Here is a 426,798-nt window from a genome sequence, read left to right on the forward strand (position 1 = left end):
TCGACCCGTTCTATTCGGCAGTGGTCGCAGCGCTGACCAGTTTTACCGTGCGCGGCGGGGCGCTTTATTTCGGCTGGAACCTGCCGGTTTATAAAAGCCGTCCCGGCCGCACAGAAGAAGAACTCCAGCGCGACCGGATCATTCGGTCCGAATAGAGACCAGCACTACAGTTGCAAATTCGTCAGGCCGTGGCGAAACGAGTGATTTTCGAGCACCGGAGCGGAGCGTACTTTTGGGTACGTGAGCACCGGCGCGCAGGAAATTGCTCGTTGCAGCCCGGCATGGCGAAGAATGAAACTGTAGTGCTAGATCAGGCCAGCCTGACTTGCAGCAGCCTCAAGGCTGAGCAGCGGACGCGGGCCCATCTGCTGGATGATGAGACCGGCGGCAAGCGAGCCGAGCCGTGCGCAATCTTCCAGCGAGCGGTCTTTGGTATAGCCATAGAGGAAACCCGCCGCATAAAGATCGCCCGCGCCGGTCGTATCAACCAGTTCTTCGATCTCGATGGCAGGAACGGTCAGCGTCTGGTCGGGCGTCACGATGACTGCGCCCTTTTCCGAGCGCGTGATGATCGACAATTTGCAATCCATACGCATCAGGGCAATCGCAGTTTCGAGCGATTTGGTCTGGTAGAGCGACAGGGCCTCGTCTTCATTGGCGAAAACGATATCGACCGTGCGCTGGCGCATCAGATCGAGAAACTCGTCGCGATACCGGTCCACACAGAAGGGATCGGAAAGCGTCATGGCCATTTCACGGCCCGCTTCGTGCGCGATCTTCGAAGCCATGACGATTGCTTCCTTGGCGCGCGGTGGATCCCACAGATAGCCTTCGAAATAGGTGACCTTGGCGTCGGCGACCTTGGAGGTCTCGACATCTTCCGGTCCAAGCTCGACGCAGGCGCCAAGATAGGTATTCATCGAGCGTTCGCCATCCGGCGTCACGAAAATCATCGAACGTGCCGTCGGCGAGCCCTTTTCGAGCGGGCGTGTATCGAAGGCCACGCCCTGCGCGCGGATGTCATGGGCGAAAACACGTCCGAGATGGTCGGTCGCCACCTTGCCGAAAAAGGCGGACCGTCCGCCGAGGCTGGCGACACCTGCCGCCGTATTGCCCGCGCTGCCGCCCGACATTTCGGTCGCCGGACCTGCAATGCGGCTATAAAGCAATTCTGCACGATCGGCATCGATCAGGTTCATTGCGCCTTTGACGATACCGTTGGTTTCGAGAAATGCGTCGTCCGTACGCGAGAGAATATCGACAATGGCATTGCCGATGCAAAGAACGTCGAATGTGGCCATGAGCGCGAGAAGCTCCCCTTATTTCAGTTCTCCAGCCTGCCCTCGATTGGGCAGGAGGAGGCTTTGGCGCCAGCTACGTATCCTGTAATTGATACGTTGTTCCAGATATTCGGGTGCGGGTTTAGCCTTTTGCTCTCTCTTTGGCTACCCCGCCGCGTTGCCGGGATGTGGGTAGTCCGGCTTGCGCGGCCCCATGGCCGTACCTATTTTCAATTCGTCCACAGCCCAAACAGGCGCAAAACGGAAAAAGAATGATCATAGACGCTGCCCTGAAAGCCCTCTCTCGCCTGCTGACGCCGGAGTTTCGCTCGGTTTTCTGGAAAACGCTGGGGCTGACGCTTTTGCTGCTCGCCGGTCTCTGGGTCGGCATTCGTCAAATCTTTTTTATCTATGCCTGGCCGTGGATGGAGCAATTGCTGCCCGGCATGCCTGCTTGGGCAGGCTGGCTCGGAATTGTTGCGGCCATTGCCGCAGGACTGGGACTTGCGCTCGTTCTGGCGCTGATGATCGCGCCAGTGACGGCGCTTGTGGCCGGTCTTTTCCTCGATGACGTTGCCGAAGTGGTCGAGCGCACGGATTATCCGAACGACCCGGCTGGCAACGCCCTGCCGCTTGGACGCTCCATCGTGACCTCGCTGAAATTCCTCGGCGTGGTGATCCTCGGCAATCTTCTGGCTCTCGCCCTACTCTTCGTGCCCGGCATCAACCTGATCGCCTTCTTCGTCATCAACGCCTATCTGCTCGGACGCGAATTTTTCGAATTCGCGGCCATGCGCTATCGCAGCGAAGCGGAAGCCAGGGCGCTCCGCTCGCATTATGGCGTGACGGTCTTTCTGGCGGGCCTGCTGATTGCCGGTTTCATGGCCATTCCGCTGGTCAATCTTCTGACCCCGCTTTTTGCGGCAACCATGATGGTGCATCTGCACAAGGCCATATCGCAGCGCGAGGCTAAAACTTACGCCTGAGGCGGCAGCGGCACCAGCGCGGCTGGCACATCGCAGGTCTTTTCCGGCGACTTGCAGATATCGGCGATGACGCAGTGTTCGCATTCCGGCCTGCGCGCCTTGCAGGTATAGCGCCCGTGCAGGATCAGCCAGTGATGGGCGTGCAGCATATATTCCGCCGGAATCACCCGCACCAATATCGCCTCGACCGCTTCCGGCGTCTTGCCCGGCGCCAGGCCGATCCGGTTGCCGATGCGCAATATATGCGTGTCCACCGCCATCGTCGGCTGGCCGAACGACATATTGAGCACGACATTGGCCGTCTTGCGTCCGACGCCCGGCAGCTTGACCAACGCGTCGCGGTCGCCCGGCACCTCACCGCCATAGTCACGGATCAGCGCTTCCGACAGCAGAATGACATTCTTCGCCTTGTTGCGCCAAAGGCCAATGGTGCGAATGTAGTTGCCGACCTTTTCCTCACCCAGCGCCAACATTTTCTGCGGCGTATCGGCGACGGCAAAAAGACCGCGTGTGGCCTTATTGACGCCCGCATCGGTTGCCTGCGCCGACAGAACCACCGCCACCAGCAGGGTGAAGGCGTTCACATGTTCCAGTTCGCCCTTCGGTTCCGGGCGCTGCACGGAGAAGCGACGAAAGATTTCATGTATCTCGTCAGCCGTATAGAGCGTACCGGCCACGCGGCGCGGACGCCTTGCCGGGGGGCTGCCGGAAACACTCACGGGCAATTTGATTTTGGCCTTTTGCATTCTGTCTCTATACTGAGGTCTGTTCCTGGAAGACAACCCGCAGCTTGACGCAGGCGGGTTCAAAGGCTCAGACACCCATGCACCATCCAGACGGCGCGGAACCGGACAGGTTCGAGACCCCCATTTTCGAAGCCTTGCTGACGCCCTACCGCTCGCTGGGGCGAACGGGCTTCACCGTACTGATGACAGCGCTCATCGCCTGCTGGATGTTTGTCGGCATTCTGTTCTGGTCTATCGGCGCATGGCCCATTTTCGGTTTTTTCGGTCTCGACGTGCTGCTGATTTATCTGGCATTTCGCTGGAATTACCGCTCTGCCCGGGCACGCGAAGAGATTTCCGTTTCGCGAGCAGCCCTGCATATTCGCCAATATGCCCCTTCCGGCAAAATGACGGCCCATCGGTTCAACCCGTTCTGGACACGCTTTCGCGTGGCGCGAAAGCCGGATATCGGCATTACGGATATGCGTGTTGAAAGCCGCGACAAGCACGTCGCCATCGGTAGTTTTCTGAACCCCGACGATCGCGAGAACTTCGCCACCGCCTTTCGCGCAGCTCTGGCCGAGGCACGCCGGTAGAGCACATTTCAGTATATGCTAAGTTTGACACTATCCGCCCCGCAACAGTGGCGGGTATCGCCCGCCCCATCGTCGTTTTACGATATGACGAAGGGGGATTCCGGCATTGGCCCTTGAAGTCGGGCTTTTCACAAGCCATATCAGTTAGCGAAGAGAGCGCCGAACGGGTTCTCTTCATAACGGTCGCTTCTCATCAAGGACTGATGCAATGACAAGAATGACACCGTTTTCGAGCCCTCTCCTGCTCGGATTCGACACGATGGAAAAGACGCTCGAACGGATTGCAAAATCCGGCGATGGCTACCCGCCCTATAATATCGAACGCCTGCGCGGTGAAACAGGCTCTGAGCGCTTGCGCATCACGCTTGCCGTGGCAGGTTTTGCCACCGACGATCTTGAGGTCATGACGGAAGACAACCAGCTTGTCATCCGCGGACGACAGACCGACGACACGGAACGCGAATATCTGCCCCGCGGCATCGCGGCCCGCCAGTTTCAACGTGTGTTCGTGCTGGCCGATGGTATGCGGGTGCTGGGTTGCGAGTTGAAAAACGGGCTTCTCTCCGTCGATCTCGACCGACCGGAACCGGAACGGCTGATCAAGAAAATCAACATAGCTGTGAAAGACTGAAAAACGTTCAGGTTTCGTTCAGTCATTAAGGCTATGATAACTATCGTGAAGCTCTGGTGCGGCATAGCCGTGAATGGTGTGCCGCTCAAATGGAGGCTAAGACCATGAACAGACAGGTTCTCACCGAAAATGAATTCGCTCATCTGGGCGAAGGTGAAATTGCCTACGTGCGCAAGATTCGCTCGGACGATCTTGCACGCAGCTTCCCTGCCCTCCCACCCATCGAGCCGGGCCTTGAGCTCTGGGCTCTCTTCGGCGCAAGCGGCGAGCCTATCGTGCTCTCCGATGTTCGCGCCACGGCGTTGCAAGGCGCGCACGAACACGAATTACGCACAGTACTGCTTAATTAAGATGGCAGCCTGCTGGATACGCAACGATAGCGGCTCACGCTATGCAGAGCCGCTATCATCAACAACGCTCCGTTACTGCTTATTTTGGCTTTATAACGTCAGCTTGGCACAATATCGTTCGCTGACTGACACAATTACGGTTGGCTTCTGATAATCTATTAGAGTGTTTCGCGTCACAATATTTTACTGCCGCGTCGTAACACTTCTTAAATTCTTCAGCATGCGCAGCATTTGAAACAGTGATAAATGCAATCAATGCGAAAATTATTCTCTTCAATTTATTCTTCCTCATTATAGTGATAATTAAAATTATTCGCCAAATCCCGGGCAAAGCTTCATATTTTCTTCCAGACAATCGTAATAGGCAGCATTGAACCCTTTGGAATCATTCCCGTGCTGGGCGGTACACGTGTTTCTGACCCGATCAATACACTGCTGTCTGGCTTCCTCAACCAAAGCTGAACCGGAAAAATCTTCATAATAATCAATACTGAAACATATTTCTTCAATCTACTTTCTATCTGTATGAATCTTACAAAACTCTTCTACATGAATGCCATCGTTTGCATAATCCATATATTATGTGAGCCTAATGATACGAGGCGGCAGGGCTGAAACAGAAAAAGCCGCCCCTCCGATAGAGAGACGGCTTCACCAAAATAAAATTCAAAGCGCCGGTACAACAATCCGGCGCTTTTAACTCAGGCGGCGTTGGACGCCGGCTGGGCTGTCAAAAATGAATAGAGCGCCTGTGCATCATGGGTGCCTCGCAGCTTGGCGACCATATCCGGGTCGCGAAGCATACGCGCAATGCGCGACAAGGCTTTCAGATGATCGGCCCCGGCATTTTCCGGAGCCAACAGCAGGAAAACGAGATCGACAGGCTGATCGTCCAGCGCCTCGAAATCAACCGGCGTTTCAAGGCGCGCGAAGATGCCGGCAATCTTGCCGATATTCGCCAGCTTGCCGTGCGGGATAGCCACACCGCTGCCCACCCCGGTCGAACCGAGGCGCTCACGCTGGAGAATTGTTTCGAAAACTTCACGCTCAGGGAGACCGGTCAGTTCCGCAGCCTTTTCAGACAAAATCTGCAAAAGCTGCTTTTTGGAGCTGGCTTTCAGCGCGGGGATAATCGCCCCCGGCTGAATCAGATCACTAAGATCCATTCTCTCCGTTCCTTCTTCAATCAGGCCGTTTTCGGCCCGGTTTTGGGAAGCGCACGCATTACCCACGAATGGGCCCGCCCTTCACCAGCGGTTACGCATAACGTGCGCTTCGGGTTTGCCGTCAGACGCGAGGCGCGGCCTGGCGGGTAACCGCCGATGGGTCAACCCAGCCGATATTGCCGTCCGCTCGACGGTAGACGATGTTTACTTCATCATTACCCGCATTCCGGAACACCAGAACCGGATTTTCAATCAGTTCAAGCTCGACCACCGCCGAAGCCACCGACATGGTGCGCAGGGCGACGGACGTTTCCGCCACAATGGTTGGCGCATAATCGGCCGGAAGCTCCTCCTCTTCCTCCGGCAGCGGTGCCATAACACGATATGCTACGTCGTCATAGATCGCATTTGGCTGGGTCGCCGTACGCGATTTCAGACGGCGCTTGTAGCGCCTAAGGCGGGTTTCGATCTTGTCCGCTGCCGCATCAAAAGCCAGCTGCGGATCCTGCGCATCGCCAGTGCTTTGTAGCGTCGCACCACTATCGAGGTGCAATGTACAATCCGCACTGAACCGTGAACCGGACTTCGTGACCGTTACCTGCCCGGAAAAGCCATGATCGAAATATTTGCCGACCGTTTCATTCACCCGATCTACGATCCGGGTCGTGAAAGCTTCACCGACGTCCATATGCTTTCCAGATACACGCAGAGTCATTGGCACACCTCATTTGCGTTACACCACAGGGCTCAGTCTAATCACAAGGCAAGCGAAGCGCAAAGCGAACCGTCATCAAAGATGGCTTTCATCCTACGGGTTTTTCGGCCTTGATCCGGCTTGCCGGTTAGAGCCTTGAAACACCTTCAAAATCCACGCCTTTCCGATCAAAAACCGGTCAAACGACACCTCGAACATCTCTTGTCTTATGCAACGCCCCAAACGCGTGATCGTTGCCCTTTCTGCTAAACTGCCTTTCCTTTAAGCAATCGGACATCCGCTAACTCTTTCAGAAAAAGCCGATGCATATTTTGTGCCACATACGCGTAGACCCGCAAAACCGGACTATTCCGGCATTTTCGGGCCAGCGTCGCAACGCGAGCGGGGCTTCTATTGATTGAAACGGTGCTTGTCAATTGGTCCTCCTGCCAGTAGGCAAACCCGCAGCGCTGCCGGTTCTCACGATCATCATCGATTTTTTCTGATCGTGCGGTGCTTCAAGTTCAAAATTTCAGAGCATTCTCTTGGGGCTTGAACTGGTCGAAAACGCTCTGGAGGTACAATCGTCTATTCCAGACCACCCGGAACCGGTGGTTTAAGCAGTTGTTTTGACACGCATCTCGTCCGAAAACCGTTTCGCGTTCCGGGATGCGTTCTAAGAAACAGAAAGCTTGGCTTTCTTCTCACGCCTGCGCTGAACCGATGAAGCAATATTCATCGATTCCCGATATTTTGCGACCGTTCTGCGCGCAATATCCACACCGTCTTTCTTCAACGCATCAACAATTGCATCGTCGGACAGCACATCATCGGGCTTTTCGGCGTCGATCATCTGGCGGATACGGTGCCGAACGCTTTCAGAAGAATGGGCGTCACCGCCTTCTGAAGAGGCGATCGAGGCCGTGAAGAAATAGCGCAGTTCGAACACGCCGCGCGGGGTTTCCATGAACTTGTTGGCGGTCACGCGGCTGATGGTGGATTCATGCATGCCCACCGCATCGGCAACCATGCGCAGGTTCAAGGGCTTCAAGTGGGTGACGCCGTGGCGCAGAAACCCGTCCTGCTGGCGAACGATTTCCTGCGTCACCTTCAAAATGGTCCGCGCACGCTGATCAAGGCTGCGCACCAGCCAGCTTGCCGTCTGCATACAATCGGCCAGAAAGGTCTTTTCCTCGGCCTTCACGGAAGCGCTGACTTCCGCATAATATTCATTGTTGACGATAAGCCGCGGCATAGCCGCCGGGTTAAGCTCAATCGCCCAGCCGCCGTCACGCGAAGGCGTCACCACCGCATCGGGCACAATGGCATCCGCCACCGCAACTTCGAATAAAGCGCCGGGTTTCGGATCCAGCGTGCGGATCTCGGACAGCATGTCGAGAATATCGGCCTGATCGACTCCGCAGAGTTTCTTCAGCGTGGCGAAATCGCGCCGCGCCAGCAGGTCGAGATTGTCCACCAGCGCCGCCATGGCCGGATCGAAACGGTCTTTCAAGCGCAGCTGAATCGCAAGGCACTCACGCAGATCGCGCGCAAAAATGCCAGGCGGATCAAAGCTTTGCAGGATCGCCAGCACCCGCTCCACCTCTGCGGTCTCGACGCCCAGGTTTTGCGCCAGCCCGATAATATCACCACGCAGATAGCCGCTTTCGTCCAGCGCATCCGCGAGAGCCATGGCGATGAAACGGTCGGCGGTTTTCGGGAAAGTCAGGGCAATCTGCTCGCCCACAAAGTCAGCCAGCGACACCCGGCTTGCGGTCACCTGATCAAGATCATATCCGCCGCCACTGCCACTATAGGCGTCGAGCGACGACGATTTCCACTGAGCGGCAAGGTCGGGATTGATCTCGTCATAGCGCCCCGGATCATCGGGAAAAATGTTTTCCAGTGAGCTGTCGAAGGTCGATGAGAGATTTTCAGCTGCGTCCGGCGCATCGGTCTTGAACCAGTCCGCCTGCGCCTCATCGAAGGCCCCATCATTCGCGGAGCGATCCTCCGCCCCATCATCACTTGCGGCAGAACGGTCATCATCCCGCGCCGCGTCAGCGCCGGAAAAATCATCATTTGCTGCCTCTATTCTGTCCAGCAGCGGATTTTTTTCGATTTCCAGATCGAGAAAATGTTCAAGCTCAAGATGCGTCATCTGCAGCAGTTTGATCGACTGCATCAGCTGAGGCGTCATCACCAGCGATTGTGACTGACGAAAATCAAGCTTGGGCGACAGAGCCATGCGACGCGTTAATTCCCCCTGCGAACCATTGGTCGACCGAACCCTGAGCCGCTATTTTCAACCAATCTTTCTGACCGGTGCTTCCTCCTGATCAAAACTGGTATGAACCTTGCTTGTCAATTCAGAATGTGCAGTTTTGGGACAAAAGAGGAAAATAGTCGCAAGTTTGCGGTGTATTTTAGAGAAATCGTATAGTAGCCAGCGCAAATAAACCCGAAAGACGAGGCTTTCGGGCCTTGTTATTTTAGCATGTAGAAAATTCAGAGCGTGAACTGATCGCCGAGATAGAGACGGCGCACATCCGGATTGGCGACGATCTCGGCCGGGCGGCCATGCGTCAGCACCTGACCGGCGTGAATAATATAGGCGCGATCAATCAGACCGAGCGTTTCACGCACATTATGGTCGGTGATCAGAACGCCGATGCCGCGACTGGTAAGATGACGCACGAGCTGCTGAATATCCGAGACCGCAATGGGATCGACGCCCGCGAAAGGCTCATCGAGCAGCATGAAGTTCGGGCGCGAGGCCAGCGCGCGCGCAATTTCCAGACGACGGCGTTCACCGCCCGAAAGCGAGATGGCAGGCGCCTTGCGCAGATGCGCGATGTGAAATTCTTCCAGCAGCGCGTCGAGTTCGGAAGCGCGCTTCTTGCGATCCTTTTCGACCACTTCCAGCACAGCCTTGATATTGTTCTCGACCGAAAGGCCGCGGAAAATGGACGCCTCCTGCGGCAGATAGCCGATACCGAGACGCGAGCGGCGATACATCGGCATGGATGTGACGTCGAAACCGTCAATCTCGATGGAACCGGCATCGGCTGGCACCAGACCTGTCACCATGTAGAAACAGGTCGTCTTGCCAGCACCGTTGGGACCGAGGATGCCAACCGCCTCGCCAGCGCGCACGCCGAATGAAACGCCATTGACGACCTGGCGACCGCGATAGCTCTTGCTAAGACCGCGCGCGACCAGCGTGCCCTTCAGGCGCGCGGTCTTGCCCGGCTGCGCAGGCATGGTCCCATGGGGTTCACCCGAAGCGTCGACACTCTCGGCAACCGTCTGCGGCTCGCCGGCTTTCTTGTTCCAGAACAATCCCACACGTGCTCCGGTCAGTTCTGCTTGGGCGCGGCACCGCCCTGCTGTTGATCCTTCGGCGCCATGATGATCGACACCCGGCCCTTGCTGTTCGGGCCGCTTTTGCAGCTTTCGACATTGGCGCGGCCCGTATCGAGATGCGCCGTCAGCTTGCAGCCGGTGACGACATTGTCGCCATCCGTCAGAACGACCTTCGAACCTTCGAGGGTCATGATCTGATTTTTTGCATCGTAACGTCCGGTATCGCCGGTTGCGACCTGCGTGCCGGACTTCAGGTAAACCTTGCCGGAAATGTCGATGTGATCGATGCTCGACGAATCAAGACCGCCGACACCAGCGCTGGCCGGTTCCTTCGGGGCTTCGCCGTCTTTGGCCGCCTTGTTGTAATAGACAGTCATCAGACCCGCCTTCAACAACGCGTCGCCCTGCGAAACGGAAACATTGCCCGTGAAAACTGCAACGCCTTCCTTGTCGCGCATTTCCAGCTTGTCGGCGTCGATCTTGACCGGCGCCTTGCTGTTGGAAAGCTTGAGCCCGTTGACTGCGCCGCCTGCAGCTTCCTGCGCGGAAGCGGCAAAAGGAGCGGCAACAATGCCAAGCGCCAGAACTGCGAATCCTGCCCGCATCGTGCGAGCCATAGTGCCCTTGATCATCTTGCCCGTCTCACGTTTCATAAATCTTCAGTCCCCCGAATACAGGCGTCCATGTTTGGAACAGCCTGCGTCCAGATGCAACATTAAGCACTTTGCCGCCAAATGGGAACATAAGGCTTTGCAAAATGCGTACAAAAACAAATGCGCGCTATGCCAAACGATATGGCTGAGCGCTTGATATGCCGTTCTTGTGCGGCCGGTCAGGGCGCCTTGTTTCCCGAAATCACGCTGCCGTCAACGGTCATCTGAACGCGGTTCTCAAAAATCAAAACCTTGCCGTTGTCCTTTACCTGCATGCTGTCGGCCAGAATATGCGTATTTCCACTGCGAATATCGACCGGTTTGTCGGTTGTGATCTGTCCGCTCTTCAGATTGACATCTGCCGAGTGCATCACCGCACGCAAACCTTCGTTTGTGGTTACGATAAAGTCCTTATCAAGTTGCAAACGACCATTGGCATTATCGTAAATGCCGGATGCCGCCTCGACCTTGGCCACGCCATGCTCACCGACCGGCAGTTCCGCCTGAATGCCTTCCAGCGTGATGACGCCGCTATTGTTGGCATCCTGCGTCGCCTTGGAAGCGGTCATCGAATAAGGCTTGTTGTCCTTGGTGTAACCATTCAAATGCGGGCTCGACATGACGAGCTTGCCGTTTTCGCCGCCCGTATTCATCTCGACCTTGATCGGGGTCGCTGGCGTTGCCAGAAACGTATACCAGGAAAACACCGCTGCAAGCGCGATTGCTGCAACCGGCAGGGCGGTTTTCAGCACCCGCACGCGAACCGAATGGCGCTGCGCGGCATGAAAAAGCGACTCAGCTTTCTGGGACGCACCGAAACGCACGCCGCCCTTGCCGCGCCCGGAAGGGGCTGCGGTCTGCGCAACAGGGCTGTTGGTGGTGTCGGTAGTCATGACGTCCTTCAGATAATCCACTGTACTCAATACGAGAAACTTTCGGTCAACAGACAGGCGCGCGCCCGATGTAAGGTCCATTCCCTGCGATCAATAGGCGCTTTTCATTTTAATATGGTTTATTTGGGATAATTTGATCCGATGCTCAATAGCAGGAAGACGACACAAAATATCGCACTTGCCCAGAAATGAAAGACAAGCACGTCTATCCAATTGATATTTCAACACAATCAGCACATCTATCTAATAGGTAGAATGCTAATCAACTCTTTGATACCACAAAATGGTCTTGTGTTACAGCGCATCACGAAAGCGCGTAACTTGCAAGGAAGCCCGGTTTTTCGACCAAAGACAGAATCTTTCGTCTCCATGTCATGACAATGCAGGCGTGCAGCACTATCTCTTTGAAATCTGTAGCAAGATCGAAGCTCTTGCCGCCCGACGGAATTGGGGGCACAAAGATCTCCAGAGATTTTCAGGATCGCCGTCGAGGCCGGTCATATTGATAAAGACGAATGGATAAACAGAATGGCCCAGGATGCCGAAGCAATAATCGAAAGACGCAAGCTGCGCCGCAAGCTGACTGTCTGGCGCGTGGCTTTTCTGCTTCTGCTCGCCGTTCTTATTGCCGGTTTCGCCTCATGGTCGATGCGCGGCGCGAATTTGACCCAGCCGCATATCGCCAAGGTGCGCATCGAAGGCACGATCTTCGAAAACGAAGAACTTCTAAAGCGCCTCGACCGGATTTCCAAGAACGACGCGGTGAAGGGCGTGATTCTGGTTCTCGATTCGCCGGGCGGCACCACCGTCGGCGGTGAAGCCATCTATGAAGCCGTGCGCAAGATCGCCGAGAAAAAGCCGGTCGTCACGCAGGTTGGCACACTGGCAGCGTCCGCCGGCTATATGATCGCCAGTGCGTCCGACCATATCGTGGCGCGGCAGACCTCCATCGTGGGCTCCATCGGCGTGCTGTTCCAGTATCCCGACCTTTCCAAGCTTCTCGATACGATCGGCGTGAAGGTCGAAACCATCAAATCCGCGCCGCTGAAGGCGGAACCCAATTATTTCAGCCCGGCCAGCGAAGAAGCGAAGGGCATGATCCGCAACATGATCATGGATTCCTATGCATGGTTCGTGGACATTGTGGAAAAGCGCCGCTCCTTCACGCATGAACAGGCGCTGGCATTGGCCAATGGTGCGGTTTTCACAGGCCGCCAGGCGCTGGAAAAGAAACTCATCGACGGGCTTGGCGGCGAAGATGAAGCTGTCGCCTGGCTTGGCACCAAGGGCGTTTCCACCACTTTGCCGCGCCTTGAATGGAAGCCGGTCAGCTCCGAAACGGGTTTTTCGCTGCGCGATCTCATCATTCATGCCGGTGCGCGGCTGATCGGTCTGCCGCAGGAAGCCGATAGTATGCTCAAGGAAATAGCAAAGGATCGCATCTTTCTTGACGGACTTCTCTCGGTTTGGCACGTTGACGGAACGCCAGATGCAAATTCAGCAAACTAACAATGTCCGGCGTTAAGGCCTGACAGCACATAACAGGAAACAGGGGTAAAGCCGTGATCAAATCGGAACTCGTTCAGATTATCGCCAGCCGCAATCCGCATCTCTTTCAGCGCGATGTCGAAAACATCGTCGGCGCGGTTTTCGACGAGATCACCAATGCCCTCGCGGAAGGCAACCGCGTCGAGCTGCGTGGCTTCGGCGCTTTCTCGGTCAAGAACCGCCCGGCCCGCAGCGGCCGCAACCCGCGCACCGGCGAAACGGTGGACGTGGAAGAAAAGTGGGTTCCCTTCTTCAAGACCGGCAAGGAGCTGCGCGACCGTCTCAATGGCGCCGTCTGATAGAAGATCATGCTGGCAAAACGTATTGTCGCAATCGTCATTCTGGTCCCGCTCGCGGTCATTCTGATCGCGCTGTCGGTTGCCAATCGTGCCACCACGATGTTGACGATCGATCCGTTCAATCCGGGCAATCCGGCATTGTCCTACAGCGCGCCGCTGTTCATCTGGCTGTTTGGCGCGCTGCTGGTCGGCGTGGTGATCGGCTCTGCCGTCACTTGGGCGACCCAGGGCAAGCATCGCCGCAGAGCGCGTGATCGCAAGCTGGAAGCGACCCGTCTTCTCGAACGGGCCGAAGCTGCCGAAAGGCGCAACACGTCGGTCGCGAACTCCTGAAACGCCCCCCTCTTCGCAAGCCCGGAAGCGAAACTTCCGGGTTTTCGGGCCCTGAAAAGGCCTGCGCACGGGAAAGAACGTCGTTTTCCCCTTCCACACCGGCCCTGTTTATCCTACCTAGACCGCAATCAGGGTGATTGGAGTTTCGGGTGAAAGCGCCAAAGGGAAAAGGCAAAAAGCCGTCGGGCGGCAAACAGGATCGCGGTTTTGAACGCGCGAAGCATGATGCGCCGCGTCATGAAAGCAAATTCGATTCCGCCAATCCGGGTAAAGGTCAGGCGTTCAAGAAGCCGCGCCCGCAATTTGCCAAGGCAGCACCGAAGCCGGCAGCCGCCGAAGAACGGGAACGTTCCGCCGCGCCGCTGCGCGACATCAAGCCCTATACCGGCCCTCGCCCGGGCGAAAGATTGCCGGTTATCCTCGAAACAGAACCATCCGCCGATTATGCGCTACTCGACAGCGGCAACGGGCTGAAGCTTGAGCAATATGGTCCCTATCGCATCGTTCGCCCGGAAGGTCAGGCGATCTGGCTGCCCAGCCTGCCGCGAAAGGAATGGGATCAGGCCGACGCGGTCTTCACCGGCAATACGGATGAAGAAGGCATCGGACGCTGGGCCTTCCCGAAAGTGCCGCTCGGCGAAACATGGCCGATGCAGCATGACGGCATTTCCTTTCACGGTCGTTTCACCTCGTTCCGCCATGTCGGCGTGTTTCCCGAACAGGCCGCGCACTGGTCTTTCATGGACGGCCTCATTCGCGACGGCGTGAAATCGGGGCGCAGCGTGAAGGTGCTGAACCTGTTCGGCTATACGGGCGTTGCCTCGCTGGTTGCCGCCCGCGCCGGTGCGGAAGTCACCCATGTCGACGCCTCCAAGAAAGCCATTATCTGGGCGCGCGAAAACCAGGAAATGGCGGGACTGTCGGACAAGCCGATCCGCTGGATCTGCGAAGACGCGATGAAATTCGTGGCGCGCGAGGAACGGCGCGGCAGTTTCTACGACATCATCCTGCTCGACCCGCCCGCTTACGGACGCGGCCCGAGTGGCGAAGTCTGGCAACTGTTCGAGCACCTGCCCGCCATGGTCGATACGTGCCGCTCGATCCTGACGCCGAAGCCGCTCGCCGTGATCCTGACCGCCTATTCGATCCGCGCATCCTTCTTCGCCATTCACGAACTGATGCGCGACCGGTTCACCGGCCTTGGCGGCACGGTGGAATCGGGCGAGCTTATCCTGCGTGAGCGTTCTGCTGGGCGCGCGCTTTCCACATCCATGTTCAGCCGCTGGGTAGCCAAATGAGCCGTAACGACGATTTTTCCAGAAACAGCGGTTCGCGCGGTGATCACTCATCGGGGCATTCCAAAGTCGGGCAGGTGAAGGAAGTCACCAGCCTGACCAATCCGATCGTCAAGGATCTGCGCTCGCTGGCGTTGAAGAAATTCCGCGACCAGCAGGGCGTGTTTCTGGCCGAAGGGCTGAAGCTCGTCATCGACGCGCTGGAGCAGGATTGGCGCATCAAGACGCTGGTTTTCGCCAAGTCCGGCAAGGGCAACAAAATGGTCGAGCAGGTTGCCGCCCGCACCTTCGCCAAGGGCGGACTGGTGCTGGAAGTGACCGAAAAGGTGATTGCCGCGATCACCCGCCGCGATAATCCGCAGGTGGTGGTTGGTGTTATCGAACAGCAATATCAGTCGCTGGCAGGCCTCAAGCCGAAGCATAACGATGTCTATATCGCGCTTGACCGCGTGCGCGATCCGGGCAATCTTGGCACCGTCATCCGCACCGCCGATGCGGTCGGGGCGAAAGGCGTCATCCTGATCGGTGACACCACAGACCCCTATTCGCTCGAAACCGTGCGCGCCACCATGGGCTCGGTCTTTTCCGTACCGCTCTACAAGACGACGGAAGCCGATTTCCTCAACTGGCGCAAGGGATTCTCGGGCCTGATCGTCGGTACGCATCTGAAGGGCGCCGTCGATTACCGCACCATTCCCTATGCCAACAAGCCGGTCGTGCTGATGATGGGCAATGAGCAGCAGGGCTTGCCGGACAGCCTCGCCAGTGCATGCGACAAGCTTGCGCGCATTCCGCAGGCCGGCCGCGCCGACTCGCTCAATTTGGCCATCGCCACCGGCGTCATGCTCTATGAAATTCGCCGCGAGGCGCTCACCCTCGACGAAAGGGGTTAGTTATGAAGCGCCACGCGGTTCTGTCCTCGCTTTTCGTCGTCATTCTCACGGTCCTGATCGATCAGGGCGTCAAGCATCTGGTCGAAACCCGTATGGATTACGCCCAGCAGATCGACCTGCTGCCATTCCTCGCGCTGTTTCGCACGCATAATGAAGGCATCGCCTTCTCCATGCTTGCTGGGCTGCACGACTGGGGGCTGGTGGCGATTACCGCCGTGGTCATCGCCTTCGTGCTTTATCTCTGGTGGACCAATGCGCATGACCGCGTCTTTGCGCGCTTTGGCTTTGCGCTGGTGATCGGCGGCGCGATCGGCAATCTGATCGACCGCGTGATGCATGGCTATGTGGTGGATTATATCCTGTTCCACCTGCCGACATGGTCGTTTGCCGTCTTCAATCTTGCCGACACCTTTATCACCATCGGTGCGGCACTGATCATTCTGGAAGAATTTCTTGGCTGGCGGCGCGAACGCGCTGCCCGTTGATAAGCTAACATGACGCCCAATTTGTTGCGAGCAACCGGGTAACTTGATCGTTATCGGGCTTTCGCATAACGTGAAGACTGTAATTTTAAAGACATTTGAAGGGGATAAGCGGCGCCCAGCCGAAATGACACATTGGTGACACGCTTCTGTCATCCTCACGTAGCACTCGCTCTCTAGTACCTCGGCATGCCGCAGTTCATCTGTGCCGACGTCCTACGAATGAGAAAGCCAATTTCACTGCGTAATTCGTGTGAAAAGGTTCAGGAATACGTGAATAGACAAATCAGGAGCGAATCATCATGACAGTACTGCTTGGAATGGGCCAGCAAATCATTGATGATACGGTCATGTCAGGCTTAGAAGCACAACAGGCGCTATTCGCAACCGGTGATGACCCGATCGTTCTCGGACGTATCGGCTCGCTCGAAGTGCGACTTGCAAACTCCCGTGAGGCTATCGAGGCCGCGCAGGAACTTCGGTTCCGCGTGTTCTTCGAGGAAATGGGCGCGCGCAAGGAATCCATTGAGGCCGTGGAGCTTCGCGATGCCGACCGTTTCGACACGATCTGCGATCACCTTCTCGTCTATGATACTGCCCTGCCAGTCCCTGAGCACAAGCAAATCGTCGGCACGTACCGGCTGATGCGCAGCGATCAGGCCGACAAGGCGCTCGGTTTCTATTCGGCGGATGAATATGACGTGCAGCGCCTGGCGCTGTCCCGCCCCAATCTCAAACTGCTCGAACTTGGGCGTTCCTGCGTGAAGGCGGAGTATCGTTCGAAGCGCACAGTCGAACTGCTGTGGCAGGGCGCATGGGCTTATTGCCGTCGTCATTCGATTGACGTCATGTTCGGCTGCGCCTCTTTTCATGGCGCTGTTCCCGCTGCCCATGCGCTTGGCCTGTCGTTCCTGCACCAGAATTGCCGCGCCACGCCGGACTGGGATGTCCGCGCGCTGCCGCATCGCTATCAGCCCATGGACCTGATGCCGAAGGAAGCGATCAACAACAAGGTTGCGCTGTTTTCCATGCCGCCACTGGTCAAGGGTTATCTGCGCCTCGGCGCGATGATCGGCGACGGCGCGGTGATCGATGAGGCTTTCGGCACAACCGATGTGTTCATCATTCTGCCGATCGAGCGCATCTCCAGCCGCTACATCACCTATTATGGCGCTGAAGCGAACCGCTTCGTTTAGTCTGTAGATATTCCGGTTCTGACGGCCTGCAAATGGCGCTGCTTTGCGCTTCCGGTGCTCATGTACTCAAAAGTACACTCCGCTCCGGTTCGCAAACATCACCATTTTCGGCACCTCATAACCAGAATCTCAAACAGACAACAGCGCCCTTATCCAGCCAGAAACCTCACGCCTTTCCGGCCAGTTCCTTCAGCTTGTAGATCAGGTCGAGCGCTTCACGGGGCGTCAGCTCGTCTGGGCTGATGCCTGCCACAGCTTTTGCCAGTTCGCTGTCCTTTGCCGACACCTGCGGCTTCGGCTTTTCCTGCTGCAGCACAACGGAGAAGAGCGGCAGATCGTCGATCAGCTTGTCGGCCTTCCCGGATGTTTCACCAGCTTCCAGCTGGTGCAGCACGTCGCGCGCGCGGTTGACGACCGCTTCCGGCAGACCGGCCAGCCGCGCCACCTGCACACCATAGGACCGGTCGGCAGCACCTTTTGCCACTTCATGCAGGAAGACGACATCATTGTCCCATTCCTTCACCCGCATCGTGACATTGGAAAGCCGCTCCAGCTTTTCCGACAGCGCCGTCATTTCGTGGAAATGCGTGGCGAACAAAGCGCGGCAGCGGTTCTTTTCATGCAGATATTCCACCGCCGCCCAGGCAATGGACAGTCCGTCGAAAGTCGCCGTTCCACGTCCGATCTCGTCGAGAATGACCAGCGAACGCTCGCCTGCCTGATTGAGGATTGCCGCGGTTTCCACCATTTCGACCATGAAAGTCGAGCGCCCCCGCGCCAGATCGTCAGAAGCGCCGACGCGGCTGAACAGCCGGTCCACAACGCCGATCTGTGCCGCACCCGCAGGCACGAATGAGCCCATCTGGGCGAGGATCGCGATCAGCGCGTTCTGGCGCAGGAAGGTCGATTTACCGCCCATATTCGGGCCGGTTAAGAGCCAGATCGCGCCATTGCCGCCGTCCGTTTGCGGCGAGAGATCGCAATCATTGGCGACGAATGGATTGGCGGCCTGTCGGCGCAGCGCCTGTTCCACCACCGGGTGGCGACCGGCGACGATGTTGAACGACAGGCTGTCATCGACCAACGGGCGGCAATAGCCCTGTTCCTCCGCCAGCACGGCAAGGGCTGCCGAAACATCGAAGACGGAAAGTGCTGCTGCGGCAGCGCGTATGCTGTCGGCGTGGGATACGGCTTCCGCCGTCAGTTCCTCGAAGATGGCGAGTTCAATCGACAGCGCGCGGTCGGCAGCATTGGCGATCTTGCTTTCAAGCGCGGCGAGTTCCGTGGTGGTGAAACGCATGGCATTGGCCATGGTCTGGCGATGGATGAAGCGCCCCTTGGCGGCATCCGTGTCGGTCATCGCGCCGGAATTATTCGCCGTCACTTCGATGAAATAGCCAAGCACATTGTTGTGCTTGATCTTCAGCGACTTGATGCCGGTTTCCTCGATATAGTCGGCCTGCAAGCCAGCGATCACACGACGGGACTGGTCGCGCAAGGCGCGCATTTCGTCGAGTTCGGTGTTGTAGCCCTCGCGCACGAAACCGCCATCACGCTTCAACAGCGGCAGCTCGTCGGCGAGCGCCCGGTCGACATGCACCGCGAAAGCCGCAGGCATGGCGTCGAGCGCGTCCCGCGCCGCGCCCAGCTCCTCCGGCAAAAGCGCGCCCTCCAACAGCGAGACCAGCGTGCCCGCCGCCTCGAAGCCGCGCTGCAAAGCACCCAGATCACGCGGACCGCCGCGACCCACCGCCAGACGCGACAGCGCACGCGGCATATCCGGCACACTTTTCAGCTCGCGTCGCAGCGCATCGCAAAGCATTTGCTCGCTGAGAAAGAACGACACGGAATCAAGCCGCAATGCGATCGCCTTGGGATCGGTCAGCGGTGCGGTGACCCGCTCGGCCAGAAGCCGCGCGCCGCCGCCGGTGACGGTGCGGTCGATGGACTTGAGCAGGCTCCCGTCGCGACTGCCCGACATGGTGCGAACCAGTTCCAAACTGGCGCGGGTCGCCGGGTCGATGAAGATCGTGCCGCCTTCGTGTTCGCGCTCGGGCCGCATCAGCGGCGGGCGTTCAGCAATCTGCGTCTTTTCGATATAGGCGATGGCGCCGGAAATGGCCGACAGTTCGGACCGGCTGAACTGGCCGAAACCGTCCAGCGTCGCCACATCGTAATAGCGCTGGATGCGCGCCTGCGCGGCAGCGCTGTCGAACAGGGTTGCGGGCTGCGGCGACACCGCCTTGCCGACCAGATCGAAAGCCGGGCGCAATTCGGGATCGTGAAACGCCGTATCGGCCACCACCAGTTCCCGCGGATCGACGCGCATGATATCGGCAAAAAGCCGCTCTTCGGTGGTTTCGGCAACGCGGAATGTGCCCGTCGAAATATCGATCCAGGCAAGCGCCAGCGCCCCATCGCCCTTGGTGCGGCCCAATGCCATCAGGAAATTGGCCTCGGAAGGGTCGAGCAGCTTTTCCTCGGTCAGCGTGCCAGGCGTCACCAGACGGATCACGTCGCGGCGCACGACGGATTTTGAGCCGCGCTTCTTGGCTTCCGCCGGGTCTTCCACCTGTTCGCAGACCGCGACGCGATAGCCCTTGGCAATCAGCTTTTGCAGATAATCGTCGGCGGCATGGACCGGCACGCCGCACATGGGAATGTCTTCGCCCAGATGCTTGCCGCGCTTGGTCAGCGTGATGCCAAGCGCGCCCGACGCTTCCACCGCATCGTCAAAGAACAGTTCGTAGAAATCGCCCATGCGATAGAAGAGGAGCGAATCAACATTCGCTGCCTTGATCTCGATATATTGCTCCATCATGGGCGTCAGGCGAACGGCGGTATCCTGTGCGGCATTTTCTTCCGCTCCCGGCTTGTCGTTTTCGCCCCGCACGTCCATGCTATAAAACCTTATTTTGTTGCGTGTTTTGCACGACCAAAGTTATTAAATTACGCATTCGTTCGTTTTTGGATGAATAACTATTCCCAAAAGCGCTGTTTACACATTTCCCGACTGGCGCTATCGAATGCGACCGCACAAGATTCCGGAGGGAACATGCCAGTCTCGACGCCGAAGGGCAACACGCCAGAACGCACACCCACAGCCAGTGAGAAAGAAGCGCTCGACTTTCACGCGCAGGGCCGCCCCGGCAAGCTGGAAATCAACCCCACCAAGCCCATGACCACGCAGCGCGACCTGTCGCTGGCCTATTCGCCAGGCGTTGCCGTTCCAGTGAAAGCCATCGCGGAAGATGCCGCGCGGGCCTATGACTATACGGCCAAGGGCAATCTCGTCGCCGTCATTTCCAACGGCACCGCCATTCTGGGACTCGGCAATCTCGGCGCGCTGGCGTCGAAGCCGGTCATGGAAGGCAAGGCCGTTCTATTCAAGCGCTTTGCCGATGTCGATTCCATCGATCTTGAGGTCGATACGACCGATATCGACGCCTTCATCAACGCCGTGCGTTATCTTGGACCGTCGTTTGGCGGCATCAATCTGGAAGACATCAAGGCGCCAGACTGCTTCATCATCGAACAGCGCCTGCGCGAGCTGATGGACATTCCGGTTTTCCACGACGACCAGCACGGCACCGCGATCATCGCCGCCGCCGGTCTGATCAATTCGCTGCATCTGACCGGGCGCGACATGAAGACGACCAAGCTCGTCTGCAATGGCGCGGGTTCGGCGGGCATCGCCTGTATCGAACTGATCAAGGCGATGGGCTTTGCGCCGGAAAATATCATCCTGTGCGACACCAAGGGCGTCGTCTATCAGGGCCGTGAAGAAGGCATGAACCAGTGGAAATCGGCGCATGCGGTGAAGACCGACCGCCGCTCGCTGGCCGACGCGCTGAAAGATGCCGACGTGTTCTTCGGCCTCTCGGCCAAGGGCGCGCTGACGGAAGAGATGGTGCGCTCCATGGCGCCCAATCCGATCATCTTTGCGATGGCCAATCCCGATCCTGAAATCACCCCGGAAGAAGTCGCCCGCATTCGCGACGACGCCATCGTCGCCACCGGCCGCTCGGACTATCCGAACCAGGTCAACAATGTGCTGGGTTTCCCTTACATTTTCCGCGGCGCTCTCGATGTGCGCGCCACGACGATCAACGATGCGATGAAGATCGCCGCCGTCAATGCGCTGGCCGAACTTGCCCGCGAAGACGTGCCGGACGATGTGGTCGCCGCCTATCAGGGCAGCCGTCCCCGCTTCGGCCCGAACTACATCATTCCCGTGCCATTCGATCCGCGTCTGCTCGCCTCGGTTTCGGCAGCCGTTGCCAAGGCCGCGATTGAAACCGGCGTTGCTGGTCGCGTCATCACCGACCTCGAAGGCTATAAGAGCGAGTTGTCGGCGCGCCGCGATCCGATCGCCTCGACGCTGCGCGGCATTTACGAACGTGTCCGTCGCCAGCCAAAGCGCATCGTCTTTGCCGAAGGCGAAGAAGAACAGGTCATGCGTGCCGCTGTTTCCTATGTGAATCAGGGACTTGGCACCGCCATTCTCGTCGGTCGCGACGAGCGTATCAAGGACACCGCGAAGGCCGCCGGTATGGATATCGAGCGTCCCGGCATCGAGATCATCAATGCGCGTCTGTCCAGCCGCAATTCGGCCTATGCCGACTATCTTTATGAGAAATTGCAGCGCAAGGGCTATCTGACCCGCGATTGCCATCGCCTCATCAACAATGACCGCAATCATTTTGCGGCCTGCATGGTGGCGCTGGGCGATGCCGACGGCATGGTGACGGGCGTGACCCGCAATTATGCAACCGGTCTCGACGATGTGCGCCGCGTGGTCGATTCCAAGCCCGGCCATCGTGTGGTCGGCGTTTCGATTGCGCTCTGCCGCGGACGCACCGTGTTCATCGCGGATACCGCCGTGCATGAAAAGCCGACCGCCGACGAACTTGCCGATATCGCCGTGGAAGCCGCAGGCATGGCGCGCCGTATGGGCTATGTGCCGCGCGTTGCGCTCCCCGCCTTCTCGACCTTCGGCCATATGGGCGGCGAAACCTCCGCCCGCATTCAGGAGGCGGTGCGCATTCTCCATACCCGCCATGTCGATTTCGAATTCGACGGCGAAATGAGTGCTGATGTGGCGCTGAACCCGAAGCTGATGGAACAATATCCGTTCATCCGCCTGTCGGGTCCGGCCAATGTCATCGTGACCCCGGATAATCACTCGGCATCGATTGCCGCCGACATGCTGCAGGAACTGGGCGGCGCGACCATTATCGGCCCGCTGCTCGTCGGTCTCGACAAGCCGGCGCAGATCGTCAGCATCGGAGCCAAGGATTCCGATATCGTCAATATGGCGGCAATCGCCGCCTACAACGCAACGAACTGAGTGTCTGAAATATTAGCGAATAATAACAAAAGTGGCCGGGGAAACCCGGCCTTTCCTTTTGCATATTCATCCATTGTAAAAGCCGCTATAGGATAGTCTTGTCACCGCAATTCCTTTCCCGAAAAGCCGGACCTGCAAGCCGCATGAGCGCACACGACCTGAAGCTGGAAGAGATCGTCAATCCCGATACGCTCCGTCGCAAGCTCAATGAGCTGGCGGATTCGACCGACGAAAGCTATACGAGCCTTCCCGTGCGCAAAGTGGTGCTGCAAGCGCTGAAAGATGCACTGGTGCGCGGTCGCGCCAATGCGGAAGGCCTGTTGATGAAGGACGGCGGCGGCACGCTCTGCGCGCGACGCCTCTCCTACCTCATGGACACGCTGATCGAGGTGCTGTTCGAATTTGCGACCACCAAGGTCTATCCGATGGTCAATCCGTCCAAGGCGGAAAACATGGCCATTGTCGCGGTCGGCGGTTATGGACGCAACGGACTGGCGCCGGGTTCCGACATCGATCTCCTGTTCCTGCTGCCTTACAAGCAGACCCCGTGGGGCGAACAGGTCGTCGAATATATGCTCTATATGCTCTGGGACATGGGGCTGAAAGTCGGCCACTCCACGCGCAATATCGATGAATGCATCCGCCTGTCGCGCGAAGACATGACGATCCGCACCGCCATTCTTGATGCGCGTTTTCTCACCGGCAACAAGGATCTTTTCACGTCGCTCGTCACCCGCTTCGATGAGGAAATCGTCAAGGATACCGGGCCGGAATTCATCCAGGCAAAGCTTGCCGAGCGCGATGCTCGCCACCGCAAGGCGGGCGAAACGCGCTATCTGGTGGAGCCGAATGTCAAGGAAGGCAAAGGCGGCCAGCGCGACCTGCATACGTTGTTCTGGATCGCCAAATATTTCTACCGCGTCAAAACCAAGGAAGAGCTGGTCAAGCTCGGCGTCTTGTCACGCGCCGAATTGCGCATCTTCAACAAGGCGGAAGATTTTCTCTGGGCTGTGCGCTGCCACATGCATTTTGCGACATTGAAAGCGGAGGAACGCCTCTCCTTCGACATTCAGCCGGAAATCGCCCAGCGTCTTGGCTATACCGCGCATCCCGGCCAGAACCATGTCGAACGGTTCATGAAGCATTATTTCCTCGTGGCGAAGGATGTGGGCGACCTGACCCGCATCATCTGCGCAGCCCTTGAGGAACAGCAGGCCAAGCATGTGCCGGGCTTCAACCGCATTTTCCTGACCTTTTCGCGCCGCAAGCGCAAGCTTTCGACGGATGGCTATTTCGTCTCGGAAAATCACCGCATCAACACGGCGCACCCGGATGTTTTTTCGGAAGATCCGGTCAATATCATCCGCATCTTCCAGCTGGCCGACAAGCATGGGCTGGAATTTCACCCCGAAGCGATGCAGCAGCTGACCCGCTCGCTGAAACTCATCAATGCCGATCTGCGTGAGAACCCGGAAGCCAACAAGCTTTTCCTCGACGTTCTGACATCGCCGCGCAATCCGGAACTGATCCTGCGCCGCATGAACGAATCCGGCGTGCTGGGCAAGTTTATCCCGGATTTCGGCAAGATCGTCGCCATGATGCAGTTCAACATGTATCACCACTATACGGTGGACGAGCATCTCTTGCGCTGCATTGCCGTACTGTCGGAAATCGAGCATGGCGAACTGGAAAACGAGCATCCGCTTTCCAACCATTTGATCACCACGATCAAACGCGACCGCAACCTGCTTTATGTAGCGCTTCTCCTGCACGATATCGCCAAGGGACGCCCGGAGGATCATTCGATTGCCGGTGCCCGCATTGCCCGCAGGCTTTGCCCGCGCTTCGGCCTTTCCCATTCCGAGACGGAGACGGTGGAATGGCTGGTGCGCGAACATCTGACCATGAGCATGGTGGCCCAGTCACGCGATCTCAACGACCGCAAGACGATCATCGATTTTGCCGATACGGTGCAGACCATGGAACGGCTGAAGCTGCTCTTGATCCTGACCGTCTGCGATATCAAGGCGGTCGGTCCCGGTGTCTGGAACGGCTGGAAGGGCCAGCTTCTGCGCACGCTTTTCTATGAAACCGAACTGGTGCTGACCGGCGGCTTCTCCGAGCTTTCGCGCGCCGATCGCGACCGGCAGGCCCGTGAAGCACTGGCCGAAAAGCTGGCCGACTGGCCCGCTGCCGAGCGCGACGCCTATCTTAGCCTGCATTATGTCAATTACTTCCTGACCGTCAGCCTCGACGATCAGGTGAGGCACGCGCATTTCATTCGCGAAGCCGACCGGGAGGGCCGCGCGCTTGCCACCATGGCCAAGCCGCAGAGCTTCGAGGCCGTGACGGAAATCACCGTTCTGGCGCCCGACCATCCGCGCCTTCTGTCGATCATCACCGGGGCCTGTGCTGCCGCAGGCGGCAACATTGTCGATGCGCAGATCTTCACCACCGGGGACGGACGCGCGCTCGATACGATCCTGATCAGCCGTGAATTCGATCTGGACGAAGACGAGCGCCGCCGCGCCGAGCGCGTTGGCAAGGTGATCGAGGACGTGCTTTCCGGCAAGGCGCATCTGCCCGATGTGCTTGCCAAGCGCACCAAGCCGAAAAAGAACGCCAAGGCCTTCACCGTGGAACCGCGTGTCGAGATCAACAACACGCTGTCGAACAAGTTCACCGTCATCGAAGTGGAAGGTCTGGACCGCCCCGGCCTGTTGTCGGAACTGACCGGCCTTATTTCCGACCTTTCGCTGGATATTGCTTCGGCGCATATCACGACCTTCGGCGAAAAGGTCATCGACAGTTTTTATGTAACGGACCTCGTGGGTCACAAGATTTCCAACGCCACCCGCCAGGGCAATATTCGGCGCAAGGTTCTTGCGCTGCTCAGCGGCGAAAACGGCGGCAAGGCCAATGGGCGCTCGTCGCAAGCGGCAGCATAAGTTAGGTTTCTCAAAAGCATGAGTCTGGTCAAAAAGTTCGCCACGGTGGCATCCGGCACGCTGATGAGCCGCATATTCGGCTTCCCCCGCGAGATGTTCAGGGCGGCAGCGCTCGGCCCCGGCCCGGTGGCCGATGCTTTCAACGCAGCATTCCGCTTTCCCAACCCGTTCCGGAGGCTTTTCGCCGAAGGCGCATTCAACCCCGCTTTCGTGCCGCTTTTTGCCAAGGAAATCGAAAAGAACGGCATGGACGGCGCCCGCCGCTTCTCCGAAGAAGTGTTCGGCGTGTTGTTCACGGTGCTGCTGTTCATCACCATCGTGATGGAACTTTCGATGCCGTTCATCGTACGCACCGTCATTGCGCCGGGCTTCATGGACGATCCGGTCAAGTTCGACAATACGGTGCGGCTCGCCACTATCATGTTCCCCTATCTCGCCTGCATGTCGCTGGCGGCCATGATGGGCGGTATGCTCAATTCGCTGCACCGCTATTTTGCGGCGGCGATTGCGCCGGTCTTCCTCAATATCATCCTGATCGGCGTGCTGGCGCTGGCCTGGTGGCGCGGTTACGACGCGCTGGCCGTGGGCTATGGTCTCTCCTGGGGCGTCATGGCGGCAGGTCTGGTGCAGCTTGCCATCGTCTGGCTCGCCGTGCGCAATGCGGGCATCAAGATCGGCTTCCGTCGTCCGCGCCTGACGTCCAACGTCAAGCGGTTGCTGGTGCTGGCGCTGCCCGCCGCGATCACCGGCGGCATTACGCAGATCAACCTGCTCATCAACACCAATATCGCTTCCGGGATGGAAGGGGCTGTGTCCTCGCTGGTCTATGCCGACCGCATCTATCAGCTGCCGCTGGGTGTGGTGGGGATTGCGGTTGCCACCGTGCTGTTGCCGGAACTGTCACGCGCCCTGCGCGGCGGCCACATGAAGGAAGCCTCGAACCTGCAAAACCGCTCGGTCGAGTTCACGCTGTTTCTCACATTGCCTGCGGCAGCAGCGCTTCTCGTCATGTCGGAACCCATCGTGCGGCTGTTGTTCGAACGGGGCAAATTCAGCCCGGATTCCACAATCGTCGTTTCCAACATTCTGGCGATTTACGGCCTCGGCCTGCCTGCCTTCGTGCTCATCAAGGCGTTCATTCCGGGCTTCTTTGCCCGCGAGGATACCCGCACACCGATGATCTTCGCGGCCATTTCCGTCGCCGTGAATGTCTCGCTTGCCATCACGCTGTTCCCGCATCTTGGCCCGACCGGCATCGCCACTGCGGAAATCGTGGCAGGCTGGGTCAATGCCGTTCTGCTGTTTGCAACGCTGGTGAAGCGTGGCCATTGGGGACAGGATATTCCGCTTCTTACCCGTATCCCGCGCCTGCTGATCGCGGCAGGTGTGATGGCGTTCGGCATTCATTATGCCATCGGGCACTTCGCCTATGAGCTTTCTTCCGCCGCTCCCTTTGCGGTTCGGGCCGGTACGGTCTGCGCCATGGTGATTGCCGCGATGATCGTCTATTTCGGCCTCGCCTTCGGCCTCGGCGGCGCAAATACCGGCATGATCCGCCGCAATGTCAAACGCGGCGCGGTCAAGAAAGAGCCCGAGAGTGACACATAATTGTCCTTGAATCGCCTTTGCGTCTCTGCGAAAACACGCCACATCATCAAAGCCCCCTGCTCTCCACCGGCAGGGGTTCATTTTTAGGATAGAGCCATGAGCACGTTCAAACCGCTTGTCTTCTCCGGCGTCCAACCGACCGGAAATCTTCACCTCGGCAATTATCTGGGGGCGATCAAGCGGTGGGTAGAGGTCCAGAAGACCGAAGAATGCATCTATTGCGTCGTGGACATGCACGCGCTGACCGTCTCGCCCGACCCGGCTGAATTGCTGCAATCCACCCGCGAAGTGACGGCCGCGTTTCTCGCTTCCGGCATTGATCCGAAGAAGAGCATCGTCTTCAACCAGAGCCGCGTCATGCAGCATGCGGAACTGGCCTGGGTGTTCAACTGCATTGCGCGCATCGGCTGGATGAGCCGCATGACGCAGTTCAAGGACAAGGCCGGCAAGGACCGCGAGAATGCTTCGCTGGGCCTCTTTGCCTATCCGAGCCTGATGGCTGCCGATATTCTGCTCTATCGCGCCACCGCCGTGCCGGTTGGCGAAGACCAGAAGCAGCATCTGGAACTGACGCGCGATATCGCCCAAAAATTCAACAATGATTATTCCGACCGCATCGCATCGCTTGGGATCGGCGTGGATATCCAGGTGGGCGATGAGAAGGTTTCGGGCTTCTTCCCGCTGACCGAACCGATGATTTCGGGTCCGGCCATGCGCATCATGTCGCTGCGCGACGGCACCAAGAAAATGTCGAAATCCGATCCGTCCGACCTGTCGCGCATCAATCTGATCGACGATGAAGACACGATCACCAAGAAGATCCGCAAGGCCAAGACCGATTCCGATGGTCTGCCGTCGGAACTGGACGGTCTGTCCGGTCGTCCGGAAGCGGACAATCTGGTCGGCATCTATGCGGCACTTGCCTCGCAATCGAAGGAAGATATCCTTGGCGAGTTCGGCGGACGTCAGTTCTCGGAATTCAAGGCGGCATTGGCCGAACTGGCCGTCACCAAGCTTTCCCCGATCACCCATGAAATGCGCCGTCTGGTGGCCGATCCAACCCATATCGACAGCGTTTTGCGGGATGGCGGCGAGCGCGCAGGCGTTCTGGCCGAAAAGACCATGCGCGATGTGCGCGACATCATTGGCTGGTTGCAGAACTGATTTTCAACACCAATAATCGGGGCGACTGCATTTTTGCGGTCGCCCTATCCTTTTTGAAATTGCTTACCGTTCATAGCCCATGCAAACAATGCTGGCTTGCGGGCGGCCCATCCTGATGGCAAATTGCGGCCATGGTATCCAAACGACTGAGCCGGGAAACCGGTCACCGACGCAAATTTTTAGCCGTCATCGACGAAACGCCTGAATGCGGGCGCGCTGTCGCCTATGCCGCACGCCGTGCCAAAAACACGAGCGGCTCGCTTATTCTGCTATTCGTTATCGATGACTCCGATTTCCAGCAAATTTTGGGCGTCGGCGAAATCATGCGATCCGAAGCGCAGGATCGAGCACGATCCGCGTTGGAAAAATTCGCCGCTGTTGTGCGCGAAGATCAGGGCATCGAGCCCGAACTCAGCATCCGTGAAGGCCAGACAGCCGAAGAGCTGCTCAGCCTCATTGAAGAAGATCAGGATATTGCTATTCTGGTGCTCGCCGCCGGTTCCGGCAAGGAAGGCCCCGGCCCGCTCGTGCAATCGCTGGCTGGCCGCGCCCAGTTTCCGATCCCCGTCACCGTGGTTCCGGCAGGATTGACCGACGATGACATTGATGCTGTGACCTGACACTCCAGTTGCATTCTTCGTGATGCCGGGCTGCAAAGAGCAATTTCCTGCGCTCCGGTGCTCGCGTACCTTTAAGTACGCTACGCTCCGGTACTCGAAAATCACTCTTTTCGCCACGGCCTGTCGAATTTGCAACTGTCGTGCAATCACCCTATATTGATAGTAACTGAAACGCGCCTGAGAGCGACAGCCCTTGTTTCCGTGCGGTTTCGCGATTATTAGAACAGTTCCAAAATTGAAAGCGGAGAACTGGCATGTTCATCCAGACTGAAACCACGCCTAATCCGGCGACCCTGAAGTTTCTGCCCGGCAAGGTGGTCATGCCGGATGGCACCGCCGATTTCCGCGATGCTTCATCCGCTGGAACCACGTCGCCCCTCGCCGCCAAGCTGTTCGCCGTTCCGGGCGTCACCGGCGTTTTCTTCGGCTATGACTTCATCACCGTCACCAAGGACGATGGCGAATGGCAGCATCTGAAGCCTGCGATCCTCGGCACGATCATGGAACATTTCATGTCGGGCGCCTCGGCAATGGCTGGCAATGCCAATGCAGATGCCGCCGCAGCACATGGCGATGAAGAATTCTTCGATGAGGCCGATACCGAAATCGTCGAAACCATCAAGGAACTGATCGAAACCCGCGTTCGCCCTGCCGTGGCGCAAGATGGCGGCGATATCACTTTCCGCGGCTTCGAAAACGGCACCGTGTTCCTCAACATGAAGGGTGCCTGCTCCGGCTGCCCGTCTTCCACTGCGACGCTGAAACACGGCATCCAGAATCTGCTCCGCCACTTCGTGCCGGAAGTACAGCAGGTCGAACAGATCTGATCGGTCTTACAAAACTGAAATTTGAGAAACGCCGGATCTTCAGACCGGCGTTTTTTTTATGGACACGCCGCGCCCAGCGCCCCCGAGGAGCATATCGTATATTAAGTACAAACGATTTCGCGGCACTTATCATGGACCAAACTATGGCGATTGCGGCATAACTTAAAAAGTATAGATTCACTCATGTTTCAAGAAAGAGGACATGATGTTTCATATACCTGTCTATTGTTCCGATTTAGAAGAACTTCCAGACCTATGTAGATACATCGTGCACTCAATTTCAAATACGATTCTGCTCTACGCAGATACATTGCCCGCATTGCCCTGAAAATAGACTTTAAGTTATTTGAAAATAATTTCGGCGATACACGCTCACCACTTTAATGTCGTGTATCGCCGAGATCTATTGATTATTGCTTCACAATAACCTTTGCGCCCTGTTCGGCACGATCATAGAGATCAATGATATCCTGATTCATCAGGCGGATGCAGCCAGACGACATGGCCTTGCCGATGGTCCACCATTCCGGCGTCCCGTGCAGACGATAACCTGTATCACCGCCCTTGTTGAACAGATAAAGCGCACGCGCGCCGAGCGGGTTTTTAAGGCCCGGGTCCATGCCGTTGCGGAACTTTGCCAGTTCCGGCTGACGCTTGATCATGGCAGACGGCGGCGTCCAGGTCGGCCATTCACGCTTCATAGCGACGCGCGCCGTACCGGACCAGCCAAAACCCTCACGCCCGACGCCGATGCCATAGCGCATCGCCTTGCCTTCCGGCATGATGTAGTAGAGAAACTTCGCTTGGGTATCGACGATGATTGTGCCGGGGGCCTCATCGGTCGGATAGTTCACGATCTGGCGACGATATTGTGCCGGTATCTTCTCGCTCGGAATGGCAGGAAGAACATAGCCAGCATCAGTGACCGACGAGTAAGAGGCTGTGTAGAAGGTTCCGCCGACAGTAGAGCAGCCAGCAAGTGCGCCTGCAAGAAAAAGTGCCGCCGTCAGTTTTAAGACGCGAGAATTCATGCATTCCCCCAAGATAGAATCAATGTGCCGTCAAAAGGAGCGAATCGCCCATTCCTGCTTGAAGATGCGCCAGTATTGTTAACCGTACGTTAACCGTAAATTGAAAAATTCTTTATTAGGCCATTTTTCTGCCTTTTTTCGCCTTGTTTAGCGGCCCAATACTCAAAAACCGACACAAAGAATCATGCGTTTTTGGTTGTTTCGCCCTGAAACCGCACGCAAAATGCGCGCCATGCCCATCGTGATTCCCAACCCGACCCACCCGCTGTCCGACGGACGGCAATCGGAAAACGCCATGCTTGTACGCCGTGGTGTGCAGCGCCTGTTTCTGGATATGGGGCTTGCGACCTTGCCCGAACTGCCGCTCGCGTCGGGTCGCCGCGCCGACCTCATCGCCGTCAGCCGCAAGGGTGAGATCTGGATTGTCGAGATCAAGTCGTCGGTGGAGGACTGGAAGGCGGACCGCAAATGGCCGGACTATCGCGCCTATTGCGACCGGCTGTTTTTCGCCACCCATCCGGCGGTGCCGCGCGAGATTTTCCCGGAGGAATGCGGCTTCATTCTCTCGGACGGCTATGGCGCGGAAATCCTACGCGATGCGCCGGAACACAAGCTAGCCGGCGCCACACGCAAGGCGCTGATGCTGCGCTTTGCCCGCGCAGGCGCAGCGCGCCTGACTTATGCAGAACTTTCCGGGCTGGAAATGCCGGGCGGAGATTTCTGATTAGCCGCAAATGTCTTAACGCGGCGCGCGCTTGGCGAGGATGCGCTGCAAGGTGCGGCGATGCATGTTGAGGCGGCGGGCGGTTTCGGAAACATTGCGCTCGCACATTTCATAAACACGCTGGATATGCTCCCAGCGGACACGATCGGCGGACATCGGGTTTTCCGGCGGCGCGACCTTCTCGCCCGGACGGCGGGTCAGCGCGGCGAAGACTTCGTCCGCATCGGCGGGCTTCGACAGATAGTCGATAGCGCCGAGCTTCACCGCATTCACGGCGGTGGCGATATTGCCATAACCGGTGAGGACGATGGCGCGCGTATCGGAACGGCGCAGGCGAATGGCTTCGATGACGTCGAGACCGTTGCCGTCTCCCAGCCGCATATCCACCACGGCATAGGCGGGCGCTGCGGCCTTGGCTGCGGCGATGCCTTCTTCAACCGATTCCGCTGTGGTCACCTGAAAGCCCCGGCTTTCCATGGCGCGGGCCAGGCGTTGCAAGAAAGGTTTGTCGTCATCAACCAGAAGAAGGGTGGGGTCGTTGCCTATGGCTTCGCTGTCTTCCTGCTTCAAGTCGTCCATCGGGTGCTTCCTGCCTGTATTTTTGATCCCTTATTGATACCCCTGCGTCAAAAAGTCAAATAGCCATTGAATCGTTGAAGCAATTTCTACGGCTATGAATCTTGCGCGAGACTATAAATCATTGGATTTAATTAATAATTCTAAAAGACAACACAAGAAGTTGAGCAAAACAAATTTGAAAAAGCGTTTTGGCTCATACGCGGGTGAAGGTTGAACGCGGCCAAACCACTTTGACTTCCGCCCCCTGCCCCGGATTGCTTCGATTACGGAACGCAATCTGTGCACCGGAACGCTCCAGCAAGGTTTTTGCAATGAACAGGCCAAGGCCAAGCCCGCCGCCATTGCGGTTGTTGTCGCGGCTGGTCATATAAGGCTCGCCAATCCGGTCGAGGATCTCCGGCTTGAAGCCTTCGCCGTCGTCCTGAATGGTCACGCTGACCTGATTGTCTGTCCAGCCCCAGGTGACGCTGACATTGCCGCGCGCGAAATCGACCGCGTTTTCCACCAGATTGCCCAGCCCGTAAAGCAGGCCGGGATTGCGCCGGGTGACCGGCTCGGGCTTTGGCCCTTCCACCTTCTGCACCTCGATGGTGACCCCGAAATTGCGGTGCGGCGCAATCACCTCCTCGATCAGCGAGGACAGCGGCAGACGCGACATGTGCTCCTCGTTTTCCGAGGAAAGGCTGGTCAGCCGTTGCAGAATCTCGCGGCAGCGCTGGGTCTGCGAATGCAACAGCGCAATGTCTTCCCCAAGTCCAGCATCGACCGGATTTTTGGCATAGGACCGCTGCATTTCCTTCACCACAAGCGCGATGGTGGCAAGCGGCGTGCCCAGCTCATGGGCGGCAGCGGCGGCCAACCCGTCCAGAGCGGTCAGGTGCTGCTCGCGCTGGAGAATGAGTTCCGCAGCGCTCAACGCATCGCCGAGCTGGCGCGCTTCTTCCGCGATGCGATAGGCATAGACGCCGGTAAAGCCCAGTGCGGATGTGATGGCGCACCAGATGCCGATCACAAAAAGGAAAGGCAGGTTCAGCTCTTCGCCCGGATACCAGGGCAGCGGTTCATGCCGGATGGAAAGCATGGAGGTGCAGGCCACAACCAGCAAAGCCAGCGTCAGCGTGTGCCGGGCCGAAAGTGAGGTGGCGGAAATGATGACCGGCACGATCATCAGGATGACGAACGGGTTTTGCAACCCGCCGGTGAGATAAAGCAGGCCGGCCAGCTGCAGAATATCGAAGGCCAGCACGAGGCTCGCCGCTTCCGGGTTCAGTCGGTGATTGGTCGGGAAGCGAAAAGCCAGATAGAGATTGAGCCAGGCCGAGCAGGCAATCAGCGCAAAACAGATGCCGACCGCAAAGGGGAATTGCAGATAAAGCGCCACCAGCATGACAGCTGCAGTCTGCCCGGCGATGGCCAGCCAGCGCACGCGAACCAGCGTGGTCAAACGCGGGCGGCGCGAAAGATTGGAAGCGCGATTCTCGAACTCTGCGTGCATGTTCTGTTGTCCCTCTATCCTGCCCCTTATGGGGCAAGCGAAGACAGGAATGCAAGCGGAACTGCGTTATCCGGTCGCAGGTGATACATGCATCTTTGGGAGTGCGTTATGTCCCGCGCGGCTTTGCCCGGCGGGTTGCTTCTGCATTGGCGGGATCTTCCGGCCAGACATGTTTGGGATAGCGCCCACGCATGTCGGACCGCACATCAGCCCATGATCCTTTCCAGAAACCCGGCAGATCGCGGGTGATCTGGATCGGGCGATGGGCGGGCGACAGCAATTCCAGCAACAATGGCACCTTGCCATTGGCGATGGAAGGATGCACACCAAGACCGAACAGTTCCTGCACGCGAACGGCGAGCACCGGCTCTTCGGCATCGTAGCGGATCGGGATATGCGAGCCGGTCGGCACGGTAAAATGCGTCGGCGCAAGTTGATCCACACTGCGCTGAAGGTCGAAGGGCACAAGGCTCATCAGGCCGTTTTTCAACACATGACCGGGAATGCGGTCGAGCTGCGCTTCGCCGGTCAGAAAGGGCAGCAGCCAGTCTTCCAGCGTTTCCAGCAAATGCTCATCGTCCATGGATGGCCATGGATCGCCAAGCCCGCGATAAAGCCAGCCAAGACGGCGGCGCAGAATATCGGTTTCCTTGCCCCAAGGCAGAATGCCAAGCCCATGCTCGCGCACCGCGGCAATCACGCCCTCATCGGCAGCACTGCCCGATGGCGCGGCCAACGGCTTTTCCGACAGGGCGATGGCGCCGATGCGCACGGCTTCTCGCGCCCGAAGCGCGTTCTTTTCGGGATCGTAGACAACCTGCCGCCCGCTCTCGATCCGCTCGCCAAGGGCTGACCGGATTTCCGTTTCCGATACTTCGGCAGCCGAAAGAATGCGCGCGCGTCCTGCCTTGCCCGACATATCCGCCACGACCAGCCAGGGCGCGCGGCTGAGGCTGATCGCACTATCCACCTCCCCGCCGCGACCATTGGCCAGCAGAAACTGCCCGGTCTGGCCACGCGCTCTGGCGATCCGGTCGGGATAGGCGTCGATGAGCATACGACCGATGCCCGATCCGGCGGGCGCGCCCTGAATGGGCACATTGGCGGCAAGGCGCTTTGCGAGACCTTTGGCCCTTTGAGTGCGGTCCGAACGATCATTGCGCAAGCGCGAAAACCGGGTGTCCAGATCGGTTTCGTTGCCGCCAAGGCCACGCTCCGTCAAAAGCACAGCCAGTTCGGCAGCTTTTAAGGCTTCGCCGCGCTTGCCCGCCTCGGCCACCATATGCGCAAGACGCGCGGGCAGAGCGAGCTGACGCATTGCTTCGCCGTCGGGGGTCAGACGCCCGGCCTCGTCGAGCGCGCCAAGCCTGCGCAACAAAGCGCGGGCTTCGTTCAGCGCCGGTTTTGGCGGCGCATCAAGAAAGGCAAGTGTTGCCGGATCGGTCACGCCCCAAGCGGCGCTGTCGAGCACGAGGCCGGACAGGTCGGCTTCCAGAATTTCCGGTGGCGAAAAGGCGGGCAGCGATGCCGTCTGCCCCTGATGCCAGAGGCGAATGGCAATGCCCGGCTCCGTTCGCCCGGCGCGGCCCGCCCGCTGATCGGCGCTGGCGCGGGATGTGCGCACGGTTTCCAACCGCGTCAGGCCGGTGGCCGGTTCATATTTCGGCAGGCGGGCCAGCCCGCTGTCGATCACCACGCGCACGCCGTCAATCGTGATGGAGGTTTCGGCAATCGAGGTGGCCAGAACCACCTTGCGCTTGCCTTCCGGTGCAGGCTTGATCGCCGCATCCTGATCGCGGCCTTCCATCGCGCCATAAAGCGGCGCCAGCATCACATGGGCCGGCACGCGATCTTCCAGAAGCCGCAGCGTGCGTTCGATCTCGCCCTGCCCCGGAAGGAAAGCCAGAATGCTGCCTGTCTCGTCGGCCAGCGCATCGCGAATGCTGCGCGCCATCGCGTCTTCCACGCGCTCGTCGGCTTTCCGTTCGCGGTAACGAATATCGACGGGAAAGGCCCGGCCCTCGCTTTCGATCACCGGCGCATCGCCCAGAAGGGCCGCCACGCGCGCACCGTCGAGCGTTGCCGACATGACCAGAATTTTCAGATCGTCGCGCAAAGCCGCCTGCACATCAAGCGCCAGCGCCAGCCCGAAATCCGCATCGAGGCTACGCTCGTGAAACTCGTCGAACAGCACCGCCGCCACGCCCTTGAGGTCGGGATCATCAAGGATCATCCGGGCAAAGACGCCCTCGGTGACAACGAGGATTTTCGTCCTGCCCGACACCTTGCTTTCCAGACGCATGCGGTAACCGACCGTTTCGCCCGGCTCCTCGCCCAGAAGCTCAGCCATGCGGCGGGCAGCCGCGCGGGCAGCAAGACGCCTCGGCTCAAGCAGTACGATCATGCCATCGCCGCGCCACTTCGCATCCAGCATGTGGATCGGCACCAGCGTCGTCTTGCCTGCGCCCGGCGGCGCGACAAGAACCGCGCTTGCATGGGTGTCCATGGCCGCATCCAGTTGCGGCAGAATGCGTGTAACGGGAAGATCGGGCAGGCGCGTCAAAAGAATATCCGTCAAAGAGGGGCAGCAGCGTTTGTGCTTATCACATAAGCGCACGCCATTATCCATATTCGAAACCCGCCCGAACAGGCCCCCGCGCTCCTGACGCCTCGGGAAACAGTAAAACTCGACCCAATAAAAGTATTTCTGTATATTTTATTTATAGAACTGCGCATATTGTTTTTAAATAGGCTTTTCAGGGAAATAAATCGGGATGAATATTAGCAAAAGAGAATTTTTAAAGGGGTTTATTCTTTCCAGCTTCGCGGCAGGTCTGGCGACATTGGGTCTTCCCGGCCAGACAAATGCAGCGGCAAAGGGCACGGATGCCACTATTCCTCTCATCCCGACGCCGCACAGGATGAACAAATTGGGTGGAAAATTCCGCATCGAGAACAGCGCCACGATCACCTATGACGACCCCGCGATTGAAAACAGTATTGTTGTTTTCAAAGAAGCATTGCGCCCCTTCTCGGATATAAAGCTGGAAAACGCACGGCGTTCCGGCTTGAACGCGTCCAAGGGGGCCATTCATCTCGAAATCGGCCCGACACCGGAAATCGAAGAAATTCCCCGGGCGACGGGCCTGTCGCCAGCCGAACACGACGATCTGGACGAGCGCTATTTTCTGCGAACCGATAAGACCGGCGTCGTCATCAAGGCGCGCAGTGCGCAAGGACTTGCCATGGGTCTGACCACGCTTTTGCAGATAATCATCACCGCGCCACAACAGAATGCAGGCGGCATTGAAATTCCTGCCGTCCGCATCGTGGACGGCCCGCATTTTAAGTGGCGCAGTTTCCATCTCGATGTGGCCCGGCATTATTTCACCAAAGATGAAATCAAGGCGGTGATCGATCTGATTGCGTTCTACAAATTCAACGCGCTCGATCTGCATCTCACCGATGACGAGGCATGGCGCATTGAAGCGGCAAGACCGGAAGGCAAGCAGCCGGATGAGGAGCCCATCTATACGCGCGCCGATTTGAACGAGATCGTCGCCTATGCGCAGGCGCGTCACATCACCGTCATCCCATCCTCCGATGCGCCGGGCCACGCGGCGGCACTGATCAGGCTTCACCCGGAACTTGCGGCGGGCAGCAATGTTCAGCGCTTCGAATTGACGCCGGGCGTGGTCCAGCATCGCGCATGGCTCAACCCCGATCTGCCCGAGAGCTTCAAGGTCTACGACGAGATCATCGCCTATCTGTCGGATGTTTTTCCCGGACGTTGGCTCGATATGGGCGGCGATGAAGCTTTTGGAATGCCGGAGGACCTTTATACGAAATTCGTCCGGCATCAGCATAAGGCGGCGGTGCTGGCGGGGAAGAAGCCAATCGCCTGTCAGGAAACCATGCGGGCCGGTCTCGACCGCGATATCGTCGTTCAGCACTGGATTTCCACCGACCCTAAATATGCCAATATGGAACTCGGCGCTCAGATGGGATCGCAGCAGGCGTTCCTGTTGCAGAAAATGGTCGTCAAGAATGTCCAAAACAGTTTGAACGACCTCAACCGCGCGATGGAGCGCGAGCTTCCGATCCTGCTCACGCCCTTTGCCCATAGCTATCTCGACGTTCCCTATAAGGAGGACTCCATTCAGCCCGAACAGGCGGCCCTCAAGGGACGTCTTGGATTGCGCACCTATCGGCCCCAGACCATTGAGGAATATTATGACTGGCATCCGGGCAAATCCCTGCCGGGCAAAGGTAAGGGCGCGCACATCGCAGGCGTCGGAGCTGCAATCTGGTGCGAAACGATCAAGAGTTTCGACGATCTGACCTTTCTGATCCTACCGCGCCTGCCCGGCATGGCGCAAAAGGGATGGAGTACCGTTTCCAGCAGCCCATGGCAGAGGCACAGCGCGGCCCTTCCCGCCCATGGAACGGTCTGGGAGAAAAGCAAACTCAGCTTCTTCAAGTCAGAACTGATAAGGTGGTAGAAGACTGTTCTTTCGCACCTATTCTGCCAGGAACAGAGATGATCCATATCCGTAAATCTATTCCAACCGATGCCCCGGCTCTCACCGAAATCTGGCGAGCCAGCGTGCGCGCCACGCATGACTTTCTGAGCTCCGACGATTTCCGGGAAATCGAAAAGCTGGTCGGTGAGCAATATCTGCCGAATGTAGAAGTCGATGTGATCGAGGATGACGGTAAGCCGGTTGGCTTCATGGGCATGACCGGCAACAATATCGACAGCCTGTTCATCGCGCCAGACCAGCGGGGCAAGGGCATCGGCAAGCGGCTGATTGCCCACGCGCAATCCCTCAATGGCAACACGCTGACTGTCGATGTGAACGAGCAGAACACGCAAGGCGTGGGCTTTTATCGCCATCTGGGCTTTGTCGAGACAGGCAGATCCGAAACTGACGATCAGGGACGCCCTTATCCGCTGCTGCATCTCAAGCTTGAGGCTTAAAATCCGGGCTGCGCCAATTGCAGAGAAAACCATTCTTGTAAAAGCCAATTCAGGAGCAATTGACATACTCCCCCATAGTATATAGTTTCTCGCGAGATCGGGAGGTTTCATGCCGCATTCACCGGAAGACAAAAAGCGTGCGCTGACGCGCCTGCGCCGCATTCGCGGACAGGCGGAAGCGTTGGAACGCGCCGTGGAAGCGGGCACGGAATGCGCGGCGCTGCTGCAGCAGATCGCCGCTTTGCGCGGCGCGGCCAATGGCCTGATGGCGGAAGTTCTGGAAAGCCACTTCCGCGAGACCTTCGGGCAGGCGCGTGAGACCATTGCGCGCGATGTCGCGACAGACCCGGATGCCGAGATCGACCAGATCATGCAGATTTTGCGCACCTATCTGAAATAGGACGCCAAACCAAACGAACTATTTGTTTTTGAGCCCATCCTGTCCGAAGATAGTTTCAAAAATCTCGGGATGCGCTCTATATCCAGAAGGAACATCGTCATGAAATCACGCGCAGCTGTTGCCTGGGAGGCGAAAAAGCCGCTCACCATCGAAACCGTCGAAATCGGCGGACCCCGGGCTGGCGAAGTGCTGGTCGAGATCATGGCGACTGGCGTCTGCCACACCGACGCCTATACGCTGTCGGGCCTCGATTCCGAAGGCAAGTTCCCGGCCATTCTCGGCCATGAAGGAGCGGGCATCGTGCGCGAAGTCGGCGCGGGTGTGACCTCCGTCAAGCCGGGCGACCATGTCATCCCGCTTTACACACCGGAATGCCGCCAGTGCAAAACCTGCCTGTCGCAGCGCTCGAACCTCTGCACCTCGATCCGCGCCACGCAAGGTCAGGGCCTGATGCCCGACAAGACCACGCGCTTTTCCTGCGATGGCGGCGAAGTGTTCCATTATATGGGCTGCTCGACCTTCTCGAACTTCACCGTCCTGCCGGAAATCGCCGTTGCCAAGGTGCGTGAAGACGCGCCATTCGACAAGATTTGCTATATCGGCTGCGGCGTCACCACCGGCATCGGCGCGGTGATCTATACAGCAAAGGTTCGCCCGGGTTCGAATGTGGTGGTGTTCGGCCTCGGCGGCATCGGCCTCAATGTCATTCAGGGCGCGCGCATGGTTGGCGCGGACAAGATCATCGGCGTGGATATCAACCCGGCCAAGGTCGAAATGGCGAAGAAGTTCGGCATGACCGACTTCATCAACCCGCGTGACGTGGGCAATGACAAGGTGGTTCAGGCGATCCAGGACCTGACCGATGGCGGCGCGGACTATTCCTTCGACGCAACCGGCAATACCGATGTCATGCGTCAGGCGCTGGAATGCTGCCATCGCGGCTGGGGTGAATCCATCATCATCGGCGTTGCGGAAGCTGGCAAGGAAATCGCCACGCGTCCGTTCCAGCTGGTCACGGGCCGCGTCTGGAAAGGCACCGCCTTCGGCGGCGCGCGCGGTCGCACCGATGTGCCGAAAATCGTCGACTGGTACATGGAAGGCAAGATCAACATTGACGATCTGATCACCCACACCATGCCGCTCGATGAAATCAACACGGCCTTCGACCTGATGCATGAAGGCAAGTCGATCCGTTCGGTGATTGTCTACTGATGAGCGAGAAGACCCTGATATCCCGCTGGGATGAGCTGGACGATTTTACGCCGCGCGCGCTTTATGCGCTGCTGAAACTGCGCGTGGATATTTTCGTGGTGGAGCAGAAATGCCCCTATCCGGAAATCGACGGCAAGGATATGGGTGCGTTCCACCTGCGCATTCTTGACGGCGAGGAACTTGCAGCTGCATTGCGCGTTCTTCCGCCGGAAAGCGACGGTAAACCCGCGAAGATCGGGCGTGTGGTCGTGGCCCCGGATTACCGGGGCTACCAGCTTGGCCGAAGGCTGATGCAGGAAGCAATCGCTTTTTCGGAAGAGCGCTTTCCAGGCATTGCCATTGAGCTCGGCGGACAGAGCCATTTGCAAAAATTCTATGGCTCGTTCGGTTTTAAAGTCACTTCGGACGAATATCTGGAAGACGGCATTCCGCATGTGGACATGCGGCTGGAACCGCGAGAAAAGAGCAACTGATGTTTCTGCTGCGCCGCCATATGTCCTTCTATCTCGCGGCCATCGGTGGCGCAGCAGCCTTTATCGTCGCGTGGTTGTTCGACAGTCCGCTTGCGCCGGTGATCGGGGCGGACACGTTTTTCGTGCTTTATCTGGTGCTGGCTCTTTTCGCCATTCCCAAACTCACCGCCGCCTTTCTCAAAAAGCATGCAGCCGCCGCCGATGAACCGGCCTGGATCATCTTTCTGGTGACTTTCGCAACCGTCGTCGTCGCGGTGGCCTCGCTGTTCATCCTGCTCAACCGGCAGCCGAAGGCGGATGCATTGGCGCTGGTGACGACGCTCGCCTCGGTGCCGCTCGGCTGGGCTACCATTCACATGATGGCGGCCATTCACTACGCCCATGCCTTTTGGCAACCGCAGGAACCAGCCGGTGACGACAATGGCCGCGCCAGTCGCCGCCGGGGTGGGTTCGACTTTCCCGACACGCCGGAGCCGTCCGGCTGGGATTTTGCCTATTTCTCCTATGTCATCGGCATGACCGCGCAAACCTCCGATACGGGCGTCACCACCACCGCCATGCGGCGGCTGACACTGATGCACAGCGTGGTATCCTATTTCTTCAACACCATTCTCGTCGCGGCAGCGGTCAATGCCGCCGTCGCGCTCGGCAGCTGACGGCTCCTGCCTCCCTAAACAGAAACTGGAATTCAAATGGAAACGATTTCGACAGCGAAGTGCTTTGGCGGAACACAAGGCGTCTATCGGCACAAAAGCGAAGCCTGCCAGTGCGACATGACCTTCGCCGTGTTCCTGCCACCGCAGGCCAAGGAAGGCCCGGTGCCGGTGCTCTGGTATCTGTCCGGCCTAACCTGTACGCATCAAAACGTGATGGACAAGGGCGAATATCGGCAATTGGCCGCAGAACTTGGAATTGCCGTTATTTGCCCCGATACGAGCCCACGTGGTGATGACGTTCCCGATGAGCCGGACAACTGGCAGTTCGGCAAGGGTGCAGGCTTTTACGTCGACGCGACGCAGGAGCCTTTCGCCAGGAACTACCAGATGTACAGCTATATCACGCAGGAACTGACCGAGCTGGTGGCGGCTGAGTTTCCGCTCGATATGGCGCGACAGGCGATCACCGGCCATTCCATGGGCGGTCATGGCGCGCTGACGATTGCGCTGAAAAACCCGGACCGGTTCAAGTCGGCCTCTGCTTTCGCGCCCATTGTGCAGCCATCGACGGCCGGTTGGTCAAAACCGGCGCTGGAAAAATATCTCGGCCCGGAAGAACGCGCATGGCGTCCCTATGATGCGTCGCTGCTGATCGAGGATGGTTACAAGTTTCCGGCGTTTCTGGTCGATCAGGGCACCGCGGACGGCTTCCTGAACGACGGCTTGCGCCCATGGCTGCTGGAAGAAGCCTGCGAAAAGGCTGGCATTCCGCTCACGCTCAATATGCGCGAGGGCTATGATCATTCCTATTTCTTCATTTCGACATTCATGGATGACCATCTGCGTTGGCATGCCGAGCGCCTTTGACAGTAACGAAAAGTCCGGCTTGGCCGGGCTTTTTTCTATCGCTTCATCACTTTCATCGGCAGACCACCCTGCGGCTGCGTGGTGAGCTTTTGCACCGGCCATGGTCGGGTCGTTTCCAGCACGTCGAAGCGGCGACCATCGAGCAGGGTTGCCAGCGCAATAACCGCTTCCTGCAAAGCAAAGCTTGCGCCGATGCAGACGCGCGGGCCCGCGCCGAAGGGCAGATACTGGAAACGGTCGAGCCGGTCGCGGTTTTCCGGCCAGAAGCGCTGCGGCATGAAAGCATCTGGCTGATCCCAAAAGAGCCGATGACGGTGGATCACCCATGGCATGACCAGCACAGTCGCGCCTTTCGGTATTTGCAGATCGCCATAGCGGTCATTTTCCGCCGCCTCGCGATTGATCGATGGCGCAGGCGGATAAAGGCGCATCGCCTCCTCGAAAGCCGCACGCGTGAAAGGCAGGCTGGCCAGCCACTCATGCGGCGGCAGATCGCGTCCGCCCTTTTCGAAGAAAGCGTCGATTTCCGTCTCAACGCGGGCGCGTTCTTCGGGGGCTTTGGCGAGCAGATAGAGCGTCCAGCCAAGCGCGCGGGCCGTGGTTTCGTGACCAGCGCCAATGAAGGTGATGATATTGTCCTCGATCTCTGAGCGGCTCAGGCCCTCCGGGCCTTCGGCGCGCAAAAGCAGCGTCAGGAAGTCGTTCGGCACCGCTTCACCTCTGTCCATACGCGCCTTGCGCATGGCAATGGTGTCGGAGACAAGCGCGCGGAAAAAGCCCAGCGACTGCTGGCCGCGCAAACGCGTGAGCCGTGGCAGCCAATCAGGCAGGCCCAGCAGATCGAACGGATCGACGCGGCCCATGGTTTCAAACAGCTTGTCGATCTGACGCGCGAAATCATTGGGATCGCCTGCGATCTCGCCGGAAAACAGCGTTTCGGCCAGAATGTCGTAGGTGAGCAACGTCATGTCATGGGCAACATCGGTGATCATGCCGCTGGTCTTGTAGCGCGCCACAAACAGGCGCGAACGGTCGCGCATCGCTTCCGCAAAGCCGCCGATATGGCGCGGCGTGAAGACCGGTGCCATGGCCTTGCGCGAGCGCTTCCACACCTGCCCCTCAGCCGTCAGAAGGCCATCGCGCAGCAGCGGACGCAGCACACGCTGCCGAATGGCGGACATCGGATAATTGGCGACATTGTCTACCAGCACGTGGCGGATCAGCCCGGGATCGTTGGCGATGATGGTCTTGAGGCCAAACCAGCTGACGGAAATCCACCGTTCATTGTAGGAAGGTTCGCCCCACAATTCGAGCGGGTTTTTATAGACGACGCGCATCATCTCGAAGCGCCCGACAGGCTTTTCGCGCGGGCGCGGCGCGGGCGGCACGAAGGGTTCAAGCACTTCCGGCATAGTCATCGCAGTTTCATCCAAGCGTTCCAGATACCGTTGTTTTATGGCATATAAGGGGTAATTGTGGCGCTTCCAGAAGCCCATTCGGGGCAGCATCCGCCATATGGGGTCGATATCCGCTCAAACTACCGGAATCCCCGGCAAATTTGCCTCGAAAATTTGGAAAATAACCCGTTAGCGCCTATATTAAAGCCATGTTTGTCGTATGATTCGACACGTTCTTTAAGGCTGCATTTGCAGCAGGCTATCAGGCTGCATTCGCAGCACGTTTTCGAAAGATTTTCATGAGCGATACGCCCGAGATGAATACCGAAGCCCCCGCCGAATATGGCGCGGATTCCATTCGTGTTCTGAAAGGTCTGGATGCCGTTCGCAAGCGTCCGGGCATGTATATCGGTGACACGGATGACGGCTCCGGCCTGCATCACATGGTTTATGAAGTCGTGGACAACGCCATCGACGAAGCGCTGGCAGGCCATGCCACGCTCGTCACCGTGACGCTCAATGCCGACGGCTCCTGCACCGTAACCGATAATGGTCGCGGAATCCCGACCGAAATCCATAAGGAAGAAGGCGTCTCGGCTGCTGAAGTCATCATGACCCAGCTCCATGCGGGCGGCAAGTTCGACCAGAATTCCTATAAGGTTTCCGGCGGTCTGCACGGCGTCGGCGTTTCGGTTGTGAACGCGCTTTCGGTCTGGCTGAAGCTGAAAATCCGTCGCTATGGCAAGCTTCACGAAATGAGCTTTACCCATGGTGTGGCCGATGCGCCGCTGGCGGTGACGGGCGACGTGGCCGATGGCGAGACTGGAACTTCGGTGACCTTCCTGCCCTCGACCGAAACCTTCAGCATGGTCGAATTCGACTATGACACGCTGGAGCGCCGCCTGCGCGAGCTGGCCTTCCTCAATTCCGGTGTGCGCATCAAGCTGACGGATAACCGTCATGCCGACGCCAAGGAACATGAGCTGCATTATGACGGCGGCCTGATCGAGTTCGTGAAATATATCGATCAAAGCAAGAAGCCGCTGATCGATGAACCGGTCTATATCCGCAGCGAAAAGGACGGCATGACGGTGGAAGTCGCCATGTGGTGGAACGATTCCTACCACGAAAAGGTGCTGTGCTTCACCAACAACATCCCGCAGCGCGACGGCGGCACGCATCTTGCCGGTTTCCGCGGCGCTCTCACCCGTCAGGTCACGGGCTATGCGGATGCGTCCGGCATGACCAAGAAGGAAAAGGTGCAGCTCACCGGCGACGATTGCCGCGAAGGCCTGACTGCTGTTCTTTCCGTCAAGGTGCCGGACCCGAAATTCTCGTCGCAAACCAAGGACAAGCTGGTTTCGTCGGAAGTGCGCCCGGTGGTCGAAAGCCTCGTCAACGAAGCGCTGTCGATCTGGCTCGAAGAACATCCGGCGCAGGGCAAGGCTGTGGTCGAGAAGGTCATTCAGGCCGCTGCCGCCCGTGAAGCTGCACGCAAGGCCCGCGACATCACCCGCAAGAGCACGCTCAGCGTCACCTCGCTGCCGGGCAAGCTTGCCGATTGCCAGGAGCGCGATCCGGCCAAGTCGGAACTCTTCATTGTCGAAGGTGACTCGGCAGGCGGTTCGGCGAAAAGCGGTCGTTCGCGCCAAAATCAGGCGATCCTGCCGCTGCGCGGCAAGATCCTGAACGTGGAACGCGTTCGCTTCGACCGTATGTTGTCTTCCGATCAGGTCGGCACGCTGATCACGGCGCTCGGCACGTCGATCGGCAAGGATGAGACGCACGGCTTCAACGCCGACAAGCTGCGTTATCACAAGATCATTATCATGACCGATGCTGACGTGGACGGCGCGCATATTCGCACGCTGTTGCTCACCTTCTTCTTCCGCCAGATGCCGGAACTGATCGAGCGCGGCCATATCTATATTGCGCAGCCGCCGCTCTATAAGGTGTCGCGCGGCAAGTCCTCGCAATATATTAAGAACGAAGCGGCCTTCGAAGACTTCCTCATCGAGACCGGTCTAGAAGAGGCTGCTCTTGAAATGGCGAGCGGCGAAGTGCGCGCCGGTCCCGATCTGCGCGCTGTCGTGGATGATGCGCGCACATTGCGCCAGCTTCTGCATGGTCTGCATACACGCTACGACCGCCGCGTCGTCGAACAGGCGGCGATCGCCGGTCTGCTCAACCCCGACGCTTCGAAGGACAATGCAACCGCGCAGCGCTCCGCCGATACGGTTGCGACGCGCCTCGACATGATCTCGGAAGAGACCGAACGCGGCTGGACCGGCCATGTCATGGAAGATGGCGGCTACCGCTTCGAGCGCATGGTCCGCGGCGTCAAGGATGTTGCCATTCTCGACATGGCGCTGCTCGGTTCTGCCGATGCCCGCCAGATCGACCGTGTGGCTGGCCGCATGGGCGAAACCTTTGCCGAACCGCCGACCCTTCGCCGCAAGGACAAGTCGGATACGCTGTCCGGTCCGATGGCGCTGCTCGACGCCATTTTCGCGACCGGTCGCAAGGGTCTGACCTTGCAGCGCTACAAAGGTCTTGGCGAAATGAATGCGGAGCAGCTTTGGGAAACCACGCTGGACCCGAATGTGCGCTCGCTCCTGCAAGTCAAGGTGACGGACGCGACCGACGCGGACTCGCTCTTCTCGCGCCTGATGGGCGACGAAGTGGAACCGCGCCGCGAGTTCATTCAGGAAAACGCGCTGAGCGTCGCCAATCTGGACGTCTGATCCAGCCTCGCATCGTCACGAAAAAGGCCTCTGCTCGCAGAGGCCTTTTTATTTGTCGCCGGTATTGTCACCACAAAAAGAAAGGCCCCGCATTGCGGGGCCTTTCTCTGCAATCCTTCTGTGAAGGATCAGAACTTGTAGGCAATACCCAGGCGAACTTCGTTGGTCTTGAAGTCGTTGTTGACGCTCAGGCCAGCAAAGTCGACGTCCTTATCGCCGTAATCGGTGTAGCGATATTCAAGACGCAGGATCAGGTTGTCGGTTGCGGCATAATCCACACCGCCGCCAACGGTCCAGCCCGTGAGGGTCTTGCTTTCGGAGAAGCCGATACCGTAGATATCGCCGCTGTTCTTGACATTGCCGAATGCCACACCGCCAGCGATGTAAGGCAGGAAGCGGTCGAAGGCGTAACCAGCGCGGGCACGAACGGCACCCGACCAGCGCATCTTGCTTTCAAACGAGCCAACTGCGAGGTCGCCATCATAAATGTCGATGCCTTCCGACACGTCATTATAGGTGATGTCGCCGTCGATACCGAGAACAACATTGTTGCCCAGATCGAAGTTGTAACCAGCGTAGAGACCGCCGAGGAAACCATCAGGCTTCACGTCGCCATAGGTGTAAAGGTCGCCGCTGAAATCAGACTTACCCCAGCCGTAGCCAACCTGACCACCGATGTAAGCACCGTTCCAGGTAAACGTCGGAGCGACAACAACCGGTGCTGGTTCCTGTTCGATAACCGCGTCAGCAGCCTTTGCGCCGGTGGCAGCAACAAGAGCGACAGTGGATGCGAGAAGAAGCGCCTTAAGCTTCATGATGAACCTCCTAAGGAAATTTTCTGAACCAAGCTTGACCCTAATATAAGCGACCACTCAAAAAAGTCTGTAGCATGAATGCCACAGCAAGAGAAAAGTGCAAAAAGCCGTACACGAAGCCGTGAAACCGCCCTCTATAGTTAAAAAACTGGAAAGAAATGCCCGAAAGCGCTGCTCTGCGCAGGGCTGTATTAATTCAGATCCAATCAGGTTATAGAAAACCGGGCTTAAATGGGTGGGAAAACTGATATGCGGATAGCGGGCGACAGCGAACGGATCGACTGGGTCGATATTGCCAAGGGCATCTGCATTATCTTTGTCGTGATGATGCATTCGACGCTGGGCGTCGAAAAGGCAGCGGGCGCTGAAGGCTGGATGCACTATGTGGTCGCCTTCGCCAAACCATTCCGTATGCCGGATTTCTTCATGATCTCGGGGCTGTTTCTCAGCCTCGTCATCGACCGCCCCTGGCGGCGCTATCTCGACCGCAAGGTGGTGCATTTCCTGTATTTCTATATTCTGTGGCTGACGATCCAGTTTGCCTTCAAGGCGCCGGGGATTGCCAGCGAAGCCGGTGTTTCCGGCGTCGTGCAGGCCTATCTCATGGCTTTCGTCGAGCCGTTCGGCACGCTGTGGTTCATCTATATCTTGCCCGTCTTCTTTGTTGCGACACGGCTTTTGAAGCGCGTGCCGGTGGGCGTTACCTTTACCGTGCTGGCTGTGCTGGAAATCCTGCCCATCCATACGGGCTGGGTAATGATTGACGAATTCTGCTCGCGTTTCGTCTATTTCTTCGCGGGCTATGCCTTCGCACCCGCCATCTTCAAGATTGCCGACTGGCTGCGCCAACGCCCACTCGTCGGCATTGCGGGGCTGCTCGTCTGGGGCCTTGTCGAATACAAGCTCGTCTTCATGCCGGTGCCGGAAAGCCTCGCATCGCTGATCGCCCCCGCCGGCGATCTCCTGAACGAGCGCGGCGCTGTGAGTGATCTGCCCATTATTTCGCTTCTACTCGGACTGGTTGGCGCGCTGGCGATCATTTCGATCTCTTCACTTTTGAGCCTGCTGCCTGCGCGAAACTGGCTGCATCGTGCACTGAGCTGGCTCGGCGCACATTCGATTGTGATCTATCTGGCCTTCTTCCTGCCGATGGCCATCGCGCGCACAGTGATGCTGAAACTCGGCTTCATCGATATCGGCACGGTATCGCTTCTGACCACCGCAAGCGGCGTGGTCGGACCGGTCATTCTTTATGGGCTTATCCAATGGACCGGCTATGGACAGTTTCTGTTCCGCCGCCCGGCATGGGCCTATATTGATCAGGCGCCACAAAAGAAAACGGCGGCCACTGCCGCCGTTTGATGGGTACAATACTATCGCCCAGCGTCAGCTATGCGCGAAAATATCGTCTTCCGGCCATCCCATCAGATCAAGTTCCGAACGGGTCGGCAGGAATTTGAAGCAGGCTTCAGCCTGCTTCGCGCGGCCATCGCGCTCAAGACGCTGTTCCAGTACAGCCTTCAGACGATGCAGATAAAGCACATCGGAAGCGGCATATTCGAGCTGCGCCTGCGAAAGGATTTCCGCAGCCCAGTCGGATGACTGCTGCTGCTTGGAGATCGAAACATCCAAAAGCTCGTTGCACAGTTCCTTGAGGCCGTGACGGTCCGTATAGGTGCGGGTGAGCTTCGAGGCGATCTTGGTGCAGAAAACCGGCTGCGGCATGGTGCCGAAAGCATGGGCCAGCACGGCCAGATCGAACCGACCGAAATGGAAGATCTTGGTGATCGCGCGATCCTTCAGAAGCTTGACCAGATTGGGCGCCTTCTTCTGCCCGGCCTCGATCTGGATCACGTCCGCCGTGCCGTCGCCGGGCGAAATCTGCACCACGCAAAGCCGGTCGCGATGCGGGTTCAGCCCCAGCGTCTCGGTATCAATGGCGACCGCATCGACCTGATAATGGTCGAGGTTCGGCAGATCGTTTTTATGAAAACGGATGGTCATTCAGTTGTCCTTGTTTCGCGGCAGTTGCCGCCATAATACGCGCCCTACTTGGCGGCGATAGCCGCCATAATGCGGGCCCATGAGCGTTGGCCTTTGTGGAAGGAGTTCAGCTCGTATTTTTCATTGGGCGAATGGATGCGGTCATCTTCAAGTCCGAAGCCGACGAGCAGCGATTCCATACCGAGGAAAGTGTCGAAATCGCCGACAATCGGGATCGATCCGCCCATGGCGATCAGCACGGCTGGCTTCGGCCATTCGTCGGACAGCGCGTCCTTGGCCTTGGAAACCAGCGGTGAATCATAAGGCAACTGGATCGCGGGCGAACCGCCATGCGGATGGAACTCCACCGAGCAATCGGCGGGCAGGCGTTCCTGCACAAAAGCGCGGAAGGCTTCGCGGATCTTCACCGGGTCCTGTTTATGCACGAGACGGAACGAGACCTTTGCCGAGGCCTGCGCCGCGATAACAGTCTTGAAACCTTCGCCGGTATAACCGCCGGTAATGCCGTTTACTTCCGCCGTCGGGCGGGCCCAGGTGAGTTCGAGAACGCTGCGACCCTTTTCGCCGGAGGGGATGGAAAGGCCGATGGGGCCGAGGAAGTTTTCCGCGGTGCGACCGAGGCTTTCCCAGGATTGCAGGATTTGCGACGGGGTTTCCTCGACGCCTTCATAGAAGCCGGGAACGGTGACGCGTCCGGTTTCGTCATGCAGGTCGGCCAGAATCTTGCTCAGAATATGGATCGGATTGGCCGCAGCACCGCCGAAAAAGCCCGAATGCAGATCGCGGTCGGCAGCCTTGATAACGATTTCCTCGCCAACCAGACCGCGCAGCCCGACGCTGATGGCAGGCGTTTCCATGTCCCACATGGAGGTGTCGCAGACCAGCGCCACATCGGCTTTCAGTTCCGCCTTGTTGGCATCGAGGAAGGGTTTGAGCGACGGCGAACCGGATTCTTCCTCGCCTTCGAACAACAGCGTCACCTTGACCGGCAGACTGCCATTGATCGCCTTATAGGCACGGCAGGCTTCCACGAAGGTCATGAGCTGGCCCTTGTCGTCGGACGTGCCGCGACCGGTCAGGACTTTACGACCGTTGCCGACATCCTTGATCGCCGGATCGAACGGGTCGTTTTCCCAAAGATTCAGCGGATCGACCGGCTGCACATCATAGTGACCGTAGAAGAGCACATGCGGCGCATCGGGCGTGGCGCCGTCATGATGCGCAACCACCATCGGATGGCCCGGCGTGTCGCGCACGCTGGCATCAAAGCCAATCGTCTTCAGATCGGCCACCAGCCATTCCGCAGCCTTGCGGCAATCGGCCTTGTAGGCCGGGTCGGTCGAGATCGACTTGATCCGCAGCAGTTCGAACAGGCGTTCGAGGCTGTTATCAAGATTGGCGTCGAGGTGGCTGAGAACTTTGTCGAGCGATGGCACAGACGGTTGCTGGGACATGGAAACTTCCTGACGAGTCGAAACGTGAACTGGCGGCACACTACAACCAGCACTTCCCGCTGGAAACCCAATTCGCAAGGGATTACCGCAAATTGAAGGCCTTTATCAGGGGGATAGACTTTCGCGGCGGCTGACGCTGAGCAGAAAGACCAGCAATGCGAATATTACCGGTTCGCGCCAGACCAGCGGCGCGAAGGCTGTCCAGAAGGTTTCGGCAAAAGCCAGAAGGGTCGCACCGCCTGCCGAAGCAAGCGGCGAGAAATAGCCGCCCACAGCGCCAATCATCAATATTTTGAGTCCAAGCAACAATCCGTCGCCGGAACTCATGGTGCCGTAATAGGCGGTCATCAGAATGCCCGCCAGAGCGGCAATCAGCACCGCGCCCATATAGGCGGCCAGGAAAACGCGCCCCGCGTTGACCCCGCAAAGCTGCGCCGCCAGCACATCATCGCGGACCGCCCGCCAGTTGCGACCAAAACGGCTACGCTGCAAGGCGAAGCTGCCGATCAGCACGATGGATGCCATAACAAGCGTATTGATGATCTGCATCGTGGTCAGCACGACCGCCTTGTCGCCCTCGCCCCAGAAGGTGATCTTGTCCTGCAACAAAGGCGGCAGCCAGAGGTTCCGCGATCCAGCCGCGAGACGAACGCTTTCCATCAGCACCACGGCCACGCCCAATGCCGCCACCATTGCCATATTGGGCGACGCCCGACTGAGCGGCCGCATGACGAGACCCGCAATCACCGCCCCGGCGGCAAGCGTATAAAACAGCGCCCCGGCTATACCGACGCCAATCGCGGCAGGCAGAACCAGCCAAAGCCTGGTCCAGCCAAACGCCGTGAAGATGAGAAGAAGCTGGCCGGAAAAGGCCACCAGCGCACCATAGCTGATATCTGCGCGCTTGAGGACGGCAAAGCTCAGCGCATAGCCGAACGCCAGCATGGCGTAGGTTGCCGCCAGCGGCACCGCATTGGCGAATTGCTGCAAGAGGTAGGCCATGGATACGCCCTCGCTACACTGGGCAGATTATAACTGTCAAAATGGTTTTTACCAGTTATAATGTGCTATGAGCTTTTCCTGGACACCGCATCGTTTTTCCGGCGGCGCATTGGCGCTGGATATAGCCAATAGCGTCATCCTGCGCGGCGACGCAGCGTGCAGCGTGGATCGTTTTGCAGAACCGACAAATCTGAAAAGCTTTGCGCACGCGGCGACAACGTTCTGCGCGGAGAAAGGCCTGCCTTTGCCGCTTACCCCGGTCGAGCCTGAAAATCTGCGCCGGTTTCTTTCCCTGCGTGAAGCCATTGATGGCTATTTTCGCGCTTTCGTTCGTGCGCAAGCTGATGACCGGTTGCTGGCCGGTCTTCTCGAATGCATAGCCGATCTGCTGCGCCACACCACATCGCCTTCAGCACTGGAGATAGCTGCCGCACATTCAGCACTCCGGCTGATGGCGAAGTGCCAGTCGGGAGCCGATGCGGATCGCCTGAAAATCTGCGCCAATTGCGGCTGGCTTTTCCTCGATCAGAGCCGCAATCGCAGTCGGGTCTGGTGTGACATGACCGTCTGTGGCAACCGGGCCAAGGCCAGCCGCCACTATTATCGCAATCGGGAGGTAGGGATGTGAAACCGCTCGTCGCAATCGCGCTCACCCTTCCGCTGCTGGCGGCATGCCAGCGTGAAAAGACTACCGGACCTTACGAAATTTCGGGACGGCTTGTGGTTTTCAATTATCGCATTGCCCGCGCAACCTTTCTGGTCACGCTGCGCAAGATCGGCCCGGTGGAAGAAGGAGCGACGGTTACTGCGGCCTTTGACAATCCCACGCAGGGCGCGCCAGTCATGGTCGACCGGAAAGTCTTTCCCAATCAGAACCAGCTTTCGCTGGAGACCGAGCCTTTGCACTGCATCGTCAAGGACAAGCCCTATGATGTTTCCATTCGCGTGACTGCAAGGAATGGAGACCTGTTGCAGACACTTGCAACCACCGTCGTTTCCAGCGAGGACCAGTCCATATTACCGGCGGAACCGCTCGTCGTCGGCCCCTTCTACGATCCGAACCCGAAAGTGTTCAAACCTGATGGCAGCCGGGATTTCTCGCCTGAGAAAAACTGTCCGAAAGCATGAGGGAAAGGTGGCCCGGATATGATTTGGCCGCTGTGGTGAGGGGATACCACAACGGCCATATCACTACACTCAAAGCGGCAGCCCGGAGAGGGGAATGAGGCTGCCACCAACATCCGGTATCCAACGGGGGACGGGTCAGAAAACCGGCGACCGACGAACTGTCGATGACTGAAATTTGGTTTTTAATCGTGGCTATTCAAGGGCACGGAAGATTACAAATCTGTAACAAACTCGTTATCTTACCGTGATGGATTTCTTTCGCGTGGATCATTGTTTCTCCTGACACGGAGCCGGTTCCCTTTAAGGCCGCTTTGATCTACTTCTAGGCCATGAAAAAAGGCGATCATCTCTTTCTCGTTGACGGCTCGGGTTATATTTTCCGCGCCTATCACGCCCTTCCCCCGCTGACTCGCAAAAGCGACGGCCTGCCGGTGGGCGCCGTATCGGGTTTCTGCAACATGCTGTGGAAGCTGCTGAAAGATGCGCGCAACACCGATGTCGGCGTGGTGCCGACCCATTTCGCGGTGATTTTTGACTATTCGTCGAAGACGTTTCGCAACGCGCTTTATCCGGAATACAAGGCTAATCGAACGGCACCGCCGGAAGACCTCGTTCCGCAATTCGGGCTGATCCGTCAGGCGACGCGCGCCTTCAACCTGCCCTGCATCGAAAAGGAAGGCTTTGAGGCCGACGATCTCATCGCGACCTATGCACGCCTTGCCGAAGAAGCGGGCGGCGATGTCACCATCGTCTCCTCCGACAAGGACCTCATGCAGTTGGTGACGCCAAGCGTGTCCATGTATGACAGCATGAAGGACAAGCAGATTTCGATCCCGGAAGTGATCGAAAAATGGGGCGTACCGCCGGAAAAGATGATCGACCTGCAATCGCTAACCGGCGACAGCACGGATAATGTGCCGGGTATTCCCGGTATCGGCCCAAAGACCGCAGCGCAATTGCTGGAAGAATTCGGCGATCTCGACACGCTTCTCGCCCGCGCCTCGGAAATCAAGCAGAACAAGCGCCGCGAGAACATTCTCGCCTTCGCAGATCAGACCAAGATTTCGCGTGAGCTGGTGACGCTCAAGAATGATGTGCCGCTGGACGTCGATCTGGACGGTCTGGTTCTGGAACCGCAAAACGGCCCCAAGCTGATCGGCTTCCTGAAAGCCATGGAGTTCACCTCGCTGACGCGGCGCGTGGCCGAAGCGACCGATACGGATGCTTCCGCCGTCGAGCCATGCCATGTCGAGACGCAATGGGGTGCGGATGCGCATGGCCCTGATCTCGATGTCGTGGTGACGAGCGTTGAGGAAGTCACGGTCGTCGCCGTGGCGACGGGCGAGCCTGCTGCTGCGGCAACAGGCTACACGCCGCAGGCACTGGCCGATAAGCGCGCCGTACAAGCCACCGCGCAGAAGATCGACACGAGCGCCTATAGCTGCATACGCGATATTGCCACGTTGAAGCTGTGGCTCGCTGAAGCGGTCGAAACCGGCGTGATGGCGTTCGATACGGAAACCAATTCGCTCGATCCGATGCAGGCTGAACTTGTCGGCTTCTCGCTGGCGCTCCCCGGCCAGAACGGCGCGACCAGGGCAGCCTATATTCCGCTTCAGCACAAATCCGGTCAGGGCGATCTGCTCGGCGGCGGCATGGTCGAGGGTCAGATACCGCTCGGTCAGGCGCTTGAGGCGCTGAAGACTGTTCTCGAGGACGCCTCCGTTCTCAAGATCGCGCAGAACATGAAATATGACTGGCTGGTCATGCGCCGCCACGGGGTCAACACCGTGTCCTTCGACGATACGATGCTGATTTCCTATGTGCTCGACGCCGGTACGGGCAGCCACGGCATGGACCCGCTTTCGGAGCGCTGGCTCGGCCATACGCCGATCGCCTATAAGGATGTGGCGGGCAGCGGCAAAAGCGCCGTAACCTTCGACATGGTCGATATCGACCGTGCGACGGCTTACGCAGCCGAAGACGCCGATGTGACGCTGCGCCTGTGGCAGGTCCTGAAACCGCGTCTGGCGGCTGAAGGTCTCATGTCGGTCTATGAGCGGCTGGAGCGTCCCTTGGTCGATGTTCTGGCGCGCATGGAAGAGCGCGGAATATCCGTGGACCGTCAGGTGCTGTCGCGCCTGTCGGGCGATCTGGCACAGGCTGCCGCCGCTTACGAAGATGAAATCTACGAACTGGCGGGAGAGAAATTCACTATCGGCTCACCGAAGCAGCTCGGCGATATTCTGTTCGGCAAGATGGGCCTGCCCGGCGCTTCGAAAACCAAGACTGGCCAATGGTCCACCTCGGCGCAGGTTCTCGAAGATCTGGCCGCGGAAGGCCATCCGCTGCCGCGCAAGATCGTCGACTGGCGTCAGCTCACCAAGCTGAAATCCACCTATACGGATGCGCTGCCGGGCTTCATCCATCCGCAGACCAAACGCGTCCACACATCTTACGCGATGGCGTCCACCTCCACGGGCCGCCTCTCATCCTCCGAACCAAATTTGCAGAACATTCCGGTCCGCACAACCGAGGGGCGCAAGATCAGGACTGCCTTCATCGCCGAACCGGGCAACAAGCTGATCTCTGCGGATTACAGCCAGATCGAGCTGCGCGTGCTGGCCCATGTGGCCGATATTGCGCAATTGAAGCAGGCTTTTGCCGATGGCGTCGATATTCACGCCATGACTGCATCGGAAATGTTCGGCGTACCGGTGGAAGGCATGCCGTCGGAGGTGCGCCGCCGGGCTAAGGCGATCAATTTCGGCATTATCTATGGTATTTCGGCCTTCGGTCTCGCCAATCAGCTGTCGATACCGCGTGAGGAAGCGGGACAATATATCCGCACCTATTTCGAGCGGTTTCCCGGCATCAAGGATTATATGGAAGCGACCAAGGCTTTCGCGCGCGAGCACGGCTATGTCGAAACCATTTTCGGACGTCGCGCCCATTATCCCGATATTCGCGCCTCCAACCCGCAAATCCGCGCTTTCAACGAGCGCGCGGCGATCAATGCGCCCATTCAGGGGTCGGCGGCGGACATTATCCGCCGCGCCATGATTCGCATGGAAGATGCGCTTGAAAAAGAAAAACTCGCTGCCCGCATGTTGTTGCAGGTGCACGATGAGTTGATCTTCGAAGTGCCTGAAAATGAAGTGGAAAAAACCATTCCGCTGGTGCGCCATGTCATGGAGAACGCGGCCCTTCCGGCAGTGTCCCTGGCGGTTCCGCTGCATGTCGATGCCCGTGCGGCGCATAACTGGGACGAGGCCCACTGAGGATGTTTACCGAGCCGGAACTGGGAAACAGTTACGGCTCGGCCTTGCTTAAAGCAGCGCTCTAGAGCATTTCCAGCAAAAGTGCGAAGCGGTTTTGCGTAATGCAAAGACAAATAGATAGAGCGGTTCCACGATTCCGTTTTTACCGGAACCGCTCTAGCGGATCATACAGAACGAGCTGTAGTGATCATCCGTATAGTAATAGGTGCGTTTTGAGCTCCCATCATAACCAGTAATGGCCCGATGCCGTCCACGACGACCGTATCTGTCATTGCCAAGATCGAATTCATAATAGGTCATGCGAGGCACATTCGGGAGAATTCCCTGGTGATTGTTGAAGACTGTCGGCTTCTGTCCCTTCCCCTTCAAATATTTCTCCAGCTGGTCTTTTGCATTTCTGAAATCGTCGTATTCATCAGGATTATTCTTAGGCGAAATACCAGATGCACAGTATGAAACCGGCCTCGCCACGCCACAATTGATAGTAAGCATTAATCCCGTAGCTACAAACGCTGAAAATGCCAATAATTTATTCATTTTTATCTCACTATTACTTTTATAAACACAAATTTATTTCCAGTATTTGTTAATACTGTCGATTATATACTAAATAAAATCCACATTGCGGGAAATCGCTAAATCGCCCCCCACCCAGCGCAGGACAGCCATGTCGCCAGCCGCAGTTGACCTGACGACGTTAACCCTATAGGGAAGCGGCAATTCTGTTGCTTCGGTGGTCGCCAGGGGAGCCGTGAACGTCAGGTTTACGGCCAATGGGTTTGCGGCTTGTGAAGCTTTTGTGAAAGTTGTCCATGTCTCTGCCCGATACCATCGCTCCGGCACTGTCCGGAGCTCTTGCCGCTCGCGGTTATAACACCCTCACCGCCGTTCAGAACGCCGTATTGGCGCCTGAAACCCTTGAGTCCGACCTTCTCGTTTCCGCTCAGACCGGCTCCGGCAAGACCGTTGCCTTCGGTCTCTCCATGGCCAACACCATTCTGGAAGACGAGCTTCGCTTCGGCGAACCGGGTGCGCCACTTGCCATGATCATCGCGCCGACGCGCGAATTGGCGCTTCAGGTGCGCCGCGAGCTGGAATGGCTTTATGCCGATACCGGCGCGCGCATCGCATCCTGCGTTGGCGGCATGGATATCCGCACCGAGCGCCGTGCGCTGGAACGCGGCAGCCATATCGTCGTCGGTACGCCGGGCCGCCTGCGCGACCATATCACCCGGTCCGCGCTGGATATGTCTGCGCTTCGCGTCGTCGTGCTCGACGAAGCCGACGAAATGCTCGATATGGGTTTTCGCGAAGACCTCGAATTTATCCTCGGTGAAGCGCCGGAAGACCGCCGCACGCTGATGTTCTCGGCAACCGTGCCGAAGCCGATCGCGCAGCTCGCCAAGCGTTTCCAGAACAATGCGCTGCGCCTCACGGTGCAGAGCGAAACCAGCCAGCACGCCGACATCGATTATGTCGCCATGCCGGTTCCGCCGCATGAGCGCGATCACGCGATCATCAACACGCTGCTTTATTACGATTCACAGAACTCGATCATCTTCTGCTCGACCCGTGAAGCGGTAAAGCACATGGCAAGCCGCCTTTCTAATCGCGGTTTTGCCGTGGTGGCGCTGTCGGGCGAACTCAGCCAGGCCGAGCGCAACAATGCGCTGCAGGCCATGCGCGACGGTCGCGCCCGCGTTTGCGTGGCGACCGACGTTGCCGCGCGCGGTATCGATCTGCCGAATCTCGATCTGGTTGTCCATGCCGATCTGCCCAACAATCCTGAAACCATGCTGCACCGTTCGGGCCGTACCGGTCGCGCCGGTCGCAAGGGCACCTGCGTGCTGGTCGTGCCGTTCTCGCGTCGCCGTTCCGCCGAGCGCCTCCTGCATATGGCGAAGCTCGACGCACAGACCATTCCCGCGCCGGGCATTGCCGCCGTTCAGGCCAAGAACAACGAACGCATCCTCAATGCCGAGGCCTTTGGCCAGCCGGTCGAGGAAGAACATCAGGACGTGCTGAAAGCGCTTCTGGAGCGTTATACGCCGGAGCAGCTGGCAGCCGCCTATCTCAATCGCGAATTGTCGCTGGCGCCTGCACCGGAAGAAGTGTCGGACGCGCCGGTTCATCCGGTTGGCGGTAAGAAGCCCAGAGACCGCTTTGAAAAAGGCGAGCGTTCTGACCGCGGTGACCGTTTCGAGCGTAACGACCGCTTTGAGCGTGGCGAGCCGGGCGAACGCTTCGACCGCAATGCGCATTTCGATGGCGTCTGGTTCTCGGTTTCGGCTGGTCGCAAGCATCGCGCCGATCCGAAGTGGCTGCTGCCGCTGATCTGCAAGGCAGGCGACGTGTCGAAGCGCGATGTTGGTTCGATCAAGATTCTCGACGGCGAAACCCGCTTCGAAATCGCCGCATCCAAGGCCGATGAATTCCGTCAGTCTGTCGCCGAGCGCGGCACGGGCGAAAAGGGACTGGTGATCCGTCCTGCGGTTGCAGGCGCTGGCGAAGATGCCGGACGCCGCGAAAGCAAGAGCTACAAGCCGCGTGGCGAGAAGTCTTATGGCGACAAGCCGCGCGGCGACAAGCCTTGGGGCGACAAGCCCCGTGGGGAAAAGCCTTATGGTGAAAAAACCTGGGGCGACAAACCACGGGGCGAAAAGTCGTGGGGCGACAAGCCTCGCGGTGACTTCAAAAAAGGCCCGCGGAAATCCGAAGGCGGCTACAGCAAGAAGCCGCGCGGCGAATAATTCGTTCGACAATTTCATAAAGCCCGCCGCATGGCGGGCTTTTTACTGACAGGCGGATTTACGTCCCTTTAAACCGCCGCATTTACCCTGCACCGGGTAGACCCTTGTTCGCATTCGCCGGAAACATCACGGCAATGCAGAAATATTTTTGGAAAATGACCGGTTCGCATGCATGACGAACCGGCGCGCAGGTGGGCAACTTAGGCAGACTATGGCATCGCGAGACGACAGGAACGGACGCATCGACCCTTCTTTCGGCAACGAAGAGAAAAGGACTGACGAGGACGATTTCCATGTCGATGAGGAGGAGCGTATGGCGCGCTCGCAGCAGCGCAGACGGACACCGTCCCGGGATCGCGAACCGCGCGCAGCACGCCGCGGCAAGGCGAAGCCGCGCGGTTTCTTCGGTTTTCTGCGCCGCGCGATCTACTGGTGCTTCGTCCTTGGCCTGTGGGGCGGCATCGGCCTTGCCGGTGTGCTCGTCTATTTCGCAGCCAAGATGCCGCCGACGACGGATTGGGAAATTCCTGACAGGCCGCCCAATGTGCGCATTGTCGATGTGGGCGGAAAGCTGATTGCCAATCGCGGCACCACTGGCGGGGAAGCGATAGGCCTGCATGAAATGTCGGCCTTCATTCCCAAGGCCGTTGTGGCCATTGAAGACCGGCGTTTCTACTCGCATTTCGGTATCGACCCCATCGGCCTTGCCCGTGCCATTGTCACCAATGCGGTTTCGGGCCGCGCCGTTCAGGGCGGTTCCACGCTCACCCAGCAGTTGGCCAAGAACCTGTTCCTCTCGCCCGACCGCACGCTGGAGCGCAAGGTTCAGGAGGTGATGCTCGCTTTGTGGCTTGAGCATAAATACACCAAGGACCAGATTCTGGAGATGTATCTGAACCGCGTCTATCTCGGTTCGGGCGCCTATGGCGTCGATGCGGCGTCGCGGCGCTATTTCAGCAAGTCGGCCAAGGATGTGAACCTGATGGAAGCGGCCACGCTGGCCGGTCTCCTGAAAGCGCCGTCCCGCCTGTCGCCCGCCCGTGATCCGGAAGCCGCCGCCGCCCGCGCCAAGCTGGTGCTGGGTGCAATGCGCGAAGAAGGCATGATCGACGACAAGGAACTGGCCATCGCCGAAAGCGAGCCGCCGACGCGCGCGCCATCCTACTGGCAGGGTTCGGAAAACTATGTCGCCGACAAGGTGGTGGCCGCATTGCCAGCGCTGATCGGCGAGGCAAAGAGCGATATCACGGTCGAGACGACCATTGATCTCACTCTGCAATCAGCCGGTGAAGAGGCGATCAAGGATCAGATTTCCCAGAACGGGAAGAAGATGAATGTGAGCCAGGGCGCGCTCGTTTCCATCGACGGCACCGGGGCGGTGCGCGCCATGGTCGGTGGCGTCGATTATGCCGCCAGCCAGTTTGACCGTGTGACCGATGCGCGCCGCCAGCCCGCATCCTCCTTCAAGCCGTTCGTCTATCTTTCGGCGCTGGAACAGGGCCGCACACCGGATTCGGTGCGCAATGATGCGCCGGTGCGGATCGGCAAGTGGACGCCCAGCAACGACAACGGCAAATATATGGGTGAAGTGACGCTGGCGACCGCCCTGTCGCATTCGCTCAACTCCGTTTCCGCCCAGCTCGTGATGGAAGTCGGCCCGCAGACGGTGGTCGATACGGCGCACCGCCTCGGCGTGCAGTCGAAACTCGACCCGAATGCCTCGCTGGCGCTGGGCACCTCGGAAGTGACCCTGCTCGAACTGGCCGATGCCTATGTGCCCTTTGCCAATGGCGGCTATCGCGCGCCGGTCTATTTCATCACCAAGGTGACTGATGCCGACGGCAAGGTGCTTTATCAAAAGGACGACGCCATCGGCCCCCGCGTCATCGACGAGCGCAATGTCGGCATGATGAATGCCATGTTGCGACGGACCGTCGAGGACGGCACAGCGCGCAAGGCAGCCTTTGGCGGCTGGCCCGCCGCTGGCAAGACCGGCACCAGCCAGAATTTCCGCGATGCCTGGTTTATCGGCTACACGTCCAACCTGACCACCGGCGTCTGGTTCGGCAATGACGACGGCAAGGGCATGAAGCGCGTCTTCGGCTCGACCTTGCCGGTTGCAGCCTGGAAGAGCTTCATGCAGGTAGCGCATAAAGGCGTGCCCATCGCAGAACTGCCCGGTCACTACGACATCCAGAATGTCGTTCCCGGCGGCAGCGACGGCATGGACCCCAATGCGCCTTACGATCCCAACATGATGCCGCAGGGCGGTTATGGTGATCAGCCGATGGCTGGAAACGGCGATGACGGCTACTGGCCGCCAGCGCCTGAAAGCACCATGCGCAATGACATTCAGCAGGCGCCGCCGCAAGAGGCCCCGACCTATCCTGTGAATGCTCCCGGCCCACAGGGCACCCCATCCGGCGACTATGACGACACCTACCGCCCGATGCCGCCCAGCGAGGTCGGCGACCAGCCGGTGCAGCAGCCGCAGCGACGGCAGGGCGGCTCCACCACGCTGCTCGACATCATCATGGGCAATTCGCAGTAAGGATTGGCGAGAGCGAGGGAAGCGGAGGACAATCCGCTCCCCGGTCGCGATCAAGTGAAGCACCTTCCTCACGCAGTTGCTAATTCCCCTCGAAATCTTGAGCGGCATGGTCTATTCAAGATGTGAGAGCGAGGTTTTCCCATGACCCAAATGACCAAAACAGATGCGTCCCCGACCGAAGGCGCGAAGGTTGACGAAGAGCGCAAGACGCTGGTTCTCACCGGCGCCAGCCGCGGCATCGGCCATGCGACCGTCAAGCGTTTTTCACGCGCAGGTTGGCGCGTGATTACCTGCTCACGGCAGGATTTTTCCGATAATTGCCCATGGCCCGCCGGACCGGAAGACCATATCAAGGTGGATCTGGCCGATCAGGAAGACGTCGGCAAGGCGATTGCCGAAATCCGTCGTCGCCTTGAAGCCAATGGCAGCAAGCTGCATGCGCTCGTCAACAATGCAGGCATTTCGCCTAAAGCGCAGGGCGGACGCCGCCTGAACTCGATCGAAACGCCGATGGCCGTCTGGCGCGACGTGTTTCAGGTCAATTTCATGGCTCCGATCATGCTGGCGCGCGGTCTGTTCAAGGAACTTGAAGCCGCACAGGGTTCGGTCGTCAACGTGACCTCGATTGCTGGCAGCCGCGTTCACCCTTTTGCGGGCACCGCCTATGCCACGTCGAAAGCCGCACTTTCCTCACTGACTCGCGAAATGGCTTCGGATTTCGGCCCCTATGGCATCCGCGTCAACGCCATTGCGCCGGGCGAAATCGACACGGCGATCCTGTCGCCGGGCACGGAAAAGCTGGTTGAACAATTGCCCATGCGCCGCCTCGGCAAAACCTCGGAAGTCGCGGAAACCATCTATTTCCTGTGCACCGAGGCCTCGTCCTATGTCACGGGATCGGAAATTCATATTAATGGCGGCCAGCACGTCTGAGAGCCTGTTCCAAAAGTCGCCCTGTGTGGCTGCAAATGGCGCTTTTCTCCATTCCGGTGCTCACGTACCTAGAGTACGCTCCGCTCCGGTACTCGAAAATCACCATTTTCGCACACACATGCCGCTTTTTGAGTCAGGCTCTCACAAATACAAAGCGCGGCTGTTGAAAAACACCGCGCTTTTTGTTTAGTTCGCTTTAATCGATTTAAAATCCAATTCAACAGTAGACCGAGCCATGATCCTTTGTTGCGGTGAAGCCCTGATCGACATGCTGCCACGCGAAGCCGCGACCGGCGAAACAGCCTTCGTGCCTTTTGCGGGCGGTTCGGTTTTCAACTCGGCCATAGCGCTGGGGCGGCTTGGGGTGCCGACCGGCTTCTTCTCCGGCATTTCCTCCGATTTCTTCGGCGAAGTGCTGCGCGACACACTGGCCCGCTCCAATGTCGATTATTCCTTTGCCGCCATTTCGGATCGCCCGACGACGCTTGCCTTCGTTCGCCTCGTGGACGGTCAGGCGCGCTATGCTTTCTATGACGAGAATACGGCTGGCCGCATGTTGTCCGAAAGCGATATGCCTTTCGTGGATGAAAGCATCGACGCCATGCTGTTTGGCTGCATCAGCCTGATTTCCGAGCCATGCGGCAGCGTCTATGAAGCGCTGATGACCCGTGAAGCGTCAAAGCGCGTCATGTTCCTCGATCCCAATATCCGCGCCGGTTTCATCACCGACCGTGAGAAGCATCTGGCCCGCATGAAACGCATGATCGCGCTGGCCGATATTGTGAAACTGTCTGACGAAGATCTCAACTGGTTCGGCGAACATGGCAGCCACGACGAAATTGCCGCCGAATGGCTGAAGCTCGGTCCAAAGCTGATCGTCATCACCAAGGGCGCCCATGGTGCCGATGCCTATACGGCCGGTGCAACGGTGCGTGTGCCGGGCGTCAAGGTTGATGTGGTGGACACAGTTGGCGCGGGCGATACGGTCAATGCGGGCATTCTCGTCAGCCTGCATAATCAGGGCCTGCTCAACAAAGGTTCAATCGAGCACCTGAACGAAGACCAGATTCATTCCGCTGTAGCGCTTGGCGTTCGGGCTGCCGCCGTCACCGTTTCCCGCGCGGGCGCAAACCCGCCTTGGGCTGCAGAAATGCGGGATTGATTCCGTCATCTACAGATAAGACAGCACCTTCTAACCTACGCCATTGACCCGACTCAATTCCCGCCTTCTATAGAGAGTGGGTGGGAGAGAATCGAATATGGCGAAGGACAAATCAGTGGACGTCTTGCGCATCGCAGCCTTCTCGCAAGGCAATCAGGGCGGCAACCCAGCAGGCGTGCTGATTGCGGACCGCCTTCCCTCTCCAGAGGAAATGCAGAAAATTGCCAAGGAGGTTGGCTTTTCTGAAACAGCATTCGCCGCGCCGGATGGCGAAAACTGGCGCGTGCGCTATTTCGCGCCGGAAATGGAAGTGCCGTTCTGCGGCCATGCCACCATTGCGCTCGGTGCAGCGCTGGCCATGCGGATGGGCGACGGACATTTCAATCTGAAGCTCAATAACAGCACGATCAGCGTGGACGGTCGCAAGGAAGGCGAGCTGTTCGCCGCCAGCCTGCAATCGCCGCCGACACGCAACCGTGCAGCCGCAGAGGTTGAGGTGGAGCAGGCGTTGTCGCTGTTCAGCTACGACAAGGAAGACCTTGCGCCGGGCATTCCGCCTGCGCTGATCCATGCAGGCGCAGACCATATCCTGTTGCCGCTGCGCTCACGCGAAAAGCTTGCCTCGATGCATTACGATCTGGCGCGTGGCCGCGTGATGATGAAGCGGCAGGGCTGGACGACCATCCTGCTGATCCATTCGGAAACGCCACAGCGCTTCCACAGCCGCAATCCGTTTGCTGCGGGCGGCGTCTATGAAGACCCGGCGACCGGCGCCTCCACGGCGGCGTTTGCCGCCTATCTGCGTGATATCGGCTGGCCGCATGGCGGCGAGATCGAAGTGTTTCAGGGCGAGGACATGGGAAGCCCATCCCATATCCGCGCCCAGATCGGCACGGAACGCGGTGGATCGATCCGCCTTTCCGGCACAGCGCGACTGATGGAATAGAAACGCAGCTCGTAACGTCAAGAAGCGGCTCGTCATACCCTGACGAGCTGATCCACTCTCTCTTCATTGCCGAAGAATTTGAGATAACGCGCTACTTCCTTCGGGTCGCCTGTCGCTTTCTGCGGATTGTCGGAAAGCTTGACCGCCGGGCGACCATTGGCATCCGTGACCTTGCAGACCAGCGAAATGGCATTCAGCCCTTCGATGTTTTTCGGCGCGCACCCGATGAAGTCATTGGTGAGGTTGGTGCCCCAGCCGAAGCTCATGCGCACGCGGCCTTCGAAGTGACGATAAGTATCCTCGATCGTATCGACATCCAGCGCGTCGGAGAATATCAAGAGCTTTTCACGCGGGTCCTTGCCGCGTGATTTCCACCATTCGATGATGCGTTCACCGCCTTCGACGGGCGGAGCGCTGTCTGGACGGAAACCCGTCCAGTCGGCGACCCAGTCCGGCGCATTGCGCAGGAAGGCCGCCGTGCCGAAAGCATCCGGCAGGACGATGAGAAGATTGCCGCCATAGTAGCGGTTCCAGTCCTGCAACACGCGGTAAGGCGCGGTGCGCAGTTCCTCATCGGTCTTGGCGAGTGCGGCCAGCACCATCGGCAATTCATGCGCATTGGTGCCGAGCGCTTCAAGGTCGGTATCCATGGCCAGAAGCACGTTGCTGGTGCCCGTGAAGGAATCGCCGATGCCTTCCTTCAACGCTTCGACGCACCAGCGCTGCCACAGAAACGAATGGCGGCGGCGGGTGCCGAAATCCGAAATCTTCAGATCCGGCAGCAGGCGCAGCCGCTCCACCTTGCTCCACATCTTGGCCTTGGCGCGGGCATAGAGCACATCGAGCGAGAACGGCCCGAGATTTTTCATCGCCGCGCGCGAACGCAACTCGTTGATGATGGCAAGAGCTGGAATCTCCCACATGGAGGTGTGAGACCATGGCCCATGGAAATGCAGCTCATACTGCCCGTTCTTGCGACGAAGCTCATATTCCGGCAGTTGGAAATCATGCAGCCATGCCAGGAATTCCGGCTGGAAAATCTGCTTGCGGCCATAGAAGGTATTACCCGCCAGCCAGATCATTTCCTTTTTGGAAAAGCGCAGCGTGCGCGCATGATCGAGCTGCGCGCGCAGTTCACCCTCGTCGATCTCGTCGGCGAGGCGTACCGAGGACGTGCGGTTGATGAGCGAGAAGGTCGCGTCCACCTTGGGGTAGAGGCCCCAGATCATCTGGAGCATCAGAAGCTTGTAGAAATCCGTATCCAGCAGGCTGCGGATAATCGGATCGAGCTTCCAGGCGTGGTTATAGACGCGGCGCGCGATATCAGTTCTGGCCATCACGGCCTCCAGCAAACAATAAGTATCCGATGGCACAGGCATCCGGATCTACTTAGAGCATTTCCAGCAAAAGTGCGTAGCGGTTTTGCGTCGGATAATGCTCAAGAATAAGCCCTGAGTCGTGCAAAAGGCGGGTTTTCACCCGCCTTTTTAATCATGTCATACGTGTTTGGGAAGCTCTACCACGATTTCGTGTTCGCCATCCGGCTTGATCGGCACGCCTTCCTCCGGTTTGCCGACCTTGCGACCGTTGAGCTTGATCGACTTTTCCTTGGCGCCAGCGACAACCTTAACCCGGTAGAGTGCCTCGCCGAAGCGAAGTTCGGCCTCATAGCCATCCCATTCCGGCGGCAGCGCCGGATCGAGATGCAGCCGGTCGCCGCGCTTTGTCACACCGAGAATACCTTCAGTGGCCACGCGATAGAACCAGCCTGCCGAACCCGTATACCAGGTCCAGCCGCCCTGTCCGCGCCGCGGCTCGACGGAATAGATGTCGGCTGCGATCACATAAGGTTCGACGCGGTAGGTGTCCGGGTTGCGGCCATGATTGACCGGGCTGATCAGCGAGAACAGACGCCAGGCTTCCGCCGTCCTGCCCATGCGGGCCAGCGCCAGAATGGCCCAGGTTGCGCCATGGGTGTACTGCCCGCCATTCTCGCGAACGCCCGGCGGATAGCCCTTGATATAACCCGGCTCCTGCACGGTCTTGTCGAAAGGCGGCGTGAAGAGGCGGAGCAATTCGCCCTCCTCATCCAGCAGACGCTTTTCGAGAGAAGCCATCGCCTGTTCGGCGCGCTTTGGATCGGCAACACCGGACAATACGCTCCAGGACTGCGCAATGGCGTCGATCTGGCATTCGTCGCTGTCTTTCGAGCCAAGCGGCGCGCCGTTGTCGTAGAACCCACGACGATACCATTCGCCATCCCAGCCATCGCGGTCAAGCGCCGCCGTCAGGCTTTCCAGATGCGCTTTCCAGATATCGGCGCGCGTCTTGTCCTTGCGCGCCTCGGCAATCGGGATGAACTGACGCAGCGTATAGGCCAGGAACCAGCCAAGCCACACGCTTTCGCCTTCCCCCTTCACGCCGACAAGATTCATGCCGTCGTTCCAGTCGCCGCCGAGGATTAGCGGCAGACCGTGCTTGCCGGTGCGCTCGACCGCGAGGTCCAGCGCCAGCGCGCAATGCTCGTAAAGGCTCACCGTGTCCTTGGAGATTTCCGGCTCATAGAAGGCATCATGCTCGCCCTCTTCCAGTTTGCGCCCCACAAGGAAAGGCAGCCTTTCATCGAGGATCGAACGGTCTCCCGTCGTCTCGACATAAAGCGAGGTGCCATAGCCGAGCCAGACCACATCGTCAGATATCAGCGTGCGCACACCGGCGCCGGTGGCAGGCAGCCACCAATGCTGGACATCGCCTTCCGGGAACTGGCGCGATGCCGCATTGAGGATCTGTGCCCGCGCGAGCGACGGATCGATGAGCAGCAGCGACAGCGTGTCCTGCAACTGGTCGCGGAAGCCGAAGGCCCCACTGGCCTGATAGAAGGCGGCACGCGCCCAGATACGGCATGCAATCGCCTGATAAGGCAGCCAGCCATTGACCAGAAGATCGAAGGCCGGGTCTGGCGTCTTCACCTGCACGCGGTTGAAGAGCGTTTCCCACTGGTTTTTCGCCGCCTGAAGCTTGTCTTCGAACGACGCTGTGCGGATGTCGGAGATCAGCTTCTTCGCCTCAGCCTGATCGACAGCATTGCCGAGCAGGAACACCAGTTCGCGGCTTTCGCCCGGTCCGACTTCGATATCGAGCGCGAGCGCCGCGCATGGATCGCGTCCGGCTTCCACGGTGTTGGAGAGCCCCTTGCCTGCAAGCACGACTTCCGGCCTGTCCACCGAACCGGTGGTGCCGATGAACTCGCTGCGATCAGCCGTTACCGATTGCGGCTTTTCGGTCGCGGCAAAAAAGGCGATCTGGCCCGACTTGTCTGGATGATACGGATTGCCCGCAAAGAGCGCGCCCAGTTCGTCATCATGCGAGGGCACGATGAAGGGCACGTTCTTGGCGCGGGCATTGCCCAGCACCCATTCGACATAACCATAGGCGCGCAGCTTGCGCCTGGAGCGGCCCTTGTTGGTCACCGTCAGGCGCGACAGGCGCACCGGCTTGTGGGCATCGACGATATGGGTCAGCTCCAGCGCCAGTTCGCCATGCTGTGCGGCGAAGGTGCTGTAGCCATGGCTGTGGCGGGCTTCATAGGTCACCGCCTCATCACGCAGCACATTCGACGTTGGCGCGAAGGTGCGGCCCGTTTCGCGGTCGAGGATATAGATCGCCTCGCCCGGACGGTTGGTGACCGGATCGTTGGCCCATGGGGTCAACTGATAGTCGCGGCTGTTGCCAGCCCAGGTGAAGGCCGAACCTTCCGCCGAGACATGGAAACCGAAGGACGGATTGGCGATCACATTGATCCACGGATGCGGCGTGTTCGTCAGGCCATTGACCCGCACGACATAGCTGCCGTCTTCCGCAAAACCGCCATAGCCGTTCCAGAACCGGAGATCGTCGCCCGACGGCGCCGGACGATTGGCGACCTTCGGCTTGACCACCGGGCGGCGTTCTTCCGTGCTGATGCCGCCGCGCTCGATAATGGCGGGTGCAAGACCGGCAGCGCCGAGACCTTGAACAGCCGCCTGACCGCTCGTCGCCGACTTGGCATCGCGGGCGGCCAGATCGACCGTGATTTCCTCGCTGCGGCGCAGCTGTTCGGCAAGCGAGCCATTCTGCGCATGCATGACGATGCGCGCCGAAGCCAGAAGCGTGTTGTAGCTTTCGTCGCTCATCTGGTCGCGGCGGACCGCAAAGATATGGGGTTGTCCGCCACCGCGGGCGCGGAAACCTTCCACGATCCAGTCGATGGCGCGCTGTGTGTCCTGCGCATAGGAGAAGGCGCGTTCGTTGACCGCCACCACATCGACGGTGAGGCCCTTCGAGCGCCAATATTCCTGCGCGCGCAACACGCCGCGCAGCACTTCGAGATCGGCTTCATTGTCGATCCGCAGGGCGAAGATCGGATAATCGCCGGAAATCGACATCGGCCACAGATCGGATTGTTTGCCGAGACCGCTGGCGATGGTTTCCGGCGGCTGGCGCAAGGTCCGCTCGGGATAGAGCAGATAGGCCGCCACTTTCTGATAGTCGGCTGCTTCTGCCGGCTTGATGCCGATATGATAGAGCTGCACCTGCGAGCTCGTCCACGACAGCGAGAACTCGCGGGCAAAGCTTTCCGGATGACGGTGCATCGCGACAGCATGTTCCACCGCATCGCGACTGCCACCGGCGAAGGTCCAGAACACAAGGCTCACCTTCTTGTGCGCCGGAACGCGGACGCGTGTGCGCACCGAAGCAATCGGGTCGAGCACGCAGCCCTGGCTGCCGGTAAACTTCGCACCCGGCTCGAAGGCAATCGCATCGCGCAGGCTGCGGCCACGACCGATGAAGGCACGGCGGTCGGTTTCAACCTCGATTTCACGGATGGCGCCGGTCAGATCGGTGACGAAATGCGCCACATGGATATCCGGATCGGACGGCGCACGCTTGCGGCGCTTGGCGTAGATGGTCGAACCGTTATCGGCGATCTCGGTTTCGACGAACATCTTGGCAAAGGCCGGATGGGCGGCGTCGCTGTCCTTGTCGGTCAGCACGAGTTCTTCATAAGAGGTAACTTCGATGATGCGGTCACGCGCCGAGGTGTTGATGATGTCGAGCCTGCGCCCCTCACCGTCATATTCCGACGAGACGATCACTTCCATCACGGTCTTGATGTCACCGGCGGTCTTGTAGAATTCCGCCTTGTCTTCGGTGAAGACCGTCTTGGTTTCCTCGTCCGGATTGCGCACCGGCTCGCCGGTGGCCGACCACCAATAGCCGCTTTCCATATCGCGCAGGAACAGGAACGAGCCCTGAAGGTCTTCCGACGCATCGGCGTGGAAACGGGTGATATCCCAATTGTGCCAGCGGCTGTAGCCGGAACCATTGGCCGTCACCATCAGTGCATATTGGCCGTTCGACATCATATGCGTGGTGCGCGGCGCCTTGAACGGCTTGTCGATGATGCGCATCGGCGCATCGTCGAAACCGCCCGAATCCACGCGCATCGGATTTTCCGTCTTGGCGTAGATCATCGGGATTTCGCGCGGTGCTTTTTCCTGCAGCAGCAGTTCGGCGGCTTCGATCACCGGATCGGAGTGGAAACGCTCCCGCATGCGGCCTTCGAAGATCACATTGTTGACCGCGATGATCGCCATGCCATGGTGGTGCGCATAATAGTTCTTCACGACCGCGCAGGTTTCGCCTTCGCGAACACGCGACGGGGTGAAGTCCACCGAATCGTGGAAGCCATAGCGACCCAGCGCGCCAAGCTTTGCCAGACGCTTGAGGTTGGCGACAGCCGCCGCTGGCTGATATTGCGATGCAAGCAGGCTCGCATAAGGCGCGATGACCGCATTGCGCGACAGGCCGCGCTGCAGACCCAGATTAGGCACGCCGAAATTGGAATATTGGTAGTTCAGATGCGCATCACGCGCATTGAACGCCGCTTCCGAAATACCCCATGGCAGACCGCGCGAGGTCGCATAGTCGATCTGACGCTGCACCACGAGCTTGTTGGTCTGGTCGAGCAGCGAACCGAGCGGCTCGGACATGACCAGCGGCGGCATCAGATATTCGAACATCGAGCCGGACCAGGAGAGCAGAGCGCCCTTCCAGCCCACCGGCACCAGAAGACGACCGAGCTTGAACCAATGCTCGACCGGCACGTCGCCCTTGGCAATGGCGAACAGGCTTGCCAGACGCGCTTCGGAAGCCAGAAGATCGTAGCAGCTTTCGTCGAGTTCGTTTTCCTGCACGCGGAAACCGATCGACAGAAGGCGGCGTTCCTTCCGCTCCAGGGAGCCGAACTGCATGTCAAAGGCCAGCTGACGCGAACGGGTCGCGAGATCGCGCAGGCGTTCGCGCAGCGCGTCGGTATCGCGTTCACCCATGGCGTCATCGGTATGCGCCTGGCAGGTATCGACCAGAAGACGCGCCCATTCCTTGGCCTCGGCGCTGGCAGGCGTCCCGATCTCGCCGTCGAGTTCTTCCATCAATCGCACAATGTCATTGGCGAAAAGCGACAGATTGATCGTGCGGAAGGACGCCGTTTCCGGCTCATCCTTGATGGTGCGCACAGCGCGGCGGAAATTGGCGATACGCTCTTCCAGACGGCGGCGCAATGGACGCAGGATGCGGCGGTCGTCGGGGATATTGGCGATTGTTTCCTCAAGAATGTCGTTGACGTCGAGGATGCCGTCGAGATCGCCCTGCACATAAACGGACGGTGCTTCCGCCCATTCTTCGAGCGCCGAAGACAGCGTCACCAGATGGCCGGCGAGATTGCCGCTATCGACCGCCGAAACATAGAGCGGGCGCATCGGGGCGAGCGTGTTGGTTTCGTACCAGTTGTAGAGATGGCCCTGATACTTCTCCATCTTCTCCAGCGTTTTGACGGTCGCCTCGACACGCTCTACCGTTTCATCAAAGCCGATCCAGCCGAAATCACGCGCAGCGACAATCGACAGAAGATAGACGCCGATATTGGTCGGCGAAGTGCGCTGCGCCAAGATCGGCAGCGGATCTTCCTGGAAGTTGTCCGGCGGCAGATGATGGTTTTCCTCATTGGCGAATTCGGCAAAGTAACGCCAGGTCCGGCGCGCATACCGGCGCAGATCGGACTTGTCCGACGACAGAACCTCAAGCGTGTCCTGCGGTTTGGCCGAACGGCTGACGAGCCATGCGATCAGCGGCGAGACGAACCAGATGACCGCGAAGGGCGCGGCTATCAGCGCCGCTTGGCTTTCTGCGGCGAGCGGGAAGAGGATCGCGAGACCCGCAATGGCCATGGCTGGCCACATCAGCTGGAAATAGAACAGCAACGTGTCGGGCGACGTCTTGGCCTGAGCAGCCGTGCGCCATTCCAGAAGATTGCGGCGCGAAACGAACAGGCGATAGACAGTGCGCGCAATGGCATCGGCCATCAGGAAGGCCGAATGCGCGATGAAGGTGGTGCGCAACGCCACATCCGCCGTGCCGAGCGCGATATCGGTCAGCACCGATTGCGCATGGCCCTTCAGCGAATAATCCATATTCACCGGGATGAGATTGGTGACGATGCCGAATGTCGGCGCGACGAACATGCTGACGATCAGGAAGGCCTGCCAGACGGCAGCCGGACCCAGCGGCAGCACGCTCCAGCCGACCACAGCGGCAAGCAGCCACAGGATCGGGTTCAGCGAACGGCGCAGATTGTCCACCATCTTCCAGCGGGTCGTGGCGCTGACGCCGCGATTGGTGGAAAACAGCCATGGCAAAAGCTGCCAGTCGCCGCGCGCCCAGCGATGATGGCGCGACACGTCGACATTATAGCCGGTCGGATAATCTTCCACGACTTCCACGTCGCTGACCAGTGCCGCACGGGCATAGCCGCCTTCGAGCAGATCGTGGCTCAGAAGCGTGTTTTCCGGAACGCGATCCTTCAGCGCCGCCTCGAAGGCGTCGATGTCGTAAAGACCCTTGCCGGTGAAGGTGCCTTCGCCGAGTAGATCCTGATAGGTGTCGGAAACAGCGAAGACATAAGGGTCGATGCCGCGATTGACCGAGAAGACGCGCTGCAGGAACGACGCCTCGTCGCCGGTGGTCAGCGACGGCGTGACGCGCGGCTGCAGGATGCCATAGCCGCGAACGACCTTGCCGGTCTTTTCGTCGATGACCGGGCGGTTCAGCGGATGGCTGAGCTTGCCGGCCAGATTGGTGACGGATTCCGGCGTCAGACGCGTATCGGCGTCCAGCGTCATCACATATTTGATTTCCTTCGGCAGACGCTCGTCCGGCGGGAAGAAGCTCGTATCCTGATCGCCGCGCAGAAGCAGGTTCAGCTCGTGCAGCTTGCCGCGCTTGCGCTCCCAGCCCATCCAGCAATTCTGCTTGTCGTTGAACAGGCGACGGCGGTGCATGAGGAAGAAGCGCGGCTGGTCGCCGCCCGTATAATGCTCGTTGAGCTTGGCGATTTCCTCACGCGCATAGTCGTAGATTTCCATGTCCGCAGGGGTGATTTCCTGCTTCGCATCCACCCAGTCGCTGACCAGCGCGAAATAAATCTCGCCGCGCGGATTGGTGAGATAATGGACTTCCAGATTGCGGATCTGCTCGTCGATGGAATCGCGCGAGGTGATGAAGGTCGGCACGGCGACAAGCGTGCGCGCTTCTGCAGGCAGGCCTTCCTTATATTCGAAACCGATCAGACGCGTCGGCTGCACGAACCACGGCACCAGCGCATTGAACAGCGAATAGGAGGCGTCCATCGCCGGGAAGATCGCCAAAAGCGTGAACAGCGTGCGCAGATCGGTCGAAAGACCGGCGCGGATCATGCAGTAATTGACCAGCAGCAGAATGAGGATCGTGAAGATCGCCGTCGGGATGAACAGCCCGAGAAGTCCAAGTCCGCGATAGAAGCGCAGCGCCTTGACGCCGAACGGCGCCTTGTAACCGCAGACCTTTTCCAGTTCCCTGCGACCGTCGCCTGAAAGATAGTAGGCGATGGAGCCCTTGCCTTCGGCTTCCGGATGGCCGGCCTGCTCGGCGCGCTGGCCCTCTTCGGCAAGCTTGAGCGCCGCCCAGGTGATATCGATTTCGCTCATATCCGAATAGCGGGCGAGCTTTTCAATCGTGACGCGATAGGCGTTGCGCGAGCGGAAATCCAGGAGTTCGAAATCGCTGTGATCACGCAGGATCGCATCGACCTCGTTGACGGTTTCAAACCAGGTTTCCCAATCCACGTCGTCGATGGATTTCAGGCTGCGGATGATGTTGCCCATCGTCACGCCGCCGGTGGACTGGCGCGCATGTTCCTCGACGATGGCGTCTTCCGGGTTGCTGCCTTCCTGCTCCAGAATCCTCTCCAGCCAGCTTGCCGCCGCCGTCGTGTCGGTGGAGGCGGAACGCAGACGATAGAGAAGATGCGTGGCAAAGGTGCTGTCGCGAGCGGCCTGCGCATATTGCGCAAGAACCGAATCGAGCTCCGCGCCGTCGGCGACCACGATGCGGTCGGCAGCGGTATTGGCGAGATTGCGCATGATGCGCGCGCGGTCGACGCGCAGCGCCAGACGACGCGCATTTTCGATCAGGAAATAGCGAACTGCGGATGGCAGCGCCCACAACTCGCCGATCTTGAGCGGCTCGACTTCCTGAAAGCCCTTTACGATGGCCGTCAGGGTTTTGAGCGAAAAATTGCTATCCGTATGAGCGACATAAAGCCAGGCCAGCGCGAAAATGCGCGGCATGCCTTCCACTGCCTTATAGGGCGGCAACTGGCGAATGAAGCGGCGCGGCAGATCGCGGCGCGCCTGCTGGACATTCTTGTCGATCTGATAGTGGTTATCGAGCAGCCATTGCGCGGCGGGCGTGATGGTCTCACCCGCACGCGACGCAGCGTCGGACGCGCGATAGGCATGCAGAATCAGCTTGCCGTTTTCGGACAGACGCTGATCGAATGGAAACGCCAGATAGCCCGGCAGCGGAATATCTTCCCCCCGCGCAACGGTGCTCGCCAGAACACGCAGCTCATCTTCCGTCTTGTAAAGCGCCCGAATGGGCGCCGGCTGTTCCGGCGGAATCGGATCAGCAGCACCCTGTCCGGTGGATTTCGGCTCCATCGGACTTTCCTGTTTGGGTGTCTTTGACGATATATTCTCGGTTGAGGTTGAATTGGAGTGCGAAGAAGACAATTCCGGCATCTGCCTTAACAGCCTTTCCGAAGGGAGGGGTTATCTGCGGCGGTGGATACTATTTCAGTCCAGTTCAGGGAAACGACAGTATCCTTGATCGGTTCCCTGCTTGTCGCCCGCTTTTGGCCAAAATGCGACGGCGCCTTGTGCTGATATTCAAACCGTTTAAATCGCAACGCACAATTCTTTCCGAACAGTAATGTTGCGTTATAAAATTCAAAGCCTTTTGCAATCCTAACATATTGAAATTTAAAATAATACCACCCTGAGTAGGCCCGCAAGAAATTTGCGGCTACGCTGGCACCCCCAATTCAAGGACAAAAAAAGCGGCTGTCGCGCGAGAATCACCGCGCGACAGCCGCTTTTTGTCGGTTTATTGGATCAAAAATCGCGGTTCAGGCGTCGATTTTTGCCGAGGTTCCAGCCGAAGCCTTTTCGGGGCCACCTGCGGGAAACAGCTTCCAGTAGCGCGGGCGAAACGCGATGCGGCTTTTCTCCGCAGCCGGGTGTTCAGCCGGGATTTCGATCTCGATACGCTCACGCGCGCCGCCCACTTCAAGCTCCACGCGTCGCTTGCCGCCGGAGCGGCGGCTTGCAACCACCGTGCCCGCAATGCAGCCGCCGCAACCGTCGAGCAGTTCCACATCATGCGGGCGGAAAAAGAGCTGCGCCTCGCCGCTTGCCGCGCCCTCGGCGGTAAGGCCGATATTGCGATCCGTCAGCCAGACCTCGCCATTCTCGACCCGGACCGGAAGCGTGCTGGACTCGCCGATAAATCCGTAAACAAAGGGCGAGTTCGGATTGTCATAGACCTCATCCGGTGTGCCGACCTGTTCGATGCGTCCCTGGCTCATGACCACCACGCGGTCGGCCAGTTCCAGCGCTTCGTCCTGATCGTGCGTCACGAAAACCGTGGTATGACCGGTCTTGTCGTGAATCTCACGCAGCCAGCGGCGCAATTCCTTGCGCACGAGAGCGTCAAGCGCGCCGAAAGGCTCGTCGAGCAGCAGGACTTTCGGCTCGATGGCCATGGCGCGCGCAAGCGCGACGCGCTGGCGCTGACCGCCCGAAAGCTGCGCGGGATAGCGCTTTTCAAGACCCTGCAGCTGCACCAGATCGAGCAACTCCAGCGCACGGCGGCGGATTTCGCTGGTGGCCGGACGGGTCGAACCCGGACGCACTTTCAAGCCAAAACCGATATTTTCAGCCACCGTCATATGGCGGAACAGCGCATAATGCTGAAACACAAAACCGACATTGCGCTCCTGCACGCTCTTCTGCGAAGCGTCTTCCTCACCGAAGAAAATCGTACCTTCCGTCGGGGTTTCCAGTCCGGCGATCAAACGCAACAGCGTCGTCTTGCCCGAACCGGACGGGCCGAGCAGCGCGATCAGTTCGCCAGAGCGGATATCCAGCGACACGTTATGCAAAGCCGGAAAACGGGCAAACTCCTTACGCACGTCGGCAACACGAACTTCCATTCCCAATCCTTTCCCCTGCCGCTTCGCGGGCCTTAGAGCGGTTCCGTTTAATACGGAATCGTGGAACCGCTCTATCTATTTGTTTTCACGCATTTCCGGACGCAAAACCGCTTCGCACTTTTGCTGGAAATGCTCTAGTCTTCAATGCCCGTTGCTGCCCGCCAGCTCATCGCTATAGCGCAGCTCGAGGATTGTCTTGATCGCCAGCGTCAGAAGCGCGAGCAGAGCCAGAAGCGAAGCCACCGCGAATGCCGCAACGAAGTTATACTCGTTATAGAGGATTTCGACATGCAAAGGCATCGTATTGGTGAGACCGCGAATGCGGCCCGATACCACCGATACCGCCCCAAACTCACCCATGGCTCGCGCGTTACAGAGCAGAACGCCATAGAGAAGCCCCCATCTGATGTTCGGCAGCGTGACATAGCGAAATGTCTGCCATCCATTGGCGCCAAGCGAAATCGCCGCTTCTTCATCGCCGGTTCCCTGTTCCTGCATCAGCGGGATCAGTTCGCGGGCCACGAAGGGAAACGTCACGAAAACCGTCGCCAGCACAATGCCGGGCACCGCGAAGAGGATCTGGATACCGTGCTGCTCCAGCCATGGCCCAAGCAGGCTGTGGCTGGAGAAAAGCAGCACGAAGACCAGACCGGAAATGACCGGCGACACCGAAAACGGCAGGTCGATCAGCGTGGTTAAGAGCGCCTTGCCCTTGAACTCGAATTTGGCGATGGCCCATGCGGCGGCAACACCGAAAACCAGATTGAGCGGCACGGCGATGGCCGCGACCGTCAAGGTGAGCTTGATCGCCGACCAGGCGTCCGGCTCCAGCAAAGCTTCCACATAGGCCGTGGGGCCTTTGCGGAAGGCTTCCACGAAAACCGCAATCACCGGCAGGATGAGGAACAGCGCCAGAAAGGCCAGCGCAAGCGCAATCAGGATGATGCGCGTGGGCAGGCTTTCGGTCACGGCGCTACGACCAGAGCGACCGGTGCGGCCAGCACTTATTGTGTCATTCGCCATAGCCGTATTTCTTTCTCGAGCGCGCCTGGATGAGATTGATGAACAAGAGCATCGCGAAGGAAAGCACCAGCATGATGGTGGCGAGCGCCGTCGCACCGGCGTAATCATATTCCTCCAGCTTGACCACGATCAAAAGCGGCGCGATTTCCGACACATAAGGCGTGTTGCCCGCAATGAAGATAACCGAGCCATATTCCCCAACACCGCGCGCGAAGGCGAGCGCGAAGCCGGTGAGAATGGCGGGCTGAAGGCTCGGCAGAAGCACCCGCCATATGGTCTGGAAACGCGTGGCGCCCAGCGTCGCCGCGGCCTCTTCAACCTCGCGGCTGATCTCTTCCATGATCGGCTGCACCGTGCGGACCACGAATGGCAGGCCGATGAAGATCAGGGCGATCACAATACCAAGGCGCGTAAAGGCGATGCGGATACCGTAGGGCGCAAAGAGGCTGCCGATCCAGCCATTCGGCGCATAAATCGCGGCCAGCGCAATACCGGCAACCGCGGTCGGCAGAGCGAAGGGAATATCGACGATCGCGTCGATGAAACGGCGGCCCGGAAAGCGATAGCGGGTCAGAACCCAGGCCAGAATCACGCCGAACACCACATTGACCAGAGCGGCGATAAAGGCCGTTCCAAAGCTTGTTTCGAGCGCCTTCAACGTGCGGTCGTCGCTGAAAAGCCGCCAGAAGCCGGCGAAACCGATCTCGCTGGAGCGCAATACCAGAGCCGCCAGCGGAATGAGAATGAGAAGGGTCAGATAGGCAACACTGAAACCGAACGTCAGTCCGAAACCTGGAATGACGCTCGGCTTGCGAAAGTGCGACCCCGCTCTGGCCCGTGCAGGGAGCGAAGACATGCTGTTGTTTTGTTCCCTTTTTCAGTGGCTGCAAATATCAGCTCCGGTTCCTGCGGGGCTGACTGTGCTTTTTATCCGCGCATTATAGGATAAGCCGCGTTGATCGCGGCTTTCCCAAAATGGCTGCCCCTTATTTGCTAGGCTTGTAGATCTGGTCGAACGTGCCTCCGTCACCGAAATGATAAGGCTGCGCCTTGGCCCAACCGCCGAAAATCGGATCATCGATGGTGACGAGCTTCAGGTCGGGAAGCTTGCGCTGCTGGTCAGCCGGGATGAGGTCCGGCTTCGACGGACGGTAGAAATGCTTGGCTGCAATAGCCTGACCTTCCGGCGAATAGAGATATTCAAGATAGGCCTGCGCCAGCTTGGTGGTGCCATTTTCCTCGGCGTTCTTGTCAACGACCGCGACCGGTGGTTCGGCCAGGATGGATTGCGGCGGCACGACGATGTCGAACGCGTCCTGGCCAAATTCGGCCACGGAAAGATAGGCTTCGTTTTCCCAGGCGAGCAGCACATCGCCAAGCTGACGCTGCACGAAGCTGGTGGTCGCGCCGCGCGCACCGGTATCGAGCACCGGCACATGGCGGAACAGGTCAGCGATGTAATCCTTGATCTTCTGTTCGTCGCCGCCATACTGCTTATAGGCCCAGGCCCATGCGGCAAGGTAGTTCCAGCGCGCGCCGCCGGAGGTCTTCGGGTTCGGCGTGATGACTTCCACGCCGTCCTTCACCAGATCGCCCCAGTCCTTGATCGCCTTGGGATTGCCCTTGCGCACCAGGAAAACAATCGTGGACGTATAGGGCGAGGAATTGTTGGGCAGACGCTTGCGCCATTCCTTGTCAATCTTGCCGGTGCGCGCAGCAATCGCGTCGATATCGCTTTCAAGCGCCAGCGTGACGACATCGGCCTTGACGCCGTCGATCACCGAACGAGCCTGTGCACCCGAACCGCCATGCGAGGCGCGGATGGTGACGGTTTCGCCGGTTTCCTTCTTCCAATGCGCCGCAAAGGCTGCATTGTAATCCTTGTAAAGTTCACGCGTCGGATCATAGGACACATTGAGAAGTGTTTGATCCGCGTGGCTCGCCTGAACGGTTCCGGCCAGCGAAGCCGCTGCCACCAATGCCGCCAAAGTGAGCGAAAGTCTCGATAATTTCACGACCGCCTCCATTGTTTCCTTTGGGTCCCCCCACGGGTTATCCCTCGAGTAGCTATTGGTCAGGACAGTATCAGAGGTCTTTGACGACAGGATGCCACAACCTCACCGAAATTTAAAACGGCTTCGAAAAATCTGCTTACTTTTATGGGCATTTCGGGGATAATTTTTCCGCTGCTCTATCGAAACACGCCGGGCGATAGCATAAAACTCACCGGGCGGGCGCGAGATTTGTTGTCGGTACCGCGCTCTCCAGCGCAAGCGGCGGCTGTTTCGGCTCGTTCCAGCCCATGTAGTTGTAGAAGTCGTAGCGCCAAATACCAACCGCTTCATGCAGCGCCAGATCAGTGATCAGAAAATAGAGGCCAGCCGAAGACATATTGGTATGCGCCACCGTCAGAAAACCGGCTGCGACCGGCTCGGGCTTTACACCGAAATGCGCCAGATAGAGCAAGTCACGCTGGATGATCGGCGCAGCTTGCAGGAGCACGACTTTCGCAGGCTTGATCGCGCGCAGAATCGCGGCAGTGTTTTTGGCGTTCTGCCAGGTATTCCGGCTTTTCTCCTCCAACAGAATAGAATCGGGATCTATACCGACCTTCACCAGTTGCTCGGCAATCGATGCCGCCTCGGAAACACCCGTTCCAGCCACATCCGCACCGCTGACAATGAAGGTGCATTTCAAGGCACTCTCGATACAGCGATGGTTCATGCTGGCAGCGGCAAAGAGCGGCCCATAAGAAAAGGCGAGCGGTTCGACCACCTTTTGCCCGCGCTCCATGACGGTCTGCGTGCCCATACCGAAAATGATAAAGGCGGTGTTGTCTTCAAGCGGCGATTGCAGCGTCGATGAATAGGGCGACTGCAAGCGGTTCATCAGATCATCGGGCAGGATGGCTGACGCGATAGCACTGTATAGAACAATACCGAGGGCGATCGAAACAGCGCCAAGCTTGCGACATTTGAAATACCAGAGCAGCAACCCGACAGCAATAAATCCAACGATGATGTTAAGCGTCATATCCCAAAAAAACCGAATATTATTATAAGTTTATCAACAACTTGTGTAGAGAGACCACACATTGCACAAGCAGGCAATCCCAATTATTTCTAAAATATTGAACAAACGCAAATATGCGCACCGCATAACCCAAATATTTGGACGCATCTCAAAAAACTATTTAGAAAGACAGGTGTATTATTGGATTACGGCACCAGATAATGCTTGTCCCATTGGTCTTCGGGGACTTCATCGCCAATATCATATTGGAAAGATGTTATGTTGATGTGCTCGTCATCCGTCTTGCAGGTGAAGGCCAGCTTGTACCAGCGCTCGCGGCTGCGGAAGGCAGCACCTTCTGCGTCGATGGAGTTTTTCCGCGTTACCGGATCGGAAAAAGCGTAGGCAAGCACCTTGTCGACCGAGAATTTATTCTGTTCACGGGTTATCCGCTCCATGGCTTCCACATCGCAACGCTGCTCCAGACGGGTATCTGGATCAAGCTTTTCGAGCTGCGCTTTTTCGGAAGCATTCATTGCGGAAGCAGGCAAAGCCATCGATACCAGAGAAACAAGGCAAGCGACGGCAAAAGCCGCAGACAGAACAGACATAAATTTCATGAGACCTTCGGATACTCCTCGCAAATGCATCGGTGTATGGTGAAAATTGTACTCCGACGCAGAGCGCGGGACTATAACAGCGATTTTGGACGCAAAGCCGATCATCACCTGAAATTGATATATTACCAGAGCAATTGTCACCCATCGCTCATTTTGACCACAGATTTTGGCTATGCGGTCGATCGGGTTTCGAACAGAATTTGCAGCAAGTGGGCGGTGTCTATCGCGCAATGGCACTTGATTTCGCCCGTCCGACCGTGTTTGAAACCTCGAACGCCGCCATCGATGCGAAAGGTAGAGACATGAAGCCCGTTTTCCTGCAACTGCAGTGCTCTCCCGGTAAAACCTATGAGGTTGCCGATACTCTCTTTCAGCGCGAGATCGTGTCCGAGCTTTATTCGACCAGCGGCGAATTCGACCTGCTGGCGAAAATTTATATCGCCGAGGGCGACGACATCGGCAAGTTCATCAATGAGAACGTGCTCAACATTCCCCATATCGTGCGGTCGCTGACAACGCTGACTTTCACGGCCTTTTAAGCATTGGCTGATTATAGGCTAATTGCCTTCTGGAGCACCCTTCCGGCGGTAAAGATTTGATTCACCATAAGTGGATTATCATGGCGTGAAGGGAACCACCCTTAGTGTTCGCGCATTTTCTGCATGGAAGCGTGGGCCTCGCAAAGTGGGCTCCCGCAGAGGTGAAAGACAGTGATGAACGATCTTGAACAGCGACGCATACTGGTTGTGGAGGACGAAATTTTCGTCGCTCTCGACGTTGCCGCGACTGTGGAAGACGCGAACGGAACGGTTGTCGGTCCGGTCGGCACTGTCCGGCAGGCTATGGATCTCATCAGTAGAAACGAAGTCGACGCCGCCATCCTCGACGTGAACCTAGCCGACGGCAATATTGAGCCTATTCTCGACCGGCTGAAAAGCCGCAACACATTCGTCGTCATCCATACCGGCGGCGGGCTGCCCGCTGAACTCGCAGCGCGCTATCCCGAAGTGCCGGTTTTCCAGAAGCCGATCCCGCCCACCATACTAACCCGCACACTGGCCACCGCGCTTTCAGACGTCGCGGTGCGCTGAGACCGATGCGGCGGGCGTTCCCGGATTTTGCGACTGTCCTGAAAGAAGCCGAGGCCAATTGCGGTCACGAAGAGGCCATTCACCGGTCGCAGATCAATCTTGCATCAGCGTTCTTTTCGGCAGGGTTGGGCGACACCGCTGCACCCTCGCGCCCGGAAGTTGATTTAGCGCCGCTTTTCGACGTTGAGGAAAAGACCGCGGAGAACGACCAGCTTGAAGCTGAGCGGCGTGCAATCTCCATGCGCATGCAAAACCAGTCGCCTGACGCAATAAGGCGGGAGCTTGATCTTCGCCCGGGCCTGACGCGCGCTGAGCTTCAGCGCCTGCGCCGCTCGTTTGCTGCCAGCAACCATCCAGACCGCCTGCCGCAAGAGTTTCGCGCCGAGGCGGAGCAGCGTATGAAGACGGCAAATGCCCTCCTCGACACTGCCATGGCAACAGCGGCAAATTAGGTTCAAGTAATTTCGTTACGTTTTGAGCTCAAAATCTTTTGCTTTATAACAATAACGTGCTAGATTGAAGTCGCTTGCGCCTGCGGAGCTGTCGCACGCCAGAACCCTTTTCGTTGTCCGTAAATCTGCAAATGGTCCTGCTGCTGGCAATATGGGGCAATTTGCTCTTTGCCTGCTGCAAGGGTTCTGTCATATCAGCAATGAAGTTAGAATGTTTCCAGCAAAAGCGTGATACGGTTTTGTGACAGGAAATGGGTTACTATCAATGGATGGGGCGGTTTGAAATCGCCTCGATTTAATTCCTAAAAGGTCAGAAAATGCCTCCTTATCGTTCGCGAACAACCACCCACGGCCGCAATATGGCGGGTGCGCGCGGCCTATGGCGCGCCACCGGCATGAAGGATGAGGATTTCGGCAAGCCGATTATTGCTGTGGTGAACTCGTTCACGCAGTTCGTGCCGGGCCACGTGCATCTGAAGGATCTCGGCCAGCTCGTCGCGCGCGAAATCGAAAGCGCTGGCGGCGTCGCCAAGGAATTCAACACCATCGCGGTCGATGACGGCATCGCCATGGGCCATGACGGCATGCTCTACTCGCTGCCCTCGCGTGAACTCATCGCCGACTCGGTCGAATATATGGTCAATGCCCATTGCGCCGATGCGATGGTCTGCATTTCCAATTGCGATAAGATCACCCCCGGCATGCTGATGGCCGCATTGCGCCTCAATATTCCGGTCGTGTTCGTTTCGGGCGGACCGATGGAAGCGGGCAAGGTTGTCTGGGACGACCAGGTCAAGAAGCTCGACCTCGTGGACGCCATGGTCGCCGCCGCTGACGATCATTATACCGACGAGCAGGTCAAGACGATTGAACGCTCCGCCTGCCCGACCTGCGGCTCCTGCTCGGGCATGTTCACCGCGAACTCGATGAACTGCCTCACCGAAGCGCTTGGCCTGTCGCTGCCGGGCAATGGTTCGACGCTCGCAACCCATGCCGACCGCAAGCGCCTCTTCGTGGAAGCCGGTCATCTGGTCGTCGATCTCGCCCGCCGTTATTACGAGCAGGACGATGAAAGCGTGCTGCCGCGCTCGATTGCAAGCTTCCCGGCGTTCGAAAACGCCATGACGCTCGACATCGCCATGGGCGGTTCGACCAATACTGTTCTGCATCTTCTCGCCGCCGCGCAGGAAGCCGAAATCGATTTCACCATGGCCGATATCGACCGGCTGTCGCGTCGCGTGCCGGTGCTTTGCAAGGTCGCGCCTGCCAACAATACGGTTCACATGGAAGATGTGCACCGTGCGGGCGGCATCATGGGCATTCTCGGCCAGCTCGACAAAGCGGGCCTGATCAATACCGATCTGCCGACCGTGCACAGCCAGTCGGTTGCCAAGGCTCTGGATCATTGGGACGTGACCCGCACCAACAGCGAAATGGTGCACAAGTTCTACTCGGCTGCGCCCGGCGGCGTGCCGACGCAGGTGGCTTTCAGCCAGGAACGCCGCTTCGACAGCGTCGATACCGACCGCGAAAAGGGCGTCATCCGCTCCAAGGAACACGCGTTCAGCCAGGATGGCGGTCTGGCCGTGCTTTACGGTAATCTGGCCGAAGACGGCTGCATCGTGAAGACGGCAGGCGTGGATGACTCCATCCTGAAGTTCTCCGGCCCGGCGCGCATCTTCGAAAGTCAGGATACGGCTGTGCTCGGTATTCTGAACGGCAAGATCAAGGCTGGCGACATTGTGCTGATCCGCTATGAAGGCCCGCGCGGTGGTCCCGGCATGCAGGAAATGCTCTACCCGACCAGCTATCTGAAGTCGAAAGGTCTGGGCAAGGCCTGCGCGCTGATCACCGACGGTCGTTTCTCGGGCGGCTCGTCAGGCCTCTCCATCGGCCACGTTTCGCCGGAAGCTGCCGAAGGCGGCACGATCGGTCTGGTGCGCGAAGGCGATATCATCGATATCGACATTCCGAACCGGAAGATCCACCTCGCCGTGGACGATGCAACGCTGGCCGAACGCCGCGCAGAGCAGGACGCAAAAGGCTGGAAGCCCGCCGAAGAGCGCAAGCGCAAGATTTCCACCGCGTTGAAGGCTTACGCCTCCATGGCAACCAGCGCCGCCAAGGGCGCTGTGCGTAAGCTGCCGGATTGATCGGCTTCATCATAACAAAAGCAAAAGCCCCGCAAACGCGGGGCTTTTTCATTTTGGCTCATTGTAAATCTGTTGCTTCGCTCCTCTCCTTAGGATGAGGGAAAAGAGTAGCGCAGCAACCTCCGTAGATTACTGAAGAGCCTTCGCCACCGCGGGCATCAGATCGTTCTTGACCGACTCCGGCGTAAACGGTCCGACATGCTTGTAGATGATCTTGCCGTCCGGGCCGACGAGGAAGGTTTCGGGCACGCCATAGACGCCCCATTCGATGGCTGAACGACCCGCACGGTCGGCGCCGACAGCGGCAAAGGGATTGCCGAGATCGCCCAGAAAACGGCGGGCGTTTTCGGGCTGGTCCTTATAATTGAGGCCCACCAGACGGATGCGGCTGTCCTTGGCGATTTCCATCAAAAGGGGATGCTCCTGACGGCAGGGAACGCACCACGACCCCCAGACATTCACCAGGGTCAGCTTGCCCCCCGGACCCGTTTTGAAATCTTCGCTGTTGAGGCCCGGCACGGATACGCCGTTACGCATCAAGCCATCAACCGCCGGGAGATTGGTTTGCGGCGCTTGCCTGCCGATTAAAGCGGACGGAATGGTCGAGCTATCCTTGCCGGATAGAAGCTGCACGGTAAAGACGGCTGCCAGCCCCACAAAGACCAGTAGTGGAAGCAGCGCTACCCATGTGGCGCGCTTTTTCGGCGCGACGGGCTTTTGCGTCGTTTCGCTCATTGTGCCGACCCGGCTGGCTTCGAGGAACGGCGACGTACGCCCTGCGCCTCAAGCCGCTTCAGCTCGTTCTTCTGGATGCGCTGATCGATGAATATCCAGCCAACAGTCAGGATAAGCGCCGCGATGGTGATGCCATAAGCGGCCATGACGAAACCGAGATGATTGCTCATAGCGCGCCCTCCTCCTGCATTTGTTTGCTGCGTTTGTGATCGGCATTGCGGGCGGCGAGCTTCTTCATCGAAGCCACGCGGCGACGCCAGATTTCGTTGCGCATCGCCATCATATGCAGCGCAAAGAACAAAAGCGTGAAACCAATCGCCATCACGAATAACGGGCGCAGCATGGACGCATCGATGGTCGGGCCGCCCATACGGAAAACGGACGCAGGCTGGTGCAGCGTGTTCCACCAGTCGACCGAGAATTTGATGATCGGGATATTGATGAAGCCCACCAGCGTCAGTACCGCCACCGGCTTTGCACTTTTGGCCGGATCGGCGAAAGCGCGCGATAGCGCGATAATGCCGAGATACATCAGGAACAGCACGAAAACCGAGGTCAGGCGTGCATCCCACACCCACCACGTGCCCCACATGGGCTTGCCCCAGAGCGAACCCGTGGCCAGCGCCAAGGCTGTGAACACCGCGCCAAGCGGCGCTGCGGCCCGGATCGAGACGTCGGCCAGCGGATGCCGCCAGACCAGCGTTCCCAGTGCCGACACGGCCATGATCGAATAGCACATCATGGAAAGCCATGCGAAAGGCACATGGATATACATGATGCGGACCGTGAGGCCCTGCTGGTAATCGTCTGGCGACAGGAAGACCATGGCGAGACCGACGGCGAGAAACAGAACGGCAAGCCCCGCAAGCCACGGCAAAACCTTGCCCGCAAAAGCGAGGAAGCGGGTGGGGTTGGCCATATCGAGCCAGCTTGCGGTTTTCACAGCGTCTTTCGTCATGGCTTATACTTACCCTCCCCCCTCATGCCGTTCAATTGACCGCAATCAACTGCGTCAATCGGTCGAGCATGATCCGATTCCGAAAACCGGTTCCCACTTTTCGGGATCATGCTCAATCGGTCGAACTCTTCAATGCGGCGCTCGCGGCCAGCGGTCCCAGCACCGCAAAAAACAACGTCAGCGCGGCCAGTACCAGAAATGGAGCCAGAAAGGGGGCGTTGTCTACCGTCGCTCCATAAGAAGCAGATACACCAAAAATGAGAACCGGAATGGTAAGCGGCAGCACGATCACCGAAACGAGCAGTCCGCCGCGCGGCAAAGCCACCGCCAGCGCCGCCCCCACCGCGCCCACAAAGGCAATGGCGGGCGTGCCGACCAGAAGCGTGAGGGTGGTCGCGCCAATTGCCGCTGCATCCATATTCATGAAAAGGCCGAGCATCGGCGATGCGATCACCAGCGGCAGCACGCTCGACGCCCAGTGCGCGATGCATTTGACCAGCACCGTGAGCGCCAGCATATGCCGGTCGGAGCCGATCAGCAGCAGATCGAGCGAGCCATCATCGCGGTCAGCCTGAAACAGCCGATCAAGCCCTAGCAGCGTCGCCAGCAAGGCGCCGATCCACAACATGGCCGGGCCGATCCGCGCCAGCAGATTGAGGTCCGGGCCGACGCCGAATGGCATCACCGAAATGACGGCGAGAAAGAACAATATGCCGACCAGTGCGCCGCCGCCCGCACGAAAACTCAGGCGCATGTCGCGAAGGAACAGCGCCAGCATCAAAGGGCCTCATGCGAGAAATTGGCCATATCGAGCGTGTTCACACCCTCCAGCCCCAGCGGAATATGTGTGGCCGCGATGATCATGCCGCCCTGTTGCAGATGGTCGCGCATCAGCCCGGCAAAGCGGGCTTCGGACGCCTTGTCGAGACCTGCCGTCGGCTCATCGACAATCCATAGCGGACGATGGCTGACCAGAAGCTTGGCAATAGACACACGGCGCTTTTGCCCGGTGGAGAGATAGCCGAAAGGCAGATGTTCGACGCCAGGCAGGTTGACGGCTTCCAGCGCGTTATCAATTTCGAGCGCTCCCGCGCCGTTGAACCGTTGCCAGAACAAAAGATTTTCGCGCACGCTCAAGGCCGGTTTCATCGCATTTTGATGGCCGAGATAATGACAGGCCGCCTGCAAGGGCAGCGATACGCCATCCTCGGTCAGTGTGATCCGCCCTTCTTCCGGCGCGAGGAGACCGCAGATGATTCGAAGCAAGGTGGATTTGCCAGACCCGTTCGGGCCGGTCACCACCAGCGCCTCCCCGCTCTCAAGCGTGAAGGAAAGATTGGAGAAGATCGTCTCGCCGCCCCGTTCGCCACCCAGATTTTCGGCTTCCAGCCGCATTTTCTCTCCTCAAAAACCAACCGGCTCCCCAAGTTTCGGGAACAAACGGAAGGATCGCAACATTTCGCCGCAAGGCAGCGAATTCACGAAATTCAGTCTGGAATCGTTTTAGAAAACTCTCTATATGAGGGCTACCACGCCAGCGGTCGGCGTGGAAACCATTTTTGGCCGATCTCAAACACCTGGCGCCCGTAAGGACCCAGGCTTCGGGACGGACAGCGGAAATGACTGCACCCGCACCTTGGCGCGTCCTTGAAACGCTAGCCTAGGCGTTCGTCCTGGTTTTCCGGCCAGTAGCATAAGGACGAACGCAGTGTCACACATTGACAGCTTCAAATGTCGCAAAACCCTCACCGTCGGCGGCAAAGACTATGTCTATTACAGCCTGACCGAAGCCGAAAAGAACGGCCTTGAGGGCGTTTCCAAGCTTCCTTTCTCCATGAAGGTTCTTCTTGAGAACCTGCTCCGCTTCGAGGACGACCGCTCCGTCAAGAAGTCGGACATCGAAGCTGTCGCCAAGTGGCTGAACGACCGCGGTTCCGCAGGCGCCGAAATTGCCTATCGCCCAGCGCGCGTGCTGATGCAGGACTTCACTGGCGTTCCAGCCGTTGTTGACCTTGCAGCCATGCGCGACGGCCTCAAGGCGCTCGGCGGCGACCCGGAAAAGATCAACCCGCTCGTGCCCGTAGATCTGGTCATCGATCACTCGGTCATCGTTGACGAATTCGGCAATCCAAGCGCGTTCAAGGCCAATGTGGACCTGGAATATCAGCGCAACGGCGAACGCTACCGCTTCCTCAAGTGGGGCCAGCAGGCCTTCCAGAATTTCCGCGTCGTTCCTCCTGGCACCGGCATCTGCCATCAGGTGAACCTCGAATATCTGGCCCAGGCGGTCTGGACCAAGGAAGAAGACGGCGAAACCGTTGCCTATCCTGACACCTGCGTCGGCACCGACAGCCACACCACCATGGTCAATGGTCTTGGCGTTCTGGGTTGGGGCGTGGGCGGCATCGAAGCTGAAGCGGCCATGCTTGGCCAGCCGGTTTCCATGCTTCTGCCGGAAGTCGTGGGCTTCCGCCTAACCGGCAAGATCAAGGAAGGCGTCACCGCGACCGACCTCGTTCTCACCGTCACGCAGATGCTGCGCAAGAAGGGCGTTGTCGGCAAGTTCGTCGAATTCTTCGGCGAAGGCCTCGAAAACATGACGCTGGCCGACCGTGCGACCATCGCAAACATGGGCCCGGAATATGGCGCAACCTGCGGCTTCTTCCCGGTTGACCGCGAAACGCTCAACTACATGAACACCACCGGTCGCGACGAACACCGCATCGAGCTGGTTGAAGCTTACTGCCGTGCGCAGGGCATGTGGCGCGACAAGGGTGCAGCCGATCCGGTCTTCACCGATATTCTCGAACTCGACATGGGCGACGTCGTTCCGTCGATGGCTGGTCCGAAGCGTCCGGAAGGCCGCATTCCGCTGGAAAACATCGGCTCTGGCTTCGCTACCTCGCTCGAAAACGAGTACAAGAAAACCACCGGCCAGACCACGCGTTATGCCGTTGAAGGCGAAGACTACGATCTCGGCCATGGCGATGTGGTGATTGCCGCTATCACGTCCTGCACCAACACCTCGAACCCAAGCGTGCTGATTGCTGCTGGTCTGCTGGCCCGCAACGCCGTCGCCAAGGGTCTCAAGACCAAGCCTTGGGTCAAGACGTCGCTTGCTCCCGGCTCTCAGGTCGTTGCCGCCTATCTCGAATCCGCTGGCCTGCAGAAGGATCTCGATGCGCTCGGCTTCAACCTCGTCGGCTTCGGCTGCACCACCTGCATCGGTAATTCCGGTCCGCTGCCTGCGCCGATCTCCAAGACGATCAATGAAAAGGGCCTGATCGCGGCTGCCGTCCTGTCCGGCAACCGTAACTTCGAAGGCCGCGTCTCTCCGGACGTGCAGGCTAACTACCTCGCGTCGCCACCGCTCGTCGTCGCCCACGCTCTTGCCGGTACGGTCACCAAAGACCTGACCAAGGAGCCGATTGGCGAAGACCAGAATGGCAACCCGGTATTCCTGCGCGATATCTGGCCTTCCTCTCAGGAAATCCAGGATTTCATCGCCAAGAACGTCACCCGCAAGATATTCTCGGAGAAATATGCGGATGTGTTCAAGGGCGACGAAAACTGGCAGGCCGTTCAGGTTCCTGCGGGCCAGACCTATGCATGGGACGACAACTCGACCTATGTGCAGAACCCGCCTTATTTCGTCGGCATGGGCAAGTCGGCCGGCACGATCGGCGACGTCAAGGGCGCTCGTATTCTTGGCCTCTTCGGCGACAAGATCACGACCGACCACATTTCGCCTGCCGGTTCCATCAAGGCGCAGTCGCCTGCCGGCAAGTATCTGCTGGACCATGGCGTCGGCGTTGCCGACTTCAACCAGTACGGCACGCGTCGCGGCAATCATGAAGTGATGATGCGCGGCACCTTCGCAAATATCCGCATTCGCAACCACATGCTGGGCGAAAACGGACGTGAAGGCGGCTACACCATCCATTACCCGTCGAAGGAAGAAACCTCGATCTATGATGCTGCCATGCAGTACAAGGCCGAGGGCGTTCCGCTCGTCGTCTTCGCAGGCGTCGAATACGGCAACGGTTCTTCGCGTGACTGGGCTGCCAAGGGCACCAACCTGCTGGGCGTCAAGGCCGTGATCGCACAGTCCTTCGAGCGTATCCACCGCTCCAACCTCGTGGGCATGGGCATTGTGCCTTTCGTCTTCGAGGAAGGCACCAGCTGGCAGACGCTTGGCCTCAAGGGCGACGAAATCGTCACCATCGAAGGTCTGGCCGATGTGCGTCCGCGTCAGAAGGTCGAAGCTTCCATCACCTATGCCGACGGCTCGGTGAAGAAGGTTCCGCTCATCTGCCGCATCGATACGCTGGACGAGCTCGACTACATGAAGAACGGCGGCATTCTGCAGACCGTTCTGCGTGATCTCGCTGCTTAATCAGCGCCCAATTGAAACAAAAAGCCGCCGGAGCAATCCGGCGGCTTTTTTCGTTTCTGACGCAAATAGAGCACACTCGCCCCGGAATCTCACCGCAACGTGAATTCCCATTGATCGGGGTAATTCCTACATAATAGATGTCATCGTCAATTAAATGTAGGATCATATAAAGTGACCATTCAGCCCGCTTTCTATGGAACAGCCACATGGCTGACCGGCGATTCTGTGCCGGGTTGGCGCAATGTCTGCGCCGTTCTGGGGCTGGCATTCACCGGCTGTGTTTCCATGCAAGGCTCTGCATCGGCTGATACTGCGGCCAAGAAAACCGCCGTTATCGAGCTTTTCACCAGTCAGGGCTGCAAATCCTGCCCGAAGGCGGACCAAAACTTTGCCAAATTTGCCGATGATCCGAGCGTACTGGCCCTGTCGTTTCACGTTAATTACTGGGATTATATGGGATGGCGCGACACGCTTGCCACTCAGGATAATACCGACCGGCAGAACGCCTATCGCAACTCCTTCAACGCGCGCATGATCTATACGCCGCAGGCCATCATCAATGGCCGTGCCGAGGTCAATGGTCGCGATGCCGGAGCCATCAATGCACAGGTCGCCGCCGAAAAGCTGACGGTGCCCCTCACGATCGACCGGCTCGATGATGGCCGTCTGTCCATCGACATTGGTTCAGGTGAGAAGCCGAAGTCCCCGGTGCATGTGGTTCTGTTCTATTTCCGCGATGCGGTGACCATACCGATCACCGAGGGCGAAAATGCTGGTCAGGATATCACCTACCGAAACACGGTGAGCGAGATAAACACGATCGGCATGTGGGACGGCAAGGCGCTGAAAATCGAACTCCCCGCCTCCGAATTGAAGCGCAAGGATGTTTCCGGTTGCGCGGTCATTCTGCAGGAAACGCGCGGCGACAACTCGCTCGGACGGATCCATGGCGCGGCCATGTTTAAGGAGGAGACGCCGGTCGGTCTCTGACCCTTGGCGTTATAGGCCAGTCATGGTCGTCCATTGGGCGGCAGACGGTGGCGTTAAGCTAACTAAAGCGGGATGACATGGTGTTGCGGCGCGGTCGGACGGAAGTTGGTTCGGCTCGGGCAGTCCTTTGGGCGGGGGGCTTGGGGTCGGACATACCCGAACCGAACCGTCTCAGGCAACACGTGGATGCTGAAGCCATAATCAGGCTGGAATGCGAAGCAGACAAGGCGAAAATGTGTTCAACGATCACCATTGCCGACAGACTTTCGTTTTTCGTGAATAGCTAATGCATAGCGGCCCGCGCGCAAAATCCAGCGTTTTGTGAGGGAAATCCCGGTCATTTGAACGGTGCTGCGGCTTCTCGCACTTGAATTTGTTTCACAAAAGCATCACCCTCCTGTCATGCGTATCGTTTCAAGCGCACCTGCCGCTTCGCCACCCACAAGGCTGAAAGGAAGGACATGGATATTTCAAGCGCAGCAAGCGAGGATTCGTCGTCCTCGTCCAACTCGGCCGCGTCGCCAAAGGTCGTCTCACTCGACCGCGCCAGACCGGCCCCCTCCACCATCAGTTTCGACCGGCATGAACTTGGCAAGATTCTCAACATCTATGGCCGCATGGTCGCCGGCGGTGCCTGGCGTGACTACGCCATCGACCATCTGAGCGACCGGGCCGTCTTTTCCATTTTTCGGCGGGCCAGCGAGGTTCCGCTGTTCCGGATCGAGAAAAATCCCAAGCTGGCGCAGAAGCAAGGTGCTTATTCGGTCATCGCCGCAAGCGGTCTCATCATGAAGCGCGGCCATGAACTGGAGCGCGTGCTGCGCGTTTTCGACAAGAGCCTGAAACTCGTGGAAGCCTGATCCTTCGCGACGCCGCTTTCAGCGGCTCCTCAGGATGAGGACAGCGGCGGCGCTCCGGGCTCAAGCGTGCGCCCGCCATTGAGCGGCAGCTGCATCAGCACCGTATCCAGCCAGCGCCCATGCTTGAAGCCCGAGCCTTCGATCCGTCCGCAATGTCGGAAGCCCAGGCTTTCATGCAGTCGCACCGAACCGATATTGTTTTCACCATCGCCGATGACAGCCAGAAGCTGCCGGAAACCCAGCGCGGTCACCCGTTCGATCAGCTCGCGCAGCAGAAGCTTGCCGACGCCCTTCTTCTTGGCCTCTGGCGCGATATAGATCGAATCCTCCGCAAGCCAGCGATAGGCCGGTCTGGTGCGAAAATAGCTGGCATAGGCATAGCCCAGAACCACGCCCTCCTCTTCCGCGATCAGAATTGGAAATCCCTGCGCGACAAAGCCGTCGAAGCGCTGCCGCAGGTCGTCGCGCGATGGCGGCTCCACCTCATAGGACCCGGAACCGTTCAATACCGCTTCGGTATAGATTGCAGTGATGGCATCGATATCGGTGGGGTTAAAATCGCGGACGATGGGCATGAGGGAGAACCAGAGAGTTATTTGATCATGTCAGAATGCATCATCGAACGACCGTATAAAAGCAAAAAGGGCAGCGTTTCCGCTGCCCTTTCCATTCCAGCTTCATCTGCTGATTAGTCACGGTTGCCCATGAACTGCAGCAGGAAGGTGAACATGTTGATGAAGTCGAGATAGAGACGCAGCGCGCCCATCACGACCTTGCGGCCCTGCGTATCCGAAGCATCGCCTTCGTAATACATTTCCTTGATCGACTGGGTGTCGTAGGCGGTGAGACCCGCGAAGATCAGAACGCCGATCACCGAGATTGCAAACTGCAATGCCGAGGAGCCGAGGAAGATATTGACGACCGAAGCCAGGATCAGGCCGAACAGGCCCATGATCAGGAACGAGCCCATAGCGGACAGGTCACGCTTGGTGGTGTAGCCGTAGAGCGACAGCGCGCCGAAGGACGCAGCCGTCACGAAGAAGGTGCGAACGATGCTCTGACCCGTGAAGACCAGGAAGATCGACGACAGCGACAGGCCGACGAGAGCTGCATAGCCCCAGAAGACGGCGTTAGCGGTCGAGACCGAAAGACGTTCGATGCGGAAGCTCAGGAAGAACACTGCCGCCAGCGGTGCAAGCATCACCACCCAGCGCAGCGGCGAGGTGTAGAGCGCGACGCCAAGGCCCGTGAGCATCTTGCCATTGGCAAGCTGCGCGACGGCTGCGGACGGGTCCGTCGTCGTTGCGAGTGCCGCAACGGCGAATGCAGCAAGGCCGGTAACGGCCAGGCCGATAGCCATCATGTTGTAGACGCCCAGCATATAGCTGCGCAGACCCTGATCGATGCCTGCATCGGCACGAGCGCCGCCTACCGGCCTCTGCTGCGCCTGAATATTGCGAAAGTCAGCCATGACTTAAATCCTCTTGCCATGTCCCGTCCGGTGTCGGGGCGCTCATTCCGGCGAGCCGCCGCCAGGCGCCGCTGGCGGGACTCCAGCATGCCTGCCTGACATTATGGGGATTACGGCCCTCACGTACAAGTACCACCTGTAAAAAAACGCGAGGGTCACAGCGAAAAACCGAACCGCATTCTCCATATGATCCAAGGGCTTATGCTTTTTGAGCCCTCCACATTACAAATCGCTCATATAGTCCGGAGCACTTGCGCAGGCTTCTGGCCCAGCACGCGCCAGGTACCGGCCAATCCGAAACCGACGGTGAGCACCAACGCAACCGCCACGGTCATCAGCGCCACGTCGGGCAGGAATTGCGCTTTAAGCTTCATGATTTCCACCACGACATACCAGCCAGCCGCACTGCCCGCGGCAAGCGCAAAGAGCGCTGTTGCAAGGCCAAGCAGCATATATTCAAGCACATAGGCCGTAATCAGCGTGCGGCGCGTGGCGCCCAATGTCTTCAGGACAACGGCGTCGTGCACCCCCGGCGCGGTTGCCCGCAGCCAGGGCACCGCCCAGCACCAGAACCGAAGCGGCAAGCGCAATGGAAGCCGCAGCGCGGATGGCGGTCGCCAGCTGGCTGATGAGATCGTTGGCAACATTGAGCGCGTCGGTCACGCTGACCGTCGTGACGGCGGGCCATGTCCTGGTGACTTGTCGCAGCACATCAGGCGCGCGGCTTTTCTGGCTGTCCGGAATGGTGAGCGTTGCAAGCCATGTCGCTGGCGCACCGGCAAAGGTGTTGGGTGAGAACACCATGACGAAATTCATCGCCAGCGTTTCCCACTGTACCTGCCGGAAGCTCGCGATCTTTGCAGTGATGTTGCGGCCCAGCACATTGACCGTCACGTGATCGCCGAGCTTCAGGCCCAGTTCCTTGCCTTCCCGTTCGGAGAAGGAGACGAGCGGCACTCCGCTATAATCGGCAGGCCACCATTCGCCCTCGCTCAGCGTCGAATTCTCCGGCACCTTGTCGGCAAAGGTAATGCCGCGGTCGCCGCGCAGCACCCAGGCCGCTTCGGGCGGGATGGTCATGTCGCGCACATTGGTGCCGTTGAAAGCCACGATACGCCCGCGCAGCATCGGGCCGGAAGTGAGCTGGCCGTCCGGCACGATGCCGCTCACCAGCTTGGTGAAATCGCCAATGTCGCGGTTCTGGATATCGACGAAAAAGAAATCGGGCGCTTGTGCCGGGATATTCTCGGTCACCTGACGGCGCAAATTGCCGTCGATCAGCGCAATCGCCACCATCAGCGTCAGGCCAAGGCCGAGCGAAAGCACCACCGAAGGCGTGAGCGCGCCGGGGCGATGAATATTGCCGACCGCAAGCCGCAGCGCCGTCGAGCGCACACGCGGCGCGCGGCGGGCAAGCCAGCCTATGCCATCGGCCACAAGCCGCAGCACGCCGAAAGCAGCAATAGCCGAGACGATGAAGATCGCCGCGATGCGCCGATCATAGGCGACATAGAGCGCCAGTCCGGCGAGAGTTGCGATCAGCAGAACCGCAAGGCCGAGATAAAGCAGCGGTGGCAGGCCGCGCTGCTCAAAGCCCTGCTCGCGGAACAGCGCCGTCGCCGGAATATCGCGGGCACGACCGAGCGGAATGATCGCAAAGGCAAGCGTGGTGATGAGGCCGAAGATGGCCGCAAGCGCCAGCGCGCCTGGGAAGAAGCCGCCGCCACCGGCAACCGGCAGATAATTGGCCAGCACTATCCCAGCAGCAAACGGAATAATCGCCGCCAGAATGAGTCCGAGCGCAATGCCGATCAGGCCGATCACCATGATCTGCACCAGATAGACCAGAACCGCAAAGCGCGCAGGCGCGCCAAGCGACTTGAAGGTCGCGATCACCCCGCGCTTGCCGTCGAGATAGGCGCGCACAGCATTGGCGACACCAACGCCGCCGACGATCAAAGCTGTCAGGCCCACCAGCGTGAGAAACTGCGAGAAGCGCTCGATATTGGCGCTCAATGCCGGTGCGGCATTGGCGCGGGAGCGGATATTCCATCCGGCATCTGGAAAATCGGCGGTCGCCTGACGCCTGACTTCGTCAATTGCCGAATCCGGCGCGCCATCGGAAAGTGCGACCTTGTAGATATGATCAACAAGGCTGCCGGGCTGGATCAAACCCGAAGCGCGCAGACCATCGAGCGAAACCAGAAAACGCGGTGCGAAATTGAAGCCGGACGACAAGAGGTCCGGTTCGCTTTCGATCATACCGCGCAATTCGAATGTTTGTGCGCCGAGCAGCACCTTTGCGCCAAGCGACAGCCCCATGCGATTGAGAAAATCCTGGCTGACCGCAGCGCCGTAAACATCGCCTTTGATGGCTGTCATATCGGCAAGCGTCTGCTCCGGCGCGACCTTCAACGTGCCATAAAGCGGATAGGCAGCATCGACCGCCTTCACCTCGACCAGCGACTGGTCGGAACCATCCGGCATACGAGCCATGGAGCGCATCGTGGCGCTTTCGGCCATCCTGCCCTGCTTTTCGATGAAGGCGCGCTCATCGGCGGTTGCTTCGCGCTGATTGAGCGCAAAGCTGACATCGCCGCCCAGAATGCTCTGGCCTTCGGAGGCAATACCGGTGCTGACAGACCGCGCCACGGAGTTGACGCCGCCAATGGCCGCTACGCCAAGCGCGATGCAGGCCAGAAAGATATAGAACCCGGCAAGCCCGCCGCGCATTTCGCGCAGCGCAAAGCGGAGTGCCAGCGAAAGCGACGTCGCAGATCTCATGCGCCAGCCGCCAGTTTCTCAAGCACCGCATCGCTTTCCGCAAGTTCTTCGATGCGACCGGATCGGACAGGAATCTCGCGGTCACAGCGCGCGGCCAGCGACGGATCATGCGTAACGAGCACCATGGTCAGCCCGTTTTCGCGCTGCTTGGCGAAGAGAAGATCAGCGATCTGACGACCCGTTGTGGTGTCGAGATTGCCGGTCGGCTCGTCGGCAATCAGGATTTTCGGCGACGGCGCAAGGGCGCGGGCTATGGCCACGCGCTGCTGCTCGCCGCCAGAGAGTTCGGACGGATAATGCGTCAGACGTTCGCCAAGCCCTACAGCCTTCAACTCGCGTTCCGCAACTTCGAATGCATCGCGGCGTCCGGCCAGCTCCAGCGGAACCGCCACATTTTCAAGCGCCGTCATGTTGGGAATCAGATGAAACGACTGGAAGACGATACCGATATTGGCGCCGCGAAAAGCGGCTGCCTGATCCTCGCTCATCTGGCTGATCGTCTCGCCCGCAATCTTCACAGTTCCGTTATCGACATGTTCCAACCCTGCCAGAACCATGAGAAGTGTCGACTTGCCCGAGCCGGACGGACCGACGATACCGACTGACTGGCCTTGCGCAATATGGAGCGAGACACCCTTCAGCACATGCACCGATGAGGCGGCATGGCCAAGCGTCAGATGAACGTTCTCAAGTTCGATAATCGGGCCAACAGCCTGTTCCGTCACGCGGTTTTCTTCCTATATGTATGTGTAGAACTGAAGAGCGCGCCACAAATTTGAACTTATGTTGCGCCAACTATTGAATAAATCACTTGAGCTGTCGCTCATCCCTTTACCGAATATGGGTTGCCAACGATGCGTTTCAAACTCTCAATTCCGGCATGGCTCTCGATTTTTGCAATCCTCGGATCGGTTTTTGCCGGTAGCGTTTCTGCCCAACAGGAGGCGACGCAGGAAGACCCGACGGGCCTTGAAGACGCTCTGCCGACCGAGCAGCTTTCGCAGGTCAAGATTGTCGGCTTCGGTGACAGCCTGATGGCGGGCTATCTCCTGCCCGTCAACGCCGCCTTTCCGCAGCAGCTTGAAAAAGCGCTCAACGACAAGGGCGTCGAGGTTTCGATCGAGAATGCAGGCGTGTCGGGCGACACAACCACCGGCGGCCTGTCGCGCATCGACTGGTCCATCCCCGATGGAACCGATCTCGTCATTCTTGAACTCGGCGCCAATGATGCGCTGCGCGGCATCCAGCCCGACATTACGGAAAAGAATCTCGACGACATGCTGGCGCGCCTCAAGCAGCGCGGCATCGCCGTCATTCTGGCCGGCATGATGGCCCCGCCCAACATGGGCAAGGATTATGCCTCCAGGTTCAACCCCATTTATCCGAAGCTGGCGCAGAAATATGGTGTGCCGCTCTACCCGTTTTTCCTCGACGGCGTAGCAACCAAGAAGGATCTTCTGCTCGAGGATGGGATGCACCCCAATGAAAAGGGCGTGGAAGCCATGGTGGCAAATTTTATGCCGACAATCGAAAAAAGCCTGTCTGACCTACAAAACAAGGGGACATCAGGAGGGTGAAACCCGGGAGGGGCATAAACAGCTTGCCCCGGACACCAAACGATGATTCGCTACGAATGCATCGACTTAGCCGAATCGATTTCTGACAGGTACGATGCTTTGACTCTCTAGGTTAGAGTGTCCTTTATGCGTCCACGACGCATAGCGCTCTGACACAGAACGCTTCGAGGAGGATGCCTTATGCCGCGTCTTTTCACTGCCCTCGAAATCCCGCGCGATGCTGCGCTCTCGCTGTCTTTGTTGCGAGGCGGTCTCCCCGGCGCACGCTGGATTGATGTCGAAAACTACCACATAACGCTGCGTTTTATCGGAGATGTGGAAGGCCACGTGGCCGACGAGATTGCCAATGCGCTCGACCGCGTGCGGCGACCCGAATTCATGCTCAACCTGTCGGGCGTCCATGCTTTCGGCTCCAAAAAGCCGCATAGCATTTATGCGGGTGTATCCCCCTCGCCTGAACTCAACGCTTTGCAGGCGGAAATCGAACGCATCTGCCAGAGACTGCACATTCCAGCCGATCCGCGCAAATTCACACCCCATGTGACCCTGGCGCGGCTTCGTAATGCCCGCATCGACGATGTGGCGCACTATCTCTCTTCGCGCGGCAATTTCGCGACGCTGCCCTTCAAGGTCGGGCGTTTCGTGCTGATGTCGTCGCGCGATTCCGTGGGCGGCGGACCTTACATCGTCGAGGAAGCCTGGCCTTTGGTGGCCCGGTCCAGCCAGAACTGGTCGGCAAGCGCGGTGGAGGCTGCCAGAACCATTCGGTAAACAAGCTCGAAATCCCCGATGCTGCCATAATAGGGATCGGGGATTTCAACTGCCTTTCCCTCCGCAATCTCGGTGAAAAGCCCGACATGCGCGCTTGCATTGGCCGGCTGCCGCTGCGCGATCATCCGCATATTGTAACGGTCCATGCCAAGGATCAGGTCGAAGCGGCTGAAATCGGCTGCGATCAGCTGGCGGCAACGCTGCGCGCTGATATCGAGACCATGGCGCGCCGCAACGCTGATGGATCGTTCGTCCGGTTCTTCGCCGGTGTGATAACCGTTGGTGCCGGCCGAATCGATCAGCACATTCCGAATGCCACGCGCTTCAAGAACCTGTCCCATCACGCCCTCGGCGAGCGGTGAACGGCAGATATTACCCGCGCAGATGAAAAGAATGCTGGTCGGTATTGCTCTGGCCACGGAACCCTCGCCGCTGTAGTAAGTTAAATCCGGCGATAACATAGGCAAAAGACGATGGCACGCAACCGGTTGACTGAAGATGAGCTGAAACAGGCGCTGGCCGAACTGGACGGCTGGAAGAAAATGGAGGATCGCGAGGCGATCACCAAGAGCTTCAAGTTCAAGGATTTCAGCGCCGCCTTCGGTTTCATGACACGGGCAGCACTTTATGCCGAAAAGCTCGACCATCATCCTGAGTGGTTCAATGTCTATAACCGCGTCGATGTCACGCTTGCGACCCATAGCGAGAATGGCGTCACCGAACTGGACATCAAGATGGCGCGCAAGATGAACGCGATAGAGACCCCTTAAACCTTTGAAATATAAACCATAATAATCTTCTTCTGGTAAGTGAAGCTGCCGTCGCGGTTCCGGCACGAATAGGGCAGCGCCTTGGTGAGATCAACGCGATCACCCCAGTTCTGGCCAAGCGCACCGCCATTGATGCTTCTGATAAAGACATCGCCGACCGCAATGGCGGAGTGAAAAATATGCCCGGCCCTGACATCGTAGAACCCGATGGCGCGGCCATAGGTGATGGCAGAATAGCCGTTCCATTGCTCCCCGGCGCGGAAGTTCAGCAGCGGAATCCAGTTCTGCCCGGAGGTTCCGCGCAAGGTATGCTCGGAAATGCCCGCACCCAGAAGAAAGCGCATATAGGCCGTGGCGTCGTAGCAAACATTGTCCTTCACATCGACATTGATGTGGTCGCTTAAATCCTGCGCCGATGCGAGCTGGTTTCCGCGATAGAACTGGCTTGTCCGGTCAGCGCGGACGAAGTTCTCTCCATAGCCGGTAAGATGCATGAACAGTCTCCATTCAATCAGATCAAGAAGCTGACCCAGACCCAAAACTGACGTCGGGCTGGCCGGACCTATATTCCGTTGATTTGGTATGGCCGTTGTAGCTGATGGTTCTCGCAGGATGGCGCCAGCCCTGAACCGACAAAAACTTGAAAACCGGGGCGATTGCCCCCATTTTCGGTCGTGTCATTTTCGGCTCTCTCCACGCCGAGATTTGACTGACAGGAGTTTGTGCGACGATGGATAGCGTCAAAATTGGTGAAATCCTTGAACCCGGCAACGAAAGCGATTTCAAGAAACGCAGCGAACGGGTGAAGCAAGGTTTCTGGAAGGCCGCGCGCCGCGCCGGTCGCATGGTGCCCTTCATGGATGAAGTGGTGGCCGCCTATTATTGCGCCCTCGACCAGAACACCCCGACACGCGTGCGCATGACCCTGATGGCGGCGCTTGCCTATTTCGTGCTGCCTTTCGACATTATTCCCGACATGCTGGTTGGCATCGGCTTTACCGACGACGTTGCCGTGCTGATGGCGGCGCTCACTGCCGTGCGCACGCATATCACGCCTGCGCATCGGCTCGCGGCGCGCCAGGCGTTGGATGAAGATAAGGGAGTAAGGGAGTAAGGGAGTAAGGGAGTAAGGGAGTAAGGGAGTAAGGGAGTAAGGATGCTCGCTTAATTGTGAAGTTAAACAATCCCCTATTCCCTTATTCCCCTACTCCCCCTATTCCCCTCCTGTCATATTCCAGCCGCTTTCTTTGCATTGAAGTTGAGCCAGGGGTGGCGATCGGCCCTTGCTCGTTCAAGTTTTCTTTCAAAACTTCACCGTTTGGTAACCCAGATTAAGGCACTTTAATCGGCAACTGAGCGGGGCGGCGTGTTGAACGGCGGCATCCCGATATTCGAGTTTGAAGCAAACGAAAGAGAATCGGTAAAAGACCATGCTTGGAAAATCGATCGTCGCGGCTTCGGTGTTTACGATTGCAATGGCGGGCTCGGCCCTCGCCCAGACACCGACCCAGATTAAACAGTTCGACGCCTGGGGCGCCTATAGCTACAAGGCGGGCAACGGCAAGGTTTGCTATGTCCTCTCCGTTCCGACTGTGAAGGCGCCCGCCTCGGTCGATCACGGCGACAATTTCTTCCTGATCAGCCAGAAGCCGGGCCAGAACATTTCGTTCGAACCGCAGTTCATGGCCGGTTACGACCTGAACCCCAATGCCAAGGTTACCGTCAGCGTCGGCAGCAACCGCTTCACCATGTTCGTGAACGGTAAGTCGGGCTGGATGGAAAATGCCGCCGAAGAGCCGAAGCTCATCGCCGCCATGAAGTCCGGTCAGGACCTCAAGGTCGAGGCGCAGTCGAAGCGCGGCACCAAGACCAACTACACCTATTCGCTGAAGGGTGTTTCGGCAGCGCTCGCCGCGATCCAGAACTGCAAGTAAGCGACTTTTCGTCGAATACGGACTGTTTTTTCAGAGCCGGAGCTTTTGCTTCGGCTTTTTTCTTTATGGCGGTTCCGGCAATTCTGCATAACAGCCGGGATGATCGAACGGGATGACGGACGCCTTATTCTATGCTAAGAGCGCGCGGAACAAGGCTCGCATATACAGATGACAGAGCCCATATATCCTCGCAATAAGGGCAATCGGGCCCAAATTGATCGGCGCGCGTCATCGCGGTCGCCCCTTAACAGTTGAAAACAGATGTCTATTTCGTTCGATCTTACCATTGATGATACGCGCGACCAGCTTGCCCGCCATGTGCGCGCCAATCTGGACGCAAAGCCGTCGCTCATCGGCATGTCGCGCGAGGAGATGGGCGAAGCGCTGGTCAAGGTCGGTATACCCGAACGGCAAGTGAAGATGCGCATCAGCCAGCTCTGGCATTGGCTCTATGTGCGCGGTGTTTCCGATTTTGCCGATATGCGCAATATCTCCAAGGATCTGCGTGGCCTTCTGGCGCAGCATTTCACCATTGCGCGCCCGGAAGTGGTCGAAGAACAAATTTCCCAGGACGGCACCCGCAAGTGGCTGTTCCGCTTTCCGCCGCGAGGTGCCGGTCGTCCGGTCGAGATCGAAAGCGTCTATATCCCCGAAGAAGGGCGCGGCACGCTCTGCATTTCCTCACAGGTCGGCTGCACGCTCACTTGCTCGTTCTGCCATACCGGCACGCAGAAGCTGGTGCGCAATCTGACGTCGGAAGAAATTCTGGCGCAGCTTCTGACCGCCCGCGACCGGCTCGGCGACTTCCCGGATAAGGACACGCCCGACGGCGCCATGGTGCCCGCCGAAGGCCGCAAGATCACCAATATCGTGATGATGGGCATGGGCGAGCCGCTCTATAATTTCGAGGAAGTGAAGAAGGCCCTGATCATCGCTTCCGATGGCGACGGCCTTTCCCTGTCGAAGAGACGAATCACGCTTTCGACCTCCGGCGTCGTGCCGGAAATCTATCGTACCGGCGATGAGATCGGCGTGATGCTCGCCATTTCGCTGCATGCCGTGCGCGACGAGTTGCGCGACATTCTGGTGCCGATCAACAAGAAATATCCGCTGGAGCAGCTGATCAAGGCCTGCCGCGAATATCCCGGCCTGTCGAATGCCAAGCGCATCACCTTCGAATATGTGATGCTGAAGGACATCAATGACAGTCTGGAAGATGCAAAGCTTCTGGTGAAGCTGTTGCAGGGCATTCCGGCCAAGATCAATCTCATTCCGTTCAACCCGTGGCCCGGCACCAACTACCAGTGCTCGGACTGGGAGCAGATCGAACGTTTTGCCGATTACGTCAATGCAGCCGGTTATGCCTCGCCGATCCGCACCCCGCGCGGTCGCGACATTCTCGCCGCCTGCGGCCAGCTGAAGTCGGAATCCGAACGTATGCGCAAGAGCGAACGCCTTGCGCTGGAAGCCATGATGATCGCCGGACACGGCGAGTAAACTGAACAAGCGAGCGCACGTGAACGATACTTTCGACTACATAATGCGCTTCGTCGTTATTCTTTTTGGCTATTGCTGTGGCTTGCTGGCAACCGGTTGGTTTCTGGCGGCGATCCTGTTTCGCAGCATCGGCGTCGATGCGCTGATGAACGATTTCGTCATGATGGCCGGGGCCAGCAATACGGAAGCCGCCACGCTTTGGGCGACAACCAGCTTCTGGAGCAGCGTCTTCGTCGGTGGTTTCATCGTGGCCATGCTGGCAGGCGGCATCAGCTTCCTGCCTGCGGCGATCGTCATTCTGCTTGCCGAAGCGCGCGGCTATCGCTCGTCGGTGTTTTATTGCGTTGTGGGAGCGGTGATCGGCCTTGGAACCGCTGGAAGCAGCATTCCGTTTCGCGGCTCGGGCGACTGGCCGGACATGCCACTTTGGATCGCAGCCTTTGTCGGCGCGGGCATTGTGGGCGGCTTCATCTACTGGCTTGTTGCAGGCCGCAATGCCGGACGGCTTTCCGACCGCCCGGCAGGGTAAATACTCATTTCGCCTGCGCGGTGATGATTTTCAGGGCGAAAGCGGAAAATACGCCCGCAAACAACCAATCCACGATGCGCGTGACCGTAGGGTTCTTCTTCAGAAGGCCCGCAAACTTGTCGGCTGCGACGACCATCGGGATGGTGAAGGGCAGCGCCAGCGGAATGAAGGAGAGGCCGAGGAAGAACAGCTTGCCCATCGCATGCGGATCATGCGCGGAGACAAACTGCGGCAGGAAGGTCATGTTGAACAGGATGATCTTCGGGTTGAGCAGATTGATGCCAAGCCCGGTCGCCCAGTTCTGAACCAGCGTGTGCTTTTTGCCGCCGTTCTTTTCCGGCGAGAACGCCGAGCCCTTGCGGATTGCCTGCACCGCGAGCCAGACGAGATAGCCAGCACCCACCACCTTCAACACGGTGAAAGCAGCCGGAGAGGCGATAATCAGCGCCGAAAGCCCCAGCGCCACCATGGTAGTGTGGATCACGATGCCGGTGCTTGCGCCCGCCATGCAGGCGAAACCGGCTGCCTTGCCTTCAGACAAGGCGCGCCCGACGAACAGCGTCATATCCGGGCCAGGCGTAATGGAAAGAATGGCGGTTGCAATCGCGAACTGGACGAAAATCGTCCATTCGGGAATGAAGGTCAGGTTTGTCAGGAATGACATGCGCGTAGCTCCGAAAATTCGCGGCAAGCTAACGCGAATTCGGTTTCCCCGCTACTGGATTCTCTCGTCTTTTCGATAAGTCGCAGCCATCCTGCTTGCACGTGGCTTAGCAACTGATAAAAGGACAGCAACATCCAATTCCCAAACCCTGCGGATGCTCTTCCCGAGCGGACAATGGGGCATCCATCGTATCGGAAGTTGACTATGAGCAAGTGGAAAGACGTTAAGAAGGTCGTGCTCGCCTATTCGGGCGGTCTCGACACCTCGATCATCCTGAAATGGCTTCAGACGGAACTCGGCGCGGAAGTTGTGACTTTCACCGCCGATCTGGGTCAGGGCGAAGAACTTGAACCGGCACGCAAGAAAGCGGAAATGCTGGGCATCAAGGAAATCTTCATTGAGGACGTGCGCGAGGAATTCGTGCGCGATTTCGTTTTCCCGATGTTCCGCGCCAATGCCGTCTATGAAGGCGTTTATCTGCTCGGCACGTCGATTGCCCGTCCGCTGATCTCCAAGCACCTCATCGAGATCGCCAAGAAGACCGGCGCCGACGCCATTGCGCATGGCGCAACCGGCAAGGGCAACGATCAGGTTCGCTTCGAGCTTTCCGCTTATGCCCTGAACCCCGACATCAAGATCATCGCTCCATGGCGCGACTGGTCGTTCAAGAGCCGCACGCATCTGCTCGAATTCGCCGAACAGCACCAGATCCCGGTTGCCAAGGACAAAAAGGGTGAAGCGCCGTTCTCCGTTGACGCCAACCTGCTGCATTCCTCGTCCGAGGGCAAGGTTCTGGAAGATCCCGCACAGGAAGCGCCGGAATATGTGCATATGCGCACCATTTCGCCGGAAGCCGCACCCGACAAGACAACGATCATCAAGATCGGCTTTGAAAAGGGCGATGCTGTCTCGATCAATGGCGAGCGTCTTTCGCCTGCGACGCTTCTTGCCAAGCTCAACGAATATGGCCGCGACAACGGCATCGGTCGTCTCGACCTCGTGGAAAACCGCTTCGTCGGCATGAAGTCGCGCGGCGTCTACGAAACGCCGGGCGGCACGATCCTGCTGGCAGCCCACCGCGCAATCGAATCGATCACGCTCGACCGTGGCGCTGCTCACCTCAAGGACGAGCTGATGCCGCGCTATGCGGAGCTGATCTATTACGGCTTCTGGTTCTCGCCGGAGCGCGAAATGCTGCAGGCCGCAATCGATCTCAGCCAGAAGAACGTCGAAGGCGAAGTCACTCTCAAGCTCTACAAGGGCAATGTGATGGTGATTGGCCGCGAGTCGGACAAGTCGCTTTATTCCGACAAGCTGGTGACCTTCGAGGACGATCAGGGCGCTTACGACCAGAAAGATGCAGCGGGCTTCATCAAGCTCAACGCGTTGCGTTTGCGCACGCTGGCTGCCCGTGATCGCAGATAAGCAGACCCACTATTGAGAATATGAAGCGCCCTCCTCATCGGAGGGCGTTTTTCTTTGTCCTGAATTTTTTGTCCATATTTTCTGGGACCGCGAAGAATCCGACGCGCCCACAGGGATCGAACGTTTCCCTGCTTGACTCTTCTCGGAGTCGATTCAATACTAGAACAAATAGAGAACAATAACGGTTTCCGCCTGCGGAACCGCGCCAACAAACACAGACAGATTACAGGATTTTTGACGTGAGCGGCATCGACATCGCGACGTTGCGGCGCATGGTTACCGCCATTGAAGGCAACGACCCGCAAGGAAACTTTGCTGGCGATACAGCTGCCGGTTTCGGGCGTGCAAACAGTTTCGCACTGGGCCATGCGGCGGCGGACGCAGCCTTTCCGCATGGGCTTGCTGGCGATGCCTTGCATGAGGTTTTCGCGGAAAATCCCGGTGCGCATATGGCGGCAACCGGCTTTGCGCTCGCCATGGCATTGCGCGCCACACAAAAGCAGAGACCGATCATCTGGATCGAAGAGGAAACGGCGACAAGCGAATATGGCGGGCTCTATCCCCCGGGACTGCATGCTTTCGGCATCGACCCGCACCGGTTGCTGATCGTGCGCTGTCCGAATGCGCAGGATGTGCTGAAGGCCGCCAATGACGTGCTGGAAGCGGGAACCGGCGGCAAGGCTTCGCATCTCGTCTCCGGCATCGTTGCCTCGATAACCGGCCAGCCGAAATGCCTCGACCTGACAGCCTCGCGCCGTCTGCTGCTGGCAGCGGAGACAGCGCAACTGCCGATCATACTGCTTCGAAGCCATCGCACCGGCGTGCAAAGCGCCGCCGTCAGCCGATGGCGTGTGGCGCCTGCGCCCTCGCGCTCCAGCGGAGCCAATGCGCCCGGAAAACCGGCCTTTCTGGCCGCTCTGGAGCGCAACCGTCATGGCACATGCGGCCAGTGGATCATGGAATGGAACAATGAAACCCTTGAATTTAGCATCAGAGAACGGGAAGGAGGCGTCGGCATCCATGGCGTCCTCCATGGTGTTCATGGCGCTATGGTTTCCGTTTCTACCGACGGACAGGCTGCACCGCGCCGGGCGGTCTGATGCGTCCTTCGGGCAAGCGTCCGACGCGCTGCCGCTTGTCGTGACCGAACGCACGGCCAATGCGCTCCGGCTGACGGCCATCGACGCCAAGGCCGCCAGGCTCGGGCTTTATCCCGGCATGGCGCTGACCGATGCGCGGGCGCGTGTGGAAAGACTTGCTGTGGCCAATGCCGCGCCGGAGCGCGATGCCACCCTGCTCCATGGGCTGGCCCAGTGGTGCGAACGCTATACGCCGCTTGTCGCCTTCGATCCGCCGCACGGGCTGATGCTCGACATTACCGGTTGCGCGCATCTGTTCGGCGGATTGGCCGCCATGCATGCCGATGTGATCCGGCGCATCGAGCGCGCCGGTCTGCACGTGCGGGCAGCCATTGCCGATAACAGCTTTGCGGCGCGACTTCTCGCCCGCGGCACGAGAGGCGGCGTCTTCGACAAGGCGCAGGCCGACGCCGTGTTGCCGCGCCTGCCGCTTTCCGCGCTCGAACTGGCCGATGCGGCTGAGACAGGTCTCAAACGTGCGGGCCTGAAACGGATCGGCGACGTGATGGCGCTGCCGCGTGCCGCACTCACCGCCCGCTTCGGCCCCGATCTCGCCACCCGTCTCGCTCGCCTGACACGGCAGGAGCGCGCGCCGATCTCGCCGCTGCGCATGGTGCCGCTCGCAACGGCTGAACGCCGCCTGTCCGAGCCTGTGACTGCCATGGAACTGGTGGAGCGCATCTTGCAGGAACTGGCGCTGGAGCTGTTCGCCCGGCTTGAGACGGAAGGCAAAGGCGCGCTTTTGATCGAAGCGACCTTCTTCCGGGTCGATGGCGCAATACGCCATATCCGCATTGAAACCGGTCAGCCTCTGCGTGACGACAAGGTTTTTCTGCGCCTTGCGCGCGAAAGGCTCAACGCCCTTACCGATCCGCTGGATGCCGGTTTCGGCTTCGACATGATCAGGCTTGCCGCCTTGCGCAGCGCTGCGGTCACACAACGCCAGACCGGGCTGGACCAGCATGAGGAAGACGATGCCGGTTTCAGCCAGCTGATCGACCGGCTGTCGGCGCGTCTGGGACCTGACCGCGTGCTGGTGCCTTTCGCGCGCGATACGCATATGCCGGAGCGCGCCTTTGGCCTCCGCCCTGCCCTGCATGGCAGCCGCGCAAACCAGACCGGCTATGAAAGCGGCCCGGTTCTGGCTGGCGATCCGCCAGCGCGCCCCATAAAATTGTTTCGCCCGCCGCAGCTGATCGAAAGCGTGGCGGAAGTGCCGGATAGCCCACCCTCATTCTTCCTGTGGCGGCGGGTTCGCCATCATATTCGTCTTGCCGAAGGGCCGGAGCGGATCGAGCCGGAATGGTGGCTTTCCATCGGTCATGACGTACCGGAGTTGCGCGATTATTATCGGGTGGAGGATGTGAACGGCCAGCGTTTCTGGATCTTTCGCGAGGGGCTTTATGACGGCACCAATCATCCGCGCTGGTTTCTGCATGGGTTGTTTGCCTGATGACCCACCCCAAGACCCACATCGAGAAAAACCCCGCTTATTACGAAATGGCTGTCGCCAGCAATTTCTCCTTCCTGTGCGGCGCGTCGCATCCGCAGGAACTGGTGCTGCAAGCCCGCGACCTTGGCCTGTCCGGCATGGGCATTGCCGACCGCAACACGCTGGCCGGTGTGGTGCGGGCGCATGCCGCCTGGAAGGATTTTCGCAAGAAAAGCGACTTCCGGCTTTTCATCGGCTGTCGCCTGTCCTTCATCGACGGCACGCCGGATATGGTCGTCTATCCGCGCGACCGGGCTGCCTATGGGCAATTGTGCCGCCTGCTGACCGAGGGTAAAGGGCGCGCCGCCATCAAGGGCGAATGCCATTTGCTCTGGGCCGATCTGCTGTTTCGCGCCCGACAGTTTCAGATTGCCGTCATGCCCCCGGAGGAGGACGATCCTGACTTTCCGGCCCGCCTGTCGGAAATCGCCACGGCGGCGCAAGGCTGTGTCTGGCTGGCGCTCGCCATGTCGCATCAGGGCCATGACGGACGCCGGGCCGAGCGCATCGCCCGCTTTGCAGCCGACGCCGGTGTGCCGCTTCTCGCCACCAATGATGTGCTCTATCACCACCCCAACCGCCGCGCGCTTCAAGATGTGCTGACGGCGACCCGTCATCACAGCACGGTTTTTGCCGCCGGGCGGCTACTGGAAAAAAATGCCGAGCGCCATCTGAAACCAGCGCAGGAAATGGTCCGGCTTTTCCGCCACTATCCGCAGGCGATTGCCGCGACCGCCGATTTCGTCGCCCCCATCACCTTCCAGCTCGACGAGCTGCAATATGACTATCCCGACGAGCCCGTGCCACCGGGAAAGACGCCGCAACAGCACCTGCATGATCTGGCCTGGGAAGGCGCTGCCCGCCATTACGGCGCCGATAATATACCGCCGAAGGTGCAGGCGCTGATCCACAAGGAACTGGCGCTGATCGAAAAGCTGCAATATGCGGCCTATTTCCTGACCGTCTATGACATTGTGCAATATGCCAAGTCACAAGGCATCTTGTGTCAGGGGCGCGGCTCGGCGGCGAATTCCGTCGTCTGCTTCTGCCTTGGCATAACCGGTGTGGACCCGACTGAAGTGGACCTGCTGTTCGAGCGTTTCATCTCCGCTGAGCGCCAGGAACCGCCGGATATCGACGTCGATTTCGAGCATGAGCGGCGCGAGCAGGTGATGCAATATGTCTATAAGCGCTATACCACCGACCGCGCGGCGATTGTCGCGACCGTCATCAGCTATCGGTCCCGCAGTGCGATCCGCGATGTCGGCAAGGCGCTGGGCCTGACGGAAGATGTGACGGCGGCGCTTGCCAATACGGTCTGGGGCATATCCGGCGGCGGCATCGACAAAGAGCATATTCGTCAAGCGGGCCTCGACCCGGAAAATCCGGTGATCCGGCGCGCCGTGGAACTTGCCATAGAGCTGATCGGCTTTCCCCGCCACCTGTCGCAGCATGTGGGGGGCTTTGTGCTCACACGCGACCGTCTGGACGAGACTGTGCCCATTGGCCCGGCGGCGATGGACAAACGCTATTTCATCGAATGGGACAAGGATGACATTGATGAAGTCGGTCTGATGAAAGTGGATGTGCTGTCGCTCGGCATGCTCACCTGCATCCGCAAGGCTTTCGACCTCATTCACCAGCACAAGCCGCATCTTTATGGCGGTCAAAAGCAGACCCTTGCTACCCTGCCCCGCGAAGACACGGCTGTCTATGACATGCTCTGCAAGGGGGATTCGCTTGGTGTTTTTCAGGTGGAAAGCCGCGCCCAGATGAACATGCTACCGCGTTTGCAACCGAAGGAGTTTTACGATCTCGTCATCCAGGTCGCCATTGTGCGGCCCGGCCCCATTCAGGGCGATATGGTGCACCCCTATCTGAGACGGCGGAACGGACAGGAACCTTGCACCTTGCCGTCGCCAGCCCCGGAACATGGACCGCCGGGCGAGCTGCAACAGATATTGGACAAGACCAAAGGCGTGCCGCTGTTTCAGGAACAGGCGATGCGCATTGCCATTGAGGCGGCGAAATTCACGCCCGACGAAGCCAATCAGCTGCGCCGGGCCATGGCGACTTTCCGCAAGATGGGCACCATCCACACCATGCAGGAAAAGATGATCGACGGCATGGTGAAGCGCGGCTATGACCGGACTTTCGCCGAGAACTGCTTCAACCAGATCAAGGGATTCGGTGAATATGGTTTTCCGGAAAGCCACGCGGCAAGCTTTGCGCATCTGGTCTATATTTCCGCATGGATCAAACACCATCACCCGGAAGTCTTTGCCGCAGCCCTGCTCAATTCACAGCCGATGGGCTTTTATGCGCCAGCGCAGATCGTGCGTGACGCACGTGAGCACGGCGTGACGGTGCTGCCCGTCGATGTGAATTTCAGTGAGTGGGATAATCTTCTGGAAGATATCCCCGGTCCGATGCCCGCTGTGCGGCTGGGCTTCCGCCAGATCGACGGCTTTTCCAAACATGACACAGAGCTGCTGCTTGCCGACCGGCATGAGCCTTATCACACGATTGAGGACATGCATCGCCGCCTGCGCCTCGATCGGCGCGCCTTCACCGCGCTCGCCGATGCCGATGCTTTCGGCTCGCTCGATATCGACCGCCGCGCAGCACTTTGGGCCGTGCGTCGTCTGCCCAATGATGAGACCTTGCCGCTGTTTCGGGCCGCGGCCACCAGCGAACTGGCGGAAGAACCGCGCACGAAGCTGCCCGAAATGGCGGCATCCGAACATGTCATTGCCGATTACGAGACGACCCGGCTTTCGCTGAAAGGGCATCCGCTGCAATATTTGCGCGAGGGGCTTATCGCGGAAGGTGTTTCCACCTGTCGCGCCGTGCAGGAAGGCGCCGATGGTCGCCGTATGAAAGTGGCTGGCGTCGTGACCGTGCGCCAGCGTCCCGGCAGCGCGAAGGGCGTTGTGTTTCTCACCATCGAAGACGAAACCGGCATTGCCAATATCGTCGTCTGGCCGAAGATCATGAAAGCGTTTCGCCGCGAGGTGATGGGCGCGCGGCTGATCCGCATCGAAGGCCGCATCCAGCGCAGTCCGGAGGGCGTGGTGCATCTGGTAGCCGCCAGGATCGAAGACCGCTCCAGCGCGCTGATAGATCTGAGCGGGCGCGAGACGCAACGCCTCGTCGCGCCGTCACAAATGGCGCATCATCCTCGAAATGTGCGGATCATGCCGAAGTCGCGAGACTTCCATTGAACAATTACGCGCTCGGAAGCCCGTTCGCTATTTTGGTTATGACGTGACGAAAATGGTGCAATTCGAGAACCGGAGCGGAGTGTACTTTAGGGTAGATGAGCACCGGAAGCGCAGAACTGCGCCATTTGCAGACCGTCAGAGCCGAAATAGAGCGGGCTTCAGTTCCAGGCGCCGACAAAAAACACCGCACAATAATGCAGCATCGCTCCGACCACGACAAAGCCATGCCAGATGGCGTTCTGAAAACGCAATCGCTGCCAGACGTGAAAGATCACGCCCAGCGAATAAACCATGCCGCCCGCTGCGATCAGCCAGAACACGGTTGGCGGCAGCGATTGCACAATCGTGTCGTAAACCATGATGCCGCTCCATCCGAGCGCCAGATAAAGCAGGATCGACAGCCGGTCGAACCGACCGGGCATGAAAAGCTTCAGCATAATGCCGACAAAAGCCACACCCCACACGAAAAGCAAAAGCGGCACGGCGCGGTCACCCATATGCATGGCGAAGGGCGTGTAGGTTCCGGCAATCAGCAGATAGATGGCCGAATGATCGAACCGGCGCAGGAACCATTTGGTCGGCGAGACCGGCCAGATATTATAGACCGCCGAGATGCCGAGCGCACCGAGAAGACTTGCCAGATAGACGCTGGACGAAATCGACGTCGATGCGGAACTGTTGGGCAAAAAATAGATCAGCATGGCGATTGCACCGGCGAAAGCCAGCGCCACGCCGAGCACATGGATGACGCCATCCGCCCACAGCTCTGCGGTGTCGTAATGCCATTTGATGGTTTCTGGCAGTTTCATAATCTTCGCCCTGTCCGATCTTCAGACAGCAAACTGCCATTGCTTTGCAGCGTCAAGATGACAGATAGTAGATATCGGGAATTTAACCGGCGACGGAACGCCGCCGGTAAAAGCCTATTGGGCAGGCGTGTAGGAGGCCTGGATCGGCGCCACACCCGGCAGCGGCGCCGAAGAACCGCTTGGCAGGGAAACCGGCTCGATGGCCGCTGCGGCATCGCGCGTCGGGCCGGTGCGGAAACCGCCATCCATGCCGGTTTCTTCCAGCAGCCCCTTGCGCTTGGCATCGTAATAATAGCCGCGTGCATAGTAACGCACAGCCTGGCTTTCATTGCCGCCAGCAACCTTATACGCGCCCGACAGATAGCGAACGGCATATTTCAGGTTGGTTTCGGCATCGAGCAAACCTTTCGGCGCGCCCTTATAGCCCATGCCGCGCGCTGTCGGATGGCTGATCTGCATCAGACCCCAATAGGGGCCGTTGCGCGCACCGGGATTGAAGCGGCTTTCGCGATGCACGACCCGGCGCACCAGACGCTCAGGCACATCGTAAGCGACGGAATATTTGGCAATCAGCGCGTCGATATCTTTCGGCGCGTGCTCCGGGGTCTCGAAAGCCATATTGGCCGCGACCGAGGCAGGCGAAGCGGCAGCGCGTGCGCCGGCATAGGCCATCATCGGCTGCGAAACGCCGCGTTCGCCCGGGATGGGAACGACAGCTGGCAGAACAGGTTCGCCCGAAGCAACAGCTTCCGCACCCACTGCTGGCACACCGGGAACGAGCGTGCCGTTCGTCGTGGTGGCAGCGGCAATAGCGGCAGCGCCGCCCGTTGCAGCCGGACCGGCGGCCATAGCCGTTGCAGTCGTGCCAACAGCGGCATCAGCGACCGGTGCGGCGGCAGCAGCCCCCGCAGCTGCAGTGGCGGCGGCAGGCGTACCAGCCACGGCAACAGCCTGCGGCGCGTTTGCGCCGACAGCGGCGCCCGCTGCGCTCGTCTGCGGTGCGGTATCGCTCGAGGAAATCAGAGCCGTTTTGACCGGCTTGCCATCATTGGTGGTGTTGCAAGCGCTCAGCGCCACGGCGCAGCCCAAAAGCAGGACGCCCTTGCGGGCAAGGGAAGCGGATGCAGAAGAAAAAAGCGCGAAACGCATGGCTGGACCCGTTCTCAGGAATCGAAATCTTTTTCGATGCGTTTTTCAAGCTCGACCAGATCATCAGGCAGCGGCAAACCGCTCGCCCGGAGCGCATTCAGCTTTTCGCGAACCGTTTCGCGGATTTCATGGGCGTCCTGCGGCTGATTCACCATTTGCTCAAACAGCAGCGCAATTTCCGCCTTGATGTCCTCGAATGCCATCCAGATCCTCTTGGCTTAACGGCCTCCATGAAGCCCGTTGCAGTCAATATTCTTTCGGTCGATGACAGTTCTGTACCACGCAAAAGACGAAAAACGGAAGCGCTAAACGTCTGCGTCGCGCCAAAATGAATATTTCAAATGGTAACAAAAGGATTAACACGCTCAAAGAATGCGCGGCAGCATCGTATCTATCGCGTTGAAATCCAAGGCGAATATTCCAAGATCGTCGAAATCCAGCCCGCCGTTCGGGTCGAACAGATAAATGCTCATCCAGATGAGCGCGATGATCAGCAAAATGGCCAGAATCGTGAGAATCAAAAGGCGTTTGCCAAGCGCCGCCTTACGGCCCGCCCCCTGCTTTGAATGCTTTGCCATCGTCACTTGCCGCCCCTGCTTTGCTGCTTCGGCGTGGTATCGGATGCGCTAGTCATCATTGGTCGCATTCAGTTCTTCCGGCGGCGTGCCATGTTCCGGCGCCGCCGGCAGATAGCCTTCATGGACCAGCCACTTGCGCAAAATCAGCGTTATGGCTTCTGTTTGGTTCAGACCTGGATGCTTTTCAGCAATGACGCGCTCCAAAGCATCATGCACGTCATCGGGAAGATAGGTGCTCATTCTGTCTCCTCCGCTTAGAGCGCGTTTCGATCTGATTGAATCAGATCGGTGCGCTCTATCTTTGCTTTAACGCGCATCTTGTCCGAAAACCGGTTCCCACTTTTCGGGATGCGCTAAACAAAAAAATCTCAGGCAACGGTTACGGACACGCTGCCGACGCCATCCACCTTGCCCACGAGGTGGTCGCCGCGCTGCACGGGACCGACGCCTGCGGGCGTGCCTGTGAATATAAGATCGCCCGGTTGCAGCTCAAAGAGCGACGAAAGATAGGAAATCGTTTCCGCCACCTTCCAGATCATCTGGTTCAGATCGCCGGACTGGCGCGTCTGGCCATTGATGGAGAGCGAAATCGACGCCGATTGCGGGTGGCCCACGTCCGACACAGGCGCGATGGCCGAGCATGGCGCGGAATGTTCGAATGCCTTGGCGACTTCCCATGGGCGTCCGGCCTTCTTGGCGACCGCCTGCAGATCGCGCCGCGTCATGTCGATACCGACCGCATAGCCGAAAACGTGATCCAGCGCCTGTTCGACCGGAATATCGATGCCGCCAGTCTTCAATGCGACCACAAGCTCGATCTCGTGATGCACATCCTCCGTCTTCGGTGGATAAGGAAAATCGCCCCCATTAATGACCAGACTGTCCGGGTTTTTCTGGAAGAAAAACGGCGGATTGCGGGTCGGATCGCCGCCCATTTCGATGGCGTGATCGGCATAATTCTGACCGACGCAATAGATGCGATGCACGGGAAAAAGCGCGTCTGTTCCCTTCACGGGCAGAAAAGGCTGCGGGCGCGGCGCGAAGACATAATCGGTCATGGGGGATTATTCCGATCGGAAATTGCAGAATATGACGAGTTTGCCCATCATGCAGACGCAGGCGCATCCTCGCAAGCCTTGAAAACAGCAATTCCCCGTTATCGCCCATCCGTCGCGACGACAAAATCTGCCTGACGTGATTGCCCCACGACGAGCTGGGCATTGGGAATATCGTTGGAAAGAGCGCGGCCGCGCGCCGTCTCCTCGTCGAAACCGAAGGAAAGCCAGCGGTCGATCAATCGCTGTTCCAGCACAGGAAACGGTACATTGAGACGGATTGTCATGTCGAAAAACGGCGCCAGTCTCGACCATGGCTGCTGATCGAGCAGCAGATAATTGCCTTCAACCAGAAGCACGCGATGCTCGGGGCCAACCACCGACGCCGCCGCGCGGGAAAGCTCCAGCGAACGGTCGAACACAGGAATGAACACTTCCTCGCGTGCATGTTTCAGCCGTTCGAGCAGAGCCGCGAACCCGGCGCAGTCGAAAGTCGGGGGCGATCCCTTGCGACTGCGCAGACCGCGCTGATCGAGAATCACATCGTCGAGGTGAAACCCGTCCATCGGCACGACGATGGACGGCGCGTCTTCACCCTTGTTGAGCGCGGCGCGCAGTTCTTCCGCGATGGTGGATTTGCCCGCGCCGGGAGGACCGGCAATGGCGACGATCAGCCGCCCATCCATATTGGCGAGCCGCGCAAGAATTTCTGAAGGCAGGGCTTCGCGCTCGATAGGCGTCATGTCGGGTTTCCGTAATCTGTGTTTGCCGACAGATGTCCCGATTCGAGCGGCCCGCTCAAGCCGCTTCGGCCTTCGGTCGCATTGCGCCCGTCATCAGGGCCACGGCATCCGACATGGAATATTCCTTCGGGTCGATCACCGTCAGGCGGCGTCCGAGCCGGTGAATATGAATGCGGTCGGCCACTTCGAACACGTGTGGCATGTTGTGCGAGATGAGCACAATCGGCATGCCGCGTGCCTTCACGTCGAGGATCAGCTCCAGCACACGGCGCGATTCCTTCACACCAAGCGCTGCTGTCGGCTCGTCCATGATAACCACCTTGGACCCGAAAGCAGCAGCGCGCGCAACCGCGACGCCCTGACGCTGGCCGCCGGAAAGCGTCTCCACCGCCTGACCGATATTCTGGATGGTCATCAGGCCCAGTTCCGTCAGCTTGTCGCGGGCGATCTTTTCCATCGCGCCGCGGTCGAGCATGCGAAACAGCGAGCCGAGCGGTCCCTTGCGGCGGATTTCCCGACCGAGAAACAGGTTGTCTGCGATGGAAAGCGCAGGCGACAGAGCAAGGTTCTGATAGACCGTCTCGATGCCCGCATGGCGTGCTTCCATCGGCGAATGGAAGCTGACCGGTTTGCCGTCGAGTTTGATCTCGCCTTCATCCGGCTTGATCGCGCCGGACAGCGCCTTGATGAGCGAGGATTTACCGGCGCCATTGTCGCCGATAACGGCAAGGATTTCGCCCGGATAGAGATCGAAATCGGCATGGTCGAGCGCGGTAACGCGCCCATAACGCTTGACGAGCCCCTTTGCCGAGAGAACAGGAGTAGCCGAGGTTTTCATGCGGCAGCCTTTCTGATCCATTGGTCGATGGCGACAGCGACGATGATGAGAACGCCGATCAGGAGATAGGTCCATTGCGGATCGGTGCCCCACAGGCGCAGGCCGAGCGAGAATACACCGACGATCAGCGCGCCGAACATGGTGCCGAGGATCGAGCCGCGCCCGCCGAAGAGCGAGATGCCGCCGATCACCACCGCCGTGATGGATTCGATATTGGCGAATTGGCCTGCGGTCGGCGACACCGAGCCGAGGCGACCGATCATCGCCCAGCCGGCCAGAGCGCAGATGATTCCGGCCAGAACATAGACGGACATCAGGATCGGTTTGACCGAAACGCCGGACAGCTTTGCTGCCTCCGGATCGTCACCGATGGCATAGACATGGCGGCCCCAGGCGGTGTGGTTCAGCACATACCAGAGCAACAGCACCAAAAGCACCATGGCGATCACGCCATAGGTGAAGACGGCCCCGCCAACGCGGATGCTCTCGCCGAAGAATTGCAGGATCGGCGCTTGCGCGGTGATTTCCTGCGCGCGGATGGTCTCATTGGCCGAATAGAGAAAATTTGTCGCCAGAATCACCTGCCACATGCCAAGCGTGACGATGAAGGGCGGCAGGCGGACATAAGCGACAAGAAAGCCGTTGATGAAGCCGCAAAGCGCGCCCGTTGCAAAGCCAAGCACGATGGAAAGTTCCGCTGGCAGACCGTAGCGGAAGGTGAACTGGCCCATCACCACCGATGACAGAACCATGATCGCGCCGACCGAAAGATCGATACCGGCAGTGAGAATGACCAGCGTCTGCGCTGCGGCCACAATGCCTGTGATGGCGACCTGCTGCAGAATGAGCGTGAGCGCAAAGGCGGAGAAGAACTTGCCGCCCAATGTGACGCCGAACACCACCAGCGACAGGACCAGCACGATCAGCGGCACAGCTGCCGGATTATGGTGCAGGAAATTGCGCATCCGATAAAGCGCCGACTGGTCGCCCGCATCGAAGGAGGCAACATCGGATGCGCTTTGCGAAAGCGTCGTTTCAAATTCCTGCATCGACGGTTTTTGTGCAGCGGAAGCCGCCTGTGGCTCACTCATGATTGTCTCCTGCTTTCACCCTGGTTCGGCAGATCTTGCGATCTGCCGAACCAGAACCCAAAGAGCCTGTCACCCCCAGCACTTGCCGAGCGCCGTCTTGGTATCGATGGACGGCACGCCATCAACCGGCTTGTCGGTCACCAGCGTCACGCCCGTATCGACGAAGGTTTTGCCTTCGGTCGGCTTCGGCTTTTCGCCAGTATCGGCAAATTTCTTGATCGCCTCGATGCCAAGCGACGCCATCTGCAACGGATATTGCTGCGAGGTTGCGCCGATCACGCCAGCCGCAACATTCTTCACGCCGGGGCAGCCGCCATCGATGGAAACGATCAGAACATCCTTCTCACGCCCCACTGCCTTCAGCGCTTCATAGGCGCCAGCAGCGGCAGGCTCGTTGATCGTGTGCACGACATTAATGTTCGGATCTTTCTGGAGAAGGTTTTCCATGGCGCGCCGACCGCCTTCTTCATTACCGTCGGTCAGATCGCGACCGGCAATGCGCGGATCGTCCTCATCGCCAAGCTTGCTCTTGTCCTTCGGGTCGATGCCGAAGCCGACATCGAAGCCCTGATCGCGCAGAACGTCGACGCTTGGCTGCGATGCAGTCAGGTTGAGGAAGGCGACGCGCGCATCCTTGGCCTTGTCGCCTAGCGCTGCCGCAGCCCATTTGCCGACCAGTTCACCGGCCAGGAAATTATCCGTGGCGAAAGTCGCGTCTGCCGCATCCGCCGGTTCCAGCGGCGTATCGAGCGCGATGATCAGAAGACCAGCGTCACGCGCCTTTTGCAGCGTCGGCACGATGCCCTTGGTATCGGAAGCGGTGATGAGAATGCCCTTGGCGCCATCGGCGATGCAAGTTTCGACAGCGGCTACCTGGCTTTCGGAATCGCCGTCGATCTTGCCCGCATAGGTCTTGAGATTAACGCCGATCTCCTTGGCCTTGGCGACCGCGCCTTCCTTCATCTTGACGAAAAAGGGATTGGTGTCGGTCTTGGTAATCAGGCACGCGCCAACATCGGCGGCATGTGCAGGCAGTGCTGCAACACCAAGCGTGAAGGCAGCAAAGGCCGCCGACAGAACAGTCTTCTTCATGAACTCCTCCCAGAGTGAAACCGGTCCTCTTCCCCCGGCATGGTTGAAGCAAAACACGGCTTCGAAACAGAGTCAATTAATAAATCCACTTGATTTATTAATGTGCTGTGTCACTCTCGGTGTCGGAGGAGAGAGCCGAGGGAGACGCGACACCACGCTGAAAAAGCGCGCATCGCACTACTTAAGCTTTTGTTTTTATTTCATATCCCACAGAATGAGGCTTTTTCTCCTGCGATGAATGGGTTAGGAACCTCGCCGTGCCATATGCGGGATCTGGGAGAGAAAATGGTCAGGCATCATCCGGAACAGGACGTTCCCGAGCCGAGGGACGGACCGGCAGGCTCGCCCGGCCCTGCCATGCAGAAATTTGCCGAACCGGGCGCGAACATCAATCGCGGTTCCAATCAGATCGGCGTGCGCGCCTATAATGAGCGGCTGGTTCTGGCGCTCGTACGCAGGCATGGCGCATTGGCCCGGGCCGATATTGCGCGCCTGACCGGGCTTTCGGCGCAGACGGTTTCCGTCATCATTCGCGCTCTGGAAAAGGACGGGCTGATCACGCAAGGCGAGCGCGTGCGCGGGCGCGTCGGCCAGCCTTCCATGCCGATGCGGCTTGCAGCGGACGGCGTTTTCTCCTTCGGCCTCAAGATCGGGCGGCGCAGCGCGGAAATCATCCTGATGGATTTTCTGGGCGCGATCCGCGAACGCAGGCACATCACCTATCGCTGGCCGGTGCCCGACGCTATTCGTCGCTTCGCCTTTGACAGCATCGCCGCATTCACCGCCGCACTCGATCCCGACAAACGCGAGCGCATTGCCGGTCTCGGCATCGCGCTGCCGTTCGAACTCTGGAACTGGGTCGAGGAAGTGGGGGCCCCTGCCGCCGACATGAATGCGTGGCTGGATGCCGATCTCGTCAACGATTTCGGCGCGGTGTTTCCGTTTCCGGTGTTTCTCCAGAATGACGGCACGGCGGCCTGCGGCGCGGAACTGACCTTCGGGCGCGGGCCGGAATTCACCGATTTCGTCTATTTCTTCATCGGCTCGTTCATTGGCGGCGGCGTGGTGCTGAACAACACGCTTTATCCGGGCCGCACGGGCAATGCCGGTGCGCTCGGTTCCATGCCGATGCGCATGCGCAGCGCCGAAGACGGACGCGCGACATTGCAGCTGATCGATACCGCCTCGCTTTTCGTGCTGGAGCGGTTGCTGCAGGAGCAGAATATTTCGTCCGACGATCTCTGGCTGTCGCCCGAAAGCTGGCACAATTTCGGCGAACCGCTGGATGCCTGGATTGCACTCGCGGCACGCGGGCTTGCCCATGCGGCGGTGGCAGCAGCGTCGATCATCGATTTTCCGGCAGCCATCATCGATGGATGGCTGCCGGAGGGCGTTCGCCATCGCATTGTCGAAGCAACGCGGGCCGAACTTTCCCGTCTCGATCTGCAAGGTCTCAGCGCGCCGGAGATCATCGAGGGCAAGGTGGGCGTCCACGCCAAGGCCATGGGTGCGGCAAGCCTGCCGCTTTCCAACCGCTATCTGTTCGACCAGAGCGTGCTGTTCAAGGATGCAGGCTAGCGCCCTTGATGGCCTTGTCGATATCCTTCTTCGGGCCATAAAGCGCCAGTCCGACCAGATCGGGCGCATCTGCCGGTTCTGTCTTGAACACGGCGCGATTGGCCTCGTCATGGCCGGTTTCGAACATCGCCCGGACATAGGGCGCGCGCACCAGATCGCGCTGGATCGACTGCTGCCATGCCCGTTGCAGGATTTCCGGCGTCGCGGCGAAAATCAGCATCGGCTGCCCCAGAAGCGGCGCATGGCGGCGACCCGCCGCATCCTCATAAGGCGTGCCCATCGCATAGGGCACGGCGCCGGATATGCCGGTTGCGATGAAGGCAGTGACGTTCAACTTCTGCCAGACCGGCAGATCGTTCAGGACAAGAATGGCTACTTTGGTATCGAAAATCATGGGGTCTTCCTCTTTTCGAGAAAGGACCTATCTCTTTGCGGCTACGATTTCTGGAACGTTTGTGCGCCCCCGGCGATAAGCTGCCGGTGTCATGCCATAGGCCCGCCTGAACCAGCGGCCCATATGGCTCTGGTCGGCAAAGCCGCTCAATGCCGCGGCTTCTGCCGGTGGCGTCTTTTCCCGCAACAGACTGCGCGCCTCGGCAAGCCGCAACTGTACCAGAAAGGCATGGGGTGATGTGCCGAACTCGCGCCGAAACCCGCGTGAAAGCTGAAACCGGTCCGCAGCGCCTGCCGCTTTTGCCAGCTCATCCAGACCGAATTCCTCATCAAAGTTTGCGCGCAGATAGTCCATCGCACGGGCTGCAACGGGATGCGGCATCGCAGCCGGCTCCGCCTTCTCCTGTCCGAGATGCCGCGAAAGATGTTTTGTAACCTGATCGCGATAATCCTCGACCATCAGCTGCGGCGCTTGCAGAAGGATCGCTTCGCAGGCACGCGCTATGGCTTGAAACAGCTGCTGGTCATCGGCCAGCGTTTCGCGAAAACCAATATGCGCATCATTGTCGCCCATTGCATTGCGGATCAGCGATTGCGGCATATAGAGCATGTTATAGGTGAAGCCATCGGCCTCAATCGCCTGCCCGTCGTGGCGTTCGCCCGGTTCGATGAGAATCACCCGGCCCGGCGTGCTCTGCCGCCGCTTGCCGCGACAGAAAAAATCCTGCACGCCTGCATGGGTCACGCCGACAAGCCATTCGTCGTGAAAATGCATATCATAGGCATGGCTGTGGAAACGTGCAGCAACAGCTTCAAGCCCAGTGGCGTCGTCGCGCTTCAGGCGCATGACGTCGCGGGCGTCATGATTGTGGTGGTTCATATCGGTCATCAGATAAATTTGTAGCACATCGCGGCACAAACACACGCTTTGTTATTTTCAAACAATAAGTTTGATCTATCTTCTCTTGCAAAGGGCACGAAAGCCGACAAGTTAACCGCTTGAAACCATTGGACCGAACAGGAAAAATATGACCGTCAAGACGATCGCGACCACGCCTTTTCAGGATCAGCAACCGGGCACGTCAGGCCTGCGCAAAAAGGTTCCTGTATTCCAGCAGCCCAATTATGCCGAAAACTTCATCCAGTCGGTTTTCGATGTGCTGGAAGGGTTTGAAGGCAAGACGCTTGTGGTGGGCGGCGACGGACGCTTCTATAATCGCGAAGTGATCCAGAAGCTCATCAAGATCGCAGCAGCCAACGGCTTCGGGCGCATCATGGTCGGCCAGGGCGGCATTCTTTCCACGCCAGCCGCATCCAACATGATCCGCAAATACAAGGCATTTGGCGGCATGGTGCTTTCGGCCAGCCACAATCCCGGCGGGCCGAAGGAAGATTTCGGCATCAAGTACAATATCGGCAATGGCGGCCCGGCACCCGAAAAGATCACCGATGCGATCTTCGCCCGGTCCAAGGTGATCGACCAGTATAAAATCGCCGATGTGGCCGATATCGATATCGACAGGCTCGGCAGCACACGGATCGCCGACACCGAGATCGTCATTTTCGATCCTGTCGCGGACTATGCCGAGTTGATGGAAAGCCTGTTCGACTTTGACGCCATCCGCGCCATGATCAAAGGCGGCTTTACGCTCAAATTCGACGCCATGCATGCCGTGACCGGCCCCTATGCCAAGGAAATCTTCGAACGCCGCCTCGGCGCGCCGGATGGCAGCGTCGTTAATTTCGTTCCGCTGCCGGATTTCGGCGGTCATCACCCCGATCCGAACCTTGTCTACGCAAAAGACCTCTATGATCTGCTGATGTCCGACAACGCGCCGGATTTCGGCGCGGCCTCTGACGGCGATGGCGACCGCAATCTCATTATCGGGCGCGGTATTTTCGTCACCCCTTCTGATTCGCTTGCCGTGCTCGCCGCCAATGCGCATCTGGCGCCCGGCTATAAGGGCGGCATCAAGGGCATCGCGCGCTCCATGCCCACCAGCGCCGCCGCCGACCGCGTGGCGGAAAAGCTCGGCATCGGTATCTATGAAACGCCGACCGGCTGGAAGTTCTTCGGCAATCTGCTGGACAATGGCAAGGTCACGATCTGCGGCGAAGAAAGTTCCGGCACCGGTTCCGACCATGTGCGCGAGAAGGACGGTCTTTGGGCCGTGCTGCTCTGGCTGAATATCCTCGCTGTGCGCAAGGAAAGCGTGAAGGCCATTGTCGAGGAACATTGGGCGCGCTTCGGGCGCAATTATTACACCCGCCACGACTATGAGGCGGTCGATTCGGATATCGCGAAGACGCTGGTGGCCGATCTGCGCGCCAAGCTGCCGAGCCTGCCGGGCACCACGGTCAACGGTCTGAAGATCGAGAAAGCCGACGACTTCGCCTATCATGACCCGGTCGACCATTCGGTCAGCGAGCATCAGGGCATCCGCATCTATTTCCCTGAGGGCGGGCGCGTCGTGCTTCGCCTGTCCGGCACGGGCACATCGGGCGCAACCATCCGCATCTATATCGAACGCTATGAAGCGGACACCGCCAAGCACAATCTCGACACGCAGGAAACGCTCGCCGCGCTGATCGACGCTGCTGAACAGATCGCGGAAGTCAAGAAGCGCAGCGGACGCGATGCGCCGACGGTGGTTACTTGATAGGGCAGTAGGGCAGTAGGGCAGTAGGGCAGTAGGGCAGTAGGGCAGTAGGGCAGTAGGGCAGTAGGGCAGTAGGGCAGTAGGAGGTTACGGTCGTATCTATCGTCCGCAACCAAAACATACTGCCTTACTGCCCTACTGCCTTATTCCCTTACTCAAAAACAATCGCCGGAGCTGGCCGACCGGCCCCGTTGCCGCCCTTCATGTTTTCCCAAACCTTGGCCGCGATATCGCGGTAGATTTTCGCGTGTTCGCTATCCGGCTCTACCACTGTGACCGGTGTGCCATTATCCGAATGGGCGCGGATATCCATATGGAGCGGCACTTCGCCGAGGAACGGCACATTGAGGCGTTCGGCCTCCTTGCGCGCGCCGCCGTGACCGAAAATGTCGTAGCGCTTGCCGGTATCCGGCGCGATGAAATAGCTCATATTCTCGACGATGCCCAAGAGCGGCACATCCACCTTGCGGAACATGGACAGACCCTTGCGCGCGTCGATCAGCGCAAGATCCTGTGGCGTCGAGACGACAACCGCACCAGCCAGCGGCACCTGTTGCGCCATCGTCAATTGCGCATCACCGGTGCCCGGAGGCATGTCGACGACCAGAACATCAAGCTCGCCCCACGCCACTTCGCGCAGCATCTGCGTCAGCGCCGACATGACCATCGGCCCGCGCCAGATCATCGGCGTTTCCTCATCGACCATGAAGCCCATGGACATGACCTTGAGGCCGTAATTTTCCATCGGCTTCAGGATGCGGCCTTCGATCGTTTCCGGGCGACCGGAAAGGCCCAGAAGACGCGGCATCGAGGGCCCGTAAATATCGGCATCGAGAATGCCGACCTTCAGGCCATTGGCCTGCAAGCCGAGCGCCAGATTGACCGCCGTGGTAGACTTGCCCACGCCGCCCTTGCCGGATGCGACGGCGATGATCGCGCCGACGCCCGGAATGCCGGGCTTTTGCGCCGGGCGTTGTGGCTGTGGCGGATGACGATGCTGCGCGGGTGCGGCGGCGGGGCGCGGTTGCGGCTTTGGCGGCGGCGGCGCGTCGTCGCTGGTGCGACCGCCTCGCTTTTCCGCCGTCAGCGTGACCAGCGCGCCGGAAACGTCGGGAATTTCCTTCACGGCCTTTTCCGCTGCAACCCGCATGGGTTCCAGCCCGTCTGCGCGTTCCGCCGGAACCGTGATGGAGAAGAAGACCTTGCCGTCGGCAATAAAGATATCCGATACCAGTCCGAGCGACACCACATCGCTTTCGAAGTCCGGTCCCGTCACGGTCTTCAGCCGTTCCAGAACCTGTTCGCGCGTTACGCTTGCCATTTCGATTCCTTTAGTGAAGGCAGTAAGGCAATAGGGGAGTAAGTATGTATAGAACATATTGCCCTACTGCCCTACTGCCCTATTCCCCTACTCCCCTATTCTCATTTCACCAAGAGGCCAATACCTCATTCAGGCCGCTTCCTCGCAGACGGCAGATTCCGGGCGATGTCCCATGAGATAAAGCGCGCAGGTGGTGCGCAGCATGGAGGCGAAATTAGGGATCGCGCCATTGGCTTCCAGCGCTTCATCATAGAGCGTCGAGATGAAGCGCGGTGTGGTCAGATTCTGGCTGGCGGCGATCTCATCCAGCAGGCGCCAGAAGGTCGCCTCCAGCTGAATGCTGGTGGAATGCCCGCCAATGCGCACAGAGCGATTGATCTGCCGGTAGCCTTCCGGGTCCTGCTCGGCGAAAACCTTGCACATGGGTTCCTTCCTCCTTGAGAGCACGAACTGCGCTGTGGTAGCCGATTGCCACCACGCCGTCGTTTTTTCTTTCATAATCGACAACCAGTGAGACAATCGCAAGCCGCTTTTCATGAAGCGCTGCCAAAAATGACATGCAAGAAACAGGAGTCACTTGTGGCTAAAGCCATTCATTCGATGATCCGCGTTCTCGACGAGGAAAAATCCGTTTCCTTCTACAAGCAGGCCTTTGGCCTCGATATTGCCGAGCGCATCGATTTCGAAACCTTCACGCTGATTTATCTGCGCAATGCAGAAGCCGACTTCGAAGTCGAGCTGACCGTCAACAAGGGCCGCACTGCCCCCTACAATCTGGGCGACGGATACGGTCATCTCGCTGTTGTCGTGGACGATGTCGACGCCGAACATGCGCGCTTCGCCGCGCTTGGCTTCAAGGTCGGCAAGCTCGTCGATTTCAAGAACAACGGCGTGCAGCTTGCCCGTTTCTTCTTCGCGGAAGACCCGGATGGCTACAAGATCGAAGTTCTGCAGCGCGGCGGTCGTTACCAGTAAGCCGCGCCGCACCATATCGTCTGTCATGGCCGAGAGGAGCGGCCACGACAGACGTCAGCGTTCCCGGTGACGAAAATTCGCCGGGTGTGCGCAGCCAGTCCATTCATTCCGGATGGGCAAGCAAAGGAGGAGAACCGAATGACAACCGTTTTCGACGGTCTTTCCACCCATGAAAAAAAGAAGCTCTCCCGCCGTGACCTCTTGAAGCGCGGCGCGGGCCTGAGCCTTGGGGCCATGCTGGTCATCAGCGGCAATGCCGTTATCTGCCCGCAATTCGCATGGGCGCTTGAAACGACGACGCTCAAGCCCGAAACCATGGCGACGCTGATCCAGCTCGCACGCGATATCTACCCGCATGACAGGCTGCCAGACCGGTTTTACGCCATTGCCGTCAAACCCTATGACGCGGATTCCGCCAAGGATGAAACGCTGAAAAAGCTGATCGAGGACGGCGTTGCCGATCTGAACAAGCGGGCCGGAGCCGGTGGATATCTGGGTCTTGGCTGGGAGGAAGATCGCGTGGCGATCCTGCGCGATATCGAACAAAGCCCCTTCTTCCAGAAAGTGCGCAGCGGACTTGTGACCGGCCTTTATAACCAGAAGGATATCTGGCCGCTCTTCGGCTACGAAGGCGAAGCCTATTCCAAGGGTGGTTACATTCAGCGCGGCTTCGACGATATCGAATGGCTGTAAGCGCCCCGGCGCCCGAACACACCAATTTCAAAGCGGCATCACCGTCCGGCAAGCGCCCCACGCTTTGCGGAAACGGCGAAGCATTGGGAGGAAACCATGGCTGCTCCATATGATCTCAAGGACGACAAGGTCGTCGTCATCATCGGCTCGGGCGCTGGCGGTGGCACGCTCGGCAACGAGCTGGCGCAGAAAGGCATCGACGTCGTTATTCTGGAAGCCGGAAAGCGCCACGAATTTGAAGACTTCATCAATGATGAATGGGACAGTTTTGCGCAGCTCGCCTGGCTGGACAAGCGCACCACATCAGGCGACTGGCGGGTCGCGAAGGATTTCCCGAATCTGCCCGCATGGATCGTCAAGGCGGTCGGCGGCACCACCACGCACTGGGCTGGCGCATCGTTGCGTTTTCAGGAACACGAATTCCACACGCTGACCAATTACGGCAAGCTGGAAGGCGCAAACCTGCTCGACTGGCCGATCACCCTTGCCGATCTGGAGCCTTATTATACCAAGGCCGAGGACAAGATGGGCGTGACGCGCACCAACGGCATTGAAGGCCTGCCCGGCAACAACAATTTCAAGGTGCTGAAGGCCGGTGCCGACAAGCTCGGCTACAAGGAATGCCATACCGGCCGCATGGCCATCAATTCCGCGCCGCGCGATGATCGCATGGGCTGCCAGCAGACCGGTTTCTGCTTCCAGGGCTGCAAATGGGGCGCGAAATGGTCGACGCTCTATACCGAAATTCCTAAAGGCGAAGAGACCGGCAAGCTGGAAGTTCGTCCCGAATGCACGGCGCTCAAGATCGAGCACAATGCGGCTGGCAAGGTGACGGGCGTGCTCTATGCCGACAAGGACGGCAAGCAGCATCTGCAAAAAGCGCGCGTTGTCTGCGTTGCGGGCAATTCGATCGAAAGCCCGCGCCTGCTGCTGAACTCCGCCTCGTCTAAGTTTCCGGACGGGCTTGCCAATTCATCGGGACAGGTGGGGCGCAATTACATGCGTCACACCACAGGCTCGGTTTATGCCTCGTTCGAAAAGCCGGTTCACATGTATCGCGGCACGACCATGGCCGGCATCATCCGTGACGAAGCGATCCACGATCCGAAGCGCGGCTTTGTCGGCGGTTATGAAATGGAGACCATTTCGCTCGGGCTTCCCTTCATGGCAGCATTCCTCAATCCGGGCGGCTGGGGCCGCAGCTTCACCTCGGCACTGGATGATTATGTCAACATGGCGGGTCTGTGGATCGTCGGCGAGGACATGCCGCAGGCGGACAATCGCATCACGCTCAGCAAGGATGTGAAGGATGAGCATGGCCTGCCGGTGCCGGATGTTCATTATAGCGATCATCCCAACGATGTGGCGATGCGGACCCATGCCTATGCGCAGGGCAAGGCGCTTTATGAAGCGGTGGGGGCGGTTCGCACCTTCCCGACACCGCCCTACCCTTCCACCCATAATCTCGGCACAAATCGCATGAGCGAAAAGCCGCAGGATGGCGTGGTCAACAAGCACGGGCAGACGCATGACATCAAGAACCTGTTCGTTTCTGATGGCAGCCAGTTCACAACCGGCGGCGCGGAAAATCCGACCCTGACCATCGTGGCGCTTGCCATCCGTCAGGCGGATTACATCGCAGAGCAGATGAAAAAGCGGACGATCTAGCAAGACAGAGAGCATTCTCCCCCGACCGCCCACAAGACGAACCGGCGCGACCAATTCGCGCCGGTTCTGTTTGGCGCTTGGCAAACATGTATGGCTTCGACTAGATAGGCTCCGCAGAACAATGAGAGGCCCCGGTTGAAGCTCAACGCGCGCCAGTTTCGGAGCAGTCTTGCAATACGCCTGTTGAGCGTATTGGCTTTGATGCTCGTGGCCTTCGCGCATAAGCCGGTCGACCTCAATCGTCTCGACAGCTACCAGCTCGCGCAATACCAGCTGCCTGATGGAACCTATCCTGTCATCTGCATCAGCGATCAGGGTGAAAATCAGGATCACCACGGGCACGACAAGCATCTGAGCAGCGAGAGCTGCGAGGCCTGCCGTATTGCCTCCGGTTTCCTCTGCCCGACGCCGGACAGTTCGACCGGTCCCGCGCCGCATATCGCCATGGCCGATGGCGTCGTGCCGCCACAGCCGGTTTTGCGCCGCGCGGTCTATCCGCCTTCGGCACCGCCGCAAGCGCCCCCTCTCGCCTGAACACGTCCCGTTTGAACGAATGCGCCTGACAAAAGCCTGGCGCGTTTCCCTTACGACTATTCAGGTAATTCAACATGAAAAATCATCGTCTTTTTGCGTCCGCAATTTCGCTGACAGCCCTTTGCCTTTCCGCCGGCATGGCCAATGCCCATTCGTCGCTCGACCAGAGCGAAGCCAAGGCTGGCAGCTTCTACAAGGCCACGTTCCGCATTCCGCATGGCTGCGACGGCAAGGCCACAACCGAAGTAAAAGTGGAGCTTCCAGAAGGCTTTGTCGCCGCGCAGCCGCAGGCCAAGGCTGGCTGGAAAATAGAAACCGCCAAGGGTGATTATGCCAAGAGCTACAAGGTGCATGGCAAGGAAGTCACTTCCGGTGTGAAGGAAGTGCGCTTCACCGAGGGCAATCTGCCAAGCGAGTTCTATGACGAGTTCACCGTCGTCGGCCAGCTGGCCAAATTCGACAAGGACACCACGCTATCCTTCCCGGTGACACAGGTCTGCGGCGGCGATGCTTCCGTCGCCTGGACAGAGATAGCCAAAGAGGGACAGAACCCGCACGAACTCGAACACCCGGCGCCGCAGCTTCTCGTGCTGGCCGCGACCGGCGCTGACGAGCATGCGGGCCATGATGGGCACGCAGGCCACGGTGGCGCACATGGCGGCCATGCAGCCGAGCCAGTCAAACTCGGCGACCTTACGATCACGTCGCCTTCGGTTCGCGCCATGGTTCCCGGCGCCAAGGTGGCAGGCGGCTTTCTGACAATCGAAAATGGCGGCAAGGACGCCGACAAGCTCATCTCCGTCAGCACAACAGGCGTAAAGCGCGTGGAAGTCCATGAAATGAGCATGGAAAACAATGTGATGAAGATGCGCAAGCTCGATGGCGGTCTCGACCTGCCTGCAGGCGGAACCGTCGAGCTGAAATCCGGCGGTTATCACCTCATGTTCATCCAGCCGGAGAAGCCCTACACGGAAGGCGAAACCGTGCCGGTTACGCTCCAATTCGAAAAGGCTGGCAAGGTTGAGATCAACTTCCCCGTCACGGCCCAGAATGGCCAGACGGGCGACCATTCATCCGATCATTCCGGCCATTAATTCCCGGAGCGCGGTGCCGTTCTCTCCCCTCCTCCATCGGCATTGCGCCCGTTTGCCGCAACCGCTGTCTCCCCGCAGCGGTTGCGTTATCATTCAAATACTGTAAACATGACTATTACAGTCTAGAATAATTCTACACTCTTGAAATCTCTCGGTTTTTTAAAAGTTGACTAATTGACTCCAGATCAATTTGCGGCTTTTATACCCTCCGCGCAATCCTGCGCACCTTTGATGTCTGGGCCTTGAACCCTTTCGATTGGAGGACCCAATGGTTGGTCTCGGCGAATGCCGGTCCGCAAATATTGACGGCCTGCCCTGGCAGCTCAGTCTCTTGCCGACCGGATATTGCACTATACGTAGTGAAACGGAACGTCCCGTTCAGCGCAAACAGGGCAAGTCCCCTGTCTCGCTTGCATCCTTTGATGTTTCATTCGGGAGGCGCACATGAATATGCGTATATCGCAGCTGAACGGCGCCAATAGTGCAGGCTATTTCGACCGCTTGCCGGAAAAGCTGGTGCTGGAAGGCTATCGTCGCTGGACTGCGGGTTTCGAGACTGGCTCGATCATCCCATGGGAAATGACCTGGGGTCTCTATTCGGAAGTGCTCGGACCATCGGAGGCAAAGCGCGCCGTCGGCGAGCTTTCGCACTTCATCCGCGTGCTGCGTCATTGTGCAAGCTGCCCGTTGCGCGCTTTCCCGTTCGACTCGCATCATGTCTGCCGCGAGGAATGCCTGACGCTGGGGCTGATTTCCGGCCTGCACAATCAGGACGCGCTGTTGCTCGACACATGCCTTGAGGCCATTGCCTGCAAGCGGCGCTGCGACGATGTGGCAGCCGCCGCCAGCAATTTTGCCGAAGCTTTGGCCGATTTCGGCCAGACTTTGCTGCCAATACCGATTCACGCCATCGACACCGCTTTGAACATCACGCATCGCGCGACTTTTCACTGATCTGAAAATCCCCGCGTTTTGCGAACAAAGACGATTCTAAATTTTAAGCCGCTGCGATGCAGCGCAAGGAGATAAAATGCAGGCCAGAACCGAACGACGCCTCGGCATTGCCGCTGCCCTCGTACTGACCGCAGCAGCATTTGTCATGCCGGGCGTATCCACCCAGATCGCGCAAAACGACGTTGCGCCAGAAAAGCAGGTTCATGTGGCTTCTGCCGAGAACCTGCGCGCCGAGTTCCGACACTTCGTCAGACTTGGGGAAGCGATGCCGAAATCGGTTCGCTACGAATAAAGCGCCGTGAGGACTGTTGAGATTCCGGCTATGGCGAGCCGAAAATGGTGGGGTGCGAGAACCGGAGCGGAGTGTACTTTTGGGTACATGAGCACCGGAAGCGCAGAACAACGCCATTTGCAGGCCGTCAGAGCCTGAATATCGACAGTCCGATTAGCCGACGACAATCGGCGCCTGCCCCTGCACGCGATTATACAGGTCGATAATGTCCTGATTCATCAGGCGGATACAGCCTGATGACATGGACTGGCCGATGGACCACCATTCCGGCGAGCCATGGATACGATAGCCGGTGTCGCGTCCATTTTGGTAAATGTAGAGCGCGCGGGCACCAAGCGGGTTCTGCGGGCCCGGCTCCTGACCATTGCGGTATTTTTCGAGTTCCGGCTTGCGCTGGATCATTTCCGGTGGCGGCGTCCAGCGTGGCCACTGCTTCTTGTACTGCACATTGGCACGGCCCTGCCATTCAAAGCCCGCCTTGCCGATGCCCACGCCATAGCGCAGCGCTTCGCCACCCGGCAGCACGTAATAGAGGAAATGGTCTTTGAGGCTGACGACGATGGTGCCCGGCGCCTGACCGGTTGGATCCGGGACGATCTGGCGGCGAAACTGCTTCGGCACTTTGTCATAAGGAATGGCAGGCAGCGCATAAGGCCCTTCCTGCACCGATGCATACATGACATCCGGTGTCGTGATGGCGCGATCAACACTGATCTGCGGACGCATCGGCGTGATGCCGCCCGTGGACATCGAGTCCACATTCATCTGAAAGGCGGACATGTCCATCGTCTGCGAGCAGCCTGCGGCACCACTCAGAACGACAGCCCCGGTGCCAAGCAGAAAGCGGCGGCGGCTTAGATCATCACTCGACTTTGACATGCAAAACGCCCAGAACACAGATGGCAGGAGCTGGCGTCATGCCGCTCCTTATTAACCGTAATTTGCAGTCTTATGGTTGAGGAACAGTTAAACCAGGCAGCCCGATGTGCGAAAATTCAACCGGGAGGTGCAGCGCCTTGAAAAGAGAAAGCCGGACGAAACGCCCGGCTTTCTTACACAATCAAAGAAACGATCAGTAGTCTTTTTCATAGAAGATACCGCCGCTGGAATCGCCCTCTGCACCAAGCGAGCCCTTTGCCTTGAGGTTTCGCGTGATGTCGAGATTGACGGTTCCCTTGGTCGAGCCGCCAGACCCCGCTTCCACACCCAGATAGATATTGTCGCGGATATAGCGCCCAGCACGCACGGCGGTCTGTCCGTTACTGTCGGTCACGACATCGAGATCGTCGAGCCCCGTTCCGGCGCGCAGCTTGTTCATGAGGGAATTGTTGGAGCCGCCCGCAAGTTCGGCTGCGGCAGCAGCAAGCTGTGCGATCTGGAAGGCCGACAATTCACCGATGGAGCGCTTGAAGATCAGCTGCGCCAGCACTTCATCCTGCGGTAATTCGGGCGACGAGGAGAAGACGATATTGAGATTATCGACCGTGCCCGTGACCGTCACGATGGCGGTGATTTCATTGCCCTCCGAACGGGCCACAAAATTGAGCTGCGGATTGAGATCGCCGACCAGCGTGACATGGCCTTCATCGAAGGTGATGCGCTGGCCAAGAATGCCGATGCGACCCCGAATCATGTCGAAGGACCCGACTGGTTTGATATCGCTGAGCGGACCAGTGAGACGAACGCGCCCGCCCAGTTCCGTATCGAGTCCGCGACCACGCACGAAGATCTGGTTCGGCGCATTGACGAGGACATCAAGACGCGGTCCGGCGGAATTGGCGCGCACCACCGATTTGGCCTTGCCTTTGCGGGTTTCGACCTTGGCACGCTCCAGCGTTTTCGCGACCTTCTTCGGCGTGTTCTTATGCTCGACCGGCACATAGGTTGCGCCGCCGCCAAGATTTTCAGGCACCGAGATTTCGGCGCGATCCACATCAATGCGGCCGCCGATCAGCATATCGCCCGCCAGCGGTCCGGTGATCGTGATGCCGCCATTGACCGTTGCGACGACCAGCTTGCCATCGGCATAACGCGCGCGGTCCAGCTTGATGCTGATATTGGCCGGAAAATTCGCCGCCGCATTGGTCGAGATCGTGCCGCTCGCCGACACGGAGCCGCCACCGCCAAATGCACCATTGACCTGTCGCAGCGTGATGGTTTCGCCGTCCATGCTGCCCATGATGTTGATGTTATTCACACGGACATTGGTTTCTGGATCGATGAACGTCGCACCGCTGGTGGAGAACATGCCGCGCAATTGCGGACGGTCAAAACCACCGGAAACGCTGGCGGTCAGCGTCAGCGTGCCGCTGGCCTGCGCGCCGCGATCAGCGAGAAAGCGATTGGCCAGCACCAGCGGGACATTGCCGTTGACATTGACGCCAAGCGCCTGACCGGAGAACGGCACCTTGCCGCTTGCCGTGACATTGAGGCCCTGCGGACCGTCCAGCGTCAGCGATGAAATATCGACCGTCTTGGCGGCATAGCTGCCCGCCGCCTGCAGGCTGAGCGGCGCAAGGCCATTGTCGCGCAGCGGCTTGGCGGCAAGGCCGGAGCCCTTGAGATTGAAGGTCGCGGCGGGATTGGTCAGCGGGCCCGTCACGCGCGCCGTGCCGGTGACATTGCCCGCGAGATCCTGTCCCTTCACAGCGCCGTTCAGGATGCCCAGCGGCAGATTGGCGAGCGTCACGTCGACGCCAAGATTGCCCTTGCCGAGCGGCACGTCGCCTTTCGCTGTGACGTCGATGCCATTGCCGCTTGCAGCGCCCCCGGTCACACGGGCGTCAATATTGAGCCGGTCATTGGCTGAAGTGCCCTTGGCATCGGCATTCAGCGCTGCGATGCCCTGCTTCTTGAGTTCCGCCGCCGTCACGCCGCGCGCCGCCACATCGAAGGCGACATTGGGCGCTTCGCGAGAGCCGGTCAGGCGTGCCGTGCCATTGACAGTGCCGCCGAGGCCAAGGTCCGGCTTGAAGGTGTTGGCAAGCGCCAGCGGCAGATTGGACAACGCCACCGACAGATCAAGCTTGCCATCGATGGAGCCGCTGACCTTGACCTGTCCTTCGCCGCCATTGGCGCCGGTATCGATGACGATATCGCCAAAGGAAATCTCGCTGCCCTTCATGACGATCGTCGCCGGTGCGGCGAGATTGGCGCGCAGCGCGCCCTGCTTCACATCGGCGGATGTGAGGCCAAGCTCAAAGCCGCCATCTTTCGGCTCAAGTGAACCGGCGGCATTGGCCACCGTGCCGATCTTGAGTTTGGTATTGGCGCTGAAATCGGTCTTGTTGCCGGTGGCGTTGGCCTTGGCGTCGAACGTGTCGATGCCGAATGTGCCGACCATGATATCGCGCGCGGCAGCATTGCCATCCACGACGGGCACGCCGAACAGGTCCTGTGCGGTCAGCGCGATAGTAGCGGATGCAATATGATTGCCATTGACCTTCACGCCCTTGGCGTCGGCGGAGACGGTGGCATTCTGGCGTTCGCCATCGGCTTGCAGCGCGATATCGGCATTGGCCGCGCCGGTTGCTTCCGCAAGGAACAGCGCTGCGGCAGTGGAGATATCCGGCGCGTCGAGTTTCAGCGCACCGTTGAGCAGGCCCTTCGGGGTCTGCGTGACATTGCCGGAAAGATGCGCCCCGCCCGCGTTGAACAGGAGATTGGTCAAGCGCTTCTCGTCATTGACGATGTCGATCAGCGAACCGAGTTCGATGCGCTCGCCATTGAGGAAGGCATTGCCCGCAAGCTTGCCAGACAAGGTTGTTCCCGTGCTCGCATTGCCGTCGAGCATGGCGTTGAAATCAAGACCGGCATTGGCAAGCTTGCGGCCTGCCAGCGTGCCCTGCGGCGCGTCGGCGCGTAACGCAAGTGCGATCAGCTTGTCGTCGCCGCGCGCGCTGCCTTTGATCGTCATGCGACCGGAGGCCTGCGGAGAGAGCAGTTTCATATCGGACAGCATCACGCCGAAATCGAAATTCGCCTTGTCCGATGCGAAGGAGCCATTGGCCGTGATTTCGCTCTGCGCATTGCCGATGCGGAAATCACTGGCGGAAAAACCTTCGGCGCTGCGACCGAGCGCTCCGGCCAGCCGCACTTCGCCATCCAGAATATTGTCGACCGCCTCGGTGCCAGTGCGCATGTTCTGCGCCGTGCCGTCGAGATCGAGATAGAACGCGCCGCTGATCGGACGAACCGTGCCCTTGGCCTTGACGTCGATACTGCCCGCCAGTTCCTTGTCCGCCAGAGCGCCGAATGGGGCAAGGCTTGCCACCTTGGCGGCGATATCGCCATTGAAGACGAAGTCGTCAATATTGCCCTTGAGATCGAGGCTGAGACCGTTGCCTTCAATATTGGCCCGTGCAAGCTCCACCGGAGAACCGGCGCGCCAGCCGCCATCGATGAGAAGCGCGATCTTGCTGCCCAGTGCCTGCGCCAGCTCTGCGCGCGGCGAGGAAATGCCATCCATGCCGCCAGTCACCTTGAAGGTGATATGGCGGTTTGGGGCATCGTTGAGGTTTTCAGCAACACCGCCCATATCCAGCGCGACGCTGGAGGCGGAAATGGTCGCGTTCTTCAAGCCGTTGACGGCGAGCTTTCCCGTCCAGTCATTGGTCGGTCGGTCACCATAGGAAACCTGGAAGCGCGCATTGTCGATATAGGTTTCGCCACCCTTGACCGGCAGCAGGACGCGGCCCTTGCTCTCATCCGCAATCGACGCGTCGATGCTGAGCTTGTTCAGAAAACGGTCACTGCCGGTTTCGGCAGCAGCCTTCAGCTTCAGCGCGGCGCTTGTCAGCGCCAGATCGTCGAGGCGGAAACCGCCCGCATCTTTCAGGAAACCATCGGCGGAAAGCACGGTTTCAGCACCGAAGAAGTCGCGGAATACCGGCGGCACCAGAACGGCAATCGGCCCATGGAAGCGCGCCGCGAAAACGCGACCGCCATTGGGCGCTTCGCCCTGGCGGTTGAGCGTGAAGGCGCCGGTCAGCGTGCGGCTACCATTGGTGTCGAGCGCGAGGTCCACCTTCAGATCATCAAGCGGGCCCGCACCCGTCAAGGTCAGATCGACAGGAGGGCGACCATCGATATTGAGCAGGTTGGCCACGATGCCATTGGCCGGTTCGGCAACTTTCAGATCAAGATCGACCTTCTGGTCCGCATTGGCATAGGCCGCGCGCAGGACAAAACTGCCGCCGGGACCGTCAAGGCGCTTGATATCGAAGGACGAGTTCAACGAACCATCGGCCAGCGAAAGACTACCCGTTGCGGAGACTTCCGATTCGAGGCCGAAAATCCCTGGTCCAAAATGCATCCGCGCCACATCGAGCCGGTCCAGATTGATCGAAATCGGCAGTTCCGGCAGGCTGAAGCTCGACGCTTCCGGCGATGGCAGGCTGTTGTCGGGCAAAGGCTTGCGGGCGATATCGATCCGCTCCGCGCTCAGCGACTGGATGCTGAGACGACCGAGCAGCAATGCGGTGCGGCTCCAGTTCAGCTTAGCATTTTCGATGCGCAGCCAGACACCTTCGCGGTCGGCAATGGTGATCAAGCCGATGGAGGCTTCCGACGACAGAACGCCACTGATGCCCGAAAGCGAAATACGGCGGTTCGGCGCGGAGAGCTGATTTTCAACGAAAGACAGGAAATAGGATTTTTGCTCTTCGTCGCTTTCCGACGCTTCGGCCTGCGGCGCGCTCTGTTCCTGCGACTTCGCGGGCGCGACAATCGATGCCGTGGTCTGCCTATCCACGCCGACAAGCGTGACCCATGCGCCCGGTATGGCCAGCACGGCGGCCACTGCGGCGAGAATCAGGAAAAGGAAAACGGTGATAAATCTGGTCAAAACGCCTGTCCTATGCCCACGTAGAATGCATAGCTCGGATCGCCTGAGCGACGGTTAAGCGGTATGGCGACGTCGAGGCGGATCGGCCCAAGGCCGGTCAGGTAACGCAGACCGCCGCCCGCACCAACGCGCATTTGTTCCGAGAAATCCGGGAACGATTTTTCGCCGACATAGCCCGCATCGACAAAGGCGACCGCACCGATGGAATCGGTAATGCGGGTGCGCACTTCGCCCGAAGCTTCCAGCAGCGAACGCCCGCCCACGATGTTGCCGCCACCGGCATCGACGCCGATATTGCGATAGGCATAGCCGCGCACCGAGCCACCGCCGCCCGCAAGGAACAGCTGGCTTGGCGGCAAATCTTCGATGGAAGCGCCCACGATGGAGCCGACTTTCACACGCCCAGCCAGAATGACGCGATCCTTTGCGCCAAAACCGTAATAGGTGCGGCCCTCGGCGGTGAAGCGGGTGGCGAAATTGCCGTAATGGAATTCGTAGAAGGGCTGGATGTTGCCTTCCAGATAAAAGCCCGAACTTGGGTCCGGCTTGTTGTTGCGGCTGTCGTAAAGCAGGTTGCCCTCAAGACCGGCGGTCGTAAAATCCCGCGAGCCGAACACGTCGTCGTTGAAGTGTCCCTGACTTGCCTTGGCATAAAGTGCGCCCGACAGCTCGTCGCTGAATATCTGCGTGAAGCCCGTCTTGGCGTTGACCGAAGTTTCGGTGTAGGCGTCCAGCACCTCGCGCTTGGCGTCGAGCGAGAGCACGAAATCCGTGTCCGGCGTGTAGACGCCGGGCTTCTTGAACGTACCGCCGAGAAGATAGGTATAGTTCTGCGGATTGAAGGAATTATCCTGCGAACCGCCGATCCCGCTGACCTTGGCGTCGAAGCGCAGGTTTTCGCCCTTGCCGAACAGGTTGCGGTGCATCCAGTAGCCGGTCACGCCAAAACCGTCGAGGGTCGAATATTCCGCACCAAAGCCGAACCGGCGCGGCTTGCGTTCCTGCACATTGAGCGTCATCGGCAGGCTGCCATCCGGCTCGATGGTTTCCGCTTCCTCGAAGCTCATCGCACGGAACACTTCCATGCGGCCAAGACGCTTCTTGGCCTTTTCGATATCGTCGGGGTCATATTCCTTATCAGGCGTCAGGCCGGTCATCCAGGCGACGAAGTGCGGGTCCATGCGCGCCGTGCCCACCACGCTGACCGGTCCGTAATGCGCCTTGCGACCCGGATCGAGCGCAACATCGGCGGCAACCGTGTTGCCGTCATGGTCGGCGACGACCTCTTCGCCCGTCACCCGCGCCTTGGCATAACCCTGCTGACGCCATGCCTCGACGGCAAGTCGCTCGGCCTTGATGATCGTTCCCGAGCGCGCCACCTGACCGGGTGCGAAACCTGCATCTTCGGGCGATTGCACGACATCGCGCTTGTCTGTCGCAGGCGGGGCGATGTTGGAAATGGCCGTGCGCGAAAACAGGAATTGCGGACCGGGATCGACCGAGATTGCCACTTTCGCATTGTTGGGAATTGTGGCATCAGGCGGAATGTCGTTCGCTTCGCGGCCATCGACCAGAATGGAGATCGTGCCGCCATAACGGCCTTCGCCATAAAGGGCGGCCAGAATACGCCGATAATCGCCGCGCGCCTTGGCCAGTAGACCGGCAGAACCGGATGCGGGCTTGTCCGCGTCGGAAACCAAACCGGATGCGCCTTCAACGACGGATTTCAGATCGGCTTCGCTGCCATCTGCATTTTTGCGATCACCGGTTGTGGTAACTTCAACCTCATAGGTCTTCGGGTCGATGATATCGGGATCGGTTTTCTTGTCTTCGCCCCAAAGACGGACGCCAAAAAGCTCGAACGCCAAGGCAGGCGACACGGTAAACGAGGAAAAATGCGCAGCCAGCAAAAGCATGGCGATGCCTTTTCCCTGTATCGTCCTGTTACTCCGAGTCATACGCGTTACTGTCCGGTTCCTGTCTATGCGGTCGCCTGGCAGCGTCCCGTTTCCATTTCCCACCCAGGACGATTCAGGGATTATCATAGGGAGGCCGGGGGGCCAAGCAACAACCTAAAGATTAGTCTCTAGATATGAACGGATTCAGTCAAAGGAGTGTTAACGTTACCACAGCTTTACGCAACGCCCGGTCGCAAGCGGCAAACAGTTCAAGCGAAAAATGCAAAATATGAAGAAGCTTAAAAAAGGGAGGCGCTCCGGAGGGAACCGGAGCGCCACGCGGCTTTGGGGGGAGAGAGGGAGGATAAAGCCGCGATTGGCAAGCCAGTTAAGGCAAGTTGCGCACGTCGTCGGGCGACATGTACATCGGCATCATATTGGTATCGAGGTGATGCATGACCCAGATGGAGCCTGCAAGCACGATAGCCAGAATGATGACCGTGAAGATGAGCGCCAGAATGTTCCAGCCACCTTCCGACTTCGGATCGAGGTGCAGGAAGTAAACCAGATGCACCAGGATCTGAACGACGGCGATGCCGAGAACAACGGCTGCGGTCGTGGCAGGCGTGAAATAGCCGTTCATCGCCAGAAGGAAGGGAACGACGGTGAGGATAACCGCCAGCACGAAGCCGATCAGATAGGACTTCAGGCTGCCATGCGCGTTATGGGTCGCGGCGTGATCGTGTGTTTCGTGTGCAGAGCTCATCACAGTACACCCAGCAGATAGACAAGGGTAAAGACGCCAATCCAGATGATGTCCAGGAAGTGCCAGAAGAGGCTGAGGCACATCACGCGCGTCTGGTTCTTTTCCGTCAGACCGTCACGCAGAAGCTGGGCGGAAAGCACCAGAATCCAGATCAGGCCGGACGTGATATGAAGACCGTGGGTTCCCACCAGCGCGAAGAAAGCCGAAAGGAACGCGCTGCGGCCCGGACCTGCGCCCTCATGGATCAGGTGATTGAACTCATAGACTTCCATTGCGAGGAAGGCCGCGCCGAGCAGGAAGGTAACGCCCAACCAGAATAGCAGGCCCGCGCGGTTCTTCTTGTACATGGACAGCGTCGCCAGACCGTAAGTCAGCGACGAGACCAGCAGCAGCATGGTTTCGGTCAACACAAACTGCAGGTCGAAGAGTTCACGGCCGGTCGGGCCGCCCGCAAACTGGTGCGCCAGAACGGCGTAGGTTGCAAACAGGCCCGAGAACAGGACGCAGTCGCTCATCAGGTAGATCCAGAAGCCGACCAGCGTGGTCGACCCTGCATCCTGATGGTCCTCGTGAGCGGGATGCTCGTTACCGCCCGTGAACGGAGCAGCAGTGGAAATGCTAGCGCTCATGGATCAAGCCTCCTGAGCCGTCAGTTGCCGGGTGCGGAGGTCTTCGACGCTCTGCACTTCTTCGGCCGAGACGTAATAGTCTCTGTCATTGTTGAACGAGTGAATGATGGCAACCGCCAGCACACCCACGGCAGCGGCGATCGCCAGCCACCAGATGTGCCACACCAGCGCAAAGCCGAGCGGAACATTCATGATGCCGATGATGAAACCGGTGCCGGTGTTCTTCGGCATGTGGATGCGCGCGAACTTTTCCGTGCGGCGCACATAGCCGTTCTGCTTCATGTCCCACCAGCTGTCATGATCGCGGACATGCGGCACTTCAGCGAAGTTGTAGAATGCAGGCGGCGAAGCCAGCGACCATTCCAGCGTACGGCCCGTACCCCAGCTGTCGCCGTTGTTGTCGCGCAGCTTTTCGCGGTCGCGGATCGAAACGGCGATCTGCAGAACCTGGAACACGATACCGCACAGGATGATCGCAACGCCGACGGCGGCGATGATCAGATAGATGTGCCATGCCGGATTTTCGGTGTGGTTCAGACGACGGGTCATACCCATCAGGCCGAGGACGTAGAGCGGCATGAAGGCCATGATGAAGCCGACCAGCCAGCACCAGAATGCGTTGCGACCCAGACGTTCGTTCAGCTTGAAGCCGAAAGCCTTCGGCCACCAGTAGACGAGACCGGCGAAGCAGCCGAACAGCACGCCCGAGATGATCACATTGTGGAAGTGGGCGATCAGGAACACCGAGTTGTGCAGCACGAAATCCGCAGGCGGAACAGCAAGCAGAACGCCCGTCATGCCGCCGACCACGAAGGTGCACATGAAGCCGATGGTCCACAGAACCGGCGTTTCCATGCGGACGCGGCCCTTATACATCGTGAACAGCCAGTTGAAGACCTTCGCACCCGTCGGGATCGAGATGATCATCGTCGCCACGCCGAAGAAGGCGTTGACATTGGCGCCGCCGCCCATGGTGAAGAAGTGGTGCACCCAGACGAGGAACGACAGGACCGTAATGGCAACGGTTGCGTAAACCATCGACTTGTAGCCGAACAGACGCTTGCCGGAGAAGGTCGCGATGATTTCGGAGAAGACACCGAAAGCAGGCAGGATGAGGATGTAGACTTCCGGGTGACCCCAGATCCAGATCAGGTTCACATACATCATCGGATTACCACCAGCATCATTGGTGAAGAAGTGGAAATCCAGATAGCGGTCCAGCGACAGCAGGGCCAGCGTGACCGTGAGGATCGGGAAGGCCGCGACGATCAGCACGTTCGAGCAGAGCGCGGTCCAGGTGAAGACCGGAACCTGCATCATGCCCATGCCGGGCGCGCGCATCTTGATGATGGTCGTGATCAGGTTGACGCCTGAAAGCAGCGTCCCCATACCCGAAATCTGCAAGGCCCAGATATAGTAATCCACGCCGACATCCGGGCTGAATTCCTTGCCGGACAGCGGCGGATAAGCAAGCCAGCCGGTCTTGGCGAATTCGCCGATGCCGAGCGACAGGTTGATCAAAATCGCACCGGCGACCGTGAGCCAGAAGCTCAGCGAGTTGAGGTAGGGGAAAGCAACGTCGCGCGCGCCGATCTGGAGCGGAACGGCAAAGTTCATCAGACCGACGACGAAAGGCATCGCCACGAAGAAGATCATGATCACGCCATGCGCAGTGAAGATCTGGTCGTAGTGATGCGGGGGCAAAAAGCCTTCATTCGCGCCCGAGGCGAGAGCCTGCTGCGCACGCATCATCACGGCGTCCGAGAAGCCGCGGAACAGCATCACGAAAGCCAGAATGATGTACATGATGCCGATACGCTTGTGATCGACCGACGTCAGCCAGTCTTTCCAGAGCGGAGCCCATTTGCCGTAATAGGTGATGGCTGCCAGAATAGCGAGCGCACCGCCAGCCACCGCGGCCAATGTGACCATGATGATTGGCTCGTGGTACGGGATCGCTTCGAGCGTAAGTTTTCCGAACATTTTTATCACGCTTCGATTGGAGCAATTCCGGGAAAGCCGCTAACGGCCTTCATTCCGGAACCGCGTGAAACAAAAGATTGAATGCGAATGGCCGCGACCTCATGCGAGATCACGGCGCAAAGGCAGATCAGTTTTCGAGCTGCGACAGGCGCTGCGGCGCGACTGCACAGATGATGTCGCTCGCCCACTGGCTGAAATCGACAGGCGAAGACTTGCGCAGGTTTGCGCGTGCTTCACGGATCATCTGCTGACGGTGCATTTCGTCATCCATGCAGACGGACTTGCCGTCCCAGCAGCGATTCACGATGTCGTGGAACAGCGCCTTGTCATTATAGGTGAAGAATTGCACCGCATGCTTTTCGCTCGGCTGAACCAGCGACGCATAGCGATCGCGGCCCAGTTCTTCGCCCTTGGCCTTCACGTCGGCAACCCACTTGTCGAAGTCGGCCTGATTATAGGCATGCGCCTTGAAGCGCATCTGGGCAAAGCCCTGACCGCTATAATTGGCGGAAATGCCGTCGAACTCGCCTTCATGGTTGGCGACGAGATGCAGCTTCGTCTGCATGCTCGGCATGGTGTAGACCATGCTGCCCAGTTGCGGAATGAAGAAGGAGTTCATGATGTTGCTGGAGGTCAGCTTGAAGTTGACCGGAACATCGACGGGCATCGCCATTTCATTGACGGTGGCAATGCCTTGATCGGGATAGATGAAAAGCCATTTCCAGTCGAGCGCAACCACTTCGACATTGATCGGCTTCACGCTGGATTCCAGCGGGCGGTACGGATCGAGCTTATGCGTGCTGATCCAGGTGACCGTGCCGAGAACCACGATGATCGCCAGAGGAATGAGCCAGACGCCCAGTTCGATCTTGGTCGAGTGGTGCCAGTCGGGCTGATAATCCGCCTTTTCATTCGTGGCGCGGTACTTCCAGGCGAAGAACAGCGTCATGAAGATGACGGGCAGCACAACGAGCAGCATGAGGCCGGTCGCGAAAAGGATGAGATCGCGTTCCGCCACGCCGACCTCTCCCTTTGGAGAAAGAAGAACCTGGTTCTCGCAGCCGGCAAGAAACGCAGTCAGGGCCAGTACGGCGAACGAAGCGATCGTCCGAGGGATGCCGAGTTTCATTTGTCTTTCCATCCTGCACTGATGCGATCTGAAAATCCGAAACCCGCCGCCGCGAATGATTGCGGTCAGACGTCTCGGTTCTTCAGATCGCACCAGAGCGATTTCGTCTCAGTGTGGTTTTGAACCTGAAATCCCTTCCAGGCAGCCCTGACAATGGGAACCGCAGAGGTTCATCTTGTCGCGAGCGTCAAAACCGGCACGTATGTCGTTTTCCAGTTTTCGGTAAATTCTGAAAATTCCAAACGTACCGTTATATCGAATAATTCAGTTTGTCACCTGTCTGGAGAAATTTGTGCTGGATCGTAATGTCGCGGTCAAAACCCCGCAAAACGGACTCCAATTGGCGGAAACAGATGGCTCCGCAACCGTCTGATGCCAGGGAATAGAACCTCTGCAGCGCCGACGCGGCGGTGACTTCGAGCGCATTTACATCCGATTTAAATCAGATCTGCGCTCAACGTGTTTATTGAGCGCGCATCCCGAAAACCGTTTCACACTTTTCGGGATGCGCTCTAAACGCTCTTCTCCACGCGTGCAAGTAGGACTAACGGATAAATCCAGTTATATGCGCATCATTCACGACACAACAAAGACATTGTGACGTCGCCCGGGACGCGACTAAGAGGCTGACTCAAAAATTGGAACGGGCTCCAAACAATCTAGATCGTGTGGGGCGTAAGGGCCCATATTGCCCGGTGCACACTGCGGGGCTCTGCGTAGGGCTGGTTTCGAAGGCGTACTGGCAACCCGTTTTCAGCCAGGCGACATCGGCCAGGACATAGTCCTGTCCCGCGAGAGTGCCGGCGGTTTTATGTTATAGATTACTCAGATTTCGTAATCGAAGACCAGAATGCCATTCAGACCACCTTCGGCGGCTTCGACAAGGCCCTTTCCGACCGTAACGTGTTCTGGATGCGGGAGATAGGCGTCGCGCGCCGCAGCATCGGCAAAATCCACCACAAAGCCGTGGCGAAAGCCTTTTTCCAGCCTCTCGGGGCTGTTGTTGGTCCCGGTGGTCACGGAAATGATGCCGTCGATCTTGCCCTTGAGAGCAACGACCGAAGCCAGCGCCTGATCGATGGCTGCGCCACCGAGTTCCGGCTTGAACTTGATAAGAACAATGTGGCGTATCATGGAGCCTATCCGTTTATGGGAGCACTGCTTCTTGCGTCCATTCGCGCCTGCCCGAAAAACGGAAAGCCAGACGCAAGCGAACCAAAACGAAAAAGGCCGGGATGGACCCGACCTTCCGCTTTCACCTGAGTTGACGCCGGTTCATCCGCGGTCGCCTTCCCAGGTGAATTCCCGATACGGAGCCAGATATAAAACCGCTCCGTTTCAAGATTGTGACATTCCCGAAAATCCTGCCATGAGGCGGAGAATCACTTGCCGAAACAGGCCTCCGATATCAGGCGGCCATCGCCGTTTCGGCATATTCGGGATGATTATAGTTCCAAACCTCGATCAGACACTGATGCATCAAGTCGAGATCCACCGGACCAATCCGGCTCAAGACCAGATCGAGATCATCGCGTTCAACACCCCGGTTGAGAAGCTCGACAATCGCTTCCGTCAGAATCATTTTATCGTCAAATCTGTAGCGCTGCATAAACCTGCTCCGCTAACTGCCCCAGTTCTTCATGATTTCAGACTAGACACTTATGGTTAACCAAGGCTTAAGCCATGGAAAACCAACGCAACTTCGACTGACGCCACGCAACTGATGCAAATGCTTGCCCCTGACGGCTTATTGCCGTCGCCCGTTATAAAAAAATATGCAACTATTCGAAAAAACGGCCAGAATATTAGGAGGCCGAACAAGAATAAGTCTCATTCTTACTCTATGTTCAGCCAAAGCCAAGCAAAAAATGGCGATGGTATTTATTTCATAAAACTCTTTTAAAGCGTTCACATGAGCTTTTTCAAAAGATACGCCCGGTGGTCGTTTAATCGCGTCAAACTTGGCGCGCTTGCTGCTTTGGTGAGCGCGAGTGTGTTGGGCGGCTATTTGTATACGATCCAGTATAACGGCAACGTTCATGCGATTGTGCCCGGAGAGGCCTATCGCGCAAACCAGCCCGATCCTGCGCGAATTGCTACGCTGCAAAAAGCCTATGGCATCAAGACCATCATCAATCTGCGCGGGCCCGAACCGGGATCGCACTGGTATGATCGAGAAATCGAAACTTCCGAGGCGCTCGGCATCCAGCACGTTGATTTTGAGATGTCGGCCAGTAAGCGGCTGACGCCGCAGCGCGCACGGGAATTGATAGCGCTGATGCAGAGTGCAGAAAAGCCGATCCTTATTCACTGCAAGTCGGGCTCGGATCGCACCGGCCTCGCGGCAGCGCTTTATGTGGCGGCTATTTCCAAAGGCGGCGAACGCAAGGCAGAACAGCAGATGTCCATCGCCTATGGTCATTTCGGGTTTCCATTGAGCCCAACCCGCGCGATGGAAGAGACGTTCGAAGAACTTGAACCAGCCCTCGGATTTCCTGATTCCTGAGGCTTCGTCTCCCACCTGAACGCAAAAACGCCGGGACAAGCCCGGCGTTTCTTGTAGTCTTGACGTGGCGTCTTATTCGAGGCCGACGATCTTGCCGTCATCCCACTTGAAGATGTCGAAGCTCGGCGAGCTGAGGTCGCCGTTCTCGCCGTAAGTCAGCGTGCCGATTGCGGTTTCGATAGGCTTGCCGTCATGCAGTGCCTTAGCAACGGCAGCGGAATCATCAGCCGAACCGGCGCTTTCAATACCAGCCTTGATGACTTCAACAGCAGCATAAGCGTTCATGGTGAAAGCTTCAGCCGGGATACCCTTGGCCTTAAGCGCTTCGATAGCGTCCTTGGAAGCCGGGTTCTTGGTGGCGTCCTTGGCGTTGGTGAAGAGCGTGCCCTGCGCATTGGTGCCGCCGATTGCCCAATATTCGGTATTGGACAGGCCTTCGCCGCCCAGCACCAGAGCCTGTAGGCCAGCGTCATGCAGCTGACGCGACAAGAGACCGCCTTCAGCATGGTAGCCGCCGAAATACACGACATCCGCGCCTGCCGACTTCAGCTTGGTCACCAGTGCGCTGAAATCCTTGTCGCCCGGGGTGACGGAATCGTAATGCACTTCCGTAATACCGCCCTTGTTGATCGCAGCCTTGAAAGCGTCGGCCAGACCCTTGCCATAGGCGCCCTTGTCGTGGATCACAGCGACCTTCTTGTCCTTGAAGTTCTTGAGGACATACTCAGCCATGACTTCAGCCTGCTGGTCGTCGCGGCCGCAGGTGCGGAACACATTTTCCAGCTTGCGTGCGGTCAGATCCGGACCGGTGGCGGTCGGGGTGACCATCAGCACGCCATTTTCCGAGAAAACATCGGAGACCGGAATGGCGACACCGGTCGTGACCGGACCAACAACGAACTTGATGCCGTCGCCGACGATCTGGTTCGCGGCGGAAACGCCCTGCTTCGGTTCACCGGCATCGTCGGCAAACTTCAGAACGATTTTCTCTCCCTTGATGCCGCCAGCCTTGTTGATGACTTCGGCAGCGGTTTCTGCGCCTTTCTTCACCTGATCGCCGAAAGCGGCAACCGGACCCGTCAGCGGCGCAACAACGCCGATGGTGATATCCGCATAAGCGGCGCTGGCAAAACCGAGTGTCGCGGCAAAAGCTACGCTGGACAGAAGTTTCAGGTTCATTCTTTTTCTCCTTTGGTGGGGCGGCGTCCAGGGACGCGCCCTCATCTAACCCATGATGGCAACCCATCCGGTCAATTCTCAGCGCTCATATGCTGCCGAATTGCCGGGCCCTCCCTTTTGTTTCATCTTACGATCGCAAAGGGTCGATCCAAAAGCGTGCCGCTCCGCACCCCAAAAGGGACTGGAGCCATAATATTATCCAAAACAGCTTCAGCGGTTTCGGAAAACTGCTCCAAAACGGGAACCGCTTTCGTGATGTGCTAAGAATGCATTTCCGGCTTTCGATTGCAAGGGGCCAAGTACCCACAACTACAACGAAAATCGGCTCCTCCCTTTTATGCGTTCCCTCCCTTCCATGATGGTGATTGTTTCGCAAAAAAGGCCGCGATCCCTTCCGCGGCCTCCGGTGTTTCCCATGTATCGGCAAGACGGTTGAGCGTCATATCGATGACAGCTTCGTCAATCGGCGCGACCAGCGCGTGGACGAGCCGTTTCGACGCCGCAACCGCCGCTGGTGCGGTAGAAAAATAAGGCTTTATCTCCTCTTCCACCGCCGCATCCAGCTGTTCAGCCTCGACCACGCCGTGCAGCAGGCCGATGCGCATTGCCTCCTGCGCGTCGAACAATCTGGCAGAAGTAAACATGCGTAGCGCATTCGCCTGACCGATGCGCGCCATAACATAGGGGCTGATGGTTGCCGGTATCAGGCCAAGCTTTGTCTCCGTCAGCCCGAAGCGCGCACTGGACACGCCGATGGCTGCATCGCAGACGCTGATAAGGCCAACGCCGCCGCCATAGGCCTGACCGTTGACACGCCCGATCAGCGGTTTTGGCAGATCGCGAAGCGCCTTCAGCATCAAAGCGAGCTTGCGTGCTTCCTCGATCCGCTGCGCACGGCTGGCATTCACCTGCGCCTGCATCCAGCCAAGATCGCCGCCCGCGCAAAAGCTCTTGCCCGCGCCGGTCAGCACCACGATCCTGACTTTGGGATCATCCGCCAGATGTAGCGTCGCCGTGGTCAGCTCATCAATCATCAGACCGGACAGCACGTTGTGTTGCTCCGGCCGGTTCAGCGTCAGCGTTGCAACGCCGCGTGCGTCAACTGAAACATTGATGGTCTCAAAATCGCTCATGCGGCTTTATCCTGACGCAGCGCCTGCGCGAACAATGCAGCCGACCGCAGCTTGTCCAGATTAAGCCCGGTTTCAAAACCCATTTCATGCAGCATTTCGACAACGGAAACCGTATCGACATTGCCCTTGGCGCCCGGCGCAAACGGGCACCCGCCCAGACCACCAACGGATGCATCGAACACCCGCAAGCCCTTTTCCAGACTGATGCGGATATTGTCGAGCGCACGACCGCCCGTATCGTGATAATGGCCAGCGAGGCTATGCGCGGGCGCAATGGCCAACACCGCATCCAGCATGGCCGCGACCTTATCCGGCGTACCGCGCCCAATCGTGTCACCAAGGCTCACCTCGTGGCAACCAAGCGAAAAAAGCTGCTCGGTGACATCGGCTACCGCCTGCGGCGCGGTCGGTCCGTCATAGGGGCATTCGATGGCGCAGCTGACATAGCCGCGTATCGCCAAACCGTCATTGATCGCCGCGCCGATCACCGGCGACAGGCGTTCGATGCTTTCCGCAATCGTGCAGTTGATATTGGCCTTGGAAAAGCCTTCCGAGGCGGAAATGAAAACCGCAACCTCGTCCGCATTGGCAGCGGCGGCGGCTTCATAGCCCTTCATGTTCGGCACGAGCACCGAATAGCGCACGCTATCGGCGCGGCGAATGCCAGCCATCACCTCTGCCGCATCGGCCAGTTGCGGGACCCATTTCGGGCTGACGAAACTCGTCGCCTCGATGCGGGCATAACCACAGCCGGACAGGCGGTCGATCAGCGCGATCTTGTCAGCCGTCGGCACAAAGCGCTTCTCGTTTTGCAGCCCGTCGCGTGCTGCCATTTCAACGATTTCGACATGATCAGCCATGGTCTTCCTCCAATTCGACAAGCAGCGCGCCTTCACTGACCTGATCGCCAGCCACAACGGTGATGGATGTGATCTTGCCGTCGCGCGGCGCGGTCAGTGACAGTTCCATCTTCATTGCTTCCATCGTCACCAGCGGATCGCCTTTGGCAACGCTGGCGCCCTCCACAGCGGACACAAGCCGCACCAGTCCCGGCATCGGCGCCAGAATGCGGCTTTCGGTGGCGGCGTCATCTTCCGCCCCGACAGACAGCACATGATGAAATATGGTATCGCGCCCGTCGAACTGCACCGTCACGTCCTGCCCGATGCGCAGGACGGACGCTTCCGACACGTGGCCATCGACGGAAAACCGAACCAGACCGTTTTTGTGGCTGCGGATTTCGACAGTGCCGAAATCGAAGCCGAAACGCCCCTGATCATTGATCGTGAAGCGGATTGACCGGCGCTCGCCGTGATAATCGAGCAGCGCCGAGCGCGATGCGTCGTCCCATAACCGGAAACCGCGCAGGCCCGACCATGGATCACCATTCACTGGCGCATCCAGCAGGTCGAGCGCGCCGAGCGCCGCCAGCCCAACGGCGATTTGCGAAGGCTGTTCATCGGCGAAAAGCGCTGCCGCCTCGCGAGCAATCAGCCCGGTATCGACATCGCCGTTGCGAAACACCTCCAGTTTGCAGAGCGCCGACAGGAACTGACGATTGGTAACGAGCCCCGCAATACGGGTCTTGCCCAGCGCCGCGTCGAGCCGGTTCAGCGCTTCGTCGCGATCCCGGCCATGAACGATGATCTTCGCGATCATCGGATCGTAGAACGGTGTGATCGTATCGCCGGTCCGTACACCGGAATCGACACGGGCATTTTCAGGAGGCGCGAACAGCGCAAGCTTGCCGGTTGCCGGCAGAAAGTCGCGCGCCGGGTCTTCCGCATAAAGCCGCGCCTCGAAGGCCCAGCCATGAATGGCGAGCTCGTCCTGACGTTTCGGCAGCTTTTCACCGGAAGCGACCCGCAATTGCCATTCGACCAGATCAAGGCCGGTGATGGCTTCCGTCACCGGATGCTCCACCTGCAAGCGCGTGTTCATTTCCATGAAGAAGAAACGGTCAGGCCGCAGCCCTTCCGACACATCGGCGATGAATTCCACCGTTCCCGCGCCGGAATAGCCAATGGCCAAGGCTGCCTTCACCGCCGCCTCGCCCATGGCAGCGCGCATATCCGGCGTCATGCCGGGCGCAGGCGCTTCCTCAATCACCTTCTGGTGGCGGCGTTGCAGCGAGCAATCGCGCTCGAAAAGATGCACCGCATTGCCGTGATTATCGCCAAAGACCTGCACCTCGATATGGCGCGGCTTCGTCATGTATTTTTCAACCAGCACCGCGCCGTCGCCGAACGAGGCTTCCGCCTCGCGGCGCGCACTGTCAAGCGCTGCTGCGAAATCCGCCGCCTTATCGACACGGCGCATGCCCTTGCCGCCGCCGCCTGCGCGCGCCTTGATGAGCACGGGATAGCCGATGCGGTCCGCCTCGCTTTTGAGAAAAGCGCCGTCCTGATTGTCGCCGTGATAGCCCGGCACGACCGGCACACCGGCTTTTTCCATCAGCGCCTTGGCGGCATCCTTCAACCCCATGGCGCGAATGGCCTTCGCCGATGGTCCGATAAAGACCAAGCCCGCCGCCTCAACAGCATCTACAAACCCGGCATTTTCCGAGAGAAAGCCATAGCCCGGATGGATTGCCTGCGCGCCGGTTTCCTTCGCGGCCTTGATGATCGCCTCGACATTCAGATAGCTCTGCGCGGAAATGGCAGGGCCGACGCGCACCGCCTCGTCAGCCATTTCCACATGCAGCGCATGGGCGTCGGCATCGGAATAAATCGCCACCGTGGCGATACCGAATTCCCGCGCCGTGCGGATGACCCGACAGGCAATTTCCCCGCGATTGGCAATCAGTATCTTTTTGAACATCATTCTTGCCCTCGCGGGATGCGGGCGGAAAACCGCTTTACACTTTTCCTCATCCCGCGCTCCCCTCACATTCTGAACAAGCCGAAGCGCGTCGGCTCGACCGGCGCGTTCAAGGTTGCGGAAAGCGACAGACCAAGCACTTCGCGGCTCTTGCGCGGATCGACAATACCGTCATCCCAAAGCCGCGCCGAGGCATAGAGCGGATGGCTCTGGCGTTCGAACATTTCGAGAGTCGGGCGCTTGAACTCCGCTTCCTCTTCCGCCGGCCATGTTCCGCCGCTGCGCTCGATCCCGTCGCGCTTCACGGTCGCCAGCACGCCCGCCGCCTGTTCACCACCCATCACCGCAATGCGGCTGTTCGGCCAGGTCCACAGGAAGCGCGGCGAATAGGCCCGCCCCGCCATGCCATAATTGCCCGCGCCATAGGATGCGCCAATCAGCATGGTGATCTTCGGGACATTGGCCGTCGCCACCGCCGTCACCAGCTTTGCGCCATGCTTGGCGATGCCTTCGGCCTCATATTTGCGCCCGACCATGAAGCCGGTGATATTTTGCAGGAAGATCAGCGGAATATTCCGCTGACAGCAAAGCTCGATGAAATGCGCGCCCTTGGTGGCCGCTTCGGAAAACAGCACGCCATTATTGGCGATGATGCCCACCGGCATCCCGTAAATGCTGGCAAAGCCGCAAACCAGCGTAGCGCCATAGCGCGCCTTGAACTCATCGAAATCCGAGCCATCGACCAGCCGTGCGATCACTTCGCGCACATCATAGGGAATGCGCGTATCGGCGGACACCACGCCGAGCAGTTCCTCCGGATTGCAGAGCGGAGCAGCACCGTCGCCCTTCGGAATGAAGGAGCGTTTCTCGCTGTTGAGATTGGCTGCGATGGCGCGCGCAATCTGCAAGGCATGGGCGTCGTCATTGGCCAGATGATCGGCCACGCCCGAAAGCCTTGTATGCACATCGCCGCCGCCGAGATCTTCCGCCGTGACCACTTCGCCGGTTGCGGCCTTCACCAGTGGCGGACCAGCCAGAAAGATCGTGCCCTGATTACGCACGATCACCGTCTCGTCGCTCATGGCGGGCACATAAGCACCACCTGCGGTGCATGACCCCATGACCACAGCGACCTGCGGAATGCCCGCTGCCGACATCTGCGCCTGATTGTAGAAGATGCGTCCGAAATGGTCACGATCCGGGAACACCTCATCCTGATTGGGCAGGTTGGCCCCGCCGGAATCGACCAGATAGATGCAAGGCAGGCGATTATCCCCCGCGATCTCCTGCGCGCGCAGATGCTTTTTTACAGTCACCGGATAATAGGTGCCGCCCTTCACCGTCGCATCGTTGCAGACGATCATGCATTCGCGGCCCGATACGCGCCCGATGCCGGTGATGATGCCGCCGGATGGGGCCGCCCCGCCATACATGCCGTGACCCGCCGTCAGACCGACTTCCAGAAAAGGCGAGCCCGGATCCAGCAATTGCGCGACGCGGTCACGGGGAAGCAGTTTTCCGCGAGAAACGTGACGTTCACGCGCTTTCTCGCCACCGCCATCGATGGCATGGCGAGACGCCTCGGCTACAATATCGATGGCTTCCAACATGGCTTTGCGGTTGGCCTGATAGGCAGCGCCGCGCGTCGATATCTCGGATTTCAGAACCGGCATCAACGGGTCTCCTGAAACAATTCCCGTCCGATCAGCATACGCCGGATTTCCGACGTGCCTGCACCGATTTCGTAAAGCTTGGCGTCGCGCAGCAGACGCCCGGTCGGATAATCGTTGATATAGCCGTTACCGCCCAGCGACTGGATGGCCTGCAAGGCCATCTGGGTCGCATTTTCCGCCGTATAAAGAATGCAGCCCGCCGCATCCTTGCGTGTCGTCTCGCCCCGGTCGCAGGCCGCCGCCACCGCATAAGTATAAGCACGCGAGGCGTTGAAGGTCACATACATGTCGGCCAGCTTGCCCTGCATCAGCTGGAACTCACCGATCGGCTGATCAAACTGCTTGCGCTGATGCACATAGGGCACGACGACATCGAGGCAGGCCGCCATGATACCAAGCGGCCCGCCCGCCAGCACCACACGCTCATAATCGAGACCGGACATCAGCACATTGACGCCCCTGCCGACCTCGCCCAGCACGTTTTCCGCAGGCACTTCGCAATTTTCGAACACCAGCTCGCAGGTGTTGGAGCCGCGCATGCCAAGCTTGTCGAGCTTTTGCGCGGTCGAAAAACCCTTGAAACTTTTCTCCACGATAAAGGCGCTGATCCCGCGCGAACCCGCCGCCGGATCGGTCTTGGCATAGACCACCAGCACATCCGCATCCGGGCCGTTGGTGATCCACATCTTGTTGCCGTTCAGCACATATCTGTCGCCGCGCTTTTCGGCGCGAAGCTTCATCGAAACCACGTCCGATCCAGCCCCCGGCTCGGACATGGCGAGCGCGCCGACATGCTCGCCGGAAATGAGCTTTGGCAGATATTTCGCGCATTGTTCAGGCGAACCATTGCGCTTGATCTGGTTGACGCAGAGATTGGAATGCGCGCCATAGCTGAGGCCAATCGAGGCCGATGCGCGGCTGATCTCTTCCATGGCCACGCAATGGGCGAGATAGCCGAGACCCGCGCCGCCATATTCTTCCTGCGCGGTAATGCCCAGCACGCCCAGCTCACCCAGTTCACGCCACAGATGCATGGGAAATGCGTTATTGCGGTCGGTTTCAGCGGCAAGCGGCGCAATGCGGCTTTCCGCGAAACGGCGCACCGTATCACGAAGGGCTTCGATCTCCTCGCCAAGACCGAAATTTATGCCCGAAGCAAACATACTCGTCCTCCACAAGTTCTGCCCGGCGACCATCTTCTGCAAGATGGCTTATGTGGAAGGCAGAGTGTCCCGTGGCGGCCAAATAGGCAATGGCTTTGCGCGGCGTTCTGTGGCTATTTATTGCTGGATAACGAAATTTTGTTGCGCATGTTATCCGGCGACCAATCACTCCTCCTGAAGCTCGGCAATGTCGCGATAAAGCTCCAGCGCTTCCGGATTGGCCAGCGCCTCACGGTTTTTCACATCGCGGCCATGCACGATATCGCGGACGGCAAGTTCAACGATCTTGCCGGATTTGGTGCGCGGAATATCCGCAACAGCAATGATTTTTGCCGGCACATGGCGCGGTGTCGCGCCGGTGCGAATCTTGGCCTTGACCCGCGCCTTGAGGTCGTCGTCCAGCGTCACGCCTTCGGCAAGGCGCACAAACAGCACTACCCGCACATCCTTGTCCCAGTCCTGCCCGATGCAGAGCGCCTCGGCAATCTCCGGCATCTGCTCGACCTGGTTGTAGATTTCCGCCGTGCCGATACGCACGCCGCCGGGGTTCAGTGTCGCGTCGGAACGGCCATGAATGACAATCCCGTCATGCTCGGTCCATTCGGCAAAATCGCCATGGCACCAGATATTGTCGAAGCGCTCGAAATAAGCCGCCTGATATTTGGCCCCGTCCGGATCATTCCAGAACTGCAGCGGCATGCAGGGAAACGCCTTCGTGCAGACCAGTTCGCCTTTCTGCATGCGCACCGGCTTGCCGTCATCGTTCCAGACATCGACGGCCATGCCAAGGCCAGCGCCCTGAATTTCACCCTGCCAGACGGGTTCGGTCGGCACACCCAGCACGAAGCAGGATACGATATCCGTTCCGCCCGAAATGGACGCAAGATGCACATCCGGCTTGATGGCGTCATAGACGAAGGCAAAGCCCTCGGGCGACAGCGGCGAGCCAGTGGACGAAACCGTGCGCAGCGCCGAAAGATCATGCGTTTCGCTCGGCTTCAGCCCGGCCTTCAGCACGGCATCGATAAATTTCGCCGAGGTGCCGAAATAGGTCATGCCCTCGGCGGCGGCATAATCGAACAGCACATTGCCATCGGGATAGAAAGGCGAGCCGTCATAGAGCAGCAACGTGGCCCCGGAACCGATGCCCGACGCCAGCCAGTTCCACATCATCCAGCCGCAAGTGGTGAAATAGAAGAACTTGTCGCCGTCGCGGATATCCGCATGGAGACGCTGTTCCTTCAGATGCTGCAACAGCACCCCACCGGCGCGATGGACGATGCATTTTGGAATGCCGGTCGTGCCGGAAGAAAACAGAATATAGATCGGATGATCGAAAGGCAGGCGCGTGAACTCCACCGGCTTGGCGGCAAAGGCGCCGAGCGCTTCATCGAGCGCAACGCCCTTCTCGGCTTTCTCTGCGACCGCTTCCGCTTCGCCCAGATAGCTGACGATGACCGACCGCCGCAGTCCCGGCAGCTTTGCCGTGACCTGCGCCACCTTGTCGGCCACGTCGATGCGTTTGCCATTGTACCAATAGCCATCGCAGGCAAAGAACAGTTTTGGCTCGATCTGGCCGAAACGGTCGAGCACGCCCTGCACGCCGAAATCCGGCGAGCATGACGACCAGACGGCGCCGATGGAGCTTGCGGCCAGCATCAGCGCAACCGCTTCCGGCATATTGGGCATCATGCCCGCAACGCGGTCGCCGGGTTCCACGCCTTCCGACAGCATGAATTGCTGGAGTTTCGAGACCAGCGCGTGAAGATCATTCCAGCTCAAACGACGTTCGACCTTGTCCTCGCCGCGGAAAACAATCGCGTCGTCACGGCCCTCCCGGCGCAGGAGATTTTCTGCGAAATTGAGACGCGCTTGCGGGAAGAATTTCGCCTCGCGCATATGCCCCTTATCGACAAGAGCCGTCGCGCCGCGCTCGCCTATGATGTCGCAGAAATCCCAGATGAGCGTCCAGAAGCCCGGGCGATCCTCCACCGACCAACGATGCAGCGCCGCATAATCCGGCAGATCAAGGCCGGTGCGCTGTTCGGCGCGAATGCGGAATTGTTCCAGCGTGCTGGCTGCGATGCGTTGCGCATCGGGCTGCCACAGCGGATGGTCGTGCGAAAACTGCGTGGAAACTGCCTCGGTGCTCATCATTCCTCCCTGACGCAAGCGCGGCCAATGTTTCGTTACAAGCCGCGCCGTCTGAGGTTTCTAAAAGAGACTTTCCGGCACGTCCATGCTTTTCGGGGTCATGCGTCGCGTTCGCGCATCATCGGTGCACTTTCACCCTGCCTGTCCACCCACATGTCGATACGACGCACCGCCCAGCGGTGGATCGGATTTTCAAACAGGTGCCATGCTGCGATGGCCACAAGCACACTGATCAAAGTGCAGCCGGAAATCAGTAAAAGCGCGCTGAAGCCGCTCAGTTCAGTCTCTGCGGGGAAGAGCGCAAAAGCGATCTTGAAGAAAAACTGGCCGACCAAAGGATGCAGAATGAAAATCCCGAAACTGTAACGCGACAATCTCACCAAACCCTTCCATCGCAGGGGCGTATAGATATTCTGCGTGCTGGCGGCATAGAGAATATAGGTGCAAAAATAGAGGAAGACGAGCCGCCACGGCCCCTCTAATGTTTGCACACCATCCATCGCACTTTGCGGATGATAAAACAGAAACACCACCAGACAGGCAGCCAGAGCGAGCATGATCAGCGCCTTCGGCAGTTCGTTATGCTTTCGCCGCGCCAGCCACATGCCGAACAAAAACGACGGCAGAGCGCGAAACACGCCGATGTCGGCAAATTGTATCCGCGTCAGCGATGGCGTGCCGACCGACCGCGCCAGATATTCGCCGCCCAACAAGGCAATGGCCACCACAACCAGAATCCCGTTGCCCAATCGCGCGCACAGCATGTCGAAAATCGGGAAAAATAGATACATCAGGAACAGCGCACTGAGCGACCAGCTGACGTAATTATAAGACAGGCTTTCACCGAATCCCCAACTCTGCACCAGCAACAATTGCGCCACACCGTCCCACATATTCATGTTCGGCAAGACGGCGGGATGCAAAAGCCCCTTGGCCGTCAGCACCGATATCAGCGCGAAACACACAAAGGTCGCCAGATGCAATGGGTAGATCCGCGCAAGGCGCTTGCCGACGAAAGCCGCATAGTGGCGCAGGTCCCAGATATAATTTGCACGCCGCGCCAGAAAGAGACCGGAGACTATAAAAAAGACATCTGTAAAATAAGCAAATGTTGATATAAGCTCAGACAGTGCATCATTCTTGACGGAAACCCGAAAAGAATAATGAAAAAAAGCGATCCCTATACACAATACAAATCGGAGACCGTCGAAATCTGGAAGCCGTTTCATTTCAAGACATCTTAAAGAATCAGAATAGGGATGTCAGTATACGCTTCCGCGATAAAGTCGAGCGTGAAATGACCTTGCGCGCAAGAAATTCGATAAAGATCAAAAGCCGACTCTCAGAGCCTGAATCAAAAAGCGGCATGTGTGCGAAAATGGTGATTCTCGAGTACCGGAGCGAAACGTATTCAAGGCACGTGAGCACCGGGACGAAGAAAATCTCCATTTTCGCATACATAGGACGTCTTTTGGAACAGTCTCTCAGCAATCACCGTCCTCTGGCTTCTGCGATGAGCCTTGAAATTAAACAGGATCAATCATCTGAGTAGTTAACGATTATTGGAGAAGAGTCATCCATAGCACAGAAGTTGAAATGGCATGTGGCACAACACGGGATAAACACTTAGTGGAACTATCCGCGATAATCGGATTTTGTATTTGATCTTCCACTAAAGAAGCACTCCTCTTCTGTCGTGTGTGTCTCCTTATCTGATAAAGTCTCCCTCCTAAAACACCCACTCTCTCCCACTGATCAGGATCTAAGGGTGTTATGCGATAATTTGTACTGCTTTCCCTGTATAAACGAGTAAGATCAGTAGATATTTCGTCAAGCATACCTTCATTTCTTATTGGATCTTGAATATAATTATACATATTACGATTAAGTCGACTGAGATACTCAAACCTATCAATTCCTATAATGTATTCTGCATAAATTTCAAAACCTTCATTCTCGTTTTGATATCGAGGATCATTTCGCGGCGCGTGCGCGGGATCATCCACTCTATTCATGCCTGATGGCCCCTCAAACAAGTTTCCCGGAGCCCATAAAAAATAGTCACTGAACGCATCTAAGCCATCCGGCTCAAGCGTTCCTCCAGGCACCACTCGACCACTCGCAAAACCATCCGCAAGATCCATGGCCTGCGCAACTTCAGTATAGGTTATAGCAGGACAGGTAGCCGTTCGCCTGCGATCACGAGAATCCGAAGCCATCCGACCAAACGTATTCCGCGCCATAGTCCTGAAATTAATCCAGGCTGTATGCAACCTCCGTAAATGGCCCGGGTGTGCCACTACGGTTGCAAAAAAGGCTCGAAGACGTTCTTGAGGAATAATATGGTGGCGACTTGCCTCAATGGGAAACTCTTGCGGAGAGCCTTGACGAGTCGCTGTATTCCTCGTCAGATCAAGCGTGTACCGGGACAACGAAAGAAAGGGGGCGACCGCCCTTAATTGGCGTGCTAATGAAAATGCACCTTTGAGAGGAGGATCAACTGCATTGGCCTTCATCGGAAAAGTAACGAGAACAATTAAAAGAGAACTAAAGATAGCCTTTTTTATATACATATGATTATCCAATAAATCATCTAAATATAAAATTATATTAGATTAGAAATTTTTTCATCATGTGAGCAATTTAATTGATATAAAAACACGTGATCCGAGAAACAATATTTATTATATTTAATGAATAATCAAATTATATTACTTTGGATCAACATCAATTTTCCATACGTCGCCACTATTTTCGGTACAAAATAAAGTTACAGGATAATAACCAGTTTTAGCTGTTAGCAAAAGAGAATACATAGCGCGCCCGTACTCTTTGTTTAATCCTTGATCCTTCGACAAAGTTAACCATGTATTTCTATCATCCTCTTCTATCGAGAATGTTGGATAATATTTAGACGCTTCATAGGAAATCGCCTTAATATGTACCTTGGTTGTATTGTCCGGACATTTTTTATAATCATTAGCGTAAGCATTCTCATGCATAGCGATAAATGAAACTATGATCGAAGCGACAGTAAATAATTTAGCTGGAATTTTCATAAACTATCCCTTTTAATTACAATCAATACAGTATGTTGCAAAACTACCAAACCGGAGATACTTTCAGCTATTATAAGCCAGATTTTAAGAAAAGTATTCAAAATATTTTAATAGTAAACACGAATAGACGGAACATACTCCAACAAACTATTCTTTGTATACTAGAGCAATTCCTGTAGAAATGGAATCGTGGGACCGCTCTATCCATTTGTTTATACGCATTATTCTACGCGTCGAAGCGGGACCAGAAATCGGTCCAGTGGACTGATTTCCCCGCGTAGGCGCTACGCACTTTTGCTGGAAATGTTCCAATTGCAATAATTAGCAGAAGCTTACGCAACAATATACAGCAGTATATTGCTAAATATTCGTCTTTCGCAGATTTTGCGCTTAGAGCCTGAACCATAATGAATGGAGCAGATCAGACAGATGTAAGGATAAACTTGGTCAGTACCGTGGTAAGCATTTGTGGAACGCGAGCGCATGTGGCGGTATGCCAAGACATCGAAAATAAAGTGGAAATTCAATTCACAAAGTGAATGGTGGAGCCAAGCGGGATCGAACCGCTGACCTCCTGCATGCCATGCAGGCGCTCTCCCAGCTGAGCTATGGCCCCATCAGTCCTCTTTCGAGGTGGGCCAGGCAGAACTTGCTGCCCGGTGTGGCGGCTTATTAAATGGCGTTTGCCAGAAGATCAAGAGCTAAATCGCAACTCTTTTCACATCTGCGAAAATAATTTGTCCAATGCTCGCATACGCCCCCGGAGGCTGTGGAAAGCGCTCAACGATCACGCCAAAAAGAAAGGGCAGCGCGGGCTGCCCTTTCCGTAATTCCAGAAATTCAAAGCGATTCCCGAAGGATCAGCCTTCTTCGTCGTCGCCGCCGACGCCACCGCCGAGAATGCCCGACATATCGTCGTCCTCATCTTCCTCTTCTTCGAGGAAGGTGTCGTCATCGTCGTCACCCAGATCGACATCGTCGTCGTCGATATCCGGCAGATCGTCGCCGCCGCCCTTTGCTTCGTCGTCGGCATCTTCGAGCGAAACGAAATCCGGCTTTTCCAGCGCCGTATCCAGTTCTTCCTCTTCGGCTTCCTCTTCAACGACGCGTGCTTCCGCATTCGCGTCGAAATAGGAACGCGGATAGGAGATGCCGGTGTAAGGCGAAACGATCGGATCGCGGTTCAGATCGTAAAACTTCTTGCCCGTTTCCGGGTCGATGCGCTTGGTACCAAGTTCAGCTTTTGCCACGTTGAGCCTCGTGAGTTTTATTCCCGTTACGCCCGTGGCGCGCGGCCACTTTTATAAAGGGGGCATAAATTCATTTCAAAAACGCGCCTGCTGAGCTTCTCAGGCCACCACTATGGTTCTTATTATACCCCGGAGCCGGTTGCATAGCGAGAAAAGCGGGTGGTGCGCGCCTTAGACTTTGTTGTTCGGTGCATAAACGCAATTTGGCGCATTTGTCAAAGCGAAAGACGCCGAATGACCCAGACTCTTTCTCATAGAGAGGTCCAACGGGGCATCGGCAGCGTATTCACGGATGACCGCATGGTATTACTATGCTAGTGAAGCCCCGCTTATCTCTCAATCCCGGCGCGTGTTCGCGCCAAAAATGCGACAGTGAAAAATCCATGTCCCATTCCGCTTCCCCGAAACCTGCAGTCGCCCGCCGCTCGGAGGCATTGGCTGGCGAAATTCGCATTCCGGGCGACAAGTCCATTTCTCACCGCTCTTTCATGTTCGGCGGCCTGGCATCGGGCGAGACCCGCATCACCGGTCTGCTGGAAGGTGAAGACGTCATCAATACCGGCCGCGCCATGCAGGCCATGGGCGCCAAGATCGAAAAAGATGGCGATACCTGGATCATCAATGGCGTCGGCAATGGCTGCCTGCTTGAACCGGAAGCCCCGCTTGATTTCGGCAATGCCGGCACGGGCGCGCGGCTGACCATGGGCCTCGTCGGCACCTATGACATGACCACCGCTTTTATCGGCGACGCTTCGCTTTCGCGCCGCCCGATGGGCCGCGTGCTCGACCCGCTGCGCCAGATGGGCGTGCAGGTGAAGTCGACGGATGGCGACCGCATGCCGCTGACCCTCGTTGGACCGAGCGTCGCCAATCCGATCACCTATCGTGTGCCGATGGCCTCCGCGCAGGTAAAGTCGGCAGTTCTGCTGGCCGGTCTCAACACGCCGGGCGTCACGACGGTCATCGAGCCGATCATGACCCGCGACCATACCGAAAAGATGCTGCAGGGCTTTGGCGCTGATCTCACCGTCGAGACCGACAAGGATGGCGTGCGCCATATCCGCATCACCGGACAGGGCAAGCTCACCGGCCAGACCATCGATGTTCCGGGCGACCCGTCCTCGACGGCTTTCCCGTTGGTAGCAGCGCTGCTGGTCGAAGGTTCGGATGTCACCATCCGAAATGTTTTGATGAACCCGACCCGCACGGGCCTCATCCTCACCTTGCAGGAAATGGGCGCCAACATCGAAGTCTTCAACGAACGCCTTGCCGGCGGCGAAGATGTCGCCGATTTGCGCGTGAAGTCGTCTCGGCTGAAGGGTGTCACCGTTCCGCCGGAACGTGCGCCTTCGATGATCGACGAATATCCGGTGCTGGCCATCGCCGCGAGTTTCGCTGAAGGCGAAACCGTGATGGACGGGCTCGATGAGCTGCGCGTCAAGGAATCGGACCGCCTGGCAGCTGTTGCCCGCGGCCTTGAAGTCAATGGCGTTGATTGCACGGAAGGCGAGATGTCGCTGACCGTTCGCGGTCGTCCGGACGGCAAGGGGCTCGGCGGCGGTGTCGTCGCGACCCATCTCGATCACCGTATCGCGATGAGCTTTCTTGTCATGGGCCTCGCTTCGGAAAAACCTGTGACCGTTGACGACAGCACGATGATTGCCACCTCCTTCCCGGAATTCATGGATCTCATGACCGGAATGGGCGCAAAGATCGAGCCGAGCGAAGCCGAATGAACCCGTTCATCGTCGCCATCGACGGACCGGCAGCCTCGGGCAAGGGAACCCTTGCCCGGCGCATCGCCACGCATTACGGCATACCGCATCTCGATACCGGCCTGACTTATCGCGCCGTCGCCAAGGCGCTTCTCGATAAGAACCTGCCGCTCGATGACGAGCTGCTGGCGGCCGACGCCGCACGCCATCTCGACTTGCGCGAAATGGACAAGACGGTGCTGTCCGCCCATGATATCGGCGAGGCCGCATCGAGGGTCGCGGTCATGCCAGCCGTGCGGCGTGCGCTTGTCGAAGCCCAGCGCCATTTTGCGGCGGCCCTTCCGGCCAGCGTTCTCGACGGCCGCGATATCGGCACTGTGGTCTGCCCCAAGGCGGAGATAAAGCTGTTCGTTACCGCCTCGCCGGAAGTGCGCGCGGAGCGGCGTTATGACGAGATCGTTTCGAAGGGCGGCACTGCCGATCTTGGCGAGATTCTCGCCGATCTGAAGAAGCGCGACGAGCGCGACACCAACCGCACCGATTCTCCATTGCGCCCTGCTGAAGACGCGCACTTGCTTGATACGAGCGAAATGAGTATAGAAGCGGCATTTCTGGCGGCGAAAAACCTCATTGATGAGGCTCTCGCGCGCCATAAGGCATGATGATCAGGCATTTTGCTGCTCTTTGAGCTCAATCTGCCCCGGAAATGCTGGAAAAATGCCAGATTGGCCCTATATAGGCTGCTCTGATAGAGCATGAAGAATAGTCTGACTTCGCGTTCCACGCGCCGGTTGTCCGCAAGGACGGAGCCGAGGTTGGACAGTGTACAACACGAACCCCCGGCGCCGCATCCGATGAATTTTCCGGATGCATCAGGAGTATATATGTCTCAATCCAACCCCTCCCGCGCAGATTTCGAGTCCCTGCTGGCAGAATCCTTCGCGCAAAATGATCTTGCTGAAGGCTATGTCGTCAAGGGCCGCATCGTTGCCATCGAAAAGGACATGGCGATCATCGACGCCGGTCTGAAGGTCGAAGGCCGCGTACCGCTGAAGGAATTCGGCGCAAAGGGCAAAGACGGCACGCTGAAGCCGGGCGATGAAGTTGAAGTTTACGTCGAGCGTATCGAAAACGCTCTCGGCGAAGCTGTTCTCTCGCGCGAAAAAGCACGCCGTGAAGAAAGCTGGGTCAAGCTCGAGCAGAAGTTCGCCAATGGCGAGCGCGTCGACGGCGTGATCTTCAATCAGGTCAAGGGTGGTTTCACCGTCGACCTCGACGGCGCTGTTGCCTTCCTGCCGCGTTCGCAGGTCGACATCCGTCCGATCCGCGACGTCACCCCGCTCATGCACGTCCCGCAACCGTTCGAAATCCTCAAGATGGACAAGCGTCGCGGCAACATCGTTGTCTCGCGTCGTACCGTTCTTGAAGAAAGCCGTGCGGAACAGCGTTCGGAAATCGTCCAGAACCTTGAAGAAGGTCAGGTCGTTGAAGGCGTCGTCAAGAACATCACCGATTACGGTGCGTTCGTTGACCTCGGCGGCATCGACGGTCTCCTGCACGTGACCGACATGGCATGGCGCCGCGTCAACCATCCGTCGGAAATCCTCACCATCGGCCAGACGGTCAAGGTGCAGATCATTCGCATCAACCAGGAAACCCATCGTATCTCGCTCGGCATGAAGCAGCTCGAGAGCGATCCTTGGGATGGCATCGGCGCGAAGTACCCGATCGGCAAAAAGATCACCGGCACCGTCACTAACATCACCGACTACGGTGCATTCGTGGAAATCGAGCCGGGCATCGAAGGCCTCATCCACGTTTCCGAAATGTCGTGGACCAAGAAGAATGTCCATCCGGGCAAGATTCTCTCCACCACTCAGGAAGTCGAAGTCGTTGTGCTCGAAGTTGATCCGGTCAAGCGCCGCATCTCGCTGGGCCTCAAGCAGACCCTCGACAATCCGTGGACGACGTTCGCTCAGAAGTACCCGACCGGCACCGTTGTTGAAGGCGAAGTCAAGAACAAGACCGAATTCGGCCTGTTCATTGGTCTCGACGGCGACGTTGACGGCATGGTTCACCTCTCCGATCTCGACTGGAACCGTCCAGGCGAACAGGTTATCGAAGAGTACAACAAGGGCGAAGTGGTCAAGGCTGTCGTTCTCGACGTCGATATCGACAAGGAACGCATCTCGCTTGGCATCAAGCAGCTTTCGGGCGACAAGGTCGGCGAAGCAGCAGCTTCGGGCGAACTGCGCAAGAACGCCGTTGTGACCTGCGAAGTGACCGCTGTTACCGATGGTGGCCTCGAAGTTCGCCTGGTCGATCACGACCTGGAAAGCTTCATCCGCCGCTCGGATCTTTCGCGTGATCGCGAAGAACAGCGTCCGGAACGCTTCACGGTCGGTCAGAAGCTTGACGCGCGCGTCATCGCTTTCGACAAGAAGACCCGCAAACTGCAGGTCTCGATCAAGGCGCTCGAAATCGCTGAAGAAAAGGAAGCTGTCGCTCAGTACGGTTCGACCGACTCCGGCGCTTCGCTCGGCGACATCCTCGGTGCCGCTCTGAAGAAGCAGGAAAAGAACTAAGCTTTCCCCCTTCTTGCAAACATGGAAAGCCCGCTTTATAGCGGGCTTTTTCTTTGGAATTATTAATGAGTACTTGAATTATCGTATTTTAATTATTTCTAAAATTGAATTGACTATTTCGATCATCCGAACTATCTCCAATTGTTACTTATATTTGATTTGCATTATTTAGGAGAAGTATATTGGGTACAAGAATTACCATCATCGCGTCTGGTATTCTGGCTTTAATGGCCACTGGCGCCCATGCAGCGGATGCCGTCGTTCCGGAAGTGCCCATCGCACCAGAAGCACCGATTGCCGCGGCCTTCAACTGGGGTGGCGCTTATATCGGCGGGCAGGTCGGATACGGATGGGCAAATACCAAATTCTCGGCGGGACCGACCCACACTTCAAAAGGAAAGCTGGATGGCTTTCTCGGCGGTATTTATGCCGGCTATAATTTTGATACCGGGACAAATGTTATCTTGGGCGTCGATGGCGATTTTACCGGTTCAGCGGTTGGCAAGACTGAATCTGTCGGGGATCTCGCGTCGGGCGAAACGCACTTGCGTTGGTCTGGGGCAGCCCGCGCGCGCGTGGGTTACGCTGTTGACCGTTTCCTGCCTTATATCGCTGGTGGCGTGGCATTCGGCAACATCGAAGACAAGCTGCATATTTTTAACGAGAAAGCTTATTCTGATTCGAAAACACAGACCGGCTGGACCATCGGCGCTGGTGTTGACTACGCTATAACCAACAATATCGTCACCCGCCTTGAATATCGTTACACCGATTTCGGTAAACGCAATTTTGATCTCGGCACACCTAGCGTCAATTTCAAGGAAGATATGTCTTCCAACGATGTTCGTTTGGGCGTTGCTTATAAATTCTGATTGGTCCTCTGACGTCTGTTCAGGAAACAGCCCTGTCTCTCACTGAGGTAGGGCCGTTTCCATTATACGACCCCAAGCAGGTGAATGAGACCGAGACTAATGCATCCCAGCGCCAGAAGCGAAAGTACCGCCGTCAGTGTTACGCGCCCACCCGCCTGTGCGACCGAGCGCACATCGACGCCAAGACCAAGCGCCGCCATTGAAATGATCGTCAGAAGCGTCGACGCGTATTGGATGCCGGGCAACAGCGCTTCCGGAATAAGATGCAGCGAGTGCAGCGCCATCATCGCCAGAAAGCCGAGGATGAACCACGGCACCAGCTGGAAAAAGCCCGGCTTCGCGCCCGCATCCTTGTTGCCCGCAAGGACAGCCAGCGCCAGAATGACGGGACCGAGCATCAGTACGCGCACCAGCTTGACCAGCGTGCCGAGCTGTACGCTGATGGTAGCGACCGGAGCCGTCGCGGCCAGCACCTGCGGCACGGCATAGACCGTCAGCCCTGCGAGCACGCCATATTGCGTATGCGACAGGCCGAGAAGCGGCACCAGCAACGGCAGGCACAGCACCACCACAACGCCGAGGATTGCCGTGAAAGCAATCGAAGCGGCAACATCCTCGCTTTTGGCCCCAATGACCGGTGCCGTTGCCGCAATGGCCGAATTACCACAAATCGAATTGCCGCAGGCCACCAGCACCGCCATGCGATGCGGCAGCTTCAACAGTCGCCCGATGCCGTAACTCAAGGCTATCGCCACCACCACGACGCAGGCAATGCCGAGAATAAGGCCGGAACCGGCGGCGATCACCGCGCTGACGCTGATGGATGCGCCGAGAAGCACCACCGCGATTTCCAGAATCATCTTTGCCGAAAAGCCGATACCTTTGCTGAACTGCTTGCCGGGGCGCAGCAACGTGCGCACCATCGTGCCGAGCAGAATGGCAATCACCAGCGCTTCCAGCCACGCCCTGCCCGCATAATGGGCCTCAATCTTCTCAAGACCGATGGCCACAGCGGCGACGCCGACGCTGAGTGCTAGTCCGGGCAGAATGTTCTGAATTTTTGAGTATGTCATTATCGGCATTTCATATCGAAAGAGAATTCCATTCCGATTTGATGCCTGATTTTATCTGTTCATTCCATTTCATTATATGGCATAAATCATTCTATAAAATCGAACGGTGTATGCCATGACCCTGGAACAATTGCGTATTTTCATTGAAGTGGCAGAGCGCGAGCACCTGACCCGCGCCTCCGAGGTGCTGCATCTGACGCCTTCGGCGGTCAGTTCTGCGATCCGCAATCTCGAAGAGCGTTACGGCGCGACGCTGTTCAACCGCATCGGGCGGCATATCGAGCTGACCGGAGATGGGCGGCTCTTCCTTGACGAAGCGCGTGCAACGCTGGCCCGCGCACGGTCTGCTGAGCGTATGCTGTCCGAATTCGGGGGCGGCAAGCGCGGGATTCTCTCTATCCACGCCAGCCAGACCATCGCGAGTTACTGGCTACCGCCTTTTCTGGCGCAGTTTCACAGCACTCACCCCATGATCGAGGTGCGCCTGACACTGGGCAATACGGAAAGCGTGACCGAGGCAACGCAAGAGGGTGCAGCCGATATCGGTCTGGTGGAAGGTTCCGTGCAGGCGCCAGCACTTTCCATCAGCCGGGTAGCGACGGACCAGCTTATTCTGGTTGCGCGTCCTGGCCATGCGTGGAGCGGCGCGGGACGCCTTTCCTGGGACCGGCTGTTCGAAGGAAAATGGATACTGCGCGAACAGGGATCGGGCACACGCAGCGTGTTCGAAGACGCCATGCGCGCCAGCGGCTATAACCCCACCCGGTTGAATGTGGCCTTGGAACTGCCTTCCAACGAGGCGATTTGTTCAGCCGTTCGCGCTGGCGATTACGTCACCGCCATATCGGAACTGGTGGCCGCGCCGCATCTTGCCGCCGGTACGCTTGTCAGGGCGGAGTTTGTCCTGCCACAACGCCAGTTTCTCATGCTGCTGCACAATGACCGCTACAGAACAAAAGCGCTGCAAGCCTTTGCCGATGTGCTCTTGAGCGCTTCCCCTCAACGGATCTGACGCAGCAATTCAGCTTGGGGGAAGCAGGTCGAAGCCATGCCATTCTTTGCCTGCCATAGACCGATTGAGCGGCGCGTCTTGAAGCCCGGCAATCCGTCCGGCTTGCCCACATCGTAACCCTGCGTCTGCAAGCGCTTCTGCATCGCGCCTATATCGGAACGATACATCGTACCGACATTGCCCCATGGCTGCTGGAAATCGCGTGCACCAAAAGCGATGCGGTCGCCAACATGGCCAATGAAGAGCGCGTAGAGATCGCTCATATTATAGTCCTTGAGCACATAGAAATTCGGGCTCACGATGAAGGCCGGGCCAAAGCGACCGGCAGGCATCAGCAGAAAGCCTTCGCCCTTCATTTCAGCCGCTGGAAAAGCCTTGCCGTTGACACGCGTGATACCCAGCTTTGCCCATTCGGCAATTGGCTTGCCCTGATCGGGCCCTTCCAGCGAGCACGACACGCTCTGCGGGACATTGACCTCGTAACCCCAGTCGCGCCCTTTCTGCCAGCCGTGCAGCTTCAGATAATTGGCGATGGACGCCAGTGTATCCGGCACAGAATTCCAGATATCGCGCTTGCCGTCGCCGTCGAAATCGACCGCGTGCTGGAGATAGGACGTCGGCATGAACTGCGGCTGGCCAAGTGCGCCAGCCCATGAGCTTTTCATGGCGCTTTCGTCGATATAGCCTTTCGAGGCGATTTCGAGCGCCGCGATCAGTTCCTTGCGGAACATGTCCTTGCGCGTCGCCATAAAGGCCTTCGTGCCCAGAACTTCGAACACGTTGTAGGGAATATTCACCGTGCCGAAGCCGGATTCACGGCCCCATATCGCGACGACAATCGGCCCCGGAACACCGTATTTCTGTTCGATGCGTTTCAGCAGACTGGCATATTGGCTGTAGCGCGCCTGACCGCCAGTGGTAACGGTGCTCATAGTCTTGGCGTTGAAATATTTGCCCGGCGCGCCGAACTCTGCCTGTTTCTGCTCTTTCGGCGTCGATGGTTTTTCGCCGGGAATGACCAGATCGGGCAATTTCCAATTGATGCTCACACCGGCAAAAGCCTGATCGAAGATGGCGCGGGAAACACCGGCTGCCTTTGCTTCTGGCCACAGATCCCTCTCGATCCAGTTGCGATACTGGCCTTCGACCTGCGCCTTGGAGGGCGCTGCGACAGCGGGAGAAACAGCAAGAATGACGGCAAGACCCAGAGCAGTTTTCAAAGCATGCTTCCAACGGCTTGCTGCCATCATGTTTCTCCTGAAAAGCTAGAGCGGTTCCGGTTAAAATGGAATCGTGGAACCGCTCTATCTATTTGTTTTTACGCATTATCCTGCGCAAAACCGCTACGCACTTTTGCTGGAAATGCTTTAGAGGGTGGTTCTCGCTCGCAAGGCGGCAGCCAGCGTGCCTTCATCCAGATAATCGAGTTCGCCGCCCACCGGCACGCCATGGGCAAGCCGTGTGACGCGGACCTCGAAATTCGCCAATTGGTCGGTAATGTAATGCGCCGTGGTCTGACCTTCGACAGTCGCATTGACCGCCAGAATCACTTCCTTGATCTCGCCGGTGGCGACACGTTCCACCAGCCCCTTGATATTGAGGTCGTCGGGACCGATGCCATCGAGCGGCGACAGGCGACCGCCCAGAACGTGATAGCGCACATTCATCGTGCCCGCCCGTTCCAGCGCCCAGAGATCGGACACGTCTTCCACCACGATCAGCGTGGAAGGGTCGCGACGCTCGTCCGTGCAGATAGTGCAGGGATCGGACGTATCGACATTGCCGCAGCACGAACAGATGCGCACTTTCTCGGCGGCTTCCTGCATGGCGCCGCCCAGCGGCACCAGAAGCGCTTCTTTCTTCTTGATGAGATGCAGCGCCGCACGGCGCGCCGAACGCGGCCCCAGACCCGGTACGCGGGCCAGAAGCTGGATCAGACGTTCAATTTCAGGACCGGCGATTCGTTTGGACATTTTCTTAAGGGAGTAAGGGAGTAGGGGAATAAGTGAGTAGGGGGAGGAGAATGAGGGAATATGCGACATGGCGGCAATCAGCCAACCAAACATACTCCCCTATTCCCTTATTCCCCTACTCCCTTAAAACGGCAGCTTGAAACCCGGAGGAATCGGAAGCCCCGCCGTCAGCGACTGTGTCTTTTCGGCCATCACGGCTTCAAGCTTTGCCTTGGCATCGTTGTGGGCTGCGATGATCAGGTCTTCGAGGATTTCAACCTCGTCTTCCTTGGCCAGCGACGGATCGATCTTCAGCGCCGACAAGGTGCCCTTGCCGGACAGGGTGATCGTCACCAGACCGCCGCCGGAAGAGGCCGTGGCTTCAAGATTGGCGATTTCGTCCTGCATGGCCTTCATCTTGGCCTGCAATTCCTTCGCCTGCTTCATCATGCCCATCATGTCACGCATGGGTTTACTCCATCGTCTTCGATAATTCAGTCGTCTTCAGACGGCACGTCCGGCACTTCAGCAACGGCGTCGAGGTCAATGTCCTCGTCATCGTTCTGTTCCGCCACGGCAATGCGCACGTCGGTGATTTTCGCGCCCGGAAAGGCTGCGAGAATGGCTGCTACATCCGGATCGGCGCGGGCATCGGTCACGAGATTGTCGCGACGCTCCGTTTCCGCCTCGGCAACGGTCTGGCTCGCGACGTCACGCGCCACGGTCACCACCCAGCGAATACCGGTCCAGTTCAAAAGGTGCTGCGCAATTTCGCTCGGCAGCGATTTCGGTGCATCGTCGGTCAGGCCGATTTCAAGTCGTCCCGGCGCAATTGAGGCCAGACGCACGCAGTTCTTGACCAGAATCTTGAACTGCATATTGCGATGCTTGTCGGCCAGCGCAACAATGTCGTCCAGGCTGTTGATCGGCACGGAAGGCTGCGGCGCATTCTCGGCGACCGACTGCGGAGCGGGCGGCTGAACCGGCTGTGGCGTCGTTTCCACGATGCGCATGGCCGTGGCCGGTCCGCCCGAGGCGGAGCCCATGGCGGCCGAACCGACGGCATCAGCGGCAAAACGTGCTTCCGGCGCGCCGTTGCCGCCAGCGCGGGGATTACCCGAAGGCTGCGGACGCGGAGCAGAAACAGAACCGTTTTCAAGGCCGCGCAGCGCTTCGTCCAGCGTCGGCAGATCGGCGGCATGGGCGAGACGGATCAGCAACATTTCGGCAGCCTGCACCGGACGCGTCGCGGTATCCACTTCCGCAATGCCCTTGAGCAGCATCTGCCATGTGCGAGACAATACCCGAACGGAAAGCTTTTGCGCGAAATCGCGACCGCGCACGCGTTCATCTTCCGACAGCGACACATCTTCCGCCACATCGGGCGTGAAGCGCAGGCGCGTCACCAGATGATTGAAGTCCGCCAGATCCGTCAGCACCACCGAAGGATCGGCCCCCACATCATATTGCGCGCGAAATTCGGTGAGAGCGGCGGCCACATCGCCGCGCATCAGCATTTCGAACAGGTCGATGATGCGGGCGCGGTCGGCAAGCCCCAGCATGGAACGCACGGCTTCCGCACTGACCTGACCGGCGCCATGCGCGATGGCCTGATCGAAGATCGAGAGCGAATCGCGCGCAGAGCCTTCACCGGCGCGGGCAATCATGGCGAGCGACGCATCGTCGACTTCGATCTGCTCGGCTTCGGCAATGCGGCGCAAATGCTGCGCCAGCGTGCCCGATTCGATGCGGCGCAGGTCGAAGCGCTGGCAGCGCGACAGAACCGTGATCGGCACCTTGCGGATTTCGGTGGTGGCGAAGATGAATTTTACATGCGGCGGCGGCTCTTCAAGCGTCTTCAACAGGCCATTGAAGGCCTGATTGGACAGCATGTGAACTTCGTCGATGATGTAGACCTTGTAGCGCGCCGAGACGGGGCGATAGCGCACCTGCTCGATGATCTCGCGAATATCATCGATGCCGGTATGCGAGGCGGCGTCCATCTCGATCACATCGACGTGACGGCCTTCCATGATTGCCTGACAATGCTCGCCGGGGACGGAGAGGTCGATGGTCGGCTGATCGACAGTATCGGTCTTGTAATTGAGCGCCCGCGCTAGAATGCGCGCCGTAGTCGTCTTGCCGACACCGCGAACGCCGGTGAGCATCCAGGCCTGTGCGATGCGGCCTGTCTCAAAAGCATTTTTGAGCGTGCGCACCATCGGCTCCTGGCCGACGAGATCGTTGAAATTCTGCGGACGATATTTGCGGGCGAGAACGCGATAGGCCCCATCGGCAGCAATGCCAGCGGATTTCGTATCCATGGCGACCCTTCCGTTCTTCCTGTTACGCTTTTTTCTCGACCGCCAGTTTGGACCGGACGCATGAGTAACGTCAACAACTGACACTGCCCATCAACAGCCGCCAGATAGCCAAAAAAGTGGCGAATGAGAAAAAGGTGGGAGGCTGGCACGGCGACCCGTGCCTGGCTCGTTAGGGCTGCTTCCTTCCGGACCTGACCCGGTTGGCGAGTGGCTCGTCCACCACCAACCTCCCACGCTGCATATCGTCAATCGCAGCGCAAAAAGCAAGCGCAGAACGAAAAAAACTGGTAGGAATCAATTTATGACACCGTTCGAACTCGATAAGCGGCTTGATGCCGACACTTTTTCCGTCGCCGTGCTCGGCCTTTGCGAGTTGCGACTGATGGATGACCGCCGCTGGCCGTGGCTTATCCTCGTGCCGCGCAGGGCCGATCTTTCCGAAATTCACGATCTGACGCCGCTCGACCAGACAATCCTGACCTTCGAGGCCGGATTGGTCGCGCAGGCGCTGAAAACCGTGACCGAATGCCAGAAGATCAACACCGGCGCACTCGGCAACATCGTGCGCCAGCTTCATCTGCATGTGATTGCCCGCAACGAAGGCGATGCGGGATGGCCCGGCCCCGTCTGGGGCCACGGCACGCGTGAAGCCTATGACGAAAAAGACGCCCGCAAGCTGATCGCCGACATTCGCGCGGCGCTATAATTCTCCCAACAACAGCAATTCGAGAGCATCATGGCTTTCCGCCTCTACGACCTGCCGGAAATCGAACCGAGCCGTTTTGTCGGCTTTGGCGGCAACCGTATCGACCGCCAGTCCGAAAAACGTCACGACGATTCGGCCTTCACCGCGATGGAACTGCCCGAAACCCGCATCATGGTGCTGGGCGGCAACAAGCTGCTGCTTGATTACACCGATGAGAAGGCGCCGCGCGCGCTGTTTCGCTTCAGCGAAGCGAGAGACTTTGCGCCCGATCTGCACGAACCGGTGTTTCTGGGATTGCAAGATGGCACGCCGCTCGTTGCCCTGATGGCCCCGATCGATCCCGACGCCCTGGAAGCGCCGTTCCGGGCGCAGGACTATCGCAGTATCTATATGGAAGGTCTGGTTTCAGCCGATCTTCTGGGCGCGCTGGCGCAGGCGGCAGCGCTGACCGCCTGGCACAACAACCATCGTTTCTGCGGACGCTGCGGCACAAAGACCGAGATGCGGGCCGGTGGGGCGAAGCGCCAGTGCCCGAATTGCGGCGCCGAGCATTTTCCGCGCACCGATCCGGTGGCGATCATGCTGCCGGTGCGCGGTGACAAATGCATTCTGGCGCGCAGCCCGCATTTTGCCGCCGGTTCCTATTCCTCCCTTGCCGGTTTCATCGAACATGGCGAGACCATCGAAGCGGCAGTTCGTCGTGAAAGCCATGAGGAAATGGGACTTTCCATTGGTCGCGTCGGTTATTACGCCAGCCAGCCCTGGCCGTTCCCCTATTCGCTGATGATCGGCTGCCATGCCGAAGTGTTGTCCGACGACTTCACCATCGACCGTTCGGAACTGGAAGACGGACGCTGGTTCAGCAAGGATGAAGTCCGCAGTATGTTGGCGGGCACACATGAAAATGGGCTGCGAGTGCCGCCATCCGGCGCCATCGCAACCCATCTGATCAAGGCCTGGGCGGAAGACTGATTCCGCCCGATATTTTCTGAATTATTCTGCGGCGAGCAGCTGCGTGCCGCGAATGTCGCTGCCTTGGTAGACGCCCAGAATGCGCACTTCCTTGGAGAAGAACTCGAGTTCTTCCAAAGCAAGCTGCACATTGCGGTCTTCCGGATGCCCTTCAATATCGGCATAGAATTGCGTGGCGATGAAACGCCCGCCAATCTGATAGCTTTCCAGCTTGGTCATGTTGACGCCATTGGTGGCGAAACCGCCCAGAGCCTTGTAAAGCGCGGCCGGAACGTTGCGCACACGGAAGACGAACGTCGTCATGATTCGTTCGCCGTTTTCCGGGCGTGGGGCCCATTGCTTTTGCTTCGACAGAACCACGAAGCGGGTCACATTATCTTCCGCGTCCTCGACATTTTCTTCCAAGATATCGAGACCATAGAGATCGGCGGCCAAGCGCGGCGCAAGGGCCGCCATCGAACGGTCCTGCATATCGGCAACGAGACGGGCAGCACCCGCCGTATCCCCCGCAATGACCGGCTTCCAGCCGTTCTGGCGGATAACCTTGCGGCACTGGCCCAGCGCATGGATATGGCTGTGTACGGTCTTGATTTCCTCGCGCTTGACGCCCGGAAGCACCATAAGCTGAAAATGGATCGGCAGGAAATATTCGCCCACAATATGCATATCGGCCAGCGGCAGCAGATAGTGAATATCCGCGACACGGCCCGCCAGCGTATTTTCGATCGGGATCATTGCCAGATCGGCAGCGCCGGTCTCGACCGCGTTGAAGGCGTCTTCAAAAGTCGGGCACGGCAAAGGCTCCATACCGGGAAACATGTTGCGCGACGCCGTATCGGAATTGGCGCCTGCTTCACCCTGAAAAGAAATCCGGTTGGTTTTCATCGTCGTACTTTCTCAAACGCCCGTCACTCGCGGGGCTTTCCTGGTTTTCAACCTTGTCAAAGACCCTTTGCGACAAGAAGTCGGGCCCGGTCAAGGTCGGCTGGCGTATCGACGCCCAGCGGCACCGTCTTCACCACCTCGACATCGATGCGCATGCTGGCTTCCAAAGCGCGCAACTGCTCAAGCTTTTCGCGCTTTTCCAGCGGCGACGGGCCGAGCTTGACGAATTTCTCCAGCGCCGGGCGGCGATAGGCATAGAGACCAATATGGTGATAAAGCGGGCCTTCACCGTAAGGCGCTGTGGCACGGGTGAAATAAAGCGCGCGCAGACGCGAGCTGCCGGCCAGAGGCGAGCCGACGATCTTCACCACGCTCGGATTGGTCTTTTCTGATTCTTCCTCGATCTCGACACCGAGCGTTGCGATATCTGCCGGACCATCTTCGAGCGGCAGGAGCGCGCGACGAATGATATCCGGATCGATGGTCGGCAGATCGCCCTGCACATTCACCACGGCATCATACTCGCCCGCCGGATCGAGCGTCAAAAGCGCTTCATAGATTCGGTCCGAACCTGATTCGTGATCGGTGCGGGTCATGACGGCTTCATGGCCATGGGCGGTAACGGCTGCAAAAATCTCCTCACTATCGGTTGCGACAACGGCGCGCCCGAGCTTCGCGGCGGCGGCTCTGTCGGCCACATGCACGATCATCGGCTTCCCGCAAATATCGGCCAACGGCTTATTCGGCAGGCGCGTGGCGGCCAGTCTTGCCGGAATAAGAGTGAGGGTCTTTAGGGTCTGAAGCATGCTCGCCTCTTGTTGTCTCGCCAGAACGTGGCCGTCCTTCGAGGAGTTTTATCCGCACTGTAAATGCTGCAAAAGTGTCAAAAAGTCACGGGTCCGGTTCCCCTTATAGGTGTTGCATCGCCCTGGTAAAAGACCTAGTTTCCGCCCGATGCCGCGGAGAGAATTGCAGCCTCATAGGAGGTGCGCATGTCGGCTGAGGAGAGCGTTCTCGGGGAGAGCGTTTTGGTAGAGGGAGCGCTGACCGGCGATGAATTCAACCCGGACTAACAAGTTTATCATGGCTTTTCTGGCAACGGTTTTCGTTGTCATGACGACGGGCATCCTGTCCGATGCGCTATTTCATTCGCCTGCACCGGAAAAGCCCGGCTTTACAATCGAGGCAGCGGAAGCTGCGACCGGTGAAGGGGGAGCTGCACCGGCCAAGGAAGAAGTTTCCATCGCAACATTGCTGCAATCCGCCGATCCAGCGCGCGGCGAAACAGTTTTCAAGCGCTGCCAGGCCTGTCATACGGGCGAAAAGGGCGGCGCCAACAAGGTTGGTCCGCACCTCTGGGATGTGCTGAATCGTCCTGCCGCTTCCGTCGAAGGTTTTGGCTATTCGTCCGCCATGAAGGAATTTGGCGCTGGCGGCAACAAGTGGGACTATGAGCATCTCAACAAGTTCCTGACCTCGCCAAAGGGCTTTATCAAAGGCACGGCCATGGGCTTTGCCGGCGACAAGAAGGACAATGAGCGCGCCGATCTGATCGCCTATCTGCGCACGCTGTCCGACAATCCGGCACCGCTGCCGACGGCGGATGCCGCACCGGCTGGCGGCGACGCCAAGCCTGCGGATGCAGCGCCGGCCAAGGAAGGCGAAAAGCCAGCCGCACCGGCGAACTAAATACCGCAACATCTATCGAAATCTATAGAAAAGCCCGGTTTTGACCGGGCTTTTCATTTGGCTGATCAAATTTATTGCTTCGGTGCCTTTCTTCCTCCGCAAAAACCCATAAGACTCATACAGATGATCCGAAGCAGCAACGGAGAGACTGGATGAAAGCGTTTTGGGCGGGTGCATTTGCGGTTGCCATGCTTGCAAGCACAATGTCGTCAAGCCATGCGAGCGACCCGGAGCCCCAATGGCGCAGTTCTTCCAGCCTGCTCGGCGAGCCCAAATATCCAGCCGATTTCAAGCATTATGACTATGTGAACCCGCAAGCACCGAAGGGCGGCACGCTCAATCAGGTGGCGGTCGGCACATTCGACAGTCTCAACCCGTTCGTCGTACAAGGCGTTGCCGCAGCAGGCCTATCAGACTTCGGCGGCGGTATGCTCTACGATACGCTGATGACGGATTCGCTCGATCAAGGATCGACGCAATATCCGCTGATCGCCGAAGCGCTTCAGTATCCGGATGATTATTCCTGGGTGAAATTCAAGCTCAATCCGAATGCCAAATGGCATGACGGCCAGCCCATCACCGTCGAAGACGTGATCTGGTCCTTCAATGTACTGAAGAAGCAGTCGCCCATGTACAACAAATATTATGGCGACGTGGAAAGCGCGGAAAAGACCGGCGATCATGAGGTGAAGTTCAACTTCAGCCAGAAGGGCAACCGCGAACTGCCGCAGATCATGGGCCAGCTTGCGGTTCTACCGCAGCATTGGTGGGAAGGCAAGGACGCGCAGGGCAAACAGCGCGACATCAGCCGCCCGACGCTGGAAATTCCGCTGGGTTCCTCGGCCTACAAGATCGCCAGCGTTGCGCCAGGACGCTCCATCACCTGGGCGCGGGTCGACGACTACTGGGGCAAGGACCTTGCCGTGAATGTCGGTCGTAACAATTTCGACCGTGTCGTCTACGAATATTATTTCAATGAGGACGCGACGTGGGAAGCCTTCAAGAAGGGCGGTCAATACGATTATCGCAACGAAAACCGCGCCCAGCGCTGGGCGGAGCAGTACAATTTCCCCGCAGTTCAACGCGGCGACGTCATCAAGAAATCCTTCCCATATAATGCCGTCGGTCGCATGCAGGGCTATTTCCTGAATATGCGGCGCGACAAGTTCAAGGACCCGAAAGTCCGCGAAGCGCTGACCTATGCGTTCGACTTCGAAGCCATGAATCGCCTTCTGTTCTTCAATCAGTATCGTCGCATCAACAGCTATTTCGCAGGCAATGAATTGCAGCTGAGCGGCCCGCCGACCCCGGCAGAGCAGGCCATTCTTGAAACGGTCAAGGATGCGCTGCCCGCAGACGCCCTGACCAAGGAATTCAAGCTGCCGGTTTACGACACGCCGCAGGCAACCCGGGATAATCTGCGTACTGCCCTGAAGCTGTTTTCGGAAGCAGGATGGACATTGCAGGGCAATAAGCTTGTCGACGCAAAAGGCAATCCGTTCACCATTGAATTCCTCGGCAAGGACCCAACGGACGAACGCATCTACAATCCGTTCGCGGCGAGCCTGCGCAAGATCGGGATCAATGCGACGGTACGCATAGTCGATACCGCGCAATATCAGGCGCGCGTCAATGATTTCGACTATGACGTGATCACCTCGGTGATCGCGCAGAGTGGCTCGCCCGGCAATGAGCAGCGCGACATGTGGGGCTCCAAGGCCGCCGATTTCAAAGGCAGCCGCAACTATGCGGGCATCAAGAATCCGGCCATCGACAAGCTGATCGACCGCGTGATCTATGCCAAGGATCGCGATGAACTCGTGGCCGCAAGCCATGCGCTGGATCGGGCGCTGTTGTGGAACTACTACGTCATTCCGCAATGGTACTCCGACCACATCAATGTGGCCTATTGGAACAAGTTCGGCATGCCGGAAAAGCAGCCGGATTATATGGGCATCGATCCATTCTCGTGGTGGATTGATCCTGCGAAGGAAGCCAAGCTCAAGACCGGCAGCGAATAGAGGCACGCGAAGAATGACGATGCTTCGCATGAACCGCCGCCACTTTCTGGGGATCACAGGCAGCGCCGCAGTCGCGGCCTGCCTGCCGGAGCAGGGTGTCATTGCCGACGCGTTTGCGGAGGTCCCGACCGGCAAGGCTCTGCACGGTCTGTCTGCCTTTGGGGAGCTGAAATATGGCGGCGATTTCACCCATTTCGACTATTCCAATCCGGACGCGCCAAAAGGCGGTACGTTCAGGTTCGCCCCGGCAAGCTGGATCTGGAACCAGAACACGCAGACCTTCAACACGCTCAATACCTTCACCTTCAAAGGCGACGCGCCCCCGCGCATGGAACTGACCTTTGACAGCCTGATGGTCCCGGCGCTCGACGAGCCGGATTCCGTCTATGGGCTTATCGCTGAAAGCATCACACTGTCGAAAGATCGCCAGACCTGCACCTTCAAGCTGCGGAAGGACGCGCGCTTCCATGACGGCTCGCCGATTACGGCAAAAGACGTGCTGTTCACCTATACGGTGCTGAAGGAAAAGGGGCATCCGATCATACGCCAGTCGCTCGCCGGACTGGAAAAGGTGGAACTGACGGGCAAGAACGATATTCGCATGCGCTTTGCGGCGGATCGCGGTCCCAACGCCATTCTGGATGCCGTGGTGCTGCCCATATTGTCGGAAAACTGGTTCAAGGAACGCAATTTCGAAGCGACCACCATGGAACCGGTGCTCGGTTCCGGCGCCTACAAGGTCGGGAATTTCGCCGCCGGTCAATTTATCGACTATGACCGCGTCGAGGATTACTGGGCCAAGGAACTGCCCGTCCGGCACGGCTGTTGCCATTTCGACCGCATCCACATCGAGTTCTTCCGCGACCGCCAGCCGGAATTCGAGGCCTTCAAGAAAGGCGATATCGATTTTCGTTCGGAAACCGTCTCCAAGAACTGGGCGACAGGCTACGACTTCCCCGCCATTCAGGAAAAGAAAGTCATCAAGCGCACTTTTCCGAAAGAGAAAAGCCCTTTGATGCAGGCCTGGGCCTTGAACCAGCGGCGTGAGCGTTTCCGTGACCCGCGCGTGCGCGAGGCAATCGGGCTTTGTTTCGATTTTGAATGGACCAACGAAAATCTGTTCTTCAATGTCTATGCCCGCTCGCAATCGAGCTTCAACGGATCAGATTTTCAGGCCAGGGGCCTCCCTTCCCCGGATGAGCTGAAGGTGCTGGAGCGCTATCGCGGCAAGCTTCCCGAAGCCGTGTTCGGCGAAGCGGTCACCATGCCGGTTTCGGATGGTACAGGCCGCGACCGCGCGCAATTCGGTCGCGCCATCAAGCTGATGGAAGAGGCTGGTTTCGAGCGGCGCAACGGGCAGTTTCACGACAAGGACGGCGCAAAATTCGCGCTTGAAATCCTCAGCGATTCCGAAGCCTTCACCCGCGTCTACAATCCGTTCATCCAGAAACTGCGGGCCATTGGCATTGATGCCAGCTTGCGGCTGGTGGATGCGAGCCAGTATCAGGCACGCATGCAGGATTTCCAGTTCGACATGGTGGGTATAGCCATGCAATTCGGCGCGACCCCGACCAGTGAATCGCTTTCCAGCATGTTCGGTTCGCAGGCGGCCAAAACGCCGGGAAGCTATAATCTGCCCGGCACCGCCGATCCGGTGATCGACGCTTTGGTTGAGGATGCCGGAAAGGTTTCGACCCGCGCCGATCTTGTTGCGACCATCAGAGTGCTGGATCGGTACTTGCGTATCCGGCGCGACTGGATTCCAAATTGGACGTCAGCGAATCATCTCGTCGCCTATTGGGACCGGTTCGGCTTCAAGGAACCCAAGCCCGATTATGGCTTTCCGGTCGAGACGCTGTGGTGGATTGAAGAAGAAAAGGCAAAAGCTGTTGGTAAGCCATAAGAGTATTTCGAAACATCAGAGGACACTGAGCTGATGGGCGCCTATATCCTCCGACGCTTGCTCTTAATGATCCCGACCATCTTCGGCATCATGGCTATTTCCTTCGCCGTTGTTCAGTTCGCTCCCGGCGGTCCGGTCGAGCGTGTGATTGCGCAGCTTTCCGGTCAGGGCGGCGACGCGCTGGACCGCCTTTCCGGCGGTGGCGGCGATTTCGGTCAGAGCGCTGTCGATAGCGGCTCGGTCAACTCGAAATATCGCGGCGCGCAAGGGCTCGACCCGCAATTCATCGCCGATCTGGAAAAGCAGTTCGGCTTCGACAAGCCGCCGCTGGAGCGTTTTGGCCAGATGCTGTGGAACTATCTGCGCTTCGATTTCGGGCGCAGCTATTTCCGCGACATCAGCGTGATCGATCTGATCAAGGAAAAAATGCCGGTTTCGATCTCGCTCGGCCTCTGGCTGACGTTTCTGTCCTACATGATCTCGATTCCGCTTGGCATTCGCAAGGCGATCAAGGAAGGCACGCGCTTCGACACATGGACCAGCGCGGTCATCATCGTCGGCTATGCCATCCCAAGTTTCCTGTTCGCCATCCTGCTGATCGTGCTTTTCGCGGGCGGCTCGTTCTTCGACTGGTTTCCGCTGCGCGGCCTCACCTCGCCCGACTTTGCGCAGATGTCGTTTTGGGGCAAGATCGGCGACTATCTCTGGCACATGGTTCTGCCGGTCACGGCGCTGGTGCTTTCAGCCTTCGCCACCACGACGCTTCTGACGAAAAACTCGTTTCTCGAAGAAATCCGCAAACAATATGTGACGACGGCGCGCGCCAAGGGCCTCACCGAACATCAGGTGCTTTACCGCCATGTCTTCCGCAACGCCATGCTGATCGTCATCGCCGGTTTTCCGGGGGCTTTCATCTCGGCTTTCTTCACCGGCTCGCTTTTGATTGAAACAATCTTCTCGCTGGATGGCCTTGGCCTGCTCGGCTATCAGTCAGTCATCAACCGCGATTATCCGGTTGTGTTCGCCAATCTCTTCATCTTCTCACTGATCGGCCTGCTTGTCGGGCTTCTGTCCGATCTGACCTATACATGGATCGATCCGCGCATCGATTTCGACCGGAGGGACGTGTGATGACGGACGCTGCCCTCACCCCCGCCGTCAAGCCGGTTAAACGCCCATGGCTGTCACCGCTGAATCGTCGCCGCTGGCAGAACTTCAAGGCCAACAAGCGCGGTTACTGGTCGCTATGGGTTTTCTTGTTCCTGCTCATTGCCGCCCTTTGCTCGGAATTCATCGCCAATGATCGTCCCATCCTCGTTTCCTACAAAGGCGAGCTGCTGACACCAGTCTTTGTCGATTATCCGGAAGAGAAATTCGGCGGCTTCTATGCCGTGACCGATTATCGCGATCCGGTGATACAGGAAGAAATCGCCAAGAATGGCTGGGCGATCTGGCCGCCCATTCGCTATTCCTACAACACCGTGAATAACGAAATCCCGGAAGCGGCACCTTCAAAGCCCTTCTGGCTCTATTCAGCCGAGGAACGCTGCCAGCGCTATGCGCAAGGCGTGAGCGACCCCGATTGCCGTTTCGGCAATTTCAACCTGCTTGGCACCGACGATCAGGCGCGAGATGTCTTTGCACGCGCGCTTTACGGCTTCCGCATTTCGGTGCTGTTCGGCCTGATTCTCACCTTCTTCTCGGCCATCATCGGCGTGACTGCCGGTGCGGTTCAGGGCTATTTCGGCGGCTGGGTCGATTTGATCTTCCAGCGCATCATCGAAATCTGGTCGTCCATCCCCGTGCTTTATCTGTTGCTGATCATAGCGGCGATCCTGCCGCCGGGCTTCTGGGTGCTGCTCGGAATCATGCTTCTCTTCTCATGGGTGGCATTCGTGGGCGTTGTGCGCGCTGAATTCCTGCGCGCCCGAAACTTCGAATATGTGAACGCAGCGCGCGCGCTCGGCGTGAAGAACGGCACCATCATGTGGCGGCATCTTCTGCCCAATGCGATGGTGGCGACGCTGACATTCCTGCCGTTCATCCTGAACGGCTCGATCACCACACTGACCTCGCTCGACTTCCTCGGCTTCGGCCTGCCGCCCGGCTCCGCTTCGCTCGGCGAACTTCTGGCGCAGGGCAAGAATAATCTTCAGGCGCCATGGCTCGGCATTACCGGCTTCGTGGTCATCTCGGTCATGCTGTCGCTGCTGATCTTCATCGGCGAGGCGACACGCGACGCATTCGATCCGCGAAAGGCATTTCAATGAGTGGGTCAATGAGCGGATTGATGAACAAAACCCTGCTGTCCGTCCGCGACTTGTCGGTGGCATTCCGCCAGAACGGCGAAGAGCGCATTTCCGTTGATCGCGTGTCGTTCGACATTGCCGAAGGCGAGACCGTAGCTCTGGTCGGCGAATCCGGCTCGGGCAAATCCGTTTCCGCCCTGTCGGTACTGAAGCTATTGCCCTATCCGGCGGCAAGCCACCCTTCCGGTGAAATCCTTTTCAGCGGCAAGGACTTGATGAAGGCCTCCGAGCCGGAATTGCGGCGCGTGCGCGGCAATGACATCGCCATGATCTTTCAGGAGCCGATGACCTCGCTCAACCCGCTGCACAGCGTCGAGCGGCAGATCGGTGAAATCCTGCGTGTGCATCAGGGCATGGGCGACGCCCAGGCGCGGGCGCGCACGCTGGAGCTTCTGAACGAGGTTGGCATTCGCGAGCCGGAAAAGCGTCTGTCAGCCTTCCCGCATCAGCTCTCAGGCGGGCAACGCCAGCGCGTGATGATCGCCATGGCGCTGGCCAACAAGCCGAAACTGCTGATCGCTGACGAACCGACCACGGCGCTCGATGTGACGGTGCAGGCGCAGATTTTGAAGCTGCTTGCCGAGCTGAAGGCCGCCCAAGGCATGTCGATGCTGTTCATCACCCACGATCTCGGGATCGTGCGCAAGATCGCCGACAAGGTCTGCGTGATGAGCAAGGGTAAGATCGTCGAAGCCGGTCCGACGAAGGACATCTTCGACAATCCGCAGCATCCCTATACCAGGCATCTGCTTGCCGCCGAACCGAAGGGCGAGCCGCCCGCTCCCGACCCCGCCGCAAAAACGGTGATGGAAGGCAAGGATATCCGCGTCTGGTTCCCGATCAAAAAAGGCTTCCTGCGCAAGACCGTCGACCATGTGAAGGCGGTGGACGGGATTGATGTCAATCTGCGTGCCGGTCAGACGCTCGGTGTCGTCGGCGAATCGGGATCCGGCAAGACCACGCTTGGCCTGGCCCTTTCGCGGATGATTTCCTCCAAGGGCGATATTCGCTTTGAAGGGCGCGATATCGCGAAGTTCAGCTTCAAGGATATGCGCCCGCTGCGTCGTGAAATGCAGATCGTGTTTCAGGACCCGTTCGGCTCGCTTTCTCCGCGCATGACCATTGCAGATATCATTGCCGAAGGCTTGCTGGTGCATGAGCCGAAGCTCTCCGCCGACGATCGCGATGCGCGTGTCGTGGCAGCGCTTCAGGAAGTGAACCTCGACCCCGAAACCCGCTTCCGCTATCCGCACGAGTTTTCCGGCGGCCAGCGCCAGCGCATCGCCATTGCGCGCGCCATGGTGCTGAACCCGCGATTCGTCATGCTGGACGAGCCGACCTCAGCGCTCGATATGAGCGTGCAGGCGCAAGTGGTCGATCTTTTGCGTGGATTGCAGAAGAAGCATGATCTCGCCTATCTTTTCATTAGCCACGATCTCAAAGTGGTGCGGGCACTGGCCAATGATGTGCTGGTGATGCGCAACGGCAAGGCGGTCGAATATGGACCAGCGAAGGATGTCTTCGCCAATCCCAAGACCGACTATACCAAGGCGTTGATGGCGGCCGCCTTCCATATGGAGGCTACCGAGGGAGGAGTGAGGCAATGACCACGAATAACGACAAAGGCAATATTCTTCTGGCGATCACCGATTGGGACCCGGAAATCTGGCTGAAGACCTTCAAGGACAATGCGCCGGATCGCCCCGTGGTGACCGAGCGCGCCGAGAATGATCCTTCCGTCAAATATGCTCTCGTCTGGAAGCAGAAGCCCGGCTCGCTCGCCAATCTGCCCAACCTGAAAGTCATCTTCTCGCTTGGCGCCGGCGTGGACCATGTGTTCCGCGATGACCGCATTCCCGATGTGCCGCTGGTGCGCATCATCTCCGACGATCTGACCATGCGCATGACCGAATATGTGGTCTGGCAGGTGCTGGACCATCACCGTCTCGGATCGCGCTATCGCAAGCAGCAGCAGAACCATGTCTGGCACGAAGATCGCCGCCAGCCCGCGGCCCATGAGGTGACGGTCGGCATTATGGGGCTTGGCGTGCTGGGCCGTGACGCGGCTGAAAAGCTGACGGCGCTCGGTTTCAACGTGACCGGATGGAGCCGCCGCCCGCAGCAAATCGACGGCGTGAAAACCTATCACGGTCGCGATGGTTTCAGCGCGTTTCTCAAGACCGCCGATATTTTCGTCTGCCTGCTGCCGCTAACACCCGACACCAAGGGCATTCTGTCCATGTCGATGTTCGCGCAGCTGAAAAGCGACGGACCGTTCGGCGCGCCGGTATTGATCAATGCCGGTCGCGGCGGTTTGCAGAACGAGGCGGATATACTGGCGGCGCTCGACCGTGGGCTGCTTTCGGCAGCGTCGCTCGATGTGTTCAATCAGGAACCGCTGCCGACCACCAGCGCGCTCTGGGATCACCCAAGAGTGACGATCACGCCGCATGCAGCGGCAAGCTCGTCAGCAACGGCCCTTGTGCCGCAGATCATCCGGCAGATCGAAGCCTTCGAGCGTAACGGCACGCTGGAGCACATCGTCGACCGCAATACGCAGTATTGACGTTCCAGATTGGGGGATCGGCAGCTACCGGCTGCCGGTCGTCCCTCCGTCTATTCGTGCCCAATCTCCTTACGCATGGTGATGGAAGTTATCCGTGTATATCCGGGATGCGCCGTTTGCGTGATTTTGCGATAACCGAATTTTTCAAACACCGCCCGGTTACGCGTCAGCTCGATACGCACCTGTAATTCGATCGCTGGCTTGCCCTTCGCGATAGTTTCAGCCTCCGCGCACTGCATCAGTGCACGTGCTATCCCTTTCCCCTCGAAAGCGGGCGCAACGGCAAGCTTGCCGAGATAGAAGCTGTCGCTTCTTTCCTTGAGGAAAACGCAGCCCACCAGCTCCTCGCCGATCAGCGCGGCAAAGCCGGTCTCCTCGCCAGCCTTTTGCCGCAGGCCTTCCGCAGTCAGAAGATGCGCGGAAGACGGCGGATCGATCACGCCGTCCATATAGGCAAAGCTGTCGCGGATGAGTTTCAGGAGCTCGTCCCAGCGAGCGAAATTCTGGGTGATGGGCACGATACGGGGCGTGGTCATTTGGGCGTGCGCGCCTTGTATCGAATGGTCTCGAAGCGGACATTCAGCGCGTTATAGAGCAACAGGCGCCCGACCAGCGGTTCGCCGATACCGGTGACGAGCTTGATCACTTCCATCGCCTGTAAGCTGCCGATCACGCCCGGCAGTACGCCCAGTACGCCCGCTTCCGCGCAGGTGGGTACGGTTCCGGGCGGCGGCGCTTCCGGAAAGAGATCGCGATAGGAAGGATTTTGCGTGCCATCCACTCCGGTCAGATAGGGCATCAGCACCGTCACCGTGCCATCGAAGCGGCCCATTGCGCCAGTGACCAGCGGTCGCCCGACCTTGGCCGCCATATCCGCCAGCAGATAGCGTGTTGTAAAATTGTCGGAGCCATCGACGATCACATCATAAGCGGCGATCAGTGCTTCGGCATTGTCCGCGTTAAGGCGCAGGGCGTGGCCTTCGACCGTCACATGCGGATTGATGCGCGCAATGGCATTTCGCGCGCTCTCGACCTTTTCCTGACCAATGCTTTGCGTGTCATGGATGACCTGACGCTGGAGATTGGACAGCGAAACCCTATCGTCATCGACAATGCCGAGCGTCCCGATCCCCGCAGCCGCCAGATATTGCAGCACGGGCGCGCCAAGGCCGCCAGCGCCGACGACCAATATGCGGGCTGCCTTCAGCTTCTGCTGGCCCGGACCGCCCACTTCCGGCAGCACGATATGGCGCGCATAGCGTTCGAGTTCTTCGGACGAAAATGGTCTGGATGGTGCATTCATGATGATCACAACATAGGCCTCCGCGACGATGCTGTCAGCGGGTAATTTAGCTCTTGGTGAGAACGCCGCCTGCAACACTGAAAAACTGCGCATCGCCGCCAAGCGTATCGAACAGCGCCCTGTCGGTGCCGGTCATGAAGGCCTGTCCGCCGAGATCGTCCAGAATGCCGAACAAGGCGGCACGACGGCCTGCATCGAGATGCGCGGCGATTTCGTCCAGAAGAAGAATCGGGGCCATGCCGGACAATTCGCCCGTCAGACGCGCATGGGCCAGGATAAGACCGATCAGCAGCGCCTTCTGCTCGCCGGTCGAGCAAAGGGCGGCTGGCATCGCCTTTGGCCTATGCTGGACGATAAGATCGGTGCGGTGCGGCCCGTCCAGCGTGCGGCCTGCCGCGCGATCACGCATGCGACCGTCGCGCAGGGTGCGGCGGAAATCCTCTTCCAGATCGAGCGCCGCTTCCACGCCGATCCGTTGTTCCAGCGAACCTTCCAGAAAGCAATCCGCCTTCGGAAAAGGACCTTCTGCTGGCAACCGTTCGATCATGGCCGCGATCAGCCGCATGGCTTCCGCGCGCGCGGCGGCAATGGCCGCGCCAAGCTCCGCCATCTGGCTTTCGATGGCATCGAGCCAGCGGTCGTCATTATTGCCTTCGCTGAGCAGTCGGTTACGGCTGCGCATGGCCTTTTCATAATCGAGCACACGCTTGCCGTGCCCGGTATCGATGGCAAGGACCATGCGGTCGAGGAAACGCCGCCGGTCCGATGTGCCACCGCTAAAAAGCCCGTCCATGGAAGGAACGACCCAGAGGATGCGAGCGTAATCGAGCAGCTCGTCGCCAGAGGCCGCAACGCCGTTGATGCGAACCTTGCGCCCGCCTTCTCCGCCGCCCGCAGTTCCTGTGCCGATTTCGGCTTCACCGTAAATCATGCAATCCAGCGATGCGTGGATGGCAAAGCCATCATGCGCGGTCGTTCGCGCCACATCGTCATAGGAAGCCCGGCGAAGACCGCGCCCCGGTGACAGAAAGGAAAGCGCTTCGATGAGATTGGTCTTGCCCGAACCGTTCTCGCCGGTCAGCACCACATGGCCGGGGCCGAGCGGCAGCGAGAGTTCCGCATAATTGCGGAAATCAGTAAGCTTGAGCCGCCGGACCGAAACCCGGTCGGGGCGGCTCACTATATCGTCTTTTCTATCCACAATCGGGTTCTTTGTGAGGCCTCTTCCAGCGAGATGCCGGGGCTGACGAGATTTTGGCTATGCATGCCGAAAATGGTGGGATTTGAGAACCGGAGCGCAGCGTACATACTGTACGTGAGCACCGGAAGCGAAAAATCACGCCATTTGCAGGCCGCCAGAGCCGAAATATCTATAGCCCTAGACGCGCATCGGCATCAGGACATACAGCACATCCTCGTCGCCGGTGTCGCGCACCAGTGTCGGCGAACCGGCATCGGCCAGCATGAAGACAGCATCCGAGCCGGAAAGCTGGCTGGTGATATCGAGCAGATATTTGGAGTTGAAGCCGATATCCAGCGGATCGGAATCATAATCTGCCGCCAACTCATCGGTCGCGCTGCCTGAATCGGGATTGTTGACCGTCAGCGTCAGCTGGCCATCGGCGATGGAAAGCTTGACCGCACGGCCACGCTCGCTCGAAATGGTCGAAACGCGATCAACGGAAGCGGCGAATTCCTGCCGCCCGATGGTGAGCTTCTTGTCATTGCCGGATGGAATGACACGCTGGTAATCCGGAAAGGTGCCGTCGATGAGCTTGGAGGTGAGAACCACCGAGCCGACCGTGAAGCGGATTTTGGCATCCGACAGTTCCACCGTCGCCACCACATCCGGCGTATCGACGAGCTTCTGCAGTTCGGCAACCGTCTTGCGCGGAATGATGATGCCCGGCATGCCTTCCGTGCCCGATGGAGCTTCCAGTTCGGCGCGCGCCAGCCGGTGACCGTCGGTCGCCACAGCGCGCAGCTTCAAAGCGCCGTCGCTTTCAATGGCATGGAAGAAAATGCCGTTCAGATAATAGCGGGTTTCTTCCGTCGAGATCGCAAACTGGGTGCGGTCGATGAGGCGCTTCAGCGCCTGCGCTTCAATGCGGAAGGAATGGGTGAAGGACCCGGCCGTCAGCTCCGGGAAATCCGACTGTGGCAGGCACTGGAGACGGAAGGACGACTTGCCGGAAATGACCGACATGGAGCCGCCATCCGGGTTGGTCGATAGCATGACTTCCGCGCCATCGGGCAGCTTGCGCACGATATCGTAGAGCAAATGCGCCGGAACGGTCGTCGCACCGGCCTGCTCGACCATGGCGGCGGTTGCTTCATTCACTTCGAGATCAAGATCGGTCGCCTTGAGGGCGAGGCTTGCGCCTTCGGCCTGTAAAAGCACGTTCGACAGAATCGGAATCGTGTTGCGACGCTCCACGACGCGGTGGACGTGGTTGAGAGATTTGAGAAGGTTCGATCGCTCTAGGGTAACACGCATGTTCAAACGCACTCGCTCGCTGGGACAAGGGCGCTTGCATCGGACGGGCAGCGGCCCTCGTCGGTACGGCGCCAGAGGCGCCAGAAAGGTCCGTTAAAGTGGCAGATTTTTAAGGGGAAAAGCAAGCCCGCGCCGTGCCGTAATGCGACAGGGCCCGGGCTTTTTGTTGATAACCGCCCTTGATGGCGGGGAAGCTTCTGTAATCAGGCCGCCTGATCGTTGATGAGGCGCTTTAGAAGCTCCAGTTCCTGCGCGAGCTTGGTGTCGGCGCCGACCAGATCCTCGATCTTGCGCACGGCATGCAGCACGGTCGTGTGATCGCGTCCGCCGAAACGACGGCCAATTTCCGGCAGCGAGCGCGGCGTCATCATCTTGGCGAGATACATCGCCACCTGACGCGGCTTCACGATGGTGCGGGTACGACGATTCGAGAGCAGATCCTGCTTCGAAACATTGTAATGGCGCGCCACGATGCGCTGGATTTCCTCGATGCGGATGCGCTTCGGCTCGCCTGCGCGGGTCAGGTGACCAAGCAACTCGTCCACGCGGTCGATCGACAGATTCGGCTCGAAAGACTGGCGGAACAGCAACTGGTTGAAAGCGCCTTCCAGCTCGCGGCCCGATCCGGTGACGGTGCGGGCAACATGCGAGAGAATCTCGTCGCCAATAGTGAGGCTTGGATCTTCAATCTGTGCGGCGTTCAGACGGCGGCGCAGCATTTCAACGCGCATGTCGTAGTCGGGTGCTGCCACTTCAAGCGCAACGCCGCCCTGCAGACGCGAACGGACGCGAACGTCGAGCGATTCCAGTTCCGACGGCGCACGGTCAGCGGCAACCACAACCTGCTTGGCGCTGTCGAGCAGCGTGTTCAGAAGATGGCAGAACTCGTGCTGAATGGACTTGCCCTGCAGGAACTGCATGTCGTCGATGACCAGAAGGTCGATGTCGCGCAGCTGTTCCTTGAAGGAAAGCGCATTGTTGTCACGGATTGCGGTCGCAAAGCGCCACATGAAATATTCGGCGGTCAGGTAAACGACGCGGGCCTTTTCCTGACGCTGCAGCGCGGCGGCGGCTATGGCCTGAAGAAGATGCGTCTTGCCGAGACCGACCGAGGCATGAATGAAGAGCGGGTTGAAGCGCACGGCGCTGGAACCGGCTTCCGCAATGGTGCGGGCGGCAGCGAGCGCCACACGATTCGATGCGCCATCGACAAAGCTGTCGAAGGTGTAGCGCGGGTCGAGCGGCGAACCGAGAATCGAGCCGGAAGCAGCCGCCGATTCTGCGACCACGGCAGAGCCGCGCTTGTCGCCGGCATGCTGACCGGCAAAGGACTGGCCGACCGGGAACATCATCTTTTCACGCGGCGCGACGACCGGCTTGGCTTCCGCCGATTCTGCCGCTTCTGCGGGAGCAGCACTGCGCACCACGCGGTTCATGCCGCGCACCACGACTTCGACCTTCAGGATCTGCGCATTTTCTTCCTGCCAGAGTTCGGTCAGGAGTTCGGAATAATGATTGTTGATCCAGGAGCGCAGAAAAGCGGTCGGAACCGACAGACGCACGATGCTCTTGGAAATATCGTCAAGTTTCAACCGGCCGAACCAGCTCGAATAGATTTCGCTGCCCACACGGGCTTTCAGCTTTGCCGTCAGGCGCTCGAAAGCCTCTTCGCTGACTGCAGCGTCCATGGTCGTCAGGCTCTTGTCATTGCCGGTAGCAGAAGATTCATGGATACGGTTCGCATGTGTATCACCCATCGTTGCCGTCGCCTTGCCGCTCGTCATTGCCATCGCTCGCCTGCCTTCAATCCGTACGCGCCATTTTCCGGCGCTTGTCATTTTTTCCAGCTCGTCGTTCCGGATCTATCGTCCTATAAACGCCGGCGGTACTCATTCTTACACTCAGGCCCGCAAAAATCCGGGCCAAACACAAACTCAATCGAACCCGACAGGTCCCAAACCGAAATACTCCTTTCCGGTTACCCGCACACGACTCATACAACTGTTCACCGAAGGCTGATTGCCCGGAACCCCTTCCACGACAACCACTCAATTGCCCGCCATCTGTCCAAAACGACTTTCCGGTTAATGGCCAGTTAATGGCCGGGTCACTGAATGATAAGCAATCGCCTGAAAGAAAGAGGACCTTGGAGACCAGAAAATAGCGCCCGCGGATTGAACAATCCACGCTGACATTCGACAGCAATAAGCGCTAACTCCGGGCCAGTGGCCCACCCCTCTTGATGAACCGACTTTAGCGAAGGGCTGCCGCAAAGAGCAAGCCTGAGATTGCCAGTTTTTTTTCATAAAACCCCTTGCACAGCGCGGTGCGGCAGACAGGGAATCGGACGCCAGCGAATTAACGCCTTTGGATTCAAGGCATTTTCCACATGGTCAAATTAGATGGTCCTGATCTGTTCCGCCTCAAAAATAAATTTTAAAATTCTGCTTGACTCAAACGGCCTTCCGAGTCCGACCCGACCCCTGTGGATAACTCCGTCAGAAATTGCGCAAATGATTGAAATTGCAATTGAAAATTACCCAATCATTGTTTTTGGAAATCTCGGAAACCGGTCTTTTCACATTGAAAAAACTGCGAAAAAATTGCGACCTCTCGTTGCGCAGCAAACTGTCAGAAACCCAGAAAAAAGAAAACCCGGCTAACAATGAGCCGGGTTTCGAAATTTACATATAAAAATAGACAGCAATTAGGCGTTGAGTGCCTTCACGCGCTTGGCAAGACGAGACACCTTGCGAGCAGCAGTGTTCTTGTGCACGACACCCTTGGAGGCTGCGCGCATCAGTTCAGGCTCAGCAGCCTTGAATGCAACTTCAGCTGCCTGCTTGTCGCCGCTCAGGAGAGCATCTTCCAGCTTGCGGATGAACGTGCGAACGCGCGAGCGGCGCGACTTGTTGATTTCGGTGCGGGCAGCGATCTTGCGCACTGCCTTCTTGGCCGAAGGAGTATTGGCCATAAATGCCTCTCTTTTTCTGTCAGCTAGCCAGGGGCTTAAACCGCCGGGCACAAAACCTCTTGGGCAGCCGAAATCCCTTAGAAATCCCGGGAAGGCCGCCGATCCGTGGGCGGGCTTATAGATCAGCTTTGCCCGCACGTCAACGAGGATTCTGTCTCAACCGCCAATCAAAAAGCCGGATTTGCGCACGCGCGCGGGCTTTTTGGCCCTTTCGGCCAGACTTCAGCCGCATCGGGCAGCGTCAAACGCCACCCGATGCGCTGTCGGTCCTAACGATTCTTGAAGCTCGGCGTGCGCTTGTCGATGAAGGCGGCCATGCCTTCCTTCTGGTCTTCGGTTGCAAAAAGCGAATGGAACAGGCGCCGCTCGTAGCGCAATCCTTCGCTCAATGTCATTTCATAGGTGCGGTTGACCGCTTCCTTGGCCATCAGCACCGAGGGCCGTGAGAAGGAGGCGATGCGTTCAGCCGCCTTCAGCGCTTCTTCCAGCAGGACTTCAGGCTCGACGACGCGCGAGACAAGGCCCGAACGCTCTGCTTCTGCCGCGTCCATCATGCGGCCCGTCAGGCACATGTCCATGGCCTTGGACTTGCCCACGAAACGGGTCAGGCGCTGCGAACCGCCCATGCCCGGAATGACGCCGAGTGTAATTTCCGGCTGGCCGAACTTGGCATTGCTGCCCGCAATGATGAAGTCGCACATCATGGCCAGTTCGCAGCCGCCACCCAGCGCATAGCCGGAAACGGCAGCGATGATCGGCTTGCGCGCCCGGTCCACTTTCTGCCAGTCGGCGAACATATCCTGCAGATAGGCATCGACGAAATCGATCGACTGCATTTCCTTGATATCGGCACCCGCCGCAAAGGCTTTTTCGGAGCCGGTCAGCACCACGGCGCCGATCTTGTCATCAGCATCGAAGGTCGCGAGCGCATCCGTCAGATCATTGAGTACGCCCCGATTGAGCGCATTGAGCGCCTGCGGGCGATTGAGGCGGATAAGCCCGACATTGCCGCGCGTCTCGACGATGATCGTTTCATAAGCCATGGAATTCTGCTCCTCCTTCATCAGGCATCGCTATCCGGTTCAGGCCAATAAAGCCAATACCGTAACAGCTTCAATTTCCGGGCGGCAAGGTGGACCGGCCATCCCCGTTTGGCAAGGTCTTATGTCTGGCACGAGGCACAGAAAAAAGTCGAACGTCCCGCCTGGACCGCGCGCTCAACCACGCCATTGCAGGCGGGATTGCGGCATGGCTCCCCTTCCCGCCCGTAGACCGAGAAGGAATGCTGGAAATAGCCGAGCGCCCCGTCGGCCTGGATGTAATCTCGCAGGCTCGACCCGCCCGCCGCAATCGCCTCGGCAATCACTGTGCGGATATCGCCAGCCAGCCGCTCCATGATCGCTGCATCGCCCGCGACGCTCCCGGCTGCGCGCATGGGCGACAGACCGGAACGCCACAGCGCCTCACAGACATAGATGTTGCCGAGACCGGCGATCAGCCGCTGATCGAGAAGTGCCGCCTTGAGCGGCGCGCGCCGTCCCTGAAACAATTCCGCCAATATCGCTCCCGACAGAAGATTGCCGGTCGGTTCGATACCAAGGCCGCTCAGAAAAGGATGCGTGTCGAGCGCGCCTTTTTCCGCAAACAGCATGAAGCCGAAACGGCGCGGATCATTATAAATGATGCGCGCGCCCGAACCACCCGGACGCGACAGATGAAACACCACATGGTCATGAGCGCTATTCTTGGAGCGCTCATGATGGAATGCGCCGGGCGTCTCAGTATCGTCGTCGGCCTCGATGCGAAACGAACCGGACATGCCAAGATGGCTGATGATGGAAAGACCGTCATCAAGATGAAGCGTCAGATATTTCGCGCGGCGCCCGAGCGCCTCGATACGATGCCCCGTCAGACGTTCCACAAAATGCTCCGGGAAAGGAAAGCGCAGATCGGGTCTGTTCTGATCGACTTTGTCGATGGTTGCCCCTTCCATGAAGGGTTGCAAGCCGCGGCGAACGGTTTCTACCTCTGGCAATTCTGGCATGAAAACAAATCCTGAAGGGGGAGCTGGCCTTTCCTTCTATATGTTGGGTTTTGTCCGTATTGCCAAGAGGGAGCCGCGAAAGACGGCTTCAGCACCCCCCGCAGGGAATGGTGTTGGTATAGCGTGGCGCCAGATAATAGGTTTCGCTCATGGGAATGCTGGTCGATATCCAGGAATTCAGCGGCTTGTAGTCAAGCTCCACATCGACCTTGATGAAATAGGCATCGCTTGCGACCAGCGCCTCGGGAAGATCGGCCTGGCTGCCAGCGGTGGCCGCGAAATTTGCGACATTGGCGCGCGACCAGTCAACGGTCACGGAATAGGTGTTCGACGATTGCGCCTTGGTGACTTTCAGGGCCGTTACCCTGATCTTCGGGCTGGTCCTGCGATAAGGCAAAAGCGAGGTGCTACCGATGGCGAACATATCATCGATGTCTGTGGCTTTGACGGATATCTGACGCGTCACCAGATCGGCAAGGCTGCTTGCGGACCGTGACACCTTCTTATTGACGTCAAGACCGTCGGCAAGGTCTGTCGAGCCCAGATAAATCAGAAGCAAAACCGGGACGATCAGCGCGAATTCAACCGCGCCGACCGCGCGCCTGTCGCGGAGAAACGTCTTCAACAACGGGAAGAGTGCTGTTCGCATGGCGATTAGGTCCAGTCCGGGGCAAACCCGATAGTCGTCGTCAGTTTGGAAACGGCTCGTTTTGCCATGTCAGCGTGGAGAATAAAGGCATGGTGCCGCGTTTCGCATCGGCGCTGTCGATCATATAGAGAATGTTTGTCAGAACCGGCCAGCGATAAAGCACGTTGAGCTGGTTGATGGTCGAAGTGCCGTTGGTGCCACTGATGCCGGTGCGCGCAAGATCGCCCTCATCCGTCAGAATGCCGGTGGTCGGGACCGAGGCAAAGCCGGAATATGTTCCGAGATTAAACGTCAGTCCCTCGCAGCCGGTCTTCACCATGAACTGGATCTGATCGCACAGCATGGTCCGGATTCTGGTATCCGTAAGATCGCTACCCCGCACCTGTCCGGTTTGGATCTGGCGCGCCACATTTTGCGTCGCGTTCCACAACACCTGTCGGGCGGTGAAATTCATGCCCGTTTCGATGGTCGAAAAGACGATAAGCAAAAACGGGATGATCAGAAGCGTGAATTCAATAGCAGTGGCGCCGTCGCGCGCCCGGCCAAACAGCCGCAATCGACGGAGTCCGGCTTGCAACCCCAGCCGCCCTTCTCCACGCCTCTCTCGACGGGATCCCCTGAATGCCATGCCCCACCCAAACCTGCCGGTTTAAACCATGGCGTAGCAATACATCGGGACAAGCTGAAAGAGTATTAACGGCGCGTGCGGGATTTTAGCGACGGCTCTATTTATCGTCGCTGGTCTTGGTGGACGCCTTTTCGCAATAGGGCGTGCAGGAGAGAGTCTGCACCTCTGCCTGGCGATAAACGCGCATGGTGCCGCGCGCATTGCTGGAAACGACGAGTTCCCGGTCGATGATCGGTTCGCCCTGCTTATCCATGACGACGATATTGGTAACGCCAAAATCCTTGCCGGTTAGCACGATGGTCTGCGAATCCTGAACCACAGCGTCCGCAATGGCGGGATTGCCGATCACCACTGTGTCGGCGGGGCGGGCCAGACGAAGGATGCGGGCCTGACTGGTTTCGAGCTTGATATATTCTTCCGCATGGGCGGCGTGAATGCCTGCCGAAAACAGCACCATCGCGGCCAAGACCAATGCCTTCCGCAACTTGTTCGAAGAGAAAAACCGACGCGCCACGCTACGACCCCCGTAATATGCCTAGCAAATAATGAAGAGGATTGGTGAAGGAAGCATTAAGCCGCCTGCACCCCATGCGCCAGCGGCGGAGCAATCGATAAGGAAACGCTTCATTAACCCTGATTGTTAAGAGCCCAACAATGCGTGTCGATTATCTTTCAGCCATCCGAACAGAGCGACGGCCAGAGCGGGCAGCCGTTTTCGGAGAGGCGAAGGAGCGTGCAATGCCGACATTGATGACGCGTTTTTTGAAGAACCGGGCCGGTTCCACAGCGATAGAATATGCGCTGATCGGCACGCTGGTTACCATCGCGATCGTCAGCGGCGTGGCGCTCATGGCTGGCAGTGTCGGCGAAAAATTCGATAACGTTGCCACGAGTTTTGAAAAGGTGACGAACGGCCAATAATCTATACTGATTGGGGATCGGGGGGATTTCGATGGTCATAACGGCGTTGATGACGGCGATATTTGTGGCGGCGATGATCACGGCCATGGTCACCGATCTTCTGTCGATGACCATTCGCAACCGGGTTTCGATTGGGCTCGCCGCCGGTTTCATCATCCTCGCCCCGTTTTCCGGTCTTCCGCTTGCTGATTACGGCTGGCATCTGCTGGCGGGCGCGCTGATGCTGTGCATCACCTTCCTGCTCTTCTGCCTGCGCACCATGGGCGGCGGCGATGCAAAAATGATTGCCGCAACCACGTTGTGGTTCGGCTTCACTGCCGGGCTGGCCGATTATGTGATCAAGTTTTCGCTGATTGGCGGCGTTCTGACGCTTCTCATCATTCTCTATCGCCTGATGCCGCGCCCGGCACATGCGGATCGCTATGCCTTTCTGGAACGGCTATCGCGCAAGGATGTGGGGATTCCCTACGGTATTGCCTTGGGCGCAGCCGGTCTATGGAGCTTCCCGCTCTCCCCCATCGGCCAGACCATGCAGTCGATTTTGTTCGCCCCCGCATGATGTTGCACCACTGAATTGCCCGACGAAACTTACATTTCTTAATACGAATAAGATTATATTAACCATAATTACACGATTGCCGGTGCAATTTTGGAACACGTCGTTCGGACGTGGGGACTTGCACGGGGCGCATCATGAAATCAGCTCGTCTGCTCATTCTTGGGGTAGCCGTCATCGCTGCTGGCGGTGCGGGCTATATCGCCATGAATCTGGCGGCACCGCCGCCGGCACCCGTCGTGATTGCGTCCGAAACCCCGCAAATCCAGCTGGAAGACGTGCTGGTCGCCACGGAAAACCTCGGTGTCGGCGCTGAGTTGACCTCGCAGATGCGCTGGCAATCATGGCCAAAGGAAGCGATATCCGACGGCTATATCACCCGTTCCAGCGAACCGGACGCGATCAACCAATTGAATGGCGCAACCGTCCGGCTGCAACTTTTCCCCGGCGAACCCATTCGCAAGGTCAAGCTGATCGGACCGGGGCAGAGCTTTCTCTCCTCGATCCTGCCGCCCGGGATGCGTGCGGTAGCGACCCAGATTAACGCCGAAAGCTCGGCGGGCGGTTTCATCCTGCCCAATGATTTTGTCGATGTCATCATGACCCGTCGCAAGCCGGACAATGCGACCAGCACCTCGGTTGCGCCTTTCACGACAGAGACCGTGCTGCAAAATGTACGCGTGCTCGCCATCGACCAGACGATTCAGGAAGACGAACAGGGCCGCAAGGTCATGGTCGGTCAGACGGCGACATTGGAACTGACGCCTGATCAGGCAGAAATCATCACTGTCGCCCAGCAAATGGCCGACCGGCTGACCCTGTCGCTACGCTCCATGCACGACGCCGAAGATAAGGACATCAAGCAGGCCGACTATCTGGTTTCCTCGCCAACGCGCAGCGGAACCGTCAAGGTCATCAAGTCCGGCAGCATCACAGAAGTAGGACCGCGCTCATGAGACAGGGAAAACGCGTGCGCCCGTATTTTGCCAAATCCGCCCTCATCGCTGCAAGCCTGACGCTCCTGGCGCAACCTTTCTTCGAAGCGCCGGCCATGGCGGCGGGCGGCGTCGTCAAGGTGGGCGCACAGGGTCGCGCCCAGCGTATCGCGCTTGGCCTCAACAAATCACTGGTGCTGGACCTGCCGCAGGACGCCTATGACGTTCTCGTTTCCAACCCGTCCATCGCCGATGCGGTCACGCGCACATCGCGCCGCATCTATCTGTTCGGCAAGCAGGTCGGGCAGACGAACATTTTTGTCTTCGGCCCGAATGGCGAACAGATCGCCTCCATCGATGTCGAAATCGAGCGCGATGTCAGCAGCCTTTCGACACAATTGAAGCGCCTCATTCCGGGTTCCGATATCCGGGTCGAACTCATCAACGACAATGTCGTTCTGACCGGCGCGGTTCAGACCCCGCAGGATTCGGCGCAGGCCGCAAAACTCGCTGGCCTCTTCGTGACGGGTGGCGAGGCGACGACCGGCCAGTTTACAACAACCGCTTCGGCTCCGACCGATGGCGGCGGTGTAGCGATCAACAATCCCGATTGGCAGCGTCGCAGCAGTAAAGTCGTCAATATGCTGACCATCGTCGGCGAAGATCAGGTCACGCTGAAGGTGACGGTGGCCGAAGTCAGCCGCACCGTCATGAAGCAGCTTGGCGTCAATATGCTGGGCCGCGGCACCAGCGACGGCATCACCTATACCGGCATTTCGGAAAGCATTGCGGGCGCAATCGGCAATAATCTTTCCGATACCGGCTTCGGCCTGGCCACCAGCAATTTCTCCGCCTATCTGCGCGCGATGGAAACGGCTGGCGTCATGAAAACGTTAGCTGAACCGACGCTCACCGCCATTTCGGGCGAAAAGGCCGCCTTCAATGTCGGTGGCGAGTATAATGTCATCAACAGCGTCACCTATGATGACGACGGCAAGCGCACCAATCAGTTGGCCAAGATCGAATATGGCATCGGGCTGGAATTCATGCCGGTTGTGCTCGGTCCGGGCCGGATCAGCCTGAAGATCAGAACCTCCGTGTCGGAACCGACAACCGAAGGCTCTGGTACGACCAACAAGGCCGAAGGCGTGGGCGCGAGCCTGCTCTCGCTGCGCAAGCGCGTGGCGGACACCACGGTCGAGCTGCCATCGGGCGGCTCGATGATGATCGGCGGTCTGATCCGCGATGAAGTGCGCCAGTCGGTTTCCGGCTTTCCGGGCCTCACCAAAATTCCCGTCCTCGGCGCGCTGTTCCGCAGCAAAGACTTCATTCGCAACGAATCGGAACTCGTCGTCATCGTAACGCCCTATCTGGCTCGCCCGGTGGCGCGGCAGGCGCTAGCGCGGCCCGACGATAATCTCAATCCGGCCAGCGATGGCGCAGGTTACATTCTCGGCAAGGTCAACCGCGTTTACGGGACGATGGATACCAAGCTGCCGCCCGGCCGTTATAACGGCGTCGTGGGGTACATCTACAAATGAGCGGGGAAACGGGTATGACAATCCGGGGCAACAAGGTTTCCATCAAATCGGCAATGCTGGTTCTGTCGGTCGCGCTTCTCGCCGGTTGCGCCAACAGGCAGCATGTGACCGTCGGCGCGTTGCCCGACGATTACCGCACCAATCATCCCATCACGATTGCCGAGCGCGAACAGGTGATCGACATTCCGGTCGGCAGCGCCGATAGCCGGCTTAACACCATGCAGCGCGGCATCGTGCAGAAGGCCATCGCCAACTATCGCTATAATGGATCGGGCATGGTCTATGTGCTTGTTCCCGCCGGTGCGCCGAACCAGGCGGCCGCCTATCGGCTGAGCACGGAAATTTCCGCAGCGCTGCGCAAAGGCGGCGTCAAGCAGGCCAATATCGCCATCGAAAACTATCCCGTTCCGTCACCGGAGGCTGCAGCGCCGATCCGCATCAGCTATTATGCGATGACGGCGGGCACCACGCCTTGCGGGCGCTGGCCGGACGATATTGCGACAACACCGGAAAACAGGCATTACGCCAATTTCGGCTGCGCATCGCAAAACAATCTCGCGGCACAAGTCGCCAATCCCGCCGATCTTCTCGGACCGCGCGTTTCCTCTCCAATCGATTCCGACCGCACGACAGAACGCCTCAATGGCTCCCAGGGCTATACGAAAATGTCGACTGCGCAGACGGATAATTGGAATGAAATCCGCAGCCAGCAGGCCAATTATTAAGAGGGCGGCCCATGTCAAATATCGCCTTCGAACCGGATAATGGCAGAGAGATTGCCGAACAGCGCGCGCCGATCTTGCTGGAGAATGTGCGGCCGATTCCGCGCATCTCCATCCAGGCTTTTTGTGAAAACGAAAGCGTCGCCATTCCTATCGAGCGCGCCGGGAACGACCGGCGCATGGCCAAGACGCATCTGAAAGTCTCAGGCGGCGGCATCGAAGCCGCAATCGACTTTTATCAGACGGCCTCGACGCCCAATCTGATCATCGTCGAATCGTCGTCGGAACCGAATATTCTGCTCGACGAACTCCAGCGCCTGTCGGAAGTCTGCGATCCCGGCTCCAAGGTGCTCGTCATCGGCCATTCCAACGAGGTGTGGCTCTATCGCGAATTGCTGCGCCGCGGCGTATCGGAATATATCGTCGCCCCCGTTTCGCTGGCCGATGTTCTGGCCATCGTCTCGTCGATCTTTCTCGATCCGGGTGCCGAACCGCTTGGACGTTCCATCGCGGTTATCGGCGCGAAGGGCGGGGTCGGCGCATCGACCATCGCGCATAATGTCGCGTGGTCGATCTCGAACCTGTTCCGGCATGACGTGGTTCTGGCCGATATGGACCTGCCTTTCGGCACGGCCAACATCAATTTCGATCAGGACCCGACACTCGGTATCGCCGACGCCGTGTTTTCGCCTGAACGGGTGGACGAGGTCTATCTCGACCGCCTGCTGGTGCAATATGGCGAACATCTCTCGATTCTCGCCGCACCCTCCAGTCTGGAGCGCACCTTCGATTTTCAGGAAGATGCCTTCTCGGAAATAATAGATGTCGCCCAGCGCAGCTCGCCGCTGGTGGTTCTCGATCTGGCGCATGGCTGGAACGGTTGGACCCGCACCACATTGATGCGGGCGGATGAGGTGGTGATCGTCGCAGCGCCCGATCTCGCCAATCTGCGCAATACGAAGAACCTGCTCGATACGCTGGCGCAGCTGCGCCCGAACGATCTGAAGCCGCATCTGGTGCTCAATCAGGTCGGTGTTCCAAAGCGTCCCGAAATCGCGCTGTCGGATTTTTCCGAGCCACTTGGCATCGACCCGATTGCAGCCATCGAGTTTGAGCCGCAGCTTTTCGGCAATGCCGCCAATACCGGGCGCATGATCGCGGAGACCAGTCCCGACAGCCCGATTTCTGCAACTATTACGCATATTGCGCATGTGCTGACGGGGCGCGCGGATGTCCAGCCGCGCAAGAAGAATGGCATCTCCGGTCTTTTGGGCAAATTCGCGCGCAAGACGAAGTAACGGCGGAAAATCATGTTCGGCAAAAGAGGCAACGAAACAGGAAGCAAACAGGACGGCGGCATTGCGAAAGCAATCGCGCCTCAGCCTGTGCAGCGCACGGAGCCCGTTCAGCCCTCCCGTATGCAGGCCGCCGTTCCAAGCGCTCCAGCCAGACCTGCGCCACCCGCCAGCAGCGGGCGCGAAAAGAACGAAAGCTATTACGACACCAAAGCGCAAGTTTTCTCGGCGCTGATCGACACGATTGACCTGTCGCAGCTTTCGCGCATGGCACCCGATACGGCGCGTGAGGAAATCCGCGATATCGTCAATGATATCATCGCGATCAAGAATTTCGTCATGTCCATTGCCGAGCAGGAAGAGCTGCTCGACGACATTTGCAACGACGTGCTGGGTTACGGTCCGCTGGAGCCGCTGCTCGCCCGCGACGACATTGCCGATATCATGGTCAATGGGTCGCGCCGCACCTATATCGAAGTGGACGGCATGGTGCAGGAAACGGGTATCCGCTTCCGCGATAACCAGCAGCTTCTCAATATCTGCCAGCGCATCGTCAGCCAGGTCGGCAGACGCGTCGACGAATCGAGTCCGATCTGCGATGCGCGCCTGCCGGACGGCTCTCGCGTCAACGTCATCGCATCGCCGCTGTCGCTCGACGGTCCCGCGCTGACCATCCGCAAATTCCGCAAGGACAAGCTGACGCTGGACCAGCTGGTCCGCTTTGGTGCGATCTCCAGCGCAGGTGCGGAACTGTTGCAGATCATCAGTCGCGTGCGCTGCAATGTCATCATTTCCGGCGGTACGGGTTCGGGCAAGACCACGCTGTTGAACTGCCTTACTCGCTATATCGATACGCATGAGCGCATCATCACCTGCGAAGATTCCGCCGAACTGCAATTGCAGCAGCCGCATGTCGTGCGCCTTGAAACCCGCCCGCCCAATCTGGAAGGCGAAGGCGAAGTGACCATGCGCGATCTGGTCAAGAACTGCCTGCGTATGCGCCCGGAACGGATCATCGTCGGCGAAGTGCGCGGGCCGGAAGTATTCGATCTGCTGCAGGCCATGAATACCGGCCATGACGGCTCGATGGGCACGATCCACGCCAACAGCCCGCGCGAGTGTCTCAGCCGTATGGAAGCCATGATCGCCATGGGCGGCTATGTGCTGCCGCAGAAGACCGTGCGCGAAATTCTGGTCAATTCGATTGATATCATCATTCAGGCGGCGCGCCTGCGTGACGGTTCGCGCCGCATCACCCATGTGACGGAAGTGGTGGGTCTGGAAGGCGACGTCATCATCACCCAGGATCTGATGCTTTACGACATCAAGGGCGAGGATGCGTCCGGCCGTATTCTCGGCACGCACAGCTCGACCGGCATTGGCCGCCCGGCCTTCTGGGAGCGCGCGCGCTACTATAATGAAGACAGCCGCCTCGCTTCTATTCTCGACAGTATGGAGAGCGTTGACTGATGACCGCCTCTCCCGTCAGCATTCTGATATTCATTTTACTGGCGGTGGTCGCCTGTGCCGCGCTTGCCTATGTGCTGTTTTACGACCGGCTGGCCAGCAAAGACCCCGCCTCGCGGCGGCTCGAAACCGTGCGCAATTATGCCGAACGCAGTGTCACCCGCAGCGAGCGGGATAAAAACACCGATATCCAAAAACGCCGCAAGCTGTTGCAGGACAATATCAAGGATCTCGAAGCGCGGCAGAAGCAGCGCGAGAAGAACCAGAAATACCCCCCGCTGCGCATCATGCTGACGCAAGCGGGCCTGAGCATCACGCTGCGCCAGTTCTATATTTATTCCGGCATAACGGCTTTTGTCGGCCTCCTGATCGGCTTTATTTTCGGCCTGCCGCTTCTGCTTCTTCCCGGCATTGCCATTGCCTGCTTTTTCGGCCTGCCGCGCTGGTTCGTGCTGCAAAAGCGCAAGCGCCGGCTGAAGAAGTTTCTGGAAGAATTTCCAAACGCGCTCGACGTGATCGTCCGCGCGACCCGGGCGGGTCTGCCGCTCAATGACGGCTTGCGCCTGATCGCCAGCGAGGCGCTGGAGCCGGTGAAGGGCGAGTTCAAAAAAGTCGTTGAAGCCCAGCAGATGGGTCTCTCGATCCCCGAAGCCGTTGGCAAGATGCCCGACAGCATGCCGTGCCCCGAAACCAACTTCTTCGCCATCGTGATCCAGATTCAGGCTCAGGCGGGCGGCAATCTTTCGGAAGCGCTGAATAATCTCTCCAAGGTACTCCGTGATCGCAAGAAGATGAAAGCGAAGGTCGATGCGCTTTCGATGGAAGCAAAGGCATCGGCAGCCATCATCGGCGCGCTGCCCTTTATCGTCATGGTGCTGGTCTATCTGACCAGCCCGCAATATATGACGCTGCTTTTCACCTCATCGACCGGCCATATGCTGCTGGGGATTGCAGCCGTGCTGATGGCGACCGGCATTTTCATCATGAAAAACATGATCAATTTCGATATGTGAGGCGCAGACCATGTTTTCTCTCCTCATCGAAAAACTAAGCGACCCGCTATTTCTGATCGCCATGCTGATCACGATTGCGGTCTTTGCCGCCATCGTTACGGTTTTGATGCCCGTCTTCAGTACCAATGCCTTGAAATCCCGGATGAAATCGGTCGCCACCGAACGCGAGGCGATCCGGACCCGCGAGCGTGCGCGGCTGGCATCGGAAAACGACCGGCGCAACAGCCTGCGGCATCAGCAGAAGCAGGGCATCCGCGATTTCGTGGAAAGGCTCGACCTGAAAAAGGCGCTGGCCGACGAAAAGACGATCGCCGCGCTTAGAACTGCCGGTTTTCGCGGGCAGAACCCGCTCAACATCTTCCTGTTCCTGCGCTTCGTGCTGCCATTCGGCGCGATGACGCTGGCCGCCTTCTACGTTTTCGTGCTCGGCAATCTGCCGGATCATTCGTTCTTCGTTCGACTGCTCGTGTGCATTATCGCCGGTTATGCCGGGTTTTATGCGCCGAACCTCTATGTTTCCAACAAGGCCGCCAAGCGCAAACAGTCGATCCGCCGTGCATGGCCCGATGCTCTGGACCTCATGCTGATCTGCGTTGAATCCGGCATGTCGGTCGAAGCTGCCTTTCGGAAGGTGGCCGACGAAATCGGCATACAGTCGGTGGAGCTGGCGGAAGAACTGATGCTGACCAATGCGGAATTGTCATTCCTGCCCGAGCGGCGTCAGGCCTATGACAATCTTGCCAGCCGCACCGGTGTCGATCAGGTGAAATCGGTTTCGCAGGCGCTGATTCAGGCAGAGCGTTACGGCACGCCCGTGTCGCAGGCGCTCAGAACGTTATCTCAGGAAAGCCGCGATCTGCGCATGCTGGAGGCGGAAAAGAAAGCGGCGGCCCTGCCGCCGAAACTGACCGTGCCGATGATCGTGTTCTTCCTGCCGGTGCTGTTCATCGTCATTCTTGGACCGGCCTTCATCCAGATCGCCGCACAAGGCGGGCTCTTCGGCAGTCACTGAGCTGCCGAAAGCTGAAAGAAATCAGCCCTTCGGCTTGTCCTTGAGCATGTTCCAGGAATTCTGTTGCGCCAGCATGGAGCGCAGATAATCCGTATTGGCCTTGGCCTGCTGCGGCGAAAGCTCCTGTGCGGCAATGGCTTCAGCTTCCTGAAAGCGACCCTGCAAGCCAACCGAAAGCGCCAGATTCTGACGCACGCGGCTGTCCGCCCCGGGCAGAGCGGATGCCTGCCGGAAATAGTTTTCCGCTGACTTGGAATCACCGGCCAGAAGATAGGACATGCCCATATTGGAAAGGATTGACGGCTCGCCCGGCTTGATCTGCAACGCCTTCTGATACATGGCGCGGGCCTGATCGCGATTGCCCATCTGGTCGAGAATGGCGCCTTCAGCGGATACGAGTTTCCAGTCTGGATAGGCCGGGTTCTGTGCGCGGCGGATGGCATCGAGCGCGGTATCGAACTGGCCTGCACCGGCGAGCGCCTTGCCATAGGCTGCAAGCACCTGCTGATCTTTCGGATAAACAATGACCAGCGCGCGCATGACGGCGAGAGCCTGATCGTTGCGCCCCAGCCGGGTCAGAGCGTTGGCATAATTGAGCGCGGTGCCGCGATCCTTCGGATTGCGCTCATATTGAGCGCCCAGACGGTCCGCCATTGCGGCAAGCTGTGCGTCGTTCATGTGATCGAATGTGGCGGCGGTCTCGACGCGTCGTACCGAACCCGTCGTGGTGCGGTCCACCGTGTTGCAGCCGGTGAGCACAAGCGCTGAAAGGATAGAAGCCACGCCAAGGCGGAAACCAGCGCCGCCCATTACCCCGATGTTGAGCATCCCGCCTCCATATGTGGCCGGACATTGCACACCGAATGCCCCGACCCCTCAAGCCCGATTTCCCCTTCATCAATAATCCGTTAACCCTAATGATTGGTTAACAAGCCCGGCATGCACCTGTTTTCAAACGGGTCGAAGCACTCTATCTGTTTTCAAAACTGCCTTGATCAGAAAGAGTGCCATGTCTGTCGAAATCATTGCCCAAAAGTCGGAACAAAGTCGCCCAATCTGGTTTACGAAAAAGGGAAAGCTGGAAGAAAACACGCTTCCGGCCCATTCCATCGCTTGGGCGAAAGCCCATGATTTCGACGGCGACGCGGGCAAGGTTCTGGTTCTGCCGGGACCAGACGGCGCGATCTCCGGCGCGCTGTTCGGCATTGGCGACGGCGTCAAGGGCGCGCAGTCGCAATTGCTCGCCGGCAAACTCGCACGCAGCCTGCCGGAGGGCGACTGGCATTTTGAAAACGCTGGCGACGATGCCGCGCTCGCGGCGCTCGCCTTCCTGATGGGTGGATACAATTTCTCGCGCTACCGCAAGGCCAATGGCAAGACAATCCGCCTTGCTTTGCCGGAGGGCGTCGATGAGGCTGAAACGAAGCGCATCGCCGCTGCGGTGACGCTCACGCGCGATCTCATCAACACGCCAACCAATGACATGGGGCCCGATGCGCTGGAAAAAGCCGCCCGCGACTTGGCCAGCGAACACAAAGCGGAAATCAGCGTCACGCAGGGAACCACGCTTCTGGAACGAAACTTCCCGATGATCCATGCGGTCGGGCGCGCAGGCGCGATTGCGCCGCGTCTGATCGACCTCACATGGGGCGAGGAAAGCCATCCGAAAGTCACGCTGGTTGGCAAGGGTGTCTGCTTCGACACGGGCGGTCTCGACATCAAGCCCGCAAGCGGGATGCTGCTCATGAAAAAGGATATGGGCGGCGCGGCCAATGTGCTCGGCCTTGCCTCTCTCATCATGGGCGCGAAGCTGCCGGTGCGTCTGCGCGTTTTGATCCCGGCGGTCGAGAACTCGATTGCCGGAAATGCCTTCCGACCGGGCGATGTGCTGCAAAGCCGCAAGGGCCTGACCGTCGAAATCGGCAATACCGATGCGGAAGGCAGGCTGGTACTGGCCGATGCTCTGGCGCTGGCCGACGAGGAAGAGCCGGAATTGCTGATCGACATGGCGACCCTGACCGGCGCGGCCCGTGTGGCGCTCGGTCCGGACTTGCCGCCCTTCTTCACCCATGATGACGCATTGGCCGAAGCCATCGCCGCCAAGGCCGAGGAAACAGCCGATCCGCTCTGGCGCATGCCGCTCTGGCAGCCTTATGCGCAGAAACTGTCGTCACGCATTGCCGATATCAACAACGTCACCACCGATGGCTTTGCCGGAGCGGTGACGGCAGCCTTGTTCCTCAGCCGTTTTGTGGAAAAGGCCAAGGCGCACGTGCATTTCGATATTTTCGGCTGGGTGCCGGTGGAAAAGCCAGCTTCGCCCGTCGGTGGTGAAGCGCAGGCAATCCGTGCGCTCTACCGGTTGCTCAAGGAGCGCTACGGTTGACGGTTATTAGAGCGCGTTTCGATCTGATTGGATCAGATCGGCGCTCTAATTGTTTGTTTTAACGCGCATCTTTTCCGAAAACCGTTTCACACTTTTCGGGATGCGCTCTAATCGAAGACTTCGCCCGGATACACACCCCACAGGTCCGACTGCCGGATCCAGCCGCGCACGCCGCTGACATCCATACGACACCACTGGCCCGTGCACTGGCGCACGGTGCCGACGACGCCCGGCTCGATATCGGCAGCGACAGCCGCCGTATCGTTGGCCTCGCGGCGCATGGTGATCATCTTGCCCTTGTCGTTCTTCAACCAGGGCGCAGTGATTGCCGTGCGCTTGCCGGACAGAAGCGACTGGTAGACCCAGCCTTCCGTGCCATCGGCATCGCGGATGCGCCGCCAGTTATCATATTCCTGAATGATCTCGACCGGCAGTCCTGACTTCATGAACAGCCAGGACACCGGATAATCGCGCCCCGGCCCGATGCGCAGATTGACGCGTGCCGGCTTGAGGCTCACGAAGCGGGGCACAGGCAGGCCGCTGGCGCCGGTCGCCGTGCTGGATGCTTCCGTTTCGGCTGCGTTCACACTGATCGGCGCTACCGCGAACAGCAGCGCCAGACAGGCCGCAAAACCCATGAGAAGGCGCTTTACCGATATGCTGTGAGCCAAAAACCTTTGGGGAAGTACTCTATTCACTGCGCCTCTCGCCGTCCTGTTCATTACCCAAGACGGTCATGCCTTCAGCGGAAGCGTAAACAGCAGGAGCTGCCCGGCATCGTGACCGTCTTGTTCATCGGTCCTGTTTTTCTTTGTCTTTGCCCCGCCGCCTTGATAGAGATGAGCAGCCGAAGCAATATCCCATATTGCGCCTTCTTGGTTAAGGAGGTCTCAACATGAAGCTTCAGCATATAAGTTTGCCCGGAAACAGGCTCACAAAACGGGGTGGAGATGTCGAACAAAAAGAAGCCGCTGGTCGTTCTTACGAGAAAACTCCCGGACCCGGTGGAAACCCGAATGCGGGAACTGTTCGACGCGCGTCTCAATATAGACGACCACCGTATGAGCCAGCCGGAAATTATCGCCGCGCTGAAAGAGGCCGATGTTCTGGTGCCGTGCATCACCGATGTGATCGACGCCGCCGCCATTGAACAGGCCGGCCCCAATCTCAAGCTGATCGCCAATTTCGGCAATGGCGTCGACAATATCGATGTCGCAGCCGCCGCAAAGCGCGGCATTACCGTGACCAATACGCCGAATGTTCTGACAGAAGATACAGCCGACATGACGCTGGCGCTGCTTTTGTCGGCACCGCGCCGCCTTGTGGAAGGCGCAAATGTGCTCAATGAGCGCGACGGCAAATGGCCGGGCTGGTCGCCGACCTGGATGCTGGGACGCCGCATCTGGGGCAAGCGCCTCGGCATTGTCGGTATGGGCCGTATCGGAACCGCCGTGGCGCGCCGCGCCAAGGCTTTCGGCCTGTCGATCCATTATCACAATCGCAAGCGCGTCAGCCCGCAGGTCGAGGAAGAGCTGGAAGCGACCTATTGGGACAGCCTCGACCAGATGCTGGCCCGCATGGATATCATCTCGGTCAATTGCCCTTCGACGCCCGCAACCTTTCACCTGCTGTCGGCCCGTCGCCTCGCGCTGATGCAGCCGACGGCCTATCTGGTCAATACGGCGCGCGGTCAGATCATCGATGAAAACGCCTTGATCGAGCTGATCGAGCAGGGCCGGATCGCCGGTGCCGGGCTGGATGTGTTCGAGAACGAACCGGCGGTCAATCCGCGCCTGCTGGCGCTCGCCGAAAAAGGCAAGGTCGTGCTGCTGCCGCATATGGGCTCAGCCACCATCGAAGGCCGCATCGATATGGGCGACAAGGTCATCATCAATATCAAGGCCTTCGTGGATGGGCATCGGACGCCGGATCGGGTGCTGCCCAATCGGATTTAATACGACAGTTGCATTCTTCGTGATGCCGGGCTGCAAAGAGCAATTTTCTGCGCTCCGGTGCTCACGTACCTTGAAGTACGCTCCGCTCCGGTGCTCGCAAATCACTCTTTTCGCCACGGCCTGACGAATTTGCAACCGCCGTACTAAATTCGGCTGTTCGTTTTACCATCGATGAATTTCAGGACCGTATGGGCGTAGAGCCGGGGATTTTCCACCGGCACGCCATGGCCAGAATCGGGCAGGATGATCAGTTCGGCCCCGGGAATCTGGCTGGCGATGAATTCCGTATGTTCCCGGGTAATGGCCGTGTCGTGATCGCCGATCACAATGGCCGTGCGCACCGCGATCTTTGATAGCTCATCGTCGGTATAATTGGGTTCATTCGCCCAGAGCGCGTGGATTTCCTTGTCGATGCTTTCGTAATGGCGAAGCTCGGGGATCGGACGTCCTTCGGCCCGCGCCTCGATATAACCGGTATTGCCCTCCGGCGACACATTGGCGGCCTGCGCGAACAGGCTCTTCAGCCGCTCCGGGTAACGCATGGCAATATCAAGCCCGATAATGCCGCCATCGCTCCAGCCGACCAGATCGACCTTGTCGATCTGCAGAAAATCCAGCAGCGCCACATAATCGTCAGCCATCAAGCCATAGGTGAGCGGCTCACTTGTGCGGGTGGAGCGGCCCTGCCCGCGACTGTCGGCGACGATCACCGTGTGATGACGGGCCAATATCGGCAATTGCGCGTCCCAGACATGCTGGTCGGAGAGACCGCCCGGTATCAGCAGGATCGGCGGACCCTTGCCGACGATCCGGTAATACATCTCGATACCGTTGACCTCGGCAAAGGCGGCAGGCAATGCAGGGATGGTCACGCGCGCTATCCTTTCGGACGAAACAGCGGAAGGGATGAGGACAGCAAGACCAAGCGCCACGGCGATAAAGCCTGCCCCCTGAAATATCCTGTTTCCCTTCATCGGCCCGACCTTTCATGGACCTGTTTAAAGCAGTCGCTACGCAATCATGGTCTGCGGATCAGCGTCGGCAGATCGTAGAGGTAAGCGATGCGCTTGATCGCATCCTGCAACGGTTCCAGCGTCACGGTCATGGTGTGGCCGCTGGCATGGATCAGCATGTCAGGCGCAGCGCAAATCGCGACATGCCCCTTCCAGAACACAAGATCGCCGCGCTGGAGATTGGAATAATCCGCATTCGGCTCCAGAACTGCGCCCAGCGTATTCTGCTGCATGTCGGAATCACGCAGGACCTTGCGGCCCGCCACCCACATGCAAAGCTGCACCAGACCGGAGCAATCGATGCCGAAGCCCGAGGTGCCGCCCCACAGATAGGGCGTGTGCAGCAGCGTTTCCGCCACGCTCACATAATCCGCCGCGTGTTCGCTGATCGGCGCCAGATGGCTTGCAATCATCGCCTCGCCGCTTTCCAGCACCGCATATTGGGTGCCGCGCGTTTCCGCCGAGCCGACGATCCGCACGCGTGAGCCAAGCGACAGCGCCTGCGTATGCGGAAAACGCAAATCTGCGCCGGGATAGATAAAGCTTCGCGGCACGATGACCATATGGGTGGCTTCGCCCTGCGGCTTTTCGATGAACGACGCCGAGACATAGCCCGTATAACCGTCGCGCTCGGCCTGCACCCAGCACCAGCCGTCCATTTCCTCGAAGACGCGCACCGTGTCGCCATAAATGATCTGTGTCTGGGGTCCGCTGTCCGGGCGCGGCTGCGACCGGAGATCAACCACCGGGGCAGTCACCTGCATCTCGGTTCCGGCGATAAAGCGGGGAGCCTCCACCTTTCCGGTCAGTCGCTCATCGGCGAGATCGGCGCGATAGGCATTGAGGCGGCGGTCGAGCGTGGTCACATCGGAACTCATTGGCAGACACTCATAAAGGTAACTCTCTGGCTTTGGCGATCACCAGATCGCCCAGTCGTTCAACATAAAGCGCACCGGCGACTGTTCTCTTCACTAGCACATTTCGCCGGTCTTTTTCATCACGATGACGGGATAGAAGGTCGAGCGCGCCCATCGTATCGAGCGCGCGCGTGATCACCGGCTTTGTCACATCCAGTTTTGCTGCAAGCCCGCGCACCGTATGCGGCGGCGGCTCCAGATAGATTGTCAGAAGAATAGCAGTCTGCCGCGTCGTGAGATCGGGCATCTCGTCGCGCACCTGCCCCAGCGACAGAGTTTTCAATAATGTCAGCGCCTGTATCGGCTTCAACTCGACCGGCATCCGCTATCCTCTACGCCAAGGATTGTTTCGGAACCGTTTTATTCAACCTGCTTTCCATTCTTCTGGCAAGAACTTTATCGCAGCCAACAAAAAAGCGGCCGAAGCCGCTTTTAGAGAAATCCGATGGTTCAAACCGTCACTGCGTCTTGCGACGCAGGCGAACGATGATGTCGACATTGACGATTTCCATGCCTTCCGGTGCGTCGGGCATATTGGCAACCGTCGGCTGACCGCGTTCGCCATGCGGAATATCGAACACGATATTTTCCCCTTCGAGGAAAAAGTGCTGATGGTCCGAAATATTGGTGTCGAAATAGGTCTTGGAGCCTTCCACCGCGATGATGCGGAGCATTCCGGCTTCCGTGAACTGGTGCAGCGTGTTGTAAACGGTGGCAAGCGACACCGGCACATCCGCCATGACAGCCTGTTCGTGGAGGTCTTCAGCGGACAGGTGACGATCACCCTGCGCGAAAATCAGGCTGGCAAGCGCAACGCGCTGGCGCGTCGGACGCAGGCCGCAATCGCGGAGCCGTTCTTCCATAGAGACCGTCGAGTGGGTATGTGAAGACTGCATATTCACCGTTGGTTCCGTTACAAGCTTGTAGCAAATTCGTCAAAGATTGAACGGGCTGTTGCCCATTGCATACTGACATTGATATATGCCGTTGCGAAATAAGTATCAATAGGCTTGGAGTTTGCCCCTTTTTTCGGGAAATTCCGTTGCATATTTTTATGGTCGCTAAGGTTTTGTACGGGAACCAGTCTGTGATAGGGGTGTTCCGACTTGACGACCAGAAAGAGATAGAGCGGTTTGGGCCTTTGCGCTAAAACCGTTCCGAATGACAACCGGGCCGGATTGCTGGCCGATAGTGAATAAACCTCAAGGGAGGCGAAATGGCAGAACAGAAATCAAGCTATGGCTATGAAGAACTTCTCAGCTGCGGACGCGGCGAGCTGTTCGGCCCCGGCAATGCCCAGCTTCCCCTGCCGCCCATGCTCATGGTGCACCGCATCACCGATATTTCCGAAACCGGCGGCGAATTCGGCAAGGGCTATATCCGCGCCGAATACGACGTGCGCCCCGACGACTGGTATTTTCCATGCCATTTTCAGGGCAACCCGATCATGCCGGGCTGCCTCGGTCTGGACGGCATGTGGCAGCTGACCGGCTTCTTCCTTGGCTGGCTCGGCGAACCTGGCCGCGGCATGGCGCTGTCGACCGGCGAAGTGAAGTTTAAGGGCATGGTGCGCCCGCACACCAAGCTTCTCGAATATGGCATCGACTTCAAGCGCGTCATGCGCGGACGCCTCGTGCTCGGCACCGCCGACGGCTGGCTGAAAGCCGATGGCGAAGTGATCTACAGGGCCACCGATCTGCGCGTCGGCCTTTCAAAGGACGGCGACGGACAATAATCGTCTGAACCAACCATCATTCACGGGCGCGACGGCAAAAAATGAACAGTTTTCATGCGGTCGCGCTCAAAACATGCGAAGATCGCACCTATGTAACGGCGACGAGGCAGTCTTGACCCAAGCGGCTGCCGCTCGACGAGCAAGGGTGTAAAGGAGAACGCGATGCGGCGTGTGGTCGTAACGGGTATGGGGATCGTATCCTCGATTGGCAACAACACCGAAGAGGTGACGGCCTCGCTGCGCGAAGCCAAATCCGGCATCTCGCGCGCGGAAGAATATGCCGAACTGGGTTTCCGCTGCCAGGTGCACGGCGCACCGAAAATCGATGTCGAATCCCTCGTGGACCGTCGCGCCATGCGCTTCCACGGTCGCGGCACTGCCTGGAATCACATCGCCATGGATCAGGCGATTGCCGATGCAGGTCTTTCGGAAGACGAAGTCTCCAACGACCGCACCGGCATCATCATGGGTTCGGGCGGCCCTTCGACCCGCACCATCGTCGATTCCGCCGACATAACCCGTGAAAAGGGTCCAAAGCGCGTCGGTCCTTTCGCCGTGCCGAAAGCCATGAGCTCGACGGCATCCGCGACGCTGGCGACCTTCTTTAAGATCAAGGGTATCAATTATTCGATCTCTTCGGCCTGCGCGACATCCAACCATTGCATCGGCAATGCGTTCGAGATGATCCAGTATGGCAAGCAGGACCGCATGTTTGCGGGCGGCTGCGAAGATCTCGACTGGACGCTCTCCGTGCTGTTCGACGCCATGGGCGCGATGGCAACGAAATATAACGACACGCCTGCCACTGCATCGCGCGCCTATGACAAGAACCGCGACGGTTTCGTGATTGCCGGCGGCGCCGGTGTTCTGGTGCTGGAAGACCTCGAAACCGCGCTTGCGCGCGGCGCGAAGATTTATGGCGAAATTGTCGGCTATGGCGCAACGTCCGACGGCTACGACATGGTCGCTCCGTCCGGCGAGGGCGCGATCCGCTGCATGAAGATGGCGCTTTCGACCGTCAAGACCAAGATCGACTACATCAACCCGCACGCAACTTCGACGCCAGCTGGCGACGCGCCGGAAATCGAAGCCATCCGTCAGGTGTTCGGCTCGGGCGACGCCTGCCCGCCGATTGCCGCGACCAAGTCGCTGACCGGCCATTCGCTGGGCGCAACGGGCGTGCAGGAAGCGATCTATTCGCTTTTGATGATGCAGAACAATTTCATTTGCGAAAGCGCGCATATCGAAGAATTGGACCCTGCCTTTGCGGACATGCCGATCGTCCGCAAGCGCATCGATAATGCTCAGCTCAATACCGTGCTCTCCAACTCCTTCGGGTTTGGCGGCACCAATGCGACGCTGGTTTTCCAGCGCTATCAGGGCTGAGGGAGAGGGGAATATGGAAGGTTTGATGCAAGGAAAACGCGGCCTCATCATGGGGGTCGCGAATAATCATTCTCTGGCATGGGGCATCTCGAAGCAACTCGCCGCACAGGGCGCAGAACTGGCTTTCACCTATCAGGGCGATGCGCTGGGCAAGCGCGTGAAGCCGCTGGCCGAACAGGTCGGCTCGGATTTCGTGCTGCCTTGCGATGTTGAAGATATCGAGTCGGTCGACGCGGTTTTTGCCGAGATCGAAAAGAAGTGGGGCAAGCTCGATTTCATCGTTCACGCCATCGGTTTTTCCGACAAGACCGAACTGAAGGGCCGTTACGCAGACGTCACCACGCGCGATAATTTCAGCCGGACCATGGTGATTTCCGCCTACTCCTTCACGGAAATGGCACAGCGCGCCGAAAAGCTCATGAAGGACGGCGGCTCGATCCTGACGCTGACCTATGGCGGCTCGACCCGCACGATCCCGAACTACAATGTCATGGGCGTTGCCAAGGCGGCCCTTGAAGCCATGGTTCGCTATCTGGCTGCCGATTACGGCCCGCAGGGCATCCGCGTCAACGCCATTTCAGCAGGCCCGGTGCGCACGCTGGCCGGTGCAGGCATCGGCGATGCGCGCGCGATCTTCAGCTATCAGCGCCGCAATTCACCGCTGCGCCGCACGGTCGATATCGACGATGTCGGCAAATCGGCTGTCTATCTCCTGTCCGACCTGTCGAGCGGCGTGACCGGCGAAATCCACTATGTTGATTCCGGCTACAACATCGTTTCGATGCCGACGCTGGAGGAGCTGAAAAGCTCTGACGCCGAACGCGGCGAATAAGCGTTCCAGAATTACAAAAGCCGCCCTTCGGGGCGGCTTTTTTATTTCACTTCTTCGCATCGAAGATTTTGAAACCTTCCGCTTCTTCCAGTGTCGTCACCGACTTGAACAGGCCCTTGAGCATGACCTCATAGGGCAGCTGCCGGTTGGCGACCATCAGAAGACGACCGCCGGGTTTGAGGCGTGACGCCGCAGCCGCGATAAAGCTCTGGCCAAGCGAAACATCCGTCACGCGCCCTTCGTGAAAGGGCGGGTTCATGATGACCGTGTCGTAAATGCCGGTCACCTTCTCGCTGGTAATGTCGAACCAGTTGAAGGAAATCGGCACCGACGCCCCCAGACGCTCCAGATTGCCGCGCGCGGCCTCCAGCGCCTCGTAATCGGCTTCAAACAGATCGATGGACTTGATGCGGTCGGCATATTTCAGGCTTTGCGCTGCAAGATAACCCCAGCCCGCGCCAAAATCTGCGACAGTGCCGAACACGATCTTTTCCATATGCGGCACCAGCAGCGCCGATCCCTTGTCGATCACGCCATGTGAGAACATGCCCGGCTCGGTGCGGAACACATCATCGATTGCGCTTTCCAGCGGACGCAGCGCAGCGATGAAATCATCGTCCAGATCGGCGGGGCGCTGAAGCCAGAAGGCCACCGCATGGTTCTTGGACAGGCGGTCGCTGATTTCAGCGATATTGCCAACCCATTTGCGGAAACTGTCGACGCCTAGCTTCTTGTCACCACAGACGACGATCCACCCGCCGGGCTGAACGCGCGCCAGAAGCTCGGAGAACCACGCCTCGTTGCGTCCACGGTGTTTTCCGAGCAGGAGTAGCCCGCCGTCAAAACGGCTCTCTGCGGCCAATCTGGGCTCTGCGCGAAAGCCTTCCTTGCTGAGCGCCAGAAAATCGGGACGCCATGGCTGCAGACAGGTCAGAACCTGTTTCCATTCGGGATCGAGAAGCCGGTCAGCGGAAAGGCCGCAGGCGAGGAAGGATTGCCCATCTTCGGGCATATCGAGAATGCCCTGTTCGAAGGGCAGAAAAAGTGTTTTCTGTGCCGGTGTCATCATGATCGTTCTTTACCCCGCAAGATCGCATCCGAAAAGTCCGCACGACCCCTATGGTTCCCTGGAAACAACAAAAAAGCGCGCCCGAGGGCGCGCTTTCCGATTTCACAAGCGATGCAGAGCTTATTCAGCGTCTGCTTCCGCCTTCTTTTCCTGGGCAACTTCCTTGCCGGTTTCCTGATCGACGACCTTCATCGACAGGCGAACCTTGCCGCGTTCGTCGAAGCCCATCAGCTTGACCCAGACCTTCTGGCCTTCCTTGACCACATCGGTGGTCTTGGCAACGCGGTCGGAAGCGAGCTGCGAGATGTGAACCAGACCGTCACGCGGGCCGAAGAAGTTCACGAAAGCGCCGAAGTCAGCGGTCTTGACGACCGTGCCTTCGTAGATTTCGCCGACTTCCGGCTCGGCAACAATCGAGTGAATCCACTTCTTGGCGGCTTCGATTTCCTTGCCGTTCGACGATGCGATCTTCACCGTGCCGTCGTCTTCGATGTTGATCTTGGCGCCGGTCTTTTCCACGATTTCGCGGATGACCTTGCCGCCCGAACCGATAACATCACGGATCTTGTCGGTCGGGATGTTCATCACTTCGATGCGCGGAGCGAATTCGCCGAGTTCTTCACGCGACGTGGACAGAGCCTTCGACATTTCTCCGAGGATGTGAACGCGACCGCCCTTGGCCTGTTCCAGAGCGACCTTCATGATCTCTTCGGTGATACCGTCGATCTTGATGTCCATCTGCAGCGAGGTGATGCCGTTTTCCGTACCGGCAACCTTGAAGTCCATGTCGCCGAGGTGATCTTCGTCACCGAGAATGTCGGAGAGAACGGCGAAGCGTTCGCCTTCCTTGATGAGGCCCATGGCGATACCGGCCACCGGACGGGCAAGCGGAACGCCTGCGTCCATCAGAGCCAGCGACGTGCCGCAAACCGTTGCCATCGAGGACGAACCGTTGGATTCGGTGATCTCCGAAACAGCGCGGATCGTGTACGGGAACTGCTCGGCGGCAGGCAGCATCGGATGGATAGCGCGCCATGCGAGCTTGCCATGACCGATTTCGCGACGGCCCGGCGAACCCATGCGACCGGTTTCACCAACCGAATAGGGCGGGAAGTTGTAGTGCAGCATGAAAGGCTGCTTGTAGGTGCCGGTCAGGGCGTCGATCATCTGTTCGTCTTCGCCGGTGCCGAGCGTGGCGACAACGATAGCCTGCGTTTCACCGCGGGTGAACAGAGCCGAACCGTGGGTGCGCGGCAGAAGGCCGACTTCCGAAACGATCGGACGAACGGTCGAAAGATCGCGACCGTCGATGCGGGTGCCGGTATCGAGAATGTTCCAGCGAACAATCTTGGCCTGCAGATGCTTGAAAATGGTCGCGAACTGTTCCGGCGACATTTCCGTTTCTTCCACGCCTTCCGGGAAGAAATGCGCCTTCGCCTTTGCCTTGGCGGCATCAACGGCGGCGTAACGGGCCTGCTTTTCAGTGATCTTGTAAGCGTCGCGCAGGTCGTTTTCGACAACGGCCAGCATCTTGGCTTCGAGGGCCGAGAGATCTTCCGGCTGGAAGTCGCGCGGTTCCTTGGCAGCAACTTCAGCAAGCTTGATGATTGCTTCGATGACCGGCTGGAAGCCCTTCTGGCCGAACACGACGGCGCCGAGCATGACTTCTTCGGAAAGTTCCTGTGCTTCGGATTCAACCATCAGCACGGCTTCCGACGTACCGGCGACAACCAGATCGAGCTTCGATTCCGGCATTTCGTCGATATTCGGGTTCAGAACATATTCGCCATTGATGTAGCCGACGCGCGCGCCGCCGATCGGGCCCATGAAAGGCACGCCCGAAATGGTGAGCGCGGCGGAAGCGGCAACCATCGACAGAACGTCCGGATCGTTTTCCAGATCGTGCTGGACGACAGTGATGACAACCTGCGTGTCGTTCTTGTAGCCGTCAACGAAGAGGGGACGGATCGGACGGTCGATCAGGCGCGAAACGAGGGTTTCGTTTTCGCTCGGACGGCCTTCACGCTTGAAGTAACCGCCGGGGATCTTGCCGGCAGCATAGGTCTTTTCCTGATAATTGACCGTCAGCGGGAAGAAATCCTGGCCCGGCTTCGGTTCCTTGGCAGAAACGACAGTCGCCAGAACGACGGTTTCACCATAGGTTGCGAGAACTGCGCCGTCAGCCTGACGGGCGATCTTGCCGGTTTCGAGCGTGAGCGGACGACCGCCCCATTCGATTTCCACTTTGTGGGTATTGAACATATCTTGTCCTCATAGGGAGACGCCGCGCAAGGCGCTAAGGCATCTCCGTGGTTGGCGGACACGCCACGGGCAAGACAACGGGAAGCTCAGCCTGATAGTATGATCTTGTCCGAAAACCGGTTCCCACTTTTCGGGATCATACTTTTCCGGGGTATTCTCTCATCCGAAAAGTCTGCAACTTTTCGGGATATACCCGCCGAACTACCTGCAATCCTGCCCCATGACTGGTCCATGTCATGAGCCTTTTCGGCTCTCGGGCAACCCGATCCGGGCTTGTTGGTCCGGGGCGGGAAATAAGGGCACATGCCCTATTCTTCGCATTATCCGACGCAAACCGCTTCGCGCCTTTGCTGGACATGCTTTCAAAATCAAACGGGCGACGTTCAGCACGTCGCCCGATTTACCGTTAACGGCGCAGGCCGAGACGGCTGATCAGCGCCTGGTAGCGCGCTGCGTCCACGCCCTTGACATAGTCAAGAAGACGGCGGCGCTGCGAAACCAGCTTCAGAAGGCCGCGACGCGAATGATTGTCATTCTTGTGGCCCTTGAAGTGTTCGGTGAGGTTGGCGATACGCTCGGAAAGAACGGCAACCTGAACTTCAGGAGAACCGGTGTCGCCTTCCTTGGTGGCGTATTCCTTGATAAGTGCTTGCTTGCGCTCAGCAGTAATCGACATCGTACACCCTTTCTTGATGAGAGGAAAAACAGACGCCCAGGCCGGGATGTCGTCCAGCGCGGGCCAAGTTACACGATCTGATCTGCATTTCTGCGGGATCGCTGTTGGGGCATATAGTGCAAAAACGGCAAGAATACCAGCATCAAATATGCCCCAGCAATTGCCAGAACTTTCTAGGTAGCCGTGAAAACCCGCTTCGGCTTGAACTGACCATGCTCGATATAGCCGATGGCGAGCAGTTTTCCGCGCGCCGTGACACAGGCTTCATCGGCTTCCAGCGGGGCGTCGCGGCCCCGCAGGATAACCGGGTTGCCAAGACGAACACGCTGCGCCTGATCGTCGGTCAGCGGCACCTGCGGCAGGCAGTCAAGCGCTGCGCCCGTATCGATCACCAGCGCATCGAGGCCGGAAAAATCGCGGCGCGGCGCAGGTTCGACCCCATTGCCATCCTCGTCCTTCGGCGGCAGCGGCGGCCAGACGGCTTCCAGTTCCGAAAGCGTGACAAAGTCTTCTTCCGTAAATGGCGCGACCTCGATGCGGCGCAGGTCAGAAATATGACCGAAGCAGCCAAGATCGCGGCCCATGTCGCGCGCCAGCGAGCGCACATAGGTGCCCTTGGAGCACTCCACTTCAAACGAGGTGCGGTTATCGTCGTGGAATTCGACGATCTCCAGACGGTCAATCTCGACTTCACGCGCCGGAATCTCAACCGTTTCGCCTTCACGGGCCAGATCATAGGCGCGCTCGCCGTCGATCTTGATGGCCGAGAACTGCGGCGGGATCTGCGAGATGACGCCGGTATAGTTCGGCAGCAGGGCCTCGACCTCTGCCCGCGACGGGCGCTTGTCGGAGGTTCTGGTGGGCTGGCCTTCCAGATCGTCGGTCGAGCGTTCTTCGCCCCAGGTCACCGTGAAACGATAGACCTTGGTTCCGTCCATGACATAAGGCACGGTCTTAGTGGCTTCACCCAGAGCAATGGGCAGCATGCCGGATGCGAGCGGGTCGAGCGTACCGGCGTGACCGGCCTTCTCGGCGTTGAACAGCCACTTGATCTTCGAGACCGCTTCGGTCGATCCCATACCTTTCGGCTTGTCGAAAATGACCCAACCGGAAACCGGACGGCCTTTTTTCTTACCCCGTCTTGCCATGCTTTATTCGTCTCCATTGCGGGAGGTTTCATCCTCGCCGTCTTCATCGTCATGCGAAAGATCGCGCGCCACTTCCGGCGAACGCAGGAGGGCGTCGATCTTCGAAAAATTGTCGAAACTCGTGTCGGAGCGAAAGCGGAACTCCGGCATGTATTTCATCTGGCCAAGGACCGGCGCCATGCGTCCGCGAATGAATTTCGCGTTTGCGGCCAATGCCTTGACGATTGCTTGCGGATCAACATTGCCAAGTGGCATGATGAAACAGGTGGCGATCTTCAGATCGGGCGACATGCGCACTTCCGAAACGGAAATGACGGTGCGCTCGAGCAGATCGTCACGGATTTCACCGCGCTGCAGCAATTGCGCCAATGCATGACGCACCTGTTCGCCAACGCGAAGCTGGCGCTGGGAAAGGCCGCCTGAGCCTTTCGGGTCCGGAGAACGTGCCATAGCTATATCCTCGATAAACAGCCACCAACCGGTATTCAGCCCCGTAGGCTGTCCGACAACATGACTTTAAAATTATGGGCGTAACTTACCACAATTCAGATGGGAGTCAGACCCTCGGAACCGGGCAATGAAAAAGCCGGACCGTCCCTAGCGGACGGTCCGGCCAAAGCTATTAGAGCGTGCGCGAAACGTGTTCGACGCGGAACGCTTCGATCGTGTCGCCTGCGCGAATGTCGTCATAGTTTTCGAACGCCATACCGCATTCCTGGCCCATCGGCACTTCCTGCACTTCGTCCTTGAAGCGCTTGAGCGTCTTGAGCTTGCCTTCGTGGATGACCACGTTGTCGCGAATGAGGCGAACGCCTGCACCGCGTTCAACCTTTCCGTCAACAACCCGGCAACCGGCAACCTTACCGACCTTGGTGATGTTGAAGACTTCGAGAATCTCAGCATTACCCAGGAAGGTTTCGCGGCGTTCTGGCGACAGGAGGCCCGACATCGCTGCCTTCACATCATCGATCAGATCGTAGATGATGTTGTAGTAGCGAATTTCGATACCCTGCTGTTCGGCGGCGTCGCGTGCCTGCTTGTTGGCGCGAACGTTGAAGCCGATGATCGCAGCATTGGAGGCTTCGGCCAGCGACACGTCGCTTTCCGTGATACCACCAGCGCCCGAATGGACGATGCGTGCGCGCACTTCGTCGGTGCCGAGCTTGTCGAGAGCCGAAATAATTGCTTCGACCGAACCCTGCACGTCACCCTTGATGACAAGCGGGAATTCCTTCAGGCCATTCACCTGAAGCTGGCTCATCATCTGTTCGAGCGAACCGCGTGCGCCGGACTGGCGTGCAACAGCCTTGTCGCGGGCCAGACGTTGACGATATTCGGCGATTTCACGCGCCTTGGCCTCATTGGCGACCACGGCAAAGCGGTCGCCCGCCTGCGGCGTGCCCTGAAGGCCCAGAACCTCAACCGGCATAGCAGGACCGGCTTCCTTCACATGCTCGCCATGGTCGTTGACCAGTGCGCGCACGCGGCCCCATTCGCTTCCGGCGACGAGAATGTCACCGGGATGCAGCGTACCGGTCTGAACCAGAACGGTTGCGACCGAACCACGGCCACGATCAAGCTGGGCTTCAACGACAACACCTTCGGCAGTACGCTTCGGATCCGCCTTGAGATCAAGGATTTCAGCCTGCAGCAGAACTGCTTCGAGCAGCTTGTCGAGGTTGATCTTGTTCTTGGCCGACACCTCCACGTCGAGCACTTCACCGCCCATGGATTCCACGAAGACATCGTGTTGCAACAGGGCAGTGCGAACCTTCTGCGGATCGGCAGTTGGCTTGTCGATCTTGTTGATCGCCACAATGATCGGAACACCGGCTGCCTTGGCATGGTTGATCGATTCAATCGTCTGCGGCATCACGCTGTCATCGGCAGCCACCACGAGAATGGCAATGTCAGTCGCCTGCGCGCCGCGGGCACGCATTGCGGTAAACGCAGCGTGGCCCGGCGTATCGATGAAGGTGATCTTCTGGCCGTTCTGTTCGACCTGATAAGCACCGATATGCTGGGTGATGCCACCGGCTTCGCCCGACACCACATTGGCGTGACGGATTGCATCGAGCAGCGAGGTCTTGCCGTGATCGACGTGACCCATGATGGTCACGACCGGAGGACGGGAAACCAGTGCTGCCTCGTTGTCGGCAACGTTGAAGATACCTTCTTCGACGTCCGATTCTGCAACGCGCTTGACGGTGTGGCCAAATTCTTCAGCAATGAGCTGCGCCATATCGGCGTCGATCACGTCGCCCGGCTTCATCATCTGCCCCTGCTTCATCAGGTATTTGATGATGTCGACCGAACGCTCGGTCATGCGCTGTGCGAGTTCCTGAAGCGTAATGGTTTCAGGCACGGTCACTTCGCGAGAGATCTTCTCGCGGGTTTCCTGCATCTGCGAACGCTTGAACTTTTCCTGACGGCGACGCATGGCCGACAGCGAACGCGAACGACCTTCGTCTTCCAGATTGCTGGAGATCGTCAGCTTGCCGCGACGGCGATCGTCTTCCGTCTTGACCACCTTCGGTGCGCGCACTTCCGGCTTGGCCGGTGTGCCACGACGGGCCGCCATCGGGCTGCCGCCACGACGATCATCGTCATCGCCGGACTGGCCCGCCTTGCGAAGCTGGCTCTGCGGGAGCGGCTTGCCCGGTCCGGGAGCGGCTTCTGCCAGAGAAGGCACTGGACGCGGCGCACCCGACTGCGGACGATTGCCCTGCGGACGGCCAGCATGCTGCGGGCGGTTGCCCTGCGGCGCGCCACGCGAATCGTCGCGACGCTCGGTGCGCTGTTCGCCGCGTGCTTCCGGCTGCGGAACGCGCTTGGCCGCTTCTTCCTCAGCCTTGCGACGGGCTTCAGCCTCGGCCTTGACGCGTGCTTCTTCCTCAGCCTGACGGCGTGCGGATTCTTCACGTTCCTTGGCGCGGCGTGCATCTTCTTCGGCGCGACGCTTGGCGTCTTCGACGGCACGCGCGCGTTCTTCGACTTCACGCACCTGCGCTTCTTCAAGCGCGCGGCGGCGTGCGTCCATTTCGGAGCGCGAGAGCGTGTTCAGCACCATGCCGGAGCGATCGGTCGGGCGCGGACGCGGAGCCTGCTGGTTGGGACGCTGCTGCACAGGCCGCTGCTGTTGCTGCGCAACATGCGGCTTTGAAACCGGGGCTGCGGCAGCAGGCGCTGCAGGCGCCTTCGGCTGAGCAGCAGGCGCAGCGGAGGCCGCGGCAGGCTTTGGAGCCGCCGCTTCCGCTTCCGGCTTGTCGTCCGGGCGCGAGAACTTGCGCTTCTTGGTTTCAACGACGACAGCCTTGGTGCGGCCGTGGCTGAAATTCTGGCGCACGGTGCTCTGCTCGACGCCCGGCCGCTTCATGGTCAGGGTCTTCTTGGGGGTGACGCCCAGCGTCTTGTCGTCGTTTGTGTTATCGCTCATTACGTTCCGTTTCCTTCGCGGCTCCGGCCGCTCTACTCGAGCATTATCCAACGCGACCTGGTCGGGTTGGATAATGCTCCAGTCATCCACTTCCTCGCATAATCCAGTATGAGGCCTGCCAGCCTCCGGGATCATGCTCTAATGCGAGTCCGTCGCGCTTTCACCGCGATAGCGATGCAGCAATTGCGCCCGCTTTACGAACCCGACAGCCGCCTTTCCTTCAAGCACGGCTGCATGTATCACATTTCCGCCCCCAAATGCCAAATCCATTTCTTCTCCCGTAAAAAGGGTGAAGGCGGGGATTTCGGGGCCATCAAGATGCACCACGGCGCGCCTTGCCTGATCGAGCTTGCGCACACCATCGGCTGCGGCTTCCGTCGCATGCAGCACCATGGCGGCGGCACCCGTGCGGATCGCCTGATCCACCTTGGTCGAACCCGTCACCACGGCACCAGCCTTGCGGGCCAAGGCCAGACTGCCCAGAGCGGATTTCGTCAGCAGCTGGTCCACCAGCGCGCCAAGATCTGCCTGCGGCGTCACGTCTTCCTTCAGCGCCCGCGCAAAAAGCTTGCGCTTGATCGCTTCATCCACCAGACGGCGCTCGGCCTTGACCCAGCACCCCCTGCCTGGCAGGTTTCTTTTCAAGTCCGGCACCACGGAACCGTCTGGCCCTGCCACAAAGCGGATCATGTCATCGGCAGAACCGCTTTCGCGCGTGACGATACAGGTTCTGTCATTCATATCCGGCTCCACGCAAACTCCCGCTCTGCCATATACGGACTTGTACTCAACTTCAAAACTGGCAACGCTTCCGCCGCTTTGTTCTCAAATCAGGCGGTTTGTAACCTCACCCGACATATCAAACGCAACGCGTGGCGCTGTACCAGAGCCGGGGCCTCGCCACAACCCGAAACGTCGCGGAAAGCCCACTGAAACCCGATCAGCCTTACCGAAACCGGCAAATGAGACCCATTTCTGGCATCACATCAATTGTTGGAGCGGTTTCAATTTCATTGAGCCGCTCCATTTTTTGTCTTTCCGCATCGCCGGGCGCAAAACCGCTTCGCACTTTTGCTGGAGATGCTCGAGGCCGCATAGCTTACGCCTGAATTGCTTCAGACGTAAGAACCCATGCGGCCCCAGAACTTTTCAGCGCTTCTTACGAAGCAGCTTCTTCTTCACCGGCTTCAGCCTCGACTTCCGCTTCGGCTTCTTCCTGAGCGGCTGCTGCCAGCTCTTCTTCCGTGATCCAGCCAGCCTTGAGGCGGGCAGTCAGGATCATCTGTTCGGCATCGACGCGCGAAACATCGAAGGACGAGAGAATGCCGCTATGAGCGACAGTGTCGCCATCCTTGCGCTCACGCCAGCCGACGAGATCGTCAACAGCGTAACCGGCAAAGTCTTCGATCGACTTCACGCCGTCTTCACCGACAGCAACCAGCATGGCGGTGGTGAGGTTCGGCAATTCACGCAGTTCGTCTTCGACGCCCAGCTCCTTGCGGCGCGCATCCAGTTCACCTTCGAGGCGATCCAGATATTCACGGGCGCGCTGCTGGATTTCAGAAGCCGTATCGTCATCGAAACCGTCGATGGACGCGATTTCACCCGGCTCGACATAAGCCAGTTCTTCAATCGAGGCGAAGCCTTCGGAGGCCAGAACCTGACCGACCATTTCGTCGACGTCGAGGGCTTCCATGAACAGGTTCGAACGCTCGGTGAATTCCTTCTGACGACGTTCGGACTCTTCGTCCTCCGTCAGAATGTCGATGTCCCAACCGGTGAGCTGCGATGCGAGGCGGACATTCTGGCCGCGACGACCGATCGCAAGTGATAGTTGGTCATTCGGGACGACAACTTCAATACGTTCCGCATCTTCATCGAGAACAACCTTGGCAACTTCAGCAGGCTGAAGCGCGTTGACGATGAAGGAAGCCGCATCAGGCGACCACGGAATGATGTCGATCTTTTCGCCCTGAAGTTCAGCCACAACGGCCTGAACACGCGAACCGCGCATACCAACGCAGGCGCCGACCGGGTCGATGGACGCATCGCGCGAAACCACGGCGATCTTGGCGCGCGAACCCGGATCACGGGCGACGGACTTGATCTCGATGATGCCATCATAAATTTCCGGCACTTCCATGGTGAAGAGCTTCGCCATGAACTGCGGATGGGTGCGCGACAGGAAAATCTGCGGGCCACGCTGTTCGCGACGCACGTCGTAAACATAGGCGCGGATACGGTCGCCATAGCGGAAAGCTTCGCGCGGGATCAGTTCATCACGGCGTACGATGGCTTCGCCACGGCCCAGATCCACGATCACATTGCCATATTCGACGCGCTTCACGGTGCCGTTAACGATTTCGCCAACGCGGTCCTTATATTCGTCAAACTGGCGGTCGCGCTCGGCTTCGCGCACTTTCTGCACGATGACCTGCTTGGCGGATTGGGCAGCGATACGACCGAAATCCATCGGCGGCAGCTGGTCGGCGATGAAGTCGCCGATCTGCGCATCCGGGTTGCGGTCACGTGCGGTGAACAGCGAAATCTGCGTGGCGTAGTCTTCGACATTCTCGACCACTTCGAGCAGACGCTGAAGCTTGATCTCGCCGGACTTCGCATTGATGTCGGCGCGGATATTGCTTTCCTGACCGTAACGCGAACGCGCTGCCTTCTGGATCGCATCGGCCATGGCCGCAAGAACGATCTCGCGGTCAATCGACTTCTCGCGTGCGACCGCATCGGCGATCTGCAGAAGTTCCAGCCTGTTAGCACTGACTGCCATAGGTCTCTCCTTGGTGTCGCACCCGGCTTCTCCTTGCGCCGAATGCCTGAAACTTGTTTCGTCGGCTTATTTCTCGTCAGCCGTATCTTCTGTCGCCGCCTCTTCCGGCGCATCACCCAGATCATCTCCGGGGATGCGGCCTTCGCGAAGGGCCTTGTCCTTGCGCAGCGCATCACGGATTAGATCGTCGGTCAGAACCAGACGCGCATCCGAAATCACGTCGAAGGGAATGCGCACGACCGGTTCATTGCCGTAAGACACCTGATCGCTTTCGATCACCACGGTCTCGGCATCGCCCAGCACGATACGACCGCGGAATTTCTTGCGGCCTTCATGTATGATGGAAGTTTCCACCTTGGCGATATGGCCTGCCCAGTCGGCGAAATCCGACTTGCGCACCAGCGGACGATCAATGCCCGGCGACGAGATTTCCAGATGATACTTGCCGCTGATCGGGTCCTCGACATCGAGCACCGGCGCGACCGTGCGGCTGACCAGCTCGCAATCGTCGACGGTCATCGTGCCGTCGGGACGCTCGGCCATGATCTGCAAGGTCTGGCCATTGAGACCGGATAGCCGCACGCGCACAAGACGAAAGCCTAGCGTATTGAGCACCGGCTCAACAATGCCTGCCACTTTCGCGTCGATGCCCGTTTCGCGAATGATGCGCTCATCCGCAGCCACTTCCGGCGTCTCTGCTTCGTTTGCCTGAACCTGTTCCGTCAACTCTAAACCTCTCGAAGGGGTCGAAAAACCTCTATTTCTCAGCTCCAAGTAACAAAAAAGAGCGGGACCGGACGGACCCACTCTTGTTCGTTCGACCAAGAATTTGAGAGATATATACCAGCGGAAGCGGATTTTTTCAAGTCCCGCTTCGGTCATGAAATTCAACGTCGGATAAATGTCAGATAGGCAGCCTTGCGGCCCTCACGGAAGGCCTTTGCCTCATAGCGCGTTCCGGGCCAGCCCTCATAGGCCTCGTTCCAGTCCGACGGCCCTTCCGCCTGCCAGTCGAAAGCATCGTGACGACGACAATGCTGCAGCGTCCAGTTCACATAATGTTCGATATCCGAAGCGAAACGGAATTTTGCACCGGGTTTCAAAACGCGGGCAAAGCGATCCAGATTGGCGTCGCTGACAAAACGGCGCTTCCAGTGACGGCGCTTGTGCCACGGATCGGGATAGAACAGGTCGATACCGGATAGCGATGCATCGGGCAGCCAGTCGAGAACCGCCGTCGCGTCCTCATCGTAAAGCCGCATATTGGGGCGCGGCTCCTGATCGAGCGCCGCCAGCATCTTGGCCATGCCATTGACGAAAGGCTCGACGCCGATGAAACCCGTCTGCGGATAGCGGCCCGTTTCATGATGGAGATGTTCGCCGCCGCCAAAGCCGATTTCCATGCGCACGGCATCAACCGCCACGGGGAACAGCGCGCGCAGGTCCTCCGGCGCAGGCTTGGCAAGGTCGAGCTTCAGCTCGGGCAGAAGGTCCTCGAACAGGTTCCGCTGATGGCTGCGCAACGGCTTGCCGTGACGACGGCCAAAAAAGTTTCCGGCACCGCGCAGAGGATGGGTTTCTTCGGTCATGTTTTATCCGTCGGCCTGCAAATGCAGTTTAACAACACAAACAAAGAGCGCGATTTGAAATCGCGCTCTCTGAATTCTGCCCGGACACATAACGCCTAGCGCTCTGTGATGCAACTTTTGCTCTCGCCGCTCTGCCATTTAAAGCCTGAATCAAAAAGCGGCATGTGTGTGCGAAAATGGTGATTTTCGAGTACCGGAGCGGAGCGTACTTAAGGTACGTGAGCACCGGAAGCCTCGCATAATCCCGAAAAGTTGCAGACTTTTCGGTTCAGATTATGCGAATGCTAATCTCAAATTGCCATTTGCAGCCACACAGGGCACTTTTGGAACAGGCTTTAAGCGACGGATGCCTTCAAAGCCTTCGTAAGATCGGTCTTCTCCCAGGAGAAGGAACCGTCACGGCCCGGCTTGCGGCCGAAATGACCGTAAGACGAGGTCTTGGCATAGATCGGCTTGTTGAGGTCGAGATGCTTGCGGATACCCGTCGGCGACAGGTCCATCACTTCACGGAGCGCTTCTTCAACAGCGGCTTCCGCAACCTTGCCTGTGCCATGCAGATCGACATAGACCGACAGCGGCTGTGCAACGCCGATGGCGTAGGAAAGCTGGATCGTGCAGCGGTCGGCAAGATTGGCCGCCACGACATTCTTGGCCAGATAACGCGCAGCATAAGCAGCCGAACGGTCAACCTTGGTCGTGTCCTTGCCGGAGAATGCGCCGCCGCCATGCGGAGCCGCACCGCCGTAAGTGTCGACGATGATCTTGCGGCCGGTCAGGCCAGCATCGCCGTCCGGGCCGCCAATGACGAATTTGCCGGTCGGGTTGATGTACCAGTTGCAGTTGGCAGCAATCGGCAGATCGCCCAGCGCATCGCGGATATAAGGCTCGACAACCGAACGGACCTTCTTGGAATCCCAGCTGGCGTCGAGATGCTGCGTCGAGAGCACGATCTGCGTGACTTCCGCAGCCTTGCCGTTTTCGTAGCGTACCGTGACCTGGCTCTTGGCGTCCGGGCCAAGCTTGCCCGCATCGCCTTCGCCCTTATGGCGCGCTTCGGACAGCTTTTCGAGAATCTTGTGCGAATAATAGATCGGGGCAGGCATCAGATCGGGTGTTTCGCGGCAGGCATAGCCGAACATGATGCCCTGATCGCCGGCGCCTTCTTCGCCCTGACGGTCGGCAGCATTGTCCACGCCCTGCGCAATATCGGCGGACTGCGGATGCAGAAGCACGTCGATCTTCACTGTCTTCCAGTGAAAGCCGTCCTGCTCGTAGCCGATTTCGCGGATCGCCTTGCGCGCTGCCGAACGGAAGCGGGCAGGATTGATCAGCGGATGGCCAGCGGCGTCCTTGGCGATCGAGCCGTCCTTGTTCTTCTTCAGGAAAGTCTCCGGCACGCGGACTTCGCCGGCAATCACCACGCGATTGGTGGTGGCAAGCGTTTCACAGGCAACACGGACAGACCACGGATCCACGCCGGTGCGGCGCGCTTCCTTATAGATCATGTCGACGATTTCATCGGAGATGCGGTCGCAAACCTTGTCCGGGTGTCCTTCAGACACAGATTCGCTGGTGAAGAGATAAGAACTGCGCGACACGGGTAACCCCTCTTGAAAATCCAACGGAGAACATCTCCGCCTAGGAAACACAGTAGCGCCCGGAACTTTCCGGGCGCGCCAAAGTGTTAGCGAAGTTAGGATCGAACCGTCAATGCATTTTCGTATCGCGACAGGGCGCAGCCGGAAAAATTCATTCCCACGGTCGCAAAAGCCACCGTCAAAAGGAGAAAAAGGCGAATAAACCGCCGAAATGCAGGGTGTAACAGCGGATTGCTTACTCGGCGTCAGCAGCCAGAGACTTCACCAGATCGATGATTTTGCGGCGTACTTTCGGATCTGAAATCTTCGTGAACGCGCGGGTAAGCTGGACGCCTTCATTGGAATTCAGGAAATCGACCACATAGGTCGCTTCATTATCCTCGGCAAAACCCTCCTGGCCGACAGGGTTCGATCCCGGTGCATCTTCGAAGAAAAAGGAAACCGGAACGTTGAGAATGGCGGATATCGCCTGAAGGCGGCTGGCGCCGACGCGATTAGTGCCCTTCTCGTATTTTTGAATCTGCTGAAACGTGATGCCCAGATTCTCGCCAAGCTTTTCCTGACTGAGGCCCAGCATATTGCGACGGAGACGAATGCGGCTGCCGACATGGACGTCGATTGGGTTGGGCTTCTTTTTATTCTCAATCATACAGCTGTCACTCCTCGCGGCTGCGAGCTTTCATTCATGTACTGTTCATCGGAACAGGGATAACATCACGTTGTGGGAGGTAGTCTGACGCGTTTCGCACGATTTCGCACGTGGCAACCGTCACCGCGCCGGTATAACATCTTAACAAAATTGCCGTGTCAATGAAAACGCCTGCGGAATGACACCCTGAAAGCAGCGTTGACAACGAGTAAGGTTAACAGGATCGAAATCGTCTGTTTCGCTCCAGGAGCGGTGCCCCAAAATGGTGCACGAGCTGACGGTAGGGAAGCATCGATAACGCCAACCGCGTCCAGCGCAAGGCCCTCAGTGATTCGACCGTAAGAATCCGTTACCGCCGAAAGCCCGTTATTGGCCGCGCGCACCAGCGGCAGGCCCTGCTCGACAGCGCGAACCTGCGCCTGCCTGAAATGCTGGTAGGGCCCCGGCGTGTCGCCGTACCAGGCATCATTTGTAACATTGATGATGGCGTTGGGCGCGCTCGACTGCGCGCCGGAAAAACCAAGCTCGTCCGGGAAAATCGCTTCGTAGCAGATAAGCGGCAGAAACGTCTGCCCCGGCCTGACATTCAAAAGACGCCGCGACGAACCGGCGGTAAAGCCGCCCGGCATTTCGACCACTTCCTGAAGCCCCAGACTGCGCAGAAAGCTTTCGAACGGCAGATATTCGCCAAACGGAACAAGATGCACCTTGTCGGCGGCATCCGTAATCTCACCGCGGTCATTGATCGTATAGATGGAATTATAATAGCGCGGCTCGCCATTGCCTACCGCCTTCTCCTCGCGTACGGCCCCGGTCAACAGCACCTGACCGTCCTGCAATGTATTGCCGATCTGGGCCAGCGCTTCCGGCGTCGACGTCAGAATATAGGGCACTGCGGTTTCAGGCCAGATGATGACATCGGGCTTCGGCTTGCCGTCGGCGGGTGTTTGCGCCGTCAAAGCAATCAACTTGTCGAAGATCGAGCGCCGTTCGGCATTGTCCCATTTGAGGCTCTGTGCGATCGAGGGCTGCACGATGCGGATATTGACCATGCCCTTCTCATCGCTGACGGCGGGCGCCTGGGACAAGGTCCACGCGCCAAAGCCGACATGGGCTGCGGCCAGAAGGATGGCGAGAGCGATACCGCTTCTCGCAAACCGTCCGCCGATCAGCAAGGCGGGCGATGCGAAGATGAACACGGCCAGCGCGCTCATGCCGACAAGGCCAACCACGGCGACCGACTGCATCAGCACGGGCACCGGCATCGCCGCATAGCCGATGGCGCTCCACGGAAAACCGGTCAGCAGGAAGGTGCGCAACCATTCCGCAAGCGCGAAACCGAAGGCGAGCGCAAAAATACGCCCCAGCCCGTCGGACCAGAAGATGCGCGCAGCCATGGTCGCGAAGGCATAGAAAATCGCCAGAAAGGCAGGCAGGCCCAGAACGGCCAGCGGCAGAGCCCAGGCGAACTGGTCTGCATCGACCAGAAGGGCCGTCCCGATCCACCAGAGGCCGGAGACGAAATAGCCGAAGCCGAACCACCAGCCGACCATTGCGGCGGGCAGAACACGACGGATCGGACCTGCATCGGCGCGCGCCAAAGCGCCGTCGATCAGCCAGACAAGGATCGGAAAGGAAACGAAACCGGCAATGAAGAGATCAAAGGGCGGCTGGGTCAAGGTCGCGAACGCGCCACTCAAAAAAGCGGCCAGCGCACGACGCCAGCCGCTCGAAAGAATGATCCTGCCCGCAAGCCTTTCGATCATCAGGCCTCTTTGAAGGTTTCAGTGCCTTCGACCGTAGCCGGTGACTGCGCTTCAGGCTTAGTGGTGACGACGGCGTGCTGCTCGCTGCGGTGGTCCGCAGCGGAAAGCGGCACGATGCGCACCTTCTTCACGCGGCGCGGATCGACTTCCAACACGTGGAATTCGTAGCCCGGCACAGCCTGCACCACCTCGCCGCGAACCGGAATCCGACCCAATACGGAAAAGATCAGGCCGCCAACCGTGTCGACATCCTCGCCATGCTCGCCCACCTCGAAAGAGGGGCCGATCTTGGCGGCAAATTCGTCCAGATCGGCACGCGCATCGACGACGAACACGCCATCGGCTTCCTCGGCGATCATGATTTCTTCGTCGTCATGCTCGTCTTCAATATCGCCGACCACCATTTCGACAATGTCTTCCAGCGAGACAAGACCATCGGTGCCGCCATATTCGTCGATGACCAGCGCCATCTGGATATGGGTTGCCTGCATGCGCGCCATCAGGCCGCTTGCCATCATCGACGGCGGCACGAACAGCACCTTACGCGTGAGATCAAGCTCGCCAATCGTCTTGGTGAGATCGACGCGGCTCATATCGAATTTCGGCGGCGTTGCCGTCGCAGACGTCTCGGTCACCGCACTGTTCGGTGTTTTCTGGCGCGCCTGACCGGTGATGAAATTCAGAACGTCGCGGATATGGATCATGCCGCGCGGGTCGTCCAGCGTTTCGGCATAGACCGGCATGCGGGAGTGGCCGGATTCCTCAAAGAGTTCCAGCAGTTCCCAAAGCGGCGTGGAAATTTCCACCGCCTCAACATCCGCGCGCGGAATCATCACGTCTTCGACGCGGATTTCACGCAGGCGCAGGATATTGTGCAGCATCGCCTTTTCTTCAGGCGAGAAAGCGGAATCCTGTTCGCTTGCCGTGCTTGACAGGGCATCGGCCAGATCTTCACGCAAGGAAGATTGCTGTCGTGAGCGGATGAAAGGGAAAATATTCGACAGAAGGGATCGCTTTTCGGCCACTACAGGCCGCTGCGTACTTTGCCCTTCGGCGTCTTGAGTCTCGCTGCGATTCTCGCCAGCGGACGGAGGTTGTGAGGTTTGATCAGTCATGGTCAATCGTTGTTAATGGTCTCTTGGGATACAGCATAAGGGTCAGGGATGGCAATAGCATGAAGAATCTCGACCTCGCGGCGTTCCATTTCCTCTGCTTCCTCGTCGGTTTCATGGTCGTATCCCAAAAGATGCAGGAATCCATGCACGACAAGATGCGAGAGGTGATGGTCGAGAGGCTTGCCTTCTTCAACCGCTTCGCGCTCCACGGTTTCGCGAGCGATGACGATATCGCCCAGCATCGGTCCCGGCTGCGCACCGGCCTTGACCGGAAAGGCAGGAAACGACAACACATTGGTTGGCTTGTCCTTGCCGCGCCATTCGGCATTCAGCGCCTGAATGGACGCATCGTCGGTAAAGACGACGCTCAACTCACTGTCGGCATCTTCCAGGGCAAGATTGGCCCATGCCGCTTCGACAGACTTTCTGACAAGTCCTTCGAGTGTTGTTTCATCCGGCCAGTTACCGGCTTCGATTGTTATATCGATATGGATCGCGTTGTCTGACACGTTCTGCGGCGGCTTCCCGTGACAGCAAGCCGCTTCGTCCTTTCAGTTGTTCGAAAGCCGTCTGCCCCAAAAAGGCAGACAGCTTTTTTGTAAATCGTCATTCCAACGATCGAATGCAAGTCCCTTGCATCGAATAGATGCCCGTTTATTCGGGTGCCCTATTCTGGACGGACCGGCTGCTGGACATGCGTTTTGGCATCGCGGTCATAGGCGTTGACGATTGCCGCCACCAACGGATGTCGCACCACGTCCTTTTCGGTGAACCGCACCTTGATGACGCTTTCCACATCGTCCAGCACGCGAAGCGCTTCGACAAGCCCGGATTTCTGACCGGGTGGAAGATCGATCTGGCTTGGATCGCCTGTCACAATCATCCGCGATCCTTCACCGAGACGCGTCAGGAACATTTTCATCTGCATGGATGTCGTGTTCTGCGCTTCATCGAGAATGACTGCCGAATGGGCCAGTGTGCGCCCGCGCATGAAGGCCAGCGGCGCGATTTCGATGACGCCCGCCGTGATGGCCCGCTCGACCTTTTCGGCGGGCATCATGTCGTAAAGCGCGTCATAGAGCGGACGCAGGTACGGATCGACCTTTTCCTTCATGTCACCCGGCAGAAAGCCAAGGCGTTCACCGGCTTCAACAGCCGGGCGGGACAGGATGATCCGCTCCACCAGACCGCGTTCCAGTAGCATGGCGGCATGGGCGACGGCCAGATAGGTCTTGCCCGTACCGGCAGGACCGACACCGAACACCAGTTCGGAGCGATCAAGCGCCCGCATATAGGCGTCCTGCGTCGGCGTGCGCGCAAAGATCGTCTTCTTGCGCGTGGAAATCTGGGCAGCGGATAGTTTGCCCTTGTTTTCCAGCGTCGGCAGATCCAGCTGATCATCAGCGGCAATGGCCATGCGCAAGGCGCCATCGACATCCGATGGTGTCAGTTCATGACCTTTCTGCACGGTTTCATAAAGGTGATCGAGCGTGCGCCGCGCCTGTTCGGTCGCGGTCGGCTCGCCCCGGATCGAGAGCTGGTTGCCCTTGGAGCGAACATCGACACCGAGCTTTTGCTCGATCCGTGCCAGATTTTCGTCGAACTGACCGTAAAGCGCACTGGCCAGGCGGTTGTTGTCGAAAGTGAGCACGATATGGGCCATATCCGAGGCCCCGGTCGTCGGGCTTTTTTGCGTTAGAGTGGTTGGCTTGGCAGGTCTCAGCTTTTCCGTGGCGCTCAACCGTATCTCCTCAAGAGTTCACGCATTGCAATCACAGTTCCGACGGGATCATCGGCCCGACAGGATTATCGGCACGAGACTCAAGCGCCGAACCATCTGCCTGAACGGTATCATGCCTTCACGCCAGTTTTTGCGCAATAAGGCTATTGGTCCCAGTGGAAATGATTTTCACATGAATGATGTCGCCGACCTGATCATCATTGTCATCGATGATCACCGGAAGGAGCCAAGGCGAGCGTCCCACCATCTGTCCTGCCTGACGGCCGGGCTTTTCCAGAAGCACGTCCATCTCGCGACCGATCAAGGATTCCTGGAACGCATATTGCTGTTCCGACAGCAAAGCCTGCAGGCGCTGGAGCCGCTCGTCCTTCACCGCCTCTTCCACATGATCAGAAAGATCTGCACCGGGCGTACCCGGACGCGGCGAATATTTGAACGAATAGGCCTGCGCGTAATTCACGTCGCGCACCAGCTGCATCGTATCTTCGAAATCCTGATCGGTCTCGCCCGGGAAGCCGACGATGAAATCGCCCGACAGCGCCATATCCGGACGCACCGCGCGGATGCGCTCGATCAGGCGTCGATATTCGTCCGCCTTGTGACGGCGGTTCATCACCTTGAGAATACGGTCCGAGCCGGACTGGACCGGCAGATGCAGATAAGGCATCAGCTGGCGCAGGTCGCGATGCGCGGCGATCAGGCTGTCATCCATATCACGCGGATGGCTGGTCGTGTAACGCAGGCGCGCCACACCCGGAATGCGCGCGAGGCGGAACAGCAATTCGCCGAGCCCCCATTCACGGCCATCGTCGCCTTCGCCATGCCAGGCATTGACGTTCTGGCCAAGCAAGGTCAGTTCCCGCACACCGCTATCCGCAAGACGTTCGGCTTCCGCCACGATCTGCCTGACGCTGCGCGAGACTTCCGAACCACGCGTATAGGGCACCACACAGAAGGTGCAGAACTTGTCGCAGCCTTCCTGCACCGTCAGGAAAGCGGAAACGCCACGCTTGCGGGTTTCTTCGCGCTTCGGCGACGGCAGATGTTCGAACTTGTCTTCAAGCGCATAGTCGGTTTCGACGACCTTTTCGCCGCCGCGCACCCGCGCCAGCGCATTGGGCAAGCGATGATAGGTCTGCGGTCCGATCACCAGATCGACATTCGGCGCACGGCGCAGAATTTCCTGCCCTTCGGCCTGCGCCACACAGCCCGCGACACCGATAGTCAGTTCCTTGCCATTGGCTTGCCGCGCGTCCTTCATCTTGCGCAGGCGTCCGAGCGCAGAATAGAGCTTCTCCGACGCCTTTTCGCGAATATGGCAAGTGTTCAGCAGCACCAGATCGGCATCGTCGGGCGTATCGGTCGCGACATAGCCTTCCGCTGCAAGGCTGTCGGCCATGCGCTGGCTATCATAGACATTCATCTGGCAGCCATAGGTTTTGACAAAAACCTTGCGCGTATTCGGACGCGTATCGGCATTGTCTGCCGCTGGCACAATATCGGTGGTGTTTTCGCTCATGCGGGGCTATCTACAGCTTTTGTCGCCGCTTTGGAAGGTGACAAACTGAACGGCTTTTTCGCTATCGCATTTTCGAACGCAAAACCGCTTGGCACTTTTGCCGAAAATGCTGGTTACTCTTCCGAAATCTCGCGGCCCAGAAGCGCGCTTTGCAGAAGCGTGCGCACCCGGCTTTCCATGGTGCGGGCCAGCATCTTGCGGTCTGTGGCCGCCGTGACAACCATCGGCTCACCGAAGCGGACTTCAACATCGATGGCGCCTTCGCGCAAAATGCCTTTCAGATGCGGCATCAGCTCGACATCGCCCGGCCACGACGCAATCGGGCGAAAATAACGCCCCATGGCCATGCCATGCACGCCGGTATAGGCGATGGCGACCGGCTGGACCAGCACTTCCGGCACACCGGCTTCCCTGATCGCCGCATGGGCAGCACCGAAAAGGGCGGTCTTGAACGGCAGAACCCGATTGCCATCCGAAGTGGTGCCTTCCGGAAACAGCACCATCGCGTCTCCCTCGCTCATCCGCGTGGCGATTTCAGAGGTTTGTTCGCCGGTCTTGCCGCGCCGTTCGCGCTCGACAAAAACGGTGCGCTGCAAAACAGCGAACATGCCGAAAATCGGCCAGCTGCGCACTTCGGACTTGGCGATGAAGGACACCTGTCCGACCGAGGACAGGACAACAATGTCGCTCCAGGAGGTATGATTGGCGACAAGCAACAACGGGCGTCCGCGATGCATTTCGCCGACCGTGCGCACACGAAAGCCGAACAGCCGCGCTATCAAGCGGTGGAAAAAATTGGGCAGGCTGCGTTTCCAGCCGTTCCTGAGTTTCAGAAACACATATTGAACCGGGATCAGCGACAGGCTCAGCATGACCATGGCCGCGAGAACGAAAAAGACCCGTATCGCGCCGATCATTGGTGTCTCTTCAGATCGCGGCGCAGAACGAGCGCTGCCGAGCGCCCATTGGCGGTTTCGTAATAGGCCGGGCGATCGCCGACCCTCTGGAAGCCGAGACGGCGATAAAGCGCCTGCGCCGCGACATTGGCTTCATCGACTTCGAGAAACAGCGTTTCCGCCCGTTCCTGATAGAGATAGCGCAACACCGCATCCATCAGCGCCCGACCGACACCCTGTCGCTGCACGTCCCGTGAAACGGCGATGGTGAGGATTTCCGCCTCACCGGCCACCAGCCGCGCCAGCACGAAGCCGCAGGCGTCATTGGGCTTACCTTCCGCACGGGCGACAAAACCGAAAACCGTATCCTGCGCGATCAGCGAGCGAAAATCGTCGGAGCTCCAGCCATGATGAAAGGCGACGGCATGGATGCGCTGGATCGCATGGCTGTCCTGTACGCTTAAAGCTTCCACCGAAACCTGTCGGCGACCGAAGCGACCGAATGGCAAGCCCATCATCGCCTATTCTCCGGCCTGCCTGCGTGGCAATGCAAACCCCACTTGCGGCTTGGCGTCTGGCCCGCGCATATAAAGCGGCTTCGGCGCATCGGCGGGTGGGCGCGTGGCTGCCAGACGAGCGAAAGTGCCGATTTGGGCAGTCGGCTCGACGGGACCAAGCGCAAACCTGTCGCCCAAGGCCTCGTTGATCGACTTTGCTGCCGATCCGGCCAGCACGGTATCGAGAGGCGCATTGCCTGCAAAAGCTTCCGCTTCTTCCCGCGACAGGACCGAAGGCTTCGACAAAGCAGCGCCCTTGGCGTCGAAGGCCTGCGCATAAATCTCGCTGCGATGCGCGTCGAGCAGGATCGTCACCGGCTTGCCCGGCATTTGCCTGAATGTCTCGTCAGCCAGCGCCTCAAATGCGGTGACGCCAATCGCCGGACACCCCAGCGCCAATGCGAAACCCCGCGCGGCGGAAACGCCGATGCGCACGCCCGTAAAGGAGCCGGGGCCGATATTCACCGCCAGGCGGTCGATATCCTTTATCGTCACGCCCGCTTCCGCCAGCGCACGCGAAACATAATCCATCAGCACTTCGGCATGCCCCTTGCCGATATTCTCGCTGACCTGTGCGAGAACGACATCGCGGCCAGCATCATAGACAGCTGCGGCGCAATAGGAAGCGGCGGTATCGAGGGCGAGTATCTTCATGCACTTCCGGGTAAATGAGAATTGGCCCCGCGACAAGTCTAACCGTGATGAGCCGATGCCAAATCATTCTCAAAGAGCAGCGGTTCTTGCAATTTTCGGCTTTTCCTGCGGAACCAAATCTCCCTGCAGACGTTTTCTCGCCGGGTGCGGGACGGTTCGTTATTGTCTTCGCGACAGCAGATCTTCCGATAACTGGGCTTGCCATACGGCCTTTTATAGATCTGACGGTGCCGTTTCTGCTTTTTTCTACCGCCCCGACGCTGGCGATTTCCCCACTCGCCGCGAGCCAGCCAATCGCTCGGGCCTGATTGTGCAAAAGGATATGAGGATAAGATGCCCAACAAGTCGATGCATGCAACCCGCAACGATCTTCCTTCCAATACCAAGACGACCATGATCGCGCTTCTGAACGAAAATCTGGCTGCGACCATCGATCTTGCTCTGATCACTAAGCAGGCGCATTGGAACCTCAAGGGACCGCAATTTATCGCAGTGCACGAAATGCTCGACGGTTTTCGCACCGAACTCGATGATCACGTCGATACCATTGCCGAACGTGCAGTGCAGCTTGGCGGCACCGCCTATGGCACATCGCAAGTCGTGGTGAAGGAAACGAAACTGAAGTCCTATCCGACCGATATCTATGCGGTTCACGATCATCTGGGCGCACTGATCGAACGTTATGGCGATGTCGCCAACCTGCTGCGCAAGTCGATCAAGGATGCGGACGAAGCGGGCGACGACAACACGGCGGATATTTTCACTGCCGCATCGCGTTCGCTGGACAAGGCGCTTTGGTTCCTCGAAGCCCATGTGCAGGAAAAGAACTGAGGCTTAGAGCATTTCCAGCAAAAGTGCGAAGCGGTTTTGCGTAGGATAATGCGTAAAAATAACGAGATAGCGCCATCGCAATCATGCGGAAGGCCGGGAAATCTCCCGGCCTTTTCGATTTCTGCTGATCCGTTTTTAGCTGGCCCATTCGCCGCGACGCATCACCGGCTCGCGGCTACCATCGGCCTTGATGCCGTCGACATCGATTTCGCCTGAACCGATCATCCAGTCGATATGGATGAGGCTGGAATTGCCGCCCTGCGCCTTGATCTGTTCCGGCGTGAGCTTGGCGCCGTCAATGAAGCACTTGGAATAGCACTGGCCGAGCGCGATGTGGCTTGCAGCATTTTCATCGAAAAGCGTGTTGTAGAACAAAAGGCCGCTTTGCGAGATCGGCGAGGAATGCGGCACCAGCGCCACTTCACCGAGCCTGCGCGCGCCTTCATCCGTATCGAGCACTTTCGACAGAACTTCTTCGCCGCGCGTCGCCTTGGCTTCCACGATACGACCAGCCTCGAAACGCACGGCGATATTTTCGATCAGCGTGCCCTGATGCGACAAAGGCTTGGTGCTGGCGACATAGCCATCGACACGCAAGGCGTGCGGCGTGGTGAAGACCTCTTCCGTCGGAATATTCGGATTGCAGGTAATGCCGTTCTTTGCCGTCGAAGCGCCGCCGTGCCACTCGTGGCCGTCGGCAAGCCCGACCGTCAGATCGGTCCCCGGACCCTTGAAGTTCAGAGCGCTGTAAGCCTTATCGTTCAGGAAGCGAGTGCGGGTGCGAAGAGCGGCATTATGCGCGGCCCACGCGCCAATTGGATCTTCGACATCGACGCGCGAAGCGGCGAAAATAGCTTCGGCCAGCTTGCGGGTCGCGACCTCTTCCGGCTCGTTCGGGAACATCAGCTTTGCCCATGCCGCATTCGGATAGGAAACGATGTTCCAGTTGATATCGAAGCCCGCGATTTTTTCGAGCGCAGGCTGATAGGCCATGGAATTGGCGCGATTAGCGCGCGAGACCTTGGCGGCGTCCTGGCTGGACAAAAGCATCGGATTGTCGGCGGCAATCGCAAGGCGCGCCGCACCTTCGGAATAGGCCTTTGCCATCCCCTCATAAAGCCAGCTTGCAGCACGGTCGAAGCTTGCATCGGGCGCATTTTCATAGCGCGCCAGCGCAATCTGGTCATCGGCGAGGAACGGCGTCACCAGACCCGCACCTGCCTTATAGGCGTGTTTGGCAATTAGCCGAACCAGCGGCAGGGCGACAACCGGCGCGGTGATGATCAGATCCTGTCCCTCACGCAATTGCAGGCCGACGCGAACGGCGACTTCCGCTAGACGTTCGAGCTTCACCGGATCGATGACGGGATTTTGCATATCGTGAGCCATGGGCTGCGGGACCTCTTTTGATGCGAAAGCGCCTCCCTCAAAAAAGGGGCGTCATGAAAGAATCACTTTTGTACAGGCGCCGCCAGTTTATCAGATGGCACAATTAAACCACTTTTTTTCCTGTCACTGCGCTATATTAGAGGAGCGGTCAGCATTACGGAAAGCAACGAAAATGAATAGGAAAGTGCTTGTTTTGTTGGGGCTCACAGGGCTTCTGGCCGGTTGCGTCACCATGACCCCGGAAGAGCGCCGCGCTGCCGACGAACAGACATGTCTGGGCTATGGCTTCAAGCAGCGGACCGACGCTTTTGCCAACTGTCTGCAACGGCTCGATCTCGACCGCCGGGCTGATCGCCGCGCCTGGGAAAACCGCGTCGATTTCTACGACCAGCCAATCATGCTCTATCAGCCGATCTATCGCCCCGTCGTCGTTCGTCCCGGCTGGTGAGGGCGTCGAAATGAAAATGCGGGCCAATCGAAAAGATCAGCCCGCACCAACACTGTTCAAATCACCTCATAGAGGTGTTTCGGGACGGTCCTGCGACAGAAGCAACGCGCCAATTGCATCGACCTGCTTCTGGTCTGCCGCCGCATAACCGAGCGATTGCGGCTGGCTTGCCGGGGCCGACGTATCGAATTGCGGCTGATAGGACGCAACCTGCTGAAGTTGCGGCTGCGGCTGAGCCGTCGCTACATTGTTCTGATGCGAGAGGCGATTACCACGCGCCTGCGGGCCGAGACCGCTGCCTCGTATGGAGGTTTCCATCCTGGATGCATCCGCCAGCGCGACCTGTACCGTCGGCGCTGCCGCCGGAACGGGTCCGGCCTGCGGCAACGTCACGTCATAGGACGGATCTTGCGGCAGAGACGGCGATTGCGGCGAATAGGCGAGCGCCAGATTGTATGGTTCCTGCGGCACCGGGTTCTGCAACGAACCGTCGCGATTGCGCTTCTCGTAGAAAGAATTTCCGCCGGCGACCAGCACGTAATGCATGTTGTTATAGGGGAACGACAGGCCAGCCGTGTGGAAGAACATGGCGTTCTTCAGCTTCGGATGGCGCTGGCCCTTCAGCACGGCATCGGCTGCCGCCTGAACATCCGGCAGTTTGCTCGATTCCATCTTGCGGGTGAGAACGCCGGGCGCGAACTGGTTCTTCTGGCCAACAACGCCGCAGATCGTATCCGGATAACGGCCCGATGCGAGGCGGTTCATGACGACCGTGCCGACAGCCATCAGGCCATCAGGACTGGAACGGTTCGATTCGAAGAACATTGCGCGCTCCAGGCACTCCTTGTCCCTCGCCGTGTAGGTATAAGTCTTGACGCCGTTGACCGACTTGACGTGGCTTGCAGCCGCCGTCTTCTCGGTCTTGGCTGTGGTGCCGGTCGTCGTGCAGCCCGTCACAACGAAAGGCGCTACGAGCAGCCCTGCCAAAACAGGCAGTTTCCAATTACCAGCGCGCGTCAACGGCTCACTCTCATATTCAGGACCCTTAACTGAAGCAGTCGATCCGAAGGCCAAAATGACCGATACGGGTCGAGCTGCGGTGCAAGTCAAAGCAGGCGAAGATCAAAAATCAAACAACCTACCGTCGCTCGTCTTCTTCAAGGTTTTGGAATTTTTAGGCCAAAAAAAGGCAATAGGTCAAATTCCGAAATTGCTGAAACCATCGAAACGGCTGCAGACGAAACCCGAATCACAAGCGCAATTGGCCACACAAACCGTTCAAAACTATTAATAATTTCTTAATGAACCTGCACAAAAGAGATAAACCATTGATTTGACGGAAATCATAGTTTCCCAATACAGGCCACATCGCTGCCTTAATTCGCAACTGCTTTAAAATTTTGATATATCTTGCTTCATGCGGTTGGGAAAATCTGCGACATAACTGTTTTAGCGAGTCCTGCGCCGGTTCCTTCAACTTTGATACAAGAAGCGTAACATTCCGTGAGATCGGCGATTTTCGGCCTTTTCAGCGTCTGAACGGGCCGAATCGGCTGGCAGGAATAACAGGTCTTAAGAACGCTTCTCAAAGTGATCGAGCCCGCCTTTCGATCATGAAAGACGGGCCCGAAAAGGAAATTTTTATCGACGATCCGTCAGCCGAAAGAATATCCCGCGCCGCGCACCGTGCGGATCGGATCGAGCGCGCGACCGAAGTTGATAGCCTTGCGCAGGCGTCCGACATGGACGTCCACGGTGCGATCATCGACATAAATATCCGGTCCCCAGACACCGTCGAGGAGCTGGCTGCGCGAGAAAACGCGGCCCGGCGACATCATGAAATATTCCAGCAGGCGGAACTCCGTCGGCCCGAGACGAACTTCCTTATCCTTGCGATAAACGCGGTGCTGCTGGCGGTCGAGCACCAGATCGCCCACCTTCAGCACATGCGACAGCAGGCTTGGATTGGCGCGACGCAGCATGGCCTTGACGCGGGCCAGAAGTTCGGGCGTCGAGAACGGTTTCACCACATAATCGTCCGCGCCGACGCTTAAACCCCGAACGCGTTCGCTTTCCTCGCCGCGCGCGGTCAGCATGATGACCGGCAGGCGTTCCGTCTCCGGCCACTGGCGCAGGCGGCGGCATAGTTCGATGCCGGATACGCCAGGAAGCATCCAATCGAGGATGAGAAGATCCGGTACGTTCTCGCGCAGCGCGATTTCAGCCTCGTCGCCGCGCAGCATCGTATCCACCTGATAGCCCTCGGCCTCAAGATTGTAGCGCAGCAGAACGCTCAGCGCTTCTTCGTCTTCCACCACAGCGATTTTGGGTACCTGTGACATCCATTATTCCCTATTAAAATCCGGCGAGCGGAAGATACACGTCCCCCCATCGACCGCGTGTCGCCGCGCTATTCACTCATTCTCCACCGCGTTGTGGAGCACTTTTCGGCAAAGCCGTCCTGATGTGCTCCAAACGCAGCGCTTACTCAGGGCTTGCGTGCCTCATCCACGACGATGCCGTGGCTCAGGTCTTCCTTCGGTCGTTCGGCAGGCATCTGCAGGCCGGTCACGATGTAATAAACGGTTTCCGCGATGTTGGTCGCGTGGTCGCCGATGCGCTCGATATTCTTGGCGCAGAACAGAAGATGCGTGCAGGCCGAAATATTGCGCGGATCTTCCATCATATAGGTGAGCAGCTCGCGGAACAGCGAGGTGTACATGGCGTCGATTTCGTCGTCGCGATCGCGCACGACATTGATCTGCTGCACCGAGCGCGACGCATAGGCGTCGAGCACGTCTTTCAACTGGGTCAGCGCCAGTTCGGCCAGGGTTTCAAGGCCGCGATAGAGTTTTACCGGCTGGCGCGATTCCGAAACGGCGGCAACGCGCTTGGCAATGTTCTTGCCCAGATCGCCGACACGCTCCAGATCGGCGGAAATGCGGATCGAACCGATGATTTCGCGCAGATCGACAGCCATCGGCTGACGCTTGGCGATGATCATCACGGCCTTGTCGTCGATTTCGCGTTCGCTGGCGTCGAGGATCAGGTCGTCGGAAATGACGCGCTGCGCAAGAGCGTTGTCCGCATTGACGATCGCGGCGACCGACTGTTCGACCATACGTTCCGCATGTCCGCCCATTTCGGCGATCTTGTGGGTGAGAAACTTCAGTTCCTCATCGTAGGAACGAACGGTATGCTGAGACGGCATGGTAGACCTCGTAATATAAATTGCGGGGAAGCCGCACTTCTGTTTGTTCTGACGCAACCCGCAGGCAGAGGTTGCTTGCCCCCTGCCCCGGTTTGTTAGCCGAAGCGTCCGGTGATGTAGTCCTGCGTGCGCTTTTCCGTCGGCGCCGTGAACATCGTTTCCGTGTCGCCCACTTCGACCAGATTGCCGAGATGGAACATCGCGGTGCGCTGCGAAACGCGGGCCGCCTGCTGCATCGAGTGCGTGACGATGACGATGGTGTAGTTCTGGCGCAGTTCGTCGATCAGCTCTTCCACCTTTGCGGTGGCAATCGGATCGAGCGCCGAGCAGGGTTCGTCCATCAGAATGACTTCCGGGCTCACCGCAATGGCGCGTGCAATGCACAGGCGCTGCTGCTGGCCGCCGGAAAGGCCCGTGCCCGCATCGTGGAGGCGATCCTTCACTTCCTCGAACAGGCTGGCCTTCTGAAGGCTCGTCACGACGATTTCCTCAAGATCGGCCTTGGAGCGGGCCAGACCGTGAATGCGCGGGCCGTAAGCCACGTTTTCGTAGATCGACTTCGGGAACGGGTTCGGCTTCTGGAACACCATGCCGACCCGGGCGCGCAGTTCCACCACGTCGATCTTCGGATCGTAGATATCCTCATTGTCGAGGGTGATCTTGCCAGCGATGCGGCAACCTTCAATCGTGTCGTTCATACGGTTGAGCGAGCGGAGGAAGGTGGACTTGCCGCAGCCGGAAGGACCGATCAGCGCCGTCACCATCTTTTCCGGAACATCCAGATTGACGTCGAAAAGGGCCTGCTTCTCACCATAGAATACGCAAACCTTGTCGCCGCGCATCTTTACGGAACTGGTGTTGGCGTTCATCTTTTCTCCTACGGCTTTCTCGAGAGTACGTTCTGTCATCAGGTTCATGGCTTCGACTCCCGTTTACCAGCGGCGCTCGAACCGGCGGCGCAGAATGATTGCGGCAATGTTCATCACGGCCAGGAACAGAAGCAGCACGATGATAGCGCCGGACGTGCGTTCCACAAAGGCGCGTTCTGCTTCATTGGCCCACATATAGATCTGGACAGGCAAGGCGGTCGCCGGATCCATCGGCGTGGACGGAACATCCGCCACGAAAGCCACCATGCCGATCAGCAGCAGCGGCGCGGTTTCACCCAGCGCATGGGCAAGCCCGATGATTGTGCCCGTCAGAATGCCGGGTGCGGCGAGCGGCAGGACGTGATGGAACACCATCTGCGTCTTGGACGCGCCAAGCCCAAGCGCTGCCGCGCGGATCGACGGCGGCACGGCGCGCAGTGCTGCGCGCGTTGCGATAATGATCGTCGGCAGCGTCATCAGCGTCAGCACCAGACCGCCGACCAGCGAAGCCGAACGCGGCAGACCGAAGAAGTTGACGAAAACCGCCAGCCCCAGCAGACCGAACACGATGGACGGTACGGCTGCGAGGTTGTTGATGTTCACCTCGATCATATCGGTCCAGCGGTTCTTCTTGGCGAACTCTTCCAGATAGATCGATGCGGCAACGCCGATAGGCAGAGCGAGACCCAGCACGATCAGCATCATATAGAGCGAGCCGACCAGCGCCACACCGAGACCCGACGTTTCCGGGCGGCTCGATGCGCCAAAGGTGAAGAGACCGGTATTGAAGGCTTCCTTCATGACGCCTTCTTCCGAAAGCGTCTTCATCCAGCCGACCTGGCGGTCGGAAACCTTGCGGCTCGTTTCCGGCACGGTCAGATCGATCTGCCCCTTGAAGGCGGAATCGATGTCGGCGCCCGCCAGAACCGGAACGGTCTGCGTCGTGCCGATGATCGACGGATTGTCCATCACCATCTGGCGCAGCTGAATGCGCACGCCGTCCGAATAGAAGCGACCGATATCGCGCATGGCCGGGCGGTCGGTGGTCGCCACGCCGAGCTTTTCAGCCAGAGCGTTGCGCACCAGAAGCGGATAGTTCGCGGTGATCAGCACATTGGGATCGGTCGCGCGCTTGTTACCCGGATCGATCACCTGCGCGTCAATCTTGACCGGCAGATAAAGCGTCGTCTGCCAGAAGGCGGTGTAACCCTTAGAAAACACCGAGAACAGCAGCGCGCAGAGGAAGAACACGCCAATGGCGATTGCAGCAATGCCATAAAGGCGGAAGCGGCGTTCGGCAGCGTAGCGGCGTTTCAGTCCGATATCGCGGCGGACAGGCTGTGCAGTCGCCGTACCGCTTGCGTTGAAGGTCGTATCGGTCATTATTCGTACTGCTCCCGGTACTTGCGCACGATGTGCAGCGCAAAGATATTCATGATCAGCGTCAGGACGAAAAGCGTGATGCCAAGTGCAAAGGCGACCAGCGTCTGCGGCGAGTTGAACTCAAGATCGCCGGTCAGCTGATTGACGATTTTCACCGTGATGGTGGTCATCGCTTCAAACGGGTTGATGTTGATGCGCGCCGCAACACCTGCCGCCAGAACCACGATCATTGTTTCGCCAATGGCGCGTGAGGCAGTCATCAAAAGCGCGCCTACGATACCGGGCAGAGCCGCTGGCAGGACAACGCGCTTGACGGTTTCGGAGCGGGTCGCGCCGAGGCCAAGCGAGCCGTCGCGCAGCGCGCGCGGAACAGCGGTGATGATGTCATCGGAAAGCGACGACACGAAAGGAATGAGCATCACGCCCATGACGAGGCCAGCCGTCAGAACGCTCTGCGCCATGATGAAGCCCTGACCGCCCGCAATCGCGGCAGAAAGGTCGCGCAGGAACGGGCCGACCGTCACAAGGGCAAAGAAGCCGTAGACGATGCTCGGAATACCGGCGAGCAACTCAAGCACCGGCTTGACCACGGTGCGCACGCGCGGCGAGGCATATTCGGCCATGTAGATGGCGGCGAACAGGCCGATCGGAACTGCGAACAGCATCGCAACGATTGCGATATAGAGCGTACCGGCCAGAAGCGGGATCAGGCCGAACTGGCCCGTTTCGCCGCCGGAACCGGCAGCAGCAAAGCGCGGATCCCAGACCGTGCCGAAGAAGAAATCCCAGGGGGAAACAGCCTGAAAGAAGCTGATCGTCTGGAACAGCATCGAGCAGATGATGCCGATGGTCGTCAAAATGGCGATACCGGAGGCGGCAATCAGCCCCCACAGCACGATGCGTTCGACATTGTTGCGGGCGCGCATACGGCGATTGATGGTGGAGAGGCCGAAAATCAGTCCGGCTACGGCAATGACCAGCGCAACAGCAGTGCCGATTGTGTGCGTCAGGTCCGTCGCCTTCTTCAGATAGAGGGCGATCGGCACCATATAGTCCTGGCCCTCGGTTGCGAGAGCCACGCCCTTGTTGGCGAGAACCGTGCGCGCATCCTGATAATTGGTGGGGAAGCTTTCCAGTTCCGCCGGTGTCAGGCGCTCAAGCCCGTTGGCGAGACCGCGCACCATACCAAGCTGAAGGCTGCGATTGGTGTAAGAACCGCCCTCGACGGCCTCGGGCAGCCGCTGGGCGGCGCTGTGATCGAGATAAACCGACGACCCGACGGCCCAGACGGCAAGAAACAGAACTGCAGGCAATGCAGAAACGAGGAAAACCCACCAGCCATGATAATGCGGGCGGGAATGCATTTTCTCGGCTGTCGATCCATGCCCTGAAGCTTGGGGGGTGACAGGCTGCGCTTTGTCCAGTGCAACCGCGCGCTGTCGGCCGATAAAGAAGCCGACCAGTCCGATTGCAATGACGCTGACGAGAACCAGAAAGAAGGACATTCAATTTCCCCGGTTGCCCTGAAAAATGCGAAACGACAAGACATGATCCCTATGGCCAGACTGTCGGTTCCGCGCGATTGCACCTGTCTTATTCAACTGGCGCGAAAGGAGAAGAACGCGGAGAGGTTTCATCCCCGCGTTCCACAGTTTTAGACTTACTTTGCAGCCAGCGTCTTGCCTTCGGTGAAGGCGGCGCGCTGTGCTTCACGTTCGGCGTCCGGCGCCGGAACCAGACCATATTCAGCGAGCGGGCCGTCAGGACCGATCATCTGGTCGTTCAGGAAGAAATCAACATATTCCTTGAGGCCCGGCACGACGCCGAGGTGAGCCTTCTTCACGTAGAAGAAGAGCGGGCGCGAAACCGGATATTCACCCGAAGCAACGGTGGCAGCCGATGGCGTAACGTCATTGACGGTCGCAACCTTCAGCTTGTCGGCATTGTTTTCGAAGAAATAGAGGCCGAAAACGCCAACGCCGGTCTTGTTGGAATCGATGCGCGCCAGCGTTTCAGCATAGTCGCCGTCGATGTCGACAGCCTTGCCGTCCTTGCGCACTGCGATACAGGCCGAAGCAGCAGCCTTGTCGTCGAGGCCGGTCTTCTTGATTTCGTCCAGAGCGCCCGAGTGCTTGCAGCCGTCGGCCAGAACCTTTTCTTCGAACACTTCGCGGGTGCCGTGCTTTTCACCCGGGATGTAGGCTGCAATGTCCCAATCCGGCAGGTTCGGGTTGACCTGGTTCCACTTGGTGTTCGGATTGTCGACCAGCTTGCCGTCGACGACGAGCTTGGCGGCCAGAGCCTTGTAGACGTCTTCAGGCTTCAGCTTCCAATCCGGACCCTTTGCATCGGTTGCAAAGACGATGCCGTCATAACCGAAGCGCACTTCCTGAACGTCCTTGACGCCAGCGTCGATGCACGACTTCAGTTCCGTGTCCTTCATGGCGCGCGATGCATTGGCGATGTCGATGGTGTTTTCACCGACGCCCTTGCAGAATTCCTTGATGCCAGCGCCCGAACCGCCCGATTCAACAACCGGCGTCTTGAAGTTCGGGAAGGTTTCGCCAAAGGTTTCAGCGACGATTTTTGCATAAGGCAGAACGGTCGAGGAACCGGCAACCTGAATCTGATCGCGCGCCTGGGCGGCGGAAACCGACAGAACGGCGGCAATGGCCAGCGCCGCAGTCGAGGAAATCATCTTGTTCATGAGCAGCAGCTCCTGTTGTAAAAGCCTATGACGATTAGCGTCAGTAGCCGTCTACGCGCTCTATATTACATTCATATGACAGTAATGTTACAGGTTTGTATCAATGCTTCGCGCCGCCAATTGTGTGGGGTTTTGATCGCATTGGAAGAGCTGCCAGAACTGATATAGGATTCAAAGCCGTAGGCGCGGCAGGCGACACTTTGACGGCTGCGTTGGCCGGTTACAGCTATTCGCTGGGTCGCGAAAGCACATAGGCTGCGGAACCCAGCATGAAGATCGTCACCACAATCGCTAGCAGCGGACCCGGATGGGCGCCCCACCAGAAAAGCCCGTAACCGACAGTCATGCCCAGACAGGCATAGAATTTTGCCTTCGGCGGGATGGCGCCACGCTCGCGCCATTTGACGATCATCGGGCCGAAACGCGGGTCGCCAAGAAGCCGCGCTTCAAGCCGGGGCGACGACCGCGCGAAGAACCAAGCCGCCAGAATGATGAAGATTGTCGTCGGTATGACCGGCAAAAAGGCACCGATGATGCCGAGCGCCAGCATGACAAATCCCAGCACGACATAAAGCGCCCGCCTGCCGGCGGATATGACCGGAAAGGCGCTATTCGTGTTTTTGTCGACTTGATCGTCCTGCATGGTTTCCGTGGGAATCGCGCCTGTTCGCCACAGGCTTATAGCAGGATTTCTTCCATAAATTGTACGGCTGCGCGGTCAAAGAAACGTCATAAGCGCAGTTTTCCGGCCTGTGGATAACAAAAAGGCCACCTGTGAAAATTGCCACTCGCACGCCAGAATTGTAATTTTGCCCGAAAAGCGCCCCATTTCGACAACTTTTAGAAGTCGCTTTAAAACTTGGCCTACAAATAAAAATTGCAGAGCCAGAGGAGCGCGAAGCAAGGACTGCAAGCAGCTTTTCTTGGATTCAACCGCTGAAAACAAGGCCGCACGAAACCATGCGCCAGATTCCTAACGAATCGTAAACGCTTTTACAGCAATCCAACTGAATCCTTCCAAATATTCCTCAGTTTTGTTTCGAACTACAAGTAAACAACGCGCAGTATAGGATGATTTTCCGCTGCGGATATAGATTCAATTACCGCATAATGTTCTCATTCGAACCACGGCGTTGCCACATTTAGATTCCACTTCGCTCAGGTCTTTCTCAGCAAAACTGTCAAAGCGCCCCGTTAACAACTAGTGGAACTGGTATGAACTTCAAGACCCGTATGGCTATGCTCGGCTTTGCAGCAACCAGCCTTCTCGCTGTCAGCGCAATCGAAGCCTCGGCACAGCAATGCGGCGGTGCCTCCTGGTACGCCCTGACCTCCCGCACGGCATCGGGTGAACGTATGAACCCAGCCGGATTGACCGCAGCGCACCGCTCCCTGCCGCTTGGCAGCAAGGTCAAAGTTACCAATCAGAGAAATGGCAAGTCGCTCGTCGTGCGTATCAACGACCGCGGCCCGTTCATCAAAGGACGCGTGCTGGATCTCTCCAAAGGTGCTGCAAGCCGTCTCGGCTTCATCGGCGCCGGACACACCAAGGTCTGCTTCACGCCGCTGTAATCCGGCGTAAGGCGACGATCAGCTTAGAGCCTGAATCAAAAAGCGGCTTGCGTGTGCGAAAATGGTGATTTTCGAGTACCGGAGCGGAGCGTACTTTTGGGTACGTGAGCACCGGAAGCCTCGCATAATCTCGAAAAGTTGAAGACTTTTCGGTTCAGATTATGCGAATACAAATCTCAAATCGCCATTTGCAGCCACGCAGGGCGACTTTTGGAACAGGCTCTTAGAGCGCGATCAGCCGGGGTTGGGCCGGTACTGCTTTCACTTCATCCTGGATTTGCTGTTTGCGATCCAGCCGATCGGTGAACCAGCGGGTCAGATTGATCCAGACCTCGTCTTTTTCCGCCGCATCCTCGATGCCGTGTTCGAGATTGGGATTGTCGTTGACTTCGATCACCACGACGCCGTCATCCGTCTCCTTCAGATCGACACCGTATAATCCATCCCCAATACAGCGCGCAGCGCGTAAGCCCGTTTCCAGAACCGCTTGCGGAGCCTCCGCCAGCGTGTAGGTGCGAAAGCCGCCCTCAAGCGGCTTACCGCCCGTATCGTGCTTCACGATCTGCCAGTGGTTTTTCGCCATCATATACTGACAGATGAAGAGCGGCTTGCCGTCGAGCACGCCCACGCGCCAGTCGAACCGGGTCGGCATATATTTCTGCGCCAGCAACAGATCGCTGTCCTGAAGCCACAGCATCGCCAGCGCTTTCAGTTCGCCAAGATCGCCCACCTTCTTCACGCCGCGCGAGAAGGACGAATCCGGTATCTTGATGACCAGCGGAAAGCCAAGCATGTCGGCGGCCCGCTCCAGATCCTCCTCGCCCGCAATCATCACGGTCTGCGGCACCGCCACATCATTGGCCTGCATCAGCTCGTGCAGATAGACCTTGTTGGTGCAGCGGATCATCGAAATCGGGTCGTCGATGACCGGCATGTTTTCCTGCTGCGCCCGGCGCGCAAAGCGATAGGTATGGTTGGAAATCGATGTGGTTTCGCGGATGAACAGCGCATCGTAATTGGCAAGACGCGACAGGTCCTTCCTGCCGATGGGTTCAACCTCGACACCAAGCCGCGCCGCAATCTTCGCCCAATGCTTCAGCGACGCCATGGACGAGGGCGGCATCGCCTCTTTCGGATCGCAGAGCGTGGCAACGGTATAACGGGCCGGAACTTTCGGCTTGGCCGCCCGCCATTCGCGTTGCGTATAGCGGTCGAGCGCATCCTCGAAACGCTCCTTTTGATGTTTCGAGAATTTCGCAATATTGGCAAAGCCGATTTTCTGGATACGCGCCCACTCGCCGGGCTTGACCGTCACTTCCAGCGACGGCGCGCGGAACCAGTCGAACAAAAGCCTGCCGAAACGCTCGAATTCCGGGTTTTCAGCCAGTCCGAAATGGATGTGAATGGTTTCAGGCGCTTTTTCCGGATGCTTGCCCAGCGCCTTGTTGAGCATGTCCTCCAGTTCGGGAAGGGCATTCTCATAGAGCCGGCGTTCGGAAAGATCGATCATCGTCTCGACGGACGGAATGATCCGATGGCCGCGCGCTTCCGCCAGAAGCGAGGCATAATAGCCGCGGCTTTGATAGGTATAGCTCCGCGACAGGTTGATGATGCGCGGGCGCTGCTGGCCGTTGAACAGGGCCGGATGCGCGAGATAATCGCGGTTGGTCATGACCTTGTGCGGTGTTGCGCCATTGTCGATATCCGAGAGGCGCCCAACGAGAATGACGCAGATCGTCATCAGCCTGTCCCTTTTTCGAGAATCACTGCTGCCCTGAGCCCATCGCTGCCAAAACGGGCGATGCGGTCGAAGATGTGGAAGGGAACCGGCACATTGGCCGCATCGGCGATGCTTTCGCCCTGTTTCTCTTCCACCCAGGGGTCATGAATAAAAATATGGCGGCCATCTTCGCCATGGGCGAGCACCCAATGCGGCACCTTGTTGCCGAACATGAGATAGCCGCTGATCAGCACGATCACCGACGCGCCGCGTCGCAGCGCCTTGACGATGTCGAACAAGGTGAAACCGCGATAATCCACCGGGATGCCATAGGTTTCCGCGCGCTGACGGAAATCGGTCTGGGCAAGCCGCATCACCCGGCGTTTTTTCTCCGAACGCACGGATTGCAGAAACAGCATGTCCTCAATGGAAACGATGATGGACGCTTTCAATCCGTGTTCATGCCCGGCGACAGCAAGGCCGAATGGCTCACAGCCGCCCGGCCCGGACATCATGTAAATCGTGGTGGCGTCGCGCCACAGACGGATTTCCAGCACGGGATCGAGCGCGGTTCCGGGCTTGTGGCGGGCGAGCGCCATCATCAGGCAGGCCGCCCCGCAAGTGAAATCAGTCGTCTGCCGGTAATAGGCAAATGACGTTTCCAGAGGAATGTCGCCACGCACCGTCTTCTCGAAGCGCAGCGCGTTGGAATGATCGGCATAATAATCGAGATAGCGCCCGATGGGACGATAACCACTGCGCTTGTAAAGCGCGATGGCCCGCGTATTGTCCTCGCGCACTTCGAGCCGCAACAGCGGACGGTCGTGATCAAAGGCCGCCGTCTCTGCCGCCTGGAGCAAAAGCGCACCAATGCCCTTCGCGCTCGCACCCGGATCGACGGCAATGGAATAGAGCCGCGCTAGCGCCGTACCGTGCCGGAAAAGAATCATCGCATAGCCGATGAGCTCGCCATTGGCTTCCGCGATGATGGTTTCAGCGGTGGGGCGCGCAATCAGGGCGCGGAAGGAACGTCGGGAAATGCGATCCGTTTCGAAGCAGCGTTCTTCAATGCGCAACAACGCCTCGATGTCGTCTGCCGTGGCCTTGCGCGTGGTTGCGCTTGTCATCCCGTGGCCTTTGCAAATGGACCTCACAGGTCCGGTGGAATGTGCCAACCATTGGCATATTCGCTGGCAAAAACAAGCTCCCCGAGCGTGGCAAAATTATGAGTGGTCACCAAGCGTACACAAGGCTCAAAAAACCCAATAGATTCAATCTATGGTTGCGTTATTACAGAACACCCGTGTTAACCATTAATTAAGATGTTGGGCGATGAAGCGGCAAATCGAATTGACTCCGGAGTGTTTCAGATTTTAACGTTTCGTTAATAAATAAGTATCCGGCAAGGGCGTTGAGTATGTTTTGCGTTGTTCGCTCGACCAAGAAGATAATGGCAGCTGCTGCTTTCGCGGCTTCGGTGCTGATGACGGGCTTTGGCGCGGAAGCAGCCTCCGGCGACTTCATGCAGACGGGAAAGGTCACGTCGCAGCCCATCGGCCATTACGAATTCTGCAAGCGCGAAGCGCAGGAATGTAATATCGCCAGCCGCGACACCAGCCCGTTGCCGCTTGGCCATACCAACTGGCAGCGCATTGTCGAAGTCAATCTTTCGGTCAATGAGCGCATCAAGCCAATGACCGACATGGAAATCTACGGCGTCGAGGAATATTGGGCTTATCCGACCACCGTTGGCGATTGCGAAGACTATGTGCTGCTGAAGCAGCGCGAGCTGCAGAAAGCTGGCATTCCGATCAGCGATCTTCTGATTACTGTCGTGCGCAAGCCGGACGGCGAAGGCCATGCCGTGCTGACCGTTCGCACCGACCGTGGCGACTTCGTCCTCGACAATCTGACCGACGAAGTTCTGCGCTGGAACGAAACCGATTATACCTATCTGAAGCGTCAGGCCACGAACAATACCGGTCGTTGGGTCACCATCGAAGCACCGGACAACCTGCTGGTCGGCTCGGTTCGTCATTAAATCTGACGCTTGCCGAAATTGAATTCAGGCCCGGAACGTGATAGACAGTCCGGGTCTAAAAAGGAGAGGCCGGTGCGGTTAGCCCGGCTCCCGTGCAATGGCTTCCGGCGTGAGGCATGCGCGGGTCCTGACCTTCGCGGTTCTGTTTGCAACCCCGTTTGAGTCCCCTGACCTTCAACTCCGGAGCAATGGTGCGCCGGAGGATCAAGGGTTTGGACAATGAAACAGCAAATTTCCGTTATCACACTGGGTATCGCCGACTTGGAGCCTTCGCGTCGTTTCTATGTCGAAGGCTTCGGCTGGACGCCGATATTCGAAAATGAAGAGATCGTCTTCTATCAGATGAACGGTTTCGTGCTCGGCACCTTTCTCAAAACTTCGCTGGAAGCCGACATGAACCGGAGCGGCCTCTTGCAGCCCGGCGCATTTTCGCTCGCCCATAATGTGGAACAGAAGTCCGATGTCGCACCCCTGATGCAGCGGCTGGTCGAGGCAGGCGGGACGCTGCTGCGCGCCGCCGACGCGCCTCCCCATGGCGGCTTTCGCGGCTATGTTGCCGATCCGGACGATCATGCGTGGGAAATTGCCTGGAACCCGGCCTGGCAGATCAATGAAAAAGGGCTCGTGACCTTCGGAGTTTAATCTCAAAGAAACGCAATGCCTCTCCGGCGTGAGCAATCAAGCCGCAGAAATCAGCCTTTCCGCGCCGATGCGGTAGGAAATTGCGCCAGCCAAATGAATGCGGCTCACCTGATCCACTCCGTCGAGATCGGCCAGCGTGCGCGCGACTTTCAGGATGCGATGATAGGCGCGGGCGGAAAATCGCATTTGCTCGCTGGCGTCGCGCAGCAGCTTCAACCCCGCCGCATCTGGTCGCGCCACCTCCTCGATCAGCTTTGCGGAGCAATGCGCATTCGTCATCGACGGATCGAAACCCAGCACCGCATAGCGCGCGGCCTGCACGGCACGGGCGCGGGCGACCCGTTGCGCCACCGTTTCGCTGCGTTCCGCCTGGGCGGGCTGTATGAGATCAAGCGCCGAGACTGCCGGCATATCGACACGCAGGTCGATACGGTCCAGCAGTGGCCCGGAGATTCGTGCCTGATAGTCGGTCTGGCAGCGCGGTCCGCGCGCGCAAGTGTGACCGGGTTCGCCCGCCATACCGCACCGGCACGGATTCATGGCGGCAATCAGCTGAAAACGCGCCGGATAACTGGTGCGATGATTGACGCGGGCGATCAGACATTCGCCCGTTTCAAGCGGCTGGCGCAATGAGTCCAGTACCTGTGGTGAGAATTCGGGAAACTCATCGAGAAACAGCACGCCATTATGTGCAAGCGACACCTCGCCCGGGCGGGCGCGCAAGCCGCCGCCCACCATCGCCGCCATGGAGGCCGAATGATGCGGCGACCGAAAAGGTCTTCGGTCTGAGAGTTTTCCACCCGCCAGCTCTCCGGCGATGGACGCGATCATGGACACATCCAGCAATTCGCGCGGCGACAGGCGCGGAAGGATCGACGGCAGGCGCTGCGCCAGCATCGACTTGCCGGAGCCGGGCGGACCGACCAGAAGCAGATTGTGATTGCCCGCTGCGGCAATCTCCAGCGCGCGCTTTGCCGTTTCCTGCCCCTTGATATCGGCAAGGTCCAACAGGTTTTCACTGGAAACCCGCATGGAAGGATCGGGCGGCGTCAGCACCTGCGTCCCGCGAAAATGATTGGCGAGCGCGATCATGCTGCGCGGCGCGAGAATGTCGATATTGGCGCCAGCCCAGGCCGCTTCCGGCCCGCAGGCATGAGGGCAAATGAGGCCCTTCTCTTCGCGATTGGCCCCGATGGCAGCGGGTAAAACGCCTGCCACCGCTGTGATCGACCCGTCGAGCGAAAGTTCCCCCAGCACGAGGTAGGATTGAATGGCGTCGGCGGGAATGGCCCCGATGGCCGCCATCAGGCCTACCGCGATCGGCAGATCGTAATGCGAGCCTTCCTTCGGCAAATCGGCGGGCGCGAGATTGACCGTGACCCGCTTGGTGGGCATCGACAGCCCGGAAGCATGAAGCGCCGCCTGCACGCGTTCGCGGCTTTCCGCCACTGCCTTGTCGGGAAGACCGACAATCGAAATGCCCATCTTGCCCGGCGCAACCATGACCTGCACATCGACAGGCACCGCTTCTATGCCCTGAAAGGCAACCGTTCCAACCCGCGCGACCATAAGCCCCCACTCGCCACGCAGCACATCCCTAAAGTGAGGAAATGCTTAAATACAACCACTGGATTTAAGCATTATTCCTGAAACAGATCAAGAACGTCGTGTGGCGGTTGAGAGTTGGATTTTACCAGGAAACGCGCGCGCCTATGCGGCCCGAGAGAAGCCTGAAGCGCTCACCGCCGAGATTGAATTCATAGGATGCATTGGCATAAAGCGCGGTATTGTCCGCAATTTTGGTCGTGAAACCGGCACCGAGTTCCAGACTTGTTTCCTCCCAGGACGGGCGAAGCCGGTCACTGTTGAAGTAGATCGTATCGCTCGCCTTGAATTGGTGCCAGACATTGGCCAGCACGAACGGATTGAACGGTCGCTCGTTGAGCGTGTAATTGCCTTGCAGGCGCGCGCCGACACGGCCTGTCCAGCTATCGTTATTGTCGTAACGGATGGTGCCGCCGGGATCGGTCGCCTCATCGAAATTCTGATACTGCCAGTAAATCTGCGCCTGCGGTTCGATAACCCATTTATCGGAGATCGAGAACTTCTTGCCTGCTTCAAGAGACGCCGACCATTCCTTGCCATGGAAGCTGGAGCTGTAGTCCGCAACCGATTCCGTATCGATGCTCAGCCAGGAATGCATGACGATGGCGTCGATATAGGCTTCGTCTTCCCAGGTATGGGTCCAGTAAGCGCCGAGGCTGTAAGCATCGACATCGATATTGCCGATCTCGATATTATTGCCATAGATGTTTCTGGCGCGCATATCGCCCCAGCCGCGCGCATAGCCTGCCATCAGACCGAGCGTATCAAGCTGACCGTCGTCATGTTCGGCGCGATAGACCGGCACGCCGAACTGCATGCCCCACTGATTGCCCTTGTAGCGCTGATCGGCAAAGGTGCTGAGATTCTGGCGATATTGATCACCGAACATACGCGCCCAGATGATGTGCTTGTTTGCCTCATCGCCAAACCAGGACTGTTCGCCGTGCCGTTCGTGGAAGGTGCCGAGCGCCACGCGCAACAACCCGCGCACGACGGTGGGCGTAGCGCCGAGTATGGGAACTTCCGGGCGAACCAGCGTGATACTGCCGCCGCCGTCGCCGCCGCCCGTTCCTCCGCCTGTACCACCTCCGGTGCCACCGCCAGTACCGCCGCCGGTTCCGCCACCTGTGCCACCGCCGGTGCTGCCGCCAGAGCCACCGTCTGCGCCGCCATCTCCGTCACCCCCACCAGGCCCCGGAATCAACCATTCGGCTGGAATGCCCGGCAGACTTGCATCAATGCCGGAAAAGTTATTGCGCAAATACCAGTTGCTTTCCGTGCCCGCCTCCACGCCGCCCCGGACCAGCTGATATTCGTAGATACCGGCAGAGGCGCGCCGGGCAAGGTTAAACGTGGTCGCGCCGGTGGTCGCTCCATTGACCGCCTCCACCACGAGAATACCGTTCTGGCGGGTTTGTGCTCCCGTCCCGCCGACATTGTTGACGACGATGCCGGTTGAACCGGTCGTCGTGCCGTTCGAAATGACCAGCTTGTCGGATGGCGCATTGTCACCGGCCAGAACCGTATTCAGCCAGAGCTGGCCCGAATTGCCCTGATAATTGCCGACGATGGTGAGGCTATCCGAGGTGGAATTGGAGCCGTTGGTGAGATCGATCACGCCGGCATTCACCACCTGCGTGAGACTGCCGCCCACCGCCGGACTGATGTTCCAGCTGCCGCTGCCAGCGCGCAGATAGCTGCTCGAATCAATGGTGAGCGTGCCGGTCGCAGTGCCGCTGTCGCCAAGCGTCAGATTGCTGTTCATCGTCAATTCCGACGCATTTTGAAGCTCGATAAGCTCCCAGTTAATCAGACGCTGCGGATTGCTGCCCTTGGTGTTCTGCCAGGTCAGACGATCTGTGCCGAGGCCGCCATTGATCTGGATGCCTTTCAGCTGGGTATCGGTCAGCCCCTGAAACACGGCGACGTCATTTTCCGTGCCCATATCGATGCCGCCGATCAGTCCGCCGGTCCACAGCATATAGTCGGCGCCCGCGCCTGCCATCAGCGAGCCGGTGACTTCGCCGCCGGACAAGAGGAACCGGTCATTTCCGTCATCCTGATTGACCGTCGCGCTGACACGACCGCCGCGCATATCGAAAAGATCGTCGCCAGCCCCTTGCGAAACGCTGCCATTGATCTGGCCGGGATCATAATTGATGATCGTGTCATTGCCGGAACCGAGCGCAATCGTGCTCTGGATTGTGCCGTAATTCTGCACATATGTCTGGCTGGCGCCATTGACGAAAATGCCATTGTTGAGCGACGCGCCCGTGGTATTCGTGATATTGGTCGCGCCATCGCCATTGATGGTGACGCCATTGTTCAACGTGCCATCATTGGTGATGATATTGGTGCTGTTGCCCGTGAAGCTGAAACCCGAATTGATATGCGAATTGGCGTAGTTGTGAACCGTATAGGTCCCGCTGCCGCTGATCGTCAGGCCGCCATTGATCGTGCCGCGATTGTCGAAAACGAGGCTGGTCGCATCGTTTATGACAACGCTCTGCGCATTGCCCGAATGAGTGACCGTCAGCGCGCCCATGCTGCTGGCGGTGAACGGTCCATTCAGATTGGTGTTCTGCTCGATCACGACACCGAGACTGCCAAGTCCGCTGGTGTTGAACCCGTTCGGATTGCCGCTACACACGACTGTATCGCCTGACGCAGGTGTTGCAGGCGTACAATCGGCCAGCGCTGTTTCTGTATAGGGAAAGAGGAAAAGAACCCCGATGACGGGTATGGGGATCTTAAACTGAGGGGCATTCAGACGCAGTAACGGAAAAGCGTTATTTTTTCTGTCCCCAGTCGAATGGTGCATCAAGATCCCCTCGAATACTATTCGTAAATCACTGAATAAATCGAATTCTGCATTAATGAGCGGGCTTGGCAATCATATAAATTAGGCGTTTCTAAATTTGGTGGGTCCTAGGATCCCCCATGAAGCCCAAAGCTAGCATTCAGTTTGATTTTGCAAATCTGCTCAATGCTATAGCCAATGGAAGCGAATGCCTGGCCAAAAGAAACGGGCCTCCATTGCTGGAGACCCGTTTCGAAACGGCCATGCCGGGCCGGCGCGTACAATCAGCGCTTTACTTCCACCGCATCCCAGAACAGCGCGGCGACATTGGTGCCGTCGAAACGCTCGATCTCGCGAATGCCGGTTGGCGAGGTGACGTTGATCTCGGTCATATAGTTGCCGATCACATCGATGCCGACGAGAATGAAGCCGCGCTCCCGCAGGGAGGGGCCGATGCGTTCGCAGATTTCGCGTTCGCGCGGCGTCAGCTTGCTCTGTTCGGCCTTGCCGCCCGCATGCATGTTGGAGCGGGCATCGGTTTCCGATGGCACGCGGTTGATCGCCCCCACCGGCTCGCCGTCGATCAGAATGATGCGTTTGTCGCCTGCGCGCACATCTTTCAGGTAACGCTGCGCGATGAATGGTTCGCGGAAGAGCTGTCCGAACATTTCGAGCAGCGACGAAAGATTGCGGTCGCCATCGGCCAGATGGAACACGCCCGCGCCGCCATTGCCGTAAAGCGGCTTGAGGATGATGTCGCCGAACTCGCGGCGGAACTCCATGACTTCCTGCGGGTCCTTGGTGATGAGCGTTTCCGGCATCAGGTCGGGAAACTCGGTGACGAAAATCTTTTCCGGGCTGTTGCGCACCCAGGCCGGATCGTTGACGACCAGCGTTTTGGGATGAATGCGCTCCAGAAGATGCGTATTGGTGATGTAGTTCATGTCGAACGGCGGGTCCTGACGCAGCAGCACCACGTCCATTTCCGACATATCACGGCGGATGGGCTCGCCCAGCGTGAAATGGTCGCCCACGACATCGCGCACGTCCAGCTTTTCGAGACGGGCCGAAACGACGCCATCGCGCATCGACAGGCGGTCAGGCGTGTAGTGATACAGCTCGTGGCCGCGCTTTTGCGCCTCCAGCGAAAGCGCAAATGTCGTGTCGCCCTTGATGTTGATCGTGCTGATATGGTCCATCTGGACCGCGACTTTGAGAGCCATGATTTCCTCGCGATTCGAAGTTGCGGGAAATCTAAAACGGAATGAACCGGCGATATAGTGCCTTTCTGTCGTCGACACAGTGCCAATTCGGGCTTTCCAGCGTCCGCGAAACACAAAAAAGTGTTTGCGACACGGACCTCACTTCCAAAGTGGGGAACCCTCCCCATATGATGGATCACAAATAAATCCCCTAGATTCAAGGGACCCCCATGAAAAAGATTGGCTTTCTCTCGTTTGGCCATTGGTCGCCCTCGCCGCAGTCGCAAACCCGTTCGGCTGCCGATACGTTGTTGCAGTCCATTGATCTGGCCGTCGCCGCCGAGGAGCTGGGGGCCGATGGCGCCTATTTCCGCGTGCACCATTTTGCGCGCCAGCTCGCCTCGCCCTTCCCGCTTCTGGCCGCAATCGGCGCCAAGACCAGCAAGATCGAGATCGGCACAGCCGTGATCGACATGCGCTATGAAAACCCGCTTTACATGGCGGAAGACGCAGGCGCTGCCGACCTGATCTCCGGTGGACGCCTGCAGCTTGGCATCAGCCGCGGCTCGCCGGAACAGGTGATCGACGGCTGGCGCTATTTCGGCTACGCGCCGGAAGAAGGCCAGTCCGATGCCGATATGGGGCGCAGACATGCGGAAGTATTTTTGCGCACGCTGAAAGGCGAAGGCTTTGCGCAGCCCAATCCGCGCCCGATGTTCCCCAACCCGCCCGGTCTGTTGCGCCTCGAGCCGCATTCGGAAGGATTGCTCGACCGCATCTGGTGGGGTGCGTCGTCCAACGCGACGGCTGTCTGGGCGGCCAAGCTCGGCATGAACCTGCAAAGCTCCACGCTGAAAGACGATGAGACCGGCGAGCCGTTCCATATCCAGCAGGCCAAGCAGATACGCGCCTATCGCGAAGCATGGAAGGAAGCGGGCCACAGCCGCACGCCGCGCGTTTCGGTGAGCCGCAGCGTCTTTGCGCTCGTCGACGACCGCGACCGCGCCTATTTCGGCGCTGGCGGCAAGGAGCAGGACAGCATCGGCTATATCGATGAGAATACGCGGGCGATTTTCGGTCGCTCCTATGCGGCAGAGCCGGACGATTTGATCAAGGAACTGGCGCAGGACGAGGCGATTGCCGAAGCCGACACCCTACTTCTGACCGTCCCCAACCAGCTTGGAGTCGACTATAATGCCCATGTCATCGAAGCGATTTTGAAACATGTCGCTCCGGCGCTCGGCTGGCGCTGAATTGCCCCATTTATGCCATGCCGAAGCTTTTCATTTGGCGGGAAAATGCTCTAGACACAGCGGTTGAATGATACTTTTCGGGAGGAAAAGGTGACGTCCGTCCAAACTGCTATATTCGCCGACCATACTGCCGAACTGGGCGAAGGCCCGGGTTACGATCCGCTGACAGGCCATGTCTGGTGGTTCGATATTCTCGGGCACAAGCTGATCGAGCGAAACTGGGAAAGCGGGGCAATGGAAGTTCATGACCTCGGCATGAAAGCCAGCGCCCTCGCCGTTATCGACCGCGAGCGTCAGCTTGTGGTCAGCGAACACGGGCTGTTCATCCGCGAACGCGCCAATGGCCGCCTGACCATGCATCATCCGCTGGAAGCCGACAATCCGGTGACGCGCTCCAACGATGCACGCGTCCACCCGTCGGGCGCGTTTTGGATCGGCACCATGGGCCGGAAGGCCGAGAAGGATGCTGGTTCCATCTGGTGGTATCGCGAAGGCCAGGTGAAAAAGCTTTTCTCCGGCATCACGATCACCAATTCGATCTGCTTTTCCCCGGACGGAAAGATCGCCTATTTCGCCGATACCGACCGCAACATCATCTGGCGCGTCGATACCGATCCGGAAACGGGCCTGCCGGTTTCGGACAAGAGCGTCTTTCATCATCGTGTTGAAGAAGGCGGCGTTGACGGGTCGGTCGTGGATGCGGAAGGCACCGTCTGGAACGCTTGCTGGGGCGGAAAGGCGCTTCACGCCTATTCGCCGCAGGGTCGTCTGATCCGCTCTATCGAGCTGCCAGTTACCCAGCCATCTTGCCCGGCCTTTGTCGGGCCGGATGCGGCGGTGATGATCGTGACCAGCGCCCATGAAGGCATGAACGAAGAAGCCCGCAATGCCGACCCCCATGCCGGAAAGGTGTTGCTGCTCGATCTCACATTGGCAGGGCGGCATGATCCGCCGGTATTGCTCTAAAAGAAAAAGGCCCTCTTCGGGGCCTTTTCACATTCCAGCTGAAAGCGCGCTTTTTGCACGCACATCTTGTCCGAAAACCGCTTCGCACTTTTCGGGATGTGCTTTAGCCTTCAAAAGCCTCGACGATGAGGACTTCACCATCCGCGACCGTCCGGCGTATCGCGGCTGCGGCCTGATATTCCGGTGAATTGAAGCAATCGAGTGCGTGCTGCATCGTCTCGAATTCGATAACGACATTGCGTGCGCGGCCTTGCCCTTCGACGGCTTCCGCCTTGCCGCCACGCGCCAGGAATTTCGCGCCATAACGCTCGAATGCAACCTTCGAGCCTGCCACATAATCCTTGTAGCGTTCCGGGTCGCGCACATCCACGCGGGCGATCCAATAGGCTTTTGTCATGCTGTGCTCCTCCAATATTATTTACGCAACCGAGCGCATTTCTTTCAGAATGGCAAGCGCAGACGCTTTGCGATCCGCCGCGCCGACAATCGGTCGCGCTACGACGAGATGGCTTGCGCCTGCTTGCAGCGCATCCGCAGGCGTCATGACGCGCTTCTGATCGCCCTTCTCCGCGCCTGCGGGACGGATGCCCGGTGTCACCACGGCCATATCCGGCCCAATTGCCTGACGTATGGCGGCAGCTTCGGCAGCTGAAGCAACGATACCGCCCATGCCGGCGTCCAGCGCCTGACGCGCACGCTTCAGCACCAGCGTTTCCGCATTGTCGGAATAGCCTGCTTCCCGAAGGTCGGCATCATCCATCGATGTCAGCACCGTCACGCCGAGCAGGCAGAGATCGGACCCCTTGGCCGCTTCGACAGCGGCGCGCATGGCTTTCGGATAGGCATGGAGCGTGAGCATTGAGACGCCCATCTTCGCAACATTCTCCACGCCCTTGGCAATGGTGTTGTCGATATCGAGCAGCTTCATGTCGAGGAAGACTTTTTTCTTCGCCGCAATCAGGCTCTTCGCAAAATCGAGACCGCCCGCGAAAACTAGCTGATAGCCGATCTTGTAGAAGGAAACGGCATCGCCGAGTTCCTCAACGGCTTTTTCCGCTTCGGCGATAGTTGGCACGTCGAGGCCCACGATCAGGCGATCGCGTAAGTCTGTCGTCGTCATGAAATTCTCCGCTGCAATTTTTGTTCTATTCGCACAACAGGGCGCGGTACGAAAGATACCGCGCCCTGAAATATGCAGATTGAATGGAGAATCAGCTGACCCGGCCGAGCACGCTCTGGCAGACGGCTGTGAGCATCCTTGCGCTGCGCTCATCCTTGAGCGTTCCGTCCTCGTTGAATGCCACCGAGGCGCGGCCGACCGAACATTGTTCGGTCACGACCTGGGTTCCAACCGCCATGAGTACGGCGCGCAGGTGGTACAGCCCGCGCATACCGGCGAACATGCCGTCCGACGTCGAGCACAGACCGACCGTCAGGCCGCTATAGGGCCGCAACGGCTGGTCGCCATCCTTGGAAATACGGCTGACCCAATCGAGCGTGTTTTTCAGCAGCGGCGGGATGGACGCATTATATTCCGGCGAGCAGATCAGAAGCGCGTCGTGTTCGGCAAAAAGCCGACCGAGCTTCATGGCGTTTTCAGGTACGCCATGCTCCTTTTCCAGATTCTGGTCCATCAAGGGCAGCGGATAATCGGCAAGCGTGATGCGGGTGACGTCCGCCCCCTGCGCCCGCAATTCCTGTTCGGCGGCATCCGCCATATGACCCGAGAAAGCGCCGATACGGATCGAACCGGCGAAGACAAGAACACGTGCGGTCATGGACAACTCCTAGGAAGTCAGTGTCTGAATGAAAAAGCGGCATGCCGTGGCGAAAATGGTGATTTCGCGAACCGGAGCGCAGCGTACTTTTGGGTACGTGAGCACCGGAAGCACAGAAATTGCCATTTGCAGACCGGCATGGTGACTTTTGGATCAGACACTCAGCCGAGCGGCCTGCGGTAAACCCAAAGCTGCGCTGGCGGAACATTGCGCATGACGAAATCATAGTGCTGAACCGTGTAGTTTCCGCGACCCGCTGGAACCGGCGGCAGAGGACCATAAGTGATCTGCATGAACGGACGGCCACGCGGAATGCGCGTCAGCATATCTTCGATCAGCTGGACGCGGCGCGCCATCGGGAAATTGAGCAACGGTACGGCAGAAATAATACTGTCGAACTGCTGGTCCTTCATGGCGCCGAGCGTGGTGTCGAGATCGAACGCATCGCCCTGGATGATGTTCACCTCGGGATAGGTCTTGTTGAGATGCTCGACAAAGTCCTGCGAATACTCAATCGAATAAAGATCGGACGGCTTCACGCCATGCTTGAGGATCGCCTTGGTGATGACACCGGTGCCCGGTCCAAGTTCCAGAACCGGCAGGCCCGAATGAATGTCGATGACGCTTGCCATGCGTCGCGCGGTGATGGAGCTGGTCGGCAGAATGGCGCCGACCGCTTTCGGCCCGTCAATCCAGCCTTTGAAAAAACGGATTTCCTCGTCGAATTTAGCGGCGAGTTTCCTGCCGAGTTGACCTGCCATTCCGCATGCTCCCATTGTCGTTATTGGACAAGTTTATGCCGCTTTCAATTCGCTAAGCAAGGCAGGAATAAGGAAAATACGAAAAAAGGGAGCCGCATGGCTCCCCTTTTTTAATCACCTATTCCCTCGAAGAATTCCTTCATCCGTGAGAAGAACCCGGCTGATTTCGGGCTGTTCTCCTGCGAGGAGAGTTTTTCGAATTCCTCCAGCAATTCCCGCTGGCGCTTCGACAGGTTCTGCGGCGTCTCGATATCGATCTGGATATAGAGATCGCCCACTGCCTGCTGTCGCAAAACCGGCATACCCTTGCCCTTGAGGCGGAACTGCTTGGCGTTCTGCGTGCCTTCGGGAACCTTCACACGGGTCTGCGTGCCGTCCAGTGTCGAGACTTCGAACTGGCCGCCCAGCGCCGCCGTGGTCATCGAGATCGGCACCTTGCAATAAAGATCGGAACCGTCGCGCTGGAAGAACTCATGCGGCTTGACCGAAAGGAAAATGTAAAGATCGCCCGACGGTCCACCGCGCATTCCGGCCTCGCCCTCGCCTGCAAGGCGAATACGGGTACCATCCTCGATACCGGCCGGGATATTGACCGAGAGCGAACGCTCCTGCGTCACGCGACCCTGACCGTGGCACTTGCCGCAAGGGTCCTTGATGACCTGACCGCGACCGTTACATGTCGGGCAGGTGCGTTCCACCGAGAAGAAGCCCTGCGCCGCGCGAACACGGCCCGAACCCGAACACATGGTACAGGTGGTGGGCTGCGAACCCGCCTTGGCGCCGGAACCGGAGCATTCGTCACAGGTGATGGAGGTCGGCACGCGAATCTGCGCCGTCTTGCCGGCAAATGCTTCTTCGAGCGTCACTTCCATATTATAGCGCAGATCGGCGCCGCGTTCGCGACCGTTGCTGGAACGGCGGCGACCGCCACCCATCATCTCGCCAAAAATATCTTCGAAAATATCGGCAAAACCGCCTGCGCCCGCAAAGCCATTGCCGAAACCGCCGCCCGCGCCGCCATTTTCGAAGGCAGCATGGCCGAAACGGTCATAGGCGGCCCGTTTCTGCGGGTCCTTCAGCGTTTCGTAAGCTTCGCCGATTTCCTTGAACTTGCGTTCAGCTTCCGGATTATCCGGGTTGCGATCAGGATGGTACTGCATGGCAAGCTTGCGAAAAGCCGCTTTCAGCGTCTTGTCATCGCAGGACTTTTCTACGCCCAATGCTTCGTAATAATCGATCTTCATACGTCCGTTACCCCGGCGGCTGGACCGGACTCCCAACCGGAGCCTTCGTTATTATTCGTCATATGCCGAATACAGAAAACTGGCAAAAGCCCGGCATGGAGCCGGGCTTTCACTGTCAACGGCAGATGATTACGACTTCTTCTTGTCGTCGTCGATTTCTTCATAGTCGGCGTCAACGACATCGTCCTTGGACGAAGCCTGTTCGCCGCCTTCGGCGTCCTCACCTTCAGAAGCCTGCGCTGCCTCATACATGGCCTGACCAAGCTTCATCGCCGTTTCAGCGAGCGTCTGGGTCTTGGCCTTGATGTCTTCGGCATCGTCGCCTTCAAGCGAGGTCTTGAGCGCTGCAATAGCGCCTTCGATGGCCTGCTTGTCGTCTTCCGAAACCTTGTCGCCGTAATCCTTCAGCGACTTTTCCGTCGAATGGATCAGGCTTTCGGCCTGGTTCTTGGCTTCGACAGCATCACGGCGCTTCTTGTCGGCTTCGGCATTGGCCTCGGCGTCCTTGACCATCTTTTCGATGTCGGCATCCGACAGACCGCCCGAAGCCTGAATGCGGATCTGGTGCTCCTTGCCGGTGCCTTTATCCTTGGCCGAGACGTTGACGATACCGTTGGCATCGATGTCGAAGGTCACTTCGATCTGCGGCACGCCGCGCGGTGCAGGCGGAATGCCCACGAGGTCGAACTGGCCGAGGATCTTGTTGTCGGCAGCCATTTCACGCTCGCCCTGGAAGACGCGGATCGTCACAGCCGACTGATTGTCTTCGGCGGTGGAGAAGGTCTGCGACTTCTTGGTCGGGATGGTCGTGTTGCGGTCGATCAGACGGGTGAACACGCCACCGAGCGTTTCGATGCCGAGCGACAGCGGGGTCACGTCGAGTAGCAATACGTCCTTGACGTCGCCCTGCAGAACGCCAGCCTGAATTGCCGCACCCATGGCGACGACTTCGTCCGGGTTCACGCCCTTGTGCGGTTCCTTCCCGAAGAAGGCCTTCACGACTTCCTGGATCTTGGGCATACGGGTCATGCCGCCGACCAGAACCACTTCGTCGATTTCACCGGCCTTGAGGCCAGCGTCCTTCAGAGCGGCCTTGCACGGCTCGATCGTGCGCTTGACGAGATCTTCGACAAGGCTTTCGAACTTGGCGCGCGACAGCTTGATGGCCAGATGCTTCGGACCCGTTGCGTCGGCGGTGATGAACGGCAGGTTGATTTCGGTCTGCTGCGCGGACGACAGTTCGATCTTGGCCTTTTCGGCAGCTTCCTTGAGGCGCTGCAGAGCAAGCTTGTCGTTCTTCAGGTCGATGCCGCTTTCCTTCTTGAACTCGGTGATCATGTAGTCGACGATGTGCATGTCGAAGTCTTCACCACCGAGGAACGTGTCACCGTTGGTGGACTTCACTTCGAACACGCCGTCGCCGATTTCAAGCACCGACACGTCGAAGGTGCCGCCGCCGAGATCGTATACGGCAATGGTCTTGCCTTCGCTCTTGTCGAGGCCGTAAGCCAGCGCAGCGGCGGTCGGCTCGTTGATGATGCGCAGCACTTCCAGACCGGCGATCTTGCCTGCGTCCTTGGTGGCCTGACGCTGGGCGTCGTTGAAGTAAGCGGGAACCGTGATAACGGCCTGCGTGACGGTTTCGCCGAGATAGGATTCAGCCGTTTCCTTCATCTTCTGAAGGATCATCGCGGAAACCTGCGATGGCGAATACTTCTTCCCGTGAACTTCCACCCACGCATCGCCATTGTCGCCCTTGACGATCTTGTACGGGACGAGATCCTTGTCCTTGGTAACCATCGGATCGTCGAAACGGCGACCGATCAGGCGCTTGACTGCAAAAAGGGTGCCTTCCGGATTGGTGACGGCCTGACGCTTCGCAGGCTGACCAGCGAGACGTTCGTCACTATCGGTGAAAGCAATAATGGAAGGCGTCGTGCGGGCGCCTTCGGCATTCTCGATGACCTTCGCGCTCTTACCGTCCATGACGGCGACGCAGGAGTTGGTCGTTCCCAGATCGATACCAATAACTTTAGCCATATTTCTCTCCATTCAGCAAACCGCCAAGACCTCTACCGAGCGTTCCATGGGCGGCTCCTACGGTTTTTCACAATGCCCGCTTCAAGGTTGGGTTTCCGGAGGTTTTTTCAAGACCCCTCGGCCTGTCATCGAAGCCCTGTGCGAGGCGTATATAAGAAAGGCGCTTTTTCACTGCAAGTCAGAACAGCCGGACAGCCATAAATTCCTTCCCGGTCGTTCTGACAGGTCTGTTTCCAGACGGTTCTATACCTCTACGAAACCACTATTCTTGCCCGCGCGATAGATCGCATCGATAAAGCGCTGGTTTGCCTTGGAATTCTCCAATGAAAACAAGGATACATCCTCGCCCCGCACCGCGCGCACAAAATTTTCCGCCTGCAACTGGTAGTGGTTCGCGTCCGAAAACGACCATTCCGTCGCTTCCGTGTGGCCCGCGTCGTAAAGCGTGATGCGGCCATGACCGTATTTGCCGGTATTGAACGGCGCATGAACCTCGATGAAGCCCTTGTCACCGTGGAAAACCATGAACTGACGTCCGGCAAGCTGGGTCGCGACATAGAAAGTCATATCGAAACCATCGAATCGCGCCGCGACATTGGCATAGCGGTCGGTGCCGAAATTCGGGTCGATTTCGACAGACGCCTGCACCGAAAGCGGTTCCTTGCCCGTCACCATGCGCGTTACGACCGTGGGGTACACGCCGATATCCGGCAGCGCGCCGCCGCCAAGATCCGGCTGGTTGCGCATATTGCCGGGATCGACGTTGAAATAGCTGAAAGCGCCCTGAACATGGCGCAACGTGCCGATGGCGCCTTCCGCCAGCAAGGCGCGCACCTTGATCCATTGCGGATGATAATAGACCATGAAGGCTTCGGCGATGGTGACCTTATGCTTGTCGCGCGCAGCGATGAGCAGGTCGATATCATCGGCCTTGAGCGCTATCGGCTTTTCGCAAAGCACATGTTTGCCAGCTTCTGCGGCCTTGATCGTCCATTCGATATGCTGCGATGTCGGCAGCGGGATATAAACGCCGTCCACCTGATCGCTGGCGAGCAATTCCTCATAGGAGCCAAAGGCAAGCGGCGCGCCGAAACGGTCGGCCACGGCGCGGGCGCGGGCGTGATCGCGGCTCGCTATCGCATGGACAACACCGTTATCCGACGCGGCCAGCGCCGGTATCACCTGCGTAACGCCGATTTTGGCGGTGGAAAGAATACCCCAGCGGAACATGCCGTTTCCTTCGTTCATATTGTTGCTCTCACGACGCGTGCGCGCCTAGCCGCGATGCCTATCGGCGTTATCGATGGCACGATTGGGCCTGAGACGAAACGAAAAAATATCAAAGCGGAAAGAACAAGGCCCCGTTTCCGGGGCCTGTTCATTTATCCGCGCAGCACGCCGCCGGTCTGTTTGGCGACACTGGCCACAACCTGCTTTGACAGTGCGTCCAGATCTTCATCGGTGAGGGTGCGGTCCTGCGGCTGCAACAGCACTTCAACCGCAATCGACTTCTTGCCTTCGCCAAGCGATGCACCCGTGAAGATGTCGAACACCTGCACGCCGACGATCAGCTTCTTGTCGGCTGCGGAAACCGCCTTCACGACATTGCCCGCCTCGACATTGGCGTCCACCACAAAGGCATAATCGCGCTTGAGGCTCTGGAACTGTGACAGGTTGAGCGCAGGCTTGGTGCGGGTCGCCTTTGCCTTCGGCTCAGGGATCGCATCGATATAGATTTCAAAGCCGCAGAGATTGCCCGACACGTCGAGCGCTTCCAGCGTATCCGGATGGAACTCGCCGAAATGGCCAAGCACGACCTTGGGGCCGAGCTTCAGCGTGCCGGAACGGCCCGGATGGAACCATTCCGGCCCACCGGCTTCGATCTGGATGCGGTCAACGGGTGCACCGGCGGCTTCCAGTGCGGCCAGCGCATCGGCCTTGGCATCGAACACACCCACCGTTGCGGCATTGCCGGACCAGAAACGGCCAGCACCTTCAACGCCTGCCGTTCCACGACGGATACCGCCCGCCACACGGCGCTGCTTCTCCGGCGTGTCGCCTTCATAGATGCCCGACACTTCGAACAACGCGATATCGCCAAAACCGCGATCCGCATTGCGTTGTGCCGCAGCCAGGAGGCCCGGCAGAAGCGACGGACGCATATCCGACATGTCGGCTGCAATCGGGTTGGCGAGCTTCAACTCCGGCTGGCCGCCGCCAAATGCCTTGGCCTGCGTTTCCGAAATGAAGGAATAGGTCACCGCTTCCAGCATGCCGCGCGACGCGAGCATGCGGCGAGCGTGACGCGTGCGGATCTGCAAGGTGGTCAGGATGCGGCCATTGACGGCGCCATGATTTGGGAGCGGCTGCGGCTCGATCTGGTTGATGCCGTGAATGCGCATGACTTCTTCAACGAGGTCGGCCTTGCCTTCCACGTCTCCGCGCCATGTCGGCACCGTCGCCTTGATGACCTTGCCATCGCCTTCGACACCGAAGCCGAGACGCTTCAAGATATCGAGCGAGGCGTCGTAGGAAACCTCGATACCCGTCAGGCGCTTGACTTCCGTAACCGGGAAATCGATGACGCGCGCGGTTGGCGCCTTGTAACCCACAACGTCGAGAACCGTCGGCTGTCCGCCGCACAGGTCCAGCACCAGTCTGGTTGCAATTTCCGCACCGGGAACCATCATTTCCGGATCGACGCCGCGTTCAAAACGATAGCGCGCATCGGTGACGATGCCGAGTTCGCGGCCCGTACGCGCAATCATGCGAGCATCCCACAGAGCGGATTCGATCAGCACATCCGTGGTGTTCTCGTCGCAACCCGAATGCTCGCCACCCATGATGCCGGCAATCGATTCGGGACCGTTTTCATCGGCGATAACGTACATGCCGGTGTTCAGCTTGTACTCGCGCTGGTCGAGCGCCAGAATGGTTTCGCCATCCCCGGCGGCGCGCACCGTCAGGTTGCCCTTGACCTTCGCCGCGTCGAAAACATGCAGCGGACGGCCCTGATCGAAGGTCACGTAATTGGTGATATCCACCAGCGCATTGATCGGGCGCAGACCGATTGCCTTCAGACGCTGCTGCATCCATTTTGGGCTCGGGCCATTCTTCACGCCCTTGACCATGCGCAGCGCAAAACCGAGACAGAACGGGTTTTCCGCATCCTGATCGAGAATGATCTTGACCGGCGTTTCGCCTTCGCCCTTGGCGGCGGCAGGCAGCGTGTTCTTCAGCGTGCCGAGACCGGCGGCGGCCAGATCACGGGCAATGCCATGAATACCGGTGCAATCGGCGCGGTTTGGCGTGAGGCCGATTTCGATGATCGGATCGTCAAGGCCCATATAGGCGGCAAAGCTTGTGCCCACCGGCGCATTTTCCGGCAGATCGATGATGCCATTGTGCTCGTCGGACAGTTCCAGCTCGCGCTCGGAGCACATCATGCCAAAGCTTTCGACACCGCGAATCTTGCCAACTGACAGCGTGACATCGAGACCCGGCACATAGTCGCCCGGACGGCCCAGAACACCGACCAGACCGGCGCGGGCGTTGGGCGCACCGCAAACGACCTGTACCGGCTTGCCATCGCCCGTATCGACGGACAAAACGCGCAGCTTGTCGGCATCGGGATGCTGGGTGGCGCTCACCACCTTGGCGATCTTGAAAGCCTTGAAGGCGGCGCGGTCATCGACCGATTCCACTTCAAGACCGATATCGGTCAGCTTCTCGACGATCTGGTCGAGCGTCGCATCGGTTTCAAGGTGATCCTTGAGCCAGGAAAGCGTGAATTTCATGATCGTGTTCTTTCCTAAAAATCAGCGTTTGAGCACTTCGACAACGCGAAAGCGCTCGCAAAGCAATTCCATATCCGGGGAGAAGCCGCCGTTGCGGCGAAAATAGGCTTCGTGCCCCTTTCGCCATTCTTCCAGCGGACCTTCGCCCTCCTGTTCCGCGAATGCCGCATCAACTTCATCAAAGCGGCGGACCGTCAGTTCGACGGTTTCTACCACCACAGCGGGTCGGCCAAGACCATCCAGAACCACATCGCGACGACCAACGACCGGCATCGGCTCACCGTCTTCACCGAACGAGGCAAGCGCGGCACAGGTCGCAGTCTTGCGACCCGCGAGAACCAGCGCAAGCAGCTCATCGGCGAGTTCCGGCGTGTCGCCGAAGGCGAAGGTCACGGCATCGCGATAAGGTTCTGGCAGTTGCGTCATGCGCTCAGACCACCGAACAGTGTCGGCAGATCGAGCGGACGGAAACCGTAATGGTTGATCCAGCGCACATCGGCGTCGAAGAAGGCGCGCAGATCCGGCATGCCGTATTTCAGCATGGCGATGCGGTCGATGCCCATACCCCAGGCAAAGCCCTGATAGACATCCGGGTCGTAACCGGAAGCGCGCAGGACATTGGGATGCACCATGCCGCAGCCCAGAATTTCGAGCCAGTCATTGCCTTCGCCGAACTTCACATGCGGGCCGGAACGGTCGCACTGGATGTCCACCTCGACTGACGGTTCCGTGAACGGGAAGAAGCTCGGACGCATGCGCATCGTTACCGACGGCACTTCGAAGAACGCCTTGCAGAACTCTTCCAGCACCCACTTCATATTGGCGACATTGGCCGACTTGTCCACGACCAGACCTTCAACCTGATGGAACATCGGCGAATGGGTGGCGTCGGAATCCATGCGATAGGTCTTGCCCGGGATCACGATGCGGATCGGCTCATCGCGGCCTTCCTTGTCGCGAATCGCGGCGAACTTCTCCATCGTGTGCACCTGCACCGGCGAGGTATGCGTGCGCAGAAGCTTGCGCTCGCCCTTCTCATCTGGATTGAAGAAGAACGTGTCGTGCATCTCGCGTGCCGGGTGCCCTTCCGGGAAATTCAGCGCGGTGAAATTGTAGTAATCGGTCTCGATATCCGGACCTTCGGCAATCGAGAAACCCATGTCGGCGAAGATCGCGGTGATTTCGTCCACCACCTGCGAAATCGGATGAATGCGGCCGCGCGAAGCAGCGCTTTCACGGACCGGCAGCGTCACATCGACTTTTTCGCGCTCAAGGCGGGCGGCAACCGCAGCCTTGCGCAGTGCGGTCTTGCGCTCCGTCAGCGCGTCGGTGACGCGGTTCTTCAAACCGTTGATCGCCGGTCCCTGAACCTGACGCTCTTCCGGCGTCATGGTGCCGAGCAGTTTCAGCTTCTCGGAAACCGTGCCCTTCTTGCCCAGTGCCGCGACGCGGACCGCTTCAATCGCCTGCTCATCGCTGGCGGCGGCGATTTCGCCCATGATCGTTTGTTCGAGTTGTTCAAGATCGCTCATTTTTAGCTTCCCACTCGTGTCTAAAGACACTCGTCGCCTCTTGGTTTACGTCCCTCTCGTGTCCAAGGGACACTCGACGCCTCTTGTTTTTGCTTCCCTGTCGCGTCTTCGACGCTCCACGCCTCTTGGTTAGCTTCCCTGTCGTGCCTGCAACACCCACGCCTCTTCATCGGCGATATCTGCACCGGGCACCAGATAAGAAAGAAAAACCCGCGCCAGCCGAGCCAGCGCGGGTTCCCCAAATTCACAATGTCACTTGGGAAGGGCTGGCTTAGCGGACAGCGCCTTCAAAAGCGTTCGGCGTTTCGGTGTTCTTGAGGTACTCAAGTGCCTTCTTCGCCGATGCAACCAGCGCACCGAATGCATCCGGTTCGTGGATTGCGATATCGGACAGGACCTTGCGGTCGATTTCGATACCAGCCTTGGCCAGACCGTCGATGAAACGGCCATAGGTCAGGCCCTGCTCGCGGACAGCAGCATTGATGCGCTGGATCCAGAGAGCGCGGAAGGTACGCTTGCGATTCTTGCGGTCGCGGTAAGCATACTGCTTCGAACGGTCAACTGCAGCCTTAGCGGTGCGGATGGTGTTCTTGCGACGACCACGGAAACCGGAAGCCTGATCGAGAACTTTTTTGTGCTTGGCGTGGGCGGTAACGCCGCGTTTTACGCGTGCCATATCATGATCTCCTTAAAGGACAGCGGCTTAGAGGCCGTTAGGCAGGAACTGTTTTACGATCTTCGCATCTGCTTCCGAGAGCACCATGGTGCCGCGTGCATCGCGAATGAACTTGTTCGAGCGCTTGATCATGCCATGGCGCTTGCCTGCAGCCGCAGCTACAACTTTGCCAGTGCCGGTGATTTTGAACCGCTTCTTGGCGGCCGATTTGGTCTTCATCTTGGGCATTTTGCTACTCCTTTGTTTAGTCCCCGTCGTGCCTGCGGCACTCCACGCCTCTTGTTAATAAAGGCGCTCGTGTCTGGTCACACAGGAACCGTGTTTTTACTTTCAGGCAGACCGAGCCTGAAAAGCATACGAAACCGCCACGGCATGCCCTGCCGGGCGGTTCGAACGCGGCCTTATAGGCTCAAAGCCCATAAAACGCAATGGCTGAATCCATCGAAATCGATCAATAAAGCCGCAGCAAAACCGACAAGACATGAATGTCCTGCAGGTACTCGATAAATTCGAAGAACGGATAGGCCACGAAGAATACCAGTCCGTCTATGAAAGTGCGATAGAGCCGGTCCGGCTTCACCGTCACCGTCGCATCGTCATTATAGATCGAAAACTTCGGAAAGAAGCGGGGAACCTCTCGGCAATAAGCGCGGTAAGGCTCGCCGAAATTCTGTTCCAGAAATTTTTCTTCCGTGCGGATGACGATGGAAAAGGCGATATAGCAAAGCACGCCGAAGCCGACAGTCACGATGATGCTGCCCGTCTGCGCGCCGATGCCCATCGCACCGATGGTGCTGAACACATAAAGCGGGTTACGCGAGACCGAATAGGGGCCGCTACGCACAATTTCAGCGCTCTTGCGCCCGCCGATATAAAGCGTGCACCACATGCGCCCGAGAATCGCCGCCACGATGAAACTGAGGCCGATGGACTCGATATATTCATGCACCCGCCCTACCCAGGCCGAGCGGACGAAAAGCAGCGCGATCACCAGAAGCACAATTACAACGCCAATCGCCAGACGACGCCGCTGCTGATACTTCCCCAATTCACCTATTGTCTTCATGATCGTTCCACGATTGCCATGTTCATTGCGGCTCGGTTGGCTATTTGTAAAGAAAAACCGCCCGAAGGCGGCTTTTCACAGACTATATCGAAAAAATCAGCGCGGTGCGAGCACCATCATCATCTGACGGCCTTCGAGCTTCGGCTCGGACTCGACCTTCGCGATTTCGACGGTGTCTTCCTTCACACGCTGCAGAAGCTTCATACCCAGCTCCTGGTGCGCCATTTCACGGCCGCGGAAACGCAAGGTAACCTTGACCTTGTCGCCTTCCTCAAAGAAACGCACAGCAGCCTTCATCTTCACCTCATAATCATGGGTGTCGATGTTCGGTCGCATCTTGATTTCCTTGATTTCAACCGTTTTCTGCTTCTTGCGTGCCTCGGCGGCCTTTTTCTGGTTCTGATACTTCAGCTTACCAAGGTCTACGATCTTGCAAACCGGAGGCTCTGCGTTCGGCACGATCTCAACGAGATCGAGGCCCGCTTCCTCAGCCATGGCGATGGCTTCCTGAATGGAAACATCACCGTGGTTCTGGCCTTCGGCATCGATAAGCTGGACCCGGGGAACCCGGATATCACGGTTGGAGCGCGGTCCGTCTTTCTGGACCGGCGTCGCTCTGAACGGTCGGCGAATGGTCGTTATCTCCTGATTGTTGACGTTCATACGGCAAGAACTTTTGTCGCTTACACGACATATCCCCGATCACACCGCAGTTGAACGCGGAAATGTCGTCAAGCAAGCGGCGAAGTCAATAGCATCTTTGACAGGAAAAATCACCCCCACGTGATAAAGAGCTAAATCGGGGGCGAAAAGCGACATATCGGTCACATTTCGTGCGATTTCAAGACGTGCCAAACGGTTGGGGCAATCGCGCGGGTTTCCTCGCCAGACGAGACATGGCAAAAGACATCCCAATTATTAGGAGACTCACATGAGCAATGCGGGGCCAGACGTGGAGCAGGAATTGCTGCCGGAATTTCTTGACGTGGACGGCGCGAAGATTGCCGTGCGCCACAGAGAGGGTAAAAATCAGCCCGGCGTCGTCTGGTTGGGTGGTTACCGCTCCGATATGCTGGGCACCAAGGCCGTCGTGCTCGACCAATGGGCCGAAAAGACCGGCCACAGCGCGCTGCGGCTCGATTATTCCGGCCACGGCGAATCCGGCGGCGACTTCAACGAGGGCACGATTTCGCGCTGGCTCAACGAAAGCCTCGCCGTCTATCGTCATTATGCCAAGGGTCCGCAGATTCTTGTCGGCTCATCCATGGGCGGCTGGATTGCGCTGCGCATGGCGCAGGAGCTGAAGAAGGAAGGCAAGTCGCCTGCCGGTATCGTGCTGATCGCCCCTGCTCCCGATTTCACGGCGGCACTTGTCGAGCCGAGCCTTTCCGACGCGCAGAAGCGCGACTTGCAGGAAAAAGGCTATTTTGAAGAACCGTCCGATTATTCGCCCAATCCTTACGTCTATACGCGCGCATTGATTGAAGACGGCCGCGAGAACCTCGTGCTCAAGGGGATCATCGAAACCGGTTGCCCCGTCCATATTCTGCAAGGCATGCAGGACCCGGACGTGCCCTATAAACATGCGCTGACGCTTGTGGAGCATCTGCCGGTTGACGATGTGACGCTGACGCTTGTGCGTGACGGTGACCACCGGCTGTCGCGGCCGCAGGATCTCGATCTTCTCATTCGCACGGTCTCCGGTCTGGCAGAACGCGTAGCCGAAACACACTAACGGGCAACAGCATAACGGGGCATCATCATGCGCTTTTCGGTCATCGCGTCATCGGCGGTTGCTGCCATTGTCGGCTTCGGCGGCACGCTGGCGCTGATCATCGCCGCTGCACAGGTTCTAGGTGCAACCCAGGCCCAAACGGCGAGCTGGGTCACCGCCATCTGCCTTTCGATTGCTGCCTCTTCCGCCTGGCTCAGCACGCGCTATCGGATGCCCATCATCGCGGCATGGTCGACACCCGGACTGGCGCTGATCGGCGCGAGCGCCGGTTTCACCATGGCCGAAGCGGTCGGTGCCTTCATCGTGACGGCGCTGGCGCTGATTGCCACCGGGCTGATCCGCCAGCTTTCGGTGCTGGTCTCCCGCATACCGGCCTCCGTCGCCTCGGGCATGCTTGCAGGCGTGCTGCTCAGCTTCGTCATCGCCGCCGCCAAGACCGTTCCCTTCGATCCGGTTTTCGTATTGCCGTTGGTGGCGCTGTTCTTCCTGATCCGCCTCTTCAACCCATCGCTGGCGGTCATCGCGGTTCTGGTGGTCGGCATGATCTTCGCGCTCGTCTCGGGCCGTTCACCCACCTTGCCCGCGCCCGAAATCTCGACGCTCACCCTCGTCTGGCCCGAATTTCACTTGGGCGCGATGATCGGCCTCGCACTGCCGCTCTATCTCGTGACCATGGCGTCGCAGAACCTGCCCGGCTTCGCGGTGCTGCGCGCATCGGGCTATGAGCCGCCGACCAGCGCCTGCCTGCGCGTGACGGGTCTGTTCTCCATCCTGTCGGCACCGTTTGGCGCATCCACCACCAATCTGGCGGCAATTTCGGCAGCGCTCTGCACCAACCCGGACGCCCATCCCGATCCCACCAAGCGCTGGCTGACCGGCCCGGTCTATGCGGCAATCTATGTGGTGTTCGCTTTGTTCGGCGCATCGCTGGTTGCGATCTTCGCCGTCCTGCCGACAACGCTGATCGCGCTGGTGGCCGGTCTCGCCCTGACCGGCCCGTTTATCAACGCCATGGCGCTTGCCCTGAAGGATGAACCGGAGCGCCTTGCCGCGACGATCACCTTCGCTGTCACCGCCTCCGGCATGGCGTTTTTCGGGGTGGGCTCGGCCTTCTGGGCCCTGATTGCCGGGCTTGCCGTTACTTTTCTCGAACATTTTCGCAAAAAAATTTCGAGATAATCACATTGGTTAGCTCTGTCTCCCCCTGAATCGGGCTGGAATCGGATTGCGACATTCTTGAAATGCCGCAATCCCCTCACCAATTCGAAATCAAGCCGCCAAACACGAAATGTCCGCATGATGTGGACCTGGCAGGCCTGATATTATGGAGCAGACCATGACCAATTCCGCATTGATACGACCGGCATGGACGCCAGCCACGATTGCGCTGATGGTGCTCGGCTTCTTTCTCTTCTGGCCGCTTGGCCTTGCCATGCTCGCCTATATTCTTTGGGGCGACCGCCTCGAAGGGTTCAAGCGCGGCGTCAACGAGAAGACCGATTCCATGTTCGGTTCTTTCCGCAACTGCCGCAAGAGCGAGAGCTTCAACTTTGGCGGCGCAACCGGCAATGCAGCCTTCGACGATTGGCGTCGTGAAGAACTGGACCGCCTTGCCGAAGAGCGCCGCAAGCTTGACGAAGCCCGCGCCGAATTCGAATCCTATGCCGCTGAGCTTCGCCGCGCACGCGACAAGGAAGAGTTCGACCGCTTCATGGCTGAGCGTCGCGCTGCCGCCAAGAAGACGCCAGCCAAGGGTGGCAAGAACGACATCACCGATCTTTGATAGGGTATAACACCCTGAAATCTCTTGAAACGGCGCGGTAAAACCGCGCCGTTTTGCTTAAAAAGGCTTTTTTGTCTGGCTTTTCACACGAATCGCTTATTCTTAAGCGATGGGCTTATCCTTTCTTCGGCAAATCAGCGGCAACCGGGCATCTGCCAATACGGCGACTGTCCGGAGCGAACGCGTCCATGCGGTGGCGGGTCGCGAGCTGTCATTGCGTGTCTTCGAAAACCCGCGCGCCAAGCGACTGACGCTGCGCATTGAGGCGGGCGGCAAAGGACTGCGCATCACGGTCCCGCCGGGATTGCCCGAGCGCGAGGTGCAGAGCTTTCTCAAGCGCCATCAGGGCTGGATCGAAAGCCGCATCACCAAATTGCCGGATCAGCCCGCTGTGCGTCCCGGCGTGAAAATTCCGATCCGCGGCGTGCCACACCTCATCATGCATCAGCCCGGACGCGGCACAGTCGACCTGCTTGAGGGCAATGTGCTGCTGGTGCATGGCGACCCCGCGCATCTGCCGCGCCGTCTGGCCGACTATCTTAAAGGTCAGGTGAAGCGGGATATCGAAACGCTCGTCGCGCGCCATACGGCAACTGTCGGGCGCAAGGCCAAGGCCGTCCGCTTCAAGGATACCAAGAGCCGCTGGGGCTCCTGCACCTCGGATGGCGTTCTTTCCTTTTCATGGCGGATCGGCATGGCGCCCCCGGCCGTCATCAACTATCTCGTCGCGCATGAAGTCGCGCATCTGATCGAGATGAATCATGGGCCGCAATTCTGGAAACTCTGTCAGGAGCTTTGTCCCGATACGGAACGCTGCAAGGCGTGGCTGAAGCGAAATGGCAGCGCATTACAGGCTATAGACTTTACATGAACCCATCGACACTGACCGCCGCCAAGGTGCTGTGGGATTACCACTGCATTTATGATCCCACTCCGGCATCCGATGTCATCATCGGCCTTGGCAGCTATGATTTGCGGGTCGCGGAACGCGCCGCCGATCTCTATCTCGAAGGCATGGCGCCGCTGGTAATCTTCACCGGCAAAAGCGGGCACTGGACCGAAAATCTCTATCCCGCCAGCGAAGCGGAAGCCTTTGCCGAAGTGGCAATCCGTCGCGGTGTGCCGGAAGAGGCAATCATCATCGAGCCAAACGCCACCAATATTGGTGAAAACATCCGTTTCTCGCTCGAAAAAATGCTGCCGGGCGTGATCAGCCCGATTTTCGTCACCAAGCCGCAGACCCAGCGCCGCGTGCACGCCACCGTCGCCCGGCAATGGCCGGAAGCAAAGGCAAGCGTGACGGCGCCGCTCCTTTCCTTCGAGGAACAGCCGACGCCATCCTATCCGCTGGAGATGCTCATCAATGAGATGACCGGCGATCTGGAGCGCATTCTCGACTATCCCGCCAAAGGCTACCAGATTGCGCAGGCGGTTCCCATGGAGGTCATGGAAGCGTATGATTTCCTGATCGCACGCGGTTTTGACGGACACACAGTCAGAGATTAGCTGCGAACGGCTTGAGAAGCGCCTCGTTTTATGCGACGGGAAACCATGGCTTTGGATATCAAGATATGCGGGCTGAAAACGCCTGACACAGTCGCTGCCGCTCTCAACGGCGGTGCGACGCATATCGGCTTTATCTTTTTTCCAAAGAGCCCGCGCAATATCACGCCCGATGCCGCAGCCGCGCTGCGCCCTGCCGCGCTTGGCCGCGCCCAAGCTGTCGCCGTCACGGTCGATGCCGACGATGCGACGCTGGATGAAATCGTCAGCGCCGTGAAGCCGGATATTCTGCAACTGCACGGCCATGAAACGCCGGAGCGCGTGCGCTTTGTGAAAGAGCGTTACGGCCTGCCGGTCATGAAGGCCTTTGCGATCCGCAGCGCCGAGGATCTGGCCGCAATCGCGCCCTATAAGGGCATTGCCGACCGCTTCCTGTTCGACGCCAAGCCGCCGAAGGGATCGGAATTGCCGGGCGGCAACGGGGTCTCCTTCGACTGGGGCCTGCTCGATGCGCTTGACGCGGATGTCGATTACATGCTTTCCGGTGGATTGAACGCTGGCAACATTGCCGAGGCGCTGCACGAGACGCACGCGCCGGGCATCGACATATCGTCTGGCGTCGAGCGCGCACCGGGCGAAAAGGACGTGCGTCTCATTGAAGATTTTTTCCAGGCTGTCGCCGATGCGGATGTATCACCGTCCGCAAAACGCGCCTGAACATGACGGAGCTGAAGCGTTGAACAAGCCGGTTGAACCCAATTCTTACAAGACAGGCCCGGATGAAGAGGGCATGTTCGGTATTTTCGGCGGACGTTTTGTCGCTGAGACGCTGATGCCGCTGATCCTCGAATTGCAGGAAGCCTATGAAACGGCCAAGAACGATCCTGAATTCAAGGCCGAGCTTTCCGCCCTTTCGACCTATTATGCCGGTCGCCCGTCGAAGCTTTATTTCGCAGAAGGCCTGACAAAACATTTGGGCGGCGCAAAGATCTACTTCAAGCGCGAAGACCTGAACCACACCGGCAGCCATAAGATCAACAACTGCCTCGGCCAGATTTTGCTGGCCAAGCGCATGGGCAAGACGCGCATCATCGCCGAGACCGGCGCTGGCCAGCATGGCGTTGCGTCGGCCACTGTCGCTGCACGTTTCGGCCTGCCTTGCGTCGTCTATATGGGCGCAACCGATGTCGAGCGTCAGAAGCCGAATGTGTTCCGCATGAAGCTGCTGGGTGCCGAAGTAAAGCCCGTTACGGCTGGCAACGGCACGCTCAAGGACGCGATGAACGAAGCGCTTCGCGACTGGGTCACCAATGTTGAAGACACCTATTACCTGATCGGCACGGCTGCCGGTCCGCATCCTTATCCGGAACTGGTCCGCGACTTCCAGTCGGTCATCGGCACGGAAGCCCGCCAGCAGATTCTTGAACAGGAGGGCCGTCTGCCGGATGTCATCATCGCGGCTGTCGGCGGCGGTTCCAATGCCATCGGCCTGTTCCATCCTTTCCTCGATGACGCATCGGTCAAGATCGTCGGCGTCGAGGCAGGCGGTCACGGTCTGGACGGTGACGAGCATTGCGCATCGATGAGCGCGGGTCGTCCCGGCGTTCTGCACGGCAACCGCACCTATCTGCTCCAGAACGAAGACGGCCAGATCCTCGAAGGTCATTCGGTTTCCGCCGGTCTCGACTATCCGGGTGTTGGCCCGGAGCATTCCTGGCTGAAGGATTCGGGTCGCGTCGATTACGTGCCGATCCTCGACACGGAAGCACTGGATGCCTTCCAGCTTGCAACCCGCGTCGAAGGCATCATTCCGGCGCTCGAATCCGCCCATGCCATTGCGCAGGCCGTCAAGATGGCGCCAACCATGGGCAAGGACCAGATCATGATCGTCAACCTGTCTGGCCGCGGCGACAAGGACGTCCACACGGTCGGCAAGCTGCTCGGCATGGATATCTGAGGGCAGAATGGGCAAGGACGCCACTGACGCTTCCACCTACAGACCGCGCGCCGCATGGTTCGACGGCCTGACGGAATGCGGCCCGGCGACGATCAAGCTCAACATCATCGAAGCGGACCCTTCCAATCCGCTTGCGGAAGCTGCGGTGGGCATCGCCCGCAGGCAGATCGCACATGCTGCGGCAAGGCTTGAAGCCCTGCCGCATCAGGACGCCGGTTTCGCCATTCTCCATCAGGGTGAGGAAAGCCTGTGGCTTCTGCTCCACTGGTGGCTGGAAGGCGGCATCGCAACGGAAATGCTGTGGCAGTCCGAACTCGGCGACGAGATCGAATTCATGCCCGCACAGAACTTGCTGATGGCCTGCGTCTGGGAACTCGGAATTATTGACTTTGAACGGCGCGCCTGGATGGAGACGGCCATGTCCGGCAAACCCATCGCCGATTATCTTGCGCGCACTTTGCCACGGGGCACGGTATGACCACTCGCATCGACACCAAATTCGCCGCATTGAAGACCGAGGGCCGTCCGGCGCTGGTCACCTATTTCATGGGCGGCGATCCCGATCTCGAAACCTCGCTCAAGGTCATGAAGGCGCTGCCGAAGGCCGGCGCCGATGTGATCGAGCTGGGTATGGCTTTCTCCGATCCGATGGCGGACGGCCCGGCGATTGAAGCTGCCGGTCTGCGCGCCCTGAAAGCGGGGCAGTCGCTGGCCAAGACGCTCTACATGGCCGCCGAATTCCGCAAGGAAGACGACACGACCCCGATCGTGCTGATGGGCTATTACAATCCGATCTATATCTACGGCGTCGAGCGCTTTCTCACCGACGCCAAGGCTTCCGGCGTCGACGGGCTGATCATTGTCGATCTGCCATCGGAAATGGATGCGGAACTTTGCGTCCCGGCCATGAAGGCGGGTATCAACTTCATTCGCCTGACCACGCCGACCACCGACGACAAGCGCTTGCCGAAGGTCCTGCATAATTCGTCGGGCTTTGTCTATTATGTGTCGATGAACGGTATCACCGGCTCGGCCATCGCCGATACGGCGCGCGTCGGCGATGCGGTGCGTCACATCAAGAAGAGCACCGATCTGCCGATCTGCGTCGGCTTCGGCGTCAAGACGCCGGAACAGGCTGCCGCCATTGCCGCCCATGCGGATGGCGTCGTCGTCGGCACGGCAATCGTCAATGCGGTGGCCGGTGAACTGACGCCGGAAGGCGCGCTCAAGGGCGATCCTGTGGCCGCTGTGAGCAAACTTGTCGGTGCACTGGCGCAAAGCGTTCGCACGACACGCCTTGAAGCCGCCCAATAAATCGTCCATTTAAGCGGGTAGAGTTGCTTTTCCGCAAAAGCGGGCGCAAAGACGCCCGCACTTTCTGTCGGAAATGCAAAAGCATGTCTCCCAAAAGTGGGAACCGGTTTTGGGATAAAGACTGCGTAAAAACATTCAGTTAAAGCGTGTTCCCTGCATAGGATAAATGCGACACGCTTTAACCTTCGAAGAACAAGAAACGGAACCAAACGTCATGAACTGGATCACCAACTACGTTCGTCCGAAGATCAATTCGATGCTTGGCCGTCGCGAAATGCCGGAAAACCTCTGGATCAAGGATCCGTCGACCGGCGAGATGGTGTTCCACAAGGATCTGGAGAGCAACCAGTTCGTGATCCCGTCTTCGGGCCATCACATGCGCATCAAGGCGAAGGACCGCCTGCGCTTCTTTTTCGACAATGGCGAATATACCACGCTCGACGCGCCGAAGGTTCCGGTCGATCCGCTGAAATTCCGCGACGAGAAGAAATATATCGACCGACTGAAGGATTACCGCACCCGCACCGGCATGGACGACGCTATCGTCAACGGCCTCGGCACCATCGAAGGTCTGCCGATTGTCGCCACCGTGCAGGATTTCGGCTTCATGGGCGGCTCGCTCGGCATGGGCGCTGGCGAAGCGATCATTCAGGGCTTCGAAAAGGCCATCGAGCTGAAGCGTCCGCTGGTTCTGTTCGCAGCATCGGGCGGCGCGCGTATGCAGGAAGGCATTCTCTCGCTGATGCAGCTTCCGCGCACCACCGTTGCCGTGGAAATGCTGAAGGAAGCAGGCTTGCCTTATATCGTCGTGCTGACCAACCCGACCACGGGCGGCGTGACGGCATCCTACGCCATGCTGGGCGACATTCATATTGCCGAGCCGGGGGCACTGATCGGCTTTGCCGGTCCGCGCGTGATCGAACAGACCATCCGCGAAAAGCTGCCGGAAGGTTTCCAGAGCGCGGAATATCTGATGGAGCACGGCATGGTGGACATGGTTGTTCCCCGCACCGAGCTCAAGGAAACGATTGCGCGTCTCCTGAAGATCATGACCAAGCAGCCAGCCAACACCGACAGTCCTGCAGCGCCAAAATCAGACGCCGACAGCAAGGCGGCCTGATATGGGCAGCCAGATCGTGGCAGGCAAGGCGGCTGCCGCTATCGAGCGGCTGATGCAACTGCATCCGAAAGGATTTGACCTCTCCCTGGACCGCATTCGCGGTCTCTTGGAGAAGCTCGGCAATCCGCATCTCAAACTGCCGCCGGTGATCCATATTGCCGGAACCAATGGCAAGGGATCGGCGACCGCCTTCTGCCGCGCCATTCTGGAAGCTGGCGGTTTCGACGTTCACGTCCACACCTCGCCGCATCTGGTCAACTGGCACGAGCGTTATCGTCTGGCAGCGCCCGGCGGCGGCAAGCTGGTCGAAGACGATGTTCTGGCCGATGCCATCGAACGCGTTGCAGCTGCCAATGGCGGCCAGCACATCACCGTCTTCGAAATTCTCACCGCCGTGGCCTTCGTGCTATTCGCCGAACATCCAGCCGATGTCGTCATCATGGAAGTCGGGCTGGGCGGTCGCTTCGATGCAACCAACGTGATTCCCGAACCTGCCGTATCGCTGATCATGCCGGTCTCCATTGACCATCAGGCATTTCTTGGCGACCGCGTGGAGCTGATTGCTGCCGAAAAGGCCGGGATCATCAAGAAGGATTGCCCGGTCGTCGTCGGCTTCCAGCCTTTCGACGCGGCGCGTGAAGTGCTTGTTTCCACGGCGGACCGGCTCGGCTGCCCCGTATCAGTCTACGGACAGGATTTCCTCGCCTTTGAAGAACATGGTCGCATGATCTTCCAGAACGAGGATGGGCTGATCGATCTGCCGCTGCCGCGCCTTCCTGGCCGTCACCAGATTGCCAATGCCGCCGCTGCGATCGAAACAGTACAGCTTGCGGGCTTTAACATTCCCGACAAGGCCGTCGAAAAAGCGCTGATGGTCGTGGACTGGCCCGCGCGCATGCAGCGCCTGACGCATGGAGCGCTTGTCGATCTCGCGCCCCCAACGTCGGAAATCTGGCTCGATGGTGGGCACAATCCGGGTGCAGGCGCAGTGATCGCAGAAGCTTTCGGCGATCTCGAAGAACGCAACGCGCGTCCGCTGTTCCTGATCACCGGCATGATCAACACCAAGGACCCTGTCGGCTATTTTGAGGCTTTTGCGGGCATGGCGCGCCATGTCTTCACCGTGCCGATCCCATCCAGCGATGCGGGCATACCAAACGATGCGCTGGCTGTATCGGCCCAGAAGGCTGGTCTGTCAGCCGAACCGGTCCACTCGGTCGCCAATGCGCTGAAGCTCCTGCACGATACCTGGCCTGCCGATGAAATTCCGCCGCGCATCCTGATAGGCGGCTCGCTCTATCTTGCGGGCGAAGTATTGGAAGAGAACAACACGCCACCATCCTAATAAAATTATATTATTATGATTTACTTTATTAGTCATTATTTCGCCTTTATTTATACCCAAGAATAAATTGTTGTAATTTTAAGAATGGATATATAAATGCGTAATGCTCTTATTGTTTCTACAATTCTTTTTGCTGGACTTTCGACTGCTCCGTCTTTTGCTGCCGGAGTTGCGAAAGAAACTGACACCAAGGCACCAAAAACTAAGGCCGCAATGCCCGTTTGCCCAACCGGCACCAAAGCTGACGACGGGAAATATTATCTTCCGGGTACGCATGAAGAATGCCGGTTGAGCGATAAAGACCACACCGACACCCAGCACAAGTCGAAGTAAGCTCCAGAGTTCTCTTCGAACAAAGAAAAACCCGGCCTTGAGCCGGGTTTTTTATTACACTCGATGAATTATACTTAAGCAGCAGAAGCCTTGATCCAGTCGGCAAGGCGGCTCTTGGGAGCAGCGCCAACCATATTGGCGGCAAGTTCACCATCTTTGAACATCAGGAGCGTCGGGATCGAACGCACGCCGAACTGGGCTGCGAGTTCCGGATTCTCGTCGATGTTAACCTTGGCGATCTTGACCTGACCGGCCATTTCGGCGGCGATCTCGTCAAGCGCCGGCGCGATCATCTTGCATGGACCGCACCATTCCGCCCAGAAATCCACCACGACCGGCTCGTTCGACTGAAGAACGTCCGACTGAAAATTGCTGTTATCGACCTTAACGGTTGCCATAGGGCTATCCTCTATATGGTTAAGAACGGCAGACATCTTCACAGACTCACACGCAATCCGCTCTTTCTTCGCTATATCATGTGGCGTGTCCGCTGCCATCCGTCAAGTTCTAGTTACTCACCTTTCCTTGAGAGTCTTTCAGCGCCTGCATGGCTTCATCAAGCACAGCATCGGACAGCGGCAACAGAAATGGCCCTTCGGTAAAGAGCAATCCTGTTTCCACAACCCGCCCCGGATAGAGCGGTTCCAGCAGCGCCTTATAAAGGGCGAGCTGCGCCCGATAGGCGAAGGGCACCGCCTCGACAGTCTTTGGCGGCGGTCGGTTGGTCTTGTAGTCGACAACGAGCACGCGGGTCTCGTCAACGCTGATGCGGTCAACCTGACCAGACACAGCATGATCGCGCCCGCCAAGATTGATCGTGCCCATGATTGCGACTTCGCCACGCGAACCAGAAGCGAAAACCGGCGCAAATCGCTGATCCCCCAGAATGGCCTTCACGCTTAGAGCGGCATTGTGGCGCTCGGCCTCCGGCCAGTCGCCTGCGATCCGGGCGAGATAATCTTCCGCCAGCCTTTCCCGCTCTCCCTCCGGAACTTCCGGCAGATATTGCAATAGCATGTGGATCGCCGTGCCGCGCCGCAGGGCAAAGCCGGGCATGCCGTCGCTGACGATATCCCCGAGCACAGGCGAGCTTGCATCCAGCGGCGGCTCTTCATCCGCCTCAATCAGCGCGGATGCGCCCGATGGCGCCAGCGGGCGGGGAAGCCCTGCTTCCGGCTTGACCGGGAGCAGATATTCCGGCGGCAGATCAGGCAAAGGCATAGCCTCCGCCTGATCCGGCTCGACAATCTCCGTCAATCCGCGCGGCGTATTGCGGTAACGCCGGGCGGCGACACCCTGCACGGGATGTACAAAGGTCTCCGATTTGACGGCCAACGCATCTTCGGCCAGCCTGTGCCATGTCTCGCCGCTTTCGCGCGTGCCGCGATAGCCACAGATGATGAGGCGGTCTTCGGCACGCGTCATGCCGACGTAAAGCAGGCGGCGATATTCTTCCTCGGCACGGGCTTTCAGCTCTTCGATACGCGAAGCAGTAAAGCCGGTCTGCCAGCTGCCGTTCGGCTGCCAAAGATAACCTTTCACGGGTGGTCCGTCATGCGCCAGATCATAGGGGATCAGCTTGGGCGCGCGGCTGCCGGTCCAAACAGCGCTGCCGGGATCGACCAGAAACACCACCGCGCCCTCAAGGCCCTTAGCTGCGTGGACAGTCATGAGGCGCACTTCGTTGCGGCCCTGATCAAGCTCGCGCTTGATTTCCGGCGAAGCTGCATCCAGCGTTTCCAGAAAAGCCTGCAAGCCGGGCAGCCCTGCCCGCTCGGCGGAGAGCGCATAGTTCTGGAACTCGTCGATAATGTCGCCCGCTTCCGGCCCAAGCCGCGCCAGCAGCTTTCGGCGTGCGCCATCAGCACTCAGAATACGCGCATAGAACTCGAAAACCGGCATGGTATCGGCCATGCCGCGCCAGCGGCTCAAGGTCTTGTGGATCGCGGCAAGCGCCTCATCCTCACGCGAAACACGATAGAGATGTTCGAACAGGGTCGAGCCCGACCCGCGCGGATGCGCGAGCGCAAACAGCCGGTCATCATCCCAGCCGAAGAGCGGGCTTTTGAGAAGTGAAGCCAGCGAAAGATCGTCGGAGGGTTGCAAGACGAAACGCCCGAGCGCCATCAGATCCTGAATGGCGATGTGGCTGGTGAGGCGCAGGCGATCCGCCCCGGCTACCGGCACGCCGAGATTCTTCAGCGCCCGCGACAAGGCAGGCATGAACTGGTCGCGCTTGCGCACCAGCACCATGATGTCCCGCGGCGCGATGCGGCGGTTTTGGCCCGGTATGGGTTCGCCCCTGTCCAGCCAATAGCGGATGGTGGCGGCGATCTGTTCGGCGAGTCGCACGGCGGGTGCGGCTAGATGATCGACCGGCACGCGCCAGTCATCGGGCTCTTCCACCGCTTCCGGCGTCAGCATGTCCCAGATTTCCACCTCGCCCGGCGCGTCGGCGCGAATGGCATCGTGAACCGTGGCGCCCGCAAGCCCGCGATGGGCTTCCGGACGCGCAAAGACTTCATCCACGGCTTGAAGCACATCGGGCGCGGAACGGAAGGAAAAGTTGAGACTGACGCGCTCGAACTTCAGTTCCGCATCGCCTGCGCGGAGACTGACCGAACGGCCCTGCGCGGCAAAATCTTCCGGCACGGCCCCCTGGAACGAATAGATCGACTGTTTTTCGTCACCCACCGCAAACAGCGTGCGTTGCAGGTTGCGCTGGCCGAGACCGGAAAAGAACTCCTCCGACAACATGCGGATGACCTGCCACTGGTCGGGGCTGGTGTCCTGCGCTTCATCCACCAGAATATGATCGATGCCGCGATCAAGCTTGTACTGCACCCACTGCCCTGCCCCGTCGCGGGCCAGCAGCGCCACGGTGCGGGTGATCAGATCTTCGAAATCGAGCAGACCGCGCTTGCGTTTGAGATCATGATAGCGTTGCAGGAGATCATCGATCAGCGTCAGCGCGGCCAGATTGAGCCGCACGAGGCGCAATTCCTTCAGCCGGTCGAGGCCCATTTCAACACGGGAAGCAGCGGCATCGAAGGCTTCCTCGAATTCCGGCAGAAGTTTCTTCACCGCAGCCGAACCGACATAGGCGCCGGATTTCGGCTCGCCCGTGCTTTTCAGAAATGCGGCGCGCAGCACCGCCTCGCGGTCACGACTGGTGCTCACCTTGTCGTAGCGCTTCAGTTGCAGTGCAAAATCATGCGCGCGCGCCGCACCCTTCTGGATCGAAAGAATGAGATCGAGCGCATCATCGGAAAATTCGGGAACCGGCCAGAGTTCCGCCAGAATATCGCTTTCACGCTCATCCGGATCGAAACCGAAGGCGCGATGCAGGGTCTCGGCGCGGGTTTCGGCAACGCCCAATTCTGCGATATAGCGCTGCAAGCCGTTACGCCGGTTCACCGCCTCGTCCAGCAGCGATTGCAGCCCCATTTCACCCGATGCCTGCAAGACATCGGCAAAGGCTGCTGCGATATTCGCATCGCCGCCGCCATGCGCCGTTTCGAGCAGCTGACGCCGTGCTTCGCCCACAAGTGCGGCCTGCATCAGGTCGTCCATCATCTCGAAATGACCGGCGATATTCGCCTCAAGCGGAAACTGATGCAGGATGGCTTCGCAAAACGCGTGGATGGTCTGGATTTTCAGCCCGCCCGGCGTTTCCAGCGCACGCGCGAAAAGTCGCCGCGCCACCGCGAGACGAGGCGCGCCCGGCCTGCGGCCTTCCAGCGATTTCAGCTTCTCTGCCAGTTCGCCATCCGGCAGCACCGCCCATTCCGACAGGCGCGCAAAGACGCGGTTCTGCATCACCGCCGCCGCTGCCTTCGTATAGGTGAGGCAGAGGATTTTCGACGGATCGGTCCCTTCGAGCAAAAGGCGAATAACGCGCTCTGTCAGAACATGCGTCTTGCCGGAACCGGCATTGGCCGACACCCAGACCGAGGCGGCGGGATCGGCAGCCCGTGTCTGCGCATCGATGGTTTCCGGCGGGATATAGAGCTTCTTCTTCATTCGCCGCCCTCCCCACCGGCATCGCCGCCAGCGGACCATTCCAGCACACGCGCAAGGTGGTCATAGTCGCCCGTCAGGTCAGTTTCGCGGAACGGCAGCGCACGCGAAAGATAACCCTTATCCGGCTTCTGATATTCAGCCAGCAGCTGCGCAAGACGCTGCCAAGCCTCCTCGCCCAGAGCGGGAGCCGTCTTTTCCGATGGCGGTCGGCTGATCTTGAGAATGGATTCGGGCTTCACCTCGCCCCCGGCCCGCAGCCGCACATAGGTGAGATCGGAGGCCCGAACGGAGCCAACCTCGCGGAACGCGCCGCGCACCAGAAGTGCAGCCTCCAGCGCCAGCTGCGGCGACAACAGCACATGCGCCTGACGCGGCGACGGCGTGGAGCCGGTCTTGTAATCAATGATTTCGGCCGTCCCGTCGCGCATCAGATCGATACGGTCGGCACGGCCCGAAAGCGTGATGCCGAGGCTTTCGATTTCGCGCTTGTCCGAGGCGATTTCCGCAAAGCGCGTCTGCACATTATAGGCGCGCTCCCGCTCCCATTCGAGGAACTCCGGAATCAGCGCTGTAAAACGCGGCCACCAGACGGCTTCGATCTCGGTCGGCAAATCCATATCGGCAAACAGGATGCGTCCCAGTTCCGTCAGGCGCGCGGCGGCATCAGGCGCCATCGGGTCGATATTTTCCTGCGTGAAATGCCCAAGAATGTCATGGAACAGCGTGCCGCGTTCCGCTGCCGCCGGATCACGGATCAGCGGTTCCAGCGGGCGCAGCTTGAGAATACGCCTGGCGAAGATCGCGTAAGGATCGCGGCGCAGCGTTTCCACCTCCGTGACGGAGAAATGCTTGGGCCGCGCTGCGACCGGCGGCGCAGGCTCAGGCCTTTTGACGAAAGGCACATCCGGCGCACGGTCAATCTCGCGCGACCAGTGCAGGAAACGCTGGCCACGCTGGCGCATTTCCTTGGTCACATCCGCACCCAGCACGGTTTCGAGCCGTTGCAACCAGCGCGACGCCACTGTCGGGGCATTGTCGGAGCGCTGCGAGCGCGACAGCACCACATGGTCCATACCCAGCGCCATTTGAAAATCATGCGCGGCAAGGCCGGTGCGCCGCTCGGGCGGGTCAAGCGCGATCATCGCCTTCATCGGGCGCGACATGAAGGGATCGTTACGTGTCTTGGCGGGCCAGCTACCCTCGTTCAGACCGCCGATCACCACCGTATCGACCGTCTGCAGACGCGCTTCAAGCGCACCCCAGACAAAGACACGCGGATGACCGCCGGGATGCGGCTTGACCGTTTCACCCGCCATCAATGCATCCAGAATTGCAGGCCATTCGCTGGCTTCGAAATCGAGTTCCGATTCGCTCGAAACCAGCCCGCGCAGGAAGGAGGCGATTTTCTCGCCACGCTCACCGGAGTAGAAGGCAGCGACGCTGCCGTTTTCATCGCGCGCCATGTTTTCAATGGCTTCCGCTGTCGCTCGTGCAATCTCGCCAATATTGGTTCGCCGTCCTGTTGTCACGAAAGGCGCCAGCGGCGCAACAGCCTGGGACAGGTTTTCGCAGAGCGCTCGCGCGGCGGCGATCATCTCCGGTGTCACGCTGTCATGCCATGCCGGACGCCAGGACTGGTTGGCGCTTTCTTCCAGTCGCCTGTCGAAAAAAACTGGCAGATCGATGACGGAGGCGCGCCCCGTGCCGCCGCGAAAGGCGACCAGTTCCAGCGTTTCGCCAGCCAGACGCCGGTCGATGCGCGGCGTTTCAAGCCGCAGCAAAGGATGTTTCACCAGCGCCAGCAAGGCCACCGGATCACCGGGATTGAACACCGTTTCCACCGTCAGGCGCAGCAGCGTCGAGGTCTCGACATCGCGCAAATGCCGCCCGCCGGAATCATCAGCATCGATGCCGAAACGCGCCAGTTCTCCAACCACGCGCCGTGCCAGATTGCGGTCCGCCGTCACCAGCGCCGCGATCTTGCCCTCTTCATGGATGGCGTCGCGAAGCGCCAGCGCCACCGACAAAGCTTCCTCGCGTTCGTTTGCCGCCTCAATGAGATCGATTTTCTGCGCCGAAGCCAGCAGAACATCCGGCTGCATATCCGGGTGCTGGCTGAGCGCGCCCCACGCATCGGTCGTTTCCGCCGGGCGCAGCGCTTCACTCACGACACGTTCCAGAACACGTTTCTGCCGCGACATGTCTTCGATGTGCTCGACATCTTCGCGAAGCGTCCCGATGGCACGCAGCAGCTTGTGCAGGCCATATTGCGGATGCCCGAAGGTCGAAGGATTGTCCTCGGCCTCGCCCAGCATTTTCCAAGCATCATCGTCCAGATCGCGATCAAGGCCCGGCAGCACGACTGCGCCGTTCGGCAGGTGCGCGATGACGGAAATCAGTTCCGCTGTGGCAGGGATGGACCCCGTTGAACCAGCCGCAATGACCGGCCCCGGAGGCGGGTTGTCGCGCAGACGCGCCACCTCGCCCCAGATCAGGTCGTTACGATGCGCCGCAGGGTTGGAAAGCTTGCGCTCGGCCAGAATATCGGGCCACAGCTTGGTGACGATATCGAGAAAACCGAGCGTCACCCGCCACCAGTCGGCAAGGTCATCCGGCGCGATGCTGGCCAGTTCACTCCATTGCGCGCCATCGGTTTCCACCTGATCCATCAGCCCGGCCAGATCGCGGGCCAGCCAGATGGCATCAGCGGTCGTGGCTGGAACCGATACGTCATCAACGCCGAACAGCGCCCGCACATGGGCGGGCAGAGATTCACGCCATGGGCGGATCAGACGCGCCAGCAGCAGAAGCCGCTCGGCCTTTGCAATCGGCGGATTGAGGTCGAACACCCCTGCCGCCCCGGCATTGAAAAACGCCGCGTCCTCGTCCACATCGCCAAGCGGTCTGATGGCGGGCAGAATAGCACTCTTAGCCGGATTCATTTCGACGATCACGGATCGCAGAGCGCGGGCTGCACGGCGCGTCGGCACGTAAATCGTGGCGCTGGCCAGCGCCAGCGGATCTGCGGGATTGCCGGGAAAACCTTCGATCAGTTTGCCGTCAAGCAGGGCCTTGGCAAAGGCTGGCAGGAAGGGTGTTCCGGAAGGAATGGAAAACAGCCTTGGCTTGGTTTTGCGCATGCTGCTTCTCTCCTTCATCAATTACTTTGGCTCAAATAAATTCGTCTCAAACCAGTGCGGAAAGTGCGGCCTCCGCTTGACCAATGGCTTCCGGCGTTCCGACCGTCAGCCAATGCCCGACCATGGGCATACCATAAAGTCGGCCTTCAGCGATGGCCTTATCGAAATATCGATTGAGCGACGCGACTTCAGGCTTTGCGCCTGCGAAAATGCGCGGATGAATGATACCGGCCCCTGCATAAATGAGCGGCGTTCCCGCCACATCGCGGGCGCGGCGCAAACGGCCTGCATCATCGGCGACAAAATCGCCCTTCCCCTCAAATCCGGTGGCTTGGTCGAGCCCTGCCGTCATCAGCAGGATATCCATATCTGCATCGTCCCAGGCTTCGCTCAAAGCCGCCAGATTGGGCTTCGCCATATCGCCCACCCAGAACGTATCGGCGTTCAAAAGATAGAACGGAGACGTTCCCAGTTGCGGCAATGCCTTGACGATACCGCCTGCGGAATCGAGCAACAGATCGCGCTCGTCGGAAATGACGATATGCGGCTTTGCCCGGTCGGCAAGATACGCATCGAGTTGGTCGGCTAAATAATGTACATTCACAACCGCGTTGGGCACGCCAACAGCTTCCAGCGCGTCCAGACCCCAGTCGATCAGCGGCTTTCCCGCGACCTTGACCAGCGGCTTGGGGATTGTTTCGGTGATGGGGCGCATACGCTTGCCCAGCCCCGCCGCCAGAACCATGGCCGTCTCAGGCATTTTCATTGCGCACGAGCCCTTCCTGCATCAATCCCAGCGCACGGAACCATGCCGCCACGGGCGCCATGACCGGGTGAACAAGCACACGTCCGAGATAATCATGGATGCGCGGCAGATGTTGGAGATAAGCCGGTTTACCGTCGCGTTCATCGAGCCTCACGAAGAGACCGAGCAGCTTGGCATTGCGCTGCGCGCCCATGGCCGCATAGGCCTTGCGGAACAAAGCTTCATCGAATGCATGGCCGAGGCGGCGGCGCTCGTCGCAATAAGCGGCCACAACCGCCTGTTCCAGTTCGACCGGAATAGTCACGCGCGCGTCGAGCGCCAGCGAGGCCACGTCATAGGCAGCGGGACCGATCATCGCATCCTGAAAATCGATGGTCCCGATGCGGTCCTTGCCTTCGGCTTCCGGAAACCAGAACAGGTTCGGCGAATGATAATCGCGCAGCAACAGGCTCTGTTCCACATCGGCGATATCGGTAATCACCTTGTCCCAGGCAGCTTCGTAAGCCTGCTTTTCTGTGTCGGTCAGCTGTCGGCCCATCATGCGCGGCGCATACCACTGCCCGACAAGGCTCACTTCGATCAGCATGGCATCGCGGTCGAAGGGCCCAATCAGATGATCGGGATAGCCATTGAGCGGCACCCGGTTCGGCCAGTTCACGCCATGCAGATGCGCAAGAAAACGGCCTGCCGCCTCATAGCGTTCCGCCACCGGCTCACCCGAAGCGGCGCGCACGCCCTCAACGCCCAGATTTTCCAGAACCAGAAAACCGGCGTCCAGATCGGCGGCGCGCATGTCCGGCACGCGAAAGCCATGCGCGGCCAAAAGCCCGTCAATGGCGGCGAAAGCCAGAATATTTTCAGCAAGATGCGCAATCTGCCGATAGGTCTTGCCCTCTCGCAATATTGGATCATAGGGCATCTGCGGCGCATTCATGAGAATCTCGACGCCATGCGCGCTACGGATCGTTTCATATTTGCGCGGGGATGCATCGCCTTGCAAATAGCGCCGTTCGGCCCCCTGCCGGTCGTGGCGATCAAGGAATGTACGAATGGCCAGCGAGCGTTCCAGACGGCTGATCGCGGCTTTCGGCCCGGCAATGGCGATGCGCCGCCCTGCCCCTTCATGCGAAAGCGTGACCGAAAAATTTGCTTCGGACAAAAAGCCCTCGCCGCGCTCCGGCCATTCGGCAAGCACGACGCCATCATCCAGAAATTCGACCAGTCCCAGCTCGTCGAGTTCTTCGCCGGAAGACAGGCGATAAAGATCGGCATGGGCGACGGGCAGACGAAGCGCCTCGTAGCTTTGCACCAGCGTGAAGGTCGGGCTTGGCACTTCCAGCCCCGGATTGTCAGCGATGGCGCGGATGACCGCGCGGGCCAGCGACGACTTCCCCGCCCCCAGATCACCGGAAAGCGTGACCAGATCGCCCTTTTGCAGAGCGAGAGCGAAATCCTCGCCAAACCGGAGTGTGGCGGCTTCATCGGGCAAATAGAATTCGAGAATCTGTGTCTGGGCGCTCATAGGCACCGTTTACCTTATTCGGCAGCAACACGGAAGCTGCGTGTCTCCGACGGGAAGCGGCAGATGACGGTCGTTCCCCTGCCCGCGCCGGTCTCGATATCGACCTTGCCGCCATGCAGCTCGACGAAGCTTTTCACGATGGCGAGGCCAAGCCCCGCACCGCGCTTGCGCCCGCCATTCGGATAGGACTGGAAGCGCTTGAAGACCGTGTCCAGCACTTCCGGCGACATACCGTGCCCGTCATCATGAACAGAGAAGACCACTTCGGACCCTTCGCGGGCAACCTGCAAGCTGACGGTCGAGCCTTCCGGCGCGTAATTGGTCGCATTGGACAGAAGGTTGAAAAGCACCTGCCGCACGCGATTGGCGTCTGCCTTGAAGACATCGACATCGTCGGCAATATCGACATCGAGTCCAATATCATGATCACGCAGACGTTCGCTCACCCGGGAAGCCGCCGCCGAAATCGCTTCCACCACCGATACATCGCCGATTTCCAGCTCCATAATGCCGGCATCGACGGTCGCAAGATCGAGAATATCGTTCACGATGGTCAGCAGGACCGATGACGACGTGCTGATATGCTCCAGATATTCCACCTGACGCTCGTTGAGCGAGCCGAAGGACGGCGTCTGCAGCAGTTCGGTAAAGCCGATGATGTTGGTCAGCGGCGAACGCAGCTCGTAGGAGACGTGCTGCACGAAATCATTCTTGATCTGGTCGGCCAGTTCCAGCGCTTCGTTCTTTTCCTTGAGGGCCCGCTCGACGCGCACCGTGTCGGTCACGTCGATGAAGGTCAGCATGGTCTGCCCCTTGGGCAGCGGCACCACCGCGAAGGACAGGATCACACCGTCATCCAGCTCCACCTGCCCCATGCGACCGTCACGCTGGTCGAGGAAGCCGGTCACCGAGGACACGAAATCGTCCCAGAGACCGTTGCCGCCGCGTTCGCGGCAAAGCTTTGCAATCGTGGAAATGTGGGTGCCTTCCACGACCATGGCTTGAGGCAGCGACCACAGGTCCGCAAACGACGGATTGGACAAGCGCATGCGGCCATCGGAACCGAACACCGCCACGGCCTCGGCCAGATGATCGAGCGTTTCGCCCTGAACCTTGATCAGCGTGTTGTAGCGGCCTTCCAGCTCGAACTTTTCCGTCATGTTCTCGAAGAACCACGTCACGCCGCCCTGCGGATGCGGATTGGCGACCACGCGCATGGTGCGCGTATCGGGCAGATGCCACATATGTTCCTGCGGCTCGACGGCGCGATAGGCGGACAGTAAACCGTCCTTCCACTTGCGCCATTCCGGCTGTTCCGGCAGCTTGCCTTCGGACCGCAGCCGGTCGAAGAGCAAGGTGTTGCTTGGCTGGGTTTCGAGCCACGCCGTATCGAGCGACCAGAGCTTCGCAAAGGCCTGATTGAAGAACTGGAGCTTCATTTCCGGATCAAAAATCGCAACCGCAGTCGACAGTTGATCCAGCGTTTCAGCATGGCTTTTGAGCGTGCGGCTCAGTTCTTCACGCACCTGCTCGACTTCGCTCAGATCGAAACCGAGACCGGCGGAACCGCCTTCGGCACTCACATCGGTCACGTCGAAAATGCGGCGATCGCCACGGATCACCGTTGGCAATTTCTCATGCAGGACCGGCTCGGCAAAACGATCCCGCTCCAGGCGGATTCGCGCCTGCGCGCCGAAAAGCTCGCGGCCTTCCGCAATTGTCTGGCTGGCATCAGGCATATCGACAGCGCGCGCATAAGCGTCATTGACCCATTCGATGCGGCCATTGCCACCGCGCACCCAGACGGGTTGCTCGATGCGCTCCAGCAGGCGGCGCAGAAGCTCGATCCGGTCGGACAATTCGCGATTCTGCGCCTGAAGTGCTGCGCGCTCCGCCTGAACGCCCTGCAGGCTGAAGAAGCGGGCGACAGCCAAACCGCCGGAGGTGCGGCCATAAACATCAAGCAGCGTGCCATTATTGGTTTCGACCGTCAGATCGAAAGCCCGCGCATGTTCGCGCAGCGACGCAACGGCACGTTCCAGTGCCGTGACCGATTGCGGGCGCAGCCAGCGACCGAATGCCAGAAAGGCTGAACGATCCTGCGGCGCGCCGCTGTCATCCGGCAATTGCCCGACCACGTCGGCCCGCATCGTATGACCGTCCCAGACGACGATGCGCTGATCCTTGAGATTGAGAAGCGCTTCATTGCGCTGCGCCGTAAGGCTGAGATCAGAGAGTTTTGAGCGCAGTTCCTTGTTTTCATTGGCGGCGCGGGCGCGCTCGCGAATGAGCCAGCCTGCGGAAAGCAGGGCCGCGCCCATGGCGCCAACAAACATGGAAAACTGGATGACTTCGAAAGCGCCAACGCTGCCGCCGCCAAAAGGCAACTCGATACGCGCACCGTCAGCGCCCTGCGCGAAAGCGGGCATTGCGGCAAGGACGGCGGAAACTGACACGGTCGCCTTTAAAACGACATGCCGAAGTGGCTTTGCAACACAAGCGAGAGCAACCGTCAGGCTCTTGCCTCTTCCGATTGTGGAATTGCCCCGGGCTGTGCCCGATATGCCGACTTCTGGCATGTTTCCCTTTTCTCCGCCACCCGACTGTGCATCCGCAAACGGACGCACATCCGCATTTCAAACACTTCAACGTCTCGATCGGCCATCACGCACCGCCACAGTGCCGATAGTCGAACGGGTTTCAGGGACGAAACAACCAGCCGCTTCCCGCCGAAACCGGCAAAAAACGCACCACGCGAACACCCGCCAAAACACATTGTTTCTTCGCATTCCCGATCAACAAAACCGCAATACACTTTTGCCGGGAATGCTTTTGATTCGTCTTCACAATACCCTTCCGACGAATCCAGGTGAAGCATGTTGCGCGCAAAAAGAAAGACTGGACAGCCTGTCAACTGTCCAGTCTCAACATGTAGTAGAATGCTTAACCGATGGTTAATATCTGTAGTGCTCGGACTTGAACGGGCCCTGTGGAGTGACGCCGATATAGGCTGCCTGTTCCTCAGAAAGCACAGTCAGTTTCGCACCCAGCTTGTCGAGATGCAGGCGCGCGACCTTCTCGTCGAGATGCTTCGGCAGAACATAGACTTCGTTCTTGTAGGCTTCCGGACGCGTGTAAAGCTCGATCTGGGCCAACACCTGATTGGTGAAGGAAGCCGACATCACGAAGCTCGGATGGCCGGTCGCATTGCCGAGATTAAGCAGGCGGCCTTCCGAGAGAAGGATCAGGCGCTTGCCGTCCGGGAACTCGATGAGATCGACCTGCGGCTTGACATTGGTCCATTTAAGGTTGCGCAGAGCGGCAATCTGAATTTCGTTGTCGAAGTGGCCGATATTGCCGACGATGCACATGTCTTTCATCTTGCGCATGTCGTCCAGCGTGATGACGTCCTTGTTGCCGGTCGTGGTGATCACGATATCGGCGGTCGGGGCGGCATCGCTGAGCGTCACGACTTCAAAGCCGTCCATGGCAGCCTGAAGGGCGCAGATCGGATCGACTTCCGTCACCTTGACGCGGGCGCCAGCACCGGCCAGCGACTGGGCAGAGCCTTTGCCGACATCGCCATAACCGCAGACGACGGCGACCTTGCCAGCCATCATCACATCGGTGCCGCGACGGATACCGTCGACCAGCGATTCCTTGCAGCCATATTTGTTGTCGAACTTCGACTTGGTCACGCTGTCATTGACGTTGATCGCCGGGAAGGGCAGGAGACCCTTCTTCTGCAATTGATACAGACGATTGACGCCGGTGGTGGTTTCTTCCGTCACGCCCTTGATGGCGTCGCGCTGCTTGGAGAAGAAGCCCGGCGTTGCAGCCATGCGCTTCTTGATCTGCGCGAAGAGAACTTCCTCTTCTTCCGAACCGGGATTCGACAGAACGTCTTCACCGGCTTCGGCGCGCGCGCCGATGAGGATATACATGGTGGCGTCGCCGCCATCGTCGAGGATCATGTTGGACGGCTGACCATCCGGCCACTGGAAGATCTGGTCGGTATAGGTCCAGTATTCTTCAAGGGTTTCGCCCTTGATGGCGAAAACCGGCGTGCCGGTGGCGGCAATAGCCGCAGCGGCATGGTCCTGCGTCGAGAAGATGTTGCACGATGCCCAGCGCACATCGGCGCCAAGCGCCTTGAGCGTCTCGATCAGAACGGCGGTCTGGATCGTCATGTGCAGCGAACCGGAAATGCGCGCGCCCTTTAGCGGCTGCGTCTTGCCGAATTCCGCGCGCGCAGCCATCAGGCCCGGCATTTCGGTTTCGGCAATGTCGAGTTCCTTGCGGCCCCAGTCGGCCAGGCTCAGATCCTTGACGACGAAATCTTGGCTTGCGGTCATCGCGTGCTCCAATCAAAAACAATTCCGACAGGGCAGTGAACCCGGTTCGGAATGGCGTTGTAGACATGGTTCAGGAGCGGAATATTGTCGATAGAGGCCGCTCCGGCTGCCGCTTTGACTAGCAGATCGCGGGGCGAAGCACAACTTCATATAAACAAATCTTTATACGTGCATATCGAACTGGGAACGAGAGGTCGGTTGAACGACGGTCAGCATTCCTCGCCGAACTTGTCGGCAATCAGCACCTGCAAGGCGTCGAGCACGGCTTCGGCCTGTTCGCCCGAGGCGCTGACCTCGATGCAGCAGCCGGGCGAGGCGGCCAGCATCATCAGCCCCATGATCGAGGTGCCGCCAACCGTCATGCCGTCCTTGGACACGCGGACATGCGCGTCATAGCCATCGACGAGCTGGACGAACTTGGCTGAGGCGCGAGCGTGCAGCCCGCGCTTGTTGACGATCTCAATCGACCGGGAAATGGCAGTTTCGGGATCGTATTCGCCCGTAACCGTGACGCTGGACGGCATAGATTACTTTCCTGTCAGAACCTGACTTGCGACATTGATATATTTGCGCCCGGCATCCTGCGCCTCGCGAAGCGCAGTCTTGATATCGCCCCCGATCCGCACGCTCGAAAGCTTGATGAGCATCGGCAGATTGACGCCTGCGATGACTTCAATCTTGCCTTCCTGCATGACCGAAATGGCCAGATTGGATGGAGTTCCACCGAACATGTCGGTCAAGATGATGACGCCGCTGCCATTTTCGGCGCGTTCGACAGCTTCGACGATATCGCGCCGACGCTGCTCCATGTCATCTTCCGCACCGATGCATACGGTTTCAAAATTATCCTGCGGGCCTACCACATGCTCAACGGCATGAAGAAACTCTTCGGCCAGCCTTCCGTGCGTAACAAGCACGAGTCCGATCATACTATAAAAGCTCCCGTCGCGCGCCCGCCGCATCACCCCGCCAGATGATCAGTTGACGCCTGCTTTGTTCCAGTACGATCACTCCAAAAAACCTGTCGCGTTTTAAGGATCATACTGCAGCCGGAACCATGCCGGCGAGTTGTGCATCTTGGCAGGGCAAATCCTGATAGCAAGTGAAAAATCTCTACCCTGCCTTGAAAAAAGCAAAATGCCGCAGAGGTGTGAAATCTTCATCGAATCGAAACCATCATCGGCTCAGCGATTCTCCGGCGACCATCGTTCGTAGAATAAAGTAGCCTCTATCGCCCGCGAAAGCGCGTTGGAATCGCCATTTGACGACAGGGACGGCAAAAGCAGACGCGGCAGATCGATCCCTTCAAAGCTCCACATTCCCCCGCCGGGATAGCGTTCCGCTTCGTCGCGCGCCACGAGCCAGATCACCTGCTCAAGCGTCGTACTGGCGGCGAAGGGCACCTTGAACAAGCCAGCGCCGCGAATCTCGACACCGCCCGCGAGGGCCGCCGGTGGGCTCGCGATCAGGCGATTGTCTTCGGCGCGCAGCATCGTGCGATCGTCGCTGACAAGCGCCGCCTCTTCGCCACGAAGGGTGGCGCGCTCCACCAGTGTCAGCGCCAGCTCGGTCTTGCCCGCGCCCGAGCGGCCCATGATCATCACGCCCTTGCCGCGCAATTGCACGGTCGTGGCATGGAGACCGCTTTTGGCTTCTTCCGGAGTCATGCGCTGGCCGGCAGATCGACGATGAAACGGGCGCCCTTGAAGTGATCGGGCTTGGCCGGATCCACAATATTCTCGGCCGTCAGCGTGCCGCCATGGGCTTCGATGATCTGGCGGCTGATCGACAGACCAAGGCCGGAATTTTGACCGAAAGCCTCCGATGCCGGGCGATCCGTGTAGAAACGCTCGAAAATCCGCTCGATATTCTCAATCGGAATGCCCGGTCCATTATCCTCGACGAGTACACGCAGACGACTGCCTTCGCCCTGCAGCGTCACCACGATACGGCCCGTATCCTCCGGCACAAAGGAGCGCGCATTTTCAATGAGGTTGCTCACCACCTGGCCGAGCCGCAGATCATGGCCCGCGACATAGAATGCTTTTTTGCCTGCGGGCAGCTTGCCGGTATTGAAGACGATCTCGGTGCCGACCTTGTTGCGGCGCACTTCGCGCGCGGCAGTCACAAGGTTGGTCAGCAGCGTCTTCATATCGACGCGGTCGATATGTTCACGCGCAAGTTCCGCATCGAGGCGCGAAGCATCCGAAATATCGGTGATCAAGCGGTCGAGACGGCGCACATCATGCTGGATTATGTCGAGAAGACGCTTGCGCGATTCCTCCGACTTGGCGAGGGGCAGGGTCTCCACCGCGCTGCGAAGCGAGGTGAGGGGGTTCTTCAGCTCGTGACTGACATCGGCGGCAAAGCTCTCAATGGCTTCGATACGCGTATAGAGCGCGTCCGTCATCTCGCGGATGGAGGTGGAGAGATGCCCCACTTCGTCCTGACGTTCCGAGAAATCGGGAATTTCAACACGGCTCTTGACGCCATGGCGGACACGGTCCGCCGCAGCTGACAATTTGCGCAGCGGACTTGCAATGGTCGATGCGAGGAAAAGCGACAGGATCACCATGACGAGCGCGACGACGCCGAACACGCGGAAGACCGCCATGCGCTCGCCCTGCACGATCTTGTCGATATCGTCGCCCTCGGTCGACAGAAGCAACACGCCCAGAATGGCGCGCGAGCGCTGGACGGGAACCGCGACCGAAACCACCAGTTCGCCCTTCTCGTTTCGCCGCTGCGCCGTTTGCGGGGAACCCGTCAGCGCCTTGACGATCTCGGGGAAGGCAAGACCGTTACCGCCCGGCTGTTCCTGATAAATGGGCAAGCCGCCGCCAAAGAAAAAACCACTGAACCATTGGCTGAAACGCTCCCAAAGGCCCGGGGTCTCACCATCGATCGGCGGTAGGGGATAACTCAGCACCGGGCTGGATGACGGGAAGCTCGACGAATAGAGCGCACGAGAATCCAGCAGCAGATTGGCGTAACGGTCATAGATACGCGCCCGCGTGCTCGTCGGCGAAATCAGCCGGCGCAACAGCGGCGAAACCTTTTCCGGATTGATCGGGAATTCCCAATTGTCAGGAGAATCGGGCGAGGGGGTCAGGCTTTGCCCGGCTTGCAGCTCCAGAAGCTTTTCCGGATCGACCATCAGCGAGTTGGTATCGACCGTTGCCGAGGCCGAAATGGCCGCAGCGATGATCTTGCCCTGCGTTAGAAGGCTTTCAATCTTGGCATCGATCAGCCCCTCGCGGAACTGGTTCATATAGAGAATGCCGGAAACCAGCACGCCGAGCGCCGCAAGATTGAGGAACAGGATGCGGCGCGTCAGGCTCGAAAAGAGATACTGGCCAAGAAACTTGCGGAAGGGCGCAAACAGGCGACGCCAGAACACCGAGCGCTGCCGCCGTGCCCTGCGCTCGCGCAGGTTCGCTTGCAAACTTGCCTGCAAACCCGCCTTCTGGCTTTCGTTCCGGGTCTCTGCGACCATCTCGCTTCTGTTTACTCACATTGGATCAATGCCGGGCGATGCCCGGCATTGGTAACCTTGACCTATCAAGCCTCGCGGAAGCGATAGCCGACGCCATAGAGCGTTTCGATCATCTCGAAGTCGTCGTCAACCACCTTGAACTTCTTGCGAAGGCGCTTGATGTGGCTGTCGATAGTGCGATCGTCCACATAGACCTGCTCATCATAGGCCGCATCCATCAAGGCGTCACGGCTTTTCACGACGCCGGGGCGTTGCGCCAGCGAATGCAGGATGAGGAATTCGGTGACCGTCAGCGTGACAGGCTCGCCCTTCCAGGTACAGGTATGGCGTTCCTGATCCATGACCAGCTGGCCGCGTTCCAACGACTTGGACGGCTGCCCCGCAGGCTTGGCCGTACCATCGCGGGCTGCGACGCGGCGCAGAACCGCCTTGACGCGCTCCACCAGCAGACGCTGCGAAAACGGCTTGGTGATGAAATCGTCCGCGCCCATCTTCAGACCGAAGAGTTCATCGATCTCGTCGTCCTTCGAGGTCAGGAAGATGACCGGGAGATCCGACTTCTGACGCAGGCGGCGCAGAAGCTCCATGCCATCCATGCGCGGCATCTTGATATCGAAGATCGCAAGATTTGGCGGGCGCGCCATCAGACCGTCGAGTGCGGAAGCGCCGTCGGTATAGGTTTCAACCCGATAGCCTTCCGACTCCAGCGCAATGGAAACGGAGGTCAGAATGTTACGGTCATCGTCGACCAGCGCAATTGTCTGCGTTGCCGAGGCTTCCTTCATGCGGACCTTTCTCCTTCATGTTTTGCCATGACATCTCCCATTTGGGGCATTCCCATCGGGGTTTTGCCATCTGGCATTCCACCCGGCGCAACCGGCTGGAGGGCGGTTCGATCATCGAGCGCCTGATTTGCACATCGATCTTATTATAGTGATGCAGCTTGTGCAGTACAAATTAGGTACAAAATGTGGCAGCGCCGTAAGAAGCCGTGAAACACGCTTTCGCGAATCATTCTTTGGTTAATGCACCCTTTGGTTGTATTCCACATATAGTACACGCGAAAACGCTATAATTAAACGATTTAAAAAAAATTCAAAATTTTTAAATCGATTAAATATTTGAATTGCCTCAATTAATCTGTTTCTGACTGCCATTCCTCCGAGAACGGAAAAACGGAGGCCCGATTCATTTGTCAAACCAAGATGGCGGAGACACCATGAGAGAGACCGGCATTCACAATACGGCCGCTTCCATTGCCACTTCGGGACTGAAGGAACTCTCCGCAGTCTTTTATAATCTCGGGCCAGCCCGACTCTATGAGGAAACTATCCGTCGTGGCGAAGCCGAACTGACGGCACAGGGCGCGCTCGTTGCCCGTACCGGCCAACACACCGGTCGTTCGCCGAAGGACAAGTTCGTGGTCCGCGACGCCAATACCGAAGATCAGGTCTGGTGGGACAACAACAAGCCGATCACGCCGGAAGCTTTCGAGCTTCTCTATGCCGATTTCATCGAACATGCGAAGGGCAAGGAGCTTTTCGTTCAGGATCTCATCGGCGGCGCGGATGCTGACAACAAGATCAACGCCCGCGTTGTAACCGAATATGCCTGGCATTCGCTGTTCATCCGCAATCTGCTGATCCGTCCGGCCCAGGAAGAGCTTGCTTCCTATGTGCCGGAAATGACGATCATCGATCTGCCGTCCTTCAAGGCCGATCCGGAACGTTATGGCGTGCGCACCGAAACGGTGATCGCGGTCGACCTGACCCGCAAGATCGTGCTGATCGGCGGCACCTCCTATGCGGGTGAAATGAAGAAGTCGGTCTTCACCGCGCTCAACTACATTCTGCCCGCCAAGGGCGTGATGCCGATGCATTGCTCGGCCAATGAAGGCCCGAACGGCGACACCGCCGTGTTCTTCGGCCTGTCCGGCACGGGCAAGACCACGCTTTCCGCCGATCCGACGCGCACGCTGATCGGCGACGACGAGCATGGCTGGGGCGAACATGGCATCTTCAATTTCGAAGGCGGCTGCTATGCCAAGACCATCCGCCTTTCCGCCGAAGCGGAGCCGGAAATCTATGCCACGACGCAGCGTTTCGGCACCGTGCTGGAAAATGTCGTGCTCGACGCTAACCGCCAGCCGGATTTCGACGATGGCTCGCTGACCGAAAACACCCGTTGCGCCTATCCGCTCGATTTCATCCCCAATGCATCGAAGACGGGCAAGGGCGGCCAGCCGAAGAACATCATCATGCTGACCGCCGATGCTTTCGGCGTGATGCCGCCAATCGCCAAGCTGACGCCCGCGCAGGCCATGTACCACTTCCTGTCCGGTTACACGGCCAAGGTCGCGGGCACGGAAAAGGGCGTTACCGAACCGGAAGCCACCTTCTCGACCTGCTTCGGCGCGCCGTTCATGCCGCGTCACCCTTCGGAATACGGCAATCTGCTGCGCAAGCTGATCGCTGAACACAAGGTCGATTGCTGGCTGGTCAACACGGGCTGGACCGGTGGCGCTTATGGTACCGGCAAGCGCATGCCGATCAAGGCAACCCGCGCGCTTCTGGCCGCCGCTCTCGACGGCTCGCTGAACAATGCCGAATTCCGCATCGATCCGAATTTCGGCTTCGCCGTTCCGGTGGAAGTGCCGGGTGTGGATACGTCCATTCTCGATCCGCGTTCGACCTGGGCCGACAAGGCCGCCTATGACGCACAGGCCAAGAAGCTGGTCGATATGTTCGTCACCAACTTCGAAAAGTTCGAACGTCACGTCGATCACGAGGTCAAGGACGCAGCACCGGCAATCCGCATCGCTGCCGAATAAAATCGTTCAGAGATACTGAGGAGGGAGAGAGCCCGGCCCGCGCGCCGGGTTTTCTTTTGTCCTCAATTCGGTTCCCCGCCTTGGCGCGCATGACTTTTCTGCGCATGTCCTTGCCCCAAAACCGCTTCGCACTTTTGGGGAGCATGGCTTTTTCGGCGCATGCCCTTGTCCCAAAACCGCTTCGCACTTTTGGGGGCATGCGTGTACCGGGTTTTCTTTTGTCCAACCGAACCGAAGCGTGTATGCCTTCTCTCATGGAAGAGAACCGCAACATCATCCGCATCACCAATCGCCTGACGATCCGCGAGGACGATCTGGAGGAAAACTTCATTCGCGCCTCAGGTCCCGGCGGACAGAACGTCAACAAGGTTTCGACGGCGGTGCAGCTGCGTTTTCATGCGGCGCAATCGGGATTGCCCGAAGATATTCTCACGCGCCTTTTCAAGCTGGCCGGTCAGAAAGGCACCAAGGACGGTGACATTCTCATCGAAGCCAACCGCTTCCGCACGCAGGAGCGCAACCGAGAAGACGCCCGCGAACGGCTGATCACTTTGATCGCCAAGGCCGCCGAGCCGCCACCGCCGCCGCGCAAGAAGACCAAGCCCACCAAAGGCTCCGTCGAGCGCCGCCTGAAGGCAAAATCAGGCCGCGCGGACATCAAAAAGGGGCGCGGCAAGGTTTCCTTCGACTGAAACACCGCCTCCAGACCGAAATTCCAATCCCGACAAGACCGCATGAGCAGGGGAAACGCATGACCACGAAACTTTACGATCTCGAAACCAGTCACGGCAAAATCGCGGTGCGCGAAAGTGCGGGCGAGGGCGCGCCCCTGCTGATGATCCATGGCAATTCGAGTGCGAGCGCGATCTTCCAGAACCAGCTCGAAGGCGAAATCGGCAAGAAATGGCGCGTGATCGCGCCCGATCTGCCGGGCCATGGACAGTCCGGCGACGCCATCGATCCCGATCGCAGCTATTCCATGGAAGGCTATGCCGACGCCATGACGGAAGTGCTGGAAAAGCTCGGCGTGGCCGATGCGGTGGTTTTCGGCTGGTCGCTCGGCGGCCATATCGGGCTTGAGATGATTGCGCGCTATCTCGGCATGCGCGGGCTGATGATCACCGGCACGCCGCCGGTCGCCCGCGAGGAAGTGGGGCAGGGCTTCAAAAGCGGCCCCGACATGGCGCTGGCCGGACAGGAAGTGTTTTCGGCCCGCGATGTCGAATCCTATGCCCGCAGCACCTGCGGCGAACCGTTTGAAGGCTCGCTGCTCGATATCGTCGCCCGCACGGACGGACGCGCACGGCGCATCATGTTCGAGAAGTTCGCGGCTGGAACCGGGGACAACCAGCGCGATATCGTGGCGGCAGCAAAGCTGCCCATCGCCGTGGTCAATGGCCGCGACGAGCCCTTCGTCGAGCTCGACTTCGTGTCGAAAGTCCGCTTCGGTAATCTTTGGGAGGGTAAAACCCACGTCATCGACAATGCCGGTCACGCCCCTTTCCGTGAAACGCCAGTGGTATTCGACGCCTATCTCGCGCGGTTTATCGAGGACTGCACGCGATAGGACCAAGGAAAAGGCCGGGTTTCCCCGGCCTTATTCATATCTTCCTGAGGGCGACCTCTTCGATCAGATGGTCGCTGCCCTTGCGCAGGATCAGATCCGCGCGCGGGCGGGTCGGGAGAATATTCTCATTGAGATTGCGCAGATTGATATTCTGCCACAGACCTTCGCCGATGGAGCGGGCCGCGTCTTCCGAAAGCTGCGAATAGCGATGGAAGAAGGATTGCGGATCGCGGAAAGCCGTTTCGCGCAGGCGCATGAAACGGTCGATATACCATTTGTGAATCAGTTCCGGATCGGCATCGATATAGATCGAGAAGTCGAAGAAATCCGAAACGAACGGCACCATCTTGCCGTCTTCCGGCAGATCGCGCACCTGAAGGACATTGATGCCCTCGAAAATCAGAATGTCCGGCTTGTCGACGATCTGGTAATCGTTCGGCAGCACGTCATAGCTCAGATGCGAATAAAGCGGCGCGCGCACATGGCTCATGCCCGCCTTGATCGCCGACAGAAAGCGCAGAACAGCGCCGATATCGTAGCTTTCCGGAAAACCCTTGCGCTCCATCATATTCTGCTCGCGCAGAACGGCGTTGGGATAAAGGAAACCGTCGGTCGTCACCAGATCGACCTTCGGGCTTGAAGGCCAGCGGGCAAGCAGTTCCTTCAGGATACGCGCCGTGGTGGACTTGCCCACCGCGACCGAACCAGCAACGCCGATGATGAAGGGCGTCTTGAAGGATTCCTCCATATTGAGGAATTGCTGGCGCTGGCGAAACAAAAGCTGGCTTGCCTCGACATGCGCATAAAGCAGTCGCGACAGCGACAGATAGATGCGCCGAACCTCATCGAGATCGATGGGATCGCCCAGCGAACGCAACCGCTTGACCTCTTCATAGGTCAGGGTGAGGGGAGTATCCGCGCGAAAACCGGCCCATTCCTCTGCCGAAAAGAAACGGTAGGGCGAGTAACGCGACGGCGTTAGCTGGTCCACTTTTTCCCACATATTGTCGCTGCTCTCCCTCAACGCCAATTCTAAACTCACAGCTTTCAATTCGCTTTGCATTTACGCTTTCGGACGACCCGCCTTTTCCTCAAGGCCAGTCTGCGCCGTGCGGCGTTGCAACTCTGCAAGAACCTCATTGAGTGGCACATTTGCAATCTTGAGAACCACCAGCAAATGATAAAGCAGGTCGGCGCTTTCCGTGACCACTTCAGCGCGATCGCCATTCACCGCTGCAATGACCGTTTCCACCGCTTCTTCGCCAAGCTTTTTGGCGGCTCGCGTCTGACCTTTGGCGACAAGACTTGCCGTATAGGACGATCCGTCGGTCGCGCTGGCGCGTTCGGCCACGATGCGTTCAAGGTCTGCGAGCGTAAACTGGCTCATCGGGGTTCCTCCCGTCATTTATAGTCTGTTCAGCGAACCGGATCGAGCCGCATCGGAATGCCAGCCTCGGCCATATAGCGCTTCGCTTCCCCGATCGAATAGGTGCCGAAGTGGAAGATCGAAGCGGCCAGCACGGCCGTCGCATGACCGTCGCGAATGCCCGCCACCATGTGGTCCAGATTGCCGACACCGCCCGAAGCGATCACCGGCACGCGCACGCTGTCGGCCACTGCGCGGGTCAGCGCCACGTCGTAACCGGCCTTGGTGCCATCGCGGTCCATCGAAGTGAGCAGGATTTCGCCTGCACCCAGATCGACAACCTTGCGGGCGAATTCCACCGCATCGATGCCGGTGGTCTGGCGACCGCCATGGGTGAAAATTTCCCACCGGTCGGCTTCGCCTTCGCCCGAAACCTTCTTGGCGTCGATGGCAACGACGATGCACTGATTGCCGAACTTGTCCGCCGCCTCGGCGACGAATTCCGGGTTCTTCACCGCCGCCGTATTGATCGACACCTTGTCGGCGCCAGCCAGAAGCAGCTTTCGTATATCGGCAACCTGGCGCACACCGCCACCAACAGTCAGCGGCATGAAGCACTGTTCTGCCGTGCGAGCCACCACATCGAAAATTGTCTCGCGATTGTCCGAAGACGCCGTGATGTCGAGGAAGCACAATTCGTCCGCGCCCGCCGCATCATAAGCGCGGGCGGCTTCCACCGGATCGCCCGCATCAATCAGATCGACAAAGTTGACGCCCTTGACGACGCGACCGTCCTTCACATCGAGACAGGGAATTACGCGTGCCTTGAGCGTCATACTGTTGCCCTCAACAATGTCAGCGCTTCCGCCGGGTCGATGCGACCGTCATAAAGCGCACGGCCTGAAATCGCGCCTTCGAGCTTGCGCGCATCCGGCGCGGCCAGACGCCTGATATCGTCCATCGAGGCAAGTCCGCCCGATGCGATCACCGGAATGGAAACTGCCTCGGCGAGCGCCAGCGTTGATTCCCAATTGATCCCGGCCAGAACGCCGTCGCGGTCGATATCCGTATAGATGATGGCGGCGACACCGGCGCCTTCAAACTTCTTCGCAAGTTCAATCACGCCAAGCTCAGACGCTTCCGCCCAGCCTTCAACGGCGACCTTGCCGCCCTTGGCGTCGATGCCGACAGCGACCTGGCCCGGAAAGGCCTTGCAGGCTTCGATCACCAGCGCAGGATCGCGCACGGCAACCGTACCGAGAATGACGCGATGCAGCCCCTTGGAAAGCCAGCTTTCAATGTGCTGTAGCGTGCGAATGCCGCCACCCAGCTGCACCGGGTTTTTGGTGGCCTTGAGGATTGCTTCAACCGCAGCACCATTGACGCTTTCGCCCGCGAAAGCGCCGTTGAGGTCGACCACATGCAGCCATTCAAAGCCCTGATCTTCAAAGGCTTTGGCCTGCGCAGCTGGGTCGGTGTTGTAAACGGTGGCCTGATCCATGTCGCCGAGCTTCAGGCGCACGCATTGACCGTCTTTCAAATCGATGGCGGGAAAAAGGATCATGTCTTCAAGGCTTCCATTTCAGGAAATTGGCAATGAGCGAAAGGCCGAGCAGCTGGCTCTTTTCCGGGTGGAACTGGGTTCCCACCATATTGTCGCGACCGACAGCGGCGGTAACATCGCCACCATAATCCGTCACGGCCAGAACCTCGTCCGCCTTCTTCGCGTCGAACATATAGGAATGGACGAAATAGGCATGCAAACCGTTCTCGCCGGTCTTAATGCCGTCAAAAATCGGATGCGCCTGATGCGATTGTTTCACGTGAATCCGATTCCAGCCGATCTGCGGAATCTTCAATGTCGGGTCAGACGGCGTCATTTCGCGCACATCGCCCGCGATCCAGCCGAGGCCTTCGGTCACGGTCTTTTCCAGTCCGCGCTCGGACATCAGCTGCATGCCGACGCAGATACCGAGAAACGGACGGCCCTTCTGGATGACAACCTCATCGAGCGCTTCAACCATGCCAGAGACAGCATGGAGACCGGCACGGCAATCGGCATAAGCGCCAACGCCCGGCAGCACTACGCGGTCGGCAGACGCCACCCGCGCGGCATTCGCCGTCAGTTCGATTTCGGCATTGATGCCGCTTTCGCGGGCGGCACGCTCAAAGGCCTTGGTGGCCGAGCGAAGATTGCCGGAACCATAATCGATTATCGCAACACGCATGTTCAGTTTTCTCCGCGATGACCCACGAAGCCGATCGTGGAGCCAGTAGAGGAATAAGTGGGGCGCAGGGACGCCTTGTCCCATCTATGGGCCGAAACCGGCACCGATGCAGGGGCAGGCTTTTCCGCGATCATGGTTTGAGGCACGGCACGCCCGAAGAAATAACGGATTTCCGCCTCGTCAAGATTGTCGGCATCGATTGCCGCCCGTTCGACATAGCCCTGACGCTTCAGTTTCGCGATTTTCCAGTTCGCGCCTTCAAAGGCGACGAGAAGCGAAACAATCAGCGTCAGCAGGGGAACCGCATCGGCAATGCCGAAATAACTCCCGGCAAAACCGAGCAGAGCCGTGACACCGAGAAGAGCGAATGCCTCGAACCAGAGGCGCTGCGCCAGAAGCCAGACAAAGGGGAGAACCAGCGCCAGAACATGGAAGCCATCACGCACGAACACGGAATGTTCAACGCTCGACCTGCTGCGCTTCTTTTTTGAAGACGCTTCGGTCGGTTCCAGAACGACGAACTGGGCCATGAATTATCCCTTCAGCGACCCCTTGGTGGAGGGGATTGCATCCTTCTGGCGCGGATCGGTTTCCAGCGCCGTGCGCAGAACCCGGGCCACCGCCTTGAAGATCGACTCGGCGATATGGTGATTATTGGCGCCATAATGGTTGTTGATATGCAGCGTAATGCCTGCATTCATCGCAAAGGCCTGGAAGAACTCGCGCACAAGCTCGGTGTCGAAAGTGCCGATCTTAGCCGTCGTGAAATTGACGTTCCACACCAGATAAGCGCGGCCCGACACGTCGACCGCCGCTCCGGTCAGCGTATCGTCCATGGCGAGATCGAGCGAGGCATAGCGCACGATGCCGCGACGTTCGCCCAAGGCTTTGGCGACGGCCTGACCGAGCGCAATACCGGTATCCTCAACGGTGTGATGATCGTCGATATGCAAGTCGCCCTTGGCCATGACGCGCATATCGATGAGCGAATGTCGCGAAAGCTGCTCGAGCATATGATCGAAGAAGCCTACACCGGTGGTGATGTCGAACTTGCCGACGCCATCCACATCGACAGAAACGGCAATGCTCGTCTCTTTCGTGGAGCGTTCGATACTTGCCTTGCGGGTGCTTTCAGCAGTCATAAGCGGTCCTCATTGGGTACTGGAGGCGTTCTAGAACAGCTTGCCCGCTTTGCCAAATGCTTTTGCCGATCCGACTAACAGCAATCCGGCATTTGCAATTCAGTATTTGCAATTCAGGGGGCTGTTCTTAAATATCCACATTGAAACGCGATTCATCCGGCAAGATGACCGGCGGACGCGGTTCACCCTCAGATGAAGGGGCTTGTGGGATCGCCGTTCGGGATTGCATGAGCCGCCAAAGGAGCATCCATGATCGAACACAATCCCACAACGATTTACGGCACGACCATCGTGACAGTTCGCAAGAACGGCAAAGTCGTGATTGCAGGCGACGGCCAGGTCTCGCTTGGCAATACCGTCATGAAGGGCAATGCGCGCAAGGTTCGCCGCATCGGCAAGGGCAATGTCATTGCCGGTTTCGCCGGCGCCACCGCCGACGCCTTCACCCTTCTCGAACGCCTCGAAGCCAAGCTGGAGCAATATCCCGACCAGCTCATGCGCGCTTCGGTCGAACTCGCCAAGGACTGGCGCACCGACCGCTATCTGCGCCGCCTCGAAGCCATGATGCTGGTTGCCGACAGCAAGGTGACGCTGGCGCTCACCGGCACCGGCGACGTGCTTGAACCGGAACATGGCGTGATGGCCATCGGTTCAGGCGGCAATTATGCGCTGGCCGCGGCCCGCGCGCTGATCGACACCGACAAGTCGGCGGAAGAGATCGCCCGCAAGGCGATGGAGATCGCAGCCGATATCTGCATCTACACCAACCACAATATTCTCGTGGAAAGCCTGGACGCAGAATGAGCTCGCTTGCGCAGGTCACCAAACCGAGTGCACAACGCTGGGCCCTGGGCGTCCTGATCGTCATCGCCATCGTCGTGGTGCAAGCCATCTGGCTGCATCTCGACGGGCGGATCGCCATGTGCGAATGCGGAACCATAAAATTATGGTCGGGTTCGCTGAAATCGGAGAACTCGCAGCATATAGCCGACTGGTATACGCTGTCGCATATCATCCATGGCTTTCTGTTCTACTGGCTGTTCACGGTCATCGCGCCCAAAGCCCCGCTCGGCTTGAGACTTGCGGCTGCGGTCGGCATCGAAGCGGTGTGGGAGCTGGTCGAAAACTCGAATTTCATCATCGAGCGCTATCGCGCCAATACGTCCTCCGTGGACTATTTCGGCGACAGCATCGTGAATTCGGTTTCCGATACGCTCGCCGCCGCGCTCGGCTTTCTGATCGCAGCAAAGCTGCCAACCAAAATCACCGTCGCCATCGCGCTCTTCTTTGAAATTCTGGCGCTGATCGTCATTCGCGACAATCTTACGCTCAACGTGATCATGCTGCTGCATCCGTTCGAGTTCATCAAGCAGTGGCAAAGTGGGTTGTAAAATGAGTAACTTCTCTCCCCGTGAAATCGTTTCGGAGCTTGACCGTTTCATCATCGGCCAGAACGACGCCAAGCGCGCCGTGGCCATCGCCTTGCGCAATCGCTGGCGCCGCCAGCAACTCGAAGGGCAGATGCGCGAAGAGGTCATGCCGAAGAATATCCTGATGATCGGACCGACCGGCGTCGGCAAGACGGAAATCTCCCGCCGCCTCGCCAAGCTTGCGGGCGCGCCTTTCGTCAAGGTCGAAGCCACCAAGTTCACCGAAGTCGGCTATGTCGGCCGCGACGTGGAACAGATCATCCGCGACCTCGTTGAAGTCGCCATCGGGCTCGTGCGGGAAAAGCGCCGCGAAGACGTGAAGGCCAAGGCGCATCTCAACGCCGAGGAACGCGTTCTGGAAGCTCTGGTCGGCAAGACGGCAAGTCCGGCCACCCGCGACAGTTTCCGCAAGAAGCTGCGCAATGGCGAGCTGGACGACAAGGAAATCGAAATCGAGGTCGCCGATACCGGATCGAACCCGAATTTCGAAATCCCTGGCATGCCGGGCGCCAATATCGGCGTGCTCAACCTGTCGGACATGCTTGGCAAGGCGATGGGCGGGCGCACCAAGACGCGCAAGACCACGGTGAAGGATTCCTATGCGATCCTCGTCAATGATGAATCCGACAAGCTGCTCGATCAGGACCAGATCGTGCAGGAAGCGCTGCGCGTCACCGAAGACGAAGGCATCGTGTTCATCGACGAGATCGACAAGATCGCTTCGCGCGAAGGCGGAGGTGGGGCTGGCGTGTCACGCGAAGGCGTCCAGCGCGATCTGCTGCCGCTCGTCGAAGGCACCACGGTTGCGACCAAATACGGACCGGTGAAGACGGATCATATCCTCTTCATCACCTCCGGCGCGTTCCATGTGTCGAAACCGTCCGACCTTCTGCCGGAATTGCAGGGCCGCCTGCCGATCCGCGTCGAGCTTTCCGCTCTGACGCGCGAAGACTTCCGCCGCATCCTCACGGAAACGGAGGCAAGCCTGATCAAGCAGTATATTTCGCTGATGCAGACGGAAGAAGTGACGCTGTCCTTCACCGACGACGCCATCGATGCGCTTGCCGATATTGCGGTCGATCTGAATGCGACGGTCGAAAACATCGGCGCGCGCCGCTTGCAGACGGTGATGGAAAAAGTTCTGGACGAGATTTCGTTCACCGCTCCGGACAAGACCGGCGCAACCTTCACCGTCGACGCGAACTATGTGAAGGAAAAGGTGGGCGCTCTGTCGAAGAACACCGACCTGTCGCGCTTTATTCTGTAAACCGCGACAACGAACACTACAGTTGCTAATTCGTCAGGCCGTGGCGAAACGAGTGATTTTCGAGCACCGGAGCGGAGCGTACTTCAACGTACGTGAGCACCGGAGCACAGAAAATGCTCGTTGCAGACCGGCATCACGAAGAATGCAGCTGTAGTGCTAAGTGACCGGAAAGCCACGGCCACTGTCGCTTTCATGCTTCTAAAAAGAAACCCCTCGACTTGCGTCGGGGGGTTTTCTATTTTGCCCGCAAATTGACGATCCATTTACCATATTGGGACTGCTTCCACACAATGATGAGCAACAGTACACTGAACCGCATTGCTGGCTTTTGTTTCCGGGCCGTTTCCAATGCAAAACCGGTTTCCACTGTTGCTGGTGTTACCCTGGCCTTCATGCTTGCAAGCCAGAGCGCCTATGCCGTGACGGTCGTGCCGCCCGGCAACCGCAATGCGGAACAGCCGCCCATTCCCGGCGCTTCGGCCAAGCGCACGCGGGAACTGAGCACCACCTATGAGAAGAAGTACCAGAAGATCTATAATCTTCTGAAGAAAGACGCCTCGCTGCGCTCGAAGATCCGTTCGACCGCCGCCGCCTATGGTATCGATCCGATCCATATCGTTGGCGCGATTGTTGGCGAACACACCTATAATGTCGATGTCTATGACCGGCTCCAGACCTATTATGTGAAAGCCATGTCCTATGTGAATCAGGGCGTCAGCTTTGGCTATAATGGCGAAAGCATCGGGCAGTTCATCAAGCGGCCTGAATTTGCCGATTGCCTGAAATTCAAGGACAGCTATTCGCTGTGGTCCTGCCGGGAAACGGTCTGGAACAAGACGTTTCGCGGCAAAACGGTTGGCGGCAATTCCTATCCGAACAACCGTTTCAGCGCTGTCTTCTTCCAGCCTTTCTATGGCGGGCAGACATTTGGCCTCGGGCAGATCAATCCGCTGACCGCCTTGCAGATGACCGACATGGTGAACCGCGTTTCCGGTCTGCCGAAGCTTGACGCGGAAGACGGCAGCGCTGTCTACAAGACCATCATGGACCCCGATCTGACGCTGCCTTACATCGCGGCAACCCTGAAACAGTCGATCAATTCCTATCGCCAGATTGCCGGTTTCGACATTTCCAAAAATCCGGGCCTCACCGCCACGCTCTATAATACCGGCGGCGCAGACGCCCGTGCCCGCGCACTCGCAAATGAGAATGCAGGGCGTTCCGACCCGCAATTGCCGCAGGAAAATTATTATGGCTGGCTGGTCAACACCAAGCTAGACGAGCTGAAGGCACTGTTCTGATCAGGAAACCCATCAGCTTTTCGGGATGATCCCGCGACGGCGCTTGCGCGCAGTCTCGATATCATCGCTCAGGCGCTTGATGGTTTCCTTGTCGATGATGCGGATATTGCGCGCCAGAAGATTGGCAAGTTCGGTTGCCTGCGGCGACAGGCCGGACGTATCGATCACCACGCGAGGATGCGAAACAGCCGCGAGGCTTTGCAGCTCTTCCGCTTCATCCCAGATGATATTGAAAAAAGTGATGATGCGCTGCAGCAGATCCCAGGTCGGCTGACCGCGCCGTCCATGTTCCAGCGCCGAGAGATAGGCCGGTGAAACGCGCAGCGCCGCCGCCATCTCCTTCTGCGTCACGCCGCGCTCTTCGCGCAATTCCCGCAATCGCTTTCCAAACGGGGTCATCGCTGCGGCCTGCCTCCGCTTAAGCCCAAACCAGGCAGGTTCTGCTGGGTCTGGCGGCGCAGCCGGACATAAAGCGCGCCGTGACCGCCATGATGGCGGGCGGCGTCCTCATAGGCGCTGACCAGAAGCCGGAACAGCGGCGTGGAAAACCAGTGCGGCACCGCCTGACGCAAAATGCCTTCGCTGCCGAAAGAACGCCCTTTGCCGGTGATCACCATCACATGGCGCAAACCGCGTGCATGGGCGCTGACCAGAAAGCTATAGAGAAGCCCATGCGCCTCATTCTGGGTGAGGCCGTGAAGATCGATCCGCGCCTCGATATCAACCCGGCCTTTGGCGATCTTGCGATGGGTCGGCTTGTCCAGCGACTGGATTTGCATTTCATTGAGCGACGACAGGCCTTTTTTCGGCTTGTTTCCTTCATCGGCGGAAGCCTGTGGCACTTTCAGCACTGGCCGCTTTTCTTCTTCCGCCATCAAGGTCTTGAAATCGGGCAGCTCTTCCGCAACCGGTTTCTGCCGCGAGAGCGGTTTTGCGGTCTTCGCAACCGTATCCCAGAGAATGCGGTCTTCGGGCCGCAGATAATCCTTGCCGGATTTTTCGGTGTCGCGCGCCATGATCACGCTCCCACCAGATGACGCGGCACGAGCGCGTAGAAATCGGCGGCACTCTTGATGCCGCCCGCAATTTCGCCCGCCGCATCACCGGACCCGGCGAACAGATCGCCGCGTGCCGGGCCGACAATGGCCGTGCCGGTATCTTGCGCAACCATCAGCCGGGCAAAAGGCGCGCCATCGAAAACGGTGACGGTTGGCGCATCGACATAAAACGGCGTGCCGAAAGTATGCAGCAGCCGGTCCACGGCCAGTGACCGACCCGCCGTCAGCGGAACCTTGGCAGCGGCAATCGGACCGGCATCCACATCCTCCACAGGCGCTTCGCGAAAGAAGATATAGGAGCGGTTCTGCCAGATCAGCGCATCCGCCTTGTCAGGATGATCCTTCAGCCAGTGGCGGATTGTGTGCATGGAAATATCGGCTGCCGGAATTTCGCCATTGGCAACGAGAATGCGTCCAATCCCTGTGAAGGGATGGCCGGCCTTGGCGGCATAGGTGATGCGCATCATGTTGCCATCGTCGAGTTTCAGTCGCGCCGCGCCCTGCACATGGGCGAAAAACGCATCCACCCTGTCGGCAACATAGGCAATCTCCAGACCGCGACCGGCGAGGCTGCCCTGTTCGATCTGGCGGCGGTCGTCATATTCGACAAGCCCGTCTTCGGTCTGGCGCGCAAAGGCATAGGTCGGATCGAAACCGGCGGGCCGGTTCTCATCCGTCACCTTGACGAGATCGTCCGGTTTTCTCAAAAACGACACCGTAAAGCGTTCATCCGCGACACGGGACGCTTCGATTTCCGGCTCGTAAAAACCGGTGACGAACCCCTGTTCCTTTTCCGGAACAATCCGGCACGGCACGAAATGCTGTTCGAAAAAGGCGCGGGCCGTAACCCTATCGGGATTGTCCAGATGCCGCGCAGCGGCGAAGGCCGGTTGCAGCGCCTCAAAGCTGATGCCGAGACTGCCGCTATGATAGGTGTTTTGCGCGGCATAGTCGGCGGAACGGCGGAAAGCAGCAAATGCGGGAGCCTGATCGTCCCGGTCCCAACCAGGGCAATCGGAAAAACCCACCGGGCGGAAAATCCTCGCCAAGTCGCTCACAGCCGCATCCGTCTAGAGCATTTCCAGCAAAAGTGTGAAACGGTTTTGCGAAGGAAATGCGGTGAAAACAAATTGATAGAGCCGTTCCGACGTTTCCGCTTTCAAAAGGATCAGCTCTATCAAGTACAAACAAAAAGGCCGCTGAAATCAGCGGCCCGATTCATAAGCCTTCTCTTAATCTTCCGCTTCGGTCGCGACAAGCTTCCAGTTCGGGTCACGCGAACGTGTATCGCGGGCGAAGGTCCACAGGTCCTTGATCTCGACCACATTTTCCAGATCGCCGTCGATCAACGTGCCTTCCTTGTCGAGCGTCGCCGAAATCATCTGGCTCACAATGTTCAGCGTCACATGCGCTTCCGAGCCCTTCATTTCAGCAGCCGCGATCTCCGCCTTTTCGATACCCACGAAGGAAGAGCGCACGCTTTCGCCGCGCTGCTCGCGTTCCTCGATGGCCGAAACAAAGCCTTCATAGACATCCTTCGACAGAAGATTCTTCAAAACCTTGCGATCACCATCGGCAAAGGACATCACAATCATTTCATAAGCGATCTTCACACCGTCGACGAAACGGGCGGGCTCGAAGCTCGGATCGGCGGCATAAATCGCCCGCAGGCCGTCATTGATCGGCGTGCCTGCCGCCGCGATCTTGTCGATAGCCGTGAAGTCTTTCTCACCGGCACGCTGCGGCAAAGCCACGACATTATCGGTGTCCGACCCGACAGGCGCGGCGTTGTCGGCGCTTTTGGCCGATGTATAAGGATCGAAGGGCGGCTTTTCATTTCCAGTACGGCGACCAAGAACATTCCTCAGCTGGAGAAAAATGATCACCGCTGCGATGAAAAAGAAGATCGTGCCGAAGTCGAAAAATTCCATGCCGCCTGCCATTGATTGAAGGAGAGGGCGTCAAATCCCTTCCAATCGTGAATTTATGTTCCATACATATAGATCGGCAGGCGCGATCATTCAAATCCCCATCACGCGTACCTATTTGATATTTCATGTTAACAGTTTCATTTTCGTTCCGAACCTGAAAAAGCTACATTTGTCGCTATGGTCGAAACGTCAATCACACAACAAAAGGTCCTGACTCACGTGTCGTCTTCTTTCGCCCCTCTCGTCATGCTGGCAATGCCCTTCATCGAGATCGCCGGTTTTGTGATCGTCGGCAGCCATATCGGCGTCTTCGCGACACTGGGTCTGGTGATCCTGAGCGCCATGCTGGGCTTTTTCCTGCTGCGCGTGCAGGGCATCGGCCTTCTGCAGCGCATCCGCACCGAAACAGCCGCAGGCCGCGTGCCGGATCGCGAAATGGTGCATGGCGCGATGCTGGTTCTCGCCGCAATCATGCTGATCGTGCCGGGCTTCGTCACCAGCACTATCGGTATTCTGCTCTTCATCCCATTCATTCGCGATATCGTCTGGGAAAAATTCGTGCGCGGCCGCATGGTTGTCGCCACCTCGGCACGCTATTCGGATGGCTATGGACGATATAAGCAACCGCAAGAGGATCGTGTCATCGATCTCGACCCGGAAGACTATACGACCAAGCCGAATGACAATTCGCCCTGGAAAGGCGAGCACAAAGATGGCTAACAGCAGCGATAGCTAACGTTGAAAGCCTTTCTTGCCTCATTCCCATTCACATGCTAGCCAAGCATTCCAGCCTTTTGGGGCAACGAGTTTAATTACCGAAAAGAAGGCATACCGATAATGAGCGATAAGGCCGCTGCGGGCGAAGTAAAGAACGGCAATGGCGCGACCGCCGAGCCGTCCCTCAACATTCTGGCGCAATATGTGAAGGATCTGTCCTTTGAAAGCCCGGGCGCGCCGCTGTCGCTGCGTCCGCGTGAAAAGGCGCCTTCGATCAACATCAACGTCAATGTCAACGCCAATCCGCTTTCCGAAACGGATTTCGACGTCGTTCTGACGCTGGAAGCCAAGGCTGTGGACGGCAAAGACGTTCTGTTCAACACGGAACTGGTCTATGGCGGCGTTTTCCGCATTGCTGGCATTCCGCAGGAACACATGCTGCCGCTGCTGTTCATCGAATGCCCGCGCCTGCTGTTCCCGTTCGCGCGCCAGATCATTTCCGACGCGACGCGCAATGGCGGCTACCCGCCGCTGATGATCGATCCGATCGATTTCGCGCAAATGTTCCAGCAGCGTATGGCCGAAGAACAGGCCAAGGCTGCCGTCAAGAGCTAAGCCTGACGGTTTGCAATATAAAAAACCCGGCTGCAGAGCCGGGTTTTTTATTTTCTGTATTCAGCTGAGGTATTTTTTCCAGATTGCCTTGTCACCCATGCGCTCAACCAAACCGGCATGGGCTGCACGCTCGGCTTCGCTGATGCGCGGTGCAAGCGGGGCAGGGCGCGCCGGCAACACGATGGCCGCGCTCCCGTCGGATGCGTTGGTGCTGTTCAACCCGCCATCCATGCCTAGACCCAGCGCCGTCTGTTTGCCGCCGATCAGCTCGATATAGACTTCCGCCAGAATCTGGGAGTCAAGCAAAGCGCCATGCAGCGTGCGGTGCGAATTGTCGATGCCGTAGCGCTTGCACAGCGCATCCAGCGAATTCGGCCCCATCGGATGTTTGCGGCGCGCCAGCGCCAGCGTATCCACAATGCGTTCCGCAGCGATTTCCGGCTTTCCAAGCCGCTCAAGCTCGGCATTCATGAAGCCAAGATCGAACATGGCATTATGCGCGACCAGCTTGGCGCCGTCGAAGAACTCCAGAAACTCGTCCAGAATTTCCGCAAAAGTCGGCTTGTCCAGCAATTGTTCATTGCTGATGCCGTGCACCGCCAAAGCTTCCGGATGCACCTGGCGCCCCTGCGGATTGATGAATTTATGAAACGTGCGGCCTGTGGGAAACTTGTTGATCAGTTCCACGCCGCCAATTTCGATCACGCGATCCTCCAGTCTTTCCAGACCGGTGGTTTCGGTATCGAAAACGATCTCGCGCATGAGTGAACCTCTCAGGGAATTGATCTCGTACTTATAGCACAGCGTACGCCGCTATTCGGTCGCGACAGCAGGCTTTCCACTCAATTTCTGGATGACCGTCGTAATCTGCTGACGCAGATTGTCAAAACTGCCGCTGGTATCGAGCACGAAATCAGCGCGGGCGCGCTTTTCCGCATCCGGCATCTGGCGGGCGAGAATGGCGTCGAGCTTTTCTGCCGTCATGCCGGACCGCGCCAGAACGCGCGCGCGCTGAATGTCGGCGGGAGCCGACACAACCACAATCCTGTCCACGCGTTTTTCGCCGCCGGTTTCAAACAGCAGTGGAATATCGACCAGGGCGATGGCCGAACCTCGCGCTTCCGCCGCGCGCAGAAACGCTTCTTCTTCCTCGCGCACCAGCGGATGGACGATGGCTTCCAGCTTCTTCAGGGCGTCCGGCTTGCCGATTACCGCGGCGGACAGTTTTTCACGGTCCACGGTGCCGTCTGCCACCGTTCCGGGAAAAGCCGCCTCGATCAGCGGCGCGGCGCGGCCTGAATAAAGCCGATGGACTGCGTCGTCGGCGCTGTAAACAGGAACACCCGCCTCGGCGAACATATTGGACGCCGTGGTTTTTCCCATGCCGATGGAGCCTGTCAGTCCGAGAATGATCATAGAGCGCCAGCCTTTGCCATATCCGCCAGAATATGCTCGCGAAGCGCCGCCGTCACCTCAGGCTTTTGGCCAAACCAACGTTCGAAGCCCGGAACCGCCTGATGCAGCAACATGCCAAGCCCGTCTACGGTCCTGAGTCCCACTTCTTCCGCACTCTTCAAGAAAGGCGTTTTGAGCGGCACATAGACAATATCCGTTGCGATAGCGCCTTTCGAAGCGACGCTCAGATCGAGCGGAAACCCGACCTCTTCACCATGCCCGCTCATGCCGAGCGAGGTGGTGTTGACGATCAGCCCGGCATCGGCAACGCGCTCCTGCGCGCCGTCCCAGCCCGAGGCCGAAACGGCAGATCCGAAATGCGCGGCCAGCTCTTCCGCCCGGCTGACTGTGCGATTGACAACGGAGACCTTTGAAAAGCCGCGCGATAAGAGCGCGTGAATGACGGCGCGGCTTGCGCCGCCGGCGCCCAGAACGAGCGCCGTGTCGGCATTGTCCCAGCCCCGCGCATAAGCGTCGAGATTGGCGGCGAAACCATAGGCGTCCGTATTGCCGCCGCGCAGCCTGCCGCCCTCAAACCACAGCGTATTGACCGCGCCGATTGCCGTCGCGGCATCGTCAAGGCTTTCCGCCGCCGCAAAAGCCGCTTCCTTATGCGGGATCGTCACATTGCCGCCCGCAAAGCCATTTGCGGCAAGCGAAGCGGCGAAAGCGGCAAAATCTTCGGGTTTCACTTCAATCGGCTCATATGAGCCGTCAATTCCAAGCGCGTTCAGCCAAAATCTATGGATCAGCGGTGACCGCGAATGTTTGATGGGAAATCCGGTGACGAAAGCCTTCGGTCCCGTCGGAGATGTCGTGTCAGCCATCAATAAGGTGTTCCTTGCGCAATTCGGCAAGCAGCGGCAGCAGCGGCAGGCCGACAATCGTGAAATAATCGCCTTCGATCTTTTCGAAAAGCTGGATGCCCGGGCCTTCCACCTGATAAGCGCCGACGCTGGACAGCGCGCTGTCGCCCACCCGGCCGAGATAGCGACCGACAAAAGCCGGGCTCAACGCCCGCATGGTCATGCGCGCGACCGAAACATGGCGCCATAGCGTCTCGCCGTTTTTTACCAGAACCACCGCGCTGTTGAGCTGGTGCGTTTTGCCCGAAAATTGCAGAAGCTGGCGACCTGCCGCTTCCATATTGGCGGGCTTGTGGAAAATCTCGTCGCCAAGCGACAGGGTCTGGTCGCAGCCGATCACCACCGCGCCCGCATTTTTCTCGGCAACATCGAGCGCCTTGGCTTCGGCCAGAACCTGGGCCACCTCTTCCGGCGTTGCGCCTGTTTCATAAAGCGGCGCTTCGACGGCGCGCTCGTCGATATCGGCGCTTTCGCTGGAAAACTCGATCCCGGCATTTTTCAACAGAGCGGAGCGGAAGGGGCTCTTGGAAGCAAGAATGAGCCTGGTTGTCATGACTGAAATCCTTCGTTCTTTCCAGATCGCAAAAGTGCCAATATAGCGGCTGCCGTTTCCTCGATGGAACGGCGCGACACATCGATAATCGGCCAGCCGTGCCGGTTGCAGATGTTACGCGCATAGGCCAATTCTTCCGAAATTGACACCCGATCCGTGTAAAGTCCTGTATCGAGCGACGGCACACTGCCAAGCGGACGGTTCTGACGAATTTGCGAGATCCGCTCCGCAGTCGCCACCAGCCCGACGATCAGCGGTCGTTTGGCGGTGAACAGGACTTCCGGCACCGGAATGCCCAATACGATTGGAACATTGGTCGCCTTCACCCCGCGATTGGCCAGATAAATGCTGGTTGGCGTCTTGGACGTGCGCGAAATGCCCACCAGAATGACGTCCGCCTCCTCGATATCGAGCGGCAATTGTCCGTCATCATGCTCCATCGTGAAATTGAGCGCGTCGATCCGGCGGAAATAATCGGCATTGAGCACATGCTGCGCGCTGGCGCGGCGATGCGCCGGCGCGCCGAGATAAGATTGAAACGTGGTCAGCACCGGTTCCAGCACGGACACGCTTGGAATGCCCATTTCCGCGCAGGACTCATCGATGATCGCGGCCAGTTTCTGATCGACAATCGTATAGAGCACGATGCCAGGTTCCGCGTCGATGCCCTCCAGAACCTTGCGCAGCTGCTTCTCGGTGCGGATCAGCGGATAGATATGCTCGATGGCCCGCGCATTGGCATATTGCGCCGCCGCAGCGCGTCCGGCTGCGAGGAGAGTCTCTCCGGTCGCATCAGAAATCAGATGGAGATGAAAGTAGGAAAGCGTTCTGGTCACAGTTTTGTTGCCCTCCTGTTGACTTCTGTGCGTAAGACTGCGGCTTCGTCCACAAGCCATGGCAGGCCGGGGAAAAATTGGCAAGTCATCCACAGCGGGCCAACATGTGCGAAGCGGCCATCAACATGTGTGGACAAGACTCGCAATTTCGGAAAACCTCTCAACAATTCCCAGCTTTTCCACAAAAGCTCATGAACTGCGTCAATTGGTAACCCTTTATATTAAAAGAGGGAATTGAGTTTTTTCTGTTTTCCGTCAGACTGGCGGCGAAAAATTGCACAGGGCAAGTTGGCAATTTCGGAACTGTGGGGAAAACCGGGACAGACCTTAATCCCCGATTCCAACAGACTCTAAGAATCAAAAGATTCCTGAATCATCCTTTCTTTATGAGAACCGGACTGGATAACTTCAGACCAAAACCGGATCAGGCAACCAACAGGGCGGATAAAAATCACATGAAGCGCAAAGTCTTGAGAGTGATCGACGGTGAAGCGGTCTTTCCGCCTCCCATCTGGATGATGCGTCAGGCCGGTCGCTACCTTCCCGAATATCGCGAAACGCGAAAGAAGGCAGGAAGCTTTCTCGATCTGTGTTATTCGCCCGATCTGGCCGTCGAAGTGACGCTTCAGCCAATCCGCCGCTTTGGCTTTGATGCGGCCATTCTGTTTTCCGACATTCTGGTCATCCCTCACGCCCTTGGACGCGACCTTCGCTTTGAAGAAGGCAAGGGGCCTTTGATGACCCCGATCGACGCTGACGAGATTTTCTGGCTTGAGACCGAAGGTGTCGCCAAACGACTGGAGCCGGTCTATGAGACGGTTCGGCTGCTGCGCGAGCAACTGCCCGACGAAACCACGCTGCTCGGCTTCTGCGGCGCGCCCTGGACCGTTGCGACCTATATGATTGCCGGTCACGGCACGCCGGATCAGGCACCCGCCCGTCTTTTCGCCTATCGTTTCCCGGAAGCCTTCGAAAAGCTTTTGAATGATCTGGCGGATGTGTCAGCAGAATATCTTATCGAACAGCTGGATGCAGGCGCGGACGCCGTACAGATTTTCGATTCCTGGTCGGGCGTTCTGGATGAAGATTGCTTTGAGCGGTTCTGTATCCAGCCTGTGGCGCGGATCGTTCAAAAAGTTCGCGCCGTCTATCCCGAAGCGCGCATCATCGGTTTTCCGAAAGGGGCGGGGATGCTTTATGCGGGCTACCGCGAAAAGACGGGCGTTGATGTGCTGGGTCTCGACTGGTCGGTTCCGCTTTCTTTCGCCGCCGCCTTGCAGGAAGATGGCGCCATTCAGGGCAATCTCGATCCGTTGCGCGTTGTTGCGGGCGGTTCGGCCCTTGATGAGGGTGTGGATGCAATCCTCGAACGGCTGGGAAAAGGCCCGCTGATCTTCAATCTCGGACATGGTATTACGCCGCAAGCGCCGGTTGAGAATGTTCAGCGCATGATCGATCGCATTCGTGGAGAAAAAGCATGAGCCAGCCGACCTCGAAGAGCAGCAACAAGGCTGCCTATATCCGCATGATGGCCGCGCTTGTGATCGTGGTGCTTGGCGTGTGGGCATTGTTTCACGTGAATCCAACCGATGCCTATCTCTGGGTAAAAGCGGTTCACGTCATCGCCGTCATCGCCTGGATGGCCGGAATGCTCTATCTACCACGGCTTTTCGTCTACCACACGGCGACAAAGCCCGGCTCCGAAGCGTCCGAGACCTTCAAGGTGATGGAAAAGCGACTGCTGCACTTCATCATCAATCCCGCCATGGCGGTGACCTGGATTGCCGGTCTGTGGATGGCGTGGGAGATTTTCCGCTTCCAGGGCGGATGGCTTCACGCCAAGCTGCTGCTGGTCGTGCTGATGTCCGGCATGCACGGCTATCTCTCGAAAGCGACACGGCTTTTCGCGGAAGACAAGAACACGAAACCGGCAAAGCATTGGCGAATCGTTAACGAAGTGCCCACCATATTGATGATCCTCATCGTCATTCTGGTGATCGTGAAGCCCTTTTAATTGCAGTTTTAAATGAAAAAGAAACCCGTTTGGTCGGGTTTCTGCCATTTTCTCGTTGCAGAATTTTCAAGCAGCCACTACATGTGACTTGCTCTTCATATCGCAAATCGGTATGAAGAAAGCCTCTTCCCTTCCTGATCGCAGGCCTTCGATGCCGGTCCAGTTATCCAGCTGACCAACTTTCCGAACAACTGCATTTTCTCCTTATATTTCAAAAGAGTTCCTCATCCATGCAGGAAATGAAACTACAAGAACTAAAAAATAAAACACCGGTTGAGCTGCTTGCTTTTGCCGAAACCCTTGAAGTCGAAAATGCGAGCGCGATGCGCAAGCAGGAACTGATGTTCGCGATTCTCAAGAAGCTGGCGTCGCAGGATGTCGAGATCATCGGTGAGGGCGTTGTCGAAGTGCTGCAGGACGGTTTTGGCTTCCTGCGTTCAGCCGACGCCAATTATCTGCCGGGCCCCGACGATATTTATATTTCTCCTTCGCAGCTGCGCCGCTTCTCATTGAAGACCGGCGATACGGTTGAAGGCCCGATCCGCGGCCCCAAAGAAGGCGAGCGCTATTTTGCGCTTCTCAAGGTCAATTCGATCAATTTCGAAGACCCGGAAAAGATTCGCCACAAGGTCCACTTCGACAATCTGACGCCGCTCTATCCCAATGAGCGTTTCAAGATGGAACTGGAAGTTCCGACCTCCAAGGATCTGTCGCCACGCGTCATTGATCTCGTCGCGCCGCTCGGCAAGGGCCAGCGCGGCCTGATCGTCGCTCCGCCGCGGACCGGTAAGACCGTTCTCTTGCAGAATATCGCGCATTCGATCACCGCCAATCATCCGGAATGCTATCTGATCGTTCTTCTGATCGATGAACGTCCGGAAGAAGTGACCGACATGCAGCGTTCGGTGAAGGGCGAAGTCATTTCGTCAACCTTCGACGAACCGGCAGCCCGTCACGTTCAGGTTGCCGAAATGGTCATTGAAAAGGCCAAGCGCCTCGTTGAACACGGACGCGATGTCGTGATCCTGCTCGACTCGATTACCCGTCTTGGCCGCGCCTACAACACTGTCGTTCCGTCGTCGGGCAAGGTCCTGACCGGTGGTGTGGACGCCAATGCGCTTCAGCGCCCGAAGCGCTTCTTCGGTGCTGCACGTAACATCGAAGAAGGCGGTTCGCTGACCATCATCGCGACCGCTCTGATCGATACCGGCAGCCGTATGGACGAAGTGATCTTTGAAGAGTTCAAAGGCACGGGTAACTCCGAAATCGTGCTCGACCGTAAGGTTGCCGACAAGCGCATCTTCCCGGCGATGGACATTCTCAAGTCCGGCACCCGTAAGGAAGATCTGCTCGTCCCACGCGCCGATCTGCAGAAGATTTTTGTTCTGCGTCGTATCCTCGCGCCGATGGGCACGACCGATGCGATCGAGTTCCTCATCGACAAGCTCAAGCAAACCAAGAGCAATGGCGAGTTCTTCGATTCGATGAACACGTAATCGCTTCAAGCGTTCTGACGAAAAAAAGCCACGCTGGGAAACCGGCGTGGCTTTTTTCTGTCACGCTCCGCCCGTCAGAAGAATGCGCAATGCTTCGCCGCTTTCCACCGGTGGCAGGCAGACATGGCCTTTGCAGAACCAGGCGGAGGGTTTTTCAGCCTGGGCCGTGCCGCCTGTCGGGAGGTTGATCACTGCATCTGCTGTGAAACGGACCACCTTATCGAGACGCCGTGGGTCAGGGTATCGATTCGCTGTCGAAACAAGCTCGTCATGAGGAGAGTGCGCGGCGATGACGAGCGATAGCGGTTCTGCCGCGATACGGGCTGCGTTCAATATGCCGATCTGACCATATTGCTGCGCCAGTGCCCGACCGAGCGCCTGTTCGATCAAAGTCTCATTGCTCTGATAAAGCGCCATGTCGCCGGTTGCGAGGAAAAGCCGCGTCAGTGCTTCGATGATCTGGCTTGTCGCGCTGGAGATCGCCTCATCGTAATCGCCATAGGCATGTAGAATGACATCGTCAGCATTAAGCGCTGACAGACGATAGTTACCGGACGCATCCCGGTGATGGGCATCGAGCGCCTGCTTCAGCTTCTCCGCATCATCCACATAAGCGCGGTCAGCACTTGCTTCATAGAGCGCCAGAGCGGCATTAATCATGCCCGCATAGTCTGTCGAAAGGGCAGGGTAGACCAGCTGATCCTCCATGCGACAATGCGCCATTTGCCCGGCTCTGAATGGCATCATGATCGCCTGATAGGCTTCGACCGCCAGCGTCACCCATTCCGGTTTGGAAAAACTCCGCCCCGCCTCTGCCAATGCCCGGATTGCCAGTGCGTTCCAGTCGGTGAGCGCCTTGTCATCCCGCCCGGGGCGAATGCGTGTTTCACGCTGTGCGAAAAGCTTCGTCCTGGCCTCCTGTATCGATGGCGGCACGGACCCTCCGCCATCGACGTCATGCAGGCGGTTCAGAATAGTATGGCCTTCAAAGTTACCACTTGAGGTAACGCCATAGAAGGCTTTGAAAGCCGGGCTGTCTTCACCGAGCACGCTGTCGATCTCTGCTTCACTCCAGACGTAGAATTTTCCTTCTTCGCCGTCGCTGTCGGCATCCAGACTCGATGTGAAACTCCCGTCTGGCAGGCGCATTTCCCGAACCAGCCAATCGATGGTTTCTTCGATTCGGTTACGGAATAAATCATCCTTCGTTTCCGCATAGGCATAACTGGCGTGTCGGATTAGCTGGGCGTTGTCATAGAGCATTTTCTCAAAATGCGGCACGAGCCAGTCGGCATCGGTGCTGTAGCGGCAAAGCCCGCCCCCAAGGTGATCATAGATACCGCCTTGCAGCATGATTTTCAGCGAGTGGATAAACTTTTCCCTGCCATCGCTGTCGCGATTATAAAGCCAGGAAAGCCACAGAGCGTCCATGAAGGGCGCGTTGGGAAATTTCGGCGCGCCATCGATCCCCCCCCGCACTGGATCGAACATTGCACCGATCCGCGCAGCTACCGCGTCAAAACGGGAAACCTCGTTCTGGCTACCTACGCTCTGTGCTGCGAGCCTGCCTTCCAGATGATTGAAGACCGCTTCGGCATTATGGTTAATTTTTTCTTTATTTCCTTGCCAGAGACCATTCACCGCGTTCAATACGTCGACAAAGCCCGGCATGTTGTGGCGTGCGTGGCGCGGAAAATAAGTGCCGCCCCAGAAGGGCTTGCCATCCGGGCGCAGAAACATGGTCAAGGGCCATCCGCCTTGCTGTCCCATGGCGCCAAGCGCTGCCATATAGATCTGATCGATATCCGGTCGCTCTTCGCGGTCCACCTTCACATTGACGAACAGGTCGTTCATCACCGCCGCAACATCGGCATCTTCAAAAGACTCGTGGGCCATGACATGACACCAGTGACAGGCGGCATAGCCAATTGAAAGCAGGATAGGGCGGTTTAATTCCCGCGCGGCGTCGAGGGCTTCCTTGCCCCAAGGTTGCCAGTGAACCGGGTTATCCGCATGTTGGCGCAGATAGGCGCTCGGTTCCGCAGACAGCCTGTTTCTGCTGATATCCGTCATGAGGCTTCCCTTTCCGCGTTTGAATGAATATGCACTGAGCGTAATTTCGATCCTCTTGGCAAGATGGATATAGGTCAGGAAATGCCATGAACGACACCGCTCCGCATCAAGATACGATTTTTGCCTTGTCCAGTGGACGGCTCCCGTCTGGCGTCGCTGTCGTGCGGGCGTCCGGCCCGAAAGTTCGATTCATTATCGAAACGATTATCGACACTGGTATCGAACCGCGATATGCAGCCTATAAGACATTCCGTTCCCGAAATGGCGACGCGATCGATCGCGGATTGACGCTCTTCTTTCCCGGACCGCATAGTTTTACCGGCGAGGACTGCGTCGAATTTCATCTTCATGGCGGTATCGCTGTCGTAGAAAAATTGCTGCAGGAACTGGGCGAACTTGACGGTTGCCGCATTGCGGAAGCGGGCGAGTTTACCCGTCGCGCCTTTACCAATGGCAAGATGGACCTGACAATAGCGGAAGGTCTGGCGGATCTGATCGCCGCCGAAACCGAAGGTCAACGTCGTCTCGCCTTGCAAGTGGCATCCGGCGCGCAACGTCAACTCTATACGGAATGGCGGCAACGGCTTGTTCGCGCCCGCGCATTCATTGAGGCAGAGCTCGATTTCGCGGATGAAAGCGACGTTCCAGGTTCCGTTTCCGATCAGGTTTGGCGATCTTTGCAAGCGCTGCATAAGGAAATTGAGCTGCACATTGCCAGCGGCAAGCGTGCTGCCATGCTCCGCGACGGCTTGCATGTGGTGATTGCTGGCGCTCCAAATGCCGGTAAATCGAGCTTGTTAAATTTTCTCGCCGGGCGCGAGGTGGCTATCATTTCCGACGAAGCGGGCACCACGCGTGACCTTCTGGAAGTCAAACTCGACCTCAATGGCATCCCGGTCTACGTCACCGATACAGCGGGGTTACGCGAGACCGAAAGTACCGTTGAAAAGATTGGTATTGAGAGAGCCCGTGAAAGGGTGTCGGAAGCGGATCTTGTTCTGCTGCTGGAAGACATGAGCGATCCGATTGACGTGGTGCTGGATGAGGTAGGCGTCGAGATCTGGCGTATCGGAACCAAGGCTGATCTTGCGGACACCCAGACTGATAGATGGACTTTACAAATCTCCATCGAAGACGGCTCAGGATTGGAAGAGCTTCTGACGAAGCTCCAGTCTTTTGCCGAAGAACGCATTGGTCAGATCAACGATGCCGTTCCAACACGGCAGCGGCATATAAATTTGCTTCGCTCGACACTGAGCGAAATCGAAATCGCTGCCACCCGGGATGACCTACCGCTGGAGCTTCGCGCCGAGAACATGCGCCGAGCCTCACAGTATCTCGGACGCATCACAGGCGATGTGGATGTCGAGGAAATTCTCGACGTGATCTTCTCGCAATTCTGTATCGGTAAGTGATTCACGTGAAACATTAGCCGTCTGGTGACGGAAAAGCGCCAAGAATGTTTCACGTGAAACATCTGTGGAATCTGCCGATGTTGGTTGACTCTATACGACGTTCATGAGTCAGCGCCCTTGAACGCTTATATTTGATCGCCTGTCACGCTTTTATCCTTCCGTTTCAAACGCATTCGTGGCAAAAGCTGTCTCCTAATCAAGGATGCGAGAAATGAGTTCGGCTGAGTCTACAGTCTTCGATGTAATTGTTGTCGGTGGCGGTCATGCAGGCTGCGAAGCCGCATCGGCTGCTGCGCGCTCTGGCGCACACACAGCATTGATCACTCACCGCTTCGATACAATCGGCGTCATGTCCTGCAATCCGGCCATTGGCGGTCTGGGGAAGGGGCATCTCGTCCGCGAGATTGATGCAATGGACGGATTGATGGGTCGCGTTGCCGACAAAGCAGGCATCCAATTCCGTCTCTTGAACCGCCGCAAGGGCCCAGCTGTTCGCGGTCCCCGCACGCAGGCCGATCGTAAACTCTATCGGCTTGCGATGCAGGAGATGATCGCCGCACAAGAAAATCTCACAGTTGTTGAAGGTGGCGCCTTCGATATCAAGACTGACGATGGCAATGTCACCGGCGTGGTATTGTCGGATGGTCGGCTTCTGACATGCGGCGCAGTTGTGTTGACAACTGGGACATTCTTGAACGGCCTTATTCATATCGGCGAGAAGAAGATACCGGCCGGGCGCATGGGTGAGAATCCGGCGCTTGGGCTTTCGGAGACTTTGAAGATACTGGGCTTCGCGTTAGGGCGCCTCAAGACCGGCACGCCGCCGCGCCTCGACGGACGGACTATCGATTGGGCGAGCCTTGAAACTCAGTCTGCCGATGAGAACCCGGTTCCCTTCTCCTTGATGACGGATTGCATTACGACACCGCAGATCGATTGCGGTATCACGCGCACCACGCCCGAAACGCATGCGATCATTCGCGCCAATCTGCATCGCTCGGCCATGTATTCCGGTTCGATTGAAGGTATTGGCCCACGCTATTGCCCCTCTGTTGAAGACAAGATTGTTAAGTTCGGAGATCGTGACGGTCACCAGATATTCCTAGAGCCAGAAGGTCTGGATGACGATACTGTCTATCCGAATGGCATCTCGACCTCTCTACCGGAGGATGTGCAGCTGGAAATCCTGAAGACCATTCCCGGTCTTGAGAAGGCCGTGATGCTGCAGCCGGGCTATGCAATTGAGTATGATTTCATTGATCCGCGCGAGCTGAAGCGTAGTCTGGAAACGCGGCGCGTGAACGGTCTGTTCCTAGCTGGCCAGATCAATGGCACGACGGGTTATGAAGAAGCAGGCGCGCAAGGCTTACTTGCCGGTCTGAATGCTGCGCGGCGGGCAGTGGGCGATGAGCCGATCATCATCCAGCGCACCGAAGCCTATATTGGTGTGATGGTGGATGATCTCACATCGCGGGGTGTTAGCGAACCCTACCGCATGTTCACATCGCGCGCGGAATTCCGGCTTTCTTTGCGTGCGGATAATGCCGATCAGCGGCTGACTCCGCTGGCCGATCGCCTCGGCATATTGAGCGCAGAGCGCAAGAAGCGATTTGATGAACGGCAGGAAGCATTGTCTGCCGCACGGGAATTGACGCAATCACTGTCGATCACGCCAAATCTTGCGAGCCGCTATGACCTGCATCTCAATCGCGATGGGGTTCGTCGTTCAGCTTATGACTTGCTGTCTTATCCGGATATTGATCTGACGCGTTTGAGTCCGATCTGGCCTGAACTGGAATCCATTGATCCAGTCACCCGTGAAACGCTGGAAATCGAAGCGCAATATGCGGTCTATATGGAGCGCCAGCAGACGGATATCGCCGTCATGGAACGTGAGGAACGCCTGTTGATCCCAGCGGGATTGGACATTGATGCTATCTCAGGACTGTCCAACGAGCTGAAACATAAGCTCAAACAGCGCAAACCGGAGACGATTGCCGAGGCGCAACGCGTCGACGGTATGACACCGGCTGCTCTTGCGCTGCTTATTGCACAAATCAAAAAGCATGGCGTGCGCCGACAGGCAGCCACCGAACTCGCCGAAGGGAAGGGCGCGGCGTGAGTGCTGATATGAGTGCGGACCGTCGTTACGAAAGCCTTCGTAAAATCCATCCGACTGTTTCACGTGAAACAGCGGATCGCCTGATTGCTTTTGAAGAACTGTTCCGAAAATGGTCGAAAGCGATCAATTTGGCCTCGCCGTCGACCTTGGCGGACCTGTGGAGCCGTCATATTCTCGATAGCGCGCAGGTTTTTCCCCTTGCGCCGGACGCCAAGCGCTGGCTCGATATCGGTTCTGGTGGCGGATTTCCCGGCATCGTCACGGCATGTTATCTTGCGGATCGACCGGATAGCCGTATCGATCTGGTGGAAAGTGCTGGTAAAAAGGCCGCTTTTCTGCGCACAGCTGCCGGACATCTGAACGTTCCGGCTCATATTCATGCGGCTCGTATCGAGTCGATGTGGGAGAAAATCGAGACTCCGGACGTTGTTACCGCCCGCGCGCTCGCCTCATTAAACGATCTTTTTGGTTTGACGGAGCCTTGGCTCGTCAACGGCGCCAAGGCGCTTTTCCAAAAAGGTCGGGATTACCAGAGAGAAATCGACGAAAGCCGTGTCGGTTGGGATTTTGATCTGGTAAAACATCAAAGTGCTATCGATCAGAGTTCGGTCATTCTTGAAATCAGCAACTTGCGACGCAAAGCACACTGATTTCGAGAATTTCGCAGATCTGGAAAGCGGCAGGGCGACGGTAATGAACAAAATGTCCAGAATCATAACCATTGCAAACCAGAAAGGCGGCGTCGGTAAAACCACGACGGCGATCAATCTGGCCACGGCATTGGCGGCAATAGGTGAAACGGTTCTGATCGTTGATCTCGATCCGCAAGGCAATGCCAGCACAGGGTTGGGGATTGATCGACGCAACCGCCCGCTGTCTTCTTATGACGTGCTGACACAAGAGGCTTCGGTTCCGGATGCTGCAATGCAGACCGATGTGCCTAATCTGTTTATCGTGCCATCGACGCTCGATCTGTTGGGTATCGAGATGGAAATCGCGCAGTCTGCGGACCGTACGCGCCGACTGCGCGATTCTCTGCGCTTCGATTCCAGCGTTTCTGAACGGTTTACTTATGTTCTGGTGGACTGCCCGCCATCGCTGAACCTGTTGACGCTGAACGCCATGGCGGCTGCGGACTCGGTGCTTGTGCCGTTGCAGTGTGAATTCTTCGCACTCGAAGGTTTGAGCCAGCTTTTGCAGACGGTGGATCAGGTGCGGTCCACGATCAATGCAGAGCTTTCCATCCAGGGCATCGTGCTGACCATGTTTGATAGCCGCAACAATCTGGCTTCGCAGGTGGTGGATGATGTTCGCGCTTTCATGGGCGAAAAGGTCTATCGCACCGTCATTCCGCGCAATGTGCGGGTGTCGGAAGCGCCTTCGCATGGCAAGCCAGCCATTCTCTATGATCTGAAATGTGCAGGCAGTCAGGCTTATTTGCAGCTTGCGTCGGAAGTCATCCAACGCGAGCGGCAGCTGAAAGCCGCATAATCAGCCTATCGATTCGTCTACGTAACAATTGCAGGAATTTGCCGAACGATGAACGACGATCCTTCAAAAAAGCGCCTTGGCCGCGGACTGGCCGCCCTGATTGGTGAGATCGACCGTCCGGTCGAAGAGCGCAAAACGCCGGTTCCAATCGAGCGCAATGTGCCCATCGAGTTCGTCACGCGCAATCCGCGCAATCCGCGACGCATGTTCGCGGAAACCGAACTCGAAGATCTGGCGCAGTCGATCAAGGAACATGGTGTCGTTCAGCCGATTGTGGTGCGTCCGGCTCCCGGTCAGCCTGATCATTTCGAGCTGATCGCCGGGGAACGCCGCTGGCGCGCGTCGCAGCGCGCAGGCGTCGATACGATCCCTGTCATCGTTCGTGATGTCGATGATCGTGTTGCTCTTGAGATTGCGATCATTGAAAACGTTCAGCGCGCAGACCTGAATGCAGTCGAAGAAGCGCTGGGATATCAACAGCTTATCGACAATCACGAATATACGCAGAATGATCTGGCGCAGGTGATCGGCAAAAGCCGCAGCCACGTGGCCAATACGCTGCGCCTTCTCAAGCTGCCGCAGCCGGTGCAGGATTTCATCGTTGATGGTGCGCTGTCCGCTGGGCATGCGCGCAGCCTGATCACGATGGACAATCCGACTGTACTGGCGGAGCGGATCGTCAAGGAAGGCTTGTCGGTCCGTCAGGTGGAAGCTCTTGCGCAGGCCGAAGCGCGTGGCGGTGCGGAACCGAAACCGGGCAAGGCTGCTCCAGTCGAGAAAGACGCCGACACCAAGGCGCTGGAAAAGCTGCTATCCGACGTTACCGGCATGAAGGTCGAGATCAACCATCGGGATCGCGGCGGTGAGGTGAAAATCCGCTATAGCTCTCTGGAACAGCTGGACGAAATCTGCCGTCGCCTTCAGAGCTGATTTTCCGATGATGGAGTTAAAGACCCCGGTACTAGATACCGGGGTCTTTATTTGCGGATTGTTTCACGCGAGGAAGCACTTAGCGTCGTGCGTTGCGCATGGCTTCCACGCCGATAGCCATCAGGCATTGGCGAATGATCGGAATGGCGAGCGCGGAATTCTGGCGGCTTTCCAGAACGGCGCGCTGGAGACGCTCCAGGACACGTGAAAGGCTTTCGCCGCTCCAGCGTCCGATGGCTGTTTCTATAAGCCTCTTGCGATTGAAGAAGATGGGCGGTCTCGCGCCGGCCACAACAACGGACGCGCTCTTGCGTTCGTTATCCATGATATAGCGCAGGCCCTGTATCTGCTGGAACTGCCGCATGGCCGTGTTCAGCACCAGAAAAGGCGCTGTGCCAGATTTCACAACACGGTCAAACGTGATTTCAAATCGCTGCAAATCACCGGCAATGATTGCATCCACCACCTCGTCCGTCGACAGGCCCGCAACGTCGCCCACCGCTTCGCGCACATCGTCAATGTCGATACGTTCCTTGCCGCGCGCATAGAGGCAGAGCTTTTCCAGTTCACCGCGGGTGGCAAGGCGGTCGCCGCCAAGGCTGGCGCGAAGCAGCTGACGGCCGTCGAGAGTGATCTGCAGCTTCCATTCGGCAAGCACATCGTCGATGACACCATCGATGCCGCGCGCATCATCCGTATAGCAGGGAAGCGCCATACCCGCCGAAGCATTCTCGACGGCGCTGCGCAATCCGGCGCTCTTTTTCAGATCACCGGCTTCCACGAGTATGAATGTTTCCTGCGGCGGGTCGGTGGCCAGAAGCTTGATGGCATCGGCGAGCTTCTTCTGCCCGGCCGCGTTCTTGATCCAGATCAGACGGGTGCCGCCGAACATGGAAATGGTGCGCGCTTCATCGGCGAGCTTCGAAGGATCGGCATCGATCTCGTCGGCTTCCATGCGGATGACGGCAAAGGGATCGTCCAGCGGCAGCTTTGTCGCCTCGGCATAGCGGCGTGCGCGCTCGCTCACCAGTCCCTTATCCGGGCCATAAAGAAGCACGACCGGAAACGAGCTGCTCGGTCTGCTCAGGAAACCATCGACTTCATTTGCTTTTTTCTGCGCCATAGCTGGTTCTTAGAGCATTTCGAGCAGAAACAAAACAGCCGCCGATCAGGGAAGGAACGGCGGCTGTGAAAAGCGAATTGGTGGATTATTATTCGATCAGCAGGGCGTCGTCATCAAGCGTCTGGCCGCGCACCTTGCGGAACATCTCGATTAGGTCTTCCACGCCGAGCGTCTTGCGCTTGTCGCCGGTCACGTCGAGCAGAATCCTGCCGCCATGCAGCATGATCGTGCGGTCACCATAGTCGAGCGCCTGGCGCATGGAATGCGTGACCATCAGCGCCGTCAGCTTGTTTTCGGTGATGAGCGAACGGGTCAGTTCCATGACGAATTCCGCCATGCCCGGATCGAGCGCTGCGGTATGTTCGTCGAGAAGCAGAACTTCCGAACCGGCAAGCGTTGCCATGATCAGGGAAAGCGCCTGACGCTGTCCGCCGGAGAGAAGCTCCATGCGGTCCTGCATACGGTTTTCAAGGCCGAGATTGAGGCTCGCCACGCGCTCGCGAAACCATTCGCGACGATTGGAATTCAGTGCATGGGTAAAGCCGCGCTTCTTGCCGCGCGACGCAGCAAGCGCGAGGTTTTCCTCTATGGTCAGCGTACCGCAGCTGCCAGCCAGCGGGTCCTGAAATACGCGCGCGACGAGACCGGCGCGTTCGGCGGTGGATTTGCGGGTCACGTCCTTGCCACTGATCACCACCTTGCCGCCGGTCGGGATGGCATCGCCCGCGAGCACGCCGAGAAGAGTGGATTTGCCAGCACCATTCGAGCCGATAACGGTGACGAAGGAACCGCGATCCATTGTCAGGTTGATCTTGTTGAGGACCTGCTTTTCCAGTGGGGTGCCGCGACCGAAGATGACATCGAGATTGGATACTTCGATCATGCGGATGCTCCCCCGCGGCGCAGGCGCGGCAATATCAGGGCGAATGTAACGAGAAGCGCGGTGGCGATGTTGAGATCGGAAGCCTGCAGGCCGAATGTGTTGCCGTTGGACAGTGCGAGCTGGATGGCGATGCGGTAGATGACCGAGCCGAGCACACAGCCGATCAGGATCAGCAGCAGGTTGCGTGTGCGCAGGATGGTTTCACCGATGATGACCGCTGCAAGGCCAACAACGATGGTGCCAACGCCGGAGGTGACGTCAGCAAAACCGTTTGTCTGGGCGAAAAGCGACCCGCCAAGCGCGACGAGCGCGTTGGAGAGCGCCATGCCGATATAAATCTGGCGATCCGTCTGTACGCCCTGCGCGCGCGCCATTTTTGGATTGGCGCCGGTTGCACGCATGGCAAGGCCCATGTCGCTTTCCAGAAAGCGCCAGACAATGAAGACCGCGATGGCCACCAGCACGAAAAGGAAAGCCGGGCGGACGTAATATTCCGGTATGCCGTGGCCGAAGAAGGGGCTGAGCATTGTATCCTGATTGATGAGCGCGATATTCGGTCGACCCATCACGCGCAGGTTCACCGAGAACAGCGCGATCATCGTCAGAATGGAAGCGAGCAGATTGAGAATCTTGAAGCGGACATTCAGCGTTGCGGTCACAAGACCGGCTATCGCACCGGCAACCATGGCGATTGCGGCGGCGAGCCATGGATTGAGGCCGGCGAGGATCAGAACGCCGGTTACAGCTGCACCGAGCGGGAATGAACCGTCCACCGTCAAGTCGGGAAAGTCGAGGACGCGAAACGCCAGATAGACGCCGATGGCGACAAACGCGAAAACGAGGCCTAATTCGACCGCACCCCAGAAGGCGATCTGACTCACAACGACATTCCTTGTACTTTGCCGCAATCGACAAGGATGAAGCCGGTTTTCCGGCATAAGACCATCCGCAAGCCTGCGGACATCGAAGCTTTGTGCCTCCGATTGTCCAAAAGGCTTTCACCAATCGCGACCGGTTTTGGTTTGAGTGTATCCGGCGGGCGAGGCCCGTGACGGATCATTTCCCGGCTAGATCATTTGTTCCCGTTATTATTCCAGTCGGATTACAACTCTCGCAATCATCAGCGCAAGCCCAAACCGCGCCAAAGTTCCGCAAATGCGGCTTTATGTGCGGCTTACGCAACATTCGTGCGGTATTGCTTCAGCTCGGGTATTGTTTGGAACGCCTCTGGTCTTGTACGAAAAGAAAAGGGGTCGAGAGTTTTCACTCTCGCCCCCTCATTTTGTGCGGGATGAATGAAGATCAGTCGATCTTGCTGGTGGCGCGGTCGATTACAGCCTTGGGGAATTCCACACCCATCTTCTTGGCGGCGCCAAGATTGATGACGAGGTCTGTGCCCTTGGCGATTTCAACCGAAATGTCGCCCGGCTTTTCGCCCTTCAGGATGCGTGCAACAACAGCGCCGGTCTGCTTGCCCACGTCGTAATAGTTGAAGCCGAGAGCCGCCATAGCGCCGCGCTTGACGGAGTCCGTATCGGCGGTGAAGAGCGGCAGTTTGCTTTCCTCGGCAACGCCGACAGCGCTTTCAAGAGCCGAAACGATCGTGTTGTCGGTCGGCACATACATGGCATCGGCGCGGCCGACGAGAGCCTGTGCGGCGCCCTTGACTTCTGCCGACTTGGTGGCGGCGGATTCAACGATTTCAATGCCGTCAGCGGCTGCGGCTTCCTTCAGTGCAGCCAGAAGCGAGACCGAGTTGGTTTCGCCGGAATTGTAGAGATAGCCGAGCTTCTTGATGTTCGGCATCACTTCCTTGATGAGCTTGATATGCTCTGCTACCGGCGACATATCGGAAAGCCCGGTTACATTGCCGCCCGGCTTGTCCATGCTCTTGACGAGCTGCGCGCCGACCGGATCGGATACGGCGGTGAACACGACCGGAATGTCGCGCGTGGAAGAAACCACAGCCTGGGCCGAAGGGGTGGAGATCGGAACGATCACATCCGGACCTTCACCGACGAACTGACGTGCGATCTGTGCGGCGGTTGCCGGGTTGCCCTGTGCGGACTGATAGACGAATTTGAGATTTTCGCCTTCCTTATAACCGGCTTCGGCCAGCGCATCCTTCACGCCGTCGCGAGCGGCGTCGAGCGCCGGATGTTCAACGATGGCGGTCACGGCGACGGTGACGTCTTTTGCCTGGGCCGAAGTGGCAATGGCCGTTGCGGCCAGCAATGCCAGAAGTACAGAACGCATGAAAATCTCCCCTATTGGTTTCTATGCTGTTGATTGCTTAATCAAGTTGATAGCCGAAATCAATCAGCACGGGAACCGGACAAAGTTGCGTGGAGAATGTATAGCGACCGATGAAGCGAGGATCAGGCCTGCTCCACCCCATGGGTTGCCAGAAGCGACTTCATCCGTTTCACGGCAAGCTCTGGTTGGTCGAGCACATCGGCCTTGTCGGCCAGCTGGAAAATCTCGGCATAATGGACAATGCCGCGCGCCGACTGCATTCCCGCCGGCATGGTGAAATGCGTTTGATGGTCATTGAGCCAGGCCAGAAATACGACCCCGGCCTTGTAATACTGGGTCGGCGCTTCGAAAATCTTGCGCGAGAGTGGCACGGTCGGCTCAATGATGGCGCGAAACCGGACGCTGTCGCCTTTGGCAAGCGCCGCCAACGCGCTGGAGGCCTGCGGCGCCACGGCATCGAAAATCCCGAGCAGGGCATGGCTGTGCTTGTGCCCGTCGCCTTCGATCAGCGGTGCAAAATTGAAATCATCGCCTGTGAAACAGAGCACGCCGTCCGGCAGGCGGTCGCGCAGGGCAAGCTCATAGCGCTCTTCCAGCAGCGAAATCTTGATGCCCTCCACCTTGTCGCGATTGGCTTCGATAATGCCGATGACCGTATCCAGCGCATCATCGAAATTCGAGGCTCCCCAGTAGCCTTTGAGCTGCGGGTCGAACATGTCGCCCAGCCAGTGAAGGACGACCTTCTCGCGGGCATTGGAGAGAATGTGACTGTAAACCCTGGCATAATCTTCGGGTGAGCGGGCGATACGGGCAAGGGCGCGGCTTGCCATCAGGATGAAGCGCCCGCCGTGTTTCTCGATGAAACCGGCCTGCGTTTCGTATGCCTTGATGATGTCATCGAGGCTCCCGGCGTCCGCCGGATCGAGATGATCGGTGCCAGCGCCACAGGCGAGATCGGCTCCCGGAACAAGTTTGCTTTCAGCCAGCGAGCGGCGGATCAGTTCCTGCGCGCCCGCCCAGTTGAGGCCCATGCCGCGCTGCGACGTGTCCATTGCCTCGGCGATCTTGAAACCAAGGCTCCAGAGATGATGCCGAAACGCCATGGTCGCATCCCAGTCCAGTGCGGGATTGTCCCAGGGCGTCGTATCTTTTCGCGGGTCGGAAACGACATGCGCTGCCGCATAGGCGATGCGATTGAACTGCGGGGGAGTGGACGGTCTTTCGGTTGGCGTTCCGACAAGCCGATAGGAATGCAGGGTGCCATCGGCCTTGGGTAAGATCAGCACAGTGTCGAATGCAACGCTCATGATCGTCCTCCCACGAACTTCCGCCTTAATAATTTAGAACGTTCCAAATGGCAAGAAACAACCCGATTTCTAACAGGATTAGAACATAGATTTGAGAAACCGGCAGAAAAGTGCTGCTAAAAAAGGCAAAATTCTGGCGATAGTGCGGCGAAATTTCTTCCATTGACAATTTTGGAACGTTCCAATTATTTTGCTAGCGAAAGTCGGGGAAAGCCATGAACAAGAGCAGCGTTACGGTCATCGATATTGCACGCGAGGCAGGCGTGTCGAAATCGACCGTGTCGCTCGTGCTGCGCGACAGTCCGCTGGTTCATGCCGAAACGCGGGTCAAGGTGCAGGCGGCGATCGAAAAGCTTGGTTACGTCTATAACCGCAGCGCCGCCAATCTGCGTCAGGCCAAGTCGAAGATCATCGGACTGGTCGTCAACGATCTGACCAACAGCTTCTTTGCCGAACTGGCGGTGGGCGTGGACCGCGTCATGCAGTCGGCGGGCTATGTGCAGTTTCTGGCCAATACGGGCGAGAGCATCGACCGGCAGCGCGAGGTGATCGCCTCGATGCGCGAACATGGCATTGCCGGGTTGATCATTTCGCCAGCACGGGGCACTGAATCTGCCGATCTGAAGCCGCTGGCGAAAAGCGGGCTGCCCGTGGTGCAGATGGTACGCGATGTCCCGGGTTCCGGCGTTTCGTCCATTCTGTCCGACAATCGGGGCGGCGTAGCGAAGGCTGTCGAGCATCTGGTCGGCCTTGGTCACAGCAACATCGCGTTCATGGGCGGCTATGCGGATACGGCGGTGTTTGCCGAGCGTGTTTCCGGCTATCGCATGGGGCTGGAGCAGGCGGGCCTCGCCTTTGACGAGGCGCTGGTCTTCACATCGGCACCGTCGCGGGCAGGTGGCGTGGAAGCAGTGGAGCGCATGGTTCTGCTGGGTGCCAAGCCAACGGCCACGGTGTGTTTCAACGATGCGGTTGCGTTTGGCGTTTGCGACGGCTTGCGCGCCGCGCAGCTGGAACCGGGTCGCGATTTCGGCGTGGTGGGCTTCGACGATGTGATCGAAGCAAAGACGGCGGTGCCCGCATTAACAACAGTGTCGGTCGATCCGCAGGGGATGGGCGAACGGGCGGCACAGCTTCTTTTGAAGCAGATCAATTCGGAACGGGTGGAGGCGGAGGCGCAGCGCTTGGCGGTGCGTCTTGCGGTGCGTGCCAGTTGCGGCATGCCTTTTAAAACGGAGGAGAAACGCGAATGGCAAAGTGGGGCCTTATAGGCGCAAGCACCATCGCAAAAGAGTGGGTGATCGATGCCATTCGCGCGACTGGCGGCGAAGTCGTTTCCGTTTACAGCACCAATGCCGCACGCGGCGAAACCTATGCTCGAGATAACGGGATTGGCCGCTCGGTGACAAGCCTTGATGCGTTGCTCGCCGATCCGGAGGTCGAGGCGGTCTATATCTCCACCACCAACGAATTGCATCGCGATCAGGCGATTGCAGCCGCCAACGCTGGTAAGCATATCCTCTGTGAAAAGCCGCTGGCGCTGACGATTGGTGACGCTCATGCCATGTTGAAGGCCATACGTGAAGCGGGCGTTGTGGCAGGCACCAACCATCATTTGCGCAATGCCGCCAGCCACCGCGCCATGCGCGATGCAATTGCTGCGGGCAAGATCGGCAAGGTGCTTGGGGCGCGGGTTTTCCATGCGGTTTATCTGCCGCCGCATTTGCAAGGCTGGCGCATCGAACGGCCCGATGCCGGTGGCGGTGTCATCCTTGATATCACTGTGCATGATGCCGACACGCTGCGTTTCGTGCTGGGTGAAAACCCGGTCGAAGCCTTGGCTTTCAGCCAGCAGGGAGGCTTAAGCGGCGCGGGTCTTGAAGACGGCGTGATGGGGGTTCTGCGCTTCCCATCCGGCGCGATTGCACAGTTTCATGATGCCTTCACCACCAAATATGCCGAAACCGGCTTCGAGGTGCATGGCAGTGAAGGTTCGCTGGTGGCGCGCAATGTCATGACGCAAAAGCCGGTCGGCTCGGTGCTGCTACGCGATCACAACGGCGAGCACGAACTGCCGCTCGACCATAAAAATCTCTACGAAACCGCCTTGCAGGCTTTCCACAACGCGATTGCCGGCAAAGGCCAGCCATCGGCGACGCTGGAAGACGGTATCTGGTCGCTCGCCACCGGGCTTGCGGTCGCAGAAGCCGCCAAGACTGGCAAGGCAACCGCCGTTCAATCTGGGCTCTGAACACCATGAACAAGCATATTTCGGCTGCGGAAGCGGCTGCACTCATTCCCGACAACGCTGTCGTTTCGGTCTCCTCATCGAGCGGTCTCGGCTGTCCCGATCTGACGCTGAAAGCCATTGGTGAGCGGTTTGACGAGACCGGCCATCCCAAAAATATCACCACGCTGCATCCGATTGCGGCGGGCGATATGAGCGGCATCAAGGGCGTGGATTACATCGCCAAGCCGGGATTGCTGAAGAAGATCATCGGCGGTTCCTATCCGTCCGGTCCATCCAGCGCCGAGCCGCCGCTGATCTGGCAGATGATTATCAATAATGAGATCCCGGCCTATAATATCCCGTCGGGCATTCTGTTCGATATGCACCGCGAAGCGGCGGCCAAGCGCCCCGGCGTGCTGACCAAGGTGGGGCTCGATACGTTTGTTGATCCCAAGCGTCAGGGCACGGCGATGAATGACAAGGCGCGTGAGGCGCCGGTCGTGAAACATGTCAGCTTCGAGGGCGAGGACTGGCTCTATTTCCCTTCTATCATCCCGCAAGTGGCGATCATTCGCGCGACGACGGCGGATGAGCGCGGCAATCTCACCTATGAGCATGAGGGCGCTTATCTCGGCGGTCTCGATCAGGCGCTTGCCGCGCGCAACAATGGCGGCATCGTCATTGCGCAGGTGAAACGCATCGCCAAGGAAGGCACGCTGAAGCCGCATGACGTGCGCGTGCCGGGTGTTCTGGTGGATTATATCGTGGTCGATCCCGACCAGAAGCAGACCACACAGACGCTGTACGATCCGGCGATTTCGGGCGAGATTTTCCGTCCGCTGGATACGTTCCGGTTGGCTGAATTCAATATTCAGAAGGCGATTGCGCGCCGTGTCGCGCAGGAATTGCAGGCGGGCAGCGCGGTTAATCTGGGCTTTGGCATTTCCGCCAATGTGCCGCGCATTCTGCTGGAAGAAGGACTGCATGGCGCCGTGACATGGGTGATCGAGCAGGGCGCTGTCGGCGGGGTGCCGCTACTGGATTTTGCCTTTGGCTGCGCATCCAATGCCGACGCCTATATGCCGTCGCCCTATCAGTTTACCTATTTCCAGGGCGCGGGCTTCGACGCCTCGCTGCTCTCCTTCCTTGAGATCGGACGCGACGGTTCGGTCAATGTGTCGAAGCTTTCATTCCGTCCGCATGTCACTGCCGGGGCGGGCGGCTTCGTCGATATCACGGCGCGGGCAAAGAAGATCGTGTTTTCCGGCATGTTTAATGCCGGAGCCAAGCTCTCCGTCGCTGAGGGCAAGCTGGTGATCGAGAAGGAAGGCAAGCTGAAAAAGCTCGTCAATGAAGTGGAGCATGTCACCTTCTCCGGCCCGCGTGGCGTCGCGCAGGGACAGGACATCACCTATGTTACGGAACGCGCTGTGATGAAGCTGACGGCGGAAGGCATCGTGCTCACCGAGATCGCGCCGGGTGTGGATTTGCAGGCGCATATTCTCGATCAATCCGAGTTTCCGCTGATCGTTTCTGACCAGCTCAAGATCATGGATGAAGCGCTGTTCCGCGAAGAACCGATTGGGCTTGAATTGCCGCAAAAACCGGCGCGAAAGCTGGAGGCGTGAGATGGCTGATCGGATAGAAATTTCGACCGAACACCACATTGCGGTCATGACCATCAAGCGACCTGAAAAGCTCAATGCCTTCGATATCGCGCTTTTGCAGGAACTCTCTGCCGCCTGTGACCGGGTGGAGGCGGATAGCACCGTGCGGGTTGCAATCCTGACTGGCGAGGGCAAAGCCTTTTCCGCAGGCGGCGACATCAAGGCCTGGGGCGGCATGGAACCGCAGGAATTCGGCCATGCCTGGGTGCGTTATGGGCATCGGGTGTTCGAGCGGCTCGCAACTTTGCGCGTGCCGTTGATCGCAGCGATGAACGGCCATGCGCTGGGCGGCGGGCTGGAACTGGCAGGCGCCGCCGATATCCGCATTGTGGAAAAACAGGCGAAGATCGGCCTGCCGGAAACCTCGCTTGGCATGATCCCCGGCTGGTCGGGTACGCAGCGCCTTGTGCGCCGGTTCGGTGCGCAGATCGTGCGGCGCATGGTGCTGGGCGGCGAAATGTTCACGGCCGAAGAAGCGTTGTCGCATGGGTTGGTCGATCATGTGGTGGAGACGGGTACAGCCTTGCAGGCGGCGCAGGATTATGCGGCGCGGGTGGCCAAGCGCGGGCCCGCAGCGCTCGAAATTTCCAAACTGATGCTGTCCGTCGCCAATGGCGAGGACAATGGAACCGCCGTAGAGGCGCTGGGTTCCATCCTTGTCGCCAAGACCGGCGATCTGAAGGAAGGCGTGCGCTCGTTCAGCGAAAAGCGCGAAGCGAATTTTGAAGGAGAATGGTGATGAGCGTTGTCGTAAAGCCGCAGCCGCTGAATGGGCTGGAAGTCCGCGAATTCTCCATGCTGATCGATGGCCAATGGGTTGGCAGTGAGAGCGGGCAGACGATAGAGCGCGTTGCGCCCGGCCATGGCGTGACGGTCAGTCGTTATCCCGCTGGCAACAAGGCGGATGTGGAACGCGCCGTAGCGAGCGCGCGCAAGGCTTTCGACGATGGGCGCTGGTCGTCCAAGACGGCATCGCAGCGTTCGCTGGTTCTGCTGAAAGCTGCCGATCTGATCGAGGCCCGGGCCGAAGAACTCGCCTATCTCGATGCGATTGAGGCTGGAAAGCCGATCAGTCAGGTGCGCGGCGAGATCGCTGGTTCGGTCGATATCTGGCGCTACGCGGCAGCGCTTGCGCGTGATCTGCATGGCGAGAGCTATAATACGCTGGGCGATGGCACTTTGGGCGTTGTGCTGCGTGAGGCGATTGGCGTTGTCTCCATCATCACGCCGTGGAATTTTCCCTTCCTGATCGTCGGCCAAAAGCTGCCTTTCGCGCTGGCGGCAGGCTGCACGGCGGTCGTCAAGCCTTCGGAACTCACCTCCGGTTCGACACTGGTGCTGGGTGAAATTCTGGCCGAGGCAGGCGTGCCGGATGGCGTCCTCAACATCGTTACTGGCACCGGTGCCGATGTCGGCCAGCATATGAGCACGCATCCAGATGTCGACATGGTGTCCTTCACCGGCTCGACCGGTGTGGGCAAGCTCACCATGGCCAATGCGGCTCAGACGCTGAAGAAAGTATCGCTGGAACTTGGCGGCAAGAACCCGCAGATCCTGTTCCCGGATGCGGATATGGATGCCTTTATTGACGCTGCGGTGTTCGGCGCATGGTTCAATGCGGGCGAATGCTGCAATGCCGGTTCGCGATTGATCGTGCATCGCTCGATTGTGGATGAGATTGTCGGGCGCGTCGCTGATCTGTCGAAAAAGGTCATCGTCGGTGATCCGCTCGATGTCAGTACGCAAGTGGGCGCGATCATTACGCCCCAGCATTTAAGCAAGGTTGGCGCTTATGTCGATCAGGCTAAAAAGGCTGGTGCGGCGCTGGCTCATGGCGGCGAGGTGCTCGATCTCGGCCTTGGCCAATATATGGGACCGACCATTCTGGCGGGCGTGAAGGCCGATATGGCCGTGGCGCGTGAGGAAGTATTTGGGCCGGTTCTGTCGGTGCTCTCCTTCGATACGGTGGATGAGGCGATCTCCATTGCCAATGCGGTCGATTACGGGCTTTCGGCTGGCGTGTGGAGCCGCGATTTCGATACCTGCATGACCATCGGGCGCAAGGTGCGCGCCGGTACGGTGTGGATGAACACTTTCATGGACGGAACTCCGGAACTGCCTTTCGGCGGTTATCGCCAGTCGGGTATGGGCCGCGAGTTGGGCCGTCATGCGGTGGAGGATTATACCGAGACCAAGACGCTCAATATGCATATCGGTGCGCGGACGGCCATGTGGATGCCACAGGCGAAGTAGGGAGTGACGGCTTTGGGAGGACAGCCGGATATCGTCATCATCGGATCGGGTATCGGCGGTGCCACAATGGCCGCCGGTCTTGCCGCGTCTGGTGCAGACATTCTCATTCTTGAGGCGGGGGAGCATTTGCCCGACAGGCCGGAAAACCGCGATCCGCGCGCCATTTTCCAACAAGGCTTCTTTCGTCCGAAAGAGTTCTGGTACGAGACCAACGGTACGCCGTTCAACCCCGGCAATTATTACAATGTCGGCGGCAATTCCAAGTTCTTTGGCGCGGTGCTGATCCGCTATCGCCGCGAGGATTTTGCGGAAATGGCGCATCTGGAAGGCGTTTCGCCTGCCTGGCCATTCGCCTATGAGGAGCTGGAGCCGTGGTATTGCCGCGCAGAACAGCTGTTTCAGGTGCGGGGTGAACTGGGCGATGATCCGACCGAGCCTGATCATTCAAAACCCTATCCCTATCCAGCGATCCGTGACGAACCGGCCATTGCCGATGTGCGGGCGCGGTTGAAGAAGTACGGTCTTCATGCCGCATCGCTGCCGTTGGGCGTGGATATCGACCGCTGGCTCGCCAAGGCCAAAACGCCGTGGGATGCGCATCCCAATTGCGATGACGGCAAGATGGATGCGGAAACCTGTCCGCTCGCCACCGCCTTGCGCTATTCCAATGTCAGGCTGGAAACGTCGGCGCGCGTGACGCGGCTGGAAGCCGGGCCGGATGGAAAGACCATCGCAGCGGTCCATTATGTGAAGAATGGCGAGGCGCTGGTCCTGCGCCCGAAGCTGGTCATTCTTTCAGCGGGGGCTGTGCAGTCGGCAGCGCTTTTGTTGCGTTCGGGATTGGCCAATCGTTCCGATCAGGTGGGCCGTAATTTCATGAACCACAATGCCAGCGCCGTGATCGCCTTCGATCCGCGCTATCGCAATGACAGCGTCTACCAGAAGACCTTTGGCTTCAACGATTACTATCTGTCGGACGGGGCAGGCGGGCCGCCGCTCGGCAATGTGCAATTGCTTGGGCGGGTGTCGGGCGCGATCCTGAAATCCAATATGCCACGTGTGCCGGAATGGCTGTTGAAGCGGATTGCCGGACACACAATCGATTTCTACGCGATGAGCGAAGACCTGCCGTCGCCGGAAAGCCGCGTGAGCGTGGATGGCGACCGCATTGTCCTGCATTGGGTGCGCAGCAACTGGAAGGCGCATCTGATGCTGGTGGAAAAGCTCAAATCCGCGCTGCGGGCAGCGGGATTTCCGGTTGTGCTGTCGCGAGCCTTCGACCGGCGCACGCCGTCGCATCAATGCGGCACGGTGCGCATCGGCAATGATCCGGCGACAGCGCCGCTCGACCCCTGGTGCCGCGCTTACGATCATCCCAATCTCCACGTGGTGGATGCGTCATTCCTGCCGACATCGGCGGCGGTCAATCCGGCGCTGACCATCGCCGCGCAGGCGCTGCGCGTGGCCGACCACTTGAACCGTGAGGTGCTGGCATGAATCGTCAAAGACCTGCGGCGCTGGTAACCGGCGGACGGCGCGGGATCGGGCTTGGCATTGCCCGCGCCCTTGCGGCGAAGGGTTTCGATCTGGCGATCACCGATGTCGAAAACGATGAGGCCGTCATTCATGAATTGCGCGGCATGGGTGGCAAGGTGGCCTTCTTCAGGAGCGATCTCGCTGCCGTCGAAACGCATCAGACGACGGTTGCCGCAGTGCTGAAGGAATTCGGCAGCATCGACTGTCTCGTCAACAATGCGGGCATGGGTTCTGTCGAGCGCGGCGATTTTCTCGGGCTGAAGCCGGAGAACTTCGACACCATCATGGGGGTCAATTTGCGCGGCACGGTGTTCTTCACGCAAGCGATAGTGAAAACCATGCTGGCGGTTACCGATGTGCGTTTTCCACGCAGCATCGTGACGATCAGTTCGGTTTCATCGGTGATGAGTTCGCCGGAGAGGCTCGATTACTGCATCAGCAAGGCAGGGCTGACCGCCTTTGTGCAGGGATTGGCATTGCGGCTCGCCGAAGCGCGGATCGGCGTGTTCGAAGTGCGCCCCGGCATTATTCGCACCGACATGACCGCAAAAGTTGCCGAGCGCTACGATACGCTGATCGACGGCGGGCTGGTGCCGATGAAGCGCTGGGGCGAAGTGGGCGATGTTGGCGCTATCGTCGCCGGGCTGGCGGGCGGAAATTTCATCTTTGCCACCGGGTCGGTGATCAATGCCGATGGCGGCCTGTCGATAGCAAAGCTTTAGAGGAATAGGCGATGAACTATGACTATATCATCGTTGGCGGCGGGCCTGCCGGTTGTGTTCTCGCCAATCGATTGAGCGAAGATGCGTCCGCAAAAGTGTTGCTGCTGGAGGCTGGTGGCAGCGACTGGAATCCGCTGTTCCATATGCCCGCGGGCTTTGCCAAAATGACAAAGGGCGTGGCCAGCTGGGGGTGGGAAACAGTTCCGCAGAAGCATATGAAGAACCGCGTGCTGCGCTATACGCAGGCGAAGGTCATCGGCGGCGGGTCCAGCATCAATGCGCAGATCTATACGCGGGGCAATGCGGCTGATTACGATCTATGGGCCGATGAAGACAGCTGTACCGGCTGGGATTATCGCAGTGTGCTGCCCTATTTCAAACGCGCCGAGGACAATCAGCGTTTCAACGATGATTATCATTCCTATGGCGGGCCATTGGGCGTTTCCATGCCGTCCGCGCCGCTGCCGATCTGCGATGCCTATATCCGCGCCGGGCAGGAATTGGGCATACCCTATAATCCGGATTTCAACGGGCGCGAACAGGCGGGCGTCGGTTTCTACCAGCTCACCCAGCGCAACCGCCGCCGGTCTTCCGCCTCGCTTGCTTATCTCGCATCGATCAAGGGACGGCGAAACCTGACGGTCAGGATCAATGCGCCAGTCCGAAACATCGTGCTGGAAAAGACGCGCGCCACGGGCGCGGCCCTGATGAGCGGCGAGGTGCTCCGCGCATCGCGGGAAGTCATCGTTTCATCGGGTGCGATCGGCTCGCCGAAGCTTCTGCTGCAATCGGGGATCGGTCCGGCTGATCATCTGAAACAGGTCGGCGTTGCTGTAAAACACGATCTGCCCGGCGTCGGCGAAAACATGCAGGATCATCTCGATCTGTTTGTGATTGCCGAATGCACGGGCGATCACACCTATGACGGCGTGGCAAAGCTGCACCGAACGCTTGGCGCGGGGCTGCAATATATGCTGCTGCGCTCCGGCCCGGTGGCGTCGAGCCTGTTTGAAACGGGCGGTTTCTGGTATGCCGACCCGGAGGCCCGGTCGCCGGACATCCAGTTCCATCTGGGGCTTGGTTCCGGCATTGAAGCTGGTGTCGAGAAGCTGAAGAATGCGGGCGTGACGCTCAATTCCGCCTATCTGCATCCGCGCTCGCGTGGCACCGTTCGGCTGGCATCCAGCGACCCGGCTGCGGCTCCGCTGATCGACCCCAATTACTGGAGCGATCCGCACGATCTGAAAATGTCATTGGAAGGGCTGAAGATCGCGCGCGAAATCATGCAGCAGGACGCCTTGAAACCCTATGTCATGGCCGAACGGCTACCGGGGCCGAAAGTGGTCACGGACGATGATCTGTTCGATTATGCCTGCGCCAATGCCAAGACCGATCACCATCCGGTCGGCACTTGCAAGATGGGCACGGATGCGTCCGCCGTGGTTGATCTGGAACTCAGGGTGCGCGGTCTGGAGGGCTTGCGGGTGTGCGACAGCTCGATCATGCCGCGCGTGCCATCCTGCAACACCAATGCGCCGACAATCATGGTCGGCGAAAAGGGGTCGGACATCATTCGCGGGCGCGATCCGCTGCCGCCGACTGTTTTCTCTTGGGAGAAAAACGAACAGAAGCCGCGCGCGAGGGCTTAATCTGCTCCGTCAGCCGGTTCAAAGCGCAGATAGCCCACGACATCTGAACCCTTGCGGTTCGGATTGTCGGAGGGGTGATTGACGCCATCATTGACGGGAATGACCTTGAAATCAAACGGCGAGACACCTTCCAGACAAGCTGCATTCACGCCGAACTGGTGTGGATTGGAGCGGCGCTGGTGGTGGGTATAGATCCCGCATCTGGAGCAGAAGTAGTGCTTCGCGATACCTGTGTTGAAAGTGTAGAGCGTGAGCGCATCTTCACCTTGCAGAATTTCCAACCCGCCTACCTCCGCTGATACAGCGACCGCTCCGCGCATCCGGCAATAGGAGCAGGTGCAGCGACGCGCGCTGTGCAGGCCATTGGACAGTTTGACGCGAAAACGCACCGCTCCGCAGTGGCAGGCGCCATTGGCTTCCGTGATGTCGGGATTCATTTTTCACTCCATTCTGCTTCCTCGGACGTTATTTTCTTTTCTGCCAGTTTACCACCAGCAAAAACCGATTAAGTTCGTTGCCGGATATGCTTCAGGGAGGGAGCGGCATGAGCGAATTCGCAGTCATCACCGGCGGCAGCACAGGGATCGGCAGGCATCTGGTCACAGCCTTGGCCGATGCGGGCTATGCGGTTGCTTTCAGTTACAAGGACGATGATGAAGCAGCCCAGTCGCTGGTTGACGCAATCGAAGCGAGCGGCGGTCAGGCGCTTGGACTTGTCTGCGATGTCGGCGTGGGGGCGGATGTCGATGCCTTCTTCGATGAAGCATGCAGCTGGTTCGGCGATGCGCCTGACGTGCTCGTCAACAATGCCGGTATCCAGACATGGGGATCACTGCTGGAGCTGGGCGAAGACGAGTGGGACGATGTCATTCGCACCAATTTGAAGGGATGCTTCCTCAACACGCAGGCGGCGGCCAAACGCATGGTGGATGCCGACAAGGGCGGCGCGATCATCAATATCGGTTCGGGCTGCAACAAACTGGCTTTCCCGAAGCTCGTTTCCTACACGGCCTCCAAGGGCGGCATCGAACAGTTCACCAAGGTTTCGGCGGTGGAGCTTGGACCGCATGGCATTCGCGTGAATTGTGTGGCGCCCGGCGCAATCCTCAATGAGCGCACGGCACTGGAACAGCCGGATTATGAGGGCACCTGGGCCGCGATCACGCCATTGCGGCGGGTGGGGAGCGTCGATGATCTGTCCGGTCCGGTGCTTTTCTTTGCGTCCGAGGCGGCGCGTTTCGTGACGGGCCAGACGCTCTGGGTCGATGGCGGCGTCTTCTCGCAGGCGAACTGGCCTTATGACAGGTGATTTTTAAGTGGTGATCCCGACTGGATTCGAACCAGTGGCCTACAGATTAGGAATCTGTCGCTCTATCCTACTGAGCTACGGGACCGACCGTTAAAGCATTTCCAGCAAAAGTGCGTAGCGGTTTTGCGTAGGACAATGCTTAGAAACAAATAGATAGAGCGGTTCCACAATTCCATCTAAACCGGAACCGCTCTAGAGCATCCGCTTTTGCCAGCGATGCCAGCATGTTCGGATGTTTTCGACACATACTGGGTTTCACGGCGGTAGCCAACCCCGCAAAAAGCGGGGCAGGCGGATTTTCTCAAGTTTAACGTGGTGTCAGGCGGCAAGCGCCGTTTCGGCCACCGCCACGAAATAGCTGACGCCATAGGGAATGGCGTCATCGTTGAAGTCATAGGCCGGGTGATGCAGGCCCGGCGTATCGCCATTGCCGATGAAGATATAGGCGCCGGGGCGGGCCTCCAGCATGTAGGAAAAATCTTCCGCCGCCATCATCGGTTCAACATTGGCGTTGACCTTGCCTTCGCCTGCAACGCCGGTGGCAATGCGCTCGGCAAATTCCGTCTGCGCCTCGTGATTGAAGGTGACGGGATAGTTGTTCTTGTAGCGCACGGTGATTTCTGCGCCCGTGGCGGCGGCGATGCCGGCGGCCACTTCACGGATGCGGCGTTCAGCGAAGGCGCGGGTTTCCTTTTGCAACGTGCGGACGGTGCCCGATAGCGTGGCCTTTTCCGGAATCACATTGTAGGCCTCGCCCGCGATGAATTTCGTGACCGAAATGACGAGCGAATCCAGCGGATCGGTATTGCGCGAGACGATGCCCTGCAAGGCGATCATCAGCTGCGAACCGGCAAGGATCGGATCGATGGTGCGGTGCGGCTGCGCTGCGTGCCCGCCGCGACCGCTGACGAAGAGATCGAATTCGTCGGTCGCCGCCATGATCGGGCCCTTGCACATGGCAAACTGACCCACGGGCAAACCTGGCATATTATGCACGCCATAGACCTCCGAAATGCCGTAGCGATCCATGACCCCGTCTTCGACCATGGCAAGGCCGCCCGCGCCGCCTTCTTCGGCGGGCTGGAACAGCAGCGCGACCGAGCCGCGGAAATTGCGGGTCTCGCTCAGATATTGCGCAGCGCCCAGCAGCATGGACGTGTGCCCGTCATGGCCGCAGGAATGCGCCTTGCCGGGATTGCGCGAGGCCCATTCGACGCCGCTGGTTTCGGTGATTGGTAGCGCGTCCATATCGGCACGCAGACCGATGGCCGGGCCGTCGCCGTGTCGGCCCTTGATGATGCCGACCACGCCGGAACGGCCGACGCCGGTTTCCACATGGTCGCAGCCGAAAGCTTTCAGCTTTTCGGCGACGAAATTGGCGGTGTCGTGCACGTCGTAGAGCAGTTCGGGATTCTGGTGAAGCTGGCGACGCCAACCGGCGATTTCCGCCTGCGTTTCTACGGCACGATTAAGCACTGGCATTTCGGAGAGGCTCCCGTATGGGTCGGTATGGGCATGGGTAACAGGTGTGATTTGAAGGAAACAGGATATGACGTTTCGGTGAAATCCGGCAATCCCTGTTTGCCTTTTCCTCGCCACATGGCATAGATAAGAGCAACGCAAATCCTCCATATATGACCGAACGTGTCGTGTGTCGCCCTGATGGCGATTTGGAACCATTGAATTGAACCGTGCAAACGGAGACCCGCAGAAATTGTGGGCCATTATTGATTGGAACTGCGCAATGTTGTCGAAGTCGTTGAAAATCCTGGTTGCTGCCGCAGCAATGGCTGGCACGGCGATGGGAGCGGCGCTGGCCAATCCGTCAATTGCTGTCGATGTGGCAACCGGCAAGGTTTATGCCCAAAAGGACGCGTTCCAGCGCTGGTATCCGGCTTCGCTCACCAAGCTGATGACGACCTATGTTACGTTTCGCGCGCTCCAGTCCGGTCGCATGACGCTTGAATCGCCGGTACCGATGACGGTTCGCGCCGCCAAGGAACCGCCGAGCAAGATGGGCTATAAGCCGGGTTCCGTGATGACGCTCGATACCGCGCTGAAGATCATGCTCGTCAAATCCGCCAACGACGTGGCCGTTGCCGTCGGCGAGGCAGTCGGTGGCAGTGAAGCTGGCTTCGTACAGCTCATGAATGCGGAAGCGCAGCGTCTCGGCATGGTCGGATCTCATTTCGCCAATCCGAACGGCCTGCATGATCCGAACAACTATACGACGGCGCGTGATCTGGCGGTTCTCGCCGTTCAGATCCGCCGCGAATTCCCGCAATATGCGCATTATTTCGCGACCGAGGCCATCGATCCGGGCGCGGGCAAGAAGGTTCAGGCCAACTACAATATCCTGCTGGGCCGTTATGACGGCGCCGACGGCATGAAGACCGGTTTCGTCTGTGCTTCCGGCTTCAACCTGGCCGGTTCCGCCACGCGTAACGGTCGCACCGTGCTTGCCATCGTGCTTGGCGCGGATCGTCAGGAAACGCGTGCGGTGCAGGCGGCGCAGCTGATGACGGATGCTTTCCGGGACAACACGTCCGGCGGTGCAACGCTTGCCACGCTGCGGCCAACCGCAGGCGGCAATCTCAATGAGGCTGTCGATATGCGCAAGGCGATTTGCAGCCAGCAGGCCATGGCTGACCGTTGGGACGGGCGCGATGTCGAAGGCAAGCTGAAGATCAACTCGCCCTATATTCACGCCATGGATCACGATCCGGTTGCCGTGCAGGTTGGACTTGTGTCCGAACCGGGCCCTGTTACCAAGCCGAGCCAGTTGCACATCTCGCAAGTGCCCGTGCCGATGCCGCGCCCGCAGCGCGCGGTGGGCGTAAAAACAACCGCGATCAACTGATCCTCCACGGCGTCGGGCCGGTGTTGTCGGCCCGATCTGTCGCGTTCTTAAAGTGTCGCGCCCTCAAAGTTTGAAGTGTTTGCCATGCCAAATCCTATTCCCGTCTCCGTGCTGACCGGCTTTCTGGGCTCGGGCAAGACGACACTGCTCAACCGGCTTCTGAAAGACCCGGCCTTGAGCGATACCGCCGTGATCATCAATGAATTTGGCGAAGTGGGCATCGATCACCTGCTGGTCGAACAGGCCAGCGAAGGTGTTATCGAGTTGTCCGACGGCTGCCTCTGCTGCACCGTGCGCGGCGAACTGGTGGATACGCTGGCCGATTTGATCGACCGCCTGCAGACCGGGCGTATCAAGGCGCTGAAGCGGGTCATCATCGAAACCACCGGCCTTGCGGATCCTGCGCCGGTTCTGCATTCGATCATGGGGCATCCTGTGCTGATGCAGGCCTTCCGGCTCGATGGCGTACTGACGACTGTCGATGCCGTGAACGGCATGGCCACGCTCGACAATCACGAGGAAGCCGTCAAGCAGGCGGCGATGGCCGACCGCATCATTCTGACAAAGTCGGATTTGCCGGAAGCGCAAGCGGGCTTGCAGGCGCTGAAAGCGCGGTTGCGGGCGCTCAATCCGGGTGCCGAAATTCTTACGGCAGGCGATGAGCGCACCGGTTATGCGGCTTTGTTCGAATGCGGATTATACAATCCCGAGACCAAGACGGCGGACGTGCAGCGCTGGCTCAAGGCGGAAGCCTATGAGCATAATGACCATCATCATCATCACGACCATGCGCATCATCATGATCACGGGCACGACCATGACCATGTTTGCGGCCCCGATTGCGGTCACGACCGTCATCATGGGCATCATCATGCGCATCATCACCATCATGACGATGCCATCCGCTCGTTTTCACTGCGGCACGATGCGCCTATTCCGCTTTCGACCTTCGAGATGTTCCTCGACCTGTTGCGCTCGACCCATGGCGAGAAGCTGCTGCGCGTCAAAGGCATCGTACAGATCGCCGAAGACCCAGAACGTCCGGTGGTGATCCACGGCGTGCAGAAAATCTTCCATCCGCCAGCGCGTCTGCCGCAATGGCCGCAGGGTGAGAAGCAGACGCTTCTGGTGATGATCGTCAAGGATCTGCCGGAAAGCTATGTGCGGGAATTGTTCGACGCGTTTCTGGGCCGTCCCAGCCTCGATCGGCCAGATCGCGCGGCCCTGATGGAAAACCCGCTGGCAATTCCGGGCTTTTCACCGAAGCATTGAATCTTATTTTTTCTGGATCAGGAAACGCTGCACGGTTTCATTGCGCTCATGTTCAATGAGCGCATGGCCTTCCTGGGCGCAGAAATGCGGCAGGTCGATACCGGAAAGCGGGTCGGTCGCCTCGACCCAAAGCTGCGCGCCGCTTGGCATTTTTTCCAGACGATGACGGGTTTTTAAAACCGGAAGGGGGCATTTCAGCCCCCTCAGGTCATAAACGGGAATGCGCGGCTCGGCAGAGGTCAGTTGCCGACGATCTTCCACCATGGCTTTTTCGCTTCCGGTGCAGCTGCGGGCGCAGGCTGATCGATATTCTGTGCAATCGTGCTGCCCGTCGTAACCGGCGAAACCTCGGCAGGCATTGCCGGGGACTGGGCAGCGCTTTGGGCCGGATTCTGCTGCGGCATCGGCACAGAAGCCGTGACCGGAGCAGCTGCTGGAGCCGTGACCGGTGCCGCAACGGGCGCGGTTGCGGCAATTGCAGTCGCCGGCTGTGCAAGTGCGGGCGTTGCTGGACGGATATCCGGCGCGCCAGCCTTTTCAGCCGATGACGGTGTGAGCGAAGGCGGTTCGCGGGTTACCTTCTCGCCGCGGGCGCGGGCAGCGCTCCATGCCGAAACGAGCTTGGCTTCGGTCAGGCCCTGGATCGACGGAGCAGGGGCCTTCTGCGAAGCGCTGAAGGCGCTCTGGAAGGTCTTTTCATAAGATGCATAGGCCGTCGACATCGCATCGGTGTTGGCCGATGGCGGGCAGGCGTCTGTTGCCGAGAGCGGTTTTCCGTCCGGCGAAGCGACGTTGAACACGTAACGCTTCTCGCAAACATCAACCTTCGGCGGAACCTTGGTCACTTCGAAAGCGTCATAACCCTGCTTCAGCATTTTCCAGAAGCCGTAATTCGGGTCGCTCTTATAGCGCGCCATATTGGCGTTCGTCATGCGGAACGGGAAAGCCTGAATCTGGAAGTCGCGCTGGCCGCCCTTGAAGGCGTCGCGTCCGAAGGCGTAGATTTCAGAAACGCTCTCATCGGTCATCGAATAGCAGCCCGACGACGAGCATGCGCCATGCACCATCAGGTTCTGGCCCGTGCGCCCGTTGGCTCGGTCATAAGCGTTGGGGAAACCGATGTTGAAGGCGAGATAATAATTGGATTTCGGGTTCATCTGCGTCGGATGGACGGTGTAGAAACCTTCCGGCGCCTGACGGTCACCCTCAATATATTTCGGTCCGAGCTTGCCCGACCATTTGCAGATTTCATAAGAGGCAATCTGGTCGTACTTGCCGTTATTCTTCTGCTTCCAAACTTCGAGAACGCCTTCTTCCTTGAAGATTCTGACCAGAATTGGCGAGGTGCGGGTCATGCCCTTCGCCTTCATCTTGGTGACGATCTTCTCGGGAAGCGGCTTTTCAGCGCGCAAGCTCAGGTCGGATACGGACGAGCCTTGACACCCCGCGAGAAGCGCGGTTGCCATGACGGTTCCAAGTATTGCGGTTCTGATCTTCATATCGCATCGAGTCTGTTAGAACGGTGCAAGAGACGATTTCCTGCAAGGGTGATTTTGACAACCAAACCTTACGGTATCGTTTACAAATCCTTGCCTGGATATCTAAAAATTAACGCGACGGCAATATGGCGGAAATGACGTGAAGATGCAAATCCGGGTTGTGAAGAACATCCCGGATGAAAAATGGTAAAAAAGACAGGGTTTTTAGAGCGGTTCCGGTTAAAACGGAATCGTGGAACCGCTCTATCTATTAGCTATTACGCATTATCCGACGCAAAACCGCTACGCACTTTTGCTGGAAATGCTCTAGAGATTACGGCCGATCTGGAGGAATTTCTGGCGGCGTTCCTGCTTCAGCGTCTCGCCGTCGATATCCTTCATCGAGCGTAACGATGCCGTGATCATGTCGCCCGCAGCGTCGATGACGGCTTCCTTGCCGCGATGCGCGCCGCCGAGCGGCTCAGGAATGATGCCGTCGATGACCTTGAGGTCGAACAGATCCTGCGCGGTGATGCGCATGTTGGAGGCGGCATCCTTGGCGCGGGTGGAATCGTGCCAGAGGATCGAGGCCGCACCTTCCGGCGAGATCACCGAATAGATCGAATGTTCGAGCATATAGACGCGGTTGGCGACGGCAATCGCGATAGCGCCGCCCGAACCGCCTTCACCGATGATGATCGAGACCACCGGCACGCGCAGGCGCAAACATTCGGCGGTGGAACGCGCAATGGCTTCCGCCTGACCGCGTTCTTCCGCGCTGACGCCCGGATAGGCGCCTGCGGTATCAACCAGAGTGATCAGCGGCAGCTGGAAACGGTCGGCCATTTCCATGATGCGAACGGCCTTGCGATAGCCCTCTGGACGAGCCGAGCCGAAATTGTGCTTGAGGCGCGTCTTGGTGTCGGAACCTTTTTCCTGACCGAGAATGGCAACCGGCTGGCCGTTGAAACGGGCAAAGCCTGCCTGGATCGCCTCGTCATTGGCGAACTGGCGATCACCGGCGAGCGGCGTGAATTCCGTAAACAGCCGGTCGATATATTCCAGGCAGTGCGGACGATCCGGGTGACGGGCGATCTGCGCCTTCTGCCACGGGGTCAGCTTGCGATAGATATCTTTCAGCGCATCGGCCGAACGCTTCTCGAGGCGGCGAATCTCGTCGCTCATCTCAACGCTGCCTTGTTCCTGCGCGAGCTTCTTCAGCTCAAGAATCTGGCCTTCGAGATCGGCGACGGGTTTTTCAAAATCGAGATAGTTATACATCGGGCCTGACTGTTCGTGCGTTTCTAATGAGCTCGCCGCAATTGCGTGCCTGAAGAAGGCTGTTTTACGGCGCTTTACATATTCACTGCGGGCTCAACTTGCAAATTTTGACTTTCTCATAACCGGAGCGGGCTCAATCGGCAAGCGGATGATGTTCGCTGACCAGTTTATGCAGTCTTTCCTCAAGCACATGCGTATAAATCTGCGTGGTCGAAATATCGGCATGGCCGAGCAATTGCTGCACGGTGCGCAAATCAGCGCCATTTTGCAAAAGATGGCTGGCAAAGGCGTGGCGCAGAACATGGGGCGAAATGGCGGCGGCGGAAAGATTGGCGCGGGCGGCGAGCCCTTTCAATTCACGGGCAAAAACCTGTCGCGCCAGGTGTCCGCTTTCGGAGAAAGCCGGAAACAGCCACGGGTTCTCGTCGCAGGCGGGGAGGGAATCGCGCAAGGTCAAAAATGCCTGCAACGCATCCCGCGCCTTGGTCGACAGCGGCACCATGCGATCTTTCGAGCCCTTGCCCCGCACCAGCAGGAAGCGGTGATCGGTGCGCGCAACGCGGACCGGCAGGCCCACCAGCTCCGAAACACGCAAGCCCGTGGCGTAAAGCGTTTCAATCAAGGCATGGAGGCGTAGCGCCTTGATGCGCTCGCCCTGTTCTTGCGCCTCGCCTGCTTCCAGCGCCGCGCGGTCGAGAAGGCGGCTGACCTGATCGACGCTCATGATTTTCGGCAGCGGCTTCTGCTTTTTTGGCGCATCGATGACGCCGGTGGGGTCGTCCTGCCGAAAACCTTCCGCATAGAGAAAGCGGAAGAACTGGCGCAGCGCCGACAGACGCCGCGCCTGCGATGTTGCGGCAAAGCCTTCCGTCGCCATGCCGTCAAGCACCGAGCGAATGTGATCGGCCTGCGCCTCTACCAGATTAATGCCGCGCTCGCCCAGCGCATCCGCTGTCGCGTAAAGATCACGCGCATAGGATTCGAGCGTATTGCCCGCCGCGCCCCGTTCGGCGCTCATCATTTCGAGGAAATTTTCAATCGCCAGCGATGCGCGCATTGTTATTCCTGTACAGGCGTGGTGGTTTCAGTCGCTGGCGCTTCGGTCGCCGCTGTCGGAGGCGTTGGCGCAATCGGCACAGGCTTCAGTTTGGAAGCCGGAATTTCCACCTTCATTTCCTGGGTCTGCGGCTCGACGAAATTCGCAAGCGCGTACATCGCAGCATAGGCAATGGCTGCGATCACGAGGAGAAAAGCGATGAGGCGCGTCAGCGTAGGCATCTGTCGTTTATGATGCGCCATTGCGGTGAAAGCAAGAATGTCGGTGGCATCGCCGCAAAAAGCCGCCATTCCTGCTTTCAGATTCCATGAAAGCAATTGACGCCGCCCGGTTTTTCATGTGGAACCGTCCCAAATGGATGAGGTTGATGAGCAGTATTGAAAAACAAGCCGGTTCACAGGAGAAGGCGGGGCTTCATGGCCGGGCCGACGCTATTCGTGGCCTGCTCGGTACGAAGGTTCTGGTGCTGGTCGGCCTGATGGGCGCGGGCAAGTCCACCATTGGCCGCAAGATGGCTTCGATGCTCGGCCTTCCTTTCCGCGATGCCGATACGGAAATCGAAGCCGTCTCGCGCATGACGATACCCGAACTGTTCGAAGCCTATGGCGAGGCGGAGTTCCGCGACCTCGAACGCCGCGTGATCCTGCGTCTTCTCGATGACGGCCCGATGGTGCTTGCCACCGGCGGCGGCGCTTACATGAATGCCGAAACGCGCGCCGCCATTGGCGCTGCGGGTGTTTCCATCTGGCTGAACGCCGATATCGACGTGCTGATGGACAGGGTGTCCCGCCGCCAGAACCGGCCGCTTTTGCGCAATAGCGATCCGCGCGCCGTGATGCAGAAACTGATGAACGAGCGCTATCCGGTTTATGCGCTTGCCGATCTGCACATGATGACGCGCGAAGAGAAGAAAGAAATCATCGCCGACGAGCTGATCGAGGTTCTCGTCCAGCATCTGGAAAAGCGGCCTCTGGAAAAATCGACTGGAGAATAAGCATGAATGCGCCTTCGTCCGCCCATGACAGTGTTACCGTACCGGTTTCGCTGGGAGAGCGCTCTTATGATATCCTGATCGGCAAGGGCCTCGTCGACCGTGCGGGCGCGGAAGTTGCCAAGCGACTGAAGGGCGCGCGCGTTGCCATCGTCACCGATGAAAATGTCGCCAGGGCGCATCTTGAGCGGCTGCGGACAAGCTTTGGCAATGCCGGTATAGAAGCCACGCCCGTTATTGTGGCACCGGGCGAAAAGTCTAAATCCTTTGCGACGCTTGAAACCGTCACCAATGCCATTCTGGCGGCCCGGCTGGAGCGCGGCGATGCGCTGGTGGCTTTCGGCGGCGGGGTAGTGGGTGACCTGTCCGGCTTTGTGGCGGGGATCGTGCGGCGCGGCATGAATTTCGTGCAGATGCCGACCTCGCTTCTGGCGCAAGTGGATTCCTCGGTTGGCGGCAAAACGGGCATCAACACCGCTTACGGCAAGAACCTCGTCGGCGTTTTCTACCAGCCGCAGCTGGTGCTGGCCGATACCGACGTGCTGGATACGCTGAGCCCGCGTGAATTCCGGGCCGGTTACGCGGAAGTCGCCAAATATGGTCTCATCGACCGCCCGGATTTTTTCGCCTGGCTGGAGAAAAACTGGCAGGAGGTTTTTGCCGGTGGTGCGGCGCGCACCGAAGCAATTGCCGAATCCTGCCGTTCCAAGGCCGCTGTGGTGGCGCGCGACGAGCGCGAAACGGGTGACCGCGCGCTGCTTAATCTCGGGCACACATTCGGCCACGCGCTGGAGACGGCGACGGGATACGATTCCAGCCGTCTGGTGCATGGCGAGGGCGTCGCCATCGGCATGGCGCTGGCGCATCGTTTTTCGGTGAAGATGAATCTGGCCGGTGTGGAGGCGGCGGAGCGGGTCGAGGCGCATCTGAAGGCTGTCGGCCTGCCGACCGCGCTTGGCGAGGTGCCGGGTGGCTTGCCGCCTGCGGAAAAGCTGATGGATTATATCGCGCAGGACAAGAAAGTGGCGCGCGGCGCGCTCACCTTCATTCTCACCCACGGGATCGGCCAGTCCTTCATCGCGAAGGATGTGCCGCCCGCTGCCGTGCTGGAGTTTCTGAAAGAACGTCTTAACGCCGCTTGATCAGCGGCGCGTCGGTTCGCCGGGCGCGGACGGTTCCAGCGCCAGCGCATGAACGCCGTTGTCCAGCTCGTCTTTAAGGACCTCGTTGATGGCGCGATGACGCTGGACGCGACTGAGACCGGTAAAAGCATCGGAGACGATCCGGACACGAAAATGCGTCTCGCCGGAGCCATCAAAAGCGGCATGGTGATCGCTGTCGTGATGATGATGGCCAGCGTGAAGGTGGCTTTCATTAATGATTTCAAGCCATTCTGGTGCAAAAGCTGCGGTCAGTTTCGCTTCCATCACGTCTTGTTTGCTATTGTGAATGGACATTTGGGCTCGTTCTCCCCATATACACGCTGTGCTTCATATAGACTCAAGCCCCCTCGGCCCAAGGTGGGGCAAATCCGCACAGGAACCCGATCCGCTTCAAAATTTCGCCCAGTTGAAATGGCCAAAAGCCCGACCGGACGAAATGTCAATTCTTGTTTAGCAACCCCTTAATCCGCATAATTGATTCGATGACCACGAACTCCAAACTTTTCGACAGTATCCGCATCCGCCCGAAGAAGACGCAGGAGGCCAAGTCCAGCGGCCCTTGCTGCCAATGGGACGGTTGTGACAAGCCTGGCACGCATCGCGCGCCGGTCGGACGCATGCGCGAAGGGGAATATTTCCACTTCTGCATCGATCACGTGCGGGAATATAATAAGAATTTCAACTATTTCTCCGGCCTTGCCGATGGAGATATCGCCAAGTTCCAGAAGGACGCCGTCACCGGCCATCGTCCGACCTGGTCGACGGCCGCGAATTCGACAGCCAAGGCGCGCACCTCGCCGGACATGGCCAAGATGCGTTCCGGTTCGGCCTCCTATCACAATCGCATCCGTGATCCGTTCAATTTCGTGAAGGACGCAAAGGGGCAGGCGCCCAGCGCGACAGCCAAGCGCAAGCCGCGTACGCTGGAAATCAAAGCGCTCGCCACGCTCGGGCTTGAACCGAATTCGACTAGCGATAAAATCAAGGCGCGCTATAAAGAGCTGGTAAAGCAGCACCATCCCGATGCGAATGGTGGTGACCGCGGTTCGGAAGAGAGATTCCGCGATGTCATTCAGGCTTATCAATTGCTCAAGCAGGCAGGTTTTTGCTAGAGCATGAGAGATTGGCCAGTCTTGAACTGGCCGGTTTTCGGTTGATTAAGTCGCGCTGTGGCTCAAGCCGCATTTATGCGACGCCAGATGTTTTCATCTGGCTGCAAGATGCTCTGACGGACATTCTCCTGCCGCGCTCACAAGCGCGGATTCAAGCATGGATGCCCGCAACGAACGACGGAAGGGGCATACCACCGGCTTGCCGGATTTTATGCCCCGGATGATACTTGGATGTCGCGGCCGGACAGTCCTGCCGCCCTGGAGGCATGATGAACAAGGTTGAGCGGGATATAGCCAATTTGCCGGATACGACGGTTTCGGTGCGTGAAGTGTTCGGTATAGATTCCGACATGAAGGTGCCGGCCTATGCGGCGGGCGACTCCTATGTGCCGGAGCGTGATCCGGATTATCTTTTCGACCGTCAGACGACGCTCGCGATCCTGGCCGGTTTTGCCTATAACCGCCGCGTGATGGTTTCGGGCTATCACGGCACGGGTAAATCGACCCATATCGAACAGGTTGCATCGCGCCTGAACTGGCCTTGCGTCCGCGTCAATCTCGACAGCCATGTCAGCCGTATCGACCTCGTCGGCAAGGATGCCATCGTCGTCAAGGACGGCGTGCAGGTCACGGAATTCAAGGAAGGCATTCTGCCCTGGGCCTATCAGCATAATGTCGCGCTGGTCTTCGACGAATATGATGCCGGTCGTCCGGACGTGATGTTCGTCATCCAGCGCGTGCTGGAAACCTCCGGTCGCCTCACGCTGCTCGACCAGAGCCGCGTTATTCATCCGCATCCGGCTTTCCGTCTGTTCGCGACCGCCAATACGGTGGGTCTCGGCGATACGACCGGCCTTTATCACGGCACGCAGCAGATCAATCAGGCGCAGATGGACCGCTGGTCGATCGTGACGACGCTCAACTATCTGCCGCACGACAACGAAGTGAACATCGTTCTCGCCAAGGCCAAGCAATTCCAGAACCCGGAAGGCCGCGAGATCGTCAACAAGATGGTTCGCGTTGCCGACATGACCCGTCAGGCTTTCATCAACGGCGATCTTTCGACCGTGATGAGCCCGCGCACGGTCATCACCTGGGCTGAGAATGCGGCGATCTTCGGCAATGATGTCGGCTTTGCCTTCCGCCTGACCTTCCTCAACAAGTGCGATGAACTGGAACGTGCGACGGTGGCTGAGTTCTATCAGCGCGCCTTTGGCACCGAACTGCCGGAATCGGCAGCCAATATCGTTCTGGCCTGATGCAGCTCTCCCGAGGGCGGAGATCGCTTTCGGGGCGAGACATGCATAGAGACAATTGACGATGCCTGTCGCCGCCATGGCGGCAGGGCCTTGATTTGATGGGAAGCGAGATAGGCATATGTCAGGCCAGATGTCAGGAATGGGCGACAATTCGCGTGAGCGCAAGCCGGGGCCGGTAGATTCCGAGCCGTTCAAGCGCGCGATCACGGCTTGCATGCGCGCCATTTCCGGCGAAAACGAGCTGGAAGTGGCGTTCAGCAATGATCGCCCCGCTCTGACGGCCAATCGCGCCCGACTGCCCGATCTGCCGAAGCGTCCGACCGCGCACGATATCGCCGTAACCCGCGGCCTCGGCGACTCGATGGCGTTGCGTCAGGCGCGCCACAATCCCCGCATTCATGCGAGTCTTGCGCCGGAAGGCAAGCAGGCCCGCGCCATTTATGATGCCGTCGAACAGGCCCGTGTCGAGGCCATCGGCGCGCGCGCCATGGCAGGCGTTGCCGACAATCTGGCGACCATGCTGGCCGATAAATATGCCAAGGCGAATTTCTCCGCCGTGACGGACAAGGAAGATGCGCCGCTTGAAGAAGCGGTGTCGCTCTTGTTGCGCGAAAAGCTGACCGGACGGGCGGCGCCTGCGGAAGCGGGCCAGGTGCTGGAGCTGTGGCGTGACTGGATCGAGCAGAAGGCTGGCGGCGATCTGGCGCGTCTTGGTGAAAATCTCGACGACCAGCAGGCTTTTGCGCGCACTGTGCGCGATATGCTCGCTTCCATGGACATGGCTGAAGAGCTGTCGCAGGAAGAGCCGAGCGACGATCAGGAGCAGAACGAGGAACAGACGCCGGATTCCGACGAGAACGAGGAAGGCGGCGACGAGAGCCAGGAAGGTTCCGATTCGGCTGAAAGCGAAGAATCGGACAGTTCCAGCGAAGAAGGCGAGCAGGGCGAGATGGACGCCGCCGATGCGTCGGCCGACGACATGGACGATAGCGAGGATATCGACGCGGAAACGCCGGGCGATACGCGCCGTCCAAACCAGCCTTTCGCCAATTTTGCCGAGCAGATCGACTACAAGGTTTTCACGCGCGAATTCGACGAGGAAGTCGAGGCGACGGATCTGTGCGACGAGGCGGAGCTCGACCGTCTGCGCAGCTTTCTCGACAAGCAGCTTGCCAATTTGCAGGGCGTGGTTGGCCGTCTCGCTAATCGCCTGCAGCGCCGCCTGATGGCGCAGCAGAGCCGTTCCTGGGATTTCGATCTGGAAGAGGGCTATCTCGACTCGGCACGTCTCGTGCGCATCGTGATCGATCCGACCCAGCCTCTATCCTACAAGATGGAGCGCGACACGGATTTCCGCGATACGGTGGTGACGCTGGTGCTGGATAATTCCGGTTCCATGCGTGGTCGTCCGATCACGGTTGCGGCCACCTGTGCGGATATTCTGGCCCGCACGCTGGAACGTTGCGGCGTGAAGGTCGAGATTCTCGGTTTCACGACCAAGGCCTGGAAGGGCGGTCAGTCGCGCGAGGCATGGCTATCGCGTGGCAAGCCGGCAAATCCGGGTCGCCTCAACGATCTGCGCCACATCGTCTATAAGAGCGCTGACGCGCCATGGCGTCGCGCACGGCGCAATCTGGGCCTGATGATGCGCGAAGGGCTTCTCAAGGAGAATATCGACGGTGAAGCGCTGATTTGGGCGCATCAGCGCCTGTTGGGCCGTCCCGAGCAGCGCAAGATCCTGATGATGATATCGGACGGCGCGCCGGTGGATGATTCCACGCTGTCGGTCAATCCGGGCAACTATCTGGAACGGCATCTGCGCGCCGTGATTGAAGAAATCGAAACGCGCTCGCCGGTCGAGCTGATCGCCATCGGTATCGGCCACGATGTGACCCGCTATTACCGCCGTGCCGTGACGATTGTCGATGCGGAAGAGCTGGCAGGCGCGATGACCGAGCAGCTTGCATCCCTGTTCGAGGGACAGGGCGCGGCAGCAGCCGGTAATGGCAAACGCCGGGCTGGCGGAAGACGTTAAAATAAAAAGGGGCTGATAAGCCCCTTTTTATGCCTTCTCTACGGTCGCCCGACCGGCTGCATACAGAGTTGGGGCGAATATGGCGAGGATTGCGCCATAGGGAATCAGCATCAGCGTTCCCATGATGACCTTCACGAAGAAATCACCGAAGGCGAGTGACGCCCAAAGCGGCACGCCAAGACCGAGGAACGATGCCGGTTCCGACAGTGACGAATCAGGCATTCCCGTCAGCTTATCGATCCACGCAAAGCCCGCCGCAAAAGCGATCGAGAAGAACAGGATCGTGTCCAGCACCGAGCCGAACATGGCGGCGGCGAAGGGCGCTTTCCACCAGGTCTTGCGGCGCAGGCGGTCGAAGACGGAGATGTCCATCAGCTGTGCCAGCAGAAAGGCTGAGCCTGAAGCAATGGCGATGCGGGGCGTTGCCAGCCAGATCGACATGACGACGCCGAGCACGAAACCCGCATAGACCACCTTGCGCGCTGCGGCGGGCCCGAAGCGGCGATTCGTCAGATCATTGACCAGAAAGGCGACCGGATAGGTGAAGGCGCCATAGGTCAGCACTTCGCCGAGGCCGAAATGCTGGAAAGGATACTGGACCAGAATATTCGATGCGGCGACCGCCACGCACATGGCCAGTATAGCCGGCAAAAGCCGGGACAATACAGGATTTTCAATAGGCATTTTTTTATCCTGGGTGATGGAACCAGCAAAAAAGGCCGACAAACTGTCAGCCTTTTTTGTCAAATCTTCAAGACTGGTATTCTGTCCGAAGCATAATCCTTTTCGAAAAGCCGTTAAACCAGATGGCCTTTCGGGATTATTGCTTAGGCAGCGGCTTCAGCCTGCTTCTTCGCGATCTGGCGCTTCAGAAGACGAGCGCGCTGCGACAGTTCCTTGTCGTCAGACTTGACGAGGAAAGCGTCGAGGCCGCCGCGATGTTCAACCGAACGCAGGGCGTTGGCAGACACGCGCAGACGATAGCTCTGGCCGAGTGCTTCAGAGATCAGGGTAACATTGCAGAGGTTCGGCAGAAAGCGGCGACGCGTCTTGTTGTTCGCGTGGCTGACATTGTTGCCGTACTGGACCGACTTGCCGGTCAATTCACAAGCGCGGGACATTTTGGTCTCACCTTCAATTTTGTTTTCTCAGGCCCCGACCCGAATGTCCGAATTCAAGCATTCAAAGCAATTTAATGCTGCTGGCGCGCGGTTTCGGACAGGCGGCCTATTGGGAAAGTCGCGTTTCTATAGTGACAGGAGCGCTTGCAGTCAAGTGAGATTCCGCCGCGATGCCGTCCCAGCGCGGTTTTAGGGCATTCGCATCGCCTTCACGAAACGTTGCGATCATAACTTCGCCGGTTTTGCCTGTTGCACAGATACTGTATCGAAGAATCTCTCGCAACTTTTTGACAGCTCAATGTGGTTGAAAACCATAGGTCCGCAACTCCGGGGCCGGGACGCAGAAAGGAACGCCGAATATGATCGAGCCGCCACTTTTATTGAAACCCGTAGCAAAACGGCTGAAAGGCTTTGTTCTGTTGTCATATGCAGGTTTCGCGCTGACCGCAGGGGCAGCACAGGCGGACGATCTCTACAGAACCGATTACGAAATATCGATTTTCGGCCTTTCCATCGCGCGCGCCGCCACCGAGACGACGGTTAGCGGCTCCCGATATAATCTGAACGGCAATTTCAAGACGTCCGGTCTGGCGCGCGTTTTCGATGACACCAAAGGCACCGTGCATGTCACCGGCAATGCGGTCAAAGGGCAGGTCATTCCAAGCACCTTCGATCTCGATTACAAGCACGGGCGCAAAAACAAGCGCACGACCATTCGTTTTGCCAATGGCAATGTCGTGGCTGCGGAAAACCAGCCTCCGGTGAAAAAACGCGATCCATGGGTGGAGACGTCTCCGCAGGATCTGCTCAATGTCAGTGATGCGCTAAGCGCCCTGATGATTCCAGCCACCGATCCGCGTTCGGTCTGCAATCGCACGCTGAGCGTGTTTGACGGGCAGACGCGCGCCGACATCAAGCTTTCCTTCAACGGCACCGAATCGTTCACCGCTGATGGCTTTACCGGCGAGTCCGTCATCTGCTCGGCCAAGTTCATTCCCATTTCCGGCTATCAGAAGGGCAAGAAGTCGATCGATTATCTGGCCAATAAGAGCCGGATCAGCGTTTCCTTCGCCTCCTTGGGCAATTCGGGCATCTATGCGCCGGTGGTGGCGCGGATCGGCACACAGATCGGCACGCTGAAAATCACCGCCACGCGCTTCGAGAAGGTGAATTAAAAAACCACCGAGCGATCAGTGTGCCGGGTGCAGGCACTCGTCGTGATTGCCCAGAATCTCGATCACCCGGCATTGGTCGATGCGGCCATGGGCGGTACATTCCAGCATTCGCTGCAGTTCCGTCTTCAGCGACAGAAGCTTGGCGATACGATGCTCGACCTCAACAAGGCGGGCCCGGGCGATGGCGTCTGCCGTTGCGCAGGATTGATCGGGGTTGTCCTGCAAATCGAGCAATGTGCGGATTGAATCCACTTCAAAACCCAGATCGCGCGCGTGGCGGATGAATAAAAGCCGCTCAACATCGCGCTTGTCATAAAGACGGCGATTGCCTTGCGTGCGCGGCGGCACCGGCAGCAGACCGATCTGCTCATAATAGCGAATGGTCGGCACCTTGACGCCGCTAGCCTTGGAGGCTTCGCCGATCGGGAGGCTGTTTGTCATTTTTCTCTTGCTCCTCTAGTCACTAGAGGATGTAGACCTTGTTCAGGACAATTCAAGAGTGCTCCGAAAGGGCAGGTCATGAACAAGCCAATAAACCAGATTCGTTTTCGCGTGGACGGCATGGATTGTGCCTCCTGCGCAACCAAGATCGATACCGCCATACGCCGCGTGCCAGGCGTGGAGGACGTTTCCGTTTCGGTCACAGCAGGCACGATGACTGTGCGGCACGACGGCAGCAGCGATCCCGACAGCATGGAAAAGAAAGTGCGCAGCCTCGGCTATGGCGTGGCACGGCTGGCGGGGGAAACGCGACCAGACACACATGGGGCCCATGAGGCTCACGATCATTCGCATGACCATGATCATGGAAGCTGTGCCGGGCACGATCACGATCACGACCATGCGCATACGCACCAATCGGCGAACCCGGCAAAGCCCCTGCCATGGTGGCGGACGGACAAGGGCCGCACGATGCTCATCTGCGGCGGGGGTCTGGTGGCGGCCTATGTGATTGGCCATCTTTATCCGCCGGTCGCTCTGTGGGCCTTTACAACGGCAATGCTGATCGGTCTCGTGCCGATTGCCAGACGCGCCTTGATGGCCGCGGTCAATGGCACGCCGTTTTCCATCGAAATGCTGATGACGATTGCAGCCATTGGTGCGGTCATCATCGGTGCGACCGAGGAAGCGGCGGCGGTCGTGTTCCTGTTCCTTGTTGGCGAATTGCTGGAAGGTGTCGCGGCGGGCAAGGCCCGGGCCAGCATCCAGTCGCTGACCGCCCTTGTGCCGAAGACCGCCTTTCTGGAACGCAATGGCGCAACGACGGAAGTTGCCGCCGACAGCCTTGGCGTGGGCGACGTCATTTCCGTGCGTCCGGGTGACCGTATGCCGGCGGATGGTGAAATCCTGTCCGGCGAAAGCGCAATCGATGAAGCGCCCGTCACCGGCGAAAGCACGCCGGTTGGCAAGGGGGCGGGCGACACCGTCTTTGCCGGAACCATCAATGGCGATGGTCTGCTGCGCGTGAAAGTGACGGCTGCCGCGCAGGACAATACCATCGCGCGCGTCGTGCGGCTGGTGGAAGAAGCGCAGGAAGCCAAGGCCCCGACCGAGCGTTTCATCAACCGCTTCTCGACTTATTACACCCCCGGCGTGGTGGTGGTTGCCGCACTGGTGGCCATTCTGCCGCCGCTGGTGGCCGGAGGTGCATGGAGCGAGTGGGTCTATAAGGGCCTTGCGATCCTGCTGATCGGCTGCCCCTGCGCGCTGGTCATTTCCACACCGGCTGCAATCGCGGCGGCCCTGTCGTCGGGTGCGCGACGCGGCCTTCTCATGAAAGGCGGCGCGGTGCTTGAAACCATCGGCAAGATCACGACCGCCTGTTTCGACAAGACCGGCACGCTGACCGAAGGCAAGCCGAAGGTTACGGACGTGCTTGCCGGTGCTCTGCCGGAGGATGAGGTGCTGCGCCTTGCTGCGTCGCTTGATGCGGGTTCAAGCCATCCACTAGCGTTGGCCATCGTGTCGGCGGCAGACAAGCGCGGGCTGAAGCTTTCTGCGGTCACGCAAGGCAAAGCCCATGGCGGCAAGGGCGTGTCCGGGGTTGCGGATGGGACCGAGCTGTTCCTCGGGTCTCGCAAGGCGGCAAATGATGTGGCGGCGATCCCCGATGCGCTGGCCGCCCGGATCGCCGTCTGCAACGACGAAGGCAAGACGGTTTCGGTGCTGGTCGCGGATGGCAAGATTGCCGGTGCAATCGCCATGCGTGACGAACCGCGCGCCGACGCCATTGCCGGGCTTAAAGGCCTGCAAGATGCCGGTATCCGCACGGTTATGCTGACCGGCGATAATCGCCGCACGGCGGAAGCCATCGGGCGCGATCTCGGTATCGATGTGCGCGCCGAACTGCTGCCCGAAGACAAGCAGCGCATTGTCGGCGAGTTGCGGGGCGAGGGGCAGATTGTTGCCAAGGTTGGCGACGGCATCAACGATGCGCCTGCTCTTGCTGCCGCCGATGTCGGCATTGCCATGGGCGGCGGTACGGACGTGGCGCTGGAAACAGCCGATGCAGCCGTGCTGCATGGCCGGGTCGGCGACGTGGTGGCGATGGTCGATCTGTCGAAGCGCACCATGCGCAATATTCATCAGAATATTACCATTGCGCTTGGGCTGAAGGCCGTCTTCCTGGTGACCACCGTGCTGGGTATTACTGGCCTGTGGCCCGCCATTCTGGCCGATACCGGCGCGACGGTGCTGGTGACGATCAACGCGCTGCGGCTTTTAAGGAAATAAGCAATCGCCCCTCGTCCTTCGAGACGCCGTTTTCAACGGCTCCTCAGGATGAGGGGGCGGAGGCGCTGGATGAACGGATGATACTTATTCGCCGATCAGATCGCGGATGCGGTCGCCATATTGCTTGCCGAAGGCGAGGTGTTCGGGATTGATCCCCTTCACCTCATCGACAAGCTGGTCTTCTTCCTCCGCATCGGCGGCAGCAAGGGCGCTCATCATGGCGAAATAGGCCAGAAGATAATCGCGCGGCGCAATGTTCTGCGCCTTCATCAGTTCCACGACCTGCGGGCGCGATTCGATGCTTTTCACCATGGAATCCATCGAAGGCCGTGCATCCTGACCCTCTTCCGAGGTCGGCGAAAGCTGCATCCGTTCCAGCTCACCATGGATCTTTTCCATGCGCGTCAGAAGATCTTCCGTCAGCTTGAAGTTGTTGATTTCGGCTGGCGTTTCCGGCGGTGTGGCGATCGACAGAATGTCTTCCGCATAGGCTATTCCGGCAGAAGCGGGCAGGACAACAAGCGACAGGCCCAAGAGGGCAGCGCGGTTCAGGCTTTTGAAGCGGGAAAGGATCATCGTGGTCATCCTAAAAGCATAATCCCGAAAAGTTGCAGAGCTTTCGGACAAGATTATGCGTGAAACAATTGTTAGAGCGGTCGCCACAGGCGACGGCTTTAAAACAGGTCTTTGCGCTTGCGAATCTCTGCAAACACGGCTTCGTCAGGCGCATCCTGCATTCCAAGGCGGGTCCGGATGCGGCTGTCATGCCAACGCAGGAAGGGATTGGTGGCCATTTCGAGACTGATGCTTGAAGGCAAGGTCATCTTGTCAGCAGCGCGCAGCCGTCCGATCTCCAGCGCCCGTTCTTTCAGCGCGGAATTACCCGGGTCGATGGTCAGCGCAAAGCGCGCATTGCTTTCGGTATATTCATGGCCGCAATAGACGGCAGTGTCACCGGGCAGGGCGACCAGCTTTTGCAGCGAGCGGAACATCGTGGCGGGCGTTCCCTCGAAAAGCCTTCCGCAGCCCAGCGCAAACAGCGTATCGCCGGTGAAAACCGCCCCGGCGTCCGGGATGTAATAGGAAATCTCGCCAGCCGTATGGCCGGGGGTTGATATGACCCTGACTTTGAAAAGCCCGAAGGTGAATTCATCGCCGTCGCGGACCGTGCGGTCGATGCCGGGGATTTTGCTCTCTTCATCCTTGGGGCCGATGATGCTGAGGCCGAATTTCTTTTTCAGCGCCGCATTGCCCTCAACATGGTCGAGATGGTGATGGGTGGTGAAAATGAAATCCAGCGTCCAGCCGCGCCGTTCAAGCGCTGCTTCTATGGCATCGGCATCGGGCGCATCGATGGCCGCAGTCAGCGCGCTGACGGGATCGTGGATCAGCACGCCATAATTGTCGCTGCGGCAGATGAACTGTTCGATCTCAAGCTTGTGTGCGATTTCGACCATGCCGCTAATCCTTCAATGCCTGCTTTTTCATATCGCTATGATGCGGGCTTATTGTCCTCTGTCAATGAATGCTTCTGGATAAGCGGCATTTGGAACAGCGTGAAGACAACGGTGATGGGCATGATGCCCCAGACCTTGAACGAAACCCACGCATCGGTGGAAAAATTGCGCCACACGACTTCATTGGCGACCGCCAGAAAGATGAAGAACAGACCCCAGCGGAAGGTGAGCTTTTTCCAGCCGTCGGCATCGAGCCGGAAGGCCGAATCAAACACATAGCCCAGAAGCGATTTGCCGAAGAACAGGCCGCCCAGAAGGATCGCGCCGAACAGCGTGTTCACGATGGTGGGTTTCATCTTGATGAAGGTGTCGTTGTGCAGCCAGAGCGTCAGCGCGCCGAACACCAGCACCACGATGCCGGAAATAAGCGGCATGATGGGCAGCGTACGCGTCATGGCCCATGAGATGGCAAGCGCGATCACCGTGGCGACCATGAAAAGGGCGGTGGCGAGAAAGATCGGCTCGCCGACGGAAGCCAGCACCGGAAACCGTTCGATCAGCGTTTCGCCGCGCGCATTGGCGAAGAAGAACACCAGAAGCGGCCCCAGTTCCAGTGCCAGCTTGAGCAGGGGCGGTATTTCCTTGCGCTCGGCCTCGCTCTTCTGTGACGGATCTCGTTCGAAGACGGGGTGCTCCATCAGGCAACTCCTGCAATGGCGCGGGCAAATTCATTGGCCGCAAATGGTTCGAGGTCATCGACGCCTTCGCCGACACCGATGAAGTAGACGGGCAGCTTGTGCTTGGCCGAAATGGCGACAAGAATGCCGCCCCGCGCCGTGCCGTCAAGCTTGGTCATGACCAGCCCGTTCACACCGGCGATATTCTTGAAGATTTCCACCTGGTTGAGCGCGTTCTGGCCCGTTGTGGCGTCGAGTGTCTGCAACACCGTATGTGGCGCTTCCGGGTCGTGCTTGCCCAGCACGCGCACGATCTTGGCGAGTTCGTCCATCAGCTCGGCCTTGTTCTGCAAGCGCCCGGCTGTATCGATGATCAGCACGTCGCTGCCCGCTTCCTTGGCCTTAACCCAGGCGTCATAGGCAAGACCCGCCGCATCGGCACCAAGCTTGGACGAGACAACGGGTGCACCCGTGCGCTCGCCCCAGATATGAAGCTGTTCGATTGCCGCTGCGCGGAAAGTGTCGCCTGCCGCCAGCATGACCTTCAGACCGCCTGCCGTCAGCTTCGCCGCAAGCTTGCCGATGGTCGTGGTCTTGCCGGTGCCGTTGACGCCGACCACCAGAATGACATGCGGCTTGTGCGAGAGGTCGAGTTCCAGCGGCTTGGCGACAGGGGCCAGCACTTTCTCGATTTCCGTGCTCATGATCGAGCGCACTTCATCGCTCGAAACATCCTTGCCATAGCGTCCGGATGCCAGCGCATCGGTAACGCGCATCGCGGTTTCAAGGCCAAGATCGGCCTGGATCAGCACGTCTTCCAGATCCTGAAGCGTGTCCTCATCCAGCTTGCGCTTGGTGAAAATGCCGCCGATGGATTCGCTGAGCGACGAGGACGAACGCGACAGGCCGCGCCGCAAACGTTCGAACCATGACAGTTTCGGCTCTGCGACAGGGACAGCGGGGGTTTCTTCCGCCTGTTCCTCGACAGCCTTGGAAACCTTGACCTTCTTCGGCCTGGCGGGCGCAGGTTCAGGCACAGGTGCCACCTCAGCCACCGGCTCCCCTTCGACGGGCGTGGGTGTTTCCACAGGCTTCGGCGCTTCGGGCTTCTCCGGTTCAGGAGCAGGAGCCGATTCTGGCTCGACTTCGGATTCCGGTTCGGCCTCTGGCTCCGGCTCAATAAATGGCGGCTCGGTCACCGCCGGTTCCATGACCGGCGGATGCTCGATTGGAATTTCGATTTCCGCGACAGGATGTTCCGGTTCGGGCTGTTCTTCGACAGTGTCCTCGACCGCAGCAGGCTCCTGCGGCTCAGGCTGTGTTTCTACAGGCTCGGCAACTGGCGCATCAGGCTCTGGCGCTGGTGTGACTTCGGTTGCGATCTCGGGCGCAGGTTGATCGACCGGCCTTTCCTCGACCTCCTTCTTGCCGAAGGAGAACATTTTCTTGATGAAACCGATTGCCATGGATTCCGATGCCTTAATTTATGCAGCTGATGGTCAGGCGGCGCGGGTGAGAAGTTTCTCACCGTCATGGCCCGTCACCACACGTTCGATGATTTCACCCGGTGCGCCATTATCGATGGCTGCGAGCGTAAAGCCTTCCGTTCGGGCGATGCCTTCCTTCTCGACCAGCAGACGCTGGGTCGTGCCGGTGAGGGAGGCAAGATGTTTCTCATAGGCCCTGTCGCCCTCGGCGCGCAGCCGGGCGGCGCGCTCCTTGACGATTTCGCGCCGCACCTGCGGCATGCGCGCGGCAGGCGTGCCTTCGCGTGCGCTGTACGGGAAGACGTGCAGATGGGTCAGCCCGCATTCCTCGACGATCTTCATCGAGTTCTGGAACATGTCCTCGGTTTCGGTCGGAAAGCCGGTGATGATGTCGGCACCGAACACCATATCGGGACGTAGCGAGCGCACGGTTTCGCAGAAACGGATAGAATCGTCGCGCAGATGGCGGCGCTTCATGCGCTTCAGGATCATGTCGTCACCCGCCTGCAAGGACAGGTGCAGATGCGGCATCAGCCGTTTTTCATTGGCGATGGCGTCCATCAGATCGTCATCCGCCTCAATGGAATCGATGGAGGAGAGACGCAGGCGCTGAAGGTCCGGCACCTGATTGAGAACCGTCTTGACCAGTTTGCCGAGGCGCAGGCTTCCCGGTAGGTCCGGCCCATAGGAGGTCATGTCCACGCCGGTCAGCACCACCTCGGCATAGCCATTGCCGACAAGACGCTTCACCTGTTCCACCACAGCGCCCATCGGCACCGAGCGGGAATTGCCGCGGCCATAGGGGATGATGCAGAAGGTACAGCGATGATCGCAGCCATTCTGCACCTGCACGAAGGCGCGTGCGCGGCCTTCGATGGCGTCGACCATGTGGCTTGCGGTTTCGCGCACTTCCATAATGTCGTTGACGCGCACCTTCTCGAACTGGTTCACGCCGAAATCGGGCAACATGCGATAGGAATTGGATTTCAGCTTTTCCTCATTGCCGAGCACGAGGTCCACTTCATCCATGGAGGCGAAATTGTCGGCCTCGGTTTGCGCCGCGCAGCCGGTCACGATGATGCGCGCTTCCGGATTTTCGCGCCGCGCCTTGCGGATGGCCTGACGGGCCTGCCGCACGGCTTCCGATGTCACGGCGCAGGTGTTGAAGATGATCGCGCCATCCTTCAACTGACCGAGACCCGCAGCGTCGGCTTCACGCTTCATCACCTCGGATTCATAGGTGTTGAGACGGCATCCGAATGTTACGACTTCCACACTCATCAGGCCGCACCCTTTTCCGCAGATTTGTCCGCAGTTGGGCCGCCTTCCACATCGCGGCTCCAGTCGCCGCTCGCCGGATCGAATGTGCCGGAAAATTCCCATTCCGCCGGGCCGGTCATCATGACGTGATCGTCGTCGCGCCATTCGATCTTGAGCGGGCCGCCCGGAACATTCACCGTGACCTTGCGGCCGGTACGGCGCGTGCGCGCGCCGGAAACGGCAGCAGCGCAGGCGGCGGAACCGCAGGCGCGGGTAAGCCCCGCACCGCGTTCCCAGGTGCGCAGATCCATTGTTTCCGGCGAGGTGACGCGTGCAATCGAAATATTGGCGCGTTCCGGGAAAATCGGGTGGTTTTCCAGAAGCGGCCCGAATTTGTCCAGTTCATAGGACCACACATCGCGGTCCACCCAGAAGATCGCATGGGGATTGCCCATGGATGCAACCGAAGGCGAATGCAGCACCGGCGCATCGATAGGCCCGACCTGAAGCTCGATCATGCGCGTGTCGCGGAATTCTTCGGCGAGTGGAATTTCCTGCCAGCCGAAACGCGGCTTGCCCATATCAACAGAGATCAGCCCGTCATCATGTTCCGTTGCGGTCAGAATTCCGGCGCGGGTTTCAAAGGTGAAGGCGCGCTTGCCGGTCTCGGCGGCCAGCGCCTGCACCACGCAGCGCGTGCCGTTGCCGCAAGCCTGCGCTTCCGTGCCGTCGCAATTGATGATGGAGATATAATTGTCGGTGCCTGGCGTGCGTGGATCATGAATGGCCATGATCTGGTCGAAGGCCGTTTCGTTCGCGCTGGCAAGATGAATGGCGGCATCGGGCGTGATGCGGTCTATGCGACCGCGCATATCGGCAACGATGATCTGATTGCCGAGCCCGTTCATCTTGGCGAAGGCTGCCTTGGTGGCCATGGTTTTCGTAGTTCCGTTCTGCCCGCGGCTGCATTGAAGCAGCCGAAAGGTTCATTGAATGGGTTATCTGGCGTCTATATGGCGGAAAACCCGGCAAATTGCCAGTGCCAGCAATGAAGCTAACCTTTATAGGCCGGTTGCGCCGTTCCGTTTCGAGATGCGCAGATACTAAACTGTGGCCTTCCTGTCCCAGTCACCAAATATATGAGCAATTTCAAGCCCGGATTGGTCGCTCCCGGTCAAATTGCCGGGCGACAGTGTTGATTTTTTAACCATATAGCCATTTTATCGCGGCAATATTGTCGTGATGTTTGGTTTCGTAAGAGCGTGGTTCGCGCCTTTTTCCCCCGAGACCTCGACCGAAATGGAGAAGCTTATGGGAATTTCGAAAGCAAGTTTGCTGAGCCTGGCAGCGGCTGGCATCGTATTGGCCGGCTGTCAGAGCTCCCGGATGGGCAACGACCTCGGGCCCGTTTCCCCGCCGCCTCCGCCAGCGCCATTGCAGGCCGCCCCCCAGGGCTCGGTGCAGAAGGGCAATCTCAATTCGCCGGATGGATCGCAGTTCCCGTCCGCGCCCACCACGAATCCCGGAACGCAGCCGGGCAACACGCAGGTGGCAAGCCTGCCGCCCGCATCGGCGCCCGATCTGACGCCGGGTAGCGTCGCAGGCGTCTGGAACGCCTCGCTTGGCGGGCAAAGCTGTAAGGTTGCCACGCCGCAGACCAAATATGGTCAGGGTTTCCGCGCGGGTCCGCTGCGTTGCCCGGGCGAGCTGGCGAACCTCGCTTCCTGGGCCGTCAATGGCAAGCAGCTCGTGCTTTACGATGGATCGGGCGGCACGGTCGCTTCGCTCTATTCGTCGGGTCCGGGCCGTTTCGACGGTCAGACCACCGGCGGTCAGGCCCTGTCGCTTTCGCGTTAATCTGAGATTGGCCCGCTGATATAAAGCCGAAACAACCGATCACGGCGGAGCGTCTCCGGACTGCTCCGCCGAATTTTAAGTAGAGGTTCACGGAACCTGTCATGTCCTTTGATGGTAATCTGAAAGCGTTTCCCTCCGTCCGCGAGCATTACGACGCCATGGTCGCAGCCGGCGATGTGGAGGCCGATCCCGCGCAGCTGGAACTCACCGACCGCTACGACCGGCTGATCGAGGAAATTTGCACCAAGCGGCTTTCGCGCAAGTCCAGCGCGCTGGGCTGGCTGTTCGGCAAGCGCAAGCAGGCGCAGGACATCGTCAAGGGGCTGTATGTCCATGGCGAGGTCGGGCGCGGCAAGACCATGCTGATGGACATGTTCTTTTCGCTTCTGCCCGTCGAGCGTAAACGCCGCGCGCATTTCAACGATTTCATGGCCGATGTGCATGATCGCATCAATGCGCATCGTCAGGCCCTGAAGCGCGGCGAGACCAAGCAGGACGATCCGATCCCGCCGGTGGCCGATGCGTTGAGCGCGCAGGCCTGGGTGCTGTGCTTTGACGAATTCACCGTCACCGATATTGCCGATGCGATGATCCTGTCGCGCCTGTTCAGCGCGCTTTTCGCGCGCGGCGTCGTGCTCATCGCCACGTCGAATGTCGCGCCGGACAATCTCTATCGCGACGGCCTGAACCGCCAGCTGTTCCTGCCTTTCGTCGATATTCTCAAGAAGCATGTCGATGTGATCAATCTGGATTCGCGTACCGACTACCGGCTGGAAAAGCTCGATTTGCAGCCGGTCTATCTATCCCCGCTGGGTGGAGAGACCACAAAGCGGATGGATGCCGCCTGGGCCGCGCAGAAGGACGGCATGGAAGAAAGGCCGGACACGATCCGCATCAAGGGGCGTGACGTCGAGGTGCCGCGTGCCGTTCCGGGTGCGGCGCGTTTCAGCTTCGAGCAACTGTGCAGCCGCCCGCTCGGCGCTACGGATTATCTGGCCATCGTCGATCGCTATTCGACGCTCTTCATCGACAATGTGCCGATGCTCGACCTGTCGCGGCGCAATGAAGCCAAGCGCTTCATCTTGCTGGTGGACGTTCTCTACGATCACCATGCCCGCGTATTCATCACGGCGGAAGCGCAGCCGGAAAAGCTCTATGTCGCAAAAAGCGGCACGGAGGCATTCGAATTCGACCGCACCGCGTCGCGCCTTTTCGAAATGCAGAGCGCCGAATATCTCTCGCAGATGCCGGAGAAGGCCGGGTAAGCCCGGCATTCCGCCCATCGGTTTGATCGCGAATAGGCGCGCCTGCTCTGCGGGCTGCAACTGGCGGCCAATCCTTTGGTCCTATCATCTGATTGCCACAGACTGGACTTATATCCTCAATCGGCTATCGTGCCCGCGCAAATTCAGCGCTTTTGCCAAAAAACGCGCCAGCGATTTTTGCATGGCAGGACGCGCAGGTTCAAAGAGTTGGAGCAACCGTGCTGCGTCCGGAAGGATGCGCGGATCTCCAGGCGTGTCGCACCCGGCATCTTCATGCGGGATGCGGCAATGACCGATCGGATTGGCGGCTTGCCTATCGCGTCACCGGCACGGTGGCGACGGGCGAGACAGAGGGGAATTGCCATTATTCCGCCCAATTATCTTACGTTTACGTAAGAACATATAATTCTAACCGATTGAAAACATTGGTCGCAAAATAATGAGTTGTGTTTTTTTGCAAAGAGTCATATCGAACCCTCGCAGCGCTTAAGCGTTTCCGGAAGGACACCGGATGGCTTCATGCGTTTCTGGATCAAACTTGAGGAAAGAAACAATCATGGCACGCAACAAGATTGCCCTCATCGGCTCCGGTATGATTGGCGGCACGCTCGCTCATCTCGCCGGTCTGAAGGAACTGGGCGACGTCGTCCTTTTCGACATTGCGGAAGGTGTTCCGCAGGGTAAGGGACTGGATATCGCCGAATCTTCTCCGGTTGACGGTTTTGATGCGAAGTTTACCGGCGCCAACGATTACGCAGCCATCGAAGGCGCGGACGTTGTCATCGTGACCGCCGGTGTGCCGCGCAAGCCTGGCATGAGCCGCGACGATCTTCTGGGCATCAACCTGAAGGTGATGGAACAGGTTGGCGCAGGCATCAAGAAATATGCGCCTGAAGCCTTCGTCATCTGCATCACCAACCCGCTCGACGCGATGGTCTGGGCCCTGCAGAAGTTCTCGGGCCTTCCGGCTCACAAGGTCGTCGGCATGGCTGGCGTTCTCGACAGCGCCCGCTTCCGTTATTTCCTCTCGGAAGAGTTCAACGTTTCGGTTGAAGACGTCACCGCATTCGTGCTCGGCGGCCACGGCGACAGCATGGTTCCGCTGGCGCGTTACTCCACCGTTGCCGGCATCCCCCTGCCGGATCTCGTGAAGATGGGCTGGACCAGCCAGGAAAAGCTCGACAAGATCATCCAGCGCACCCGTGACGGCGGCGCGGAAATCGTCGGCCTGCTCAAGACCGGTTCGGCTTTCTACGCTCCGGCTTCTTCGGCTATCCAGATGGCTGAAGCCTATCTCAAGGACAAGAAGCGCGTTCTGCCCGTCGCTGCCCAGCTGACCGGTCAGTATGGCGTGAAGGACATGTATGTCGGCGTGCCGGTCGTGATCGGCGCCAATGGCGTCGAACGCGTTATCGAAATCGATCTCGACGGCCAGGAAAAGGCCGAGTTCGAAAAGTCGGTGGCTTCGGTTGCCGGTCTTTGCGAAGCCTGCATCGGTATCGCTCCGTCGCTGAAATAATATCCAGACAAGGCCGGATGCCCTGTTTTGAACGGGGCTCCGGCCTTTTCCGGCTGTCAATATTGGTCGAAGATTTGGGCCGTACCGGTTCGCCAAACGAACCGGGAATCCGTAGAGGACAACCAGATGAATATTCACGAATATCAGGCCAAGCGCCTGCTTCACACCTACGGCGCGCCGATCGCCAACGGTGTGGCTGTCTATTCCGTCGAACAGGCGGAAGAATGGGCAAAGACGCTTCCCGGCCCGCTTTATGTCGTCAAGAGCCAGATCCATGCTGGCGGTCGCGGCAAGGGCAAGTTCAAGGAACTGCCTGCCGACGCCAAGGGCGGCGTGCGCCTCGCCAAGTCGGTTGAGGAAGTGGTTGCCAATGCGAAGGAAATGCTGGGCAACACGCTCGTCACCAAGCAGACCGGCCCTGCCGGTAAGCAGGTCAACCGTCTCTACATCGAAGACGGCGCCGACATTGATCGCGAACTCTATCTCTCGATCCTGATCGATCGCACCGTCGGCCGTCCGGCTTTCGTCGTTTCGACCGAAGGCGGCATGGACATTGAAGCCGTTGCCGAAGAAACCCCTGAAAAGATCGTGACTGTCGCCATCGATCCGGCCAAGGGCGTAACGGACGAAGACGCGGGCAAGCTCGCCGACGCGCTGAAGCTTGAAGGTCAGGCTCGCGAAGACGGCGTGAAGCTGTTCCCGATCCTCTACAAGGCCTTCACCGAAAAGGACATGAGCCTTCTCGAGATCAACCCGCTGATCGTCATGACTGATGGCCGCGTGCGCGTTCTCGATGCCAAGGTATCGTTCGACGGCAATGCGCTGTTCCGTCATCCTGACATTCAGGAACTGCGCGATCTGTCGGAAGAAGACGAAAAAGAGATCGAAGCTTCCAAGTACGATCTCGCTTACGTCGCTCTCGACGGCAATATCGGCTGCATGGTCAACGGCGCTGGCCTTGCCATGGCAACGATGGACATCATCAAGCTCTACGGTGCAGAACCTGCCAACTTCCTCGACGTTGGCGGCGGCGCTTCCAAGGAGAAGGTGACGGCGGCGTTCAAGATCATCACCGCCGATCCGGCTGTCCAGGGCATTCTGGTCAACATCTTCGGCGGCATCATGAAGTGCGACGTGATCGCCGAAGGCGTGATCGCCGCGGTCAAGGAAGTCGGCCTCAAGGTTCCGCTGGTTGTCCGTCTTGAAGGCACCAATGTGGAACTCGGCAAGAAGATCATCAACGAGAGCGGCCTGAACGTTATTTCGGCTGACGATCTCGACGATGCGGCGCAGAAGATCGTCGCTGCTGTGAAGGGGAATTAAGGCATGTCCATTCTCGTCAACAAGGACACCAAGGTTCTCGTACAGGGCCTGACCGGCAAGACCGGTACTTTCCACACCGAACAGGCGCTTGCCTATTACGGCACGCAAATGGTCGGCGGTATCCATCCGAAGAAGGGTGGCGAAACCTGGGAAGGCTCGAAGGGCGAAAAGCTCCCGATCTTCGCAACCGTCGCCGAAGCCAAGGAACGCACGGGCGCCGACGCTTCCGTGATCTACGTTCCGCCAGCAGGTGCTGCCGACGCGATCATCGAAGCCATCGAAGCTGAGATCCCGTTCATCGTCTGCATCACCGAAGGCATTCCGGTCATGGACATGGTTCGCGTCAAGGAGCGTCTGGAACGCTCGAAGTCGCGCCTGCTCGGACCGAACTGCCCGGGCATCCTGACCCCTGAAGAATGCAAGATCGGCATCATGCCGGGCAATATCTTCAAGAAGGGTTCGGTGGGTGTTGTATCCCGCTCCGGCACGCTTACCTATGAAGCTGTGTTCCAGACCTCGAACGAGGGCCTCGGCCAGACCACCGCTGTCGGTATCGGCGGCGACCCGGTCAAGGGCACCGAGTTCATCGACGTGCTGGAAATGTTCCTGGCCGACGATGAAACCAAGTCGATCGTCATGATCGGTGAAATCGGCGGTTCGGCTGAAGAAGATGCGGCCCAGTTCCTCAAGGACGAAGCCAAGCGCGGTCGCAAGAAGCCGATGGTCGGCTTCATCGCTGGCCGTACGGCTCCTGCCGGACGCACCATGGGCCATGCCGGCGCCGTGATCTCCGGCGGCAAGGGCGGAGCGGAAGACAAGATTGCAGCGATGGAATCGGCTGGCATCCGTGTCTCCCCGTCGCCTGCGCAGCTTGGCAAGACGCTGGTTGAAGTCCTCAAGGGCTGAGACTGACTGAGTTTGAATATCCCGGCGGCGGCGAAAGCCGCTGCCGGGTTTGGCATAACAAAAACATATTGAAGCCGGATACCGGGCCTTAAGGGCCGGGCTTTAAAGGAATGACAGGCATTCGCGGTCATTCTTCGGTGTCGAGCACATAGACCGGGTGGTTTTGACAATTGCGTCGGAACAGATTGCTGCGGTCGCGTAGAAACGAGTTTTGCCGGGGTCTGTTGTGGTTCCTCCCCGGCGGCGTGAGGGATGAAGGTTTCGGCAACGAACTTCCGGGAACTTCCGGCCCGCGCAGATGAGCTACTGACAAGGAGACGGAGCAAAGCTCCGGATTAGGTTATGGCAAGGCAAGAACAGGCCAACGACGTTTTCGCCCTTACCTCGTTCCTCTATGGCGGCAACGCCGATTATATCGAGGAGCTGTACGCCAAGTATGAGGATGATCCGAATTCGGTTGATCCGCAGTGGCGCGATTTCTTCGCGAAGCTGGGCGATAATGCCGAAGATGTGAAGAAGAACGCGCAAGGCGCAAGCTGGACCAGAAAAAACTGGCCGATTGCCGCCAATGGCGAACTCGTCTCCGCGCTCGACGGCAACTGGGCCGAAGTCGAAAAGCATGTCACCGACAAGCTGAAGGGCAAGGCCGCCAAGGGCGACGACAAGGCTGCCGCAGCGCTTTCCGCCGAAGAGATTGCACAGGCCGCACGCGACAGCGTTCGCGCCATCATGATGATCCGCGCCTATCGCATGCGCGGCCATCTGCATGCCAATCTCGATCCGCTCGGTCTCGCTGAAAAGCCGAACGATTATAACGAGCTGGAGCCGGAAGCTTACGGCTTTACGCCTGCCGACTACAATCGCAAGATTTTCATCGACAATGTGCTCGGCCTCGAATACGCGACCGTGCCGGAAATGCTCGACATTCTGAAGCGCACCTATTGCGGCACGATCGGCGTCGAGTTCATGCATATTTCCGATCCGGCTGAAAAGGCCTGGATTCAGGAACGCATCGAAGGTCCGGATAAGAAGGTTGCTTTCACGCCCGAAGGCAAGAAGGCCATCCTGTCGAAGCTCATCGAAGCGGAAGGCTTCGAGCAGTTCATCGACGTCAAGTACAAGGGCACCAAGCGTTTCGGCCTCGATGGCGGTGAATCGCTGATCCCGGCACTCGAACAGATCGTCAAGCGCGGCGGTCAGATGGGCCTCAAGGAAGTCGTGCTCGGCATGGCGCACCGTGGCCGTCTGAACGTGCTTTCGCAGGTCATGGGCAAACCGCACCGCGCCATCTTCCACGAGTTCAAGGGCGGCTCCTATGCGCCGGATGATGTGGAAGGTTCGGGCGACGTGAAGTACCATCTTGGCGCTTCGTCGGACCGCGAGTTCGACGGCAACAAGGTTCACCTGTCGCTGACCGCCAACCCGTCGCATCTTGAAATCGTCAATCCGGTTGTCATGGGCAAGGCCCGCGCCAAGCAGGATCTGCTTGTCGGCCGCACCCGCGACGACATGGTTCCGCTGACCGAACGCGCCAAGGTTTTGCCGCTGCTGCTGCACGGCGATGCCGCTTTCGCTGGTCAGGGCGTGGTTGCCGAGTGCCTCGGTCTTTCCGGCCTCAAGGGTCACCGCGTCGGCGGCACGCTGCATTTCATCATCAATAACCAGATCGGCTTCACCACCAATCCGGCTTTCTCGCGTTCTTCGCCTTATCCGTCCGACGTGGCGAAGATGGTCGAAGCGCCGGTCTTCCACGTCAATGGCGACGATCCGGAAGCCGTGGTGTTCGCGGCCAAGGTTGCGATGGAATTCCGCATGACTTTCCACAAGCCGGTGGTCGTGGACATGTTCTGCTACCGTCGCTTCGGCCACAATGAAGGCGACGAACCGTCCTTCACCCAGCCGTTGATGTACAAGGAAATCCGCGCGCACAAGACGACGGTTCAGCTCTATAGCGAAAAGCTGATTGCCGAAGGCCTGATCACCCAGGCCGATGTCGACAAGATGCGCGCCGACTGGCGCGAAAAACTCGAAATCGAGTTCGAAGCCGGACAGAGCTACAAGCCGAACAAGGCCGACTGGCTGGACGGCGCCTGGGCTGGTCTGCGCACGGCGGACAATGCCGACGAGCAGCGCCGCGGCAAGACCGGCGTTCCGATCAAGACGCTCAAGGAAATCGGCAAGAAGCTGGTTGAAGTGCCGCAGGACTTCCACGTCCACCGCACCATCCAGCGCTTCCTCGATAACCGCGCCAAGATGATGGAAACCGGTGAAGGCATCGATTGGGCGACCGCTGAATCGCTTGCCTTCGGCACGCTCGTCGCGGAAGGCCATCCGATCCGTCTTTCGGGTCAGGACGTGGAACGCGGCACCTTCTCGCAGCGTCACACGGTTCTCTACGATCAGGAAAACCAGAACCGCTACACGCCCCTGAACAATATTCAGAAGGGTCAGGCGATCTACGAAGCCATCAACTCGATGCTTTCGGAAGAAGCGGTGCTCGGCTACGAATATGGTTATTCACTGTCCGATCCGCGCGCGCTGGTTCTCTGGGAAGCCCAGTTCGGCGATTTTGCCAACGGTGCGCAGGTCGTGTTCGACCAGTTCATCTCGTCGGGCGAGCGCAAGTGGTTGCGTATGTCCGGTCTCGTCTGCCTTCTGCCGCACGGCTATGAAGGTCAGGGTCCGGAACATTCGTCGGCTCGTCTGGAACGTTATCTCCAGCTCTGCGCTGAAGATAATATGCAGGTTGCCAACGTTACGACGCCGGCTAACTACTACCATATTCTGCGCCGCCAGATGAAGCGTGACTTCCGCAAGCCGCTCATCATGATGACGCCGAAGTCCCTGCTGCGCCACAAGCGCGCCGTATCGAGCCTCAGCGAACTGTCGGGCGATTCCTCGTTCCACCGTCTGCTGTGGGACGACGCGCAGTACAACAAGGGCGACGAAGGCATCAAGCTTCAGAAGGACGCCAAGATCCGTCGCGTCGTGCTCTGCTCGGGCAAGGTCTATTACGACCTCTTCGAAGAGCGTGAAAAGCGCGGTATCGACGATGTCTACCTGCTGCGCGTGGAACAGCTCTACCCGTTCCCGGCCAAGGCACTCATCAACGAGCTGTCGCGTTTCCGCCATGCGGAGATCGTCTGGTGTCAGGAAGAGCCGAAGAACATGGGTGCGTGGTCGTTCATCGATCCGTATCTGGAATGGGTGCTGGCGCATATCGATGCCAAGCATCAGCGCGTCCGTTACACGGGCCGCCCGGCTGCCGCTTCTCCGGCAACCGGCCTGATGTCGAAGCATCTTGCGCAGCTTGAGGCTTTCCTTGAGGATGCGCTCGGCAACTGATCCGGGTTATAGTTCTGGAGCGGTTTTTCGAAACTGCTCCAGCCTGAATTGAACACAAAATCCAAAGTTTGAAGATCAACGGAAGAAGAAACCATGGCCACCGAAATTCGCGTTCCCACGCTTGGGGAGTCCGTTACTGAGGCAACCATCGGAAAATGGTTCAAGAAGGTTGGCGATGCCGTCGCCATCGACGAACCGCTGGTGGAACTGGAAACCGATAAGGTGACAGTGGAAGTTCCGGCTGCTGCTGCTGGCGTGCTGGCTGAAATCGTGGCCAAGGAAGGCGACACGGTAGAAGTCAACGCTCTGCTGGGCCAGATTTCCGGTGAGGGTGCGGTTGCCGCTCCCGCTCCGAAGAAGGAAGAAGCCAAGCCTGCCGCCGCGGCGCCTGCTGCAGCCGCTGCACCGGCTGCTTCGACGTCTTCAGGCCCAGCCATGCAGCCAGCCCCTGCCGCTTCCAAGCTTCTGGCTGAAAGCGGTCTGTCCGCCGATCAGGTTGAAGGCTCGGGCAAGCGCGGTCAGGTTCTGAAAGGCGACGTTCTTGACGCCATCGCAAAGGGTGTTTCGGCTGCTCCGGCACCGGTCGCAGCCGCTGCTCCACGTCCGGCTTCGTCGGCTGACGATGCATCGCGTGAAGAACGCGTGAAGATGACCCGTCTGCGCCAGACCATCGCGAAGCGTCTGAAGGATGCGCAGAACACTGCCGCCATGTTGACGACCTATAACGAAGTCGACATGTCCGCCGTCATGGAACTGCGCACCAAGTACAAGGACGTCTTCGAAAAGAAGCATGGCGTGAAGCTCGGCTTCATGGGCTTCTTCACGAAGGCCGTGACCCATGCGCTGAAGGAAATCCCGGCTGTTAACGCCGAGATCGATGGCACCGACATCATCTACAAGAACTTCGCGCATGTCGGCATGGCTGTCGGCACCGACAAGGGTCTTGTGGTTCCGGTCATCCGCGACGCCGATCAGCTTTCGATCGCTGGCGTGGAAAAGGAACTGGGTCGTCTGGCGAAGGCAGCGCGCGACGGCACGCTCTCCATGGCTGACATGCAGGGCGGCACCTTCACCATCACCAATGGCGGCGTTTATGGCTCGCTGATGTCTTCGCCGATCCTCAATGCGCCGCAGTCGGGTATTCTCGGCATGCACAAGATCCAGGATCGTCCGGTTGTCGTCGGCGGCCAGATCGTGATCCGTCCGATGATGTATCTGGCTCTCAGCTACGATCACCGCATCGTGGACGGCAAGGAAGCCGTGACCTTCCTGGTCCGCGTCAAGGAAAGCCTGGAAGATCCGGAACGTCTGGTTCTCGATCTCTAAGCTGGAATTCAGAAAAGCCGCCCGAATATGATCGGGCGGCTTTTCGGTCGGGATTGCGAGAAACGGGATTTGCACGATGGAGCCGGGTCTTTTCTCCTCTTCGCCCTACCTGCTGCTTGTCGGCTGGAGCGTGGTTTTGCTGGTGGCACATGTGCTGCTGCAGGCCATGACGGCGACGCGGGAGCTCGGCACCGACTGGAATGCCGGTCCCCGCGACGAAGGGCTGAAGCCTTCTGGCGCCATTGCCGGTCGTGCGGAACGGGCATCCGCCAATTTCCGCGAAACCTATCCGGGTTTTATCGCGCTGGCGCTGGCTTTGGTGCTGAAAAGCGATGCGGCGCAGTGGGGCCTTTACGGTGCCTGGCTCTGGTTTGCCTGCCGTATTGTCTATATTCCGCTTTATCTGGCGGGCATTCCCTATATCCGGTCGCTGATCTGGGTCGGCTCGATGGTCGGTCTGGGTGTCATGTTTCTGGCTTTGATTTTTTGATGGCTGCCTGCGCGGTCAATCGCGCATAGTGCAGCAAAGGAAAAGCGATGCATCCCTATCTCTTCGAACTGGCCTCCCTGATGGCGATCTTCTCCTTTGCGATTGTTTCGCCGGGGGCCGATCTTGCCATGGTCATGCGCCAGTCCCTGATGCATGGCCGTCGCGAGGCGATTATCACCAGTTTCGGGATCGGCGCGGCGCTAATGATGCATGTCACCTATACGGTGCTGGGTCTCGGCCTCATCATTTCCCAGTCGATCTATCTGTTCAACATCGTCAAATGGTGCGGTGTGGCCTATCTGGTCTATATCGGCATCAAGGCGCTGCGCGCCGGCACGACGAAGATCGATGTCGAAACCGATGCGAAGGAGCCGCGCAAACAGCAGAGCTTTGCCAAGGCCTTCGGTCTTGGCTTTGCCGCCAATGCACTCAATCCGAAAGCCGTATTCTTCTTCCTGTCGATTTTCTCGACGGTCGTTCACGCGCATACGCCGACCGAAGTGAAGCTCGGTTACGGTGTCGTGATGGCCGCGGCGCTGATCAGCTGGTTTATCGGCGTCAGCATTTTCATGACCACGCCGAAGATGCGCGCGGCCTTCTCGCGCGCTTCGAAATGGATCGATCGCACAAGCGGTGTTGTCTTCATCGCTCTGGGGCTTAAACTTGCCACCGAAAAGGCTATGTAAGAAGCAATTGATTTGCTGCCGGACAAACTCAAGGAGAACCGACAGATGCATGTTGCAGTTAAGCTTCTCAAAATAACGGCCGCTTCGGTCGTTGCCGCATCGGTGTTCTCGACTGCGGTGCAGGCCGCATGCACGCAGAATCGCGGCATCTATCAGGACCGCGACGGCGCCTATACGCTGACGTTCCGGCCTGAAATGCCGAACGACCTCAAGATGACGCCCGCGCCGAGCAATGAATTCACGATCACGGCCAATGACAAGCCGGACTTCAAGCTGAGCGGCATGGTGATCTGGCCGGAAGAGGGCGTGGCGCGGCCCTATGCCCTCATCACCTATAATTGCAAGGGCGACGGTTCCAATGCGGAAGACCTCGATGATTGCAGCATCTGGCAGAGCGTCATCTATGCGTTGAAGGAAGGCGCGGAAGCCGAAGTTCTGCCCAAGGCGGATGAGCCAGCCGCGCAGGCGGTGCTGTTCCCCGATCTGGTGACAGCTCTCGACGGCTATGATTTTGGAGCGGCGAAACCCGAAAAACCGCTTCAGTGGGAAGTGTTCCGCTTTCAGGGATGCACCCCGGATGAAAACTGACCGGCAGTTCTCACGAATGCCGGTTCCAAACGAATAACGTTCAGGAAAGACTGAAAAGGGTAATTCAATGTCTTATGATGTGGTTGTCATCGGTACGGGCCCCGGCGGTTATGTCGCCGCAATCAAGGCCGCGCAGCTCGGTCTTTCGGTTGCCGTGGTGGAAAAGCGCAAGACCTTCGGCGGCACCTGCCTCAATGTCGGCTGCATTCCGTCCAAAGCGCTTCTGCATGCATCGGAAGTGTTTGCCGAGGCTGGCCATTCCTTCGATACGCTGGGCGTGGAAGTGTCGCCCAAGCTCAATCTGACAAAGATGCTGGCCCACAAGGACGCGACCGTGAAGGCCAATGTGACGGGCGTGGAATTCCTGTTCAAGAAGAACAAGATCACCCCTTACATCGGCACCGGCAAGATCGTCGCCAAGGGCAAGGTTTCCGTGACCGCCGAAGACGGCAAGGTTGAGGAAATCGAAGCCAAGAACATCATCATCGCCACGGGTTCCGATGTCGCCGGTATTCCGGGCGTCAAGGTCGACATCGATGAGAAGACCATCGTTTCCTCGACCGGCGCTCTGTCCTTCGACAAGGTGCCGGGTCATCTGGTCGTCGTCGGCGGCGGTGTGATCGGTCTGGAACTCGGTTCGGTCTGGGCGCGTCTCGGCGCGAAGGTCACGGTCGTCGAGTATCTCGACAAGGTGCTGGGTGCGATGGACGGCGAAGTCTCCAAGCAGTTCCAGCGTCTGCTCGAAAAGCAGGGCATTGCCTTCAAGCTCAGCGCGAAAGTGACGGGCGTTGAAAAGTCCGGGAAGGGCGCAAAGGTCACCTTCGAGCCGGTCAAGGGCGGCGATGCGGAAGTGCTCGAAGCCGATGCCGTTCTGATCTCCACGGGCCGTCGTCCTTACACGGATGGTCTTGGCCTTCAGGAAGCAGGCGTCACCGTCGATGATCGCGGCCGCGTGGCGATTGACGACCATTGGCGCACCAATGTCGAGGGCATTTACGCCATCGGCGACGTGGTGCAGGGCCCGATGCTGGCGCACAAGGCTGAAGACGAAGGCATTGCCGTTGCTGAAATCATTGCCGGTCAGGCCGGTCATGTGAATTTCGATGTCATTCCAAGCGTTGTCTACACCCAGCCGGAAGTGGCTTCCGTCGGCAAGACCGAAGAAGAACTGAAAGCTGCGGGTATCGAATACAAGGTCGGCAAGTTCCCGTTCACGGCCAATGGCCGCGCGCGCGCCATGCTGCACACCGACGGTTTCGTGAAAATCCTTGCCGACAAGGCGACGGATCGTGTTCTGGGCGCGCATATCCTCGGCTACAATGCCGGTGAAATGATCCACGAACTGGCCGTTCTGATGGAATTCGGCGGTTCTTCGGAAGATCTGGCCCGCACCTGCCATGCGCATCCGACCATGTCGGAAGCCGTGCGCGAATCCGCTCTGGCGACCTTCGCCAAGCCGATCCATATGTAATCTCTTCGAGCATTTCCAGCAAAAGTGCGTAGCGGTTTTGCGTAGGATAATGCTTAAAAAAACTGATAGAGCGGTTCCACGATTCCGTTTTAACCGGAACCGCCCTAGAGAGAATATAGAAAGGCCCGCGCAAGCGGGCCTTCCTTGTTTCTATGGGAATTAATTCTGGGCTGGCGGATTGGCAGGTGTGGCCGGAGCCGGTGTTGCGGGCTCGCTCTGGGTTGCGGGTGCAGGTGGCGGTGCTGCCGTGTCGGTTCTCGTGCCATTCTTGTAGAAGAAATAGCCGAGAATGATGATCGCCACGAGCAGAACAGCGCCGAGAAGATAGCCGCTGCCGCCGCGTTGTGGCGGCGGCATGCCGGAAGGGTCCGACAGTCTCGGGTCGGTATTGACGGGGTTGGTTCTGGGATCGTTTCGCGGATCGAGGGGATCAACCATTGCGCGCTCCTCCAGTTGTCGCATCGGGCTTGCGCGGCTGGCCGCCGGTCACAAACACTTGAGCAGAGTGAACGCAGGCAAAAGCCGATTGTTCCGCGTGTGGCGAGGGGTTAAAGCGCCGTCAGGCGATAGCCCTTAGCCCGCAGCAGCTCCACCACGCCTTCCTGACCCGGCAAATGCAGGGCGCCGACAGCGATGAATACATTGCCCTTTTCCAGCAGTGGAACGGCACGATCCGCCATGGTGTGGTTGCGGTCGGTGATCAGATATTTCAGGAACAGATCGTAATCCTGATCGGACAACGCATCCGGCACGATCTGCCTCAGCGCGGGCATGATCATGCCAAGCTCGCCCTTCAGATAAAGCGCGGTCGTCGTTTCCATCGCGTCTTCGGTTCTGTCACCGTAATCGACCGTGGCGATAAGATTGCGAATGTGAAAATCGAGCGGAAGCTTCTCGGTGGCTTCGAACTGTTCGGCAGCCGTTTCCAGGCCCGCTATTTGGCGTCCTTCCGACTGGGCGCTGACGGCCAGAAATTCGTCGAGCGACTTTTCACCTTCGCTTTTGCGTTCGCGCTCACATTTGGGCAGGGATAACAGCGTGGTCAGAACCCAAGGCTTCATCTTGGCAACCGCATCAAGAATGATGCCGCGCTCGGCGAGCTTTTTCTCAATATCGTCGCGCCTGTCGGCAGGCAGATGCGATTTGAGCGTGCTGCCATCGGTGAAAAGCAGCAGTTCCGGGCGTTCCAGCTTCAGGCGCAGGAAGTTCTTCTGATCGAGAACATCAGTGGTTTCGATCACGACCGTTCCGGTTGAACGATAAGCCTCTTCGACCGGCTTCGGCAGGTCCATCACGCGCGGATCGCTGAGATGGATGGTGCCGAACAGATAGGACGGCGCTATGCCGTCCTTTTCGATCTTCCAGATGCGGCCCTGATGATTGGGCGTTGCTTGGGCTTCCGCGCGCAGTTTTTTCCAGAGAGCGGGATCGCTTTTCTCCACACCATCGATAAGGTTAGTGCCTCGAACGGAGCAGGTGGTGGTCTTTTCGTCGGCGCGGGCGGCGACCGACCCGGCGAAGACGGCGCATAGAAGAACAAGAAGCAGCTTTTTCATAAGGTGAATATAGGCAATCTTCGGCGATGTGAAAGGTGCCCGGTTCAGGCTCTTGGATGCGCCTTGTCATAGACTTCCAGCAAGCGCTCCGTATCGACGCCGGTATAAATCTGCGTGGTGGACAGGCTGGCATGGCCCAGCAATTCCTGAATGGTGCGCAAGTCGCCGCCACGACCCAGCAGATGCGTCGCGAAGGAATGGCGCAGCGCGTGCGGCGTGGCGCTGTCGGGCAGGCCCAGCCCAGCGCGCAGTTTCTGCATTTCGCGCTGGATGATGGCGGCATGAAGCTCGCCGCCTTTCGCGCCGCGAAACAGCGGCTTGTCGGCAGACAGATCGTAAGGACAAAGCGCGCGATATTGAGCGACGGCGCGGTGCACAACCGGCAAGAGCGGCACAAGCCTGGATTTGTTGCCCTTGCCCGTTATGGTGATCGAAAGCGCGGAACTATCGGACAGCGCATCGCCTTTGAGGCCAAGCGCCTCGGAAATGCGCAATCCGCAGCCATAGAGCAAGGTGAGCACGGCGGCGTTGCGCGCCGCGATCCACGGTTCCTCGGCCATCTGGCCATCGGTTGCGACCACACGGCGGGCATCGTCTGCGGTCAGCGGCTTCGGCAGAGATTTCGGCTGGCGGGGCGCGCGTATGGCGCTGGCGCCGGCGGCATTGGCCAGACCGCGCTTTTCGAGATGCCGCAGCAGGGAGCGGACGCCAGCCAGACCGCGCCCGAGCGTGCGCGCGCTTGCGCCATTATTGCGGCGGCTGGCGAGGAACGAGCGCAGATCGGCAACGCGCAAGGCGCTCACATCTTTCAGCGAGGGTGCTTCGCCCAGATGGCCGGTGAGAAAATTCAGAAATTGTCGGGAATCGCGCTCATAGGCTTCGATGGTGTTTTCGGAAAGACGGCGCGTATCTTTCAATGTCTTCAGCCATTCCTCACGCGCAGCCGCAAGGTCTGCACGGGCCGGAATCAGGAATTCGCCATTCATTGTCATCTTGAAATCTGCCGTTGAAGTTTCGGCGGACAGTGTGTCAGGGAGAGGTTACCGGCTGGTTGCCATAGCGTGTCTTGCAGCCAGATTGACAGAATTACGCATTTTTCTTGGCGTTGCGGCGTTAATTCGCTAAGCGATAGGCTCATCAGAAGCGCATATTGGCCTCACTGTCGGGGCGATGTGCCCGAATCCAGATCAGGGGCAACCATGCCGCGTCCAGAAAACCCGATTCAGCTTGCCGTTGTCGGTGCCGCTCATGGCATTCGCGGCGAAGTCCGGATCAAGACATTCACCGAAGACCCGCTATCCATCGGCGATTATGGCGTGCTCTATGATGAGCAGGGCAAGGGTTACGAAATTCTCGAAGCGCGGGCCGCCAAGACGGTGGTGATCGTGCGCTTCAAGGGCGTCAATGACCGCAATGCCGCCGAGGCGCTCAATGGCACGGCGCTTTATATCGACCGTTCGCAATTGCCGGATGACGATCTGGAGGACGACGAGTTCTTCCAGACCGACCTGATCGGTCTTGCGGCCATCGATGCCGAGGGCAAGAGCTATGGCGTTGTCAGCGCGGTGTTCGATTTCGGCGGCGGCGACCTCATTGAGCTGAGCGAGAAGGGCAAGCGCCCGATGCTCATCCCCTTTACCGAAGCAGCCGTGCCGGAGATCGACTTTGAAAAAGGCACCCTGCTGGTCGAGCCGCTGGCGGCGGGTCTGATCCCCGATGAAGACGACAATCCGCTGAAGGGTGGCAATCAACCCAAGAAGAGACCGAAGAAGTCATGACGGACGACACTGCGGAACAGGGAACGGCAGACCGCGAAGCTGGCTTCTTCCATGCTTCGGTCCTGACGCTTTATCCGGAAATGTTTCCCGGGCCGCTTGGTGTTTCTCTGGCGGGCAAGGCGCTGGCCGAAGCGAAATGGCAGCTTAATACGGTGCAGATCCGCGATTTTGCCGAAGGCAGGCATCGCATGGTCGATGACACGCCTTCCGGCGGCGGCGCGGGCATGGTGATGAAGCCCGATGTGATTGCGCGCGCGCTCGATTCTGTTGCGGACGGTCGCCCGATGCTGCTGATGACGCCGCGCGGCGCGCCGCTGACGCAAAAGCGTGTGCGCGAGCTTGCCGCCGGGCCGGGCGCGATCATTTTGTGCGGGCGCTTCGAGGGCGTCGATGAACGGGTGATTGAAGCGCGCCATCTCGAGGAAGTGTCGATCGGCGATTATATTCTTTCAGGCGGCGAGACGGCGGCCATCGTGCTGCTGGATGCCGTGGTGCGTCTGTTGCCGGGCGTGATGGGCAATCAGCAATCGGGCGAAACGGAGAGTTTTGAGACCGGATTGCTCGAACATCCGCATTATACGCGCCCGCAGGTCTGGGAAGAGAGGTCGATTCCCGATGTGCTGACATCCGGCAATCATGGCGCCATCGAGAAATGGCGCCATGCGCAGGCCGAGCGGATTACCCGCGAACGCCGACCGGATCTCTGGGATGCCTATCAGGAAGCGAAGCGCAAATGAATCTGATCCAGCGCCTTGAAAGCCTGTCTCTCGCGCTTCTGGCGCTCGGAGCCTACTGGGTGAACGGCGCAAGCTGGTGGCTTTTTGCCATATTGGTTCTGGCGCCGGATCTGTCGTTCCTGGCCTATATGAAGGGGCCGCGCACCGGTGCGGTGATCTATAATATCGCCCATAGCTGGATTGGCGTGGTTCTGCTGGCCGTGTTTGGCTGGGCAATGAACTGGCAAATCTGCATCGCCATGGCGCTGATCTGGGCCGTGCATATCGGCATCGACCGGGCGCTGGGCTTCGGTCTCAAATATGGATCAGGCTTTCAGGATACGCATCTGGGCCGTATCGGCCAATAGATGAAAATGCCCGGTTTTCACCGGGCATTTCTGTTTCAGGCGTGCTGTTTTGCGGATGCGCGAAGGGCAGCTTCCGGCTTGCGAAGCAGGTAATAGACCCCGCCGCCAATGCCGACCCCGAAGAACCAGCCATAGGTTCCCCACCAGTTCGGCAGAAGATTGGTGGCTATCGGCAGGACTGACGAGAACAGCGCGCCAATGGCAAAGGCGATGAAAGCCTTGACGTGCCAGCCGTTCTGGAAGCGGAACTCGCCATTTTCCTGATAGAGATCGGCGACATTCAGCTGTCCGCGACGCAGCAGATAATAATCGACCATCATGATCCCAAAGATCGGCCCCATGGTGGAGCCGAGGAAATTGACGAAATGCGCAGCGCCGGTTTCCCATGGTGCGAACGGATAGAGGATCAGCGCGATCAGCGCCGCAATGAAACCGCCCCGCTTGAAGGAAACCTTCTGCGGAAATGTGTTCGAGAAATCGAAGGCGGCGGAAACGAAGTTTGCAACCACATTGATGCCGAGTGTCGCGACAGTGAATGTCAGCGCGGCCAGAAGCGCCAGGAACCAGCTGTCGAACTTTGCTGAGATCTGGTCGGGGTGCAGCAGCACTTCACCATAAACGGTGAAAGCGGCTGTGGTGGTGACACCGGCGACAAGGCAGAAGGCCAGAAGATTGACCGGCAGGCCCCAGAGATTGCCGCGCCTGAGTGACGCTTCATCCTTGGCATAGCGCGAGAAGTCGCAGAAATTGAGATAAAGCGCTGCGAAATAGGTAATCCAGGTGGCGGCAACGGCTGCCAGAGCCGCTATGGAGCCGGGCTCGCCCGATACGCCAGCATCTTTGGTTTTCTCCAGCAGAACATCGCGCGGGATTTCGCTGCCGAAAGAGAAAGTACCAGCCTTGATGACCAGATAGACGGCCAGAATGAGCATCATGACCCAGACAGCCGGACCGGCCCAGTCCTGAAAACGGCGCACCGTTTCCATGCCGCGCTGGATGATCAAGAGCTGCGCCGCCCAGACCAGCACGTAGCAGATGACTTCAAGGGTTGAATGGCCGAGCAGATGGCTGTTCTGGTGAAAGGCCAGCAGGCTGTCATTGCGGATCAGCAGCGCAACGAGGGCGCCGGAGGCCGCCGCCGTCTGCGCGCCGTACCAGAAACAGGCGACGACACCGCGCACAAGCGCTGGAAAGTTCGCGCCGAACGTGCCGAAGGAAGCGCGCGCCAGCACCGGAAACGGCACGCCTGTCCGCACGCCTGCATTGCCCACGAGGCTCATCAGGAAGAAGATGACCAGAGAGCCGAGACCGATGGCGATGATGAAGTTCAGGAAGCTGCCGCAAAGCAAAAAAAGGCTTGCGGCAAGATAATAGCCCCAAAGACTATGAACGTCCGACGTCCAGACGTTGAAAATACTGAAAGCGCCCCATTTGCGTTCGACCGCAGGCGCCAGATCCTCATTATACAATGAGGGTGACGGTTGTTTGATGGTCATGTTGTTCCCGTTTGTGCTTTTTAGACTGCTTGCTTGCGAAGCATTTTATTTTTGCGATATTTCTGACATAGACCGTTGCGGCTGGCTATTAAAAATTCTGACAGGGCGTGACAAATCCCTCGCGATGCTGTATTGGCGCGTCTGTTCGGAAGAATCCGACGTTGCAATGGCTCGTTCGGGCACAGCCCGAGGCGTCCGTAAACCAATAAATGGTGTACCGCTCCTGCCTGATATCGAGGGCATAGCCGCAAGGCCAAGGATTGCTTGGCGGCAAGTGCAGAGCGCTCTGACTGTTTGAGAAGAACATAGAAGGAGTCAGACGATGACCGATATTATTCGTCAGCTTGAAGCCGAACAGGCAGCAAAGATCGAAGAAAAGCGCAAGCTTCCGGATTTCCAGCCGGGCGACACGGTTCGCGTTCAGGTTCGTGTGACCGAAGGTACGCGTACCCGCGTGCAGGCCTATGAAGGCGTCTGCATTGCTCGTTCGGGCGCTGGCCTCAACGAAAACTTCACCGTTCGCAAGATTTCGTACGGCGAAGGCGTAGAGCGCGTATTCCCGGTTTACTCGCCGATCGTCGAAGGTGTTGAGCTGGTTCGCCGCGGTAAGGTCCGTCGCGCCAAGCTTTACTACCTGCGTGGCCTCACCGGTAAGGCTGCTCGTATTTCTGAAAAGAAAGACAACCGCACCAAGGCTGAGCGCGAAGCTGACAAGGCTGCCGCTGCCAAGGCCGAAGCTGCCAAGACCGCTGCTGAATAAGTTTCAGCCGGAGCTCTTTGAAAAAGGCGGCCTGTGGCCGCCTTTTTTATTTGCCAAATGCATCGTGACACATAATATCAGGCATAATTCTGCCCGCTTTGCGCAAGATTGTTACTGCGACACCCTGTTGCGGTTTCAGTTTCTTGACGAAACGCAACAGCAGGTGCATATGACAGCCAAATTAAGAACCGTTCAAAGGAACTCTCGCAATGAGCGCGCCGCGTACACTTTATGACAAGATCTGGGACGACCATGTAGTGGATCAGCAGGAAGATGGTACCTGCCTCCTTTATATTGATCGCCATCTTGTGCACGAAGTGACGAGCCCCCAGGCTTTCGAAGGCCTGCGCATGGCTGGCCGTCAGGTGCGCCATCCCGAGAAGACGCTGGCTGTGGTCGATCACAACGTGCCGACTTCGAAAGATCGCGTCAACGGCATCAAGAACGAAGAAAGCCGCATTCAGGTTGAGGCTCTCGCCAAGAATGCCGCCGATTTCGGCGTTGAATATTATTCCGAGCGCGATCGTCGCCAAGGCGTCGTGCACATCGTCGGACCGGAGCAGGGCTTCACTCTGCCGGGCATGACGATTGTCTGCGGCGACAGCCACACCTCGACCCATGGCGCCTTCGGTTCGCTGGCACATGGTATCGGCACGTCGGAAGTCGAGCATGTGCTCGCGACCCAGACGCTGATCCAGAAGAAAGCCAAGAACATGCTGGTGCGTGTTGAGGGTGAGCTGGCTCCGGGCGTCACCGCCAAGGACATCACGCTCGCCATCATCGGCGAAATCGGCACCGCAGGCGGCACCGGTTACGTGATCGAATATGCGGGCAGCGCCATTCGCTCGCTGTCGATGGAAGGTCGCATGACCGTCTGCAACATGTCGATTGAAGGCGGCGCACGCGCTGGTCTGATCGCGCCGGACGAAACGACCTTCGCCTATGTGAAGGACAAGCCGCGCGCGCCGAAGGGCGAAGCGCTGGAGCAGGCCCTCAGCTACTGGAAGACGCTGCATTCGGATGAAGGTGCGCATTTCGACAAGATCGTCGAGCTGGATGCCGCCAAGATTTCGCCGGTCGTTTCCTGGGGTTCGTCGCCGGAAGACGTCGTTTTCGTCACCGACATCGTTCCGAACCCGGATGAAATCAAGGACGAGACCAAGCGGGCATCCAAGTGGCGCGCGCTTGACTATATGGGTCTGAAGCCGGGCACCAAGATGACCGACATCAAGATCGACCGCGTCTTCATCGGTTCCTGCACCAATGGCCGTATCGAAGATCTCCGCGATGCAGCGCGTATGGCCGCTGGCAAGAAGGTTGCCGATGGCGTCAACGCCATGATCGTGCCGGGCTCGGGTCTCGTGAAGGAGCAGGCGGAAGCGGAAGGCCTCGACAAGATCTTCATCGAAGCCGGTTTCGACTGGCGCGAGCCGGGCTGCTCCATGTGCCTCGCCATGAATGACGACCGCCTGAAGCCGGGAGAACGTTGCGCTTCGACCTCGAACCGTAACTTTGAAGGCCGTCAGGGTTTTAAGGGCCGCACCCATCTCGTCTCGCCGGCCATGGCTGCCGCTGCTGCGATTGCCGGTCACTTCGTGGACATTCGCGACTGGAACTAACGTTTCGGAAGTTACCGATTTGAAAAAGCCGCCGGAGCGATCCGGCGGCTTTTTCTTTACGCTCTGTTCTCAATAGAAATATCGAAAACAAAAGCCTCAAACAGCAATGCTCTTATAAGCTTCTTCATGGTTTCCTCGCATATTCCCTGTATAGGGGAGTGCTGTTAGATTAGTATTTTCTTATTTGACTGCGCTGCGAACGGAAAAAGGCATTCATGGGCGGGGCCGATTTCATTCTCATCATCAACATGACCGTTTCCGGTCTGTTTGCTTTTGCGTTTTTCGGCATTGCCGTTTATGCGCAAGGCAATAGGGCGGCGCGCGTCTTCGCGATCGGCTTCGTCTTTGCGATGCTTTATTTCCTGAGCGAGCTGGCCATGCCGTCCATGCCCAGCCAGCAACTCGGCTATATGCTCGCCTTCGCGGCCTATCTCATGACGCTGGTGTGTCTCGTCATCGGCTTAGCGCGCATGTATGCCGCGCCGGTGCCATGGAAGATGCTCGGCCTGCTGGTGTTTGTGTCACTGGCGCTGATCTACGCCATTTACGGCATTGCGCGCAGCACCTGGACGGGTTCGTTTCTCTACCAGACGCCTTATTTCCTGGCATTGGCGCTTGCCGTATGGGTTATTCTGCGTTGGAGCGGGCGGGGCGCGGTTGATATGTTGATGGCAGCGCTCTTTGCCTTGAGTGCGTTGCATTTTCTCATGAAGCCTGTGCTCGCCAGCGCATCGGGCGGCGCGGGCGCAGAGCCGAATGATTATGTAAATACCGCCTATGCGCTGCTGGCCCAGTCGATTGGCGCGGGACTGTCGGTTGCGGCAGGGCTTCTGCTGCTGTTGAGCCTGATGCGCGCGCTGCTCTCGGACATGACCATTCGCTCCGAAACGGACGAACTTTCCGCACTGCTCAATCGCCGCGGCTTTGCATTGCGGGCAGAAGCGGCCATCGATAAGGCGAAGCGGTCGCAGAAGATCCTTTCGCTCGTGGTTTGCGATATCGATTATTTCAAACTCATCAATGATAATTACGGTCATGCTCTGGGCGACCGTGTCATTGCAGCCTTTGCTGCCGAGTTGCGCAAGACGGCTGTTGCCCGCGGCGGCTTTGCCGCCCGCATGGGCGGCGAGGAATTTGCGGTGCTGCTGCCGGGAAGCACCATTCAGACGGCGTCGCGCTGCGCCGACGGTATGCGTCTGGCATGCGGCACAATCCAGATTCCGAGCCATAGTGGCGATATCGATTTCACCGCCAGCTTCGGTGTCGCGGAGATGGAATTCGACGACATGTTTTCCGATCTCTACAAGCGGGCTGACGGCGCGCTCTATGAGGCGAAAAAGGGCGGCCGCAATTGCGTGCGCGCAGCCTCACCGATTATCTCTGATGAGAATGTCGTGGAGTTTCGCCCGTCAGGCTCCGCCCGCACGCGCGGATAAGGCTCAACAGCCCGGATGATCCAGCACCGGCGTTTCGCCCCTATCCAGCCCAACCATGAATGAGCGTCCGCGCAAAACGACAGCGCTTTCACAGCTGCTGTTCGCAGGGCTGACGATATAGGCGACAGCCTTGTCCTGCGGCGCGGTGATGGTCGTTTCGCCCTGCATCCGGCGTGGGATCGGCAAGGTCGGGTCTTTATGCGCTGCACCGACACGGATGATCTTGGCGCCGCCATCCGCCTTCTGCATGATGAGGTTTCCAGACGCGTCGGCATAGCGCAAGGTGGTGTCGGCGGATGCCGTCGCGACCCAGCCAAAAACCCCAAGCGTACATGAAGCCAGCAAAGCTGTTCTGTTTCGTTTTGCCATGGCCCGTTTCACCTTTGCCGTCTGACGCAAAAAGAGTTCCCGTTCATCTTAACTCTTTCTTTACCTTTGTCATCCGTGCTGGCTACAATCGCATAAGCCTTTGCGCAACTGCTTCGCGGCGCTGTGACCAAAGGCGACTTGAACCGCCCCGAAGGCCAAGGAATGTTCAATGACCAAAGATCATGCCGTCGATATTGCGCATCTTCATCTTCGTGATGCCCACGAATTTGCGCCGCTGCTTGCCAGCTATGCGCAGGCGCTCAAGCGCGGCGCGCCGCGCCGTCCCGACGATTATTACGCCGAGCATCTTTTGCAGGACCGCGCCACCGAAATTCTTGGCGCGCGCGTGGACGGTAATCTGGTCGGCTTCGTGATTTTCTACGATCTGCCGGAGCCGGTTTCGGGCCTGCGCGCAGGGCAGGTGGATCATATCTATGTCCATCACGATCATCGCGGCAAAGGCATTGCCAAGGCGCTGATCGACCTGCTGGCCGACAAGGCGGAAGAACGCAGCTGGTCCAAGCTGGTGCTCAATGCGCCGCGCGTGCCGGAAGACGGGCGCAAGCTCTATGAGCAGATCGCGACGGCGGCTGACTGGTCGAGCTATGTGATTCGATTCGGCGCCTGATGCGTCTTTGCTAAAGTTGATGAAATTACACATGTTTTTTGAAATTGCGGCCTTCAAACGATTGAAGGCCGCAATCACGTGAAAGTGTCGCAAAGGTGCGACCAATTGTTAGTCTTTTCGTGAAAAAGCTTCTTTGACGTGATGGTAAAAGAGCAGTAGAAAGCGGCACATAAGGCCGTATTCCACGGTCTCGCCATATTTATTGGTTCGTGCCGACGCAGCATCGAAAATTCCGGTTCATTGCGTAGAGCGCGACTTTAAAACTGGGTTTTTAAGAACCCGCCATCCGGTGTGCCAGACCGATTATCGTCAGAGGCATGCCGGGGGAGAAACGTCAGGGAAGCCCCACGAGAGGCCAGCGAGAACCATGACACAACCGACCGTAACGCGTCAGCGTCCTTTGTCGCCGCACATGACCATCTACCGGTGGCCAGTGACCATGACGATGTCCATTTTGCATCGTGTCACGGGCGGCGCCCTCTATTTCGGCACCCTGCTTCTTGCAGCCTGGCTGATTTCGGCAGCCGTTGGCGAAGAGTGCTTCAATGCCGTCAACGCCGTGTTCGGCTCCTGGATCGGCCAGCTTGTGCTGTTCGGCTATACCTGGGCGCTGCTGCACCATCTGGCTGGCGGCGTTCGTCATTTTATCTGGGATGCCGGTTCCGGTCTCGAAAAGCACACCGCTTCCAGGATTGCCTGGGTTACGGTTGTCTTCTCGGTCATCGCTACGATCCTCGTCTGGGTCGTCGCTTACTCGGTGCGCTAGGAGGCCAATCCCATGAGCGGTTCGAATAACGATATGCGCACGCCTCTTGGCAAGGTTCGCGGTCTTGGCTCCGCCAAGGAAGGCACCGGCCATTTCTGGTATCAGCGCGTGACGGCAGTGGCTCTGGTGCCGCTGGTTCTCTTTTTCATCGGCCTGGTGATTTCGCTCAATGGCGCAAGCTTTGCGGAAGTCCGGGCTGCTCTCTCGCATCCCATTACGGCCATTGTCATGGCGCTGTTCGTTCTGACCGGCGTCTATCACATGCGTCTGGGCATGCAGGTTATTATCGAAGATTATGTGCATGGCGAAGGCATGAAGGTCGTGCTGGTGATGCTGAACACCTTCTTTGTGGCGGTGGTCGGTTTTGCCTCAGTGTTCGCGATCCTCAAGCTCAGCTTCGGAGGTTGATAGCCCGATGGCTAGTGCAGAAAAAAATGCAGCTCCGGCTGCCGGCGGCAAGTCCTACAAATTTGTCGACCACAAATTCGACGTGGTTGTGGTTGGCGCCGGTGGCGCAGGCCTGCGCGCCACGCTCGGCATGGCCGAGCAGGGCCTGAAGACCGCCTGTATCACGAAGGTTTTCCCGACCCGTTCGCATACGGTCGCAGCACAGGGCGGCATTGCCGCCTCGCTGAAGAATATGGGCCCGGACAGCTGGCAGTGGCACATGTACGATACCGTCAAGGGATCGGACTGGCTCGGCGATACCGACGCGATGGAATATCTGGCGCGTGAAGCGCCTGCCGCCGTCTATGAGCTCGAGCACTACGGTGTGCCGTTCTCGCGTACGGAAGAAGGCAAGATTTACCAGCGCCCGTTCGGCGGTCACATGCAGAATTTCGGCGACGGCCCTCCGGTTCAGCGCACCTGCGCTGCCGCCGACCGTACCGGACACGCCATCCTGCACACGCTTTACGGCCAGAGCCTGAAGAACAACGCGCAGTTCTTCATCGAATATTTCGCGCTCGACCTGATCATGACCGACGGTGTCTGCACCGGCGTCGTGGCGTGGAACCTCGATGACGGCACCATCCATCGCTTCTCCGCCAAGATGGTGGTTCTGGCGACGGGCGGCTATGGCCGCGCCTATTTCTCGGCCACCTCGGCCCATACCTGCACCGGCGACGGTGGCGGCATGGCGGCGCGTGCCGGTCTGCCGCTTCAGGACATGGAATTCGTTCAGTTCCATCCGACCGGCATTTACGGCGCAGGCTGCCTCATCACCGAAGGCGCACGCGGCGAAGGCGGCTATCTCGTCAATTCCGAAGGCGAGCGCTTCATGGAGCGTTATGCGCCATCGGCCAAGGATCTTGCCTCGCGTGACGTGGTTTCGCGCTGCATGACCATGGAAATCCGCGCCGGTCGCGGCGTCGGCAAGGCCAAAGACCATATCTTCCTGCATCTCGACCATCTCGATCCCGCTGTTCTGCATGAACGCCTGCCGGGCATCTCTGAGTCGGCCAAGATTTTCGCAGGCGTGGATGTGACCAAGGAACCGATCCCGGTTCTGCCGACCGTTCACTACAATATGGGCGGCATTCCGACCAATTACTGGGGCGAAGTGCTCAACCCGACGCCGGAAGATCCGGATCGCGTCCAGCCGGGCCTGATGGCTGTCGGCGAAGCGGGCTGCGCTTCGGTGCACGGTGCAAACCGTCTTGGTTCCAACTCGCTGATCGACCTTGTGGTGTTCGGTCGTGCGGCTGCGATACGCGCTGGCGAGGTTATCGACCGCGCCGCGAAGATCCCGGACATCAACGAAGCCGCCGTCGAAAAGATCATGGATCGCTTCGACCGCCTGCGTTTTGCCAACGGCTCGACGCCGACGGCAGAGCTGCGCGAAAAGATGCAGCGCACCATGCAGGAAGACGCCGCCGTGTTCCGCACGTCGGAATCGCTCAAGCAGGGCTGCGAGCGCATGGAAAAGATCTGGCAGGAACTGCCGGATATCAAGGTTTCCGACCGCTCGATGATCTGGAACTCCGATCTCGTTGAGACGCTGGAGCTGGAAAACCTGATGGCCAATGCGTTGACGACCGTTGTTTCGGCGGAAGCGCGTCATGAAAGCCGCGGCGCTCATGCGCATGAGGATTTCCCGGACCGTAACGATGCCGAATGGCGCAAGCACACCCTGTCCTGGCTGTCGCCGGACGGCAAGGTGACGCTCGGTTATCGCGCCGTCCATCTCGATCCGCTTACGACGGAAGAAGAAGGTGGCATCAGCCTCGCCAAGATTGCGCCGAAGAAGCGCGTTTACTGATTAAGGGAAAGAGCAATGGTTGAACTCGCACTTCCCAAGAATTCCCGCATGCAGGAGGGCAAGACCTGGCCCCGTCCTGATGGCGCTAAGCGCGTCACGGAATTCCGTATCTATCGCTGGTCGCCAGACGACGACGCCAATCCGAGCATCGACACCTATTATGTCGATCGCGACGATTGCGGCCCGATGGTGCTGGACGGTCTGCTCTATATCAAGAACAAGATCGATCCGACGTTGACGCTGCGCCGTTCGTGCCGTGAAGGCATTTGCGGCTCCTGCGCGATGAACATCGACGGCGCCAACACGCTGGCTTGCACCAAGGGAATGGACGACATCAAGGGTGCCATCAAGGTCTACCCGCTGCCGCATATGCCGGTGGTGAAGGACCTTGTTCCGGACCTCAGCAACTTCTACGCCCAGCACCGTTCCATTGAGCCATGGCTCAAGACGGTTTCGCCGGAGCCGCAGAAGGAATGGCTGCAGAGCCACGACGACCGCCAGAAGCTGGACGGTCTTTATGAGTGCATTCTGTGCGCCTGCTGCTCGACCTCGTGCCCGAGCTACTGGTGGAACGGCGACCGTTACCTCGGCCCGGCTGTGCTTCTGCAGGCCTATCGCTGGCTGATCGACAGCCGCGATGAAGCCAAGGGCGAACGTCTCGACAATCTCGAGGACCCGTTCCGCCTCTATCGCTGCCACACGATCATGAACTGCGCGCAGACCTGCCCGAAGGGATTGAACCCGGCCAAGGCGATTGCCGAAATCAAGAAGATGATGGTCGAGCGCCGCGTATAATCCGGGCTGCAGACAGAGAATTGCAGAGGGGAGGCTATAGCCTCCCCTTTTGCTTTTTGCGCGAACCGGCGGCAGGCCATGCACTCATCGATTGCATGGTCTTGACCTTTGCGTCGCCGCCGATATGTCTTGAGATAACAAGGCAGCACGGAGAATGAGCATCATGCTCGATCACATTGGCTTCAATATTTCCAGCATGCCCAAGTCGCGCAAATTCTATGATGAGGCGCTGGCCCCATTGGGGATTACCCGCGCCATGGAATTCGGCGACTGGGTCGGATATGGGCGCAACGGCAAGCCGGAATTCTGGATCGGCAAGCAGAAGGGCGCCAAACTGGAAGGCGTTCTGCACGTCGCCTTTTCGGCGGGCACGCGCTCGGAGGTGGATCGTTTCTATGAAGCGGCCATTGCAGCCGGCGGCAGCGACAATGGCAAGCCGGGCCTTCGCGCCGATTACCATCCCGATTATTACGCGGCTTTCGTGATCGACCCGGACGGGCACAATATAGAGGCCGTTTGCCATCTGCCGGAATAAAAGGCGGGCTTTGTGAAACCCGCCTTTCGTGGTCTCAGACCAGTTTCGCGTCCAGTGTCACTTCGATTGCGCCGAGTGCTTTCGAAAGCGGGCAGGATTCCTTTGCCTTCTTGGCAAGATCGGCAAAAGCCTCTGACGAGATGCCGGGAATCTTGGCATTGAGGGTCAGCGCGCTGCGGGTGATTTCAAAACCGCCGCCCGAGGCCTGGCCGATGCTGACAACTGCCGTTGCTTCCAGCTTTTCCGGCGGGGTGCCGTTTTGCGTCAGCAGGGCGGAAAGCTGCATGGCGAAGCAGCCCGCATGCGCTGCACCGAGAAGTTCTTCCGGGTTTGTTCCTGCGCGCCCGCTTTCATCCTCGAAGCGAGCCTTGAAGTCATAGGGAAGGTCTTTCAGTGCGCCGCTCTGCGTGTTGAGCGTGCCTTTGCCTTCCTTCAGCGTACCTTGCCAGACTGCCGTTGCTTTTCTATCCATGAGAAAACTCCTCTCGGTGATTATCCGTCACGGATATAGGGCGCTTCCCTATTGCTTCCAGCGATTAATAGGCAGCAATTAGATCGACTGTCCTTTCAGCAGGCGGGGTGTATCGCCGGACAACCCGGCAGCCTGCTTGATGAAGAAGGATTTCAGGCTCGGGACGCGGTCCACGAGACCGAGGCCGATATCGCGAATGGAGCGGATGGCCGGATTGTCGTTGGAGAACAGCTTGGTGAGGATATCGGTCGTCACGCCCATCTGCACCGTGTCGAACCGACGCCAGGACTGGTAGCGTTCAAGCGCGGCGAACGATCCGATATCGAGGCCGAGACGATCCGTTTCGACGATGACTTCGGCAATGGCCGCGGCATCGCGGAAACCGAGATTGAGACCCTGTCCCGCAATGGGGTGAATGCGATGCGCAGCGTCGCCAACGAGGGCAAAGCGCGGCTTCACGAATTCGCGCGCCAGCGTCAGGCCAAGCGGGAAGGCGCGGCGCGGGCCTTCGACATGCAGCGCACCGAGACGATGGCCGAAACGCTGTTCCAGTTCGGCTTCGAACACGAAATCATCTTCACGGATCAGCCGGTCGGCATCGGCGGTACGTTCGGTCCACACGAGCGAGCTGCGATTGCCCTTCAGCGGCAGGATGGCAAAAGGCCCGGCAGGCAGGAAATGCTCGTCGGCGCGTCCGCCATGTGGCTTTTCGTGGGACACGTTGCAGACGATGCCGGACTGGCCGTAATCCCAGTTGACCATCTTGATGCCCGCCTGATCGCGCAGGCGCGAGCGCGCGCCATCGGCGGCGATCAGAAGCCGGGTTTCGATTGTGTCGCCATTGGAAAGCGAAACGGTAACCGTTTCCGGCTTGGTTTCGAAGCTTTCCACGCTGGTTGCTTCCAGGAAGGTGATGCCCAGTGCATCGGCCTTGTTGTGAAGCGCGGTATTGAGAACGCGATTCTCAACCATATGGGCAAAGGGCTCGCCCGGGTCCACATCGCCTGAAAAGGTCAGGAAAACCGGACGCACCGGGTCGGAAACCCGCGAATCGGTGATGACCATTTCGGTGATCGGCTGCGCGTCGGGCACGATCTCCTGCCAGCAGCCGAGCTGGTCGAGCATCCGCGATGCGGCAGCCGCAATGGACGAGGCGCGCGGGTCCGTCTTCCACGAACCGGCGGGCGCGCCATCGGCAACGGGGACGGAAAGATGCGGCGCCGCCGACTTGACCGCAACCGCCGTGACGAGGCCGACATAGCCGCCACCGGCGATCAGCAGGTCGGTATTGCGGGTGCTTGTCTGTCTGGAAGTCGCAGCCATCGGATCGTCCTTTTCGGAAAGCCTATACCATGCTTCTGCGCTTCTGGCACAAATACGGCAAGAGTGAAGCCGATATTTTGCCGCGGCACTGTGCGGCACGCCGACCGAATCCGAAAAGCTTCCGGGCCACTTGACAGATTTCGACCGGCAGGAACAAACATGAGCTTCATGTTTGTTAGCTTCATATATGGTCGCAGGAGATAGACTGTCCATGTCCGATCGCGAAAAGTCCGAATATCAGCAGGCCCCTGATAAGCCTGTATCAGGCGAGCCAGCAGGCCAGACGGCTTCCATGCGGGAGCTGCTGTCGATACTCGATCTCGAAACGCTGGAAATGGATCTGTTTCGCGGCAACAGCCCGCAAGTCGGCTGGCAGCGCGTGTTTGGCGGTCAGGTAATCGGTCAGGCGCTGATCGCGGCCCAGCGGACCGTCGAGCCTGCGCGGCATGTGCATTCGCTGCATGGCTATTTCGTGCGTCCCGGCGATCCGGCCATCCCGATCATCTATGAGGTGGATCGCATTCGCGACGGTTCCAGCTTCAATACGCGCCGCGTGCTGGCCAAGCAGCACGGCAAGGCCATCTTCACGCTGTCGGCGTCGTTTCAGGTGGATGAAGGCGGTCTGGACCACCAGATCGCCATGCCTGAAGGGCTGCCGATGCCGGAGCAATTGCTGGGCGACCGCGATATCAAGGAACAATATCTGCATCTCGCTCCGGCCAATGTTCGCAAATATTGGGAGCAGGAACGGCCCATCGAGATCAAACCAGTGCAGCTCACGCATTATTTCTCGCGCGAGAAGCTGGAGCCTGCGCAGCATGTCTGGGTGCGCGCAAATGGTATCGTTCCCGATGATCGGGCGCTTCAGGCGGCAATTCTCGCCTATCTTTCCGACATGACGCTTCTCGACACATCACTGCATCCGCATGGGCGTTCGATCTTCGACCGCGATCTTCAGGCGGCAAGCCTCGATCACGCGATGTGGTTCCATCGTCCGTTCAAGCTGAATGACTGGCTGCTTTATACGCAGGACACGCCGAGCGCTTCCGGAGCGCGCGGGTTCAATCGCGGCGCGCTTTATACCCGCGATGGCATTCTGGTGGCTTCCGTCGCACAGGAGGGGCTAATTCGTGTGCATGAAAAGAAGGATTGATTAAATATTAATCGCACCATTGTTGTCTGTATAAATATTGTGCAAACTGCTGACTATCAGCAAAGTTCAGCGCTACGTAACGGCGCTGAAAAACTGAATCACCAGAATCACTTAGCCTGAATTTGCCTAAACCTCCGGCAGAAAAAGCCCGGCTTATCGGGTTCCGCCGGAAGTCGTATCCATCGCTCTGCAAAAAAAATCTCATTTTGCGCCGCGCCTTTCTGCAACTGGCACGATTTTTGTTTCTCTTAGTTCGAACCGGTCTTTCCAGCGCATACGCGTTTGAAACCGCCATTCGACGGAGATATTCGATGCTCATAACAGGAAGAATCAAGCCAGCAGCTCTTTTGGCCACTTTGCCTGCGCTTGTCGCCATGGCCGGAATGGCGTGGGCTCAGGAAGCAGCGGCCCCTGCAGCGCCCACGCCCACTCTCGATACGGGCGATACGGCCTGGATGCTGACGTCAACCGCGCTCGTGTTGATGATGACCATCCCCGGCCTTGCGCTGTTTTATGGCGGCATGGTACGCAAGAAGAACGTGCTGTCCACGGTGATGCAGAGCTTTGCCATCACCTGTCTCATGTCCGTGCTGTGGATGGTCGCCGGCTATTCGCTCGCCTTCACCGATGGCGGTTCGATGAATTCATATATCGGCGGTCTGTCAAAAGCCTTCTTCTCCGGCGTAACGATGCAGTCGCTGACCGGCACCATCCCGGAATATGTCTTCATCACCTTCCAGATGACCTTTGCGATCATCACGCCCGCGCTGATTGCCGGTTCGTTCGCTGAACGTATGAAGTTCTCGTCCATGCTGGTCTTCCTGACCCTGTGGCTCTTCATCGTCTATATTCCGGTCGCGCATTGGGTCTGGGGCGGCGGCTTCATGGCGTCCGATGGCGTTCTCGACTTTGCGGGCGGCACGGTCGTTCACATCAATGCCGGTGTCGCCGGTCTGGTGGCGGCACTCATCATCGGCAAGCGGGACGGCTACGGCCACACCAACATGGCCCCGCACAACCTCGTTCTCTCGGTCATCGGCGCCGCCCTTCTGTGGGTTGGCTGGTTTGGCTTCAACGCCGGTTCTGCCGCTGGCGCGAATGCACTGGCTGGTGTTGCCATGCTCAACACGCAGGTTGCAACCGCCGGTGCGGCTCTCGCCTGGATGTTCGTGGAATGGGCTATTGCCGGTAAGCCAAGCGTACTCGGCATCATTTCGGGCGCCGTTGCCGGTCTGGTTGCGATCACGCCCGCTGCCGGTTTCGTCAACCCGACAGGCGCGCTCATCATCGGCGTCATCGCTGGCGCGATCTGCTACATCGCAGCCGTCAAGATCAAGCACGCTCTCGGCTATGACGACTCGCTCGATGCCTTCGGCGTCCACGGCGTCGGCGGTTTCGTCGGTGCGGTTCTGACCGGTCTCTTCGCAGACGCCACCATCAATGCAGCTGGCGAAGGTGCTACGATCGGCAAGCAGTTCTTCGGTGCCGCCGTAACCGTCGTCTACACCGCCATCGCCACAGCCATTATCCTCTACGTGGTCAAGGCCGTGATGGGTCTGCGTCCAAGCAAGCAGGCCGAAATCGAAGGTCTCGATATCTCTTTGCACGGCGAATCTGTTCAGTAAGAACAATTCACCCAAGACGGAGAAAGGCGCAGGAAACTGCGCCTTTTTCATTTATGGGCTTATACCCTTTATGCATTTTCCTACGCGTCGAAGCGGGATCAGAAATCAGTCCAGTGAACTGATTTCCCCGCGTAGACGCTTCACACTTTTGCTGGAAATGCATTTGCCCATGGTTAATGCGGAATTAACCATCGCCGGATTAGGATCGGAACGATTCATTCTGCCCGTAGCTATTCTGATACGGGCGACAGCAGAAATTTCGGTTCGGGACTGGCTATATGCGGCAAGGATATTCGCCCTCATACCCGCTGCGTGACGAGCGGATAACAGAAGACAGGCTCCGCCTGACCAATATCTTCCGCAGGCAGTTCTATATTTTGTTCGGTCTGGCGCTTCTGTCGCTGACGGCGATGGCGGTCGGCGCGCTGGCGACATGGAATGTGGCTGATCCAAGCTTCAGCCATGCAACCGACAATCCGGTGACCAATGCGCTTGGCTATCCGGGCGCTGTCTTCTCCGATCTCGCCATGCAGTTTTTCGGTCTGGCGAGCGTTCCCGCATTGTTGCCGCTGGTCGTGTGGTCGCTTCTCATGATGACGCGCGGCGGTATTGGCCGTGTCTCCAAGCGCAGCTTTGCCTGGATCTGCGCAGCCATTCTTTTCGCAGGCATTGCAAGCTGCTTTGCCGTGCCGGAAAGCTGGCCGATGCCGATTGGACTTGGCGGTGTGTTTGGCGACATGCTGCTGCGTTTTCCCGGACTGTTCATCGGTCAGTTCCCGCAAGGCGCAATCGCGTCGGCCATTGCGCTGGTTCTCGCCTTTCCCGCCCTGTGGCTCTGCCTTTTTGCAAGCGGCATCATTGGCCGCGGCATCATCAATCCGGCTCAGCCAGCGCAGCGCGGACGGGCGGACGAGGATTTCGATGAGGACGAGGAAACCGCGGGCGGCTTCCAGTTCATCGGTGCGCTGACTCATCTCGTGCTGACGACGACAGCCAATTTCAAGCGTCTGACCGGACTTAGCCGTCGCCAGTCCCGCGACGAGGATTTCGGCGATATGCGCGCTGTGCGCCGCAGTGCTGAAACGCGCAATGGTGCGGAAGCGGGCAGGCGTCGTGAACCGGGCTTTGGCGGACCTTCGCCGGATGAAGCACCGTTCGACATGGACGACCCGATGGATGACGGCATGGACGACGCGCCGCTGGCCGGTCAGCAATGGCATGATGCGCCGCCTCAGCGCAGCCGTAAGGCGCGTGTCGAACAGGCAGCGCCTTCGCCCAAGCCGGGGGCTCGCGCCCAGCGTGAGGCGCAGTCGTCCTTCCTCAAGGACAAGGGCGTGTTTGAAATGCCGTCGCTGCATTTCCTCGCCGAACCAAAGCTGGTTCAGCGCGATCCCGCTCTTTCGAAGGACGCGCTGGAGCAGAATGCGCGGCTTTTGGAAGGCGTGCTGGAAGATTTCGGCGTGCGCGGCGAAATCATCAATGTGAAGCCCGGCCCGGTGGTCACGCTGTACGAACTGGAACCCGCGCCTGGCATCAAATCTTCCCGCGTTATCGGCCTTGCCGACGATATCGCCCGCTCGATGAGTGCGATTGCAGCGCGTGTTGCTGTCATTCCGGGCCGCAATGCCATCGGCATCGAATTGCCCAATCCGAAGCGCGAAATGGTTTACTTGCGCGAAATGCTGGCGAGCCGTGATTTCGAGCAGTCCAAGGCGAAACTGGCGCTGGCGCTCGGCAAGACCATCAATGGCGAGCCGGTGATTGCCGATATCGCCAAGATGCCGCACGTGCTCGTTGCCGGTACGACCGGGTCGGGCAAGTCGGTGGCGATCAACACCATGATCCTGTCGCTCGTCTATCGCATGACGCCGCAGGAATGCCGCCTGATCATGATCGATCCGAAGATGCTGGAACTTTCCGTCTATGACGGCATTCCGCATCTGCTCACGCCGGTTGTGACCGATCCGAAAAAGGCCGTGGTCGCGCTCAAATGGACCGTGCGCGAAATGGAAGACCGCTATCGCAAGATGTCGAAGGTTGGCGTGCGCAATATCGACGGTTTCAACCAGCGTGTCGGTCTGGCGCAGAAGAAGGGCGAACCGATTGCGCGCACTGTGCAGACCGGCTTCGACCGCAACACCGGCGAGGCGATCTACGAGACCGAAGAGCTGGATCTGGCGCCAATGCCATATATCGTGGTCATCATCGACGAGATGGCCGACCTGATGATGGTTGCGGGCAAGGATATCGAAGGCGCGGTGCAGCGTCTGGCGCAGATGGCGCGTGCCGCTGGCATCCATGTCATCATGGCCACGCAGCGTCCGTCGGTGGATGTCATTACCGGCACGATCAAGGCCAACTTCCCGACCCGTATTTCCTTCCAGGTGACGTCGAAGATCGACAGCCGCACCATTCTGGGCGAGCAGGGTGCTGAACAGCTGCTCGGTCAGGGCGATATGCTCTTCATGGCTGGCGGTGGTCGCATCCAGCGCGTGCACGGGCCTTTCGTCGGTGACGACGAGGTGGAACGCATCGTGCAGCATCTGAAGCTTCAGGGCGTGCCGGAATATCTCGATGCCATCACTGAGGATGAAGACGATGACGAGGGCGGCGGCGGTCCGTCTGGAACCTCCAATCTGGAGGATTCCGACGATCCTTATGATCAGGCGGTCGCCGTGGTGCTTCGTGACAAGAAGGCTTCCACTTCTTATATCCAGCGTCGTCTCGGCATCGGCTATAACCGGGCTGCGTCGATTATCGAGCGTATGGAAGAGGAAGGGATTGTGGGTCCCGCCAACCATGCCGGTAAGCGTGAGATTCTGGTGCCTACCGGTGACGATGAATTCTAAGCCAGGGTATTTCGGCTCTGGCGGCCTGCAAATGGCCTGGTTCTGTGCTTCCGGTGCTCATGTGTCATTTTTCGACGCATAATCTTGTCCGAAAAGTCTGCAACTTTTCGGGATTATGCTCGGAAGTACACTCCGCTCCGGTTCTCGAACCCCACCATTTTCGCCACGCCATAGCCAAAATCTCACCGATTCTATGGCGGCAGCACGCCACACTCGCGCCAAACTGGCGGCGTAGTTAAACAGAATGATGAAAAGAGAAAGTATGCCGATGATGTTTTCCCGTTTTTCAGCCTTTGTAAAAGCTGGCCGTCTTGCCGCCGTGCTGGGAATGGGAGCGCTTGGTCTTGGCGTCACGTCTCTGGTGCTGACGCCAGTTGCCGCGATGGCGCAGGGCGCGGGCGGCGCAGGCGCAGCGCAGCAGATCGCCGATCATTTTTCATCGGTGCGCACTATGACGGGCGAGTTCGTGCAGTTCGGCCCGAAGGGCGACCAGACCGGCGGTACTTTCTATATCGAGCGTCCCGGCAAGATCCGCTTCAACTACAACAACTCGCCTATCCGCGTGATCTCCGATGGCGAATCTGTCGTCATCAACAATCGCAAGCTGGATACGTGGGATCTCTATCCGCTTTCCAAGACGCCGCTCAAGCTGTTGCTGGCAGACCGCATCGACCTTGGCGGCGGTCGTCTGCAGAATGTGAAGCAGGAACCGGACATGACCACGCTGGTGCTCGGCGACAAGTCGATCTTCGGCGATTCGAAAATCACCATGATGTTCGATCCGAAGTCCTATGAGCTGAAGCAGTGGACCATCACCGATGCCCAGAAGCTCGACACCACGGTCATGATCTTCAACGTGCGCAGCGGTGTGCGTTTTACCGACGATATGTTCAAGATCGACTATCAGCGTATCGCCATGAAGCGCAAAGGCCAGTAAACGGCTTTCACAAAAAGGTCAGCAATTGTCACCTTGCTGCGGCAAGCTGTTTGCTTTTGCGGGATAAATGGTTAGGTTCGCGGCATCTTTTTCGTTGCTGCGAGTCCTTCCCCCATGGCTTTTTCTGTTGCTACCTGGAACATCAACTCCGTGCGCCTGCGCATGCCGCTGGTCGAGCAGTTTCTGCGCGACTACCAGCCCGATGTTCTGTGTCTTCAGGAAACCAAATGCCCGGACGATCAGTTTCCGTCGAAGGGTTTTCGCGCGCTTGGCTATGAGCATATCGCGATCAGCGGCCAGAAGGGCTATCACGGCGTTGCCACCATCTCGCGCCGTCCTTTGTCCGATGTCGAGAAAATCGGCTTTTGCGATATGGGCGATTGTCGCCATTTGAGCGCGGTGGTCGAAGCTGGAAGCAAGACGCTCCGCATCCATAATTTTTATGTGCCAGCGGGCGGTGACGAGCCGGACCCGGCAATCAATCCGAAGTTTGCCCATAAGCTTGGCTTTCTGGAAGAAATGCGGGCCATTGTGGCGGACCGGCAGGATGGGCTGTCGTCGATCCTGGTGGGCGATCTCAATATCGCGCCGCTGGAGAACGACGTCTGGTCGCATAAACAGCTCTTGAAGATCGTCAGCCATACGCCGATCGAGACCGAGACGCTGGAAGATTTGCGCGTCAAGGGCGGCTGGAGCGACCTCATGCGCCAGATCATTCCGTCGGACCAGAAAATTTATACCTGGTGGAGCTATCGCGCCAAGGATTGGGATGAATCCGACCGTGGCCGCAGGCTCGATCATGTCTGGGGTTCCGCCGATCTGGAGGCCCACATGAAGGACCTCCAGATATTGCGCGATGCGCGCGGCTGGGAACGACCGTCGGACCATGTCCCGGTTATTGCGACATTCGATCTGGATTGATCCGGTAACGGCCCCTATATAGGAAGCAGTCAAAGCAAGGAGATAAGAACGATGGATCATTCAGCACTGTATCGACCGACCAGTGTTTTCAATGTTTCCATGGTTCGCAATGACTGCTCTTCTGACACTTCAGGATGTTTCCTGCATCACGGCTGATGGCCGTACGCTTTTCGAATCCGTCAATTTCAGCGTAACCGAAGGTCGTATCGGCCTTGTCGGGCGCAACGGGGCGGGTAAATCCACGCTTCTCAACATCATGAGCGGTGCCTTGGCACCAACATCAGGCACTGTTGCGCGCAGCGGTAGGCTCGGTATTTTGCAACAGAACGTTCCCAATGACGGTGGGCAGACCCTGGCCGATCTGTTTGATCTGTCCGCAGCATTCGCCATGCTTTCGCGTATTGAAGCCGGGCAGGGTTCGGATAGCGACTTCGAACAAGCCGACTGGCTTCTGCCGCAGCGCTTTGTCGACGCCTTGCAGCGTTTCGGGCTGGTGCTTGAACCGCAGACACCCCTTGCAACTATCAGCGGCGGGCAGCGGACCCGCGCGGCATTGGCTGCGCTTCTGTTCCACCAGCCCGATCTCATCCTTCTCGATGAGCCGACTAACAATCTCGACCAAGATGGCCGTCAGGCGGTAGTGGAAATGCTGGCGGAGTGGCGCGGAGCAGCGATTGTCGTCAGCCATGATCGCACACTGTTGCGTAGGATGGATAGCATAGCCGAGCTTTCGCAAGGCGGCCTCCATCTTTACCGCGGCAACTGGGATTTTTATCACGGCAAAAAGCAGGAAGAGCGGGACAATGCAGCTCGCAATCTTCAGCTTGCCCAGCGCGAAATGAAGCAGGTTCAGCGCAAGGCGCAGGACGCAGCCGAACGTCAGGCGCGCGGCGATGCGCGAGGGCGCAATTCCCGATCCGATGCTGGCATGAGCAAACTGCTGCTCGATGCGCGTGAGGACCGGGCGCAGAAGACCGGCGGCAAAGGTAAGGTGCTTGCGGATCGCAATGCGGACAAGGCCGAGGCGCAACTGAGAGAAGCCGAGGCGCTGGTCGAAACTGTCAAGCCGATGCGTTTCAGCGTCGAGCGTCCGGCGTTGCCATCGGGGCGTGTTCTTCTGGAAATGGAGGATGTGTCGGGTGGACCGCGATCTGATAGGCCTGTCATCTGGAACTTTTCAATGAAGATTGTCGGACCAGAGCGCATCGCGATACGGGGTGCCAATGGCGCGGGCAAGACGTCGCTGCTGCGACTCGTCACGGGAGAATTGCTGCCGGTTACCGGGCGCGTGCAGTGTTTCGTGCCGATAGCCATGTTCGACCAGCAGATGAGCCTGATGGATCGCGAAGCCACGCTTTATGAGAACTTCCGCCGTCTCAATCCCGGTGCGAATGACAATGATGCGCGCGCAGCGCTGGCGCGTTTCTCATTTCGTGGTGAAGGCGCGAGCCGGTTAGCAGGAGAGCTGAGCGGTGGCGAATTGCTGCGCGCGGCCCTCGCTTGCGTTCTGGGTGGTACACAGAAGCCGGAATTGCTGATTTTGGATGAGCCAACCAATCACCTCGATCTCGATTCCATTGAGGCGCTGGAAGCTGCATTGAATGACTATGAAGGCGGCTTACTTGTTGTCAGCCACGATCAGGCGTTTCTCGACGCCGTCGGAATCGAGCGGGTGATTGATCTATCTGTCCAGTGAACTTTCAAATCTGTGTACACGATTTGCAGGCTGGCGGCCCTGTTCAATTCGACAGCAGATATTCTTACAAAATTTGGGGGATTTTGAAGTTGTGCTTCGGGCCAATCCGCCGAAAGCACTGAGGAGATGAAATAAGATTAGAGAAGCCCAAAGGTGCGGGCTTTGGCGACGGCCTGAACCTTGTTCACGGCAACAAGCTTTGTTAGCACGTTGCTAATATGGAAATTAACGGTACGAGTTGAGATGTTGAGTATTGCGCCGATGATTTCAGACGTTTTACCTTCACTAGCCCAGTGCAGGATTTCACGTTCGCGCGCAGTCAAGTTGACTTCAGAAACGCAGTTCATGGTCGGGACATCAAGATGTTCATACATCGACAGATGGAGCAGATTGGCCGAAATCTGCATCTGGCGGCGTAAGGTGGCTATTTCGCCCGAAGATAGGGGCGGCTCACTTCTAATAAAAGACAGCATGCCGAATACGCCTTGTGCGGCCCAGCAAGGCTGCGAAATGCCAACCTTGAAGCCAAAACTCTGTGCATCCGTCCAGATTTGAGGCGCATCCGCAAACAGCTTCGCCGACCATACCACTGGCTCTATGCTATTCAATGCCTTACGAACAAGCGGGTCTTCTTCCGCGTATTTCTTGGACGCATAGTGATCTGTCCATTCTTGCGGTAGTGAGCCGAAGCTAAGCCACTTCACAATGCCGTTGAGCAATGGAACGCGCATGACATAGGACACATGTGCGAACCCGCGCTGTCTGGCAAAGCTGTCTATGTGCTCCAAGAGCTGCCCAGCGTCATCAGCGGATTGCATTGATTCATAAATTTGTTCCCATTTCATTGCAGACACCCAATAAGAATGTTTTTGTTATGCTCATATGTGAACTTTAGTAAAGTTTGTATTTATCTTTACTCATTCAATACCACCATATTACTGATACTTTTACAAGTTTTTAATATTTTTTCGAACAATTTAAATTTTATTTTCTGATTATATTTATCATTAAACTAAATTAGTTATAACTCAATTTCTTAGATGTAATGGGGCATTAACCAATCCAACGAGTATCGCATAGCTTAATATATTGTACGCCCCTTCTGGGCCATTCAGATATTAGACAAAGTCGTTAAATAATTCGGAAGTTATTTTTAATCTGTAAAAAATGATATCCACGCGTTACTTAAGTATCATTCGATCTTCTAGATAATTCGAAATTGATGCGCTCAAGCACCAGGTGTGATGCTTGAGCGTTTTTGTCTTTTCGGCCTAATGCAGGACTCTGTTAATCAAAAGAATTCGCGGCCAGCCCCGCAAATCAATTTGGCTTCGTGTCGCCATATGCGAGGAGCCATGAATTTAGTCATGTCGGTTAAACCTGGAAGGGATCTAATGTGTTGAACTCAGCAGTTTCTAGTATATTAGACCAATTATCATCGATATAATAGTCTGCTTGCATAGTACTTCCTTCTTCATATCCATTTAACTGCTGGTACGTCAAATTGAATGAGACGTCTCTTTGATAGTCGCAATCCGCTTGTGTTACAGTTTTGCTTAATTGAATATTCTCACCAAAACTCCCGTCTTTATGATTGAGGTACACTATAAGATTTATAATTTTTCCTTTCTTCCAATGTATGGGATCGAAATCCACAAAAACTTCCAAACCATTCGCGATGTCTCCGGGACGAACGGTCAGCGTATCATGCAAGAGGTGTGGAGCTTTCAAAGATCGAGCCGGATCAGGAAGAGGCTGGTTCGACCGCACCTCGCCCGTTACCGGGGGAACGACAAAGACTGATCGATAGCCTTGGCCGTCAACACGCACGAGCATAAAGGAAAATTTATTGGAGTGACCCATATCAGTGTCAGGCACAATGTCGTTAAATGGAAACTCGACACCGGAAATAGCCGCCTGCATGTCGACTAGCTTGACAACCTCTCTGGGGGACGGGTTTGTGATTCCACTTTTAATCCAGAATACGACGCGATCATTCTTATGCTCCGGGCTCATTTCCGGGACGTATAATTTGAAATTGGGACGATCGATCGAATAATCTTCAGAAATGTCAAGTGTTGGAGGGGTGTAGGTGACATAACCAAGATTGTCTTCGAACCCGCTTTCGTCGAATGTATTGATAATGAAGTTTGATGTCTCGGTACCGATTGATGCATTGATATCAGGAAAAGCGCCCATCGAGCCCACAAACGCGCTAACGCCGCCGACCTTCAGAACGGCTCGGCCGTGTGGATCGGTTTGTGTGAAAATGTCAGTGCTAAGAGTACCAGGACGAACGTCTGTAGGCGCGTTGTCTTCCTTGAAAAACTTCAAAGATGTTGACATCGGCTGAGTCTTCCAACGAATCCATTCGCCAGGCTGAGGCACACCATTTTTGGTGTATGTGTATGTAAACGTTACGACCTGGCTGTCGTCGCTCGGATCGACCGGCGGCACCTTTGCGGGATCATGGACGGGCAAAGTGGCACCGGGAGGGTTGTGTGCATAGATCTTGTTGCTGACCAACTGCCCGTCGTAGATGTCTTTACCGCCGAAGTTTATCGAAAAAGGATAACCGATAATATTGGCATCCGGTACATCGACGGTAAAGTTGAGTAATCCGGCTGAAAGTGCGGTGACCATGACTGAGGCTTGACCATCTGGGCCGGTTTTATCCTGCTCATTGGAGGGAGAAACACCTGCTGGCAAATTCCACTTGAGGCTGTAGTGCGATAGTGGTGTGTTCTCATCGTTGGTCAGGCGCACGATGATTTCGATCGGTGTGCCGACAGGCCACGGCGCTCCCTGCGTCGGCTGGATGAGTGTCATGCTATTGTGAATGCTCCCACCGACAAAATCCAAACGTATGGACTTAGGAGGAGCTGAACCTTCTGGTGTGCTAACGGTCGCGATCATCGAGACAAGCGATGTGGGGTAACCCAAATCGGTCGAATAGTAGAACCAGAAGGCGGATTTGCCGTAAGGATCTGTGTTGACTGTCATCGGATACGCTAGGTGAGGTACAGGTGTGCCGTCCAGCAACTTGAAATCAATGTCCAAGGGGAAGGCTGGGACCGATAGGCCACTGCCATCGACATATGTTGCGATTAACGCCACCCTGGAATCGTATCGGATATCAGTCGTCGGAGGATTGATTGTTATGTTGTTTTGCTTTTCGCAGAAATTAAGTTGGATGGTTGTCGGAACGCAATTAGCAGCCTCGGAAATCGACAAGAACGTGGTGCGCGGGACGGTGGAAGTGACCCAAATCGTTGCGATGCCGTCACCATTTGTTTCGGGATTAAAATCGCTCACAGTGATTTCGTTGTTTTGAGCGACAATTAACTTCTGATTCCCCAATAGATTACCACCATAATCGCTCAGGGAAACTTGTACAGCTGTCGGTGTTCCGACCGGTAAAGGGTCGTCACTTACTGGCGAAACTTGAGTGATCTCATTCGCGGTCACCTTGTACGTACCCGTATAAGGCGCGCCGACAGAGGGCGTGATGGTGACATCGAAATTCTGCACTTTGCCCTGGGGTACGTCTAAGAAGAATACAGTACTTCCCGCCAAACCGTTAATATTCAGGCTTGTTGGGGTCGGTTGAAAATAGGCCTTGCCGCCCCCCTGCATAGAGGCTTCCCAAGCGATATCAAATCTACCGCTGGGGGCGCCACCGTTGGCGTCTTTAACAATCACCTCGAAGGGACAGCCCTTTGAGGCTTCGTAAATAGTGTCATCCGGCTGTGGTTTGACAGAAGTGAAACGTGGTCCACCGACCTTGAAAGTCGGGTAGTCGAATTTCAGGTCGACACCTTCCTCCGCGTCTTGCAAGCTGACTTTCAGAGTGAACGTTCCATCCGCTCCAAACGAAGCATGGGTGCATGTGATCGTGGAAACTGCAATCTGAACGTCGTTCATTGGGTTATCTTTGGGATCGATCTGTATCTGGATGCCGGGCGAAGCGTCTTTTACAGACCAGGCGATATGAGATTTCAGATTCACTCCAACGCTTCCGTACTGGTCCACGCAAATTGCCCTCAAGGGGTAAGTATAACCGGGCTCTAATACGGAACCGGCCGGTGGCCAGAAATTCATTACCCGATTAACTATCGGTATTCCGTCGTCGAAGTAACAATTTGATAAGGAGGAGGTGCCATCCGCCGTCAAAACGACATCGTACATCGTCTTCCAAGCTTCTACAAAACGTTGGTGAGCTGCGTAAACGCCATACATCTTGGCGGGTAATTGATCGGAATAAGAATTGGTACCACGGAACAAGATATCTATCGTATCGTCCGGCAACTGTTCTCCGGAGCCCGTTGCGTAGAGACCGACGATCATCACGTCTTCCCATAAATCTGTAAGGCTCACCGGGTCCTGGTTATTCTTATCGTCTCGGGGATAGATTATTTGCAGTATGTTCTTATCGCTTAAAGGCGGAGCAGCTCTCGGCGCACCAAACAGACATTCGAATTCGAGCTTTGAATCCGGCTCGTCCTCTGGCCACACAGCCAGACGGATGGTCGCGTTTGCGTATGGATCGGAAAGCGCGACCTGGATGGAATTGGTTCCATTGCCGTCGCGGTCGGTCGTCGTTGTCTGCCGGCTTAGTGTGGCTTCGCCCTCCACCAATTGCCAAACGAGACTCTTTCCCGCAAGTGGCGTGTGAAAGCGGTCCTTATAGGTGATGGCTAGATCGACAAATTCATTCGCCGGAAAAGCAAAACCATTCGCCGGTGTGCTGGCCATGCAATGCAGATTATTGTTGTTTTCAGTGAGAATGAACTGTCTCATCCTGATCTCCTGATTTTGAACAAACGGAAAAACTTGCCAGCTCCAGCCGAGCTGACAATTCAATGGGTGCAGTATGTGTTTTGGCTTTTTCCAGAATTGGGCTGCGTCTGTGCGCCTTGACGTCAATGACACTCCCTGTGCTGCAGTTGGCCACTTCGCACAGAGAAATCCAATTCAATCCGATTGGATTCTCTTTTATATGAACAGCATAACCCAAGGGCGCGTGCCGGAAGCTGATAGAACTGTGGCACAAGAGCAGGTGTGGTTCTCGACTTGCGGATAGCTGTTGCTATAGCCCGCCCCGCTGTTCCGCGGCAGGCCTCTCGCTGGAAAGCGCAATGTTACAATGCGCTTACTTTTTCTTAGGCGTCGGGGAGCCCGTGTTTATCTGGCCCTTGAATACCGATATGGGCTGGGCGACCTGTGCCGCACCGTCCATCAGCCAATAGTCGAGTTGAAATGTTCCCACTTGGTCCCCATACGCACAAAAGTCTTGCAGCTTGTCCCCGGAAATCGTGGCCACAATGGGGGTTTTTTTGTTATTGAAGTCTCCAGCCGCGAGCGCTCTCGTTTCAGCAACGAGTTTATCTGTTTTGGGGACAGGGCCGAAAGTGTTCGGCTGGAAGGCATTAATATATAGTTCAAAACGAACCGTGCTACCTACCTTCCAGGGGGCCGTCATTGTTTCCGGGGGGACGATCCAGAGATCCGTATCGATCGCAGCGGTTATCTGGCGCGCGTTGTGGTCCAGAGTGGCGATTTCAGGTAGAGTTCGATACAGGGGATTTTCTGGCGGATTGTATGGGCCTATGACTTCTACAGCAACAACTTTGAGAGAGAAACTATTCGCAGCCACGATGTCGTGATAGGTCATCATTCTGAATGTATTTGGGTTGCCGACGCCAAAACGCAGGTCTGTTTTTTTAACCTGAAAGCCTCCCTTTATGACCTCTTGCATCGGCAAAACGTAAAAAGCCGTCCCGTTGACCATAAGGGCCCCCAATGCTCGAGGGTATTTCTCATAGTCCGAATAAATAGATGACGACGCAGCAACAGTAATGTGATCTGACTAGTTTGAAACCGGAATGGCACCAGATTCGTTCGTATCGACCCAAAGTTCTCCCAAAGTTTCCGTACTGGGTGCCTTAGACATAAATCCGATATAGTCCGGCAAGCCAGTGGGCTGGGCATCGGGGTAGCCCTCGGGGTAAATATGGAGCTCGATAATGGCTTCGCTCCGACCAAAGAACGAAAACTTTAAAGAGCCTTGTGGATCAGATTTCATCCTGAAGCCCTTGTAGTTCGTAGTATCCGCCCAATCCACGGTATTGCCATCGTCAGCTACAACAAAGCAATCTTGTTCCGGCATGGCGACGATGACCCATAAAGATGCCGCCGTTCCACCCGATTTCGTTTCTAGTTCTATGTCGATAGAATTCGGGCCTTTCGCCGGGACGGCGTGAGGATCAGCAGCTGGTTCCACGAAATTTTTGGATATCGGTTTGACAGTAATCGTAGGTGTTGGGGTTACCATTGTAAGTTCCTTATTGGTTACAATACTCAGCAAGGATGAGGGTATATCGGGCGTCCAACAACTGGCGGGAGCGGCATATTATTTGTTGAAGTTACCAGTTGCGCGCTGGTGCGCGGCGGCGCCGCTGTGGTCGGACATTTGACACGCCTGGACTGACCGCCTGTATCTCCAGGATGTGCTCTGTTCATCAGGACGTGGACGAATGAAAGATAACGCCATTTCTATATATAAATTGGATCTATCGATACCAGATACTCAAGGAAGTAAGGTATTTCGATATGATCTAAAATTTAATTCAGAGGAAACTAATAATATTTATCACTAACTTACTAGATATCGAAAATTATATTTTTTTATTGATTTTTTATACATATGTGAGAGAAAAAGAAAAATTATATTTATTCGAGGTCTGTAATGTATAGAGCTACTATTATGAATTTGAAGAGTAATTCATCTAATTTAGTTATTAGCGGAATGCTTCGTTCGATCGTTGCGCTGTCGACGTTGGCCCTGTCAAGCTCATTGCTATTGTTGCCGACCACGACTGCTTATGCGCAAACGGTCGGCGGGAATGGGGGAGGGGACCAGAATGTCGATTCGATGCCAGGCGCGGGTGGTGGACCGGGCGATCCTGGAAGTGATGGGACTCAGCAAACAAAGCCTGGTATCCCGGGCACGGGCGGCGGCGGCGGTGGCGCAGGCAGCATGCCGGGCGGGCAGGGGTACCAAGGGAACCAACATGTCATGGCGGGTGGTGCCGGTGGTGCGGGCGGAGCGCATGACGAAGCGAACGGCCAAGGTGGTCAGACCTATAGTAGCCATCTTACAGGTGGTGCAGGGCTAAATGGCGATAATGGTACCGATGTGACGGATGACGGAACGTTGGTCGCCGGCAGCGGTGGCGGCGGCGGTGCCGGTGGTTATGCCTTGATCGTGACTGGTGGCGGCGTCGTTACGATCGGAAACCAGGCGCTCATTACCGGTGGTAAGGGCGGTGATGGCGGGAACGGTGGTATGGCTTTCGGTCAGAACCAGACTAGCGATGGTGGCCCAGGGTTTGGTGGCAGCGGCGGCGGCGGCGGTCTTGGCATCTGGATGAAGGTTCCCGGCATAACGACGAATAACCAAGCTCAGATCATTGGCGGGGCGGGGGGCAAGGGGGGGACCAGCCCCACGACCCCTGGAACCAAATATGGTGGGGTAGGCACGGGTAACGGCGGGGCTGGGGGTGCTGCCATTTATGGGGGCGGGGGGGGCGGGGCGCCCTCCCTCTACACATTCTCCAGCCTGCCGGGCGGGCTTCGGGTGGGGCAGTGGGGCGTCGCGGTGTTCAATATATAGATGCCCGTCGTTCTGTTTGCGTGCGGCCTTCTCATCATGATCCTTGCGCTTCGTATGCTCTTTTCCCGCGCGGCCGCTCCTTCGGTAGTCTGTTT

General features: G+C 58.4%; 386 protein-coding genes, 2 tRNA genes, 1 other RNA gene and 1 pseudogene (1 of these 390 only partly in view). 179 read left to right on the top strand and 211 right to left on the bottom strand.

What is annotated here, in order from left to right:
* Positions 1–155: the 3' portion of a trimeric intracellular cation channel family protein gene (locus JAU75_RS06220; protein ID WP_199055547.1), read on the top strand. Its footprint begins 502 nt before the window's first position; the window shows 155 of its 657 coding nt (coding positions 503–657); its start codon lies beyond the left edge, outside the window; the stop codon is at positions 153–155.
* A gap of 150 nt (positions 156–305) precedes the next feature.
* Here the strand turns inward: JAU75_RS06220 and JAU75_RS06225 are convergent, their stop codons facing one another.
* A complete protein-coding gene (locus JAU75_RS06225) occupies positions 306–1,301 on the bottom strand; it encodes an adenosine kinase (protein ID WP_199055549.1) in 996 nt (331 codons plus the stop codon).
* Positions 1,302–1,552: 251 nt separating this feature from the next.
* Here JAU75_RS06225 and JAU75_RS06230 point away from each other — a divergent pair, with 251 nt between their 5' ends.
* A complete protein-coding gene (locus tag JAU75_RS06230; RefSeq protein ID WP_199055551.1) occupies positions 1,553–2,266 on the top strand; it encodes a sulfate transporter family protein in 714 nt (237 codons plus the stop codon).
* Here JAU75_RS06230 and nth read toward each other — a convergent pair.
* Positions 2,257–3,012 (bottom strand): endonuclease III, encoded by a 756-nt coding sequence (gene nth / locus JAU75_RS06235; protein ID WP_199055553.1) that lies wholly within the window; start codon positions 3,010–3,012, stop codon positions 2,257–2,259. The genes JAU75_RS06230 and nth overlap by 10 nt on opposite strands.
* A gap of 77 nt (positions 3,013–3,089) precedes the next feature.
* Here nth and JAU75_RS06240 point away from each other — a divergent pair, with 77 nt between their 5' ends.
* The 3 genes from JAU75_RS06240 to JAU75_RS06250 all read left to right on the top strand — a co-directional run bounded on the left by JAU75_RS06240 (position 3,090) and on the right by JAU75_RS06250 (position 4,568).
* Positions 3,090–3,587, top strand: a complete 498-nt coding sequence (locus JAU75_RS06240; RefSeq protein WP_199055555.1) for a DUF2244 domain-containing protein — start codon at positions 3,090–3,092, stop codon at positions 3,585–3,587.
* A gap of 208 nt (positions 3,588–3,795) precedes the next feature.
* Positions 3,796–4,218, top strand: coding sequence for an Hsp20 family protein (locus JAU75_RS06245; protein ID WP_199055557.1), 423 nt, complete (start codon positions 3,796–3,798; stop codon positions 4,216–4,218).
* 104 nt (positions 4,219–4,322) lie between these two features.
* On the top strand, positions 4,323–4,568 hold the full coding sequence (locus tag JAU75_RS06250; protein ID WP_078339635.1) for a DUF1150 family protein: 246 nt from the start codon (positions 4,323–4,325) through the stop codon (positions 4,566–4,568).
* 701 nt (positions 4,569–5,269) lie between these two features.
* Here the strand turns inward: JAU75_RS06250 and ptsN are convergent.
* The 6 genes from ptsN to lptC all read right to left on the bottom strand — a co-directional run bounded on the left by ptsN (position 5,270) and on the right by lptC (position 11,340).
* On the bottom strand, positions 5,270–5,734 hold the full coding sequence (ptsN, locus tag JAU75_RS06255) for a PTS IIA-like nitrogen regulatory protein PtsN (protein WP_078339638.1): 465 nt from the start codon (positions 5,732–5,734) through the stop codon (positions 5,270–5,272).
* Between the two features lie 121 nt (positions 5,735–5,855).
* The gene (gene hpf, locus JAU75_RS06260) at positions 5,856–6,449 is read right to left on the bottom strand and encodes a ribosome hibernation-promoting factor, HPF/YfiA family (RefSeq protein ID WP_199055559.1); all 594 of its coding nucleotides are present in this window, start codon (positions 6,447–6,449) and stop codon (positions 5,856–5,858) included.
* A 655-nt stretch (positions 6,450–7,104) separates the two neighbouring features.
* Positions 7,105–8,676, bottom strand: a complete 1,572-nt coding sequence (gene rpoN / locus JAU75_RS06265; protein ID WP_199055561.1) for an RNA polymerase factor sigma-54 — start codon at positions 8,674–8,676, stop codon at positions 7,105–7,107.
* Between the two features lie 260 nt (positions 8,677–8,936).
* Positions 8,937–9,776 (bottom strand): LPS export ABC transporter ATP-binding protein, encoded by an 840-nt coding sequence (gene lptB, locus JAU75_RS06270; protein WP_199055563.1) that lies wholly within the window; start codon positions 9,774–9,776, stop codon positions 8,937–8,939.
* Positions 9,777–9,787: 11 nt separating this feature from the next.
* Positions 9,788–10,447, bottom strand: coding sequence for an LptA/OstA family protein (locus JAU75_RS06275; protein WP_199055564.1), 660 nt, complete (start codon positions 10,445–10,447; stop codon positions 9,788–9,790).
* 179 nt (positions 10,448–10,626) lie between these two features.
* On the bottom strand, positions 10,627–11,340 hold the full coding sequence (gene lptC / locus JAU75_RS06280; RefSeq protein WP_199056015.1) for an LPS export ABC transporter periplasmic protein LptC: 714 nt from the start codon (positions 11,338–11,340) through the stop codon (positions 10,627–10,629).
* Between the two features lie 528 nt (positions 11,341–11,868).
* Between lptC and sppA the strand changes: the two genes are divergently transcribed.
* The 7 genes from sppA to JAU75_RS06315 all read left to right on the top strand — a co-directional run bounded on the left by sppA (position 11,869) and on the right by JAU75_RS06315 (position 17,386).
* On the top strand, positions 11,869–12,849 hold the full coding sequence (gene sppA, locus JAU75_RS06285) for a signal peptide peptidase SppA (protein ID WP_199055565.1): 981 nt from the start codon (positions 11,869–11,871) through the stop codon (positions 12,847–12,849).
* Between the two features lie 53 nt (positions 12,850–12,902).
* Complete coding sequence (locus JAU75_RS06290; protein ID WP_004687882.1) at positions 12,903–13,187, top strand: integration host factor subunit beta; 285 nt, start codon at positions 12,903–12,905, stop codon at positions 13,185–13,187.
* Between the two features lie 9 nt (positions 13,188–13,196).
* Positions 13,197–13,520 (top strand): LapA family protein, encoded by a 324-nt coding sequence (locus JAU75_RS06295; RefSeq protein ID WP_199055566.1) that lies wholly within the window; start codon positions 13,197–13,199, stop codon positions 13,518–13,520.
* A gap of 149 nt (positions 13,521–13,669) precedes the next feature.
* The gene (locus JAU75_RS06300; RefSeq protein WP_199055567.1) at positions 13,670–14,818 is read left to right on the top strand and encodes a class I SAM-dependent methyltransferase; all 1,149 of its coding nucleotides are present in this window, start codon (positions 13,670–13,672) and stop codon (positions 14,816–14,818) included.
* Positions 14,815–15,708, top strand: coding sequence for an RNA methyltransferase (locus JAU75_RS06305; RefSeq protein WP_199055568.1), 894 nt, complete (start codon positions 14,815–14,817; stop codon positions 15,706–15,708). The genes JAU75_RS06300 and JAU75_RS06305 overlap by 4 nt, the downstream gene beginning before the upstream one ends.
* A 2-nt stretch (positions 15,709–15,710) precedes the next feature.
* On the top strand, positions 15,711–16,193 hold the full coding sequence (gene lspA / locus JAU75_RS06310) for a signal peptidase II (protein ID WP_199055571.1): 483 nt from the start codon (positions 15,711–15,713) through the stop codon (positions 16,191–16,193).
* A 299-nt stretch (positions 16,194–16,492) separates the two neighbouring features.
* The gene (locus JAU75_RS06315; protein WP_199055574.1) at positions 16,493–17,386 is read left to right on the top strand and encodes a GNAT family N-acetyltransferase; all 894 of its coding nucleotides are present in this window, start codon (positions 16,493–16,495) and stop codon (positions 17,384–17,386) included.
* 166 nt (positions 17,387–17,552) lie between these two features.
* Here the strand turns inward: JAU75_RS06315 and mutS are convergent, their stop codons facing one another.
* Positions 17,553–20,285, bottom strand: a complete 2,733-nt coding sequence (mutS, locus tag JAU75_RS06320) for a DNA mismatch repair protein MutS (RefSeq protein ID WP_199055576.1) — start codon at positions 20,283–20,285, stop codon at positions 17,553–17,555.
* A 156-nt stretch (positions 20,286–20,441) separates the two neighbouring features.
* On the opposite strand from mutS, the gene JAU75_RS06325 reads away from it, so the two are divergent.
* The 6 genes from JAU75_RS06325 to JAU75_RS06350 all read left to right on the top strand — a co-directional run bounded on the left by JAU75_RS06325 (position 20,442) and on the right by JAU75_RS06350 (position 29,903).
* Complete coding sequence (locus JAU75_RS06325) at positions 20,442–22,736, top strand: NADP-dependent malic enzyme (protein WP_199055578.1); 2,295 nt, start codon at positions 20,442–20,444, stop codon at positions 22,734–22,736.
* A 143-nt stretch (positions 22,737–22,879) separates the two neighbouring features.
* Entirely contained in the window at positions 22,880–25,684 is a 2,805-nt protein-coding gene (locus JAU75_RS06330; protein WP_199055579.1) for a [protein-PII] uridylyltransferase, read from the top strand.
* An 18-nt stretch (positions 25,685–25,702) separates the two neighbouring features.
* Positions 25,703–27,292 carry a murein biosynthesis integral membrane protein MurJ gene (gene murJ / locus JAU75_RS06335; RefSeq protein WP_199055580.1) on the top strand — a complete coding sequence of 530 codons (1,590 nt, stop codon included), beginning with the start codon at positions 25,703–25,705 and terminating at the stop codon, positions 27,290–27,292.
* A 96-nt stretch (positions 27,293–27,388) separates the two neighbouring features.
* Entirely contained in the window at positions 27,389–28,456 is a 1,068-nt protein-coding gene (gene trpS / locus JAU75_RS06340) for a tryptophan--tRNA ligase (protein WP_199055581.1), read from the top strand.
* Between the two features lie 131 nt (positions 28,457–28,587).
* A complete protein-coding gene (locus tag JAU75_RS06345) occupies positions 28,588–29,076 on the top strand; it encodes a universal stress protein (RefSeq protein ID WP_199055582.1) in 489 nt (162 codons plus the stop codon).
* 254 nt (positions 29,077–29,330) lie between these two features.
* Positions 29,331–29,903 (top strand): NifU family protein, encoded by a 573-nt coding sequence (locus JAU75_RS06350; RefSeq protein WP_199055583.1) that lies wholly within the window; start codon positions 29,331–29,333, stop codon positions 29,901–29,903.
* A 410-nt stretch (positions 29,904–30,313) separates the two neighbouring features.
* Here JAU75_RS06350 and JAU75_RS06355 read toward each other — a convergent pair whose 3' ends face one another.
* The gene (locus tag JAU75_RS06355; protein ID WP_199055584.1) at positions 30,314–30,934 is read right to left on the bottom strand and encodes a L,D-transpeptidase; all 621 of its coding nucleotides are present in this window, start codon (positions 30,932–30,934) and stop codon (positions 30,314–30,316) included.
* A gap of 232 nt (positions 30,935–31,166) precedes the next feature.
* Here JAU75_RS06355 and JAU75_RS06360 point away from each other — a divergent pair, with 232 nt between their 5' ends.
* Positions 31,167–31,658 carry an MmcB family DNA repair protein gene (locus tag JAU75_RS06360; protein ID WP_199056016.1) on the top strand — a complete coding sequence of 164 codons (492 nt, stop codon included), beginning with the start codon at positions 31,167–31,169 and terminating at the stop codon, positions 31,656–31,658.
* A 15-nt stretch (positions 31,659–31,673) separates the two neighbouring features.
* Here the strand turns inward: JAU75_RS06360 and regA are convergent, their stop codons facing one another.
* The 3 genes from regA to hrpB all read right to left on the bottom strand — a co-directional run bounded on the left by regA (position 31,674) and on the right by hrpB (position 36,295).
* Positions 31,674–32,237 carry a global response regulator transcription factor RegA gene (gene regA, locus JAU75_RS06365; protein ID WP_078339656.1) on the bottom strand — a complete coding sequence of 188 codons (564 nt, stop codon included), beginning with the start codon at positions 32,235–32,237 and terminating at the stop codon, positions 31,674–31,676.
* A gap of 193 nt (positions 32,238–32,430) precedes the next feature.
* Complete coding sequence (locus JAU75_RS06370) at positions 32,431–33,732, bottom strand: ActS/PrrB/RegB family redox-sensitive histidine kinase (protein ID WP_199055587.1); 1,302 nt, start codon at positions 33,730–33,732, stop codon at positions 32,431–32,433.
* A 106-nt stretch (positions 33,733–33,838) separates the two neighbouring features.
* Positions 33,839–36,295, bottom strand: coding sequence for an ATP-dependent helicase HrpB (hrpB, locus tag JAU75_RS06375; RefSeq protein WP_199055589.1), 2,457 nt, complete (start codon positions 36,293–36,295; stop codon positions 33,839–33,841).
* Between the two features lie 211 nt (positions 36,296–36,506).
* Between hrpB and JAU75_RS06380 the strand changes: the two genes are divergently transcribed.
* The 7 genes from JAU75_RS06380 to fghA all read left to right on the top strand — a co-directional run bounded on the left by JAU75_RS06380 (position 36,507) and on the right by fghA (position 42,321).
* Positions 36,507–38,234, top strand: coding sequence for a family 20 glycosylhydrolase (locus JAU75_RS06380; RefSeq protein ID WP_199055591.1), 1,728 nt, complete (start codon positions 36,507–36,509; stop codon positions 38,232–38,234).
* Between the two features lie 38 nt (positions 38,235–38,272).
* Positions 38,273–38,713: an acetyltransferase gene (locus tag JAU75_RS06385; protein ID WP_199055593.1), complete on the top strand. Its 441-nt coding sequence runs from the start codon at positions 38,273–38,275 to the stop codon at positions 38,711–38,713.
* Positions 38,714–38,822: 109 nt separating this feature from the next.
* Positions 38,823–39,113: a metal/formaldehyde-sensitive transcriptional repressor gene (locus tag JAU75_RS06390; RefSeq protein ID WP_199055595.1), complete on the top strand. Its 291-nt coding sequence runs from the start codon at positions 38,823–38,825 to the stop codon at positions 39,111–39,113.
* Positions 39,114–39,212: 99 nt separating this feature from the next.
* On the top strand, positions 39,213–40,325 hold the full coding sequence (locus tag JAU75_RS06395; protein WP_199055597.1) for an S-(hydroxymethyl)glutathione dehydrogenase/class III alcohol dehydrogenase: 1,113 nt from the start codon (positions 39,213–39,215) through the stop codon (positions 40,323–40,325).
* Positions 40,325–40,798, top strand: a complete 474-nt coding sequence (locus JAU75_RS06400; RefSeq protein WP_199055599.1) for a GNAT family N-acetyltransferase — start codon at positions 40,325–40,327, stop codon at positions 40,796–40,798. Before JAU75_RS06395 ends, JAU75_RS06400 begins: the two co-directional genes overlap by 1 nt.
* On the top strand, positions 40,798–41,454 hold the full coding sequence (locus JAU75_RS06405; protein WP_199055601.1) for a DUF1345 domain-containing protein: 657 nt from the start codon (positions 40,798–40,800) through the stop codon (positions 41,452–41,454). The genes JAU75_RS06400 and JAU75_RS06405 overlap by 1 nt, the downstream gene beginning before the upstream one ends.
* A gap of 36 nt (positions 41,455–41,490) precedes the next feature.
* Positions 41,491–42,321 (top strand): S-formylglutathione hydrolase, encoded by an 831-nt coding sequence (gene fghA, locus JAU75_RS06410; RefSeq protein WP_199055602.1) that lies wholly within the window; start codon positions 41,491–41,493, stop codon positions 42,319–42,321.
* Positions 42,322–42,356: 35 nt separating this feature from the next.
* On the opposite strand, the gene JAU75_RS06415 is transcribed toward fghA, so the two are convergent.
* A complete protein-coding gene (locus JAU75_RS06415; RefSeq protein ID WP_199056017.1) occupies positions 42,357–43,733 on the bottom strand; it encodes a cytochrome P450 in 1,377 nt (458 codons plus the stop codon).
* 284 nt (positions 43,734–44,017) lie between these two features.
* Between JAU75_RS06415 and gyrB the strand changes: the two genes are divergently transcribed.
* Entirely contained in the window at positions 44,018–46,462 is a 2,445-nt protein-coding gene (gene gyrB / locus JAU75_RS06420) for a DNA topoisomerase (ATP-hydrolyzing) subunit B (RefSeq protein ID WP_199055603.1), read from the top strand.
* 128 nt (positions 46,463–46,590) lie between these two features.
* Here the strand turns inward: gyrB and JAU75_RS06425 are convergent, their stop codons facing one another.
* Positions 46,591–47,277 carry an outer membrane protein gene (locus JAU75_RS06425; protein ID WP_199055604.1) on the bottom strand — a complete coding sequence of 229 codons (687 nt, stop codon included), beginning with the start codon at positions 47,275–47,277 and terminating at the stop codon, positions 46,591–46,593.
* 249 nt (positions 47,278–47,526) lie between these two features.
* Here JAU75_RS06425 and JAU75_RS06430 point away from each other — a divergent pair, with 249 nt between their 5' ends.
* Positions 47,527–48,639 (top strand): acyltransferase family protein, encoded by a 1,113-nt coding sequence (locus JAU75_RS06430; protein WP_199055605.1) that lies wholly within the window; start codon positions 47,527–47,529, stop codon positions 48,637–48,639.
* 24 nt (positions 48,640–48,663) lie between these two features.
* Here the strand turns inward: JAU75_RS06430 and JAU75_RS06435 are convergent, their stop codons facing one another.
* The 3 genes from JAU75_RS06435 to JAU75_RS06445 all read right to left on the bottom strand — a co-directional run bounded on the left by JAU75_RS06435 (position 48,664) and on the right by JAU75_RS06445 (position 51,737).
* Positions 48,664–49,281 (bottom strand): ribonuclease D, encoded by a 618-nt coding sequence (locus JAU75_RS06435; protein WP_199055606.1) that lies wholly within the window; start codon positions 49,279–49,281, stop codon positions 48,664–48,666.
* Between the two features lie 44 nt (positions 49,282–49,325).
* Positions 49,326–50,735, bottom strand: coding sequence for a dipeptidase (locus tag JAU75_RS06440; RefSeq protein WP_199055607.1), 1,410 nt, complete (start codon positions 50,733–50,735; stop codon positions 49,326–49,328).
* 105 nt (positions 50,736–50,840) lie between these two features.
* Entirely contained in the window at positions 50,841–51,737 is an 897-nt protein-coding gene (locus JAU75_RS06445; RefSeq protein WP_199055609.1) for a branched-chain amino acid ABC transporter permease, read from the bottom strand.
* 67 nt (positions 51,738–51,804) lie between these two features.
* On the opposite strand from JAU75_RS06445, the gene JAU75_RS06450 reads away from it, so the two are divergent.
* The 3 genes from JAU75_RS06450 (at position 51,805) to polA (ending at position 56,146) form a co-directional block, all read left to right on the top strand.
* A complete protein-coding gene (locus JAU75_RS06450) occupies positions 51,805–52,365 on the top strand; it encodes a CGNR zinc finger domain-containing protein (protein ID WP_199055611.1) in 561 nt (186 codons plus the stop codon).
* On the top strand, positions 52,362–52,865 hold the full coding sequence (locus tag JAU75_RS06455) for a hypothetical protein (RefSeq protein ID WP_199055613.1): 504 nt from the start codon (positions 52,362–52,364) through the stop codon (positions 52,863–52,865). The genes JAU75_RS06450 and JAU75_RS06455 overlap by 4 nt, the downstream gene beginning before the upstream one ends.
* 329 nt (positions 52,866–53,194) lie before the next feature.
* A complete protein-coding gene (gene polA / locus JAU75_RS06460; protein WP_199055615.1) occupies positions 53,195–56,146 on the top strand; it encodes a DNA polymerase I in 2,952 nt (983 codons plus the stop codon).
* Positions 56,147–56,302: 156 nt separating this feature from the next.
* Here the strand turns inward: polA and JAU75_RS06465 are convergent, their stop codons facing one another.
* The gene (locus JAU75_RS06465) at positions 56,303–56,683 is read right to left on the bottom strand and encodes a ribonuclease domain-containing protein (RefSeq protein ID WP_199055617.1); all 381 of its coding nucleotides are present in this window, start codon (positions 56,681–56,683) and stop codon (positions 56,303–56,305) included.
* A gap of 275 nt (positions 56,684–56,958) precedes the next feature.
* On the opposite strand from JAU75_RS06465, the gene JAU75_RS06470 reads away from it, so the two are divergent.
* The 5 genes from JAU75_RS06470 (at position 56,959) to JAU75_RS06490 (ending at position 64,488) form a co-directional block, all read left to right on the top strand.
* Complete coding sequence (locus JAU75_RS06470; RefSeq protein WP_199055619.1) at positions 56,959–58,896, top strand: DEAD/DEAH box helicase; 1,938 nt, start codon at positions 56,959–56,961, stop codon at positions 58,894–58,896.
* Positions 58,897–59,107: 211 nt separating this feature from the next.
* Positions 59,108–61,447 (top strand): transglycosylase domain-containing protein, encoded by a 2,340-nt coding sequence (locus JAU75_RS06475; protein WP_199055621.1) that lies wholly within the window; start codon positions 59,108–59,110, stop codon positions 61,445–61,447.
* A 141-nt stretch (positions 61,448–61,588) separates the two neighbouring features.
* Positions 61,589–62,380: an SDR family oxidoreductase gene (locus tag JAU75_RS06480; protein WP_199055623.1), complete on the top strand. Its 792-nt coding sequence runs from the start codon at positions 61,589–61,591 to the stop codon at positions 62,378–62,380.
* Positions 62,381–62,615: 235 nt separating this feature from the next.
* Positions 62,616–63,542, top strand: a complete 927-nt coding sequence (locus JAU75_RS06485; RefSeq protein ID WP_199055625.1) for a carbohydrate kinase — start codon at positions 62,616–62,618, stop codon at positions 63,540–63,542.
* A gap of 115 nt (positions 63,543–63,657) precedes the next feature.
* A complete protein-coding gene (locus JAU75_RS06490) occupies positions 63,658–64,488 on the top strand; it encodes a PhzF family phenazine biosynthesis protein (RefSeq protein WP_199056018.1) in 831 nt (276 codons plus the stop codon).
* 32 nt (positions 64,489–64,520) lie between these two features.
* On the opposite strand, the gene pncB is transcribed toward JAU75_RS06490, so the two are convergent.
* The 8 genes from pncB to JAU75_RS06530 all read right to left on the bottom strand — a co-directional run bounded on the left by pncB (position 64,521) and on the right by JAU75_RS06530 (position 80,772).
* Complete coding sequence (pncB, locus tag JAU75_RS06495; RefSeq protein ID WP_199055627.1) at positions 64,521–65,825, bottom strand: nicotinate phosphoribosyltransferase; 1,305 nt, start codon at positions 65,823–65,825, stop codon at positions 64,521–64,523.
* Between the two features lie 159 nt (positions 65,826–65,984).
* Complete coding sequence (locus JAU75_RS06500) at positions 65,985–74,645, bottom strand: GH36-type glycosyl hydrolase domain-containing protein (RefSeq protein WP_199055629.1); 8,661 nt, start codon at positions 74,643–74,645, stop codon at positions 65,985–65,987.
* Positions 74,646–75,031: 386 nt separating this feature from the next.
* Positions 75,032–76,117 carry a sulfate/molybdate ABC transporter ATP-binding protein gene (locus JAU75_RS06505; RefSeq protein WP_199055631.1) on the bottom strand — a complete coding sequence of 362 codons (1,086 nt, stop codon included), beginning with the start codon at positions 76,115–76,117 and terminating at the stop codon, positions 75,032–75,034.
* Positions 76,118–76,258: 141 nt separating this feature from the next.
* Positions 76,259–77,140, bottom strand: coding sequence for a sulfate ABC transporter permease subunit CysW (cysW, locus tag JAU75_RS06510; protein WP_199055633.1), 882 nt, complete (start codon positions 77,138–77,140; stop codon positions 76,259–76,261).
* Entirely contained in the window at positions 77,130–77,996 is an 867-nt protein-coding gene (gene cysT / locus JAU75_RS06515; RefSeq protein ID WP_199055635.1) for a sulfate ABC transporter permease subunit CysT, read from the bottom strand. Before cysT ends, cysW begins: the two co-directional genes overlap by 11 nt.
* Positions 77,997–78,126: 130 nt before the next feature.
* Positions 78,127–79,155, bottom strand: a complete 1,029-nt coding sequence (locus JAU75_RS06520) for a sulfate ABC transporter substrate-binding protein (protein ID WP_199055637.1) — start codon at positions 79,153–79,155, stop codon at positions 78,127–78,129.
* A gap of 208 nt (positions 79,156–79,363) precedes the next feature.
* On the bottom strand, positions 79,364–80,173 hold the full coding sequence (locus JAU75_RS06525) for an ElyC/SanA/YdcF family protein (protein ID WP_199055639.1): 810 nt from the start codon (positions 80,171–80,173) through the stop codon (positions 79,364–79,366).
* A gap of 185 nt (positions 80,174–80,358) precedes the next feature.
* Entirely contained in the window at positions 80,359–80,772 is a 414-nt protein-coding gene (locus JAU75_RS06530) for a DUF930 domain-containing protein (RefSeq protein ID WP_199055641.1), read from the bottom strand.
* Positions 80,773–81,074: 302 nt separating this feature from the next.
* Here JAU75_RS06530 and JAU75_RS06535 point away from each other — a divergent pair, with 302 nt between their 5' ends.
* From JAU75_RS06535 to ilvD, 4 genes are all read left to right on the top strand, one after another.
* Positions 81,075–81,311: an Lrp/AsnC ligand binding domain-containing protein gene (locus tag JAU75_RS06535; protein WP_199056019.1), complete on the top strand. Its 237-nt coding sequence runs from the start codon at positions 81,075–81,077 to the stop codon at positions 81,309–81,311.
* Between the two features lie 174 nt (positions 81,312–81,485).
* Positions 81,486–81,863, top strand: a complete 378-nt coding sequence (locus JAU75_RS06540) for a response regulator (protein ID WP_199055643.1) — start codon at positions 81,486–81,488, stop codon at positions 81,861–81,863.
* Between the two features lie 5 nt (positions 81,864–81,868).
* A complete protein-coding gene (locus tag JAU75_RS06545; RefSeq protein ID WP_199055645.1) occupies positions 81,869–82,315 on the top strand; it encodes a hypothetical protein in 447 nt (148 codons plus the stop codon).
* A 317-nt stretch (positions 82,316–82,632) separates the two neighbouring features.
* Positions 82,633–84,468 carry a dihydroxy-acid dehydratase gene (ilvD, locus tag JAU75_RS06550; protein ID WP_199055647.1) on the top strand — a complete coding sequence of 612 codons (1,836 nt, stop codon included), beginning with the start codon at positions 82,633–82,635 and terminating at the stop codon, positions 84,466–84,468.
* A gap of 129 nt (positions 84,469–84,597) precedes the next feature.
* Here ilvD and JAU75_RS06555 read toward each other — a convergent pair whose 3' ends face one another.
* From JAU75_RS06555 to ccmA, 5 genes are all read right to left on the bottom strand, one after another.
* Positions 84,598–85,203, bottom strand: a complete 606-nt coding sequence (locus JAU75_RS06555) for a DsbE family thiol:disulfide interchange protein (RefSeq protein WP_199055649.1) — start codon at positions 85,201–85,203, stop codon at positions 84,598–84,600.
* Positions 85,200–85,373, bottom strand: coding sequence for a heme exporter protein CcmD (ccmD, locus tag JAU75_RS06560; RefSeq protein ID WP_199055651.1), 174 nt, complete (start codon positions 85,371–85,373; stop codon positions 85,200–85,202). Before ccmD ends, JAU75_RS06555 begins: the two co-directional genes overlap by 4 nt.
* Positions 85,370–86,161, bottom strand: coding sequence for a heme ABC transporter permease (locus tag JAU75_RS06565; protein ID WP_199055652.1), 792 nt, complete (start codon positions 86,159–86,161; stop codon positions 85,370–85,372). The genes ccmD and JAU75_RS06565 overlap by 4 nt, the downstream gene beginning before the upstream one ends.
* 112 nt (positions 86,162–86,273) lie before the next feature.
* Entirely contained in the window at positions 86,274–86,939 is a 666-nt protein-coding gene (gene ccmB, locus JAU75_RS06570; protein WP_199055653.1) for a heme exporter protein CcmB, read from the bottom strand.
* Positions 86,939–87,556 carry a heme ABC exporter ATP-binding protein CcmA gene (gene ccmA, locus JAU75_RS06575; protein ID WP_199055654.1) on the bottom strand — a complete coding sequence of 206 codons (618 nt, stop codon included), beginning with the start codon at positions 87,554–87,556 and terminating at the stop codon, positions 86,939–86,941. Before ccmA ends, ccmB begins: the two co-directional genes overlap by 1 nt.
* A 313-nt stretch (positions 87,557–87,869) precedes the next feature.
* Between ccmA and acnA the strand changes: the two genes are divergently transcribed.
* From acnA to JAU75_RS06590, 3 genes are all read left to right on the top strand, one after another.
* Positions 87,870–90,557 carry an aconitate hydratase AcnA gene (gene acnA, locus JAU75_RS06580; RefSeq protein WP_199055655.1) on the top strand — a complete coding sequence of 896 codons (2,688 nt, stop codon included), beginning with the start codon at positions 87,870–87,872 and terminating at the stop codon, positions 90,555–90,557.
* 255 nt (positions 90,558–90,812) lie between these two features.
* Positions 90,813–91,547 carry a thioredoxin family protein gene (locus JAU75_RS06585; RefSeq protein WP_199056020.1) on the top strand — a complete coding sequence of 245 codons (735 nt, stop codon included), beginning with the start codon at positions 90,813–90,815 and terminating at the stop codon, positions 91,545–91,547.
* 461 nt (positions 91,548–92,008) lie between these two features.
* Positions 92,009–92,407: a DUF2794 domain-containing protein gene (locus JAU75_RS06590; protein WP_199055656.1), complete on the top strand. Its 399-nt coding sequence runs from the start codon at positions 92,009–92,011 to the stop codon at positions 92,405–92,407.
* A gap of 29 nt (positions 92,408–92,436) precedes the next feature.
* Here JAU75_RS06590 and JAU75_RS06595 read toward each other — a convergent pair whose 3' ends face one another.
* The 4 genes and pseudogenes from JAU75_RS06595 to JAU75_RS06610 form a co-directional block, all read right to left on the bottom strand.
* A complete protein-coding gene (locus tag JAU75_RS06595; protein ID WP_199055657.1) occupies positions 92,437–92,982 on the bottom strand; it encodes a GNAT family N-acetyltransferase in 546 nt (181 codons plus the stop codon).
* Between the two features lie 113 nt (positions 92,983–93,095).
* Positions 93,096–93,878: a Bax inhibitor-1/YccA family protein gene (locus JAU75_RS06600; protein ID WP_199055659.1), complete on the bottom strand. Its 783-nt coding sequence runs from the start codon at positions 93,876–93,878 to the stop codon at positions 93,096–93,098.
* Between the two features lie 233 nt (positions 93,879–94,111).
* Positions 94,112–96,662: pseudogene (locus tag JAU75_RS06605) on the bottom strand (ABC transporter permease).
* Complete coding sequence (locus tag JAU75_RS06610; RefSeq protein WP_199055660.1) at positions 96,659–97,387, bottom strand: ABC transporter ATP-binding protein; 729 nt, start codon at positions 97,385–97,387, stop codon at positions 96,659–96,661. The pseudogene JAU75_RS06605 and the gene JAU75_RS06610 overlap by 4 nt, the downstream one beginning before the upstream one ends.
* Positions 97,388–97,516: 129 nt before the next feature.
* Here JAU75_RS06610 and JAU75_RS06615 point away from each other — a divergent pair, with 129 nt between their 5' ends.
* Together JAU75_RS06615 and thpR are read left to right on the top strand one after the other, a co-directional pair.
* On the top strand, positions 97,517–98,239 hold the full coding sequence (locus tag JAU75_RS06615) for an arylesterase (RefSeq protein ID WP_199055661.1): 723 nt from the start codon (positions 97,517–97,519) through the stop codon (positions 98,237–98,239).
* Positions 98,240–98,419: 180 nt separating this feature from the next.
* A complete protein-coding gene (gene thpR, locus JAU75_RS06620; protein WP_199055662.1) occupies positions 98,420–99,010 on the top strand; it encodes an RNA 2',3'-cyclic phosphodiesterase in 591 nt (196 codons plus the stop codon).
* On the opposite strand, the gene JAU75_RS06625 is transcribed toward thpR, so the two are convergent.
* The gene (locus JAU75_RS06625) at positions 98,920–99,471 is read right to left on the bottom strand and encodes a low molecular weight protein-tyrosine-phosphatase (RefSeq protein ID WP_199055663.1); all 552 of its coding nucleotides are present in this window, start codon (positions 99,469–99,471) and stop codon (positions 98,920–98,922) included. The two genes, thpR and JAU75_RS06625, sit on opposite strands and share 91 nt — an antisense overlap.
* Positions 99,472–99,483: 12 nt before the next feature.
* Here JAU75_RS06625 and JAU75_RS06630 point away from each other — a divergent pair, with 12 nt between their 5' ends.
* The gene (locus JAU75_RS06630; protein WP_199055664.1) at positions 99,484–99,780 is read left to right on the top strand and encodes a 4a-hydroxytetrahydrobiopterin dehydratase; all 297 of its coding nucleotides are present in this window, start codon (positions 99,484–99,486) and stop codon (positions 99,778–99,780) included.
* On the opposite strand, the gene JAU75_RS06635 is transcribed toward JAU75_RS06630, so the two are convergent.
* Positions 99,777–100,274, bottom strand: coding sequence for a hypothetical protein (locus JAU75_RS06635; protein ID WP_199055665.1), 498 nt, complete (start codon positions 100,272–100,274; stop codon positions 99,777–99,779). The genes JAU75_RS06630 and JAU75_RS06635 overlap by 4 nt on opposite strands.
* Before the next feature lie 236 nt (positions 100,275–100,510).
* Here JAU75_RS06635 and JAU75_RS06640 point away from each other — a divergent pair, with 236 nt between their 5' ends.
* From JAU75_RS06640 to JAU75_RS06655, 4 genes are all read left to right on the top strand, one after another.
* Entirely contained in the window at positions 100,511–100,894 is a 384-nt protein-coding gene (locus JAU75_RS06640; RefSeq protein WP_199055666.1) for a YkvA family protein, read from the top strand.
* Between the two features lie 316 nt (positions 100,895–101,210).
* Complete coding sequence (locus JAU75_RS06645; protein ID WP_113533733.1) at positions 101,211–101,714, top strand: invasion associated locus B family protein; 504 nt, start codon at positions 101,211–101,213, stop codon at positions 101,712–101,714.
* A 261-nt stretch (positions 101,715–101,975) separates the two neighbouring features.
* On the top strand, positions 101,976–103,211 hold the full coding sequence (gene rlmN, locus JAU75_RS06650) for a 23S rRNA (adenine(2503)-C(2))-methyltransferase RlmN (RefSeq protein ID WP_199055668.1): 1,236 nt from the start codon (positions 101,976–101,978) through the stop codon (positions 103,209–103,211).
* Between the two features lie 19 nt (positions 103,212–103,230).
* Positions 103,231–103,740, top strand: a complete 510-nt coding sequence (locus tag JAU75_RS06655) for a hypothetical protein (protein ID WP_199055671.1) — start codon at positions 103,231–103,233, stop codon at positions 103,738–103,740.
* Between the two features lie 4 nt (positions 103,741–103,744).
* On the opposite strand, the gene JAU75_RS06660 is transcribed toward JAU75_RS06655, so the two are convergent.
* Positions 103,745–104,404 (bottom strand): LysE family translocator, encoded by a 660-nt coding sequence (locus JAU75_RS06660; protein WP_199055673.1) that lies wholly within the window; start codon positions 104,402–104,404, stop codon positions 103,745–103,747.
* 204 nt (positions 104,405–104,608) lie between these two features.
* On the opposite strand from JAU75_RS06660, the gene JAU75_RS06665 reads away from it, so the two are divergent.
* The 4 genes from JAU75_RS06665 to JAU75_RS06680 all read left to right on the top strand — a co-directional run bounded on the left by JAU75_RS06665 (position 104,609) and on the right by JAU75_RS06680 (position 111,684).
* Positions 104,609–105,829, top strand: coding sequence for an argininosuccinate synthase (locus tag JAU75_RS06665; protein WP_199055675.1), 1,221 nt, complete (start codon positions 104,609–104,611; stop codon positions 105,827–105,829).
* 239 nt (positions 105,830–106,068) lie between these two features.
* Positions 106,069–106,929: a hypothetical protein gene (locus JAU75_RS24045; protein ID WP_199055676.1), complete on the top strand. Its 861-nt coding sequence runs from the start codon at positions 106,069–106,071 to the stop codon at positions 106,927–106,929.
* 40 nt (positions 106,930–106,969) lie between these two features.
* Positions 106,970–108,421, top strand: a complete 1,452-nt coding sequence (locus tag JAU75_RS06675) for a DNA polymerase Y family protein (RefSeq protein WP_199056021.1) — start codon at positions 106,970–106,972, stop codon at positions 108,419–108,421.
* Positions 108,421–111,684 (top strand): error-prone DNA polymerase, encoded by a 3,264-nt coding sequence (locus JAU75_RS06680; protein WP_199055677.1) that lies wholly within the window; start codon positions 108,421–108,423, stop codon positions 111,682–111,684. Before JAU75_RS06675 ends, JAU75_RS06680 begins: the two co-directional genes overlap by 1 nt.
* A gap of 158 nt (positions 111,685–111,842) precedes the next feature.
* Here the strand turns inward: JAU75_RS06680 and JAU75_RS06685 are convergent, their stop codons facing one another.
* The 10 genes from JAU75_RS06685 to JAU75_RS06730 all read right to left on the bottom strand — a co-directional run bounded on the left by JAU75_RS06685 (position 111,843) and on the right by JAU75_RS06730 (position 119,039).
* Positions 111,843–112,493, bottom strand: a complete 651-nt coding sequence (locus JAU75_RS06685; RefSeq protein WP_199055678.1) for a hemolysin III family protein — start codon at positions 112,491–112,493, stop codon at positions 111,843–111,845.
* Positions 112,494–112,607: 114 nt separating this feature from the next.
* Positions 112,608–113,642 carry a lytic transglycosylase domain-containing protein gene (locus JAU75_RS06690; RefSeq protein ID WP_199055679.1) on the bottom strand — a complete coding sequence of 345 codons (1,035 nt, stop codon included), beginning with the start codon at positions 113,640–113,642 and terminating at the stop codon, positions 112,608–112,610.
* 14 nt (positions 113,643–113,656) lie between these two features.
* Positions 113,657–113,845 carry a hypothetical protein gene (locus JAU75_RS06695; protein WP_199055680.1) on the bottom strand — a complete coding sequence of 63 codons (189 nt, stop codon included), beginning with the start codon at positions 113,843–113,845 and terminating at the stop codon, positions 113,657–113,659.
* 162 nt (positions 113,846–114,007) lie between these two features.
* Positions 114,008–114,220, bottom strand: a complete 213-nt coding sequence (locus JAU75_RS06700) for a hypothetical protein (RefSeq protein WP_199055681.1) — start codon at positions 114,218–114,220, stop codon at positions 114,008–114,010.
* Positions 114,221–114,268: 48 nt separating this feature from the next.
* Entirely contained in the window at positions 114,269–114,460 is a 192-nt protein-coding gene (locus JAU75_RS06705) for a hypothetical protein (protein WP_199055682.1), read from the bottom strand.
* A gap of 128 nt (positions 114,461–114,588) precedes the next feature.
* The gene (locus JAU75_RS06710) at positions 114,589–115,278 is read right to left on the bottom strand and encodes a fumarylacetoacetate hydrolase family protein (RefSeq protein ID WP_199055684.1); all 690 of its coding nucleotides are present in this window, start codon (positions 115,276–115,278) and stop codon (positions 114,589–114,591) included.
* A gap of 98 nt (positions 115,279–115,376) precedes the next feature.
* On the bottom strand, positions 115,377–116,018 hold the full coding sequence (locus JAU75_RS06715) for a nucleoside/nucleotide kinase family protein (protein WP_199055686.1): 642 nt from the start codon (positions 116,016–116,018) through the stop codon (positions 115,377–115,379).
* A 55-nt stretch (positions 116,019–116,073) separates the two neighbouring features.
* Complete coding sequence (locus tag JAU75_RS06720; RefSeq protein WP_109368111.1) at positions 116,074–116,856, bottom strand: ATP-binding cassette domain-containing protein; 783 nt, start codon at positions 116,854–116,856, stop codon at positions 116,074–116,076.
* Entirely contained in the window at positions 116,853–117,947 is a 1,095-nt protein-coding gene (locus JAU75_RS06725) for an ABC transporter permease (RefSeq protein ID WP_199055688.1), read from the bottom strand. Before JAU75_RS06725 ends, JAU75_RS06720 begins: the two co-directional genes overlap by 4 nt.
* Before the next feature lie 69 nt (positions 117,948–118,016).
* Positions 118,017–119,039, bottom strand: a complete 1,023-nt coding sequence (locus tag JAU75_RS06730) for a sugar ABC transporter substrate-binding protein (RefSeq protein ID WP_199055690.1) — start codon at positions 119,037–119,039, stop codon at positions 118,017–118,019.
* A gap of 285 nt (positions 119,040–119,324) precedes the next feature.
* Here JAU75_RS06730 and JAU75_RS06735 point away from each other — a divergent pair, with 285 nt between their 5' ends.
* Positions 119,325–120,617 carry an ROK family transcriptional regulator gene (locus JAU75_RS06735; RefSeq protein ID WP_199055692.1) on the top strand — a complete coding sequence of 431 codons (1,293 nt, stop codon included), beginning with the start codon at positions 119,325–119,327 and terminating at the stop codon, positions 120,615–120,617.
* On the opposite strand, the gene JAU75_RS06740 is transcribed toward JAU75_RS06735, so the two are convergent.
* On the bottom strand, positions 120,601–121,011 hold the full coding sequence (locus JAU75_RS06740) for a DUF2000 domain-containing protein (RefSeq protein WP_199055694.1): 411 nt from the start codon (positions 121,009–121,011) through the stop codon (positions 120,601–120,603). The genes JAU75_RS06735 and JAU75_RS06740 overlap by 17 nt on opposite strands.
* Positions 121,012–121,038: 27 nt before the next feature.
* Complete coding sequence (locus JAU75_RS06745; protein ID WP_199055696.1) at positions 121,039–121,899, bottom strand: AraC family transcriptional regulator; 861 nt, start codon at positions 121,897–121,899, stop codon at positions 121,039–121,041.
* A gap of 139 nt (positions 121,900–122,038) precedes the next feature.
* On the opposite strand from JAU75_RS06745, the gene JAU75_RS06750 reads away from it, so the two are divergent.
* Entirely contained in the window at positions 122,039–123,670 is a 1,632-nt protein-coding gene (locus JAU75_RS06750; protein ID WP_199055698.1) for an alpha-D-glucose phosphate-specific phosphoglucomutase, read from the top strand.
* 151 nt (positions 123,671–123,821) lie between these two features.
* Here the strand turns inward: JAU75_RS06750 and apbC are convergent, their stop codons facing one another.
* Positions 123,822–124,991: an iron-sulfur cluster carrier protein ApbC gene (apbC, locus tag JAU75_RS06755; RefSeq protein WP_199055699.1), complete on the bottom strand. Its 1,170-nt coding sequence runs from the start codon at positions 124,989–124,991 to the stop codon at positions 123,822–123,824.
* A 129-nt stretch (positions 124,992–125,120) separates the two neighbouring features.
* Positions 125,121–125,414 carry a ribbon-helix-helix domain-containing protein gene (locus JAU75_RS06760; protein WP_182519106.1) on the bottom strand — a complete coding sequence of 98 codons (294 nt, stop codon included), beginning with the start codon at positions 125,412–125,414 and terminating at the stop codon, positions 125,121–125,123.
* Between the two features lie 156 nt (positions 125,415–125,570).
* Here JAU75_RS06760 and JAU75_RS06765 point away from each other — a divergent pair, with 156 nt between their 5' ends.
* The 7 genes from JAU75_RS06765 (at position 125,571) to JAU75_RS06795 (ending at position 131,201) form a co-directional block, all read left to right on the top strand.
* The gene (locus JAU75_RS06765) at positions 125,571–125,966 is read left to right on the top strand and encodes a VOC family protein (RefSeq protein ID WP_199055700.1); all 396 of its coding nucleotides are present in this window, start codon (positions 125,571–125,573) and stop codon (positions 125,964–125,966) included.
* Between the two features lie 138 nt (positions 125,967–126,104).
* Positions 126,105–126,659: a gluconate 2-dehydrogenase subunit 3 family protein gene (locus JAU75_RS06770; RefSeq protein WP_199055701.1), complete on the top strand. Its 555-nt coding sequence runs from the start codon at positions 126,105–126,107 to the stop codon at positions 126,657–126,659.
* Between the two features lie 96 nt (positions 126,660–126,755).
* Entirely contained in the window at positions 126,756–128,327 is a 1,572-nt protein-coding gene (locus tag JAU75_RS06775) for a GMC family oxidoreductase (RefSeq protein WP_199055702.1), read from the top strand.
* A 135-nt stretch (positions 128,328–128,462) separates the two neighbouring features.
* Positions 128,463–128,861, top strand: coding sequence for a hypothetical protein (locus tag JAU75_RS06780; protein WP_199055703.1), 399 nt, complete (start codon positions 128,463–128,465; stop codon positions 128,859–128,861).
* A 74-nt stretch (positions 128,862–128,935) separates the two neighbouring features.
* Positions 128,936–129,955, top strand: a complete 1,020-nt coding sequence (locus JAU75_RS06785) for a DUF1775 domain-containing protein (protein WP_199055704.1) — start codon at positions 128,936–128,938, stop codon at positions 129,953–129,955.
* 444 nt (positions 129,956–130,399) lie between these two features.
* Positions 130,400–130,909, top strand: coding sequence for a hypothetical protein (locus JAU75_RS06790; RefSeq protein ID WP_199055705.1), 510 nt, complete (start codon positions 130,400–130,402; stop codon positions 130,907–130,909).
* A gap of 76 nt (positions 130,910–130,985) precedes the next feature.
* A complete protein-coding gene (locus tag JAU75_RS06795) occupies positions 130,986–131,201 on the top strand; it encodes a hypothetical protein (RefSeq protein WP_199055707.1) in 216 nt (71 codons plus the stop codon).
* A gap of 153 nt (positions 131,202–131,354) precedes the next feature.
* On the opposite strand, the gene JAU75_RS06800 is transcribed toward JAU75_RS06795, so the two are convergent.
* The 9 genes from JAU75_RS06800 to JAU75_RS06840 all read right to left on the bottom strand — a co-directional run bounded on the left by JAU75_RS06800 (position 131,355) and on the right by JAU75_RS06840 (position 145,060).
* Positions 131,355–132,080 carry a L,D-transpeptidase gene (locus JAU75_RS06800; RefSeq protein ID WP_199055709.1) on the bottom strand — a complete coding sequence of 242 codons (726 nt, stop codon included), beginning with the start codon at positions 132,078–132,080 and terminating at the stop codon, positions 131,355–131,357.
* Between the two features lie 193 nt (positions 132,081–132,273).
* The gene (locus JAU75_RS06805) at positions 132,274–137,046 is read right to left on the bottom strand and encodes a translocation/assembly module TamB domain-containing protein (protein ID WP_371836118.1); all 4,773 of its coding nucleotides are present in this window, start codon (positions 137,044–137,046) and stop codon (positions 132,274–132,276) included.
* Positions 137,043–138,962 (bottom strand): autotransporter assembly complex family protein, encoded by a 1,920-nt coding sequence (locus tag JAU75_RS06810; RefSeq protein ID WP_199056023.1) that lies wholly within the window; start codon positions 138,960–138,962, stop codon positions 137,043–137,045. The genes JAU75_RS06805 and JAU75_RS06810 overlap by 4 nt, the downstream gene beginning before the upstream one ends.
* A 370-nt stretch (positions 138,963–139,332) precedes the next feature.
* Positions 139,333–139,710: a cytochrome o ubiquinol oxidase subunit IV gene (gene cyoD / locus JAU75_RS06815; RefSeq protein WP_199055711.1), complete on the bottom strand. Its 378-nt coding sequence runs from the start codon at positions 139,708–139,710 to the stop codon at positions 139,333–139,335.
* Complete coding sequence (cyoC, locus tag JAU75_RS06820; RefSeq protein ID WP_199055712.1) at positions 139,710–140,339, bottom strand: cytochrome o ubiquinol oxidase subunit III; 630 nt, start codon at positions 140,337–140,339, stop codon at positions 139,710–139,712. The genes cyoD and cyoC overlap by 1 nt, the downstream gene beginning before the upstream one ends.
* Before the next feature lie 3 nt (positions 140,340–140,342).
* Complete coding sequence (gene cyoB, locus JAU75_RS06825) at positions 140,343–142,322, bottom strand: cytochrome o ubiquinol oxidase subunit I (RefSeq protein ID WP_199055714.1); 1,980 nt, start codon at positions 142,320–142,322, stop codon at positions 140,343–140,345.
* A 127-nt stretch (positions 142,323–142,449) separates the two neighbouring features.
* Positions 142,450–143,451 carry a ubiquinol oxidase subunit II gene (gene cyoA / locus JAU75_RS06830; RefSeq protein WP_199055716.1) on the bottom strand — a complete coding sequence of 334 codons (1,002 nt, stop codon included), beginning with the start codon at positions 143,449–143,451 and terminating at the stop codon, positions 142,450–142,452.
* 825 nt (positions 143,452–144,276) lie between these two features.
* A complete protein-coding gene (locus JAU75_RS06835) occupies positions 144,277–144,585 on the bottom strand; it encodes a Dabb family protein (protein WP_199055718.1) in 309 nt (102 codons plus the stop codon).
* A 274-nt stretch (positions 144,586–144,859) separates the two neighbouring features.
* On the bottom strand, positions 144,860–145,060 hold the full coding sequence (locus tag JAU75_RS06840) for a hypothetical protein (RefSeq protein ID WP_199055719.1): 201 nt from the start codon (positions 145,058–145,060) through the stop codon (positions 144,860–144,862).
* Positions 145,061–145,363: 303 nt separating this feature from the next.
* Between JAU75_RS06840 and JAU75_RS06845 the strand changes: the two genes are divergently transcribed.
* Positions 145,364–145,957: a tyrosine-protein phosphatase gene (locus JAU75_RS06845; protein ID WP_199055721.1), complete on the top strand. Its 594-nt coding sequence runs from the start codon at positions 145,364–145,366 to the stop codon at positions 145,955–145,957.
* Positions 145,958–146,029: 72 nt separating this feature from the next.
* Here the strand turns inward: JAU75_RS06845 and JAU75_RS06850 are convergent, their stop codons facing one another.
* The 4 genes from JAU75_RS06850 to JAU75_RS06865 all read right to left on the bottom strand — a co-directional run bounded on the left by JAU75_RS06850 (position 146,030) and on the right by JAU75_RS06865 (position 151,089).
* Positions 146,030–147,136 (bottom strand): branched-chain amino acid ABC transporter substrate-binding protein, encoded by a 1,107-nt coding sequence (locus JAU75_RS06850; protein WP_199055723.1) that lies wholly within the window; start codon positions 147,134–147,136, stop codon positions 146,030–146,032.
* A gap of 335 nt (positions 147,137–147,471) precedes the next feature.
* A complete protein-coding gene (locus tag JAU75_RS06855; protein ID WP_199055725.1) occupies positions 147,472–148,269 on the bottom strand; it encodes a crotonase/enoyl-CoA hydratase family protein in 798 nt (265 codons plus the stop codon).
* Positions 148,266–149,129 (bottom strand): hydroxymethylglutaryl-CoA lyase, encoded by an 864-nt coding sequence (locus JAU75_RS06860; protein WP_199055727.1) that lies wholly within the window; start codon positions 149,127–149,129, stop codon positions 148,266–148,268. Before JAU75_RS06860 ends, JAU75_RS06855 begins: the two co-directional genes overlap by 4 nt.
* A complete protein-coding gene (locus tag JAU75_RS06865) occupies positions 149,122–151,089 on the bottom strand; it encodes an acetyl/propionyl/methylcrotonyl-CoA carboxylase subunit alpha (protein ID WP_199056024.1) in 1,968 nt (655 codons plus the stop codon). The genes JAU75_RS06860 and JAU75_RS06865 overlap by 8 nt, the downstream gene beginning before the upstream one ends.
* Between JAU75_RS06865 and JAU75_RS24220 the strand changes: the two genes are divergently transcribed.
* Positions 151,037–151,165, top strand: coding sequence for a lipoprotein (locus tag JAU75_RS24220; RefSeq protein WP_371836119.1), 129 nt, complete (start codon positions 151,037–151,039; stop codon positions 151,163–151,165). The two genes, JAU75_RS06865 and JAU75_RS24220, sit on opposite strands and share 53 nt — an antisense overlap.
* Here JAU75_RS24220 and JAU75_RS06870 read toward each other — a convergent pair.
* The 8 genes from JAU75_RS06870 to JAU75_RS06905 form a co-directional block, all read right to left on the bottom strand.
* Positions 151,155–152,762 carry a carboxyl transferase domain-containing protein gene (locus JAU75_RS06870; RefSeq protein ID WP_199055729.1) on the bottom strand — a complete coding sequence of 536 codons (1,608 nt, stop codon included), beginning with the start codon at positions 152,760–152,762 and terminating at the stop codon, positions 151,155–151,157. The two genes, JAU75_RS24220 and JAU75_RS06870, sit on opposite strands and share 11 nt — an antisense overlap.
* Positions 152,762–153,925, bottom strand: a complete 1,164-nt coding sequence (locus JAU75_RS06875; RefSeq protein WP_199055730.1) for an isovaleryl-CoA dehydrogenase — start codon at positions 153,923–153,925, stop codon at positions 152,762–152,764. Before JAU75_RS06875 ends, JAU75_RS06870 begins: the two co-directional genes overlap by 1 nt.
* A 165-nt stretch (positions 153,926–154,090) precedes the next feature.
* Complete coding sequence (locus JAU75_RS06880; RefSeq protein ID WP_199055731.1) at positions 154,091–156,079, bottom strand: acetoacetate--CoA ligase; 1,989 nt, start codon at positions 156,077–156,079, stop codon at positions 154,091–154,093.
* Between the two features lie 98 nt (positions 156,080–156,177).
* Positions 156,178–157,308: an acyltransferase gene (locus JAU75_RS06885; protein ID WP_199055732.1), complete on the bottom strand. Its 1,131-nt coding sequence runs from the start codon at positions 157,306–157,308 to the stop codon at positions 156,178–156,180.
* Between the two features lie 330 nt (positions 157,309–157,638).
* The gene (locus JAU75_RS06890) at positions 157,639–158,652 is read right to left on the bottom strand and encodes a hypothetical protein (RefSeq protein ID WP_199055733.1); all 1,014 of its coding nucleotides are present in this window, start codon (positions 158,650–158,652) and stop codon (positions 157,639–157,641) included.
* 138 nt (positions 158,653–158,790) lie between these two features.
* Positions 158,791–159,138 carry a hypothetical protein gene (locus JAU75_RS06895; RefSeq protein WP_199055734.1) on the bottom strand — a complete coding sequence of 116 codons (348 nt, stop codon included), beginning with the start codon at positions 159,136–159,138 and terminating at the stop codon, positions 158,791–158,793.
* 540 nt (positions 159,139–159,678) lie between these two features.
* A tRNA-Ala gene (locus tag JAU75_RS06900) sits at positions 159,679–159,754 on the bottom strand.
* A gap of 244 nt (positions 159,755–159,998) precedes the next feature.
* Positions 159,999–160,388 (bottom strand): TIGR02300 family protein, encoded by a 390-nt coding sequence (locus JAU75_RS06905; RefSeq protein WP_199055735.1) that lies wholly within the window; start codon positions 160,386–160,388, stop codon positions 159,999–160,001.
* Positions 160,389–160,771: 383 nt separating this feature from the next.
* Here JAU75_RS06905 and aroA point away from each other — a divergent pair, with 383 nt between their 5' ends.
* The 4 genes from aroA (at position 160,772) to JAU75_RS06925 (ending at position 165,560) form a co-directional block, all read left to right on the top strand.
* On the top strand, positions 160,772–162,124 hold the full coding sequence (gene aroA, locus JAU75_RS06910; protein ID WP_199055736.1) for a 3-phosphoshikimate 1-carboxyvinyltransferase: 1,353 nt from the start codon (positions 160,772–160,774) through the stop codon (positions 162,122–162,124).
* Positions 162,121–162,765 (top strand): (d)CMP kinase, encoded by a 645-nt coding sequence (gene cmk / locus JAU75_RS06915; protein ID WP_199055737.1) that lies wholly within the window; start codon positions 162,121–162,123, stop codon positions 162,763–162,765. The genes aroA and cmk overlap by 4 nt, the downstream gene beginning before the upstream one ends.
* 222 nt (positions 162,766–162,987) lie before the next feature.
* Positions 162,988–164,688, top strand: coding sequence for a 30S ribosomal protein S1 (rpsA, locus tag JAU75_RS06920; RefSeq protein ID WP_199055739.1), 1,701 nt, complete (start codon positions 162,988–162,990; stop codon positions 164,686–164,688).
* Between the two features lie 182 nt (positions 164,689–164,870).
* Positions 164,871–165,560 (top strand): outer membrane protein, encoded by a 690-nt coding sequence (locus JAU75_RS06925; protein ID WP_371836120.1) that lies wholly within the window; start codon positions 164,871–164,873, stop codon positions 165,558–165,560.
* A 62-nt stretch (positions 165,561–165,622) separates the two neighbouring features.
* Here the strand turns inward: JAU75_RS06925 and JAU75_RS06930 are convergent, their stop codons facing one another.
* Positions 165,623–166,642 carry a YeiH family protein gene (locus JAU75_RS06930; RefSeq protein WP_199055741.1) on the bottom strand — a complete coding sequence of 340 codons (1,020 nt, stop codon included), beginning with the start codon at positions 166,640–166,642 and terminating at the stop codon, positions 165,623–165,625.
* 106 nt (positions 166,643–166,748) lie between these two features.
* Here JAU75_RS06930 and JAU75_RS06935 point away from each other — a divergent pair, with 106 nt between their 5' ends.
* Positions 166,749–167,645 carry a LysR family transcriptional regulator gene (locus tag JAU75_RS06935; RefSeq protein ID WP_199055743.1) on the top strand — a complete coding sequence of 299 codons (897 nt, stop codon included), beginning with the start codon at positions 166,749–166,751 and terminating at the stop codon, positions 167,643–167,645.
* On the opposite strand, the gene JAU75_RS06940 is transcribed toward JAU75_RS06935, so the two are convergent.
* The 5 genes from JAU75_RS06940 to ffs form a co-directional block, all read right to left on the bottom strand.
* Entirely contained in the window at positions 167,633–168,892 is a 1,260-nt protein-coding gene (locus JAU75_RS06940; protein ID WP_199055745.1) for a lytic murein transglycosylase, read from the bottom strand. The genes JAU75_RS06935 and JAU75_RS06940 overlap by 13 nt on opposite strands.
* Positions 168,893–169,012: 120 nt before the next feature.
* On the bottom strand, positions 169,013–169,618 hold the full coding sequence (recR, locus tag JAU75_RS06945) for a recombination mediator RecR (RefSeq protein WP_199055746.1): 606 nt from the start codon (positions 169,616–169,618) through the stop codon (positions 169,013–169,015).
* Positions 169,619–169,741: 123 nt separating this feature from the next.
* Complete coding sequence (locus tag JAU75_RS06950; RefSeq protein WP_078337775.1) at positions 169,742–170,065, bottom strand: YbaB/EbfC family nucleoid-associated protein; 324 nt, start codon at positions 170,063–170,065, stop codon at positions 169,742–169,744.
* A gap of 26 nt (positions 170,066–170,091) precedes the next feature.
* A complete protein-coding gene (locus tag JAU75_RS06955; protein WP_199055748.1) occupies positions 170,092–171,921 on the bottom strand; it encodes a DNA polymerase III subunit gamma/tau in 1,830 nt (609 codons plus the stop codon).
* Between the two features lie 134 nt (positions 171,922–172,055).
* Positions 172,056–172,152, bottom strand: an RNA gene (ffs, locus tag JAU75_RS06960) — signal recognition particle sRNA small type.
* A gap of 70 nt (positions 172,153–172,222) precedes the next feature.
* Between ffs and JAU75_RS06965 the strand changes: the two genes are divergently transcribed.
* Both JAU75_RS06965 and nudC read left to right on the top strand, forming a co-directional pair.
* A complete protein-coding gene (locus JAU75_RS06965) occupies positions 172,223–172,627 on the top strand; it encodes an HIT family protein (protein WP_199055750.1) in 405 nt (134 codons plus the stop codon).
* Between the two features lie 30 nt (positions 172,628–172,657).
* The gene (nudC, locus tag JAU75_RS06970) at positions 172,658–173,599 is read left to right on the top strand and encodes an NAD(+) diphosphatase (protein ID WP_199055752.1); all 942 of its coding nucleotides are present in this window, start codon (positions 172,658–172,660) and stop codon (positions 173,597–173,599) included.
* 21 nt (positions 173,600–173,620) lie between these two features.
* On the opposite strand, the gene JAU75_RS06975 is transcribed toward nudC, so the two are convergent.
* Both JAU75_RS06975 and JAU75_RS06980 read right to left on the bottom strand, forming a co-directional pair.
* Positions 173,621–174,484, bottom strand: a complete 864-nt coding sequence (locus JAU75_RS06975) for a prephenate dehydratase (protein ID WP_199055754.1) — start codon at positions 174,482–174,484, stop codon at positions 173,621–173,623.
* A gap of 56 nt (positions 174,485–174,540) precedes the next feature.
* Entirely contained in the window at positions 174,541–175,290 is a 750-nt protein-coding gene (locus JAU75_RS06980; protein WP_199055756.1) for a 3-deoxy-manno-octulosonate cytidylyltransferase, read from the bottom strand.
* Between the two features lie 247 nt (positions 175,291–175,537).
* Between JAU75_RS06980 and JAU75_RS06985 the strand changes: the two genes are divergently transcribed.
* The 7 genes from JAU75_RS06985 (at position 175,538) to JAU75_RS07015 (ending at position 184,972) form a co-directional block, all read left to right on the top strand.
* Positions 175,538–176,173, top strand: a complete 636-nt coding sequence (locus JAU75_RS06985; protein WP_199055758.1) for a cytochrome c family protein — start codon at positions 175,538–175,540, stop codon at positions 176,171–176,173.
* Positions 176,174–176,325: 152 nt separating this feature from the next.
* Positions 176,326–178,194 carry an extracellular solute-binding protein gene (locus tag JAU75_RS06990; RefSeq protein ID WP_199055760.1) on the top strand — a complete coding sequence of 623 codons (1,869 nt, stop codon included), beginning with the start codon at positions 176,326–176,328 and terminating at the stop codon, positions 178,192–178,194.
* 13 nt (positions 178,195–178,207) lie between these two features.
* Positions 178,208–180,097, top strand: coding sequence for an extracellular solute-binding protein (locus JAU75_RS06995; RefSeq protein ID WP_199055762.1), 1,890 nt, complete (start codon positions 178,208–178,210; stop codon positions 180,095–180,097).
* A gap of 33 nt (positions 180,098–180,130) precedes the next feature.
* Positions 180,131–181,228 carry a microcin C ABC transporter permease YejB gene (locus JAU75_RS07000; RefSeq protein WP_199055764.1) on the top strand — a complete coding sequence of 366 codons (1,098 nt, stop codon included), beginning with the start codon at positions 180,131–180,133 and terminating at the stop codon, positions 181,226–181,228.
* Positions 181,228–182,367, top strand: a complete 1,140-nt coding sequence (locus JAU75_RS07005) for an ABC transporter permease (protein ID WP_199055765.1) — start codon at positions 181,228–181,230, stop codon at positions 182,365–182,367. The genes JAU75_RS07000 and JAU75_RS07005 overlap by 1 nt, the downstream gene beginning before the upstream one ends.
* A 20-nt stretch (positions 182,368–182,387) precedes the next feature.
* The gene (locus JAU75_RS07010) at positions 182,388–184,013 is read left to right on the top strand and encodes an ABC transporter ATP-binding protein (protein WP_199055767.1); all 1,626 of its coding nucleotides are present in this window, start codon (positions 182,388–182,390) and stop codon (positions 184,011–184,013) included.
* Complete coding sequence (locus JAU75_RS07015) at positions 184,010–184,972, top strand: glyoxylate/hydroxypyruvate reductase A (RefSeq protein ID WP_199055769.1); 963 nt, start codon at positions 184,010–184,012, stop codon at positions 184,970–184,972. The genes JAU75_RS07010 and JAU75_RS07015 overlap by 4 nt, the downstream gene beginning before the upstream one ends.
* A gap of 50 nt (positions 184,973–185,022) precedes the next feature.
* Here JAU75_RS07015 and JAU75_RS07020 read toward each other — a convergent pair whose 3' ends face one another.
* From JAU75_RS07020 to JAU75_RS07070, 11 genes are all read right to left on the bottom strand, one after another.
* Entirely contained in the window at positions 185,023–185,508 is a 486-nt protein-coding gene (locus JAU75_RS07020) for a GNAT family N-acetyltransferase (protein ID WP_199055771.1), read from the bottom strand.
* Positions 185,505–186,275: a molybdopterin-synthase adenylyltransferase MoeB gene (locus JAU75_RS07025; RefSeq protein ID WP_199056026.1), complete on the bottom strand. Its 771-nt coding sequence runs from the start codon at positions 186,273–186,275 to the stop codon at positions 185,505–185,507. Before JAU75_RS07025 ends, JAU75_RS07020 begins: the two co-directional genes overlap by 4 nt.
* Before the next feature lie 46 nt (positions 186,276–186,321).
* A complete protein-coding gene (recF, locus tag JAU75_RS07030; protein WP_199055773.1) occupies positions 186,322–187,476 on the bottom strand; it encodes a DNA replication/repair protein RecF in 1,155 nt (384 codons plus the stop codon).
* A gap of 177 nt (positions 187,477–187,653) precedes the next feature.
* The gene (gene dnaN / locus JAU75_RS07035; protein WP_138784012.1) at positions 187,654–188,772 is read right to left on the bottom strand and encodes a DNA polymerase III subunit beta; all 1,119 of its coding nucleotides are present in this window, start codon (positions 188,770–188,772) and stop codon (positions 187,654–187,656) included.
* A gap of 203 nt (positions 188,773–188,975) precedes the next feature.
* Entirely contained in the window at positions 188,976–190,610 is a 1,635-nt protein-coding gene (dnaA, locus tag JAU75_RS07040; RefSeq protein ID WP_199055775.1) for a chromosomal replication initiator protein DnaA, read from the bottom strand.
* A gap of 869 nt (positions 190,611–191,479) precedes the next feature.
* Positions 191,480–191,746, bottom strand: a complete 267-nt coding sequence (rpsT, locus tag JAU75_RS07045) for a 30S ribosomal protein S20 (protein WP_078337759.1) — start codon at positions 191,744–191,746, stop codon at positions 191,480–191,482.
* Between the two features lie 269 nt (positions 191,747–192,015).
* The gene (locus JAU75_RS07050; protein WP_199055777.1) at positions 192,016–192,789 is read right to left on the bottom strand and encodes an enoyl-CoA hydratase; all 774 of its coding nucleotides are present in this window, start codon (positions 192,787–192,789) and stop codon (positions 192,016–192,018) included.
* Positions 192,790–192,908: 119 nt separating this feature from the next.
* Complete coding sequence (gene mutM, locus JAU75_RS07055; protein ID WP_199055779.1) at positions 192,909–193,790, bottom strand: bifunctional DNA-formamidopyrimidine glycosylase/DNA-(apurinic or apyrimidinic site) lyase; 882 nt, start codon at positions 193,788–193,790, stop codon at positions 192,909–192,911.
* Between the two features lie 88 nt (positions 193,791–193,878).
* Complete coding sequence (locus JAU75_RS07060) at positions 193,879–194,439, bottom strand: TadE/TadG family type IV pilus assembly protein (protein WP_199055781.1); 561 nt, start codon at positions 194,437–194,439, stop codon at positions 193,879–193,881.
* A 40-nt stretch (positions 194,440–194,479) separates the two neighbouring features.
* Entirely contained in the window at positions 194,480–195,016 is a 537-nt protein-coding gene (locus JAU75_RS07065; protein WP_247880406.1) for a TadE/TadG family type IV pilus assembly protein, read from the bottom strand.
* Between the two features lie 148 nt (positions 195,017–195,164).
* Positions 195,165–195,524, bottom strand: a complete 360-nt coding sequence (locus JAU75_RS07070; protein WP_199056027.1) for a pilus assembly protein N-terminal domain-containing protein — start codon at positions 195,522–195,524, stop codon at positions 195,165–195,167.
* A gap of 281 nt (positions 195,525–195,805) precedes the next feature.
* Between JAU75_RS07070 and JAU75_RS07075 the strand changes: the two genes are divergently transcribed.
* The 9 genes from JAU75_RS07075 (at position 195,806) to JAU75_RS07115 (ending at position 204,529) form a co-directional block, all read left to right on the top strand.
* On the top strand, positions 195,806–195,988 hold the full coding sequence (locus JAU75_RS07075; RefSeq protein WP_199055785.1) for a Flp family type IVb pilin: 183 nt from the start codon (positions 195,806–195,808) through the stop codon (positions 195,986–195,988).
* A gap of 31 nt (positions 195,989–196,019) precedes the next feature.
* Positions 196,020–196,547, top strand: a complete 528-nt coding sequence (locus tag JAU75_RS07080) for a prepilin peptidase (protein WP_199055787.1) — start codon at positions 196,020–196,022, stop codon at positions 196,545–196,547.
* A gap of 134 nt (positions 196,548–196,681) precedes the next feature.
* Complete coding sequence (cpaB, locus tag JAU75_RS07085; protein ID WP_199055789.1) at positions 196,682–197,500, top strand: Flp pilus assembly protein CpaB; 819 nt, start codon at positions 196,682–196,684, stop codon at positions 197,498–197,500.
* Entirely contained in the window at positions 197,497–199,020 is a 1,524-nt protein-coding gene (locus JAU75_RS07090) for a type II and III secretion system protein family protein (protein WP_199055791.1), read from the top strand. The genes cpaB and JAU75_RS07090 overlap by 4 nt, the downstream gene beginning before the upstream one ends.
* A 14-nt stretch (positions 199,021–199,034) precedes the next feature.
* Positions 199,035–199,745, top strand: a complete 711-nt coding sequence (locus tag JAU75_RS07095) for a CpaD family pilus assembly protein (protein WP_199055792.1) — start codon at positions 199,035–199,037, stop codon at positions 199,743–199,745.
* A gap of 11 nt (positions 199,746–199,756) precedes the next feature.
* On the top strand, positions 199,757–201,040 hold the full coding sequence (locus JAU75_RS07100) for a CpaE family protein (RefSeq protein WP_199055793.1): 1,284 nt from the start codon (positions 199,757–199,759) through the stop codon (positions 201,038–201,040).
* 12 nt (positions 201,041–201,052) lie between these two features.
* Complete coding sequence (locus JAU75_RS07105; RefSeq protein WP_199055794.1) at positions 201,053–202,507, top strand: CpaF family protein; 1,455 nt, start codon at positions 201,053–201,055, stop codon at positions 202,505–202,507.
* Complete coding sequence (locus tag JAU75_RS07110; protein WP_199055795.1) at positions 202,507–203,517, top strand: type II secretion system F family protein; 1,011 nt, start codon at positions 202,507–202,509, stop codon at positions 203,515–203,517. Before JAU75_RS07105 ends, JAU75_RS07110 begins: the two co-directional genes overlap by 1 nt.
* 10 nt (positions 203,518–203,527) lie before the next feature.
* Complete coding sequence (locus JAU75_RS07115; protein WP_199055796.1) at positions 203,528–204,529, top strand: type II secretion system F family protein; 1,002 nt, start codon at positions 203,528–203,530, stop codon at positions 204,527–204,529.
* A gap of 21 nt (positions 204,530–204,550) precedes the next feature.
* On the opposite strand, the gene JAU75_RS07120 is transcribed toward JAU75_RS07115, so the two are convergent.
* Positions 204,551–205,357, bottom strand: coding sequence for a tetratricopeptide repeat protein (locus JAU75_RS07120; protein ID WP_199055797.1), 807 nt, complete (start codon positions 205,355–205,357; stop codon positions 204,551–204,553).
* Between the two features lie 181 nt (positions 205,358–205,538).
* Between JAU75_RS07120 and JAU75_RS07125 the strand changes: the two genes are divergently transcribed.
* Positions 205,539–206,915: a leucyl aminopeptidase family protein gene (locus tag JAU75_RS07125; protein ID WP_199055798.1), complete on the top strand. Its 1,377-nt coding sequence runs from the start codon at positions 205,539–205,541 to the stop codon at positions 206,913–206,915.
* A gap of 107 nt (positions 206,916–207,022) precedes the next feature.
* Here JAU75_RS07125 and JAU75_RS07130 read toward each other — a convergent pair whose 3' ends face one another.
* Both JAU75_RS07130 and JAU75_RS07135 read right to left on the bottom strand, forming a co-directional pair.
* Entirely contained in the window at positions 207,023–207,553 is a 531-nt protein-coding gene (locus tag JAU75_RS07130; protein WP_199055800.1) for an SH3 domain-containing protein, read from the bottom strand.
* A 104-nt stretch (positions 207,554–207,657) separates the two neighbouring features.
* Complete coding sequence (locus JAU75_RS07135; protein ID WP_199055802.1) at positions 207,658–207,825, bottom strand: hypothetical protein; 168 nt, start codon at positions 207,823–207,825, stop codon at positions 207,658–207,660.
* A gap of 40 nt (positions 207,826–207,865) precedes the next feature.
* On the opposite strand from JAU75_RS07135, the gene JAU75_RS07140 reads away from it, so the two are divergent.
* Positions 207,866–208,870, top strand: coding sequence for a D-glycerate dehydrogenase (locus tag JAU75_RS07140; protein WP_199055804.1), 1,005 nt, complete (start codon positions 207,866–207,868; stop codon positions 208,868–208,870).
* Positions 208,871–209,013: 143 nt separating this feature from the next.
* On the opposite strand, the gene JAU75_RS07145 is transcribed toward JAU75_RS07140, so the two are convergent.
* From JAU75_RS07145 to irrA, 4 genes are all read right to left on the bottom strand, one after another.
* Positions 209,014–209,844: an alpha/beta fold hydrolase gene (locus tag JAU75_RS07145; RefSeq protein ID WP_199055806.1), complete on the bottom strand. Its 831-nt coding sequence runs from the start codon at positions 209,842–209,844 to the stop codon at positions 209,014–209,016.
* Between the two features lie 44 nt (positions 209,845–209,888).
* Entirely contained in the window at positions 209,889–210,761 is an 873-nt protein-coding gene (locus JAU75_RS07150) for an NlpC/P60 family protein (RefSeq protein WP_199055808.1), read from the bottom strand.
* 10 nt (positions 210,762–210,771) lie between these two features.
* Positions 210,772–211,122 (bottom strand): MarR family winged helix-turn-helix transcriptional regulator, encoded by a 351-nt coding sequence (locus JAU75_RS07155; RefSeq protein ID WP_182519044.1) that lies wholly within the window; start codon positions 211,120–211,122, stop codon positions 210,772–210,774.
* Between the two features lie 136 nt (positions 211,123–211,258).
* Positions 211,259–211,696, bottom strand: a complete 438-nt coding sequence (irrA, locus tag JAU75_RS07160) for an iron response transcriptional regulator IrrA (RefSeq protein ID WP_199055810.1) — start codon at positions 211,694–211,696, stop codon at positions 211,259–211,261.
* A 320-nt stretch (positions 211,697–212,016) separates the two neighbouring features.
* Between irrA and fabA the strand changes: the two genes are divergently transcribed.
* The 3 genes from fabA (at position 212,017) to fabI (ending at position 214,753) form a co-directional block, all read left to right on the top strand.
* Positions 212,017–212,535: a 3-hydroxyacyl-[acyl-carrier-protein] dehydratase FabA gene (gene fabA, locus JAU75_RS07165; protein WP_199055811.1), complete on the top strand. Its 519-nt coding sequence runs from the start codon at positions 212,017–212,019 to the stop codon at positions 212,533–212,535.
* Positions 212,536–212,697: 162 nt separating this feature from the next.
* The gene (fabB, locus tag JAU75_RS07170) at positions 212,698–213,921 is read left to right on the top strand and encodes a beta-ketoacyl-ACP synthase I (RefSeq protein ID WP_199055812.1); all 1,224 of its coding nucleotides are present in this window, start codon (positions 212,698–212,700) and stop codon (positions 213,919–213,921) included.
* Positions 213,922–213,934: 13 nt separating this feature from the next.
* The gene (gene fabI, locus JAU75_RS07175; RefSeq protein ID WP_199055813.1) at positions 213,935–214,753 is read left to right on the top strand and encodes an enoyl-ACP reductase FabI; all 819 of its coding nucleotides are present in this window, start codon (positions 213,935–213,937) and stop codon (positions 214,751–214,753) included.
* Positions 214,754–214,799: 46 nt separating this feature from the next.
* Here fabI and JAU75_RS07180 read toward each other — a convergent pair whose 3' ends face one another.
* From JAU75_RS07180 to tsaB, 20 genes are all read right to left on the bottom strand, one after another.
* Entirely contained in the window at positions 214,800–215,822 is a 1,023-nt protein-coding gene (locus tag JAU75_RS07180) for a class I SAM-dependent methyltransferase (RefSeq protein ID WP_199055814.1), read from the bottom strand.
* 120 nt (positions 215,823–215,942) lie between these two features.
* Entirely contained in the window at positions 215,943–218,084 is a 2,142-nt protein-coding gene (gene pnp / locus JAU75_RS07185; RefSeq protein WP_199055815.1) for a polyribonucleotide nucleotidyltransferase, read from the bottom strand.
* Between the two features lie 406 nt (positions 218,085–218,490).
* Positions 218,491–218,760: a 30S ribosomal protein S15 gene (rpsO, locus tag JAU75_RS07190; RefSeq protein WP_109370110.1), complete on the bottom strand. Its 270-nt coding sequence runs from the start codon at positions 218,758–218,760 to the stop codon at positions 218,491–218,493.
* 173 nt (positions 218,761–218,933) lie between these two features.
* Positions 218,934–219,908 carry a tRNA pseudouridine(55) synthase TruB gene (gene truB, locus JAU75_RS07195; RefSeq protein ID WP_199055816.1) on the bottom strand — a complete coding sequence of 325 codons (975 nt, stop codon included), beginning with the start codon at positions 219,906–219,908 and terminating at the stop codon, positions 218,934–218,936.
* A gap of 3 nt (positions 219,909–219,911) precedes the next feature.
* Positions 219,912–220,358 (bottom strand): 30S ribosome-binding factor RbfA, encoded by a 447-nt coding sequence (rbfA, locus tag JAU75_RS07200; RefSeq protein WP_199055817.1) that lies wholly within the window; start codon positions 220,356–220,358, stop codon positions 219,912–219,914.
* Between the two features lie 172 nt (positions 220,359–220,530).
* Positions 220,531–223,344 (bottom strand): translation initiation factor IF-2, encoded by a 2,814-nt coding sequence (infB, locus tag JAU75_RS07205; protein ID WP_199055818.1) that lies wholly within the window; start codon positions 223,342–223,344, stop codon positions 220,531–220,533.
* Positions 223,345–223,482: 138 nt separating this feature from the next.
* Complete coding sequence (locus JAU75_RS07210; RefSeq protein WP_199055820.1) at positions 223,483–224,085, bottom strand: RNA-binding protein; 603 nt, start codon at positions 224,083–224,085, stop codon at positions 223,483–223,485.
* Between the two features lie 418 nt (positions 224,086–224,503).
* Positions 224,504–226,129, bottom strand: a complete 1,626-nt coding sequence (gene nusA / locus JAU75_RS07215; RefSeq protein WP_199055821.1) for a transcription termination factor NusA — start codon at positions 226,127–226,129, stop codon at positions 224,504–224,506.
* A 66-nt stretch (positions 226,130–226,195) separates the two neighbouring features.
* Entirely contained in the window at positions 226,196–226,855 is a 660-nt protein-coding gene (gene rimP / locus JAU75_RS07220; RefSeq protein WP_199055822.1) for a ribosome maturation factor RimP, read from the bottom strand.
* Between the two features lie 161 nt (positions 226,856–227,016).
* A complete protein-coding gene (locus JAU75_RS07225; RefSeq protein ID WP_199055823.1) occupies positions 227,017–227,718 on the bottom strand; it encodes a tRNA (guanosine(46)-N(7))-methyltransferase TrmB in 702 nt (233 codons plus the stop codon).
* 335 nt (positions 227,719–228,053) lie between these two features.
* On the bottom strand, positions 228,054–229,316 hold the full coding sequence (gene metK / locus JAU75_RS07230; protein WP_199055824.1) for a methionine adenosyltransferase: 1,263 nt from the start codon (positions 229,314–229,316) through the stop codon (positions 228,054–228,056).
* Between the two features lie 235 nt (positions 229,317–229,551).
* On the bottom strand, positions 229,552–229,965 hold the full coding sequence (locus JAU75_RS07235; protein WP_078337717.1) for a helix-turn-helix domain-containing protein: 414 nt from the start codon (positions 229,963–229,965) through the stop codon (positions 229,552–229,554).
* Between the two features lie 158 nt (positions 229,966–230,123).
* Entirely contained in the window at positions 230,124–231,731 is a 1,608-nt protein-coding gene (gene lnt / locus JAU75_RS07240; protein WP_199055825.1) for an apolipoprotein N-acyltransferase, read from the bottom strand.
* Entirely contained in the window at positions 231,731–232,846 is a 1,116-nt protein-coding gene (locus JAU75_RS07245; protein ID WP_199055826.1) for a hemolysin family protein, read from the bottom strand. Before JAU75_RS07245 ends, lnt begins: the two co-directional genes overlap by 1 nt.
* A 2-nt stretch (positions 232,847–232,848) precedes the next feature.
* On the bottom strand, positions 232,849–233,355 hold the full coding sequence (gene ybeY / locus JAU75_RS07250) for an rRNA maturation RNase YbeY (protein WP_199055831.1): 507 nt from the start codon (positions 233,353–233,355) through the stop codon (positions 232,849–232,851).
* 158 nt (positions 233,356–233,513) lie between these two features.
* Positions 233,514–234,587, bottom strand: coding sequence for a PhoH family protein (locus tag JAU75_RS07255; protein WP_199055833.1), 1,074 nt, complete (start codon positions 234,585–234,587; stop codon positions 233,514–233,516).
* 118 nt (positions 234,588–234,705) lie between these two features.
* The gene (gene miaB / locus JAU75_RS07260) at positions 234,706–236,106 is read right to left on the bottom strand and encodes a tRNA (N6-isopentenyl adenosine(37)-C2)-methylthiotransferase MiaB (RefSeq protein WP_199055835.1); all 1,401 of its coding nucleotides are present in this window, start codon (positions 236,104–236,106) and stop codon (positions 234,706–234,708) included.
* 113 nt (positions 236,107–236,219) lie between these two features.
* Positions 236,220–237,023: a 1-acyl-sn-glycerol-3-phosphate acyltransferase gene (locus tag JAU75_RS07265; RefSeq protein ID WP_199055837.1), complete on the bottom strand. Its 804-nt coding sequence runs from the start codon at positions 237,021–237,023 to the stop codon at positions 236,220–236,222.
* On the bottom strand, positions 237,020–237,520 hold the full coding sequence (gene rimI / locus JAU75_RS07270) for a ribosomal protein S18-alanine N-acetyltransferase (protein ID WP_199055839.1): 501 nt from the start codon (positions 237,518–237,520) through the stop codon (positions 237,020–237,022). Before rimI ends, JAU75_RS07265 begins: the two co-directional genes overlap by 4 nt.
* Positions 237,521–237,523: 3 nt before the next feature.
* Entirely contained in the window at positions 237,524–238,213 is a 690-nt protein-coding gene (gene tsaB, locus JAU75_RS07275) for a tRNA (adenosine(37)-N6)-threonylcarbamoyltransferase complex dimerization subunit type 1 TsaB (protein ID WP_199055841.1), read from the bottom strand.
* A 333-nt stretch (positions 238,214–238,546) separates the two neighbouring features.
* Between tsaB and dps the strand changes: the two genes are divergently transcribed.
* Positions 238,547–239,044 (top strand): DNA starvation/stationary phase protection protein Dps, encoded by a 498-nt coding sequence (gene dps / locus JAU75_RS07280; protein WP_199055843.1) that lies wholly within the window; start codon positions 238,547–238,549, stop codon positions 239,042–239,044.
* 135 nt (positions 239,045–239,179) lie between these two features.
* Here the strand turns inward: dps and JAU75_RS07285 are convergent, their stop codons facing one another.
* A complete protein-coding gene (locus JAU75_RS07285) occupies positions 239,180–240,433 on the bottom strand; it encodes an aminopeptidase (RefSeq protein WP_199055845.1) in 1,254 nt (417 codons plus the stop codon).
* Positions 240,434–240,605: 172 nt separating this feature from the next.
* Here JAU75_RS07285 and JAU75_RS07290 point away from each other — a divergent pair, with 172 nt between their 5' ends.
* On the top strand, positions 240,606–240,881 hold the full coding sequence (locus tag JAU75_RS07290) for a hypothetical protein (protein WP_199055848.1): 276 nt from the start codon (positions 240,606–240,608) through the stop codon (positions 240,879–240,881).
* A 66-nt stretch (positions 240,882–240,947) separates the two neighbouring features.
* Here the strand turns inward: JAU75_RS07290 and JAU75_RS07295 are convergent, their stop codons facing one another.
* A complete protein-coding gene (locus JAU75_RS07295) occupies positions 240,948–241,901 on the bottom strand; it encodes a cell wall hydrolase (RefSeq protein ID WP_199055850.1) in 954 nt (317 codons plus the stop codon).
* Positions 241,902–241,956: 55 nt separating this feature from the next.
* Between JAU75_RS07295 and JAU75_RS07300 the strand changes: the two genes are divergently transcribed.
* Entirely contained in the window at positions 241,957–242,172 is a 216-nt protein-coding gene (locus tag JAU75_RS07300; RefSeq protein ID WP_210339212.1) for a hypothetical protein, read from the top strand.
* Positions 242,173–242,536: 364 nt separating this feature from the next.
* Here the strand turns inward: JAU75_RS07300 and phoB are convergent, their stop codons facing one another.
* The 7 genes from phoB to JAU75_RS07335 form a co-directional block, all read right to left on the bottom strand.
* Positions 242,537–243,223 carry a phosphate regulon transcriptional regulator PhoB gene (gene phoB / locus JAU75_RS07305; protein ID WP_199055852.1) on the bottom strand — a complete coding sequence of 229 codons (687 nt, stop codon included), beginning with the start codon at positions 243,221–243,223 and terminating at the stop codon, positions 242,537–242,539.
* A 146-nt stretch (positions 243,224–243,369) separates the two neighbouring features.
* Entirely contained in the window at positions 243,370–244,092 is a 723-nt protein-coding gene (gene phoU, locus JAU75_RS07310; protein ID WP_006468129.1) for a phosphate signaling complex protein PhoU, read from the bottom strand.
* Positions 244,093–244,187: 95 nt separating this feature from the next.
* Entirely contained in the window at positions 244,188–245,009 is an 822-nt protein-coding gene (gene pstB / locus JAU75_RS07315; protein ID WP_199055853.1) for a phosphate ABC transporter ATP-binding protein PstB, read from the bottom strand.
* A 15-nt stretch (positions 245,010–245,024) separates the two neighbouring features.
* Positions 245,025–246,344 carry a phosphate ABC transporter permease PstA gene (pstA, locus tag JAU75_RS07320; RefSeq protein ID WP_199055854.1) on the bottom strand — a complete coding sequence of 440 codons (1,320 nt, stop codon included), beginning with the start codon at positions 246,342–246,344 and terminating at the stop codon, positions 245,025–245,027.
* Complete coding sequence (pstC, locus tag JAU75_RS07325; RefSeq protein ID WP_199055855.1) at positions 246,344–247,849, bottom strand: phosphate ABC transporter permease subunit PstC; 1,506 nt, start codon at positions 247,847–247,849, stop codon at positions 246,344–246,346. The genes pstA and pstC overlap by 1 nt, the downstream gene beginning before the upstream one ends.
* Positions 247,850–248,004: 155 nt before the next feature.
* Positions 248,005–249,051 (bottom strand): substrate-binding domain-containing protein, encoded by a 1,047-nt coding sequence (locus JAU75_RS07330; protein WP_199055856.1) that lies wholly within the window; start codon positions 249,049–249,051, stop codon positions 248,005–248,007.
* A 226-nt stretch (positions 249,052–249,277) separates the two neighbouring features.
* Positions 249,278–249,694, bottom strand: coding sequence for a YbaN family protein (locus JAU75_RS07335; RefSeq protein ID WP_199055857.1), 417 nt, complete (start codon positions 249,692–249,694; stop codon positions 249,278–249,280).
* A gap of 572 nt (positions 249,695–250,266) precedes the next feature.
* Between JAU75_RS07335 and JAU75_RS07340 the strand changes: the two genes are divergently transcribed.
* Entirely contained in the window at positions 250,267–250,623 is a 357-nt protein-coding gene (locus tag JAU75_RS07340) for a septal ring lytic transglycosylase RlpA family protein (RefSeq protein WP_199055858.1), read from the top strand.
* A 223-nt stretch (positions 250,624–250,846) separates the two neighbouring features.
* On the opposite strand, the gene JAU75_RS07345 is transcribed toward JAU75_RS07340, so the two are convergent.
* Positions 250,847–252,364, bottom strand: a complete 1,518-nt coding sequence (locus JAU75_RS07345) for a RimK family protein (protein WP_199055859.1) — start codon at positions 252,362–252,364, stop codon at positions 250,847–250,849.
* Positions 252,364–253,470, bottom strand: coding sequence for a GNAT family N-acetyltransferase/peptidase C39 family protein (locus JAU75_RS07350; protein WP_199055860.1), 1,107 nt, complete (start codon positions 253,468–253,470; stop codon positions 252,364–252,366). Before JAU75_RS07350 ends, JAU75_RS07345 begins: the two co-directional genes overlap by 1 nt.
* A gap of 290 nt (positions 253,471–253,760) precedes the next feature.
* On the opposite strand from JAU75_RS07350, the gene JAU75_RS07355 reads away from it, so the two are divergent.
* Positions 253,761–254,384, top strand: coding sequence for a transglutaminase-like cysteine peptidase (locus tag JAU75_RS07355; RefSeq protein ID WP_199055861.1), 624 nt, complete (start codon positions 253,761–253,763; stop codon positions 254,382–254,384).
* Positions 254,385–254,603: 219 nt separating this feature from the next.
* Positions 254,604–255,026 (top strand): VOC family protein, encoded by a 423-nt coding sequence (locus JAU75_RS07360; protein WP_199055862.1) that lies wholly within the window; start codon positions 254,604–254,606, stop codon positions 255,024–255,026.
* A gap of 36 nt (positions 255,027–255,062) precedes the next feature.
* Here JAU75_RS07360 and JAU75_RS07365 read toward each other — a convergent pair whose 3' ends face one another.
* The 3 genes from JAU75_RS07365 to gshB all read right to left on the bottom strand — a co-directional run bounded on the left by JAU75_RS07365 (position 255,063) and on the right by gshB (position 260,654).
* On the bottom strand, positions 255,063–256,595 hold the full coding sequence (locus JAU75_RS07365) for a YifB family Mg chelatase-like AAA ATPase (RefSeq protein WP_199055863.1): 1,533 nt from the start codon (positions 256,593–256,595) through the stop codon (positions 255,063–255,065).
* Positions 256,596–256,716: 121 nt separating this feature from the next.
* A complete protein-coding gene (locus tag JAU75_RS07370; protein ID WP_199055864.1) occupies positions 256,717–259,281 on the bottom strand; it encodes an autotransporter outer membrane beta-barrel domain-containing protein in 2,565 nt (854 codons plus the stop codon).
* 434 nt (positions 259,282–259,715) lie between these two features.
* Positions 259,716–260,654: a glutathione synthase gene (gene gshB, locus JAU75_RS07375; protein ID WP_199055865.1), complete on the bottom strand. Its 939-nt coding sequence runs from the start codon at positions 260,652–260,654 to the stop codon at positions 259,716–259,718.
* Positions 260,655–260,863: 209 nt separating this feature from the next.
* Here gshB and JAU75_RS07380 point away from each other — a divergent pair, with 209 nt between their 5' ends.
* A complete protein-coding gene (locus tag JAU75_RS07380) occupies positions 260,864–261,886 on the top strand; it encodes an LLM class flavin-dependent oxidoreductase (RefSeq protein WP_199055866.1) in 1,023 nt (340 codons plus the stop codon).
* 90 nt (positions 261,887–261,976) lie between these two features.
* Complete coding sequence (locus JAU75_RS07385) at positions 261,977–262,852, top strand: SMP-30/gluconolactonase/LRE family protein (RefSeq protein ID WP_199055867.1); 876 nt, start codon at positions 261,977–261,979, stop codon at positions 262,850–262,852.
* A gap of 103 nt (positions 262,853–262,955) precedes the next feature.
* On the opposite strand, the gene JAU75_RS07390 is transcribed toward JAU75_RS07385, so the two are convergent.
* The 14 genes from JAU75_RS07390 to infC form a co-directional block, all read right to left on the bottom strand.
* Entirely contained in the window at positions 262,956–263,249 is a 294-nt protein-coding gene (locus tag JAU75_RS07390; RefSeq protein ID WP_078337686.1) for a DUF1330 domain-containing protein, read from the bottom strand.
* Positions 263,250–263,270: 21 nt separating this feature from the next.
* A complete protein-coding gene (gene pyrF / locus JAU75_RS07395; RefSeq protein ID WP_199055868.1) occupies positions 263,271–263,972 on the bottom strand; it encodes an orotidine-5'-phosphate decarboxylase in 702 nt (233 codons plus the stop codon).
* Positions 263,973–264,063: 91 nt separating this feature from the next.
* Positions 264,064–264,630 (bottom strand): NAD(P)H-dependent oxidoreductase, encoded by a 567-nt coding sequence (locus JAU75_RS07400; RefSeq protein ID WP_199055869.1) that lies wholly within the window; start codon positions 264,628–264,630, stop codon positions 264,064–264,066.
* Between the two features lie 161 nt (positions 264,631–264,791).
* Positions 264,792–265,391, bottom strand: coding sequence for a phospholipid N-methyltransferase PmtA (gene pmtA, locus JAU75_RS07405; protein ID WP_199055870.1), 600 nt, complete (start codon positions 265,389–265,391; stop codon positions 264,792–264,794).
* A gap of 110 nt (positions 265,392–265,501) precedes the next feature.
* Positions 265,502–266,635: a molecular chaperone DnaJ gene (gene dnaJ, locus JAU75_RS07410; protein WP_199055871.1), complete on the bottom strand. Its 1,134-nt coding sequence runs from the start codon at positions 266,633–266,635 to the stop codon at positions 265,502–265,504.
* 129 nt (positions 266,636–266,764) lie between these two features.
* On the bottom strand, positions 266,765–268,675 hold the full coding sequence (dnaK, locus tag JAU75_RS07415) for a molecular chaperone DnaK (protein WP_199055872.1): 1,911 nt from the start codon (positions 268,673–268,675) through the stop codon (positions 266,765–266,767).
* 243 nt (positions 268,676–268,918) lie between these two features.
* Entirely contained in the window at positions 268,919–269,905 is a 987-nt protein-coding gene (locus JAU75_RS07420) for a Gfo/Idh/MocA family protein (RefSeq protein WP_199056029.1), read from the bottom strand.
* A 152-nt stretch (positions 269,906–270,057) separates the two neighbouring features.
* Positions 270,058–272,472, bottom strand: coding sequence for a phenylalanine--tRNA ligase subunit beta (gene pheT / locus JAU75_RS07425; protein ID WP_199055873.1), 2,415 nt, complete (start codon positions 272,470–272,472; stop codon positions 270,058–270,060).
* 21 nt (positions 272,473–272,493) lie between these two features.
* A complete protein-coding gene (locus tag JAU75_RS07430; RefSeq protein WP_199055874.1) occupies positions 272,494–272,898 on the bottom strand; it encodes an ASCH domain-containing protein in 405 nt (134 codons plus the stop codon).
* A complete protein-coding gene (gene pheS, locus JAU75_RS07435; protein ID WP_151588519.1) occupies positions 272,895–274,004 on the bottom strand; it encodes a phenylalanine--tRNA ligase subunit alpha in 1,110 nt (369 codons plus the stop codon). The genes JAU75_RS07430 and pheS overlap by 4 nt, the downstream gene beginning before the upstream one ends.
* Positions 274,005–274,275: 271 nt before the next feature.
* Entirely contained in the window at positions 274,276–274,680 is a 405-nt protein-coding gene (gene rplT, locus JAU75_RS07440; protein WP_007872656.1) for a 50S ribosomal protein L20, read from the bottom strand.
* Positions 274,681–274,707: 27 nt separating this feature from the next.
* The gene (rpmI, locus tag JAU75_RS07445) at positions 274,708–274,908 is read right to left on the bottom strand and encodes a 50S ribosomal protein L35 (protein WP_024898386.1); all 201 of its coding nucleotides are present in this window, start codon (positions 274,906–274,908) and stop codon (positions 274,708–274,710) included.
* A 223-nt stretch (positions 274,909–275,131) separates the two neighbouring features.
* Positions 275,132–275,746, bottom strand: a complete 615-nt coding sequence (locus tag JAU75_RS07450; RefSeq protein ID WP_199055875.1) for an isoprenylcysteine carboxylmethyltransferase family protein — start codon at positions 275,744–275,746, stop codon at positions 275,132–275,134.
* A 96-nt stretch (positions 275,747–275,842) separates the two neighbouring features.
* A complete protein-coding gene (gene infC, locus JAU75_RS07455; protein WP_319080801.1) occupies positions 275,843–276,319 on the bottom strand; it encodes a translation initiation factor IF-3 in 477 nt (158 codons plus the stop codon).
* On the opposite strand from infC, the gene JAU75_RS24225 reads away from it, so the two are divergent.
* From JAU75_RS24225 to JAU75_RS07515, 13 genes are all read left to right on the top strand, one after another.
* Positions 276,272–276,463 (top strand): hypothetical protein, encoded by a 192-nt coding sequence (locus JAU75_RS24225; protein WP_371836128.1) that lies wholly within the window; start codon positions 276,272–276,274, stop codon positions 276,461–276,463. The genes infC and JAU75_RS24225 overlap by 48 nt on opposite strands.
* Before the next feature lie 214 nt (positions 276,464–276,677).
* Complete coding sequence (locus JAU75_RS07460) at positions 276,678–277,481, top strand: alpha/beta fold hydrolase (protein WP_199055876.1); 804 nt, start codon at positions 276,678–276,680, stop codon at positions 277,479–277,481.
* A gap of 27 nt (positions 277,482–277,508) precedes the next feature.
* On the top strand, positions 277,509–278,660 hold the full coding sequence (locus JAU75_RS07465; protein ID WP_199055877.1) for a benzoate/H(+) symporter BenE family transporter: 1,152 nt from the start codon (positions 277,509–277,511) through the stop codon (positions 278,658–278,660).
* A gap of 157 nt (positions 278,661–278,817) precedes the next feature.
* On the top strand, positions 278,818–279,264 hold the full coding sequence (locus JAU75_RS07470; RefSeq protein ID WP_199055878.1) for a DUF2852 domain-containing protein: 447 nt from the start codon (positions 278,818–278,820) through the stop codon (positions 279,262–279,264).
* A gap of 109 nt (positions 279,265–279,373) precedes the next feature.
* Entirely contained in the window at positions 279,374–280,135 is a 762-nt protein-coding gene (locus tag JAU75_RS07475; RefSeq protein WP_199055879.1) for a M48 family metallopeptidase, read from the top strand.
* Positions 280,132–280,770 carry a YdcF family protein gene (locus JAU75_RS07480; protein ID WP_199056030.1) on the top strand — a complete coding sequence of 213 codons (639 nt, stop codon included), beginning with the start codon at positions 280,132–280,134 and terminating at the stop codon, positions 280,768–280,770. The genes JAU75_RS07475 and JAU75_RS07480 overlap by 4 nt, the downstream gene beginning before the upstream one ends.
* Before the next feature lie 45 nt (positions 280,771–280,815).
* Positions 280,816–281,484: a phosphoribosylanthranilate isomerase gene (locus tag JAU75_RS07485; protein ID WP_199055880.1), complete on the top strand. Its 669-nt coding sequence runs from the start codon at positions 280,816–280,818 to the stop codon at positions 281,482–281,484.
* Positions 281,485–281,503: 19 nt separating this feature from the next.
* Positions 281,504–282,724, top strand: a complete 1,221-nt coding sequence (trpB, locus tag JAU75_RS07490) for a tryptophan synthase subunit beta (RefSeq protein WP_113533760.1) — start codon at positions 281,504–281,506, stop codon at positions 282,722–282,724.
* A gap of 7 nt (positions 282,725–282,731) precedes the next feature.
* Complete coding sequence (locus JAU75_RS07495; RefSeq protein WP_199055881.1) at positions 282,732–283,202, top strand: hypothetical protein; 471 nt, start codon at positions 282,732–282,734, stop codon at positions 283,200–283,202.
* Positions 283,199–284,038, top strand: a complete 840-nt coding sequence (gene trpA / locus JAU75_RS07500; protein ID WP_199055882.1) for a tryptophan synthase subunit alpha — start codon at positions 283,199–283,201, stop codon at positions 284,036–284,038. Before JAU75_RS07495 ends, trpA begins: the two co-directional genes overlap by 4 nt.
* Positions 284,039–284,252: 214 nt before the next feature.
* A complete protein-coding gene (gene accD / locus JAU75_RS07505; protein ID WP_199055883.1) occupies positions 284,253–285,158 on the top strand; it encodes an acetyl-CoA carboxylase, carboxyltransferase subunit beta in 906 nt (301 codons plus the stop codon).
* Between the two features lie 52 nt (positions 285,159–285,210).
* Complete coding sequence (locus tag JAU75_RS07510) at positions 285,211–286,503, top strand: folylpolyglutamate synthase/dihydrofolate synthase family protein (protein ID WP_199056031.1); 1,293 nt, start codon at positions 285,211–285,213, stop codon at positions 286,501–286,503.
* 96 nt (positions 286,504–286,599) lie between these two features.
* Positions 286,600–286,836, top strand: a complete 237-nt coding sequence (locus JAU75_RS07515; protein ID WP_199055884.1) for a hypothetical protein — start codon at positions 286,600–286,602, stop codon at positions 286,834–286,836.
* Between the two features lie 74 nt (positions 286,837–286,910).
* Here JAU75_RS07515 and trxA read toward each other — a convergent pair whose 3' ends face one another.
* From trxA to JAU75_RS07575, 12 genes are all read right to left on the bottom strand, one after another.
* Positions 286,911–287,234, bottom strand: coding sequence for a thioredoxin (gene trxA / locus JAU75_RS07520; protein ID WP_078337659.1), 324 nt, complete (start codon positions 287,232–287,234; stop codon positions 286,911–286,913).
* A gap of 109 nt (positions 287,235–287,343) precedes the next feature.
* Positions 287,344–290,859, bottom strand: coding sequence for a double-strand break repair helicase AddA (gene addA, locus JAU75_RS07525; RefSeq protein WP_199055885.1), 3,516 nt, complete (start codon positions 290,857–290,859; stop codon positions 287,344–287,346).
* Complete coding sequence (gene addB, locus JAU75_RS07530) at positions 290,856–293,999, bottom strand: double-strand break repair protein AddB (RefSeq protein ID WP_199055886.1); 3,144 nt, start codon at positions 293,997–293,999, stop codon at positions 290,856–290,858. Before addB ends, addA begins: the two co-directional genes overlap by 4 nt.
* A gap of 46 nt (positions 294,000–294,045) precedes the next feature.
* The gene (locus tag JAU75_RS07535; RefSeq protein ID WP_199055887.1) at positions 294,046–294,765 is read right to left on the bottom strand and encodes a nucleotidyltransferase family protein; all 720 of its coding nucleotides are present in this window, start codon (positions 294,763–294,765) and stop codon (positions 294,046–294,048) included.
* Positions 294,752–296,287, bottom strand: a complete 1,536-nt coding sequence (tsaE, locus tag JAU75_RS07540; RefSeq protein WP_199055888.1) for a tRNA (adenosine(37)-N6)-threonylcarbamoyltransferase complex ATPase subunit type 1 TsaE — start codon at positions 296,285–296,287, stop codon at positions 294,752–294,754. The genes JAU75_RS07535 and tsaE overlap by 14 nt, the downstream gene beginning before the upstream one ends.
* A gap of 14 nt (positions 296,288–296,301) precedes the next feature.
* Positions 296,302–298,866 carry a PAS domain-containing sensor histidine kinase gene (locus JAU75_RS07545; RefSeq protein WP_199055889.1) on the bottom strand — a complete coding sequence of 855 codons (2,565 nt, stop codon included), beginning with the start codon at positions 298,864–298,866 and terminating at the stop codon, positions 296,302–296,304.
* A gap of 375 nt (positions 298,867–299,241) precedes the next feature.
* Entirely contained in the window at positions 299,242–300,642 is a 1,401-nt protein-coding gene (ahcY, locus tag JAU75_RS07550) for an adenosylhomocysteinase (RefSeq protein WP_199055890.1), read from the bottom strand.
* Between the two features lie 209 nt (positions 300,643–300,851).
* The gene (locus JAU75_RS07555; protein ID WP_199055891.1) at positions 300,852–301,166 is read right to left on the bottom strand and encodes an HPr family phosphocarrier protein; all 315 of its coding nucleotides are present in this window, start codon (positions 301,164–301,166) and stop codon (positions 300,852–300,854) included.
* Between the two features lie 3 nt (positions 301,167–301,169).
* Positions 301,170–301,571 (bottom strand): PTS sugar transporter subunit IIA, encoded by a 402-nt coding sequence (locus tag JAU75_RS07560; protein WP_109370045.1) that lies wholly within the window; start codon positions 301,569–301,571, stop codon positions 301,170–301,172.
* A 255-nt stretch (positions 301,572–301,826) separates the two neighbouring features.
* Positions 301,827–302,309, bottom strand: a complete 483-nt coding sequence (locus JAU75_RS07565; RefSeq protein WP_199055892.1) for an HPr kinase/phosphorylase — start codon at positions 302,307–302,309, stop codon at positions 301,827–301,829.
* Positions 302,306–304,138, bottom strand: a complete 1,833-nt coding sequence (locus JAU75_RS07570; protein ID WP_199055893.1) for a stimulus-sensing domain-containing protein — start codon at positions 304,136–304,138, stop codon at positions 302,306–302,308. The genes JAU75_RS07565 and JAU75_RS07570 overlap by 4 nt, the downstream gene beginning before the upstream one ends.
* Positions 304,139–304,203: 65 nt before the next feature.
* Positions 304,204–304,923 carry a response regulator transcription factor gene (locus tag JAU75_RS07575; protein WP_078337648.1) on the bottom strand — a complete coding sequence of 240 codons (720 nt, stop codon included), beginning with the start codon at positions 304,921–304,923 and terminating at the stop codon, positions 304,204–304,206.
* 434 nt (positions 304,924–305,357) lie between these two features.
* Here JAU75_RS07575 and JAU75_RS07580 point away from each other — a divergent pair, with 434 nt between their 5' ends.
* From JAU75_RS07580 to JAU75_RS07590, 3 genes are all read left to right on the top strand, one after another.
* A complete protein-coding gene (locus JAU75_RS07580) occupies positions 305,358–306,968 on the top strand; it encodes a phosphoenolpyruvate carboxykinase (protein WP_199055894.1) in 1,611 nt (536 codons plus the stop codon).
* Positions 306,969–307,210: 242 nt separating this feature from the next.
* Positions 307,211–307,660: an alternative ribosome rescue aminoacyl-tRNA hydrolase ArfB gene (gene arfB / locus JAU75_RS07585; protein ID WP_199055895.1), complete on the top strand. Its 450-nt coding sequence runs from the start codon at positions 307,211–307,213 to the stop codon at positions 307,658–307,660.
* Positions 307,661–307,719: 59 nt separating this feature from the next.
* Positions 307,720–308,535, top strand: a complete 816-nt coding sequence (locus tag JAU75_RS07590) for an alpha/beta fold hydrolase (protein WP_199055896.1) — start codon at positions 307,720–307,722, stop codon at positions 308,533–308,535.
* 34 nt (positions 308,536–308,569) lie between these two features.
* Here the strand turns inward: JAU75_RS07590 and coaA are convergent, their stop codons facing one another.
* Genes coaA through hisB form a run of 7 tightly spaced genes read right to left on the bottom strand, consistent with a single transcriptional unit; the run spans position 308,570 to position 313,271 of the window.
* Positions 308,570–309,538, bottom strand: coding sequence for a type I pantothenate kinase (coaA, locus tag JAU75_RS07595; protein ID WP_199055897.1), 969 nt, complete (start codon positions 309,536–309,538; stop codon positions 308,570–308,572).
* 60 nt (positions 309,539–309,598) lie between these two features.
* Complete coding sequence (locus JAU75_RS07600; RefSeq protein WP_199055898.1) at positions 309,599–309,922, bottom strand: phosphoribosyl-ATP diphosphatase; 324 nt, start codon at positions 309,920–309,922, stop codon at positions 309,599–309,601.
* A gap of 29 nt (positions 309,923–309,951) precedes the next feature.
* The gene (gene hisF, locus JAU75_RS07605) at positions 309,952–310,737 is read right to left on the bottom strand and encodes an imidazole glycerol phosphate synthase subunit HisF (RefSeq protein ID WP_078337642.1); all 786 of its coding nucleotides are present in this window, start codon (positions 310,735–310,737) and stop codon (positions 309,952–309,954) included.
* Entirely contained in the window at positions 310,734–311,465 is a 732-nt protein-coding gene (hisA, locus tag JAU75_RS07610; protein WP_199055899.1) for a 1-(5-phosphoribosyl)-5-[(5-phosphoribosylamino)methylideneamino]imidazole-4-carboxamide isomerase, read from the bottom strand. Before hisA ends, hisF begins: the two co-directional genes overlap by 4 nt.
* Before the next feature lie 4 nt (positions 311,466–311,469).
* Positions 311,470–312,129: an imidazole glycerol phosphate synthase subunit HisH gene (gene hisH / locus JAU75_RS07615; protein WP_199055900.1), complete on the bottom strand. Its 660-nt coding sequence runs from the start codon at positions 312,127–312,129 to the stop codon at positions 311,470–311,472.
* A 2-nt stretch (positions 312,130–312,131) separates the two neighbouring features.
* Positions 312,132–312,659, bottom strand: coding sequence for a DUF2628 domain-containing protein (locus tag JAU75_RS07620; RefSeq protein WP_199055901.1), 528 nt, complete (start codon positions 312,657–312,659; stop codon positions 312,132–312,134).
* Between the two features lie 3 nt (positions 312,660–312,662).
* The gene (hisB, locus tag JAU75_RS07625) at positions 312,663–313,271 is read right to left on the bottom strand and encodes an imidazoleglycerol-phosphate dehydratase HisB (RefSeq protein ID WP_199055902.1); all 609 of its coding nucleotides are present in this window, start codon (positions 313,269–313,271) and stop codon (positions 312,663–312,665) included.
* A gap of 249 nt (positions 313,272–313,520) precedes the next feature.
* Here hisB and hslV point away from each other — a divergent pair, with 249 nt between their 5' ends.
* From hslV to JAU75_RS07645, 4 genes are all read left to right on the top strand, one after another.
* Entirely contained in the window at positions 313,521–314,075 is a 555-nt protein-coding gene (gene hslV / locus JAU75_RS07630) for an ATP-dependent protease subunit HslV (protein ID WP_199055903.1), read from the top strand.
* Positions 314,072–314,662, top strand: coding sequence for a DUF2585 domain-containing protein (locus JAU75_RS07635; RefSeq protein WP_199055904.1), 591 nt, complete (start codon positions 314,072–314,074; stop codon positions 314,660–314,662). Before hslV ends, JAU75_RS07635 begins: the two co-directional genes overlap by 4 nt.
* Position 314,663: 1 nt before the next feature.
* Complete coding sequence (gene hslU / locus JAU75_RS07640; RefSeq protein ID WP_199055905.1) at positions 314,664–315,968, top strand: ATP-dependent protease ATPase subunit HslU; 1,305 nt, start codon at positions 314,664–314,666, stop codon at positions 315,966–315,968.
* A gap of 293 nt (positions 315,969–316,261) precedes the next feature.
* On the top strand, positions 316,262–317,269 hold the full coding sequence (locus JAU75_RS07645) for a DUF1402 family protein (RefSeq protein ID WP_199055906.1): 1,008 nt from the start codon (positions 316,262–316,264) through the stop codon (positions 317,267–317,269).
* 12 nt (positions 317,270–317,281) lie between these two features.
* Here JAU75_RS07645 and JAU75_RS07650 read toward each other — a convergent pair whose 3' ends face one another.
* The 4 genes from JAU75_RS07650 to JAU75_RS07665 all read right to left on the bottom strand — a co-directional run bounded on the left by JAU75_RS07650 (position 317,282) and on the right by JAU75_RS07665 (position 320,258).
* The gene (locus tag JAU75_RS07650; protein ID WP_199055907.1) at positions 317,282–317,668 is read right to left on the bottom strand and encodes a helix-turn-helix transcriptional regulator; all 387 of its coding nucleotides are present in this window, start codon (positions 317,666–317,668) and stop codon (positions 317,282–317,284) included.
* Complete coding sequence (locus tag JAU75_RS07655; protein WP_199055908.1) at positions 317,665–318,285, bottom strand: Smr/MutS family protein; 621 nt, start codon at positions 318,283–318,285, stop codon at positions 317,665–317,667. The genes JAU75_RS07650 and JAU75_RS07655 overlap by 4 nt, the downstream gene beginning before the upstream one ends.
* A gap of 2 nt (positions 318,286–318,287) precedes the next feature.
* Complete coding sequence (locus tag JAU75_RS07660; RefSeq protein ID WP_199055909.1) at positions 318,288–319,385, bottom strand: murein transglycosylase A; 1,098 nt, start codon at positions 319,383–319,385, stop codon at positions 318,288–318,290.
* A gap of 174 nt (positions 319,386–319,559) precedes the next feature.
* Positions 319,560–320,258, bottom strand: coding sequence for a Tim44/TimA family putative adaptor protein (locus JAU75_RS07665; protein ID WP_199055910.1), 699 nt, complete (start codon positions 320,256–320,258; stop codon positions 319,560–319,562).
* Positions 320,259–320,477: 219 nt separating this feature from the next.
* On the opposite strand from JAU75_RS07665, the gene JAU75_RS07670 reads away from it, so the two are divergent.
* Complete coding sequence (locus JAU75_RS07670) at positions 320,478–320,978, top strand: FxsA family protein (RefSeq protein ID WP_199055911.1); 501 nt, start codon at positions 320,478–320,480, stop codon at positions 320,976–320,978.
* 117 nt (positions 320,979–321,095) lie between these two features.
* Positions 321,096–321,590, top strand: a complete 495-nt coding sequence (gene secB / locus JAU75_RS07675) for a protein-export chaperone SecB (protein WP_199055912.1) — start codon at positions 321,096–321,098, stop codon at positions 321,588–321,590.
* A 60-nt stretch (positions 321,591–321,650) separates the two neighbouring features.
* Here the strand turns inward: secB and dnaQ are convergent, their stop codons facing one another.
* The 5 genes from dnaQ to JAU75_RS07700 are packed head-to-tail and all read right to left on the bottom strand — an operon-like array spanning position 321,651 to position 325,300.
* Positions 321,651–322,352 (bottom strand): DNA polymerase III subunit epsilon, encoded by a 702-nt coding sequence (dnaQ, locus tag JAU75_RS07680; protein ID WP_199055913.1) that lies wholly within the window; start codon positions 322,350–322,352, stop codon positions 321,651–321,653.
* Between the two features lie 51 nt (positions 322,353–322,403).
* Positions 322,404–323,006: a dephospho-CoA kinase gene (coaE, locus tag JAU75_RS07685; RefSeq protein ID WP_199055914.1), complete on the bottom strand. Its 603-nt coding sequence runs from the start codon at positions 323,004–323,006 to the stop codon at positions 322,404–322,406.
* Positions 323,003–323,872: a shikimate dehydrogenase gene (locus JAU75_RS07690; protein WP_199055915.1), complete on the bottom strand. Its 870-nt coding sequence runs from the start codon at positions 323,870–323,872 to the stop codon at positions 323,003–323,005. Before JAU75_RS07690 ends, coaE begins: the two co-directional genes overlap by 4 nt.
* Positions 323,865–324,464: a Maf-like protein gene (locus JAU75_RS07695; protein WP_199055916.1), complete on the bottom strand. Its 600-nt coding sequence runs from the start codon at positions 324,462–324,464 to the stop codon at positions 323,865–323,867. Before JAU75_RS07695 ends, JAU75_RS07690 begins: the two co-directional genes overlap by 8 nt.
* On the bottom strand, positions 324,461–325,300 hold the full coding sequence (locus JAU75_RS07700; protein ID WP_199055917.1) for a pyruvate, water dikinase regulatory protein: 840 nt from the start codon (positions 325,298–325,300) through the stop codon (positions 324,461–324,463). Before JAU75_RS07700 ends, JAU75_RS07695 begins: the two co-directional genes overlap by 4 nt.
* A 455-nt stretch (positions 325,301–325,755) precedes the next feature.
* Here JAU75_RS07700 and hemE point away from each other — a divergent pair, with 455 nt between their 5' ends.
* From hemE to rho, 3 genes are all read left to right on the top strand, one after another.
* On the top strand, positions 325,756–326,781 hold the full coding sequence (hemE, locus tag JAU75_RS07705) for a uroporphyrinogen decarboxylase (protein WP_199055918.1): 1,026 nt from the start codon (positions 325,756–325,758) through the stop codon (positions 326,779–326,781).
* Positions 326,778–327,314, top strand: coding sequence for a protoporphyrinogen oxidase HemJ (gene hemJ, locus JAU75_RS07710; protein ID WP_199055919.1), 537 nt, complete (start codon positions 326,778–326,780; stop codon positions 327,312–327,314). Before hemE ends, hemJ begins: the two co-directional genes overlap by 4 nt.
* 230 nt (positions 327,315–327,544) lie before the next feature.
* Complete coding sequence (gene rho, locus JAU75_RS07715) at positions 327,545–328,810, top strand: transcription termination factor Rho (protein WP_109370019.1); 1,266 nt, start codon at positions 327,545–327,547, stop codon at positions 328,808–328,810.
* Positions 328,811–328,870: 60 nt separating this feature from the next.
* Here rho and JAU75_RS07720 read toward each other — a convergent pair whose 3' ends face one another.
* Positions 328,871–330,883, bottom strand: coding sequence for a thioredoxin domain-containing protein (locus tag JAU75_RS07720; protein WP_199055920.1), 2,013 nt, complete (start codon positions 330,881–330,883; stop codon positions 328,871–328,873).
* Positions 330,884–330,969: 86 nt separating this feature from the next.
* Between JAU75_RS07720 and mnmE the strand changes: the two genes are divergently transcribed.
* The 5 genes from mnmE to JAU75_RS07745 all read left to right on the top strand — a co-directional run bounded on the left by mnmE (position 330,970) and on the right by JAU75_RS07745 (position 336,841).
* Positions 330,970–332,298, top strand: a complete 1,329-nt coding sequence (mnmE, locus tag JAU75_RS07725) for a tRNA uridine-5-carboxymethylaminomethyl(34) synthesis GTPase MnmE (protein ID WP_199055921.1) — start codon at positions 330,970–330,972, stop codon at positions 332,296–332,298.
* 211 nt (positions 332,299–332,509) lie between these two features.
* The gene (mnmG, locus tag JAU75_RS07730) at positions 332,510–334,420 is read left to right on the top strand and encodes a tRNA uridine-5-carboxymethylaminomethyl(34) synthesis enzyme MnmG (protein WP_199055922.1); all 1,911 of its coding nucleotides are present in this window, start codon (positions 332,510–332,512) and stop codon (positions 334,418–334,420) included.
* Positions 334,421–334,428: 8 nt separating this feature from the next.
* Positions 334,429–335,070: a 16S rRNA (guanine(527)-N(7))-methyltransferase RsmG gene (gene rsmG / locus JAU75_RS07735; RefSeq protein ID WP_199056032.1), complete on the top strand. Its 642-nt coding sequence runs from the start codon at positions 334,429–334,431 to the stop codon at positions 335,068–335,070.
* A 43-nt stretch (positions 335,071–335,113) separates the two neighbouring features.
* Positions 335,114–335,911, top strand: a complete 798-nt coding sequence (locus JAU75_RS07740) for a ParA family protein (RefSeq protein ID WP_199055923.1) — start codon at positions 335,114–335,116, stop codon at positions 335,909–335,911.
* 48 nt (positions 335,912–335,959) lie between these two features.
* Positions 335,960–336,841 carry a ParB/RepB/Spo0J family partition protein gene (locus tag JAU75_RS07745; protein ID WP_199055924.1) on the top strand — a complete coding sequence of 294 codons (882 nt, stop codon included), beginning with the start codon at positions 335,960–335,962 and terminating at the stop codon, positions 336,839–336,841.
* 79 nt (positions 336,842–336,920) lie between these two features.
* On the opposite strand, the gene holA is transcribed toward JAU75_RS07745, so the two are convergent.
* The 5 genes from holA to JAU75_RS07770 all read right to left on the bottom strand — a co-directional run bounded on the left by holA (position 336,921) and on the right by JAU75_RS07770 (position 342,410).
* Entirely contained in the window at positions 336,921–337,964 is a 1,044-nt protein-coding gene (gene holA / locus JAU75_RS07750; RefSeq protein WP_199055925.1) for a DNA polymerase III subunit delta, read from the bottom strand.
* 88 nt (positions 337,965–338,052) lie between these two features.
* Positions 338,053–338,847, bottom strand: a complete 795-nt coding sequence (locus JAU75_RS07755) for an ABC transporter ATP-binding protein (RefSeq protein ID WP_199055926.1) — start codon at positions 338,845–338,847, stop codon at positions 338,053–338,055.
* Positions 338,844–339,728, bottom strand: coding sequence for an ABC transporter permease (locus JAU75_RS07760; RefSeq protein ID WP_199055927.1), 885 nt, complete (start codon positions 339,726–339,728; stop codon positions 338,844–338,846). The genes JAU75_RS07755 and JAU75_RS07760 overlap by 4 nt, the downstream gene beginning before the upstream one ends.
* Before the next feature lie 421 nt (positions 339,729–340,149).
* Positions 340,150–341,103 (bottom strand): ABC transporter substrate-binding protein, encoded by a 954-nt coding sequence (locus JAU75_RS07765; protein ID WP_199055928.1) that lies wholly within the window; start codon positions 341,101–341,103, stop codon positions 340,150–340,152.
* Positions 341,104–341,225: 122 nt separating this feature from the next.
* A complete protein-coding gene (locus JAU75_RS07770) occupies positions 341,226–342,410 on the bottom strand; it encodes a dihydrodipicolinate synthase family protein (protein WP_199055929.1) in 1,185 nt (394 codons plus the stop codon).
* A gap of 215 nt (positions 342,411–342,625) precedes the next feature.
* Here JAU75_RS07770 and JAU75_RS07775 point away from each other — a divergent pair, with 215 nt between their 5' ends.
* Genes JAU75_RS07775 through JAU75_RS07810 form a run of 8 tightly spaced genes read left to right on the top strand, consistent with a single transcriptional unit; the run spans position 342,626 to position 352,467 of the window.
* Entirely contained in the window at positions 342,626–343,681 is a 1,056-nt protein-coding gene (locus JAU75_RS07775; RefSeq protein ID WP_199055930.1) for a LacI family DNA-binding transcriptional regulator, read from the top strand.
* Entirely contained in the window at positions 343,660–344,661 is a 1,002-nt protein-coding gene (locus JAU75_RS07780; protein WP_199055931.1) for a Gfo/Idh/MocA family protein, read from the top strand. Before JAU75_RS07775 ends, JAU75_RS07780 begins: the two co-directional genes overlap by 22 nt.
* Before the next feature lie 5 nt (positions 344,662–344,666).
* A complete protein-coding gene (locus tag JAU75_RS07785; RefSeq protein ID WP_199055932.1) occupies positions 344,667–346,268 on the top strand; it encodes an acyl CoA:acetate/3-ketoacid CoA transferase in 1,602 nt (533 codons plus the stop codon).
* 1 nt (position 346,269) lies between these two features.
* Complete coding sequence (locus JAU75_RS07790) at positions 346,270–347,046, top strand: enoyl-CoA hydratase/isomerase family protein (RefSeq protein ID WP_199055933.1); 777 nt, start codon at positions 346,270–346,272, stop codon at positions 347,044–347,046.
* Positions 347,040–348,560: an aldehyde dehydrogenase family protein gene (locus JAU75_RS07795; RefSeq protein ID WP_199055934.1), complete on the top strand. Its 1,521-nt coding sequence runs from the start codon at positions 347,040–347,042 to the stop codon at positions 348,558–348,560. Before JAU75_RS07790 ends, JAU75_RS07795 begins: the two co-directional genes overlap by 7 nt.
* Before the next feature lie 12 nt (positions 348,561–348,572).
* Positions 348,573–350,057 (top strand): GMC family oxidoreductase, encoded by a 1,485-nt coding sequence (locus JAU75_RS07800; RefSeq protein ID WP_199056033.1) that lies wholly within the window; start codon positions 348,573–348,575, stop codon positions 350,055–350,057.
* A complete protein-coding gene (locus tag JAU75_RS07805; protein WP_199055935.1) occupies positions 350,054–350,818 on the top strand; it encodes a 3-ketoacyl-ACP reductase in 765 nt (254 codons plus the stop codon). The genes JAU75_RS07800 and JAU75_RS07805 overlap by 4 nt, the downstream gene beginning before the upstream one ends.
* An 11-nt stretch (positions 350,819–350,829) precedes the next feature.
* On the top strand, positions 350,830–352,467 hold the full coding sequence (locus tag JAU75_RS07810; RefSeq protein WP_199055936.1) for a GMC family oxidoreductase N-terminal domain-containing protein: 1,638 nt from the start codon (positions 350,830–350,832) through the stop codon (positions 352,465–352,467).
* On the opposite strand, the gene JAU75_RS07815 is transcribed toward JAU75_RS07810, so the two are convergent.
* Positions 352,464–352,904, bottom strand: a complete 441-nt coding sequence (locus JAU75_RS07815; RefSeq protein WP_199055937.1) for a GFA family protein — start codon at positions 352,902–352,904, stop codon at positions 352,464–352,466. The genes JAU75_RS07810 and JAU75_RS07815 overlap by 4 nt on opposite strands.
* Positions 352,905–353,011: 107 nt before the next feature.
* On the opposite strand from JAU75_RS07815, the gene JAU75_RS07820 reads away from it, so the two are divergent.
* Complete coding sequence (locus tag JAU75_RS07820; protein ID WP_199055938.1) at positions 353,012–353,776, top strand: SDR family oxidoreductase; 765 nt, start codon at positions 353,012–353,014, stop codon at positions 353,774–353,776.
* 8 nt (positions 353,777–353,784) lie between these two features.
* Here the strand turns inward: JAU75_RS07820 and JAU75_RS07825 are convergent.
* Both JAU75_RS07825 and JAU75_RS07830 read right to left on the bottom strand, forming a co-directional pair.
* Positions 353,785–353,861 (bottom strand) — tRNA-Arg (locus JAU75_RS07825).
* 233 nt (positions 353,862–354,094) lie between these two features.
* Positions 354,095–355,258, bottom strand: coding sequence for a M20 aminoacylase family protein (locus JAU75_RS07830; protein WP_199055939.1), 1,164 nt, complete (start codon positions 355,256–355,258; stop codon positions 354,095–354,097).
* 262 nt (positions 355,259–355,520) lie between these two features.
* Here JAU75_RS07830 and JAU75_RS07835 point away from each other — a divergent pair, with 262 nt between their 5' ends.
* Both JAU75_RS07835 and JAU75_RS07840 read left to right on the top strand, forming a co-directional pair.
* Positions 355,521–356,636: a D-alanyl-D-alanine carboxypeptidase family protein gene (locus tag JAU75_RS07835; RefSeq protein WP_199055940.1), complete on the top strand. Its 1,116-nt coding sequence runs from the start codon at positions 355,521–355,523 to the stop codon at positions 356,634–356,636.
* An 84-nt stretch (positions 356,637–356,720) separates the two neighbouring features.
* On the top strand, positions 356,721–357,908 hold the full coding sequence (locus JAU75_RS07840) for a GTP-binding protein (protein ID WP_199055941.1): 1,188 nt from the start codon (positions 356,721–356,723) through the stop codon (positions 357,906–357,908).
* Between the two features lie 3 nt (positions 357,909–357,911).
* Here the strand turns inward: JAU75_RS07840 and JAU75_RS07845 are convergent, their stop codons facing one another.
* The 5 genes from JAU75_RS07845 to JAU75_RS07865 all read right to left on the bottom strand — a co-directional run bounded on the left by JAU75_RS07845 (position 357,912) and on the right by JAU75_RS07865 (position 361,945).
* Positions 357,912–358,169 (bottom strand): sulfurtransferase TusA family protein, encoded by a 258-nt coding sequence (locus tag JAU75_RS07845; protein WP_371836129.1) that lies wholly within the window; start codon positions 358,167–358,169, stop codon positions 357,912–357,914.
* Positions 358,148–359,407, bottom strand: coding sequence for a murein L,D-transpeptidase family protein (locus JAU75_RS07850; RefSeq protein WP_199055943.1), 1,260 nt, complete (start codon positions 359,405–359,407; stop codon positions 358,148–358,150). The genes JAU75_RS07845 and JAU75_RS07850 overlap by 22 nt, the downstream gene beginning before the upstream one ends.
* Before the next feature lie 306 nt (positions 359,408–359,713).
* Positions 359,714–360,667 (bottom strand): acetyl-CoA carboxylase carboxyltransferase subunit alpha, encoded by a 954-nt coding sequence (locus JAU75_RS07855; RefSeq protein ID WP_199055944.1) that lies wholly within the window; start codon positions 360,665–360,667, stop codon positions 359,714–359,716.
* 133 nt (positions 360,668–360,800) lie between these two features.
* Positions 360,801–361,724, bottom strand: coding sequence for a site-specific tyrosine recombinase XerD (gene xerD / locus JAU75_RS07860; protein WP_199055945.1), 924 nt, complete (start codon positions 361,722–361,724; stop codon positions 360,801–360,803).
* 2 nt (positions 361,725–361,726) lie between these two features.
* Entirely contained in the window at positions 361,727–361,945 is a 219-nt protein-coding gene (locus JAU75_RS07865) for a hypothetical protein (protein ID WP_199056034.1), read from the bottom strand.
* A gap of 146 nt (positions 361,946–362,091) precedes the next feature.
* Here JAU75_RS07865 and JAU75_RS07870 point away from each other — a divergent pair, with 146 nt between their 5' ends.
* Both JAU75_RS07870 and aroB read left to right on the top strand, forming a co-directional pair.
* Positions 362,092–362,718: a shikimate kinase gene (locus JAU75_RS07870; protein ID WP_247880407.1), complete on the top strand. Its 627-nt coding sequence runs from the start codon at positions 362,092–362,094 to the stop codon at positions 362,716–362,718.
* 2 nt (positions 362,719–362,720) lie between these two features.
* Positions 362,721–363,857 (top strand): 3-dehydroquinate synthase, encoded by a 1,137-nt coding sequence (aroB, locus tag JAU75_RS07875; protein ID WP_199055946.1) that lies wholly within the window; start codon positions 362,721–362,723, stop codon positions 363,855–363,857.
* Here aroB and JAU75_RS07880 read toward each other — a convergent pair whose 3' ends face one another.
* A complete protein-coding gene (locus JAU75_RS07880; protein WP_199055947.1) occupies positions 363,858–364,172 on the bottom strand; it encodes a BolA family protein in 315 nt (104 codons plus the stop codon).
* A 188-nt stretch (positions 364,173–364,360) separates the two neighbouring features.
* Here JAU75_RS07880 and JAU75_RS07885 point away from each other — a divergent pair, with 188 nt between their 5' ends.
* From JAU75_RS07885 to cobT, 3 genes are all read left to right on the top strand, one after another.
* On the top strand, positions 364,361–364,990 hold the full coding sequence (locus JAU75_RS07885) for a J domain-containing protein (protein WP_199055948.1): 630 nt from the start codon (positions 364,361–364,363) through the stop codon (positions 364,988–364,990).
* A 269-nt stretch (positions 364,991–365,259) separates the two neighbouring features.
* Positions 365,260–366,249 (top strand): cobaltochelatase subunit CobS, encoded by a 990-nt coding sequence (gene cobS / locus JAU75_RS07890; RefSeq protein ID WP_199055949.1) that lies wholly within the window; start codon positions 365,260–365,262, stop codon positions 366,247–366,249.
* Positions 366,250–366,367: 118 nt separating this feature from the next.
* On the top strand, positions 366,368–368,284 hold the full coding sequence (gene cobT, locus JAU75_RS07895) for a cobaltochelatase subunit CobT (RefSeq protein ID WP_199055950.1): 1,917 nt from the start codon (positions 366,368–366,370) through the stop codon (positions 368,282–368,284).
* A 27-nt stretch (positions 368,285–368,311) separates the two neighbouring features.
* Here the strand turns inward: cobT and JAU75_RS07900 are convergent, their stop codons facing one another.
* Both JAU75_RS07900 and rpmB read right to left on the bottom strand, forming a co-directional pair.
* Complete coding sequence (locus JAU75_RS07900) at positions 368,312–368,968, bottom strand: queuosine precursor transporter (protein WP_199055951.1); 657 nt, start codon at positions 368,966–368,968, stop codon at positions 368,312–368,314.
* 143 nt (positions 368,969–369,111) lie between these two features.
* Entirely contained in the window at positions 369,112–369,405 is a 294-nt protein-coding gene (rpmB, locus tag JAU75_RS07905; protein WP_199055952.1) for a 50S ribosomal protein L28, read from the bottom strand.
* A gap of 359 nt (positions 369,406–369,764) precedes the next feature.
* On the opposite strand from rpmB, the gene JAU75_RS07910 reads away from it, so the two are divergent.
* Complete coding sequence (locus JAU75_RS07910) at positions 369,765–370,580, top strand: DUF3108 domain-containing protein (protein WP_199055953.1); 816 nt, start codon at positions 369,765–369,767, stop codon at positions 370,578–370,580.
* A gap of 15 nt (positions 370,581–370,595) precedes the next feature.
* On the opposite strand, the gene JAU75_RS07915 is transcribed toward JAU75_RS07910, so the two are convergent.
* On the bottom strand, positions 370,596–371,021 hold the full coding sequence (locus tag JAU75_RS07915) for a helix-turn-helix domain-containing protein (RefSeq protein WP_199055954.1): 426 nt from the start codon (positions 371,019–371,021) through the stop codon (positions 370,596–370,598).
* Positions 371,022–371,111: 90 nt separating this feature from the next.
* On the opposite strand from JAU75_RS07915, the gene JAU75_RS07920 reads away from it, so the two are divergent.
* Complete coding sequence (locus JAU75_RS07920; protein ID WP_199056036.1) at positions 371,112–373,313, top strand: heavy metal translocating P-type ATPase; 2,202 nt, start codon at positions 371,112–371,114, stop codon at positions 373,311–373,313.
* Positions 373,314–373,397: 84 nt separating this feature from the next.
* Here JAU75_RS07920 and JAU75_RS07925 read toward each other — a convergent pair whose 3' ends face one another.
* The 6 genes from JAU75_RS07925 to dapF all read right to left on the bottom strand — a co-directional run bounded on the left by JAU75_RS07925 (position 373,398) and on the right by dapF (position 379,129).
* A complete protein-coding gene (locus JAU75_RS07925) occupies positions 373,398–373,889 on the bottom strand; it encodes a hypothetical protein (protein ID WP_371836121.1) in 492 nt (163 codons plus the stop codon).
* Between the two features lie 98 nt (positions 373,890–373,987).
* A complete protein-coding gene (gene gloB, locus JAU75_RS07930) occupies positions 373,988–374,770 on the bottom strand; it encodes a hydroxyacylglutathione hydrolase (RefSeq protein ID WP_199055956.1) in 783 nt (260 codons plus the stop codon).
* Positions 374,771–374,805: 35 nt separating this feature from the next.
* Positions 374,806–375,468: a septation protein A gene (locus tag JAU75_RS07935; RefSeq protein ID WP_199055957.1), complete on the bottom strand. Its 663-nt coding sequence runs from the start codon at positions 375,466–375,468 to the stop codon at positions 374,806–374,808.
* Positions 375,468–376,913 (bottom strand): signal recognition particle-docking protein FtsY, encoded by a 1,446-nt coding sequence (ftsY, locus tag JAU75_RS07940; RefSeq protein WP_199055958.1) that lies wholly within the window; start codon positions 376,911–376,913, stop codon positions 375,468–375,470. Before ftsY ends, JAU75_RS07935 begins: the two co-directional genes overlap by 1 nt.
* Before the next feature lie 33 nt (positions 376,914–376,946).
* Positions 376,947–378,215 (bottom strand): tRNA (N(6)-L-threonylcarbamoyladenosine(37)-C(2))-methylthiotransferase MtaB, encoded by a 1,269-nt coding sequence (gene mtaB / locus JAU75_RS07945; RefSeq protein WP_199055959.1) that lies wholly within the window; start codon positions 378,213–378,215, stop codon positions 376,947–376,949.
* Positions 378,215–379,129 carry a diaminopimelate epimerase gene (gene dapF, locus JAU75_RS07950; protein ID WP_199055960.1) on the bottom strand — a complete coding sequence of 305 codons (915 nt, stop codon included), beginning with the start codon at positions 379,127–379,129 and terminating at the stop codon, positions 378,215–378,217. The genes mtaB and dapF overlap by 1 nt, the downstream gene beginning before the upstream one ends.
* Before the next feature lie 376 nt (positions 379,130–379,505).
* Between dapF and JAU75_RS07955 the strand changes: the two genes are divergently transcribed.
* The 11 genes from JAU75_RS07955 (at position 379,506) to lpdA (ending at position 392,970) form a co-directional block, all read left to right on the top strand.
* Positions 379,506–380,051: a protease inhibitor Inh/omp19 family protein gene (locus JAU75_RS07955; RefSeq protein ID WP_199055961.1), complete on the top strand. Its 546-nt coding sequence runs from the start codon at positions 379,506–379,508 to the stop codon at positions 380,049–380,051.
* 101 nt (positions 380,052–380,152) lie between these two features.
* Positions 380,153–381,316 carry a cell division protein ZapE gene (gene zapE / locus JAU75_RS07960; protein ID WP_199055962.1) on the top strand — a complete coding sequence of 388 codons (1,164 nt, stop codon included), beginning with the start codon at positions 380,153–380,155 and terminating at the stop codon, positions 381,314–381,316.
* Positions 381,317–381,872: 556 nt separating this feature from the next.
* Positions 381,873–382,835, top strand: coding sequence for a malate dehydrogenase (mdh, locus tag JAU75_RS07965; RefSeq protein ID WP_199055963.1), 963 nt, complete (start codon positions 381,873–381,875; stop codon positions 382,833–382,835).
* Positions 382,836–382,961: 126 nt separating this feature from the next.
* Positions 382,962–384,158, top strand: coding sequence for an ADP-forming succinate--CoA ligase subunit beta (gene sucC, locus JAU75_RS07970; RefSeq protein WP_199055964.1), 1,197 nt, complete (start codon positions 382,962–382,964; stop codon positions 384,156–384,158).
* A 3-nt stretch (positions 384,159–384,161) separates the two neighbouring features.
* Entirely contained in the window at positions 384,162–385,064 is a 903-nt protein-coding gene (sucD, locus tag JAU75_RS07975; protein ID WP_104755057.1) for a succinate--CoA ligase subunit alpha, read from the top strand.
* Positions 385,065–385,406: 342 nt separating this feature from the next.
* Complete coding sequence (locus JAU75_RS07980; protein WP_199055965.1) at positions 385,407–388,409, top strand: 2-oxoglutarate dehydrogenase E1 component; 3,003 nt, start codon at positions 385,407–385,409, stop codon at positions 388,407–388,409.
* Positions 388,410–388,502: 93 nt separating this feature from the next.
* Entirely contained in the window at positions 388,503–389,735 is a 1,233-nt protein-coding gene (gene odhB / locus JAU75_RS07985) for a 2-oxoglutarate dehydrogenase complex dihydrolipoyllysine-residue succinyltransferase (RefSeq protein WP_199055966.1), read from the top strand.
* 76 nt (positions 389,736–389,811) lie between these two features.
* A complete protein-coding gene (locus JAU75_RS07990) occupies positions 389,812–390,225 on the top strand; it encodes an MAPEG family protein (protein ID WP_199055967.1) in 414 nt (137 codons plus the stop codon).
* Positions 390,226–390,272: 47 nt separating this feature from the next.
* Positions 390,273–390,911 (top strand): LysE family translocator, encoded by a 639-nt coding sequence (locus JAU75_RS07995; RefSeq protein ID WP_199055968.1) that lies wholly within the window; start codon positions 390,273–390,275, stop codon positions 390,909–390,911.
* 45 nt (positions 390,912–390,956) lie between these two features.
* Positions 390,957–391,499 carry a hypothetical protein gene (locus JAU75_RS08000; RefSeq protein ID WP_199055969.1) on the top strand — a complete coding sequence of 181 codons (543 nt, stop codon included), beginning with the start codon at positions 390,957–390,959 and terminating at the stop codon, positions 391,497–391,499.
* A 67-nt stretch (positions 391,500–391,566) separates the two neighbouring features.
* Positions 391,567–392,970 carry a dihydrolipoyl dehydrogenase gene (lpdA, locus tag JAU75_RS08005; RefSeq protein ID WP_199055970.1) on the top strand — a complete coding sequence of 468 codons (1,404 nt, stop codon included), beginning with the start codon at positions 391,567–391,569 and terminating at the stop codon, positions 392,968–392,970.
* A 159-nt stretch (positions 392,971–393,129) separates the two neighbouring features.
* Here the strand turns inward: lpdA and JAU75_RS08010 are convergent, their stop codons facing one another.
* From JAU75_RS08010 to JAU75_RS08020, 3 genes are all read right to left on the bottom strand, one after another.
* The gene (locus tag JAU75_RS08010) at positions 393,130–393,408 is read right to left on the bottom strand and encodes a hypothetical protein (protein ID WP_199055971.1); all 279 of its coding nucleotides are present in this window, start codon (positions 393,406–393,408) and stop codon (positions 393,130–393,132) included.
* Between the two features lie 110 nt (positions 393,409–393,518).
* The gene (locus tag JAU75_RS08015; RefSeq protein WP_199055972.1) at positions 393,519–394,526 is read right to left on the bottom strand and encodes a TraB/GumN family protein; all 1,008 of its coding nucleotides are present in this window, start codon (positions 394,524–394,526) and stop codon (positions 393,519–393,521) included.
* A 44-nt stretch (positions 394,527–394,570) separates the two neighbouring features.
* Entirely contained in the window at positions 394,571–395,518 is a 948-nt protein-coding gene (locus JAU75_RS08020) for a tyrosine recombinase XerC (protein ID WP_199055973.1), read from the bottom strand.
* A 207-nt stretch (positions 395,519–395,725) separates the two neighbouring features.
* Between JAU75_RS08020 and rimM the strand changes: the two genes are divergently transcribed.
* The 3 genes from rimM to JAU75_RS08035 are packed head-to-tail and all read left to right on the top strand — an operon-like array spanning position 395,726 to position 397,388.
* Positions 395,726–396,304, top strand: a complete 579-nt coding sequence (gene rimM, locus JAU75_RS08025; RefSeq protein WP_199055974.1) for a ribosome maturation factor RimM — start codon at positions 395,726–395,728, stop codon at positions 396,302–396,304.
* Positions 396,301–397,041, top strand: coding sequence for a tRNA (guanosine(37)-N1)-methyltransferase TrmD (gene trmD / locus JAU75_RS08030; RefSeq protein ID WP_199055975.1), 741 nt, complete (start codon positions 396,301–396,303; stop codon positions 397,039–397,041). The genes rimM and trmD overlap by 4 nt, the downstream gene beginning before the upstream one ends.
* Complete coding sequence (locus JAU75_RS08035) at positions 397,038–397,388, top strand: DUF4260 domain-containing protein (RefSeq protein ID WP_199055976.1); 351 nt, start codon at positions 397,038–397,040, stop codon at positions 397,386–397,388. Before trmD ends, JAU75_RS08035 begins: the two co-directional genes overlap by 4 nt.
* A gap of 35 nt (positions 397,389–397,423) precedes the next feature.
* Here the strand turns inward: JAU75_RS08035 and JAU75_RS08040 are convergent, their stop codons facing one another.
* Positions 397,424–398,884 (bottom strand): NCS1 family nucleobase:cation symporter-1, encoded by a 1,461-nt coding sequence (locus JAU75_RS08040; RefSeq protein WP_199055977.1) that lies wholly within the window; start codon positions 398,882–398,884, stop codon positions 397,424–397,426.
* A 322-nt stretch (positions 398,885–399,206) separates the two neighbouring features.
* Between JAU75_RS08040 and rplS the strand changes: the two genes are divergently transcribed.
* From rplS to JAU75_RS08055, 3 genes are all read left to right on the top strand, one after another.
* Positions 399,207–399,644, top strand: coding sequence for a 50S ribosomal protein L19 (gene rplS / locus JAU75_RS08045; RefSeq protein ID WP_078337559.1), 438 nt, complete (start codon positions 399,207–399,209; stop codon positions 399,642–399,644).
* 209 nt (positions 399,645–399,853) lie between these two features.
* A complete protein-coding gene (leuC, locus tag JAU75_RS08050) occupies positions 399,854–401,263 on the top strand; it encodes a 3-isopropylmalate dehydratase large subunit (RefSeq protein WP_199055978.1) in 1,410 nt (469 codons plus the stop codon).
* 215 nt (positions 401,264–401,478) lie between these two features.
* On the top strand, positions 401,479–402,699 hold the full coding sequence (locus tag JAU75_RS08055; protein ID WP_199055979.1) for a GGDEF domain-containing protein: 1,221 nt from the start codon (positions 401,479–401,481) through the stop codon (positions 402,697–402,699).
* Between the two features lie 3 nt (positions 402,700–402,702).
* On the opposite strand, the gene JAU75_RS08060 is transcribed toward JAU75_RS08055, so the two are convergent.
* Positions 402,703–403,068 (bottom strand): hypothetical protein, encoded by a 366-nt coding sequence (locus tag JAU75_RS08060; RefSeq protein ID WP_199055980.1) that lies wholly within the window; start codon positions 403,066–403,068, stop codon positions 402,703–402,705.
* Positions 403,069–403,237: 169 nt separating this feature from the next.
* On the opposite strand from JAU75_RS08060, the gene JAU75_RS08065 reads away from it, so the two are divergent.
* The 6 genes from JAU75_RS08065 to JAU75_RS08090 all read left to right on the top strand — a co-directional run bounded on the left by JAU75_RS08065 (position 403,238) and on the right by JAU75_RS08090 (position 408,052).
* Positions 403,238–403,696, top strand: coding sequence for a GNAT family N-acetyltransferase (locus tag JAU75_RS08065; RefSeq protein WP_078337555.1), 459 nt, complete (start codon positions 403,238–403,240; stop codon positions 403,694–403,696).
* A gap of 367 nt (positions 403,697–404,063) precedes the next feature.
* A complete protein-coding gene (gene sdhC, locus JAU75_RS08070; protein WP_199055981.1) occupies positions 404,064–404,462 on the top strand; it encodes a succinate dehydrogenase, cytochrome b556 subunit in 399 nt (132 codons plus the stop codon).
* 12 nt (positions 404,463–404,474) lie between these two features.
* Positions 404,475–404,870 (top strand): succinate dehydrogenase, hydrophobic membrane anchor protein, encoded by a 396-nt coding sequence (sdhD, locus tag JAU75_RS08075; protein WP_199055982.1) that lies wholly within the window; start codon positions 404,475–404,477, stop codon positions 404,868–404,870.
* A 7-nt stretch (positions 404,871–404,877) separates the two neighbouring features.
* The gene (sdhA, locus tag JAU75_RS08080; RefSeq protein WP_199055983.1) at positions 404,878–406,722 is read left to right on the top strand and encodes a succinate dehydrogenase flavoprotein subunit; all 1,845 of its coding nucleotides are present in this window, start codon (positions 404,878–404,880) and stop codon (positions 406,720–406,722) included.
* A gap of 15 nt (positions 406,723–406,737) precedes the next feature.
* The gene (locus tag JAU75_RS08085; protein ID WP_199055984.1) at positions 406,738–407,517 is read left to right on the top strand and encodes a succinate dehydrogenase iron-sulfur subunit; all 780 of its coding nucleotides are present in this window, start codon (positions 406,738–406,740) and stop codon (positions 407,515–407,517) included.
* 163 nt (positions 407,518–407,680) lie between these two features.
* Entirely contained in the window at positions 407,681–408,052 is a 372-nt protein-coding gene (locus JAU75_RS08090) for a VOC family protein (RefSeq protein ID WP_199055985.1), read from the top strand.
* A gap of 34 nt (positions 408,053–408,086) precedes the next feature.
* Here JAU75_RS08090 and JAU75_RS08095 read toward each other — a convergent pair whose 3' ends face one another.
* Positions 408,087–408,524 carry an OsmC family protein gene (locus JAU75_RS08095; protein WP_199055986.1) on the bottom strand — a complete coding sequence of 146 codons (438 nt, stop codon included), beginning with the start codon at positions 408,522–408,524 and terminating at the stop codon, positions 408,087–408,089.
* 78 nt (positions 408,525–408,602) lie between these two features.
* Entirely contained in the window at positions 408,603–409,847 is a 1,245-nt protein-coding gene (locus JAU75_RS08100; RefSeq protein ID WP_199055987.1) for a ubiquinone biosynthesis hydroxylase, read from the bottom strand.
* A gap of 211 nt (positions 409,848–410,058) precedes the next feature.
* On the opposite strand from JAU75_RS08100, the gene tesB reads away from it, so the two are divergent.
* From tesB to JAU75_RS08130, 6 genes are all read left to right on the top strand, one after another.
* Positions 410,059–411,000, top strand: a complete 942-nt coding sequence (gene tesB, locus JAU75_RS08105; RefSeq protein ID WP_371836122.1) for an acyl-CoA thioesterase II — start codon at positions 410,059–410,061, stop codon at positions 410,998–411,000.
* A 311-nt stretch (positions 411,001–411,311) separates the two neighbouring features.
* Positions 411,312–412,625, top strand: a complete 1,314-nt coding sequence (locus tag JAU75_RS08110) for an ammonium transporter (RefSeq protein WP_199055988.1) — start codon at positions 411,312–411,314, stop codon at positions 412,623–412,625.
* A gap of 278 nt (positions 412,626–412,903) precedes the next feature.
* Positions 412,904–415,474 carry a DNA translocase FtsK gene (locus tag JAU75_RS08115; RefSeq protein WP_199055989.1) on the top strand — a complete coding sequence of 857 codons (2,571 nt, stop codon included), beginning with the start codon at positions 412,904–412,906 and terminating at the stop codon, positions 415,472–415,474.
* 268 nt (positions 415,475–415,742) lie between these two features.
* Entirely contained in the window at positions 415,743–416,411 is a 669-nt protein-coding gene (locus JAU75_RS08120; protein ID WP_199055990.1) for an outer membrane lipoprotein carrier protein LolA, read from the top strand.
* Positions 416,412–416,525: 114 nt separating this feature from the next.
* Complete coding sequence (xth, locus tag JAU75_RS08125) at positions 416,526–417,332, top strand: exodeoxyribonuclease III (RefSeq protein WP_199055991.1); 807 nt, start codon at positions 416,526–416,528, stop codon at positions 417,330–417,332.
* 109 nt (positions 417,333–417,441) lie between these two features.
* Positions 417,442–419,028, top strand: a complete 1,587-nt coding sequence (locus JAU75_RS08130) for an ABC-F family ATP-binding cassette domain-containing protein (protein ID WP_199055992.1) — start codon at positions 417,442–417,444, stop codon at positions 419,026–419,028.
* Between the two features lie 137 nt (positions 419,029–419,165).
* Here the strand turns inward: JAU75_RS08130 and JAU75_RS08135 are convergent, their stop codons facing one another.
* The 4 genes from JAU75_RS08135 to JAU75_RS08150 all read right to left on the bottom strand — a co-directional run bounded on the left by JAU75_RS08135 (position 419,166) and on the right by JAU75_RS08150 (position 425,362).
* Complete coding sequence (locus JAU75_RS08135; protein ID WP_199055993.1) at positions 419,166–419,873, bottom strand: LuxR family transcriptional regulator; 708 nt, start codon at positions 419,871–419,873, stop codon at positions 419,166–419,168.
* A 529-nt stretch (positions 419,874–420,402) separates the two neighbouring features.
* Positions 420,403–423,828 carry a hypothetical protein gene (locus JAU75_RS08140; protein ID WP_199055994.1) on the bottom strand — a complete coding sequence of 1,142 codons (3,426 nt, stop codon included), beginning with the start codon at positions 423,826–423,828 and terminating at the stop codon, positions 420,403–420,405.
* Between the two features lie 352 nt (positions 423,829–424,180).
* Complete coding sequence (locus tag JAU75_RS08145; RefSeq protein WP_199055995.1) at positions 424,181–424,819, bottom strand: hypothetical protein; 639 nt, start codon at positions 424,817–424,819, stop codon at positions 424,181–424,183.
* 78 nt (positions 424,820–424,897) lie between these two features.
* On the bottom strand, positions 424,898–425,362 hold the full coding sequence (locus JAU75_RS08150; protein WP_199055996.1) for a hypothetical protein: 465 nt from the start codon (positions 425,360–425,362) through the stop codon (positions 424,898–424,900).
* 744 nt (positions 425,363–426,106) lie between these two features.
* Here JAU75_RS08150 and JAU75_RS24230 point away from each other — a divergent pair.
* Positions 426,107–426,703, top strand: a complete 597-nt coding sequence (locus JAU75_RS24230) for a hypothetical protein (RefSeq protein ID WP_210339217.1) — start codon at positions 426,107–426,109, stop codon at positions 426,701–426,703.
* Positions 426,704–426,798: the final 95 nt, after the last annotated feature.

It is taken from the genome of Ochrobactrum sp. Q0168, from assembly GCF_016427605.1.
GTDB lineage: Bacteria > Pseudomonadota > Alphaproteobacteria > Rhizobiales > Rhizobiaceae > Brucella.

Excerpts from the sequence above, each read along its gene's own strand:
- JAU75_RS06225 (WP_199055549.1), bottom strand. The coding sequence starts at position 1,301 with ATGGCCACATTCGACGTTCTTTGCATCGGCAATGCCATTGTCGATATT.
- JAU75_RS06230 (WP_199055551.1), top strand. The coding sequence starts at position 1,553 with ATGATCATAGACGCTGCCCTGAAAGCCCTCTCTCGCCTGCTGACGCCG.
- nth (WP_199055553.1), bottom strand. The coding sequence starts at position 3,012 with ATGCAAAAGGCCAAAATCAAATTGCCCGTGAGTGTTTCCGGCAGCCCC.
- JAU75_RS06240 (WP_199055555.1), top strand. The coding sequence starts at position 3,090 with ATGCACCATCCAGACGGCGCGGAACCGGACAGGTTCGAGACCCCCATT.
- JAU75_RS06245 (WP_199055557.1), top strand. The coding sequence starts at position 3,796 with ATGACAAGAATGACACCGTTTTCGAGCCCTCTCCTGCTCGGATTCGAC.
- JAU75_RS06250 (WP_078339635.1), top strand. The coding sequence starts at position 4,323 with ATGAACAGACAGGTTCTCACCGAAAATGAATTCGCTCATCTGGGCGAA.
- ptsN (WP_078339638.1), bottom strand. The coding sequence starts at position 5,734 with ATGGATCTTAGTGATCTGATTCAGCCGGGGGCGATTATCCCCGCGCTG.
- hpf (WP_199055559.1), bottom strand. The coding sequence starts at position 6,449 with ATGACTCTGCGTGTATCTGGAAAGCATATGGACGTCGGTGAAGCTTTC.
- rpoN (WP_199055561.1), bottom strand. The coding sequence starts at position 8,676 with ATGGCTCTGTCGCCCAAGCTTGATTTTCGTCAGTCACAATCGCTGGTG.
- JAU75_RS06275 (WP_199055564.1), bottom strand. The coding sequence starts at position 10,447 with ATGAAACGTGAGACGGGCAAGATGATCAAGGGCACTATGGCTCGCACG.
- lptC (WP_199056015.1), bottom strand. The coding sequence starts at position 11,340 with ATGACTACCGACACCACCAACAGCCCTGTTGCGCAGACCGCAGCCCCT.
- sppA (WP_199055565.1), top strand. The coding sequence starts at position 11,869 with ATGGCCCAGGATGCCGAAGCAATAATCGAAAGACGCAAGCTGCGCCGC.
- JAU75_RS06295 (WP_199055566.1), top strand. The coding sequence starts at position 13,197 with ATGCTGGCAAAACGTATTGTCGCAATCGTCATTCTGGTCCCGCTCGCG.
- JAU75_RS06305 (WP_199055568.1), top strand. The coding sequence starts at position 14,815 with ATGAGCCGTAACGACGATTTTTCCAGAAACAGCGGTTCGCGCGGTGAT.
- lspA (WP_199055571.1), top strand. The coding sequence starts at position 15,711 with ATGAAGCGCCACGCGGTTCTGTCCTCGCTTTTCGTCGTCATTCTCACG.
- JAU75_RS06315 (WP_199055574.1), top strand. The coding sequence starts at position 16,493 with ATGACAGTACTGCTTGGAATGGGCCAGCAAATCATTGATGATACGGTC.
- mutS (WP_199055576.1), bottom strand. The coding sequence starts at position 20,285 with ATGGACGTGCGGGGCGAAAACGACAAGCCGGGAGCGGAAGAAAATGCC.
- JAU75_RS06325 (WP_199055578.1), top strand. The coding sequence starts at position 20,442 with ATGCCAGTCTCGACGCCGAAGGGCAACACGCCAGAACGCACACCCACA.
- JAU75_RS06330 (WP_199055579.1), top strand. The coding sequence starts at position 22,880 with ATGAGCGCACACGACCTGAAGCTGGAAGAGATCGTCAATCCCGATACG.
- murJ (WP_199055580.1), top strand. The coding sequence starts at position 25,703 with ATGAGTCTGGTCAAAAAGTTCGCCACGGTGGCATCCGGCACGCTGATG.
- trpS (WP_199055581.1), top strand. The coding sequence starts at position 27,389 with ATGAGCACGTTCAAACCGCTTGTCTTCTCCGGCGTCCAACCGACCGGA.
- JAU75_RS06345 (WP_199055582.1), top strand. The coding sequence starts at position 28,588 with ATGGTATCCAAACGACTGAGCCGGGAAACCGGTCACCGACGCAAATTT.
- JAU75_RS06350 (WP_199055583.1), top strand. The coding sequence starts at position 29,331 with ATGTTCATCCAGACTGAAACCACGCCTAATCCGGCGACCCTGAAGTTT.
- JAU75_RS06355 (WP_199055584.1), bottom strand. The coding sequence starts at position 30,934 with ATGAATTCTCGCGTCTTAAAACTGACGGCGGCACTTTTTCTTGCAGGC.
- JAU75_RS06360 (WP_199056016.1), top strand. The coding sequence starts at position 31,167 with ATGCCCATCGTGATTCCCAACCCGACCCACCCGCTGTCCGACGGACGG.
- regA (WP_078339656.1), bottom strand. The coding sequence starts at position 32,237 with ATGGACGACTTGAAGCAGGAAGACAGCGAAGCCATAGGCAACGACCCC.
- JAU75_RS06370 (WP_199055587.1), bottom strand. The coding sequence starts at position 33,732 with ATGCACGCAGAGTTCGAGAATCGCGCTTCCAATCTTTCGCGCCGCCCG.
- JAU75_RS06380 (WP_199055591.1), top strand. The coding sequence starts at position 36,507 with ATGAATATTAGCAAAAGAGAATTTTTAAAGGGGTTTATTCTTTCCAGC.
- JAU75_RS06385 (WP_199055593.1), top strand. The coding sequence starts at position 38,273 with ATGATCCATATCCGTAAATCTATTCCAACCGATGCCCCGGCTCTCACC.
- JAU75_RS06390 (WP_199055595.1), top strand. The coding sequence starts at position 38,823 with ATGCCGCATTCACCGGAAGACAAAAAGCGTGCGCTGACGCGCCTGCGC.
- JAU75_RS06395 (WP_199055597.1), top strand. The coding sequence starts at position 39,213 with ATGAAATCACGCGCAGCTGTTGCCTGGGAGGCGAAAAAGCCGCTCACC.
- JAU75_RS06400 (WP_199055599.1), top strand. The coding sequence starts at position 40,325 with ATGAGCGAGAAGACCCTGATATCCCGCTGGGATGAGCTGGACGATTTT.
- JAU75_RS06405 (WP_199055601.1), top strand. The coding sequence starts at position 40,798 with ATGTTTCTGCTGCGCCGCCATATGTCCTTCTATCTCGCGGCCATCGGT.
- fghA (WP_199055602.1), top strand. The coding sequence starts at position 41,491 with ATGGAAACGATTTCGACAGCGAAGTGCTTTGGCGGAACACAAGGCGTC.
- JAU75_RS06415 (WP_199056017.1), bottom strand. The coding sequence starts at position 43,733 with ATGCCGGAAGTGCTTGAACCCTTCGTGCCGCCCGCGCCGCGCCCGCGC.
- gyrB (WP_199055603.1), top strand. The coding sequence starts at position 44,018 with ATGAGCGATACGCCCGAGATGAATACCGAAGCCCCCGCCGAATATGGC.
- JAU75_RS06425 (WP_199055604.1), bottom strand. The coding sequence starts at position 47,277 with ATGAAGCTTAAGGCGCTTCTTCTCGCATCCACTGTCGCTCTTGTTGCT.
- JAU75_RS06430 (WP_199055605.1), top strand. The coding sequence starts at position 47,527 with ATGCGGATAGCGGGCGACAGCGAACGGATCGACTGGGTCGATATTGCC.
- JAU75_RS06435 (WP_199055606.1), bottom strand. The coding sequence starts at position 49,281 with ATGACCATCCGTTTTCATAAAAACGATCTGCCGAACCTCGACCATTAT.
- JAU75_RS06440 (WP_199055607.1), bottom strand. The coding sequence starts at position 50,735 with ATGTCCCAGCAACCGTCTGTGCCATCGCTCGACAAAGTTCTCAGCCAC.
- JAU75_RS06445 (WP_199055609.1), bottom strand. The coding sequence starts at position 51,737 with ATGGCCTACCTCTTGCAGCAATTCGCCAATGCGGTGCCGCTGGCGGCA.
- JAU75_RS06450 (WP_199055611.1), top strand. The coding sequence starts at position 51,805 with ATGAGCTTTTCCTGGACACCGCATCGTTTTTCCGGCGGCGCATTGGCG.
- polA (WP_199055615.1), top strand. The coding sequence starts at position 53,195 with ATGAAAAAAGGCGATCATCTCTTTCTCGTTGACGGCTCGGGTTATATT.
- JAU75_RS06465 (WP_199055617.1), bottom strand. The coding sequence starts at position 56,683 with ATGAATAAATTATTGGCATTTTCAGCGTTTGTAGCTACGGGATTAATG.
- JAU75_RS06470 (WP_199055619.1), top strand. The coding sequence starts at position 56,959 with ATGTCTCTGCCCGATACCATCGCTCCGGCACTGTCCGGAGCTCTTGCC.
- JAU75_RS06475 (WP_199055621.1), top strand. The coding sequence starts at position 59,108 with ATGGCATCGCGAGACGACAGGAACGGACGCATCGACCCTTCTTTCGGC.
- JAU75_RS06480 (WP_199055623.1), top strand. The coding sequence starts at position 61,589 with ATGACCCAAATGACCAAAACAGATGCGTCCCCGACCGAAGGCGCGAAG.
- JAU75_RS06485 (WP_199055625.1), top strand. The coding sequence starts at position 62,616 with ATGATCCTTTGTTGCGGTGAAGCCCTGATCGACATGCTGCCACGCGAA.
- pncB (WP_199055627.1), bottom strand. The coding sequence starts at position 65,825 with ATGGCCAGAACTGATATCGCGCGCCGCGTCTATAACCACGCCTGGAAG.
- JAU75_RS06500 (WP_199055629.1), bottom strand. The coding sequence starts at position 74,645 with ATGCCGGAATTGTCTTCTTCGCACTCCAATTCAACCTCAACCGAGAAT.
- JAU75_RS06505 (WP_199055631.1), bottom strand. The coding sequence starts at position 76,117 with ATGGAAGTTCGTGTTGCCGACGTGCGTAAGGAGTTTGCCCGTTTTCCG.
- cysW (WP_199055633.1), bottom strand. The coding sequence starts at position 77,140 with ATGGCGAATGACACAATAAGTGCTGGCCGCACCGGTCGCTCTGGTCGT.
- cysT (WP_199055635.1), bottom strand. The coding sequence starts at position 77,996 with ATGTCTTCGCTCCCTGCACGGGCCAGAGCGGGGTCGCACTTTCGCAAG.
- JAU75_RS06525 (WP_199055639.1), bottom strand. The coding sequence starts at position 80,173 with ATGACGCTTAACATCATCGTTGGATTTATTGCTGTCGGGTTGCTGCTC.
- JAU75_RS06530 (WP_199055641.1), bottom strand. The coding sequence starts at position 80,772 with ATGAAATTTATGTCTGTTCTGTCTGCGGCTTTTGCCGTCGCTTGCCTT.
- JAU75_RS06535 (WP_199056019.1), top strand. The coding sequence starts at position 81,075 with ATGAAGCCCGTTTTCCTGCAACTGCAGTGCTCTCCCGGTAAAACCTAT.
- JAU75_RS06540 (WP_199055643.1), top strand. The coding sequence starts at position 81,486 with ATGAACGATCTTGAACAGCGACGCATACTGGTTGTGGAGGACGAAATT.
- JAU75_RS06545 (WP_199055645.1), top strand. The coding sequence starts at position 81,869 with ATGCGGCGGGCGTTCCCGGATTTTGCGACTGTCCTGAAAGAAGCCGAG.
- ilvD (WP_199055647.1), top strand. The coding sequence starts at position 82,633 with ATGCCTCCTTATCGTTCGCGAACAACCACCCACGGCCGCAATATGGCG.
- JAU75_RS06555 (WP_199055649.1), bottom strand. The coding sequence starts at position 85,203 with ATGAGCGAAACGACGCAAAAGCCCGTCGCGCCGAAAAAGCGCGCCACA.
- ccmD (WP_199055651.1), bottom strand. The coding sequence starts at position 85,373 with ATGAGCAATCATCTCGGTTTCGTCATGGCCGCTTATGGCATCACCATC.
- JAU75_RS06565 (WP_199055652.1), bottom strand. The coding sequence starts at position 86,161 with ATGACGAAAGACGCTGTGAAAACCGCAAGCTGGCTCGATATGGCCAAC.
- ccmB (WP_199055653.1), bottom strand. The coding sequence starts at position 86,939 with ATGCTGGCGCTGTTCCTTCGCGACATGCGCCTGAGTTTTCGTGCGGGC.
- ccmA (WP_199055654.1), bottom strand. The coding sequence starts at position 87,556 with ATGCGGCTGGAAGCCGAAAATCTGGGTGGCGAACGGGGCGGCGAGACG.
- JAU75_RS06590 (WP_199055656.1), top strand. The coding sequence starts at position 92,009 with ATGGATATTTCAAGCGCAGCAAGCGAGGATTCGTCGTCCTCGTCCAAC.
- JAU75_RS06595 (WP_199055657.1), bottom strand. The coding sequence starts at position 92,982 with ATGCCCATCGTCCGCGATTTTAACCCCACCGATATCGATGCCATCACT.
- JAU75_RS06600 (WP_199055659.1), bottom strand. The coding sequence starts at position 93,878 with ATGGCTGACTTTCGCAATATTCAGGCGCAGCAGAGGCCGGTAGGCGGC.
- JAU75_RS06615 (WP_199055661.1), top strand. The coding sequence starts at position 97,517 with ATGCGTTTCAAACTCTCAATTCCGGCATGGCTCTCGATTTTTGCAATC.
- thpR (WP_199055662.1), top strand. The coding sequence starts at position 98,420 with ATGCCGCGTCTTTTCACTGCCCTCGAAATCCCGCGCGATGCTGCGCTC.
- JAU75_RS06625 (WP_199055663.1), bottom strand. The coding sequence starts at position 99,471 with ATGTTATCGCCGGATTTAACTTACTACAGCGGCGAGGGTTCCGTGGCC.
- JAU75_RS06630 (WP_199055664.1), top strand. The coding sequence starts at position 99,484 with ATGGCACGCAACCGGTTGACTGAAGATGAGCTGAAACAGGCGCTGGCC.
- JAU75_RS06635 (WP_199055665.1), bottom strand. The coding sequence starts at position 100,274 with ATGCATCTTACCGGCTATGGAGAGAACTTCGTCCGCGCTGACCGGACA.
- JAU75_RS06640 (WP_199055666.1), top strand. The coding sequence starts at position 100,511 with ATGGATAGCGTCAAAATTGGTGAAATCCTTGAACCCGGCAACGAAAGC.
- JAU75_RS06645 (WP_113533733.1), top strand. The coding sequence starts at position 101,211 with ATGCTTGGAAAATCGATCGTCGCGGCTTCGGTGTTTACGATTGCAATG.
- rlmN (WP_199055668.1), top strand. The coding sequence starts at position 101,976 with ATGTCTATTTCGTTCGATCTTACCATTGATGATACGCGCGACCAGCTT.
- JAU75_RS06660 (WP_199055673.1), bottom strand. The coding sequence starts at position 104,404 with ATGTCATTCCTGACAAACCTGACCTTCATTCCCGAATGGACGATTTTC.
- JAU75_RS06665 (WP_199055675.1), top strand. The coding sequence starts at position 104,609 with ATGAGCAAGTGGAAAGACGTTAAGAAGGTCGTGCTCGCCTATTCGGGC.
- JAU75_RS06680 (WP_199055677.1), top strand. The coding sequence starts at position 108,421 with ATGACCCACCCCAAGACCCACATCGAGAAAAACCCCGCTTATTACGAA.
- JAU75_RS06685 (WP_199055678.1), bottom strand. The coding sequence starts at position 112,493 with ATGAAACTGCCAGAAACCATCAAATGGCATTACGACACCGCAGAGCTG.
- JAU75_RS06690 (WP_199055679.1), bottom strand. The coding sequence starts at position 113,642 with ATGCGTTTCGCGCTTTTTTCTTCTGCATCCGCTTCCCTTGCCCGCAAG.
- JAU75_RS06695 (WP_199055680.1), bottom strand. The coding sequence starts at position 113,845 with ATGGCATTCGAGGACATCAAGGCGGAAATTGCGCTGCTGTTTGAGCAA.
- JAU75_RS06700 (WP_199055681.1), bottom strand. The coding sequence starts at position 114,220 with ATGGCAAAGCATTCAAAGCAGGGGGCGGGCCGTAAGGCGGCGCTTGGC.
- JAU75_RS06705 (WP_199055682.1), bottom strand. The coding sequence starts at position 114,460 with ATGAGCACCTATCTTCCCGATGACGTGCATGATGCTTTGGAGCGCGTC.
- JAU75_RS06710 (WP_199055684.1), bottom strand. The coding sequence starts at position 115,278 with ATGACCGATTATGTCTTCGCGCCGCGCCCGCAGCCTTTTCTGCCCGTG.
- JAU75_RS06715 (WP_199055686.1), bottom strand. The coding sequence starts at position 116,018 with ATGACGCCTATCGAGCGCGAAGCCCTGCCTTCAGAAATTCTTGCGCGG.
- JAU75_RS06720 (WP_109368111.1), bottom strand. The coding sequence starts at position 116,856 with ATGAAAACCTCGGCTACTCCTGTTCTCTCGGCAAAGGGGCTCGTCAAG.
- JAU75_RS06725 (WP_199055688.1), bottom strand. The coding sequence starts at position 117,947 with ATGAGTGAGCCACAGGCGGCTTCCGCTGCACAAAAACCGTCGATGCAG.
- JAU75_RS06730 (WP_199055690.1), bottom strand. The coding sequence starts at position 119,039 with ATGAAGAAGACTGTTCTGTCGGCGGCCTTTGCTGCCTTCACGCTTGGT.
- JAU75_RS06735 (WP_199055692.1), top strand. The coding sequence starts at position 119,325 with ATGGTCAGGCATCATCCGGAACAGGACGTTCCCGAGCCGAGGGACGGA.
- JAU75_RS06740 (WP_199055694.1), bottom strand. The coding sequence starts at position 121,011 with ATGATTTTCGATACCAAAGTAGCCATTCTTGTCCTGAACGATCTGCCG.
- JAU75_RS06745 (WP_199055696.1), bottom strand. The coding sequence starts at position 121,899 with ATGACCGATATGAACCACCACAATCATGACGCCCGCGACGTCATGCGC.
- JAU75_RS06750 (WP_199055698.1), top strand. The coding sequence starts at position 122,039 with ATGACCGTCAAGACGATCGCGACCACGCCTTTTCAGGATCAGCAACCG.
- apbC (WP_199055699.1), bottom strand. The coding sequence starts at position 124,991 with ATGGCAAGCGTAACGCGCGAACAGGTTCTGGAACGGCTGAAGACCGTG.
- JAU75_RS06760 (WP_182519106.1), bottom strand. The coding sequence starts at position 125,414 with ATGTGCAAGGTTTTCGCCGAGCAGGACCCGGAAGGCTACCGGCAGATC.
- JAU75_RS06770 (WP_199055701.1), top strand. The coding sequence starts at position 126,105 with ATGACAACCGTTTTCGACGGTCTTTCCACCCATGAAAAAAAGAAGCTC.
- JAU75_RS06775 (WP_199055702.1), top strand. The coding sequence starts at position 126,756 with ATGGCTGCTCCATATGATCTCAAGGACGACAAGGTCGTCGTCATCATC.
- JAU75_RS06785 (WP_199055704.1), top strand. The coding sequence starts at position 128,936 with ATGAAAAATCATCGTCTTTTTGCGTCCGCAATTTCGCTGACAGCCCTT.
- JAU75_RS06790 (WP_199055705.1), top strand. The coding sequence starts at position 130,400 with ATGAATATGCGTATATCGCAGCTGAACGGCGCCAATAGTGCAGGCTAT.
- JAU75_RS06795 (WP_199055707.1), top strand. The coding sequence starts at position 130,986 with ATGCAGGCCAGAACCGAACGACGCCTCGGCATTGCCGCTGCCCTCGTA.
- JAU75_RS06800 (WP_199055709.1), bottom strand. The coding sequence starts at position 132,080 with ATGTCAAAGTCGAGTGATGATCTAAGCCGCCGCCGCTTTCTGCTTGGC.
- JAU75_RS06810 (WP_199056023.1), bottom strand. The coding sequence starts at position 138,962 with ATGCTTTTGCTGGCTGCGCATTTTTCCTCGTTTACCGTGTCGCCTGCC.
- cyoD (WP_199055711.1), bottom strand. The coding sequence starts at position 139,710 with ATGAGCTCTGCACACGAAACACACGATCACGCCGCGACCCATAACGCG.
- cyoC (WP_199055712.1), bottom strand. The coding sequence starts at position 140,339 with ATGAGCGCTAGCATTTCCACTGCTGCTCCGTTCACGGGCGGTAACGAG.
- cyoB (WP_199055714.1), bottom strand. The coding sequence starts at position 142,322 with ATGTTCGGAAAACTTACGCTCGAAGCGATCCCGTACCACGAGCCAATC.
- cyoA (WP_199055716.1), bottom strand. The coding sequence starts at position 143,451 with ATGAAACTCGGCATCCCTCGGACGATCGCTTCGTTCGCCGTACTGGCC.
- JAU75_RS06835 (WP_199055718.1), bottom strand. The coding sequence starts at position 144,585 with ATGATACGCCACATTGTTCTTATCAAGTTCAAGCCGGAACTCGGTGGC.
- JAU75_RS06840 (WP_199055719.1), bottom strand. The coding sequence starts at position 145,060 with ATGCAGCGCTACAGATTTGACGATAAAATGATTCTGACGGAAGCGATT.
- JAU75_RS06845 (WP_199055721.1), top strand. The coding sequence starts at position 145,364 with ATGAGCTTTTTCAAAAGATACGCCCGGTGGTCGTTTAATCGCGTCAAA.
- JAU75_RS06850 (WP_199055723.1), bottom strand. The coding sequence starts at position 147,136 with ATGAACCTGAAACTTCTGTCCAGCGTAGCTTTTGCCGCGACACTCGGT.
- JAU75_RS06855 (WP_199055725.1), bottom strand. The coding sequence starts at position 148,269 with ATGAGCGATTTTGAGACCATCAATGTTTCAGTTGACGCACGCGGCGTT.
- JAU75_RS06860 (WP_199055727.1), bottom strand. The coding sequence starts at position 149,129 with ATGGCTGATCATGTCGAAATCGTTGAAATGGCAGCACGCGACGGGCTG.
- JAU75_RS24220 (WP_371836119.1), top strand. The coding sequence starts at position 151,037 with ATGACCCGACAGGCAATTTCCCCGCGATTGGCAATCAGTATCTTTTTG.
- JAU75_RS06865 (WP_199056024.1), bottom strand. The coding sequence starts at position 151,089 with ATGTTCAAAAAGATACTGATTGCCAATCGCGGGGAAATTGCCTGTCGG.
- JAU75_RS06870 (WP_199055729.1), bottom strand. The coding sequence starts at position 152,762 with ATGCCGGTTCTGAAATCCGAGATATCGACGCGCGGCGCTGCCTATCAG.
- JAU75_RS06875 (WP_199055730.1), bottom strand. The coding sequence starts at position 153,925 with ATGTTTGCTTCGGGCATAAATTTCGGTCTTGGCGAGGAGATCGAAGCC.
- JAU75_RS06880 (WP_199055731.1), bottom strand. The coding sequence starts at position 156,079 with ATGAGCACCGAGGCAGTTTCCACGCAGTTTTCGCACGACCATCCGCTG.
- JAU75_RS06885 (WP_199055732.1), bottom strand. The coding sequence starts at position 157,308 with ATGAAACGGCTTCCAGATTTCGACGGTCTCCGATTTGTATTGTGTATA.
- JAU75_RS06890 (WP_199055733.1), bottom strand. The coding sequence starts at position 158,652 with ATGTATATAAAAAAGGCTATCTTTAGTTCTCTTTTAATTGTTCTCGTT.
- JAU75_RS06895 (WP_199055734.1), bottom strand. The coding sequence starts at position 159,138 with ATGAAAATTCCAGCTAAATTATTTACTGTCGCTTCGATCATAGTTTCA.
- aroA (WP_199055736.1), top strand. The coding sequence starts at position 160,772 with ATGTCCCATTCCGCTTCCCCGAAACCTGCAGTCGCCCGCCGCTCGGAG.
- cmk (WP_199055737.1), top strand. The coding sequence starts at position 162,121 with ATGAACCCGTTCATCGTCGCCATCGACGGACCGGCAGCCTCGGGCAAG.
- rpsA (WP_199055739.1), top strand. The coding sequence starts at position 162,988 with ATGTCTCAATCCAACCCCTCCCGCGCAGATTTCGAGTCCCTGCTGGCA.
- JAU75_RS06930 (WP_199055741.1), bottom strand. The coding sequence starts at position 166,642 with ATGCCGATAATGACATACTCAAAAATTCAGAACATTCTGCCCGGACTA.
- JAU75_RS06935 (WP_199055743.1), top strand. The coding sequence starts at position 166,749 with ATGACCCTGGAACAATTGCGTATTTTCATTGAAGTGGCAGAGCGCGAG.
- JAU75_RS06940 (WP_199055745.1), bottom strand. The coding sequence starts at position 168,892 with ATGGCAGCAAGCCGTTGGAAGCATGCTTTGAAAACTGCTCTGGGTCTT.
- recR (WP_199055746.1), bottom strand. The coding sequence starts at position 169,618 with ATGTCCAAACGAATCGCCGGTCCTGAAATTGAACGTCTGATCCAGCTT.
- JAU75_RS06950 (WP_078337775.1), bottom strand. The coding sequence starts at position 170,065 with ATGCGTGACATGATGGGCATGATGAAGCAGGCGAAGGAATTGCAGGCC.
- JAU75_RS06955 (WP_199055748.1), bottom strand. The coding sequence starts at position 171,921 with ATGGATACGAAATCCGCTGGCATTGCTGCCGATGGGGCCTATCGCGTT.
- JAU75_RS06965 (WP_199055750.1), top strand. The coding sequence starts at position 172,223 with ATGACACCGTTCGAACTCGATAAGCGGCTTGATGCCGACACTTTTTCC.
- nudC (WP_199055752.1), top strand. The coding sequence starts at position 172,658 with ATGGCTTTCCGCCTCTACGACCTGCCGGAAATCGAACCGAGCCGTTTT.
- JAU75_RS06975 (WP_199055754.1), bottom strand. The coding sequence starts at position 174,484 with ATGAAAACCAACCGGATTTCTTTTCAGGGTGAAGCAGGCGCCAATTCC.
- JAU75_RS06980 (WP_199055756.1), bottom strand. The coding sequence starts at position 175,290 with ATGCTTCAGACCCTAAAGACCCTCACTCTTATTCCGGCAAGACTGGCC.
- JAU75_RS06985 (WP_199055758.1), top strand. The coding sequence starts at position 175,538 with ATGAATTCAACCCGGACTAACAAGTTTATCATGGCTTTTCTGGCAACG.
- JAU75_RS06990 (WP_199055760.1), top strand. The coding sequence starts at position 176,326 with ATGAAAGCGTTTTGGGCGGGTGCATTTGCGGTTGCCATGCTTGCAAGC.
- JAU75_RS06995 (WP_199055762.1), top strand. The coding sequence starts at position 178,208 with ATGACGATGCTTCGCATGAACCGCCGCCACTTTCTGGGGATCACAGGC.
- JAU75_RS07000 (WP_199055764.1), top strand. The coding sequence starts at position 180,131 with ATGGGCGCCTATATCCTCCGACGCTTGCTCTTAATGATCCCGACCATC.
- JAU75_RS07005 (WP_199055765.1), top strand. The coding sequence starts at position 181,228 with ATGACGGACGCTGCCCTCACCCCCGCCGTCAAGCCGGTTAAACGCCCA.
- JAU75_RS07010 (WP_199055767.1), top strand. The coding sequence starts at position 182,388 with ATGAACAAAACCCTGCTGTCCGTCCGCGACTTGTCGGTGGCATTCCGC.
- JAU75_RS07015 (WP_199055769.1), top strand. The coding sequence starts at position 184,010 with ATGACCACGAATAACGACAAAGGCAATATTCTTCTGGCGATCACCGAT.
- JAU75_RS07020 (WP_199055771.1), bottom strand. The coding sequence starts at position 185,508 with ATGACCACGCCCCGTATCGTGCCCATCACCCAGAATTTCGCTCGCTGG.
- JAU75_RS07025 (WP_199056026.1), bottom strand. The coding sequence starts at position 186,275 with ATGAATGCACCATCCAGACCATTTTCGTCCGAAGAACTCGAACGCTAT.
- dnaN (WP_138784012.1), bottom strand. The coding sequence starts at position 188,772 with ATGCGTGTTACCCTAGAGCGATCGAACCTTCTCAAATCTCTCAACCAC.
- dnaA (WP_199055775.1), bottom strand. The coding sequence starts at position 190,610 with ATGACAAGCGCCGGAAAATGGCGCGTACGGATTGAAGGCAGGCGAGCG.
- rpsT (WP_078337759.1), bottom strand. The coding sequence starts at position 191,746 with ATGGCCAATACTCCTTCGGCCAAGAAGGCAGTGCGCAAGATCGCTGCC.
- JAU75_RS07050 (WP_199055777.1), bottom strand. The coding sequence starts at position 192,789 with ATGGCTTATGAAACGATCATCGTCGAGACGCGCGGCAATGTCGGGCTT.
- mutM (WP_199055779.1), bottom strand. The coding sequence starts at position 193,790 with ATGCCAGAATTGCCAGAGGTAGAAACCGTTCGCCGCGGCTTGCAACCC.
- JAU75_RS07060 (WP_199055781.1), bottom strand. The coding sequence starts at position 194,439 with ATGCGAACAGCACTCTTCCCGTTGTTGAAGACGTTTCTCCGCGACAGG.
- JAU75_RS07070 (WP_199056027.1), bottom strand. The coding sequence starts at position 195,524 with ATGGTGCTGTTTTCGGCAGGCATTCACGCCGCCCATGCGGAAGAATAT.
- JAU75_RS07075 (WP_199055785.1), top strand. The coding sequence starts at position 195,806 with ATGCCGACATTGATGACGCGTTTTTTGAAGAACCGGGCCGGTTCCACA.
- JAU75_RS07080 (WP_199055787.1), top strand. The coding sequence starts at position 196,020 with ATGGTCATAACGGCGTTGATGACGGCGATATTTGTGGCGGCGATGATC.
- cpaB (WP_199055789.1), top strand. The coding sequence starts at position 196,682 with ATGAAATCAGCTCGTCTGCTCATTCTTGGGGTAGCCGTCATCGCTGCT.
- JAU75_RS07090 (WP_199055791.1), top strand. The coding sequence starts at position 197,497 with ATGAGACAGGGAAAACGCGTGCGCCCGTATTTTGCCAAATCCGCCCTC.
- JAU75_RS07095 (WP_199055792.1), top strand. The coding sequence starts at position 199,035 with ATGACAATCCGGGGCAACAAGGTTTCCATCAAATCGGCAATGCTGGTT.
- JAU75_RS07100 (WP_199055793.1), top strand. The coding sequence starts at position 199,757 with ATGTCAAATATCGCCTTCGAACCGGATAATGGCAGAGAGATTGCCGAA.
- JAU75_RS07105 (WP_199055794.1), top strand. The coding sequence starts at position 201,053 with ATGTTCGGCAAAAGAGGCAACGAAACAGGAAGCAAACAGGACGGCGGC.
- JAU75_RS07110 (WP_199055795.1), top strand. The coding sequence starts at position 202,507 with ATGACCGCCTCTCCCGTCAGCATTCTGATATTCATTTTACTGGCGGTG.
- JAU75_RS07115 (WP_199055796.1), top strand. The coding sequence starts at position 203,528 with ATGTTTTCTCTCCTCATCGAAAAACTAAGCGACCCGCTATTTCTGATC.
- JAU75_RS07120 (WP_199055797.1), bottom strand. The coding sequence starts at position 205,357 with ATGCTCAACATCGGGGTAATGGGCGGCGCTGGTTTCCGCCTTGGCGTG.
- JAU75_RS07125 (WP_199055798.1), top strand. The coding sequence starts at position 205,539 with ATGTCTGTCGAAATCATTGCCCAAAAGTCGGAACAAAGTCGCCCAATC.
- JAU75_RS07130 (WP_199055800.1), bottom strand. The coding sequence starts at position 207,553 with ATGGGTTTTGCGGCCTGTCTGGCGCTGCTGTTCGCGGTAGCGCCGATC.
- JAU75_RS07135 (WP_199055802.1), bottom strand. The coding sequence starts at position 207,825 with ATGCTGAAGCTTCATGTTGAGACCTCCTTAACCAAGAAGGCGCAATAT.
- JAU75_RS07140 (WP_199055804.1), top strand. The coding sequence starts at position 207,866 with ATGTCGAACAAAAAGAAGCCGCTGGTCGTTCTTACGAGAAAACTCCCG.
- JAU75_RS07145 (WP_199055806.1), bottom strand. The coding sequence starts at position 209,844 with ATGAAGGGAAACAGGATATTTCAGGGGGCAGGCTTTATCGCCGTGGCG.
- JAU75_RS07150 (WP_199055808.1), bottom strand. The coding sequence starts at position 210,761 with ATGAGTTCCGATGTGACCACGCTCGACCGCCGCCTCAATGCCTATCGC.
- JAU75_RS07155 (WP_182519044.1), bottom strand. The coding sequence starts at position 211,122 with ATGCCGGTCGAGTTGAAGCCGATACAGGCGCTGACATTATTGAAAACT.
- irrA (WP_199055810.1), bottom strand. The coding sequence starts at position 211,696 with ATGCAGTCTTCACATACCCACTCGACGGTCTCTATGGAAGAACGGCTC.
- fabA (WP_199055811.1), top strand. The coding sequence starts at position 212,017 with ATGGCAGAACAGAAATCAAGCTATGGCTATGAAGAACTTCTCAGCTGC.
- fabB (WP_199055812.1), top strand. The coding sequence starts at position 212,698 with ATGCGGCGTGTGGTCGTAACGGGTATGGGGATCGTATCCTCGATTGGC.
- fabI (WP_199055813.1), top strand. The coding sequence starts at position 213,935 with ATGGAAGGTTTGATGCAAGGAAAACGCGGCCTCATCATGGGGGTCGCG.
- JAU75_RS07180 (WP_199055814.1), bottom strand. The coding sequence starts at position 215,822 with ATGATGACACCGGCACAGAAAACACTTTTTCTGCCCTTCGAACAGGGC.
- pnp (WP_199055815.1), bottom strand. The coding sequence starts at position 218,084 with ATGTTCAATACCCACAAAGTGGAAATCGAATGGGGCGGTCGTCCGCTC.
- rpsO (WP_109370110.1), bottom strand. The coding sequence starts at position 218,760 with ATGTCGATTACTGCTGAGCGCAAGCAAGCACTTATCAAGGAATACGCC.
- truB (WP_199055816.1), bottom strand. The coding sequence starts at position 219,908 with ATGGCAAGACGGGGTAAGAAAAAAGGCCGTCCGGTTTCCGGTTGGGTC.
- rbfA (WP_199055817.1), bottom strand. The coding sequence starts at position 220,358 with ATGGCACGTTCTCCGGACCCGAAAGGCTCAGGCGGCCTTTCCCAGCGC.
- infB (WP_199055818.1), bottom strand. The coding sequence starts at position 223,344 with ATGAGCGATAACACAAACGACGACAAGACGCTGGGCGTCACCCCCAAG.
- JAU75_RS07210 (WP_199055820.1), bottom strand. The coding sequence starts at position 224,085 with ATGAATGACAGAACCTGTATCGTCACGCGCGAAAGCGGTTCTGCCGAT.
- nusA (WP_199055821.1), bottom strand. The coding sequence starts at position 226,129 with ATGGCAGTCAGTGCTAACAGGCTGGAACTTCTGCAGATCGCCGATGCG.
- JAU75_RS07225 (WP_199055823.1), bottom strand. The coding sequence starts at position 227,718 with ATGACCGAAGAAACCCATCCTCTGCGCGGTGCCGGAAACTTTTTTGGC.
- JAU75_RS07235 (WP_078337717.1), bottom strand. The coding sequence starts at position 229,965 with ATGATTGAGAATAAAAAGAAGCCCAACCCAATCGACGTCCATGTCGGC.
- lnt (WP_199055825.1), bottom strand. The coding sequence starts at position 231,731 with ATGATCGAAAGGCTTGCGGGCAGGATCATTCTTTCGAGCGGCTGGCGT.
- JAU75_RS07245 (WP_199055826.1), bottom strand. The coding sequence starts at position 232,846 with ATGACTGATCAAACCTCACAACCTCCGTCCGCTGGCGAGAATCGCAGC.
- miaB (WP_199055835.1), bottom strand. The coding sequence starts at position 236,106 with ATGAGCGAAAACACCACCGATATTGTGCCAGCGGCAGACAATGCCGAT.
- JAU75_RS07265 (WP_199055837.1), bottom strand. The coding sequence starts at position 237,023 with ATGATCGGCGCGATACGGGTCTTTTTCGTTCTCGCGGCCATGGTCATG.
- rimI (WP_199055839.1), bottom strand. The coding sequence starts at position 237,520 with ATGATGGGCTTGCCATTCGGTCGCTTCGGTCGCCGACAGGTTTCGGTG.
- tsaB (WP_199055841.1), bottom strand. The coding sequence starts at position 238,213 with ATGAAGATACTCGCCCTCGATACCGCCGCTTCCTATTGCGCCGCAGCT.
- dps (WP_199055843.1), top strand. The coding sequence starts at position 238,547 with ATGCCCAACAAGTCGATGCATGCAACCCGCAACGATCTTCCTTCCAAT.
- JAU75_RS07285 (WP_199055845.1), bottom strand. The coding sequence starts at position 240,433 with ATGGCTCACGATATGCAAAATCCCGTCATCGATCCGGTGAAGCTCGAA.
- JAU75_RS07290 (WP_199055848.1), top strand. The coding sequence starts at position 240,606 with ATGAATAGGAAAGTGCTTGTTTTGTTGGGGCTCACAGGGCTTCTGGCC.
- JAU75_RS07300 (WP_210339212.1), top strand. The coding sequence starts at position 241,957 with ATGACCGATACGGGTCGAGCTGCGGTGCAAGTCAAAGCAGGCGAAGAT.
- phoB (WP_199055852.1), bottom strand. The coding sequence starts at position 243,223 with ATGTCACAGGTACCCAAAATCGCTGTGGTGGAAGACGAAGAAGCGCTG.
- phoU (WP_006468129.1), bottom strand. The coding sequence starts at position 244,092 with ATGCCGTCTCAGCATACCGTTCGTTCCTACGATGAGGAACTGAAGTTT.
- pstB (WP_199055853.1), bottom strand. The coding sequence starts at position 245,009 with ATGAACCTGATGACAGAACGTACTCTCGAGAAAGCCGTAGGAGAAAAG.
- pstA (WP_199055854.1), bottom strand. The coding sequence starts at position 246,344 with ATGACCGATACGACCTTCAACGCAAGCGGTACGGCGACTGCACAGCCT.
- pstC (WP_199055855.1), bottom strand. The coding sequence starts at position 247,849 with ATGTCCTTCTTTCTGGTTCTCGTCAGCGTCATTGCAATCGGACTGGTC.
- JAU75_RS07330 (WP_199055856.1), bottom strand. The coding sequence starts at position 249,051 with ATGAACAAGATGATTTCCTCGACTGCGGCGCTGGCCATTGCCGCCGTT.
- JAU75_RS07335 (WP_199055857.1), bottom strand. The coding sequence starts at position 249,694 with ATGCAGGACGATCAAGTCGACAAAAACACGAATAGCGCCTTTCCGGTC.
- JAU75_RS07340 (WP_199055858.1), top strand. The coding sequence starts at position 250,267 with ATGAACTTCAAGACCCGTATGGCTATGCTCGGCTTTGCAGCAACCAGC.
- JAU75_RS07345 (WP_199055859.1), bottom strand. The coding sequence starts at position 252,364 with ATGACGATCTGCGTCATTCTCGTTGGGCGCCTCTCGGATATCGACAAT.
- JAU75_RS07350 (WP_199055860.1), bottom strand. The coding sequence starts at position 253,470 with ATGACAAGCGCAACCACGCGCAAGGCCACGGCAGACGACATCGAGGCG.
- JAU75_RS07355 (WP_199055861.1), top strand. The coding sequence starts at position 253,761 with ATGTTTTGCGTTGTTCGCTCGACCAAGAAGATAATGGCAGCTGCTGCT.
- JAU75_RS07360 (WP_199055862.1), top strand. The coding sequence starts at position 254,604 with ATGAAACAGCAAATTTCCGTTATCACACTGGGTATCGCCGACTTGGAG.
- JAU75_RS07365 (WP_199055863.1), bottom strand. The coding sequence starts at position 256,595 with ATGGTCGCGCGGGTTGGAACGGTTGCCTTTCAGGGCATAGAAGCGGTG.
- gshB (WP_199055865.1), bottom strand. The coding sequence starts at position 260,654 with ATGGCTCTCAAAGTCGCGGTCCAGATGGACCATATCAGCACGATCAAC.
- JAU75_RS07380 (WP_199055866.1), top strand. The coding sequence starts at position 260,864 with ATGAAAAAGATTGGCTTTCTCTCGTTTGGCCATTGGTCGCCCTCGCCG.
- JAU75_RS07390 (WP_078337686.1), bottom strand. The coding sequence starts at position 263,249 with ATGACAAAAGCCTATTGGATCGCCCGCGTGGATGTGCGCGACCCGGAA.
- pyrF (WP_199055868.1), bottom strand. The coding sequence starts at position 263,972 with ATGACGACGACAGACTTACGCGATCGCCTGATCGTGGGCCTCGACGTG.
- JAU75_RS07400 (WP_199055869.1), bottom strand. The coding sequence starts at position 264,630 with ATGACCGCACGTGTTCTTGTCTTCGCCGGTTCGATCCGTATCGGCGCT.
- pmtA (WP_199055870.1), bottom strand. The coding sequence starts at position 265,391 with ATGGCAGGTCAACTCGGCAGGAAACTCGCCGCTAAATTCGACGAGGAA.
- dnaJ (WP_199055871.1), bottom strand. The coding sequence starts at position 266,635 with ATGAAGATCGATTATTACGAAGCATTGGGCGTAGAAAAGTCCTGCGAT.
- dnaK (WP_199055872.1), bottom strand. The coding sequence starts at position 268,675 with ATGGCTAAAGTTATTGGTATCGATCTGGGAACGACCAACTCCTGCGTC.
- JAU75_RS07420 (WP_199056029.1), bottom strand. The coding sequence starts at position 269,905 with ATGTTCCGCTGGGGTATTCTTTCCACCGCCAAAATCGGCGTTACGCAG.
- pheT (WP_199055873.1), bottom strand. The coding sequence starts at position 272,472 with ATGAAATTCACGCTTTCCTGGCTCAAGGATCACCTTGAAACCGATGCG.
- JAU75_RS07430 (WP_199055874.1), bottom strand. The coding sequence starts at position 272,898 with ATGACGCAACTGCCAGAACCTTATCGCGATGCCGTGACCTTCGCCTTC.
- pheS (WP_151588519.1), bottom strand. The coding sequence starts at position 274,004 with ATGAGCGATCTTGAACAACTCGAACAAACGATCATGGGCGAAATCGCC.
- rplT (WP_007872656.1), bottom strand. The coding sequence starts at position 274,680 with ATGGCACGCGTAAAACGCGGCGTTACCGCCCACGCCAAGCACAAAAAA.
- rpmI (WP_024898386.1), bottom strand. The coding sequence starts at position 274,908 with ATGCCCAAGATGAAGACCAAATCGGCCGCCAAGAAGCGGTTCAAAATC.
- JAU75_RS07450 (WP_199055875.1), bottom strand. The coding sequence starts at position 275,746 with ATGAAGACAATAGGTGAATTGGGGAAGTATCAGCAGCGGCGTCGTCTG.
- JAU75_RS07460 (WP_199055876.1), top strand. The coding sequence starts at position 276,678 with ATGAGCAATGCGGGGCCAGACGTGGAGCAGGAATTGCTGCCGGAATTT.
- JAU75_RS07465 (WP_199055877.1), top strand. The coding sequence starts at position 277,509 with ATGCGCTTTTCGGTCATCGCGTCATCGGCGGTTGCTGCCATTGTCGGC.
- JAU75_RS07470 (WP_199055878.1), top strand. The coding sequence starts at position 278,818 with ATGACCAATTCCGCATTGATACGACCGGCATGGACGCCAGCCACGATT.
- JAU75_RS07475 (WP_199055879.1), top strand. The coding sequence starts at position 279,374 with ATGGGCTTATCCTTTCTTCGGCAAATCAGCGGCAACCGGGCATCTGCC.
- JAU75_RS07480 (WP_199056030.1), top strand. The coding sequence starts at position 280,132 with ATGAACCCATCGACACTGACCGCCGCCAAGGTGCTGTGGGATTACCAC.
- JAU75_RS07485 (WP_199055880.1), top strand. The coding sequence starts at position 280,816 with ATGGCTTTGGATATCAAGATATGCGGGCTGAAAACGCCTGACACAGTC.
- JAU75_RS07495 (WP_199055881.1), top strand. The coding sequence starts at position 282,732 with ATGGGCAAGGACGCCACTGACGCTTCCACCTACAGACCGCGCGCCGCA.
- trpA (WP_199055882.1), top strand. The coding sequence starts at position 283,199 with ATGACCACTCGCATCGACACCAAATTCGCCGCATTGAAGACCGAGGGC.
- accD (WP_199055883.1), top strand. The coding sequence starts at position 284,253 with ATGAACTGGATCACCAACTACGTTCGTCCGAAGATCAATTCGATGCTT.
- JAU75_RS07510 (WP_199056031.1), top strand. The coding sequence starts at position 285,211 with ATGCAACTGCATCCGAAAGGATTTGACCTCTCCCTGGACCGCATTCGC.
- JAU75_RS07515 (WP_199055884.1), top strand. The coding sequence starts at position 286,600 with ATGCGTAATGCTCTTATTGTTTCTACAATTCTTTTTGCTGGACTTTCG.
- trxA (WP_078337659.1), bottom strand. The coding sequence starts at position 287,234 with ATGGCAACCGTTAAGGTCGATAACAGCAATTTTCAGTCGGACGTTCTT.
- addA (WP_199055885.1), bottom strand. The coding sequence starts at position 290,859 with ATGAAGAAGAAGCTCTATATCCCGCCGGAAACCATCGATGCGCAGACA.
- addB (WP_199055886.1), bottom strand. The coding sequence starts at position 293,999 with ATGCGCAAAACCAAGCCAAGGCTGTTTTCCATTCCTTCCGGAACACCC.
- JAU75_RS07535 (WP_199055887.1), bottom strand. The coding sequence starts at position 294,765 with ATGAAAATGCCTGAGACGGCCATGGTTCTGGCGGCGGGGCTGGGCAAG.
- tsaE (WP_199055888.1), bottom strand. The coding sequence starts at position 296,287 with ATGAGCGCCCAGACACAGATTCTCGAATTCTATTTGCCCGATGAAGCC.
- JAU75_RS07545 (WP_199055889.1), bottom strand. The coding sequence starts at position 298,866 with ATGCCAGAAGTCGGCATATCGGGCACAGCCCGGGGCAATTCCACAATC.
- ahcY (WP_199055890.1), bottom strand. The coding sequence starts at position 300,642 with ATGACCGCAAGCCAAGATTTCGTCGTCAAGGATCTGAGCCTGGCCGAC.
- JAU75_RS07555 (WP_199055891.1), bottom strand. The coding sequence starts at position 301,166 with ATGCCGTCCAGCGTCACGGTTACGGGCGAATACGATCCCGAAACTGCC.
- JAU75_RS07560 (WP_109370045.1), bottom strand. The coding sequence starts at position 301,571 with ATGATCGGACTCGTGCTTGTTACGCACGGAAGGCTGGCCGAAGAGTTT.
- JAU75_RS07565 (WP_199055892.1), bottom strand. The coding sequence starts at position 302,309 with ATGACTCCGGAAGAAGCCAAAAGCGGTCTCCATGCCACGACCGTGCAA.
- JAU75_RS07570 (WP_199055893.1), bottom strand. The coding sequence starts at position 304,138 with ATGGTCGCAGAGACCCGGAACGAAAGCCAGAAGGCGGGTTTGCAGGCA.
- JAU75_RS07575 (WP_078337648.1), bottom strand. The coding sequence starts at position 304,923 with ATGAAGGAAGCCTCGGCAACGCAGACAATTGCGCTGGTCGACGATGAC.
- JAU75_RS07580 (WP_199055894.1), top strand. The coding sequence starts at position 305,358 with ATGAGAGAGACCGGCATTCACAATACGGCCGCTTCCATTGCCACTTCG.
- arfB (WP_199055895.1), top strand. The coding sequence starts at position 307,211 with ATGCCTTCTCTCATGGAAGAGAACCGCAACATCATCCGCATCACCAAT.
- JAU75_RS07590 (WP_199055896.1), top strand. The coding sequence starts at position 307,720 with ATGACCACGAAACTTTACGATCTCGAAACCAGTCACGGCAAAATCGCG.
- coaA (WP_199055897.1), bottom strand. The coding sequence starts at position 309,538 with ATGTGGGAAAAAGTGGACCAGCTAACGCCGTCGCGTTACTCGCCCTAC.
- JAU75_RS07600 (WP_199055898.1), bottom strand. The coding sequence starts at position 309,922 with ATGAGCCAGTTTACGCTCGCAGACCTTGAACGCATCGTGGCCGAACGC.
- hisF (WP_078337642.1), bottom strand. The coding sequence starts at position 310,737 with ATGACGCTCAAGGCACGCGTAATTCCCTGTCTCGATGTGAAGGACGGT.
- hisA (WP_199055899.1), bottom strand. The coding sequence starts at position 311,465 with ATGATCCTTTTTCCCGCCATCGATTTGAAAGACGGTCAATGCGTGCGC.
- hisH (WP_199055900.1), bottom strand. The coding sequence starts at position 312,129 with ATGCGTGTTGCGATAATCGATTATGGTTCCGGCAATCTTCGCTCGGCC.
- JAU75_RS07620 (WP_199055901.1), bottom strand. The coding sequence starts at position 312,659 with ATGGCCCAGTTCGTCGTTCTGGAACCGACCGAAGCGTCTTCAAAAAAG.
- hisB (WP_199055902.1), bottom strand. The coding sequence starts at position 313,271 with ATGACTGCTGAAAGCACCCGCAAGGCAAGTATCGAACGCTCCACGAAA.
- hslV (WP_199055903.1), top strand. The coding sequence starts at position 313,521 with ATGATCGAACACAATCCCACAACGATTTACGGCACGACCATCGTGACA.
- JAU75_RS07635 (WP_199055904.1), top strand. The coding sequence starts at position 314,072 with ATGAGCTCGCTTGCGCAGGTCACCAAACCGAGTGCACAACGCTGGGCC.
- hslU (WP_199055905.1), top strand. The coding sequence starts at position 314,664 with ATGAGTAACTTCTCTCCCCGTGAAATCGTTTCGGAGCTTGACCGTTTC.
- JAU75_RS07645 (WP_199055906.1), top strand. The coding sequence starts at position 316,262 with ATGAGCAACAGTACACTGAACCGCATTGCTGGCTTTTGTTTCCGGGCC.
- JAU75_RS07650 (WP_199055907.1), bottom strand. The coding sequence starts at position 317,668 with ATGACCCCGTTTGGAAAGCGATTGCGGGAATTGCGCGAAGAGCGCGGC.
- JAU75_RS07655 (WP_199055908.1), bottom strand. The coding sequence starts at position 318,285 with ATGGCGCGCGACACCGAAAAATCCGGCAAGGATTATCTGCGGCCCGAA.
- JAU75_RS07665 (WP_199055910.1), bottom strand. The coding sequence starts at position 320,258 with ATGGAATTTTTCGACTTCGGCACGATCTTCTTTTTCATCGCAGCGGTG.
- secB (WP_199055912.1), top strand. The coding sequence starts at position 321,096 with ATGAGCGATAAGGCCGCTGCGGGCGAAGTAAAGAACGGCAATGGCGCG.
- dnaQ (WP_199055913.1), bottom strand. The coding sequence starts at position 322,352 with ATGCGCGAGATCGTTTTCGATACCGAAACCACCGGTCTGGAAAGACTG.
- coaE (WP_199055914.1), bottom strand. The coding sequence starts at position 323,006 with ATGATCATTCTCGGACTGACAGGCTCCATCGGCATGGGAAAAACCACG.
- JAU75_RS07690 (WP_199055915.1), bottom strand. The coding sequence starts at position 323,872 with ATGGCTGACACGACATCTCCGACGGGACCGAAGGCTTTCGTCACCGGA.
- JAU75_RS07695 (WP_199055916.1), bottom strand. The coding sequence starts at position 324,464 with ATGACAACCAGGCTCATTCTTGCTTCCAAGAGCCCCTTCCGCTCCGCT.
- hemE (WP_199055918.1), top strand. The coding sequence starts at position 325,756 with ATGAAGCGCAAAGTCTTGAGAGTGATCGACGGTGAAGCGGTCTTTCCG.
- hemJ (WP_199055919.1), top strand. The coding sequence starts at position 326,778 with ATGAGCCAGCCGACCTCGAAGAGCAGCAACAAGGCTGCCTATATCCGC.
- rho (WP_109370019.1), top strand. The coding sequence starts at position 327,545 with ATGCAGGAAATGAAACTACAAGAACTAAAAAATAAAACACCGGTTGAG.
- JAU75_RS07720 (WP_199055920.1), bottom strand. The coding sequence starts at position 330,883 with ATGACGGATATCAGCAGAAACAGGCTGTCTGCGGAACCGAGCGCCTAT.
- mnmE (WP_199055921.1), top strand. The coding sequence starts at position 330,970 with ATGAACGACACCGCTCCGCATCAAGATACGATTTTTGCCTTGTCCAGT.
- mnmG (WP_199055922.1), top strand. The coding sequence starts at position 332,510 with ATGAGTTCGGCTGAGTCTACAGTCTTCGATGTAATTGTTGTCGGTGGC.
- rsmG (WP_199056032.1), top strand. The coding sequence starts at position 334,429 with ATGAGTGCGGACCGTCGTTACGAAAGCCTTCGTAAAATCCATCCGACT.
- JAU75_RS07740 (WP_199055923.1), top strand. The coding sequence starts at position 335,114 with ATGAACAAAATGTCCAGAATCATAACCATTGCAAACCAGAAAGGCGGC.
- JAU75_RS07745 (WP_199055924.1), top strand. The coding sequence starts at position 335,960 with ATGAACGACGATCCTTCAAAAAAGCGCCTTGGCCGCGGACTGGCCGCC.
- holA (WP_199055925.1), bottom strand. The coding sequence starts at position 337,964 with ATGGCGCAGAAAAAAGCAAATGAAGTCGATGGTTTCCTGAGCAGACCG.
- JAU75_RS07755 (WP_199055926.1), bottom strand. The coding sequence starts at position 338,847 with ATGATCGAAGTATCCAATCTCGATGTCATCTTCGGTCGCGGCACCCCA.
- JAU75_RS07765 (WP_199055928.1), bottom strand. The coding sequence starts at position 341,103 with ATGCGTTCTGTACTTCTGGCATTGCTGGCCGCAACGGCCATTGCCACT.
- JAU75_RS07770 (WP_199055929.1), bottom strand. The coding sequence starts at position 342,410 with ATGAGCGTTGCATTCGACACTGTGCTGATCTTACCCAAGGCCGATGGC.
- JAU75_RS07775 (WP_199055930.1), top strand. The coding sequence starts at position 342,626 with ATGAACAAGAGCAGCGTTACGGTCATCGATATTGCACGCGAGGCAGGC.
- JAU75_RS07780 (WP_199055931.1), top strand. The coding sequence starts at position 343,660 with ATGGCAAAGTGGGGCCTTATAGGCGCAAGCACCATCGCAAAAGAGTGG.
- JAU75_RS07785 (WP_199055932.1), top strand. The coding sequence starts at position 344,667 with ATGAACAAGCATATTTCGGCTGCGGAAGCGGCTGCACTCATTCCCGAC.
- JAU75_RS07790 (WP_199055933.1), top strand. The coding sequence starts at position 346,270 with ATGGCTGATCGGATAGAAATTTCGACCGAACACCACATTGCGGTCATG.
- JAU75_RS07795 (WP_199055934.1), top strand. The coding sequence starts at position 347,040 with ATGGTGATGAGCGTTGTCGTAAAGCCGCAGCCGCTGAATGGGCTGGAA.
- JAU75_RS07805 (WP_199055935.1), top strand. The coding sequence starts at position 350,054 with ATGAATCGTCAAAGACCTGCGGCGCTGGTAACCGGCGGACGGCGCGGG.
- JAU75_RS07810 (WP_199055936.1), top strand. The coding sequence starts at position 350,830 with ATGAACTATGACTATATCATCGTTGGCGGCGGGCCTGCCGGTTGTGTT.
- JAU75_RS07815 (WP_199055937.1), bottom strand. The coding sequence starts at position 352,904 with ATGAATCCCGACATCACGGAAGCCAATGGCGCCTGCCACTGCGGAGCG.
- JAU75_RS07820 (WP_199055938.1), top strand. The coding sequence starts at position 353,012 with ATGAGCGAATTCGCAGTCATCACCGGCGGCAGCACAGGGATCGGCAGG.
- JAU75_RS07830 (WP_199055939.1), bottom strand. The coding sequence starts at position 355,258 with ATGCCAGTGCTTAATCGTGCCGTAGAAACGCAGGCGGAAATCGCCGGT.
- JAU75_RS07835 (WP_199055940.1), top strand. The coding sequence starts at position 355,521 with ATGTTGTCGAAGTCGTTGAAAATCCTGGTTGCTGCCGCAGCAATGGCT.
- JAU75_RS07840 (WP_199055941.1), top strand. The coding sequence starts at position 356,721 with ATGCCAAATCCTATTCCCGTCTCCGTGCTGACCGGCTTTCTGGGCTCG.
- JAU75_RS07850 (WP_199055943.1), bottom strand. The coding sequence starts at position 359,407 with ATGAAGATCAGAACCGCAATACTTGGAACCGTCATGGCAACCGCGCTT.
- JAU75_RS07855 (WP_199055944.1), bottom strand. The coding sequence starts at position 360,667 with ATGTATAACTATCTCGATTTTGAAAAACCCGTCGCCGATCTCGAAGGC.
- xerD (WP_199055945.1), bottom strand. The coding sequence starts at position 361,724 with ATGCGCGCATCGCTGGCGATTGAAAATTTCCTCGAAATGATGAGCGCC.
- JAU75_RS07865 (WP_199056034.1), bottom strand. The coding sequence starts at position 361,945 with ATGCCTACGCTGACGCGCCTCATCGCTTTTCTCCTCGTGATCGCAGCC.
- JAU75_RS07870 (WP_247880407.1), top strand. The coding sequence starts at position 362,092 with ATGAGCAGTATTGAAAAACAAGCCGGTTCACAGGAGAAGGCGGGGCTT.
- aroB (WP_199055946.1), top strand. The coding sequence starts at position 362,721 with ATGAATGCGCCTTCGTCCGCCCATGACAGTGTTACCGTACCGGTTTCG.
- JAU75_RS07880 (WP_199055947.1), bottom strand. The coding sequence starts at position 364,172 with ATGTCCATTCACAATAGCAAACAAGACGTGATGGAAGCGAAACTGACC.
- JAU75_RS07885 (WP_199055948.1), top strand. The coding sequence starts at position 364,361 with ATGACCACGAACTCCAAACTTTTCGACAGTATCCGCATCCGCCCGAAG.
- cobS (WP_199055949.1), top strand. The coding sequence starts at position 365,260 with ATGAACAAGGTTGAGCGGGATATAGCCAATTTGCCGGATACGACGGTT.
- cobT (WP_199055950.1), top strand. The coding sequence starts at position 366,368 with ATGTCAGGCCAGATGTCAGGAATGGGCGACAATTCGCGTGAGCGCAAG.
- JAU75_RS07900 (WP_199055951.1), bottom strand. The coding sequence starts at position 368,968 with ATGCCTATTGAAAATCCTGTATTGTCCCGGCTTTTGCCGGCTATACTG.
- rpmB (WP_199055952.1), bottom strand. The coding sequence starts at position 369,405 with ATGTCCCGCGCTTGTGAATTGACCGGCAAGTCGGTCCAGTACGGCAAC.
- JAU75_RS07910 (WP_199055953.1), top strand. The coding sequence starts at position 369,765 with ATGATCGAGCCGCCACTTTTATTGAAACCCGTAGCAAAACGGCTGAAA.
- JAU75_RS07915 (WP_199055954.1), bottom strand. The coding sequence starts at position 371,021 with ATGACAAACAGCCTCCCGATCGGCGAAGCCTCCAAGGCTAGCGGCGTC.
- JAU75_RS07925 (WP_371836121.1), bottom strand. The coding sequence starts at position 373,889 with ATGATCCTTTCCCGCTTCAAAAGCCTGAACCGCGCTGCCCTCTTGGGC.
- gloB (WP_199055956.1), bottom strand. The coding sequence starts at position 374,770 with ATGGTCGAAATCGCACACAAGCTTGAGATCGAACAGTTCATCTGCCGC.
- JAU75_RS07935 (WP_199055957.1), bottom strand. The coding sequence starts at position 375,468 with ATGGAGCACCCCGTCTTCGAACGAGATCCGTCACAGAAGAGCGAGGCC.
- ftsY (WP_199055958.1), bottom strand. The coding sequence starts at position 376,913 with ATGGCAATCGGTTTCATCAAGAAAATGTTCTCCTTCGGCAAGAAGGAG.
- mtaB (WP_199055959.1), bottom strand. The coding sequence starts at position 378,215 with ATGAGTGTGGAAGTCGTAACATTCGGATGCCGTCTCAACACCTATGAA.
- dapF (WP_199055960.1), bottom strand. The coding sequence starts at position 379,129 with ATGGCCACCAAGGCAGCCTTCGCCAAGATGAACGGGCTCGGCAATCAG.
- JAU75_RS07955 (WP_199055961.1), top strand. The coding sequence starts at position 379,506 with ATGGGAATTTCGAAAGCAAGTTTGCTGAGCCTGGCAGCGGCTGGCATC.
- zapE (WP_199055962.1), top strand. The coding sequence starts at position 380,153 with ATGTCCTTTGATGGTAATCTGAAAGCGTTTCCCTCCGTCCGCGAGCAT.
- mdh (WP_199055963.1), top strand. The coding sequence starts at position 381,873 with ATGGCACGCAACAAGATTGCCCTCATCGGCTCCGGTATGATTGGCGGC.
- sucC (WP_199055964.1), top strand. The coding sequence starts at position 382,962 with ATGAATATTCACGAATATCAGGCCAAGCGCCTGCTTCACACCTACGGC.
- sucD (WP_104755057.1), top strand. The coding sequence starts at position 384,162 with ATGTCCATTCTCGTCAACAAGGACACCAAGGTTCTCGTACAGGGCCTG.
- JAU75_RS07980 (WP_199055965.1), top strand. The coding sequence starts at position 385,407 with ATGGCAAGGCAAGAACAGGCCAACGACGTTTTCGCCCTTACCTCGTTC.
- odhB (WP_199055966.1), top strand. The coding sequence starts at position 388,503 with ATGGCCACCGAAATTCGCGTTCCCACGCTTGGGGAGTCCGTTACTGAG.
- JAU75_RS07990 (WP_199055967.1), top strand. The coding sequence starts at position 389,812 with ATGGAGCCGGGTCTTTTCTCCTCTTCGCCCTACCTGCTGCTTGTCGGC.
- JAU75_RS07995 (WP_199055968.1), top strand. The coding sequence starts at position 390,273 with ATGCATCCCTATCTCTTCGAACTGGCCTCCCTGATGGCGATCTTCTCC.
- JAU75_RS08000 (WP_199055969.1), top strand. The coding sequence starts at position 390,957 with ATGCATGTTGCAGTTAAGCTTCTCAAAATAACGGCCGCTTCGGTCGTT.
- lpdA (WP_199055970.1), top strand. The coding sequence starts at position 391,567 with ATGTCTTATGATGTGGTTGTCATCGGTACGGGCCCCGGCGGTTATGTC.
- JAU75_RS08010 (WP_199055971.1), bottom strand. The coding sequence starts at position 393,408 with ATGGTTGATCCCCTCGATCCGCGAAACGATCCCAGAACCAACCCCGTC.
- JAU75_RS08015 (WP_199055972.1), bottom strand. The coding sequence starts at position 394,526 with ATGAAAAAGCTGCTTCTTGTTCTTCTATGCGCCGTCTTCGCCGGGTCG.
- JAU75_RS08020 (WP_199055973.1), bottom strand. The coding sequence starts at position 395,518 with ATGACAATGAATGGCGAATTCCTGATTCCGGCCCGTGCAGACCTTGCG.
- rimM (WP_199055974.1), top strand. The coding sequence starts at position 395,726 with ATGCCGCGTCCAGAAAACCCGATTCAGCTTGCCGTTGTCGGTGCCGCT.
- trmD (WP_199055975.1), top strand. The coding sequence starts at position 396,301 with ATGACGGACGACACTGCGGAACAGGGAACGGCAGACCGCGAAGCTGGC.
- JAU75_RS08035 (WP_199055976.1), top strand. The coding sequence starts at position 397,038 with ATGAATCTGATCCAGCGCCTTGAAAGCCTGTCTCTCGCGCTTCTGGCG.
- JAU75_RS08040 (WP_199055977.1), bottom strand. The coding sequence starts at position 398,884 with ATGACCATCAAACAACCGTCACCCTCATTGTATAATGAGGATCTGGCG.
- rplS (WP_078337559.1), top strand. The coding sequence starts at position 399,207 with ATGACCGATATTATTCGTCAGCTTGAAGCCGAACAGGCAGCAAAGATC.
- leuC (WP_199055978.1), top strand. The coding sequence starts at position 399,854 with ATGAGCGCGCCGCGTACACTTTATGACAAGATCTGGGACGACCATGTA.
- JAU75_RS08055 (WP_199055979.1), top strand. The coding sequence starts at position 401,479 with ATGGGCGGGGCCGATTTCATTCTCATCATCAACATGACCGTTTCCGGT.
- JAU75_RS08060 (WP_199055980.1), bottom strand. The coding sequence starts at position 403,068 with ATGGCAAAACGAAACAGAACAGCTTTGCTGGCTTCATGTACGCTTGGG.
- JAU75_RS08065 (WP_078337555.1), top strand. The coding sequence starts at position 403,238 with ATGACCAAAGATCATGCCGTCGATATTGCGCATCTTCATCTTCGTGAT.
- sdhC (WP_199055981.1), top strand. The coding sequence starts at position 404,064 with ATGACACAACCGACCGTAACGCGTCAGCGTCCTTTGTCGCCGCACATG.
- sdhD (WP_199055982.1), top strand. The coding sequence starts at position 404,475 with ATGAGCGGTTCGAATAACGATATGCGCACGCCTCTTGGCAAGGTTCGC.
- sdhA (WP_199055983.1), top strand. The coding sequence starts at position 404,878 with ATGGCTAGTGCAGAAAAAAATGCAGCTCCGGCTGCCGGCGGCAAGTCC.
- JAU75_RS08085 (WP_199055984.1), top strand. The coding sequence starts at position 406,738 with ATGGTTGAACTCGCACTTCCCAAGAATTCCCGCATGCAGGAGGGCAAG.
- JAU75_RS08090 (WP_199055985.1), top strand. The coding sequence starts at position 407,681 with ATGCTCGATCACATTGGCTTCAATATTTCCAGCATGCCCAAGTCGCGC.
- JAU75_RS08095 (WP_199055986.1), bottom strand. The coding sequence starts at position 408,524 with ATGGATAGAAAAGCAACGGCAGTCTGGCAAGGTACGCTGAAGGAAGGC.
- JAU75_RS08100 (WP_199055987.1), bottom strand. The coding sequence starts at position 409,847 with ATGGCTGCGACTTCCAGACAGACAAGCACCCGCAATACCGACCTGCTG.
- tesB (WP_371836122.1), top strand. The coding sequence starts at position 410,059 with ATGTCCGATCGCGAAAAGTCCGAATATCAGCAGGCCCCTGATAAGCCT.
- JAU75_RS08110 (WP_199055988.1), top strand. The coding sequence starts at position 411,312 with ATGCTCATAACAGGAAGAATCAAGCCAGCAGCTCTTTTGGCCACTTTG.
- JAU75_RS08115 (WP_199055989.1), top strand. The coding sequence starts at position 412,904 with ATGCGGCAAGGATATTCGCCCTCATACCCGCTGCGTGACGAGCGGATA.
- JAU75_RS08120 (WP_199055990.1), top strand. The coding sequence starts at position 415,743 with ATGATGTTTTCCCGTTTTTCAGCCTTTGTAAAAGCTGGCCGTCTTGCC.
- xth (WP_199055991.1), top strand. The coding sequence starts at position 416,526 with ATGGCTTTTTCTGTTGCTACCTGGAACATCAACTCCGTGCGCCTGCGC.
- JAU75_RS08130 (WP_199055992.1), top strand. The coding sequence starts at position 417,442 with ATGACTGCTCTTCTGACACTTCAGGATGTTTCCTGCATCACGGCTGAT.
- JAU75_RS08135 (WP_199055993.1), bottom strand. The coding sequence starts at position 419,873 with ATGAAATGGGAACAAATTTATGAATCAATGCAATCCGCTGATGACGCT.
- JAU75_RS08140 (WP_199055994.1), bottom strand. The coding sequence starts at position 423,828 with ATGAGACAGTTCATTCTCACTGAAAACAACAATAATCTGCATTGCATG.
- JAU75_RS08145 (WP_199055995.1), bottom strand. The coding sequence starts at position 424,819 with ATGGTCAACGGGACGGCTTTTTACGTTTTGCCGATGCAAGAGGTCATA.
- JAU75_RS08150 (WP_199055996.1), bottom strand. The coding sequence starts at position 425,362 with ATGGTAACCCCAACACCTACGATTACTGTCAAACCGATATCCAAAAAT.
- JAU75_RS24230 (WP_210339217.1), top strand. The coding sequence starts at position 426,107 with ATGGCGGGTGGTGCCGGTGGTGCGGGCGGAGCGCATGACGAAGCGAAC.